The organism is Pelomonas sp. V22, assembly GCF_030014915.1.
GTDB lineage: Bacteria > Pseudomonadota > Gammaproteobacteria > Burkholderiales > Burkholderiaceae_C > JAUASW01.
Genome location: NZ_JAGIXS010000007.1, coordinates 1 through 359848 on the forward strand (window position 1 = coordinate 1; position 359848 = coordinate 359848).

322 protein-coding genes, 1 other RNA gene and 1 pseudogene are annotated in these 359848 nt (G+C 66.5%); 143 read left to right on the top strand and 181 right to left on the bottom strand.

Features of this window, described 5'->3' with window-relative positions; genetic code table 11:
* Positions 1 to 283: 283 nt before the first annotated feature.
* The 6 genes from J7U46_RS19320 to J7U46_RS19345 all read left to right on the top strand — a co-directional run bounded on the left by J7U46_RS19320 (position 284) and on the right by J7U46_RS19345 (position 8349).
* Complete coding sequence (locus tag J7U46_RS19320) at positions 284 to 709, top strand: hypothetical protein (protein WP_282828799.1); 426 nt, start codon at positions 284 to 286, stop codon at positions 707 to 709.
* A gap of 247 nt (positions 710 to 956) precedes the next feature.
* Positions 957 to 3662: a TonB-dependent receptor gene (locus tag J7U46_RS19325; protein ID WP_282828801.1), complete on the top strand. Its 2706-nt coding sequence runs from the start codon at positions 957 to 959 to the stop codon at positions 3660 to 3662.
* A gap of 69 nt (positions 3663 to 3731) precedes the next feature.
* Positions 3732 to 4424 (top strand): PepSY domain-containing protein, encoded by a 693-nt coding sequence (locus J7U46_RS19330; protein WP_282828803.1) that lies wholly within the window; start codon positions 3732 to 3734, stop codon positions 4422 to 4424.
* The gene (locus J7U46_RS19335) at positions 4421 to 6241 is read left to right on the top strand and encodes a 2Fe-2S iron-sulfur cluster-binding protein (RefSeq protein WP_282828805.1); all 1821 of its coding nucleotides are present in this window, start codon (positions 4421 to 4423) and stop codon (positions 6239 to 6241) included. The genes J7U46_RS19330 and J7U46_RS19335 overlap by 4 nt, the downstream gene beginning before the upstream one ends.
* Positions 6242 to 6318: 77 nt before the next feature.
* Complete coding sequence (locus J7U46_RS19340; RefSeq protein ID WP_282828807.1) at positions 6319 to 7179, top strand: hypothetical protein; 861 nt, start codon at positions 6319 to 6321, stop codon at positions 7177 to 7179.
* A gap of 96 nt (positions 7180 to 7275) precedes the next feature.
* Complete coding sequence (locus J7U46_RS19345; RefSeq protein WP_282828809.1) at positions 7276 to 8349, top strand: DMT family transporter; 1074 nt, start codon at positions 7276 to 7278, stop codon at positions 8347 to 8349.
* 10 nt (positions 8350 to 8359) lie between these two features.
* Here J7U46_RS19345 and cueR read toward each other — a convergent pair whose 3' ends face one another.
* Both cueR and J7U46_RS19355 read right to left on the bottom strand, forming a co-directional pair.
* Complete coding sequence (gene cueR, locus J7U46_RS19350; protein WP_282829152.1) at positions 8360 to 8833, bottom strand: Cu(I)-responsive transcriptional regulator; 474 nt, start codon at positions 8831 to 8833, stop codon at positions 8360 to 8362.
* Positions 8834 to 8874: 41 nt separating this feature from the next.
* Positions 8875 to 11076 (bottom strand): heavy metal translocating P-type ATPase, encoded by a 2202-nt coding sequence (locus J7U46_RS19355; protein ID WP_282828811.1) that lies wholly within the window; start codon positions 11074 to 11076, stop codon positions 8875 to 8877.
* A 181-nt stretch (positions 11077 to 11257) separates the two neighbouring features.
* Here J7U46_RS19355 and J7U46_RS19360 point away from each other — a divergent pair, with 181 nt between their 5' ends.
* The 14 genes from J7U46_RS19360 to J7U46_RS19425 all read left to right on the top strand — a co-directional run bounded on the left by J7U46_RS19360 (position 11258) and on the right by J7U46_RS19425 (position 20029).
* Complete coding sequence (locus J7U46_RS19360; RefSeq protein ID WP_282828813.1) at positions 11258 to 11512, top strand: heavy-metal-associated domain-containing protein; 255 nt, start codon at positions 11258 to 11260, stop codon at positions 11510 to 11512.
* Between the two features lie 27 nt (positions 11513 to 11539).
* The gene (locus J7U46_RS19365) at positions 11540 to 11962 is read left to right on the top strand and encodes a hypothetical protein (protein ID WP_282828816.1); all 423 of its coding nucleotides are present in this window, start codon (positions 11540 to 11542) and stop codon (positions 11960 to 11962) included.
* A gap of 116 nt (positions 11963 to 12078) precedes the next feature.
* Positions 12079 to 12447, top strand: a complete 369-nt coding sequence (locus tag J7U46_RS19370; RefSeq protein WP_282828817.1) for a hypothetical protein — start codon at positions 12079 to 12081, stop codon at positions 12445 to 12447.
* A 9-nt stretch (positions 12448 to 12456) separates the two neighbouring features.
* Positions 12457 to 13875, top strand: coding sequence for a TolC family protein (locus tag J7U46_RS19375; RefSeq protein ID WP_282828819.1), 1419 nt, complete (start codon positions 12457 to 12459; stop codon positions 13873 to 13875).
* A 17-nt stretch (positions 13876 to 13892) separates the two neighbouring features.
* Positions 13893 to 15302, top strand: coding sequence for a copper oxidase (locus tag J7U46_RS19380; protein WP_282828821.1), 1410 nt, complete (start codon positions 13893 to 13895; stop codon positions 15300 to 15302).
* 60 nt (positions 15303 to 15362) lie between these two features.
* Positions 15363 to 15887 carry a cupredoxin family protein gene (locus J7U46_RS19385; RefSeq protein WP_282828823.1) on the top strand — a complete coding sequence of 175 codons (525 nt, stop codon included), beginning with the start codon at positions 15363 to 15365 and terminating at the stop codon, positions 15885 to 15887.
* On the top strand, positions 15868 to 16368 hold the full coding sequence (locus J7U46_RS19390; RefSeq protein WP_282828825.1) for a DUF411 domain-containing protein: 501 nt from the start codon (positions 15868 to 15870) through the stop codon (positions 16366 to 16368). The genes J7U46_RS19385 and J7U46_RS19390 overlap by 20 nt, the downstream gene beginning before the upstream one ends.
* Before the next feature lie 14 nt (positions 16369 to 16382).
* Complete coding sequence (locus tag J7U46_RS19395) at positions 16383 to 16736, top strand: copper-binding protein (protein ID WP_282828827.1); 354 nt, start codon at positions 16383 to 16385, stop codon at positions 16734 to 16736.
* 66 nt (positions 16737 to 16802) lie between these two features.
* Positions 16803 to 17186, top strand: a complete 384-nt coding sequence (locus J7U46_RS19400; RefSeq protein WP_282828829.1) for a hypothetical protein — start codon at positions 16803 to 16805, stop codon at positions 17184 to 17186.
* 19 nt (positions 17187 to 17205) lie between these two features.
* Positions 17206 to 17877, top strand: coding sequence for a hypothetical protein (locus J7U46_RS19405; RefSeq protein ID WP_282828831.1), 672 nt, complete (start codon positions 17206 to 17208; stop codon positions 17875 to 17877).
* Positions 17878 to 18061: 184 nt separating this feature from the next.
* Positions 18062 to 18469, top strand: a complete 408-nt coding sequence (locus J7U46_RS19410) for a hypothetical protein (protein ID WP_282828833.1) — start codon at positions 18062 to 18064, stop codon at positions 18467 to 18469.
* 16 nt (positions 18470 to 18485) lie between these two features.
* Positions 18486 to 18731 carry a DUF2933 domain-containing protein gene (locus tag J7U46_RS19415; RefSeq protein WP_282828835.1) on the top strand — a complete coding sequence of 82 codons (246 nt, stop codon included), beginning with the start codon at positions 18486 to 18488 and terminating at the stop codon, positions 18729 to 18731.
* Entirely contained in the window at positions 18728 to 19378 is a 651-nt protein-coding gene (locus tag J7U46_RS19420) for an isoprenylcysteine carboxylmethyltransferase family protein (protein WP_282828837.1), read from the top strand. Before J7U46_RS19415 ends, J7U46_RS19420 begins: the two co-directional genes overlap by 4 nt.
* Before the next feature lie 39 nt (positions 19379 to 19417).
* Positions 19418 to 20029, top strand: coding sequence for a VTT domain-containing protein (locus tag J7U46_RS19425; RefSeq protein WP_282828839.1), 612 nt, complete (start codon positions 19418 to 19420; stop codon positions 20027 to 20029).
* On the opposite strand, the gene J7U46_RS19430 is transcribed toward J7U46_RS19425, so the two are convergent.
* Positions 20023 to 20295 carry a hypothetical protein gene (locus J7U46_RS19430; RefSeq protein WP_282828841.1) on the bottom strand — a complete coding sequence of 91 codons (273 nt, stop codon included), beginning with the start codon at positions 20293 to 20295 and terminating at the stop codon, positions 20023 to 20025. The two genes, J7U46_RS19425 and J7U46_RS19430, sit on opposite strands and share 7 nt — an antisense overlap.
* 255 nt (positions 20296 to 20550) lie before the next feature.
* Here J7U46_RS19430 and J7U46_RS19435 point away from each other — a divergent pair, with 255 nt between their 5' ends.
* From J7U46_RS19435 to J7U46_RS19490, 12 genes are all read left to right on the top strand, one after another.
* Complete coding sequence (locus J7U46_RS19435; RefSeq protein ID WP_282828843.1) at positions 20551 to 22884, top strand: copper-translocating P-type ATPase; 2334 nt, start codon at positions 20551 to 20553, stop codon at positions 22882 to 22884.
* Between the two features lie 5 nt (positions 22885 to 22889).
* Complete coding sequence (locus J7U46_RS19440) at positions 22890 to 23408, top strand: SRPBCC family protein (protein WP_282828845.1); 519 nt, start codon at positions 22890 to 22892, stop codon at positions 23406 to 23408.
* Between the two features lie 53 nt (positions 23409 to 23461).
* Positions 23462 to 23710 carry a DUF2789 domain-containing protein gene (locus J7U46_RS19445; RefSeq protein WP_282828846.1) on the top strand — a complete coding sequence of 83 codons (249 nt, stop codon included), beginning with the start codon at positions 23462 to 23464 and terminating at the stop codon, positions 23708 to 23710.
* A 63-nt stretch (positions 23711 to 23773) separates the two neighbouring features.
* A complete protein-coding gene (locus tag J7U46_RS19450; protein WP_282828848.1) occupies positions 23774 to 24181 on the top strand; it encodes a hypothetical protein in 408 nt (135 codons plus the stop codon).
* Between the two features lie 67 nt (positions 24182 to 24248).
* Positions 24249 to 25520, top strand: a complete 1272-nt coding sequence (locus J7U46_RS19455; RefSeq protein WP_282828849.1) for a TolC family protein — start codon at positions 24249 to 24251, stop codon at positions 25518 to 25520.
* Positions 25521 to 25523: 3 nt separating this feature from the next.
* Positions 25524 to 27014, top strand: a complete 1491-nt coding sequence (locus tag J7U46_RS19460) for an efflux RND transporter periplasmic adaptor subunit (RefSeq protein WP_282828850.1) — start codon at positions 25524 to 25526, stop codon at positions 27012 to 27014.
* Positions 27011 to 30148 carry an efflux RND transporter permease subunit gene (locus J7U46_RS19465; protein ID WP_282828851.1) on the top strand — a complete coding sequence of 1046 codons (3138 nt, stop codon included), beginning with the start codon at positions 27011 to 27013 and terminating at the stop codon, positions 30146 to 30148. Before J7U46_RS19460 ends, J7U46_RS19465 begins: the two co-directional genes overlap by 4 nt.
* Positions 30149 to 30583: 435 nt before the next feature.
* Positions 30584 to 30940, top strand: coding sequence for a cation efflux protein, CzcI family (gene czcI / locus J7U46_RS19470; protein ID WP_282828852.1), 357 nt, complete (start codon positions 30584 to 30586; stop codon positions 30938 to 30940).
* A 69-nt stretch (positions 30941 to 31009) separates the two neighbouring features.
* Positions 31010 to 32218, top strand: a complete 1209-nt coding sequence (locus J7U46_RS19475) for a TolC family protein (RefSeq protein ID WP_282828853.1) — start codon at positions 31010 to 31012, stop codon at positions 32216 to 32218.
* A gap of 12 nt (positions 32219 to 32230) precedes the next feature.
* Entirely contained in the window at positions 32231 to 33439 is a 1209-nt protein-coding gene (locus J7U46_RS19480; RefSeq protein WP_282828854.1) for an efflux RND transporter periplasmic adaptor subunit, read from the top strand.
* 11 nt (positions 33440 to 33450) lie between these two features.
* Positions 33451 to 36636 (top strand): CusA/CzcA family heavy metal efflux RND transporter, encoded by a 3186-nt coding sequence (locus J7U46_RS19485; RefSeq protein WP_282828855.1) that lies wholly within the window; start codon positions 33451 to 33453, stop codon positions 36634 to 36636.
* Between the two features lie 327 nt (positions 36637 to 36963).
* Positions 36964 to 39531, top strand: a complete 2568-nt coding sequence (locus J7U46_RS19490) for a heavy metal translocating P-type ATPase (protein WP_282828856.1) — start codon at positions 36964 to 36966, stop codon at positions 39529 to 39531.
* 356 nt (positions 39532 to 39887) lie between these two features.
* Here J7U46_RS19490 and J7U46_RS19495 read toward each other — a convergent pair whose 3' ends face one another.
* The 10 genes from J7U46_RS19495 to petA all read right to left on the bottom strand — a co-directional run bounded on the left by J7U46_RS19495 (position 39888) and on the right by petA (position 50300).
* A complete protein-coding gene (locus J7U46_RS19495; protein WP_282829153.1) occupies positions 39888 to 40310 on the bottom strand; it encodes a TolC family protein in 423 nt (140 codons plus the stop codon).
* Between the two features lie 196 nt (positions 40311 to 40506).
* Positions 40507 to 40995: a hypothetical protein gene (locus J7U46_RS19500; protein ID WP_282828857.1), complete on the bottom strand. Its 489-nt coding sequence runs from the start codon at positions 40993 to 40995 to the stop codon at positions 40507 to 40509.
* Complete coding sequence (locus J7U46_RS19505; protein WP_282828858.1) at positions 40992 to 42701, bottom strand: hypothetical protein; 1710 nt, start codon at positions 42699 to 42701, stop codon at positions 40992 to 40994. Before J7U46_RS19505 ends, J7U46_RS19500 begins: the two co-directional genes overlap by 4 nt.
* Positions 42702 to 42906: 205 nt before the next feature.
* Positions 42907 to 44409: a tyrosine-type recombinase/integrase gene (locus J7U46_RS19510; RefSeq protein ID WP_282828859.1), complete on the bottom strand. Its 1503-nt coding sequence runs from the start codon at positions 44407 to 44409 to the stop codon at positions 42907 to 42909.
* Positions 44406 to 45551, bottom strand: a complete 1146-nt coding sequence (locus J7U46_RS19515; protein WP_282828860.1) for a tyrosine-type recombinase/integrase — start codon at positions 45549 to 45551, stop codon at positions 44406 to 44408. Before J7U46_RS19515 ends, J7U46_RS19510 begins: the two co-directional genes overlap by 4 nt.
* Positions 45552 to 46140: 589 nt before the next feature.
* Complete coding sequence (locus J7U46_RS19520) at positions 46141 to 46719, bottom strand: ClpXP protease specificity-enhancing factor (protein WP_282828861.1); 579 nt, start codon at positions 46717 to 46719, stop codon at positions 46141 to 46143.
* A gap of 16 nt (positions 46720 to 46735) precedes the next feature.
* On the bottom strand, positions 46736 to 47353 hold the full coding sequence (locus J7U46_RS19525) for a glutathione S-transferase N-terminal domain-containing protein (RefSeq protein WP_282828862.1): 618 nt from the start codon (positions 47351 to 47353) through the stop codon (positions 46736 to 46738).
* A gap of 112 nt (positions 47354 to 47465) precedes the next feature.
* On the bottom strand, positions 47466 to 48248 hold the full coding sequence (locus tag J7U46_RS19530; protein WP_282829154.1) for a cytochrome c1: 783 nt from the start codon (positions 48246 to 48248) through the stop codon (positions 47466 to 47468).
* Positions 48249 to 48276: 28 nt separating this feature from the next.
* Entirely contained in the window at positions 48277 to 49686 is a 1410-nt protein-coding gene (locus tag J7U46_RS19535) for a cytochrome bc complex cytochrome b subunit (RefSeq protein WP_282828863.1), read from the bottom strand.
* Positions 49687 to 49703: 17 nt separating this feature from the next.
* The gene (gene petA, locus J7U46_RS19540) at positions 49704 to 50300 is read right to left on the bottom strand and encodes a ubiquinol-cytochrome c reductase iron-sulfur subunit (protein WP_282828864.1); all 597 of its coding nucleotides are present in this window, start codon (positions 50298 to 50300) and stop codon (positions 49704 to 49706) included.
* A 156-nt stretch (positions 50301 to 50456) separates the two neighbouring features.
* Here petA and mscL point away from each other — a divergent pair, with 156 nt between their 5' ends.
* Complete coding sequence (mscL, locus tag J7U46_RS19545; RefSeq protein ID WP_282829155.1) at positions 50457 to 50897, top strand: large conductance mechanosensitive channel protein MscL; 441 nt, start codon at positions 50457 to 50459, stop codon at positions 50895 to 50897.
* Between the two features lie 176 nt (positions 50898 to 51073).
* Entirely contained in the window at positions 51074 to 53458 is a 2385-nt protein-coding gene (locus J7U46_RS19550; protein ID WP_282828865.1) for a DUF1631 family protein, read from the top strand.
* Here the strand turns inward: J7U46_RS19550 and pdxA are convergent, their stop codons facing one another.
* On the bottom strand, positions 53459 to 54457 hold the full coding sequence (gene pdxA / locus J7U46_RS19555; protein ID WP_282828866.1) for a 4-hydroxythreonine-4-phosphate dehydrogenase PdxA: 999 nt from the start codon (positions 54455 to 54457) through the stop codon (positions 53459 to 53461).
* Positions 54454 to 55197: a Nif3-like dinuclear metal center hexameric protein gene (locus J7U46_RS19560; protein WP_282828867.1), complete on the bottom strand. Its 744-nt coding sequence runs from the start codon at positions 55195 to 55197 to the stop codon at positions 54454 to 54456. The genes pdxA and J7U46_RS19560 overlap by 4 nt, the downstream gene beginning before the upstream one ends.
* Positions 55198 to 55211: 14 nt before the next feature.
* On the opposite strand from J7U46_RS19560, the gene J7U46_RS19565 reads away from it, so the two are divergent.
* Complete coding sequence (locus J7U46_RS19565; protein ID WP_282828868.1) at positions 55212 to 56387, top strand: trypsin-like peptidase domain-containing protein; 1176 nt, start codon at positions 55212 to 55214, stop codon at positions 56385 to 56387.
* 3 nt (positions 56388 to 56390) lie between these two features.
* On the opposite strand, the gene tatC is transcribed toward J7U46_RS19565, so the two are convergent.
* The 8 genes from tatC to J7U46_RS19605 form a co-directional block, all read right to left on the bottom strand.
* Positions 56391 to 57164 (bottom strand): twin-arginine translocase subunit TatC, encoded by a 774-nt coding sequence (gene tatC / locus J7U46_RS19570; protein ID WP_282828870.1) that lies wholly within the window; start codon positions 57162 to 57164, stop codon positions 56391 to 56393.
* Entirely contained in the window at positions 57161 to 57634 is a 474-nt protein-coding gene (tatB, locus tag J7U46_RS19575) for a Sec-independent protein translocase protein TatB (protein ID WP_282828871.1), read from the bottom strand. Before tatB ends, tatC begins: the two co-directional genes overlap by 4 nt.
* Before the next feature lie 15 nt (positions 57635 to 57649).
* Positions 57650 to 57877, bottom strand: coding sequence for a Sec-independent protein translocase subunit TatA (tatA, locus tag J7U46_RS19580; protein WP_282828872.1), 228 nt, complete (start codon positions 57875 to 57877; stop codon positions 57650 to 57652).
* A 61-nt stretch (positions 57878 to 57938) separates the two neighbouring features.
* Positions 57939 to 58286 (bottom strand): histidine triad nucleotide-binding protein, encoded by a 348-nt coding sequence (locus J7U46_RS19585; RefSeq protein ID WP_282828873.1) that lies wholly within the window; start codon positions 58284 to 58286, stop codon positions 57939 to 57941.
* A 12-nt stretch (positions 58287 to 58298) separates the two neighbouring features.
* Positions 58299 to 58634: a phosphoribosyl-ATP diphosphatase gene (locus J7U46_RS19590; RefSeq protein WP_282828874.1), complete on the bottom strand. Its 336-nt coding sequence runs from the start codon at positions 58632 to 58634 to the stop codon at positions 58299 to 58301.
* Positions 58631 to 59020 (bottom strand): phosphoribosyl-AMP cyclohydrolase, encoded by a 390-nt coding sequence (hisI, locus tag J7U46_RS19595; RefSeq protein WP_282828875.1) that lies wholly within the window; start codon positions 59018 to 59020, stop codon positions 58631 to 58633. The genes J7U46_RS19590 and hisI overlap by 4 nt, the downstream gene beginning before the upstream one ends.
* Positions 59021 to 59033: 13 nt before the next feature.
* On the bottom strand, positions 59034 to 59483 hold the full coding sequence (locus J7U46_RS19600) for an NUDIX domain-containing protein (protein ID WP_282828876.1): 450 nt from the start codon (positions 59481 to 59483) through the stop codon (positions 59034 to 59036).
* Complete coding sequence (locus tag J7U46_RS19605; RefSeq protein ID WP_282828878.1) at positions 59476 to 60351, bottom strand: ATP-binding protein; 876 nt, start codon at positions 60349 to 60351, stop codon at positions 59476 to 59478. The genes J7U46_RS19600 and J7U46_RS19605 overlap by 8 nt, the downstream gene beginning before the upstream one ends.
* Positions 60352 to 60394: 43 nt before the next feature.
* On the opposite strand from J7U46_RS19605, the gene rnpB reads away from it, so the two are divergent.
* Positions 60395 to 60782, top strand: an RNA gene (rnpB, locus tag J7U46_RS19610) — RNase P RNA component class A.
* A 281-nt stretch (positions 60783 to 61063) separates the two neighbouring features.
* Positions 61064 to 62656, top strand: coding sequence for a methyl-accepting chemotaxis protein (locus tag J7U46_RS19615; RefSeq protein ID WP_282828879.1), 1593 nt, complete (start codon positions 61064 to 61066; stop codon positions 62654 to 62656).
* Here J7U46_RS19615 and J7U46_RS19620 read toward each other — a convergent pair.
* Positions 62653 to 63645 carry a Gfo/Idh/MocA family oxidoreductase gene (locus J7U46_RS19620; RefSeq protein WP_282828880.1) on the bottom strand — a complete coding sequence of 331 codons (993 nt, stop codon included), beginning with the start codon at positions 63643 to 63645 and terminating at the stop codon, positions 62653 to 62655. The two genes, J7U46_RS19615 and J7U46_RS19620, sit on opposite strands and share 4 nt — an antisense overlap.
* 110 nt (positions 63646 to 63755) lie before the next feature.
* Between J7U46_RS19620 and J7U46_RS19625 the strand changes: the two genes are divergently transcribed.
* The gene (locus tag J7U46_RS19625) at positions 63756 to 64970 is read left to right on the top strand and encodes a multidrug effflux MFS transporter (protein WP_282828881.1); all 1215 of its coding nucleotides are present in this window, start codon (positions 63756 to 63758) and stop codon (positions 64968 to 64970) included.
* Between the two features lie 52 nt (positions 64971 to 65022).
* The gene (locus J7U46_RS19630; protein ID WP_282828882.1) at positions 65023 to 65988 is read left to right on the top strand and encodes a carbonic anhydrase family protein; all 966 of its coding nucleotides are present in this window, start codon (positions 65023 to 65025) and stop codon (positions 65986 to 65988) included.
* 12 nt (positions 65989 to 66000) lie between these two features.
* Here the strand turns inward: J7U46_RS19630 and J7U46_RS19635 are convergent, their stop codons facing one another.
* On the bottom strand, positions 66001 to 68283 hold the full coding sequence (locus J7U46_RS19635; RefSeq protein ID WP_282828883.1) for an ATP-binding protein: 2283 nt from the start codon (positions 68281 to 68283) through the stop codon (positions 66001 to 66003).
* A 130-nt stretch (positions 68284 to 68413) separates the two neighbouring features.
* On the opposite strand from J7U46_RS19635, the gene J7U46_RS19640 reads away from it, so the two are divergent.
* A complete protein-coding gene (locus J7U46_RS19640; protein ID WP_282828884.1) occupies positions 68414 to 70051 on the top strand; it encodes a response regulator in 1638 nt (545 codons plus the stop codon).
* Here the strand turns inward: J7U46_RS19640 and J7U46_RS19645 are convergent, their stop codons facing one another.
* Positions 70052 to 71317 carry a putative Na+/H+ antiporter gene (locus J7U46_RS19645; protein ID WP_282828885.1) on the bottom strand — a complete coding sequence of 422 codons (1266 nt, stop codon included), beginning with the start codon at positions 71315 to 71317 and terminating at the stop codon, positions 70052 to 70054. It lies immediately after the preceding gene.
* A gap of 230 nt (positions 71318 to 71547) precedes the next feature.
* Between J7U46_RS19645 and mraZ the strand changes: the two genes are divergently transcribed.
* From mraZ to J7U46_RS19755, 22 genes are all read left to right on the top strand, one after another.
* The gene (gene mraZ / locus J7U46_RS19650; protein WP_282829156.1) at positions 71548 to 71976 is read left to right on the top strand and encodes a division/cell wall cluster transcriptional repressor MraZ; all 429 of its coding nucleotides are present in this window, start codon (positions 71548 to 71550) and stop codon (positions 71974 to 71976) included.
* Positions 71976 to 72962, top strand: coding sequence for a 16S rRNA (cytosine(1402)-N(4))-methyltransferase RsmH (gene rsmH, locus J7U46_RS19655; protein ID WP_282828886.1), 987 nt, complete (start codon positions 71976 to 71978; stop codon positions 72960 to 72962). The genes mraZ and rsmH overlap by 1 nt, the downstream gene beginning before the upstream one ends.
* A complete protein-coding gene (gene ftsL, locus J7U46_RS19660) occupies positions 72959 to 73252 on the top strand; it encodes a cell division protein FtsL (protein ID WP_282828887.1) in 294 nt (97 codons plus the stop codon). The genes rsmH and ftsL overlap by 4 nt, the downstream gene beginning before the upstream one ends.
* On the top strand, positions 73249 to 75042 hold the full coding sequence (locus J7U46_RS19665; protein ID WP_282828888.1) for a penicillin-binding protein 2: 1794 nt from the start codon (positions 73249 to 73251) through the stop codon (positions 75040 to 75042). The genes ftsL and J7U46_RS19665 overlap by 4 nt, the downstream gene beginning before the upstream one ends.
* On the top strand, positions 75042 to 76811 hold the full coding sequence (locus J7U46_RS19670; protein ID WP_282828889.1) for a penicillin-binding protein 2: 1770 nt from the start codon (positions 75042 to 75044) through the stop codon (positions 76809 to 76811). Before J7U46_RS19665 ends, J7U46_RS19670 begins: the two co-directional genes overlap by 1 nt.
* Positions 76811 to 78295, top strand: a complete 1485-nt coding sequence (locus J7U46_RS19675) for a UDP-N-acetylmuramoyl-L-alanyl-D-glutamate--2,6-diaminopimelate ligase (protein WP_282828891.1) — start codon at positions 76811 to 76813, stop codon at positions 78293 to 78295. The genes J7U46_RS19670 and J7U46_RS19675 overlap by 1 nt, the downstream gene beginning before the upstream one ends.
* Positions 78296 to 78324: 29 nt before the next feature.
* Positions 78325 to 79734, top strand: a complete 1410-nt coding sequence (gene murF / locus J7U46_RS19680) for a UDP-N-acetylmuramoyl-tripeptide--D-alanyl-D-alanine ligase (RefSeq protein ID WP_282829157.1) — start codon at positions 78325 to 78327, stop codon at positions 79732 to 79734.
* 6 nt (positions 79735 to 79740) lie between these two features.
* Positions 79741 to 80919: a phospho-N-acetylmuramoyl-pentapeptide-transferase gene (mraY, locus tag J7U46_RS19685; protein ID WP_282828892.1), complete on the top strand. Its 1179-nt coding sequence runs from the start codon at positions 79741 to 79743 to the stop codon at positions 80917 to 80919.
* Positions 80920 to 80929: 10 nt separating this feature from the next.
* Positions 80930 to 82693, top strand: coding sequence for a UDP-N-acetylmuramoyl-L-alanine--D-glutamate ligase (gene murD / locus J7U46_RS19690; RefSeq protein WP_349239498.1), 1764 nt, complete (start codon positions 80930 to 80932; stop codon positions 82691 to 82693).
* An 83-nt stretch (positions 82694 to 82776) separates the two neighbouring features.
* A complete protein-coding gene (gene ftsW / locus J7U46_RS19695; RefSeq protein ID WP_282829159.1) occupies positions 82777 to 83952 on the top strand; it encodes a putative lipid II flippase FtsW in 1176 nt (391 codons plus the stop codon).
* Positions 83949 to 85022, top strand: coding sequence for an undecaprenyldiphospho-muramoylpentapeptide beta-N-acetylglucosaminyltransferase (gene murG / locus J7U46_RS19700; RefSeq protein ID WP_282828893.1), 1074 nt, complete (start codon positions 83949 to 83951; stop codon positions 85020 to 85022). The genes ftsW and murG overlap by 4 nt, the downstream gene beginning before the upstream one ends.
* Complete coding sequence (gene murC, locus J7U46_RS19705) at positions 85019 to 86392, top strand: UDP-N-acetylmuramate--L-alanine ligase (RefSeq protein ID WP_282828894.1); 1374 nt, start codon at positions 85019 to 85021, stop codon at positions 86390 to 86392. Before murG ends, murC begins: the two co-directional genes overlap by 4 nt.
* The gene (locus J7U46_RS19710) at positions 86389 to 87363 is read left to right on the top strand and encodes a D-alanine--D-alanine ligase (protein WP_282828895.1); all 975 of its coding nucleotides are present in this window, start codon (positions 86389 to 86391) and stop codon (positions 87361 to 87363) included. Before murC ends, J7U46_RS19710 begins: the two co-directional genes overlap by 4 nt.
* Positions 87364 to 87377: 14 nt before the next feature.
* Positions 87378 to 88214, top strand: a complete 837-nt coding sequence (locus tag J7U46_RS19715; RefSeq protein WP_282828896.1) for a cell division protein FtsQ/DivIB — start codon at positions 87378 to 87380, stop codon at positions 88212 to 88214.
* A gap of 20 nt (positions 88215 to 88234) precedes the next feature.
* Positions 88235 to 89464, top strand: coding sequence for a cell division protein FtsA (ftsA, locus tag J7U46_RS19720; protein WP_282828897.1), 1230 nt, complete (start codon positions 88235 to 88237; stop codon positions 89462 to 89464).
* 141 nt (positions 89465 to 89605) lie between these two features.
* Positions 89606 to 90847 (top strand): cell division protein FtsZ, encoded by a 1242-nt coding sequence (gene ftsZ / locus J7U46_RS19725; RefSeq protein WP_282828898.1) that lies wholly within the window; start codon positions 89606 to 89608, stop codon positions 90845 to 90847.
* A gap of 149 nt (positions 90848 to 90996) precedes the next feature.
* Positions 90997 to 92991, top strand: a complete 1995-nt coding sequence (locus J7U46_RS19730; RefSeq protein ID WP_282828899.1) for a sensor histidine kinase — start codon at positions 90997 to 90999, stop codon at positions 92989 to 92991.
* 23 nt (positions 92992 to 93014) lie between these two features.
* On the top strand, positions 93015 to 93950 hold the full coding sequence (gene lpxC, locus J7U46_RS19735) for a UDP-3-O-acyl-N-acetylglucosamine deacetylase (protein ID WP_282828900.1): 936 nt from the start codon (positions 93015 to 93017) through the stop codon (positions 93948 to 93950).
* Positions 93951 to 93964: 14 nt separating this feature from the next.
* Complete coding sequence (locus J7U46_RS19740; RefSeq protein WP_282828901.1) at positions 93965 to 94702, top strand: hypothetical protein; 738 nt, start codon at positions 93965 to 93967, stop codon at positions 94700 to 94702.
* Entirely contained in the window at positions 94699 to 94992 is a 294-nt protein-coding gene (locus tag J7U46_RS19745; protein ID WP_282828902.1) for a hypothetical protein, read from the top strand. Before J7U46_RS19740 ends, J7U46_RS19745 begins: the two co-directional genes overlap by 4 nt.
* A 3-nt stretch (positions 94993 to 94995) precedes the next feature.
* Positions 94996 to 95181, top strand: a complete 186-nt coding sequence (locus J7U46_RS19750; RefSeq protein WP_282828903.1) for a hypothetical protein — start codon at positions 94996 to 94998, stop codon at positions 95179 to 95181.
* Between the two features lie 200 nt (positions 95182 to 95381).
* A complete protein-coding gene (locus J7U46_RS19755; protein ID WP_282828904.1) occupies positions 95382 to 96143 on the top strand; it encodes a hypothetical protein in 762 nt (253 codons plus the stop codon).
* A gap of 42 nt (positions 96144 to 96185) precedes the next feature.
* On the opposite strand, the gene J7U46_RS19760 is transcribed toward J7U46_RS19755, so the two are convergent.
* The 4 genes from J7U46_RS19760 to J7U46_RS19775 form a co-directional block, all read right to left on the bottom strand.
* Complete coding sequence (locus J7U46_RS19760; RefSeq protein WP_282828905.1) at positions 96186 to 99149, bottom strand: EAL domain-containing protein; 2964 nt, start codon at positions 99147 to 99149, stop codon at positions 96186 to 96188.
* Between the two features lie 262 nt (positions 99150 to 99411).
* Entirely contained in the window at positions 99412 to 101178 is a 1767-nt protein-coding gene (locus tag J7U46_RS19765; RefSeq protein WP_282828906.1) for an ABC transporter ATP-binding protein, read from the bottom strand.
* The gene (locus tag J7U46_RS19770) at positions 101162 to 102907 is read right to left on the bottom strand and encodes an ABC transporter transmembrane domain-containing protein (RefSeq protein ID WP_282828907.1); all 1746 of its coding nucleotides are present in this window, start codon (positions 102905 to 102907) and stop codon (positions 101162 to 101164) included. The genes J7U46_RS19765 and J7U46_RS19770 overlap by 17 nt, the downstream gene beginning before the upstream one ends.
* A gap of 56 nt (positions 102908 to 102963) precedes the next feature.
* The gene (locus tag J7U46_RS19775) at positions 102964 to 103413 is read right to left on the bottom strand and encodes an SRPBCC family protein (protein ID WP_282828908.1); all 450 of its coding nucleotides are present in this window, start codon (positions 103411 to 103413) and stop codon (positions 102964 to 102966) included.
* Positions 103414 to 103554: 141 nt separating this feature from the next.
* Between J7U46_RS19775 and J7U46_RS19780 the strand changes: the two genes are divergently transcribed.
* Entirely contained in the window at positions 103555 to 103827 is a 273-nt protein-coding gene (locus tag J7U46_RS19780; protein WP_282828909.1) for a hypothetical protein, read from the top strand.
* A gap of 15 nt (positions 103828 to 103842) precedes the next feature.
* Here J7U46_RS19780 and J7U46_RS19785 read toward each other — a convergent pair whose 3' ends face one another.
* From J7U46_RS19785 to J7U46_RS19795, 3 genes are read right to left on the bottom strand one after another with little or no spacing between them, the layout of a single operon-like run.
* The gene (locus tag J7U46_RS19785) at positions 103843 to 104742 is read right to left on the bottom strand and encodes an HD domain-containing phosphohydrolase (protein WP_282828910.1); all 900 of its coding nucleotides are present in this window, start codon (positions 104740 to 104742) and stop codon (positions 103843 to 103845) included.
* Positions 104743 to 104770: 28 nt separating this feature from the next.
* Positions 104771 to 105253, bottom strand: a complete 483-nt coding sequence (locus J7U46_RS19790; RefSeq protein ID WP_282828911.1) for a nuclear transport factor 2 family protein — start codon at positions 105251 to 105253, stop codon at positions 104771 to 104773.
* Positions 105254 to 105307: 54 nt separating this feature from the next.
* The gene (locus J7U46_RS19795) at positions 105308 to 105856 is read right to left on the bottom strand and encodes a carboxymuconolactone decarboxylase family protein (protein ID WP_282828912.1); all 549 of its coding nucleotides are present in this window, start codon (positions 105854 to 105856) and stop codon (positions 105308 to 105310) included.
* A gap of 128 nt (positions 105857 to 105984) precedes the next feature.
* Here J7U46_RS19795 and J7U46_RS19800 point away from each other — a divergent pair, with 128 nt between their 5' ends.
* A complete protein-coding gene (locus J7U46_RS19800; protein ID WP_282828913.1) occupies positions 105985 to 106899 on the top strand; it encodes a LysR substrate-binding domain-containing protein in 915 nt (304 codons plus the stop codon).
* Between the two features lie 15 nt (positions 106900 to 106914).
* Here J7U46_RS19800 and J7U46_RS19805 read toward each other — a convergent pair whose 3' ends face one another.
* Together J7U46_RS19805 and J7U46_RS19810 are read right to left on the bottom strand one after the other, a co-directional pair.
* Positions 106915 to 107256, bottom strand: coding sequence for a hypothetical protein (locus J7U46_RS19805; RefSeq protein WP_282828914.1), 342 nt, complete (start codon positions 107254 to 107256; stop codon positions 106915 to 106917).
* 89 nt (positions 107257 to 107345) lie between these two features.
* A complete protein-coding gene (locus J7U46_RS19810) occupies positions 107346 to 107954 on the bottom strand; it encodes a pyridoxamine 5'-phosphate oxidase family protein (RefSeq protein ID WP_282828915.1) in 609 nt (202 codons plus the stop codon).
* 212 nt (positions 107955 to 108166) lie between these two features.
* On the opposite strand from J7U46_RS19810, the gene J7U46_RS19815 reads away from it, so the two are divergent.
* The gene (locus tag J7U46_RS19815) at positions 108167 to 109129 is read left to right on the top strand and encodes a hypothetical protein (RefSeq protein WP_282828916.1); all 963 of its coding nucleotides are present in this window, start codon (positions 108167 to 108169) and stop codon (positions 109127 to 109129) included.
* A 33-nt stretch (positions 109130 to 109162) separates the two neighbouring features.
* On the opposite strand, the gene J7U46_RS19820 is transcribed toward J7U46_RS19815, so the two are convergent.
* From J7U46_RS19820 to J7U46_RS19860, 9 genes are all read right to left on the bottom strand, one after another.
* Entirely contained in the window at positions 109163 to 110608 is a 1446-nt protein-coding gene (locus J7U46_RS19820; RefSeq protein WP_282828917.1) for a sodium:solute symporter, read from the bottom strand.
* Positions 110609 to 110690: 82 nt separating this feature from the next.
* A complete protein-coding gene (locus J7U46_RS19825) occupies positions 110691 to 111866 on the bottom strand; it encodes a lipase family protein (RefSeq protein ID WP_282828918.1) in 1176 nt (391 codons plus the stop codon).
* A 38-nt stretch (positions 111867 to 111904) separates the two neighbouring features.
* A complete protein-coding gene (locus J7U46_RS19830) occupies positions 111905 to 112747 on the bottom strand; it encodes an anti-sigma factor (protein ID WP_282828919.1) in 843 nt (280 codons plus the stop codon).
* A 25-nt stretch (positions 112748 to 112772) separates the two neighbouring features.
* Complete coding sequence (locus J7U46_RS19835) at positions 112773 to 113309, bottom strand: RNA polymerase sigma factor (protein WP_282829160.1); 537 nt, start codon at positions 113307 to 113309, stop codon at positions 112773 to 112775.
* Between the two features lie 27 nt (positions 113310 to 113336).
* Complete coding sequence (locus J7U46_RS19840) at positions 113337 to 113708, bottom strand: hypothetical protein (protein ID WP_282828920.1); 372 nt, start codon at positions 113706 to 113708, stop codon at positions 113337 to 113339.
* 67 nt (positions 113709 to 113775) lie between these two features.
* Positions 113776 to 114324 carry a crossover junction endodeoxyribonuclease RuvC gene (ruvC, locus tag J7U46_RS19845; RefSeq protein WP_282828921.1) on the bottom strand — a complete coding sequence of 183 codons (549 nt, stop codon included), beginning with the start codon at positions 114322 to 114324 and terminating at the stop codon, positions 113776 to 113778.
* Complete coding sequence (locus J7U46_RS19850) at positions 114324 to 115316, bottom strand: phosphatidate cytidylyltransferase (protein WP_282828922.1); 993 nt, start codon at positions 115314 to 115316, stop codon at positions 114324 to 114326. Before J7U46_RS19850 ends, ruvC begins: the two co-directional genes overlap by 1 nt.
* Positions 115313 to 115945 (bottom strand): lysophospholipid acyltransferase family protein, encoded by a 633-nt coding sequence (locus J7U46_RS19855; protein ID WP_282828923.1) that lies wholly within the window; start codon positions 115943 to 115945, stop codon positions 115313 to 115315. The genes J7U46_RS19850 and J7U46_RS19855 overlap by 4 nt, the downstream gene beginning before the upstream one ends.
* A gap of 25 nt (positions 115946 to 115970) precedes the next feature.
* The gene (locus J7U46_RS19860; protein WP_282828924.1) at positions 115971 to 118013 is read right to left on the bottom strand and encodes a methyl-accepting chemotaxis protein; all 2043 of its coding nucleotides are present in this window, start codon (positions 118011 to 118013) and stop codon (positions 115971 to 115973) included.
* A gap of 171 nt (positions 118014 to 118184) precedes the next feature.
* Here J7U46_RS19860 and J7U46_RS19865 point away from each other — a divergent pair, with 171 nt between their 5' ends.
* Entirely contained in the window at positions 118185 to 118601 is a 417-nt protein-coding gene (locus J7U46_RS19865) for a PaaI family thioesterase (protein ID WP_282828925.1), read from the top strand.
* Here the strand turns inward: J7U46_RS19865 and J7U46_RS19870 are convergent.
* The 8 genes from J7U46_RS19870 to J7U46_RS19905 form a co-directional block, all read right to left on the bottom strand.
* Positions 118598 to 120202 (bottom strand): GMC family oxidoreductase, encoded by a 1605-nt coding sequence (locus J7U46_RS19870; RefSeq protein WP_282828926.1) that lies wholly within the window; start codon positions 120200 to 120202, stop codon positions 118598 to 118600. The genes J7U46_RS19865 and J7U46_RS19870 overlap by 4 nt on opposite strands.
* On the bottom strand, positions 120199 to 120708 hold the full coding sequence (locus J7U46_RS19875) for a hypothetical protein (RefSeq protein ID WP_282828927.1): 510 nt from the start codon (positions 120706 to 120708) through the stop codon (positions 120199 to 120201). The genes J7U46_RS19870 and J7U46_RS19875 overlap by 4 nt, the downstream gene beginning before the upstream one ends.
* Positions 120705 to 122114: a coniferyl aldehyde dehydrogenase gene (locus tag J7U46_RS19880; protein ID WP_282828928.1), complete on the bottom strand. Its 1410-nt coding sequence runs from the start codon at positions 122112 to 122114 to the stop codon at positions 120705 to 120707. The genes J7U46_RS19875 and J7U46_RS19880 overlap by 4 nt, the downstream gene beginning before the upstream one ends.
* A gap of 113 nt (positions 122115 to 122227) precedes the next feature.
* Entirely contained in the window at positions 122228 to 123133 is a 906-nt protein-coding gene (locus J7U46_RS19885; RefSeq protein WP_282828929.1) for a DUF2268 domain-containing putative Zn-dependent protease, read from the bottom strand.
* 24 nt (positions 123134 to 123157) lie between these two features.
* Complete coding sequence (gene purH, locus J7U46_RS19890) at positions 123158 to 124744, bottom strand: bifunctional phosphoribosylaminoimidazolecarboxamide formyltransferase/IMP cyclohydrolase (protein WP_282828930.1); 1587 nt, start codon at positions 124742 to 124744, stop codon at positions 123158 to 123160.
* Positions 124745 to 124774: 30 nt separating this feature from the next.
* A complete protein-coding gene (locus tag J7U46_RS19895; protein ID WP_282828931.1) occupies positions 124775 to 125011 on the bottom strand; it encodes a Fis family transcriptional regulator in 237 nt (78 codons plus the stop codon).
* On the bottom strand, positions 125008 to 126054 hold the full coding sequence (gene dusB / locus J7U46_RS19900; RefSeq protein WP_282828932.1) for a tRNA dihydrouridine synthase DusB: 1047 nt from the start codon (positions 126052 to 126054) through the stop codon (positions 125008 to 125010). Before dusB ends, J7U46_RS19895 begins: the two co-directional genes overlap by 4 nt.
* A gap of 89 nt (positions 126055 to 126143) precedes the next feature.
* On the bottom strand, positions 126144 to 126992 hold the full coding sequence (locus J7U46_RS19905) for a transporter substrate-binding domain-containing protein (RefSeq protein WP_282828933.1): 849 nt from the start codon (positions 126990 to 126992) through the stop codon (positions 126144 to 126146).
* Positions 126993 to 127135: 143 nt separating this feature from the next.
* On the opposite strand from J7U46_RS19905, the gene J7U46_RS19910 reads away from it, so the two are divergent.
* Together J7U46_RS19910 and J7U46_RS19915 are read left to right on the top strand one after the other, a co-directional pair.
* On the top strand, positions 127136 to 127624 hold the full coding sequence (locus tag J7U46_RS19910) for a YqaA family protein (RefSeq protein ID WP_282828934.1): 489 nt from the start codon (positions 127136 to 127138) through the stop codon (positions 127622 to 127624).
* A 7-nt stretch (positions 127625 to 127631) separates the two neighbouring features.
* On the top strand, positions 127632 to 129122 hold the full coding sequence (locus J7U46_RS19915) for a carboxypeptidase M32 (RefSeq protein WP_282828935.1): 1491 nt from the start codon (positions 127632 to 127634) through the stop codon (positions 129120 to 129122).
* Between the two features lie 314 nt (positions 129123 to 129436).
* Here the strand turns inward: J7U46_RS19915 and J7U46_RS19920 are convergent, their stop codons facing one another.
* The 3 genes from J7U46_RS19920 to J7U46_RS19930 form a co-directional block, all read right to left on the bottom strand.
* Positions 129437 to 130069: a DUF642 domain-containing protein gene (locus tag J7U46_RS19920; protein ID WP_282828936.1), complete on the bottom strand. Its 633-nt coding sequence runs from the start codon at positions 130067 to 130069 to the stop codon at positions 129437 to 129439.
* A 112-nt stretch (positions 130070 to 130181) separates the two neighbouring features.
* Positions 130182 to 131375 (bottom strand): patatin-like phospholipase family protein, encoded by a 1194-nt coding sequence (locus tag J7U46_RS19925; protein WP_282828937.1) that lies wholly within the window; start codon positions 131373 to 131375, stop codon positions 130182 to 130184.
* Between the two features lie 10 nt (positions 131376 to 131385).
* Positions 131386 to 132018, bottom strand: coding sequence for a phasin family protein (locus J7U46_RS19930; RefSeq protein WP_282828938.1), 633 nt, complete (start codon positions 132016 to 132018; stop codon positions 131386 to 131388).
* Between the two features lie 198 nt (positions 132019 to 132216).
* Here J7U46_RS19930 and J7U46_RS19935 point away from each other — a divergent pair, with 198 nt between their 5' ends.
* A complete protein-coding gene (locus J7U46_RS19935; RefSeq protein ID WP_282828939.1) occupies positions 132217 to 134211 on the top strand; it encodes an SDR family oxidoreductase in 1995 nt (664 codons plus the stop codon).
* 287 nt (positions 134212 to 134498) lie between these two features.
* A complete protein-coding gene (locus J7U46_RS19940; protein ID WP_282828940.1) occupies positions 134499 to 137522 on the top strand; it encodes a PKD domain-containing protein in 3024 nt (1007 codons plus the stop codon).
* Positions 137523 to 137569: 47 nt separating this feature from the next.
* On the opposite strand, the gene J7U46_RS19945 is transcribed toward J7U46_RS19940, so the two are convergent.
* Complete coding sequence (locus J7U46_RS19945) at positions 137570 to 140365, bottom strand: diguanylate cyclase (protein ID WP_282828941.1); 2796 nt, start codon at positions 140363 to 140365, stop codon at positions 137570 to 137572.
* Between the two features lie 90 nt (positions 140366 to 140455).
* On the opposite strand from J7U46_RS19945, the gene J7U46_RS19950 reads away from it, so the two are divergent.
* Entirely contained in the window at positions 140456 to 141679 is a 1224-nt protein-coding gene (locus J7U46_RS19950) for a saccharopine dehydrogenase NADP-binding domain-containing protein (RefSeq protein ID WP_282828942.1), read from the top strand.
* A gap of 48 nt (positions 141680 to 141727) precedes the next feature.
* Here J7U46_RS19950 and J7U46_RS19955 read toward each other — a convergent pair whose 3' ends face one another.
* From J7U46_RS19955 to J7U46_RS19975, 5 genes are read right to left on the bottom strand one after another with little or no spacing between them, the layout of a single operon-like run.
* Positions 141728 to 142705, bottom strand: coding sequence for a YafY family protein (locus tag J7U46_RS19955; RefSeq protein ID WP_282828943.1), 978 nt, complete (start codon positions 142703 to 142705; stop codon positions 141728 to 141730).
* Between the two features lie 37 nt (positions 142706 to 142742).
* Complete coding sequence (locus J7U46_RS19960) at positions 142743 to 143402, bottom strand: MIP/aquaporin family protein (RefSeq protein ID WP_282828944.1); 660 nt, start codon at positions 143400 to 143402, stop codon at positions 142743 to 142745.
* A gap of 3 nt (positions 143403 to 143405) precedes the next feature.
* Positions 143406 to 143909, bottom strand: a complete 504-nt coding sequence (locus J7U46_RS19965) for an arsenate reductase ArsC (protein ID WP_282828945.1) — start codon at positions 143907 to 143909, stop codon at positions 143406 to 143408.
* 8 nt (positions 143910 to 143917) lie between these two features.
* Entirely contained in the window at positions 143918 to 144352 is a 435-nt protein-coding gene (locus tag J7U46_RS19970; RefSeq protein WP_282828946.1) for an ArsI/CadI family heavy metal resistance metalloenzyme, read from the bottom strand.
* Between the two features lie 16 nt (positions 144353 to 144368).
* Positions 144369 to 144695: a helix-turn-helix domain-containing protein gene (locus J7U46_RS19975; protein WP_282828947.1), complete on the bottom strand. Its 327-nt coding sequence runs from the start codon at positions 144693 to 144695 to the stop codon at positions 144369 to 144371.
* A gap of 135 nt (positions 144696 to 144830) precedes the next feature.
* On the opposite strand from J7U46_RS19975, the gene J7U46_RS19980 reads away from it, so the two are divergent.
* From J7U46_RS19980 to J7U46_RS19990, 3 genes are all read left to right on the top strand, one after another.
* Entirely contained in the window at positions 144831 to 145697 is an 867-nt protein-coding gene (locus tag J7U46_RS19980; RefSeq protein ID WP_282828948.1) for a cache domain-containing protein, read from the top strand.
* Between the two features lie 6 nt (positions 145698 to 145703).
* Entirely contained in the window at positions 145704 to 147029 is a 1326-nt protein-coding gene (locus J7U46_RS19985; RefSeq protein ID WP_282829161.1) for a HAMP domain-containing sensor histidine kinase, read from the top strand.
* An 80-nt stretch (positions 147030 to 147109) separates the two neighbouring features.
* Positions 147110 to 147838, top strand: coding sequence for an ABC transporter substrate-binding protein (locus J7U46_RS19990; RefSeq protein WP_282828950.1), 729 nt, complete (start codon positions 147110 to 147112; stop codon positions 147836 to 147838).
* 119 nt (positions 147839 to 147957) lie between these two features.
* On the opposite strand, the gene J7U46_RS19995 is transcribed toward J7U46_RS19990, so the two are convergent.
* The 6 genes from J7U46_RS19995 to J7U46_RS20020 all read right to left on the bottom strand — a co-directional run bounded on the left by J7U46_RS19995 (position 147958) and on the right by J7U46_RS20020 (position 156905).
* Positions 147958 to 149385: a pitrilysin family protein gene (locus J7U46_RS19995; RefSeq protein ID WP_282828951.1), complete on the bottom strand. Its 1428-nt coding sequence runs from the start codon at positions 149383 to 149385 to the stop codon at positions 147958 to 147960.
* 25 nt (positions 149386 to 149410) lie between these two features.
* The gene (locus J7U46_RS20000) at positions 149411 to 150817 is read right to left on the bottom strand and encodes a pitrilysin family protein (RefSeq protein ID WP_282828952.1); all 1407 of its coding nucleotides are present in this window, start codon (positions 150815 to 150817) and stop codon (positions 149411 to 149413) included.
* A 118-nt stretch (positions 150818 to 150935) separates the two neighbouring features.
* Entirely contained in the window at positions 150936 to 151421 is a 486-nt protein-coding gene (locus J7U46_RS20005; protein WP_282828953.1) for a hypothetical protein, read from the bottom strand.
* 41 nt (positions 151422 to 151462) lie between these two features.
* Positions 151463 to 154687 (bottom strand): error-prone DNA polymerase, encoded by a 3225-nt coding sequence (locus J7U46_RS20010; protein ID WP_282828955.1) that lies wholly within the window; start codon positions 154685 to 154687, stop codon positions 151463 to 151465.
* Complete coding sequence (locus tag J7U46_RS20015; RefSeq protein ID WP_282828956.1) at positions 154684 to 156000, bottom strand: DNA polymerase Y family protein; 1317 nt, start codon at positions 155998 to 156000, stop codon at positions 154684 to 154686. Before J7U46_RS20015 ends, J7U46_RS20010 begins: the two co-directional genes overlap by 4 nt.
* The gene (locus J7U46_RS20020) at positions 155997 to 156905 is read right to left on the bottom strand and encodes a recombinase RecA (RefSeq protein WP_282828957.1); all 909 of its coding nucleotides are present in this window, start codon (positions 156903 to 156905) and stop codon (positions 155997 to 155999) included. Before J7U46_RS20020 ends, J7U46_RS20015 begins: the two co-directional genes overlap by 4 nt.
* 161 nt (positions 156906 to 157066) lie before the next feature.
* On the opposite strand from J7U46_RS20020, the gene J7U46_RS20025 reads away from it, so the two are divergent.
* Positions 157067 to 157660, top strand: coding sequence for a GNAT family protein (locus J7U46_RS20025; RefSeq protein ID WP_282828959.1), 594 nt, complete (start codon positions 157067 to 157069; stop codon positions 157658 to 157660).
* A gap of 33 nt (positions 157661 to 157693) precedes the next feature.
* On the opposite strand, the gene J7U46_RS20030 is transcribed toward J7U46_RS20025, so the two are convergent.
* Positions 157694 to 160534, bottom strand: coding sequence for a M16 family metallopeptidase (locus J7U46_RS20030; RefSeq protein ID WP_282828960.1), 2841 nt, complete (start codon positions 160532 to 160534; stop codon positions 157694 to 157696).
* A 671-nt stretch (positions 160535 to 161205) separates the two neighbouring features.
* Between J7U46_RS20030 and J7U46_RS20035 the strand changes: the two genes are divergently transcribed.
* Positions 161206 to 162135, top strand: a complete 930-nt coding sequence (locus tag J7U46_RS20035) for a hypothetical protein (protein ID WP_282828961.1) — start codon at positions 161206 to 161208, stop codon at positions 162133 to 162135.
* A 465-nt stretch (positions 162136 to 162600) separates the two neighbouring features.
* Here the strand turns inward: J7U46_RS20035 and J7U46_RS20040 are convergent, their stop codons facing one another.
* A complete protein-coding gene (locus tag J7U46_RS20040) occupies positions 162601 to 163365 on the bottom strand; it encodes a Crp/Fnr family transcriptional regulator (RefSeq protein WP_282828963.1) in 765 nt (254 codons plus the stop codon).
* 170 nt (positions 163366 to 163535) lie between these two features.
* On the opposite strand from J7U46_RS20040, the gene J7U46_RS20045 reads away from it, so the two are divergent.
* From J7U46_RS20045 to J7U46_RS20080, 8 genes are all read left to right on the top strand, one after another.
* Positions 163536 to 165482, top strand: coding sequence for an AMP-binding protein (locus J7U46_RS20045; protein ID WP_282828964.1), 1947 nt, complete (start codon positions 163536 to 163538; stop codon positions 165480 to 165482).
* Positions 165482 to 166267, top strand: coding sequence for an ABC transporter ATP-binding protein (locus tag J7U46_RS20050; protein ID WP_282828966.1), 786 nt, complete (start codon positions 165482 to 165484; stop codon positions 166265 to 166267). Before J7U46_RS20045 ends, J7U46_RS20050 begins: the two co-directional genes overlap by 1 nt.
* Before the next feature lie 15 nt (positions 166268 to 166282).
* A complete protein-coding gene (locus J7U46_RS20055; RefSeq protein ID WP_282828968.1) occupies positions 166283 to 167212 on the top strand; it encodes a branched-chain amino acid ABC transporter permease in 930 nt (309 codons plus the stop codon).
* A 3-nt stretch (positions 167213 to 167215) separates the two neighbouring features.
* Positions 167216 to 168280, top strand: a complete 1065-nt coding sequence (locus J7U46_RS20060) for a branched-chain amino acid ABC transporter permease (protein WP_282828969.1) — start codon at positions 167216 to 167218, stop codon at positions 168278 to 168280.
* Positions 168281 to 168373: 93 nt separating this feature from the next.
* Positions 168374 to 169705 carry an ABC transporter substrate-binding protein gene (locus tag J7U46_RS20065; protein ID WP_282828970.1) on the top strand — a complete coding sequence of 444 codons (1332 nt, stop codon included), beginning with the start codon at positions 168374 to 168376 and terminating at the stop codon, positions 169703 to 169705.
* Between the two features lie 77 nt (positions 169706 to 169782).
* On the top strand, positions 169783 to 170589 hold the full coding sequence (locus J7U46_RS20070) for an ABC transporter ATP-binding protein (RefSeq protein WP_282828971.1): 807 nt from the start codon (positions 169783 to 169785) through the stop codon (positions 170587 to 170589).
* Between the two features lie 100 nt (positions 170590 to 170689).
* On the top strand, positions 170690 to 170992 hold the full coding sequence (locus J7U46_RS20075) for a hypothetical protein (protein ID WP_282828972.1): 303 nt from the start codon (positions 170690 to 170692) through the stop codon (positions 170990 to 170992).
* Positions 170979 to 172220, top strand: a complete 1242-nt coding sequence (locus J7U46_RS20080; protein WP_282828973.1) for an AMP-binding protein — start codon at positions 170979 to 170981, stop codon at positions 172218 to 172220. The genes J7U46_RS20075 and J7U46_RS20080 overlap by 14 nt, the downstream gene beginning before the upstream one ends.
* A gap of 28 nt (positions 172221 to 172248) precedes the next feature.
* Here the strand turns inward: J7U46_RS20080 and J7U46_RS20085 are convergent, their stop codons facing one another.
* Positions 172249 to 172974 (bottom strand): hypothetical protein, encoded by a 726-nt coding sequence (locus tag J7U46_RS20085; protein WP_282828974.1) that lies wholly within the window; start codon positions 172972 to 172974, stop codon positions 172249 to 172251.
* Complete coding sequence (locus tag J7U46_RS20090; RefSeq protein WP_282828975.1) at positions 172971 to 173138, bottom strand: hypothetical protein; 168 nt, start codon at positions 173136 to 173138, stop codon at positions 172971 to 172973. Before J7U46_RS20090 ends, J7U46_RS20085 begins: the two co-directional genes overlap by 4 nt.
* A gap of 80 nt (positions 173139 to 173218) precedes the next feature.
* Here J7U46_RS20090 and J7U46_RS20095 point away from each other — a divergent pair, with 80 nt between their 5' ends.
* On the top strand, positions 173219 to 174106 hold the full coding sequence (locus J7U46_RS20095) for an alpha/beta fold hydrolase (RefSeq protein ID WP_282828976.1): 888 nt from the start codon (positions 173219 to 173221) through the stop codon (positions 174104 to 174106).
* A 6-nt stretch (positions 174107 to 174112) separates the two neighbouring features.
* Here the strand turns inward: J7U46_RS20095 and J7U46_RS20100 are convergent, their stop codons facing one another.
* The 4 genes from J7U46_RS20100 to J7U46_RS20115 are packed head-to-tail and all read right to left on the bottom strand — an operon-like array spanning position 174113 to position 177514.
* Positions 174113 to 175492: an ATP-binding protein gene (locus J7U46_RS20100; RefSeq protein WP_282828977.1), complete on the bottom strand. Its 1380-nt coding sequence runs from the start codon at positions 175490 to 175492 to the stop codon at positions 174113 to 174115.
* Positions 175492 to 176151 (bottom strand): response regulator, encoded by a 660-nt coding sequence (locus tag J7U46_RS20105; protein WP_282828978.1) that lies wholly within the window; start codon positions 176149 to 176151, stop codon positions 175492 to 175494. The genes J7U46_RS20100 and J7U46_RS20105 overlap by 1 nt, the downstream gene beginning before the upstream one ends.
* Positions 176152 to 176186: 35 nt before the next feature.
* Complete coding sequence (gene dtd / locus J7U46_RS20110; RefSeq protein WP_282828979.1) at positions 176187 to 176627, bottom strand: D-aminoacyl-tRNA deacylase; 441 nt, start codon at positions 176625 to 176627, stop codon at positions 176187 to 176189.
* Positions 176624 to 177514, bottom strand: a complete 891-nt coding sequence (locus tag J7U46_RS20115; RefSeq protein WP_282828980.1) for a cation diffusion facilitator family transporter — start codon at positions 177512 to 177514, stop codon at positions 176624 to 176626. Before J7U46_RS20115 ends, dtd begins: the two co-directional genes overlap by 4 nt.
* 64 nt (positions 177515 to 177578) lie before the next feature.
* Here J7U46_RS20115 and argB point away from each other — a divergent pair, with 64 nt between their 5' ends.
* The 3 genes from argB to slmA all read left to right on the top strand — a co-directional run bounded on the left by argB (position 177579) and on the right by slmA (position 179985).
* Entirely contained in the window at positions 177579 to 178493 is a 915-nt protein-coding gene (argB, locus tag J7U46_RS20120) for an acetylglutamate kinase (RefSeq protein WP_282828981.1), read from the top strand.
* Positions 178494 to 178613: 120 nt separating this feature from the next.
* The gene (locus J7U46_RS20125; protein WP_282828982.1) at positions 178614 to 179285 is read left to right on the top strand and encodes a response regulator transcription factor; all 672 of its coding nucleotides are present in this window, start codon (positions 178614 to 178616) and stop codon (positions 179283 to 179285) included.
* Between the two features lie 55 nt (positions 179286 to 179340).
* The gene (gene slmA, locus J7U46_RS20130) at positions 179341 to 179985 is read left to right on the top strand and encodes a nucleoid occlusion factor SlmA (protein WP_282828983.1); all 645 of its coding nucleotides are present in this window, start codon (positions 179341 to 179343) and stop codon (positions 179983 to 179985) included.
* 12 nt (positions 179986 to 179997) lie between these two features.
* On the opposite strand, the gene J7U46_RS20135 is transcribed toward slmA, so the two are convergent.
* From J7U46_RS20135 to ureA, 9 genes are all read right to left on the bottom strand, one after another.
* Positions 179998 to 180681: an urease accessory UreF family protein gene (locus J7U46_RS20135; protein WP_282828984.1), complete on the bottom strand. Its 684-nt coding sequence runs from the start codon at positions 180679 to 180681 to the stop codon at positions 179998 to 180000.
* Positions 180681 to 181250 carry an urease accessory protein UreE gene (ureE, locus tag J7U46_RS20140; protein ID WP_282828985.1) on the bottom strand — a complete coding sequence of 190 codons (570 nt, stop codon included), beginning with the start codon at positions 181248 to 181250 and terminating at the stop codon, positions 180681 to 180683. Before ureE ends, J7U46_RS20135 begins: the two co-directional genes overlap by 1 nt.
* An 8-nt stretch (positions 181251 to 181258) precedes the next feature.
* On the bottom strand, positions 181259 to 182737 hold the full coding sequence (locus tag J7U46_RS20145) for a hypothetical protein (RefSeq protein WP_282828986.1): 1479 nt from the start codon (positions 182735 to 182737) through the stop codon (positions 181259 to 181261).
* 109 nt (positions 182738 to 182846) lie between these two features.
* Positions 182847 to 183302 (bottom strand): GNAT family N-acetyltransferase, encoded by a 456-nt coding sequence (locus J7U46_RS20150; RefSeq protein WP_282828987.1) that lies wholly within the window; start codon positions 183300 to 183302, stop codon positions 182847 to 182849.
* A gap of 72 nt (positions 183303 to 183374) precedes the next feature.
* Positions 183375 to 183797 carry a hypothetical protein gene (locus J7U46_RS20155; RefSeq protein ID WP_282828988.1) on the bottom strand — a complete coding sequence of 141 codons (423 nt, stop codon included), beginning with the start codon at positions 183795 to 183797 and terminating at the stop codon, positions 183375 to 183377.
* Between the two features lie 150 nt (positions 183798 to 183947).
* Positions 183948 to 185669, bottom strand: coding sequence for an urease subunit alpha (ureC, locus tag J7U46_RS20160; RefSeq protein WP_282828989.1), 1722 nt, complete (start codon positions 185667 to 185669; stop codon positions 183948 to 183950).
* Positions 185666 to 185971, bottom strand: coding sequence for an urease subunit beta (locus tag J7U46_RS20165; RefSeq protein WP_282828990.1), 306 nt, complete (start codon positions 185969 to 185971; stop codon positions 185666 to 185668). Before J7U46_RS20165 ends, ureC begins: the two co-directional genes overlap by 4 nt.
* Entirely contained in the window at positions 185968 to 186519 is a 552-nt protein-coding gene (locus J7U46_RS20170; protein WP_282828991.1) for a HupE/UreJ family protein, read from the bottom strand. The genes J7U46_RS20165 and J7U46_RS20170 overlap by 4 nt, the downstream gene beginning before the upstream one ends.
* Positions 186520 to 186543: 24 nt before the next feature.
* Entirely contained in the window at positions 186544 to 186846 is a 303-nt protein-coding gene (ureA, locus tag J7U46_RS20175) for an urease subunit gamma (RefSeq protein ID WP_282828992.1), read from the bottom strand.
* A gap of 71 nt (positions 186847 to 186917) precedes the next feature.
* Here ureA and J7U46_RS20180 point away from each other — a divergent pair, with 71 nt between their 5' ends.
* Positions 186918 to 187748 carry a DNA-binding response regulator gene (locus J7U46_RS20180; protein ID WP_282828993.1) on the top strand — a complete coding sequence of 277 codons (831 nt, stop codon included), beginning with the start codon at positions 186918 to 186920 and terminating at the stop codon, positions 187746 to 187748.
* Positions 187749 to 187775: 27 nt separating this feature from the next.
* Here J7U46_RS20180 and J7U46_RS20185 read toward each other — a convergent pair whose 3' ends face one another.
* Positions 187776 to 189086: an endonuclease/exonuclease/phosphatase family protein gene (locus J7U46_RS20185; RefSeq protein WP_282828994.1), complete on the bottom strand. Its 1311-nt coding sequence runs from the start codon at positions 189084 to 189086 to the stop codon at positions 187776 to 187778.
* Positions 189087 to 189315: 229 nt separating this feature from the next.
* Between J7U46_RS20185 and J7U46_RS20190 the strand changes: the two genes are divergently transcribed.
* Positions 189316 to 189864, top strand: a complete 549-nt coding sequence (locus J7U46_RS20190) for a hypothetical protein (RefSeq protein ID WP_282828995.1) — start codon at positions 189316 to 189318, stop codon at positions 189862 to 189864.
* Between the two features lie 6 nt (positions 189865 to 189870).
* On the opposite strand, the gene J7U46_RS20195 is transcribed toward J7U46_RS20190, so the two are convergent.
* Both J7U46_RS20195 and J7U46_RS20200 read right to left on the bottom strand, forming a co-directional pair.
* Entirely contained in the window at positions 189871 to 191526 is a 1656-nt protein-coding gene (locus tag J7U46_RS20195; protein ID WP_282828996.1) for an NAD(P)/FAD-dependent oxidoreductase, read from the bottom strand.
* 95 nt (positions 191527 to 191621) lie between these two features.
* A complete protein-coding gene (locus tag J7U46_RS20200) occupies positions 191622 to 191777 on the bottom strand; it encodes a hypothetical protein (protein ID WP_282828997.1) in 156 nt (51 codons plus the stop codon).
* A gap of 116 nt (positions 191778 to 191893) precedes the next feature.
* Here J7U46_RS20200 and J7U46_RS20205 point away from each other — a divergent pair, with 116 nt between their 5' ends.
* Together J7U46_RS20205 and J7U46_RS20210 are read left to right on the top strand one after the other, a co-directional pair.
* Positions 191894 to 192562, top strand: a complete 669-nt coding sequence (locus J7U46_RS20205; RefSeq protein WP_282828998.1) for a histidine phosphatase family protein — start codon at positions 191894 to 191896, stop codon at positions 192560 to 192562.
* 67 nt (positions 192563 to 192629) lie between these two features.
* The gene (locus J7U46_RS20210) at positions 192630 to 194237 is read left to right on the top strand and encodes a hypothetical protein (protein WP_282828999.1); all 1608 of its coding nucleotides are present in this window, start codon (positions 192630 to 192632) and stop codon (positions 194235 to 194237) included.
* Between the two features lie 16 nt (positions 194238 to 194253).
* Here the strand turns inward: J7U46_RS20210 and J7U46_RS20215 are convergent, their stop codons facing one another.
* On the bottom strand, positions 194254 to 195069 hold the full coding sequence (locus J7U46_RS20215; RefSeq protein WP_349239499.1) for a methyltransferase: 816 nt from the start codon (positions 195067 to 195069) through the stop codon (positions 194254 to 194256).
* Positions 195070 to 195151: 82 nt separating this feature from the next.
* On the bottom strand, positions 195152 to 196057 hold the full coding sequence (locus J7U46_RS20220) for a formylglycine-generating enzyme family protein (protein WP_282829163.1): 906 nt from the start codon (positions 196055 to 196057) through the stop codon (positions 195152 to 195154).
* 173 nt (positions 196058 to 196230) lie between these two features.
* Between J7U46_RS20220 and J7U46_RS20225 the strand changes: the two genes are divergently transcribed.
* A complete protein-coding gene (locus tag J7U46_RS20225; protein WP_282829000.1) occupies positions 196231 to 197451 on the top strand; it encodes an SAM-dependent methyltransferase in 1221 nt (406 codons plus the stop codon).
* 10 nt (positions 197452 to 197461) lie between these two features.
* Here the strand turns inward: J7U46_RS20225 and J7U46_RS20230 are convergent, their stop codons facing one another.
* The 11 genes from J7U46_RS20230 to J7U46_RS20280 all read right to left on the bottom strand — a co-directional run bounded on the left by J7U46_RS20230 (position 197462) and on the right by J7U46_RS20280 (position 211646).
* Positions 197462 to 199162, bottom strand: a complete 1701-nt coding sequence (locus J7U46_RS20230; protein WP_282829001.1) for an MFS transporter — start codon at positions 199160 to 199162, stop codon at positions 197462 to 197464.
* A 545-nt stretch (positions 199163 to 199707) separates the two neighbouring features.
* Complete coding sequence (locus J7U46_RS20235) at positions 199708 to 201834, bottom strand: prolyl oligopeptidase family serine peptidase (protein ID WP_282829002.1); 2127 nt, start codon at positions 201832 to 201834, stop codon at positions 199708 to 199710.
* Positions 201835 to 201858: 24 nt separating this feature from the next.
* Positions 201859 to 202680 (bottom strand): urease accessory protein UreD, encoded by an 822-nt coding sequence (locus J7U46_RS20240; RefSeq protein WP_282829003.1) that lies wholly within the window; start codon positions 202678 to 202680, stop codon positions 201859 to 201861.
* Positions 202681 to 202710: 30 nt separating this feature from the next.
* Positions 202711 to 203226 carry a YcnI family protein gene (locus J7U46_RS20245; protein WP_282829004.1) on the bottom strand — a complete coding sequence of 172 codons (516 nt, stop codon included), beginning with the start codon at positions 203224 to 203226 and terminating at the stop codon, positions 202711 to 202713.
* 8 nt (positions 203227 to 203234) lie between these two features.
* Positions 203235 to 205673, bottom strand: coding sequence for a TonB-dependent receptor (locus J7U46_RS20250; RefSeq protein WP_282829005.1), 2439 nt, complete (start codon positions 205671 to 205673; stop codon positions 203235 to 203237).
* Positions 205674 to 205742: 69 nt separating this feature from the next.
* Complete coding sequence (locus tag J7U46_RS20255) at positions 205743 to 206150, bottom strand: DUF2946 domain-containing protein (RefSeq protein ID WP_282829006.1); 408 nt, start codon at positions 206148 to 206150, stop codon at positions 205743 to 205745.
* Positions 206151 to 206187: 37 nt separating this feature from the next.
* A complete protein-coding gene (locus J7U46_RS20260; protein WP_282829007.1) occupies positions 206188 to 207000 on the bottom strand; it encodes an ABC transporter substrate-binding protein in 813 nt (270 codons plus the stop codon).
* Between the two features lie 35 nt (positions 207001 to 207035).
* On the bottom strand, positions 207036 to 208271 hold the full coding sequence (locus tag J7U46_RS20265) for a M20/M25/M40 family metallo-hydrolase (protein WP_282829008.1): 1236 nt from the start codon (positions 208269 to 208271) through the stop codon (positions 207036 to 207038).
* On the bottom strand, positions 208268 to 210037 hold the full coding sequence (uraD, locus tag J7U46_RS20270; RefSeq protein WP_282829009.1) for a 2-oxo-4-hydroxy-4-carboxy-5-ureidoimidazoline decarboxylase: 1770 nt from the start codon (positions 210035 to 210037) through the stop codon (positions 208268 to 208270). Before uraD ends, J7U46_RS20265 begins: the two co-directional genes overlap by 4 nt.
* Positions 210028 to 210972 (bottom strand): allantoinase PuuE, encoded by a 945-nt coding sequence (gene puuE, locus J7U46_RS20275; RefSeq protein WP_282829010.1) that lies wholly within the window; start codon positions 210970 to 210972, stop codon positions 210028 to 210030. The genes uraD and puuE overlap by 10 nt, the downstream gene beginning before the upstream one ends.
* A complete protein-coding gene (locus J7U46_RS20280; RefSeq protein ID WP_282829011.1) occupies positions 210969 to 211646 on the bottom strand; it encodes a GntR family transcriptional regulator in 678 nt (225 codons plus the stop codon). The genes puuE and J7U46_RS20280 overlap by 4 nt, the downstream gene beginning before the upstream one ends.
* Before the next feature lie 44 nt (positions 211647 to 211690).
* Here J7U46_RS20280 and uraH point away from each other — a divergent pair, with 44 nt between their 5' ends.
* From uraH to J7U46_RS20300, 4 genes are all read left to right on the top strand, one after another.
* A complete protein-coding gene (uraH, locus tag J7U46_RS20285) occupies positions 211691 to 212035 on the top strand; it encodes a hydroxyisourate hydrolase (RefSeq protein ID WP_282829012.1) in 345 nt (114 codons plus the stop codon).
* 5 nt (positions 212036 to 212040) lie between these two features.
* Positions 212041 to 212844, top strand: coding sequence for a xanthine dehydrogenase accessory protein XdhC (gene xdhC / locus J7U46_RS20290; protein WP_282829013.1), 804 nt, complete (start codon positions 212041 to 212043; stop codon positions 212842 to 212844).
* Positions 212845 to 212922: 78 nt separating this feature from the next.
* Entirely contained in the window at positions 212923 to 214821 is a 1899-nt protein-coding gene (locus tag J7U46_RS20295; RefSeq protein WP_282829014.1) for a family 20 glycosylhydrolase, read from the top strand.
* 104 nt (positions 214822 to 214925) lie between these two features.
* Positions 214926 to 215366, top strand: coding sequence for a PilZ domain-containing protein (locus J7U46_RS20300; protein WP_282829015.1), 441 nt, complete (start codon positions 214926 to 214928; stop codon positions 215364 to 215366).
* A gap of 16 nt (positions 215367 to 215382) precedes the next feature.
* Here J7U46_RS20300 and J7U46_RS20305 read toward each other — a convergent pair whose 3' ends face one another.
* Positions 215383 to 216117 carry a hypothetical protein gene (locus J7U46_RS20305; RefSeq protein ID WP_282829016.1) on the bottom strand — a complete coding sequence of 245 codons (735 nt, stop codon included), beginning with the start codon at positions 216115 to 216117 and terminating at the stop codon, positions 215383 to 215385.
* Positions 216118 to 216375: 258 nt separating this feature from the next.
* Between J7U46_RS20305 and J7U46_RS20310 the strand changes: the two genes are divergently transcribed.
* From J7U46_RS20310 to J7U46_RS20325, 4 genes are all read left to right on the top strand, one after another.
* Complete coding sequence (locus J7U46_RS20310; protein ID WP_282829017.1) at positions 216376 to 217614, top strand: ABC transporter substrate-binding protein; 1239 nt, start codon at positions 216376 to 216378, stop codon at positions 217612 to 217614.
* Positions 217615 to 217705: 91 nt separating this feature from the next.
* Positions 217706 to 218581, top strand: a complete 876-nt coding sequence (locus tag J7U46_RS20315; RefSeq protein ID WP_282829018.1) for a branched-chain amino acid ABC transporter permease — start codon at positions 217706 to 217708, stop codon at positions 218579 to 218581.
* Positions 218578 to 220521 carry a branched-chain amino acid ABC transporter ATP-binding protein/permease gene (locus J7U46_RS20320; protein WP_282829019.1) on the top strand — a complete coding sequence of 648 codons (1944 nt, stop codon included), beginning with the start codon at positions 218578 to 218580 and terminating at the stop codon, positions 220519 to 220521. The genes J7U46_RS20315 and J7U46_RS20320 overlap by 4 nt, the downstream gene beginning before the upstream one ends.
* A gap of 22 nt (positions 220522 to 220543) precedes the next feature.
* Entirely contained in the window at positions 220544 to 221263 is a 720-nt protein-coding gene (locus J7U46_RS20325; RefSeq protein WP_282829020.1) for an ABC transporter ATP-binding protein, read from the top strand.
* Between the two features lie 7 nt (positions 221264 to 221270).
* On the opposite strand, the gene J7U46_RS20330 is transcribed toward J7U46_RS20325, so the two are convergent.
* The 6 genes from J7U46_RS20330 to xdhA all read right to left on the bottom strand — a co-directional run bounded on the left by J7U46_RS20330 (position 221271) and on the right by xdhA (position 228574).
* The gene (locus J7U46_RS20330; protein WP_282829021.1) at positions 221271 to 221903 is read right to left on the bottom strand and encodes a peptidoglycan recognition family protein; all 633 of its coding nucleotides are present in this window, start codon (positions 221901 to 221903) and stop codon (positions 221271 to 221273) included.
* Positions 221890 to 222942 (bottom strand): alpha/beta fold hydrolase, encoded by a 1053-nt coding sequence (locus J7U46_RS20335; protein WP_282829022.1) that lies wholly within the window; start codon positions 222940 to 222942, stop codon positions 221890 to 221892. Before J7U46_RS20335 ends, J7U46_RS20330 begins: the two co-directional genes overlap by 14 nt.
* Before the next feature lie 149 nt (positions 222943 to 223091).
* Complete coding sequence (locus J7U46_RS20340) at positions 223092 to 224117, bottom strand: PHB depolymerase family esterase (protein ID WP_282829023.1); 1026 nt, start codon at positions 224115 to 224117, stop codon at positions 223092 to 223094.
* Positions 224114 to 224644: a Rossmann fold nucleotide-binding protein gene (locus J7U46_RS20345; protein WP_282829024.1), complete on the bottom strand. Its 531-nt coding sequence runs from the start codon at positions 224642 to 224644 to the stop codon at positions 224114 to 224116. Before J7U46_RS20345 ends, J7U46_RS20340 begins: the two co-directional genes overlap by 4 nt.
* A gap of 70 nt (positions 224645 to 224714) precedes the next feature.
* Positions 224715 to 227039 carry a xanthine dehydrogenase molybdopterin binding subunit gene (gene xdhB, locus J7U46_RS20350; protein ID WP_282829025.1) on the bottom strand — a complete coding sequence of 775 codons (2325 nt, stop codon included), beginning with the start codon at positions 227037 to 227039 and terminating at the stop codon, positions 224715 to 224717.
* Positions 227036 to 228574 carry a xanthine dehydrogenase small subunit gene (gene xdhA, locus J7U46_RS20355; RefSeq protein WP_282829026.1) on the bottom strand — a complete coding sequence of 513 codons (1539 nt, stop codon included), beginning with the start codon at positions 228572 to 228574 and terminating at the stop codon, positions 227036 to 227038. The genes xdhB and xdhA overlap by 4 nt, the downstream gene beginning before the upstream one ends.
* A gap of 71 nt (positions 228575 to 228645) precedes the next feature.
* On the opposite strand from xdhA, the gene J7U46_RS20360 reads away from it, so the two are divergent.
* Together J7U46_RS20360 and guaD are read left to right on the top strand one after the other, a co-directional pair.
* Positions 228646 to 229623: a LysR family transcriptional regulator gene (locus tag J7U46_RS20360; protein ID WP_282829027.1), complete on the top strand. Its 978-nt coding sequence runs from the start codon at positions 228646 to 228648 to the stop codon at positions 229621 to 229623.
* A gap of 18 nt (positions 229624 to 229641) precedes the next feature.
* Complete coding sequence (guaD, locus tag J7U46_RS20365) at positions 229642 to 230946, top strand: guanine deaminase (RefSeq protein ID WP_282829029.1); 1305 nt, start codon at positions 229642 to 229644, stop codon at positions 230944 to 230946.
* Here guaD and J7U46_RS20370 read toward each other — a convergent pair.
* The 4 genes from J7U46_RS20370 to J7U46_RS20385 all read right to left on the bottom strand — a co-directional run bounded on the left by J7U46_RS20370 (position 230943) and on the right by J7U46_RS20385 (position 235693).
* On the bottom strand, positions 230943 to 232019 hold the full coding sequence (locus J7U46_RS20370; RefSeq protein ID WP_282829030.1) for a GGDEF domain-containing protein: 1077 nt from the start codon (positions 232017 to 232019) through the stop codon (positions 230943 to 230945). The two genes, guaD and J7U46_RS20370, sit on opposite strands and share 4 nt — an antisense overlap.
* Before the next feature lie 129 nt (positions 232020 to 232148).
* Positions 232149 to 232535, bottom strand: coding sequence for a response regulator (locus tag J7U46_RS20375; RefSeq protein WP_282829031.1), 387 nt, complete (start codon positions 232533 to 232535; stop codon positions 232149 to 232151).
* A gap of 11 nt (positions 232536 to 232546) precedes the next feature.
* Complete coding sequence (locus J7U46_RS20380; protein ID WP_282829032.1) at positions 232547 to 234826, bottom strand: ATP-binding protein; 2280 nt, start codon at positions 234824 to 234826, stop codon at positions 232547 to 232549.
* Positions 234827 to 234832: 6 nt separating this feature from the next.
* Complete coding sequence (locus J7U46_RS20385) at positions 234833 to 235693, bottom strand: phosphate/phosphite/phosphonate ABC transporter substrate-binding protein (protein ID WP_282829033.1); 861 nt, start codon at positions 235691 to 235693, stop codon at positions 234833 to 234835.
* A 263-nt stretch (positions 235694 to 235956) separates the two neighbouring features.
* On the opposite strand from J7U46_RS20385, the gene J7U46_RS20390 reads away from it, so the two are divergent.
* From J7U46_RS20390 to J7U46_RS20400, 3 genes are all read left to right on the top strand, one after another.
* Positions 235957 to 237894 (top strand): S9 family peptidase, encoded by a 1938-nt coding sequence (locus J7U46_RS20390; protein ID WP_282829034.1) that lies wholly within the window; start codon positions 235957 to 235959, stop codon positions 237892 to 237894.
* Between the two features lie 17 nt (positions 237895 to 237911).
* The gene (locus J7U46_RS20395; protein WP_282829035.1) at positions 237912 to 238103 is read left to right on the top strand and encodes a hypothetical protein; all 192 of its coding nucleotides are present in this window, start codon (positions 237912 to 237914) and stop codon (positions 238101 to 238103) included.
* Positions 238104 to 238229: 126 nt separating this feature from the next.
* On the top strand, positions 238230 to 238706 hold the full coding sequence (locus tag J7U46_RS20400) for a cold shock domain-containing protein (RefSeq protein ID WP_282829036.1): 477 nt from the start codon (positions 238230 to 238232) through the stop codon (positions 238704 to 238706).
* 18 nt (positions 238707 to 238724) lie between these two features.
* Here J7U46_RS20400 and J7U46_RS20405 read toward each other — a convergent pair whose 3' ends face one another.
* From J7U46_RS20405 to J7U46_RS20425, 5 genes are all read right to left on the bottom strand, one after another.
* Entirely contained in the window at positions 238725 to 241052 is a 2328-nt protein-coding gene (locus tag J7U46_RS20405; protein WP_282829037.1) for a TonB-dependent receptor, read from the bottom strand.
* 223 nt (positions 241053 to 241275) lie between these two features.
* Positions 241276 to 241632: a nuclear transport factor 2 family protein gene (locus J7U46_RS20410; RefSeq protein WP_282829038.1), complete on the bottom strand. Its 357-nt coding sequence runs from the start codon at positions 241630 to 241632 to the stop codon at positions 241276 to 241278.
* Positions 241622 to 243211, bottom strand: a complete 1590-nt coding sequence (locus J7U46_RS20415) for a serine hydrolase domain-containing protein (protein WP_282829039.1) — start codon at positions 243209 to 243211, stop codon at positions 241622 to 241624. The genes J7U46_RS20410 and J7U46_RS20415 overlap by 11 nt, the downstream gene beginning before the upstream one ends.
* A gap of 242 nt (positions 243212 to 243453) precedes the next feature.
* Entirely contained in the window at positions 243454 to 245133 is a 1680-nt protein-coding gene (locus J7U46_RS20420) for a M20/M25/M40 family metallo-hydrolase (protein WP_282829040.1), read from the bottom strand.
* A 131-nt stretch (positions 245134 to 245264) separates the two neighbouring features.
* A complete protein-coding gene (locus J7U46_RS20425; RefSeq protein ID WP_282829041.1) occupies positions 245265 to 248009 on the bottom strand; it encodes a Tat pathway signal sequence domain protein in 2745 nt (914 codons plus the stop codon).
* A gap of 232 nt (positions 248010 to 248241) precedes the next feature.
* Between J7U46_RS20425 and J7U46_RS20430 the strand changes: the two genes are divergently transcribed.
* Positions 248242 to 251421 (top strand): TonB-dependent receptor, encoded by a 3180-nt coding sequence (locus tag J7U46_RS20430; RefSeq protein ID WP_282829042.1) that lies wholly within the window; start codon positions 248242 to 248244, stop codon positions 251419 to 251421.
* A gap of 241 nt (positions 251422 to 251662) precedes the next feature.
* Here the strand turns inward: J7U46_RS20430 and J7U46_RS20435 are convergent, their stop codons facing one another.
* Positions 251663 to 253021 carry an FGGY-family carbohydrate kinase gene (locus tag J7U46_RS20435; RefSeq protein ID WP_282829043.1) on the bottom strand — a complete coding sequence of 453 codons (1359 nt, stop codon included), beginning with the start codon at positions 253019 to 253021 and terminating at the stop codon, positions 251663 to 251665.
* A gap of 157 nt (positions 253022 to 253178) precedes the next feature.
* Here J7U46_RS20435 and J7U46_RS20440 point away from each other — a divergent pair, with 157 nt between their 5' ends.
* Together J7U46_RS20440 and J7U46_RS20445 are read left to right on the top strand one after the other, a co-directional pair.
* Positions 253179 to 254474 carry a serine hydrolase domain-containing protein gene (locus J7U46_RS20440; RefSeq protein WP_282829044.1) on the top strand — a complete coding sequence of 432 codons (1296 nt, stop codon included), beginning with the start codon at positions 253179 to 253181 and terminating at the stop codon, positions 254472 to 254474.
* Complete coding sequence (locus tag J7U46_RS20445) at positions 254471 to 256012, top strand: alpha-L-fucosidase (RefSeq protein ID WP_282829045.1); 1542 nt, start codon at positions 254471 to 254473, stop codon at positions 256010 to 256012. The genes J7U46_RS20440 and J7U46_RS20445 overlap by 4 nt, the downstream gene beginning before the upstream one ends.
* A gap of 8 nt (positions 256013 to 256020) precedes the next feature.
* On the opposite strand, the gene J7U46_RS20450 is transcribed toward J7U46_RS20445, so the two are convergent.
* Both J7U46_RS20450 and J7U46_RS20455 read right to left on the bottom strand, forming a co-directional pair.
* Positions 256021 to 256878, bottom strand: coding sequence for a DeoR/GlpR family DNA-binding transcription regulator (locus J7U46_RS20450; RefSeq protein ID WP_282829047.1), 858 nt, complete (start codon positions 256876 to 256878; stop codon positions 256021 to 256023).
* 136 nt (positions 256879 to 257014) lie between these two features.
* Complete coding sequence (locus J7U46_RS20455; protein WP_282829048.1) at positions 257015 to 257161, bottom strand: hypothetical protein; 147 nt, start codon at positions 257159 to 257161, stop codon at positions 257015 to 257017.
* Between the two features lie 140 nt (positions 257162 to 257301).
* On the opposite strand from J7U46_RS20455, the gene J7U46_RS20460 reads away from it, so the two are divergent.
* The 6 genes from J7U46_RS20460 to J7U46_RS20485 are packed head-to-tail and all read left to right on the top strand — an operon-like array spanning position 257302 to position 266643.
* On the top strand, positions 257302 to 259404 hold the full coding sequence (locus J7U46_RS20460; RefSeq protein ID WP_282829049.1) for a bifunctional rhamnulose-1-phosphate aldolase/short-chain dehydrogenase: 2103 nt from the start codon (positions 257302 to 257304) through the stop codon (positions 259402 to 259404).
* A gap of 31 nt (positions 259405 to 259435) precedes the next feature.
* A complete protein-coding gene (gene rhaI / locus J7U46_RS20465; protein ID WP_282829050.1) occupies positions 259436 to 260731 on the top strand; it encodes an L-rhamnose catabolism isomerase in 1296 nt (431 codons plus the stop codon).
* 7 nt (positions 260732 to 260738) lie between these two features.
* Positions 260739 to 262118 carry a glycosyl hydrolase family 28 protein gene (locus J7U46_RS20470; protein ID WP_282829051.1) on the top strand — a complete coding sequence of 460 codons (1380 nt, stop codon included), beginning with the start codon at positions 260739 to 260741 and terminating at the stop codon, positions 262116 to 262118.
* Positions 262119 to 262143: 25 nt separating this feature from the next.
* On the top strand, positions 262144 to 262455 hold the full coding sequence (locus J7U46_RS20475; protein ID WP_282829052.1) for an L-rhamnose mutarotase: 312 nt from the start codon (positions 262144 to 262146) through the stop codon (positions 262453 to 262455).
* A 19-nt stretch (positions 262456 to 262474) separates the two neighbouring features.
* Positions 262475 to 263638 carry an alpha-hydroxy acid oxidase gene (locus J7U46_RS20480; RefSeq protein ID WP_282829053.1) on the top strand — a complete coding sequence of 388 codons (1164 nt, stop codon included), beginning with the start codon at positions 262475 to 262477 and terminating at the stop codon, positions 263636 to 263638.
* Complete coding sequence (locus J7U46_RS20485) at positions 263635 to 266643, top strand: GDSL-type esterase/lipase family protein (RefSeq protein WP_282829054.1); 3009 nt, start codon at positions 263635 to 263637, stop codon at positions 266641 to 266643. Before J7U46_RS20480 ends, J7U46_RS20485 begins: the two co-directional genes overlap by 4 nt.
* Before the next feature lie 207 nt (positions 266644 to 266850).
* Here the strand turns inward: J7U46_RS20485 and J7U46_RS20490 are convergent, their stop codons facing one another.
* The 8 genes from J7U46_RS20490 to J7U46_RS20525 all read right to left on the bottom strand — a co-directional run bounded on the left by J7U46_RS20490 (position 266851) and on the right by J7U46_RS20525 (position 277932).
* A complete protein-coding gene (locus J7U46_RS20490) occupies positions 266851 to 268131 on the bottom strand; it encodes a diguanylate cyclase (RefSeq protein ID WP_282829055.1) in 1281 nt (426 codons plus the stop codon).
* A 197-nt stretch (positions 268132 to 268328) separates the two neighbouring features.
* Positions 268329 to 269108, bottom strand: coding sequence for a hypothetical protein (locus J7U46_RS20495; protein ID WP_282829056.1), 780 nt, complete (start codon positions 269106 to 269108; stop codon positions 268329 to 268331).
* A gap of 283 nt (positions 269109 to 269391) precedes the next feature.
* A complete protein-coding gene (locus tag J7U46_RS20500) occupies positions 269392 to 271803 on the bottom strand; it encodes an EAL domain-containing protein (RefSeq protein ID WP_282829057.1) in 2412 nt (803 codons plus the stop codon).
* Positions 271800 to 273233, bottom strand: coding sequence for a PAS domain-containing protein (locus tag J7U46_RS20505; protein WP_282829058.1), 1434 nt, complete (start codon positions 273231 to 273233; stop codon positions 271800 to 271802). Before J7U46_RS20505 ends, J7U46_RS20500 begins: the two co-directional genes overlap by 4 nt.
* 782 nt (positions 273234 to 274015) lie before the next feature.
* Entirely contained in the window at positions 274016 to 275113 is a 1098-nt protein-coding gene (locus J7U46_RS20510; RefSeq protein ID WP_282829059.1) for a D-alanyl-D-alanine carboxypeptidase family protein, read from the bottom strand.
* Positions 275114 to 275481: 368 nt separating this feature from the next.
* Positions 275482 to 275910 carry a YciI family protein gene (locus tag J7U46_RS20515; RefSeq protein ID WP_282829060.1) on the bottom strand — a complete coding sequence of 143 codons (429 nt, stop codon included), beginning with the start codon at positions 275908 to 275910 and terminating at the stop codon, positions 275482 to 275484.
* A gap of 146 nt (positions 275911 to 276056) precedes the next feature.
* Entirely contained in the window at positions 276057 to 276725 is a 669-nt protein-coding gene (locus J7U46_RS20520; protein WP_282829061.1) for a GAF domain-containing protein, read from the bottom strand.
* A 223-nt stretch (positions 276726 to 276948) separates the two neighbouring features.
* Positions 276949 to 277932, bottom strand: a complete 984-nt coding sequence (locus tag J7U46_RS20525; protein ID WP_282829062.1) for a PHB depolymerase family esterase — start codon at positions 277930 to 277932, stop codon at positions 276949 to 276951.
* A gap of 299 nt (positions 277933 to 278231) precedes the next feature.
* On the opposite strand from J7U46_RS20525, the gene J7U46_RS20530 reads away from it, so the two are divergent.
* From J7U46_RS20530 to J7U46_RS20545, 4 genes are read left to right on the top strand one after another with little or no spacing between them, the layout of a single operon-like run.
* Complete coding sequence (locus J7U46_RS20530) at positions 278232 to 279260, top strand: tetratricopeptide repeat protein (RefSeq protein WP_282829063.1); 1029 nt, start codon at positions 278232 to 278234, stop codon at positions 279258 to 279260.
* Positions 279261 to 279298: 38 nt separating this feature from the next.
* Entirely contained in the window at positions 279299 to 279703 is a 405-nt protein-coding gene (locus tag J7U46_RS20535; protein ID WP_282829064.1) for a hypothetical protein, read from the top strand.
* A gap of 37 nt (positions 279704 to 279740) precedes the next feature.
* Positions 279741 to 280832, top strand: a complete 1092-nt coding sequence (locus J7U46_RS20540; protein ID WP_282829065.1) for a histidine kinase — start codon at positions 279741 to 279743, stop codon at positions 280830 to 280832.
* Positions 280829 to 281599, top strand: coding sequence for a LytTR family DNA-binding domain-containing protein (locus tag J7U46_RS20545; protein WP_282829066.1), 771 nt, complete (start codon positions 280829 to 280831; stop codon positions 281597 to 281599). The genes J7U46_RS20540 and J7U46_RS20545 overlap by 4 nt, the downstream gene beginning before the upstream one ends.
* An 88-nt stretch (positions 281600 to 281687) precedes the next feature.
* Here the strand turns inward: J7U46_RS20545 and J7U46_RS20550 are convergent, their stop codons facing one another.
* The 3 genes from J7U46_RS20550 to J7U46_RS20560 all read right to left on the bottom strand — a co-directional run bounded on the left by J7U46_RS20550 (position 281688) and on the right by J7U46_RS20560 (position 285551).
* On the bottom strand, positions 281688 to 283724 hold the full coding sequence (locus J7U46_RS20550; RefSeq protein WP_282829067.1) for a M13 family metallopeptidase: 2037 nt from the start codon (positions 283722 to 283724) through the stop codon (positions 281688 to 281690).
* 151 nt (positions 283725 to 283875) lie between these two features.
* Entirely contained in the window at positions 283876 to 284313 is a 438-nt protein-coding gene (locus J7U46_RS20555) for a DUF3237 family protein (RefSeq protein WP_282829068.1), read from the bottom strand.
* Positions 284310 to 285551, bottom strand: coding sequence for a flavin-dependent oxidoreductase (locus J7U46_RS20560; protein WP_282829069.1), 1242 nt, complete (start codon positions 285549 to 285551; stop codon positions 284310 to 284312). The genes J7U46_RS20555 and J7U46_RS20560 overlap by 4 nt, the downstream gene beginning before the upstream one ends.
* A gap of 136 nt (positions 285552 to 285687) precedes the next feature.
* Between J7U46_RS20560 and J7U46_RS20565 the strand changes: the two genes are divergently transcribed.
* From J7U46_RS20565 to J7U46_RS20575, 3 genes are read left to right on the top strand one after another with little or no spacing between them, the layout of a single operon-like run.
* On the top strand, positions 285688 to 286146 hold the full coding sequence (locus tag J7U46_RS20565; protein ID WP_282829070.1) for a MarR family transcriptional regulator: 459 nt from the start codon (positions 285688 to 285690) through the stop codon (positions 286144 to 286146).
* A 44-nt stretch (positions 286147 to 286190) separates the two neighbouring features.
* The gene (locus J7U46_RS20570) at positions 286191 to 287330 is read left to right on the top strand and encodes an ABC transporter substrate-binding protein (RefSeq protein WP_282829071.1); all 1140 of its coding nucleotides are present in this window, start codon (positions 286191 to 286193) and stop codon (positions 287328 to 287330) included.
* Positions 287331 to 287337: 7 nt separating this feature from the next.
* Positions 287338 to 288597, top strand: a complete 1260-nt coding sequence (locus tag J7U46_RS20575; protein ID WP_282829072.1) for an FAD-binding domain-containing protein — start codon at positions 287338 to 287340, stop codon at positions 288595 to 288597.
* Positions 288598 to 288645: 48 nt separating this feature from the next.
* Here J7U46_RS20575 and J7U46_RS20580 read toward each other — a convergent pair whose 3' ends face one another.
* Positions 288646 to 289590, bottom strand: coding sequence for a fasciclin domain-containing protein (locus tag J7U46_RS20580; RefSeq protein ID WP_282829073.1), 945 nt, complete (start codon positions 289588 to 289590; stop codon positions 288646 to 288648).
* Between the two features lie 157 nt (positions 289591 to 289747).
* On the opposite strand from J7U46_RS20580, the gene J7U46_RS20585 reads away from it, so the two are divergent.
* Positions 289748 to 289894 carry a hypothetical protein gene (locus J7U46_RS20585; RefSeq protein WP_282829074.1) on the top strand — a complete coding sequence of 49 codons (147 nt, stop codon included), beginning with the start codon at positions 289748 to 289750 and terminating at the stop codon, positions 289892 to 289894.
* Positions 289895 to 289898: 4 nt separating this feature from the next.
* Here J7U46_RS20585 and J7U46_RS20590 read toward each other — a convergent pair whose 3' ends face one another.
* From J7U46_RS20590 to J7U46_RS20610, 5 genes are all read right to left on the bottom strand, one after another.
* Positions 289899 to 290510, bottom strand: coding sequence for a DUF938 domain-containing protein (locus tag J7U46_RS20590; protein WP_282829075.1), 612 nt, complete (start codon positions 290508 to 290510; stop codon positions 289899 to 289901).
* A gap of 63 nt (positions 290511 to 290573) precedes the next feature.
* On the bottom strand, positions 290574 to 290837 hold the full coding sequence (locus J7U46_RS20595; protein WP_282829076.1) for a hypothetical protein: 264 nt from the start codon (positions 290835 to 290837) through the stop codon (positions 290574 to 290576).
* A gap of 34 nt (positions 290838 to 290871) precedes the next feature.
* Positions 290872 to 291564 carry a YdeI/OmpD-associated family protein gene (locus tag J7U46_RS20600; RefSeq protein ID WP_282829077.1) on the bottom strand — a complete coding sequence of 231 codons (693 nt, stop codon included), beginning with the start codon at positions 291562 to 291564 and terminating at the stop codon, positions 290872 to 290874.
* 86 nt (positions 291565 to 291650) lie between these two features.
* The gene (locus J7U46_RS20605) at positions 291651 to 292001 is read right to left on the bottom strand and encodes an RNA-binding protein (protein ID WP_282829078.1); all 351 of its coding nucleotides are present in this window, start codon (positions 291999 to 292001) and stop codon (positions 291651 to 291653) included.
* A 107-nt stretch (positions 292002 to 292108) separates the two neighbouring features.
* Positions 292109 to 292318, bottom strand: coding sequence for a hypothetical protein (locus J7U46_RS20610; protein WP_282829079.1), 210 nt, complete (start codon positions 292316 to 292318; stop codon positions 292109 to 292111).
* Between the two features lie 377 nt (positions 292319 to 292695).
* Between J7U46_RS20610 and J7U46_RS20615 the strand changes: the two genes are divergently transcribed.
* Positions 292696 to 293982 carry an aspartyl protease family protein gene (locus tag J7U46_RS20615; protein WP_282829080.1) on the top strand — a complete coding sequence of 429 codons (1287 nt, stop codon included), beginning with the start codon at positions 292696 to 292698 and terminating at the stop codon, positions 293980 to 293982.
* A gap of 9 nt (positions 293983 to 293991) precedes the next feature.
* Here the strand turns inward: J7U46_RS20615 and J7U46_RS20620 are convergent, their stop codons facing one another.
* On the bottom strand, positions 293992 to 295380 hold the full coding sequence (locus J7U46_RS20620) for a hypothetical protein (protein WP_282829081.1): 1389 nt from the start codon (positions 295378 to 295380) through the stop codon (positions 293992 to 293994).
* Between the two features lie 230 nt (positions 295381 to 295610).
* Between J7U46_RS20620 and J7U46_RS20625 the strand changes: the two genes are divergently transcribed.
* The 6 genes from J7U46_RS20625 to J7U46_RS20650 all read left to right on the top strand — a co-directional run bounded on the left by J7U46_RS20625 (position 295611) and on the right by J7U46_RS20650 (position 309547).
* Entirely contained in the window at positions 295611 to 297320 is a 1710-nt protein-coding gene (locus J7U46_RS20625; protein WP_282829082.1) for a rhamnogalacturonan acetylesterase, read from the top strand.
* Positions 297307 to 301215 (top strand): beta-galactosidase, encoded by a 3909-nt coding sequence (locus J7U46_RS20630; RefSeq protein WP_282829083.1) that lies wholly within the window; start codon positions 297307 to 297309, stop codon positions 301213 to 301215. Before J7U46_RS20625 ends, J7U46_RS20630 begins: the two co-directional genes overlap by 14 nt.
* A gap of 4 nt (positions 301216 to 301219) precedes the next feature.
* Entirely contained in the window at positions 301220 to 303634 is a 2415-nt protein-coding gene (locus J7U46_RS20635; protein ID WP_282829084.1) for a glycoside hydrolase family 2 TIM barrel-domain containing protein, read from the top strand.
* The gene (locus J7U46_RS20640; protein ID WP_282829085.1) at positions 303631 to 306597 is read left to right on the top strand and encodes a DUF4982 domain-containing protein; all 2967 of its coding nucleotides are present in this window, start codon (positions 303631 to 303633) and stop codon (positions 306595 to 306597) included. The genes J7U46_RS20635 and J7U46_RS20640 overlap by 4 nt, the downstream gene beginning before the upstream one ends.
* Positions 306594 to 307766, top strand: a complete 1173-nt coding sequence (locus J7U46_RS20645; RefSeq protein WP_282829086.1) for a glycoside hydrolase family 88 protein — start codon at positions 306594 to 306596, stop codon at positions 307764 to 307766. Before J7U46_RS20640 ends, J7U46_RS20645 begins: the two co-directional genes overlap by 4 nt.
* Positions 307767 to 307930: 164 nt before the next feature.
* Positions 307931 to 309547: an MFS transporter gene (locus J7U46_RS20650; protein ID WP_282829087.1), complete on the top strand. Its 1617-nt coding sequence runs from the start codon at positions 307931 to 307933 to the stop codon at positions 309545 to 309547.
* 46 nt (positions 309548 to 309593) lie between these two features.
* On the opposite strand, the gene J7U46_RS20655 is transcribed toward J7U46_RS20650, so the two are convergent.
* Positions 309594 to 310184, bottom strand: a complete 591-nt coding sequence (locus tag J7U46_RS20655) for a PEP-CTERM sorting domain-containing protein (RefSeq protein WP_282829088.1) — start codon at positions 310182 to 310184, stop codon at positions 309594 to 309596.
* Between the two features lie 302 nt (positions 310185 to 310486).
* On the opposite strand from J7U46_RS20655, the gene J7U46_RS20660 reads away from it, so the two are divergent.
* The 5 genes from J7U46_RS20660 (at position 310487) to J7U46_RS20680 (ending at position 314774) form a co-directional block, all read left to right on the top strand.
* On the top strand, positions 310487 to 311275 hold the full coding sequence (locus J7U46_RS20660) for a response regulator (RefSeq protein WP_282829089.1): 789 nt from the start codon (positions 310487 to 310489) through the stop codon (positions 311273 to 311275).
* 139 nt (positions 311276 to 311414) lie between these two features.
* On the top strand, positions 311415 to 312704 hold the full coding sequence (locus J7U46_RS20665; RefSeq protein WP_282829090.1) for a DUF4397 domain-containing protein: 1290 nt from the start codon (positions 311415 to 311417) through the stop codon (positions 312702 to 312704).
* Between the two features lie 161 nt (positions 312705 to 312865).
* Positions 312866 to 313225, top strand: coding sequence for a hypothetical protein (locus J7U46_RS20670; RefSeq protein WP_282829092.1), 360 nt, complete (start codon positions 312866 to 312868; stop codon positions 313223 to 313225).
* 147 nt (positions 313226 to 313372) lie between these two features.
* Positions 313373 to 314005, top strand: coding sequence for a histidine phosphatase family protein (locus J7U46_RS20675; protein ID WP_282829093.1), 633 nt, complete (start codon positions 313373 to 313375; stop codon positions 314003 to 314005).
* Between the two features lie 127 nt (positions 314006 to 314132).
* Entirely contained in the window at positions 314133 to 314774 is a 642-nt protein-coding gene (locus tag J7U46_RS20680; protein ID WP_282829094.1) for an RpiB/LacA/LacB family sugar-phosphate isomerase, read from the top strand.
* Between the two features lie 134 nt (positions 314775 to 314908).
* On the opposite strand, the gene J7U46_RS20685 is transcribed toward J7U46_RS20680, so the two are convergent.
* From J7U46_RS20685 to J7U46_RS20705, 5 genes are all read right to left on the bottom strand, one after another.
* The gene (locus J7U46_RS20685) at positions 314909 to 315175 is read right to left on the bottom strand and encodes a hypothetical protein (protein WP_282829095.1); all 267 of its coding nucleotides are present in this window, start codon (positions 315173 to 315175) and stop codon (positions 314909 to 314911) included.
* 57 nt (positions 315176 to 315232) lie between these two features.
* On the bottom strand, positions 315233 to 316708 hold the full coding sequence (locus J7U46_RS20690; protein WP_282829096.1) for a serine hydrolase: 1476 nt from the start codon (positions 316706 to 316708) through the stop codon (positions 315233 to 315235).
* Positions 316709 to 316773: 65 nt separating this feature from the next.
* Positions 316774 to 317250 (bottom strand): hypothetical protein, encoded by a 477-nt coding sequence (locus tag J7U46_RS20695; RefSeq protein WP_282829097.1) that lies wholly within the window; start codon positions 317248 to 317250, stop codon positions 316774 to 316776.
* Entirely contained in the window at positions 317247 to 317822 is a 576-nt protein-coding gene (locus tag J7U46_RS20700; protein WP_282829098.1) for a sigma-70 family RNA polymerase sigma factor, read from the bottom strand. The genes J7U46_RS20695 and J7U46_RS20700 overlap by 4 nt, the downstream gene beginning before the upstream one ends.
* Positions 317806 to 319263 (bottom strand): alpha/beta hydrolase, encoded by a 1458-nt coding sequence (locus J7U46_RS20705; protein WP_282829099.1) that lies wholly within the window; start codon positions 319261 to 319263, stop codon positions 317806 to 317808. The genes J7U46_RS20700 and J7U46_RS20705 overlap by 17 nt, the downstream gene beginning before the upstream one ends.
* Before the next feature lie 441 nt (positions 319264 to 319704).
* Between J7U46_RS20705 and J7U46_RS20710 the strand changes: the two genes are divergently transcribed.
* Positions 319705 to 320649: a restriction endonuclease gene (locus J7U46_RS20710; protein ID WP_282829100.1), complete on the top strand. Its 945-nt coding sequence runs from the start codon at positions 319705 to 319707 to the stop codon at positions 320647 to 320649.
* Positions 320650 to 320665: 16 nt separating this feature from the next.
* On the opposite strand, the gene J7U46_RS20715 is transcribed toward J7U46_RS20710, so the two are convergent.
* The gene (locus J7U46_RS20715; RefSeq protein WP_282829102.1) at positions 320666 to 321070 is read right to left on the bottom strand and encodes a hypothetical protein; all 405 of its coding nucleotides are present in this window, start codon (positions 321068 to 321070) and stop codon (positions 320666 to 320668) included.
* 116 nt (positions 321071 to 321186) lie between these two features.
* On the opposite strand from J7U46_RS20715, the gene J7U46_RS20720 reads away from it, so the two are divergent.
* The 3 genes from J7U46_RS20720 to J7U46_RS20730 all read left to right on the top strand — a co-directional run bounded on the left by J7U46_RS20720 (position 321187) and on the right by J7U46_RS20730 (position 324068).
* Positions 321187 to 322077, top strand: a complete 891-nt coding sequence (locus J7U46_RS20720) for a polysaccharide deacetylase family protein (protein WP_282829103.1) — start codon at positions 321187 to 321189, stop codon at positions 322075 to 322077.
* The gene (locus J7U46_RS20725; RefSeq protein ID WP_282829104.1) at positions 322074 to 323255 is read left to right on the top strand and encodes a serine hydrolase domain-containing protein; all 1182 of its coding nucleotides are present in this window, start codon (positions 322074 to 322076) and stop codon (positions 323253 to 323255) included. Before J7U46_RS20720 ends, J7U46_RS20725 begins: the two co-directional genes overlap by 4 nt.
* 81 nt (positions 323256 to 323336) lie before the next feature.
* Entirely contained in the window at positions 323337 to 324068 is a 732-nt protein-coding gene (locus tag J7U46_RS20730) for a class I SAM-dependent methyltransferase (protein WP_282829105.1), read from the top strand.
* Here the strand turns inward: J7U46_RS20730 and J7U46_RS20735 are convergent.
* The 24 genes from J7U46_RS20735 to J7U46_RS20850 form a co-directional block, all read right to left on the bottom strand.
* Complete coding sequence (locus J7U46_RS20735) at positions 324055 to 324696, bottom strand: hypothetical protein (protein ID WP_282829106.1); 642 nt, start codon at positions 324694 to 324696, stop codon at positions 324055 to 324057. The two genes, J7U46_RS20730 and J7U46_RS20735, sit on opposite strands and share 14 nt — an antisense overlap.
* 45 nt (positions 324697 to 324741) lie before the next feature.
* A complete protein-coding gene (locus J7U46_RS20740; RefSeq protein ID WP_282829107.1) occupies positions 324742 to 325182 on the bottom strand; it encodes an excinuclease ATPase subunit in 441 nt (146 codons plus the stop codon).
* Between the two features lie 26 nt (positions 325183 to 325208).
* Entirely contained in the window at positions 325209 to 325631 is a 423-nt protein-coding gene (locus tag J7U46_RS20745) for a hypothetical protein (protein ID WP_282829108.1), read from the bottom strand.
* 44 nt (positions 325632 to 325675) lie between these two features.
* Positions 325676 to 326923: a beta-ketoacyl-ACP synthase gene (locus J7U46_RS20750; RefSeq protein ID WP_282829110.1), complete on the bottom strand. Its 1248-nt coding sequence runs from the start codon at positions 326921 to 326923 to the stop codon at positions 325676 to 325678.
* Positions 326920 to 327645 (bottom strand): 3-ketoacyl-ACP reductase FabG2, encoded by a 726-nt coding sequence (locus tag J7U46_RS20755; protein WP_282829112.1) that lies wholly within the window; start codon positions 327643 to 327645, stop codon positions 326920 to 326922. Before J7U46_RS20755 ends, J7U46_RS20750 begins: the two co-directional genes overlap by 4 nt.
* Before the next feature lie 106 nt (positions 327646 to 327751).
* On the bottom strand, positions 327752 to 328210 hold the full coding sequence (locus tag J7U46_RS20760) for a hotdog family protein (protein ID WP_282829113.1): 459 nt from the start codon (positions 328208 to 328210) through the stop codon (positions 327752 to 327754).
* A complete protein-coding gene (locus J7U46_RS20765) occupies positions 328203 to 329378 on the bottom strand; it encodes a beta-ketoacyl-ACP synthase (RefSeq protein WP_282829114.1) in 1176 nt (391 codons plus the stop codon). Before J7U46_RS20765 ends, J7U46_RS20760 begins: the two co-directional genes overlap by 8 nt.
* A complete protein-coding gene (locus tag J7U46_RS20770; RefSeq protein ID WP_282829115.1) occupies positions 329375 to 329935 on the bottom strand; it encodes a DUF3261 domain-containing protein in 561 nt (186 codons plus the stop codon). The genes J7U46_RS20765 and J7U46_RS20770 overlap by 4 nt, the downstream gene beginning before the upstream one ends.
* Entirely contained in the window at positions 329932 to 331017 is a 1086-nt protein-coding gene (locus J7U46_RS20775; RefSeq protein ID WP_282829117.1) for a class I SAM-dependent methyltransferase, read from the bottom strand. Before J7U46_RS20775 ends, J7U46_RS20770 begins: the two co-directional genes overlap by 4 nt.
* Positions 331010 to 333304 carry an MMPL family transporter gene (locus tag J7U46_RS20780; protein ID WP_282829119.1) on the bottom strand — a complete coding sequence of 765 codons (2295 nt, stop codon included), beginning with the start codon at positions 333302 to 333304 and terminating at the stop codon, positions 331010 to 331012. Before J7U46_RS20780 ends, J7U46_RS20775 begins: the two co-directional genes overlap by 8 nt.
* Complete coding sequence (locus J7U46_RS20785) at positions 333301 to 333903, bottom strand: outer membrane lipoprotein carrier protein LolA (RefSeq protein ID WP_282829120.1); 603 nt, start codon at positions 333901 to 333903, stop codon at positions 333301 to 333303. The genes J7U46_RS20780 and J7U46_RS20785 overlap by 4 nt, the downstream gene beginning before the upstream one ends.
* Positions 333900 to 334319 carry an acyl-CoA thioesterase gene (locus J7U46_RS20790; protein ID WP_282829121.1) on the bottom strand — a complete coding sequence of 140 codons (420 nt, stop codon included), beginning with the start codon at positions 334317 to 334319 and terminating at the stop codon, positions 333900 to 333902. The genes J7U46_RS20785 and J7U46_RS20790 overlap by 4 nt, the downstream gene beginning before the upstream one ends.
* Positions 334312 to 335847 carry an aromatic amino acid ammonia-lyase gene (locus J7U46_RS20795; protein ID WP_282829122.1) on the bottom strand — a complete coding sequence of 512 codons (1536 nt, stop codon included), beginning with the start codon at positions 335845 to 335847 and terminating at the stop codon, positions 334312 to 334314. Before J7U46_RS20795 ends, J7U46_RS20790 begins: the two co-directional genes overlap by 8 nt.
* Positions 335844 to 336755 carry an acyltransferase gene (locus tag J7U46_RS20800; protein ID WP_282829123.1) on the bottom strand — a complete coding sequence of 304 codons (912 nt, stop codon included), beginning with the start codon at positions 336753 to 336755 and terminating at the stop codon, positions 335844 to 335846. The genes J7U46_RS20795 and J7U46_RS20800 overlap by 4 nt, the downstream gene beginning before the upstream one ends.
* On the bottom strand, positions 336752 to 337486 hold the full coding sequence (locus J7U46_RS20805) for a glycosyltransferase family 2 protein (protein ID WP_282829124.1): 735 nt from the start codon (positions 337484 to 337486) through the stop codon (positions 336752 to 336754). The genes J7U46_RS20800 and J7U46_RS20805 overlap by 4 nt, the downstream gene beginning before the upstream one ends.
* The gene (locus tag J7U46_RS20810; protein WP_282829125.1) at positions 337483 to 339150 is read right to left on the bottom strand and encodes an AMP-binding protein; all 1668 of its coding nucleotides are present in this window, start codon (positions 339148 to 339150) and stop codon (positions 337483 to 337485) included. Before J7U46_RS20810 ends, J7U46_RS20805 begins: the two co-directional genes overlap by 4 nt.
* Positions 339147 to 339701: a hypothetical protein gene (locus tag J7U46_RS20815; protein WP_282829126.1), complete on the bottom strand. Its 555-nt coding sequence runs from the start codon at positions 339699 to 339701 to the stop codon at positions 339147 to 339149. The genes J7U46_RS20810 and J7U46_RS20815 overlap by 4 nt, the downstream gene beginning before the upstream one ends.
* A 16-nt stretch (positions 339702 to 339717) precedes the next feature.
* Positions 339718 to 339996: an acyl carrier protein gene (locus J7U46_RS20820; protein WP_282829128.1), complete on the bottom strand. Its 279-nt coding sequence runs from the start codon at positions 339994 to 339996 to the stop codon at positions 339718 to 339720.
* A gap of 20 nt (positions 339997 to 340016) precedes the next feature.
* Positions 340017 to 340283 carry a phosphopantetheine-binding protein gene (locus tag J7U46_RS20825; protein ID WP_282829129.1) on the bottom strand — a complete coding sequence of 89 codons (267 nt, stop codon included), beginning with the start codon at positions 340281 to 340283 and terminating at the stop codon, positions 340017 to 340019.
* Positions 340228 to 341004: a lysophospholipid acyltransferase family protein gene (locus J7U46_RS20830; RefSeq protein WP_282829130.1), complete on the bottom strand. Its 777-nt coding sequence runs from the start codon at positions 341002 to 341004 to the stop codon at positions 340228 to 340230. Before J7U46_RS20830 ends, J7U46_RS20825 begins: the two co-directional genes overlap by 56 nt.
* A 76-nt stretch (positions 341005 to 341080) precedes the next feature.
* The gene (locus tag J7U46_RS20835) at positions 341081 to 341812 is read right to left on the bottom strand and encodes a beta-ketoacyl synthase chain length factor (RefSeq protein ID WP_282829131.1); all 732 of its coding nucleotides are present in this window, start codon (positions 341810 to 341812) and stop codon (positions 341081 to 341083) included.
* A gap of 196 nt (positions 341813 to 342008) precedes the next feature.
* On the bottom strand, positions 342009 to 342773 hold the full coding sequence (locus J7U46_RS20840; protein WP_282829132.1) for a transferase: 765 nt from the start codon (positions 342771 to 342773) through the stop codon (positions 342009 to 342011).
* A gap of 37 nt (positions 342774 to 342810) precedes the next feature.
* A complete protein-coding gene (locus tag J7U46_RS20845; protein WP_282829133.1) occupies positions 342811 to 343161 on the bottom strand; it encodes a zinc ribbon domain-containing protein YjdM in 351 nt (116 codons plus the stop codon).
* A gap of 282 nt (positions 343162 to 343443) precedes the next feature.
* Entirely contained in the window at positions 343444 to 344994 is a 1551-nt protein-coding gene (locus J7U46_RS20850; protein WP_282829134.1) for a methyl-accepting chemotaxis protein, read from the bottom strand.
* Between the two features lie 351 nt (positions 344995 to 345345).
* Here J7U46_RS20850 and J7U46_RS20855 point away from each other — a divergent pair, with 351 nt between their 5' ends.
* Positions 345346 to 346146, top strand: a complete 801-nt coding sequence (locus tag J7U46_RS20855) for a transporter substrate-binding domain-containing protein (RefSeq protein WP_282829135.1) — start codon at positions 345346 to 345348, stop codon at positions 346144 to 346146.
* Between the two features lie 42 nt (positions 346147 to 346188).
* Here the strand turns inward: J7U46_RS20855 and J7U46_RS20860 are convergent.
* Positions 346189 to 346293, bottom strand: a pseudogene (locus J7U46_RS20860) (transposase); the annotation flags it as partial.
* A gap of 144 nt (positions 346294 to 346437) precedes the next feature.
* On the bottom strand, positions 346438 to 347583 hold the full coding sequence (locus J7U46_RS20865) for a hypothetical protein (protein WP_282829136.1): 1146 nt from the start codon (positions 347581 to 347583) through the stop codon (positions 346438 to 346440).
* A 994-nt stretch (positions 347584 to 348577) separates the two neighbouring features.
* On the opposite strand from J7U46_RS20865, the gene J7U46_RS20870 reads away from it, so the two are divergent.
* The gene (locus J7U46_RS20870; protein ID WP_282829137.1) at positions 348578 to 348901 is read left to right on the top strand and encodes a hypothetical protein; all 324 of its coding nucleotides are present in this window, start codon (positions 348578 to 348580) and stop codon (positions 348899 to 348901) included.
* A gap of 686 nt (positions 348902 to 349587) precedes the next feature.
* Here J7U46_RS20870 and J7U46_RS20875 read toward each other — a convergent pair.
* The 10 genes from J7U46_RS20875 to J7U46_RS20920 all read right to left on the bottom strand — a co-directional run bounded on the left by J7U46_RS20875 (position 349588) and on the right by J7U46_RS20920 (position 356826).
* Positions 349588 to 350781 (bottom strand): site-specific integrase, encoded by a 1194-nt coding sequence (locus J7U46_RS20875; RefSeq protein ID WP_282829139.1) that lies wholly within the window; start codon positions 350779 to 350781, stop codon positions 349588 to 349590.
* Between the two features lie 296 nt (positions 350782 to 351077).
* Complete coding sequence (locus J7U46_RS20880; RefSeq protein WP_282829140.1) at positions 351078 to 351473, bottom strand: hypothetical protein; 396 nt, start codon at positions 351471 to 351473, stop codon at positions 351078 to 351080.
* Between the two features lie 90 nt (positions 351474 to 351563).
* A complete protein-coding gene (locus J7U46_RS20885; protein ID WP_282829141.1) occupies positions 351564 to 353219 on the bottom strand; it encodes a hypothetical protein in 1656 nt (551 codons plus the stop codon).
* Positions 353220 to 353652: 433 nt separating this feature from the next.
* Positions 353653 to 354183 carry a hypothetical protein gene (locus J7U46_RS20890; protein ID WP_282829142.1) on the bottom strand — a complete coding sequence of 177 codons (531 nt, stop codon included), beginning with the start codon at positions 354181 to 354183 and terminating at the stop codon, positions 353653 to 353655.
* Between the two features lie 211 nt (positions 354184 to 354394).
* Entirely contained in the window at positions 354395 to 354544 is a 150-nt protein-coding gene (locus J7U46_RS20895; protein WP_282829143.1) for a hypothetical protein, read from the bottom strand.
* A 14-nt stretch (positions 354545 to 354558) separates the two neighbouring features.
* Entirely contained in the window at positions 354559 to 354732 is a 174-nt protein-coding gene (locus J7U46_RS20900; protein ID WP_282829144.1) for a hypothetical protein, read from the bottom strand.
* A 126-nt stretch (positions 354733 to 354858) separates the two neighbouring features.
* Entirely contained in the window at positions 354859 to 355329 is a 471-nt protein-coding gene (locus J7U46_RS20905) for a hypothetical protein (RefSeq protein ID WP_282829145.1), read from the bottom strand.
* Between the two features lie 40 nt (positions 355330 to 355369).
* Entirely contained in the window at positions 355370 to 355564 is a 195-nt protein-coding gene (locus tag J7U46_RS20910) for a hypothetical protein (RefSeq protein ID WP_282829146.1), read from the bottom strand.
* A gap of 72 nt (positions 355565 to 355636) precedes the next feature.
* On the bottom strand, positions 355637 to 356011 hold the full coding sequence (locus tag J7U46_RS20915) for a hypothetical protein (protein WP_282829147.1): 375 nt from the start codon (positions 356009 to 356011) through the stop codon (positions 355637 to 355639).
* Positions 356012 to 356091: 80 nt separating this feature from the next.
* Positions 356092 to 356826: a hypothetical protein gene (locus J7U46_RS20920; RefSeq protein WP_282829148.1), complete on the bottom strand. Its 735-nt coding sequence runs from the start codon at positions 356824 to 356826 to the stop codon at positions 356092 to 356094.
* Between the two features lie 125 nt (positions 356827 to 356951).
* Here J7U46_RS20920 and J7U46_RS20925 point away from each other — a divergent pair, with 125 nt between their 5' ends.
* Together J7U46_RS20925 and J7U46_RS20930 are read left to right on the top strand one after the other, a co-directional pair.
* The gene (locus J7U46_RS20925; protein WP_282829149.1) at positions 356952 to 357287 is read left to right on the top strand and encodes a helix-turn-helix transcriptional regulator; all 336 of its coding nucleotides are present in this window, start codon (positions 356952 to 356954) and stop codon (positions 357285 to 357287) included.
* A gap of 392 nt (positions 357288 to 357679) precedes the next feature.
* The gene (locus J7U46_RS20930; protein WP_282829150.1) at positions 357680 to 358507 is read left to right on the top strand and encodes a hypothetical protein; all 828 of its coding nucleotides are present in this window, start codon (positions 357680 to 357682) and stop codon (positions 358505 to 358507) included.
* Between the two features lie 600 nt (positions 358508 to 359107).
* On the opposite strand, the gene J7U46_RS20935 is transcribed toward J7U46_RS20930, so the two are convergent.
* A complete protein-coding gene (locus tag J7U46_RS20935; protein ID WP_282829151.1) occupies positions 359108 to 359407 on the bottom strand; it encodes an H-NS histone family protein in 300 nt (99 codons plus the stop codon).
* Positions 359408 to 359848 lie beyond the last annotated feature (441 nt).

A 359848-nucleotide genomic window follows, 5' to 3' on the forward strand; every position in this document is an offset into this window, starting at 1 on the left:
ACACGTGCCTGGCAATGACCGGTATCCAGCCGAAACCGTTAACACAACCGCCGGAATCGACCGACGGCATCCGCTGCAAAGCCGACTTCAACAAGACGAAGGCCGCTTCAGGCTGATTGCAGCCGCTCCAAACTTCACTGCCAACGCCCGCTTCTTGGCCCACTGCTGACTGCCAAGCAACGTAGGGGTCCAAACGTCCAATGGCCAACCCCTCCGGGGAACTCCCTAACTAGACAGCCCCGATGAGACTTGATGCAATGCAACATCATTTCTCGCCTGTTGCATGAAACTCGTCGGCTTTTGGCTGTTGGTTCTGCTCGCTGTGCTGGTGCCGGCGACTGCTTCCATTGCCACGTCAATGCTGTGCCCGACGGTGTCGGTGGCCAAGGCCCAGGATCGTGGGCTGCTGACCAAGGCGGCGACGACTGCTGCAAAGCACGCCGTGGTCTCGGGATCTCACACCCGGGTCGCTCAGGTGAAGGCGAAGGCAAGCAAGAAAGCCGTCCCGACCGACCCCCAGGCCGAGCCGTGCTGCGACGGAACGCCTTGCAGTCAATGCGCCAGCTGCGGCACCTGTGCCTCGATCGCTGCCACCGCCGACCTCGGAACGCATGTCCGCCCGGTCGCCATTTCGCCGCTGCCCGAGCGTAACGGGCCGCGCGCGGAGTTTCTGCTCGCGGGGCAGGAACGTCCCCCTCGAACCATCTGACTCAGCATTACCGCTGGCCGGCGGCATGTGCGATTGCGCATGTCCGACCGGTCCGGCATGGGATTGGCTGAGTCACATGTCTGGGTCGACGGGCCGATTCTATTGAATTTCCAGCTGCCTGCAGCGGCAGCACCTCCCCGTCCCACTTCATGTGCTCGCCAACGAACAATTGGTTCGAAGGTGCTTTGAGTTCGTGTTCAGCCCGCCGATCGGTCGGCAGCGCGCGGCACCCAACTGGATGTACATGATGTCTAAGAATCTCTCGCAAACTGCGGTCGCCGCGGCCGTTCTGCTTCTCGTCAACAATGCCATTGCTCAACAGGCGCCTGAAGCCGCTGCTGGCCAAGCATCCACGCTCGACAAGGTCCAGATCACCGGCAGCCGCATCAACCTGAAACAGGCCCAGATCTCGGGCGTCGGCCCTGTCACCGTCATCGACGCCGAGGCTATCCAGCGCACCGGCGCCATCTCGGCCGAGACCCTGCTGCAGCGCCTGCCGGCCTCGGCTGGCGGCGCCGGCAACCAGACCAACGCCTACTGGACCGGCAACGGCTACGGCACCACACAGGTGAACCTGCGCGGCCTGGGCATCAACCGGACCCTGGTGCTCTTGAACGGTCGTCGCGTCGTCAACGGCGGCACCGGTGCCAACAGCTCGGTCGACCTGAACATGATCCCGGTCGCGATGATCGAGCGGGTCGAGGTGCTGAAGGACGGTGCCTCTGCCATCTATGGCGCCGATGCCGTCGCCGGCGTGGTCAACATCATCACCAAGACCGGTCTGAAGGGTGGCGAAGCCTCGGTGCGCTATGGCGAGACCTCGCGCGGCGATGGAGACGAGACCGCCGTTGACCTGTCCTGGGGCCTGCAGGCCACTGGCGGCTCCCTGGTCGCCGGTATCAACTATTCCGAGAGCGGGACCATCAACATGGCGACGCGCGCACCCTGCGGCCTCGGCGAAGTGAACGGCAAGCTGGAATGCGTGGGTAGCTCCGCCACCATCGGTGGCCGTGCGCGCCTAGCCGATGGCACGCGGATCAACTTCAACCAGACGCCCGGCAGCGGCGCTGCCTACGAAACCTATTCGGCCACCAAGCACAACTACAACAGCAACCCTGCGCTGAATGCGGTCAACCCGATCAAGCGCTTGGGGCTGAGCGCCTTCGGTACTCTGAACGTGAGCGAGAACGCCCAGCTGTTCACCGAGATGCTGTTCTCGCACCGCGAGTCGAACCAGTTGGCCACGCCGGGCTCCCTCGGCGTCTATCGACCGATCAACATTGCAGCGAACCACCCGACCAACCCGACCGGGCAGAGCCTGGTGCTGGAGCGGCGCCGGCTCGAGGAAGGTGGAACGCGCACCTTCTCGCAGGAGTCCAACATCTTCCGCGTCGTTGCCGGTGTCAAGGGCAGCATCGCCAACAACTGGGACTGGTCCGCGGCCGTGAACTGGGGCCGCAACACCGGCATGGATGGCACGACCAACGTGGCCAATCTGGACCGCGTGGATCTGACGCTGGATCGCACAAAATGCAGCACGGCTCCCGGCGCTGCCATTCCCTGCGGCAACTACCTCGGCTACGGCAATGTCACACCCGAGGTGCTGCGCTACATCATGGCAACCACGCGCGACACCGGTGGCAACGACCAGAAGGGCGTCAGCGCCAACATCAGCGGCGAGCTCTTCACACTGCCGGCCGGCCCGGTCGGCTTCGCAGCTGGCGCCGAGGCACGCAAGGAGAGCGGCTGGCGCAATCCGGACAACCTGACCGTGCTCGGCATCGCCAACACGAACAAGGCCGACCCGATCGCTGGTTCGTACAACGCCCGCGAGGTCTATGCCGAGCTGGCCGTGCCGCTGCTGAAGAAGCTGCCATTCGTCGAGTCGCTGCAGTTCAACACAGCGGCCCGCTATTCCGACTACAGCATGTTCGGCTCGAAGAGCACCTACAAGGCGGGCTTGGACTGGCAGCTCGTGCCCAGCCTCAAGCTGCGCGGCAACGTCTCGTCGGCCTTCCGCGTGCCCAACATTCCCGAGCTGTACGGCGGCGTGTCCGAGGGCAACCTGACGACTACGGACCCGTGCAGCAACTGGAGCACGCTGCCGACCACATCCATCGTGTCGCAGAATTGCAAGGCCGCCGGCGTGCCAGCTGGTTTCAAACAACTGGGCAACACCATCCTGACCACGGTGGGTGGCAACCCCAAGTTGGAGCCCGAGGACGCAAAGACGATCACGGCCGGTGCGGTCTGGACTCCGTCGAAGATGCTTACCCTGACGCTGGACTACTACAGCATCAAGATCACCAACGCGATCCAGAGTGTTGCAGGCTCGACCAAGCTGGCCACCTGCTACAACACGCCTGGCTTGGCGCACATCTTCTGTAGCCCGTCCAGCTTCACCCGCAACAAGACCACGGGTGAGATCGACTTCCTGTCATCGCAGCCCGTCAACGCGGCGGACGAGAAGATCTCCGGCATCGACGTCGGCGCGCTGTACGAGTTCAACCTGGCTGGCTTCACGACCACGTTGAGCGCTGAGCTGTCGCACCTGAAGAACTACCAGGTGCGTCCGTTCCCGGGTGCTGCGGCCATCGACTACACCGGCAAGATCACCGGCGGTCGTGGCAGCTACACCCAGTGGCGTTCGCTCAGCTCGCTGACGATGGCCAAGGGCCCCTGGTCGGGTTCATACACGCTGCAGTACATCGGTTCGGCCGACGACATCAACGCTGCGGCGACCGACATCGGCGCCAAGGCACCTGCCATCACCTACCACTCAGCTCAGCTGAAGTACGCCTACAGCAAGCAGCTGGACTTCGCGATCGGCGTCGACAATCTGTTCGACAAGAAGGCGCCGTTCATCAAGTCCTACACCGACGCGAACACCGACACGATGACCTATGACCTGCAAGGTCGTCGTTGGCACCTTCGCGCCGGCTATCGCTGGTAAGCCTCAGAGGCACCGCAGGCTCGGCCTGCGGTGCCTTCAGAGCGCATCACATGCTGTGAGACACAAGCTATGAACCTACCCTTCTGGGTGCGCCGAGCCCACAAATGGATCGGCCTCATCATCGGCGTCCAGGCCTTGCTCTGGATGCTCAGTGGCGTCTACATGACCGTCATCTCCCTGGATGTCATCCATGGAGACCATCTCGCCCATGTCTTCGATGAGCCCCTGGACCGCGGCAGCGAGCGGCTGGACGTCGAGCAACTTGCGAAGCTGCGTCCGGGCTTCGAGTCCCTCAAGCTGAAGAAATTCCTCGGCAAGGAAGTCTACGAGCTGCGCACAGGCAAGCAGGCCAGCCTGGTCGACGCCCGCAGCGGTGCACTGCTGAGCCCGCTGCCGCGCGAACAGATCGTTGCCCGCGCCAAGGACATCTACCAGGGCGAGGCCGAGATCCGCGAAGTGACCTGGATCACGCAGGCGCCCCAGGAAGTGGCCAAGCGGCCGGTGCCGATGTGGGCGGTCCGCTTCGACGACCGCGCCAACTCGACGCTGTACTTCTCGCCGGATACCGGCGACCTGCTCGCACGGCGTCACGACCTGTGGCGCTGGTTCGACTTCCTGTGGATGTTCCACATCATGGACTACGACACCCGAGACGACGTCAACAACAGCCTGCTGCGCGTCGCAGCCGGCGCCGGCCTGCTGTTCGCGCTGAGCGGCGCCTGGCTGGTCTTCTACAGCTTCCGGCGGAGGGCCCAGGCATGACTCCCTGGATGCGCAAGATTCACAAATGGATCGGTCTGCTGATCGGCCTGCAGTTGGTGCTGTGGATGTGCAGCGGCTTCGTCATGAGCCTGCTGGACGCGGAGAAGGTGCGCGGGCGCGAGTTCCGCGCGCCTGCGGCCGCCAAGCAGCCCTGGCCGGCCGAAGCCCAGCTGGTGAGCCCGCTGCTGGCTGCCTCGCGTGAACCGGCCCAGGTCATCTCGACCGGCTGGCTTGTCGACCGGCCGATCTACCGGCTGGCCAGCGAGAAAGCCACGCGCCTGATCGACGCTCGCAGCGGTGAACGCATCGAACTGGATGCGGCGCTGGCGCAGCGGCTTGCCGAGGCCTCCTACCGAGGCCCGGGCAAGGCGATCAAGGCCGAGCTGGTCGATCGCTCGCTGGAGACGCGCGCCCACGAAGGCAAGGTCTGGCGGGTCGACTTCTCCGACGAGGCGGACACCACCGTCTATCTGTCGCTGCAGGGCGACGTGCTCGAGCATCGCAACAGCACCTGGCGCCTGTTCGACGTGTTCTGGATGCTGCACATCATGGACTACAGCGGCCGCCAGGACTTCAACAACCCGCTGGTCGTCAGCGCCGCGGTGGGCGGCTTCTGGCTGGCCCTGAGCGGCATCTGGCTGCTGTTCACCAGTTTCAGCCTGGCCGAGTTCATCCCCAAGCGCTGGCGCGGCACCCGTGCGCTGATGGTCCATGCGCCGGACGGCAGCAAGCTGCGAAGCCTGCGCGCCCATGCGGGCGACTCGGTCTTCGTGGCACTGGCGCAGCAAGGGCTGCAGCTGCCGTCCAACTGCGGTGGCGGCCAGAGCTGCGGCCTCTGCGAGGTCCGCGTGCGGGGCTCGGCACCAGCGGCCACTTCCGCTGACCGAGCGCTGCTGTCGCCGTCCCGCATCGAAGCCGGCTGCCGATTGGCCTGCAACCTGATGCTGGACCGCAACCTCGACATCGAGGTGCGTGGTGGCGCCGATCTCGGTGCGATCCACGATGCCGAAGTCGAAAGCGTCCGTGCGCTCTCACCCTTCTTGCGTGAGGTCGTGCTGCTGCCCAAGGAAAAGCCCGGCCCTGAATACCGCCCTGGCTCCTTCATCCAGGTCCATGTGCCTGCCTACAAGATGGGCAAGCACCAGATCGACGCACCCGAGGATCACCGCTCGGCATGGGCAGGCCTGCATCTGCCGACGCAATGGACCAGTGGCGCGCTGCTGCGCCGCTCGTATTCCCTGTCAGCGCCGGTGCAGCAGACCGACGGGCGCCTGACGCTGCTGGTTCGCTTCTGCCATGGCAAGCAGGGGGGCAAGAACCATCCGCCGGGCAAGGGGTCGGCCTATGTGTTCGGGCTCAAGGCCGGCGACAAGCTGCAGTACAGCGGGCCCTTCGGCGACTTCGCCATCCAGCACGGTGAGCGCGAAAAGATCTTCATCGGCGGTGGCGCCGGCATGGCGCCGCTGCGGGCGATGATCCGCGATCTGCTGGAGTCGGGTGCGGGCGAGCCCATCCATTTCTGGTACGGCGCCCGTACGGCCGTGGATGCGCCCTATGTCGATGAGATGAACGCGCTGGCGGAGCGCTTCCAGAACTTCAGCTGGCAACTGGTGCTGTCCGACCAGCGCGACGGCGCAGCAGCGACGGGGCTGGTTCACGAAGCGGCCCGCGAAGGCCTGCTCAAGGACCATCCCGATATCCAGGCATGCGACTTCTACCTCTGCGGCCCGCCGCCTATGCTGGCTGCCACCCGGGCGATGCTGAAGCAACTGGGTGTGCAGGATGATCGGGTAGCTTTCGACGACTTCAAGATCTGAAACGGGGCGTGCGGCCAGCGTGCAGCCGGCTGCAGCGACATGCCATAGTTTGCCCGCACGCCCTTGCCGTCGAGCCCATGCCGCTGCCTTGCCGTCTGTTCCTGATTGCCATTGCTTTCGTCTGCCTGTCAGTCCCTGCAGGAGCCAAAGCCCGGGTGGGCTGGTTGTCTCTGGAGGGCTCACCGAAGCGGGCGGCCTCTGGCGTCGTCGAATCGAACATCCAGGCGCCTGCTCCCGGCGAGCAGGCGCGACGCTGGCTCGTCGAACGCCTGCCTGGCTTTCTTCACCGACAGGACACCGCCAGCGTCGCACGCATCGAGCAGTTGGTTGCCGCCGGTGGCGAGACCTACTGCTATGCGAATGCGTTGCGCACGCCACAGCGCGAGGCGACAGCGCTGTTCAGCGACGCGGTCCTGCATCGTTTGCCCAGCCGCGTCATCATCAGGGCTGATCGCCAGGCGCTGCTGAAGCCTCACCTGAACGACAAGGGGCAGGTTCAGCTGCGTTCACTCGTGGGCGACCGCAAGCTGCTGGGCGCGGTGACCATCCGTCGCAACTACGGGCCCTTGATCGACCCGGTGTTGTCCGGGGCCGCCGACATTCAGCGCGTCTCCCACTACGACACGCCCAGCCGGATGCTGATGGCTCGCCACACCGACTGGATCATTTCCGAACCTGCCGCCTTGCGCGGGCTCGTCGACAACGATCCCAGCCTGCCTCGCACGCCGACGCGCAGTTTCGAAGTGGCAGGGCCCTCGGCACTGGTGGTCACCTACGCGATGTGCAGCCGTACCGACACGGGGCGTGCGGTGGTGAATGCGATCAATCGATTGATGGCGAACCATGTTGAGCGGCCTTGGGAACGCCCCTACGTGGAATTGCTGGATGGCAATGAGCGAGCGGACCTTGCCCGCATGCTCCAGCAGCAACCGCGTTGAGCATTCGGGACGCGCCAATGGCGCGCCGGATTGTCTCGTTGCAGGCACCATGGCGGCGCCAAGGCCCAGCGCTGGCGAGCTGCGGCATAAAACCTCATGAATCGACATCTGATGCAGGTTCCAGCTACCTCCCGCTATCCGGCGCTCAGGGGCGGAGTGCTGGCCATTCTGGCTGCCACCTTGTTCGGTATCAGCACGCCGCTGGTCCAGACGTTGGGGCGAGGCCTGGGTCTGTTCACGACGGCCGCCCTGCTGTACGCCGGTGCGGCCCTGGTCGGTGGACTGCTTCGCCAACCTGTGGAAAGGGAGGCGCGCATCATGCGCTCGGACCTGCCCAGATTGCTGGCCATGGCTCTCTTTGGCGCCGTCGTCGGCCCCGTTGCATTGGTATGGGGCTTGCAGCGCAGCAGCGGGAGTGGGGCATCGCTGATGCTCACGCTGGAGGCCCTGTTCACCGCCTTGCTGGCCTGGCGACTCTATGGCGAAGGCCTGGGCCGACGGGTCTGGACCGCAGTGTTCTTGCTGTTGACTGGCGGCGCAGTCCTGGTACTCGAGCAGGGGCTGAGCGGTACCGACCAGTTCTGGGGATTGCTGGCCGTGATGGCGGCGACGGCGGCCTGGGGCATGGACAACGCTCTGTCCCGGTCGCTGGCGGAGCGTGACCCAGGTCAGATCGTATTGGTCAAAGCGACGCTGGGGGCCTTCGCGACCCTGAGTCTGGCAGTTATAAGCGGCGAAGTGCTGCCTGGACTCGGCCCCGCGGCGGGCTTGTTGGCAGTTGGTGCGACCGGTTATGGTCTGAGCCTGCGCTTTTACCTGCTGGCGCAGCGGTCCTTCGGCGCGGCTCGAACCGGATCGGTGTTCGCCTTTGCTCCCTTCATCGGCGCCGCCGTGGCACTGCTGCTCGGTGACCGTTCAGCTAGCTGGGGCCTGGTGTTCGGGGGGCTGTTGATGCTGGTCGGCGTCGTGGTGCATCTGGCTGAATCGCATGCTCACGAGCATGAGCACGAGGCGCTGGAGCATGAGCACGCCCACACGCACGACGACGGCCACCACGACCATGGGCATGATCCGATGCCTGTCGGGCCCCACAGCCATCGACACCACCATGAGCCGATCCGGCACAGCCACGCGCATGTGCCTGACGTGCACCACGCGCACAGACACTAGCCGGCGGGGTCTAGGAAAACTGCGTGCGTTTGCGCAGGCCTGCTCGGGCGCTCGTCGGGGCCGGGGCCTGGTGATGGGCATGCCCCGCAGCGTCGTCCAGACCGGCAAGGTTGTCCAGGATCGGGCACTCCGGCCGCTCGTCGCCATGGCAGCAATGAACCAGGTGTTCCAGCGTTGCCTTCATGGCGAGCAACTCCCTGGCCTTGGCATCCAGTGCCTCGATGTGCGCCTCGGCCATGGCCTTGACGACGCGGCTCGGGCGGCGCCGGTTCTGCCACAGGCCCACCAGTTCGCCGATTTCAGCAATCGAGAAGCCCAGGTCTCGGGCCTGACGAATGAAGCGCAGCGTGTTCACTTCGTTGCTGCCGTACTGCCGGTAGCCCGACTCCGTGCGCCGGGCCGCCGGCAGCAGGCCGACCTGCTCGTAGTGGCGGATCATCTTGGCCGAGACCCCCGAGGCCTCGGCGGCTTGGCCGATGTTCATGTCTTCCATTGAAATGCTCCTGTTCGCGCTGACACACTCGTTCACCGGGCCTTCCAGCGGCGCAGCAGCAGGGCGTTGCCCACCACGCTCACGCTGCTGAAGGCCATGGCCGCACCGGCCAGCATCGGGTTCAAGAGCCCGAAAGCCGCCAGCGGCACACCGACGAGGTTATAGATGAAGGCCCAAAACAGCCCGCGCTTGATCGTGGCATAAGTGCGGCGCGAGATGTCCAGCGAAGCCGCGACCAACTGGGGGTCGCCGCGCATCAGCGTGATGCCTGCCGCCTCCATGGCCACGTCGGTGCCGGTTGCCATCGCGATACCCACGTCGGCCGCGGCCAGCGCCGGTGCATCGTTGATGCCGTCGCCGACCATGGCCACGGTCTTGCCCGAGGCGCGAAGCTGCTCCACGACCGCGGCCTTGTCTGCCGGCAGCACCTCCGCATGGATCTGGGCGATGCCCAGCGCCTTGCCGACCGCCATGGCGCTGCCGCGGGTGTCGCCGGTCAGCAGCACGGTCTCGATGCCCAGCTCATGCAGATGCTCGACAGCCTCCTGTGCCGATGCCTTTGGTGCGTCGCCAAAGGCGAGCAGGCCCATCAACATCTGCCCCTGCTCGGTTTCCTGCGTCAGCCAGGAGATGCTGCAGCCCTGGGCCTCCAGACGCTGTGCGTGCTCGGACAGCGGACCCCGTTCAAGACCTAGTTCACGCAGCAGCCGGCTGCTCCCCAAGGTGAGCCGCTGGCCGCGAGCGATGGCTTCGAGGCCACGCCCGGGCAGTGCTCGTGCAGCCCGCGCCTCGGGGACAGGCAAGCGCTCGTCGCGCACCTTGTCCATGATGGCTCGCGCCAGCGGATGCTCACTGGTCTTCTGCAGGGCGGCGGAGAGCGCAAGCACCTCGGTGTTCTGGAAGCCTGCTGCAGCGTGGACAGCAACCAGCACCGGCCGGCCCTCGGTCAGGGTGCCTGTCTTGTCGAACACCACGGTGTCGACCGCATGGGCCAGCTCGAGCGCCTGTGCGTCCTTGATCAAGACGCCGTGCTGCGCGGCGACGCCGGTGCCGGCCATGATGGCGGTCGGCGTGGCCAGGCCCAGCGCACAGGGGCAGGCGATGACCAGCACGGCCACCGCGTTCACCAGCGCCTGCTCCCAATCGCCCGTGGCGGCTACCCAGCCCACCAGTGTGAGTAGGGCGATGCCGAGCACTACCGGAACGAAGACCGCGCTGACCCGGTCGACGATGCGCTGGATCGGCGCCTTCGCCGCCTGTGCGCTCTCGACCAGGCGGATGATGCGAGCGAGGGTGGTCTCGGCGCCGACGGCCGAAGTCTTCAAGCGCAGCACGCCCTCGGCATTGACCGAGCCGCCCGTGACCCGGTCGCCGGCCGACTTGGCCACGGGCAGGCTTTCGCCCGTGATCAGCGATTCATTGACATGGCTGCTGCCCTCGACCACCTCGCCATCGACCGGAATGCGGTCTCCCGGCCGCACCAGCACCAAGTCGCCGACGCGCACCAGGCCCACCGCCACCTCGGTTTCGACGCCGCCTCGCAGCACGCGCGCCACGGCCGGGCGCAGTGCGTTGAGTGCCTGCAGGGCCGCAGTCGTGCTGCGCTTGGCACGCGCTTCCAGCCACTTGCCCAGCAGAACCAGGGTGACGACGGCGGCCGAGGCCTCGAAGTAGAGGTGAGGCATGCCGTGCTCGGCGTGCTTCAGCAGCAGGTAGACCGAGAGGCCGTAGGCGGCCGAGGTGCCCAGCGCCACCAGCAGATCCATGTTGCCGCTGCCTGCTCGTGCGGCCTTCCATCCCGCGCGGTAGAACCGGGCTCCGAGCCAGAACTGCACCGGCGTGGCCAGTGCGAGTTGCAGCCAGCCGTCCAGCGTCCAACTGATGCCAAACACCTGCAGCAGCATCGGGGCGACCAGTGGCAGTGTGAGCGCAGCGCCGATGACGGCCGGAGTCCAGTCCGGCAGCGCGGGTTGCGCAGGAAGCGCCGTTGCGGGCTCGACCGGACGAGACTGGTAGCCCGCCTTCTCGACAGCCTGCCCCAGCTCAGCCTCCTGGACCGTGGTCAGCGCCTGGACCGTGGCTCGCTCGGTCGCCAGATTCACAGACACGGCCGACACGCCAGGCACCTTCAGCAGTGCCTTCTCGACCTGGGTTACGCAGGATGCGCAGGTCATGCCGAGGACCTGCATATCAAAAGTAGCCGGCCGGCCCGGCATCGCGAGGGAAGTGGACATGACGTCGCTCCAATCAGCTTGTTCAGGTTTCGGCATGCTCAAGCCTCCAACGAGGTGAAGGTCAAGCGCTCGCGTGGGTGGTCATGGTCGGTGTGGGGGTTTTTTAAATCAGCGCTTGACCCTCCAACGGTGTCAAGGCTGACAGTGGAGTTCCGATCAAGGAAACCACCGGAGATCCAAGATGATTGCCTTTGAAGTGAACGACATGACTTGCGGCCATTGCGTCAGCACCATCACCAAGGCGCTGAAGGCCGTCGACCCGGCCGCACGCATTCAGATCGACCTGGCCACCCATTGCATCCAGATCGAGCCGACTGAGGCGGATGCGGACGAACTTGGCGATGCAATCAAGGAGGCCGGCTACACGCCCGTGGCCGTGACCGACGCGGCCGCTTGTGCGCCGGCGAACTCATCGGGCTCGTGCTGCTGCCGCTGAAGCCTGTTCATCCCGTACACTTTGACCATGAGCAAGTTCTGGCGGATCGCATTGGCATGGCTGCTGGCCATGGCGTTGCCCATTCAAGGGTACGCCGCCCAGACCATGCTGCTCTGCGGTCCCGCCAATCATCAGAGCAGCCTGCTCGACGAACATGCAGGGCACGCTCATGACCATGCCGGCATGGTCGATGACGACGCCTCGGCTCATTCGATGGCCCAGGATGGAATGTCCGCGCAGCAGGGCGACGAGGCGACCTCCGCCCAGACCAAGCATGCGGGCAAATGCAGCGTCTGCTCTTCCTGCTGCAGCGTCGTCGCCATCATGACCAGCATCGTGAGCTTCGCCGTGGTGAAGCCCGATCTGCCCGAAGTTGCTACCGTCAAGTTCGCCCACGACCGTGTGATGGTCGGCGGGCTCGAACGCCCCCCACGCTTCTCTCGCGCCTGACGAACCGGCGCTGCGCGCGCGAGGCCGCAGCTGCCGTTTCCTGAACCTGCACCGGACGTGTCGTCTCGACACGGCGATCCGGCCGCAGCCTGTCAGTTCACAACGAGAGAAGCACGATGAACACCATCGCATCTGGCGTGGCGCTAGCCCTGGCGGCCACGACCTTCTGGCTGGCGCCCTTGGCGTCCGCCCAATCGACGGCGCCCGAAGCGCGGCGGCCCGATCCCATGAACCCCAAGGCGCAGGTCCCTGCGCTGGTCTACCGCTCCGCCTTCCAGAGCTACCGCCCGAATGCCGAGGTGGAGCTTGGTTCCTGGCTGGACGCCAACAAGGCCGTGCAGCAGGCCGGCGGCTGGCGCGCCTACGCCAAGGAGGCGCGCCAGCCCGACGAAGCGGTCGCACCGCTCCCGGCGGCTTCGGCCGCGCCCGCTGCGTCAGCGCCCGCCAAGCCGGCGAGCACGCCAGCCGGTCACGCGCATCACTGAGGGCCCCGCATGAAAACCTTCAAGAAATTGCCAATGCGCCTCACGCTGCTGGCGGCGCCCCTGCTGCTGGCGGGCTGTGCCAGCCTCAGTGGCAATGGCGGCATTGCACCTGTCCAGGATGCAGCCAAGGCACATCTCGGCGCCAGCCTCGTAGCGGCAACCACGGACAAGGACCTCGACAGCATCGACCAGCGAGTGAGCGAGTTGCTGGCCAAGCCGCTGACCGCCGATGCCGCGGTGCAGATGGCCCTGTTGAACAACCGCGGCCTCCAGGCCAGCCTCCAGGAGCTGGGCGTGGCTGAAGCCGAGATGGTGCAGGCCAGCCGCATGCCCAACCCCGGGTTCAGCATCACCAAGCTCAGGCGCGGCGACGAGCGCGAGATCGAGCGCGGCTTCTCGTTCGACCTCGGCCATCTGGTGGCGCTGCCGCTGACACGCCAACTCGAAAGCCGCCGCTTTGCCGCCGTTCAGCGCAGCGTGGCGATGGAGATGCTCTCGCTCGCCGCCGAGACCCGCAAGGCCTTCTATGCGGCCGTGGCGGCCGAGCAGATGGCGGGCTACATGCGCGACGTCCGGGGCACGGCCGACGCGGGCGCCGAGATGGCGAAGCGACTGGCCCAGGCCGGTAACTGGACCAAGCTGCAGCAGGCGCGCCAACACGGCTTCTTTTCCGAGGCTGTGCTGAATGTTGCACGGGCCGACGCGGCACGCGTCTCGACCCGTGAGCGGCTGACCCGGCTCCTGGGTCTCTGGGGTGCGCAGGCCGCCTACACCTTGCCCAGCCGTCTGCCGGAACTGCCCGCCGAACCGCAGGACCAGCCGGATATCGAGCAGACCGCGATGGCTTCGCGCCTGGATGTGCAGGCGGCCAAGACCACGGTGGAGGCGACTGCCAAGTACCTCGGGCTGAGCAAAGTCACACGGTTCATCAACGTTTTCGAGCTCGGCTACCAGCGCAACACCTCGAACGAGGCGCCGCGCCAGACCGGCTACGAGCTCAGTGTCGAGATTCCGCTGTTCGACTGGGGAGACGCGCGCATCGCCAAGGCGGAGGGCCTCTACATGCAGAGCGTGCACCGGGCCGCGAAGACGGCGGTGGATGCCCGGTCCGAGGTCCGCGAGGCCTACCAGGGCTACCGCTCGGCCTACGACATCGCGCGCCACTATCGCGACGACATCGTGCCCACGGCCAAGCGCGTGTCCGACGAGAACGTGCTGCTCTACAACGGCATGTTCATCAGCGTGTTCGAACTGCTGGCCGATGCCCGCGCGCAGATCGCCGCAGTCAACGGTTCGATCGAGGCGCTGCGCGACTTCTGGGTCGCGCGCTCGGATCTCGACATGGCGCTCGTCGGCAAGCCCAGCCTGGGCGGCAGCGGCCCTTCTGCCTCGGTGGCAGGCACGGGCGGTGGCGCGGCAGCGCATTGATTCAGGAGTTCAGTGACATGTTTTCACGACGCAATTTCTTCCGCGGCGCAGGCGCCTTGACCGCTGCTGTATCGGCCAGTGCCGTCAGCCGCGTAGCGATGGCCGCCTTGCCGGAACCGGTGCTGCAGACCAAGTCGGACACCATGCCGCCCTTGGTCCCGAACACGGGGCGACCGTACAACCCCGTGGTCACGCTCAACGGCTGGACGCTGCCCTGGCGCATGAACCAGGGCGTCAAGGAGTTCCACCTGGTGGCCGAACCCGTGGTGCGCGAGCTCGCACCGGGCATGAAGGCGCACCTGTGGGGCTACAACGGCCAGTCGCCGGGACCGACCATCGAGGTTGTCGAGGGTGACCGCGTGCGGGTCTTCGTCACCAACCGCCTGCCCGAGCACACCAGCATCCACTGGCACGGCCAGCGCCTGCCCAACGGCATGGACGGCGTGTCGGGCCTGACGCAGAAGTCCATCCAGCCTGGCAAGACCTATGTCTACGAGTTCGTCGCGCGCCGGCCCGGCACCTTCATGTACCACCCGCATGCCGACGAGATGACGCAGATGGCCATGGGCATGATGGGCTTCTGGGTCACTCATCCCAAGGTCAAGAACCCGCTGATCGACGAGGTGGACCGCGACTTCTGCTTCCTGTTGAACGCCTTCGACATCGATCCCGGCGCCGCGACGCCCAAGATCATGACGATGACGGACTTCAACCTCTGGTGCTGGAACAGCCGCGTCTTTCCGGGCATCGACACCTTGAACGTGCGCAAGAACGACAAGGTGCGCATCCGCATCGGCAACCTGACGATGACCAACCACCCGATCCACGTGCATGGCCATGAGTTCACGGTCACGGGCACCGATGGCGGTCCGACGCCCAAGGCCGGCCGTTGGCCGGAGGTGACGACCGATGTGGCCGTCGGCCAGATGCGGCAGATCGAGTTCCTTGCCGATGAGGAAGGCGACTGGGCCTTCCACTGTCACAAGAGTCACCACACGATGAACGCGATGGGGCACAACGTGCCCACGATGATCGGCGTCGACCACCGCCAGGTGGCCAAGCAGATCACCAAGCTCGTGCCCGACTACATGGTGATGGGCGAGCGCGGCATGGCCGACATGGGCGAGATGACGATGCCCCTGCCCGACAACACGCTGCCGATGATGACCGGCGAAGGTCCTTTTGGCGGCGTCGAGATGGGTGGCATGTTCTCGATCCTAAAGGTTCGCAAGGACCAGAAGCGCGGCGACTACAGCGACCCGGGCTGGTACCAGCATCCCAAGGGCGAGGTCGCGTTCGAGTGGACCGGCCCGCTGCCGGAGCCGGCCCGCTTTGCCGCCGAGGGCGGCCAGTCCATGCCGCGCAAGACACCGGCACCGCCTGCCGAGGTGACCGTCCGCAAGCCTAGCGGCCATTCCGGCCATTGAGCTTCTCACTCCATTGAATCAACCCTGTCGTCTATCGACGGCACTCCTGAGGACTCATCCATGAAATTCACATCCCACCGTACGCTCTCAGCGCTGGTCTTCGCGTTCGCCTCGACCTCCGTGCTGGCAAGCGGCAATCACCCGGGCGGTCACGGCCACGACAGTGATGCCATCGGCAAGCCGGGCGTCGCGGCCAAGGCCTCGCGCACCGTACAGATCGACATGACCGACGCCATGCGGTTCACGCCTTCGAGCGTCGAGGTCAAGCAGGGCGAGACCGTGCGCTTCGTCGTGAAGAACTCGGGCCAGGTCAAGCACGAGATGGTGCTGGGCACCGAGAAGGAGCTCAAGGAGCACTATGAGCTCATGAAGAAAAACCCCGAGATGGAGCATGCCGACGAGAACATGGTCACTGTCGCGCCGGGCAAGTCGGGCGAGATCGTGTGGCAGTTCACCAAGGCCGGCAAGATCGACTTTGCCTGCCTTCAGCCCGGCCATTACGACGCCGGCATGAAGGGGGCGGTCAAGGTCTCGGCGAAGGGCGCAGCGCCCAAGGCGGACGGCCATGCAGACCACAAGCACTGAGGGCCGGCCCGAGTTGGTGCGCCGCCATCTGCTGGCAGGTGGCGCCTTGCTGGCGCTGGCCGCAGCTGCCGGCGCCCGGAGTTCGCCGCCGACCGACCGGGCCACCCGGGTTCAGGTCTGGAAAGGTCCGAGCTGCGGTTGCTGCAAGGACTGGATCAAACATCTGGAGGTCAATGGCTTCCAGGTGTCGGTCAGTGATGCGGGCAATACCGACGCTCGCAGGCAACTCGGCATAGCCATCAAGTACGGCTCGTGCCACACGGCCTTGGTTGGCGGCTATGCCGTCGAGGGCCATGTGCCGGCCCGCGAGATCTGGCGCCTATTGCGTGAACGACCTGAAGCGCTTGGACTGGCCGTGCCTGCGATGCCGATTGGATCGCCGGGCATGGACGGGCCGGAATATGGCCAGCGCAAGGATCCCTACGACGTGTTGCTGCTGAACAAGGATGGCAGCGCACGCACTTTTCAAACCTACCGTTGAAGGAGAAACGACCCATGAACGCAATCAAGACCCTGACCCTGGCCTCCCTGATCGTCGCCGGCGCAAGCCTCGCTGGCACCGCCGCAGCCCAGGCCATGGACCACAGCAAGATGCACGGCACGGCCGCGTCTGCATCCGCCGCAGAGATGACTGAGGGCGAGATCAAGAAGATCGACAAGGACAACAAGAAGCTCACCATCAAGCACGGCGACATCAGGAACCTGGACATGCCTGGCATGACGATGGTGTTCCAGGTCAAGGACCCGGCCATGGTCGACCAGGTCAAGGTGGGAGACAAGGTCCGCTTTGTGGTCGAGAAGACCGCCTCGGGCTTTGTCGTGACAGAGCTGGCGCGAGCCGGCAAGTAAGCAAATCGCGGTGCATTCGCTCGGCCCTCGTGGCCGAGCAAGCGCCGCCCACAAGAGGAGACCAGGATGAAAACCAAGTACACCGCGCTCGTCGGCACGATCGTGGCGATGCTGTTCGCCTCGGGGGCAGCGAGGGCTGAACTCGTTCCCATTGACTGGGACGGCTCGGGGCACTTCGAGAAGGCGATGACCGTGGCGCCCGGGAAATTCGCAGAAATCTGCGGCAAGCTGAACAAGGGCCAGGTGATTGCCTGGTCGTTCAAGTCGAGTCAGCCGATGAATTTCAACATCCACTATCACGAGGGCAAGACCGCGGTGTTCCCGATCAAGCTCGACGCGACAGCGGTGGCGGAAGACAAGCTGGTTGTCCCCGTGGATCAGGGCTACTGCTGGATGTGGTCGAACAAGACCGACAAGCCCGTCGACTTGAGCCTTATGCTCCAAAGGTGAAGCATCTGGAGCACCGAACATGCCGATCAACTTGACCCCGGAGCAGCGCAGGCTGGCGCTCATGGTGCATGTCGCCACGTCGGTCGGCTTGATCGGTGCCGTCGCCTGCTTCCTGGCACTGGCCTGTGTCGGTCTTCAGACGCTCGAGCCACTGCTACTGCGTGGCTGCTATGTCGCGATGGATCTGCTCGCGCGCCTTGTAATCGTGCCACTGGCCCTGGCCGCATTGCTGACTGGCGCGCTCCTGTCATGGGGCACTCACTGGGGCTTCTTCCGGCATTACTGGGTCATCGCAAAGCTGCTGCTTACAGCGTTCGCAACAGCTGTGCTGCTGGCCAAGATGCCGCTCATCGCAACGGCGGCGGCGCTGGCCCGCGAGCCAATCCTGCCCATCGCTGCGCTGCGAGAAGCCGGCATGCAACTCGCCTTCCATGCGGGCAGCGGCCTGTTGGTCCTGCTCCTGCCCACCGCACTCTCGATCTACAAGCCGCGAGGCATGACCGAGCGCGGCCGACGGACCCAGGGCAGTGCCTTGGGGCGCGCTACAGCCGACGCCAGAGACGCTGAGCCGACGCGTCAAGCGATCACCATCACCCTGCGTCGCAGCCAGGTGATCGGACTTGCTGGCGCGATCTTCATCCTGCACCTTGTCGTCTTGCACCTGCTGGGCATGGGCCACTTCGGGCACTGACCCGCATGCAGGCCGTCTGTCGCGAGGGCATCGGGCGATGCCAATGGCTCTCTTATGGAGCGCGGCACCTGGCAGAAGCGTTGGCATCCGGCCGACCCGAGGCGAGCGGCAGGCTTGTTGATTTGCCTCAAGGCAGCTGGACGGCTGTCGGCGCATCCTTCTTCAGCCCCTTCTGGAGACCAAGATGCTCAAGCTTGCTGCCATTGCGACCTCCCTTTTCTTTGCCGCTGGAGCCGCGTCGGCACAGGCAAAAGAGCAAGACCATCAGGCCCACCATCCAGATGGCGCGGCCTCCTCGGCTCTGAAGGCGCCTGCCAAGGCGGCCACGCCGGCACCCGCGAAGAATGCCGACATGGCCGCCAAGATGAAGGCCATGCAGGACATGCACCAGAAGATGATGAATGCCAAGACGCCTGAAGAGCGTCAGGTGCTGATGGCCGAGCACATGAAGTCCATGCAGGCCGGCATGGGAGTGATGAAGCAGATGTCCGCCGATCCGAAGGCCCGCATGGAGGCCATGGAGCAGCGCATGGACATGATGCAGATGATGATGGACCGGATGCCGGCAAGCCCGGCCCCCACGGGCAAGTAGGCAACCGGAGCTCGCCATGGAACACGACCATCAACACGCGCCGTTCTGGCGCTCCCGCTTTGGCATCGGATGGATCGTCCTCGCCGGCGTCGCGGGATGGTTCCTCTGGGAAGAGCACCGCGCGCACCTGCTCGGCTTCCTCCCCTACGTCATTCTGCTGGCCTGCCCGCTGATGCATGTTTTCATGCACCACGGCCACCATCACGGCGGTGGCCATCATCAGCACGGCAATGATCGCGACGACGAAAGGAGGCAGCCATGACGCACGATGTGCCCGCCTATGGACTCTGGTCCCTGGTCATCCTGAATTCGGCCGTCTTCCTGATGTTCGCGTTCAGCTTCTTCAAGCCGCAGACGGCGCGCGACTGGCGCAGCTTCAGCGCCTTCGCTGCCTTCATCGTCGCGCTGTTCGTCGAGATGTACGGCTTCCCGCTGACGATCTACCTGCTGTCGGGCTGGCTGCAGACGCGCTACCCCGGCCTGGACCTGCTGTCGCACAACAGCGGCCACCTCTGGGCTACGCTGCTCGGCGAGAAGGGCGATCCGCACTTCGGCCCGCTGCACATTGCCAGCTACATCCTCCTGGGCGGTGGCTTCTGGCTGCTGTCCAGTGCCTGGCATGTGCTGTATCACGCGCAGCGCCGCCACAGCCTGGCGACCGTCGGCCCCTATGCACGGATCCGCCATCCGCAGTACGTGGCCTTCGTGCTGATACTGCTGGGCTTCCTGGCGCAATGGCCGACGCTGCTGACGCTGGCCATGTTCCCGATCCTGCTCGTGATGTACGGCCGCTTGGCCATCACCGAGGAGCGGGAAATGGAGCAGCAGTTCGGAGACGCCTATCGGCGCTACGCCGCCCGCACGCCACGCTTCATTCCGGCGCGGCGCGGGGCCTCTGCGGCCGCCTGAGCCCCCGGTGCCACTGGCCCAGGCAGCCGGACTGCGGACATGCAGATGCTGCGCGGCGTTGTCGAATCCCGCCTGCTGCGCTCCTTGCTCGGCAGGGCGGACAGCCGCATGTTTCCCACCGTGGTTGGTGGCATTGCTGCGCTTGCGACCTTGTCGATGACGGTGCCGTTTGCAAGCCTGCTGATGGCCGCGGTGCTGATGGTGCCGCGACGCTGGCTCGCCGTGGCGATCAGTTCCAGCCTCGGCGCCGCATTGGGCGCCGGGCTGCTCTACCTGGCCTTCCATCACCTGGGCTGGGCGCTGCTGTTCGAGCGCTATCCCGATGTGCTTCGCTCGTCGGCCTGGCACGACGCGACGCGCTGGCTCGGGGCCTATGGCGTGCCGGCCCTGTTCGTCATCGCGGTGACGCCGCTCCCGCTGACTCCGGCCTTGATGTTCGCCGGCATCACCCGCCTGCCGGTCGTCGAGGTGATGCTCGCGCTGTGGCTGGGCAAGCTCCTGAAATACCTGGCCTATGCCTGGATGACATCATGCTTCCCGGAGCGGGCACTGCGTACCGGATGGCGGCATGTCGAGGCCCTGCGCGCCATGCTTGCGCGTGGCGCGGGCGCGCAGTCCGACAAGCCGTTCTCAACCGGCCGGACTCACTGATTCTTGTGCACCTTTGCGTGGTCATGCAGCGGTTTGGCCTTGGCCTTGACCAGAGCAGAAGCCGCCGACGCAGCAGCAGGCGCGCAGGGCGCGTTCGCTGCGCTGGGCAAGCCGCGCTCGGCCCCATGGTCGTGCCGCTTCATCTTGGCGCATTCCGTCGGTGCCGATGCTGCGGGTGCGACCGATGCCGCCCGGTCCTGCGCCATGGCTGCGGTGCAGCCCAGAGCGAGGGCGGTCAGTGATACAAGAACTGCCAAATTGCGCATGTCGCTACTCCTGGAAGTTGTGGGTGATACGGGTCGAAGGCCGACTTGATGCTCAGCTTAGGCAGGCACCGGATGAACAGCGTTGATACGGATCAAGGGGGCGCGAAGAGCTGCTGGGCCAACGGCCATCTGACCCGGATACTGGGCGATGGGTCGGATGCCCGGCTACGACAGGCTTGACCTTGCCATCGTGGCAAGGTCGAGACTGAAGCTCTCGATCCACCCGTCGGCGGACGCGCCACCACAGGGAACCCCATGAAGAACGAGCACCAGCACCCAGGGCCGGCCAGTCCGGTGATCTACACCTGCCCCATGCATCCGGAGATCCGGCAGGATCACGCGGGCCAATGCCCGATCTGTGGCATGCACCTGGTGCCTGTCGACGCGGCTGCGCCACCCAGTCATGCGAGCCATCAGCATCACCACCATCATCCGGCTGATGCCGTGGCGCCGGCCAAGGATGCTGCGGCTCCAGCGTCGGCAGCTCGAGCCGCTACCGCGATCTACACCTGCCCCATGCACCCGGAGATCCGGCAGGACCATCCCGGCAATTGTCCGAAATGCGGCATGACGCTGGAGCCGCTGCTGCCCGAGTTGGAAGAAGAGGAGAACCCCGAGCTTGCCGACTTCCAGCGGCGCTTCTGGTGGACGCTGCCGCTGACCCTGGTCGTCACCCTGCTGGCCATGGTTGGCCATCGCCTGCAGTGGTTCGAGATGGCGACCCAGAGCTGGATCGAACTGGCGCTGACGCTGCCGATCGCCTTGTGGGCGGGCTGGCCCTTCTTCCAGCGGGGCTGGCAGTCCGTGCTCAACCGAAGCCCGAACATGTGGACGCTGATAGCGCTGGGCACGGGTGCCGCCTTCATCTACAGCGTCGTCGCGACGGTGATGCCCCAGGCCTTTCCGGCCTCCTTCCAGGCCATGGGTCGGGTGGCGGTGTACTTCGAGGCCGCGGCGGTCATCATCTCGCTGACGCTGCTGGGCCAGATCCTCGAATTGAAGGCGCGTTCGCAGACCTCGGCGGCCATCAAGTCGCTGCTGGGCCTGGCGCCCAAGACGGCCAGGCGCATCGACGAGCAGGGCGTGGAAAGCGACATTCCGCTGTCCCATGTGCATGTGGGCGATCTGCTGCGGGTTCGTCCAGGTGAGAAGGTGCCGGTGGACGGCGTCGTCGTCGAAGGCCGCAGTGCGGTGGACGAGGCCATGCTGACCGGCGAACCGGTGCCCGTCGTCAAGTCGCCGGGCGACAAGCTGATCGGCGCGACGATGAACACGAATGGTGCACTCGTGATGCGCTCCGAGCGTGTGGGATCGGCGACCATGCTGGCGCAGATCGTGCAGATGGTGGCCCAGGCGCAGCGCTCGCGGGCGCCGATGCAGCGCATGGCCGACCAGGTGGCGGGCTACTTTGTCGTCGCCGTCGTGGGTATCGCAGCGCTGACCTTGCTGGCTTGGGGCTTGCTCGGTCCCGAGCCCAGCTGGGTCTACGGCCTGGTCAATGCGGTGGCGGTTCTCATCATTGCGTGCCCCTGCGCGCTGGGTCTGGCCACGCCGATGTCCATCATGGTGGCGACCGGGCGTGGCGCCACCAGCGGCGTGCTGTTCCGCGATGCGTCAGCCATCGAGAACCTGCGCAAGGTCGATGCGCTCATCATCGACAAGACCGGCACGCTGACCGAGGGCCGGCCGGTCTTCGATAGTCTGGTCCCGGCGCCCGGCGTCGACGAGGCCGAACTGCTGCGCCTGGCGGCCAGTCTGGATCAGGGCAGCGAGCATCCGCTGGCCGAAGCCATCGTCAAGGCGGCGCGCGAGCGCGGCTTGGTGCCGACCAAGCCCGAGGCCTTCGAGTCCGGCACCGGCATCGGCGTTCGTGGCGTTGTCGAAGGGCGAAAGCTCGCCTTGGGCAACACGGCTCTGATGGAGCAACTGGGCATCGCCGTCGACGTGCTCCTGCCGCAGGCGGAGGCACTCAGGGCCGAAGGGGCCAGCGTGATGCACCTGGCGGCCGACGGGCAACTGCTCGGGCTGCTGGCCGTTTGCGATCCGGTCAAGGCCAGCACGCCGGAGGCACTGGCTGCGCTGCGAGCTGCGGGGCTGCGCATCGTCATGGCGACTGGCGACGGGCTGACGACAGCCAAGGCGGTCGGTGCACGGCTGGGCATCAATGAAGTGCATGGCGAGGTGAAGCCGGCCGACAAGCTGGCCCTGGTGTCGCGCCTGCAGGCCGAGGGCCGCATCGTTGCCATGGCCGGCGACGGCATCAACGATGCGCCGGCCCTGGCCAAGGCCGACGTCGGCGTCGCCATGGGCACGGGCACCGACGTGGCCATGAACAGCGCCCAGGTCACGCTGGTGAAGGGTGATCTGCGCGGCATTTCGACGGCGCGTGCCTTGTCCGAGGCGACGGTCGCGAACATGAAACAGAACCTGATGTTCGCCTTCGTCTACAACGCCCTGGGCATCCCCATCGCCGCTGGCCTGCTGTACCCCATCACCGGTTGGCTGCTGTCGCCAATGATTGCGGCGCTGGCAATGAGCCTCAGCTCGGCGTCGGTCATCACCAATGCGCTTCGCCTGCGCCGGGGCTAGGTGGCGTGAACTACGGCGCGCATTACCAGGCAGAAGCGGTGCTGGCAGCTCCGACCGATGCCGTGTTTGCCTTTCTCGATGACCCCATGAGGCTGGTCGGCCACATGTCCAGGCGCTCACTGATGATGGGCGGTGGCAGGATGAGCATCGAACTCGATGCAGCGGGCGGCCGGTCGCCGGGCAGTCTGATGCGCCTGCGAGGACGGTTCCTGGGCCTGGCATTGACCGCTGAAGAGCGGGTGATCGAGCGGCAGGTGCCCAAGCGCAAAACCTGGCAGACGGTAGGCACGCCGAGGCTGATTCTGCTGACCGCGTACCGAATGGGTTTCGATCTGCGTCCCAGAAACACGTGTACACGTGCCAGGATCTCGATCGACTACTCGCTGCCGGAATCCGGCGCGATGGCGTGGCTGGCGCGCTGGCTTGGACCGGCCTATGCCCGCTGGTGCGTCGACCGCATGATCGGCGATGCGGCAGCACGCTTCGGAACACGGGCAGATGTCGAACTCCCCCACATCGCGTGATGCTTGGCATAGCTGCCGTTGACTGATTACCTTGCCTACATGGAGCTTGAACGATGGAAAAGCCGCACCACAAATTCTCCGAGCTGTTCAAGCAGCTGGGTCTGCCGACGAGTGAGGCCGGGATCGCCGAATTTCTGCAGACGCATGCGCCCTTGGCTCCGCACATCGCTCTGGCCGAGGCTCCGTTCTGGACCGCAGCGCAGTCCAGCATGCTGAAGGAAGAACTGCTGGACGACGCGGATTGGGCCGAAGTCATCGATCAGCTGAACCTGGCCTTGCGTCAGACCTGGGCGATCCGCTAGGCTTTTGCGTGCGCATTGACTTGAAGCAAGTCTGCTGCAAGGTCCGCGCGTATCCTTGAAACCATGCTGCTTACCAAACGCCTGCGCCGCTGGATCTCGTCCGGCGTCCTGCTGGCCCTGCTGTTCATGCAGCTGGCCACGGCGGCGTACGCCTGTCCGCAGTTGGTGAAGGAGTTGCAGCAGTCGGCCATGGCCATGGCGATGCCGGGCTGCGAAGCCATGTCCTCCCAGATGGATCAGCAGCAGCCTCAGCTCTGCAAGGCCCATTGCGTCAAGGATGCCCAGAGCATGGGGGCGGCCACCGCACCCGACCTGCAGCCAAACCCTGCAGCGCTGACCTTGATGCTCGGCTTCGTCGAGCCTGTAGAGCCGACTCTGCCTGCACTGCAGGTGTCCAGGCCAGCAGGCGCACAGGCTCAGCCGCCGGGCGCGCCGCCGCTTTACCTTTCACTGCTGATCCTCAGGAATTGAGCTGAGCGAATGGCCGCCGCGCATGGGCGCGGCGGCCTTCGTTTCAGTCTTGATTTCGAGGATCACCATGCATACCCTTTCTTCTGGCCGCGGGCATCCACGCCCGGGACTCACGGGCCTCGCCCGCGGGCTGCTGTGCCTGCTTGCGGGCGCCAGCCTTGCCGGCCCGGCCTCCGCCCTAAGCTACACCGAAGCGCTCGCCATTGCCGAGCGCCAGCATCCCGCCTTGCGCGCCCAGCAGGCCAATGTCGACAGCGCGTCGGCCTTGCAAGGCGCCGCGGGATCGCTGCCGGATCCGCGACTGTCGGTGGGCGTCGAGAACTTGCCGACCAGCGGCATGGACCGCTGGAGCCTGAGCCGCGACTTCATGACCATGCAGCGCATCGCGCTGATGCAGGAGGTCCCCAACAGCGCCAAGCGTGCTGCCCAGGCAGAGACAGCCCAGGCCCGCATCGAGCGGGAGCGGGCCATGCTTGTCGTGCAACGCCTGCAGGTTCGGCAGGCCCTGGGAACGGCCTGGGTTGGCGTCCAGGCCGTTGAGCAGCGACGGGCTGTCTTGCAAGACCTGGTCACGGAAAACCAGCGACTGCAGCAGACCTTGCCCGCCCGCATTGCCGGCGGGACGGCCGGTGCGGCTGACCTGCTGATGGCACGCCAGGAAGCGCTGGGCCTGGCCGACCGGCTGGACGAGCTGCAACGCGATGCGGACAAGGCCCGGGCTGCACTGCGGCGACTGATAGGCCCGCAGGCCGAAGAGGCGCTGGAAGGCGACGCGCCGCTGCCGCTGCTATCGGCCGACGAGCTGCGTGCGCGCTTGCACTCGCATGCCGAGCTGGCGCCGTACCCCGCGATGCAGGCGATGGCTCGCGGCGAGTTGCGCGAGGCCCAGGCGGAGTCTCGCGGCGACTGGTCCTGGGAAGTCGCCTACAGCCGTCGCGGGCGGCAATGGGGCGACATGGTCTCGTTCCAGCTCAGCTTCGACCTGCCGTGGCAGAAGGACCGACGCCAGCAGCCGGGCATTGCGGCCAAGCAGCGCGAGGCCGAGCGCGTGGCTCTGGAGCGAGAAGAGGTCGAGCGACGGCATCGTCAGGAGCTCGAGGATGAGCTGGCGGAGCAGCAGTCGCTCGCACGCCAGATCGCTCGCTTGGAATCGGACGGCCTGCTGCTCGCACGAGAGCGGCTTGCCTTGGCCATGAGCAGCTACGAGTCTGGCAAGTCGGACCTGGGAAGCGTGCTCGCCGCGCGTGCGCAGCTGCTGGAGTTGCGCCTGCGCCGGATCGACCTGCAGTCGCAGCAGTCGCTGCTGCGGGTGCGCCTGAATTCGCTGTCGGAGGAGTGAACAATGAACAGCAAGACATTGACCCTGGCGCTGAGCCTGTTGGCTCTTGGCGTCGGAATGGGATGGTCTGTCGCGCGCTGGACGCCGGCACCGGCGACGCAGCCACAGGCCGCAGCGGCCACGGAACGCAAAGTGCTGTACTGGTACGACCCCATGACACCCGGGCAGAAATTCGACAAGCCGGGCAAGTCACCCTACATGGACATGCAGCTACAGCCCAGGTACGCCGACGAGGCCGATGCCGCCGGCGCGGCCATCAGCGTGGCTCCAAGGACTGTGCAGTCCTTGGGCGTGCGCACCGCCAAGGTGGAAAGACGCGATCTCGTCCTGCATGTGGAGGCCCTGGGCACGCTGCAGTTGAATGAGCGCGAGGTCAGCATCGTCCAGGCGCGCAGCGGCGGCTTTGTCGAGAAAGTCTATGCCCGTGCACCTGGCGATGTCATCGCCGCCGGAGCCCCCTTGGTCGACCTCCTGCTGCCCGAGTGGGTCGCCGCCCAGCGCGAATACCTGGCGGTTCGGGCGCTGGGCGATGCCGCGCTGAGCGCGGCGTCGCGCCAGCGCCTGCTGCTGCTTGGCATGCCCGAGACGGTGGTGGCCGAGGTGGAGCGCAGCGGCCAGGCGCAGGGCCGGCACACCGTCGTGGCGCCGCTAGGCGGCCTGATCGCGGAGCTGATGGTCCGGCAAGGCATGACGGTGTCCCCGGGCATGAGCCTGGCTCGGCTCAACGGCCTGGCCACCATGTGGTTCGATGTCGCAGTGCCTGAGGCACAGGCTGGCGCCGTGGCACCCGGCCAGGTGGCCGAGCTGCGACTGGCTGCCTTTGGCGCTGAAGTCTTCAAGGCGCGCGTGGCCGCCGTGCTGCCCGAGGCTAGCGGCGAGACACGGACGCTGAAAGTGAGGCTTGAGCTGCCCAATCGGGGGCTGCGCCTGAAGGCCGGCATGTCGGGCCAGGCCAGCCTGCAGGGGCCCAGGCAATCGGAGTTGCTGGTGCCCAGCGAGTCGGTGATCCGCACCGGCCGTCGTGCCGTGGCCTATGTGGTCGAGTCGCCGGGACGGTTCCGTCCGGTCGAAGTGCAGTTGGGCCGGGAGGTGGACGATGTGCTGGTCGTCACCAGCGGCCTGGAAGCCGGGCAGGAGATCGTGGCCTCGGCACAGTTCCTGATCGATTCCGAGGCCAGCCTGCGAGGTGTCGTGCCACCATCGACGCAGGCCTCGTCCATACCGCGAGAACATGACGGACACGCGGCGACCTACAACGCCAAGGGCCGCATCACGGAGATCGGGCGAGGCGAGTTAACGCTGTCGCATGAGGCCATTCCTGACTTGCGCTGGCCGGCTATGACGATGGGATTCAAGCTGGCCAACCCCGGCCTGTTGCCCGAACTGAAGGTGGGGCAAACCGTCCGATTCAGCTTTACCAAGCAGGGAGATGACTACCTGATCGTGGCCGTCGAACCGGTTGCTGTCGGTGCTGCGTCGGGAGCGCGGCCATGATTGCGCGCCTGATCCGCTGGTCCGTCGCGAACCGCTTCCTGGTCCTTCTTGCCACCGTGATGCTGCTGGCCGGCGGGCTCTGGGCCGTGCGCAGCACGCCGATCGATGCCTTGCCGGACTTGTCGGACGTGCAGGTCATCATCCGCACCAGCTATCCCGGCCAGGCCCCGCAGATCGTCGAGAACCAGGTCACCTATCCGCTGGCCACGACCATGCAGTCCGTGCCTGGCGCCAAGACGGTACGCGGCTTCTCCTTCTTCGGGGACTCCTTCATCTACGTGCTGTTCGAGGACGGTACCGACCTGTACTGGGCGCGCTCGCGGGTGCTGGAGTACCTGAACCAGGTGCAGGGGCGCCTGCCGGCCAGCGCCAAATCGGCGCTGGGCCCGGATGCCACCGGCGTGGGCTGGATCTTCCAGTACGCGCTGGTGGATCGAAGCGGCAAGACCGACCTGGCCCAGCTGCGTTCGCTGCAGGACTGGTTCCTGAAGTTCGAGCTGAAGAGCCTGCCCAACGTGGCGGAGGTGGCCAGTGTCGGCGGCATGGTCAAGCAGTACCAAGTGGTGCTGGATCCGACCCGGCTGGCGTCTCTCGGTGTGACCCAGACCCAGGTGCGCGACGCGCTGATGGCCGCGAACCAGGAGGCTGGCGGCTCGGTATTGGAGCTCGCCGGCGCCGAGTACATGGTGCGCGCCAGCGGCTACCTGAAGACGCTGGCCGATTTCCGTGCCGTGCCGGTGGTGGTGCGCGCCGGCGTTCCGGTGCGGCTGGGCGACCTGGCGACGGTCCAGGTCGGCCCCGAGATGCGACGCGGCATCGCCGAGCTGGACGGCGAGGGCGAGGTGGCCGGCGGTGTCGTCATCCTGCGCTCGGGCAAGAACGCCCAGGAAACCATCGCTGCGGTGAAGAAACGCCTGGGCGAATTGCAGGCCAGCCTGCCCAAGGGCGTCGAGATCGTCACCGCCTACGACCGCAGCGCGCTGATCGAGCGGGCCGTCGACAACCTCACCCACAAGCTGGGCGAGGAGTTCATCGTCGTGGCCCTGGTCTGCGTGGTCTTCCTCTGGCACCTGCGCTCGGCCTTGGTTGCCATCATCTCGCTGCCGCTGGGTGTGCTGGCGGCCTTCGTCGTGATGCGCTACCAGGGCATCAACGCGAACATGATGTCGCTGGGTGGCATTGCGATCGCGATCGGCGCGATGGTCGACGCCGCAGTCGTCATGATCGAGAACGCGCACAAGAAGCTGGAGCACTGGCAGCATGCCAACCCCGGAAAGGACCTCGTGGGCGCCGAGCGCTGGCAGGTCATCACCGAGGCGGCCGAGGAGGTCGGGCCGGCGCTGTTCTTCTCGCTGCTGGTCATCACGCTGTCCTTCATCCCGGTGTTCACGCTGGAGGCGCAGGAGGGGCGGCTGTTCGGTCCGCTGGCCTTCACCAAGACCTACGCCATGGCGGCGGCGGCCGGGCTGTCGATCACGCTGATCCCGGTGCTGATGGGCTACTGGATACGCGGACGCATCCCCGACGAGCAGAAGAACCCGCTCACCCGCGCGCTGATCGCCGTCTACCGGCCTGCGCTCGAATGGGTGCTGCGCTGGCCCAAGGCCACGCTCGGCATCGCCGTAGTGGTGCTGGCGACGACGGCCTGGCCCTTGATGCACCTCGGCGGCGAGTTCCTGCCCAATATCGACGAAGGCGACCTGCTCTACATGCCCACGGCCTTGCCGGGCCTGTCGGCCCAGCGCGCCTCTGAATTGCTGCAGCTCAGCAACCGGATGATCCGCACCGTGCCCGAGGTCGAGCGCGTGTTCGGAAAGGCCGGCCGCGCCGAGACCGCCACCGATCCGGCACCGCTGGAGATGTTCGAGACGACCGTCAAGCTGAAGCCACGCGAGCAGTGGCGCGCCGGCATGACGCCGGAAAAGCTGGTCGAGGAACTGGACCGCGCGGTGAAAATCCCCGGCCTGGCCAACATCTGGATCCCGCCGATCCGCAATCGCGTGGACATGCTGGCCACCGGCATCAAGAGCCCCATCGGCGTCAAGGTGACCGGAGCCGACCTACCGGCGATCGACCGCATGGCCACGGCCATCGAGCAGGTGGCCAAGACGGTGCCTGGTGTGTCGTCGGCTCTGGCCGAGCGGCTGACCGGCGGGCGCTATGTCGACGTGCGCATCGACCGAGTGGCCGCGGGGCGCTACGGTCTCAACGTGGCTGATGTGCAGGCTATCGTGGCTGGCGCCATCGGTGGCGAGAACATTGGCGAGACGGTGGAGGGCCTGGCGCGCTATCCCATCAGCTTGCGCTACCCGCGCGAATGGCGGGATTCTCCGGAGCGGCTGACCCAGCTACCCATCCTCACCCCGATGGGGCAGCGGATCACGCTGGGCACCGTGGCCGAAGTGGTCCTGACCATGGGCCCGCCGATGCTGAAGAGCGAGAACGCGCGGCCCTCGGGCTGGGTCTACGTCGACGTGCGCGGCCGGGACATGGCGGCCGTGGCCCATGATCTGCGCGCGGCGGTCGCGAAGTCGGTCCGACTGGAGCCCGGGGCCAGCGTCGCCTACTCGGGGCAGTTCGAATACCTGGAGCGCGCCAACGCCCGGTTGAAGGTGGTCGTGCCGGCCACGCTGCTCATCATCTTCGTGCTGCTGTACCTCACGTTCAAGCGCCTGGACGAGGCCGTGCTCATCATGGCGACCTTGCCGTTCGCGCTGACCGGCGGCATCTGGTTCCTCTACCTGATGGGGATGAATCTGTCGATCGCGACCGGCGTCGGCTTCATCGCGCTGGCCGGCGTATCGGCGGAGTTCGGCGTGGTGATGCTGATCTACCTGCGACACGCGCTGGAGGCGCGGCTTGCTCCGGGCGAGTTGTTGAGCAAGGACGTGCTGTTGGATGCCATCCGTGAAGGGGCTGTGCTGCGAGTACGACCCAAGGCCATGACCGTGGCCGTGATCCTGGCGGGCCTGGTGCCCATCGTCTGGGGCAGCGGCACGGGCATCGAGGTGATGAGCCGGATCGCCGCGCCGATGCTGGGCGGGATGGTCAGTGCGCCGCTGCTGTCGCTGTTCTTGATTCCGGCGGCGTTCTTGCTGAGACGGGCCAGGCGCGAGGCCAAGTCGGATTCTTGACGAAGGTTTGTTCCGGAGGGGGCATTGCTGGCCTTCGTGCTTGACGAGATCGATTGGCCTTGGCGCCATCGGCGTGAATGGCACCCATGACCGCTTGGGGCAAGAGGAGTCACTGATCCAAGTAGGTCTAGTGGCTGCAATCGCTGCGGACCTGCCTGCCACTATGTGAACGGCAGGACCAGGCTGGTTGCAGTCATCCACTGCGCTGCATGTCGCTGACAGCTAGCGCTGAGGAGCGGTCCTTCAAGCCCTTGCCCACCTTGCTGAACTTAGTGCGCGGCGTCACCGAAATACGCACTCACGCAGACCAAAGATGCCCTCCGGCCTCCTGGGGCTCATAGCTAAGACCCACTAGCTCCAAGCGCGACATCTTGCCCAGATAGCTCCAAAGGCCTTGATTGCCAAAATCCCGGACCTAGGGATAATCCGGACCCAATGAAGCGTCTCATCGCCATTCTTATTGCTGTGCTGTTGCCACTCCAGCTTGCCTGGGGAGTGGCCGCAACCTATTGCCAGCATGAGACCAGCGTCGTGACGGCCAAGCACTTCGGGCATCACACCCATGTCCATGAAGCTGCCAAGCAAGATGCTGCCAAGAAGGCCTCACTGAAGCTGCAGATCGACGCCGACTGCAACTTCTGCCATGCCTCCCCCGGTGGCATGCTGCCCGAACTGAATCCCGTCTCGCCGATCCAGGTGCTCGCACAAGTGCCGGTGCACCTAGGTGACCTAGGCCATCCATCAGCGCCACAGCGTGCGCCTGAACGCCCTAAATGGTCCCGTCTCGCCTAGTCGGCGAGACGTCTGAACTCCCCTTTGTTCCGTCTCGCCGAATCCCAAGGTTCCAACCGATGAGATTCGATGAGAAAACTTCTATTGCCGTTCGGGCTGGCGGCAGCATTGCTCAGCCCTGTTCCCCTCTGGGCGCAAACCACCCTCACGCTTGAGCGCGCGCTCGATCAGGCACTTTCCCGAAACCCTGCCATTGCGGCTGCGACCAAAGAGGTCGAAGCGACCGAAGGTGCAACGCGCCAAGCCCGCACCTGGCGCAATCCAGAACTGAGCACCACGGTCGAGGACGTTCGCAACAACACGCGGACCACCACGGTCACGGTCGATGTGCCCATTGAGCTCGGTGGCAAGCGCACCGCTCGCATCACCGCCGCAGAACGCGCCGCCAGCCTCGCATCAGCCGAGCTGGACAACGTTCGTGCGGAAGTGCGAGCCCGTGTCATCGCGGCCTTCTTTGACGTCCTGGTTGCCCAGGAGCGCGCAAAGCTGGCAGGCAGCTCAGCAGGCATTGCGGCTCGCGCCACCGACGCCGTCGGCAAGCGTGTCATTGCAGGCAAGGCTTCACCCGTCGAGGAGACGCGCGCCAAGGTCGACCAGGCCAACGCGCAGCTCGAATGGGCGGAGGCCAAGTCAGAGCTGCAGACGCTTCGCTTCAGCCTGGCCACCACCCTTGGCGACAGCGCTCCCGCATTCGACGAGGTGCAAGGTGACGCCAACGCGTTGCCGGGTCGGCCCATGTTTGCAGAGCTGGTGTCGCTGCTGGAGAGCTCGCCGATGCTCATCATTGGCAGCCTCGAAGCTGAACGACGCAAAGCGTTGGTCGACATCGAGCGCAGCAAGGCGGTACCTGATCTGACCCTCAGCATGGGTGGCAAGCGCGACGCTTCGACCGGGCGCAATCAAGCCGTCCTGGGCTTCTCCATCCCGTTGCCGTTCTTTGACCGCAACCAGGGCGCCATTCTTGAGGCTTCCCGCCGAGCGGAGAAGGCCAAGGATGAGTTGCAGATGACGCGCCTGCGGCTGCTCGGCGAGCTGCAGGAAGCATCGAATCGCCTGACGGTGACGAGTGCTTCTCTGAAGACCTTGCAGGACACCGTGCTGCCGTCCGCCCAGGAAGCCTACGAGGCTGCCAGCAAGGGCTTTGACGCCGGCAAGTTTGGCTTCCTTGAGGTCATCGATGCCCAGCGCTCCTTGCTGCAGGCACGTACCCGCTACCTGAACACCCTGGCTGGCGCCCATCAAGCTGCTGCCGCCATTGACCGCATTACGGGCCGCTAAGAGGCAACCCAAATGAATATCACCAAGAATCAAAAACTCACCATGGTCGCGGTTGTCGTGGCCGGCCTTGTGGGCGGCGGCGCCGTCCTCTGGAGCGGCCGCGGCAGCAGTACCGCGCCCCAAGCCGAACACGCGGACTCCCACGAAGGCGAAGAGAAATCCCATGGCGAAGCCAAAGGCGGCCATGACGAAGAGCGCGTCGTGAAGCTCTCCGCCGAACAGCAAAAGACGGCGGGCATCGTCGTCGCCGTCGCCGGCGGCGGCGACCTCCAAGCTGCCAACGACTTCAGTGGCGAAATCCGCTTCAACGAAGACCGGACAGCTCACGTCGTTCCGCGCCTTGGTGGCGTGGCCGAATCTGTCATCGCCAATCTGGGGCAGCAGGTCCGTGGCGGCCAGGTCCTGGCCGTGATCGCCAGTACCTCGCTGTCGGAGCAACGCAGCGAACTCTTGACGGCCCAACGTCGCCAAGAGGCGGCTCAGGCGACGTACGAGCGCGAGAAGAAGCTGTGGCAAGAGAAGATCTCGGCCGAGCAGGACTACCTGCAGGCTCAGACGGCACTGCGCGAGGCCAATATCGCTGTCGACAACGCGCGCCAGAAGCTGGCCGCCATCGGAGCTAGTGTGGCCAGCACAGGACTCAATCGCCTGGAAGTCAAAGCCCCGTTCGATGGAACGGTGGTTGAGAAGCACCTCTCAAGAGGCGAGTCCGTCAAAGAGGATGCCAGCATCTTCACGATCTCCGACCTGAACTCTGTCTGGGCCGAGTTCGCCGTGGCACCCAAGGACCTGGCCGTCGTGCGCGTGGGACAAAAGGTCATCGTTTCTTCCTCTGCCTTTGAAGGAAAAGTGCAAGGCACGATTTCCTATGTGGGCTCGCTGCTCGGCGAGCAGACCCGCACCGCCCGTGCACGCGTGACCTTGGCCAATCCGCAAGGAGCTTGGCGACCAGGCCTGTTCGTGACGGTCAGTGCGCTCGGTGCTGAGCAGCAAGTGCCTATCGCAGTGCCGGCCGAAGCAATTCAGAGCATCGACAACCAAAGCACGGTCTTCAAGGTGGTGCCGAACGGTTTCGAGCTCGTCACGGTGAAGACCGGACGGTCGGATGGCAAGTGGGTTGAGATCCTGCAGGGGCTCAAGGCTGGTGACAAGGTCGCCACCAGCAATTCCTACATCCTCAAATCGGAGCTCGGCAAGGCCAGCGCCGAGCACGGTCACTGAGGAGCGAATCCATGTTTGAAAGACTTATTCGCTTCTGCATCGAGCAGCGCTGGCTGGTCATGCTGGCCGTTCTCGGCATCGCCGGACTTGGCCTCTTCAGCTACACCAAGCTGCCCGTTGATGCTGTCGCTGACATTTCCAACGTGCAGGTGGTGGTGAACACGCAAGCCGCCGGCTACTCGCCGCTTGAGACTGAACAGCGCATCACCTTTCCTATCGAAACGGTGATGGCAGGCCTGCCTGGTCTGGAGCAGACACGCTCCTTGTCTCGCTACGGCTTGTCGCAGGTCACGGTCATCTTCAAGGATGGGACCGACATCTACTTCGCGCGCCAGCTGGTCAATCAGCGCACCCAGGAAGCTCGCGACCGTCTGCCAGCGGGTATCGCGCCCACCATGGGACCGATCTCTACCGGCCTTGGGGAAATCTACCTTTGGACGGTAGAGGCTGAGCCCGGCGCCAAGAAGGCTGACGGCTCGCCCTACACGGCCACAGACCTGCGCGAGATCCAGGACTGGGTCATCAAGCCGCAACTGCGCAACGTCAAAGGCGTCACGGAGATCAACTCCATTGGCGGCTTCGAGAAGCAGTACGTGGTCGCGCCGAACCTGGAGCGACTCTCGGCCTATGGCCTGAGCCTGGCGGATGTGGTCAATGCGCTTGAGAAGAACAACTCAAGCCAAGGCGCTGGCTACATTGAGCGCAAGGGCGAGCAGTACCTGGTGCGGGCGCCTGGCCAAGTCCAGTCCATGGACGACATGCGGGACATCATCATCGGTACCGCTCAAGGGCAACCGATCCGCGTGCGGGACATTGGCGATGTGGAGCTGGGTCGCGAACTGCGCACGGGCGCGGCGACGGAGAACGGCAAGGAAGTCGTGCTCGGCACTGTCTTCATGCTGATGGGTGAGAACAGCCGTTCAGTCTCGCGCGCTGTCGATAAGCAGATGGAATCGATCAACAAGACACTGCCTGCGGGCGTCAAGGCGATCACGGTCTACGACCGGACCACCCTGGTCGATAAGGCGGTTCGCACCGTTCAGAAGAATCTGATCGAGGGCGCCGCGCTGGTCGTCGCCGTGCTGTTCTTGTTCCTCGGCAACATTCGTGCGGCACTCATCACCGCCATGGTGATTCCCTTGTCGATGCTGTTCACCTTCACGGGCATGGTGAAGGCCGGCATCAGCGCCAACTTGATGAGCCTGGGTGCGCTGGACTTCGGCATCATCGTGGACGGCGCCGTCGTGATCGTGGAGAACTGCGTCCGACGCCTGGCGCATGCCCAGGAGCACAAGGGACGCGCCTTGACGCGCAACGAGCGCTTCCATGAGGTGTTCGCTGCTGCTCGTGAGGCCCGCCGCCCACTGCTGTTCGGGCAGCTCATCATCATGGTGGTCTACATCCCGATCCTGGCGCTCACCGGCGTCGAGGGAAAGATGTTCCACCCCATGGCCTACACGGTGCTGCTGGCGCTGCTCGGCGCGATGTTGTTGTCGGTGACCTTCGTGCCGGCGGCCGTGGCGCTATTCATGGGTAACCGGGTGGCTGAGAAAGAGAACCGCCTGATGCAATGGGCGGAGCGCCGCTACAAGCCGCTGCTGGCCAGCTCGCTCGGCAATGCACCCGTCGTGCTGACGGCGGCCGCCGTGCTCGTGGTCTTCTGCGGCGCGGTAGCCACGAGGCTGGGCTCCGAGTTCGTCCCAAACCTGAACGAAGGTGACTTCGCGATCCAGGCGTTGCGCATCCCCGGCACCAGCCTGACCCAATCGGTCGAGATGCAGAAGCAGCTGGAGTCTCACCTCAAGGCCAAGTTCCCTGAGATCGAGCGCATCTTTGCCCGAACCGGTACCGCAGAGATCGCGGCGGACCCGATGCCACCGAACATCTCGGATGGCTACATCATGCTCAAGCCCACAGACCAGTGGCCGACCCCGCGCAAGACGCGGGACGAGTTGCTGGCCGCCATTCGGGAGGAAGCAGACAAGGTTCCCGGGAACAACTATGAGTTCTCGCAGCCGATCCAGCTTCGCTTCAATGAGCTGATCTCTGGTGTTCGCTCCGATGTGGCGGTGAAGGTCTTCGGTGACGATAACGATGTGCTGAACGAGACGGCCGGCAAGATCGCGCAGGTGCTTCAGGCCGTGCCCGGCGCTACCGAGGTCAAGGTCGAGCAGACCACGGGCTTACCCATGCTAACGGTCAACATCGACCGGTCCAAGGCAACGCGCTATGGACTGAACATGACCGATGTTCAAGACGCTGTGGCCACTGCCATTGGCGGCCGAGAGGCCGGCACGTTCTTCCAGGGGGATCGCCGCTTCCAGATGCTCGTCCGTTTGCCGGACGCACAGCGCGAGAACATGGAGGCGCTGCGCCGACTGCCCGTGCCGCTGCCCAGAGGAAGTGCCGAGGGGCGAGTCACCTATGTACCGCTGTCCGAGGTTGCTTCACTGGAGCTGGCACCCGGCCCCAACCAGGTGTCGCGAGAGAACGGGAAGCGCCGCATCGTCGTCAGCGCGAACGTGACCGGGCGAGACCTGGGCTCCTTTGTGACTGACGCGCAGACGGCCATCGATCAGAAGATCAAGGTGCCGACTGGCTACTGGACCACCTGGGGCGGTACCTTCGAGCAACTGCAATCTGCGACCCAGCGCCTGCAGATCGTCGTGCCCTTGTCGCTCTTGATGGTGTTCGTGCTGCTGTTCGCCATGTTCGGCAATGCGAAGGACGGTCTGCTGGTGTTCACCGGCATCCCGTTTGCCCTCACGGGCGGCGTGCTGGCGCTGTGGATGCGCGGGATTCCGTTGTCGATCTCGGCTGCCGTGGGCTTCATTGCGCTGTCCGGGGTGGCGGTGTTGAACGGCTTGGTGATGCTGTCCTTCATTCGCAGCCTGCGCGAGGAAGGCCGAACTGTCGATGAAGCCGTGAGCGAAGGCGCGCTGACGCGACTGCGACCTGTCCTGATGACGGCATTGGTGGCCTCTCTGGGCTTCGTGCCCATGGCCTTGGCAACCGGCACCGGTGCTGAAGTTCAAAGGCCTTTGGCGACGGTGGTGATCGGCGGCATCTTGTCGTCAACAGCGCTCACCTTGCTCGTCCTTCCGATCCTTTATCGATGGGCGCACAGGCGAGACGACACGGAGGTGGCTGCGGACGAAGAGGTCCCAGCCGCCGCAGAAAAGCTCGCTGCGCATTGATGACGTTGAAGGCTGCAGGACCCGTGTTTTGCAGCCTTCTTTTGTCATGAGCTTCGCAATGAACTGTTTTGCTTACGAGAACACGAGAACCAAGTGGATTGATCTTGAGCCTTGTCCGCCTGTGCTCCGACGAGTGCCCAGTTGCCGACTACCTGCTCGGCTGCTTGATTGTGTTCGCCGCTTTGGCTGTTGCGCTCTTCGCGCATCAGCTCTATGTCCACCGGCGCCAAAGGAGAGACCGAAGGCGCGGGACTATCAAGCGGCGACGTCGAAACAAGAGGTGGCTGCCATAGCAGCTGCCGACCTATCTAGGAAAGTGAAATCGCAATGAGCCAATCTCAGAAGATTCGTCTGGATCTGCCTCTGCTGCTGCCAGACATTCCAGATGCCCAGGATGCCTGCGTCATCCGGCTGCAAGAGCGCATGACCGGACGACCCGGCGTCGCGCAGGCCCATGTGGTCGGCGTGGATGAAGGCAAGCCCCAGCTCTGCGTCCACTACGACCCTGAGGTGATCTCGGTGGCCAGGCTGCGTGAGCTGGTGATCTCCTCCGGTATTGAGATCACTGACCGGTATGCCCACTTCTTAGGAACGGTGCCCGGTCCCATGCATGCGCGTGCGGCCGAGCGCATTGCCAGCCAGCTTCGTGCGCTGACCGGCGTGATCGAAGCCGAAGTGTCAGCGGCGGGCGCCATGCGCATCGAGTACGACCGAACCGCGGTCGATCTAGCAGATATGCACAAGCGGCTCAATGCACTTGGCGTTGCCGTGAGCGCTGTAGCGAAGCGTTCGAGCGAGGCCGGCAGCTCTTCGACGGTTCGCCAGGCTGACGCCGGGGGTGGTCACGACCACGGCAATGGTCACGATCATGGGGACGATCACAAAGAGGACCGCAAGGACCACAAGGGCCACAAACACGACGAGGACGACGGCGAGGGTGAAGAAGGCCATGACCATGGCGGCCCCTTCGGCGAGAAGTCCGAACTCATTCTTGCTGCCATCGCTGGCGGGCTGCTTCTGGCTGGGTTGCTGTGTGGTCGAAGCATGCTGTTCCCTAGCTGGCTGCCGACTGCTCTTTACGCTGCCTCCTACTTCTTTGGCGGCTTCTTCACAGTCAGGGAGGCCATCGAGAATTTGCGCGCTCGGCGCTTTGAGATCGATACCCTCATGCTCGTCGCTGCTGCCGGCGCCGCGGCTCTGGGCGAATGGGGCGAAGGGGCGCTGCTGCTCTTCTTGTTCAGCCTTGGGCACTCGCTGGAGCACTATGCGATGGGTCGCGCTCGGCGGGCCATTGAGGCTTTGGCCAAGCTGGCACCTGAGACTGCCACCGTCCGCCGCGGCACGGGTACCGAAGTCGTTCCTTTGAATCAGCTGCAGGTCGGCGACGTCGTGATCGTGAAGCCCAATGAACGCCTGCCGGCCGACGGCGCGGTCGTCGTAGGGACCTCGAGCATCAACCAGGCACCTGTCACTGGGGAGAGCGTGCCTGTCGACAAGAAGCCGGTGGAGAACGGGCAAGCCGCAGTCGAGGGTTTCGAGCGCTTGCCAGCAGAGAACCGGGTGTTTGCGGGCACGATCAATGGCGCCGGCGCCATTGAGGTGATGGTGGCTCGCAAGTCAGATCAATCGACGATGGCTCGCGTGGTCAAGATGGTGACCGAGGCTGAAGCTCAACGTTCGCCCACTCAGCAGTTCACTGAGAAGTTCGAGCGCATCTTTGTACCTGCGGTGCTCGCCCTGGTCGTGCTGCTGCTGTTCGCAGGCCTGGTGGTCGATGAGCCGTTCTCAGCAACCTTCTATCGGGCGATGGCTGTGCTGGTTGCAGCCAGTCCTTGCGCGCTTGCGATCTCGGTGCCCAGCGCGGTTCTGAGCGGCGTGGCGCGTGCTGCGCGAGGCGGCGTGCTGGTCAAGGGTGGCGGGCCGCTGGAGAACCTGGGCACGCTGACCTCGATTGCGTTCGACAAGACCGGCACGCTCACAGAAGGCAGACCGAAACTGACCGACGTCGCCGCGGCAAATGGCGCGACTGAAGAAGAGTTGCTGTCCGTTGCGCTGGCCGTGGAAGCGCACAGCGATCACCCCTTGGCCTCAGCCATTGTGGATGGGGCACGGGAACGGCTGAAGGACGCAGCTGCTCTTCAGGCCTCAGAGGTGAAGAGCATCACAGGGCGTGGCGTGCAGGCGCAGGTCGGAGGCGAGACGGTTTACATCGGCAAGCCCGTGTTGTTCACTGAGCTGCCCGACTCGTCCATGCCCGCCGATGTCGACTCCCTCAATCGGAAGCTCGTTGATGACGGGCGTACCACCATGGTCGTACGCAAGGCAAATCGCTTCCTTGGCGTGCTGGGTGTGATGGATACGCCGCGTCCTGCCGCCAAGCAGGTGACGGAGAGTCTGCGCAAGTTGGGCATCGAGCGTCTCATCATGATCTCTGGAGATAACCAGAAGGTGGCTGATGCCGTGGCACAGGCGGTAGGGCTGACAGAGGCACGGGGAGACTTGATGCCCGAGCAGAAGGTGGAAGAGATCAAGAAGCTGCGTGCCGAGCACGGCAAGGTCGCCATGGTTGGTGATGGCGTAAACGACGCGCCCGCGATGGCCAACGCCACGGTTGGCATTGCCATGGGTGCGGCCGGGTCAGACGTGGCACTCGAGACGGCCGACGTCGCACTCATGGCTGACGACTTGGCGCAGTTGCCCTTTGCTGTCGGGATCTCGCGAAGTACCAGTCGCATCATCAAGCAGAACCTGTGGGTGAGCCTCGGGGTGGTCGCGGTGCTCATTCCCGCGACGATCTTCGGGCTGAACATTGGGGCCGCGGTGATTTTTCATGAGGGGTCAACGCTGCTGGTTGTCGTCAATGCGTTGCGCCTTCTTGCCTACAAGGCTGCATAGATCGGCAGCTCAATCAGGGCCGGCGGCAATGCTGCCGTCACTGTTGCCATTTACCAGTCCACCGCCAACTGGCCGCTCTCTCGCGGCGCGTCCAAGAGCTGCATTGGAGTTCCTGAGCTCCTTCTTCTATAAGCACGGTTCTCGGACCGAACGCTACACCTCAAAGCCGGCATCCGTCGACGACCACTGGTGGCCGAAAGCCGCCCTTCGCAAATTGCTCATGGAAGGGCAGCAACCGCTGCGAACGCGCCGATCCCGTAAGAGCTATCGCCACGTTCTCAATACACTGGCGATATCGACAATTGCAGCGTTCGATCATTCGATCGTTGCGCTTTGAAGTCGCTGCATTGTCCCGATCAAAGAGTCGGCCGTGTCCATCGACCGCCCAGCGCCCGCAGCAGGGCAACGCGGTTGGCATGCTCAACCAGCCGCAGCGTGATTAGCGCCTGCTGCGCGGTGGCCAGTTGCCGCTGGGCGTCCAGCAGCTCGAGCTGGCTGCTTCCGCCAAGGCGGTAGCTGTCCTCCGCGAAGCGTAGGGACTGTGCTGCTGCGGCGACCTGGGCCTGCTGGGCGTCCAGGCGCTCGGCCAGGCCGTCGCGCACGGCGAGCGCGTCGGCTACTTCGCGGAACGCGGATTGCAGCGCGCCCTCGTACGTGGCCAGTGCCTCGCGCCGGCTGGCCTCACTCATGTCGACCTGCGCGGCACGCGTGCCACCGTCGAACAGCGGGAGGTCCAGTTGCGGCAGCACGCTCCAGAAGCCGGTTCCGCTCTTGAACAGCCGTCCAGCTCCGGCGAAAGCGTGCCGGTGCTGGCGGTCAGCGTCAGGCGAGGGAAGCGCGCGGCGCGGGCGGCGCCCACGTCAAAGGCCGAGGCTTTCAACTGCTGCTCGGCGGCGCGCAGGTCCGGGCGCTGCAGCAGCACGGCATCCTATCGCTAGCGCTACACCCTGATCTGGCTCTCTTTCTGCCTAAGGTCTAGATGTCTATCTTGGCCTTCTCAAAGTCCAGGTTCTGCCCAATAGGGATGACTTTCGCCCCCGCCGGCAGCGCGTTCAGTTCCTGAAGGATGTCCGAAAGCCCGCGATACTCCATCCAAAACTGCTGAAGAGCGCGCACACCGCCATGCTGCATGACGGCGCGAACGCATGCAGCGTGTGAGGCTACCAATCCGGCTACCTGCCGCTCCAACTCCTCGACGCGCGCAGACTTCTCCGCCAGTTGCTCCGCCAGAGTAGCCGCCTTCTTGGCCACAGGCAGCTCACGTACGTTTCGAGCGTCTGTTTGTCGCCTTTGCGCGGCCGCAATCAGCCCTGCACGTTCCGTGTGACGGGTGAACGCCGACGCATTCTTCAACACACTGTGGCGACGGGCGATCTCTCTCGCAGAGATGTCCACATCGACGGCCAAAAGCTCATCAAGAATGCGACTGAGTTCCTCGTGGTTAGCATCTACCGTCAATCTCATGACAGCACATCCTTGAAGACGATTGAGTGGTCGACTCCGACCTCAAACACTGGGCTGTTGGGCGAAGCATCGAGAGCGGCGGCCACACCAGAAAGTAACGACTCCGCGTGGGCGATTTGGTTCCGTCGGCCGACTGTCTTCACGGGCTTAGCCGCCGCAGCGTTTCGCATCTCCACCAACTTCGCACGCAGCGACTCCAAGGTTTCTCGGTGTTCCGGTAGGCCACTGGCCGTGAAGTGCTTGCAGCGGTCGAAGCACTTCAAGTGCCTCGCACAGGGATTCATCGAAAAGCTGTTGACACAGTATCCGTATGGCGTGACGTGGAAGCCGTCCGAGTTCGCTGCTAGGTATCTGAAGGCGGCCAAATCCCCTTCCTTTGCTTGAATGGCTTTAAACGACCGGGCGATATGGCTGGTTGGCACTAGCCCACCGACAACCATCTTGGCGACTAACTCCTGCGGACTTCCCGGAGTCAGGAAACCCTTCGTCTCCCCGGGTAGCGACACAAACGCAAGCTTCTCAGCCAGCGACCGGTGGTCGTACTCGTAGCTCTGTGCGACGGTCTGCCGCCCAAACTGCTGAGTGATGACGGTATCGGGCGCCCCATGCCTGAACAGCTCTGTGTTCATCAGGTGTCGCAGCGAATGCGGCTTCACCGAAAAGTCCTTGTGATCGGGCTCACGTCCGTATCTGGAGAAGAAGGAGTAAGCCGCTTTGTCAGCCACAAGACCCAAGGCCATGTAGATCGCATTTTGGCCGAGCGTCGTCACTGCAAGGTCGTGCGGAACGGGGTAAGGCACATCGCGCCCTCGGACCGGCTGAAGGTAGAGCAAGTCCGCCGTCGTCAACTTGGCGCCGGCTGACGTACTGAAGCGTCGTAAGTCAGAATTTGGAGAAGCACCTATCCCCTCGTGCTGTGCGGCCAAGACCGCGCGAAGTTCGGCGGTCGCTTGAAGCGCCAAGTGGACAGCAGTGGCCAATGCCTGTTGGAACCGAGTCGGCACAAGCATGTGTTCTTCGACCAAGAGGTCCGGACGGCCTTCCTCCTGTTTCAGGGCAAAGTGTCGCAAACGTAGGGTCTGACCAACACCGCCAATCTGGTCCGCTGGCTTACCGGTCACGACGTCCAAATGCGACTCCCAGCGTAGGCAGTCTGCCGGGAGCCAGAGCACCTCATTGAGGCGCAAGCCTGTCAGAGTCAAAACGCGGATGGCGCTGAATCGGATCAAATGGTTGTGCGTCTCCGGCCGCTCCCTGAACACGATTCGAGCCAGTTCATAGAGGGCGTCTCGTTTTGGGAGCTTGTGAGCACTGTCGCGTTCGACGAGCGACTTCCGTAGGTCGATGAATGTCGCCCCCGGTCCCGGCGCTGACAATGGGCAAGCCTCGGAAAGGAGGTTCTCATTGATGACACGGACCAACGACCTCACCGCTTTCAGAGCGGCCGCAGAAGGATTGAGCAAGCCCTGCCAACGCGCGATGTCTTCGCTATTCAGGTGCCATGGCACCTTGCTGGTCGTTGCGAAAAACGTCTTGAACACCAAGGCATAGTTTCGGGTGGCGCGCGGCGACCTTGCGGCAAGACACTTATGCGCCACGACCGCCTTGATGAAGTCTTGAACTTCAGGCGCAAGGAAGGGGCCCTGGGGCAGCGAGGCCGAAGCCCAGCCCGCCTGAAGCGCTAGACCTCGCACCTTGTCGTCCACGCGAAATGCTCCCAATCGAGAGGCGAACTTGTCGTGGCTATTGGTCAGAAGGCGGAGGTCCCAATCGGTCCTTTCGCGATATGAGCCTACTTCGTCAGCCGTGCCCCATTGGACATCCTTTGACGAAGTAAAACGTTTTGCCGCGTCAATGAATCTTGCGTAAGTGACAGGCGGCACGCTTCGGTCCTGAAGGTGCTGAAGATCGTTAGTCAACGTCGGCCTCCCCCACGATGCTTGTAGCAAGCTCAAGAGCCTGCTGGGCCCCAGACAACGCTGTTCGGAGCTGCAGGAAGGCCGGGCTGGATTCCGAGCTGGAATCACCCAAGTAGAGTTGAACCTGTTCGCGCATTCCGGCGATCGCCTCTTGATGGGGGGCGACCTCAGCCACTGGCATGAACCGGCTGCACGCATAGCATGAAGTGACCGGGTTGTACGAACAGTTCGATTGGCCAGAGCGGCAGATTCCAATGCCAGCCACCAGACGACTTCCGACTACGGCACCAATCTGCTGGTCCTCACCTGCCTCGAGCAGTTGCTTGGTGTCGATGAACGCATCCGTCGAGAACGCAATGATCGTTTCGTAGAGCTTCGAAGCCCCGAGCGCCTTGTTCACGATTTCGCCCTGTTGGCGACTAGCCCGAAGATACGTCGTGGCCGCGTTCACGCTGCCGTGGCCCAGGAACTCTTTGATGCTCGCACGGTCATGGCCCGCGTCTGCAAGGCTTTGCGCAGACGTGTGCCGCACCCCATACGCCTTGAAGTCGACGTTCAACCCCCGTTCCTTGCATGCACGCTTGACCAACTTCCACAACTTCGCGGCTGTGGTGCTGGAGAACGCACGACTCCGCTCAGCACGAATTGCGGAATCCCGGAGCTTGACCAACAACGAAACCCACTCCGGCTTCACTTGGCGAAGTAGCTCCCAAGTCTTGCCTCCTTGTTTCGCCGCGTGATAGGAGACCACGAGTGCGGCATCACCAGACGCATCGAGGACGGGCGCCGGCAAGTGCTCGAGCCTAAGTGCAAGCAGTTGAACAGGCCTCATGCCATGCTGAAAGAACAGCGCAAGTGCGGCCAGTCCTTCGGCTTCAAGCTCATCCAAATTGGGGTCGACTGCAGCTTCGTCAAGGACGCCGACGATGTCTGCCTGCGTGCTGACAGTCAACACTTTCTCCCGACGCTTTAGCTTGCCTCGCTGAGACCGCAGTGGCGCATCCGCCAACGTATCGAGAGACTTCACAAGCGCGTTATGCAAAGGAGCCCATCCGCCCAACTCGAGGCGACAGACCAATTTCAGGATCATCTTGGCGGCCTTGGCAGCCGTGACGTCGTGAATGGTTTCGGCCCAAAGGGCCCGCACTTCCGTGGGGCCGCCAAGCAGCAATCGTTCGTAGTCGGCCCAATGGTTCACCATAGTCCGCACGAACATCGCCAGGGTCGACGGGGCGTTTGAAGCTTGCGTTTGTATAGCCAGCTTCCGCTGCAACTCACCAAGCTCGGCTTTAGAAAAGCTCAATCGCTCGGTTAGGCCACGTGTGGGAATGGACCATGTAGTCTCGGAGACCTGGAGTGTGGCGCGCACATCGGCGTACTTGTCGTAAATCGAAATGGAACTCGGACATGCCGGCCATGGCCACTCCAGAACGGATGCCGGAACCAGCGTCTTGCTGGGCTGCGGCGCCGACCAAGGAGCTTGATGGAGAGTCATTGATTGCCGGCTCGAAGACGGAGTATGCGTTTGTCGAAAAGGTCGTTCCAGGAACGAAGTAGGTCATCCTGAATTGCTGCCTTGGCGTAGAGCTCTGGCATCTTGGAAGTGACCGACCAGCCGAAGAACGCCCGCATGCGCTGCAGCGTCAGTTCCTTGCTCCCATCCTCTTGGGCCATGAACAACGCATACCGGGCTGTCGCACTGGTGTGTCGAAGATCGTGTGGAGAGATGTGGCGTTTGCCCCCCGTGCATTCATAAAAACGAGCGTATGCAACCGGCGACAGGGCGGCCGTGTACTGCTCGAACATTTTGGTCACGGACTCGGCCGACAACGCGCTAGACCGCGCAGAGGTGAGCAGGAATGGAACGTCGCCGTCCGAAACCCGCATTTCGTTTACATAGTGCTCATAGATGGCCACCAGATCGGACAAGACCGGGATTTGTCGATGGGACTCTGCCGTCTTAATGCTCGGCTTCGTAGCTCGCTCGTCCTCGTACTCCGTCGTCGTCACGTCAAGCCAGTAAATCAACTGCCCTGTGACGCGGTCAACGTCGTGCTTCAACGAATCGACTTGCAAGAGCAACGACTCGCCGCGTCTGAGCCCGCCGAGCAATAGGAGATGAACGATCAGCCAATTCCGCCACCGGACGCGCTCGTCCTTGAACGGGTTCAGTTCGCTCTCCGGATGCGCGATGGCTAGAAGCTCATCAAGCACTAGGTCGGGCAGTGCTCGGACAAACCTGAACTTGCCCTCATCTCCGCGGCGGATTTCGCCGAGAGACTCCAAGTAGTGTGGGACCACATTCCACGCGGCATCCCAGGGGGTGAGCAACAGAGCAACAGCTTTGGAGAAGGCGCGAACAGCCTCCCAACGGGACACATCCCAGCTGTCCGGTGACTGGATTGTCGACACCGTCAAATAGAAGTCACCCAGCATCGCCAACACGGCATTGACGTGGCCTCCGCCGATGGCCCTGTCCAATGCATCGGGGCCATAGCGAGCATCGCAGGCCTCGTAGAAGGCCCCAATGTGGCGAAGGCGAGCCTTCTGCGTATTCTCGCTCTTGCCCGCGCCTCCGAGCCCGGTCAACCAGACAGTGGCCCAGAAACGGGGTAGCGATGTACGGTCGGAAATCAAAGCGACGCTTGGTCGCCCAGGCGTTCTCAATAGCATGGCGTGCTACAGGCCTAGGCTCACGAGCCGGGTTACAGCGTCGTTGAAGGATCGCTTCTCAAGATGCATCACCAAGTCGACGGCACCGCCTCCTCCGACTTGCTCTCTGGCATCCCAAAACTTGGGACCAGTCAACAAGAGCTCAAAGTCGGTCCCGCAGCACGCGACGTGCCATCTTGATAAGGAGCGATCCTTGACTGGTACATAGGCGGAATCCGCCTTTGCGTAGTCCGCTACCTTGCTGAGCACTAGCGCTGCATCTAACGCACGCCACCGCTGCAGGGCTAAGTTATCCACAGCCGCCAAAATCTCCCCCGCGCCCCCTCTTGCTACTCGCCTTTCACAAGGCGGGATGCATCAGCCGAACAGCCAACACCCCACCTACCCGAGGCAGGGATGCTAGTCGAGGAAGCATCCAAACGCAACGGCGATTGGATTACGTATTAAAGGCGGTTGCTCTACCAACTGAGCTAAGCCGGCTGATCCCTCAAGGGGAGCCGCATTGTAGGGGCAGTGAGCCGCCCCGGATGCGAACCTTGAACTTGTTTCTTGCCTACTTGATGCGCTTGAGCGCCGGGCGGCCACCGCTGGCCGGGCCGGCGGGCTCGTCGTCGCCACCGTCGTTGCCATCGGCCTTGGGCTTGGCTTCTTCGACCTTGGCTTTGGGAGCAGGGGCGGGTGCCGGAGTCGCAGGGGCTTCGGGCTCCGGCGTGGACGCCAGACGCAGGCCGCGCAAGGGCGTCACGCCGCCACGAGGCGCGGCGCCGGCCGGGGCTGCGGCCTCGGGCATGCTTTCCACATTGGGGGCCGGAAAGGCCATGCCCTGGCCGTTCTCGCGGGCGTAGATCGCCACCACATGGTCCACCGGCACGAGGATCTCGCGCGCGACGCCGCCGAAGCGGGCCTTGAACTGGATGAAGTCATTGCCCAGTTCCAGGCCCGAGGTGGCGTCGAAGCCGACGTTCAGCACGATCTCGTTGTTGCTGACGTACTCCATCGGTACCTGCACCATGCGGTCCACGTGGACTGCGATGTAGGGCGTGAAGCCGTTGTCGGTGCACCAGTCGTGCAGGGCCCGGATCAGGTAGGGCCGGGTCGAGGTGCTGGCGCCCTTGTCGCTGGTGGAATCCATGTGCTGGCAGCCGCGCTTACTTGCGCATCACCTTCTCGGACGGGGTCAGCGCCTCGATATAGGCCGGGCGCGAGAAGATGCGCTCGGCGTACTTCAAGAGCGGCAGGGCGTTCTTGGACATGTCGATGCCGTAGTAGTCCAGGCGCCACAGCAGTGGGGCGATGGCCACGTCGAGCATCGAGAAGTCGTCGCCCAGCATGTACTTGTTCTTCAGGAAGATCGGGGCAAGCTGGGTCAGGCGGTCACGGATCTGCGAGCGTGCCTTTTCCAGTTGCTTGTCCGTTGCCTTGACGGTCGTGCCACGGCCTTCCAGCACGTTCACATGAGCGAACAGTTCCTTCTCGAAATTCAGCAGGAACAGGCGCACGCGGGCGCGGGCCACCGGGTCGCCGGGCATCAGTTGCGGATGCGGGAAGCGCTCGTCAATGTACTCGTTGATGATGTGCGACTCGTACAGGATCAGGTCGCGCTCGACCAGGATCGGCACTTCGTTGTACGGGTTCATCAGGGCGATGTCTTCGGGCTTGGCGAACAAGTCCACATCGCGGATTTCAAAGTCCATGCCCTTTTCGAACAGCACGAAGCGGCAGCGGTGCGAGTAGGGGCAGGTGGTTCCAGAGTAAAGCACCATCATGACGGCGGCTCCCGAAGTTCAAAGGTCAAAAAACAAACGCAGTGGGTGGCCGGCAGACGGCCCCACTGCGTGATGGGGCTCAGGAACAGACCCTGAGCCCGCAGCTTACTTCTTACTTGACGTCTTTCCAGAACGCGGCGTTCAGACGCCAGGCGATCACGGTGAAGATCGACAGGAACAGCAGCACGATCACGCCCAGGCGGAAGCGCTGGCCCTGGGCCGGTTCGCCCATCCACTGCAGGTAGGCCACCAGGTCGCCAACGGCGCTGTTGTACTCCTGCTCGTTCAGCTTGCCGGGGGTCAGCTGCTCGAAGCCCTTGAACACGTGCGTGGTCTTGGTGTGGTCGTGCGGATCGGCTTCCTCGGCGAACTTGGCTGCGCGCTGGCCTTGCAGTTCCCAAAGCACGTGCGGCATGGCCACGCTGGGGAAGGCGAGGTTGTTCCAGCCGGTGGCCTTGGTTTCGTCGCGGTAGTAGGTGCGCAGGTAGGTGTAGAGGTAGTCGGCACCCGAACCCTTGGAGCCATCAGCGCGCGAGCGGGCGATCACGGTCAGGTCCGGCGGCACGGCGCCGAACCATTCCTTGGCCTGCTTGGGATCGAGCGAGACCTTCATCAGGTCGCCGACCTTGTCCGAGGCGAACATCAGGTTGGACTTGATCTGCAGCTCGGTCAGGCCGAGGTCCTGCAGGCGGTTGTAGCGCATGAAGGCTGCCGAGTGGCAGTTCAGGCAGTAGTTGACGAACAACTTGGCGCCGTTTTGCAGCGACGCCATGTCGGTCATCTTTTCCTTGGGGAACTTGTCCCATTCGATGCCGCCGCCAGAGGCTTGCGCTCCCGGCACCAGGGCCGCGCCCAGGGCCAGGGAGGTCAGCAGCGTAGCAATGAGCTTTTTCATCATTCTTGTAACTCCGGTGCTGTGGCGATCAGTGGGCGTGGTAGTTCACGCGGTCGGGCACTTGCTTGAACGTGCCCAGCTTGCTCCACCAGGGCATCAGCAGGAAGAAGCCGAAATAGAACAGCGTGCCGATCTGGGCAATCAGGGTGCCGATGTCGGTGGGCGGCTGGATGCCGAGGTAGCCCAGCACCAGGAAGAACACCACGAACACGCCATAGACATAGGTGTGCCAGCTCGGACGGTAGCGGATCGACTTGACCGGGCTGTGGTCAAGCCAGGGCAGGAAGAACAGGATCACGACCGCGCCGCCCATCACCACCACGCCCCAGAACTTGGCGTCGAAGGTCTTGAGCAGAACGATGCCGATGAGGGCGCCGACCAGCACGGCGATCTTGCCCTTGCCGGCGAAGTTGCCCTTCAGCACGGCCAGCACGGCGCCGAGGCCGATGATGCCGGACAGCACGTTGACCATCACGTCGGTGGTGGCGCGCAGCATCGAGTAGAACGGTGTGAAGTACCAGACCGGGGCGATGTGTGCCGGCGTCTTCAGCGGGTCGGCCGGGATGAAGTTGTTGTACTCCAGGAAGTAGCCGCCCAGCTCCGGCGAGAAGAAGATGATCGAGCAGAACACGATCAGGAACAGGCTGACACCGAAGATGTCGTGCACCGTGTAGTACGGATGGAAGGGGATGCCGTCCAGCGGGTGGCCAGCAGCGTCCTTCGGAGCCTTGGGGCCCTTGATCTCGACGCCGTCCGGGTTGTTCGAGCCCACTTCATGCAGCGCAATGATGTGTGCCACGACCAGGCCCAGCAGGATCAGCGGCACCGCGATCACGTGGAAGCTGAAGAAGCGGTTCAGGGTCGCATCGCTCACCACGAAGTCGCCGCGGATCAGCAGCGCCAGGTCCGGACCCACGAAAGGCACGGCGGCGAACAGGTTCACGATCACCTGGGCGCCCCAGTACGACATCTGGCCCCAGGGCAGCAGATAGCCCATGAAGGCTTCGCCCATCAGGCACAGGAAGATGCCGCAGCCGAAGATCCAGACCAGCTCGCGCGGCTTGCGGTACGAGCCGTACAGCAGGCCGCGGAACATGTGCAGGTACACCACCACGAAGAAGGCCGAGGCGCCCGTCGAGTGCATGTAGCGGATCAGCCAGCCCCAGGGCACATCGCGCATGATGTACTCGACCGAGGCGAACGCCAGGTTGGCATCCGGCTTGTAGTGCATCACCAGGAAAATGCCGGTGACGATCTGGATCACCAGCACCAGCATGGCCAGCGAGCCGAAGATGTACCACCAGTTGAAGTTCTTCGGAGCGTAGTACTCCGACATGTGCTCCTTGTACATCTTGCTGGCCGGGAAGCGGTTGTCCACCCAGGTCATCAGCTGCGTGGCGATGGAGGCGCCAGCGGGAGCTTCTTTGAATTCAGCCATGTTTACCTCTGTCCTGTTCAGGCTTTTTTGTCTTCACCAATCAAGAGCTTGGTGTCGGACAGGTAAATGTGCGGTGGCACCTCGAGGTTGTCGGGTGCCGGCTTGTTCTTGAACACACGGCCGGCCAGGTCGAACGTGGAGCCGTGGCAGGGGCACAGGAAGCCGCCGTGCCAGTCGTCCGGCAGCGAGGGCTGCGGGCCGGCCTGGAACTTGTCGCTGGGCGAGCAGCCCAGGTGCGAGCAGATGCCCACGGCCACGAAGTACTCGGGCTTGATCGAACGGTGGTCGTTCTTGGCGTAGTCGGGCGTGGGATAGGCTGTGCGCTTGGAGTCCGGGTCGGCCAGTTGCGGCACGTTGTCCTTCAGTGCGGCAACCTGCTCGGGCGTGCGGCGCACGATCCACACCGGCTTGCCGCGCCATTCGACGGTCTTCTTTTCGCCGGGCTTGATGTCGCCAATATCGACTTCCACGGCAGCACCGGCGGCTTTGGCGCGCTCGGAAGGCGTGAAGGTACTGACGAAGGGTACGGCGGTGGCAACGCCGCCGACGGCGCCGGCGCAACCGGTGGCGATGAGCCAGGTGCGCTTGCCTTGGTCCACTTGCTGGTCACTCATGAGGGTCCTCGAACGAGACTTCTGATCTGGGGCAGCCGGGGATTCTAAGGGATGCTGTCAAGCCCCCGGCCCCTTGCCGGCCACAATCCTCTGGTTTGGCCCGATTCGCCCGCCGGCGTGGCATGCACAATGCCGTGGACCAACTTCGGAGGCAGCATGGGCGTGATGTCGGAATTCCGCGAATTCGCGGTCAAGGGCAATGTGGTCGACCTGGCGGTCGGCGTGATCATCGGCGGTGCATTCGGCAAGATCGTCGACTCCATGGTCAACCACCTGATCATGCCCCTGGTCGGCCGGGTGGTCGGCGGCCTGGACTTCAGCAACTACTTCATCATGCTGGCCACCCCGCCCGCGGACTTCAAGGGCCCCATGACCTTTGACGCCCTCACCAAGGCTGGCGTGCCGCTGTTTGCCTATGGCAGTTTCCTGACCGTGCTGCTGAACTTCATCATCCTGGCCTTCATCATCTTCATGATGGTCAAGCAGATCAATCGCCTGAAGCGCGACAGTGCACCGGCGCCTGCCCCGGCCGAACCGCCACCTACGCCGGAAGACATCCAGCTGCTGCGCGAGATCCGCGATTCGCTGAAGCGCTGAGTGATGCGCTGAGCCACCAGGCCGGCGGCGGTAAGCGGAAGTTACCGCTGCCTGGAGTGTTAGCTTTTTGGCGACGCCGGGCGCATAGCGTCCCTGGGTTCACCTGTATGCCCTCTTGAATCGGGTGATACTTGCGTGCACGTGGCTTGCACGCCACAAGGCCCAGCCGGACCCTGATGAACCCGCCCGACCTCAGACTCAACCCTCATCTGGAGGCCGCCCTCCAGCGCATTCGCACCGCTGCCGAGCAGGCGGCCGAGCGGGGTGCCGAGGGCATGGGGCTGTCGGCCCTGTCGGCCAGCCAGACCAAGCGCCGTGACGAACTGCTGGCGGCCCAGTTCCTGTTCCGCAAGCAACAGGTGGTGTTCGGCCAGCATTTCTACCAAAGCCTGCGCAAGCAGTTGGCGGCGGCGCGCAGCCCCGAGATGGCAGCGGCGCCGGCTCCCAAGAAGAAAGACTGGACCGAGCTGTCGCTGATGGGCGACGAGCAGGTCGAATCCATGGTCCAGGCGGACCGCATCGGCATGGCCATCGGCCACCAGAGCGAGTGGGAACTGCGCGAGGTCGACTCCTACATTTCCAGCCTGTCTGGCAACGACCGCAACCCGCTGCGCCCCGAGGTGATCGCGCAGGGCCTGCTCGATGGCGTCAATGCTGTCACCGACGACGCGGCTGTCCGCCAGGTGCTGACAGACGAGCTGACGCGGGCGCTTTCGCAAGAGATGCGCGCCTGCTACGCCGACATCGCCGAGCTGTTCCGCAGCCGCGGCCTGCGCCCGCAAGACCTGCGGGTGCGCGCTGGTGTCGATCCGCATGGCCATTCGGGCCGCGGTGCCGGACCGAACAGTGAGCAGGGGGCGCTCGACGTTCCGGATGCCGGGCCGTCCGGGCGCGGTGGCTGGGGAGGCCCGCGCGGCGGTGGCCAGACCGGCTATGGCAACAGCATGCATGGCGGCCTGGGCGGCCAGCCTGGCGGTAGCGGCCGGCGTGGCGTCGGCATGGGCGGGTTCGGTACCGTCGACGTCCAGATGATGGACCTGCTGCGCCGGCTGGCCCAGGTGCCCAGCGGCCATGGCAAGCTCGGCGGCGACTACAGCAGCAGCTGGGCTGACGAGTACAGCGACGGGCATTGGAATGCCGGTGGCGGCGGCATGCCCCTGCCGCCCAACCTGATCGTCCAGCACCGCGAAGAGCTGCGTCAGGCCTCGACCGGCAACCTCGACCACATGGTCATCGACGTGGTCGGCAGCCTGTTCGACCAGATTCTTTCCGACCCCAAGGTGCCGCCACAGATGGCGCGCCTGATTGCCCGGCTGCAGTTGCCGGTGCTGCGCGTGGCCTTGGGTGACAACAGCTTCTTCTCCTCGCGCAAGCACCCGGTGCGGCGCTTCGTCAACCGCATCGCCTCGCTGGCCTGCGCCTTCGACGATTTTTCCGAAGACCCCGGCAAGGCCTTCCTGAGCCATGTGCGCGACCTGGTGCAGGACGTGGCCAATGGCGACTTTGATCGCATGGACGTCTACGAGTCCAAGCTCGATGCGCTGGAGCAGTTCATTGGCGAGCAGGCGGCGGCGTCGCTGCAGGCCCAGAACGATGCCACGCTGCTCGTCGCCCGCAAGGAGACCGACCTGCGCCTGCAGCAGCGCTACATGCAGCAACTGCAGCAGCAGCTGGCACCGGTGCCCATGCACGACTTCCTGCGCGACTTCCTGGCGCAAGTCTGGAGCCAGGCCATCGTGCTGGCCGCGCGCGACGACAAGCAGCCCGAGCGCGCCCAGCGCCTGCGCCAGCTCGGTCGCCAACTGGTGATGAGTGTTCAGCCCAAGGCCGGCAGTGAAGCGCGCAAGAGTTTCCTGGCCGAGCTGCCGGGGCTGATGAAGACGCTGAACGAGGGACTGGACCTGATCCAGTGGCCTGAGGCTGCGCGCAAGCCCTTCTTTGGCCAGTTGCTGCCGGCCCATGCCGAATCGCTGAAGGTCGCGGCGCTGACCGCGCTGGACTACAACCTGCTGGCCAAGCAGCTGGACCAGGTGTTCGGCGTGGCCCCACCCGAAGAAAAAGACCTGCCGGCCGCGAGCGCGCCGGTGGAACTGCCCGAGGACCTCGATCTCGGCGCCCGCCTCAGCACGGCCGAGGCCCAGCGCATCGGCCTGGTGGATGAGACCAAGGTCGACTGGAGTGGCCAGGTCGATATCGAACTCGGTGCCGAAGAGGCGCCGCTGCAGGCCGTGGACATCAGCATCGAGGGCCTGCCGGCCGTCGAGGACGAGCCCGATCCCAGCACCGGTGCCCTGCTGATCGACCATCTGCAGCTGGGCTTCGCCTACAACATGCTGACCGGCGACGACTGGCACAAGGTGCGCCTCGCCCACATCAGCGCCGGCCGCAGCTTCTTCATCTTCACCGAGGGCAGCAAGCACCAGCAGACGGTCACCATGACCGCCCGCATGCTCAAGCGCCTGTGTGAATCGGGCCGCTTGCGCGCCTTCGAGAACGCCTACCTGCTGGAACGCGCCACGGCGCGGGCCCGCAAGCAGCTGGCGGCGCTGAGCAAGGCCTGATCAGTCGCCGCTCAGCCGGCGCGCCATCTGCAGAGCAGCCCGCAGGCTCGACGCATCGGCCAGCCCCTGGCCGGCAATGTCAAAGGCCGTGCCATGGTCCGGGCTGGTGCGCACGAAGGGCAGGCCCAGGGTCACGTTGACGCCTTGCTCCACGCCCAGGTATTTCACCGGGATCAGGCCGTGGTCGTGGACCATGGCGACCACCGCATCGAACTCGCCACGACGGGCGCGCATGAAGATGGTGTCGGGTGCGAAAGGGCCGCTGGCGGTCATGCCTTCGCTCTGAGCCTGCTGCACGGCCGGCGCGATGAAACGGATCTCCTCGTCACCGAAGAGGCCGCCTTCGCCTGCATGCGGATTCAATCCGGCGACGGCGATGCGTGGTGCAGGGATGCCGAACCGGCGCAGGGCGGCGTCGGTGATGCGCAGCGTCTCCAGCACGGCCTCCAGGCTGATCGCCTCGATGGCCCGGCGCAGCGACAAATGGATGGTCACCAGCACCGTGCGCAGCTCCTCATTGGCCAGCATCATGCGCACCGGCGGCAGCGGCTCGCCGGGGCGGGCGGCGAGCGCTTGCAGCATCTCGGTGTGGCCGGGGTAGGGCAGGCCGGCCGCATGCAACGCTTCCTTGTGGATGGGCGCGGTGACGATGGCACGACCCTTACCGGCCTGCACCTCCCGCACGGCAGCCTCTATGCAGCGGGCCGCTGCTGCACCGGCGCGCGCGTCGACCTGGCCTTGCGGGCAGTCCGCCAGATGCTCGGGCAGGTCCGGCGGCTGCCAGAGCGGTAGGCAGTGTGGCGGGGCCGGTTCATCGGGGTGATCGAGCAGGGCCAGCGGCAGACTCAGCCCCAGCTGGCGGATCGCCCGGCGCATCACGCCGACATCGCCGATCACGCAGGCATCGTCGGGCGGCTGCGGTGCCGACCACAGCCTGGCGATGATCTCAGGCCCGATGCCGCAGGCATCGCCCATGGTGATCAACAGCGGCGCGCTCATGCTGGATTGGGCAGGTCGATGAACTGCTGCTCCAGCCCGAGCTGTGCTGTCAGATGCTCACCGAGCGCCTTGATGCCATAGCGCTCGGTGGCGTGATGGCCTGCGGCGACGAAGGCCACGCCGGTCTCGGCGGCCAGATGAGCCTGGGGCTCGGAGATCTCCCCGGTCACGTAGACATCGGCGCCAGCCGCGATGGCCGCCTCGAAATAGCCTTGTGCGCCGCCGGTGCACCAGGCGACGCGGCGGAGCACGCGGCCGTCTCCCGCCGCCACCGTGGGTTCGCGGCCCAGCACCAGGCCCAGCTGCTGCTGCAGATCGGTCAGCGACTGCTCGGCCAGCGGGCCGACGAAGCCCAGGTCCTGCTCGCCGAAGCGGCCGTCGGCCTGCCAGCCGAAGCGGCCACCGAGCTGCGCGTTGTTGCCCAGTTCGGCGTGCGCATCCAGCGGCAGGTGGTAGGCGAACAGGTTGATCTCGGCCGACAAGAGGCGCTGCAGCCGCTGCTTCATCCAGCCGGTGACGCGGCCGTCCTGGCCACGCCAGAACAGGCCGTGATGCACGAGCAGCGCATCGGCGCCGGCCGCGATGGCGGCCTCGATCATCGCGAGGCTGGCGGTGACGCCGCAGACCAGGCGCCGCACCTCGGTGCGGCCCTCGACCTGCAGACCGTTCGGCCCATAATCCTTGAAGCGTCCGACCTCGAGCAGGGAGCCGAGGTAGCGGTCGAGTTCGGTGCGTTGCATGGTGGGAGCTCTTGGTGCGCAGACTTTGGCTGATTTTCGCCCAGGCCACGACGGTGGCTTTGGCCTTGTTGTTCGTGGTCGCCACCTTGAAGCCCGAATGGCTGCGCCGCCCCGAACTCAAGCCGCTGCGCCAGAGCCTCGGAGCGGTGGCGCCGCTCACGCTGACCAGCAATCCGCCGCGTGAAGCAGCGGGTTCGGCGGGCGACGGGGGGCATGGCCTGCGCCTGGCGGCAAGGCGCGCCGCACCCGCCGTGGTCACGATCATGGCCAGCAAGGCGCCGGCACGCGACAAGCAGGACCCCTGGCTGCGCTTCCATGAAGGCCTGCGCGGCGAGGCCCAGCGCTCGCCGCAGGTGGGCCTGGGCTCGGGCGTGATCGTCTCGGCCGAGGGCTATCTGCTCACCAACAACCATGTGGTCGAGGGCGCGTCCGACATCGAGGTGCGCCTGATCGACGGCCGCCAGGCCAAGGCCGAGCTGGTGGGCACCGACCCAGAAACCGATCTCGCCGTGCTCAAGGTCGTGATGCGCGAGCTGCCGGTGATCGAGCTGGGCCGGATCGAGGACCTGGCGGTGGGCGACAGCGTGCTGGCCATCGGCAATCCGTTCAACGTGGGCCAGACCGTGACCTCGGGCATCGTCAGCGCGATGGGCCGCAAGGAGCTCGGTATCAATATTTTCGAGAACTTCATCCAGACCGACGCGGCCATCAATCCGGGCAACTCGGGCGGCGCTCTGGTCGATGCCGACGGCGCTTTGGTGGGCATCAACACGGCGATCTATTCCCGGTCCGGCGGCAGCCTGGGGATTGGCTTTGCGATTCCGGTGAACACGGCCCGCCAGGTGATGGAGGCTCTGGTGCGCGATGGCCAGGTGGCGCGTGGCTGGATCGGCGTGCAGACCCGCGAGCTCAACGAGGAGTTCATCGAAGCCTTCAAGCTGAAGGTGCGTGAGGGCGTGCTGGTCAGCGGCGTGCTGCAGAGCGCGCCAGCCGAGAAGGCCGGTATCAAGCCGGGCGACGTGGTCACCCGCGTGGCCGGCACGCCGGTGCGCAGCCCGGGTGAATTGCTGACCGCCGTCGCGGCCCTGGCACCCAAGTCCAAGGCGCTGATCTCGGTGCAGCGCGGCGACAAGGCCTTGCAGATCGAGCTGCTGGTGCAGCAGCGGCCGCGCCCGGCGGCCCGGGAGTGAGGCTCAGGCCCCGGCTTCTTCCTCGGCCGCCTTGGGCTTGACGAAGAGCTTGGTGGCCAGAATGCCGAGCTCGTAGAGCAGGCACATCGGAATGGCCAGGGCCAGCATCGACACCACGTCAGGCGGCGTGATCAGGGCCGAGACCACGAAGGCCACGACGATGAAGTAGCTGCGGAAGGTCACCAGCTGTTCCACCGTGACGAGGCCCACCTTGACCAGCAGCACCACGACGATGGGCACCTGGAAGGCGAGGCTGAAGGCGATGTAGAGCCCGAGGATGGCTTCCACATAGGAGGCAATGTCGGGCGTGGCCGCCACCGAGGCCGGCGTCATCGCCTGGATGAAGGCGAACATGCGGTCCAGCACGAAGAGCTGCACGAAGGCAATGCCGCCATAAGCGAGCAGGCTGCCGAAGAAGATCAGCGGCAGTGCAAAGCGCTTCTCGTGGCTGTAGAGGCCAGGCGCCACGAAGGCCCAGGCCTGGTAGAGCAACCAGGGCAGGGCCAGCAGCATGGCCGCCATCAAGAGCACCTTCAGCGGGATGAAGAAGGGCGAGAACACGCCGACGGCGATCAGCTTGGCGTCCACCGGCATGTGGGCGCGAATGGGCTTGGCGAGGAAGTCAATCAGGCCGCTGGCGCCGGGCCAGATCGCCAGGGCGCCCACGGCCACGGCCAAGCCGTAGATGGCCTTGAGCAGGCGGTCACGCAGTTCGATCAGGTGGGAGACGAAGGGCTGCTCGGTGCCGGCCAGTTCGTCTTCTTTGTCAGTGGTCATTTGTGTATGCGCGGGCGAAAGCGCGCCACGCGGGCGGCACCGGACTGGACGTTGCGGCGCACGCCTTCGCGCTGCTTGTACCACTGGGGCGTGCTGCCCCGCTTGAGCCGCCAGTTCTTCTTCGGCGGCTGGTAGCTCGGCGGCGCGATGCTGTTGCCCAGCAAGTCGCTGGCACCATCGCCCTCAAGCCCGTGCCAGCTCGATTCGAAGACCTGGCCCGCGCTCTGTACCTCCTGGCGCACCGTCTGCTCCACGTCGCGGGCCGCGGTCTCCATCTGGGTCTTCATCTTCTTGAGCTCGTCGAGCTCGATGGAGCGGTTGACCTCGGCCTTGACGTCGGCCACGTAGCGCTGTGCCTTGCCCAGCAGATGGCCCACGGTGCGGGCCACGCGTGGCAGCTTTTCCGGCCCGATGACGATGAGCGCCACCGCGCCGATCAGCGCCAGTTTGTCGAAGCCGAAATCAAGCATGCAGTGCCGCGGGCCTTAGCTCTTGGTCTTGGCGTCGACGTCGACGGTGTTGGCGTCGCTCGTCTTGCTGGCGGTGACTTGCTGGGGCGGGGCGTCGCTGGCCGCGCCGTCCTTCATGCCGTCCTTGAAGCCCTTGACGGCCGAGCCCAGGTCGGTGCCAACATTCTTCAGCTTCTTGGTGCCGAAGATCAGCACGACGACGACCAGCACGATCAGCCAGTGCCAAATGCTGAGAGAACCCATAGAAATATCTCCAGAAAAGGAATGCGTGATTCTAGTTGGCCCTTGTGACAGGGCTCTTTAACTAGCCTTTGGCCCAGGGGCGCGGGCCGCCCATCACGTGCATGTGCAGGTGATAGACCTCCTGGCCGCCGTCCGGCCCGGTGTTGATGACGGTGCGGAAACCGCCCGTGACGCCCAGCTCCTTCATCAACTGCGGCGCCAGCACCAGCATGCGGCCAGCCAGCTCGGCATGCTCGGAACCGAGCTCGGCGTGCGTGGCGATGTGCGTCTTCGGGATGATCAGCACATGGACCGGCGCCCAGGGATGGATGTCGTGGAAGGCGAGCAGGTGCTCGTCCTCGTAGGCCTTCTTCGAAGGAATCTGGCCGGCAATGATCTTGCAGAAGATGCAGTTGGGGTCGTGCGACATGGTGGGATTGCTTCAGTCTTGCTTGCGTTGGGCAAATTCCTGCAGGCCCGACAGGCCTTCGCGGCGGGCCAGCTCGGCCAGCACGTCGGCTGGTTTCAGGTCGAACTGGGCCAGGGCGATCATCGAATGGAACCAGAGGTCGGCCACCTCGTAGGTCAGCTTCTGGGCGTCGCCGTCCTTGGCCGCCATCACCAGCTCGGTGGCTTCTTCGCCGACCTTTTTCAGGATGGCGTCCAGCCCTTTGTCGAACAGCTTGGCCACATAGCTGGCAGCGGGGTCGCCGCCATTCGCCGGCTTGCGCGATTCGATCACCTCGGCCACGCGGGCCAGCACTTGCTGCTCGTTCATTTGTAGATGCTCTCGGGGTCTTTCAGCACCGGGTCCACGGCCTGCCAATCGCCATTCTCATAGCGTTGGAAGAAGCAGCTGTGGCGGCCGGTGTGGCACGCGATGCCAGGCTCGTGGCCCTGCTGGGTGATCCTGAGCAGCACGACGTCGTTGTCGCAGTCCAGCCGCATCTCGTGGACGGTCTGCTTGTGGCCGGACTCCTCGCCCTTGTGCCAGAGCTTCTGGCGCGAGCGGCTCCAGTAGACCGCCTCGCCGAGCTCGGCCGTGCGGGCCAGGGCCTCGCGGTTCATCCAGGCGAACATCATCACGTCGCCGCTCGAACGTTCCTGCGCAATGACGGGCACCAGGCCGTCGGCGTCCCACTTGATCTGATCCAGCCAATCCATGGCGGGAGTGTAGTCAGCCGACATGGGTGATGCCGGCGTGGTTTCTTTCCGCAGCGAACCATTGCAGCACCGGGATGGTCCCTGGCAGCACCGGCTGCATCTGCACAGGCAGCGTTTGCCAGGCCATGGCCTGCTGCTCGCGCATCTCGAACTCGCCCTGCCACTCGTAGACCTTGCAGAAATGCAGGCGCACGCGGGCATGGGGGTAGTCCATCAGCTCGACCTTCCAGGGGTGGGTCGCGCCAATGGTGATGCCCAGCTCCTCGTGCAGCTCGCGCCGCAGGGCCTGTTCGACCGTCTCGCCGGCCTCGAGCTTGCCGCCCGGGAATTCCCAGTAGCCGGCGTAGACCTTGCCTTCCGGGCGCGAGGTCAGGAGGAAGCGGCCTTCCTGGCCCTCGGCATCGCGCTCCACCAGCACGCCCACGGCCACATCGACCGGAATGCGTTCGCCGTACTCAGACATGCTCGATCCCTCCGCGGCCGGCCACGTCGCGCGCGAATTGGTAGGCCACGCGGCCCGAGCGCGAGCCGCGCTCCAGCGCCCACACCAGGGCCGGTTGGCGCTGTGCAGCGATCTGTTCTTCGCCGAGGCCGAAGAAGCGCAGCCATTGGCCGGCAATGGCCAGGTATTCGTCCTGGCTGAAGGGGTAGAAGCTGATCCACAGGCCGAAGCGTTCGGACAGCGAGATCTTCTCTTCCACGGCCTCGCCGGGATGGACCTCGCCGTCCTCGGTGTGCCTGTAGCCGAGGTTGTCGCGCATCTGCTCGGGCAGCAGGTGGCGGCGGTTGCTGGTGGCGTAGATCAGCAGGTTGTCGCCGGCCTCGGCCACCGAGCCGTCCAGCATGGACTTGAGGATCTTGTAGCCGGGCTCGCCTTCGTCGAAGCTCAGGTCGTCACAGAAGACGATGAAGCGCTCGGGCCGGCCGGAGACCAGCTCGACCAGGTCGGGCAGGTCGACGAGGTCGGCCTTGTCCACCTCGATCAGGCGCAGGCCCTGGTCGGCGAACTCGTTCAGGCAGGCCTTGATCAGCGAGCTCTTGCCGGTGCCGCGCGCGCCGGTCAGCAGCACATTGTTGGCCGGCTTGCCGGCCACGAACTGGGCGGTATTGCGCAGCAGGCGCTCCTTTTGCGGCTCGACCTCCTTGAGGTCGGCCAGGCGGATGCGGGCCACGTGGCGCACCGGCTCCAGCCGGGCATGGGCGCCGCTCTTGCGGTAGCGGAAGGCGCTGGAGGCTGCCCAGTCGGGCGCACTCAGCGGCTGCGGCAATACGGCCTCCAGCCGGGCCAGCAGGCCTTCGGCGCGGGAGATCAGGGAGTCGAGGTCAGGCATGGCCGCCAGTGTAGTGACCCCCTCAGGCGATAATGTTCGCCGTGAAGCAAGCCAGACCGCCGCTGGGGCAAGCGTGGAAACACGGCCCTGGAGGAAGGTCCGGACTGCAAAGAGCGGCGTAGCAGCTAACGGCTGCCCGGCGAAAGCCGAGGATCAGAGCAACAGAGACGAGTCGAGGTGGGTCCACACCAGGTGCTCTATGACCGAAAGGTCATAGCCACCCGAGGTGGGCAAAGCCCACCTCGGGTGAAACGGGCAATCTCTACGCGCAGCAACACCAAGTAGGCCAGCGTTGATGCGGCTCGCAGAGCTGGCGGGTAGGTGGCACCGAGCCGGGCAGTGATGTCCGGCCCAGAGGAATGGCGGTCACGGGTGGCGGGGTGCAAGCCCCGGCGCCCGCACAGAATCCGGCCTATCGGCTTGCTTCACACTTTTATCCCCCTAGTTCAGGGCACATTCTGTCCAGTGACCTGATTTTGTGCGAATGCCGCTCAAATGGCGCGGACTTGCTGGACCAGGCTCGTCCGGCCCGCTATGGTCCTGATCATTCAGGTCAGCGGCAGCGGCTTTACAACGACCTGCAGCTCGCCCCACGACCTCCCGAGATACATGGATCCGCGCCAGCGGGTCTGACAAGCCGGCGCGGACGGGCCCGAACCGCGCCGACATCGCTTCGGGCAGCGCGCCTTTGCCGGCGCGAGGGAGTGTCATCATGTTCAACACGCTGAGTCATCTGCGCGTGAAGGCCAAGCTGATGCTGGGCTTTGTGGCGCTTGCTGCCGTGGTCCTGCTGGTCTCCGGCATGGCCTTGAGCTCGCTGGGGCGCTCCAACGAGCGTTTTTCGCAATACCTGGAGGGCGTCGGGCTGCGCGAGCGGCTGGCTACCAACATCCGGGGCGCAGCCACGCGGCGGGCCATCGCGGCGCGCAACCTGGTGCTGGTGAACCAAGGGGCGGACCGCGAGGCCGAGCGCGTGGCCGTCACCCAGGCGCACAAGGACATGGAAACCGCCTTGGCCAAGCTCAAGGAGGCGGTGGGCAAGGCCAACGACGTGGGGGCCAAGGAGCGCCAGTTGCTGGCCGAGATTGACCAAGTCGAGAGCCGCTACGGCCCGGTCGCCCTGGCCATCGTCGGCCTCGCGCTGGAAGGCAAGCGCGAAGAGGCCGTGGCCAAGATGAATGCCGAATGCCGGCCGCTGCTGGCCGCCCTTCTCAAGGCCACGGGCGAGTACATCAGTCATGAACAAGACCAGGCCGGCCAGCGAGTGCAAGCCGCCTTGCAGGACTATTCCAGCGACCGCCTGGCCATGTTCGGCGTTTGTGCGCTGGCGGTGGGGGCGGCGGTGCTGATGGGCTGGATGCTCAGCAATGCGGTCACCCGCCCGCTGATGCGTGCCGTGCACCTGGCCGAGGCCGTGGCCGGTGGCGATCTCAGTTCCGACATCGTGGTGGACCGGCATGACGAGCTCGGCCAATTGCTGGGTGCCCTGCGCAAGATGAACGAGAGCCTGGTCGCCATGGTCGGCCAGGTGCGCGATTCGGCCGATGGCATTGCCACCGCTTCGCAGCAGATCGCCAGCGGCAACCACGACCTCTCCAGCCGCACCGAGCAGCAGGCCAGTGCGCTGCAGCAGACGGCGGCCTCCATGCAGCAGATGACATCGACCGTACAACACACGGCCGAGAGCTCGCGCCAGGCCACGCAACTGGCCGGCGCGGCCGCTGAGGTGGCGGGGCGCGGTGGCGATGTGGTGGGCCGCGTGGTCAGCACCATGGGCGAGATCACCGAGGCGAGTCGGCGCATTGGCGACATCATCGGCGTGATCGACGGCATCGCCTTCCAGACCAACATCCTGGCACTGAATGCGGCGGTCGAAGCGGCACGGGCCGGCGACCAGGGCCGGGGTTTTGCCGTCGTGGCCGGCGAGGTGCGGGCTCTGGCGCAACGCTCGGCCCAGGCCGCGCGCGAGATCAAGGGGCTGATCAATGCCAGTGTCGAGAAGGTCGAGACGGGCAGCCAACTGGTCGGCGAGGCCGGCAGCACCATGGGCGACGTGGTGAGCCAGGTGCGGCGCATGACCGACCTGATGGCCGAGATCAATGCCTCGGCCAATGAGCAGAGCAGCGGCATCGGCCAGGTCAACCAGGCTGTGGCCTCGATCGACCAGGGCACGCAGCAAAACGCCGCCCTGGTGGAGCAGAGCGCGGCCGCCGCCGAATCACTGCGGCAGCAGGCGGCCAGCCTGCAGCAGGTGATCGCTCAGTTCAAGATGGCGGCCGCCGGGCGGCCGGGCTGGAGCGCCTAGGCGTTCTTGGCGGCCAGCAGGGACTCGATGGTCTGCTGCACCGCCAGCGCCTCGGCAAAGCCGGGCAGGCTGTGGGGCCGGCCCTCGACCAGGGCGGTCCACTGGTCCAGCTGCTCGGTCTGCGAGCGGCTGCGCAGCTGTGCCGGGTCGCCCATCAGCTCCCAGCCGCTTTCGGCCGAGCGGCGACGGGCCAGGCCGAACCAGTCTCCGAGTTCGATGGCGCCGCTCGCGCCTTGCCAGCTCATGCGGTTGAAGTCGGCCAGCTCGCCGCCCACCTGGCCTTGGATGCTGACCGGCACGCCGGCCACGCGCAGCTCGGCCTGCAGAGCAGTCTCGGCGCGGCGGCCATCAGCGGGCCATTGCACCTCGCATCGCAGCAGTTCGGCCGGCCCCAACACGCGTTGCAACACGAAGATGAAATGCGACAGCACCTCGCGGCTGAAACCGCCCTCGGCGCGTTCGCTCAACCACGCGCCGGCACCGGCCTGCCAGGCGCGCGGCCAGGCGGCGAAGGACAGTTCGATCTCTATGGCCTGCAAGGCGCCGAGCGACTGATCGCCGCCCGGGCCAAAGGTCTGGCCCAGCATGGTGAGGCCCGGCGACGAGGCGAGGGCGAAGTTCACGGCGGCCCGCTGGCCTTCGCGGGCGATGCGATCTATGCAGCGCTGCGCGTCCGTGAAGTCGGTGCTCAGCGGCTTCTCGCAGAAGACGGCCAGGCCGGCATCGAAGGCACGTTCGCTCAGTGCGATGTGGGCGGCCGGCGGCGTGGCGATGTAGAGCCCGTGCAGGCCCGGCGTGGCGATCAGGCTTTCTGCGCCGGCGGCGATCTCGAGGCCGGCTTGCACCGCACAGGCGGCCGCGCAGGCCACCGGGTCGGCGTCCCAGGCCCTCGTGACCCGCAGGCGCGGATGGTCGTTCAGCCGCGTCAGCATGCGGCGGCCCATCACGCCGAGGCCGATCACGCCGATGTTCAGCCGCTGCTCTGCCATGCGCCCGCTCCGAGAACCCAAGAGGCCGCAAGTTTAGGGGCCGCCGCTACACTGGCCCTTCGCCTTTACGTCCACGTCCACGTTCACGTCCACCGACTCCCGCCCCCCCCATGAATCCAGAAGCCAGCCAACTCTGGCGCGCGCCGCGCTGGGCCCTGGCCGTCCTGCTGGCCTGCCTGGGCATGGTGGGCCCGTTCTCCATTGACACCTATTTGCCGGCCTTTGCCGGCATTGCGCGGGCGCTCGACGCCACGCCGGTGCAGATGCAGCAGACGCTGTCGAGCTACCTGTTCGGCTTCGCGGTGATGAATCTCTTCCATGGCGCGCTGTCCGACAGCTTCGGGCGGCGCCCGGTCGTGCTGTGGGGCATGGTGGTGTTCACCATCGCTTCGCTCGGCTGTGCGCTCGCCACCAGCATCGGCCAGCTGGTGTTCTGGCGCACGGTGCAAGGCATGTCGGCAGGCGCCGGCATCGTGGTCTCGCGCGCCATCATCCGCGACATGTTCCCGCCCTCGGAGGCGCAACGGGTGATGTCCCAGGTCACGCTGTTCTTTGGTGTGGCGCCGGCGATTGCGCCCATGGTGGGCGGCTTCCTGTTCGTCCATGCCGACTGGCATTCGATCTTCTGGCTGCTGGTCGTGATCGGCCTGGCCCTGGTGGTGGCGAACTGGCGGCTCCTGCCTGAGACCCTGCACGTCACGCAGCGCCAGCGCTTCCATGTCGGCGAGCTGATGCGCAACTACTGGCGGCTCACCACGAGCCGGCGCTTCATGCTGCTCGCCCTGGCCAGCGGCATCCCGTTCAACGGCATGTTCCTCTACGTGCTGGCCGCGCCGGTGTTCCTTGGGGAGCACCTGGGCCTCGCGCCGCAGCAGTTCTTCTGGTTCTTCTGCTTCTCCATCGGCGGCATCATGGGCGGCGCCTGGTTCAGCGGTCGCCTGGCCGGCAAGATCCGCCCGCGCCGCCAGATCCGCCATGGCTTCCTGATCATGTTCCTGGTGTCGGTGCTGAACATAGCGCTGAACCTGGCCTTCAAGGCAGAGGCCTGGTGGGCTCTGCCGGTGATCGGCACCTTTGCCTTCGGCTGGGCGCTGATGGTGCCCGTCGTGACCCTGCTGGTGCTGGACCAGGCGCCCGACCGGCGCGGCATGGCCAGCTCGCTGCAGTCCTGCATCGCCAGCCTGGCCAATGGTGTGGTGGCCGGCGTGCTGGTGCCGCTGGTGATGCATTCCACCGTCGGCCTGGCCTTTGCTTCGGCGGGCATGATGCTGATCGGTCTTGGCGCTTGGCACTGGGTCAAGCGAGAGGTCGCTCAAGACCGCTAGGCAAACGGCCGATGTAGAGGCCATCAGGCCTCGTCGAGGCCAGGAGTGCTGCATGTCGAAATCAAAGCGGACCCTGGGGTTCGCCCTGTCCCTGGGCCTCGCGCTGGCACCGGCCTTCTCGGCCGGCCCCAAGACCAAGCCGGTGGAGAAGGCCGACAAGGCCGAGACAGAGAAGCCGGCTGCCGCTGCGACCCCAGCCTCCGAGGAGCCGCTGGACGTGCTGCGCGAGCGCCTGGCCGAGCGGCTCAAGACCACGCCCAAGGGGGAGTCGGCCAAGGTGACGGGGCGCGGCGGTCCCGACGCCAAGTCCGACCCCAAGGCCAAGGCCAAGGCCGAGGTCCATTGGGGCTATGCCGGCGATATCGGCCCCGAGCACTGGGCCGAGCTGAAGCCGGAGTTCCGCGCCTGCGCGATCGGCACCCGCCAGAGCCCCATCGACATCCGCGAGGGCATCAAGGTCGACCTGGCTCCGATCGCTTTCGACTACAAGCCCAGCAGCTTCGCCGTGCTGGACAACGGCCACACGGTGCAGGTCAACATGGCCGCCGGCAACAGCCTGGAGGTGATGGGCAAGCGCTATGCGCTGCAGCAGTTCCACTTCCACCGGCCGGCCGAGGAGCGCATCAACGGCCGCGGCTTCGAGATGGTGGCCCACCTGGTACACAAGGACGCAGAAGGCCGCCTGGCCGTGCTGGCCGTGCTGTTCGAGCAGGGCCCGGACGACACCAAACAGCCGGTCGTGCAGTCGGTCTGGGCCAACATCCCGCTGGAGAAGCACGAGGCCCTCGCCGGGCAAGGGCCCCTGGACCTGACGCAGTTGCTGCCCGCCGACCGTGGCTATTACACCTACATGGGCTCGCTGACCACGCCGCCCTGCAGCGAGGGCGTGCTGTGGCTGGTGATGCGCCAGCCGGTGGCGCTGAGCGCGGCCCAGCTGAATGTGTTCGCCCGGCTCTACCCGATGAATGCGCGACCGGTGCAGGCCGGGTCGGGACGCCTGATCAAGGAAAGCCAGTAAGAGCGGTTGTTCTCAGCGACGGCTCAGCCACAGCTTGAGCGTGGCGAACAGCTGCTCGGCCACCACGGGCTTGGCCACGTGGTCGTTCATCCCGGCGTCCAGGCAGCGCTGGCGCTCCTCGTCGAAGGCGTTGGCCGTCATGGCCAGGATGGGCATGGGGTTGCCGCTGGCGCGGATCGCGCGCGTGGCATCCAGGCCGTCCATCTGCGGCATCTGCACGTCCATCAGCACCAGGGCATAGGCGCCGGTGGCCGCCATGGCCACGGCCTGCGCGCCGTCCTCGGCCACGTCGACCGAGAGGCCGGCGCTGCCGAGCAGGGCCACGGCCACTTCCTGGTTCACCAGGTTGTCCTCGGCCAGCAGGATGCGGGTGCCGGCGAACTTGCTGGCGAGCTCCTGGGCGGCCAGGCTGCGGCTCAGCGGCGCGAGCAGCGGGGCCGGATTGACGGCCTTGTCCAGCGTCAGGCGGAACCAGAAACGGCTGCCCTGGCCGGGCTGGCTGTCCACGCCCACCTCGCCGCCCATCAGCTCTGCCAGGCGCCGGCAAATGGCGAGACCGAGGCCCGTGCCGCCGTAGCGGCGGGTGGTGGAGCTGTCGGCCTGCTCGAAGTCCTGGAACAGCCGGCCCTGGGCCTCTTCGGCGATGCCGATGCCGCTGTCTTCCACCTCGATCAGCAACTGCAACGCCGTGCCAAGGTCACGCTCGATCTTCACGGCAATGCCGACGAAGCCCGCATCGGTGAACTTGACCGCATTGCCGGCGAAGTTGAGCAGCACTTCTGAGATGCGCTGCGCGTCGCCCAGCAGGAGCTGGTCCTGCAGGTGCGGGTCGAGCGCGACCTTGACCTCCAGCTGCTTCTCGGTGGCGCGCTGGGCCAGCATGCTGGTGACGCTGTCCAGCACCTGGGGCAGAGCGAACTCGGCGATTTCCAGTTCGAACTTGCCGGCCTCGATCTTGGAGAAGTCCAGCACGTTGTTGATGATGGAGAGCAGGTGCTCCGCCGCGTCGGCCACCTTCTTCAGGCGGACCTGCTGCTCGGCTTCGCGGCTGTCACGGCGCACCAGGTAGGTCAGGCCGATGATGGCGTTCATCGGCGTGCGGATCTCGTGGCTCATGTTCGCCAGGAAGGCGCTCTTGGCCAGGTTGGCGGCCTCGGCCGCCTCGGTGGCAGCGGCCAACTGGCGGGTGCGGGCCTCGACCAGTTCCTCCAGGTGGTTGCGGTGCTCCTCCAGCTCCTGTGCGTCACGGCGCTGGCGTGAGATGTCGGTCAGGAAGCCATGCCACAGCACCGTGCCATCACCCTCGGCCCGCGCGATGGCGTTGCCGAACAGCCAGCGCTCGCTGCCGTCCAGGTTGTGCGTGCGGAACTCCTGCTGCCAGGGGGCCAGTTGCTCGGCCGAGGCTTGCAGTGAGTTCATCACGGTGCTGCGATCATCCCGGTGCACCTGCTGGAACCACTGCGTTGCGTCTTCAGCGAGCTCGGCGGCGCTGAGGTGGAAGTACTCGCGCACGGCCTCGCTGACATAGCCGAACTGGTAGCGGCCGTCGGCATGGCGGCGCAGCTGGAAGACCACGCCGGGCACGGTCTCGGCCATGCCGCGCAGCCGCTCGATCAGGGCCTGCTGGGCATTGAACTGCTGCTGCAGCGCGTTGCGCATGTCGCCCAGGTGCTGGCCGAGCAGGCCGATCTCGTCATTGCGGCCGGCCTGCAGCTCGGCCGAGAAGCGGCCCTGGGCCAGGTCGTTGGCGAAGCCTCCCAACCGGCGCAGCGGCGTCATCACCCGCGAATTGAGCAGCAGCAGCACAAAGGCGAGGGAGATCGCCAGCTGCAGGCCCACGGTGGCGCCGAACAGCCAGCGCTGGCGGCTCAGGGCTGAGGCGGACAGGTGATCGTCGATCTCGATGCGGATGTGGCCGATGCGCACATTGCCGCGGAACACCTCGCGCTCGCCGGTCAGCGAATGACCCCGGCTGCGCTCGGCCGCGCGCATGTCGATGAAGGGCTGGCCCTGCGAACTGTCGGCCACGCTGATGCGCACCACCTCGGGCGACTTCATCACGGCGGCCACCACCTCGCGGGCGGCGACCTGGTCGAGATTCCAGAGCAGCTCGGGCAGGCTGCTGGCGAGCACGTCGAGCTTGGCCTCGAGGTCACGCTCCAGCGCTTCCTGGGCGACCTGAGGCTCGCGCAGGCCGGTCCACAGGCCGCCGAGTATCAGGGCCGGCAAGAGCAGGCCGAGGACGGCGCCGGTCGCGATCGCGATGAACAGCGAGCTGGAGGCTTTTCGACTCAAGATGGACTCATGGGCTGGCGAGCGGGGCGCAGGGCGCCTGCCGGCAGGGACTTGGGCTGGCGTGCTGCCAGGCAAGGCAGTATCGTGACGCAGAACAGGCCCTGGCGCGGCCTGCGGGCAAAGGGAGTTTGTGACAAACCAACAACTATTCGCGCCCGCGACACCGGCTTTTGCCGATGTCAGCCGGCTGCGGGCCCTGGTCATCGACGAAGGCGAGCTGTCGCGCTCGGTGCTGGCTGGCATCCTGCGCCAGCTGGGCCTGCCCCTGGTGCAGAGCGCGCGCCGCCCCGAGGAGGCGCGGCGCCTGATCCGCAATGCGCCGCAGCCCTATGACCTGATCGTCAGCGACTTCCACTTCCGCCAGCAGGGCAGCGAGGCCATGACCGGCCAGGACCTGCTCGACGAGCTGCGCCAGGCGCGCGGCCTGCCGATGCAGACGGCCTTCATCATGGTGACCGACGAGGCGCGCTACCAGCATGTGGCCGATGCCCTTGAGGGCGCGCTGGACGACTACCTGCTCAAACCGATCACGGCCGGCCAGTTCGAAGACCGCTTCCGCCTGGTGATGGAGCGCAAGACGGCCTTCCGCGAGGTCTTCCAGGCCATCGAGGCCGGTGAGTACGAGAAGGCGGCCCAGCGCTGCGAGGCCATGTTCGCCGAGGGGCAGAAGTTCCGCCTCTATGCCGCTCGCATCGGCTCCGAGCTCTACCTGCGCCTGAACCAGCTCGATGCCGCCAAGCGCATGTTCGAGACCCTGCTGGCCCACAAGGCCGTGCCCTGGGCGCGGCTGGGCCTCGCGCGCATCGAGCTGAGCACGGCCGATTCGGCCACGGCCTGCCGCACGCTGGAGACCTTGCTGGTCGAGAACCCCGGCTATGCCGATGCCTACGACGTCTACGGCCGCGCGTTGCTGGAGGAGATGAAGCTGGAGGCGGCCGTCGAGATCTTTGGCAAGGCGGTGCAGATCACGCCGGGCAATGTCACGCGCTTGCAGAAGCTCGGCTCGCTGGAGCTGTTCCTCGGGCGGGCCGAGGGTGCGGTCCAGCATCTGAATGCGGCGCTGACGCTGGGTGCGCAGTCGCGGGCGCTGGACTACCAGGGTGTGGTGGCCCTGGCCATCGCCAGCCTGGACCTCGAGGCGCTGGAGAGCTGCGAGCGCGCCGACCGCTTCCTCGACGAAGCCGCCGGCCGCCATCCGGACAGCCAGCGCGTGCGCCGCCTGCGCCTGTGCGCCGAGGTGGCCTTTGTTCTGGCGCGGCGACGCTACGAGCCGGCGCTCGCGGGGCTGGCGCGGCTGGCCTCCGAACTCGCTGAGCCTGAGTTCACGTTCGAAATGGCGGGCAACTTGGTGCAGTTGTTGGTGCGGGCCGCGCCGCACCGCGCGGTGCCGGAGCTGGAGGGCTGGGTGCGCCGCGCGGCCGAGCGCTTCTGCATCTCCCGGCCCCGCACGCTCTTGATGGAACTCGCGGCGTCGGCCCTGCCGCCGGTGGAGCAGCAGGTGCGCGAGACGGCCGCACAGATCAACGAGGCCTCGCGCCAGGCCATGTCGCACCTGGTCACCAAGCAGCATGGCCGCACGCTGCAGGCCTTGGTCGAACTGGCCGAGCGCAGCCTCAACGCCCGCATCATCAACCTGGCCCGCGCCACGCTGGAGCACCACGGCCACCAGCTCGATGGCAGCGAGGCGGCCCAGCTCGGCCGGCGCATCGAGCTGCTGCACGAGAGCTATACCGACGCCGGGCGGCGCCTCGTGGGGCGCCGCGTCTGATCAGAGCAGGCGGAAGGCCAGTACCGCCACCAGCGTCGGCGGCAGTGCCGCCAGCAGCAGGTAGAGCGGGTTGATCGTCTGGTCCTCAAAGCGGCCGCGCAGAATGGCCACGCCGGCCGGGTTGGGCGCATTGGCCACCACGGTCAGGCCGCCGCCGGTCACCGCGCCGGCCACGAGGGCGATCTTGAATTCAGGCGAGAGGCCCGGCACCAGCGAGCCGAGGTAGGTGAGGGCGGCGTTGTCGGTGAATGCGGTGAGGGCCGTCGCGCCATAGAACACCGCGTCTGCATCCATGCGCAGCAGCAAGGGCTGCAGCCACCACTGCTGCAGGCCACCGAGCACGACGAGGCCAGCCAGGAAGAAGGCCACCAGCAGCGCTTCCTTCAGGATCAGGGGGCTCTGGTGCCGGGCATACGCGGTGGTGAAACCGAGGAAGAACAACAGCAGGCCCATGAAAATGGCCGGATGGTGGGCGAACACCACGACGCCCGCGAGGAAGAGCAGGTGCACGGCCACGACGAGCAGCGGCACGGGCTCCTCCGCGCTTTTGGCGGCGGCCGGCAGGGCGGCCAGCTCACGGCGGAACAGCAGGGCCGCCAGCGCCGCATTGAGGGCCACGGCCAGGGCGGCCTTCCAGCCGAAGTTGCTGAGCATGAAGCCCATGTCCCATTGCCAGACACCGGCCACCATCAGCACCGGCGGCGCGGCGAAGGGCGTCAGCGTGCCGCCAATCGAGATGTTGACGAAGAGCACGCCCACCGTGGCATAGCGCAGCCGCGCCGAGGTGGTGCCGGCAAACACGCTGTCGCGCAGCATCAGGGCTGCCAGCGTCATGGCGGCCGGCTCGGTGATGAAGGAGCCCAGCAGCGGCACGAGGCCGAGCAGGAGCACATAGAGCGCCACGCCCGCCGGCACGGGCAGCACCCGGGCGATGCCGCGCACCAGATCGCCGGCCACCTGCAGCACCGGCCGGCTCGCCGCCACCACCATGATGGCGAAGACGAACAAAGGCTCGGTGTAGTTGCGCGTGTCCACATAGTGCGTGGCGGCGGTCGAGCCCTCCAGCGCGAACATCCCCACGACCAGCACCAGGGCCCAGAAGCCGAACACCACCTCCACCTCGCCCAGCAGGTGGAATAGGCCGGCATGCCTAGGCCGGGTGTGGGCCAGGTGCTCGAAAATCTTGGTCGAGAAGGTGTGGACCAAGGCGAGCGCGAACAGCACGGCGGCCAGGATTTGCACGGCGGTGGGGGTGGCGTTTGTCATGCGCAGATTCTGGCAGAGGCCCGCCGCAAGCCTTCCGTAAGCTCATCCAGCACTTGCAATGCCCTTTGCAAGTCCTTCATTTTGAACAACTTTTGCCTCCGGATTGAGTGTAAGAATCGGTTCTAAGTGCTTGATTTCATTGAATAAATTTGCGATTTCGCTTGACCTGACAAAGCGCGGTGATTAAAGTGGTGAAAAGTGCAATTTAGTGGATCGCCGTGGCGAATTTTGTGTTTCAGGGGGCTAGCGCCTTGGCAATGGATGCCAAGGGGCGTTTGGCCGTCCCGACACGCCATCGCGAGGTCCTGCAGGCGCTCTGCGCCGGCCAGCTGACCGTCACCAAGCACCCCGAAGGCTGCCTGATGGTCTTTCCGCGGCCGGCCTGGGAAACTTTTCGTGATCGCATTGCTGCCCTGCCCATGTCGGCGGCCGGCTGGAAGCGGGTCTTCCTTGGCAATGCGCAAGACGTCGAGATCGATGCCGCCGCCCGCGTGCTGATCGCCCCCGAGCTGCGCGCCGCTGCTGGCCTGTCCAAGGACGTGATGCTGCTCGGCATGGGCAGCCACTTTGAGTTGTGGGACGCAGCCGCCTACGCCGCCCATGAGGCCAAGGTGATGGAAAGCGAGCTGCCCGACGCTCTCAAGGACTTCAGCTTCTGATGTCCGCCGCCGCCTTCACCCATACCACCGTGCTGCTCGACGAGACCGTCGAGGCGGTGCTGACCGATCCCGCCGGCCTCTATGTCGACGGCACCTTCGGCCGTGGCGGGCATTCGCGCCTGCTGCTGTCCAAGCTGGCGGCGGAGGGGCGCTTGATCGCCATCGACCGCGACCCGGAAGCCGTCGCGGCAGCGACCACCGGCGAAACGCGGGTCACGGACCCGCGTTTTTCCATCTGCCACGCCCCCTTTGCCGAGATGCGCGAGCAGCTCGCCGCGCTGGGCGTCGAGCAGGTCCAGGGCGTGATGCTGGACCTCGGCGTCTCCAGCCCGCAGATCGACAACCCCGAGCGCGGGTTCAGCTTCCGCTTCAGCGGCCCGCTGGACATGCGCATGGACACGACCCGGGGCGAAAGCGCCGCGGACTTCCTGGCCCGCGCTGACGAGCGCCAGATTGCGGAGGTGATAAAGAACTATGGGGAAGAACGGTTTGCTGTTCAGATTGCAAAGGCGCTTGTTGCTCGCCGCGTCGCGGGGCAGCCCGTACGAAGCACCGATGAGCTTTCCAAAGTCGTGGCTGGCGCGGTCAAGACCCGCGAGCCGGGCCAGGACCCTGCAACGCGCACATTTCAAGCTCTTCGGATTCAAGTCAACGGTGAGCTCGAGGAACTCGAGCAGGGGCTGAAGGCCGCCCTGGCGCTGCTGGCACCGGGCGGTCGCCTGGCGGTGATCAGCTTCCACTCGCTGGAAGACCGCATCGTCAAGAACTTCATTGCCGAGCACAGCAAGGAAGTGTTCGACCGCCGCGCGCCGTTTGCTGCGCCCAAGCCGCTGGCCTTGAGAGCGCTGGAGCGCATCAAGCCCAGCAACGCGGAGATCAAGGCCAACGGGCGCTCGCGCTCCGCCGTGCTGCGCGTGGCCGAGCGCACCGATGCGCCGCTGCCGGCCGAACCGCAGGGCCGCTATGGCAAGGGAGCCAAGCGATGAGCCGGCTCAACTTCGTGCTGCTGCTGGCCGTGCTGGCCTCGGGCATTCTGATGGTGCGCAGTGCCTATGAGGCGCGCCGGCTGTTCACCGAGATCGACCGTGCCCAGGCCGAGGCGCGCCGGCTGGACGCCGACCTGCAGCGACTGCAGGCCGAGCGCCAAGCCCAGGCCACCAATCTGCGTGTGGAGAAGGTCGCACGCGAGCGCCTGAACATGCGCGCGATCACGCCGGCCATCAGCCAGCAGGCTTCGCTGCACATGGACGGCAGCGCCAGCGGGGTGGCCCGATGATCGGCCGCAAAAAGGGCAAGGAAGGTGGCACGCGCGCCGTCAATACGCGCAGCGTGAGCTACAGCTCCAGCCCGCTGCTCGCGTCGAAGACACCGCCCTGGCGCTCGCGCTTCCTGGTAGCGCTGGTGGGCCTGTCCTTCACCGGCCTGCTGGGCCGCGCGCTCTATGTGCAGGTCATCGGTACCGAGTTTTTCCAGAAGCAGGGCGAGGCCCGCTATGCCCACACGCTGGAGCTGCCCGCCAGCCGTGGCCGCATCAACGACCGCAGCGGCCAGGTGCTGGCCGCCAGCGTGGCCGTGCCTTCGTTCTGGGCGATCCCCAAGGACGTCGATACCGACCCGGCCAAGCGCCGCGCGCTGGCCAAGATCCTCGGCATCAGCCGCGATGAGCTGGAGCGCAAGCTCGATCCGAACAGCCGCTTCGTCTGGCTGCGCCGCCAGGCCGACGACGACACGGCTGCGCAGATCAAGACCCTGGCCCTGAAGGGCGTGTTCCAGGACCGCGAGTACAAGCGCAAATACCCCGAAGGCGAAGCTGCGGCCCATGTGGTGGGCTTCACCAACATCGAGGAGCGAGGCCAGGAAGGCATCGAGCTCGCGTTCCAGAAGGAACTGCAGGGCCGTGACGGCTCGCGCGCCGTGGTGCGTGACCGCCTGGGCCGCGTGGTCGAGGACATCGGCGACCGCGTGCCGGCCGTCAACGGCCGCGACATCGACCTCAGCATCGATTCCAAGATCCAGTTCTTCGCCTACCAGCGCGTGCGCGATGCGGTGGCCGAGCACAAGGCCAAGGCCGGCTCGGTGGTGGTGCTGGACGCCCAGACCGGCGAGGTGCTGGCCCTGGCCAACTACCCCAGCTTCAACCCGGGCGACCGCCAGAACCTCAGCGGCGCCCAGCTGCGCAACCGCGCGCTGACCGACGTGTTCGAGCCCGGCTCGACCATGAAGCCCTTCATCGCCAGCCTGGCGATGGAAACCGGCCGCGTGAAGCCCGAGACCATCATCAACACCTCGCCGCGCAGCCTCGTGATTGCCGGCTGGTCGCCAACCGATGCCCACCCGCATGGCGACCTCAGCGTGGCCGAGGTGATCCAGAAGTCCAGCAACATCGGCGCGGCCAAGCTGGCCATGCAGATGCAGCCGCGCGAGATGCACGAGATGTTCACGGCCATCGGCCTCGGACAGCGCCTGCAGATTAACTTCCCCGGCGCCATCACCGGCAAGCTGCGGCCCTACAAGAGCTGGAGGCCGATCGAGCAGGCGACGATGAGCTACGGCTACGGCCTCTCCGCCTCGCTCTTGCAACTGGCCCGCGCCTACACCGTGTTCGCACGTGATGGCGAGGTCATCCCCATCACCATGACGCGCTCGCAAAGCGGCGAGCCTGTGCATGGCATCCGCGTGTTCTCGCCCAAGGTGGCGCACGACATGCGCGGCATGCTGCAAATGGCAGCCGGCCCTGGCGGGACGGCCCCGATGGCGATGGCGCCCGGCTACAGCGTGGGCGGCAAGTCCGGCACCGCGCACAAGCAGGAAGGCAAGGCCTACGCCGGCAACAAATACCGCAGCTGGTTCGTGGGCCTGGCGCCGATCAGCAATCCGCGCATCATCGTCGCGGTGATGGTGGACGAGCCGAGCAACGGCGTCTACTTCGGCGGCGCTGTGGCCGGCCCGGTGTTCAGCCAAGTCGTCTCGCAAAGCCTGCGCCTGATGAATGTGCCGCCCGACCTCGAGGTCAAGCCGCAGATCGTCGCCGCGCAGAAGATGCAGGCCGTGGAGGAGAGCTTCTGATGCTGAAACGGTTGCGCCGCCGTCACTCCGTCCACCATTCGCAGAGCCCGCTGCTGGCTGAGCCGGCGCCGCTGTGGCGTTCGCGCCTGCTGGTCGTCGTGGCCGGCACGGCCTTCGCCGGCCTGCTCGGTCGTGCGCTTTATGTGCAGGGCATTGGCACGGAGTTCTTCCAGCAGCAGGGCGCCGCCCGCTACAGCCACAAGCTCGAGCTGCCCGCCAGCCGTGGCCGCATCAGCGACCGCAGCGGCCAGCTGCTCGCCACCAGCGTGGCCGTGCCTTCGTTCTGGGCCATCCCGGCCGATGTGGATGCCGACCCGGCCAAGCGCGCCGAGCTGGCCCGCATCCTTGGCCTCACGCCCGCCGAACTGGCCGAGAAGCTGCTGCCCGGCGCCCGCTTCGCCTGGCTGCGTCGTCAGGGCGACGACGCCATGGCCGCGCAGATCAAGGCGCTGGGCATCAAGGGCGTGTTCCAGGACCGCGAGTACCAGCGCCGCTATCCGGAAGGCGAGGCCGCCGCCCATGTGGTCGGCTTCACCAACCTCGAAGAGCATGGTCAGGAAGGCATGGAGCTGGCCCTGCAAGCCAAGCTGCAGGGCCGCGACGGCTCGCGCGCCGTGGTGCGCGACCGCCTGGGTCATGTGGTCGAGGACATCGGCGAGCGCGTGCCGCCCAAGGACGGGCAAGACGTGACCCTGTCCATCGATTCGCGCATCCAGTACCAGGCCTATGAGCGCGTGCGCGAAGCCGTGGCCGCCCACCAGGCCAAGGCCGGCAGCGCTGTGGTGCTGGACGCCCTGACCGGCGAGGTGCTGGCCCTGGCCAACTACCCGAGCTTCAACCCGGCCGACCGCAGGCACCTCAGCGGCGAGCAACTGCGCAACCGCGCGCTGACCGACCAGTTCGAGCCCGGCTCGACGATGAAGCCCTTCACCGTGGCGCTGGCGCTGGAAGCCGGCCGCGTGACGCCACAGACCACCTTCGACGTGGGCGGCGGCAAGTGGAACTTCTTCGGCTCCGTGATCACCGACGCCCACCCGGCCGGCCTCTTGAACGTGGCCGAGGTGATCCAGAAGTCCAGCAACATCGGCGCCGCCAAGATGGGCCTGCAGGCCCAGCCGCGTGAGCTGTACGGCATGTTCTCGGCCATCGGTCTCGGCCAGCGCCCGCAGCTGCCGTTCCCCGGCGCGGCCATCGGCACGCTGCGCCCCTATGCAAAGTGGCGGCCCATCGAGCAGGCCACGATGAGCTATGGCTACGGCCTCTCGGCCTCGCTCTTGCAACTGGCCCATGCCTACACCGTGTTCGCCCGCGACGGCGAGCTGATCCCTCTGAGCCTGGACAAGCAGCCCGAGGGCAAGGCCGTGCACGGCCCGCGCGTGTTCTCGGCCAAGACGGCCCAGACCATGCGCACGATGCTGCAGACCGTCACCGAAGCCGGTGGCACCTCGCCCCAGGCCCAGGTGGCCGGCTACAGCGTGGGCGGCAAGTCGGGCACGGCCTACAAGCAGGTGGGCAAGGGCTATGACAAGACCAAGTACCGAGCCTGGTTCGTCGGCGTCGCGCCCATCAGCAAGCCGCGCATCGTGGTTGCCGTGATGGTGGATGAGCCGACCCGGGGCGCGCACGACGGCGGCAAGGTCGCCGGCCCGGTGTTCAGCGAGCTGACCGGCCGCAGCCTGCGCCTGCTGAAGGTGCAGCCCGACCTGGCGGTGAAGCCCCAAATCGTGGCCGGCCTGACGCCCGCCGCAGATCGAAAAGAGCAACTCTGATGCTGACCCGACTCAAATCCCCGGACGCTGCGGCCCGATGGCTGCAGGAATGGACCACCGGCGCGCTGCAGACCGACAGCCGCCAGGTCCGTCCCGGCGATGCTTTCATCGCCTGGCCCGGCTATGCGCGCGATGGCCGCGAGTACGTGGCGGCTGCGCTGGCCGCTGGTGCCGCTACCTGCCTGGTCGAGGCCGAGGGCGTGGACAGCTACAACTTCGTCGATGCTCGCGTGGCCTCGCTGCCCGAGCTCAAGTCCAAGACCGGCTTGATCGCTTCGGCCTACTACGGCGCACCGAGCCAGGCGCTGTCCGTCGTGGCCGCCACCGGCACGAACGGCAAGACATCCACCGCGTGGTGGGTGGCGCAATCGCTGTCGCTCTTGGGCCAGCGCTGCGGCGTCGTCGGCACGCTGGGTGTCGGCGAGCCTCCGCTGGCAGGCAAGCCTGCTGCCATCGACTACACCGGCCTGACAACACCTGACCCCGTGCTCTTGCAGCAGGCCTTCCGCCGCATGGCCGACCAGGGTTTTGAGGCCTGCGCCATCGAGGCCTCGTCCATAGGCATCAAGGAACACCGCCTGGCCGGCACGCAAGTGAAGGTCGCGCTGTTCACCAACTTCACGCAGGACCACCTGGACTACCACGGCAGCATGGAAGCCTACTGGGCGGCCAAGCGCGAGCTGTTCGACTGGCCGGGCCTGCAGGCGGCCGTGCTGAACATCGACGACCCCAAGGGCGCCGAGCTGGCTGCGGAACTGTCCGGCAAGCTCGACGTCTGGACCTATGCCTTGAATGGTGAAGCCCGCCTCTCGGCGCATGACATGCACTACGGCGCTGGCGGCATCGCGTTCACCTTGCGTGAAGCTGCTGAATCGCTGCAAGTGCAAACCGGCCTGATCGGCGAATACAACATCGCCAACCTGCTGGGCGTGATCGGCGCGCTGCGCGCCTTGGGCCACTCGCTGACCGACGCAGCGCACGCAGCCGCCCAAGTCACGCCGGTGCCCGGCCGCATGCAACGCGTGGGCAACGGCCGCGAGCTGCCGGAGCTGGTGGTCGACTATGCCCACACGCCCGATGCGCTGGACAAAGCCTTGCAGGCGCTGCGCCCGCTGGCAGCGGCGCGCGGCGGCCAGCTCGTTTGCGTGTTCGGCTGCGGCGGCGACCGTGATCGCAGCAAGCGGCCGCTGATGGGCGCCATTGCCGACCGCCTTGCAGACCGCGTGATCGCCACCAGCGACAACCCGCGCACCGAGTCGCCCGAAGCCATCCTGGCCGACATCGCCGCCGGCGCACCGGGGGCCTTGCAGGTCGTCGATCGCCAGCAAGCCATTGCGCAGGCCGTGCTCGAAGCCGGCCGCCGCGACGTGGTGCTGGTGGCCGGCAAGGGCCACGAGGACTACCAGGAAATCAGGGGCGAGCGCCGCCCGTTCTCGGACGTCGAACAGGGCCGCGCCGCCCTGATCCGGAGGGCTGGCCTGTGAACACGACGAGCCTCAACACCACGCCGCTGATGACGCTGGCCCAGGCCCACCACCTGCTGCTGACGAGCATCCCGACGGCCCGCCTCGTTGGCGACGACCAGACCGAAATCGAGCGCGTGCACAGCGACACCCGCACGCTGCAGCAGGGCGACCTGTTCGTCGCGCTGCGCGGTGATCGCTTCGATGCGAACGACTTCCTCGCCGAGGCCAAGGCCAGTGGTGCCGTAGCGGCCCTGGCCGAGCGCGGCCTCGAAGCGGCCGGCCTCGCCGGCATCGAGGTGCCCGATGCCAAGGCCGCGCTCGGCGCGCTCGCCACGGCCTGGCGCCGCCACTGCCACCTGCCGGTGATCGCCGTCACGGGCAGCAATGGCAAGACCACGGTCACGCAGATGATTGCCAGCATCCTGCGCGCCTGGCTGGGCAACGCCTCGCTGGCCACCGAGGGCAACTACAACAACGACATCGGCGTGCCGCTGACGCTCTTGCGCCTGCGCCAGGACGATGCCCACTGGCATCGCGCCGCCGTGGTCGAGCTGGGCATGAACCACCCGGGCGAGATCGCACCGCTGGCAGCCATGGCCCAGCCCACCGTGGCCCTGGTCAACAACGCGCAGCGCGAGCACCAGGAATTCCTGCAGACTGTGGAAGCCGCAGCGCGCGAGAACGGCGCCGTGATCGAGGCGCTGGGCGCAGCGGGTGTGGCCGTGTTCCCGGCCGAAGACGCCTGCGCGCCGATTTGGCACCAGATGGCGGGCCATCGCGGCGAGCTGAGCTTCGCCTTGCAAGGCCAGGCCGATGTGACTGGCCGCGCGCGCTGGATTGGCGCAGGCGAAGAGGGTGAGTCCACGGGTCACTGGGCCCTGGAGCTGCACACGCCGGCCGGTGATGCGCCAGTCAGCCTGGCCGTCGCGGGCCAGCACAACGTTCGCAATGCACTCGCTGCCGCGACCTGCGCGCTGGCTGCGGGCGCGCCGCTGGCCGCCATCGTGCGGGGGCTGGAGAACTTCCGCCCCGTGAAGGGCCGCTCGCAGCTGGGCAGCGTGATGCTGGCCGGCCGCCGCGTGACCCTGATCGACGACAGCTACAACGCCAACCCCGACAGCGTGCGCGCCGCCATCGACGTGCTGGCCGAGCTGCCGGGCGCGGCCTGGCTGGTCCTCGGCGACATGGGCGAAGTTGGCACGCAAGGCCCCGAGTTCCACCGCGAGGTGGGCGCCTACGCGGCGGAGCGCGGTGTGTCCCACCTCTGGACCGCTGGCCCGGCCGCCAAGGATGCGGCCGCCGCCTACGGCGCGAACGCCCGGGCTTTTGAAACGGTGAGCGAGCTGCTGGCTGCGCTCGCCCAAGCGCCGCGAGTCTCGACCGTGCTGGTCAAGGGCTCGCGGTTCATGCGCATGGAACAAGTGATTGCGGCGCTGTCGGCCGCTGAAGGGAAGTAAGAAGCCATGCTGCTGAGCCTGTCGCAATGGTTGTTGAGCCTCTACCCCGAGTGGGGATTTCTGCGCCTGTTCAACTACATCACCTTCCGCGCGGTGATGGCGGCCATGACGGCGCTCTTGATCGGCCTGGCCTTCGGCCCCTGGGTTATCAGGCGCCTGACCGAGATGAAGATCGGCCAGCCGATCCGCGAGTACGGCGTGCAGCAGCACCTGGCCAAGAGCGGCACGCCCACCATGGGCGGTGTGCTGATCCTGATCGGCATCGGTGTTTCGACCTTGCTGTGGTTCGACTGGAGCAACCGCTTCGTCTGGGTCGTGATGACCGTGACCCTGGGCTTTGGCGCCATCGGCTGGGTCGATGACTGGCGCAAGGTCGTCGACAAGAACCCCGAGGGCATGAGCAGCCGCGAGAAGTTTTTCTGGCAGGCGCTGATCGGCATCCTCGCTTCGATCTACCTGGCCTTCAGCGTGTCCGAGACCTCGGCGCTGCGCGTGTTCGAGCTGTTCTTCCGCTGGGTGCAGAGCGGCTTCTCGACCGAGCTGCCGCCGCGTGCCGACCTGCTCGTGCCCTTCTTCAAGTCGGTCAGCTATCCGCTCGGCGTGTTCGGCTTCATGGGCCTGTCGTTCTTCGTGATCGTGGGCACCAGCAACGCGGTGAATTTCACCGACGGCCTGGACGGCCTCGCCATCATGCCGGTGGTGATGGTGGGCTCGGCCCTCGGCGTGTTCGCCTACCTGACCGGCTCCTCGGTGTTCTCCAAGTACCTCTTGCTGCCCTACATCCCGGGCGCTGGCGAGCTGCTGATCTTCTGCGCCGCCATGGCGGGGGCAGGTCTTGCCTTCCTGTGGTTCAACACCCATCCGGCCCAGGTCTTCATGGGCGACGTGGGCGCGCTGGCGCTTGGCGGTGGCCTCGGCACGCTGGCGGTGATCACGCGCCAGGAGATCCTGCTCGGCATCATGGGCGGCATCTTCGTGGCCGAAGTGCTGTCGGTGATGATCCAGGTCAGCTGGTTCAAGTACACCAAGAAGAAGTTCGGCAGCGGCCGGCGCATCTTCAAGATGGCGCCGCTGCACCATCACTTCGAGAAGTCGGGCTGGAAGGAGACGCAGGTCGTCGTCCGCTTCTGGATCATCACCATGCTGCTGTGCCTGGTCGGTCTGGCCAGCCTGAAGCTGCGCTGAAGGGCGAGCGGTGGAACTGAACGGCGCTCACCTGCTGATCCTGGGCCTGGGAGATACCGGCCTGGCCATGGCCGCCTGGGCGGCCCGCCAGGGCGCGGCCGCGATCCGCGTCTGGGATTCGCGCGAGACGCCGCCGCAGCTGGCCGCCTTGAAGGAGCAGGTGCCTGCCGCGCAGTTCTTCAGCGGCGCATTGCAGGCTGCGGATGCCGAAGGCCTGCGCTCCGTGCTGAAGAGTCCCGGGCTCTCGCCGCTGGATGCGCGGCTGCAGCCCTTGCTTTCGCGTTGCCGCGAGCTGGGCCTGCCGCTGCTGGGTGAGCTCGATCTGTTCGCGCAGGCCTTGAACGCCTTGAAGGCCGAGCGCCGCTATGCCCCCATCGTGCTGGCCATCACCGGCACCAATGGCAAGACCACGACGACGAGCCTGACCGGCCAGATGGTCGAACGCTGTGGCAAACGCGTGGCCGTGGCCGGCAATATCGGCCCGAGCATGCTGACGACGCTGGCGGCGGCGCTGGACCAGGAGCCGGTGCCGGCGCCGGCCGAAGAGGCGCCAGTTGCGGAAGTGATCGAAGCGCCGGCCGATGTATCCGCCGAGCCGGCCGAGTCGGCCGAGGCAGAAGCGACCGATGCTGCCGAATCTGCAGAAGCGGCCCCCGCCGAATCCGAGCTCACCACGCTGCAGGAAGTTGAAGCCTTGCTCGACGAAGCGCCGCTGCCGATCAAGCCGCCGCCGCCCAAGGGCCCGGTGTTCGAGCACCTGCCCGAGGCCTGGGTGCTGGAACTGTCGAGTTTCCAACTGGAGGGCGTCGAAGGCTTCGAGCCCACGGCCGCCACGGTGCTCAACATCACGCAAGACCATCTGGACTGGCATGGCGACATGGCGGCCTATGCGCGCGCCAAGGGCCGCGTGTTCGGCGCCGAGGCCATCATGGTGATCAATCGCGACGACGCAGCCGTCGAGGCCCTGGTGCCGGCCACGGTGATGGTCAGCCCGGGCCGTGGCCGCCGCAAGATAGAGCAGGGCCGCAATGTCGTGCGCTTCGGCCTCGATGCGCCCAAGCGCCCCGGCGACTACGGCCTCGTCAACGACGGTGGCATGGCCTGGCTGGTGCGTGCGCTGGAGAGCGACCCCACGATCAAGCGCAAGGCCGGCGACGAGGAAGAAGAGCTGGTCGTGCAGCGCCTGATGCCGGCCGACGCGCTGCGCATCCGGGGCCGCCACAACGCCGCCAATGCGCTGGCCGCGCTGGCACTGTGCACCGCCGCCGGCCTGCCGCTGGCGCCTATGCTGCACGGCCTGCGTGAGTACCGGGGCGAGCCGCACCGCGTGCAGCACATCGGCACGCTGGATGGCGTTGATTTCTATGACGACTCCAAGGGCACGAACGTCGGTGCCACCGTCGCGGCCTTGAGCGGCCTCGGCGCCGATCGCGCGCCGGCCAAGCTGGTCGTGATCCTCGGCGGCGATGGCAAGGGCCAGGACTTCTCGCCGCTGCGCGCGCCGCTGATCCAGAACGCCCGTGCCGTGGCCTTGATCGGTCGCGATGCCGCCGCGATTGAAAGCGTGCTGCTGGACAGCGGCCTGGTGATGCAACGCCATGACACGCTGGAAGCCGCCACCGCCTGGTGCTTCGCACAGGCTCACAGCGGCGACAGCGTGCTCCTGAGCCCGGCCTGCGCTTCGCTCGACATGTTCCGCAACTACGCGCACCGCGCCGAGGTCTTCGTGGCCGCGGCCGAGGCGCTGGCGGCCGACAAGGGGGCCTCGCTGTGAACGCGGCCGCCGTGACGAGCTTCTTTCAAGGCCTGCGCCAGCGCTTCCTCGCCAAGGGCGGCGAGGCTGAGGGCGCCACCGCCGTGCCGGTGCGCGACTGGGTGGCCGCCGGCCAGCCGACCAAGCTCGCCGGCTTTGACGTGACCCTGGTCTGGGTCGTGATCGCGCTGATGGGCCTCGGCCTGCTGATGGTCTATTCGGCATCCATCGCCTTGCCGGACAACCCCAAGTTCGGCAAATACCAGCCGATGCACTTTTTCATCCGCCAGTCGCTCTACATCGTGGCCGGCCTGATCGCCGCCTTGATCACGGTGCAGGTGCCGATCAGCAGCTGGGAGCGCTGGGCGCCATGGCTGTTTGTGGCGAGCCTGGTGCTGCTGGTGGCGGTGCTGATCCCGGGCCTCGGCAAGGTGGTGAACGGCGCCCGCCGCTGGGTGCCGTTGGGCGTGATGAACTTCCAGCCCTCCGAGCTGGCCAAGCTGGCCATGGCCATGTACGCGGCCAGCTACATGGTGCGCAAGATGGAGGTCAAAGAGAACTTCGTCCAGGCCGTGTGGCCAATGATCGTCTCCCTCGGCGTGATCGGCGTGCTCTTGCTGGCCGAGCCCGACATGGGCGCCTTCATGGTAATCGCGGCCATCGCCATGGGCATCCTGTTCCTCGGCGGCGTCAACGGCCGCATGTTTTTCCTGGTGGTGGCGGTGCTGGTCGGCGCCTTCGTGCTGATGATCACCTTCAGCGAATTCCGCCGCGAGCGCATCTTTGCCTATCTGAACCCCTGGGACGAAAAGTACGCCCAGGGCAAGGCCTACCAGCTGACGCATTCACTGATCGCTTTCGGCCGCGGCGAATGGTTTGGCCAGGGCCTCGGCTCCAGCGTCGAGAAGCTGCACTACCTGCCCGAGGCCCACACCGACTTCCTGCTGGCCGTGATTGGCGAGGAGCTGGGCTTCGTCGGCGTGGCCGTGGTGATCTTTGCCTTCTTCTGGCTGTCGCGCCGGCTCTTCCACATCGGCCGCCAGGCCGTGGCGCTGGACCGCGTGTTCGCCGGCCTGTTCGCGCAAGGCATTGGCATCTGGATGGCGGGCCAGGGCTTCATCAACATGGGCGTGAACCTGGGCGCGCTGCCGACCAAGGGGCTGACGCTGCCGCTGCTGTCGTTTGGCGGTTCGGCGATCCTGATGAACTGCGTGGCGCTGGCCATCGTGGTGCGGGTGGACCTCGAGAATCGGCAACTGATGCGCGGAGGTCGCGCATGACCAAGCATCTGGTTGTCATGGCAGCCGGTACCGGTGGCCACATCATCCCGGGCCTCGCCGTCGCTGAAGAAATGAAGCGCCGGGGCTGGAGCGTGTCCTGGATGGGCACCGAGCAGGGCATGGAAAACAAGCTGGTGCCGCCGACCAGCATTCCGCTGGACCGCCTCGCCTTTGCCGGCCTGCGCGGCAAGGGCCTCAAGCACACGATCACCGGCCTTTTCAAGCTGGTGCAGGCGTTCGTCCAGAGCCGCCAGGTCTTCGTCACCCGCAGTGCCGATGCCGTGCTGGGCATGGGCGGCTATGTCTGCCTGCCCGGTGGCCTGATGGCCTGGCTGATGCGCAAGCCGCTGCTGCTGGTGAATGCCGATGCGGCCATCCTTTTGTCGAACAAGAGCCTGAAGCCCTTTGCCTCGCGCATCGCTTTCGGCTTCGATGGCAAGGCGGCAGCGGACACGAAGAACGCCATCGTCACCGGCAATCCGGTGCGTGCTGAGATCGAAGCGATTGCGCCGCCCGATGTTCGTTTCGCCGAGCGCACGGGCCCGCTGCGCTTGCTCGTCGTTGGTGGCTCGTTGGGCGCGAAAGCGATCAACGCCGCCTTGCCGCAAGCGCTGGCGCTGTGGCCGGCTGATCAACGGCCCGTCGTCACGCATCAAACGGGCCAAGCGAACCTGGTCGAGGTACAGCAGGCCTACCGCGCCGCAGGTATCGAGGCCGAGGTCCTGCCCTTCATCGACAACATGGCCGAGCGCCTGGCGGCCGCCGACCTGGCGATTTGCCGCGCCGGTGCCGTCACGGTCAGTGAGCTCTGCGCGGCGGGTGTGCCCTCCATCCTCGTGCCCCTGGTCGTGTCCACCACGGCGCACCAGCGTGACAACGCCCAGTTCATGACCCAGCACGGCGCCGCCATCCATCTGCCGCAACAGGAACTGACGGCCGCTGGCCTGCACGAACTGATCCAGGGGCTGGACCGCGCGCGCTTGCTCGAGATGGCCAACAAGGCCCGCATTCTTTCGCGTCCTCGCGCCGCCGCCCGAGTGGCCGACGAGTTGGAAGGACTCGTCCAATGAAACACGCCGTCAAGCACATCCATTTCGTCGGCATCGGTGGTGCCGGCATGAGCGGCATCGCCGAGATCCTGCACAACCTGGGCTACCGGGTCTCGGGTTCGGACCAGAGCGACAGCAGCACGCTGCAACGCTTGACAACGCTGGGCCTGCGCACGCACGTCGGTCACGCGGCCGCCAACATCGCGGGCGCCCAGGCCGTGGTCGTGTCCACCGCCATCAAGGCCGACAACCCCGAGCTGCTGGCCGCCCGCGCCGCTGCCGTGCCGGTGGTGCAGCGCGCCGTGATGCTGGCCGAGCTGATGCGCCTGAAGAAGGGCATCGCCATCGCCGGCACGCATGGCAAGACCACCACCACCTCGCTGGTGACCAGCGTGTTGGCTGAAGCTGGCATCGACCCGACCTTCGTGATCGGCGGCAAGCTGAACGCCGCCGGTGCCAACTCGCGCCTGGGCCAGGGCGAGTACATCGTGGTCGAGGCGGACGAGAGCGACGCCTCCTTCCTCAACCTGCTGCCCATGATGGCCGTCGTCACCAACATCGACGCCGACCACATGGAGACTTACGGACACGACTTCGAGCGCCTGAAGCAGGCCTTTGTCGACTTCCTGCACAAGATGCCCTTCTACGGCGCGGCCGTGGTCTGCGGCGACGACGCCGGCGTGCAGTCCATCCTGCCGCTGCTGCAGCGCCCGGTGATCACCTACGGTTTCAGCGAGCACAACGAGGTGCGTGCGGTGGACGTGCATGCACTGCCCGGCGGCCAGATGAGCTTCACCGCCCAGCGCGCTGGTCAGGCCGACTTGAAGATCACCCTGAACCTGGCGGGCCGCCACAACGTGCTGAACGCGCTGGCCGCGATTGCCGTGGCCAGCGAGATCGAGCTGCCGGACGGCCCCATCGTGGCTGCGCTGGAGAAGTTCGGTGGCGTGGGTCGCCGCTTCCAGCGCTATGGCGAATTGCGTGCGGCCGATGGCGGCCGCTTCACGCTGATCGACGACTATGGCCATCACCCGGTCGAGATGGCTGCGGTGCTGGCCGCCGCGCGCGGCGCCTTCCCGGGCCAGCGCCTGCTGCTCGCCTTCCAGCCGCATCGCTACACCCGCACGCGCGACTGCTTTGCCGATTTCGTGCGCGTGCTGAAGCAGGCCGATGGCGTGTTGCTGGCGGACGTGTATTCGGCGGGCGAAGCGGTCATCGAGGGCGCCGATGCCGTATCGCTCGCTGCGGCAAGCGATGCAACGCTGGTGGGGCAAGTGACCGCGATGCCGGCGGCGATTGCCGCGACGGCCCGCGATGGTGATGTGGTGATCGTGATGGGTGCCGGTTCGATCGGCGCCGTGCCTGCGCAGACGGTGGAGCTGCTGAAATGAAACTAGACCTGAACATCGATCCCAAGGCACTCGGCAAGACCGCCGTGCTGATGGGCGGCTCCTCGGCCGAGCGCGAGGTCTCGCTGACCATGTCGGGCCCCGGCGTGCTGGCGGCGCTGCGCAGCCAGGGTGTCGATGCCCATGCCTTCGACCCGTCGGAGCGCGGCCTGCATGAGCTGAAGAGCGAGGGCTTCGCCCGCTGTTTCGTTGCGCTGCATGGCCGCCATGGCGAAGACGGCACGGTGCAGGGCGCGCTGGAGCTGCTCGGCATTCCCTACACCGGCTCCGGCGTGATGGCTTCCAGCATCGCCATGGACAAGATCATGACCAAGCGGCTGTGGCGTGCCGACGGCCTCTCCACGCCGCGCTGGTTGAGCCTCGCGAAGGCCGAGCTGGTGCGCGAGCGCGTGATCACCGTGCCGGACGAGCTGGGCCTGCCGCTCTTCGTCAAGCCGCCGCACGAGGGCTCGAGCATCGGCATCAGCAAGGTCAATGGCTACTCGGAAATGCAGGCCGCCGTCGAAGCCGCGGCCAAGTACGACGATGAGGTGCTCTGCGAGGAATTCATCGAAGGCCCCGAGCTGACCTGCCCGGTGCTGGGCGAGGGCGCTGCGGCGTTCGCGCTGCCGGTCATTCAGATCGAAGCCGATCAAGGCAACTACGACTACCAGAACAAGTACTTCACCAACTCCACGCGCTACCTGATGGGTCACCTGGACGCGGCGCTGGAGCGCGAGATCCAGGCGCTGACGGTGGCGGCCTACCGGTCCCTGGGTTGCCGCGGCTGGGGCCGCGCCGACCTGATGCTGCGCAAGCGCGACGGCAAGCCCTTCCTTCTGGAGATGAACACCTCGCCCGGCATGACCTCGCATTCGCTGGTGCCCAAGTCGGCCGGCCATGCAGGCATCACCTATGAGCAGCTGTGCTTGTGGCTGCTGTCGCAGGCCCGACTCGACGCAGGCAAGGCCTGACCCCAAACAAAGCCATGGCCGCCAACTCCGCCACCCTTCAAGTGCAGCTGCCGCCGGACGTCCGTCTGATGAACGGCGTGGCAGCGCTGTTGGTGATCGGCCTGGTGTTGGCGGTGCTGGCCTATGGCGCGAACTGGCTGGCGCGCCGGCCGGTGTTCGCGATCCGCGCGGTGCAGGTGGAGGGCGACGTGGCGCGTAACAGCACGGCCACGCTGCGGGCCAATGCGCTGCCGCGTCTCTCGGGCACCTTTCTCACGATGAATCTGCAGCAGGCTCGTCAGGCCTTCGAGGCTGTGCCCTGGGTGCGCAACGCCACGGTGCAGCGCGTCTGGCCGGCCAAGCTGAAGGTGAAGCTGGAAGAGCACCAGCCGGCCGCCTACTGGGAGCTGAAGGCCGAAGGCGCCGACGCGCAGAGCGATGCGGCGGTCGAGCGTCAGCTGGTCAACAGTTTCGGCGAAGTCTTCCAGGCCAATCTCGGCGATGTGGAAGACGAGAACCTGCCGACGCTGTCGGGCCCGGCGGGCACGGCCGGCCACATGCTTTCGCTCTGGAAGCAGTTGCAGCCAATGACGCAGACGCTGTCGGACAGCGCCGAGCGGCTGGACCTCTCGGGCCGCGGCTCCTGGCGGCTGAAGCTGGAGAAGGGCGTCGAAATCGAGCTGGGCCGCGGCAGCGACGCCGAGGTGCTGGCGCGCTTCCAGCAGTTCGTGCTGACGCTGACGCAGATGACCTCGCGCTACCAATCCGAGCTGCTGGCCGCCGACCTGCGCCACCGCGACGGCTATGCGCTCAAGCTGCGCGGCGTTTCGACCACCACGACTCCGGCCACCGGCCGGGGCAAGAACAAGTAAAGACCACAAGGAAAGAAGAGATGGCCAAGGAATACAAGGATCTCGTCGTGGGTCTGGACATCGGCACCGCAAAGATCATGGCGGTGGTGGCCGAGGTGATGGGCAACGGCGAGCTGCGCATCGCCGGCCTCGGCGTCGCGCCTTCGCATGGCTTGAAGCGCGGCGTGGTGGTGAACATCGATGCCACGGTGCAGTCCATCCAGCAGGCCTTGAAGGAGGCCGAGATGATGGCCGACTGCAAGATCAGCCGCGTCTTCACCGGCATCACCGGCAGCCACATCCGCGGCCAGAACTCCACCGGCATGGTGATCGTGCGCGACAAGGAAGTGACGCCGGTGGACGTGGCCCGCGTGGTCGAGACCGCCAAGGCGATCAACATCCCGAACGATCAGCGCCTCCTGCTGGTCGAGCCGCAGGAATTCGTGATCGACGGCCATGAGGTCAAGGAGCCCATCGGCATGAGCGGCGGCCGGCTCGAGGTCAAGGTCCACATCGTGACCGGCGCGCAGAGTGCGGCCGAGAACATCGTCAAGTGCGTGCGCCGTTGCGGCCTTGAAGTGGACCAGTTGGTGCTGAACCCCAGCGCTTCGAGTGCCGCCGCACTGACCGCCGACGAGCGCGACCTCGGGGTGGCCCTGGTCGATATCGGCGCCGGCACGACCGACGTGGCGATCTTCACCGGCGGCTCGATTCGCCATACCGCCGTGATACCCATCGCCGGGGATTTGATCACCAGCGATATCGCCATGGCCCTGCGCACCCCGACCAAGGATGCCGAGGAAATCAAGGTCGAACACGGCGTGGCCAAGCAATTGCTGGCCGACCCGGCGGATCAGGTCGAGGTACCCGGATTGGGCGATCGCGCACCGCGCATGCTTTCAAAACAAGCACTTGCCGGCGTTATTGAACCCAGAGTCGAGGAAATATTCTCGCTGGTGCACCAGGTGATTCGCGAGAGCGGGTATGAGGAACTGCTGTCCTCGGGGATTGTTTTGAGCGGCGGATCGGCCGTCATGCCGGGCATGGTGGAACTCGCCGAGGACATTTTTCTGAAACCCGTGCGGCGCGGCAACCCGACTTACGACGGCGCGCTGTTCGACATGGTTGCCAACCCCAGGTCGGCGACTGTGATGGGTTTGCTGGAAGAAGCGCGCGTTTCGCGCACCCGGGGTTTGAAGGCGGCGCAGCAGGCGGGGTCGATGAAAACCCTGTTCGGCCGCGCCAAGGACTGGTTTCTGGGGAATTTCTGAGTACTGGATTGGGCACCGGGGACGGGAATCTTTTTCTTGCCACCACGTTTATGTCGGGCCACAACGACAAGGGCAATAAAAGGGTTCTTCCCGGTATTTTTTGACGCATGGCAACTGCATAATTGCTGAAGGAGGTTTCTTATGGCGATCGAAATGATCGAAGAGTTTGATCAGGGCACCCAAATCAAGGTGATTGGGGTCGGTGGCGGCGGCGGCAACGCGGTCGAGCACATGATTGCCCAGGGCGTTCAGGGCGTGGAATTCATCTGCGCCAATACTGATGCCCAAGCACTGAACCGTTCCAAGGCCGACCAGCTCTTGCAGCTGGGTCAATCGGGTCTGGGCGCTGGTGCCAAACCCGAAATCGGCCGTCAGGCCGCCGAAGAGGCCGAGGCCCGCATCCGCGAGTCCATCCAGGGCGCCAACATGCTGTTCATCACCGCCGGCATGGGCGGTGGTACCGGCACCGGCGCAGCCCCGGTGATCGCCCGAGTCGCCAAGGAAATGGGCATCCTCACCGTCGGTGTGGTGACCAAGCCTTTCGACTTCGAAGGCACGCGCCGCACCAAGGCGGCCGACTCCGGCCTGGCTGAGCTGGAAGCCAATGTCGACTCGCTGATCGTCGTGCTGAACGACAAGCTGCTCGACGTGCTGGGCGACGACGTCACGCAAGACCAGGCCTTCGCGCACGCCAATGACGTGCTGAAGAACGCTGTTGGCGGCATCTCCGACATCATCCACATCCCCGGCCTCGTGAACGTCGACTTCGAAGACGTCAAGACCGTGATGAGCGAGCCGGGCAAGGCCATGATGGGCACGGCGCAAGCCGGCGGCCCGGACCGCGCTGCCAAGGCCGCCGAGGCTGCCGTCGCCTGCCCGCTGCTGGAAGGCATCGATCTGTCCGGCGCGCGCGGCGTGCTGGTGCTGATCGCTGCGAGCCGCAGCAACTTCAAGCTGGCCGAGTCGCGCAATGCGATGAACACGATCCGCCGCTATGCCGCTGAAGACGCTCACGTCATCTACGGCACGGCCTACGACGAAAGCTTGGGCGACCAGCTGCGCGTCACCGTCATCGCCACCGGCCTGAACCAGGGCAAGGCCAAGGTGCAGCAGCAGCCGCCGTTGCAAGTGGTCCAGCCCGAAGTGCTGCGCCGCACCGGCACGGACAACATGCCCGTGCTGACCCAGCCGGTGAACATGTCGGCCACGATGGCCCAGCCTGGTGCCACCACGGTGGGTGCCGGTGGTGATTTCTCGGGCATGACCGTGCCCAGCGTCTGGCGCCATGGCCGCACGGCCGCCGCGACCAAGGTCGAGGCCCTGTCCAGCAACGGCATGGATGAGATCGAGATCCCGGCCTTCCTGCGAAAGCAGGCCGACTAAGGGCCGAGCCCCACGCTCCCGCAAGACCCGGCACCCGCCGGGTCTTTGCTTTTGGGGCGGACCATGTCCCCCATCGGGACGGCTAGGCAGGCGAGGTGCGGTCGGGGAAACTCCGGGCTCCTTGCCGCTGATCGCACCAAGCCCCCTCGATGCGCGCCCTGATCCTCGTCCTCTTGCTGCTGCTGACCGGTTTGCCAGCCGGGGCGCAGCGCATGCCCATGCCCGAGGGCGCGCCGACCAGCTCTGGCGACCGTGCCACCACGGCGCAGCTGGCCCTCTCCAGCTGGAGCCACGAGGAACTGCGCGAATGGTGGGCCGCCCTGCGCTCGCTCGATGGCACGCCCGGCCAGCTGCCGACGCGGCTGCAACCCCCCGCCGACCCAGCAGCCTGGCATCCAGTCACCTTGCCCGACGTGCGCACGCGCGGCCCGGCCACGGGCCTGAGCGAGGCCGAGCCGCGTTTCCAGATGCGCTGGTACCGCCTGCGCTATGTGGCGCCGCAAGGCCGCTGGCCGACCAGCGTGGCGCTCTACATGCCGCGCCTGGTGACCATGGCGGCGGCCGTGCTGGTCAAGACCGATGAAGGCTGGCGCCCGGTGTTCGACAACCAGGCCGGTGCGCGCGAGCAATGGGTGAGGCCGCTGTGGGCCGTGGTGCCGGCGGCCCTGACCGAGCACCGCCAGGACCAGATGATCGAGATGGTCGTGGCCGTGCCGGTGCTGCGCGACAGCTTCTATTCGGTCTCCAGCGTCTGGCTGGGCGCGCGCGAGGACCTGGAGCCGCGCTACGACACGCGCTGGGCCCTGCAGATCGGCGTGCCCCAGGCCACCGGCCTGACCCTGGTCATCCTCGGCCTGTTCGCCATCTCGCTCTGGGTGCGCCGCCGCCAGGAGCCGGCCTATCTGCTGTTTGCCCTGGCCACCGTGGCCTGGTTGGTGCGCAACCTGCACTACCACCTGGACCTGCCGCGCACCCATGCCGGCCTTGAATGGTTCTGGTGGGCCACCCATGCCTCGATGTCCTGGGTGATGCTGCTGACCTTCCTGTTCGCGCTGCGCTTTGCCCGCCAGCAGTATCCGAAGTTCGAGCGCGCGGTGGCGGCCTTCGTGGTGGTCTCCAGCCTGCTGACCATGCCCTTTGTATCGCTGCTGAGCGACCCGGTGGTGCTGCAGCACATCGTCAACGCGGTGGTCGGCGGCCTGGGCACGCTCTTCGTCGGCGGCGTGGCCCTGCGCGGCGGCAGCCGCGAGCTGCGCCTGATCGCGATCAGCCTCTTGCTCGGCCTGGTGCTGGGCCTGCACGACCTGGCCTTGCTGGCCGGCTGGGCCTGGCCCGAGCACATCTACCTGATGCCGTTTGCCACCCTGGTCATCGTCGTCTGCTTCCTCTATGCGGTGCAGCGGCGTTATGTGGACGCGCTGGCCCAGGTCGAGGAAGCCAATGCCCAACTGGGGTTGCGCCTGGCCGATCAAGGCGCCGAGTTGCAGGCCCAGCACGACCGGCTGCGCGAGGCCGAGCGCCAGCAGGCCCTGCTGGTCGAGCGCCAGCGCCTGATGCAGGACATGCACGACGGCCTGGGCTCATCGCTGCTCTCCGCCATGGTGGCGGTGGAGCAGGGCAGCATGGACCAGGACAAGGTGGTCGAGGTGCTGCGCGAATGCGTGGACGACCTGCGCCTGGTGATCGACTCGCTGGAGCCGGTGGGCCATGACCTGGTCTCGCTGCTGGCCACCATGCGCTATCGCCTCGGCAAGCGCCTGCAGGCGGGCGGCCTCGTCATGGAATGGGACGTGCAAGACCTGCCCCCGCTGGAGTGGCTGGAGCCGCCTGATGCGCTGCACGTGCTGCGCCTGATGCAGGAGGCGCTGGCCAATGTGCTCAAGCATGCGCGTGCCACGCGGGTGCGCATCTCCACGCGGCACCTGGGCCATGCGGTCGAGATCCGTGTCGAGGACGACGGCGAAGGCTTCGACATCGAGACCGCCCGCCGCGGCCGCGGCCTCAAGAGCCAGCAGCGCCGTGCCCAGCGCCTCGGCGGCCGCGTCACTTTCGAGAGCAGCCTCGGCCACGGCACGCGCATGTGCCTGCGCCTGCCAGTGCAGCGCGCCGAGCCCGCACCCAACCTCAGCAACACCCAGGGTTAAGCGCTATCGCCGACAATCGGGGCATGTTGAAGCAACGCACCCTGAAGTCGCTGACCCGAGCCGTCGGCGTGGGCATACACAGCGGCCAGAAGGTCGAAATGACCCTGCGCCCGGCGGCGCCGGACACCGGCATCGTGTTCCGCCGCGTCGACCTGAACGAGCCGGTCGACATCCCGGTGCGTACCGACACGGTCTGCGACACCCGCATGGCCACCACCATCAGCCCCAACGGCGACCCGAACGGCCCCAAGGTCCAGACCATCGAGCACCTGCTGTCCGCCTGTGCCGGCCTCGGCCTCGACAACCTCTACGTCGACATCAATGCCGACGAGGTGCCGGTGCTGGATGGTTCGGCCGCGAGCTTCGTCTTCCTCCTGCAAAGTGCCGGCATCGAGCTGCAAAACGCGCCCAAGAAGTTCCTGCGGGTCAAGAAGTCCGTGGAAGTGCGCCAGGGCGAGGGCAAGCGCCTGATGTGGGCCAAGCTCGAGCCGCACCACGGCTACACGCTGAACTTCCAGATCGAGTTCGACAACCCAGCCGTCTCGGCCACCGGTCAGCAATACACCTTCGACATGGGCTCGGGCCAGTACAAGCGCGAGATCGCGCGTGCCCGCACCTTCGGCATGACCAGCGACATCGAGGTCATGCGCAGCCGTGGCCTCACCCTGGGCGGCGCGATGGACAACGCCATCGTCGTGGACGACTACCGCGTGCTCAATGCCGACGGCCTCCGCTACGACGACGAATTCGTCAAGCACAAGATCCTCGACGCCATCGGCGACATGCAGGTTGCTGGTCATCCGCTGCTGGCGGCCTACACCTCGTTCAAGGGCGGCCATGCTTTGAACAACAAGCTGCTGCGCGCGCTGCTGGCTGACAGCGAAGCCTGGGAGCTGGTCAGCTTCCAGGACGAGAAGCAGGCGCCGCAAGGCTTTGCCGAGCTGGCGCCGGCTTGGTGAGCTGAGGCGCTGCGATGGGGCTGAGCAAGTCGCAATTGGATCGTCTCGGTGAACGATTGCGGCGCGCTGAGGGGATCGAGCCAGCCGATCTGATGCTGCTTGATGAATACAGGCAGTCATTTGCTTTGGCTTCTGAAAGCGTCGTGGGGCGGATTCGAATGAGCCTAGGCATCGAGCCGACCGTCCGTCCTGCCAAGTCGACCCAGGCCATCATCGACAAGTTGCGCCGTGAGAAATCTCGACTCAGCCGTATTCAGGACATCGCTGGCTGTCGGATCCTGGTTGACTCCATCGTTGACCAGGACCGATTGCTGGGTTCGCTACGTTCAATGTTCCCGAGCGTTGACTTGAAAGATCGTCGCCAGACTCCGAGTCATGGCTACAGGGCCGTCCATCTGATCGTCTCTGATACCGACCGCTGGGTCGAGGTCCAGGTTCGGACGGAACTGCAGCATCGATGGGCTACGCTGTCCGAGAAATTGGCTGACGTCTACGGCCATGAAATCAAGTACGGTCAGGGTGATCAGCAGTTGCTGGAGCAACTTGCCGGGCTATCGGCCATGCAAGCGGAGATAGAGCGGGCGGAAAGACTGGCTGAGGCCTACCGCCGACGCGTGGATGGAGGGGACGCCGCGCTGCCTCAGGCGCTGAACGCCTTGCGCGAACAACTGCAGCACAATGTGGCGGCTGGGAAGGCGGCGTACCAACAATGGATTCGGCAACTGTTGGCTGAATCCGGAGATGAACGATGATTTTCTTGGTGGAATACGACCGAAGCTCGAGTTCGCTGATTCGCTGTGAACCCTTTGCAGACTTGCATCGGGCGCAGGCGGAGAAAGCTCGCTTGGATCTTGAACTGCAGCTGTTGTCGCAAGGCATTCTTCGCGAAGTCGTCATTCTTGAAGCGGCAGACGAGCAGGGGCTGCGGCGTACACATGGACGGTACTTCGAGTCCTTGCCGCGAATTCTCACAGCCGAACTCGTCGAAACCGCTACTGCGAGCGACAGCTGCGACGCGGTCGTCACACGCGCCGCCCACTGACCCATGGCCATCGCCCGTCTCCTCATCGGCCTGCTGCTCTTCGCTGCCGTCGTCAGCTTCGCGCTGTTCATCGCCACCGGCCAGCAGCGCTGGCGGCGGCTGGGCCTGGTGATCGTCAAATGGACGGTGCTGGCCGGCCTCGGTTTCTTCGGCGTGCTCATCCTCGAGCGGCTCGCGATCCTGCTCTGACGGGCTGCCTGCGGGTTTGTGCTGGCCGGGTTTGTGCCAGGTCTTGCGTGCGAAATTCGCACGGATTCCCATGGCTTGTGCGGATCTTCACCAGACATGTTTCAGGGACATGATCTGGCCGGGATTCGGCAGCCAACTCGTGAATTTGTGCGCAGCTTTCCGCCCCTAGACTGGCCTTCCTTCAATAGGAATGACCTGACATGAACAAGCCGGGCGATGGGATGGGCCGAGAGGGTGCTGGAGTGGAGCGCTTGCCGTTCCAGGTGAGGATTGCCACACGCAGTGAGTTGGACGACGTCGTGCGTCTGCGCTCGTCGGCCTATGGCCGGCATCTGCCCGAGATGGGCCAGCGCCTGGCCCAGCCCGAGGCGGCCGACTTCGACCTCGGCTGTGAGGTCTTCATCGCCGTGTCCAAGCTGGATGGCAGCCTGCTCGGCACGCTGCGCACCCATGCCAATGCCCTGGAACCGCTGCCGCTGGAAGCCTCGCTGGCGCTGCCGGAGCGCTTCCAGCACCACCGCCTGGTCGAGGCGACGCGCCTGAGCATCCAGGCCGGTACCAATGCCTCGCTGGTGCGGAACGCCCTGTTCAAGGCCTTCTACCAATACTGCCTGGGCCAGCGCATCGACTGGATGGTGCTGACCGGCCGCAAGCCCATCGATCGCATCTACGACGGCCTGCTGTTCACCGACGTCGGCGAGACCGGCGCCTACCACCCGATGGCCCACATCGGTGGCGTGCCGCACCGGGTGATGAGCCTGAGCGTGCCCGGCGCCGAGCCGCTGTGGCGTGAAGCCCAGCATCCGCTCTACGAGTTCACGGTCAAGACCTGGCACCCGGACATCGACCTGTCGGGCGTGCGCGACCTCTCCAGCGCCTGGAGCGGCGAGCAGGCCACGCGCCAGAGCAGCACGGCACGCCGCCTGCAGGCCTTGCTGCCGCTGCAGTTCAAGGTCGCCTGACGAGAGTCATGGAAGACGCGGCCTCCCGGCTGCGTCCGCCCATCAGTGCAGCAGGCTGGCGAGCAGCGGGTCGCTGCGCTCGCGCTCGGGGAACAGCGGAATCGTCTGCTGGTCGCGGGTCTGCAACTGGCGCACGAAGGCGTAGATCTCAGGGTCTTCGATGAAGTCGGCCGTTGAGCGCGCCTGCAGGATGCGTTCCGGCGTGACCGGGCGGCTGATGCCATAGCCCTGCGCATAGTCCACGCCTGCAGCCACCAGGGCCTTGAGGATGGGGAGGTTCTCGGCGTACTCGCCGATGGACTTCATGCCGAGGTTGCTGACCAGGCCGCCGAGAGCGCCGAGGATGGCCATGCCGGACGGGTTGTTGGCCGCGTCCTTCACCAGCGAGCCGTCGAGCTTGAGCGCATCGACACTGAGGCCCTTCAGATAGCCGAACGAGGAATAGCCGGCGCCGAAGTCGTCCAGCGCCACCTTGACGCCAAGGTCGCGGGCACGGTCGATGAAGCGCTGCATGTGGGCCATGTCGGTCAGCGCCACGGTCTCGGTGATTTCGATGCAGATGCGCGCGACGGCGGCCTTGTGGCGTTCGAACAGGCGGAACAGCTCCTCGACAAAGGCCTCGTCGTTCAGCGAGCTGCCCGACAGATTGACCCCGACGAACTGCGTGTTGGCCAGCTGCGCCGCGTGGGCTTCCAGCCAGGCGATCACGGTGGACACCACCCAGTGATCGATGATGGAACTCTTGCCGTGGGCCTCGGCCGCTTCGATGATGACCGGCGCCGGCACGATTTCGCCATTGGGCTTGCGCATGCGCAAGAGCACTTCGAAATTGAGCGAGTCGAAGGGCCGCGACAGTGACAGCTCCGGCTGCATCAGGAGGAACAGGCCTTCGGGCGTCTCGCCGCGCTCCAGGCAGCTGATCAGGGCCAGCTCTTCCTTGTGGTGCTTGAAGAAGGTGTCGCCGCCCTCCATCACCACGAGGCGCTCGGTCGGCTTCTTTTTGGCCATGCGGCACAGCGTGTCGGCCGCCGAGACCACTTCCTTCAGAGCGGCGCCGCCAAAGCTCTCAGCTGCCACCAGGCCACCGGAGACGCTGAGCGCAAAGCGCTGCACATCGATCTGGAACGGTGCCGAGGAGATCAGGGCCAGGATGTTCTGGCAGCGCTGCGAGGCCTCGTTGATGGACGCTTCGGGGAAGGCCACGACGAACTCGTCGCCGCCCACGCGGGCCAGCAGGTCGTGCGGACCGAGCTGGGTGCGGATGCGCTCGCAGACCTGCTTCAGCACGGCGTCGCCGGCCGAGTGGCCGTAGAGGTCGTTGATCAGCTTGAAGCGGTCCAGGTCGAAATAGGCCAGCGTGCGTGGCGGTGCTTGCGCGCGCTCGAACTTGCGCGAGAGGCCGCGCAGGTTCAGGCATTCGGTCAGTGGATCATGGTTGACCAGGAATTCCAGCCGCGTGGTGGCGCGCACGCGCTCGGTGATGTCCTGCAGCGAGCCTTCGATGATGCGGCCGTCAGAGGTCGAGGCCTTGATGGCGCACCAGTACTCGCCGCCACCGGGCTGGCACAGCCGCGCCTGCAGGTCGAAGGACGAAGCCTGGCCGGCACTGTGCAGGGCGCCGAAGGCCAGCACCACATCGGACTCGAACAACTCGCTGAGGCTGAGCGCCCCATCCAGCCCCACGGTGGCCAGCATGGCTTTGAAGGCCGGGTTGGAGCTGGCGATCACATGGCCATCGTGCACAGTGAACAGGCCGATCGGAGAGTCGTTGTAGGCGGCCTTCAGCGTCTGCTGAGCCAGCTCACGCTTGCGGCGGTCCGAGCGCATGTGTTCGGCCACGGCGGCCGATGCGAGCAGGGCCGAGGCCAGGGCGGCGGTCACGCTGTTGAGGCCGCCCATCAAGAGCTTCTGGTCCATGGCGGCGGCCAGGATCTCGCTCAGCGTGGCGAGCAAGGCCACGGCCAGCGAGGAGGCGTACCACATGGCCGCGCGGGAGCGGGTGCGCTTGACGATCAGGACGATGCAGGGCAGGGCGATGGCGAACTGCAGGCCCGAAGCCGCCCACAGGATGGGCAGGATCTGCTCGTAGCTCAGCACCAGGCACAGGCCCATGATCACCACGGTGCTGATCTGCTGCCCGACCAGCAGCGCCTGCGCGCCGATCTGCTGCAGTGACTTCTTGAACAGCTGGCCGTAAACGGCCACCGTGGTCACGTAATAGAGGCACAGCGTCCATTGGCGGATCGGTGTCAGCCATTCGGGGCGCAGCGGCAGGCCGAAGAAGCTGAAGTCGGCGCCGGCTGACAGCAGGGCCATGCGCAGGCTCACCGCCAGCCAGGCCACGAAAGCCCAGTAGAGCTTGCTGCTGTTGATCGCGGCAGCGAGGGCCATCGACACCGCCAGCAGGCCGAGGCCCGCCTCGATCATCGTGGCGGTCTTCTGATGCTGGGCGTGGGCGGCTTGCAGGTCCTGCGCCACCCAGGCGGTGGCGGTGATCTTGGCCGGCCCCCGGAAGGCGGCGCGGCACAGCAGCCTGGCCTCGCTGCGGTCGGCATCCAAGGTCAATGCGAAACCGCCACGCACAGGCTCCATCTGGCCGGCACTCATGCTGCGGTTGGCTTCGCCGATCAATTGGCCGCTCTGTTCGTCCCAGCAGCGCATGTCCATGGCGTGGCGGGAAGGGAATTCCACCGACCAGGCCTTGTTGCGCGTGGGCGCCGTGGCGCTGACGCGCAGCCAGAAGGGCTGGGTCGAGCGATGCACATCCATCGAGGCTTGCTGCGGCCGCTCGGCCAGGCGTTCGCGCACATAGGGCAGGTCATGCTGCAGATCGCGACGCAGCTCGGCGGGTTCTTCCCAGGCCGACAGGGTCAGGGCTTGCCCCCCGGCCGGTTCCGGCCGGCTCAAATGCCAGAGACCGGTGAGAACGGCAAGGACGAGCACCACCACCGGGAACAACCGGGAGGTGACGGAGTTGAGCAAGCCTTCGATGAAATCGCGGAACATAAGGTGCACGTAGGGCGAGTCAAGCCGACCCGCCTTTTTGCGTGAGTTCGCACCTTATCGGTCATGTGCTACTGCCGATGCAGGGGGGTGGGGAATGTTCGGCATGCAAGCGTGACAAGCTTCACCGAATCCCCGGAACCCGGTGCGGCAGCCGCCCGGGTTTTTGCGTCAAGCAGACGTTCTCAAGCAAACGCTGGGCCGCTCCCGAGTTCGCTTGACCCCCACGGGGGACCTGGCGCGCCGCGCCAGGTCTGGGGGCCCTTTACTCTTCCAGTGCCTGCAGCGCGACCAGGCGCTGATAGATGCCGCCTTCATGCGCCAGCAGCTGCTGATGCGTGCCACGTTCGGCCAGCCGGCCGTGGTTCAGGACGATGATCTGGTCGGCCTCGCGGATGGTCGAGAGCCGGTGTGCGATGGCCACGATGGTGACCCGCCCGCGCAGCGCCTGCAGCGCTTCGCCGACCAGGGCCTCGGTGGCGCTGTCGATGTTGGAGGTGGCCTCGTCCAGGAACAAAAGCGTCGGTGCGCCGGCCAGGGCCCGGGCCATGGCGATCAACTGCTTCTGGCCAGTGGAGACGCGCGCGCCGCCTTCGCCCAGCAGCGTGTCCCAGCCCTGCGGCAGGCTGGCGATGAAGCCGTCCACGCGGGCCGCGCGGGCCGCGTCGCGCAATTCGTCCTCGGCGATGCCGCGACCCATGTCGATGTTCTCGCGCACGCTGGCCGCCATCAGATAGGGCTCCTGCGGCACCAGGCCCACGGCGGCGCGGAAAGCGGCGTCGGGCACTGCGGCGAGCGGCTGGCCGTCGATGCGGATGCTGCCTTGCTGGGCTTCATAAAAGCGCAGCAAGAGCGACAGCAGGGTGGACTTGCCGCTGCCGGTGTGGCCCACGATGCCGACGAAGCTGCCGGGTTCTATCTTGAGGTTCAGCTCATGCAGCACCGGATGCGCCGGGTCGTAGCCGAAGCGCAGGCCCTCGATCTCGATGCCGCCGCGCGTGATCTGCCCGCCTTCTGCACCAAGCTTGGCCGCCTCGGCCTCGCGCAGGAGCGTGCGCACGCGCGAGGCCGCCACCATCGACTGCTGCAGCTGGCCGAACTGCAGCGTGATCTGTATCAGCGGGTCGACGACGCGCGAGATGTAGCTGAGGAAGGCGTAGAGCAGGCCGACCTCGATGCCCGACAGGTCGCGCTGGCCAAAGCCGTAGATCACGGTCACCAGCAAGAGCACATTCAAGAGGTCCAGCGCCGGGCGCAAGAGCCAGGCATTGGCGCGCAGCTCGGCCACGCGGGCGCCCCAGTGGCGCTGGTTCAGCTCGGCGAAGCGGGCCGCAAAGCGTGGCGCCGCGCCGGCCGACTGCAGCACGGCCATGCCAGCCATGCTCTCGGCCATCTGGGCATTGATGTCGCTGCGCAGCGCGCGCTGCTCGGCCACGGCCGGTGCGCTCCAGCGCTGGTAGAGCCAGATGATGATCACGACCGAGGGCACGAGAGCCAGCACGATCAGCATCAGCCGCCAATCCAGCCAGGCCATGGCGGCGATGGAGCCGATCACCACGATGCCCGAGTCCAGCATCACATAGAGCACCTGGCGGTAGAGCTGGTTGACCGCTTCGCTGTCGTTGGTGACGCGGCTGACCAGGGCGCCGGTGATGGCCTTGTCGAAGAAGGCCATCGGCAGGGCCAGCACATGGGCATAGACCTTCTCGCGCAGCCGCAGCACCGAGCGTCGCGCCACGCCGGCCATGCGGGCCAGCTGCAGATAGCGTATCCAGCAGGCGGCCCAGCCGCTCAGCAGCACGGCGGCCAAGAGGCCCGCCATGGCCTCGATGTCGAAATTGCCCGGCAGCAGGTAGGCGTCGATGTAGTGCTTGCCGAGGGCCGGGCCAGCGGCTTCCATCGCGGCGGCAGCGATCAGCCAGATGAAACCGCCGACGAGTTGCGGCCGCTCGGGCCGCGCCGCTTCCAGCAAGAGGCCGATGGAGGCCCAGGGGCTCTCCGCCTTGGCCTCGACTTCAGGCTTCTGCGTCAAGGCTGGCCTCCAGTTGTTGATAGCGCCATTGCGCTGCGTACCAGCCCTGCAGCTCGAGCAGCTCGGCATGCGTGCCGCGTTCGGTGATGCGGCCGTGGCGCAGCACGACGATGCGGTCGGCGTCCATCACCGCGCTCAGGCGGTGGCTGACGATGATCACGCTCCGGCCTTGTCTTTGCTCACGCAGATGCTCGAGGATCTGCGTCTCGGTGCCGGTGTCGACCGCCGACAGTGCATCGTCCAGCATCAAGAGCGGCGCTCGTGCCAGCAGCGCACGGGCAATGGCCACGCGCTGGCGTTGGCCACCCGACAGCGTCACGCCGCGCTCGCCGACCAGGGTCTCATAGCCCTGCGGCAGGCGGGCGATGTCGTCGTGAACGGCGGCGAGGCGGGCCGCTTCCTCGATCTCTTCGCGCGTGGCCCCCGGGCGGGCCAGGGCGATGTTGTCGGCAATCGTGGCCGAGAACAGGATGGGCTCCTGCGGCACCCAGGCCAGGGTCTCGCGCAGCGCCGCGAGGCTGAACTCGGGCAAGGCCTGACCCCCGAGCGAGATGCTGCCCTGGGCCGGCTCGAACTGGCGCAAGAGCAGGCGCACCAGGGTCGACTTGCCGGCGCCGGTGGGTCCCACGATGCCGAGCGTCTGGCCGGCCGGCAGCGTGATCGAGACGTCCTCGAGGGCCGCGCGCTCGCTGCCGGGGTAGCTGAAGCGCAGGTCGCGCAAGGCCAGGCGCATCTCCGCGGGCTTGCCGGCCGTGCCGTGGTCGGCGAGGCTCAGGGGCTCGTCCAGCATGGGTGCAAGGCGGCCCCAGGCGGCGCGGCCGCGCTCGATCAGCGAGAGCACCCAGCCGGCGGCGAACATCGGCCAGATCAGCTGACCGAGGTACATCGTGAAGGCGGTCAGTTGGCCGATGGACAGTTCCTTGTGGGCCACCAGCCAGCCGCCGAGGCCGAGTGCAATGGCCAGCGCGGCGCTCAGCGTCATGCCCACGGCCGGCTCGTAGGCCGCCTCCCAGCGCTGCGCACGGAAGCCTGCCTCGCCGGCGCTGTCGGCCAGGGCCATGAACTGGCGCTCGCTGCGTTCGACGAGGCCGAGCGCCCGCACGGTGCGCACGCCGGCCAGGTTCTCCTGCACATGCTGGTTCAGCGCCGAGAAGCGCTCCAGCGACTGCTTCCAGGCCTGGTGCACATGCTCGGAGATGCGCCAGAACGCGAGGGCCATCAAGGGGAAGGGCAGCAGCGCGGCAAGGCCGAGGCGCCAGTCCACGCCGAGGGTCATCATCGCGATCACCAGCACCAGGGTCAGCGAGCCGTCGAAGGCGGCCAGCATGGCTTCGCCGGCGGCGAGTTCCACCGCATCGACGTCGTTGGTGGCCAGGGCCATCAGGTCGCCGGTGCGCTTGCTCTGGAAGAAGGCCGGCCCCTGCAGCGCGAGGCGCTCGTAGAGGCGGATGCGCAGCTCGCGCCCCAGCTTGTAGGCGGTGCTGAACAGTGCCAGCCGCCAGCCCACGCGCAGGCCGTAGATGGCCAGGCCGGCGGCGATCAGCTCGGCCAGTTCGAGCAGCAGCCTCGGGCCGGCAATGCGACCGGCCACCATGCCGTCGACCACCTGGCCCACCTGACGCGGTATCCACACGGTCAGCACCGCGATCGTGGCCAGCATGGCCGCTGCGGCGAGGTACTTGGGCCAGTGCCGGCGCACAAAGCCGGCGAGCATCTTGGAAAGCGTCATGGAGGCGGCGATTCTAGGAGCGAGCCTCGGCAGACGCTGGGCCGCCCTTGTCTTTCCTATTCGGTGACGGCGGTCTCGACCAACTGCGCCAGCAGAGTCAGCGACTGTTGCCAGCCCATGTAGCAGGCCTCGGGCGGGATCATGGCCGGGATGCCTTCCTGCACCACGTGCATCTCGACGCCGCAGAACACGGCGCGAAGCGTGACCGTGGTCTGCATGGTGCCGGGCAGGTTGGGGTCGTCGAAGACCGCCGTGTAGCGCAGCTTCTCGCCCGGTACCAGCTCCAGGTACTCGCCGCCGAAGGCATGGCTTTGCTGGTTGGCGTGGTTGGTGAAGCTCATGCGATAGCGGCCGCCGACCTTGGCATCCATCTGATGGACCGTGCCGGTGAAACCATGTGGGGGCAGCCACTTGGCCATCGCCGCGGCGTTGAGGAAGGCGCGGTAGACGCGATCCGGCGTGGCGGCGAGGATGCGATGCAGGCGGATGGTGTGGGTGCTGGACATGCGGTGCTTTCTTTCAAGCCGAGGACGACCCTCTGCAGACACGACGGCCGACGATACGTGAATTCGACAGCGGCCGGTGCTAGTCTTGCGGCGCCGCTGTCGCGGCCGCGAAGAGGAGGGCTTATGAGCCAGGGATTCGGCATGGAAACCCCGTCCAAGCACCATCAGACGGTGCTGCGCAAGGCCGCTCGCTACCTGGTGCTGATCGATTCCGGCGGCTATGCGGTGGCGCGCCTCTTTCTCGAAAGCCGCGAACAGGTCGCCGAGTTCGACGGTGCAACGGAAGAGACCAACTCGATGATCAGCGGCCTCACGGCCACCCATGGTGCCAGCGGCACCGAATGGGACAAAGCCCTGGCCGGCCACAGCGCCGAGGAGCGCGCGGCGGCGGAGGTGTTTGAACTGAAGGTCTAGTTAGCGCGCGGCGGCTCAGCCGAGCTCTATGGCCTCGGCCCAGTCCTGCACCAGGGCCTCGATCAGGCCATGGTCCAGGCCAGGTTCCAGTTCCTCGGCGCTGGCGTGTTCGCCGGTCATGCGTGGCGCCAGTCCCTCGTCGGTCTCGGTCCACTGGAAACGCTGCTCGCAGGACGGGCAGGCCAGGTGGTCACCCCGGCGCGCCTGGCGCGGGCGCACCAGGATGGGCCCGCAGACCGGGCAGGGCTGCAGCGGAATGCCGTCGTCGCTGTGGCCGACGATGGCGTCGAACTCGCCGGCGCGGCCCATGCGCACAAAGATCGCGCCGAGGCGCTGGTCAAACTGCTGGCCGAGCGCGCCCTCGATGATGTCCAGGGCCTTCGCCGTGGGCATGCCTTTGCGGTAGGGACGGGTGCTGGTCATCGCGTCGAAGGCGTCGCAGAGGCCGATCAGGCGGGCATCGTGAGGAATCTCTTCGCCCTGCAGGCCCGAGGGGTAGCCGCGGCCATCGGGCATCTCGTGGTGGTGATGGATGGCATCGACCACCAGGCCGGCCAGCGGATGGCCGGCCAGCATGCGCGCACCAACCCGAGGATGGGTCTTGATCAGCGCGAACTCCTCGTCGCTCAGGCGCCCGGGCTTGCGCAGCACGGCATCGGGGATGCCGACCTTGCCCAGGTCGTGCAGGAAGCCGGCCATGGCGATGCGGCTGGCTTCGCGCGGCGTGCTGCCGGACTCGAGGGCCAGCAGGTGCGCCATGCGCGCGACGCGCCACAGGTGGCCGCCGGTGTAGGGGTCGCGGGCCTCGACCATCCAGGCCGAGACCAGCAGGCTGGCCAGCAGCGCCTGGCGCTGGCTGACCAGTTGTTGGCGCAGCGCCTGTACTTCATTCGATGGCAGTTGGATTTCGTTCATTCTTCGTTCGTTCTGCTGCTGAGGTGGCTCAGAGCCCCAGCTCGCTCAGCCCCGGATGGTCGTCAGGCCGGCGGCCCTGCGGCCAATGGAACAGGCGCTGGTCGGCGCGGATCGGCAGGTCGTTGATGCTGGCGTGGCGCACGGCCATATAGCCCTTGGCATCGAACTCCCAGTTCTCGTTGCCATAGGAGCGGAACCAGTGGCCGGCGTCGTCGTGCCATTCATACGCAAAGCGTACGGCAATCCGGTGGCTGCTGAACGCCCAGATCTCCTTGATCAAGCGGTAGTCCAGCTCGCGTGCCCACTTGCGCTGCAGCAGCTGCGTGATCTGCTCGCGGCCCTGCGGGAACTCGCTGCGGTTGCGCCAGCGGCTGTCCACGGTGTAGGCCTGGGCCACGCGCTGCGGGTCGCGGCTGTTCCAGGCGTCTTCGGCCAGGCGCACCTTCTGCACGGCCGTCGCATGGTTGAACGGCGGCAGGGGCGGGCGAGGGGCTTCGTCGAGGGTGTTCATGGCGTTCTCCTGCCCGGCCGGCGCCATGGCGGGCGCCGGCCGGCACATGCAGCATCAGGCGGCGGACTTGGCGTTGACGACCGGGAAATCGATGTCGGTCGCGGCCACGTTGTTGACGTAGTTGGTCAGCACGTTGAGGGCCACGTTCAGCACGATCTCGATCACGGCGGCTTCGTCGAAGTCGGCGGCGCGCAGGGCGGCCAGGTCGGCATCGGAGACACGGCCGCGCGACTCGGCGACGCGGCGGGCGAAGTGCAGGGCGGCAGCGGTGCGGGCGTCTTCCGAGCGGCCGTCGCGGGCGGCGTCAATCTCGGCGGCGCTGATCTTCAGCAGGTTGGTCGACAGATAGCTGTGAACCGACAGGCAATAGTCGCAGCCGTTGTACTCGGCCACGGTCAGGGCGATGCGCTCGCGCAGCGCGGCGCTCAGCTTGCCCTTGGCCAGCGCGCCGCTCAGCGACAGATAGCCTTCCAGGCCGGCCGGGCTGTGGCCCACCAGCTTCATCAGATTGGGCACGACACCCAGCTGCTTGTTGACGGCGGCCAGCAGGGGCTTGGCGGCATCGAGGGACTGGTCGACGGTGGGGATGTTCAGACGGGACATGGGGTGACTCCAATGGGTGTTTTGAGGCTCGATTCGCTGCGTTTCAGCGAATGCCTGAACTGTGATTGAATCGGTCGAAACATAGAATCTCCGTAAAACCAAAGACACCGTTACGCCAGGAGAAACAGTTGGACCGACTGCACCTGATCAATGTCTTCGTGGCCGTGGTCGACGCCAACGGCTTCGCCGGCGCGGCCCGCAAGCTCGCCATCTCGCCTCCGGCGGTGACGCGGGCCATCGGAGAGCTGGAGTCGCACCTGGGCGTGCGCCTCCTGACCCGCACGACGCGGGTGGTGCGCGTGACCGAGGCGGGCGCGCGCTATGTGGAGGATTGCCGGCGCATCCTCGCCGAGCTGGCGGAGGCCGATGAATCGGTCAGCGGCCTGCATGGGGCGCCGCGCGGCCGATTGACGGTGACGGCGCCAGCCTTGTTTGGCGCGCTGCATGTGACACCGGTCGTGACCGAGTACTTGCAGAGTTATCCGGAGGTGACCGTGTCCTGCTGGTTCCTGGACCGGGTGGTCAACCTGACCGACGAAGGCGTGGACGTGGCCGTGCGCATCGGCGAATTGCCAGATTCCAGCCTGCAGGCGATCCGCGTGGGCACGGTGCGTCGCGTGGTCTGCGGGGCGCCGTCCTACCTCGCTCGGCATGGCCGGCCGCAGCGGCCGGAGCAACTGGCGGAGCATGCCCTGGTGCTGGCCAATGCGGTGACGCCGGCGCCGGAGTGGCGCTTCAAGGTGGAAGGGGAGCTGCAGACGATCAAGCTCACGCCGCGCCTGCTGACCACCAGCAACGATTCGGCTATCGCGGCGGTGGCCGGCGGCTTTGGCCTGTCGCGGTTGATGTCCTACCAGGTCGATGCGCGGGTGCGCGCCGGCGAGCTGGAGCTGCTGCTGCAGGAGTTCGAGCCGGCGCCGGTGCCGGTGCACCTGGTGCACCGCGAAGGGCGGCATGCTTCGCACAAGGCGCGGGCTTTCATCGACCTGGCGGTCGAGCGTTTGCGTGAGAGGCTGCGCGAGCGGCTGGCGCCGCTCGGCTGATGGTGGAGGGCGGTCTCAGGCCGTTTTGCTGACGATCAGGTTGCAGACCTGCTCGTGCAGGTCCTGCAGATCCTGCGGCGCCTGCGAGAAATTCATCTTCTGGTCCATGCGGATGCGCGCATCGGCCAGGCCCGACTTCGTCGGGCGGTCCCACTGAGGGCCCAGCAGGCCCTTCATGATGACGGTGGCGTGCTGCTCGGCCTGCTCGTCGCTGAGGGCCTTGCCGAGCAGAGTGGCGCCGCGCTTCAGCGTCTCGCCGTGGATGGTGACGAAGCAGCCCAGCATGGCGTCGCGCGCCTCGACGGGGGTGATGGGGGCGTCGGAACGGGCCTTGGCCAGCATTTGCTTGACGTGCATGGGGTGAACTCCAAAATTGAGGCGTGGGTAGAGGGCCCGCTCCGGCCGCCTCGGCACCGGTTCGGGCATAAACCAAAACAGGAATGGGCTCAGGCGCGCAACCGGGCCAGCTCGCGGCGAGCGGCCTCGAGCTCATCACGCAGCGGCTGCACGGCCGCCTCGACCTCGGCCTCGGTGTAGCGCGGCGTGATGTGCTGCGGGCAGTTCCAGTCCCAGGCCTCGACCGTGATGACGAAGGCCCGTTCAACGCGGGCGCCATAGCCGGGCATGGCCAGGCGGTGCATCAGGGCCGGGTCCTCGGCCGCATCGACCAGTTGCACGCGGCCCAGCAGCTTCAGCCGGCGCTGGGCCGCGTAGTCCATCAGGAACAGGGCCACGCGCTCGTTGCCTTGCAGGTTGCCGACGCTGATGTACTGGCGGTTGCCACGAAAGTCTGCGTAGGCCAGGGTCTTGGCATCGAGCACCTTCAGAAAGCCGGCCGGCCCGCCCCGGAACTGCAGATAGGGCCAGTTGGTCTCGCTGACCGTGGCTTGATAGAAGCCGTCGCGCTGCGCAATGAACTGGGCCTCGTGTTCGGTCAGCGCATCGCGGCGGTCTTCGCTGCGATCCTGCGCCGCGTAAGCGGCACGGCTGCCCATGCGGGTCTGCATGGCGCGGACAGCGGGCGTGAAGGCAAGGTCGGCATAGGCGCGGCTCATGGTGTTCGCTCTTTCGTGCGCTGCGTGAGGCTGCAGCGAGAGCGAACTGTGCGCCGTGTGGGCCCGCAGCAGAAGCACCAGCGCAGCCAATACAGCGTTACGCCGCGCGCAACGATGCGGTGTCAGGCGCATGCGAAACCATCCCGCATTGACAGCCGCGCCGGCGCCTTGCTCCAATGCGCGCTCGTAAAAAGAGATACCAGGGAGTCCCCATGCTCGTACCGACCCGCCGGCTGCGCCTGGCTTCGCTGTGCTGTGCGCTGCTGATGTCAGGGCTGGCTGCTGCCCAGGCACCCGGCCCAGCGGCCAGCGATGCCAAGGCCGGGGCCCTCAGCTATCCCGATGGCCGGCGCTACGAGGGGCCGCTGCTTGACGGGCAAGCGCATGGCCAGGGCGTGATGCTGTGGCCCGATGGCACGCGCTACGAGGGGGAGTTCGTGGCCGGCCGGCCCGAAGGCCGGGGCCGCCAGCGCTATGCCAACGGCGACAGCTACGACGGAGGCTGGAGCGCTGGCAAGCGCCAGGGTGAAGGCGTGATGAGCCTCGCCAACGGCGACAGGTTCGAGGGCCGCTTCGAGGCTGGCATTGCCTCCGGCCTGGGGCGCTACCTGTGGGCGAAGGGCGCGCGCTTCGAAGGCGAGCTTGCGGCCGGTCGGCCCAGCGGCAAGGGGCGGCTGCAGCTGCCCTCGGGCGACAGCTATGAGGGCAGCTTTGTGCTGGGCCAGCCCTCAGGCGCGGGCCTTGCCATCTCGGCCCAGGGCTGGCGCTTCGAAGGCGAGTTCCGGGGCGGCCTCCCTACCGAGCGAGGGCGCTACAGCGCGGCGGATGGCAGCGAGCTGCAGCAGCCCGTGGCCCAGGCGGTGCGCGAGGCCCTGAGCCTGAAGCTGCCGCCCACCGGCTTCCTCAACAGGCCCTTGGCGGCCGCCATGGTGTGCACCCGCATGCCCAAGCCCGACGTGCCCTCCACCGGCAGCTGGAAGGGCGAGGCTGTGTACCGCTTCGTGGTCACGGTTTCGGACGGCAAGGTGTCCAACGTTCGCGCGACGGCCTTGAAGCACCCGGGTCCGCAGAAGGTCGACGAGGTCTTGGTGGCCTCGTTCACCAAGACCTTCGACGGCTACCACTGCCCAGGCAACCACGTGTTCGTGCAGGAGTTCCAGGTCCGCGTCGATTGAGCGGCGGGCGGCCTTTCGGGCCGCTCGGGTTGCTCAAGCCTGACGGCGGCTGACTGCCCACAGCCCTGCGAACGTCAGCCCTGCATTCAGCACCAGCAGCTCCAGCCCCAGCTCGTAGCCGCCGAACAGCGCCTTCTGCTGGCTGTCGACGATCCAGCAAAGGAGCGGGGCGGCCAGGGCAACGAGGGGCACGAGGGCATCCTTGACGCTGCGCCGCGTCAGCAGGCCGAAGGCGAACAGGCCCAGCAGCGGCCCGTAGGTGTAGCCGGCGAGCTTGAGGATCAGGCCGATCATGCTGGCGTTGTCGATCCAGCGGAATACCAGCACCAGCACGAGGAACAGCGCCGCGAACGAGAGGTGGACGCGCTTGCGCACCTGCTGGCGGCGCGCGTCGTCCCAGTCGGCGCGGCGCTGCAGGCCGAGCAGGTCGATGCAGAAGCTGGAGGTCAGCGCCGTGATCGCGCCATCGGCGCTCGGGAACAGCGCCGAGATCAGGGCCACGATGAACACGAGCTGCACGATGGCCGGCAGGTGCTGCAGCACGACGGTGGGGAACAGCGCATCGCCGCGCGCCGCAATGCCCTGCTGCCGCGCATACATCTGCAGGAGCCCGCCCAGCACCAGGAACAGCAGCACCACGCCCAGCATGATGACGCTCATCAGGAGGATGTTCTTCTGCGAGTCGGCAAGGCGCTTCACCGAGATGTTCTTCTGCATCATCTCCTGGTCCATGCCGGTCATCGCGATGGCGATGCAGGCGCCGGCGAGCAGCTGCTTGCCCCAGAACAAGCGGCTGTCGGGCTCGGTGACGAAGACGCGCGACAGCCCCTGGTCGGCCAGGGCCGTGGCCGCGCTGGAGAAGTCCAGCCCCAGGGCCTGCATCAGCCAGGCCAGGCAGACCACCAGGCCGGTCAGCATGCCTGCGGTCTGCAAGGTGTCGGTCCAGACGATGGTCTTGACCCCGCCCTCGAAGGTGTAGAGCAGGATCATCAGCAAGAGCACGGCCGTGGTCAGCCAGAAGGGCATGCCGAAGCTGTCGAGGATGGCGTCCTGCAGGATGCGCACCACGAGGTAGAGCCGCGCCGTGGCGCCGAGCGTGCGCGAGAGGATGAAGAAGCTGGCGCCGGTGCGGTAGCTGCGCGGCCCCAGGCGCTCGCCGAGGTAGTGGTAGATCGAGGTCAGGCGCAGCCGGTAATAGAGCGGCAGCAGCACGAAGGCGATCACCGCGTAGCCGAGCATCTGGCCGAGGGCGATCTGGAAGTAGCTGAACTGCGTGGCGCCCACCGCGCCCGGCACGCTGATGAAGGTGACGCCCGACAGCGAGGTGCCGATCATGCCGAAGGCGACCAGCAGCCAGTTGCTGCTGCGGTTGCCGACGAAGAAGCTCTCGTTGTCGGCGCCGCGCGAGGCGAACCAGGCCACGCCGAGCAGGAGCGCGAAATAGATCAGCACGACGATCAGCAGCAGCGAAGCGGACATGGGGCCTGGTGCGAAATGAGGGCTGGGCGATTATGGGTAGCGTGCTGGCCTGCCCCCATTCCCGCCGAGCGGGGCCCCATAACTAGAGATCGCGGGCCAGCGCGCCGAAGCGCTGCAGCATGTCCTGCCAGTAGGGCACGATGCATTCCAGATGGCCCGAGGGGCTGGCCTGGCATTCGGTCAGGCTGAGGCTCGCGGCGCCGCGCGCACGCATGGCGTCAAAGGCGTGCGTGCTGTTGACGAAGGGCACGGTGCGGTCATCGCGGCCATGGAACAGAGCCATCGGTGCGCGCGGCAACCAGTCCGCCACATTGCAGCGCTGCACGATGGCGTCGCGCTGGTCATCCAGGAAGAGATCGATGAAGTCGCTGCGAAACACGATGTCCGTGTCGTCCGGCAGCGCTTGCTTCAGCAGTTGCTTGCGGACCTCGCGCCGCACGCTGCCGCCCAGGTATTTGAGGAAGCCCGGGTTGATCAGGGCGGCCAGCACCGGCTGCTCGTCGCGCAGCTGATCAAGCGCCGCGTCCAGCGTGGCCATCACGTCGTACGGCCCGGCGCCCACGGCAGTGGCGGTGAGGCCGGTGTCGCGGCCGCTCTGCTGCAGGGCGCGCTGCGCGGCCAGCGTCACATGGCCGCCTTCCGAATAGCCGGTCAGGAAGAGCTGGCCGTTGAGCTTGCGGCCCTGGCCCTGCAGCCAGAAGCGCGTGGCGGTCAGCGCGTCGACGACCGCCGCCGCCATCGGATCGGCCAGCAGGTAGGGATGGGCCGTGCCCTTGGTGCTGCCATAGCCCACGTAGTCCACCGCCAGCACCGCATAGCCGAGCGAAGCCATCAGCATCGCCGGCTCATCGGCCGTGGCGTGGTTGCTGGGCGCATCGGCATCGTGGAACAAGGTGCCGTGCTGATAGAGCAGCAGCGGGCTCGTCGCTGCGGCGGGCTTGTCGGGCTGGGCGATGAGGGCCGAGGCGGTGACGGCGGCGCCGTCGGCATCGCTGCTCTGGTACTCGATCCGCCAGGCCTGCACCGCATAGCGCGGCCGCATCACCGGCGCGCGCGTTGCCGCTTTCAAAGCCTGGCTGAACTGCTCGGCGCTGACACGCGTGAGGGCGGCGGCCTTGCGGTATTCGCCCGGGCCGCTGGCATTGAGCAGCACCGGCTCGGCGGCCTGCGGCAGGGTAGTGCCGGGCGCGCTGCCGCCACCACCACCGCAGGCGGCCAGCAGCAGCGTGCACAAGGACAGCAAGAGCCAGCGGCGCATGGTGGCGACTCCGACCGGCGATGCCGGTGGCTCTGAGCTTACGACTTGATCAGCTGCGCGTACACCAGGCCGCCGAGCTGGGCCAGGCGCTCGCGCGCGATCTGGCCGGACAGCGCATAGCCCAGTCGGCCCTCCAGCCAGTAGAAGCTTTGCGTGGCATTGCCCGGCAACTGGGAGGCGGGCGCAAAGCGGAAGGCGGCCGGCGCTTCCTCGCCCGGGGCCCGCACCGAGACGTAGAGCGTGACGCGCTCACCGGCCGTCGATTCGAACATGAACATCGCGCGGGCCAGGCCCGGCAGGCCTTGCGCGCCCAGGGCATCGGCCTGGCCGGCCGGCAGCAGGCGGCCGCCGACCAGGTGGAAGCCGGCCGATGTCAGGTCCGGCAGGGCCAGCGGCGTGCCGAGGCGCTTGCCCAGCCACTGCACCAGATGCGCCTGCTCGGCGGCCGAGACTTCGACCGGATGGCGCTGCTCCACCTGGTAGAGCACATGGGCGATCGCCGCATCGCGAACGAAGCCAGGTGCCGCCTGGGCTTGCAAGGCGGGTGCTTCGGCCTGCAGGCTGCGGGTGTTCCAGCCGGCCAGGCCACCCACGGCCAGCAGCACGGCAGCGGCCAGGCCCTGGCGCAGCCAGCGCGAGGCATTGGCGGCGTGGCGCTGGCGCTTGAGCGGGCGCAGGAGCGCCTCGGGCAGCGGCTCGTCCAGCAGCTCGGCATGCAGGCCTTGCAGGGCCACGCGCTGGCTGCGCCAGTCCAGCACGGCCTGCGCCTCCTCGGGATGCTGGCGCAACCACTCGGCCACGGCCTCGGCCTCGAGCGGGCCGAGCTGGCCATCCACGTAGGCATGCAGGCTGGCGCTGCTGATCTCGGGCGGGCGGGTCATGGCTGGCCTCGGCTTCCTCTTCGTTTCATTTGACGACCCGCAGTGGCGGCGGGCTCGCCGGCCGCTGCTGCGGCGCGGCCTGCCCCATCAGCTGGCGCATGCGCTCGCGCGCCCGGGACAGCCGCGACATCACGGTGCCAATCGGCAACTCCAGCACCCGCGCCGTTTCCTCGTAGCTGAGCTCCTCGACACAGACCAGCAGCAGGACCTCGCGCGCCGCCGCCGGCAAGGCCGCCAGTGCGCGCTCCAGGTCCAGGCGCTGCTCCAGTGCCTGGTGAGGCTCGTGGCGCGGTGCCAGCGAATCCGTGAATTCCTCGAAGCTGCCGACATGCTCGTCGCGCCGCTGGTTGAGGAAGAGCCGGTGCATCATCGTCAGCAGCCAGGCGCGCAAGGAGGCACTGCGGTCCTCATGCGCCGGATCGGGCCGCCAGAGCGAGGCCTTGCGGCTGGCGCGCTCCAGCACGTCCTGCAGCAGGTCGTCGGCGCGGGCGCTGTCGCCGGTCAAGAGCCGGGCATAGCGCCGCAGCCGCGGCAGATGGGGCAGGGCCTCGTCGAGCAGCATGAGCAAGGGCCTGGATGCCTCAGGTGTTCAAGGCGTGGCGGTGTGCCAGACCTTGTTGAAGCCGTCGCCGGTGCGGTCACCCGGCTTTGCGTCCTTGACCCAGAAGTACAGCGGCTTGCCCTTGTAGGCCCATTGCTTGCTGCCGTCGTCGCGGGTCACGAGGCTCCAGTCGCCGCTGGCCGCAGCGTCGGCCGCGGCCATCAGGGGCGGCCAATTGGCGGCGCAGGGGCCGTTGCAATTGCTCTTGCCGCCGCCGTCCTTGTCGAAGGTGTAGAGCGTCATCGAGTTGGCCGTGCCGACCAGGGCGCCGTCCAGGGGCTTGGCCGGCGGTGGGGCCATGGCGGCGCAGGCCGCGAGGGCGATCAAGGTGCTCGTGGCGAGCAGGGTGCGCAAAGACATCGAAGGCTCCTTCAGGGGTTGGAGCTCGTTAAACACCTGGGCTGGACGCTTTATTCCATGGTCGCCATCAATATGTTCGGCTGCCCTTGAACTGGGCGTGCTGGCGGCGCTGTAGCGTCGTGGCCTTGCCCATCGCCTCGAACGAGACGCGGGCATGGGCATGCATGATGGCCAGGCCCAGGGCGTCGGCCGCGTCGGTGCCGGGCAGGCCGGGCAGGGCGAGGAGGCGCTGCACCATCAGCTGCACCTGCTCCTTCTTGGCATGGCCGTGGCCGACGATGGCCTTCTTCATCTGCAGCGCGGTGTACTCCGAGACCGCGAGGTCCGAGGCCACCAGGCCGGTGAGCGCCGCGCCGCGTGCCTGGCCCAGCAAGAGCGTCGATTGCGGATTGACGTTGACGAAGACGATTTCCACGGCGGCGCATTGCGGCTGGTAGCGCGCCACGACTTCACGCACGCCGTCGAAGATGATCTTCAGCCGCGCCGGCAGCTCGCCTGCCGCCACGGCGCTGGTCTTGATCGTGCCGCTGGCGACATAGGACAGGCGCGGGCCGTCGGCATCGATGACGCCAAAACCCGTTGTCTGCAAACCAGGGTCGATGCCAAGAATTCGCATCAGAGATTCGCCTTGAAATACCAGCGCACCGAATGGAAGAACACCGGCGCCGCGAAGCACAGCACCGCAATGCGGTCCAGCAGGCCGATGGCGCCGGTGATGGAGCTGCTATTGCCCCAGTAGATCACGCCGAAGTCCTTCTTCAGCGCCCGCATCACCAGGCCGCCGAGGGCGCCGGCCAGCGAGGCGATCACGGCCATCACCAGGGCCTGGCCGGCCTTGAAGGGCGTGATCCAGTAGAGCAGGGTGCCGGTCAGCGCGGCCGCCAACTGGCCGAGCCATAGCGCGCGCCAGGAGAAGCTGCGGCTGATGCGCCGCGCCACAGGACGGCGGCGCAGTGAGCGCGAGGCCACCTCCTGCACGATCTGGCCCACGCCCACGGCCATCACCATGAAGAACAGCAGGAAGGGCCCACGCCCCTCGTAGCCCTTGAACTCCAGCAGCAGCAGGGCAGGGCCATGCGAGAGCCCATAGACACAGACCATGATGCCCCACTGGATCTTGGCATTGCGTTCGAGGAACTGGGCCGGGTCGTCGGCAAAGGCGCTCACCACCGGGATGGCCAGGAAGCCATAGACCGGGATCAGGACGCTGAACAGGTCGAAATGCCGCGTGGCCACCAGCACGTACTGCAGGGGCAGCAGCACGAAGAAGCTGAGGATCAGGCTGCGGTGGTCGGCACGGCGCGTGTGCATCAGCGTGATGAACTCGCGCAGCGCGAGGAAGGAGAACACGCCGAACAGCAGCGTGGCGCCCACCGGCCCTGAAATCCAGGCCAGCCAGAACAGGATGGAGCCGACCCACACCGCATTGAGGTCGCGCTTGAACTGCAGCCAGTTGCCCTCGGCCGCGGCGCTGCGTTTCTCGGGATCGCGCAGCGAATAGAGAAAGCCGCCAAGGCTGATCAGAAACAGCAGGCCGAACAGCAGCAGGAACAAGAGAGCGATGTGCTCGCTCGCCGACATGGCCTTGAGGTTGCGCCAAAAGCTCATGTGGCCCGCTCCTGCACCGGCCTTTGAGCCATGACGGCCGCACGGGCCCGTTCCAGAAAGGCCCGCTTGTCTTCACCCGGCTCTATCTGCATGGGCTCGCCAAAGGTCACCGTGCACAGGATGGGCACGGGCACAACCTCGCCCTTGGGCATCACGCGCTGCACGTTGTCGATCCAGGTGGGGATCAGCTGCACATCGGGGAACTGCTCGGCGAGGTGGTACAGGCCGGCCTTGAAGGGCTGCGGGTCGCCCTTGCTGGAGCGCGTGCCCTCCGGAAAGATCACCAGCGAGTCGCCATGCGACAGCGCCTCGACCAAGGGCTCCAGCGGGTCTTCATCGGGATTGCTGCGCGTGCGGCTGACGAAGATGGCGTTGAACACATCCTGGGTCAGCCATTGCTTGAACGGCGACGAGGTCCAGTAGTCGCGCGCGGCGATGGGGCGGGTCTGGGCCCGCAGCTCGCGCGGCAGCGCCGCCCAGATCAACACCCAGTCGAAGTGACTCTGGTGGTTGGCGAAGTAGATGCGCTGCTCGGCGGTGGGCGGGCAGCCTTTCCAGTGGCCTTGCGTGCCGGTGATCAGGCGCGCCAGGAACGAAAGGAAGAGGCCGGCAAAGTCGGCAAGGGACATGGGGCGGATTATCTCCGCCCCTGCCTCAGAGCCCGCGCTTGGCCTGGGTCAGCAAAGTGCTGACCTCGGTGGAGATGCGCGCGAAGGCCGAGCCGCCGCCGATCAGGCGCTCCGCCTGCTCGTACTGGCCGCCGTTGATGCTGCGGGCCACGCCACCGGCGGTCTGGTGGAACTGCGCATGCTTGTCGACCAGGGCCACGAAGGTCGGCCGGCCGCCCCAGCGCTTGCCGCCTTCGCCATGCAGCCAGCGGCCGAGCGGGCATTGGTCGTCGCGGCAGATGGTGTCGGCATCGAGCCGGCTGCGCTCGGCGATGGCCTGGCGCAGCTTGACCTTCCACTGCCGGTGCGCCTCGATCGCGCCGTCGAAATCGAAGTCGGCCGGGTCAACCACCGCTTCTTCGAGCGCCAGGCCCTGCGGCAGCACGAAGCGCGCGACCTCGGCGGCCAGACCATCGGCCTGCAGCTTCATGGAGGCCGCTGCGGCTGCAGTCTCTTCGACGAGGGCGGCGTTCTGCTGGGTCGCGCGGTCCAGCTCCTGCACGGCCTGGCCGATCTGCGCGATGCCCAGTGCCTGTTCACGGGCGCCGGTGGCCACCTCGCCGAGCAGGCTGTCGACGCGGCCCGAGCCGTTGACGATGTGCTCGATCGTCTCGCCTGCGCGGCGCACGATCTGGGTGCCGGTCTCGACCTGCTCCACGCTGCTGCCGATCAGGGTCTTGATTTCCTTGGCCGCTTCGGCGCTGCGCTGGGCCAGCATGCGCACTTCGCTGGCCACCACGGCGAAGCCGCGTCCCTGCTCGCCGGCGCGCGCCGCCTCGACCGCCGCGTTCAGCGCCAGGATGTTGGTCTGGAAGGCAATGCCGTCGATGGTGCCGATGATGTCGGAGATGCGGGCCGAGGCACTGCGTATGCCTTCCATGGTCTGCACCACTTCGTGCATCACGCGGCCGCCGTCGGCCGCGGTCTGGGCGTTCTGGCGCGCCAGGGTCGATGCCTCGGCCGTGTGTTCGGCGCTGCTTTTCACGGTGGACGAGATTTCCTCCATCGACGAGGCTGACTCTTCCAGATTGGCGGCAGCCTGTTCGGTGCGGGCCGAGAGGTCCAGCGCGCCGCTGGCGATCTCGTCGCTGGAATAGACGATCTGGTCGCTGGAGGCGCGCACGCGCAGCACCATCTGACGCAAGGACTCCTGCATCTCAGACAGGTCCCGCATCAACTGGGCCGCCTCGTCGCGGCCCCAGGGCGCGGGCGAGGTGGTCAGGTCGCCGTCGGTCATGGCGCGCAGGTGGCGGCGGGTTTCGTTGATACCGCCTTCCATCACGCGGTAGAAGCACAGGAACAGGTAGCCGGTCAGCAGCAGCGTGGCCACGACGACGCCGGCCACCTTGATGACATGGGTCCGCTCCATGGCCTTGATGTCGTCGATGTAGATGCCCGACCCGATCACCCAGCCCCAGGGTTCGAAGCCCATCACATAGGAGATCTTGTCGACCGGCTTCTCATTGCCGGGCTTGGGCCACTGGTAGGCGACAAAGCCCTGGCCGTTCTTGCGGACCTCGTCGACGAAGGCCTTGAACAAGGCCAGGCCGTTCGGGTCCTTGAAGTCGCTGACGTCTTTGCCGTCCAGGGCCGGCTTGATCGGATGCATGACCACGCGGGGCTGCATGTCGTTGATCCAGAAGTACTCCGCGCCTTCGTAGCGCAGCTTGCTGACCGCTTCGCGCGCCTGGGCCTGCGCCTGCTCGCGCGGCAGGCCGCCGGCCTCCAGCCCGTGGGCCCACTTGAGGATGCCGTGCGCCACCTCCACGTGCTGGCGGGTCGCGTCGCGGCGCGCGTCAAGCAGTGCGGCGTCGGCGCCTATCACCAGCCAGCTGATCAGCCCCAGCATCGGCAGCATGAAGGCCAGCGAGATCAGCAGGGCCTTGCTGCCAAAACGCAGCTGGCGGAACAGGCGCACGCCCGGCGCCCAGAGGCCGTGGTACGCGAAGAAGCCATGGTCGGCGGAGCTGCGGGCCCGCTCGGCCTGTGGGCGCGATTGTGAATGGGGCGAATAGGTACTGCTCGACATCGATCTTGTCTCCTGGGTGACAACGCCTCGCCTCACCGGTGTCGGAGGTGGGCAGGTCTGAAGCGGCGAGCATAGTGGGGTGCACTGACGCTGGTCTTGCGAGTTGTCAACGCAGAGACAGCGCCGCTGTCGGTAGGCAGGAAAATGCGGCAGTCTTCACAGGAGTCCGCCATGCCGCCTGACGCCAAGCAGTTCAATCAAGTCGGTGCTGGGAACCTGCCCGGCCATCTGGGCATCACCATCCTGGCGGTCGCGCCGGGCGAGATCCGCGCCGAGATGGTGGTGCGCAAGGAACTGATGGCACCCAACGGATTTCTGCACGCCGGCTCGGTCGTGACACTGGCCGACACGGCCTCGGGCTATGGCGTGATGGCCAACCTGCCCGAGGGTGCGAACAGCTTCACCACCATCGAGCTGAAGTCCAACTTCTTCAGCACGGCCCGAGAGGGCACGGTGGACTGCACGGCCACGGCCGTGCACCTGGGGCGCACCACCCAGGTCTGGGATGCCAAGGTCACGCACCGCGAGAGCGGCAAGACCATGGCCTTGTTCCGCTGCACGCAGATGATTCTCTACCTGAAGACCTAGGCCAGCGCTTCCGCCTTGCCGCCGAGGCGCGTGATCAGGCCTTGGGCCAGACGGTTGGCGAGGCTGTAGACCGAGAGCTGCGGATTGGCGCCAATGCTGGTGGGGAACAGCGAGCCGTCGTGCACCGAGAGGTTGCTGATCTGCCAGTGCTGGCCGTCGGGCCGCACCACGCCGCGCGCCGCATCGGCCGCCATCGTGCAGCCGCCCATCACATGGGCGCTGCCCACGGTCGTGATGAAGGGCTTCAAGTCCAGCTTGGCGATGCCGGCCTTGGCCTCGGCGAGGCTCTGGTAGTCGGCGGCCAGCTCGTGCACCGGGCGCACGCTCTTCGCGCCGGCGGCGAACTGGATCTCGGCCATCGAGACATAGGCGCGGCGCACCCCGTCGAACAGGTAGTCATTGAGCGCGTAGTCCAGCTGCGGCGAGCCATCGCCACGCAGCTTGACCTGGCCGCCTACGGACTGCGCATGGAAGCCGTCGCGCAAGAGGGCAATCATCACCTGGGTGTTCGGGAACTGCCTGACCCGCTCGGCCATTGCCGGCCCGAAGCCGCCGAGGTTGGTGGCGGCAAAGGCCGGATGCACGGGCGCCACTTCCAGCTTGTAGCCCATGGGCCCGTCGACCGGACCCTGGTGCAGGAAATGGTCCGAGAAGATCGACAGCGGTGCGCCGGCCCAGCCCTCGACCGGCTCGGCCATCACGGCGCCGCTGGCCACCGTGGGATGCAGGAAGGTTCGCTTGCCCAGCAGACTGTGCGGATCGGGCGCCTGCGAGCGCAGCAGCAGGGCGGGTGAGTTGATCGCTCCGCCGGCCACCACATAGTGCTTGGCGCGCACGCGCACAGTCGCACCGGTGGCGCTGCCATCCAGCGCAATCGGCTGGCACAGCAGGGCCTCGATGCGGCCGTCCTTGATCAGCAATTGCTCGGCGCGTGTCTGCACCGCCAGCTGAGCGCCATGGTCCAGCGCTGCCGGAATGGTGGTGACCAGCATCGACTGCTTGGCATTGGTCGGGCAGCCCATGCCGCAGGAGCCGAGGTTCCAGCAGCCCTTGACGTTGCGCTGCACGACGAAGGCGGGCAGGCCCAGCTTGTCGGCGCCGCGCTTGAGCACGCTGTTGTTCTGGTTGGGTTCTGCCGCCCAGGGCGCGATGTTGAGCCGGCGCTCCACCTGCTCGAACCACGGCAGCATCTGCGACTCGGTGAAGTCGCTGAGGCCGAACTGCGCTGCCCAGGTCTCCAGCGCATCTTTGGGCGTGCGGAAGCAGCCGGTCCAGTTGACCGTGGTGGAGCCGCCCACGCAACGGCCCTGCAGGATGTTCATCGCCTGGTCCAGCGTCTTGCGGCCGGCGCCTTCCTGGTACAGCGTCGGGTAGGACAGCTCCTCGCGCTGCGGCTTGAAGTCGGTGCTGGAGCGCAGCGGCCCTTCCTCGACGATCAGCAGCTTCATCCCGGCGCGCGCCATCAGCTCGGCCGTGATGCCGGCGCCGGCACCGCTGCCGACGATGACCACGTCGCAGTCGATCTGCGCGGGCAGCGGCACGTGGCCGCCGCCCATCACCTTCCAGCCGCGGGCCAGGCCTTCTTTGATCGGGTCATTCATGGAATTTCTCTCGGTCCGGGGTAGCCGACGGCAGACCAATGCGCCGGGTCGGTGAAGAAGGCCACGCTGCAGAGGTCGCGCAGCGCGTGGTAGATCTGCTGGCGGGTGTTGCTGCCGGAGAGGCGCAGGCCTTCCAGCACGGCCGCCAGTTCGGCCGTGGGCACGGTCGCCCAGTCGCTCTTCAGGCCGATCAACGCATAGCGGCCGGCAGCGGTGTCGAGCAAGCCCAGCACCTGCGACAGCTCGGCGCGCACGGCGGCCGGGAAGACGGCGATGCTGGCGTCCAGGCGGTCGAGCAGGGACTGGATGCCGGCTGCATCCTTCGCGTCCAGCAGGCCGCCATCGAAGACCGCGCGGGCCACGGCCGCGAAGATCTGGCGAGCGCCGGGCGAGAGCTTCTTGCCGTCCTCGACCAGGCCCGGCTTCAGCAAGGCGACACCGGTGCCGGCCACGCCGATCACGACGGCGGCGCCAATGCCGAGCTTCAGGAGTGAACGTCTTTTCATGGGAGCTTCTTCAGCAGGCCGAGCAGGCGCTCGAAGGTGGCGCCATAGGGCGGGAACAGCAGCTTGGTGCCGGCGAAGCGGGCCTGGCGAAACACCGGCTTGAGCTTGCTGAAGGTGCGGAAACCCCATTCGCCATGGCAGGCGCCGATGCCGCTCGCGCCCACGCCGCCGAAGGGCTGGTCTTCCTGGCCGAGGTGGAAGATGCAGTCGTTGATCGTCACGCCGCCGGCATGGGTGTGGGCCAGCACCTGCTGCTGCGAGGCCTTGTCGCTGCCGAACCAGTACAGCGCCAGCGGGCGCTCGCCCTGGTTCACGTAGGCGATGGCCTGGTCCAGCGTGTCGTAGGCCACCACCGGCAGCAGCGGGCCGAAGATTTCCTCACGCATGATCGCCATCTCGGCATTCACGTCCAGCACGAGGGTGGGCACGATCTTGCGGCTTTGCGGCTGCTCTTCGTGGCTCTGCAGCAGGCGGGCGCCGTGCGCCTTGGCGTCCTCCAGCAGCGCGTGCAGGCGCGCATGGTGGCGCGGCGAGACGATGCCGGTGTAGTCGGGGTTGGCATCGAGCGTCGGGTACATCTTGCGCATCGAAGCCAGGATGGCCGCTGTCAGCGGCTCCACCAGGCTGCGCGGCACCAGCAGGTAGTCGGGCGCCACGCAGGTCTGGCCCGCATTGAGCAGCTTGCCGAAGGCCAGGCGTTCGGCGGTGAGGGCGATGTCGGCGCTCTTGTCGATCACGGCGGGCGACTTGCCGCCCAGCTCCAGCGTCACCGGCGTGAGCTGCCTGGCGGCGGCTTGCGCCACCAGGCGACCCACCTGGGTGGAGCCGGTGAAGAACAGATGGTCGAAGGGCAGCTCGGTGAAGGCACGGCCGACCTCGGCGTCGCCGGTCACGACCGTCATCTCCTCGGGCGAGAAATGCTCGGCCACCATCCTGGCCATCAGCGCCGAGGTCTCGGGCGTCAGCTCCGAGGGCTTGATCATCACGCGGTTGCCGGCGGCCAGGGCCGACAGCGCCGGGTTCATCGCCAGGTAGTACGGGTAGTTCCAGGGCGCGACGATGCCCACCACGCCCAGCGGCTGCGGCAGCAGGCGGTTGCTGGCCGGCAAGTACATCAGCGAGGTGGAGACGCGTTTCTCCGCCATCCAGCCGCGCAGGTGCTTGAGCGCGTGGCGGGCGCCCGCGCCGACGGTGAACACGTCGGTCAGCAGGCTTTCCTGCCGCGCCCGGTGGCCGAAGTCGCGCGACATCGCCGCTGCCAGCGCCTCGGCGTTCTGCTCGGTCATCGCGATCAGACGCCGCAACCGGTCGCGGCGCACCGCGTAGCTCGGCATGCGCTCGGCATTGAAAGCCAGGCGCTGCTGCTCCAGCCTCAGGTGCAGCCGCTCATGCAGCGATTGGTCCATCTTGCTTGTCTCCGTGGTTTGCCATCGAGGCTAACCGCAAGAGAGGGCCGGGCCAACGGTGTTGGCCCTGGGCTAGAGGATGGCGTCTAGGAGTGACTGTCGCCTTGGCGACTTCAGCGCTTGCCGCCCTGACCACCCTGGTAGCCACTGTCCCGCAGGATCTGGGCCGGGTCGGCCATCTCGAGCAAGATCTGCAGCGCTGCGGTCTTGTCGGTGGCCCGGGCGTAGTAGGCCTCGCAGATGCGCTTGCCCAGCCAGTAGCCGAGGTCGGCCGGCTCGCCAGCGGCGCGCGGCGTGTTGTTGTTGTACATCCAGTTGCGCAATTGCTTGTCGCCGTGCTTGAAGTCGGCCTGCGCCTTCTCCCACAGCTCGTGTTCGCGGGCCAGGCCGTAGGCGCTGCGCTCGGCGTCGGATGCGGCCTGCTCGCCCATGGCCATCGTCATGGCGAAGTCGGCAAAGCCTTCCACCAGCATCGCCTGCAAGAGGTCGCCGGTGGGCGAGGCCTTCATGCTGCGGTTCTGGTAGACGTGCGTCACCTCATGGGCCACGAACTCGGTGATGATGCGCGTGGCCTCAAGCTCGGTATTGGCAGAACGGCACAGCACTTCCAGGCCCAGCATCAAGGCCTTGCTGCTCGCAGTGCCGCCTGAATTGCCGCCGCCGAACAGCATGTAGACGGGCGCCGTGTCCGTGCGGCCCAGCAGGGCCTGGACCTTGGCGATGGTCTGCTCGGCTTGCGGCTGCAGCTTGCGCGCGGCCGGCAGGCACAGCTCGATCCCCTTGCGGTAGTCGGCCTGCAGCGTGGCGACGCGCTCGGCCAGGTTGTCCGCGCTCTTGATCCTGTACTTGATGAAGCCGGCCACGCCTTCGCTGCCGGGCTTCAGGTACAGCTCATCGAGCTGGGCGGCGCTGGGCGTGGGCGTGCTCGCGAACAGCTTGGCGAAACGCTCTGCGTCTTCCAGGCGGACGCTGGCTTGTGCATGCACGACACCGCTGGCCGCCAGGGTGCAGGCGCCCATTGCCTTGAGAACGCGGCGCACCGATCAGTGACGGAAGTGCCGAACGCCCGTGAAGACCATGGCGATGCCGCGCTCGTTGGCGGCGGCGATCACCTCGTCGTCGCGCATCGAGCCGCCCGGCTGGATCACGCAGGAGGCGCCGGCATCGGCCAGCACGTCGAGGCCGTCGCGGAACGGGAAGAAGGCGTCCGAGGCCACGACCGAGCCCTTCAGCACGAGGCCGGCGTTCTCGGCCTTGATCGAGGCGATGCGGGCCGAGTCGATGCGGCTCATCTGGCCGGCGCCGACGCCCAGCGTCATGCCGCCGCCGCAGAAGACGATGGCATTGCTCTTGACGTATTGCGCCACGGTCCAGGCGAACATCAGGTCGTCCAGTTGCTGGGCCGAGGGCTGCAGCGTGGTGACGATCTTCAGGTCACTCTTCTTCAGGAAGTGGTTGTCGGCCGATTGCAGCAGCAGGCCCGAGCCGACGCGCTTGCTATCGCCCAGGTTGCGGCCCTGCAGCCAGGCCGTGTCGCCACCCGGCGGCAGCTCAATCTGCATCAGGCGCACATTGACCTTGGACTTGAAGGTTTCCAGTGCCTCGGCGCTGAAGCTCGGTGCCATCAGCACTTCGACGAACTGCTTGGACACGAGCTGCGCCGCTGCGCCATCGACCTCACGGTTGAAGGCAATGATGCCGCCGAAGGCGCTGGTCGGGTCGGTCTTGAAGGCCTTGCTGTAGGCCTCGGCTGCATTCGCCGCCACGGCCACGCCGCAGGGGTTGGCATGCTTGACGATGACGCAGGCCGGGGCGTCGAAGCTCTTCACGCATTCCCAGGCGGCATCGGCATCGGCGATGTTGTTGTACGAGAGTTCCTTGCCCTGCAATTGCTTGCCGGTGACCAGCGAGCCGGGGGCCGGATACAGGTCGCGGTACAGCGCGGCGCTCTGGTGCGAGTTCTCGCCGTAGCGCAGGTCCTGCACTTTGATGAAGCTGCTGTTCATCTGGCCGGGGTAGGCGGACTGGGTGCCGTCTTCCTGGTAGGCCGAGAGGTAGTTGCTGATCGCGGCGTCGTACTGGGCAATGCGGTTGAAAGCGGCGACGGAAGCGGCGAAGCGGGTCTTGTCGCTGGTCTTGCCATCGGCCTTCAGCTCGGCGAGCACTTGCGCGTACTGCGAGGCGTCGGTCAGCACGGTCACGTCCTGCCAGTTCTTGGCGGCGCTGCGCACCATGGCCGGGCCGCCGATGTCGATGTTCTCGATGGCGTCAGCGAGGGTGCAGCCGGCCTTGGCGACCGTCGATTCAAACGGGTAGAGGTTGACGGCCAGGATGTCGATCATGGTGATGCCGTGCTTCTCGGCGGCCGCCATGTGCTCGGGGAAATCGCGGCGGGCCAGCAGGCCGCCATGCACCATCGGGTGCAGGGTCTTGACGCGGCCGTCCAGCATCTCGGGGAAGCCGGTGTGGTCGGCCACCTCGGTCACCGGCAGGCCGGCGTCGGCCAGCAGCTTGGCCGTGCCGCCGGTGGACAGCAGGCGCACGTTGAGCGCGTGCAGTTGCTTGGCGAAGTCGACGATGCCGGTCTTGTCAGAGACCGAGATCAGGGCGGTGAGTTGTCGTGCGGACATGGCGTGGGCCTTCAAGTTTCAAAGAATTCTTCAGAGCAGCTGATGGTCAGCCAGCTTGCGTCGCAGGGTGTTGCGGTTGATGCCCAGCCATTCGGCGGCCTTGCTCTGGTTGCCCTGGGCTTGCGCCATCACGACCTCCAGCAGCGGGCGTTCCACCACCTTGATCAGCATCTCGTGCATGGAGTGCGGCTCCTCGCCTTCGAGATCGCGGAAATAGGCTTCCAGGTTCTCGCGCACGCAGGCTTCTATGTGTTTTTGTTGGCTCATGCCTGTTGCTCTAGTTGTTCGTCATTGGCCGCCATGACAGGGGCGGTCGTGGGGAGTCGTTCGTACTCGCGGCCGAGCTCGGCAAACCAGCCCGAAAGCGCGCGCACCTGCTCAGCGCTGCTCTCCAGCAGGTTCATGCGCTGGCGGAAGTCTTCGCCACCAGGCAGGCCGCGCACGGCCCAGCCTATATGCTTGCGCGCGCTGCGCATGCCGGTCAGTTCGCCGTACAGGCCGTAGTGGTCGTGCAGATGCTCGATCAGCCAGTTGCTGGCTTCGCCGACGGTGGGCGGAGCCAGCAGTTCACCGGTGGCCAGGTAGTGCGCGATCTCGCGGAAGATCCAGGGCCGGCCCTGGGCCGCGCGGCCGATCATGATCGCGTCGGCGCCGGTGTGCTTCAGCACCTCGGCCGCCTTCTGCGGCGAATCGATGTCGCCGTTGGCCACGACCGGGATGGAAAGCGCGGCCTTGACCGCAGCAATGGTGTCGTACTCCGCGCTGCCACCATAGCCCTGCTCGCGCGTGCGGCCGTGGATGGTCAGCATGGCGATGCCGGCGTCCTGCGCGGCGAGCGCAATGGAGAGCGCGTTCTTCTCGGCCTGGCACCAGCCAGTGCGCATCTTCAGTGTGACGGGCACGCCGCTCGGCGCACAGGCCTTCACCACGGCCGAGATGATTTCCAGCGCCAGCGGCTCGTCCTGCATCAGGGCCGAGCCGGCCCACTTGGTGCAGACCTTCTTCGCCGGGCAGCCCATGTTGATGTCGATGATCTGGGCGCCGCGCGCGATGTTGTAGGCGGCGGCCTCAGCCATCATGGCCGCGTCGGTGCCGGCGATCTGCACGGCAATCGGCGCGGCCTCGCCCTCATGGTTGGCACGGCGCGAGGTCTTGAGGCTGTTCCAGAGGTCTTTGCGCGAGGTCACCATCTCGCTGACCGCATAGCCGGCGCCGAGGCGCTTGCACAGCATGCGGAAAGGCCGGTCCGTCACCCCGGCCATCGGCGCGACGAACAGCGGGTTCGGCAGCGAATAAGGGCCGATTTGCATGGTGGGACGGGAGGGGGGGCTTGCCTAAAAAAGAGGCAGGAGTATACCCCCGCCCCCCTGCCGCCAGGTACCCACGCCCCGGTAGAACTTCACTGCTGGTTCTGCTTGCGCCAGAGCTGGATGTTCTTGTCGATCAGGCCCTGCATCACATTGGCACGGGCCAGCTTGTAGACCGCACGCGTGATGCGCCCGCGCAGCTCGGGCGTGTTGCAGGCCGATTTGTGCGACAGCGTCAGGTGCAGGTTCTCGTTGGCCACGGCCGGGCTCAGCGATTTGAGGTCGTTGATGTTCATCTTCGCGAGGAAGGCGGCGCCGGGACTGTCTTCATAGACGAGGTACTCGGCGCGCCCTTTTTGCAGCATCTGGATCGCCTGTTCCAGGCTCGCCACGCTGGAGATCTTCAGGTTGTCGCGCGCATAGCGATCAAAGTCCTCGCCGAAGCTGTTGTTGATCACGGTCACGCCCTGCAACGAGGCCAGGTCGGCCCAGCGGCGGTAGTTCAGGCGCAGGTTCTCACGGGTCCAGACGACCGAGCGTGTCTCGCGGAAGGCCGGGTGGAAGTAGTCCATGTACTCGGTGCGCGGCAGCGTGAAGAAGGCGCCGGCGATCAGGTCGTTGCGGCCGGCGCGGGTCTCTTCCTGCACCCGGCCCCAGGGGCCGATGTAGCGCACCTCGATGGGAATGCCCAGCTCCTTGGCCAGCAACTGCATCAGGTCGGCGTTCGCACCGAGCAGGCGGTTTTCGTCCTCCGGGTCGCGCCAGAGGTAGGGCGGGTATTGCGGATTGCCCGAGGCCAGCAATTGCTTGCAGGCCTCGACCGGCTGGGCCTGGGCCATGGGCGCGAGGCCGGCAGCGCAGGCCAGGCCCAGTGCCGCGGCCAGAGCCTGGATCAGCCCGGGCCCTCTGCGGAGCGCTCGTGCAGGCTTTTGTTCAAACATGGCAATCCTTGCATCGGTCCCGCTGATTTTTTTGCCGAGTCTTCGGTGCGGGTTTGTGGATGCTCCCAACGTGCATCTAGGGGGTCGAGTGTGCCGCCTGTGCCGTGGTGGAACAAGCCGGGTTCGTCCCGATAATGCGCGGCATGGAAGCCTGGTTGCAAGCGCAGCTCAATGCCCTGCTGCTGATGCTGGCCTTGCCCACCGTGGGGCTGCCGGCCGTGTTCATCATCGCCTTTGTTTCGGCCACGCTGCTGCCGCTCGGTTCCGAGCCGGCCGTCTTTGCCTTGGTCAAGCTGTCGCCCGAGCTGTTCTGGCCGGCCATCCTCGTGGCCACGCTGGGCAACACGCTGGGTGGCGCGGTGACCTGGTGGATGGGCTATGGCGCCGAGCGCATGGTCGAGCGCGCCACCCACAAGCCGATGACCGAGGGCCGTGCGCTGCGCTGGTTGCACCGCTTCGGCGCGCGTGCCTGCCTGCTCTCGTGGCTGCCCATCGTCGGCGACCCGCTGTGTGCCGTGGCGGGCTGGCTGCGCCTGCCTTTCTGGCCCTGTGTGCTGTACATGGCTCTCGGCAAGTTCGCCCGCTATGTCTGCATGACGGTGGCCTTGCTTTATCTCTGGCCCTCAGGATGATTCCCGCATGAGCACCTCCACTGCCTACCAGAACCTGTGCGCGCGCCACCAGCGCCTGCACCGCCTCAACCACCTGCAGGCCATCGCCGGCTGGGACCAGAGCGCCAACATGCCGCCCAAGGGCAACGAGGCGCGCTCGCTGGCCCTGGCCGAAATGGGCGGCCTCTTGCACGAGCTGGCCACCGATCCGCAGCTGGCGGGCCTGCTCGATGCAGCCGAGGCCGAGCCGCTCGGCGAGGAAGAGCGCGCCAATCTGCGCGAGATGCGCCGGGCCTGGCGCGAGGCCAATGCCTTGCCGCAAGCCCTGGTCGAGGCCAAGTCGCTGGCCAATTCGCGCTGCGAGCATGCCTGGCGCAGCCAGCGCCCGGCCAACGACTGGCCTGGCCATCTGCAGAACCTGCGCGAGGTGGTGCGGCTGGCGCGCGAGGAGGCGGCGCTCTTGTCGGAGAGCTCGGGCCTGTCGCGCTACGACGCGCTGCTGGACCGCTACGAGCCCGGCATGCGCAGCAGCGAGGTCGACCGCGTGTTTGGCGACCTGCGCCAATGGCTGCCCGGCCTGATACGCGCAGTGCAGGACAAGCAGTCACGCGAGACCGTCATCGAGCCCGTCGGCCCCTTCCCGCAGGCCGCCCAGCGCGCGCTGGGCCTGGCGGCCATGAAGCTGCTCGGCTTCGACTTCGAGGCCGGCCGCCTGGACGAGAGCGCCCACCCGTTCTGCGGCGGCGTGCCCGAGGACGTGCGCTTGACCACGCGCTACCGCGAGGACAGCTTCCTGCCCAGCCTGATGGGCACCATCCACGAGACCGGCCATGGCCGCTACGAGCAGGGCCTGCGTCGCGACTGGCTGGGCCAGCCCATTGCCAATGCCCGCTCCATGGGCCTGCATGAAAGCCAGAGCCTCTCGTTCGAGATGCAGCTCGGCAGCCACCCGGCCTTCGCGCGCCTCTTGAGCCCGCTGGTGGTCCAGCATCTGGGCGATCAACCCGCCTTCGAGCCGGTCAACCTGCAGCGCCTGGTGACGCGCGTGGCGCCGGGCTTCATCCGCGTGGACGCCGACGAAGTGACCTACCCGGCCCATGTGATCCTGCGCTACGAGATCGAGCGGCCGCTGATCGAGGGCGAGATCGAATGCGAGGACATTCCTGCGCTGTGGGACGCCAAGATGCAGGAGTTGCTGGGCCTGGACACGCGGGGCAACTACCAGGACGGCTGCATGCAGGACGTGCACTGGAGTGCCGGCCTGTTCGGCTACTTCCCCTGCTACACGCTGGGCGCCATGTACGCCGCCCAGTTCTTCGCCGCGATGCGCCGCGAAATGCCAGACCTCGATGCCCGCATCGCCGCCGGCGAGTTGCATCTCGTGTTCGACTGGCTGCGCGAGCGCATCTGGACCCAGGGCAGCCGCTGGACCACGCCGGAGCTGGTGCAGCGCGCCAGTGGTGAGGCGCTGAACCCGGCGCATTTCAAGGCGCACCTGCAGGCGCGTTACCTGGGCTGAAGCGAAGCGAACAAAAGAAAAGGCACCCGGTGAGGGGTGCCCAAATGAGGTTCATCTTCGTCTTCAATCAGTCAGTCGTACATCAAACAATCATTGCGCTCAACTGTCGCGCCGCGCTCTTTGTCTCTACCCGCCGAGTGCTGCGCTTCCAACGACGCCCAGCCATGTTCTCGCTGTCGTCATGGTTCCATTGTTGGCGATACACCTTGATTTGCCATCCCCGCGCTTGCTGGGTGCCGGGTCGCCATTCGTGATCCAGTTCACGAATGAACAAGGCCTCCCGCAGGAGGCCTTGCGCACGGGCTGGTCGGTGTTCAGCGGGCGCGGCGGCGGCTGGCGAAGAGCAGGCCGCCGAGGCCAGCCAGCAGCAGGGCCAGGCTTTGCGGCTCGGGCACGGTGCCGGTCAGGGAGCTGCCGCTTGCCGTGGCCAGGGCCACGTTGTCGAGCGAGCTGCCCAGGCTGTCGCTGGTGCCGGTGGCCCACAGGCTGAGCGTGCTGCTGCTGCCGGTCGCCTTGACGAGGATGCTGAAGTGGTTCCACTGGTTGTCGGCCGTGGCGTTGTAGCCCACGACCGGTGCCAGGCCGCTCACGCCGCCGAAGCTCCAGCCGAGGCCATTGCTGTTGACGGCCACGCCGGCGCGGTTGGAGAAATCGAAACTCAGCTCGTACCACTGGCCCAGCACGGTGGCGAGGGTCTGGCTGATCAGGCTGTTGTTGTCGACATCCAGCTCGACGTAGTTGCTGCCCTGACTGGCGGTGCCGGCCACGTTGTTGCGCAGCTCCACCTGGTTGGCGCCCACTGTCCAGCCCGGCATGCTGCTCAGGCGGCTCCAGCTGCCGTTCGCTTGTGGGGTGGCCTCGAAGCTGCCATTGCTCAGCAGATTGATGGGGCTTGCCAGGGCCAGCAGCGGAGCGCTCAGGAGGGCGGTGGCGAGGAGCTTTTTCATCGGTTTTTGGGGAGCAGCAAGCGCCGGAGCGCGATGACGCCATTGTCCGGACCCCCCTTGCCGGAGCCTCCCCCTCAAGCCAATGGAACGTGATGAACGGCCGTGAACGGCTTCACGCCAGCCGCGATTCCAGCAGCGAGAGCGTGGCGTCCAGCCGCTTCAGCGCGTCCGCGCTGCGCTCGGCCGGCGTGGGCTGGGCCGGCTTGTCGGCCAGCAGGCGGCGGTCCATGTCGAACAGCACGGCCTCGTCGAGCGCGAGGCCATGGCCAGCGAGGCGCGGCTTCAGCGTGGCGAGCTGGCGGCGCAGGATGGCGCGGGTCTGCTGGTAGGCATGCTCGGCCAGGCGGCGGCGCTGCGAGTAGCTGAAGGTGTTGGCCATGTAGAGCTCGGCATCGCGCGGGTCGGGCTCGAACAAGAGGATGTCGGTCTCGGGATGGCTGCGCGCATAGCCCTTCATCCCCAGCTCCAGCCGCGAATGGATCAGCGAGCGGAAGGTCTGTGAGAGCACCACCGGCAGGCCGGCGTCGACCAGCGGCGGGATCTCGTCGCCGGTGTCGGCCCGGTAGGGCACCAGCGGGTTCAGGCAGATCAAGAGGTCGGGCTTGTGGGCCAGCAGCACCGAGGCATGCAGGGTCTTCTTCAGCGCGCCGTCCACGTAGAAGCGGCCGTTGATGCGGACCGGCGGGAACAGGCCCGGCAGCGCGGCACTGGCCTGCACCGCCCGCGAGATCGGCACCTGGTCGTGGCCTGGCATGCCGAAGGGCATGGCCTGGCCGCTGTCCAGGTCGGTGGCGACCAGCACCAGGCGCGACTTCAGTTGGCGGAAGTCGTCGGTACGACCCGGCAGGCTGAACTGGGCGCGCAGCTGCTCGGCGATCGGTTCGCCCGACAACAGGCCGGTCGGCAGGGCCGGGCCCAGGCGCTCCAGCGCGCCCAGCGTCGAGCGACCTTCCACGGCGATCTGCCAGACGGCGCGCGCGAGCAGGCCGGGCAACTTGGCCAGGCGGCGCCGGTACTCGCCCCAGGCGGGGCGCAAGAGCAGGGCGGGGTCGAAGCGATCAGGCGCCTCGGCCGTGTTCTCGATGAAGGCGGCGCAGAGCTGGCGCGGCGAGAGGCCGTTGGCCAGGCCGGCCGCGATGAAGCCGCCGGCACTGACGCCGATGTATCCCTGGCAGTCCGTGAAGCTGAAATCGCTCAGCGCTTCTTCGAGGGCGCAGAGGGCACCGATCTCGTAGATCGCGCCCAGCGGGCCGCCGCCGGCCAGGGCCAAAGATACGCGGGCCCGGCGCGGCGAGGTCTTTGCCATCAACTAGCGATCAGGCCGCCGGCTTGGCAGCGGCCTTCTTGGCTGCGGGCTTTGCGGCGGGTTTGGCCGCGGCCTTCTTGGCCGGAGTTTTGGCCGGCGCCTTGGCAGCCACCTTCTTGGCGGCCGGCTTGGCTGCGGCCTTCTTGGCGGGCGCCTTTGCAGCAGCCTTGGCGGCGGGCTTGGCCGTGGGCACGCCCACCGCCTTGCTCAGCGCATCGATGCGTTCGATCAGCGTCTCCACCTCCTTGGCCGTGGGCACACCGAGGCGCTTCAGCGCATTGGCCACGCGGTCTTCGAAGATGGATTCCAGCTTGTCCCAATGCTGGCCGGCCTTGGCGCCCACGTCGCCGGCCATGCCGCTGACCTTGCTGGTCATGCTGGAGAGCTTTTGCTCGGCGGCTGATTGGGTTTTCTTCTGCAGCTTCATGCCTTCGCTCACCAGGGCTTCGAACACCTTGCCACCTTCACCCTGGGCCTTGGCGAAGGCACCGAGGCCTGCCGCCCAGATCTGCTGCGCCGAGTCCTTCACCGCCTGGCCGACCTGGCCGTCCAGGAGGCCTCCGGGCAGGCCACCCAGACCGCCTAATGGACTGGAGGATGCGGCTTTTTGCTTGGCAGCCATTTTCTGCAGCTTCTTGACCATGATCAGAGGGTCCTTTGTGGAGGGGGAAGGGGCTGCGCAGAGGCAGCGGACGCCGTGACTATAGGCCGGCCACCCGCCCGGAGGCATAGGCACAAGCTAGTGAGGGGCCTCTATCCGGGAAGCCCCGGGTAAGCGCGCAGCGCCGTGCGCGGAGACTTGGACAAGAATCGTCCTCAAACATCTGCCATGGAGACAACGATGCAGTATTTCGTCACCGGAGCCACGGGCTTCATCGGCAAGCGCCTGGTCAAGAAGCTCTTGGCGCGGCGCGGCAGCACGGTCTACTTCCTGCTGCGCGAGGAAAGCCGTGACAAGCTGCCCGAGCTGCTCGAGTACTGGGGCGCCAGCAAGACCCGCGCGATCCCGGTCTTTGGCGACCTCACCGGCAAGAAGCTCGGTGTGGCGGCCGACCAGATCAAGGCGCTGAAAGGCAGCATCGATCACGTCTACCACCTGGCCGCCGTCTACGACCTGAAGGCCGACGAGGAGTCGCAGGTCCGCACCAACATCGAGGGCACGCGCAGCATGGTCGAGTTCGCGCAGGCGATCGACGCGGGCCATGTGCATCACGTGTCGTCCATCGCCGCCGCCGGCCTCTACGAGGGCGTGTTCCGCGAGGACATGTTCGACGAAGCCGAGGGCCTGGACCACCCGTACTTCATGACCAAGCACGAGAGCGAGAAGATCGTGCGCAAGGAGTGCAAGAAGCCCTGGAGCGTCTACCGCCCGGCCATGGTGGTCGGCGACTCGCGCACCGGCGAGATGGACAAGGTCGACGGCCCCTACTACTTCTTCAAGCCCATCCAGCGCCTGCGCCAGATCCTGCCGCCCTGGATGCCCTCCATCGGCCTGGAAGGCGGCCGCGTCAACATCGTCCCCGTCGACTTCATCGTCGATGCCCTGGACCACATCAGCCATCAGCAGCGCAAGAGCGGCGGCTGCTTCCATCTGGTGGACCCGGTGGGCTACCGCGTCGGCGACGTGCTGGACATCTTCAGCAAGGCGGCCCACGCGCCCAAGATGAGCCTCTTCGTCAACGCGGCGCTGCTCGGCTTCATCCCCAAGAGCGTCAAGAAGGGCCTGATGGCGCTGGCGCCGGTGCGCCGCATCCGAAATGCCGTGATGAAGGACCTGGGCTTGCCCGAGGACCTGTTCCATTTCATCAACTACCCGACCCGCTTCGACTGCCGCGAGACCACGGCCGCACTCAAGGGCTCAGGCATCGAGTGCCCGAACCTGCACGACTACGCCTGGCGGCTCTGGGACTACTGGGAGCGTCACCTCGATCCGGCCCTGCTGATCGACCGCAGCCTGAAGGGCACCTGCGGCGGCAAGGTCGTGCTGGTGACCGGCGGCTCCTCGGGCATCGGCCTCGCCGCAGCCATCAAGTTCGCAGAAGCTGGTGCGATCACCCTGATCTGCGCTCGCGATGAAGTGAAGCTCGCCGAAGCGGTGAAGGAGATCAAGGCCGCCGCCGGTGCCGATGCGCAGATCCACAGCTACTCGGCCGACATCGCCAACGAGCAGAGCTGCGCCGAGATGATGGCCTGGATCAGCGAGAACTTCGGCGGCGTCGACTTCCTGATCAACAACGCCGGCCGCTCGATCCGTCGCGCCATCGAAGGCAGCTACGACCGCTTCCACGACTACGAGCGCACCATGCAGCTGAACTACTTCGGCTGCCTGCGCGTGACCATGGGGCTGCTGCCCGGCATGGTGGCCAAGAAGAAGGGCCACATTGTCAACATCAGCTCGATCGGCGTGCTGACCAATGCGCCGCGCTTCTCGGCCTACGTGGCCTCCAAGGCCGCGCTCGACGCCTGGACCCGATGCGCGTCGAGCGAGTACGCCGACCTCGGCATCACCTTCACCACGATCAACATGCCGCTGGTGCGCACGCCGATGATTGCGCCGACCAAGATCTACAACAACGTGCCGACGCTGGCGCCCGAGGAAGCGGCCGACATGATCGCCCAGGCCTGCATCAGCAAGCCGGTGCGCATCGCCACGCGCCTCGGCATCACCGGCGAGTTGATGCACGCCCTGGTGCCGCGCGTGGCCCAGATCGTGATGAACACCAGCTTCCGCATGTTCCCCGACAGCGACGCCGCCAAGGGCGAGAAGGGCGGCAAACCGCAACTCTCGGCCGAGGCGATTGCGCTGCAGCAGATGATGAAGGGCATCCACTTCTGAGGTCCGCCTGATCTTCGCCCTTGGGCCCGCCCCGAGCCTTTGCTCGGGGCGGGCTTTTTGCTTTTGCTGGGAAGCTGTCCCTGCCGACTGCAGCGATGGCATCGTTGCAGTTGCGTCGACTCGGAGGCTATGCATAATTTCGCTGTTAGCGTCCAAATACAGGACCTACGTGCACGACAACAACACCGGTGGCGCGACGCGGGTCGCGAGAGCCGATTGAGGGAGGTTCCATGTTTCCATCTGGCTATGGACGAGTGCCTGCGTGGGCGCTGCGACTTGTGCTGCTCATGCTCGTCGCACTGTTGGGTGCCTGCGGTGGAGGCGGTGCTGGCAGTGGCAGTGGCAGTGGCATCGGAACTTCACCGGGCCCCGACATCACCCCGACGCCCGTGGTGGCGCCCGGCGCATCCATTGTGGCCGTCGTCACAAGCCCCGCACTTGTCGGGGATACGGTCAAGTTCACGGGGGTGCCCACCGGCAGCCGTTCACCGCTGAGCCTGGACTGGGACTTCGGCGACGGCGGTGTCGCCACGGCAGGGACCGCCGTCGAGCACAGCTATGCGGCGGCTGGCACCTACCGCGTCACTTTTCGCGTCACGGACGCTGCCGGCGTCCGCGCCACGGCGACGACCTCGGTGGTCATCGAGCCGCGCACCGGCTTGAGCATTGCGACCGACCGCAACGATTACACCGTGGGCCAGACCGTGCGCCTGTCGCCGTCCGGCGACTACCGGAACGCCAAGACCTACGACTGGGACTTTGGCGACGGTCGGCGGGCTAGTGGCCCGGAGGCCGAAGTGGCCTACGCGGCGTTGGGCCAGCACACGGTCACCTTGGTGGCGACCTATGAGCAGGGTTTCCAGCGCAAGGCGCAGGCAACCGTCGGTGTGTCCACCAACACTCCCACCTTCGCGCTTAGCGCGCCGGCTGTCATCTACCCCTTGCGTGCCGCCAGCCTGACGGCGACGCCGGGTTCCGAGGTTGGTGGCCGCACGGACTGGAACTTCGGCGACGGCAGCAGCCTCGCGCAAGGCGCAGCGGACGTCCCGCACACCTATGCTCGGTCCGGTACCTACCAGGTGACGGCCACCCGCACCAACAAGACGGGCTTCCAGTACACGGCCACCATGTCGATCACGGTGCTGCCGCCGCCTCCACCTTCAGGCCTGACGCTGGAATCGGCCCAACTGCAGGTGCTGCCGGGGCAGAGCAGTGCAGAGGTCAGCTTCGTCGGTCGTGTTGCCAACGACGCCGGTGATCTGGGGACCCTTTACACCTGGGATTTCGGCGATGGCTCGCGGTCTTCCCAAAGTGCGGTGCCGTCCGCAAGCCACACCTATGCCAGCGCGGGCAGCTACGTCGTCACCCTGACGGCCACCAACTCCTACGGGCTGTCGGCCACCGGCACCGCCACCGTCAGCATCGGGCCGCGCCAGGTTCTCAAGCTGCTGGCCGGCCAGGGCGTCACGGGCACGCTGATCGACGGCCCCGCGCTGTCGGCCCGCTTCTTGCGGCCCGAGGTCATGAGTTTCGATGCGGACGGCAATCTCTTCATCAGCGATCACGGCAACGGTGTCGTGCGCAAGCTGTCGGCTCAGGGTGAGGTGTCCACCGTGCAAATACCTGACGGCTCCGGCTTGGAGAAGTCTGGCTCTGCGCGCTACTTCCAGGTGGCTGCGTTTGGCAGCGGTGAGCTCATTGCATCAGGCTACGACGGGAACAGCACCAGCTTCGTTCGGGTCAATCCGGACGGCAGCAGCGTGCCCGACAACCGTTTCTCCCCAGTGCCTTACGTGACTGCGTTCGCCCGAGCGCCCTCGGGTGCGATAGCGATCGCCGCCGGGGTGCAGATCTGGCTGCTGGAACCCAATGGCAAGCTTGCCGTGCTGGCCGGAGATCGCCTTTCCAGCGGCAATATCGACGGTCCGGGCTGGGCAGCAAGATTCGCTTACATCAGGCAAATGGGCTTCGACGCTGCGGGCACGCTGTATGTCGCCGACCGGACCCGCATTCGCAAGGTGGCACAGGATGGCACCGTGACGTCCTTGGCCGGCCATTTCTTGATCGACTCCCCCAGGGATGGCATCGGGAGCGATGCCAGGCTCGGGGTGATTGATGATTTCGCCGTAGCGCCGGATGGCACGGTCTACATGCTCTCGGCTGAAAGCATTCGCCAGATCAACCCGTCCGGTGAGGTGCGTACGCTGCCGATATCGTTGCAATTCCCAAATCGCGATGCATCTGTAACGCGGGGCATTGCCTTGTCGCCGGACGGGACGCTATTCGTTTCAGACTGGAACAAGGGCGTCATTCGCCGTATCAATGGCGACGGCAGCCTGACCACAGTCGCTGGTCGCGAGTGGATCAGCAGGCGGGTCGATGGGCAGGGCGCCGTGGCCGTGTTTTTCCAGCCTACGGGCATCGCACAAGGGCCCAGCGGGGCGCTGTATGTCGCGGATGCCGGCAACAGAGCGCTCCGCAAGGTCACGCTCGGTGGCGAGGTGAGCACGCTGGCCATGTTCCCTGGCAGCGATACGGTGCAGTTCAGAAAACCCCTGGACCCCCGCAGCGCGTTGCTGGGGGGCGTGGCCGTCGACGATCAGGAGAATGTCTACGTCGCCGATACCTTGATGCATGTGATCCGCAAGGTCTCGCCCAACGGGACTTCGACCGTGCTCGCTGGCCTGGCCAACACGACAGGCGCCTCTGACGGTGTTGGGACCGAGGCCCGTTTCGATGGGCCGATGGGGGTGGCCGTCGATGCGGCGCGCAACGTCTATGTGAGCGACGCCCGCAACTATTTGATTCGCAAGATCACGCCGGCCGGCAAGGTCACGACCCTCGCAGGCTTGGTCGGAAAATGGGGCAGCAGTGATGGTGTCGGCGGAGATGCCTCCTTCTGGTTCCCGACATCACTGGCGGCAGCACCCGACGGCACTCTTTGGGTCGCAGACCGTGACAACCAACTGTTGCGCAAGATCACGCCAGATGGTGCGGTGACGACGGTGGCCGGTATAAGGCCCGATTGCTACGTTGACGGGCCTGTGGGCAAGACCTGCATACAGTACCCACTCAGCCTGTCGTACGACGCCAGCACCGGCGATGTGTATGTGATCTCGTCCGATGGCGTTGAGCGCCTGCGCGCCAATGGCCGGTACGAAACGCTGATGCCGGTCGGGAAGCATGGCCGGCCGGTTTTGGGACAGCTGCCCGCTTTTGTCGGGGAAGCCTACGGTGTCGCCGTGCTGTCCAACGGCCAGATCGCCGTGACCTCGGGCAACGCGGTGCTGATCACATCCTTCGGGCCTTGAGGCAGCCGTGCTGTTTGGCGCCCCTCCTGAGCGGACAGGCCGGCCGCTCAGGGCCCCTTGAGCTCGCGCAATTTGCCGCTTGCAATCGCCGCCTCGGGGTCATGCAGCCAGGCCTTGAGCTCGGCCTGGGCTGGTGGCGGCAGGGCCTCGGAAGCGGCCAGGCCGACCCAGCGGTTGCGGCCCGCCCGCTTGGCGCGGTAGAGGCACTGGTCGGCCAGCTCGACCACCTCGGCCCAGCCCAGCAGCTGGGGTGCTGCGCCAACGAAGGGGTAGGCCGCAAAGCCGACCGAGCAGGTCTTGTGCAGGGTGAGACCCTGCTCCAGCACAAAGGGCTGGTCGTCCACGGCCGCGCGGATGCGCTCGGCGATCAGGCCGGCCTCGGCCCGGTCGCTCAGTCGGGCCACCATCAGGAACTCCTCGCCGCCCCAGCGCACCAGGTAGTCCGATTCGCGCGAGACCTCGCGCAGCCGCTCGCACACCTGCACCAGCACCTGGTCGCCGGCGGCATGGCCATGCTCGTCGTTGACGGCCTTGAAGTGGTCGATGTCGACCATGAAGAACAGCAGGTCGGCCTCCTTCGGCGTGGCGGGCGGCTGCTGGCGCGACGCGTCCTCGTAGCGGCGCAGGCTGATGCTGGTGTCGGCGTCCAGTTGCTGCAACAGGAAGCGGCGGTTGCGCAGGCCGGTCAGCGGGTCGCTGAGGCTGGCTTCCTCCAGCCTGGCCTGCGTGGCGCGCAGGGCCTTCAGCGTGGCCTCCAGCTTGCGGTAGGTGTTGGCGTTGTCCATGGCGATGGCGCCATAGGCACAGAGCGTGCGGAAGATCTGCCGTTCGCGCTCGCCATAGGCCTGCTGACGCGGCGACTGGATGGTCATCACGCCCAGCACGCGCTCGTTCACCATCAAGGGGGCGTAGAGCAGGGAGAGCGAGGGCAGGGTGCCCGGCACATGAGCCGGGCTGCGCTCCTCCGGCGAGCGCTCCAGCATGATCTCCTGCCGCTCGCGTGCACAGCGCGCGGCATGGGCGACCGGATCGTCGAGGCGCTGCGGACGCAGCGACAGACGCCGGCCTGCCTCGCTGGCGTAGATGCAGCGAAGCTCTTCGCCGGCCTCGTCCATCACGAAGATGGCCATGGCGGTCACATCCAGCAACTCGTGCACCGGGGTGTGCAGCGCCAGGCAGACGGATTCGGCGTCCAGCTTTGCCGTGATGGCCTGGCCGATCACGCCCAGGCGCTCCAGCGTCAGGCCTTGCTCATGCAGCAGGGCGGCGCGGCGCGCCTCGGCGCTGGCCAGCTGCTTGTGGTGCTCGGCCTCGGCGCGCGCGCTGTCGGCCGCATAGCGCAGCTGCATGGCGATCAGGCGTTCGGCTGCCTCGCGGCTGTGCTGCTTCTCGCGCGCGGCGGCGGCCTGCACAGCCATGCCATAGGCCTGCGGAAAGCGGGCCACGCGCGCGTACTCGCCGGCCAGGGCCGACAAGAGCTCGGGCGGAGGCAGCAGGCCCTCGATGCGGCGTGAGATCTCGAGCGCCCGCTCCAGGCAGGCCAGCGGCAGGTCCGCGGGGCCATGGCGCTCGGGGTCCATGCCGGCCCGGCTGCGGATCTGGGCCAGCACCATCAGGGCCTCGATCTGGCGGTCCGGCATGCCGACCGTCTGCGCCGTCTGCAAGGAAGCTTCGGCCATGGCCTCGGCCTCCTGCCATTGGCCCAGTTCCGCCAGTGCCTTGGCCTTGCCGCGATTCGCTTCCAGCAGGCCGATGTGGCCGGTGTCGCGGGCCGTCTCGGGCATTTCCTCGAACAGGCGCAGGGCGAGCTGGTTGTCGCCCCGGTCCAGCGCCAGCTCGGCGCGGCAGCTCAGCAGCATCGCGTAATTGCGCGAGCGGCCCAGCGGCGCGAGGATTTGCTGAGCCTCGTCCAGCGCGCCCTGCGCTTGCTCCAGCCGGCCGAGTCGGCGCAGGGCCTCGCCCATCTGGGCCAGGCAGGCGCCGAGGCCTTGGGGCCAGCCGCAGCTGCGCGCCAGCTCCAGGCCGCGCTGCACCCAGTCCAGCGAAGCCTCGTGATCGTTCAGCTTGCCGAAGGCATTGCTGGCGTTGGCGGCGGCCGTGATGGCGTTGTAGAGCTGGCCGGTCTGGAGGGCCAGCTCGTGCACCCGCATGAACAGCCGGATGGCGCGCGCGAAATCGCCACCCAGGTAGGCCCTTGTGGCCTGGTAGAGATACAGGGCGGCCTGCCCGCAGAGCGGCTCGGCCGCCACGTCGTCTGCGAAATGCCGGCCCCAGCGCTGCTCGCTGGTCAGCAGGCTGCGAAAGGCATCCAGCCGCGCCAGCGTGGCCTCGAAGCACAGCAGGCGACCGCTCTCGCGCGCGGCACGGGCGCAGGCGATGGCGTCCTGCAGATTGCGATCGCGCAGCTCGGCCTGGCCGGCCGAGCCGTTCAGCGCGCTGAGCAACCAGTGCGCGTCTGCCTGGCCCAGCAGGTCGCCCTCCTGTTCGAAGCGCGACAGCGCACGGCGGGTGCTGTCAAGCCCGGTGGCGTAGTCGGCCGCCGCGAACTGCAGCTCGGCGCGCACCAGGTCCATGCGCGCGAGCAGCAGCGGCTCTGTCGCGGCCGTGCTGCCGGCCGCAATTTCCGCTTGCAGCGTGTCGGCCAATTGCAGCGCACGCCGGCCGTCGCGCTCGCGCAGCTGCCAGGCCAGTTGGGCCAGGCCTTGCAAGCGTTCGGGGCCCTGCAGCTCGGGCAGGGCGGCTTCCAGGCGGGCGAGCGTGTCGTCGGTGCCGAACAGCTGCAGCGGCGACTCCAGCACGCCCTGGCCGGGCGCCTTGGGGCGATCGGTGTCGGTTGCTTTCATCGGCGTTAGGCCTCGCCAGAAAAGGGCGAGTGCGGTGGGATGCCCGAGTGTAGGTGCTGGCTGACAATGGGCTTGCAGCAAGGAGCACGCATGTCCCAACGCCCGTTTGATCTGGTCCTGTTCGGCGCCAGCGGCTTCACCGGCCGCCTGGTCGCCGAGTACCTGTTGCAGCGCGAGGGCGCTGCCGGTCCCTTGCGCTGGGCCCTGGCCGGCCGCAGCCCGGGCAAGCTGGCTGAGCTACGGCGCGAGTTGGGCGCCCCCGAGTCGCTGCCGCTCTTGCAGGCCGATGCCGGCGACGCGGCCGCGCTGGCCGCCCTGGTGGCGCAGGCCCGCGTGGTCATCACCACGGTCGGACCCTACCAGCTGCATGGCGAGGCCCTGGCCCGCGCCTGCGCCGAGGCGGGCACCGACTATGTGGACCTCTGCGGCGAGCCGCTGTGGATGGCGCGGATGATCCCGCTCCTGCAGCCGCTGGCCGCTGCGAGCGGCGCCCGCATCGTGTTCTCCTGCGGCTTCGATTCCATCCCCTTCGACCTTGGCGTGCTCTACCTGCAGGAACAGGCCCGTGAGCGTTTGGGTGCCATCTGCCCCGAGGTGCATGGCCTGGTGCGCGTCATCAAGGGCACGGCCTCGGGCGGCACGCTGGCCAGTGGCATGGAGACCTTCAAGGCCATGGCCCGCGACCCGCAACTGGCGCGCCTGCAGGCCGATCCGTTTGCATTGACGCCGGGCTTCCGTGGCCCGGCCCAGCCGGAGGGCGAGCGCGCCGCCTTCGATGACTGGGCGCAGGCCTGGACCGGCCCTTTCGTGATGGCCACGATCAACACCAAGAACGTGCATCGCAGCAATGCCCTGCGCGGCCATCCCTGGGGCCGGGACTTCATCTACAGCGAGCGCCTGTGGACCGGTGCGGGCCCGGCGGGCGAAAAGCGCGCCCGCCGACTGGCCCGCCAATCGCGCCTGCAGAGCGCCCTGCTCGGCTTCGCGCCGACGCGAGCCCTGCTGCGCCGCTTCGTGCTGGCCAAGCCCGGCGAAGGCCCGGATGCCGCCGCTCGCGAGCGCGGCCGCTACGAGCTGGTCTTCATCGGCAAGACGGCCCGGGGTCAGGTCTTGCGGGCCGTGGTCAAGGGCGACCGCGACCCTGGCTACGGCTCGACCAGCAAGATGATCAGCGAGGCCGCGCTGTGTCTGCTGGACATAGGTCGCCAGCAGACGCCCGGTGGTGTCTGGACCGCCGGCGCCGCCCTCGGCCTGGCTCTGCAGCGGCGGCTGGAACAGCGGGCCGGTCTGAGCTTCGAGATCGAGGCCGGCTGACTGCCCCTAAGCCGGGGATGCCGGCGGCCTTCAGCGCTGCGGCGCGTGTCAGCTCTCCTGCAAGGCCAGGCCGTAGCACTCGTGCAGCGCGGCCAGGCGCTGGCGCAGCGCGTCGAGCAAGGCCGGCGGGCCGAGTGCCTCGACGTCGGGGCCCAGGCGCAGCAGCTCGCCGGCGGCGATCTCGATGGATTCGATGGGAATCTGCAGTCGCCGCCAGCCGGCCTTGTCCGGCGCGCCGGCGGCAGCCACGGCCTCGGCCATGCGCTGACCAAGGCGAGCCATCCTGCGCAGCGCCGCCGGCCGGGCCCGCACCGTGGCGTGGCTCGATTGCATGCGCGCCTCGTGGTCTTTGCAGAAGTCCTGCCAGTACTGCTGCAGGTCGAAGTCCGGCAGCGGCGTGGCGGCTTCGTCCTCGATGGTCAGCGCTTCAATGGCAGCCACGCGGTAGCTGCGCGCCTGCTCGCCGTGGGCCGCCACGAGGTACCAGAGCCCACCTTTGAGCACCAGGCCGAGCGGCGCGACGCGGCGCTCGACCCGGCCTTTCCAGCTTTCGTAGCCCAGCTGCAGCATGCGCTGTTGCCAGACGGCCGCCGCCAGCTGCGGCAGCAGGCCTTGCCGGTCCGGCCCCTGGAACCAGGCGACCGGATCGAGATGAAAGCGCGCCGCCACGCGCTCGGCCTCTTCGCGGGCCGTGTCGGGCAGGGCGGCCAGCAGCTTGAAGCGGGTGTTCGCCAGCGCCTGGCCCAGGCCCAGTTGCTCGGCCGCGAACGGCGCGCCAGCGAGGAACAGGCTTTGCGCCTCCGGCCGGTCCGGGCCGGTCAGGCGGGTGCGGTAGCTGGCCAGCAGCGCGAAGCCGCCCTGGCGGCCCTTCTCGGCATAGACCGGCACGCCGGCGGCGCTGAGGGCATCGATGTCGCGGTAGATGGTGCGCACCGAGACCTCCAGCATCTCGGCCAGCGCCTGGGCGGTGACCTGGCCCTGCGCCTGCAGACGCAACATGATGGAGAGGAGGCGGCTGGCTTGCATGCCTTGCAGCTTGCCAGCCCCCTGCTGACAGCGTGTGTCAGTGGCCTGGCGTGGCTTCCGGTGTCAGGCAGTGGCTCAGGCCCCAGCCCAGGCCGGCTCCCAGCAACTGAGCGGCGATGAAGCCGGGCGCGCTGGCTGGCGCGATACCTGCAAAGCTGTCGCTGAACATCCGGCCGAAGGCGGCGGCCGGGTTGGCGAAGGAGGTGGAGGCGGTGAACCAGTACGCCGCGCCGATATAGGCCGCCACCAGGGCCGAGGCACGGCCGGCCGGCGCACGCAGGATCACCAGCAGCAGGCCGGCCGTGGCCACCATCTCGGCGATCCACTGCCCCATGCCGCCGCGCAGCTTGCTGCTCAATTGCAGCAGGGGCAGCTCGAACATCGCATGCGCCAGCCACGCGCCCAGCATCGCGCCGAGCAGCTGCACGAGGATGTAGGGCAGCACGGCCGAGCGGGCCAGTTCGCCGCGCCAGGCCATCACCAGGCTCACGGCCGGGTTGAAATGGGCACCGCTGATCGGGCCGAAGACCTCGATCAGCACATAGAGTCCGCCGACGGTGGCCAGCGTGTTGGCCAGCAGGGCGATGGCGACGTTGCCGCCCGCGAGTCGCTCGGCCATGATGCCGGAGCCGATCACCACGCAGAGCAGGCCCAGGGTGCCGAGGCCTTCGGCCAGCAGTTTGCGCAGCAGGCTCATCGCTCAGCTCCTGGCAATGTCGTCGAGCGCCTGCTTGAGCGCCGCGCGGTCCAGCGTCGCCAGCGGCAGGGCCAGCAACTGCAGCATGCGGTAGCCGATGGCCTGACGGGTCAATTCGAAAGCGCGGCGCTTGCCTTCTTCTCCGCCTTCGGCATTCGACGGGTCGGGGTAGCCCCAGTGCACCTTGAGCGGCTGCCCCTGCCCGCCAAAGAACACCGGGCAGGCCTCGGACGCCGCCGAGTCGCAGACAGTGATCACGAGGGACAGCGGCGGCGCCTCCGGCTTGGTGAATTCGTCCCAGCTCTTGCTGCGGTAGCCGGCCGTGTCGATGCCGGCGGCTTGCAAGGCCTCAAGGGCGAAGGGGTTGAGCCGGCCGCTGGGCGCGCTACCGGCGCTGAAGGCGCGCACCTCCTTGCCGAGCCGGGCGGCGAGGTGGTTGAGCATGCCTTCGGACAGCACGCTGCGGGCCGAGTTGTGGGTGCACAGGATCAGGACGTTGAAGCTCATGGGACCTCTCAGCAGCAGGCGCCGGCACCTGTCTTGGGCGTGCAGCAGGCTGAGGCGGCCTTGGGCGCTTCGTTGAACATCGGCACATCAGCCAGCGTGTGGAAGTGTTCCCAGGCGATGCCCTGCGGGTCGGTGATCCAGTGCTTGTTGCTGCGGGCGTAGCAGCAGGTGGTCTCGCCGGTGTCAGCCATGGCCAGGTCGGCCTGGGCGGCCCGCTCGCGCAATGCGCCCAATTCGGCCTCGCTGTCGACCTGGAAACCCAGGTGGTCCACGCCGGGCTTGCCGCCGCGGGTGGAGATGGCGAAGTTGATGCGCGGGTCCTCGAGCATCCACTTGGCGTAGTCGCCTTCCTGCCGGGTCGGCGTGGCCGCGAACAGCTTGGAATAGAAGGCGATGCTCTGGTCCAGATCCTGGACATGCACATGGACGTGAAAACGCTTCATGACGGTCTCCTTGGGTTCAGCATCTGCTGCAGGCTGTGGTGGTTGACGGCAGGCAGGCCTCGCCCTGGCAGCAGTTCTCGCTCAGGTAGGCGAGCAGGGCGTTCATGTGGCCGAAGTCGGCGCGGTAGATCAGGTTGCGGCCCAGGCGCTCCTGGGTGATCAGGCCGGCGCCCGACATCTCCTTCAGATGGAAGGACAGCGTGGCCGCCGGCAGCTCCAGGGCCTCCATCAAGGCGCCCGGCGTCAGCCCTTCATTGCCGGCCACGACCAGCAGGCGGTAGGCGCGCAGGCGGTAGGCATGGGCCAGGGCGGCCAGCGAGCGGATGGTTTGCTGTTCTTCCATGATTCGATAATAGTCGAATTATAGAAATGTCTGCAAACACTCCAGCGGATTGAGAAAGATCAACGCCAACCTGTCTGACCGTGCGAGCTGGGTCGGCGGGCGGCTAGCATGCGACCTCGTTCTTCACGCGCGCGCATGAGCCCTGCCTCCCCCGGCGATCCGCCAGCCTCGCTGGCCCGACAGCTCTCACTGCAGATCAGCCTGCTGGTGGTGCTGATGGTGGGCGCCTTGGCGGCGATTGCCTTCTGGTCGGTGCAGCGCGAGATCGCCGAGGTGGTGCCCGACACCCTGCTCAGCACCGTGCAGTTGCAGGCGGCGCGGCAGGGCCAGTCTTTCCAGCTGGCCGATGGCAGCGTGCGGCGCCTGGAGCGCGAATGGCAGGAGCGGGCCGGGGCGCTGGGCGATGGGCAGGCGCAGCAGCGCTTTGCCGAGCTGTTCGAGCGCTCGGCCGATGGCGTCTGGCGGCTGCGGCCGTCGCGGGTGGACGTCGACCATGCGCCGACCTTCTATCTGCAGGGCGGGCCGCAGCTGGACCTGCAGCTGCGCCGCCGCGCGGTGCTGAGCTACGAGCTGCTGCGCGAGCAAGGGCCGGCCCTGGTGCCGCCATTCTTCTCGGCCTACACCGACTTCGTCGAGAAGGGCCTGATGGTCTACTCGCGCGGCATCGACTGGGGCAAGGGCGCGACGCCGGCCACCGACAACTTCAACTACCCGACGATGACCGGCGCCGACCCGCGCCGCAATCCCCGGCGGGAGGTGTTCTGGACCCCGGTCTATTTCGATGGCGAGGCCAAGGCCTGGATGGTCTCGGTCATCAAGCCGCTGGACTGGCGCGGGCGCTGGGTCGGCACCGTGGGTCATGACATCACCATCGACACCCTGCTGCAGCAGATCGGCGAGGCCGACGCGGAGCTGGGCGCGCTCAGCATGATCCTGAGCCGCGACGGCCAGCTGATTGCCCACCCGGAATTGCGCGAGCGCATTGCCAAGGCCGAGGGCTAGTTGGCGGTGCAGAGCCTCGGCGACCCGCTGCTGAGCGCCGTGCATGCGCTGGTTGCCAAGAGTGGCAGCTCCTCGCAGGCGGCGCGCACGCCGGACGGCCGTCACATGGTGGCCTGGTCACGCATTGCCGGCCCCGACTGGTGGGCCGTGCGCGTGGTGCCGCAGTCGCGCATCGACGAACTGCTGCACCGGGGCGTGTTCTGGATGCTGGCCGTGGGCGCCCTGATGCTGCTCGTGACGCTGTGGATGCTGCAGCGCGTGATACGCCAGCGGGTCAAGCAGCCGCTGAGCGACATCACCGGCTCGGTCGAGGCGCTGGCCGAGCGGGTCAGCCAGGGCGAGGAGCCCGAGTCCCTGCCAGCCCAGGGTTCGGCCGATCTGCAGCGGCTCTCGCAGGCCTTTGACGCCATGGCGCAAGACCTGGCCGCCCAGCGCCGCCAGGAGCAGGCCGCCCAGGCGGCTTTGGAGCGCGAGGTACAGGAGCGTCGGCAGGCCGAAGAAGCGGTGCGCCTGCTCAACCTCTCGCTGGAGGCGCGGGTGCGCGAGCGCGGTGAGGCCTTGCAGCAGGCCCAGCAGGAGCTGGTGCAGCGCGAGACGCTGGCCAGCCTGGGTTCGCTGGTGGCCGGCGTCTCGCATGAGCTGAACACGCCCATCGGCAACGCCCTCATCTCGGCCGACACGGCGGCGGCGGCGCTGTCCCAGTTGCAGGCCCTGCTGGCCAGCGGCGCCGTGCGGCGCAGTGAGCTGGAGCGGGGCCTGCACCTGGCGCGTGAGAGCGCGGGCCTGGCCCTGGCCAATCTGCAGCGCTCGGCCAGCCTGGTGCAGGACTTCAAGCAGGTGGCCGTGGACCGCGCCAGCCTGCAGCGCCGCCGCTTCGACCTGCGGCGCGTCAGCGAGGAGGTGGTGCACCTGTTGCAGATCTCCTTGAAGACGCCGCAATTCAACCTGGTGCTGGACCTGCCCGCCGAGTTGCTGCTGGACAGCTTCCCCGGCGCCTTTGGCCAGGTGCTGACCAACCTGGTGCAGAACGCCGTGGTCCATGCCTTCGAGGGCCGCAGCCAGGGCTGCATCACCATCACTCTGTTGCGCAGCGATGAGCGGCAGGTGGTGCTCTGCGTCAGCGACGACGGCTGCGGCATTCCCGCCGAGCACCTGGGCCAGGTGTTCAAGCCCTTCTTCACCACGCGCCTGGGCCAGGGCGGCAGCGGCCTCGGCCTGCACCTGGTCTACAGCATCGTGCGCAATGTGCTGGGCGGCGAGATCGAGCTGCACAGCGAGCCGGGGCGCGGCACCCGGTTCGTCCTGACGCTGCCGCGCCACGCGCCCGACTGAACCGACCCCTGCACCAGCGCTGCGCCGCGTGATAGCCTCTCCCAGGTCTGGTGAGCCGGCCGGGGAGGGCCGTACGACCCGTGAAAACCTTGCTGCTCAGTCTCCTGCTGCTGTTTGGACCCGCCGGTGCGGCGGAGGTCCACATGGCCTTTGGCGAGCGCATACCGCCGTTCTGCTTCCCGCAGACAAACTCCGGTATCGAGATTGAGGTGATAGGCGAGGCCCTGGCCTGGCGCGGCCACAAGCTCAAGCCGCAGTACTTCCCGTTCGCACGTGTCCCGAAGGCCTTCATCGACGGCATGGTGGACGCCAGCATGACCGACCTGGGCCAGGACCTGGGTGCAGCAGGCGGCCATTACGGCGAGCCGGCCGTGCTTTACGACAACGTCTTCATCTCGCTGAAGGAGCGGCACCTGGTGATCAGGAAGCCCGAGGACCTCAAGGGTTTGACGGTGATCTCGTTTGCTGGCGCCGTGCGGCGCTATCCGCAATGGCTGGAGGCGGTCAAGGCGGCGGGCCATTACACCGAGCAGAACGACCAGGCCGTGCAGGTGCGCACGTTGATGAAGGGCCGCTACGACCTGGTGCTCAGCGACCGCAGCATCTTCAGGTACTTCGCACTGCAGTTCCGCCGCGAGGGTGGCGACCTGCTGCCGGTGGAGGAGCATGCGTTCACCACGGTCAATCCGCAGGACTACCGGCCGGTGTTTCGCAGCAGGCAGGTGCGCGACGACTTCAATGCCGGCCTCGAGCACCTCAAGAAAACCGGCCGCTACCAGGCCATCTACGACCGCTACCTCAAAGAGTAGGTGCCCCTCGTCCAAGGAGTACCTTGGCCGGTCCCCCGAGGGGACGGCGATGCTTGCGGCATCGGGCCGCAAGCACATCGCCATCTGGGCAGGCTTGGGGCGGCCCTGCGCTCGGCCCGCTATTTCGCCTGCACCGTGAACTCGCCGTAGGCCTTCAGCTGCTCGCTGACGGCGGCCTTGTCGCCGACCACGACGATGCTCTGCGTGGCCGGGTCGAAGTACTTCTTGCCGATCTCGCGCACCTGCTCGGCCGTGACCTTCTGGATCTGCGGCACATAGCTGCCGAGGAACTCGGCGGGCAGGCCGATCAGCCAGTTGTTGGCCAGCTGGCGTGCCACGGAGCCCTGCAGCTGGGTGCTGATCAGGTAGCCGCCGGCCACGTAGCGCTTGTTCATCGCCATCTCTTCGTCGCTGACCAGCTCGCTGCCGAGGCGGGTGTACTCGGCGAAGAACTCCTTCAGCGAGGCGCCGGCCACTTCATTGCGCACGTCGGCACCGCCCACGACGATGCCGCCGTCGCGGAAGCTGCGGGCACCGGCCGAAGCGCCATAGGTGTAGCCCTTTTCCTCGCGCAGGTTCAGGTTCACGCGGCTGCTGAAGCCGCCGCCGATGATGGTGGAGGCGAGGCGCAGCGGCACCTGGTCGGCGGCGCTGGCCTTGTTGCCGGGGCGACCCAGGCGCACGGTGGCCTGTACGCTGCCCGGGCGCTCCAGCAGGATGCGCTGGACGGCGGCCGTACCGGGCGATGCGGCCACGGCGGCCGGGGCTTCGCCCGTGGCCTTCCAGTCACCGAACGCAGCCTCGACCTGTTTGAAGATCTCGGCAGCACTGACGCGGCCGGTGACGACCAGCAGGCTGCGCTCCGGGCGGAAGCGGCGGGCATGCTCGGCGCGCAGCAGCTCGGGCGTGGTGGCGTTGATGCTCTCGGCCGTGGCGCGCGTATGGGCGTAAGGGTGGTCGCCATAGACGGCGAAGCCCAGGGCCCGTTCGGCGCGGTAGCCGGGGTTGGCCTCGCTGGCCTTCAGGCCTTGCAAGGCATTGGCCTTGGCCAGGGCCACTTCCTTGTCCGGGTACGCCGGCGTGCGGGCCACTTCGGCCAGCAGCTTCAGCATGGCCGGCGCCTGCGAACTCACGGCGTTGGCATAGACGGTGATGCCGTCATTGCTGTTGCCGGCACCAACCGAGCCGCCCATGCCTTGCGCGGCCTCGGCGATCTGGCGTGAGCTTCGCTGGGCTGTGCCCTCGTTGAGGCCGCCGGCCAGCATGCTGGCGAGGCCCGCCTGGGCGGGCGAATCGGCGCTGGCGCCAGCACCGCGCACGGCCAGCACGTAGTCGACGCGCGGCTGGCCCTGGCGGGGCACAACCCACACCTCGAGGCCGTTGGCCAGCGTCTTCTTGGCGATCTGCGGCACCGGGATGGGTTTGTCCTGGCCGAAGGCCGGCAGCTCGGCCGGCAGCTTGACGGTGGCGGCTTGGGCCTGGCCGCCGATCAGCGCGCAGGCGGCGAGCAGGGCCAGGGTGGTCTTGGACATCTTGATGTTCAACATGGTCTTGATCCTCGTCTGGCGCGGTTTATTGCTTCTTCTCGGCGGGAGCCTGAGCCGGTGCTGCCGGCGCTGCGGCCGGGGCGGGCTTGGGCGCCGGCTTGCGGTCGATCACCGAGCGGTTCTCGCGGGTCAGGTAGGTCTTGGCCACGCGCTGCACGTCGGCCGAGGTGACGCCCGAGATCCAGTCGGGGATCTTGTTGATCACGTTGGCGTCGCCCCACAGCGTCTGCAGCTTGGCGAGCGTGTCGGCGCGGGACAGGAAGCTCTCCAGGCCGTCGTACCAGCTGGCCAGCATGCTGGTCTTGAGGCGCTTCATGGTGGCGTCGTCGACGCCTTCCTTCACGACCTTGGCGATCTCCTCGTCCATGGCGGCCAGCACTGCGTCGGCGCTGCTCGTGGGCTTGTAGAGCGTGAAGGCGGTGAACAGCGTTGGGCCGTCGTATTCCCAGGGGCTGGTCAGGCCGTACAGCGAATTCATGTTGAGCGAGAGCTCGCGGCCCTTGACGAGGCCGAGGTAGAAGCGCGAAGCATCGCCACCGGCCAGCAGCTCGCCGAGCACGGCCATCGGGGCCTGGTCCTTGCTACCGCGGTCGGGCATCTTCCAGGCCACGGCCACGGCCGGCACTTGCGCCAGCGCGTCGCTCTGCTCGATGCGCTTCTCGGCGGTGTTCAGGCCTTCCTTGAAATCGGTGCCGGCCGGCACTGGGCGCTTGGCGATCTTGCCGAAGTACTTCTCGGCCAGCGCAAAGCCCTGGGCCGGCGTCACGTCGCCGGCGATGGACAGCACGGCGTTGTTCGGGCCGTAGTAGTCGCGGTGGAAGGCCCGCACGTCGTCGAGGCTGGCGTTCTCCAGGTCCTGGAAGCTGCCGTAGCCGTCGTGGTTGTTCTCCCACTTGTTGAAGGCGAGCTGGCCGATGTCGATCCACATGAAGCCTCCATAGGGGCTGTTCTTCACGTTGACGCGAATCTCCTCCTTCACCACGTCCTGCTGGTTCTTCAGCGTGGCGGGGTTGAAGTCCAGCGTCTTCATGCGGTCGGCTTCCATCCACAGGATGGATTCCAGCGCCGAGACCGGGGCGGTCTCGATGTAGTTGGTGAAGTCCGGGCGGGTCGAGCCGTTGTTGCGGCCGCCGCCGCTGGTGATGACCTGGTCGAACACGCCCTTGGGTGCGGTGGGCGTGCCCTGGAACATCAGGTGCTCGAACAAATGGGCGAAGCCGGTGCGGTTCTTGGGCTCGAGGCGCATGCCCACGTGATAGACCACGCTGACGCCGATGGTGGGCGAGCTGGCGTCGGGCGACACCAGCACGGTCAGGCCGTTGGCGAGCTTCTTGGTATGGACCGGCACGGTCCAGCGGTCGACGTCGGCGGCGAGAGCCGAGACTGACAGCGCCATGCCGGCCAGCAGCAGGGAGAGTTTGGGGATGCGCATGAACTGAATCCTCGTCGATGAAGGAATGCCGGCGCCTGACTGCTGCTGCTCGGCTCTGAGAGTCGCGATGTTAGGGCGAAATCGGGGGTGACTTTTGCCACCCGGGCCCCTGGCCGACTCAGGCTCCGGCGGGCTTCTCGAAGCCACCCGCCACCCAGGCCTCGGCGCTTTGCTGGTTGAAGCGGAAGTCGGGCCGCACGCGCGTTTGCGCCAGCCGCTCGCCGGCGCGGTCATGGGCCGTCAGCAAGGCATGGGGCGCCTCCTCGTCGGGCACGATGTCGAAGCTGATCGTCAGCCGGTCTTCTTCGGTGTCCACACGCAGCTCCTTGTGCAACTGCGCATGCAGCTGTTGCTCGTGGCGGCGTATCACCTCGGATGCCGTCTTCACCAGCGTATTGAAGGCATTCACGTCCAGCGGCTTGGGGTTCTTCTTGTCGCGGCCCATGGTCCAGGGGCCGACGAGGGCGGGCTCGGATTCGCCGTCGAGGTACATGGCCACGGCCCAGCCGTCGTCCTCCTCGTTCTTGATCACTTCGGCGGTCCAGCCCTTGTCGCGCCAGAGGCGGGCTTCGTTGATGGGGTTTTGGGCTTGGGTCTCGGACATGCTGCTTCGGTCTTGGGAAAGAGGGGGGGATTGTCGTGAGTTCAGCGGAAATCCCGGCTGCCGAGCACCAGGCGGCCCAGCAGCGGCGAGAGGTCTTCGAAATCGCGGGCCAGCAGGTGCTGGACGCCGCCGTCACCGCGCTGCCATTGGCCGCGCACGGCCAACAGCCGCGAGGCGAGGATGGTGGAGCGGTGCGCGGCATAGACATCGGGCCAGACGATCACCTGCACCGCACCGGTCTCGTCTTCCAGCGTGATGAACAAGGTGCCCTTGGCCGTCTGCGGGCGCTGGCGGCCGGTGACCATGCCGCAGGCGCGGGCCGTGCGGCCGCTGGGCCATTGCCGCAATTGCTCGGCGTTCTTGAGGCCGCGCTTGGCGAGTCGTTCGCGCAGGATGGCCAGCGGATGGCTGCGCAGCGTGAGACCGAGCGAGCGGTAGTCCCACAGCACCTCCTCGCCTTCGGCCGCCTCGGGCAGGACGAGCTCGGCCTCGTCGACCGGCGCCTCGCGCAGGAGCGGCGGCGCGCGGCGCAGGGCCGAGGCCTGCCAGACCTGCTGGCGGCGGTGGCCGGCCAGCGACATCAGGGCGTCGGCCGCGGCCAGCAACTGCATGTCGCGCTGGTCGAGCTGGGCGCGCAGGGCCAGGTCTTGCGCGTCGGCAAAAGCGCCTTCGGCACGTGCCGCGACGATGCGCTCGGCCGCCGCATCCGACAGGCCCGACACCAGGCGCAAGCCCAGGCGCACGGCCGGCTGGTCCTGGCCTTCGCGCAGCTCGAGGCTGCTGTCCTTGTCGCTGCAGCTCACATCGGCCGGCCTCACCTCGACGCCATGGCGCTGTGCGTCCTGCACCAGCTGGCTCGGCGTGTAGAAGCCCAGCGGCTGGGAGTTCAAGAGCGCGCACAAGAAGGCCGCCGGCTCATGGCATTTGAGCCAGCTCGACACATAGGTGAGCAGCGCAAAACTGGCCGCATGCGACTCCGGGAAGCCGTAGGACGAGAAGCCCTTGATCTGCTTGAAGATGCGCTCGGCGAAGTCGTCCTCGTAGCCGTTCTTGCGCATGTTGGTGATGATCTTTTCGTAGAAGCGCTCCAGGTCGCCGGGGCGCTTCCAGGCCGCCATGGCGCGGCGCAGCTGGTCGGCCTCGCCGGCCGTGAAGTCGGCGGCGATCATGGCCACCTGCATCACCTGCTCCTGGAAGATGGGCACGCCGCAGGTGCGCCCGAGGGCGGCCTTCAGCACCTCCTTGGGGTAGTAGATGTCTTCCGGCTTCTTGAAGCGGTTCTGCAGGTACGGGTGGACCATGCCGCCCTCGATGGGCCCGGGCCGCACGATGGCGACCTCGATCACCAGGTCGTAGAACTTGCGGGGCTTGAGGCGCGGCAGCATGGACATCTGGGCGCGGCTCTCGATCTGGAACACGCCGACCGTGTCGGCCTTGCAGATCATGTCGTAGGTCGCCACGTCGTCCTGCGGCACGAGGGCGAGGTCGATCTCGCGGCCACGCAGCTGGCGGTAGAACGCGAAGCAGCGGCGTATGCAGCTGAGCATGCCGAGGGCCAGCACATCGACCTTCATCAGGCCAGCGGTGTCGAGGTCGTCCTTGTCCCATTCGATGACGGTGCGATTGGGCATAGCCGCGTTCTCTATCGGCACCAGGCGCGATAGCGGCCCCTGTGTGAGGACGAAGCCGCCCACATGCTGGCTCAGGTGGCGCGGCATGCCCACCAACTGGCGGCTCAAGACCACCAATTGATTCAAGCGCCGGTCTTGCGGATCGAGGCCGAGTTCGGCCTGCAAGGCCTGCAGCCGCGCGGGCGGCAAGGCCTGGTCGGACCAGCCGCTGTGGTCGCGCACCAGCGCCTCGACCAGTGCCTCCTCCAGCCCCAGGGCCTTGCCCACGTCGCGGATCGCGCTGCGCGGCTGGTAGCGGATCACGGTGGCGGCGATGGCGGCGCGGTCGCGGCCGTACTTGGTATAGAGGTACTGGATCACCTCCTCGCGCCGCTCATGCTCGAAGTCCACATCGATGTCGGGCGGCTCGTTGCGCTCCTTGCTGATGAAGCGCTCGAACAAGAGCGTGCTCTCGGCCGGGTTCACCGAGGTGATGAAGAGGCAGAAGCAGACCACGCTGTTGGCGGCCGAGCCGCGGCCCTGGCAGAGGATCTCTATCGAGCGGGCGTACCGAACGATGTCGGCCACGGTCAGGAAGTAGTGCTCGTACCTCATCTCCGCAATCAGGGCCAGCTCGTGCTCGACCCGCTCTCGCCACCTTTCGCCGCCGTCTTGCGGCCAGCGCTTCTTCATGCCGATTTCCGTCAGCGCGCGCAGATGGCTGGCCGGTGTGGCGCCCTCAGGGATCACTTCGCTGGGATAGTGATAGGCCAGCTCGTCAATGGAGAACTTGCAGGCCTCGGCCACCTTCAGCGTCTGCGCCAGCAGCTCGGGCGCGTAGAGCTGGGCCAGGCGCAGCTTGCTGCGCAGGTGGCGCTCGGCATTGGGCTGCATGTCGAGGCCGCATTCGGTGATGGGCCGGCCCACGCGCACGGCCGTCAGTACATCCTGCAAGGCCTTGCGTGAGCGGCGGTGCATGTGCACGTCGCCGCTGGCCACCAGGGGCAAGGCCGTGGCCTCGGAGACGCTGCGCAGGCGCTGCAACCACCGTTCATCGCCCAGCTCCTGCAAGAGCTCCACGGCAATCCAGGCGCGGCCGGTGAAATGCCGCAGCAGCCAGCCGGCCTGATCGAGCAGCTCGGCATCGCTGGCCTCGCGGCGTGGCACCAGCAGGGCCAGGCAATCGTCCAGCACCTGGGGGCGCAAGTCGGACCAGCTCAGCCGGTACTCGCCCTTGGTGGCGCTCGCACGGCGCAGGCCGGTAATGAACTGGCAGAGATTGCCGTAGCCATTCATGTTGCGGGCCAGGATCAGCAGCTTGAAGGCCGGCTCGCCGCTGGCATCGCGCACCAGGAACTCGCTGCCGATGAGGAGCTTGGGGCGCGGCAGCCCGGCCAGATGCTCGGGCGGATCGTTCTTCAGCCGGCGCAGATGCGCATGGGCCCGCACCACGCCGGCCAGCGAGCATTCATCGGTGATGGCCAAAGCCTCGTAGCCCAGCTCGGTGGCGCGTTCGACCAGCTCATCGGGGTCTGACGCGCCGCGCAGGAAGCTGAAGCTCGAAAGACAGTGGACCTCGGCATAGCCCGGCAGGCCGAACTGATCCGGCGCATCGTCGGGCTGCTCTGGAGCCAGCTCTGCAGGATCGTGCTTCATGCAAACACCCCGTGCAGATACCAATGCGAGCGCTCGCCGCCCAGGCGCTCGTGAAAGATCCAGAGCAGCGCCTGCTCGGGGTTGCGGGCCAGGAAATAGTCGCGCTGCTGATGCTCGGCCTGCTGCAGGCCCGGCTGCCCCCACCAGCCACCCTCGATGCGCTGCGGCCCGGCCAGCATCTGCAGCTCGCCCCGGTAGAGCGGCTTGTCGTGATGGGCGAGCAGGCGCTGCGGCGGCTCGATCAGCCAGCTGGGCTGGGGTTGCAGGGGCGGCCTGGCCTTGGCTGCAGGCAAGACCTGGCCCCAGGGAATCCAGTCCTGCATGCATTCGAGCCGGTGGTCCTCGCGGGCCACGGCGCGGCGCACGTTGTGGGCACCGAGGCGCACGGCCAGGCGCTCGAGCAATTGGTTGGCGGGCTCGCGGGCCTGCTCGGGGCCGTCGGCCAGCAGCGAGTCGCTTTCGATCTGCAGCAGCTCGATGGTGTCGGCGCTGAGCCGCAACTCGCCGGCTGGCGCGGCCAGTTGCGTCTGCGCCAGGTGCTCGCCGAGCAGGCGGCGCAGGTGCATGAAATCGCGCGTGCCGTCGGCGGTGCCGAGGCGCAGCTCGCCGCCGGCGCCGGCCTCCTTGGGGCGCATCGCATCGTGCTGCCAGGCCAGGGTCAGCTGCTTGATGCCGGCCTGGCGCGCGGCCAGCCAGGCGCAGAGCTGGCGCAAGAGCGGCTCGCTGTAGTGCAGCAGGGCCGGCGCATGCTCGATGCGGAAGGGCAGCTCCAGCCGCGCACTGAAACGCTCGGGCGCCTGCACCCATTCGTGTGCCTCGGGGGCGAGGCCGTAGGCCTGGTCCAGCGCGGCGAACAGGGCGGCGCCAAAGCGCCTGGCCGTGGCGCCGCGCGGCAGGGCGCGCAGCTCGGCCAGGCGGCGGCAGCCCAGGCGCTCCAGCATGGCCGCTTCGGCAGCGGCGGCCGTGAGGCAGGCCAGCGGCAGGGCGTCGAGCAGCTCGGGCAGCGGCCGTGCGAAGCCATTGAGCACGCCGCCACGCGCCAGGGCCAGCGCACCGAGGCTGGTGGGCGCCCAGGCCAGGCCGCTCAAGGCGAGGCCCAGCGCCTGCGCTTCATCGACGAGGCGGCGGTGCAGCGCGCGCCGGCCACCGAACAGGCGCAGGCTGGCGCCCACCTCCAGCAGCACGGCTTCTTCGAGCAGGGCCACGCGCGGCGTGAACTGCAGGGCCCACCAGGCCAGGGTCTGCTGCAGCTCGGCCGGGGCGCCCGGCTCATTGCAGGGCCGCAGCGCGAGCCAATGCGGGCGCGGGCTCATTGTGAAACCTCCGTGCTGCGCACTGCGGTGCGAGCCCACTTCGTAGCGGCCGGGCGGGGCTCCTGCGAGGTCTCCAGGATCTTGTGCGGTGCGCTGGCGGGCTGCAGCAGGCGTGTGGCCAGCACATCAGCGAGGGCCGAGGGCAGGGCCGGCAGCTGCAGCGGTGCATCGAGTGCCGGGCCCCGCCGCTTGAGGATTTGCACCTCCAGGCGCCAGTGGCTGCCCGGCGCCAGCCGCAAGCGCAAAGGCGCCGCCGAGGACTGCGCCTGCACCGCCAAGGGCCGGAACAAAAAGACCGGCGCGCTGCAGGCCAGGGCGGCGGCCTGCAGGCGGCGGATCTGCTCGGGCCGGGCCGCCGGCAGCCAGGCCAGCAGGGCTGCGGCGGCATTGGCCTTGATCGCCTGCTCGGTGGCCCACAGGGCCTGCTCGGCCTGGGGCGGGGCGATCCAGACCAGCTGCTGCTCGCTGAGACCATGGGCGAGCAGGCCCGGCAGATGCGGCGCATAGGGCGGATTGATCAGCAGCACCGGGCGCAGCGCTGGCGCGGGGCTCCGGGGCTTCTTGCGGCCGGCCGGCTGCGGCAGCGGGCGGGGTGCTTGCAGCAGGCCGCGCAGCGCCGGCCCCAGCAGCCGCCATTCGGCCATGCCGCCCTGGGCTTGCAGGATCTCGCAGACCGAGCGCGTGGGCCAGCCGCCGCCGGGCAACTGGGCGTCGAGCTCGGCAAAGCCGCTGGCGACGCAAGGGCTGCTGCAGCCGCCCAGGCTGGCGGCGCGCCACAGCCGTGGGTCGGCCAGCAGGGCCTCGGTGGGCGAGCCGGCGGGCGGGGCGCCGAGCGGCACCGTGGAAGGGAAGAAGACGGCCGGCGGCTGGAGCGCTGCGGCCGTCCTGAAGAGGGGGGAGGGCATGTTTGAATACTGTATGAACGTACAGTATATGAATCAACAAGCGCGGTGCAAGCCCCCGGACTGCCCATTGCTTCACGGACGGCTCAGCGGCGGTGCCAGAGCAAAAACGAGGGTTTACACGGCATCGTCATAATCCGGGAAAACCCTTGACCTCTGGACGCATGAGCTTGAACGCCTCCGATGCCTGGCCCGCGCTGCTGACCGAGCGCCTGCTGCTGCGCGCGCCGCAGCCGGCCGACCTGGCGGCGCTCTACGAGATCCAGTCCGACCCGGTCAGCCAGCGCTTCAGCCCGAGCGCCATGCCCGGCTCGCGCGAGGAGGTGCTGCTGCAGCTCGATGACTGGCTGGCCCATTGGCAGGCCCATGAGTTCGGCTACTGGGCGATTGCGCGGCGTGAGCAGCCCGAGGAGCTGCTGGGTTTTGGCGGCCTGATGCACCGCACGGTGGCGGGCAGCCCGGGCCTGGCCCTGTACTTCCGCTTCCGGCCCCAGGCCTGGGGCCAGGGCTATGCGGCAGAGATGACGCAGGCGGCGCTGACCCTGGCCTTCGAGCAACTACAGGCGCTCGCCGTGGGCGCCGTGGTGCAGCCGGCCAACACGCCGTCACGCAAGACGCTGGAGCGCGCCGGCCTGCGGCTCAAGGGCTCGCTGGCCAATGTGCCGGGCCAGCCGGCCGACCTGCTCTACGAGATCAGCGCCGCCCATTACGCCGAGATGCCCCGGCTGCCGCCTCAGGCCACGCCTTTCGGGGCCTGACGGGGGCTGATCCCGCTGCCAGGCGCGGCCCGTTCAGGGCGCGCCCGTGATCACCCAGACCCAGTTCGCCGGCTTGAGCAAGGCCTGCAGCGCCTGCTGCACCTGGGCCGGTGTGACGGCCGCGAGGGCCTCGTCGTCGCGCAACTGGGTGGAGAGGAAGCTGCTGCCACGATCCAGCTGGCCCAGCAGCATGCCGCTCAGCGGAGCTTCGTTGCTGCGGCCCTGGCGGCGTTCGCCCATCAGCTGGCGGCGGGCCTGGTCCAGCTCGGCGGCCGTGACGCCCTCGGCCAGCAGTTTCTCCAGCTCCTCATGCATCGTGGCCTCGATGCGTGCCGCCGCTGCCGGCGCACCGGTGGCCTGGATGTTCAGCCGGGCGCGGTCGCCGGTTTCCGGCACGGCCATCTGCAAGCCCACGTTGTAGCTGATCGCATCCTGCTGGCGCAGCTTGTTTCCGAGGCGGCTGCCGCCGCCATTGGCCAGGATGCGCGCGCCCAGTACGAAGGCCGGATAGGCCGGATCGGCCCGGTTCAGTGGCAGCTCCTGCTGCAGGCTGACCAGGGCCGAGCCCTTGCCGCCGCCGCTTGCCACGAAGCGCGCGCCGGCCAGCGGCCGGTGCGGCAAGACCTGGCGTTCGAAGGCCGGCGCGTCGGCCAGCTTCCAGCCGCCGAAATAGCGCTCCAGCAGCTCGAACAGCTGCTCCGGCCAACTGCCGACCACGGCCACCTGCACCTGGTTGGCCGACCAGAAGCGGCGCTGGAAATCGCGCAGATCGGCCAGCTTTATCGTGCGGTAGAGGGCTGCGAGTTCTTCGTTCGAGGGCTGGTACTGCGGGTCACCCGGCTGCAGCGACCATTCGCGGTTCTGGTGCTGGCGCAGCTGCTCATGGGCGGCCGCAGCCGGCTCGCGCGCAGCGGCAGCCAGCCGGGCCAGGCGGTTGTCGCGCAGGCGCAGGAAGGCGGCTTCGGGCAGCAGCGGCTGGCGCAGCTGGTCGCTGAGCAGGCTCAGCACGGCCGCCAGCCGGCGCTTGTTGGTCTTGACCTGCACGGTGAGGCCCTGGGGGCCGCCGATGACCTGCACGCTGGCCTGCAGTTCCAGCTTGAGCTGGCGGATCTCGGCCGCGCTCATCAGCATCGAGCCTTCGTCCAGCAGCTCGTCCAGCAGGCGCCAGCCCTGGAACTTGGCCATGTCGGCGGCGCTGCCCCAGCGCAGCGTCAGCTGCAGGAACAGCGCGTCGTCGGGCGCAGGCTTGGGCAGCGTGGCCAGCAGCAGGCCGCTCGGCAACTGATAGCGGCGCACCTGGCGCTCCAGCGCGCGCGGATCGGGATCGAATGCGGGCAGGGGCGTGGCCGACGCGGCGGCGGCCATCGGTGCCGGCGGCGGCGGCGGCGGCGATTCGACCTTGAGCTGATCCAGCCCCTGGGTCGGATCGGGCTGGGCCGAAGGCAGTTGCACCGGCTTGGAGAACAGGCCGGCCAGGCCGCTGACGCTCGTCTCGACGACCTGCGGCTCACTGCCCAGCGCCGCGTCGCTGAAGCCATGCACCTGGGTGCGGTTCTCGGCACGCAGATAGCTGCGGCCCAGCTCGCGCACCTGCTCGGCCGTGACCTGGGGCAGGGTCTCGATCAGCTTGAACGGCAGGCGCCAATCGCCGGCACCGACGGCATCGCTGAGCAGGGCCGAGGCCGACGCCGGCTCCTGCAACCGCTGGCGCAGCTGCTGCACCAACTGCGACTTGATCAGCTGCAGCAGCTCGGCCGGCGGCTTGTCGCGGCCGCCGTCTTCGAGCCGGCTGATCCAGCGCGACTCGAGCTTCTCCAGCGCCTCGCGGCCGGCGGCGTCGCTGCTGCTGCTGTCGGGCAGCTGCAGCGACAGGCCGATCACGAAGGGCTCGCGCGTCAGCTGCAGGCCGGTCAGCGGCACGGTCTGGTGCGGGCGTTCGAGGCTGCGCCCATGGCTGGCCGAGAGGCCCGACAGCCAGGCCTGCAGCACCCACAGGGCCGGCGTCTGCGCGGCGCTGGGCACGCGGTAGGCGAGGGCCAGCGCGCTGGACGGCGTCTGCAGCGTGACGATGCGCGGGCCCTGTTGGGCTGGCTCGCTGGCGACCGGTGTGGCCAGCGCTTCCGCCGGCGCGCGTACAGGGCCGAACTGCTCGGCCACGGCGGCCAGGGCGGCCTGCTCGTCGAAGGCGCCGGCAATCATCAGCACCGCGTTGTCGGGCCGGTAGTGGCGCGCATAGAAGCTGCGCAGCGTGGGCAGCGAGAGCTGCTCCAGGTCCTGGCGGAAGCCGATCACCGGCCGGCCATAGGGATGCTGGCGGAAGGCGCCGGCCATCAGGCCGTGGTACAGCAGGCTGTTCACCGCCGTACCGCGCAGGCCCATCTCGTTCAGCACGATGGGCTTTTCCTTTTCGAAGTCCACCGCCTCCAGCCGCGACTGCTGCATGCGCGTGGCCTCCAGCCGCAGGATCTGGGCGAGCGTGGCGGGGTTGGGCGCGAAGCTGCTGAAGTAGTTCGTGCGGTCCAGGCTGGTGGTGCCGTTGTAGCGGGCCGAGAGGCGGCGGAACTCATCACCCAGGTCCGCGACGCTCGACGTGCCCCGGAAGGTCACATGCTCCAGCAAGTGCGCCATGCCGGCTTCGCCCTTGCCTTCGTGGCGGCTGCCCACCTTGTAGATCACCGTCACCTGGGTCTGGCTCTGCGCGGGCTGCGGCATCAGCAGCACCTGCAGGCCATTGGCCAACCGGTACTCGCGGATGCCGCCGAGCTGGCGCTGCTCGGTGAGGCCCTCGGGCAGTGCGGCAGCGTGGGTGGCTGCATGGGCTGCGGCCAGCAGCAGGCAGGCGGCGGCGAGGAGCCGGTGCAGGGGCTGGGTCATCGTGGAACTCCCTCGGGGCGGTGCTGTTCTAGGTATGAGGGCGGGATGGTAGCGGTGTCGTTGGGGCGACTGGAGGGAGTGGCAGCTGCAGGCTGTGAGCAGTCATCCGCGGCCGCTTGCTCGAATGGCCGCGGTGGCTGGAAGCGGTCACTCGACGGGCGGCGCTGCGAGAGGTCGCGGCCCTAGGTGCGCTTAGTCGGGTCCATTCGAATCTCCGCCCAGTGCATTCGGTATGCAGTCTCCATGTCTCTTGGCATGTGAACGTACTTAAGCAACTCATCGGGCATATCAAGGAAGAGGTACGTCGGAGCGTTGCTCGCAGGAATGATGACTCGCGTGCGCACACATTTGCTTGATGAAATCACGGCTACTGCTCCGGGCTTGTCCAGCTTCATTTGTCGATCATCGCGGCGCCCCTGCGGCCTCGCCACCAGACCATCCGGCGAGACGGGAGTTGATCAGCCTAGCCCTATCAATCGCAGTTTGATGCCCAGGGCCTGTGCGCCGCAAGGCGTTGACGTGAGGCGCCAAATTGTTGGCGCCTGCCTCGGTTGAATCGGTTGAGGTTCTTTCTGGCGGTCTTACATTGACTGCGCAGCGAGCCGGCCACTCAAGACCTGGCCCCGGCACTCAGCAATTTTTCTTGCAGTTTCTCCTGGAGATCCCAAGCCATGCGTCCTCGCGACCTCGTAAGCAAAGGCCTTCTTATTGCCGTCCTGCCCCTACTGCAAATGCCCGCGGCTCAGGCCGCCGAGCCAGTAGACGAAATGCTGTTTTTCTCGGTGCGCACAGAGCGCAATCTGCTTGATGTCGTAGGTAAGGGGCCGTGGAGAAAGCTGAACAACGCCGATGCCTCCGGCGCTGTGCCTGGCGCAGACTGGAAAGCCTTCCTCTACTACTCGGCCGCGTTTAGCGACAAGTTCTGGCCCGTCAAGTCCGGTTCCGAAATCGCTGCCGGCAGCGCGATGCGTGACGGCAAGGAATCTCCGTTCTGGTTGCAAACGGCCCCATCGTCATACCGGGCCATGTTTGGCATGTTCAACAGCTTGGTGATCTGCCCGGACCCCGGTGAGGGGGCATCTCCCGACGCCAAAGCTTGTTTGAAGGCCGGCACGCTGGATGGCGTCTTTCCGACGAAGACTCGCTACAAATTGGAAGTCGCGCTCGCACGCCTAAAAGAAGGTGCCGACTTGCAAATCGCTGTAATCCCTGCTGACCAGCGGTCGGCTGTGCTTTCCTCGCTGGAGGCTGCTGCACTCCAAGCGAAGAAGGCCTATGAAGATCAGATAGCCTCAAGGCAGAAGCGCGAACAAGAGCAAGGGCAGCGCTTGAAGGCCAAGCAGGAGGGTCTTCAGCGCGAATTTGAGTCAATTCCCAGTGGCAAAGCGTTGGCCTGCGACTCCGGCCGCGCACCGATCGAACTGGGCGGGTCCTTTAGCCAGACGTTGGTCGACTGTGTACTGCCCAGTCGCTACGAAATTCGGATGACAGTTGCTGAGATATTGGCAGCGGGCTGGGCAGTCGAGAGCCAGAGCTCTGCACCGAGCGCCGCTTGGGGCCAGCGAGCACTGACCTATTCCATCGTCTTCCGCAAACGTTGAAGGGCGCTCGGGAGCCTGGTCGGTTGCGGTGGGCCTGCAAACCCCAACGGTTGGCGGTCCGAGGTGACTGAATTCATTGCGAGCTTCATTCCGGAGAACGCTTGCAAGTAGCTGTGGGCCGTTGAGCGGCAGGAGCTAGATGCTTGGCGGCGAGGCCTGTCGAAGTGTCGGACGCCAATCCCGATTTGCCTGGGGCCAGATCCAGTCAAGCTCGACAAAGCGCTGGACTCGAAGCGGATCGTGAAGCTGGCACCCCGAGTAATGAAATCGGGCAATCAAGGTCGAGGCGATGGACTTCTAATGCAAGTGCGAAGGCAGGAAATAGACGGCCGGAAAGAGATCGAGTGCGGTCGTTCGCGCTGAACTCTTGATCGGCCGCAACCGCTGCAGAGCCGCCTCCAACCGAGGCCCACCCACCTGTCCAAACTCGGCATCCACCGGGTCGAAATTCGGATGCCCTGACGCTCACCCAAACCGCCTGAGCGCCACCAAATCCAACACCCTCAACCCCCCATACTCGATCCGTATCAACCCATCCGCCTGCAGCCGCTTCAAAGCCTGATTGACCCGCTGCCGGGAGAGCCCCACCAGATAGCCCAGCTCCAGCTGCGTGATGCGCAGCAAGGTGCCCACGCCGGGATACAGCTGGGGATGGAAGAGGGCGGCGAGGTTGCGGGCCACGCGCAGGTCGGGGTCGCTGCTGCGGTCGATCTCACGGGCGGCGATGAACTGGCCGAGCCGCTCGTTCAGCTGGTTGATGACGAAGCGATTGAAGGCGATGCTGGTTTCGAGCAATTCATGAAAGCTCTCCAGTGGCAGGCCGGCCACCACGCTGCGGCGCAGCGCCTGGATGTTGTAGCGGTAGACCTCGCGCTTCAAGAGCGTGCCCTCGCCGAACCAGCCACCCGGCGGTACGCCGGTGAAGGTGATGGCCTGGCCGCTGCTGTCGTCGTTGCTCATCTTCAGCAGCCCGTCCACCACGCCAAACCAGAAGTTGGCCGACTTTCCGATGCGGCAGACCCGCTCGCCCACCTCGGCTTCGGCCACTTGCAGCTGCCGGGCGATCCGCTCGCGCTGCTCGGGCTCGAGCACGGCCAGCCAGGGAATGGCGGCCAGCTCGGCCGGTGTGGCGGCGCGGGCGCGTTGGCGCAGCGGCGTCCCATGAGAAGAAGCAGAAGACGACGAGAAGGAAGAGGAACGCGAGCTCGACAGGCTGGATTCGTGACTCATGCTCGTTGACGAGAGACTGACAGCGGGCCCTGGTGAAAACCTGGGGTCGGGATAGCCCTTGGAATGTCGTTGCAACGACAGGCAGGCGTCAAAGTGAGGCCTAGTATTGCCGAACACGAGGACCCGGCGCCGAAGTTTCTGCGCACAGGACGTCCCGCAGGAGACAGGCAGTGACGACGACCTTTCCGCGTCTGATGCTCGAGCATGCAAGGCAGCGCCCTGACGCCGCTGCGCTGCGAGAAAAGGAATACGGCATCTGGCAGGCCACCAGCTGGGCCGAGCTTTCCAGCCTCGTGCAGGCGCTGGCCCATGGCCTGCACCAGGCCGGCCTGCGGCCCGGCCAGCACCTGGTGGTGGTGGGTGAGAACCGGCCGCGCCTCTCGGCCGTGGTGCTGGCGGCGCAGTCGCTGGGCGCCATCCCCGTGCCGCTGTACCAGGACGCGGTGGCGGCCGAGTTCGTGTTCCCGCTCTCCAATGCCGAGGTCGGCTTTGCCGTGGTCGAGGACCAGGAGCAGGTCGACAAGCTCCTGGAGATCCGCGAGCAGCTGCCGCTCCTGCAGCACATCTGGTTCGACGATCCGCGCGGTCTGCGCAACTACGACGAGCCGGGCCTGAGCCCCCTCGATGCGCTGGTGGCCGCCGGCCGGGTCGAGGCCGCCGCCCATCCGCAGCTGTACATGCAATGGGTCGAGGCGGTGAAGGACAGCGACACCGCCGCCATGTTCTTCACCTCGGGCACGACCGGCAATCCGAAGGGCGTGATTCACACCCATGCGACGCTGATCGACCGCGCCCAGGCCGGCGCCCGCTTCGACAAGCTCACCAGCAGCGAAGAGGTGCTGGCCTACCTGCCGCCGGCCTGGATCGGCCAGAACGTGTTCAGCTATGCGCAGTGGCTGGCCTGCGGCTACGTGGTGAACTGCCCCGAGTCGGCCAGCACGGTCAGCATTGACCTGAAGGAGATCGGCCCGACCTACTACTTCGCGCCGCCGCGGGTGTTTGAAGGCCTGCTGACGACCGTGATGATCCGCATGGAGGACGCGTCCGCTGCCAAGCGCTGGCTGTTCAAGCGCTGCATGGCGCTGGCCAACCGCGTGGGCCCGGCGCTGATGGATGGCAAGCCGGTCGGCCTGCTCGACAAGCTCAAGTACGCACTCGGCAATGTGCTGATCTACGGCCCGCTGCGCAACACGCTGGGCTTCTCGCGGGTGCGCGTGGCCTACACGGCGGGCGAGGCCATCGGCCCCGACCTGTTCAGCTTCTACCGCTCCATAGGCATCAACCTGAAGCAGCTCTACGGCTCGACCGAGACGGCCGTTTTCGTCTGCCTGCAGCCCGACAACGAGGCGAGGTCCGACACCGTGGGCGTGCCCATCGAGGGTGTGGAGATCAAGCTGGCCGAGAGCGGCGAGATCCTGGTGCGCTCGCCGGGTCTCTTGAAAGGCTATTACAAGAATGACGCGGCCACGGCCGAGGTGCTGACGGCGGAGGGCTGGTATCACACGGGCGATGCCGGCTTCATCGATGCCTCGGGCCACCTGAAGATCATCGACCGCGCCAAGGACGTGGGCCGCATCCAGGGCGGCGCCAACGATGGCGCGATGTTCGCGCCCAAGTATGTGGAGAACAAGCTGAAGTTCTTCTCCCACATCAAGGAGGCCGTGGCCTTTGGCGACCGGCGCGAGAAGGTCTGCGCCTTCATCAACATCGATTTCGAGGCCGTGGGCAACTGGGCCGAGCGCCGCAACCTGCCCTATGCCGGCTACACCGACCTGGCGGGCAAGCCCGAGGTCTACGAGCTGATCCGCGACTGCGTGGAGAAGGTCAATGCCGACCTGGCGCAGGACGCGCTCTTGGCCGGCAGCCAGATCACGCGCTTCCTGGTCTTGCACAAGGAACTTGACGCCGACGATGGTGAGCTCACGCGCACCCGCAAGGTCCGGCGCGGCGCCATTGCCGAGAAGTACGAGGTGCTGATCGATGCGCTGTACGGCGGCCGAACCTCGCAGTTCATCGAGACGGCGGTGAAATTCGAGGATGGTCGCAGCGGGGCGGTCTCGGCCGATCTGAAGATCGTGGACGCCAAGACCTTCCCCGCTGTGCAGAGGGCCGCCTGATGTCAAACAAGAAAATCGGCGAGGTCATCCTCGAGGTCAAGAACATCTCGCTGGCCTTTGGCGGCGTGAAGGCGCTGACCGACATCAGCTTCGATGTGCGCGAGCATGAGATCCGCTCCATCATCGGACCGAACGGCGCCGGCAAGAGCTCGATGCTGAACTGCATCAACGGGGTCTACCACCCGACGCAGGGCCAGATCAGCTTCAAGGGCCAGACCTTCAAGCACATGAACTCGCGCCAGGTGGCCGAGATGGGCGTGGCCCGCACCTTTCAGAACCTCGCGCTCTTCAAGGGCATGAGCGTGCTGGACAACATCATGACCGGCCGCAACCTGCACATGAAGAGCAACTTGCTCCTGCAGGCCTTGCGCTGGGGGCCGGCCGAGCGCGAGGAGATCGCTCAGCGCGAGAAGGTCGAACGCATCATCGACTTCCTCGAGATCCAGGCCTACCGCAAGACACCGGTCGGCCGTCTGCCCTATGGCCTGCAAAAGCGCGTGGACCTTGGGCGTGCGCTGGCCATGGAGCCGAAGGTGCTGCTGCTCGACGAGCCCATGGCCGGCATGAACGTGGAAGAGAAGCAGGACATGTGCCGCTTCATCCTCGACGTGAACGACGAGTTCGGCACCACCATCGTCCTGATCGAGCACGACATGGGCGTGGTGATGGACATCTCGGACCGTGTGGTCGTGCTGGACTACGGCAAGAAGATCGGCGACGGTGCGCCCGACGAGGTGCGCCGCAATGAAGACGTGATCCGTGCCTACCTCGGCACCTCGCATTGACGCAGGACGGACGACATGGGATTCCTCATCGAAACGGTGTTCGGCGGCCTGATGACCGGCATGCTCTATTCGCTGATCGCGCTGGGCTTCGTGCTGATCTTCAAGGCCTCGGGCGTCTTCAACTTCGCTCAAGGCGCGATGGTGCTGTTCGCGGCGCTGGCGATGGCGCGCTTCTCGGAGTGGATTCCGAAGTGGCTGGGCTTCGACAACGCCGTGCTGGCCAACATCCTTGCCTTCGCGGGGGCCTGCGCCGTGATGATCGTGGTGGCCTGGTGCGTTGAGCGCCTGGTGCTCTCCAAGCTGGTGAACCAGGAGGGCATCACGCTCTTGATGGCGACGCTCGGGATCACCTACTTCCTCGAAGGCCTGGGCCAGAGCCTGTTCGGCTCCGATATCTACAAGATCGACGTGGGCATGCCCAAGGACCCGATCTTCCTGTTCGAGAAGACCTTTGAAGGCGGCGTGCTGGTCAACAAGGAAGACCTGTATGCGGCATTGATCGCCGCCGTGCTGGTGGCACTGCTGGCCCTGTTCTTCCAGAAGACGGCCACCGGCCGCGCACTGCGTGCCGTGGCGGACGACCACCAGGCGGCCCAGTCCATCGGTATCCCCTTGTCGCGCATCTGGGTCATCGTCTGGAGCGTGGCGGGTTTCGTGGCCCTGGTGGCCGGCATCATCTGGGGCAGCAAGCTCGGCGTGCAGTTCTCGCTCTCGCTGGTGGCCCTGAAGGCCTTGCCGGTGGTGATCCTCGGCGGGCTCACCTCCGTGCCGGGCGCCATCATCGGCGGCCTCGTGATCGGTGTGGGCGAGAAGGTCTCGGAGGTGTATCTCGGCCCCATGCTGGGTGGCGGCATCGAGATCTGGTTTGCCTATGTGTTGGCCCTCGGCTTTCTGCTGATTCGGCCCCAGGGGTTGTTTGGCGAAAAGATCATTGATCGGGTCTGAACCATGCTCTACAGAGAAAACGGCCAGTTCAAGACTTCCTACCGCGCCGACAACGCGGTCTTCCCGATACGCCAGGACCAGATCGCCATCGGCCTGATCCTGCTTGTCGCCTTCGTCGTGGTGCCGGCCTTCGCCTCGGAATACCTGTTCCGTGCGATCCTGATTCCCTTCCTGATCCTTTCGCTCGCGGCCCTGGGCCTGAACGTGCTGGTGGGCTATTGCGGCCAGATCTCGCTGGGCACCGGCGCCTTCATGGCGGTGGGCGCCTATGCGGCCTACAACTTCCAGGTTCGCATCGAGGGCATGCCCCTGATTGCTTCGCTGCTGCTGGGCGGGCTGGCCTCCACCGTTGTCGGCGTGTTCTTCGGCGTGCCGTCCTTGCGCATCAAGGGCCTCTATCTCGCCGTGGCGACGCTGGCCGCGCAGTTCTTCTGCGACTGGGCCTTCCTGCGCATCAGCTGGTTCACCAACAACTCGGCCTCGGGCAATGTTTCGGTGTCCAACCTGCAGGTGCTGGGCTTCCCCATCGAGTCACCGGTGCAGAAGTACTTGTTCTGTCTCGCCTTCGTCGTGGTGTTTGCCACGCTCACCAAGAACCTGGTGCGCTCGGCCATCGGCCGCGAGTGGATGGCCATGCGCGACATGGACGTGGCGGCCAGCGTGATCGGCATCCGCCCGGTCTACGCCAAGCTCAGTGCCTTCGCGGTCAGCAGCTTCATCGTCGGTGTGGCCGGCGCGCTCTGGGGCTTTGTGCATCTGGGCTCCTGGGAGCCGGCCGCCTTCTCGATCGACCGCTCGTTCCAGCTGCTCTTCATGGTCATCATCGGCGGCCTCGGTTCGGTGATGGGCGCCTTCTTCGGTGCGGCATTCATCATCATCCTGCCCATCCTCTTGAGCCAGGCACCGCATTGGCTGGGCATCCCGATTGCCACCGAGACCTCCTCCCACCTGGAGTTCATGGTCTTCGGGGCGCTGATCGTGTTCTTCCTGATCAAGGAGCCGCATGGCCTGGCGCGGCTCTGGGCCACGGCCAAGGAGAAGCTGCGGCTCTGGCCCTTCCCTCACTGACGCCTCATTGGTGCCTCACTGATTCATCGATTGACGAGTTCCTTCTTGAAACCACAAAGCGCGCCACGAGCGCGCACAACCGGAGACAGCAAGATGACGACACGACTCAAGTCCCTGGCCCTGATAGCTGCGGTGGCCGCCGCCGGCCTGACTACCCTCGCTACCGATGCCTTGGCCCAGGCCAAGGAGCAGTTCTTCCCGGTGCTGGTCTACCGCACCGGTGCCTATGCGCCCAATGGCACGCCCTGGGCCAATGGCTATGTGGATTACCTGAAGCTCGTGAATGCCAAGGGCGGCATGAACGGCGTCAAGATCAGCTACGAGGAATGCGAAACCGGCTACGCGACGGACCGCTCGGTGGAATGCTACGAGCGCCTGAAGGGCAAGGGCGCCACGCTGTTCCAGCCGCTCTCCACCGGCGCCACGTTTGCGCTGACCGAGAAGGCGCCCGGCGACAAGATCCCCCTGATCACCGCCGGCTACGGCCGCAGCGAAAGCCAGGACGGCGGCGTCTTCAAATGGAACTTCCCGCTGCTCGGCACCTACTGGGTGGCAGCCGACGTGCTGCTGCAGCACGTGGCCAAGAAGGAGGGCGGCTGGGACAAGATGAAGGGCAAGAAGGTCGCCCTGGTCTATCACGACAGCCCCTACGGCAAGGAGCCGATCCCTCTGCTGCAGGAGCGCGCCAAGCTGCATGGCTATGAGCTGCAACTCCTGCCCGTCACGGCCCCCGGCGTCGAGCAGAAGGCCACCTGGCTGCAGGTGCGCCAGAGCCGACCGGACTATGTGTTCCTCTGGGGCTGGGGCGTGATGAACTCCACCGCGCTGAAGGAAGCGCAAGCCACGGGCTTCCCGCGCGAGAAGATGTACGGCGTCTGGTGGGCCGGTGCCGAGCCTGATGTGAAGGACGTGGGCGATGGCGCCAAGGGCTACAGCGCCGTGACCATCCAGCATGGCGCCGAACCGCAGGCCAAGGTGGTGCAGGACATCCTCAAGGAGCTGCATGCCAAGAACCAGGGCACGGGCCCCAAGGAAGAAGTCGGCCAGGTGCTCTACATGCGCGGTCTGCTCTCGGCCATGCTGGGCGTCGAAGGCGTCAAGCGCGCGCAGGAACGTTTCGGCAAGGGCAAGGTCATGAACGGCGAGCAGGTGCGCTGGGGCCTGGAGAACCTGGCACTCGACCAGAAGAAGCTCGATGCCCTTGGCCTCGCCGGCGTGATGCGCCCGGTCTCGACGTCTTGCGTCGATCACATGGGCTCCAGCTGGGCGCGCGTCCACACCTGGGACGGCAAGAAGTGGAACTTCGTCGGCGACTGGTATCAGGCCGATGAGCAGATCCTGAAGCCGATGGTGAAGGCGACCGCTGAGAAGTACGCGGCGGAGAAGAAGCTGACCCGTCGTACACCGGAAGACTGCCAGTCCTGATCCATCCCGCACGAGGACTCCAGCGGAGTCCTCTTTGAAGCGCCGCGCGCGGTGCTTCAAAGAGTCAAAGGCGGCGTATGAGCAATATTCTTTTGAACGTCAACGGCATCGAAGTCATCTACAACCATGTGATCCTGGTGCTCAAGGGCGTGTCGCTGCAAGTGCCCGAGGGCGGCATCGTCGCGCTGCTGGGCGGCAATGGCGCGGGCAAGACGACGACCTTGCGGGCCGTGTCCAACCTGCTGGCCGGCGAGCGCGGCGAGGTGACCAAGGGCAGCATCGAGCTGCGTGGCGAGCGCATCGAGAAGCTTTCCACCGCCGAGATGGTCAATCGCGGCGTGATCCAGGTGATGGAAGGCCGGCATTGCTTCGCCCACCTCAGCATCGAAGAGAACCTGATGACCGGCGCCTACACCCGCACCGACGGCAAGGCGGCGGTCAACGCGACCCTGGAGAAGGTCTACAACTACTTCCCTCGGCTCAAGACCCGCCGCACCAGCCAGGCGGCCTACACCTCGGGCGGCGAGCAGCAGATGTGCGCCATCGGCCGCGCGCTGATGGCCAACCCAAAGATGGTGCTGCTCGACGAGCCCTCGATGGGCCTGGCGCCGCAGATCGTCGAAGAGGTGTTCGAGATCGTGAAGGACCTGAACAGCAAGGAGGGCACGACCTTTCTGCTGGCCGAGCAGAACACCAACATGGCGCTGCGCTATGCCGACTATGGCTACATCCTCGAAAGCGGCCGCGTGGTGATGGACGGCGAGGCCAAGGCCTTGCGAGAGAACGAGGACGTCAAGGAGTTCTACCTCGGCGTCGGCGGCGGCGACCGCAAGAGCTTCAAGGACGTCAAAAGCTACAAGCGCCGCAAGCGCTGGCTTGCTTAGCCCACCCCCTACCGGCTTCGCCGGCCCCCTCAAGGGGGCGCAGCCGACGGCCCGGCAAAGCCGGATCCGCGGCAGCCGCTTGATCAGGACACGACATGCCATGAGTAACGATGAAGACTGGATCCCTGCTCTTCCGCACTTCAAACCGGACGAGGCATTGCAGCGGCTGAAGCGCGATCTGCGCGAGCTCGGGCTGGCCGAGCGGGAAGGGCGCTTCGAGCGCAAAGGCATGGTGATGGCCCGGGCGGCCATCGATGGCGCACAGCTGCGCGTCGCCCTGGTCAAGCGGCCTTCGCGCACACCGGAGTGGAATGAAAAGCTGCTGAAGGACAGCGCCCAGTTGCGCGACTTCGTGGCCTCGGTGAAGAAAAGCCTGGCGGGGTGGGGCGATGAGCACGACTGAGTTCTACGACGCCTTGGAAGCCCGCGACCCGGCCTTGCGCGAGCAGGCGCTGATGCAGGCGCTGGAGCGCCAGGTGCGCCATGCCCGCAGCCGCACGCGTGCCTATGCCGAGCTGCTCGCCGACGCGCCCGAGCGTGTCGACAGCCGTGCGCTGTTGGCCCGCCTGCCGGTCACGCGCAAGCACGAACTGCTGGCGCGCCAGCAGGCCGGGCGCACGGAGGACGCCTTCGGTGGCTTCGCCGCCATCGCCTGGGGCGCGGCACGCCGCGTGTTCCAGTCGCCCGGCACGCTCTACGAGCCGGAAGGTGCGCGCCCCGACTACTGGCGCGTGGCCCGTGCCCTGCATGCCGCCGGCTTCCGGGCCGGCGAGCTGCTGCACAACAGCTTCTCCTACCACCTGACGCCGGCTGGCTCGCTGATGGAAACCGGCGCCCACGCGATCGGCTGCACCGTTTTCCCCGGCGGCATTGGCAACACCGAGCTGCAGCTGCAGGCGATCAGCGAGCTGCGGCCGACGGGCTATGTGGGCACGCCCAGCTTCTTGAAGATCCTGCTGGACAAGAGCGAGGGTCAGGTCTTGCCCATCAAGAGGGCCCTGCTCAGCGGCGAGGCCTTCCCGCCCAGCCTGCGCGACTGGATGCTCGAACGCGGCGTGACCGGCTACCAGTGCTATGCCACGGCCGATATCGGCCTGATCGCCTACGAGACGGAGGCCCGTGAAGGCCTGGTGATCGACGAGGGCGTGATCGTCGAGATCGTGCGGCCGGGCACCGGCGACCCCGTGCCCGAGGGCGAGGTGGGCGAGCTGGTCGTCACTACTTTGAATCCCGACTACCCCTTGATCCGTTTTGGCACCGGCGACCTCTCGGCCGTGCTCCCCGGCGCCTGCCCCACGGGCCGCACCAACCAGCGCATCAAGGGCTGGATGGGCCGGGCCGACCAGAGCGCCAAGGTGCGCGGCATGTTCGTCCATGCGAGCCAGGTCGGCGAGATCGCCAAGCGCCTGCCCGAGCTGGGCCGCTTGCGCCTGGTGGTGGAGGGCGAGATGGCCAGCGACCGGCTCACGCTGAAAGCCGAGCTGGCCGGTGCAGCGCCCGAGGGTTTGCAGTCGCGCGTGGCGGAGGCGGTGCGCGACATTACCAAGCTGCGGGCCGAGGTTGACTTCATTCAGCCCGGCAGCCTGCCCAACGACGGGCGGGTGATCGAGGATCTGCGCAAGTTCGACTGAGCGAGCGCCGCGCTGCGGCGCTCGCCGTTCACTTCGACTCGAGGTCGATGGTCTTGGCCGGCTGGCCCTTGTCGTCGAACATCTGGATGCTGGGCTTGCCCTCGGGGGTGACCATCAACAGCATGCGCGGCTGGCCCTTGGCGTCGCTGAGCATCAGGGCCGAGGACTTGCCGGCGGTGGTGCCAAGGCGCACGCGGTTAGCGGCGAGCAGGCCCTTGTCGCGCATTTCCTGGATGGCGGCCTTGCGGGCCTCCGGTTCCATCTTGCGGATCTCGGCCATGCGCTCGCTGCGCTGCTTGACGTCCATCTGCAGGCCGTCGGCCTCATCGTTGATGACCAGCGTGCTGGTGGCCGTGCCACCCTGCTCGGCATGCAGCAGCTGGATCACCTGGTCCTGGCGGAAACGGTCGAAGGTCAGGCTCAATCCCGCGTTGACCTTGCCATCAGGGCCGACGACGCCCTTCTGGATGAAGCCGCCGTTCTCGGTGCCTTCGTCGTTGATGAACAGCATGCCGGCCTTGTCGGCCCGATCCGGGCGCGCGCCTTCCTTGCCCTGCTGGAAGTCGCCGGGATACTGAGCCTTGTTCGAGATCACCATGCGCAGCGTGCCATCCGGCTCGCGCACATTGATGCGGCCCACGTCGATCTCCTCAAACTTGGCCGGTGGCGCCTTGGCGCCAGTCAGCAGGGTGATGGCGATGATGGCTGTGGCGCTGGCGGCGGCGCCGCTCAGGAAGGTGGTGGTCTTGCTCATGGGTTTATCTCCTCCGGGTTCGGTTTGTTGATGAAGAAGGTTGCTTCAACGCGGCGCATTGTGCCGAGTGCCAACGCGTGAGTGGAGCGGTCGTTGACGGGCTGCAAATCGGCCCGACAGAACGCAGGAGTCAGGTCATGCGCCGGCGTTTGCCGGTGCAGCATGGCAAGTCGGATCTTTGGCTTGGCTGAAGCTTGGCCTCGAAGAATCGCGGTCCTGTGTTCAACCGACCAAGCCCCGCACCATGGCCACGATCCTTGCCCTGGCCCGCCGCCTGCTGATGCTCGCCGGCCTGCTGTCCCTCGCCGCCTGCCAGACGGTGAACCTGCCCGACCGAGAATTCATCAAGCCGGACCGGGTGACCGGCTTCCAGGCCAAGGCGCCGCTCGATGAGCAGCAACTGGCCAGCCTGCTGCCGCAGGCCCGCGTCACGCCGCTGCAATTGAAGACCGAAGGCACCGAGCTGAACGGCGTCCTGCTGGAGCGCCCCGATGCCGTGGCCACGGTGCTGTTCTACGGTGGCAACCTCTTCCACCTCGACGACGCCGGCGCCCCGGTCGTGAAGGCGCTGGCGGCCTGCCCGGTCAACATCGCCATGTTCGACTACCGCGGCTATGGCCGCAGCCCGGGCCAGCCGACGCCGGAGCTGATGGCGGCCGATGCGCTGCGCATCTACGACCATGTGCGGCAGTTGCAGCAGCCGGGCGGCAAGCTGGTGGTCCATGGCTACTCACTCGGCAGCTTCATGGCCGGGCAGGTGGCCAGCCAGCGCCCGCTCGACGGCCTGGTACTGGCCGCCGCCGCGCCCAGCCCGCGGGCCATGGCCGAGTACGCCGTGGGGCAGCGAGCCGGCCTGCTGGCGCCGCTGATCCGGCTGCAGCTCAGCGAGGGCATGGCCCGCATCGACAACCGCCAGGCGCTCGGTCGCTACCAGGGCCCGCTGCTGATGCTGGCCGGCAGCCGGGACCAGACCTCACCGGCAGAGCTGGGCCGCCAGCTGTTCGAGGCCGTGCCCAGCGCGCGCAAGGACTTCCTGCTGCTGCCCGAGGCCACGCACGACACCATGCTGCCGCGCAAGGAGGCCATGGAGCGCTATTGCGAGTTCGTTCGCAGCGTGGCGAGCAGCCGCTGAGCTTGTTCAGCCCGGCAGGAGAACCCTGAACGCGCAGCCGCGCTGCCCCGACAGATCGGCACGCGGGCTCTCCAGGCTCAGCCGCGCACCGAGGCGCAGGCAGGCCTGCTGGACGATGGACAGGCCCAGGCCGGAGCCGCTGACCGGTCCGCCTTGCTGGCGGCCGCGATGGAAGCGCGTGAAGAGCAGGGACTGGTCCTCGGGTGCGATGCCGGGGCCGTCGTCCTGCACGACCAGCTCCACGCCACCCTCGACCGCCTGCAACTGCAGCTCCAGCTTCGCGCCGCGGCCCGCATAGCGCAGCGCGTTCTCGACCAGGTTGCCGACGATGGAGGCGAGGGCCTGCGGCTCGCTCTGCCACCACAGTTGATCGGGCGCCTCGAGGCTCAGCTCGATGCCGGCTTCGTCCGCCCCGGCCATGTGCAGCAGCAACTGTTCGCGCAGCCACTCGGCCAGATCGAGCCGCTGTAGGGCCGGCGCGGTCGCGGCTTCCATGCGGGCTAGGGCGAGCAGCTGCTGGACCAGGTGGGAGGCGCGGTCCACCGCCGCATCGAGCTGGCGGCCGGCTTGCTCGCGTTCGGCCTCCGAGCTTGCACGCTTCAGCACATGGGCCTGCGTACCAATCAGGGCCATCGGCGTGCGCAGCTCGTGGGCGGCGTCTTCGACGAAAGCGCGCTCGCGCTCCAGGTGGCCGCGCAGCCGGGCGAACAGGCCTTGCAGCGAGCTCAGCAAGGGCTGCAGTTCGCGGTAGCGCAGGTCGAGCTTCAGCGGGCTCAGGTCATCGGGGCTGCGCTGACCCAGCACGCGGCTCAGCCGGTTCAAGGGCGAGAGGCCGCGCGAGACGGCGAGCCACAGCGGCAAGAGGATCAGCGGAAAGCTGAGCAGCAAGAGCGGTAGCAGCGCCTGGTGGATGCCGGCGAAGACCTCGCCGTCGCCCATGGGCAGGCTGATGCGGCGCAGCTCCCAGCGGGCATTGCTGCGGGCCTGGTTGATGCAGGGCTGGCCGCGCAGTTCGCAAGTACCGTCCGGGCTCCAGCGCAGTTCCAGGCCTTGCAACTGGTCGGCGATGTAGACCGGCTCGTCGCCGGGGCGCTGCAGATCGCGCAGGATGAAGCCGGCGCGCGTGGACTGGCCCGCGTCGCGCAGCTCCTGGCGCGAGAGCTCGTCGACCGTGCGCGCGCGCAATGCAGCTTCGGCGCCCGTCTGCTCGGGCTTCAGGAGGGCCAGCACCTGGGTCACCGTGCGCTGCACCTGCGCCTCGCGCCCTTGGGTCAGGCGCTGCCAGTAGAGCAGTAGCAGGGCGATCCAGACCAGCACGAAGGCCAGCAGCAGCGAGGCGATCAGGCGCCGGGCCAGGCTGGGCCCGAACAGGCGTTGCCACAACATCAGGGCTTCTCCAGCCGATAGCCCACGCCGCGCAGCGTGCGGATGCGCTCGGCGCCAATCTTCTTGCGCAGGTTGGAGACATGGACCTCCAGCACGCTGAAGTCCAGTGCTTCGCCGAGTGGCTCCAGGCGCTGGGCGAGGGCGCCTTTGGCCACGGCGCGGCCGGGTTCGCGGGCCAGCTCCACGAGGATGCTGAACTCGCGCGGCGACAGCTCAATCGGCTGACCGGCCAACTGCACCGTGCGCGCGGCGGGATGGATCTCCAGCTCACCGATGCGCCAGCTGCTGCTCGCCTGCTGCGCATAGCGGCGCTGCACGGCCCGCATGCGCGACAGCAGCTCGGGCATGGCGATGGGCTTGACCAGGTAGTCGTCCGCGCCGCCATCGAGGCCGCGCACCCGCTCGTCCAGGCCGGAGCGCGAGGTGATCAGAAGCACAGGCGTCTGCGCGCCGCCCTGGCGCCAGCGATGCAAGAGCTCGAAGCCGCTGCCATCGGGCAAGCCGAGGTCCAGCAGCACACAGGCATAGTCGGCCAGTTCGCCGGCTTGCGGCGCATCGCTGGCAAGGCGCCGCCACTCGCTCGTGAAGCCCTCGCTGCGCAGCGCCTGCTGCAGCGCGCGGCCGAGGTCCAGGTCGTCTTCGATGATCAGCACATGCATGGCGGCGGATTGTGCCGCCAGCCAAGACGGGGCTGTCAGCGCAGTTGCAGCGGTATGGTCACCGGCCCATCGTTGACGAGGCTTACCTGCATGTCGGCACCGAACTCGCCGCATTGCACGTCCGGGTGCTGGCGGCCCGCGTAGGCCAGCGCGTGCTCGTACAGGTGTCGGCCCAGCTCGGGCCGCGCGGCGCCGGTGAAGCTCGGCCGATTGCCGCTGCTGGCATCAGCTGCCAGCGTGAACTGCGAAACGATCAGCAAGCCGCCGGCGATGTCTTGCACGCTGCGGTTCATCTTGCCGGCTTCGTCGCTGAAGATGCGGAGCTTCAAGACCTTGTCGATCATCCTCTCAGCCAGGGCCTCGGTGTCGGTGGGCTCGGCGCAGAGCAGGAGCAAGAGGCCGGGGCCGATGCTGCCGATGGTGGCGCCGGCCACGTCGACACGGGCTTCGCGCACGCGTTGAATCAAGGCGATCAAATCAAATCCTTGGGGTCATCAAAGTGGGCTTCCACGTCCATCGGCAGCAGCTGGATGGTGGCGCGCAGACCCGGCACGGCACTCATCAAGGCCTGCTCCACCGAGGCCCGCACGGCGGCGGCGCGGCCCAGCGACCAGTCGCTCGGCATGTGCATGTGCAGGTCCACGAAGCAGCGCTGGCCGGCGCTGCGGCTGACCAGGTGGTCGAAGCGCACCGTGTGGTGACGAAATCCCTCCAGCACCTCATCGACGCGGGCCAGCGATTCGGCATCCATCGCCTCGTCCATCAGGCCCTGCGAGCTGCGCCAGACCAGGGCACCGCCCTCGTACAGGATGTTCAGTGCCACCAGCACGGCCAGCAGCGGGTCCAGCCACAGCCAGCTGGTGAACATCACGCCGACCAGGCCCACGACCACGCCGGCCGAGGTCCAGACGTCGGTGATCAGGTGGCGGGCATCGGCCTCCAGCGCCATCGAGCGGTGCTCGCGTGCCTTGCGCAGCATGGCCCAGGCCAGGGCGCCATTGAGCGCCGAGCTGACGATGGCGAGCAGCAGGCCGAGGCCGAGGCTCTCCACCGGCTGCGGGTCAAAGAAGCGGTGGCCGGCCGCCCACAGGATGCCGAGGCCGGCCGCGATGATCAGCACGCCTTCGAAGCCGCTGGAGAAGAACTCGGCCTTGTGGTGGCCGAAGGGGTGGTCTTCGTCCGGCGGACGCGCGGCCACCGTGACCATGGCCAGGGCGAACATGGCACCGGCCAGGTTGACCAGGGACTCCAGGGCGTCGGCCGCCAGGCTGACCGAGCCGGTCCACCACCAGGCTGCCGTCTTGAGCACGATGGTGAGCAGGGCGACGGCGACGGAGAGCTTCAGATAGGCGCTGACTTGCATGGCGGCGATTGTCACCGGGCGCCGCCTACAATCTTTGGCAATCTCCTGCTTGAGTGCTGTAGCCATGAAGAACGTGCCCGATCCCCACGCCACCGACGTCTCCCACATCGCACCGCGCGACAAGGCTGAGATCCTGTCCCAGGCCCTGCCCTACATCCGCAAGTTCCATGGCAAGACCATCGTCATCAAGTACGGCGGCAATGCGATGACCGACCCGGCCCTGCAGCAGGACTTCGCCGAGGACGTGGTGCTTTTGAAGCTGGTGGGCCTGAACCCTGTGGTGGTGCATGGCGGCGGCCCGCAGATCGAGGGCCTGCTCAGCAAGCTGGGCAAGAAGGGCGAGTTCATCCAGGGCATGCGCGTCACCGACGCCGAGACCATGGACGTGGTCGAGTGGGTGCTGGCCGGCGAGGTGCAGCAGGACGTGGTGGGCCTCATCAATGCGGCCGGCGGCAAGGCCGTGGGGCTGACGGGGCGCGACGGCGGCATGATCCGCGCCAAGAAGCTGAAGATCATCGACAAGGACGACCCGACCAAGGAGCACGACGTGGGCCAGGTCGGCGACATCGTCTCCATTGACCCCAGCGTGGTGAAGGCCCTGCAGGACGACCAGTTCATCCCGGTCGTGAGCCCCATCGGTTTCGGCGAGAACAACGAGAGCTACAACATCAACGCCGACGTGGTGGCCGCCAAGCTGGCCACCGTGCTGCAGGCCGAGAAGCTCTTGATGCTGACCAATATCCGCGGCGTGCTGGACAAGGAAGGCCAGCTGCTGACCGAGCTGACGCCGCGCCGCATCGACGAGCTGGTGGCGGACGGCACGATCAGCGGCGGCATGATCCCCAAGATCGCCGGTGCCATCGACGCGGCCAAGAGCGGCGTCAATGCCGTCCACATCATCGACGGCCGCGTGCCGCATGCGATGCTGCTCGAGATCCTCTCGGACCAGGCGTACGGGACGATGATCAAGTCGCACTGAGGTCGCCCCCGATTTACCCTCACTTCAAACTTGGGGGGAGCCCCCCTGGCTCCGGGTGGACTCGCATTGTTTCCATCGCCTCGCCCCCGAGAATCGCCGTTTCCCTGAAACGATTGCCTCATGTCCCGTTTTTCGCTGTTGATTGTTGAAGACCAGGTCCGGTTCCGCGATGCATTCACCCATGCGCTGGCTGGCAGCGAAGACATCCAGTTGCTGGGCATCGCCCAGGACCTGCCGAGCGGCCGCCAGCTCTTTGACCTGCACCGGCCCGATGTGCTGCTGGTCGACCTGGACCTGCCCGGCGGCAGTGGTATCGAACTGATACGCCATGCGGCCGCCACCCACCCGGATTGCGACGTGATGGTGATCTCGGTCTTCGGCGACGAGCAGCATGTGCTGTCCAGCATCGAGGCCGGCGCCACCGGCTATCTGCTGAAAGACGCCCTGGCCCTGGAGCTGCCCACCCAGCTGCGCTCGCTGCGCGCCGGCGGCAGCCCGATCAGCCCGGTGATCGCCCGTCGCCTCTTGATGCGCCTGGCGCCTTCGGCACCGCACCTGACCAGCGCAGCGTTGCCTCAGGGTGATGAAGCGGCGGTGGCGCTGTCGGAGCAGGAGTCGCGCGTGCTGCACCTGGCGGCCAAGGGTTTCACCTTCGACGAGATCGCCCAGTTCATGCAGGTCTCGCCACACACGGTGATGACCTATGTGAAACGCACCTACCGCAAGCTGCAGGTGCGCAGCAAGGTTGAGGCGATCTACGAGGCGCGGCGCCTCGGCTGGCTGCGCGATTGAAGCCCGGGCGGAACCTGGCCTGAGGCGTCATCCGGCTGTGCAAGAATCGTCCGCAATGTCCGACGCCAGCCCCCTCCAAAGCGATAGCAACGTGCCTGCGGCTGCCGAGGCCGCACCGCGCCGCCGGCCCAAGCCGGGCGAGCGCCGGACGCAGATCTTGCAGACCCTGGCCAGCATGCTGGAACAGCCGGGGGCGGACCGTGTCACCACCGCGGCGCTGGCCGCCCGGCTCGAGGTGAGCGAGGCCGCGCTGTACCGCCACTTCGCCAGCAAGGCGCAGATGTTCGAAGGCCTGATCGAGTTCATCGAGAGCAGCATCTTCACCCTCGTCAACCAGATCACCGAGCGCGAGGGGTCAGGTCTTGCCCAGGCGCAGAAGATCGTCTCGGTGCTGCTGCAGTTCGGCGAGCGCAACCCCGGCATGGCCCGCGTGATGGTGGGCGACGCCCTGGTGTACGAGAACGAGCGCCTGGTGGCGCGCATGAACCAGTTCTTCGACCGCATCGAGTCCTCGATGCGCCAATGCCTGCGCCAGGCCGCCGAGGAGGCCGGCTCCAGCACGCCCACGGTGGCGGCCAATGCCCAGGCCTCGGTGTTCGTGAGCTTCGTGATCGGCCGCCTGCAGCGCTATGCCCGCTCGGGCTTCAAGCGCGAGCCCACCGAGCAGCTGGAAGCCGCGCTGCGCATGCTGGGCGGCTGACGCGCCGCAGCCTCAGGAGCGGAACAGGCGCGAGTACTGCGCTTCGTGCTGCGCCGACAGGATGGCCAGCATGGGCGCGAAGGCCTGGCGTTCTTCATCCTTCAAGCGGATGGCCGCGTCGACCGCCGCCGGAATCGCCTCACCGAGTGCCTGCAGCATGCGCTGCCCGGCCACCTGGCCCAGCGGCACGGCCTTGATCGCGGCGGCCACCACGTTCTCGGCCCAGGCAAAGGCAGCCGCCAGCAAGGCCTCGCGCAGCGGCGCACCGGTTTGCTGGGCGGCCAAGGCAAAGGCCACCGGCCAGCTCGGCGCCGGCTGCAGGGCGGCCAGCTGCTGCAGGGCGCTGGCGGGCACGCCGGGCTTGTGGCGCAGCCATTCGAGCAGGGAGCGGCCCATCTGTTCCGCCTGCAGGCGCAGCTCGCGGCTTTCGCGGGTCTGCAGCACCCAGCCGTTCAAGGCCTCGATGCGCGTCATATCGCCGTTGGACCAGGCTTCGAAGGCCCGGGCGCAGACGCTCAGGTCGGCGCGGGCCTGGCTGAGCTGCAGCTGAGCGATCAACCAGGACTGGGCGCTGGATTCATCGCTCACCCGGCCGGTATCGACCGCAGCTTCCAGGCCTTCGGAGTAGCTGAAGCCGCCCACCGGCAAGGCCGGCGAAGCCAGCTGCAGCAGTTGCAGCCAGGCCGTGGCGTTCATCAATGCTTGCAACCCGGGCCGTGCACATGCGGTGCCGCGGCGATCTTGATGGGGATGGGCTTGGGCGCCGCCGCTCCATGGGGATGGGCATGACCGTGGTGATGGCCGTGGCCTTCGCCACCATAGGCACCCGCCTCGGGCTCGAAGGCCGTGTTCACCTCGGTGACGATCAGGTGCATCTGGCGCAGCATGTCGGCCAGCACATGGTCGGGCTCCAGCAGCAGGCGCTCGGGCTCCAGGGCCAGCTGCACGTGGCGGTTGCCCAGGTGATAGGCGGCCCGCATCAGGTCGAACGGGCGGCCATGCTCGGCGCAGGCCCGCACCTCCAGCAGCGCCTGCTCCGCCGCGATCACGCGGACCAGGGAGCCGTCCTCGGCCACCAGCACATCGCCGCCACGCACGACGCTGCCGCGCGGCAGGAAAACAGCGAGCGCGCGGCCCTGGCTGTCTTGCGCGTCGAAGCGGCTTTTCTGGCGGGTGTCCCAGTCGAGCACGACTTCGGGCGCGCGTTTGAGCAGGGCCGGGGCCAGGGCCTGGCTGCGGGGGATCAGCTTGTTGATGGTCAGCATGGCGGGGGTCAGAAATCGACGGCGCGGGTCTTCAGCCCACGCGCAATCATGGTGGCATTGATCAGCTGCGCCTGCTCGCGTGTGGCGAAGGGCCAGACCGTGGGCACGAAGCCGGCCGGCGTCTCTATCACCTGCAGCTGCAGCGCATCGGGTTCGCGGGTCATGCCCTTGAGCATGTCCTTCATGCGGACCAGGTAGGCCTCTGCATCGGCGCGCTTGGCGCTGGGCGGGCCGACCAGGGCGACCGACTTCACGCTCAGCGGTGGCACCACCGGCGCGACCTTGCGCTCAGTGGCCTTGGCGTCGGGCTTGGCTTCGGCCTTGTCCGATTTTTCTTGCTTGTCGCCCTTGTCGTGCTTGTCAGCCTTGTCGCCCTTGTCGGCTTTGGATTCAGCGACAGGCGCTGCCTTGCCTGGCGCGGCGGGCGCGCTGGCTTCTGATGAAGATCGCAGCGGCGGCGCGCTGGCGGCGCGGTTGACCTGGACCAGGCGCGGGCGGATGTCGGGCTGCGGGCCGCTCGGCTGGTCGGGCAGGGCCGAGGCCGGCACGGCGCTGGCGGGCGTGGTCTGCACGGCCGCCGCCGAGGCGGGCGATGAGGTTGCCGCCGCTTCGGCGGCGGCGGAGGCAGGCTGCGATGCTGCCTCGGCCGTGGTTGATGCCGCAGAGGCGGGTGCCGCCACAGGCTCGGAGTCAGCAGCGGAGGCTGGAACAGGCGCTGGCGCCGCAGGGACTTCGGCGGCCACGGGCGCTTCGCCGGCCGGGTGCAGCCAGCTCCAGCCGGCATAGGCCAGGCCACCCACCAGCAGCAGCGCGGCCACGGCGCTGCGCACCGGACTGATGCAGCGCCGGCCGGTAAGCATCAGGCTGCGACCCATGCCCTGGCCGATCAGCACGCGGGTGCGGGAGCTGCCGGCATCGATGCCGGCGCTGACCAGGAAGAGCTCGAACGGCCAGGCGCCGCCCCGGTGCTTGGCCGAGCCCTTGGCCACATAGGCCTCGTCCACAGCGGCGGTGCGGCGCGGCCAATGCGGGTCGCCGGGTGCTTCGTTGTAGCCGTAGTCCAGCGCGAAGCGGGCCACGCGGGCGGCGCTCAGGCTGGGGATCAGGTCTTCGCTGAAGACTGGCCATTGCCAGTGGTTGCCCCAGCGCTGGCGGTGCAGCTTGAACCACTGGTTCTGCAGGCCCTGCAGCCAGGCCGGGCCGCGCAGCTTGCGCGGCGCACTTTCGGTTTCGAAGCGGCTGAAAGCGCCGGGCTCGTTGCTGCCGTCCTCGTCCTCGCCTTCGCCGCCCTCGGCCAGCGCGTCGCGGGTCTCGGCATCGTGCAGCGGGTCGACTTCCTGGCTCAGCACCGGCTCCACCGGCAGCGGCGGGCGCCGGTTCTGGCGCATGAAGGGCAGGGCGATCACGCCGACCGTGTGCACGTCAAAGGCACTGATCCGCTTGGCCAGCGGATGCCGGTTGTGCCAGGCCACGATCTGTTCGGTCAATCGCTCCATGCTGTGCGGGACTGTTTGCCTCGGTGGGGTGTCGCTGGACGGCATTATCCGGCCCGCAGCAGCCCGGATCCGGCGAGTACGGCGGTTCGCCGCCCCTGTTTCAGAGCTCCAGCGTCATGAAGGCGCTGTAGGGGTCCTCCGGGTAATCGGCAAAAGGACCGCAAAACTTGAAGCCGGCGCTGGCATAGAGACGCCGAGCCGGCTCGAAGCCCGGCTGCGAGCCCGTCTCCAGACTCAGTCGCTTGAGGCCGCGTGAGCGGGCTGTCTCGATGATGTGGTTCAGGATCGCGCGGGCCGCGCCTCGGCCACGCAGCGCCGCGGGCGTGCGCATGGACTTGAGCTCGCCCTCGCTGGCCGAGAGCTGCTTGAGCGCGCCGCAGCCCATCAGCTGCTCCCCGTCCCAGACCGTCCAGAACGTGATCTCGGGTTGGCGCAGCTTGTCCAGGTCCAGCGCATGCACGCTCTCGGGCGGCGAGAGCTCGTGCATGTGGCGCAGGTGTTCTTCGAGCAGGGCCCGGATTTCGGGGCCGCGCAGGTCATCGATGCGGATGTTCATGGCAATGGGTCGGGGCGAAAAGGGGAGGGCTGTGCCGGTGCGGCACGCAAATCGCGTGCCCGACATGGCGCTTCAAGACGCCAGGAAATAGCCGCCATCCTTGCGACCATACAGCAGCACCATCGTGGCCTTCTCGACCACGCCGCCGGGCAGCCGGGCGGCCTCGAACTCCAGCTCGATCCAGCCTTCCGCCTGCACCGAGAGCTTCATGCCCCGCTGGATGGCCCGCTCGTAGCTGGCCTGGTACACGGAGAGCGGCAGCAGCTTGGCCGAGCGCAGGGGCTGCTGGACCGCATGGCGAAACTGCGCCTCGACGCCCGCCCGGTCGGTCTCGCGGTTCAGGATCACGAGGGCGAGGTAGGCAGGAATGTCCTTGCTGGCAATGGCCTGCTTGCAGCGTTCGAGCAGTTGCTCGGGCGAGCGCGCCGGCTCTGCCACCGCCAGTGCGCTGGCAAGGCTCAAGAGGAGGGCGAGGCCGAGTTTGAGCAGCGACATGGAGACTCCCTGGGAATGAAGGTGCCAAAACGCTAACGCAAAAAATGCACATCCACGCACCCGCGTCACGGCTTGGGGGAAGCGACTCACGGTCTGCGTGAGAACCTGCACGCGGCTTCGCGCGACGATGGAAGGGGCAGGTGCGGCAGGTCAGAAGAGAAAGTAGCGCTGCGCCATCGGCAGCACCGTGGCCGGCTCGCAGCTGAGCAGTTGCCCGTCGGCGCGAACCTCGTAAGTCTGCGCATTGATCTCCATGCGCGGCAGGTAGGCGTTGTGGACCATGTCGGTCTTCTTCACCGTGCGGCAGCCCCGCACCACCGAGAGCGGTTTCCTGAGGCCATAGCCCTCTGCCGCCGCGAGGCCGCTTTGCGAGACGAAGCTCAGCGAGCCCGCCTGCAAGGCGCCGCCGAAGCTGCCGAACATGGGCCGGTAGTGCACCGGCTGTGGCGTCGGAATGCTGGCATTCGGGTCCCCCATGGCGGCGGCCGCGATGAAGCCGCCTTTCAGGATCAGGCTGGGCTTGACGCCGAAGAAGGCCGGCCGCCAGAACACGAGGTCGGCCCATTTGCCGACCTCGATGGAGCCGACCTCATGCGCGATGCCATGGGTCAGTGCCGGGTTGATCGCCAGCTTGGCCATGTAGCGCTTGACGCGGGCGTTGTCGTGCTGCTGCGTGTCGCCTGGCAGCGGGCCGCGCTGGAGCTTCATCTTGTGCGCGGTCTGCCAGCAGCGGATCGTCACTTCGCCAACCCGGCCCATGGCCTGCGAGTCGGAGCTGAACATCGAGATGGCGCCGAGGTCATGCAGGATGTCCTCGGCGGCAATGGTCTCGCGGCGGATGCGGCTCTCGGCAAAAGCCAGGTCCTCGGCGATGCCGGCATCGAGGTGATGGCAGACCATCAGCATGTCCAGGTGCTCGTCCAGCGTGTTGACCGTGTAGGGCCGCGTCGGGTTGGTGGAGGAGGGCAGCACATTGGCCTCGCCCACCACCTTCATGATGTCGGGCGCATGGCCGCCGCCCGCGCCCTCGGTGTGGAAGCTGTGGATGGTGCGGCCCTTGAAGGCCGCCATCGTGTCCTCGACGAAGCCGCTCTCGTTCAAGGTGTCGGTGTGGATCGCCACCTGGGTGTCGGTTTCTTCCGCCACCGAGAGGCAGCAGTCGATGGCGGCCGGCGTCGTGCCCCAGTCTTCGTGCAGCTTCAGGCCCACGGCGCCGGCGTCTATCTGCTGGCGCAGCGCCTCGGGCTGGCTGGCATTGCCCTTGCCGAGGAAGCCGAGGTTCATGGCGAAGGCTTCGCCGGCCTGCAGCATGCGCTTGATGTTCTCGGGCCCCGGCGTGCAGGTGGTGGCGAAGGTGCCGGTGGCCGGGCCGGTGCCGCCGCCCATCATGGTGGTCGTGCCGCTCATCAAGGCCTCTTCGATCTGCTGCGGGCAGATGAAGTGGATGTGGGTGTCGACCGCGCCGGCCGTGACGATCAGGCCCTCGGCCGCAATCACCTCGGTGCCCGGGCCGATGACGATGTCCACGCCCGGCTGCACGTCCGGGTTGCCGGCTTTGCCGATGGCGGCGATGCGGCTGCCGCGCAGGCCGATGTCGGCCTTGACGATGCCCCAGTGGTCGAGGATCAGCGCATTGGTGATCACGCAGTCGACGGCATCTTCTGCGCCGGGACCATTGACCCGCTGCGATTGACCCATGCCGTCGCGTATGGTCTTGCCGCCGCCGAACTTCACTTCCTCGCCGTAGCCGCCGGCACGCAGGGTCAGGTCTTGCTCGACCTCGATGACGAGGGCGGTGTCGGCGAGGCGCAGGCGGTCACCGACGGTCGGTCCGAACTGCTCGGCGTAGGCGCGGCGGCTGATCGTGCTCATAAGGGCCCCTGTACCAATCCCCGAAAACCATAGACCCTCCGGTAGCCCGAATAGGACACCAGCTCCACCGTGCGCTGCTGCCCCGGCTCGAAGCGCACGGCGGTGCCCGAGGCGATGTTGAGGCGCATGCCATGGGCGGCCGCGCGGTCGAAGCGCAGGGCGGCATTGGTCTCGGCGAAGTGGTAGTGCGAGCCGACCTGGATGGGCCGGTCGCCGCTGTTCTCCACCAGGAGCGTGAGCGTGCGGCGGCCCGGGTTCAGCAGGAGGTCGGGGCCGTCGGTGAACAGTTCGCCCGGGATCATGCGACGAGCAGGCCGAGGCCCAGCAAGGCAATACCCAGACCACCGGCGCGCGGCAGCCACTGCGAGGCCCGCTGCAGGGCCAGGCCGAGCGCGATGCCGGCGCCATGCAGCAGGGCCGAGCCGGCCAGCATGCCGAGCAGCGCGGCGGTGCCGCTCAGCTCCTGGCCATGGGCGGCGCCATGGAACAGGGCGAAGCCGGCCATGGGCAGCGCCGCCAGCAGCGGCCGACGCGGTGCCATCAAGAGGGCGCCCATCACCAGCAGCGAGGCGGCGATCATGGGCTCGACAGCCGGCAGGCCCTGGCCCAGCAGCGCTCCCAGTGCCAGCAGGGCCATGAAGCCCAGCGGTGCCAGCCAGCGCCGGTTCGGGGTGCCAGCGCTCCAGACGCCCACGGCCAGCATGGCCGCCAGGTGGTCGAGGCCGGTGAACGGGTGCAGCATGCCTTCGGCGAAGCCATGGTGGGCGGCGCCGTCGGTGCCGGCATGGGCGAGCGCGAGGCTGGTGCCCGCAGCGAGGGCCAGGACGAGGGGGAGGTGACGATGGTTCATCTTGATGCGTGGCTCAGGCCGGATTCATGCAATGGGTTGGTGCACGGTCACCAATTTGGTGCCATCGGGGAAGGTGGCTTCGACCTGGATCTCGGGGATCATCTCCGCCACCCCCTCCATCACATCGGCTTTCGTGAGCACTGTCTTGCCCTCGCTCATCAGCTGGGCCACGCTCTTGCCGTCGCGGGCGCCTTCCATGATGCTGGCGCTGATCAGGGCCACGGCTTCGGGGTAATTCAGCTTCAGGCCGCGAGCCTGGCGGCGCTCGGCCAGCAAGGCGGCGGTGAAGATCAGGAGCTTGTCGCGCTCTCTCGGTGTGAGGTCCATGCCCGCTCCATCGCACAAAGGATGCCAGCGAGCTTGGCAGGGCGGCACGCGGCTTGCAATCGGGTGCTGCGATGCCTGACCACCGTTCCATGCCGCTGCCCCACGACCCTCACGACCACGATGACCCCAGCCTCGCGCCGGGCCTGCCCAGCGCGCCGCTGGTGAGCGCCGATGGCGAGCGCATTCTCCTGCTGACCGCCTTGCCCCAAGCCTGGGCGGCGCATGCCGATGCGATGGAGGAGTCGGGCTACAGCGTGGCCGTGCTGCCGCCCCGCCTGCCCCTGCCGGCCGAACTGGAAGCGCCGGCGCTGATCCTGCTCGATGCGCCCGAGCCCAAGCACCTCGGCCTGCTCACGCGCCTGCGCGAAGCGGGCTGTACCGTGCCCATCTTGCTGCTGTGCCTGGCGGGCGAGGCGGGCCTGCCGGCCTCGGCGATGAAGGCGGGCGCCAGCGATTGCCTGGTGGCGCCGGTGCGGCCGCGCGAGCTGCTGCTGCGCCTGGCCGCGCATCTGCGCCGCACGCCACTCAAGCCGCGCAGCGCGCTCGACGCCTTCGGCCACGCCAGCATCGCCGTGCGCGAGACCGATGGCTGGTGCGTCTGGCAGACGGCGCTGGCGCGCACGCTGATGGCGGAGTTCTTCAGCGGCGGGCATTTCGAGCGCGGCCGGCTGCCGCCCGAACTGCTGCTGTGGATGCACCGGGAGGTGCTGCGCCGCCGTGTGGGCGCCGAGCCGGGCGAGCTGACCGTGCTGCCGCAGCTGTGCCCCGCCATGCGGCCGAGCGCCGCCGCCCTGGTGGCGCGCAGCGAGCGGCGCCTCAGCTTCTCATTGCATGCCGTGGACCCCGACGCGCTGGGCGAGGGCCAATGGCTGATCGTGTTGCACGAGAAGGCCGAAGGCTGAGCGCGCCTCGGCCCGTCTGGTGATCGATCAGCGCAGGTTCACGTTCATCACGATGGGGCAGTGGTCGGAAGTGCCGAGCACCGGATCACTCTTGCCGGCCGGTGCGGCCAGGCTTTCGCCGGAGGCGCCGATACCGACCTTCTGAGCGCCTGAGACCTTGGCCTTGAGCTGCTCCGAGACCACGAAATGATCGAGGCCGATGGCGTTGCGGCAGCCGAGGCCCGAAGGCTCGCCCAGTGGTGCCATCTCTTCGCGCTTCAGGGCCTCGGTCTTGGAGCGCTCGCACAGCGCGGCCAGCTTGGGCTCGAGCTTGCACTCGAGTGACACCAGGCTGGCGCGGGTGTTGGCGGGCTCGCCGTCGAAGACTTCCTTGAACAGGTTTTGTGTCTTCACGCCGGCCGGCAGCGGCTTGGCGAGGTCGGTCGAGCCATCGCTGCGCAGCGGCTTGGCGCCCTCGACCTCGTTGGCCTCATGCCAGAGGTTGCGGTTGAAGTCGCCGAGCACGATGAACTGCTCGGCGTTGGCAGCCAGCTTCTCGACCGCGGCCTCGATGGGTGCGACCTGGCGCTGCAGGACAGGGCAGGGGTCGGTGAAGCGCTCGTTCGTGCGGTCCTGGTCCAGGCGGCCACGGCCGTCCAGCGGGCTCACGCAGCTGGACTTCAGGTGCACGGTCATGAAGCTGGTGCGCTTGTCGCCGGTCTTGAGCGTCAGCACGAGGCCGGGGCGGACCTGGTCCTTGTCGGCCACGGTCGGCAGGATCATCGCGTCCTCGGTGCGGCATTCGCCCGCCCCGAGCTCCTTGCGCCAGGCGAAGGCCAGACGCTGGACCTTGAAGCGGCCGTCGAAGGAGCAGACGTCGTAGCGCTCTGCGGCGGTGCCCAGGGCCTCGCGCACGGCGGCCGTGCCGGAGACTTCCTGGAAGGCGATCACGTCGGGCCGCACGTCGCGCTCGATGATCTCGGCGATGTGCTTGTTGCGTTCGGCCCAAGCCGCCGGCGTGACGGCCAGCTTGCTGCGGTCTGCCGCTTCATAGACGCCGCACGGCGGCATCCTGGACAGGTCCACGCCCTCCAGCTGCGAGCGCGATTCCTTGATGAACCAGCCGACGGTGGCGCCGGCCGTGCCCTCGGGCACGACATGCCAGACGCCATCGCTGGCGCTCTTCTGGTAGGACTTGCCGCATTGCGCCAGCCAGGCCGGCAGCTCGGCGGTGGAGACATGCCAGCCGAGGTTCCAGCTGGCGACGCGCACGCTCTGCGCGGCGGCCGGGGTGGCGAGGGTCAGGGTGGCGACGGAGGCCAGCACGGCGGCCAGGGAGGACAGCGAGGGGTACTTCATGAGGAGGTCCGAAAAGGTTTGCGACTGCGGCGGCGCGATGGTAGCGGCTGGATGCGGCGCCGTCGTTTGCGCAATCGGGGCGGCGGCGGACTTTGCACTTTTTCACGAAGTTCCACTGGATGAAGGAGGAATCCCGCGCGACCTGGGGATCGCGCTGTCCCCCACACAGGCGGCTGGCCCTCAGAATGCAGCTATCGATCGGTCTACAGCAACGGAGCGGGCCCCATTCATGCGACGCAGTGGTCGGAGATTCTTTTCATCCCTGGCGGGCGCGGGCCTGTACCTCACGGCCCAGGCGCTGGGCCAGTACCTGGGCGCGCTCGGGATTCCGCACAGCTGGGTGAGTTTCCTCGGTGTCCGCGGCAGCCTTGGTGTGCAAGTCGGCGAGGCCCTGATCCTGGCGCTGCCGGTCTTGCTGGTCAGCCTGACCTGGGCCTGGCTGACGGTGCGGCCCTGGGGGGGCGCGCGTCATCCGCACACGGCCTGGTGCGTGGGGGGCTGCGTCATTGCCGCCGTGGGCTCATTGCTGGCCGGCGTGGTCAGTTTCTCGCTGAATCCGCCGGGCTATGAGGTGCCGGTCAGCTACATGCTGCTGCGCTACAGCCAGGCGCCGTTGTGGGGCGTGCAGAACTCGCTGGCAGCCTTCGCAGGCCTGACGCTGGCGGTGCTGGCCGTCAACCGCTACATGCGCCGCCATTCCAGCCGTACCCGCAGCCCCATCTACCGGCCGGGCCGCGCCCTGGGCCCGGTTCCGACCTCGAGCGGCAAGCCGCGCTGAGCGACCTCAGACTTCCGCCAACATGGCGCGGCCCAAGGCCTCGGCCACTTCGATGCCATCCACACCGGCCGACATGATGCCGCCGGCATAGCCCGCGCCCTCACCGGCTGGGTACAGGCCCCGGATGTTCAGGCTCTGGTAGTCCTTGCCACGCGTCACGCGCAGCGGCGAGGAGGTGCGGGTCTCCACGCCGGTCAGCACCGCATCGGCCATGTCGAAGCCCCGGATCTGGCGGCCGAAAGCGGGCAGGGCCTCGCGTATCGCTTCCAGTGCATAGGTGGGCAGGCTGCCGCGACCCTTTTGCTGCAGGTCGGTCAAGGTGACGCCCGGCTTGTAGGACGGCTCGACCGAACCGAAAGCCTTGCTCCGCTGGCGCTTGATGAAGTCGCCGACCAGCGAACCCGGTGCCAGATAGCCGCCTTCGCCCAGCTCATAGGCGCGTGACTCCCAGATGCGCTGGAAGGCCATGCCGTCCAGCGGATTGACGAGGCTGCCATCCGTCTTGCCGTCCTGGCGGTAGTCCTCGGGCGTGATGCCCACGACGATGCCGGCATTGGCATTGCGCTCGTTGCGCGAGTACTGGCTCATGCCGTTCGTCACCACGCGATTCGGCTCGCTGGTGGCGGCCACCACGGTGCCGCCGGGGCACATGCAGAAGCTGTAGACCGAGCGGCCGTTCTTGGCGTGGTGCACCAGCTTGTAGTCGGCAGCGCCGAGGATCTCGTTGCCGGCGTTCGGCCCGAAGCGGGCCTTGTCGATGATGCTCTGCGGATGCTCGATGCGGTAGCCGATCGAGAAGGGCTTGGCCTCCATGTAGACGCCGCGCTCGTGCAGCATGGTGAAGGTATCGCGGGCGCTGTGGCCTAGGGCCAGGACCACGTGGTCGGTGCGGATCTGTTCACCCGACTCCAGCGTCACGCCCCGCACCTGCTCGTTCTCGATCAAGAGGTCGGTCACCTTCTGCTGGAAGCGGATCTCGCCGCCCAGGGCCTCGATGTCGGCCCGCATCTTGATGACCATCGAGACGAGCCGGAAGGTGCCGATGTGGGGCTTGCTGACGAAGAGGATCTCCTCCGGCGCGCCGGCCTTGACGAACTCGGTCAGCACCTTGCGGGTCAGGAAGCGCGGGTCGGAGATCTGGCTGTAGAGCTTGCCGTCCGAGAAGGTGCCGGCGCCGCCTTCACCGAACTGCACGTTCGATTCGGGATCGAGCCGCTGCTCGCGCCACAGGCCCCAGGTGTCCTTGGTGCGCTGGCGCACGTCCTTGCCGCGCTCCAGCACGATGGGGCGCAGGCCCATCTGGGCCAGGATCAGGGCGGCGAAGATGCCGCAGGGGCCGAAGCCGATGACCACGGGGCGCGGCCGCTCGGCGGCATAGAAGTCGGCCGGCGCATGGCCGATGAACTTGTAGCTCGTGTCCGGCGTGGCCTTGATCTGGTGGTCGCCAAGATGGCTGGCCAGCACGGCGGCTTCATCGGCGAGCTCGCAGTCGATCGTGTAGATCAGCAGCATCGCCGTCTTCTTGCGCGCGTCATAGCTGCGCTTGAAGACGGTGAAGGACTTCAGGGCCGAGTCGGCGATGCCGAGGCGCTGGACGATGGCCGGGCGCAAGTCGGCTTCGGCGTGGTTCAGCGGCAGGCGGAGTTCGTTGATGCGGAGCATGGTCAGGGCTCAATTCGAACGGTGGAAATAGTACAGGCCCTGCCGGAACCGGCGCGGGCCTGTAGGTACAGCTTGAGGGCCTGACGGCCCTGGGTTCAACCCGAATGGGGACGCTTGCCCGGGTTCTTCTTGCTGCGGGTGTGCGAACCACGCTCCAGGCTGCTGCGTTGGCCGGCGCCCATGCGCGACGGCGTGCCGGCCAGGCGCGGGGTGGCGCGGCGGTCGGCTTCGGTCTTGATCTTGTTGCCCATGATGGCTCCGATGAGTGAAAAGCGAAGCCGGACCCTGGAAGGTCCGGTCTGGGGCGGGATTCTAACCGGTCGCGGCCGTGACAGCCCGGCGGGGCGGCCGGCGTGATGATCCACCCATGGGAACCCTCTTCTTGGTGCGCCACGGCCAGGCCTCGTTTGGCGCTGCGGATTACGACCAGCTCAGCCCTCTCGGTGCTGAGCAATGCCGGCGCCTGGGGGCCTACTGGAAGGCCCGCGGCCAGCGCTTCGACGCGGTGCTGCGCGGTTCGCTGAAGCGCCATGCGCAGAGCTATGCCGGCATCGCGGAAGGCCTGGGCGGCCTGCCCGAGCCGCTCATCTGGCCCGGGCTGAACGAGTACGACAGCGAGGCGGTGGTCAAGGCCATCCACCCCGGGCCGATTGCACATCCGAAGACGCCGGAGGAGGTCAGAAACCACTTCCGCCTGCTGCGCACCGGCTTGCTCGCCTGGATGCGTGCGCAAAGCGCCCCGGCAGGCATGCCTAGCTTTGCTGAGTTCTCGGCAGGTGTGGCCGGCGCGCTGGATCACGTCCGCGCGCACCATGCCGGGGGTCAGGTCTTGATCGTCTCCAGTGGCGGGCCGATCTCCACGGCAGTCAGTCAGGTCTTGGCAACGCCGCTGGAGTCGGCCATCGAGCTGAACCTGCGGATACGCAATAGCGCAGTCACCGAATTCGTGTTCACCGCCCGCAAGCATTCGCTGCTGACTTTCAATACGCTGCCCCATCTCGACGGCGCGGACGCCTCCTTGCTCAGTTACGCCTGAAACGCGGACCCTGCAGCAGAGCGCGGATCGCCAGCGATCCCTGAACCCTGCTAGCAAGGAACGTTCGATGAAGACGGCAAGCCTGAACCACTGGATGACCTGCCTGGCATTCCTGTCGGTGATCAACGTCACTGCCCAGGCCGCCGAGCCGGCTGCGAGTGATCCGCCGCGCTTCATCATCGCGCTGGAGACCACGAAATTCGACCCTAGCGAGCTCGAATGGCCGCTCACGTTCGCGCGCGACCGCGACATGAATATCAACCTGTACTCCATGAAGGACGTGGCGCGCAGGATCGATTGCCAGTGGCGCAACCCGGCAGACAAGAGCGATTTCCGTGCGATATCGCTCTGGAAGGGCCGGCGGCCGGACCTGAGCTTCGCCACCGACAAGGATTCGAAGGATTACGCCATGGGCCGCTTGACGGCCGACATTGCGATTGACCAGTGCCCGGCGACCTGGGGCGAGGCCGTCACGCTGGTCTGGGGCCCGAACGCTGTGAAGCAGCTGCAGGCTTCGGCTCAAAAATTCCAGCGCCGCCAGGATGAGCTGAAGGCCTCGGGAGAAACGGAAGAGCAGCGCTCCGCGCGTGAAGCCGTGCAGGCCTGGCAGGCCGAAGCGCGGGCCTTGCCACCGATGAGTGTGGCGCAGGAGCGTGAACTGGCTCAACAGATCGAAGCGGAACTGAGTCGCCTGGAATCCAGCATCGACGGCCTCAACTCCAGGCCCTTCAATGACCTGCTGAAGGGCCCATTGGGCGACCGCGTGGTCCGGCTTTCTCAAATGGCTTACGTGAAGTCGGCCGGGTTGAATGCGAGCGGTGCCGGCAGGGCGGCCTTCGATGCCTGGGATAACAGGCTCGGTGGGCCGGCACTGACGGCGATCAACCGCATCGAGAAGATCATCCACTACCGCATGAACCGGCGCCTTCGCTTCATGGAGCTGAAAACCTCCGACGATGCGCAACGCGAAATGGACAGCTGGGGCAATGTGGAGCTGCAGCGTTTCAAGCAGGGCCGCACTTTCCTGATGGCCTTCATGACGGAGAAGCTGGCTGGCAAGTCGCTGATCGATCCGGCCTTCCTGAAGAAGATCGCCAGCGATCTGGAGCGCGACCGACCCAGCGGCGACCCGGGTCGCCCGTACTACCGGCATGTGCCGGCCGAGCCCAAGCCGGCCTGGACCATGACACCCGAGGAGCAACAGGCGCAGGACAACGGCAAGATGCTGAGTGGGGCTGTTGCTCTGGTGCAGGGCATTGGGGACCTGATCCGCCTGATCGAGAAGATGGATGGCGATGTGCGCGAGTCCCGCGAGGCTTTCTGGCAGTGCTATGCCACGCGCTGCAAGGAGGCCGGCAAGGCGTTCTACGCGTATTCTTCGGCGCTGAACGCCAAGGACCAATGGATCATCTTCCGACCTGTGGTGACGCCTGCTCTGATCGCGCGAGGCATGTCCTTCCTCGGCGATACCAACGTGGACGGGGGCAACATTCCTGGCTGCGTTGCCGAGATGGACGGGCTCAACAAGGCGATGTCGCCCAAGGTACCGCTGGGCGAACTGGATTCGGTCGGCCGAGCCAAACTGGTGATCGCCTCGATGAAGAGCCCCGCCTACGCCGCCTGGCAGGGCTGCCGGGACCGCATGGAATACATCCTGCGGCCCCGCTTCCTCTGAAAAATGAAACAGCCACTCAGGGCTTGACGAACTTCAGCGTCATGCGGTCGCTCTCGCCGACGGCTGCGTACTTCTCGCGGTCCTTGTCCTTGTTGGTGAACGTCGGTGGCAGGGCCCAGACGCCGCCTTCGTGGTCGGCCTTGTCCTTGGGGTTGGCATTGATTTCGCTGCTGGCGGCGAGCTTGAAGCCCACGCTCTCGGCCGCCTTGATCACGTAGGCCGTGCTCATGTAGCCGCTCGGGGCCTTGTCGTCCTGGGCTTTGCCAGCCGGCAGGCGGTGCTCGACGACGCCGAACACGCCGCCCTTCTTCAGCGCATCGAAGGCGCCCTTGAAGACGAGGGCCACCTTGTCGTCGCCCATGGCCATCCAGTTGTGGATGTTGCGGAAGGTCAGCACCAGGTCCACGCTGCCGGCGGGCGCGAGGCTGGTGTCGCCGCGGGCCACGTCGAAGGTGCCGATGCGGGTCTTGTCGTAGAGCTCGGGCTTGGCCGCGAGGCGGGTCTTCAGGCGCTCGACGCCAGCCAGCGCGTTGGCCGGGGCCGTGGGCACCACGCCGGCGCCCAGGATCAGCGTGCCCTTGTCGCGCAGATAGGGCGCCAGGATCTCGGTGTACCAGCCGCCGCCCGGTGCCAGCTCGACCACGGTCTGGTCGGGCTTGATGCCGAAGAACGTCAGCGTTTCGTACGGGTGGCGCCAGGCGTCGCGGGCGCTGTTGGCTGCGGCGCGGTGTGTGCCGGCGATGGCGGCCTTCAGTGCGGCATCGTCGGCTTGGGCCGTGCCCACCAGGGCCACCGCCGTCATGGCGGCGCAGATCCAGGTCTTGATCATCATTGCAGCGTGCTCCGTGGAATGAATGAGGAGGAAAGAAGAGAAGGCGCCGAGTATGGCGCTGCATCAAGACCTGTGCTGGTCGTCATTCGCCCGGCATGGCCTCGCGCACCAGGCGCATGCCGACCAGGGTGTAGCGGGTGTCGGGGGCATTCCAGTTGCGGTAGCTGGAGCGGGCATAGAAAGCCCAGGTGTGCCAGGAGCCGCCGCGCCTCACCTTGACGCCGCCATCTGCCGGGCCTTGCGGGTCGTCCACCGGTGAATGCTTGTAGTAGTCGTCGGCATGCCAGTCCGACACCCATTCCCAGGCATTGCCGTGCATGTCGAAGAGGCCCCAGGCGTTCGGCGCGAAGCGGCCCACCGGCGCGGTGAAGGCATAGCCGTCGCTGCCCTTGAGCGCCATGGCCTGCCAGCGCGGCCAGTAGCGGGCGCTGTCGGCGTCGAAGAGATTGGCCGCCTGCAGCAGCGTGGCTGGGTCGTCGCCCGAGTGGTAACGGCTGCGTGTGCCTGCGCGCGCCGCGTACTCCCATTCGGCCTCGGTGGGCAGGCGGTAGCGCCGGCCTTCGGTCTTGGTGAGCCAGGCGGCCAGGGCCGCTGCGTCGTTCCAGGTGATGTTGACGACCGGATGGTCCTCGCCCTGCGGGAAGCCGGGGTTGCGCCAGGAGTAGCGCTTGTCGCGGCCCTCGAAGGCATCGCCGCGCCGGGTGGTGCTCGGGTCGTAGTCGGCGCGCCAGCCATAGCCGCCGGTGCCGTCGGCCTCCGACTCCGGCACATAGCCCGAGGCCTCGACGAAGCGCCGGAACTGGCCCACCGTCACCTCGTGCCGGCCCATCCAGAAGGCCTTGGTGATGCGCACCCTGTGCACCGGGCCCTCGTCCTGCAGCAGCTCGAAGCGCTCGCGCGGCAGTTGCGGATAGGCCCGCGCCAGGCTCTCGGGGCTTTCCTCGCTGCCCATCAGGAACTCGCCGGCCGGTATCTTCACGAAGCCCATGCCCAGCGTGTTCGCTGGGGTCTGGGCGAGGCCAGGGGCGATGAGCGAAAGGGTCGTCAAAAGGGCCGTCAGGCCGAGCAGGGCTTTCATGTGCCGATGCTAGGCGCGGGGCGATCACCGAGAATCGGGGCTTATCTCTAGCGCTTCCGCCCCTCGCTCTCCAAGATCTCCCGATGTTCAGCCACCTGCTTGCCCCCGATGCCCCCGACGCCCTGCAGCGCTTCATGCGCTTGCTGGAGACTTCGCTCGCCGACGGCACGTTCGCCAAGCTGGTGCTCAGCAAGCCGGTGGGCGAAGACAAGACGCTGCAGCGCCTGATGCTGCGCGAGGTGCAACTGCGCGGCGAGCGCCAGCTGTCCTTCCTGTGGCGGCACCAGACGCGCGACATCACCAAGAACCACCCCATCCCCGAGGCCCTGCGCCTGCTGGTGGATCTGCTGGGCGCCGAGTTCCACAACGCCCACCTGGTGGCCGGCAGCCAGGAGGTGCAGCTGGCCTTCAGCCGCAAGGGCAAGCCCAGCCTGCGCGTGGGCAAGATTGCCGCCGCACCCGCCCAGGAGGAGCAGCAGGGCCACGACCGCGAGAAGCAGCGCCTGCTGCAGATCGACAGCCCGTTCTGGACCGACCTCGCGCTGACCCACGAGCTCAAGGGCGAGCGCCAGCTGGTGCCCGCCATGGCGCGCAAGTGGAAGCAGATCAACCGCTTCACCGAGATTTTTTCCAGCGCCTTCAACAACTCGCAACTCGCCGCCAGCCCCGATGTGCACGTGGCCGACTTCGGCTCCGGCAAGGGCTACCTGACCTTTGCGATGCACGACTGGCTGAGCCGCCAGGGCAAGGACGCGCAGGTGGTGGGCGTGGAACTGCGCGACGACATGGTGGCCCTGTGCCGAGGCGCGGCAGAGAAGCACGGCCTCCTGGGCCTGCGCTTCGATCAGGGCGATGTGCGCAGCTACACGCCCGCGCGGCTCGACGTGATGATCGCCCTGCATGCCTGCGACATCGCCACCGATTTCGCCATCCATCTCGGACTGCGCGCTAGGGCGCAGATCATCATGTGCTCGCCCTGCTGCCACAAGCAGCTGCGGCCGCAGATGCAGCTGCCGACCCAGCTCAGGCCCATGCTGCAGCATGGCATCCACTTGGGCCAGGAAGCCGAGATGGTGACCGACTCGCTGCGCGCCCTGCTGCTGGAGGCCGAGGGCTATGACACACAAGTGTTCGAGTTCGTGGCGCTGGAGCACACCAGCAAGAACAAGATGATCCTGGCGGTCAAGCGCCCCGGCGTGCAGCCCGAGGCGCGGCGCCAGGAGGTGCTGGCGCAGATCGAGGCGATCAAGCAGTTCTACGGCATCCGCCAGCAGGCGCTGCAGGAACTGCTCTGCGCGGCCTGAGCTGGGGGCTCTAGTCGGCGCCCTGAGCGACAGTCTCCACTTCGTTCAGCTGCTGCCAGCCGCGCGAGGCCAGGCCCAGCAGCACGATGCCGCCGACCAGCGGGACCCCGTAGACCAGCACATCGGCCACCGGGCGGAACGAGCCCAGCTTGTCCAGGTGATAGCGGCCGTGCATGGCGAGCAGCAGGGGCGCGGTCCACAGCGCGGCACTGCGCCACACGCCGGCGGTCTGGCCCAGCACCTCGCGGCCAGCCAGCAGGAACAGCGCCGAGGCCACGAACACCAGCGTGTAGAAGGTGCCCATGATGGGCTGGGCCTTGCCCAGGAGTTCCATGTTGGCCCAGCAGGGCAGCCACAGCAGGCAGCAGAGGCCCAGCACCAGGGCCGACTTGCGGGCGCGGCCCACAGCGAGCGTGTCATTGAACTCGACCGACCTCTTCAGCGCCGGCAAGAGTGCCAGGCCCACCACGCCGGTGATGGCGTCGACCAGCAGCGTCGTCGGATAGCCCCAGGCCTCGGCCGCGATGCCCTGCCAGCTGGCGGCGATCGAGATGGCCAGGTTCTGCATCGCCATGTAGGCGGTGAATTGGGTGGCGGCAACCTTGGGATTGGTCACGTCCATGTAGATGGCCGAGCGCGTGCCGTACATCAAGCCCTGGAAGGCGTTGTACCAAAGTGAGGCGATCCACAGCGCCGTGACCAGCTCCGGCTGGGCCGGCCCGCCCGGCTCACGCGGCATCACATAGCCATGCTGCTGCAGCTTCCACATCAGGTAGAGCACCGGCGGGCTCATGCCCAGCGTATAGAAGAACAGCGTCGAGCGGCGGCCCAGCTTGTCAGACAGGAAACCGCCCAGCACCATGCAGGCGGCCGAGAGGATGAGCGTGACGCCGGTGAGCGAGCCCACCTCGTCGTCGCTCATGCCGAGTTCGACCGCCAGATTGGTCTGCAGTGCGAGGCCCAGCGACATCGCGCCGGCCGGCAGGATGGCGAAGAACACGCCCGAGAACGCGCCCTTGCTGCCCACGAAGGAGCGGAAGGCATCGACCGAGAACTTCTTCATCTCGGCCATAGCGCCGCGCAGGCCGCCCATTGCCCGGTCCGCGCCATCGACCAGCGCTTCCTTCATCGGCAGCACGACGAAGCCGGTGACGGCGAGGATGCAGGCCGCGACGAAGATGAAGGTCGGCTGGAACCCGAACCAGCTGCTCAGGAACAGCACGCCGCTGCTGCCGACGGCCTGGCCCACGGCGGCGCCGGCGAACATCAGGCCGTTGGCGAGGCCGCGCTCGTCTTCCTTCAGCGTGTTGCAGGCGAGTGCGTCGATGGCCACGTCCTGCATGGCGCCGAAGCTGTTGTGGATCAAGAGGATGGTGGTGAACAGGCCGAGGCTGGCGGGCAGCGGTACCAGGATCAGCACCATCAAGGTGACGGCCATCATGATCTGCGTGCCGAGGATCCAGCCACGCCGGTGGCCGAGGGTCTTGGAGCGGAACACATCGATGAAGGGGCCGAACGCCCACTTGAAGGCCCAGGGCAGGTAGAACGAGGCCACGAAGGCCCCGATCTCCGCCGGCCCCACGCCCTGGCGGCGCAGTTGAGCCGCCACGGCCGTTGCGGCGAAGCCCAGCGGAATGCCTTCGGTCACATACAGCAGGAAGAAGGCCGCCAGGCGGCCACGGCTGGTGGCCAGCAGATTGGGGAGTCGCATCGGGAAAGGGCGCCGTGGCGCAAGCGTCGCGGCGAGGCGGATGTTGTCAGTGCGGGCGATTATCGGCAGCCCGGTCTGGCCCGGCGGACAGGTGATTCCCTGTCATGCACCCCGAATCGGTGGGGGCTGAAAGCCATGTCCGAAAGAGAAAAAGGCGGGCCTCTTTCGAGACCCGCCTTCAAGAGCGTGGACGCCGCCCAAGGACGCCTGGAGCCGAGGCTCAGGTATGGGGCTGCGGCGTGCGTCGCCGTGACAGCGCAGGGCAGAGCAAGCCGCTAGCAGCTCGCGGCCTGGGCGCCGTTGATGAACGTGGGAGAGTGCCGGGTGCAGCGACCGTCAGTGTCGCGCCCGGTTCGGGGAGAACCGGAAGGCCTGGAGGCGGGCGACTGAGATGGTGTGTTGCTGTGCTGGCATGGAAGCTATCTTCGCGCCGCCCGAAAACGACAAAGCGGCGAAGAACGCCGCTCTGTCCAGCTTTTATTGATGGCCTCAAAAGCGGTTCAATAAACCGCTTTGCAAAAACTGGCCTTATCGAGGTTTGTCCCTTACTTCGAGTCCATGCCGAAGGTGTGGGCAAAGAAGGCCAGCATGTCGGCACGCTCCTCGATGATCTTGGAGGTGGGCTTGCCGGCGCCGTGGCCGGCGGCCGTCTCGATGCGGATGATCTTCGGGGCCGGGCCGGTGTCGGCGGCCTGCAGCGCAGCCGTGTACTTGAAGCTGTGCGCCGGCACGACGCGGTCGTCATGGTCGCCGGTGGTGACCATGATGGCCGGGTAGTTGCGCATCGAGCGCACCGTGTGCAGCGGCGAGTAGGCCTGCAGGGCCTTGAACTGCTCGGCGTCTTCGCTCGAACCGTAGTCGGTCACCCAGGCCCAGCCGATGGTGAACTTGTGGAAGCGCAGCATGTCCATCACGCCCACCTGCGGCACGGCGGCGCCGAACAGCTCGGGGCGCTGGTTGACCACCGCGCCGATCAGCAGGCCGCCATTGCTGCCGCCGTTCACGGCCAGCTTCGAGGGCTGGGTGTACTTGTTGGCGATCAGCCATTCGGCCGAGGCGATGAAGTCGTCGAACACGTTCTGCTTCTTCAGCTTGGTGCCGGCCTCGTGCCAGGACTCGCCGTACTCGCTGCCACCGCGGAGCGAAGCGATCACGTAGACGCCGCCCATCTTCATCCAGGTGGCGGCGGTGACGCCGTAGGTTGGCGTCATGGCCACGTTGAAGCCGCCATAGGCGTACAGCAGGGTCGGGTTCGTGCCGTCCAGCTTCAGGCCTTTCTTGTGGGCGATGAAGATGGGCAGCTTGGTGCCGTCCTTGCTGGTGACGAATTCGCGGCGGGTCTCGAACTGCTCGGCCTCGAACGGGGTCTTGGGCTTCTGGAACACCGTGGCCTGGCCGGTGGCCACGTCGTAGCGCCAGATTTCCGAGGGCGTGGTCAGGCTGGTGTAGCTGAAGAAGGTCTCGCTGTCGTTCCACTTGCCGCCGAAGCCGCCGCCGCTGCCCACACCGGGCAGTTGCACGTCGCGCACGAAGGCGCCGTTCTTGGCATGGACCTTCACGAGCGTCGAGGCGTCACGCAGGTAGCTGATGAGGAAGCGGCCACCCACAGCATGGGCGCCGGTCATGGTGTCGGCCGTCTCGGCCACCAGGGTCTTCCAGGCCTTGCGCTCGGGATGCTTCAGGTCGATGGCGATCAGGCGGCCGCGCGAGGCGCCCTGATCGGTCTTGACGAAGACGGTGCTGCCCTCGTTGCCCACGGCCTGGTACTGGGCGTCGAAGCTCTGGTCGATGATCTGCACCTTGGTCCCGGCCACATAGCTGCCCTTGGCCAGCGGCAACACGGCCATGCCGTTCTTGCTGCCGGCACCCTTCCAGATGCCGATGTAGACCAGGCTGCCGTCATCGCTGACCTCGGCGCCGAAGCCCCATTGCTTGTCGTCCTTGTTCTCGAACACGAGCTGGTCGGCCGATTGCGGCGTACCGAGGCGGTGGTAGTAGAGCTTCTGGAAGTAGTTGGCGCCGGTCAGGGCCGCGCCGGCCTTGGGTTCGTCGTAGCGCGAATAGAAGAAGCCCTTGCCGTCCGGCGTCCAGCTGGCGCTGGAGAACTTGACCCAGCGGATTTCGTCCGCCTGGTCCTGGCCGGTGGCCAGGTCGCGCACCTTCCAGCGCTGCCAGTCCGAGCCCGATTCGGCGATGCCGTAGGCGATCAGCTTGCCGTCCGGCGAGGGCACGAAGCCCGACAGCGCGACGGTGCCGTCTTTCGAGAGGGTGTTGGGGTCGAGCGCCACCATGGGCTTGTCGCCGAGCTTGGCGGCCGTGTAGTAGACGCTTTGCTGCTGCAGGCCGTCGTTGCGGGTCCAGAAGTAGCGGCCGCCTTCCTTGAAGGGGATGCCGAATTTCTCGTAGTTGTAGAGCTCGGTGTAGAGCTTGCGAGTGGGCAGGCGCTGCGGCATGGCCTCGAGGAACTTGTCCGTCACCGCGTTCTGGGCCTTGACCCAGGCGGCGGTCTCGGGGCTGTTGTCGTCCTCGAGCCAGCGGTAGGGGTCGGCCACGCGTTGGCCGTGATAGATGTCTTGCTGGTCGACCTTGCGCGTGGGCGGGTAGCTGAGCGTCTGGGCCGAGATGCTGGCGGCAAGGGCGATCAAGCCCAGTGCAGCAACGGTGGATTTCATGCGGTGTCTCCTCGTGGGTCTTCGTCAGGTGCGCCAGACTCTCGGGCGGCTGTCGGCCAGGCCCCAGGCAAGCGCGCGCCATTGTGCCCAGACTTCCGACATATGCTGAAAGAGGGGCTCGATGCGCGGGGCCAGCATGCGCAGCACGACGAGGCCGTCTTCCGGCGCGGTGACGCCGACCGGATGCGGGCTGGCGATGGCTCGCGCTGCATCGATCAAGGCCTCGCGCCGCTCCCGCGTTAGCGCCGAGCCGGCGGCGAACCACAGGGTGCCGAGGGCCTTGTGGCCGGCCAGGCCGAGCGGGGAATCGAGCAGCAGCACATCGTCGGCGGCGATGCGGCCGCGCTCCAGCCAGCGGCCCGGAATCTCCAGGTGCTGCTGGTAGTGGCCGCGGCGGAAGGCCTGGCCGGCGGCCGGCAGGCCGAGGGCCAGCAGGTCCCAGCCCATCATTTCGGCACCGGGTGCGAGCTCGAACGAGAGGCGGTTCTCGGCCAGCGCGCCGTCGTAGACCAGGGTTTCCAGCGGCAGCCATTCCAGCCGGGCACCGGGAGCGAGGCGGGCCCGCAGGCCCTGCGTCGCCGCCTCGCCGCTGCTGCGGTAGAAGCGGGTGGCGCCGGGCGTGGTGATCAGGGCATGTGTGCCTTCGGCGAGATTCGCTTCGATGGCGAGCCGGTCGCCGCCCACGATGCCGCCCGGTGGATGCACCAGCACGTGGTGGCAGACGGCCGGCCCTTCCGGATAGAGCCGCTGCAGCACGCGCAGCGGGCCATCGTGGCGGTCCAGTGCCGTGGTGCCGCCTTGATCGTCCAGGCGGTAGTCGAGTGAGAGATGTCCTTGCCAAGCCATGGAATCAGCTTAGCAAGGACCATGCTCGCGCTACTTCTTGGGCGTCACCAACAGCAGGGCCGCGGGTGACTTCAGGCCCCGCGTCGAGGTTCCCTCGGCCGGCACTGCGGCCCAGTTCGACTCGCCTTGGGCACAGGTCTGGCGGACCTTGAACCATAGCGCTCCCGCCTCTGCCGGCAGCGTGCCGCGCACGACGAACTCGTCGTACCAGGCGTCCTGCAGCCAGTCGGCTTCCGTGTTGGCGGTCCACGAGACCTCGGCCAGGCCCTCGGTCACCGGCTTGCCATGGCTCTCGTAAGGCTGGGCGAGTTTCTCCATGCGCAGCTTGAGCGTCCAGCCGGCCTTGGGCACCGGGTTGGCGCCCTTGAAGCCGGGCGGGAGCAGGACGGTGATGGCCCGTGTCGGCGAGCCTTCGCAGCCATGGCCGACCTTGAGCACCGCCTTGTAGACGCTGCCGGCTTCGGCTTCGCGCTGATCCAGCGTGATGTGGGCTGCCGCGCTGCCGGCGATCAGCAGCGAGGCGATCAGGATGAGACTCGGTTTCATGGAGGCGCTCACAGGTCGAACCTCAGCTCGGCGTGATAGCTGCGCTGCGGATAGGGGTGGAAGTTCCAGTACTGGTAGTTGTTCAGGTTGTCGATGCCGCCCGACAGCGTGAACTGCTTGCTGAGCTTCCACTGGGCGCGCAGGTCGGTGGTGAAGTACTTGCTGGCGGCCTGGTAGGCAAAGCCGTTCGGATCGCTGTTGTCCAGCGTGCTGAACTGCGGGCCGCTGAAGCGCGCGCCGTAGCTCAGGGCCAGGTCTTGCGTTGCCTGCCAGGTGGCGAGCATCGTTGCGCGCCAGCGCGGCACGCGCGGCTGCTGCTTGCCGATGGTGTCTCCGGCCACGGCGACGAAGCCGTCGTTGGCCAGGATCTTGGAATCGGCAAAGGTCAGGCTGCCCAGCAGCGACATGCCCTTCAGCAAGGACTCGGTCCAGCCGCCAGCCGTGTTGTAGGCCAGTTCGACGCCCCGCGTACGGATGCGCTTGATGTTTTGCACCGTGTTGGCATTGGTGGCGGTGTTCAGCTGCGAGTACAGCGCATCGCGGCTGTCCTCGTTGAACAGCGTGGCGCGCAGCGAGCTGGCCCGCGGGCCGGCGCCCACGCTCCACTCGGCCGAGAGTTCGCTGGTCCAGCTGCGCTCGGGCTTCAGGTCCGGGTTGTTGTTGATCGCCTGGCCCGAAGCGTTGACGCCGCCCTGGTAGAGCTCGCTCACGGTCGGGAAGCGGACCGCCCGGCCGGTGCTGGCCTTGAGCACCCAGTCATCGCCGAGCTGGTAGGCCAGGGCCGCCTTGGGGCTGAGGTAGTTGGCACTGCGCTCGGGGTGGACGAGGGCGCAGCGCTGGCTGGCCGTGCTGCAGGTGCCGCGATCGGCTGTGCCGGTGTAGGCGCTCTCGGTGATGCCGTCGCGTGCTGTCCAATGCTCGGCGCGCAGACCCAGCACCGTGCGCCAGGCGGCGCCGAGCTGGATCGCGTCCTGGGCGAACAAGGCCTGGGTACGCGTCTCGCCCGCGAAGCGCGAGCTGAAGGCGCCGGCCGCGCCGTTCAGCCAGTCGCTGGTCAGGAACACCCGCGTGCTCAGCTTGTAGTCCTCCTGCGAAGCACCGAAGTCGACGCTGTGCTGGTCCGAGCGCCAGACGCCCTTGGCGGCCAGCGTGGTCCAGCCGGTGCCGTTCTGGTCGGTGATGCGGCCGGCTTCGGGCTGGGCCTTGGCCGTCGGCGCGTAGGCGCGGGCGAGGTCGGTGCCGTAGTCGTACTGGCTCGCTGCCAGCTCGTAGTCGAAGGCATCGCCGCTGCGGCTCTTCAGGCTGAAGGCCTGCATGGTGTGGCCCAGGTCCTCGTGGCTCTGGGCAAAGTCCGACGCTGCCAGGGTGTAGCGCTTGCCATCGATCAGCACGGCCTGGCTGATGTCGCCGCTGTAGCGGTTCGTCACGGCGTTGCCGCTGCCGTCGCGCAGGTAGCTGCGCGAGCTGCCGTCCGAGGCATTGCCCCAATAGCCCAGCACATAGCTGGCCCGCAGCTGGGGCGTGATGTCGTAGGCCAGCTTGAGCTTGGCGTGGTTCTGTGTGGTGTCGTATTCGGTGCCGGTGCCGAGCAGGTACCAGTCGACATTGCTGCGGTTCTTGTCCAGCACGGCGCCGGTCACGCTGACGGCGCCGGTGCCAGCGGCCGTACCGGCACTGACCAGCTTGGTCGGGAAGGTCAGGGGCTGGCCCTTGCTGTGCAGGCGGTTGACGTTGATCCACCAGCTGAAGGCGCCAGCGCGATCACCCATGGAGGCGCTGAGCTGCTGAGCGTCGAAGTCTCGGCGGCTGCCATAGAGCTCGTTCGGCTGCATCGCCAGGTTCAGCTTCAGATGAGCTTCGAAGCTTTGCGGCATGCGGGTCTGGTAGTCGACGACCGCGCCCACTGCATTGCCCGAGTAGGCAGCCGAGAACGGGCCGTACAGCACGTCCACGCGCTCGATTTCCTCCGGCGTCACCAGGCCCCAGCGCGGCGTGAACGTGGCGCCGTTGCCGAGCAGGTTGGAGAGCTGAATGCCGTCGGCAAACACCAGCGAGCGGGCGCTGTTGCCGGTGCCGGAGGCGCGAGTCGACAGCACCGCGTGGTTGTAGTCGCCGATGTAGCGCTTGCGCACCAGCAGGCTGGGCAGGTACTTGAGCGCGTCCTCGGAGTCCGTGGCGTTGATCGAGCGCTCGAGGTCGGCGCGCTTGATGCCTTCCAGCGTGGTCGGGATGTTGGTGGGCAGCGAGGTCGGGGCCTGGCCCTTGACCTGCACCAGGCCGAGCTTGTTGCGCGTGGGGGCGGTGGCTTTCTGTTCTTGTTGCTGTTGCGTCGGGGTTTCGTCTTCGTCGCCGCATTCGTCGCAGGCACGGGCCTGGGTCGACAGGAGCAGCAGGCAGGCGAGGGCCGCCCAGGGCAGGGCGCCCAACTTGAAATTCTTCGGTGGCATGAAATGAGACTTCCGGTTCGATAGAGATGGCACGGCCGACCGCAGTGCGGCAGGCCGTGGCAGCGAGACTCAGATCGAAGCGGGAGGTGCCCGGGCGGCGGCGAGCCGCCAGGCATGGGCCGTGCGGTCGGCGCTGAAGAAGCGCTCGGGCGGGCCGAAGCGCAGGCCTTCGATCAGCGTGATCGAGGGCAGGGCCGGTGGCGGCAGGGCCAGGTCTTGCTGGTGCAGGCCGCAGAAGCTGCAATGCTTGAACATCGCATGCGTGGCGGCGTCGTCCGTGGGGCTCTGGCCGAACTCGCCGGCCTGGGCGCGCGGCGAAACGATGCTCGCGCGGCACAGCTGGGTCCAGGGCGCCAGGTCGCCGCGCTGGGCCGCCAGCGCCATCGACAGCGCAGGCGCAATGGCCCCGAGCCAGAAGGTCAGGACGACCAGCCAGCGCAGGCTTGCGAGCGGGGGGCGGCGAACGGGGCGATGCACGGCCGCGATTCTAGCGAGGCCGCTGGCCTGGCCACGCTCAGCTGCTGCGTGCCAACGTGTTCAGCAGCTCGTGGTCGGCAGTACGGATCTCATAGCGCTGCAGCATCTCGCGCCATTCTGCCGAAGCGCGCAGCCGGCCCACGCCTTCCAGCAGGGCCTGGCGCTGCTCGGCCGGCAACTTGCGCGACAGCATCACATGCCGCTGGTAGCGCAGGCGCGGCTGGGCGGCGATCTCGATCTGCTGGTCGAAGTCCGCGAGGCGGCGGCGCCACCAGCCCAGGCCGCTGCGCGACAGGAAGATGGCATCGACCCGGCCCAGCATCAGCAGGCGCAGATTGGCTTCCTGCGTGAACGAGTCGAGCCGGCGCATCTCGCCGCGCTGCACCAGCGGATCGGCATCGCGGTAGACATGGCCGAACACGCCGCCGAGCGTCAGGCCGCGCAGCGAGCGCATGTTCTCGAAGGCCACGGGCCTGGCCTTGCGGCTGAGCACCAGGTCCTCGTCGTCCATCAGCGGCTCGCTCCATTCGAAGCGCCGATCGGAGGGCCCGCCGAACCAGCTCGGAGCCACCCACAGCACGATGCCACTCCAGGCGGCCTCGGCGATGCGGGCATCGACGCGGCGGCGCGGCAGCTGCTCCAGCGAGGCGCCGCCCACATGCTGCTTCAGCCATTGCAGCAGGTCGTGGCTGAGGCCCTGGCCCGGTGCGGTGACGAAGGGCGGGTAGTCGTAGTAGCTGACCAGCTGAAGCGGCGCAACGCTGGCCCGGGCGGTGGGCAGGGCGAGCGCCAGCGCGGTGCCCGCCAGCAGCTGGCGGCGCGGGAGGCTGGCGGGGGCCTGCGAGCTCATGGCGCCGAGTGTGGCATGGCCGGGCCCGCGAAGGCTCAGTCTTTCAGCAGATCGAGCAGTGTTCTTGCCACCACCTGGGTGGCGCGGCGCAGATCGTCGAGCTGCAGATGCTCGTCGGCCCGCTTGGCGTTCGATTCCAGCACCGTGCGCGGCCCGGCGCCGTAGATGGCGGCCGGGATGCCGTGCTCGCCGTAGAGCCGCACGTCGGTGTAGAGCGGCGTGCCCGAGCTGGGAACGGGTTCGCCGAACACTGCCTCGCCATGCTTTTGCAGGGCCTGGACCAGGGCTGCATTGCCAGGAAGCGGCTTCAGCGAGCGGGCCAGCAAGAGGCGCTTGATCTCGATCCGGATGCCGGGGCAGGCGGCGGCCGCCTTGGCGATGGTCTCGCGCACCTCGGCCTCGACCACCACCGGGTCTTCCTCGGGAATCATGCGGCGGTCCAGCTTCAGCACCACCTTGCCGGGCACGACGTTCGTGTTGCTGCCGCCTTCGATGCGGCCCACGTTCAGGTAGGGGTGCTTGATGCCCGGCACCTGGGAGCAAACCTTCTCGTACTCGGCATTGCGGGCATAGAGGGCGTTCAGGATGGCCACCGCGCCCTGCAAGGCATCGACGCCGGTCTCGGGGATGGCGGCATGGGCCATGGTGCCGTGCACCGTCACCTCCATCTGCAGGCAGCCGTTGTGCGCGGTGACGACCTGGTAGCTGAAGCCGGCGGCGATCAGGAGGTCGGGCTGGGTGAGGCCCTGCTTCAGCAGCCAGCCGGGGCCCAGCTCGCCGCCGAATTCCTCGTCGTAGGTGAAGTGCAGTTCCACGCCACCCTTCAGCGGCAGGCCGAGCGACTCCAGCGCGCGCAAGGCAAAGGTGTAGGTGGCGAAATCGCTTTTGCTCACGGCCGAGGCGCGGCCATAGAGCTTGCCGTCCACCACCTCGCCGCTGTAGGGGCCGTGCGTCCAGCCCTCGCCGGGCGGCACCACGTCGCCATGGGCGTTCAGCGCAATCGTCGGGCCGCCCGCAGCAAAGGGTCGGCGCACGATCAGGTTGGTGATGCTCTCCATGCCCTGGGCCTTCACGGCCTCGGCCGGCACCGCATGCTTCTCGGCAGGCAGACCCATGGCGGCCAGCAGCTCGGCCGTGCGCTCGGCGTGGGGCGCGTTGTTGCCGGGCGGCGTGTCGGTGGGCACGCGCACCAATTCCTGCAGGAAGCGCACTTGCTCGTCGAAGTGGGCGGCGATCCAGGCATCGAGTTGTTCGTAGGAGGGCGTGGTCATTCGAAGGACTCGAGCAGTTGCTGGAAGGCCTGGACGCAGAGCTCGGCGTCGTCGGCCGTGATGGTCTCCAGTGGGTTGTGGCTGATGCCGGCATTGCCGCCGCGCAGGAAGAGCATGGCCTGGGGCATCAGCTCATGCAGCTTCATCGCGTCGTGGCCGGCACCCGAGGGCAGGCGGAACACCGGCAGGCCGAGGGCCTGGACGGCTTGCTCCCAGCGCGCCTGCAGCGCTGGGTCGCTGGGCGCGGCGGTGGCGCTCATCGTGCGGTCCAGCTTGAAATGCAGGCCGCGCCGCTGGCAGATAGCTTGCAAGGCCTCACGCACCGCGCCGTCCAGCGCATCGCGCGCGGCATCGGTCGTGGCGCGCAGGTCCAGGCTGAACTGGCAGCGGCCGGCGATCACATTGATGGAGCCGGCCGGCACGTTCAGGATGCCGACGGTGCCAACCACATCCTGCATCGCCGCTGCCTGCTGCTCGACGAAGAGCACCAGTTCGGCCGCCGCCGCCGCCGCGTCGCGCCGGCTGCCCATCGGCGTGGTGCCGGCATGCGAGGCTTGGCCGGTGATCTCGCCCAGGTAGCGAACGCTGCCGTTGATGGAGGTGACCACGCCCAGCGGCAGGTCGCGCGCATCCAGAACCGGGCCCTGCTCAATGTGAACTTCGACAAAGCCGCGGTACGCCGAGGCGTCACGCTTCAAGGCCTCGATCGCGGGCATCGCGGCCGCATGGCCAGCCGCGCTCATCGCTTCGGCCATCGTGATGCCGTCCGCATCCTGCTGCGCCAGCCAGGCCGGATCGAAATGCCCGGCCAGCGCGCTGGAGCCGAGGAAGGTGGCCTTGTAGCGCTGGCCTTCTTCTTCGGCAAAGCCCACCACCTCCAGGTCGAAGGGCAGGCGCCGGCCTTGGGCGCGCAGCTCGCGCACGCAGGCCATGGGCACGAGGATACCGAGCCGGCCGTCGTACTTGCCGCCGTTGCGCACGGTGTCGTAGTGGGAGCCGGTCAGCAGGCGCTGGGCTTTGGGATCGCTGCCTCGATAGAGGCCCACGACATTGCCCACCGCATCGATGTTCGCTTCGTCGAACCCGCCATCCAGCATCCATTGCCGCAGCTGTGCGGCACAGGCCTGGTGGGCTTCGGTCAGGTAGGTGACCGTGAGTTGCCCTTGCTCCTTGAAGCCGGGGTCCGAATGAACCGCGAGGGACTCCGCCCAGTCCCAGACCTGCTGGCCGAGCACAGGCGTCACGCCGAACTTGTCGTTCAGGCGGATCTCGGCGATGCGGTGGATGTTGCGCAGGCATTCGGCGCGTTCGAAGTCCGGATGGTTCTCAAGCCGGCGGGCGAAGGTCTCGATGATCTGGGCTCGCGTGAGGCCGAGCCCGCGTGGCCCGCGCACCGCGAGGATGAAGGGCCAGCCGAAGCGCGCGTTGTAGGCGGCGTTCAGCTGCTGCAGCCGGGCGAATTCCTCAGGCGAGCAGTCGGTCAGGCCGGCCTTGCTCTGCTCGTTCGTGGATTCGGCCGTCAGGCGCTTGGTGACCATGGCCTTGCCGGCGAGTTCCGGGTGGGCGCGTATCAGGCCCAGCTGCTCGTCGAGGCTGGCCTCGCGCACCACGCCGGCCATCGCCGCCTTCAGCTGTGCCAGCGTCTTGAAGGGCCGCTGCTCAGCAGCCCGCGCTGCAATCCATGGCGAGTGCTCATAGGTACCGTCAAGCAGGGCCACGAACTCGTCGCGGTCCGCAGCATTCAACTGCTCCAGCGTCATTCCCATACAAAGGCCTTGCTGGCATCAAAGGGGTGGGTGGCGCGCCAGTGGCGGGCGATGTCGAGGCGGCGGCAGACCCAGACCTGGTCGTGCTGCTGCACATGGTCGAGAAAACGCTGCAGTGCCTTCATGCGCCCGGGCCGGCCGAGCAATCGGCAGTGCATGCCAATGCTCATCATCGAGGCTCTGCCTTCGCCGCCTTCCTGGTACAGCACATCGAAGCTGTCGCGCAGGTACTCGAAGAACTCGTCGCCATGGCTGAAGCCCTGCGGCAGGCAGAAGCGCATGTCGTTGCAGTCCAGCGTGTAGGGCACAACCAGATGCGGTGCCAATTGGCCGTCGCTCTTCTTCACCTGCAGCCAGAAGGGCAGGTCGTCGCCGTAGTAGTCGCTGTCGTATTCGAAGCCGCCGTGGTCTGCCACCAGGCGGCGCGTGTTGGGGCTGTCGCGGCCGGTGTACCAGCCGGCAGGCTTGTGCCCGGTCAGCTTCTCGATGATGGCCACGCCGCGTTGCAGATGCTCGCGCTCTTCGGCTTCAGCCATGCCCTGGTAGTGGATCCAGCGCCAGCCGTGACAGGCGATCTCATGGCCCAGTTCGACGAAGGCCTGCGTCAGCTCGGGGTGGCGCTCCAGGGCCATCGAAACACCAAACACGGTGAGCGGCAGGCCGCGCTTCTCGAACTCGCGCAGCAGGCGCCACACGCCCACGCGCGAACCGTATTCGTAGATGCCTTCCATGCTCAGGTGCCGGGCCGCATAGCTGGCCGGGTTGAACATCTCGGACAGGAACTGCTCGCTGCCGGCATCGCCATGCAGCACCGAGTTCTCGCCGCCTTCTTCGTAGTTGAGGACGAACTGCAGGGCGATGCGGGCACCGCCTGGCCATTGCGGATCGGGCGGGTTGCGGCCGTGGCCGACAAGATCGCGGGGATAGGGCTTCATGCGGCTTTCAGCGCGGCAGCGAGGTCAGCAGCGCGCGGCTCCAGTTTGAGGTTGGCCTCGACATTGCCGAGGTGGGCATCCATCAGCTTCATCAGGGCCTTCTTGTCGCGGGCCTGCAGGGCGTCGACGATGGCCTCGTGCTCGGCCTGCGATTCGGCGGCCGAGTGGCTGCTCTGGTACATCAGCGCGATCAGCGAGCAGCGCGAGAGCAGGTCGGCGAGCGTCTCGGCCAGCACCTCGTTGCCATGCAGGCGCGCCAGCAGCACATGGAAGTCAGCGAGCAGGCGCGTGCGGCCCGGCACGTCGGTGCGCTTCAGGGCCTCGCGCTCCAGCTTCAGGTGCTCGCGCAGCATGCGGATCTGGGCCGTCGTGACCGTGGCGCAGAGCTGGGAGAGCAGGGCCGATTCCAGCATCTTGCGCAGCTCGAAGACCTGGCGGGCCTCCTCCACGCTGGGCTCGGCCACGCAGGCGCCACGTGCGGGCGTGAGGGTGACCAGGCGATGCCGGCTCAGTTGATTGAGGGCCTGCCGGACCAGGGTGCGGGAGACGCCGTAGATGTCGGCCAGCTGCTGCTCGGCGAGCTTGGTGCCGGGCATCAGCCGGCGCTCGACGATGGCCTGCGTGATCGAGGCGGCGATCCGTTCTGTGCTGGAGAGGGTCTCGGCCATGGGCATGGAGTGTATACACTTCGGCATCCAATCCAGACAGGACCTCAACGATGGGCAAGCTCACCACCCATGTGCTCGACACCGCCAACGGCTGCCCGGCCGCCGGTATGGCCGTGCGCCTGCATGGCACCGATGGCGGCCTGATCAAGTCGCTGGTCCTGAATGCCGATGGCCGCGCCGACGCGCCGCTGCTGGAAGGCGAGGCGTTGAAGCCGGGGCGCTATCGCCTCGTGTTTGCCGTTGCCGCCTATTTCCGCGCGCGCGGCGAGACGCTGCCCGAGCCGGCCTTCCTGGATGAGGTGCCGCTCGAATTCGGCATCGCCGATGCGGCGGGTCATTACCACGTGCCGCTGCTGGCCAGCCCCTGGTCCTATTCCACCTACCGCGGCAGCTGAGGGCCATGCAGGACTGGCAGGCGCTCGGACTGCTGCTGGCCCGCGAGCCCGCGGTGCTGGTGCGCGTCGATCAGGTCGAGGGCAGCGGGCCGCGCGAGGTCGGCGCCTGGATGGCGGTGTCGGCGGCCGGCCTGCTCGGCACCATAGGTGGTGGCCAGCTGGAGTTCGATGCCATGGCCCAGGCCCGCGCCGCACTGGCGGCGGGTGTGGTGGCCGAGCCGCTGCGCCGCTTTGCCCTGGGCCCCAGCCTCGGCCAATGCTGCGGCGGCATCGTGTATCTGCGCTTCGAACTGCTGGGCGCGGACCACATTGCCGGTTTGCGTGAGCGCCTGGCGCCCGCGCCGCTGATGCGCGTGGCCTTGTTCGGCGGCGGCCATGTGGGGCGCGCCATCGTCGAGGTGCTGGCCCGTCTGCCAATTGAACTGCTGTGGGTGGACAGCCGCGACGAGATCTTCCCGGCCGAGGTGCCCGAAGGCGTTCGCACCGAGCATTCCGACCCGGTGCAGCGCGCCGTGCAAGACCTGGCACCCGGCAGCCGTGTGCAGATCATGAGCTTCAGCCATGCCGAGGACCTGGACATCGTGGCGGCTTGTCTGCAGCGCCAGCGCGAGCAGGGCGACCTCGCGTTCATCGGCCTGATAGGCAGCAAGAGCAAATGGGCGAGCTTCCGACGGCGGCTCGAAGCGCGGGGCTTCACGGCCGACGAGCTGGCCCGGGTGACCAGCCCCATCGGCGTGCCCGGCATCACCGGCAAGCAGCCTGAGGTGATTGCGGTGGCCGTGGCTGCGCAGCTTTTGCAGCAGGCCTGAAGCTGAGGCCGCGCGCAGGCCGGCTAGCATCGCGACTCCCTGACTTGGTGTCACAGCCCGGAGTCCGCCTCGATGACGATGAAGTCCAAGACCCTGACCGTCCTGCTGTTCCTGTGCAGCAGCGCCGCTGTGATGGCGGCCGAACTGCCTGCCCTCATTCCCGCACCGGTGGCCGTGGAGCAGCGCGCCGGCGAGTTCAAGCTCGATGCCGGCACCCGCATCGCCGTGCAATCGCCCGAGCTGAACGCCGAGGCGGAGGCCCTGGCGCAGCGCCTGCGCCGTGCCACCGGCTTCAAGCTGCCGATTGATCACGGCAAGGCCACGCATGGCGCCGGCCAGCGCATCGTGCTCGGCATCGAGGCCGGCTTGCCGGCCGAAGGCTACCGGCTGAGCGTGGACCGGCGGCGCGTGCAGCTGGTGGGCGTTTCGCCGGCCGGTGTTTTTCGCGGTACGCAGACCTTGCTGCAGCTGCTGCCCAAGGAGGTCGAGAGCGCGACGCCCAGCCGGTCGCCGCGCTGGTCCCTGCCGGCCGTGCAGATCCAGGACCAGCCGCGCTTCGGCTGGCGCGGCCTGATGCTCGACGTCTCGCGGCATTTCTTCAGCGTGGCCGAGGTCAAGGACTTCATCGACCAGATGGCCAAGTACAAGTTCAACCTGCTGCACTGGCATCTGAGCGACGACCAGGGCTGGCGCATCGAGATCAAGAGCCGGCCACGCCTCACCGAGGTCGGTGCCTGGCGGGTGGGCAAGGTCGGCCGGTTCGGCAGCTTCGCGCCGCCGGCCGCCGATGAGCCCCGCGACTACGGCGGTTTCTACACGCAGGAGCAGGTGCGCGAGATCGTGGCCTATGCCCGGGCACGCCACATAGCCGTGATGCCCGAGATCGACATGCCGGGCCACAGCCTGGCGGCGCTGGCGGCCTATCCGGAACTGGCCTGCGAGCCGGGCAGCTTTGCCGTCAATGCCGGCGAGCAGTTGCTGACCTGGCCGGCCGGCGGGCCTTTGTCCAGCGTCGTCGACAACACGCTGTGCCCGGCCAAGGAGCAGGTCTACGAGTTCGCACGCCAGGTGTTTTCCGAACTGGCCCAGCTGTTCCCGTTCGAGTATGTGCACATGGGCGGCGACGAGACGGCGCGCAACTTCTGGGCCAAGAGCGAGGCGATCAAGGCCCTGATGGAACGCGAGAAGCTGCCGAACTTCAACGCGGTGCAAGCCTATTTCGTGACGCGGCTGCAGAAGATCATCGCGGCCGAGGGCAAGAAGATGATGGGCTGGGACGAGATCCTCGAAGGGGGCCTGGTGAGCGAGGCCGCCGTGATGAGCTGGCGCGGCATGAAGGGCGGCATCGAGGCGGCGCGCCTCGGCCACCAGGTCGTGATGTCGCCCAATGACTTCGTCTACCTGGACCTGATGCAGGGCGATGCGGTTGTCGAGGCGCCAGTCTACGGCACGGTGCGGCTCTCCAAGACCTACCAGTTCGAACCGCTGCCGGAGGGTGTCGATGCGCGCCGCGTTCTCGGTGGCCAGGCCAATCTCTGGACCGAGCAGATCTACAACCAGCGCCAGCTGCAGTACATGACTTGGCCCCGCGCCATGGCCGTGGCCGAGAGCCTGTGGAGCCCCAAGGAGCACAAGCGCTGGGAAGGCTTTGTGCCGCGCGTGGAGGCTCATTTCGAGCGGCTGACGGCGGCCGGCGTGAAGTACTCGCCCGCCCTCTACGACCCGAGCTTCAAGGCCAGCGAGAAAGTGCCGGGTCAGCTGATGGTGGAGCTCGCCACCGAGGTGGCGGGCCTCAGCCTGCACTACAGCTTCGACGGCTCGCTGCCGGACGGGTACTACCCGGTCTACACCGCACCGCTGGCGGTTCCCAAGGATGCCCAGCAGCTCAAGGTGATCAGCTACCGAGACGGCAAGCCGCTCGGGCGCATGATGGTCATGCCGGTGGCCGAGCTGCGCCGGCGCCTCGCCGCCAAGTGAGGGCGGCGGTGCCTGGCTGACTCGGGGGGATGCCCCTTGGCGCGGGCCGGTCGGCGGGCGTATCCTGCCCCGACCAGCGCCAGGGCGGCGCACGCGAGGATCCCATGCGCCAATTCATCCGTCATCCGGTCGACTTGCCGGTGGAGATCGACATCGAGCAGGATGCCACCTGGGGCGCCGGCCATGGCCGCACGCAGGACGTCAGCGCCGGTGGCCTCGCCCTGCATGTGGCCCAGCCGGTGCTGCCGGGGCGCCAGGTGCACCTGAGCATCGGCTACGTGGAGCCGCCCTTCCATGCCGAGGCCCAGGTGGCCTGGTGCCGGCCCGATGGGGCCGAGAGCGGCTATGAGCTGGGCCTCAGCTTTCTCGATGCCGAGGTGGCCTACCTGGCCCGCATGGTCGAGCAGCTCTGCCACATTGAGGACTACCGCCAGTCCGTGCTGCGCAGCACGGGCCGGCAGCTGAGCCCGGAGCAGGCCGCCGAGGAGTGGATAGAGCGCTACGCGGCGCAGTTCCCCGAGTTCTCGGCGACCTCGCTGCACTGATCAGGGCCGGGGCCGCTCAGCGCTTGCCCGGCTTGGCGGCGAGCAGGCCGCTTTCGTAGCGCTCCCAGATCGCGCGCAACTCGCCGCGATCGCGCATCTGGCCCAGCACCCGGCGCAGCTGCGGCACCCAGTCGGCATGGCGTTCATGCACCGCATGGAACAGCGGCACGGCCAGCACCGGCTGCTCGGCATGGCACAGGCCGGCGAGGTCGCGGGCGCTGGTGAAGGGCAGCATGCCCGGCGTCGAGAGCACCAGGGCATAGCGCGACACACCCTCCACCACGCTGCGCCTGAGCTCACGCGGATGGTTGACCGGCTGCCGCGCCGCCGGTGGCAGCCAGTTCTCGATCACCATGGCACCGCGCTGGTAGCTGGCCTGGGCCTGGACCAGGGCATCGATGCTCACGGCCTTGCCGCAGGGCGGCTTGCTGAAGGCCCAGACATACATCGTCAGCACCGGCACATCGACCTTCTGCATGAAGGGGTTCTGCTCAAAGTAGGGCAGGACGCGCAGGTGGTCGGCATCCAGCTCGCCGGACTGCAGGCCGAGGATGGTGCGACGCAGCGGCAAGGCCTCGAACTGCACCTGTCGGCCAAGGGCGGCATAGGCGCGGCGCAAGGCCTCTTCCATCGGCGGCGCAAGCAGGCGGTCTTCGTTCATGCCGATGCGGACCGGCGGTTGGTCGCCGGCAAGGGCAGGGGCCGATGTCAGGGCGGCCAGCGAGAGTGAAAGCAGCAAGGAGGCTTGCATGTTTGAGCCCCTTTTTCCCAACGAGATGTCCGGCCGATCATCGCCAGCCGGTCTGCCTGGCGCAAGGGGTTGCTCGCGCCCGCATCAGCGGAATCCAGCAGGCATCGGCCAATGTGGTTTGCCGCAGCCGGGGGTTTTCACGGTACGTAGCCCCGTGCTTACTGCGTAGCCTGTCTGAGGGCTTTGCAAGCTGACTGGGAAATTACAAGAACGAATGCACCTCGACCGGCAGCGGCACACAACACCGGAGACAAAGACATGAAGTTCACCCTCAAGCTGACAGCGCTGGCGCTCTCTTGCGCGGCGCTCGGCGCCCTGGCCGCCGAGCCGATCAAGATCGGCGTGGCCGGTCCGTTCACCGGCGGTTCCTCGTCGATGGGCGTCAGCATGCGCGACGGCGTGCGCCTGGCGGCCGCCGAGATCAACAAGGCCGGCGGCGTGCTCGGTCGCCAGCTGGTGCTGGTGGAGCGCGACGACGAAGCCAAGAACGAGCGCGGCGTGCAGATCGCCCAGGAGCTGATCAACAAGGAGCGCGTGGCCGCCACCGTGGGCTACATCAACACCGGCGTGGCCCTGGCCTCGCAGCGCTTCTACCAGGAAGCCAAGATCCCGGTGATGAACAACGTGGCCACCGGCTCGCTGGTGACGCACCAGTTCGACGACCAGCCCGAGAACTACATCTTCCGCAACGCGGCGCACGACAGCATCCAGGCGCCAATGATTGTTGAAGAAGCGATCACCCGCCGCGGCTTCAAGAAGGTGGCCATCCTCGCCGACTCCACCAACTACGGCCAACTCGGCCGCGCTGACCTGGAGAAGGCGCTGGAGCTCAAGGGCATCAAGCCGGTGGCGGTCGAGAAGTTCAACATCAAGGACGTCGACATGACGGCCCAGCTGCTGAAGGCCAAGGAGGCCGGCGCCGAGGCGGTGCTGACCTACGGCATCGGCCCCGAGCTGGCCCAGATCGCCAACGGCATGACCAAGCTCGGCTGGAAGGTGCCGATGATTGGCAGCTGGACGCTGTCGATGGCCAACTACATCGACAACGCCGGCCCGGGCGGCGAGGGTGCGCGCATGCCGCAGACCTTCATCCAGGAGCCGACGACGCCCAAGCGCCAGAGCTTCATCATCAGCTACCTGAAGACCTTCAACCCGAAGAACGCCCGCATCGACTCGCCGGTGTCGGCCGCGCAGGGCTATGACTCGGTCTACCTGCTGGCCGCCGCCATCAAGCAGGCCGGCGGCACCGACGGCCCCAAGATCAAGGCCGCGCTGGAGGACTTGAAGGAGCCGGTGGAAGGCGTGGTCACGACCTACAACAAGCCCTTCTCCAAGGCCGACCACGAAGCCATCACCGCCAACATCCCGGTGTTCGGCGAGGTCAAGGGCCAGCGCGTGGTCTATGCCTACGAGGCCGACCTCAAGAAGGCCTCCGAGGTGCGCGTCAAGGACGTCAATGCCAAGGGCGCACTGACGGTGCCGGCCAAGAAGAAGTAAGGGCGCCCTGTCCGACGTGGGCGGCCAGCGCGCAGGACTGTGCGCTGGCCGTTCGCGTGCCACTGTTGCAAAGCGAGCCATCGGGGGCCTCATGCAAATCCTGACTCAACTGGTGTTCAGCGGCATTGCGCTGGGCATGATCTACGCCGTCATTGCCTTCGGCTACCAACTGACCTTCGCCACCTCCGACACCCTGAACTTCGGCCAGGGTGACGCGCTGATGCTCGGCGCCCTGGTGGGGCTCTCGGCCGTGGGGGCTGGCATCAACTACTGGCTGATGATCCCGCTGGTCTGCCTGTTCGGCGCGCTGCAGGGCGCGCTGGTGGAGCGTATCGGCGTGCGGCCGGCGATCAAGATCAAGAGCGAGTTCGGCTGGATCATGTCCACCATTGCGCTCGGCATCATCTTCAAGAACGTGGCCGAGAACGTCTGGGGCCGCGACGACCTCAAGTTCCCCTCGCCACTGCCCGAATCGCCGCTGCGTTTCCTCGGTGCCAATGTGTTGCCGATGGAGATCCTGGTGGTGGTGGGCGCCGTGCTGATGATGCTGGCGGTCGAGGTGTTCAACCGCAAGTCCATCTATGGCAAGGCGGTGGTCGCCACCTTCAATGACCGCGACGCGGCCAAACTGATGGGCATCAACACCGGCGCGGTGATCACTTTCTCCTACGCGCTGTCCTCGATGACGGCGGCCTTTGCCGGCGTGCTGATCGCGCCGCTCACGCTGACGGGCGCCACCATGGGCGCGGTGCTGGGGCTCAAGGCCTTTGCCGTGGCCATCATCGGCGGGCTGACCAGCGGCATGGGCATCATCGTCGGCGGCATCATCCTCGGCGTGGCCGAGACCACCACCGGTTTCTACCTCTCCACCGGCTACAAGGACGTGCCCGGCCTCGTGCTGCTGCTGATCGTGCTGGCGCTGAAGCCGGCCGGCCTGTTCGGCAAGACTGCGATCAAGAAAGTATGAACGCCAAGAAACTCATTGCAGCGGCTGTCGCCGTGGCGGCGCTGTTCGCCTTCCCGCTGGTCTCGGGCAACCCGTACTACATCCACCTGGTCGAGACCATCATGATCTACGCGATCGTGCTGTTCGGCCTCGACATCGTGGTGGGCTACACCGGCCAGGTCTCGCTCGGGCATGCCGGCCTGTTCGGCATCGGTGCCTACACGGCTGGTGTGCTCATCACCAAGTTCGAGCTCTGGGTGCTGCTCACGCTGCCGATGGCCGTGGGCATCACGGCGGCTTTCGGCGCGCTGCTGGCGCTGCCGGCGCTGCGCGTGACCGGCCCCTATCTCGCGATGGTGACGCTGGCCTTCGGCACCATCATCCAGATCCTGATCAACGAGATGGACTTCCTCACCAACGGGCCCATGGGCATCACGCTGCGCAAGCCCAAACTGCTCGGCCACCAGCTCGATGAGACCGAGTTCTTCTGGCTGGTGGCGGTGCTCTTGCTGCTCTCGCTGGTGTTCGTGCATCGGGTGCTGCGCTCGCACCTGGGGCGGGCCTTCGAGGCCTTGCGCGGCAGCCCGGTGGCGTCGGACTGCATGGGCGTCTCGGTCTACCGCTACAAGGTCTATGCCTTCGTGATCAGCGCCGGCCTCGCGGGCCTGGCCGGCTCGCTCTACGCCTACTCCGAGCAGTACATCTCGCCCAATACCTACAACTTCGAGCTGACGGTGATGTTCCTGCTGGCCATCATCATGGGCGGCCGCAAGACCCGCACCGGCGCGCTCCTGGGCGCGGCCATCATCGTGATGCTGCCCAAGCTGCTGGACGACATCGAGCTGTTCCGCTGGGCCTCGGTGGCCTTTGCGGTGGCCGTGGTGCTGGGCAGCGCCTACCTGCTGGCGCGCGGCAAGTCCACGCTCAAGAAGGTGGCGATACCGGCCGTGGGCAGCGTGGCCCTGGCCGCCGTGTCCTTTGTGCTGACCACGATGGCCGACTGGCGGCTCTCGATCTTCGGCGTGATCACGCTCTTCGTCGTGTATTTCCTGCAGGACGGCATCGTCGGCTTCGTGCGCAATGCGCTGAACCTGCAGGGCCATGCCCGCACCGATGCCGAGCAGAGCCGGGCGAGCGGCCAGGGCGAGAAGGCGCTGCAGCACCAGAGTGGCAGCGGCGCCCCGGAGCTGCTGGTGGCCGAGCGCGTGCTGATGCAGTTCGGCGGCCTCAAGGCGATCAACGAGGTCGACCTGCGCGTGAAGCGCGGCAGCATCCATGGCCTGATCGGGCCGAACGGCTCGGGCAAGAGCACGATGATGAATGTGCTCACCGGCATCTACGTGCCCACGGCCGGCAGCATCGCCTTCGAGCAGCGCAGCGTGGTCGGCCGCACCTCGTCCGACATCGCCCTGTCGGGCATCGCCCGTACCTTCCAGAACGTGCAGCTGTTCGGCGAGATGACGGCGCTGCAGAACGTGCTCGTAGGCCTTCATCACAGCTTCCGCAGCAACCTGCTTGATGTTGCGCTCTCCACGCCGCGCTACCGGCGCGAGAACGAGCGCAGCACGGCGCGTGCCCATGCGCTCCTGAGTCTCGTCGGATTGAGTGACCTCGCCGGTGAGGAAGCCCGCAACCTGCCCTATGGCAAGCAGCGGCTGCTTGAGATCGCCCGCGCGCTGGCGCTCAACCCGCAGCTGCTGTTGCTCGATGAGCCGGCCGCCGGCCTCACCGCGCCCGACATCAAGGAGCTGGTCGAGATCATCCAGAAGATCCGTGCCGAGGGCATCACCGTCATCCTGATCGAACACCACATGGACGTGGTGATGGCCATCTGCGACACCGTGACCGTGCTGGACTTCGGCCAGAAGATCGCCGAAGGCGAGCCGGCCGCCGTGCAGAGCGACCCCAAGGTGATCGAGGCCTACCTGGGCGGCGAGGTGGCCGCCACGCCGGCGCACTGACGACAACAGGACGGACACAGCAATGCTCACCATCAGCAATCTGCATGCGGGCTACGGCAAGGTCGAGGTCTTGCACGGCATCAGTCTCGAGGTGCCCAAGGGCAAGGTCGTCACCCTGATCGGCAGCAACGGCGCGGGCAAGACCACGACCATGCGCGCCATTTCCGGGATGATCGCGCCGAGCTCCGGCAGCATCACCTTGGCCGGCAAGGACATCGCCGGCAAGGAGTCCTACAACATTGCCAAGCTGGGCCTCGCGCACTCGCCCGAAGGCCGCCGCGTGTTCGCCACCATGACGGTCAACGACAACCTGTTGCTCGGCGCCTTCCCGCGCTTCACCGGCTCACGCCCCAAGGGCGATATTCAGGCCGACCTGGAGCGGGCGATGGAGTACTTCCCGCGCCTGAAGGAGCGCCGCACCCAGCTGGCCGGCACGCTCTCGGGCGGCGAGCAGCAGATGCTGGCCATGGCCCGCGCGATGATGATGAACCCCGAGGTCGTGCTGCTGGACGAGCCCTCGATGGGCCTGGCGCCCATCCTCGTGGAAGAGGTGTTCCGCATCATCGCCAGGCTGCGCCAGGAGGGCGTGACCATGTTGCTCGTCGAGCAGTTCGCGGCCGCCGCGCTCAACGTGGCCGACTACGGTTATGTGCTGGAGAACGGCCGCATCGCGGTGCACGGCCCGGCCGAGAAGCTGCGCAGCGATCCGGCCGTCAAGGCCGCCTACCTGGGCGGGCACTGAGCCGTTTTCAGAGCACGGGCGGCAGCGCCTGCCCGTCCATCCGCGCCTGCACCGCGCGCTTCAGCCAGCCGCTCTGCACGTAGCGGTAGAGGTTCTTGCCCGGGCAGACCGTCTGCTTGCTGTGATCCTTGTGCGTGGCAATTTTTTCCACGCCGAGGCCCAGTCGCTGGGCCGACCAGGCCATCAGCTCGGCCGTAGCGGCCAGAGCCTGCGGCGTCGGCTCCACCTCCTCGAAGTTGCCGAGCAGCATGATCAGCAAATGGCCGCGCGGGTCGTACTCGGTGTTGGTGTCGCCCGCCACGCCTTCCGGCCGCGCCGCGTAGATGCGGCCATCGGGCGCGATCACGTAGTGGTAGGGAATGTCGGCCCAATGCTTGGTCTGGCGCGACCAGGTCTGCAGCTTGGGCAGGTACTCGGCCGGGTCGCGCGCCGGGTTCCAGGTCTCGCCCTGGTGGTGCAGGGTGATGTGGGTGAGCGTCTGCGCTGGGCCGGGGTTGGCGATGGCCACGCCGCCCCAGGCCTGCATGGAGACGATGGTCGGCGCTGGCACGGCGTAGGGCTGCTTGCTGGCGCAGCCGGCCAGCAGGGCCATGCCGCCCAGCAGCAGGGCCCGGCGCTCAATCTGTTCAACGCTTGGCATTGCCGAGGCTCCGGTCGAGGAAGTCGTACATGCGCAGCCGCGCCTTGCGGGCGAGGGTGGTGTCGATGCGGTCCCAGCTGTGGCCGCCCGGTGCGTCCTTCTCGATGTGGCTCTCGAAGGTCTTGCCGGCCGCCTTCAGGTGAATGATCAGCTGCTCCACCTCCACGACGTTGACGTCGCGGTCGTTGGTGCTGCTGGTCACCATCAGCGGGATCTTGAGCTTCTGCACATTCCAGATCGGGCTGCGGCGGCGGTACTCGTCCACGGCGTCCACTGGCGCCTTGCCGATGTGGTACTTGGCAGCGAACTCGGCCGTGTAGCTCTGCTCGTGATAGCCGAGGCGCGTGATCAGGTCCGACACCGGCACGCCGGCATAGATGGCGGCGAACTTGTCCGGATGGTCGAAGCCGGCCATCAGCGAAATCATGCCGCCATGGCTCCAGCCGACGGCGGCCACGCGCTTGGCGTCGATGGGCAGCTCATCCACCGCCCAGTCGCGGCAGGTGACCATGTCGTCGTTCTCCAGGCCGCCGTAGTCGATGCTCTCGTACATGCCCTTGCCATAGCCGGTGGAGCCGCGGTACTCGGGCGCGATCACCGCATAGCCGCGCTCCAGCATCTCTCGCACCATGTGCACGTGGTAGGTGCCGAAGTCGCCATGCACGCCGCCATGCGTCAGCACGATGGCCGGCAGGGCCTTGCCCTTCTGCGCATTCTTCGGCAGGAAGGTGTAGCAGTAGATGCGGATCGGGTGGCGCTCGTTCTTGATGCCGTAGCGCTCCTTGGCCTTGGGGTTGGGCTTGCCGGCCAGGATCACCTTGTCGGCGATGGCCACGTCCTGCAGGCGCAGGAAGAACTGCGTGTCGTCGGCGATCTTGCGGGCCTGGTCCAGGTCCCACTTCAGTTCTTCGACCTGGGATTCGAGCGACTTCAGGCGCTCGGCGTCGGTGGGGGCGGGCTGGGCCAGGGCTTGTGCGGCCAGGCCGGTCAGGCTGAGGGCGAGGGCCAGGACGGTCTTCCTGGTGAAGCGTGCAGACATGTGGCGAGCTCCTGGGATGCTGGGCGGGCGCCAGTCTATGACGGCGCCCGCCGCGCTGCAGCGCCCCGGGAGCGCGCCTGTGCGCTATGGGCAAGTAGGCGTCGCTTTGGCGATGGTCGCGGGCGCCGGCCCCTGGTCGGGCAGTCCTGCTAGCGGACCAGCCGCGCCGATTGGAAGAACTCCCACATCCTGTCGTTCGCCGACAGCGCCTGCGAAGCACCTTCCTTGCCGCGCCGCACCTTGCCGGCGCCGGGCCAGGAATGGCCGCCAGTCTCGGTGGTGCAGACCTCGACCACCGCGCCATCGGCGCAGCCGCTGGCATGGCGCTCGCAGCTGGCGCCTGCCACCTTCAAGCTGGTCTCGCCCGGTGCGCTGGCGCTGCACTGGTTGCGCTGCATCCAGCGCCGCGCGGTCTCGGGCACCGAGGTGAACTCGGTGACCTGTGACTTGTCCTTGAAGGCCTTGTCGCCGGCGCCGCCCTCGTACAGCACATGGTCGTCGTTGCGGGCATGGATGATCAGCACGGGAATGGGGCGGGAAGGCTTGCAGCTGCGCGTGTTGTCGGTGCCTGCCACGCTCGCGATGGCGGCGAACAGGTCGGTGGCCTCGCAGGCCAGGCGGTGGGCCATCATGCCGCCGTTGGACATGCCGGTGGCATAGATGCGCTGCGGGTCCACGGCCACGCGCTGCTGCACATCGGCCAGCAGCGCGCGGATGAAGCCCACGTCGTCGCTGCCCTTGTCGCGCGCCTGGGCGCAGCAGTTGCCAGCGTTCCAGGTGGCCAGGCCGCCACCGGGCAGGCGGCTGTAGCCGTTCGGGAACACGGCGATGAAGCCCGCTTGCTCGGATTTGCTGATCAGGCCGTAGTTCTCGTCATCGGCCTGGAAGCGCATATTGCCGCCGCCACCGTGCAGGGCTACCAGCAGTGGGGCTGGCTGGTCCGCGCGCAGCGAGCGCGGGATGTGGACGATGTAGCTGCGCTGCTCACCGCCTTGCTGCAGCGTCAGCGTATGGCTGCCTGCCGGCAGCTGGCCAGCGGGTGCGGTCGGCGCCGCCTTGTCGGCCTGGCGGGTTTGCAGCCTTTCACGCAGGCGCTCGCGCAGGCTGCCGTCCTGGGCTAGTGCGCTCAGGTTGCAGAGGCTCAGCAGCAAGACCATCAAGGCTCGCGTTTTCATCGTGCTTGCTCCTTCTGGATCAGCCCCAGCGCGCGCAACTGCTGCTGCAGGGCCGCGATCGAATCCCAGGGCAGGATGGGTGAATTCGCCCGTTCGTCAGGCGGCTCGTCGGGCAGCCGGTCGGACCAGCCGCCGTGACCCACCAGCGGCAGCAGCGGGCGCTTGTGCAGCCAGGCCAGGCAAACCTCGGAGATCGTGCCGGCGCGGCCGCCGATCACCAGGCAGGCATCGCCGGCCAGGGCCATCAGCAGATTGCGCGCATCGCCCATGCCGCAGGGCACGACGATGCTGGCAGGCCAGTCGGCGTCGGGCATCTGGTCGGAGGGAATGATGCTCAGCACCTGGCCGCCCGCAGCGAGCGCGCGTTCGGCCGCGTGGCGAGTGGCCGGGCTGCCGCAGCCGCTGACGACGGTGATGCCGTGCCGCGCCAGGCATTCGCCAGCGGCGCCGGCCAGCTCGTAGGCGGCACTGCCGGGCTCGGCACTGCCGAGCACGGCGACCTGGGGGGAACGGGCGGAAACACTCATGCGGACTCCGATGCGTGATCAAGCCACAGCATAAGCGGGCCGCCGACCGGCCCGATCACCGGACCAGGTCTCAAGCGCGAAGCGCTTTCAGGGCCTGCACCGCATCCAGCACGGCTTCTGCCGTCGCCGGCGCCCGCAGGTGCGGATCGCAGCCCGCCGGCCCGCAACTGGCCACCGCGTCCTTGATCGCCAGCAGCACCGAGAAGGGCAGCAAAAGCGGCGGCTCGCCCAGGGCCTTGGAGCGGTGGATGCTGTCGGCATGGTTGGGATGATCGAACAGCGCGACGCGGAAGTCGGGCGGGCTGTCGTTGGCCGTGGGGATCTTGTAGGTGGACGGCGCATGGGTGCTGAGTGCGCCGGTCTTGGGATGCCACACGAGCTCTTCCATCGTCAGCCAGCCCATGCCCTGCACGAAGGCGCCCTCGACCTGGCCGATGTCAAGCGCCGGGTTCAGCGACTGGCCGGCGTCGTGCAGCACGTCGGCGCGCACGACGCGGCTTTCGCCGCTCAAGGTGTCGACCAGCACCTCGGCCACGGCCGCGCCCCAGGCGTAGTAGTAGAACGGCCGGCCCTGCAGCTTGGCGCGGTCCCAGTGCAGGCCGGGCGTGGCGTAGAAGCCATCGCTCCAGAGCTGGATGCGTTGAAAGTAGGCCTTGCTTACCAGCTCCTTGAACGTGATCGCGCTACCGCCACCAAACACCTGGCCGCCGCTGAACTGCAGGCTCGCGGCCGGGCAGTCCAGCAGCTCGGCGGCGAGGATGGCGAGGCGCTGCTTGATCTTGCGAGCCGCATCCTGCGCGGCCTTGCCGTTGAGGTCGGAGCCGGTGGAGGCGGCCGTGGCCGAGGTGTTGGCCACCTTGCTGGTGTCGGTGGCCGAGCAGCGCACCTGCTCGAAGGGCAGGCCGAGCTCATGCGCCACGACCTGGGCCACCTTGGTGTTGAGGCCCTGGCCCATCTCGGTGCCGCCGTGGTTCACCAGCACCGAGCCGTCGGTGTAGACATGCACCAGCGCGCCGGCCTGGTTCAGGTGCACCACGTTGAAAGAGATACCGAACTTCACCGGTGTCAGCGCCAGGCCCTTCTTCAGCACCGGGCTGCGCGCGTTGAAGGCCTGGATCTCGGCGCGGCGCGCGTGGTAGTTGCTGCTCGCGATCAGCTGGTCGGTCAGCGGCTTGGCGAGGATGTCTTCGACCTGCTGGCCGTAGGGCGCGACATCGCGGCCGCCTTCGCTGCTGTAGAAATTGCGTTGCCGCACCAGCAGCGGGTCAAGCCCGAGGCGACGTGCCACGCTATCGAGGATCATTTCGATGGCCAGCGCGCCCTGCGGCCCGCCGAAGCCGCGGAAGGCGGTGTTGCTCTGCGTGTTGGTCTTGGCGCAGAAGCCGTGCAAGGAGACATTCGGTAGCCAGTAGGCGTTGTCGAAATGGCAGAGCGCGCGGGCCATCACCGGGGCCGACAGGTCGGCCGAATGACCGGCATTGGAAACGAGCCAGACCTCGGCGCCGAGGATGCGGCCTTCGTCGTCGTAGCCCACGTCCCAGCGGTAGTCGAAGCCATGGCGCCGGCCGGTGATCAGGAAGTCGTCGTCGCGGTCCAGGCGCAGCTTGACCGGGCGGCGCAGCTTCATGGCAGCAATGGCTGCCACGCAGGCGAACAGGGCCGATTGCGACTCCTTGCCGCCGAAGCCACCACCCATGCGCCGGCACTGCACCTGCACCTGATGCGCCTGCCAGTGCAGGGCGTGGGCCACCAGCTGCTGCATCTCGCTCGGATGCTGGGTGGAGCAATGGATCAGCAGGGCCTGACCGTCTTGAGGCAGGGCATAGCTGATCTGGCCTTCCAGGTAGAACTGCTCCTGGCCGCCCACGGCCCATTCGCCTTGCAGTCGGTGCGGTGCGGTGCTGATGGCCGCGTCGGCATCGCCCCTGTTCAGGTGCATGGGCGGCAAGACGTACTGGCCGAGCGCGTGCGCTGCCTTGGCGGTGAGCACGGGTTCCAGCGCCTCGCAGCGGATGACGGTCTTGGCCAGGGCCGCAGCGCGTCGTGCGAGCTCGCGGTCCGTCGCGATGATGGCGAACACCGGCTGGCCGAGGTAGCGCAGCTCGCCGTCCGCGAGGATGGGATCGTCGTGGATCAGCGGGCCGCAGTTGTTCTCGCCGGCAATGTCAGCGGCGGTCAGCACGGCCACCACACCGGGCTGCTTCTTCAGCAGTTCGAGGTCGATGGAGAGCAGCCGACCATGGGCGACGGGCGAGAGGCCCAGCGCCGCATGCAGCGTGCCTTGCGCCTCGGCAATGTCGTCGGTGTAGCTGGCCTGGCCGCTGACATGCAGGGCGGCGGACTCGTGGGCCGGGCTGCTGCCGACGACCTGGGGAAGCTCATGCGGGTTGTTCATGCCGGGCTCCTGCCGAAGGACACGGCTTGCCACACGCTGGCGTGGTGAGGCGAGAGCGCCAGCTCCGGCCGCGTCTCCAGCCACAGACGCTGGAACAGGTTCTGCGCCACCTTCATGCGGTAGGCGGCGCTGGCCCGCATGTCAGAGAGCGGCGTGAAATCGCGGGCCAGCGCGTGGGCCGCAGCGCGGGCCGTGGCCTCGCTCCAGACCTGGCCGACCACGGCGCATTCGGCCTCAGTGGCCCGCCGCACCGTGGCCGCCATGCCGCCGAAGGCGAAGCGAGCCGCATGCACCTCGCGCGTGGCGGGATCGAGGCTCAAGGAGAGGCCGGCGCAGACGGCAGAGATGTCGCTGTCGTAGCGCTTGGCGATCTTGTAGCCGCGCACGCTGGTGTGCGCATCGGGCAAGGGCAGGTGCATGGCCTCGAGGAACTCGCCCGGCTGCAGCGCGTTCTGCATGTAATCGAGGTAGAAGTCTTCGAGCAGCAGGCTGCGCTGCAGTCCTCCCTTGCGCAGCACGACGCGTGCACCCAGGGCCATCAGAGCCGGTGCCGCGTCGCCGATCGGCGAGCCGTTGGCGATGTTGCCGCCCAGCGTGCCGGCCTGGCGCACCGGCGGCGAGGCAAAGCGCAACCAGAGCTCGCGCAAGGCGGGCACGGCCTCGGCGATGGCGGACCAGCTTTCTTCCAGCGTTGCTGCTGCACCGATCCACAAGCCAGCGCGGCCCTCGAAGGGTTCCGTTCGGATCGTTCGCAACGCTTCAACCGCGCCGATATAGATCAGGTCGCCGACGTCGCGGAACTGCTTGTTGACCCAGAGGCCGATGTCGGTCGAACCGGCGAGCAATCGCGCTTGCGGCTTGGCTTCGCACAGCGCGGCCAGTTCAGCGACGGTGCGTGGTGCGTCGAAGCTGTCCATGCGATCAGCAAAGGCTGGGCTCGTCGCTTCGTAGTGGAGGGCAGGGCTGGCCTGCAATGACTTCAGAGCGGATGCAATCGGCGCCCGCTGCAGGTGCTGCGCCGGCAGCTCGAACATGCGTTCGCCCGCATCGAGGATGGGCCGGTAGCCGGTGCAGCGGCACAGGTTGCCGGCCAGGTCATCGGCCAGCTGCTGGCGGCTGGGCCGGGTGCCGGCCTCGCCATGGCGCTCATAGCAGGCTTGCAGCGTCATCACGAAGCCGGGTGTGCAGAAACCGCACTGCGAGCCGTGGCACTCGACCAGGGCCTGCTGCACCGGGTTCAAGGACTCGGGCGTGCCCAGGTCTTCTACGGTCAAGAGGGCTTTGCCGTCCAGTGTGGGCAGGAACTGGGTGCAGGCATTGACGTTGCTGAACTGCAGCTCGCCATGGGCATCGAGTTCGCCGACCAGAACGGTGCAGGCCCCGCAGTCGCCCTCGGCGCAGCCTTCCTTGGTGCCGCTGCAATGGGCGTGCTCGCGCAGGTACTGCAGCACGGTGGTGGTGGTGGGCAGGCCCGAGATGGATTGCACCGCGCCACGGTGGAAGAAGCGCAGGGGACGAGGCTCGACAGAATTCATCGCGCGACCTTAACGCCAAGCTCGCCGGCTGGATATACGATGCGGCCCATGGTTGACATGAACGAACTGGTATGAGCCTGCGCGCGGCTTTCGACAAGATCGAGCTTCAACTCGTCCGTGTCCTGCATACCGTGATCACCGAGCGCAGCGTCTCCCGGGCCGCGATGCGTCTGCACATGACCCAGCCCGCCGTCAGCGCCCAGCTGAAACGGCTGCGCGCGCTCACCGGTGACGCACTCTTGGTGCGCAGCGGCGCCGGCATGGCACCCACGGCCACGGCGCTGGAGTTGCTCGCGCCGGCCCAGCGCCTCTTGCAGGATGCTGATGAGCTGTTCGGCGAGCGCCGGCGCAAGAGCGGCTTCGACCCTTCGACCGCCTCGCTGCGCCTGCGCGTGGCGGCCAGCGACTATCTCGATCCGCTCTTCCTGCCCGAGCTCGTGGCCCATCTGCAGCGGCTCTCGCCCGGCGTGCAGCTGGACCTGCAGCCGCTTTCGGCCGCCTACGACTACCGAGCCAGCCTGGCGCGCGGCGAGGTGGACCTGGTGATCGGCAACTGGCTGGAGCCGCCGGCCGAGCTGCACCTGGGCCGCTTGCTGAGCGACGAGGTGGTCTGCCTGGTCAGCGACAAGCATCCGCTGGCCCGGGCCAACGGCCGGGGCTTCACCGTCGACAAGTACCTCGCCTGCCAGCACCTGGCGCCGATGCCGCTCGGCGCCGGCCTGCCCGGCGTGATCGACCAGCATCTGGCCAGCCTCGGCCTCAGCCGCAACATCGCGGTGCGCTCGGCCTACTTCGGCCAGCTGCCGCAGATGGTGGCCGACAGCCTGCTGGTGCTGACCACCGGCCGCCTCTTTTGCTCGCGCTACCTGGACCAGCTGCCGGTCAAGGTGCTGCGCTGCCCGGTCGCCTTTCCGCCCATGGCCTACTACCAGCTCTGGCATGAGCTGACCCACCAATCGGCCGCGATGCGCTGGCTGCGCGAGCAGGTGCGCGAGGTGGCCCGCAGCCTGGTGGCGCGAGCGCCGCTGGCCGCCCGTGTGCGCGACTGATGCGTGAATGAAGAAACGATGACTCCAACGATCCCTACCCAACGCCTGGCCCTGCGCGGCGACCTGCTCGACTTCACGGCCACTCCCGCCTGGGGCGCCGAGGAAGATGCCGCCGTGCGCTTCCGGCCCGACCATTGGCTCTTGATCGAGAACGGCCGCATCGTCGGCGCTCAGCCTGAAACGCCGGATGAAAGCTGGCAGCGGCAAGACCATCAAGGCCGGCTCATCCTGCCCGGCTTCATCGACACCCATGTGCACTGCCCGCAGCTGGACGTGATCGCGAGCTATGGCTCCGAGCTCCTGGACTGGCTGAACCGCTACACCTTCCCAGCCGAGCGCCGCTATGCCGACCCGGCCGTGGCGCAGGCGGGCGCCGAGCATTTTCTCGATGCGCTGCTGGCCCATGGCACGACCTCGGCCGTGGTCTTCCCGACCGTGCACAAGGGCTCGGCCGAGGCCTTGTTCGAATCGGCCCGCGCGCGCGGCATGCGCCTCGTGGCCGGCAAGGTGCTGATGGACCGTCATGCCCCCGACGGCCTGCGCGACGACGTGGCGCAAGCCGAGCGCGACTGCATCGACCTGATTCAGCGCTTCCACAACCGGGACCGCCTCGCCTATGCGGTGACCGTGCGCTTCGCTCCCACCAGCACGCCGGCCCAGCTGGCGATGGCCGGCGCCTTGTGCAAGGCCGACCCCTCGCTCTACATGCAGACCCATGTGGCCGAGAACCGTGCCGAGGTCGAGTGGGTGGCCAAGCTGTTTCCCGATGCGCGCAGCTACCTCGACGTCTATGCGCGCGAGGGCCTGCTGCATCCGCGCGCCGTGCTGGCCCATGGCATCTGGCTCGATGAGGCGGACCGCCGTGTCCTGGCCGAGAGCGGCGCCCAGGTGGCTTTCTGCCCCTCGTCCAATCTCTTCCTCGGCAGTGGTTTGTTCGACTGGCCGGCGGCGCGCCAGGCCGGCTTCAGGGTGAGCGCGGCCAGCGATGTGGGCGGCGGCACTTCGCTCTCCATGCAGCGCACGCTGGCAGATGGCTACAAGGTGCAGGCGCTGAACGGCCAGCGGCTCTCGGCCTGGGTGGCCCTGCATGCGGCCACACGCGGCGCGGCCGAGGCGCTGGGCCTGAGCAATGAGATCGGCTCGTTCGACGTCGGCTCAATGGCTGATCTCTGCGCCTGGGACTGGGCGCAGGGGCCGGTAGCCGAAACGCGCGATGCGCTGGCCCGCACGCCGCACGAGCGGGTGTTCGCCTGGCTCACGCTCTCGGACGAGCGCAATCTGCGCGCCGCCTATGTGGCCGGGCAGGCGAGGGTGGGCGCCTAGAACAGGTCCACGCTGCCGGTGCTGATCTCCTTCAGCACGCCCTGGCGCACCAGGCTTTCGTAGTGCAGCACGCAGTTGCGGCCGGCCTTCTTGGCTTCGTAGAGTGCGCTGTCAGCGCGGTTGATCACTTCCTGCGGCAGCACCACCGGGTCGGCGCCGCTGAAGCCGCCGCTGATCGTCACCTGGCCCACGCGCGGGAACTTGAAGTGCTCGATCTTCTTGCGCGCGCGCTCGAAGGCCTGCGTGGCGGCCTCCAGGTCATTGGCCGCGATGATGGCGATGAACTCCTCGCCGCCATAGCGGTAGATCAGGTCTGAGCGGCGGAAAGCCGCCTGCAGCAAGCGCGTCACCACGATCAGCACCTCGTCGCCGATCATGTGGCCGTGGGCGTCATTGATCTGCTTGAAATGGTCGATGTCCAGCACGCCCAGCCAATATCGATGGGGCTGCTTGTCACGCCGCTCGGGATCCTGGGTCCCGTCGGGCTCGTGCAGCCGCGCATACAGCAGGTTCCAGAGCCGGTCGAGGTTCATCTCCAGCGAGTAACGGTTCAGGAGGCCGGTCAGGCGGTCGCGCTGGCTGCTGTCGAGCAAGGCAAAGAAGTTGGTGAAGACCTCCAGCACGCCGTGCACGATGGCGTCTTCCATCGGCGTGATCTCGTGCTCGCGGCGCAGCACGAAGTAGCCGCAGAGCTCGCCGCCCCCATGGATGGGGTAGCAGATGATGAAGTCGCTCTCGAGGCGGCGGCTGCAGGGCTTGTCCAGCAGGCGCACGTTGTCGAGGATGGACTCGACCTCCTCGGGCAGTTGCTGCTCGTTGGCAATCTCCTCCACATGCTCGGCCACGCGCTGCACGCCTTCCTGCTCGGTCTCGACCTGGCGCGCGTGGTGCAGCGTGCGCACGATGCTGCCGCGCTCGTCGACGCGGTACAGCGAGGTCTCGGTCACGCCGAGCAGGGGCCCCAGCGTGCGCAGCAGGCTTTGCTCGACCAGGTAGGTGTCGCGGATGGCGGTCATCTTGCCGAGCTGCTTGAGCACGCTGGGCAGGCCGGCGGTGGTGCGGGCGTTGATCATTGTTTTGGCACGGAGGCTTGTCTCAAGCCACAGTATGGCTGCCAAAACTACGGGTTTACGCTTGGTTCTCGACTTTTGTCATGACCGCCGCATCAATTGGAATGGCCGCCAGGCAGTGGCCGGCGAGCCTCAGGGCTGCGCCGCCCGACGGGCTTTCAGGACCCGATCCACTTCGGCGGCCAGGCCGATCGGGCTGAATGGCTTGACCAGAAAGGCGTCTACGCCAGCAGCCAGTGCCGCCTCGCGATCCGCGCTCTGCGCACGGGCTGTCAGCATGACGATGCCGATCTTGCTCAGCTGTGGATCGGCACGCAACTGCTTGGTGAGTTCCAGCCCGTTCATCTCGCCCGGCATCATCATGTCCACGATCATCAGCTCGGGCCGGATGACGCCGGCCGACAGCAGGCCCTGCGTGCCGTTCGCGGCCTCGTGGATCTGGTGACCATCGAAATCCAGCGCCCAGCGTATCAGGCGGCGGATGTCGGAGTGGTCTTCAACGATCAGGATGGTGCTCATGGTGCGGGGAGTCAGGTATCGGGCGCCATGGTATCGGCAGTCGGCAGCCACAGGGTCACGGTCGTGCCCTGGCCAGGCTGGCTTTGCAGTGCCAGCCGGCCGCCGTGCAGCTCGACGATTTCCTTCACGATGCTCATGCCGAGCCCGGTGCCAGGAATGGCGCCGGAGTCGTCAGCGCGGTAGAAGCGCTCGCTGACTCGCGCCAACTGGTCCGGGCTCATGCCGATGCCCTGGTCAGCGACCTCGATGCCAGCCATGGGCTGGCCGTTGTAGAGCTCCAGCCGCAGTTGCAGCGACACGGTGCCGCCTCCTGGAGAGTATTTGTAGGCGTTAGACAGCACGTTGCCGAGGGCCTGCTGCAGCTTGTTGCGATCGACGCGCACCATGCAGCGCTCGGCCTGGCACTGCAGCACCGGGGCCTCGCGCGAGGGCGGTGGATTGAAGTCATGCACGAGGGCCGGTACGACGGTACACAGGTCCAACGACTCGAGCACGAAGTCCTGGCCGCCTCGGGCCTCGATGCGCGCCAGGTCCAGCAGTTCGTTGATGACTGCAATCATCAGGGTCGACTGTCGGTGGATGATCTCGAGCACCTCGTGCCGGCGCGCTTCGTCCATCTGCCGATGCTGCAAGATCTCGACGAAGCCGTAGATGCTGGCCATCGGCGTGCGCAGTTCATGTGCGGCCATGGAGAGGAACTCACTTTTCATGCGGTCCACCTCGAAGGCATGGCTCACGTCACGCAAGGCCAGCACCTGTGAAATGGCTTCAGACCTCCCCCCTCGCAGCCGCAATTCCAGCACGCGGTGCGTGGGCCGCTTGATCTCGATGACGACCTGGCGGTCCTCGTCATTGCCGTCCCGCTGCATCGCGGCAAAGCCGAGCCAGGTGATGGCGCCGTCGGCCTGCCGGCGCAGCAAGGCCTCCAGGGCATCCTCGTCCAGGCCTAGCGGGTCCGAGGCGATGCCGGTCAAGCGGGCGAAGGCCGGGCTGGCGTAGCTCACCCGGCGCTGAGCGTCGAAGGAGACGAAGGCATCGGGCGTAAGCTCGAAGATGGCATTGAGCTGGGCGCCGCGCGCCTGCAACTGGCCCACCAGGCCACCGATCATCTGGCTGATTGCACTGAGGTCGTCGCCCGCACCCTCGCGATCGCTTGCCTCGGCGGTTGCACTGACCTGTGTCAGGCCTTCGAGGACCTGACGCAGCGCCACCAGGGCGCGTTCACGGCTGCCCAGTTCCTCGCGCAGCCGCTGCTCCAGCAGATGCTGCTCGGTGATGTCGCGGAAGGCCATCACATGACCGACCGCCTGACCCTGGTCATCGTTGATCAGCGAGAGGCTGGAGTCCACGACGCGGATCTCGCCAAGGGCGTCGGCCATGGGCAGGCGCCGGCCGCTCCAAGGCCGCAGGGCACGACCTGCGTCAAACGCCTGAGGCATGACGTCCTGCATCAGGCGGCCCGTCAGGTGGGACAGAGGCAGTCCTATCGTCTGCTGGGCGGCCGGATTGGCCAGCACGATGCGGCCATCGGCGTCGAGCGTGAAGACGCTGTCGGCAATGGCCCTCAGCGTGACAGCCGCCTGCGCCCGCTGCAATTGCAGGCTGGCGGCCGTGCGGCCGAGCACCTCGAAGGTGGCTCTGAACTCGGTCGGCGCGTCGTCGGCCGACAGCAGGGCCTGGGTCGGGTCGCCGCTGATCAGTGCCCGCTCGAAATCCTGCACCTGGTTCAGCCGCCCCAGCCAGCGCACCAGCAACAGGCGGATCAGGCCCAGGCCCGCGACGAGACCCACGAGGCCCATGGCCAGCGTGACCAGGGTCTGCTGCCAGAGCTTGCCGGCAATGCGGTCGCTGGCGAAGCTGAGCCGCAACACACCGTAGTCGCTGCCGCCCACGACGACCGGCAGGTTGCTGTCCAACAGCAATGCGGCCACCCGGTCCTGCAGCCATGTCGGCGGCGGCATGCTGGGCGTGCCTGGATTGGGTACCTTGACGACGCCGCCGCGCAGATCGATGAAACTCGCGCTGCTGAAGGAAGAATGCTGGACCGCCCGCTCCAGCGTGCGCTGGATGGTGTCGTAATCGCCGATCACGGCGCTGTCCGAGATCACCGGCAGGATCACGCTGTTCAGCGTGTCAGCGCGCTCTTGGGCCTCGGTCAGCTCGACCTGAAACTGATAGCGGTAGAACAGCACCAGCGCCGAGGCCACGAAGACCAGCAGCGTGGTCGAGTAGAGCGCGAACACCCGCCCGACCAGCGAGCGGGGAAGCAGCGCTTGCAGAACGCGCGCCACCGCCACTCAGCGCAGTTGAGGGGGCGCGCTGCGGTAGAAGTCCCGGTAGGCGCCGTACTCCGAACCGTCAGAGCTGATGAAGTGGGCCTCGGCGCTCAGCCCCACCTGCTGCGAAGCCTGCTCCAGGATCGCCCGGCCTTCCGGATCCTTGTGCATGCCGATGAAGGCGGCTGCGACAGCGCGCTGCGCACTGTCGGGCACCTTGGCAGAAGCCATCAGCGCCAGGTCGTGCAGCGGCGCCGAACTCCAGAGCACCCTGAATTTCTTGCCCTCGCGCTTGGCAAAGCCCTCGGCCAGCTGCGAGTTGGCGCCGACCGCGGCGACCTTGCCGCTGAACAGTTGCGCAAAGGCGCCGTCCATGTTGCCGCCGAAGACGGTCTTGAACTCGACCTTGCGGCTCATCAGCTGGGCCGCCGGGAACTTGTAGGCGACCAGCGCCTCCTGGCCCGGGAAGGCCACTTCCTTGCCCTGCAGTTGAGACAGCTCGGTGATGGGCGAGTCGGCAGGCACCAGGATCTGGCCATGGACCGGCGGCGTGAGCCGGCGCGCCAGCACCTTCCAGCCGAGCTTCTCTCGGTCCGGGCTGAACATGTGGTTGCTGAAGATGAATTCGACCTCCTGCGCGAGCACGTAGGACGTGGTGTCCGCCGAGGTACGGCCGAGCTTGAGCTGGAGCTTCACGCCGCTCTTGGCCGACACGTAGCTGATGATGGGATTCCAGTAGGCGGCCGTCAGGTTGATGCCGTACTGGTTGACTGGCGAGAACTGGTAGGCGGGCGAGCTGCCCTGTGCCCAGGCGGCGGGCATCAGGCTGGGCAGGCACAGGGCCAGCAAGGCCAGGTCGCGGCGACGGATCATTGGCTTCATGAACGGAACTCCGGGTTGACGGTCCATCAGACGCACAAGTCTAGGCAGGCGCGCGGCACAGGGGTTGACATCCGACAGCCCCGGTTCGCCGCAAGCGTCAGAACGGTAGTCTGTCACGCGGCCATGCCGTCTGTCGGCAACTGCGGCAGGTCGTGGTGGTGCTTCGGCAGCTGGTCCGGACCGGCCTCGTTCCAGGCGGGGCTGACGCCTATAGTCGCGCCAGCTGGCGAGGGCCGGCATCCAACCGCAGGAGCGAGAAACCGATGAAACCCCAGAAGTCGATCACGACCTTTGCCCCGGCCAGCCTGCTGGCTGCAGCCCTCTGCCTCGGGCTTTCAACCGCGGCGCCCATCTGCGCCGCTGCGCCTACCAAGGCTGCCGCGAAAGCCGCCAAGCGCTACACCATCGAGCAGTTCATGGCCACCGTCTCCATCGGCGGCGCGAGCTTCAGTGCCGACGAGAAGCGCATCCTGTTCTCCAGCAATGTCACCGGCATCTTCAACGTCTACAGCATCCCGGTCACGGGCGGCGAGCCGGTGGCGCTGACCAAGTCGACCACCGACAGCAACTACGCCGTCGGCTACTTCCCCGAGGACGACCGCGTGCTGCTGACCCGCGACCAGGGCGGCAATGAGCAGAACCACCTCTACGTGCGCGAGCTCGATGGCAGCGAGAAAGACCTGACCCCCGGCGACAAGCTGAAGGCCGCGTTCGCCGGCTGGAGCGGCGACAACCGTGCCTTCTACGTGAGCAGCAACGAGCGTGACCCGCGCTTCTTCGACCTCTACCGCTACGACGCCAAGACCTACGCCCGCACCCTGGTCTACAAGAACGAGACCGGCATGTCGGTCGGCGCCATCAGCCGCGACGGCCGCTGGCTCGCCCTCGGCAAGACCAACACCACGGCGGACTCCGACGTCTACCTGCTCGACACCCAGAACCAGGCGCTCAAGCACATCAGCTCCCACCAGGGCGTGGCCAGCTATGGCGCCGCCACTTTCGACCCGGCCTCCAAGCGCCTCTTGATGACCAGCAACGACGGCAGCGAGTTCACCCGCCTGGTGGCCTACGACCTGGCCAGTGGCGATCTGAGCGATGTGGAGAAGTCCGACTGGGACGTGGCCTACAGCGACTACTCGCGCGACGGCCGCTTCCGCGTCACCGGCGTCAATGCCGACGCCAGCATCAAGATCACGATACGCGAGGGCGACAAGCTCCTGCCCCTGCCCAAGCTGCCCGACGGCGAGGTGCGCGGCGTCAACTTCTCCAAGAGCGGCAGCAAGATGGCCTTCTACGTGAACGGCGACCGCTCGCCCAGCAACCTCTTTGTGCATGACTTCGCCACCAAGAAAACGACCCAGCTGAGTCGCAGCCTCAGCAAGGAGATCGATCCGGCCGAGCTGGTCGAGGCCAGGATCGTTCGCTTCAAGTCCTTCGACGGCATGGTGATTCCGTCCGTCTACTACGAGCCCAAGGGCGCCTCGGCCGCCAACAAGGTACCGGCCGTGCTCCTGGTCCATGGCGGCCCCGGCGGCCAGACCATGCGCGGCTACAACGCCTTGGCCCAGTACCTGGCCAACCATGGCTATGCGGTGCTCGGCATCAACAACCGCGGCAGTTCGGGCTACGGCAAGAGCTTCTTCACGGCTGACGACGGCAAGCATGGCCGCGAGCCGCTGTGGGATTGCATCGAGGCCAAGACCTACCTGGCCTCGACCGGCGTGATCGACCCCGAGCGCATCGGCATCATGGGCGGCAGCTACGGCGGCTACATGACGCTGGCGGCCCTGGCGTTCCGGCCCGAGGCCTTCAAGGTGGGCGTGGACATCTTCGGCGTCAGCAACTGGCTGCGCACGCTGGAATCGATCCCGCCCTACTGGGAGAGCTTCCGCAAGGCTCTGTACCAGGAGATCGGCGACCCGGTGAAGGACAAGGACTTCCTGATCGCCACCTCGCCGCTGTTCCACGCCAAGGAGATCCGCAAGCCGCTGATGGTGATCCAGGGCGCCAACGACCCGCGCGTGATCAAGCCCGAGAGCGACGAGATCGTCGAGGCGGTCAAGAAGAACGGCGTGCCGGTGGAGTACGTGGTCTTCCCGGATGAGGGCCACGGCTTTGCCAAGAAGAAGAACCAGATCGAGGCCAACCGCCAGATCAAGGACTTCCTCGACAAGTATTTGGCCCCCACGTCGTCCAAGTAAGCGGGAAGGAGTCCGCCATGCTCGGTTTCATCCTCTGGTGCCTGCTGTTCGTGGTCTGCTGGCCCCTGGCGTTGCTGGCCCTGGTGCTGTGGCCGCTGGTCTGGCTGATCAGCCTGCCGTTCCGGTTGCTGGGCATTGGTCTGGAGGCGGTGTTCGCGCTCCTGAAGGCGCTGCTGATGCTGCCGGCGAGACTTATTGGCGGCCGTTAACCGCTGGGCCTTGCGCCCGCAACAGCTCTTACATCGTGTTGCGGGCGTTTACCGGCCTTTGCCCCCACCATGCCGCCATTCCCCGGGTTCACCGGGACCGGCATTGATGAGTTGGGCAGCAAGAACATGAGATTCGTTGGCACGCTGAAGACCTGGGACGACGACCAGGGCATGGGCACGATAGAGCCGCAAGGCGGCGGGCAGGGCCTGTTCGTCCGCATTTCGGCCTTCCCGGGCGATGCGCAGATGCCCCATGTGGGCGAGGCGCTGAGCTTCGAGGTGGAACTGAGTGCTTCGGGCCGCAAGCAGGCGGTGCGGGTGCGCCGCCAGGCTGATACAGGCAGCAGCGCTGCTCGTTCCCGCACGGCCGCGCGCGCCGCCGCCGCCAATGCCCAGCGCCGCAACTGGATGGTGGGCACGGCGGTGGCCGTGCTGCTGACAACGGTGGGCGGTCTGGCGCTGATGCGCCACTACGAGCCCGAGGCGAGCGCGAAGTTCGCGGCGCTGAATGCCGAGCTCAAGCCCGAAGCCCCGGCCCCAGTGCAGCAGGCCGACAAGGCGCATGCCAAGCCGGCCGCCAAGCCGGCCAGCCTCAAGCACTGAGCGCGGGCTGGTTCTTCGTCAGATCCGAATTTCCAGGCGCGCCTGCCACTGCGTGAAGGTGCGGCCGGCGCTCTGGGTGGTGATCAGCTGGTCGCCCGTATTGATCACGCTGCCGTTGGCATAGTCCAGCGGCGAGAGATTGGTGGCCGACAAGCGCACGCCCACCTGCTGGTTGACGTTCCACAGCGCAAAGGCGTCGAGCACGCGCTTCTTGGTCGTGGTCGCGGCGGTCAGCACTGACTGCTGGATCTGGTTGGCCGGCGTGTAGTTGATGCTGGCGCCGAGCGTGACGGGCGCACCGCGCAGCCGGTAGTCCACACCGAAATTCGCCACGCCCTTGGGCTGCTGGTCCAGCTTGTTGTTCGGGCCGGGAATGCCGTCCACGCTGGAATGGAACACGCTCAGGTTGGTGCGGAGTTGCAGCGGCATGGCGTCCGGAATGAACTCATCCAGGCGGAACTTGGCTTCGAGCTCCACACCCTGGGTGCGGGCCTTGCCGATGTTGCGCGGCCGCGAGACCCAGCGCGGCACGTTGGACCAGCTGACCGTCTCCAGCTCGGTCACATTGCGCATCAGGTCGGTGATGCGGCGCGAGAACACATTGACGCTGAGGATGCCGCCCTTGCTCAGGTAGCGCTCGAACGCGAGGTCCAGGCCGTTGGCCAGCTCGGGCTTCAGGTTCGGGTTGCCGGCGCGGTCGGCGTAGTTGGCCGTGTTGGCACCGGTCGGGTACTGCGAGTTGACACTGGGGCGGGCCACCAGGTCCTGCAGTTGCGGGCTGCGGTAGCTGCGTGTGAGGCTCATGCGCACCTGGTCGCGGCTCTTCTCGTCGGGCTTCCAGACGGCGTGGAACAGCGGCGTCATCACGCTGGACTTGTTGTTGACGGAGTAGTTGGCGGCCGTGCTCTTGCTCTCAATGCCTTCCCAGCGCAGGCCGGCATAGGCCGACCACTGCTTGCTCGGGTTCCATTCGTCCTGGATGTAGGCGGCGGTGCGCAGCGTGGAGGCCTCGAACACGTCGCCGAACTCCAGCACGCCCCGGCAGGCCAGGCCGTTTTCCTGGCAGACGCGGGTCGAGCTCTGCTTCTGCCCCTCGGCTTCCAGGCCGCTGACCAGGCTGTGCTCGCTCGGCAGCATCTGGTGCGAGAGCTTGGTGTTGAGGCTCCAGGAATGGTTGTCGCTGTCGCTCTTGTCGTCCTGCACGCGGGTGGGCGTGTTCACGCCCTTGACGTACTCCTGGCGGAAGCTGTGGCTCTGGTTGTCGCCACGGCCCACGCCGCCGCGCAGCTCCAGGCGGGTCTCGGGGCCGAGGCGGTTGGTCCATTGCGCATTGACGCGCGCCATCGTGAACTCGTTGTTGCTCTGCGTGTCCACGCTGTTGTAGTTGATGCCAGGGTTCTGCTCCGAATGGTTGAAGCCATTGCCCTTGGACGAGACCAGGAAGGGTTGGATGGACAGCGAGCCACCATCCTCCAGCTTCCATTGCAGGCGCGCATTCATGTTGAGCGCGCGGCGCTTGTTCTCGTGGAAACCGGTGGTGGTCTGCACCGACTCGGCGCCGGTTTTCAGGTCGCGCGTGGTGGCACGCACGGCCACGTCGTCGATGTTGTCGCCCTGGTGGGCGTTGATGGTGATGTTGTAGGCACCGCCGTTGTCGTTGAGCTTGTCGTTGCGGGTCCAGGAGGCATTGGGGCGCAGGCGGCCCTTCTCCTCGGCCACAGCGAGGCGCACCTCGTTGAGGCGCTTCTGCAGCGCTTCACGCAGTACCACGTTGATCGTGCCGGCGATGGCGCGGGCGCCATGCTCGGCCGTGGGCGCGCGCATGATCTCGATGCGCTCCACCTGCTCGGGCGGCAGCTGGTCCAGCGCGAAGCCAGGCGGCATGCGCTCGCCGTTCACGAGGATCTGCGTGTAGCCGCCACCCATGCCGCGCATGCGCACGTCGCCGCCCCGGCCCGGGCGGCCGCCGGTGGTCACGCCGGGCAGGCGCTTGAGCACCTCGCCGAGGCTGTTGTCGCCATAGCGCTCGATCTCCTCGCGGCCGATGATGATCTTGGCGGCGGTCGAGGCGCGGCGCTTGCCGTCGTCATTGGCGTTGCCTTCGATCTCGACGCGCTGCAGTTGTTGTTGCTGCTGGCCCTGTGCTGGCTTGGCCTCGGCGGGGCGCTGGGCCGGACGCTGTGGCGGCGTGGCGGGCTTGCCCGCAGGCGCATTGGCGGGGGCGCTGGCCGGTGCTTCCGGCGGCGGTGCGGTCTGCGCCCAGGCGGGCGGGGCGGCGGCACCGAGGGCCAGGGCAAGGGCTGCGGACAGCGGCTGCAGGGCGAACTTTGCTTGTTGTCGGATCATGGTCGCGGGTTTGCTCGCGGCGCCGCATGCGGGCGGCCGGGCAAGGTCTTGTTGTGGACAGGCAGGCGCTGTGCCGGGGCTCGGTCAACGCAGGCGCGAAGCATCGCATGGATGCCCCGCCCAGCCCTCAGGTCATGGCCCGCGTTTACCGCGTCTTTACCTGCAGCAATACCGGCTGTTGCGGATCGCTCAAGAGACTGAGCGATTCCTGCCCTGCGAGCTTTCAGTCAGGGCTGAAGAAGTAGACGGCCCGTATCAGGCCTGCGGCGCAGTGGTAGACCACCATCACCGGCTGGGGTTCCGGCGCGCGGCCGTGCACCCACTCGTAGTCCACCACCTTGTTGCCCATCACCAGGCGCTCGGAGACCTCGGCGCGTAGGGCCGGGTTGGCGAAGGCGCCGGCCGCATAGCTCTCGCGGAAGGCCTGCAGGCCCGTGAGGCGCGGCTGCAGGTCGGGCATGCGCCAGACCTGCACGTCCTTTGCATAGCAGGCGCAGAAGGCGTCCAGATCCTTGGCGTTGTAGGCCGTCAGCTGGGCCTCGGCCAACTCGGCCGGGCTGCGTGCTTGTTCAGTGTTCATTGCTGCGCTCGAATGTCAGATGCTTGATGCGGCCGGTGTCGACATGCAGGGCCTGCACGCGGCCTGCCGCATCTCGCTCCACGCGCAGCAGCTGATTCGGCTGCATCCAGTAACCGGTGCTGCGCAATTCGACGAGGTTTGGGGTCAGGGCGTGCAGCATCCAGGGCTGTTGCGCTTTCAAGAGCGGGCCTTCGGCGTGCAGGCTGTGGTCGTCGGTGATGCGCCAATCCACGCCCGCGTCCTTGCTGCGGTAGCGGCCGCAGAGGCCGGCCGGCAGGGGCCCGTCCTCGTGGACCCGCTGCAGCTGCGCGACGCGGCCGGCGCCGATGTCGAGACTCAGACCCTCCGGGCCCTCGGTGCGCAGGCGGAATTCATAGACGCCCCGCAGCGGCGTCCAGCTGCCGTCCAGCTCGGCCTGCAGCTCGAAGGCGGCGCCCCATTGCGAGCAGCTCGTGCGGCCGGACGCGTCCACGCTCAGCGTCAGCAGCTGGCCTTGCTCGGCATCCAGCCAGCGGCCCTGCCAGGCGGCCAGTGAGGGGCCTGCAGGCAGGGGCGAGCGTTCGAGCACCAGGCCAGCCAGCTCGCGCGCCACCTTGTAGGGGTTGCTGCCACTATCGTTGGAGATCACCACCACGGCCAGCTTCTCGGCGGGCACAAGCAGGAACTCGGTGCGGTAGCCCGGCCACAGCCCGCCATGGCCCAGCGTGGCCTGGCCCTGCCAATGCCCGTGCTCCAGGCCGCGTGCATAGGGCGAGGCGAAACCGCCGCTGAGCGGCAGGCGTTCGCTCAAGGCCGCCACCAGGGCCGCCATGTCCGGGCCCGGCTGCAGGAGCTGGCCGGCCCAGAGCAGCAGGTCGTCCACCGTCGACACGAGGCCACCTTCGCCGCCCTGCTCGAAGCCATGCATGGCGCGGCGCCAGCGCCCGGGCTCGCCGGTTTCGGGCAGGTAGGGCGAGGCCAGGCCCGCCACCGGCTGGTCGCAGGCCAGCAGCATCTGCGTGGCATGCATGCCCAGCGGCCTGAACAAGTGCTGCTGCAGGAACTCGTCGAGCGTCTGACCGCTGACGCGCTCGACCACCAGGCCCAGGAGCGCGAAGCCGCTGTTGCAGTAGAGAAAGCGGCTGCCCGGCTCGAAGTTGAGATGCCGGCAGCGGGCGATGGTTTGCAAGAGCGTGGCACGGTCCACGCGGAGGTCGAGGTTGACGCCACCGAGGCGCAAGAGCTCCAGCATGTCGGGCAGGCCGCTGCAGTTGCGCGCCAGCTGGTCCAGCGTGATCGCATGCGGCCAGCCGGCCAGCTCGCTCAAATGTTGGCGCACATCGTCGTGCAGCGAGAGCCGGCCCTGCGATTGCAAGCGCAGCACGGCCGCCACCGTGAACTGCTTGGACACCGAGGCGATGCGCAGCCGGGTGTCGCGCCGCATCGGCTGGTTCTGCTCCAGGCTGGCGAGGCCATAGCCCTTGGCCAGCAGCAGCTCGCCATCGCGCATCAGGCCCACGGCATAGCCGGGCGCCCAGCGGCCTTGCAGGCCGGCGAAGTAGTGGTCGATGCGGGGCGGCAGACCGGTGGCTGTATTCAAGGCGGAGCTCCTGACGAAGTCGCCAGTGTAGGAGCGTCGCACCATGAAAAAAGGCCACCGAGGTGGCCTTGCGGGTTCTGCCTTGCGGCAGGTACTTCAGCGCTGGTGACGGGTTCCAGTCCTCTGCCCAATTTGCAGCCGGTTTTCGCTTCCGTGCTTTGCATTGTGCTGAGCTTGCGTGACGGCGGTATGACGAAGAACAAGCATTCTTCAGTCCAGATCGCCGTCAGCGCGCCATCAACTCAGCGCGACGACAGCTCGCCCAGGGCCTTGCGGTCCTTGCTGCGCACGCGCTTCTCGGCCTTGACCTTCTCGGCCTGCTTTTCCTCGGCCGTCAGCTCGGTCGGCATCGGCTTGCGCGGCAGGCGGGTCTCGGTGGTGGCGGCGTTGTAGACCAGGGTGGCCAGCACCACGGCGGCCTGCTTCATGTCGTCCGGCAGCACGTGGTCGGAGGAGTCCACATGCGTGTGGTGCAGGCGGGTGAAGTAGTCCAGCGGGTCCTGGATGAACTGGAAGCCGGGCAGACCCACCTGGTCGAACGAGGCATGGTCGGTCGAGCCGGTGGAGTTGTTGGTGATCACGCCATCACTCAGGTCGCTGACCTGGCCGAACCAGTCGGCGAACGAAGCACGCGCGGCGGCATTGCCCTGGGTGTAGATGCCGCGCAGCTTGCCGCTGCCGTTGTCCACGTTGAAGTAGAGCGAGAGCTTCTCATGCTCGGGCTTCACGGTGATGGGCCAGCCCGGGTTGCTCCACATCCAGCGCGGCAGCGCGCGTTCCTTCGGGTCGGTCGGCTTGGGGCGGCTCGCGAAATGTTCGTCCACATAGGCGGCCGAGCCGATCAGGCCCTGCTCCTCGCCGGCCCAGAGGCCCAGGCGCACGGTGCGCTTGGGTTGCACGCCCACGGCCTTGAGGATGCGGATGGCTTCCATGGTGATGGCCACGCCGGCCGCGTTGTCCACGCCGCCGGTGGAACCGTGCCAGGAGTCCAGGTGGGCGCCCAGCATCACGACCTCGGGGCCGCTGCCCGGAATCTCGCCGAGCGTGTTGTGGGCATTGACGTCCTCGTCGTAGAAACGGGCGTCGACGCTGAAGGTGACCTTGGGCGTCACACCGTTCTCGATGGAGCGGGCCAGCATGTTGTAGTGCTCCACCGGCAGCATCAGGCCCGGCACCGGGAAAGTCTTGCCCACGCGGTGGTTCTGGCCCATCACGCGGACGAGGCCGCCATCCCAGGAGCTGCGGAACAGGGCGCCGGCGGCACCCTCGGACTTCAGGAAGGCTTCGCGTGCGTCATTGAAGCGGCTGAACTTGCGGCGCGCTTCCACGCTGTCGGGCGGCGTGTTGCCGTCGTTGGCCGGGGCCTTGATGTTGAAGGCACGCATCTCGTTCAGCTCGGCGGCCGAGTAGCGCTTGGAGATCTCGCGGCGCGGCTCTTCCGTGTCCATGGGCTCGTTGAGCATCACGACCTTGCCCTTGATCTTGCCCTTGTACTTGGCGAGCTCGGCTTCGGTGACAGCGTCCAGCATCACGACCTCGGCCTCGACCGTGCCATTGGTGCCCGGCGTCCAGGCCAGCGGGATGGCATGCAGCGAGGTCTTGCGCGGGAAGCTCATGTCCATGCTGGCCTTGTCGTAGCTCCAGCCACGGCCGAACTCGAAGGCCTCCTGGTGCACATTGGCCAGGCCCCAGCCCTTCATGCGCTCCATGGTCCAGAGGCTGGCCTCGCGCATCTTCGGCGAGTTGGTCAGGCGCGGGCCGATCTTGTCGGTCAGGTGCTGCAGCGTTTGCATCACCTGGGAGTGGTTGAAGCCCTGGTCGCGGATCGCGTTGATCGTCTCGGGATCAGGCTTGGCGTAACCGAGCACGGGGACCAGCAGGGCAGCCACGGCCAGCGCCTGGTGCAGTTTGTTCAGCTTCATCTTGGGGCTCCGACGAATATTTGGATCCAGAAAACGCGGCAGTCTACGGGCCGCATCCGGGGGTGCCATTCGTCAGGCCCCGCTTTTGTGCGTTGGCGGGGGGAGGGGAAATACTGAGTGCCTGTGCGGGATCAGCGCGGGATGGCTGCCGGCAGGTGCTCGCCGATCAGGGCCAGGTTCTGGATCGCGGCGAGGCCCCATTGGGCGGTGCTGTTGGTGCTGACCCAGGGCGCCTCTTCCACCGGGTTGAGCACCAGCGGCCCTTGCACCTTCTGCGTGCGCAAGGGCTGGCTGCCGAAGCGGTCGCCGGAGAGGAACTCGCGCCAGGCGCGCTGGGCCAAGGCCGGGTCGCGCTTCTTCCAGGCGGCGTAGGCGGTCAGGCGTGAGTGACCGACCAGGAGCGCATTGGTGGCGCCGTGGCTCATGCCAAGCGCCTTGATCTGCTCGTCCTTGCTGGCGTTGAAAAGCTCGCAGTACTGCAGCCAGGCCTTCTCGAAGCTGGGGGCCACGCCGAGCTCGATCAGCTCGGCGAAGATCTCGACCGCGCCGAACACCGCGTTCAGGTGGCTGGCCTCGGCCTTGTCGCCGGCGATGTTGTAGAGATGGCCGGTGGCCGGGTCGTAGCCGGCACGCTCGGCGCTGAAGAAGCCCTTCTGCATGCCGCCTATGTCCTGCATGCCGCGCAGGATCTTGTCGCGGTACTGCGGCTTGCCACTGCGCTCCCATTCGGTGAGCCAGTTCGCAGCCAGCGAGGCCCAGTCGGTGCCGAAGCTCAGGCGCGCCGGGTAGGGGCCCTTGGGCGGCTGCTTGGCCAGCTTGCGCACCGGGTCCACCGCATCGAGTTGGCGGTCCACGTCGAGCAGCGACTGCATGATGTCGCCGATGCGCTCGTCGGCCGTCATGAAGTAGTAGAAGCGCCGGTAGGCGGCCGTGCTGATGCGCGCCTGCTTGGCGCTGCAGCCCCAGTGCTGCACGTTGTGCCGCGTGCCGAGGCCGGCGAAGCGCCCGAGGTGGTAGGTATCGACCTCGCTGGTGTGGCGCACCATCGCCTCGGCGAAGCGGAAGATGTCGGAGCGGCCCGTGCGCAGGAACGAATACCAGAGCCACAGGTCGGGCGAGAGTTCGGAGTTGTCCCAGGCGAAGCCGCCCACGTCGTAGCGCCATTCGTGGCGGTCGGCGTCGTAGGTGTGGCGGATGTCGCCGTAGTCCCAGAAGCCGTACCAGTGGCGCTGCTCGACCTCCTTCTTGTAGAAGTCGAACAGGAAGTCGAGCCGGTCTTCGATGGCCGCCTTCATCGGATGGCTGCGGTCCGGCAGGCTCCACAAGCTGCCGAACACGCCGCTCGCGAGATAGTGGGCCGGCGTGGCCACCAGCTGCGGCGGCGTCTGCACGGCAGCGGCCATCTGCACCAGGCGCTCGCGCGTTGGCGTGGCCGCAAGGGCCCACAGCATCAGCTCGCTGCTGCGTGCCACGCCATGCGGCGTGCCATAGCCCTTCTCGTAGTCCTCGTAGGTCATCTCCAGGCCTTCGAGCTCCTCGGCGTGGGTCTCCATGCCGAGGCCATCGTGATAGAAGCGCATGTCCATGGCCGGGGCTTCCGGCGAGCGCATCCACACGGTGACTTGTGCCGCGTCGGTGTGGCTGTTGCGGATGTCCAGTTGCACGGGGTGGCGCTGCCAGAAGTCGCGCAGGCCGAAGGCCACGCCGCCGGTGGCGCCGCCGATGTAGCCGGTGCCTGGCGCGCGATGGCCCCAGGCCGCGTCGATCCAGCCGTGGCCGGCCTTGGTGCGCTTCTTGATCTGGAAGGCATCGGCCGCGACCTGGCTGAGCGTGTAGTCGCCCCAGGCCGGGATGCGGTGGATGAGGGTGCGCACCTGGGTGCCGAACTCGGCCAGCGGCGGGCAGGCGCGGCCCTCGAACTGCGCGGCGCGCACGGCGGCGCCGGGGTCGCGGCGCAGGCCAGTGAGGTTGCGCACACCTTCGGCCCAGAGCCCACCGTTTTCACCGGCAAAGCGCACATGGCGGTCGTGCAGCGCGTCGCGCAGGGGCACCTCGAAGCGCAGCGCGATGCCACGCAGGAAGTCCTTCTGCTCGTCGCCGTCGTAGACGAAGCTGTGCATCACGCGCAGCGACTCGGCGCCGGCATGGAAGTACAGGCGCACGACGAAGGGCAGCCAGCCGCGCTGGCCGGCCTGGTGCTGGCCTTCGATCTTGATGACGGCGCGCACCGGGCCGTTCTGCTCGACCGTGGCGCTCTGGATGCGGCTCTCGTAGTGGGTTTGCGTGACCGGGCCGTTGCTGGCATCGGGCTTGTCGTCGGCCACAGCCACGAGCAGGCCGGCGCGCAGGATCTCGCGGCCCTCGCGCCGCACCGAGCGGATCAACTGCGCGCCGCTGCGCGCGATCTGGCATTGCAGGATGCCGGTGTCCACGCTGATCGCGTCGCGGCTTTCGCTGATGCGCAGGGAGCTGGTCGGCGCGGTGGGTGCGGCAGCTGGCTCGATGCTCAGCTGATCGCCCAGCGCGACGCCGGCCGGCAGCGCATGGGCGCTCCACTTGAGCGAACCGTCGGGCCAGTAGGCCAGCGGCCAGCTCTGCAGGGGCAAGGCCTGGCCCTGAGCGTTCTTGAGCGCAAAGGCCTGGCTGGGCCGGTGCTGGCCCTGGGGCCAGGGCAGGCCCCAGGTGCTGCCGCTGGACAGTGCTGGTGCCGCGCCCTCCAGCCATTGAAGAGCGGCCTTGCCAGCCTGCCTGGGTGCCGGCACCGGAGCCACCGCGGCTGTTGCCGCCGCCGTGGTCGTGCTGGCCATGCCCGCCAGCGGCAAGGCGCTGGCGGCGGAGGCGGTCTTGAAGAAGGCGCGACGGCTGTATCGGTTCATGGTGAATCGGGCGAGGGTTGAGGTCCGCGATTCCGGCTCGACATCGCGGCGAGGCGCCATTCTGTGGGCTCCTCAGGGTTTGTGCGGGGCAACTCCGATCATGGTTTTGATTCTTTGCCGCACGGTAAATCCAAAGCGGGTGCCCGGTCCTAGACTCCAAATCAGAACAGCGTTTCATTGCCATTCCTTGAAGCAGCTGTCACCCCAAAGACGACTCGTGGAGACAAGCACAATGACTGCCCCCATCGGCCGCAGCGCCGCACCGACCCCGATCAAGACCACCACCGCCCTGGCCATCGCCGCGCTGTTTGCTGCGGGTGCCGCTCAGGCCCAGCAGGCCGCCGCGCCGACGGCTCCCGCTGCCAAGCCGGCCGACAAGGCCCCCGAGAAGCTCGACAAGGACGGCAAGCCGCTCAAGAACCAGCTGGAGACCGTCGAGGTCGTGGGCACCCGCCGCTCCATCGCCTCGGCCATCGACCGCAAGAAGAACGCCGGCACGGTGACCGACTCCATCGTCGCCGAAGACGTGAACCAGTTCCCGGACAAAAACGTCGGCGAGGCGCTGTCGCGCATCTCCGGCGTGCAGCTGTCGCGCGAATTCGGCGAAGGCTCGCAGGTCTCGATCCGGGGCGTCGAGCCCGACCTGAACCGGGTCGAAATCAACGGCATGTCGGTGCTGGGCACCAACGGCGGTGCCGGCCGTGGCGCCGAGCTGCGCGAGCTGGCCTCGGAACTGATCCAGTCCATCGACGTGGTCAAGGGCACGCAGGCCCGCATGACTGAAGGCGGTATCGGCGGTACGGTGCTGATCAACACCCGCAAGCCGCTGGACTTCAAGGAGCTCACCGTGGCCGGCAGCCTGGCCGCCGAGCAAAGCAGCCTGCGCGGCGGTGCCCAGCCTCGCGGCACCCTGCTCGTGGCCGACAAGTTCTTCGACGGCAAGCTGGGCCTGATGGCCAACCTGACCTACGACAAGATTTACACGCGTGGCGACTTCTCGCGCAACACCTCCTGGACCTTCCTGCGCGACTGGGACAACTCGCCCGAAAAGACCCTGACCAGCCTGAATGCCAATGCCGCCGCTGTCACCACATTCGCCGGCTGCGCAGCCCTGACCAATGCCAACGACCGCACGGCCTGCCAGAGCCAGTGGTTCGACTACGCGCCGCGCATCTCTCGCTATGGCATCTGGGAGCGCAACCACAAGCGCGGCTCGGGTGAACTGACCGCGCAGTACAAGTTCAGCGACAACTTCGATGCCTGGGCCAGCTACTTGGTGAACACGCAGGCCCAGAAGCTCAACGACATGAACTTCGGCACGGACTTCACGGCGACGAACCGGCTCTCCAACGCCGGCAACGCGCCCGTCTACCGCGCCGACGGCACGGTGCAGACCGCTGGCACCTGTACGGCCATCAGCGGCACGGCGACGCCGGCCAGCATGACGATCGAGAACCACCACGTCACCGGCTACACGGTGGGCAACTGCCTGGCCGTGGCCGGCCAGGGTGGCCAGGGCGCGTTCTCCACCTCGGCGCGCGACTTTGCGCTCGACATCAAGTCCACCTATGCCACCACGGGCTTCAAGTTCAAGAACGACAGCTGGAAGGTCGACGGCCTGCTGGTCGACTCCAAGGCGGACTACAAGAGCGAGAGCAACGCGATCGCGCTGACGCAAAACGCCCCGGGTCTGATCGTCAAGTTGGGTCCTGACCGTTTGCCCACCTTCACGTTCCCGACCGGCTACAGCCCCGACGCCGCATCTTCGTACGTGCAGGCCCAGTTGCAATACCGCCCCTCGGCCACCAAGAACACCGAGCGCCAGGGCAAGCTGGACTTCACCTACAACGTTGGCCACGATTTCTTCAACACGCTGTACTTCGGCGGCCAGGCGCGAGAATCGCGCTCCTACCAGTACAACGGCGGCGGCTACCTCGTTCAGAACAACGGCAGCCTGACCAACACCAACGAAGCGGTGGATATCAACGCCCGTGGCGCCAACATCAACCAGACCATCATCTTCGACCCGCTGTACACCGGGACGGCACAGCGACCGAACGACTCGCAGACCTTCATCAACACGGGCTACCGCACGTCCTACGTGAGCGGTACCAAGATGCAGGAAATCATCAACGCGCTGCGCACCACATCACCGGGCACCTTCATGGGGGGCTACGGCAACATCTCGAACGTGCCCACCAGCTGGACAGCGCCGAGCTATGCCGCCGCTTACAACTCAGGCTACTTCGACACCAGCGCCTTCAACCACGCCTACCTGTACGAAACCCCGGGCAGCGACGGCAAGACGTATCCGCAGATCCCGGCCTTCGATATTGCCGAGAAGATCAAGTCTGCCTATGTGCAGCTGGACTGGGGCACCGACCTCTTCGGCATGTCGCTGGACGGCAATGTGGGCGTGCGCTACACCCGCACCGACGTGAAGTCCACCGGTGTGAAAGTCGACCGCCAATGCGATCCGGCAGCGCTGACCACCTGCTCCGTGCTGGTTAACAGCAACACCATCGTCGGCCTGGAAAACAACTACAGTGACGTGCTGCCCAGCCTGAACGCCGCGCTGCAGCTGCTGCCCGAGAAGCTGATCCTGCGCGCTGGCTGGGGCAAGGTGATGGCCCGCCCGGCACTGAACCTGCTGGCGCCCAACGTCACCTGCACCACCGGCAGTGGCCTGGCGTCGCGCGGCGGTGACGGCGTCGACGACTGCACGGCCGGCAACCCCGACCTCAAGCCCTACCGCGCCACCAAGCAGGACCTGAGCCTCGAGTACTACCCGAACCGTGACTCGCAGCTGAGCCTGGCTCTGTTCCGCACCAACATCGACACCTATGTGCGGGCCAACATCCGCCAGCCTGCCATCGATTTCTTCGGTGACGGCCGCCTGTTCGACGTGACCCAGTCGATCAACGGCCAGGGCGCTCGCACCCAGGGCTTCGAGCTGGCGGGCCGCACGGCACTGACCTTCCTGCCAAGCTTCCTGAGTGGCTTCGGCGTTGATGCCAACCTGACCCGCATGAGCTTCAGCTACGCCGCCGGCAACGAGCTGCTGAGCCCGCTGGACAACTCGGTGCTGCCGTACCCCGGCTTGTCCACCAAGGCCTACAACCTCGGCCTGTGGTACGACAAGGACCAGTTCAACGCCCGCATCGCGTACCACCACCGCAACAAGTACTACACGGGCGGCAACGACGTGTCGGGCAACCCGAACTTCCGCGATGGCAGCGGCTACCTGGACGCCAAGGTCCAGTACAAGCTGAACAAGAACTTCACGCTCTCGTTCGAAGCTAAGAACCTGACCAACCAGGCCGAGCTGACCTATGCCGGCGACCTGCAGCGCCCGAACGAGCTGGCCTGGTCCGGCCGCCGCTACTACCTGACGCTGGGCTACAAGCTGTAAAGCACCACTTATGTCTCCTGGCTGCCGCAAACGGCCAGTTTTGGCGGCTCCTTCGGGAGCCGTTTTTTATGGTGGCGGTTGAGAGTCTGGCGGCAATCGGCACGTTGCGGTCGTTCGCATTGATTTGATCGTTCGCGCAGCCGACGACAGGGGACATGAGCGAAGGGATGCCCACTGGCGGCCTGATCCTTGAGCGGCCGAGCCAAGACGCGTCGAGCGGCTGCAACGTGCCGCAAGCCACCTAGCTCATCGGTAGCTTCTCATGCCATTGCTGACGATAGCTGGTGAGCCCGGGCAATGGCAGTGCGACGGCAGGCTGGTGTGAGGCCGGGGGCTGCGTGCCCCAGTGCTGCAACATCCAGCCGCCACAGGTGGTGCCGCTGCTGTCGTCCGACACGCAGACCGCCTGGCCCGGCCGCAGCGCCGCCAGCAGCGGGCCGAACAGCGCGTTGCGGCTGAAGCTTCCTTCCACGATCACCGGGCCTCGGGCGTTGAGTGATGTGAGGCAGTAGTCCGTCATCAGCGCGCTGTAGAGCGTGGCCAGGGCGGTTCGCTCGGCGGGCGTCTCTGGCGCGGGGCCTTCGATGCGGCCCGCCTGGCCGGCGAAGGGCCCGCCGGCTTCAGCGAAGCAGGGCAGGGCAAGGGTCTGACGGTGGACCAGGGTCTGCAGATCTGCGACGCTGAACGCGGCCGGTTCGCCACCTGCCAGCGCGCCGAATTCGCGGCCGCCCATGAAGCGCATGCAGGGCACAGGCCGACCGTGGACGTCGACATTGGCGAGCATGTCCTGCCGTTCGTCGAGGGGCGCCTGGCCACCCAGCGCGGCGGCGATCACCCAGGTGCCGGTGGAGAGCACGGTGATGGGCTCGCTGGCCTGCAGATAGCGCAGGAGCGAGGCATTGCTGTCGTGGATGCCGCAGATCACCCGACAGTCGGGTCCCAGACCCGTGACCGCCGCGATCTCCGGCAGCAGCGGGCCGAGAGTGGCCCAGGCGGATTGCAGCGGCGGGAACTTGTCCTGCCATCCCTTTGCTTCCACCAGCGACGAGAAGTGGCGGGCCTGCGGACTCCAGAGGTCTGTGTGGCAGCCCAGCGAGGTCAGCTCGCTCGCGGCCACGCCGCAGAAGCGCCAGGCCCAGTACTGCGGGTACATCAGCACCTGGCGGGTGCGGGCGAACTCGGCCGGGAAGGCCTCGGCCAGCCAGGCCAGTTGCCGGCCCAGGTTGAGCCCGGCCGGCAGCTTGGGCGACTGGGTCTCGGCAAAAGCCGGCCGCTGGCTGCGGTAGCGGTCTTCGGGCGGCGTGAACTCGTAGTCCAGCACCGGCAGGGTCAGACCTTGCTCGTCAATGAGCGCTGCCGTGGCGCCATGAGTCACCGGCACGATGGCGGTGATGCGGGCGGTGGCTGCGAGCTCCCTCAAGGTCTGCAGCATCCACGGCCACAGGCCTTCAACGTCCAAGTGTGGATAGGGGCCGCCCTGCAGCACGACGTTGGGCCGGCGCCGCTCCTCGAGCACGCGGCCGTCCTGGCCGAGCAGGCTCAGCTTGCTGTTGGTCTTGCCGATGTCGAGGACGACGCAGGCTGCTTCTTGTGAACTCATGGGCATGTCTGGATTTGTCTCAGACCGAATGCTGCCAGCCGCAGCGGCGAATGCCTGGCCATCAGAGCACGGATCGCACATCTCGCATGCGATTGAGCGATTGCCGGCCACGGAAACGCGGACACTCTTCGCGCGTCGAACTTCCAGGCTGCTTTTGATGACCACCAAGAAGATCCCTTTGCGCGCGGCACTGCTGCTCAGCCTCACGCTGGCAGGCGTTCCGCTGCATGCCGCCAAGCTGCTCAAGCCGGTCGAGCCGGCCAAAGCGGCCGAGACGATGACGGCCGGCTTCTCGGTCCAGCGCCTGCAGCGCCTCGACGCTGCCGTCGAGCAGGAGGTGAAACAGGCCCAGATCGCCGGTGCCATCGTCTACATCGCCCGCGACGGCAAGCCGGTGCACTTCAAGACCTACGGCCAGCAGGACATCGAAAACGGCAAGCCCATGCAGAAGGATGCGATCTTCCGCATTGCGTCGATGAGCAAGGCGCTGACCAGCGTGGCCGCCATGATGCTGTACGAGGAAGGGCATTTCCTCTTGAAGGATCCGGTCGCCAAGTTCATCCCGGCCTTCGCGAATTCGGTCGTGGCCGTGCCCGCACCGGCCGGTTCCGGCCTGGCCTATGCCACCGAGAAGCTGCGCCGCCCCATCACCATCCGCGACCTGCTGCGCCACACGGCGGGCATGACCTATGGGTCGGGCCTCGCATCGGCTGAGTACAAGAAGGCAGGCCTCGCCGACTGGTACCTGCTCGACAAGGACGAGACGCTGGAGCAGATGGTCAACCGCCTCGCCGCGCTGCCGCTGCATGGCCAGCCGGGCGAGGCCTTTCAGTACGGCTATGCCACCGATGTGCTGGGCCGCGTGATCGAGGTCGTGTCGGGCATGCCGCTGGACCGTTTCATCGAGGAGCGCATCACCCGCCCCCTGAAGATGCCCGACACCAGCTTCTTCCTGCCGCCCGAGAAGACCGCGCGGCTCGCCAACGTCTACGGCATGGAAGGCGGCCAGCTCAAGCTGAAGGAAACCGCCGCCCGCAGCGACTTCGTCAACGGCCCCAAGCGCCTGCTGTCGGGCGGTGCCGGCATGCTCTCGACGACCACGGACTACGCCCGCCTTTTGCAGATGCTCCTGAACGGCGGCGAACTCGACGGCGTGCGCCTGCTCTCGCCCAAGACAGTGGCGCTGATGCACGCCAATCACACCGGCGACAAATACCGCAGCGTGGATGGCGACGGCTTTGGTCTTGGCTTCTGGACCATCGGCGACCTGGGTGTCAGTGGCGAGCTGGGCTCGGTCGGGGCCTACGGCTGGGGCAGTGCCTACTTTCCGCAGTACCTGGTGGACCCCAAGGAGCGCCTGATCCTCATCTTCATGACCCAGCACCGCCCCGCCGGAAGTTCCAACCTGAACCAGCGCATCAAGGTGCTGACCTACCAGGCCCTGATCCAATGAAACACACGCTCATCGCCCTGGCGGCCTCGCTCGCCTGTCTGACCCTCGCGGCCGAGCCGCTGCCACTGCCGGACCGTGCCGGTGTACCGCCCTCCAAGCTGTATGACTACGGCGTGATGGGTCCGCCGGCCACGCCCGCCATCGTGGCTGCAGCGCTGGAACAGGCCGGGACCCGCCTGCCGGCCGGCCCGTTCGCGGCCAGCTGGGCCTCGATCGGCCAGCACTATCGCAGCCCGTCGTGGTTTGAGGACGCGAAGTTCGGGATCTTCATCCACTGGGGCTTGTTCGCCGTGCCGGCGTTTCACAACGAGTGGTACGAGAAGCACATGTACGCGGCCCGGCGCGAATGGCATGCCGAGAATTTCGGCCCGCATGAGCGCTTTGGCTACAAGGACTTCATCCCGCTGTTCAAGCACGAGAAGTTCGACGCGACGCAATGGGCGGCGCTGTTCAAGCAAGCCGGCGCGCGGCTGGTCATGCCCTCGGCCCAGCACCACGACAACTTCGCGCTCTGGGACAGCCAGGTCACCCCTTTCAACTCGGTGAAGATGGGCCCGAAGCAGGACCTGGTCGGCCAACTGGCCAAGGCCGTGCGCGCTGCCGGCATGAAGTTCGGTGTCTCCAACCACGGCATCGAGAACTTCAGCTTCATCAATCCGACGCCGGAGATCGAGGCGAAGCTCAAGGCCGCCAAGGCCGACCTCTACGACCCGGCCTGGGGCGACTTCTACAACGTGGCCGACCGCAGCCCGGCGGCGATGACGCGCTTCCTGGCCGACTGGCTGCGCCGCAATGTCGAGCTGATCGACCAGTACCGGCCCGATCTGCTGTGGTTCGACAACGGCGCCAACCTGCGCGTGCTCGACCCGCTGAAGCTGCAGGTCGCGGCCCATTACTACAACCGTGCGCGCAGCTGGCAGCAGGAGGTGTCGATCAGCAGCAAGTTCGTCGCCTATGCACCCTCCAACGACGACCGCCAGCAGGTCGGGTCCATCATCGATTTTGAAAAGGTGGGCACGCGCTCGCCCGCCGAGATTCGGCCCGGTCCCTGGATGGTGGACGACACCATCGGCAGCACCTGGGGCTACACGCGCGGCATGAAGGTGGACAGCGCGCCGGTCGTGCTGCGGCGCCTGATCGACACGGTCAGCAAGGGCGGCTTCTACCTGCTCAACATCTCGCCGATGGCCGATGGCACGGTGCCCGCGGATCAGCAGCAGACGCTGCGCGAGATCGGCGCCTGGCTTGCCGTGAATGGCGAGGCCATCTACAGCACCCGACCGTGGCAGCAGTTTGGTGAGGGCGAATGGCGCTTCACCAGCAAGGCCGGGGTGGTGTACGCCATCGGCCCGGCCGGTTCCGCGGCGCAGCTGAAGTCGCTCACGCCAGCGCTGGGCAAGGTCACGAAGCTGGAGTTGCTCGGCCAGCCCGGCGAACTGGACTTCTCGCAATCCGACGCGGGCCTGAGCGTGCAACTGCCCGCCGGCAAGCAGGCCTTCGCCGTGCTGAAGATCAGCGGCCTGCTCGCGGGCCGCTGAGCACGGGTTCAGAAACGCTCGTTCGCCGCCAGCGGGAACTCGCCGCCGGACTCGAAATCAGCCGCCTGGCCCTCGTCCTGCTCCAGCGGCTCGGGCGCCACGGTCACGACCTTGACGCCTTCGTGCTCAAGCGCCTGCACCGCACCGTCGCTGGCGCCGGTGTCGGTGATCACGCAGGACACGCGGTTCAGCCCGCACAGGATGAGCCCGGCGCGCCGCGCGAACTTGGAGCTGTCCACCAGCACGATCAGCTCGTCGGTCTGGCTGATCAGGCGCTTCTCGGCCTGGATCAAAAGCGGGTCGGCTTCCATCAGGCCCAGCAGCGAGAGGCCATAGACGCCCATGAACATCTTGGCCGCGTAGTGGTGCTGGGTGATGTCGTTGTCGAAGGGGCTGAGGATCACGTTCTGCTCGCGGTAGACCTTGCCGCCGGGCAGGATGATCTCGTTGTCGCTCGAGACCAGCAGCCGCTCCGCCATCAGGAAGGAGTTGGTCAAGATCTTCAGCTGCTTCTCGACCAGGAACTCCACCATCATGTAGGTGGTCGTGCCGCCGTTGATGATGATGGTCTCGCCGTCATTGCACATGCCGCTCGCATAGCGGGCGATGGCGCGCTTTTCGGCGGCGTGATTCTGGATGTTGTTCTGGAAAGTTTCGCTCGACAGCGTGAATTGCCGCTTCTTCGTCTGCAGTTTGGCGGCGCCGCCGCGGGTGCGCGTCAACTGATTCTTGGCGGCCAGCCAGCCAATATCGCGGCGCACCGTGGCGGCCGAGGCAGATAACCATTCGGTGAGTTCCTGGACGCTCGCCTGCGAATGCTCGTTGAGCAATTTGAGCAGGCGCTTGTGGCGTTTGTGATTGATCATGAAACCACCTCGGATACTGGCACTGGCGGGCCCCGCGAATATGCAGAAGATGCGCAGAAGGATGGCCAGCTGATTCCTTCCGCTCAGCGCGCTCAAGCGGCCTTGGGCCCCGCTTGGCGGCGCCACTGAAGGTACGTCAGGCCCGCCCGAGGGTCAATCGCCAATCGCTCAAATCTATGATTGATTGATGCCCGAAAGCTGCGCACAGGCTGCGCATTGCTTGATTGAATTTGCTGCATCGCCGCATTTCGATCATTGATTTGCGCATCTCGTTATCACTCATGGTCTTGATTGCTTCTGCATTGACACCCCAGTAGCCCAAGCCGTCTACTGACGACCGTTGCAGCGAAGCCCCGCCATCAAGCCGCCCGCCGGGTGAGCGATTGCTGGGTTTTGCGACTCAGTTTCAACCACGGTCAAATCATGAATGCACTGAATACGGGCAAGGATTCCATCAATTCCTTGTGGGACGACAAACTGGCTGCAGCGATGAGCGAGCCGGAATTGCTCTTGTACCGCTCGAATCTCCTGGGGTCGGATTTCCGGATTACCAATTTCGGCGGCGGCAATACCTCGGCGAAGGTGCAGATGGCCGACTATCTGAGCGGCGAGCAGGTCGAAGTGCTGTGGGTCAAAGGCTCCGGCGGTGACCTCGGAAGCATCAAGATCGACGGCTTCTCGACGCTCTACCTCGACAAGCTCAAGGGCCTGAAGGCTCGCTACCGCGGCCTGCAGTTCGAAGACGAAATGGTCGACTACCTGCCGCACTGCACCTTCAACCTGAACCCGCGTGCCGCCAGCATCGACACCCCGCTGCATGCCTACATCCAGAAGAAGCATGTGGACCACATGCACCCGGACGCGATCATCGCCATCGCGGCCTGCGCCAACAGCAAGGCGCTGACGCAACAGATCTTCGAAGGCGAACTCGGCTGGCTGCCCTGGCAGCGCCCCGGCTTCGACCTGGGTCTGAAGCTCGAAGCGCTCTCCACCGAGCAGCCCAAGCTCAAGGGCATCATCCTCGAAGGCCACGGCCTCTTCACCTGGGGTGACACGGCCAAGGGCTGCTACGAGAACACGCTGGACATGATCCGCCGCGCCGAGAGCTGGCTGAATGCCAACAGCAAGCAGCCGGCCTTCGGCGGCGAGAAGTTCCCGGTGCTGGCTACCGAGCAGCGCGCCGCCATCGCTGCCAAGCTGATGCCGCTGCTGCGCGGCAAGATCGGCAAGCAGGAATTCAAGCTCGGTCACTTCGACGACAGCGCCGCCGTGCTGCAGTTCGTCTGCAGTCAAGACCTGGCACCGCTGGCGGCCCTGGGCACCTCCTGCCCCGACCACTTCCTGCGCACCAAGATCCGCCCGCTGGTGGTGGACTTTGATCCGGCGAATCCGGACCTGGACAAGACCGTGTCCGGCCTCGATGCCGCGCTGGAAGCCTACCGCGCTGATTACACGGCCTACTACGAGCGCTGCAAGCACGCCAACAGCCCGGCCGTGCGCGATGCCAACCCCATCATCTACCTGATCCCGGGCGTGGGCATGCTGTCCTTCGCCAAGGACAAGGCCACGGCCCGCATCGCGTCCGAGTTCTACATCAACGCCATTAACGTGATGCGTGGCGCCAATGGCGTCGACAAGTACGTGGGCCTGTCGGAACAGGAAGCCTTCAACATCGAGTACTGGCTGCTTGAAGAAGCCAAGCTGCAGCGCATGCCCAAGCCCAAGAGCCTCGCGGGCCGCATCGCCCTGGTGACCGGCGGCGCCGGCGGCATCGGCCAGGCCGTGGCCCGCCAGCTGCTGCGCGAAGGCGCCTGCGTGATGCTGACCGACATTGACACCGAGGCCCTGGCCGCCGCGCAGAAGGACCTCGCCAAGAGCTTCGGCAAGGACAGCGTGGCCACCGTGCAGGCCGACATCACCGGCGAGGCGGCTGTGGAGGCCATCATCGCCGCCACCTCGCTGCGCTTCGGCGGCCTGGACATCCTCGTCTCCAATGCCGGCATCGCTTCGGCTGCGCCGCTGGACCAGACCACGCTGGAAGTGTGGGAGCGCAACCAGTCCATCCTCGTCACCGGCTACTTCCTGGTCAGCCGGGCCGCCTTCCGTTTGATGAAGCAGCAGAAGACCGGCGGCAGCATGGTCTTCGTGGCCAGCAAGAACGGCCTGGTGGCTTCGGCCGGCGCTTCTGCCTACTGCACGGCCAAGGCCGCCGAGATCCACCTGGCCCGCTGCATCGCCCTCGAAGGCGCGAGCGAAGGCATCCGTGTCAACGTGGTCAACCCCGACGCCGTGATCCGCGGATCGCGCATCTGGGACGGCAAGTGGAAGGAAGAGCGCGCCGCTTCGAACAAGATCGAGACCGACGACGTGGAAGAGTTCTACCGCCAGCGCAGCATGCTCAAGCTCGGCGTGCTGCCGGAAGACATCGCCGAGGCCGTGTACTTCCTGGCCAGTGACAAGTCGGCCAAGAGCACGGGCAATATCCTCAACGTCGACGCCGGCAACGCCGCAGCCTTCACACGTTGAAGCCAAAGCAAGAGATCTGGAGACAAGCAGCATGGAACACGTGATCAACCCCGGGCGGGTCGCCCAGCACAACGCCGTCCTGAAGGCAGACCTGGAAGCCGACTACGCGGCCCTGTCCGGCGTGCTGGCCCGCCGTGGCCAGGACATCGAGAAGCTCACCACCCTGGCACAAGGCTTTGCCGTGGCCCTGCCGAGCTGGGGCGTGGGCACCGGCGGCACGCGCTTTGCGCGCTTCCCGGGCGTGGGCGAGCCGCGCAATGTGGACGAGAAGCTGGCGGACTGCGCCGTCATCCACCAACTGACCGGCGCCACGCCGACGGTCTCGCTGCATTTCCCCTGGGACAAGCCGAGCGACCCCAAGGCGCTGTTCGAGCAGGCCAAGGCGCTGGGCCTCAGCTTCGACGCGGTCAATTCAAACACCTTCCAGGACCAGGCCGGCCAGGCCCACAGCTACAAGTACGGCAGCCTCACCGCCATGAGCGCGGCAGCCCGTGAGCAGGCGGTGCAGCACAACATCGAGTGCATCGAGCTTGGGCGCGCGCTCGGCTCCAAGGGCCTGACCGTGTGGGTGGGCGACGGCGCCAACTTCCCCGGCCAGAGCAATCTGCGCGGCGCGCTGGAGCGCTACCTGGACAGCATGCGCAGCATCTATGCCGCGCTGCCGGCCGATTGGCTGATGTACATCGAGCACAAGCTGTTCGAGCCGGCCTTCTACGCCACCACCATCGCCGATTGGGGCACCAGCTTCGCCTGCGCGCAGACGCTGGGCGAGAAGGCCAAGTGCCTGGTGGACCTGGGCCACCACGCGCCCAACACCAACATCGAAATGATCGTGGCGCGCCTGGCGCAGTTCGGCAAGCTGGGTGGCTTCCACTTCAACGACAGCAAGTACGGCGATGACGATCTGGACTCGGGCTCCATCGACCCCTTCCAGCTCTTCCTCGTGTTCAACGAGCTGGCCGATGCGCAGCTGCGTGATGGCGCGGCCTTCAAGCCGGCCTACATGCTGGACCAGTCGCACAACGTGACCGACCCGATCGAGAGCCTGATGAGCAGCGCCGTCGAGGTGCAGCGCGCCTATGTGCAGGCGGCCCTGGTGGACCGCATCGCGCTGGCCGGCTTCCAGGAAGCCAACGACGTGCACCAGGCCGCGCAGACGCTGAAGCGCGCCTTCCGCACCGACGTGAGCCCCATCCTCGCGATGGCCCGCCTGCGCAGCGGCGCGGCGGTGGACCCGGTGGCCTGCTACCGCACGGTGGGCTACCGCGCCCAGAAGGCGGTGGAGCGCCCGGCCAAGGCCGGCGCGAGCGGCAGCGGCATCGTCTGAGGCCCGAGTGGCTGAAGCTCTGCAGGCGCAGGACTTCGGCGCCATCGGCGACGGCTGCACGCTCAACACGGCCGCCATCCAGGCGGCCATCGACGCGGCGGCCGTGGCGGGCGGCCGCCTGGTCTTTGCGCCAGGCGTCTACCGCACCGGTTCGCTCTTCCTGAAGAGCGGCATGGCGCTGCAGCTCGATGCCGGCGTCACGCTGCTTGGCTCGCAGGACCTCGCCGACTACCCCTTGATGCCCACGCGCATCGCCGGCATCGAGATGGTGTGGCCGGCGGCCCTGGTCAATGTCTGCGCCCAGCAGAACGTGGAGATCTGCGGCGAGGGTTGCATCGACGGCGATGGCCAGGTCTTCTGGGACAGCTACTGGGCCTTGCGCCGCCGCTACGAGCCGCTCGGCCTGCGCTGGGCCTCGGACTACGACGCGCAGCGGCCGCGCCTGGTGCAGGTCTACGAGTCCTTCGAGGTGCACATTGGCGATGGGCTCTTGCTGCGCCGTGCCGGCTTCTGGGGTCTGCACCTCTGCTACTCGGAGCGGGTGCGGGTCGAGGGAATCACCATCCGCAACAACGGCGACGAGGGCCAGCGTGGGCCTTCGACCGATGGCATCGACATCGATTCCTGCCGCGACGTGCTGGTCCAGCAGGCCGATATCGCCGTCAACGACGATGCCCTGGTGCTCAAAGCCGGCCGCGATGCCGACGGCCTGCGTGTGGCCGCCTGCTGCGATCACATCGTGATCCGCGATTGCATCGTGCGCGAGGGCGCCGCCGGCATCACCTTCGGCAGCGAATGCTCCGGCGGCTTCCGCGATATCGAGGTCAGCGGCATCGAGGTGCATGCACCGGTGCCGGTGGGCATCCTCTTCAAGTCGGCGCCGACGCGGGGCGGCTTTGCGCAGCAGCTGAAGCTCTCCAACATCAGGCTCATCGACGTGCCGGTGGTGATGCGCGCGACGATGAACTGGAACCCGGGCTACAGCCGGGCTGAGATCCCGGCTGGCATGGCCGAAGTGCCCGCGCATTGGCGCGTGATCGCCGCGCCGGTCAGTGCCGAAGAGGGCCGCACGCGAATCGCCGACGTGCAGATCAACGGCCTGCTGGCGCGCGGTGCCCGCGTGGCCTTCGAGGTCGAGGGCGTGGATGCGGCGCCGCTGACGGGCTTCCGTTTCGAGGGCGTCGACATTGAGGCCGCGGCCGGTGGCCACATCTACGGCGCCCGCGACTGGCAGTTCACCGCGACCCGCCTGACCTTGGGCGAACCGCTCGCATTACCGAACGAACGCGACGTGCAGGGCCTGCCCGGCAAGACCTGGCACCTGCAAGCCACATTGAGCAAACCCGACCCCTCGCTGCAGAGCTTCGAGGTGCAGGACGTTTCCTGAAGAGAAGAGACAAGAGGTGAGAGACATGAACCACGCCTTCAAGATGAAGCTCAAGCCCGGCATGGTGGCCGAGTACCGCCGCCGCCACGACGAACTCTGGCCCGACCTGGCCGAGGCGCTGCGCGGCGCGGGCATCCACGACTACTCGATCTTCCTGGACGAGGAAACGCTGACGCTGTTCGCGGTGCTCAAGCGCAAGCCCGGCTACCCGTTCGACGAGCTGCCCCAGCAGCCGGTGATGCGCCGCTGGTGGGACTACATGGCGCCGCTGATGGAATGCCACCCGGACAACCGCCCGCTCGATTGGCCGCTCGAGCCGATGTTCCATTTCGACTGATCACCAGAAGCACAAGAGAATGCCTGTCGTTGCTGAAATCGAAGACCTGCGCCGCCTCGCGCAGAAGCGCGTGGCCAAGGCCATCTTTGGCTATGTGGACTCCGGCTCCTACTCGCAAGTCACCTTGCGCGCCAACAAGAGCGACCTGGACGCCATCGGCCTTCGCCAGCGCGTGGCCGTCAACGTGGACCAGCGCAACACCCGCACCAGCTTGATCGGCCACGAGGCCCGCATGCCGGTGGCGCTGGCCCCGGTGGGCCTCACCGGCCTGAACCATGGCGATGGCGAGATCCTCGCCGCCCAGGCGGCCGAGGAGTTCGGCGTGCCCTTCACCTTGACCACGATGAGCATCTGCTCGATCGAGGACGTGGCGGCGGCGACGAAGAAGCCCTTCTGGTTCCAGCTCTACGTGATGCGCGACCGGGCCTTCGCGGCCGACCTGATACGCCGCGCCAAGGCCGCCGGCTGTTCGGCGCTCGTGCTGACGCTGGACCTGCAGATCCTCGGCCAGCGCCATGCCGACCTGCACAACGGCCTGACCGTGCCGCCGAAGCCTACCCTCTCCAACATCCTCGACATGGCGATGAAGCCGCGCTGGTGCGCCAGCGTCTTGATGGGCAAGCGCAAGACCTTTGGCAATCTCGACGGGCATGTGAAGGGCGCCGAAGGCCTCTCCACCTTGATGGCCTGGGTGGGCCAGCAGTTCGACCCCACGCTCAGCTGGGCCGATGTGGAATGGGTGCGCCAGCAATGGGGCGGCAAGCTGATCTTGAAGGGCGTGCTGGACCCGGAAGACGCGGTGCAGGCCGCGCGCTGCGGCGCCGATGCCATCGTCGTCAGCAACCATGGCGGCCGCCAGCTCGACGGCGCGATGAGTTCGATCCGCGCGCTGCCGCTGGTGCTGGAGGCGCTCGACAAGGCTGGAGAAACCAAGGCCGAAGTCTGGATGGACGGCGGCATCCGCTGCGGCCAGGACGTGCTCAGAGCCTGTGCCATGGGAGCGCGCGGCGTGATGCTGGGCCGCAGCTATGTCTATGGCCTGGGCGCGATGGGCAAGCCCGGCGTGGCCCTGGCTCTGGAGCTCATCCGCAAGGAGCTCGATGTCTCCATGGCTCTCTCCGGCATCCGCGATCTGCGCGAGGCCAACCGTTCGCACCTGGTGATTCCCAAGGACTGGGCATGAAGCATCTTTTCCTCACCCTGCTGCTGAGCTGCGGCATCGCTTCGGCGCAAGGCCTTCCGGCCAAGCAAATGGAGAAGCTGGACCGCGGCCTGGTCGCGATCCCGTCGGACGCGGGCACGCTCGTCAGCTGGCGCGTGCTGGGCACGGACGCGGCCGACCTGAAGTTCAACCTCTACCGGGGCACGACGCGGCTGAACAAGCAGCCGCTGTCGCAGAGCAATTTCCTCGATGCCGAGGGCAAGCCGGAGAGCCGCTACTCGCTGCGCCTGGTCAGCAATGGCAAGGAGCAGTCCGCCGAGGCCGCTGCAGCCAGCTCCTGGGCCGCCGCCTACAAGACCGTGCCGGTGCAGAAACCGGCCGACGGCGTGACGCCCGATGGTCAGGCCTACAGCTACCAGATCAACGACGGCTCGGCCGCCGACCTCGATGGCGACGGCGTCTACGAGCTGATCGTCAAATGGCAGCCCACCAATGCCAAGGACAACTCGCAGAAGGGCTACACCGGCAACACCTATGTGGACGCCTACAAGCTCGACGGCACGCGGCTTTGGCGCATTGACCTCGGCCGCAACATCCGCGCCGGCGCCCACTACACGCACTTCCTCGCCTACGACTTCGACGGCGACGGCAAGGCCGAGGTGATGATGAAAACGGCCGACGGCACCGTCGATGGCCAGGGCCGCGTGATCGGCGATGCCAAGGCCGACTACCGCAATGCAGCCGGCTATGTGCTGGCTGGCCCCGAGTTACTGACCGTGTTCAACGGCATGACTGGCGCCGCGATGGCAACGACCGACTACGTGCCGGCGCGCGGCGAAGTGACCAGCTGGGGCGATGGCTACGGCAACCGCGTGGACCGCTTCCTGGCCGGCGTGGCCTACCTCGATGGCAAGCGCCCCAGCGCCGTGTTCTCGCGCGGCTACTACACCCGCGCCGTGCTGGCCGCCTGGGACTGGCGCGATGGCAAGCTGACGCAGCGCTGGGTGTTCGACAGCGCGAACGAGAACGACAAGAGCGGTGCCGAGGCCGCAGGGCAGGGCGCCCACTGGTTCTCGGTGGCCGACGTGGACGGCGATGGCAAGGACGACATCGTCTACGGCGCCGCCACCATCGGCAGCAACGGCAAGCTGCTCTACAGCACCAAGCTCTGCCACGGCGATGCCCTGCATGTGGGCAAGCTCGACCCGGCGCGGCCGGGGCTGCAGGTCTTCATGGTCCACGAGAGCCCCAAGTGCTATGGCGAGCACGGCCTCGAGATGCACGACGCCGCCACCGGCAAGATCCTCTGGAGCATGTCGGGCCAGAACACCGACGTGGGCCGTGGCGTCTGCATGGACATCGACCCCGCCCACCCGGGCGAGGAATGCTGGGGCTCGGTGGGCGGCCTGATGAGTGCCGCCGGCAAGCTGATCAGCGACACGCACCCCAAGAAGTTCAACTTCGCCCTCTGGTGGGACGGCGACCTGCTGCGCGAATCGCTGGACCATGTGTCCATCGACAAGTGGGACCCGGCTTCGTTCTCGTTCAAGAACCTGCTCGGCGGTGCCAAGTTCGGTGCCCGCTCGAACAACGGCACCAAGGGCACGCCGGTGCTCTCGGCCGACCTGTTCGGCGACTGGCGCGAGGAGGTGGTCTGGCGCAACGCCGACGACACGGCCTTGCTGATCTTCAGCACGCCGCACTCCACCGAGCAGCGCCTCACGACGCTGATGCACGACCCGCAGTACCGCGTGCAGGTGGCGGCCCAGAACGCCGGCTACAACCAGCCACCGCACCCCAGCTTCCACCTGGGCGTGGGCATGGCCGCACCGCAGCCTGCAGCGATCTACACGCCGTCAGCTGGCGTCGTCGTGGACCTCGGCAAGGGCTCGCCCGCACCGGGCTTCGAGAGCGGCGCAGCGGCCAACACCGGCAAGCCCTTTTATGTGAGCTTCGACCTGCCCGAAGGCAACTACGAGGTGCGCCTGCTGCTGGGTGACGACGCCGCAGCTTCCGACACCACGGTGCGCGCCGAGCTGCGCCGCCTGATGCTGCCGCAGGTGCAGGTGGCCGCTGGCGGCCTGCTTGAGCAGCGCTTCACCGTCAACATCCGCACGCCAAAGATCGCGGCGCGCCCCGGCCTGGACGCAGGCGTCGTCAAGCTGAAGGCACCGCGCGAGACGGTGGAAGAAGCCTGGGGCTGGGACTCCCGTCTGACGCTGGAATTCACCGGCAGCAACCCGGCCGTGCGCCGCATCGAGGTCGTGCCGGTGGCTGTACCCACGCTCTTCCTGCTCGGCGACTCCACCGTGGCCGACCAGTCGCAAGAGCCCTATGCCAGCTGGGGCCAGATGCTGCCACGCTTCTTCAAGCCGGGCGTGGCCGTGGCCAACCATGGCGAATCGGGCGAGACCTTCCGCGACTCCCTGGCCCGCCGCCGCCTCGACAAGATCCTCTCCGTGCTCAAGCCCGGCGACACGGTGCTCTTCCAGTTCGGCCACAACGACCAGAAGCAGCAGAAAGACGGCAGCGGCAATGCCGAGACCTACCGCGCCGAGCTGAAGCAGCACATCGATGCCGTGCGCCGCTACGGCGGCACTGCCGTGGTCGTCTCCTCGATGGAGCGCCGCAACTTCGACGAGCAGGGCAAGGTCCGCCCCTCCTTGATCGAATACGCCGACGCCGCCCGCCAGGTGGCCAAGGAGCTGGACGCACCCTTCATCGACCTGAACGCGATCAGCAAGCGGATCTACGAAGCGCTGGGTGTCGAAGGCTCACGCGCCGCCTTTGCCCAGCCCGAGCCGGGCAAGATCGACAACACGCACCACAGCAACTACGGGGCCTACCAGCTGGCCAAGGCGATTGCGCAGGGCTTGCGGGATGCGAAGCTGCCGGTGGCGGCGATGTTGCGCGAGGATTTTGGGGGGTATGAGGCGGGCAGGCCGGATGCGGTGGCTGGCTTCGTGCTGCCTGCGAGCCCGAGGTTCACGCATGAGCGGCCGTTGGGGGATGAGGGGAATCGGTGAGGGGCTGCTGAGGTCGGGTGGACTGGTGAGGCTATGGCGGCTTTGCAGCGATCTCGGTCAGTTGATGTCAAGGGTCGTCCGACCGGTCATGTACGCAATGCTGACATTGGGTGAGCCGGGGCACCTTAGGGCTCAAGCCCTTCGAACTGACAGTCGTTAAGCGTCCAGCCACTGAAGGTAGGTTGGCATCGGACCGGCGCCCCCGATTCAAGCGTGTGCAGTCGGCGTGCTCAGATCGCGACAGCTGGCAGCAGCATGGTGAGTTCGCTTTGCGACGAACATGCGCTCATCAGCAAGCGAGAGAAGCGCAGACGACTCCGTGCCGTCCGCCGGGTACCAGGCTAGCCCGACGCTGGCACCGACCTGAACCAGATTTCCACCGGGCAACTCTACGGGCTGAGCCACGGCGTCATGGACGCGCCTGAAGACCTCCTCGACTTCGGCCTGAGTTCCGGCGGGTGACAGAATCATCACGAATTCGTCGCCGCCCAGCCGCGCGACGGTGTCGCAAGACCGCATCGTGACCACAAGTCGTTGCGCAACGGCGCGGAGGATCTCATCGCCTGCATCATGGCCATGCGTGTCGTTGACGATCTTGAATCCGTCTAGATCCATGTAGGCGACGACCAGCTGTTGCCCCTGCCGCTTGGCCTGCTCCAAGGCTTGACCCAGGCGATCTCCGAGCAGCGTGCGATTCGGCAGTCCCGTCAGTGCATCGTGGAACGCAGCCTCTTCCATTTCGACGTGGCGCTGCTTCATCGCAGTGATGTCGACCATCATCCACATGGACTCTTCAGGTTCGGTCGACACAAGTCTTCCGCTGAGATCAATCCAGAGGAGCTCACCACTGCTGTGACGCATCTGGATCTGGGTTCGGTAGGTCTCGTTCCGACGCAGCACTGGGTAAGCCGCAGCGCCTAACGCCGCGAAGCGCTCGTCGTCTGGATACAGCAAGCGTGCCGCAGACCCTTGAAGAGCCTCAGGGGTGTAGCCGAACATTCGTGACAGCCCGCGGTTGCCCCACATCACCACCCGGTCACGCACTCTCGCGATGCCTACCAAGTCGCTCTCAAGCATCATGGCCTGCTCGCTGGCGAGGCGCTCCAGCTGCATACGATGGGCCCGTGCCTCGGTGACCTCGACCTCCACCGCCATGTAGCCGGTGATGAGTCCGCCATCACCACGCAGAGGCTGGACATCAATGTTGACCCAGTAATCGCGACCGTCCTTGGCCCGATTGCAAAGCTCGGCTCGAAAGCTGTTGCCCGACGCGAGCTGCTTGCGTATCGTCGATACGGTCGCAGCGTCAGTCTTTTCAGACTGCAAGAAGTGGCCAGGCACTTGGCCTCGCACTTCGTCGAGCGTGTAACCACACATCCGCGTGAAGCCCGAGTTGATCCAGACGATGCGTCTGTCCCGGTCGGCGATGATGACAGCATTCGATGTGTGCTCCGCCACCTTGGCCAAGCGGTCAATCTGTGCCGTCATTGAGGCGACAGATCGCTCAGACCGCTGAATGAGAAGGAGACTCGATACAGAGATGACAAGCAGTAGCGCCGTGAGCCAAAGTGCGGCTACAAGATGCTCTCGCCAGCCAGCGTAAAGCTCAGGCAAGCTGCGTGACGTACCGATCACGAGGTTGCCATCGAGCTGAACCCCAGGCGGTTTCAAGGTCCTTTGCACGATCAGGCGATCGGCTGATCGGTCACTGCGACGGCGCCTCGGTTCAGCGTTTCCAGCTGGCCCGACGCCATGTGCTTGCTGAACATGGTTCCTGGTTGTGCGAGATTGGCTGCGTCCAGACTGATGTTCACTTGAGGCGCCAGAAGCAGCAGGCCACCTGTGGTGTGGGCCAATCCTGTCCACATGTCGTCGGCATAGTTGATGGCCCCCACCGTCTCTGCCAACCAGTTTGGGTCCAGAGTGGCAACGACGGCACCGGCGAACGCGCCGTCATCGCGCTGGATCACTCGTAGGACGTTCAGGGACCAGACGCCAAGGCTGGTGCGATTGGGCGGCGACACGTACAGCGCATCAGCCCTGTTGCTGCGACGCGCATTCATGAAGTACGGAAGCCCGGACACGTCGATGCCCAGCAAACCGTTGCGGCTGGCCGCCAAGATGCGGCCGGATTCATCCACCATGGCGATGGTCCGTGTCCCGGCGATGGCACTGTCGAGCGCCTTGAGCCGCGCCTGCATGTCTGTCGCGTCTCTCGGGTCGCTCAAATCGGGAATGCCCGTTGTCACGTCGCGCAGACCGCCGTCAATCGCGATCAGCTGGCGTTCAAGCATGGCCCCGAGCAGCTGCGCCTGTGAGCGGAGTCTTGCCTCCTGTTCTTGGGCAGTGCGCTCATGCGCCGTCCAAAGCTGCCATCCTTGGACGCTGGCTATGAGTACTGCGAACACCCCGAGGAAGATCCACTGAAGGCGATGCAGCCGCCGAAGCCTGACGACGGGATCCATGGGGTGGGCCGTCAGGACGGGCACTTCTGTGGTGGTCACTACGTCGCTCCCCCCTGCACTGTTCGCAAGGCGCTCGTCCGATTGTCGGTATTCAAGTGCACCTTGGGTAACAGCGGCACTCGCCTGCGACGGTTTCAGTGTGACGTTGCCTGATCGAGACATGCTCGAGGCGGTTGACCTCTGGCATCAGGATGCGCTAAGTCCCCGCACGCACGTGCGTACGAGGCCGGTGGAGCGGATGTAGCCTTGGGTCTGCAGCTGCTTTCGATCGTCCCAAGCGGCGTCAAGCGCGGTCAAGCCACTGCAGAAATTCTTGTGCCGGCATTGCTTTGCCAAAGAGCCAGCCCTGCGCCTCCAGCACGCCAGAATTCACCAGCCACTCTCGTTGCTCTTCGCGCTCGACGCCTTCGGCAATCAACTCCATGCTCATCGCGTTTGCCATCGCGACCACCGCTCGCACGATTGCCTGATCCGAGGCACTGCTCACGACGTCTCGCACAAACGCACGATCTACTTTGAGGCGCTTCAGGGGGAGCGTCTTCAGCATCGAGAGTGACGAGTAGCCGGTCCCGAAGTCATCGAGGGCGATGCATACGCCGAGCGCTCTAAGCCGTGTGAGCTTCGCTTCCACTTCTGGCACCCGTTGCAAGGCCGTCTCGGTCACTTCGATCTCTACGAGGCTGGCGGGAAGGCCTGTCGCCTGTAGCTCTTGTGCCAGATGCTCCGGGAAGGCTTCATCCTGAAGTTGTAGTGCCGACACGTTGACCGCCAATCGGCCATCCACGGAACCGTCGCGCCACCAGCGTGCCCAAGTCGACAGCGCTTGATGCAATACCCAGCGTCCCAGGGAATGGATCAAACCAGACTCTTCCGCAATCGGGATGAATCGGTCCGGAGGCACGTGCCCGGCTCGCGCAGAGTTCCAGCGCAAGAGCGCTTCTGCACCGACCACCGCGCCGGTGCGCAAGCAAACCTGAGGTTGCCAGTGCAGCGAAAGCTCACCGTTTGAAATTGCCTGCAGCAAGCCTTGTTCGATGGCCAAGCGCTCGTTGGCTGTCTCGGCCATGGCAGGCTGATAGTGGGCGAATCGATTCCGCCCAGTCCCTTTGGCGGCATACATCGCAATGTCAGCGGAGCGAAGCAGGCTATCAGCATCTGTCCCGTCCCTCGGGAACATGGCGATCCCGAGGCTTGCAGAGACTTGCATCGAACCGCCGGGCGCCATGTCAATTGGCGATCGCACGACATCCAGGACTCGCTCTGCGACGCCGACGACTTGGTCGAGATCGACATGACGTAGCAGCAGTACGAACTCATCGCCTCCCAGGCGAATACCCACATCGCCTTGGCGAAGCATCCCGACCAGGCGATGCGCGACAACCTTGAGAAGGCGATCGCCAGCATCGTGCCCCAGGCTGTCATTGATGACCTTGAACCCGTCCAGGTCCAGAAACATCAAGCAGGCGGTCTCGCCATCACGCAGTTCACATAGTGACTCGCGCAGCTGGTATCGGTTGCCCAGCCCGGTGAGTGCGTCATGGAACGCCAGGTGCCTGACCTTGCTCTCCGCCATGCGCAATGCCGATATGTCAGTGAACGTCAGCACCCGCTGGGTTACGCACCCGTGCTCATCCAGCACGGGCGCCACGTGCTCCCAGCCAGGAAACGTGGTGCCATCACGTCGATTGCAAACCACTTCAGCGTGCCCTTGTGCGTTGACGGGTGTGCGGTCCAGCAGTTCACGGTCAGAGCCTCGCCGTGCATGCAGAAAATCGTTTGGATGACGACCTCTGATCTCATCGCGTTGCCATCCCGTGAGTCGCGTGAAGGCTGCGTTCGCTGTGCTGACGCGCCCCTCCGAATCCAGGATGAGGATCGCGTCAGCGGCAGACTCGAACACGACGGCGGCCTGCCGCAACTCGTCTTGCTGCAAGACCTGCCGCGTTACATCGCGACAAATTCCGACGACAGCGCTTTCGCTCTCGACATAGCTCGCGTGAACCTCGAGCCACGACGCGTGCGTCTCGTCACCTTCATGCCAGCGGGCAAGCAAATGCAGGTCGCCCCCTTGATCCAGCAGTGCTCGGACCTTGTTCTGGGCTTCCAGCGACAAGTGGTTCAGAAAGTCATTGAGCGGCATCCTCATGCCTCGAAGCGGATCATTCGCCACCGGTGGAAAGTAGCCGTCGATTTCGACGAGGTCGCTCCCCGTCGGCAAGGTCATCAATCCAAGCTTGGCGCTGTCCAGCGCGAGTCGCAGCCGCCGCTCCGATTGCAGCCGGGCCGCCGATGCGTTGAAACGCGCCAACGCCATCTGAACGACCGCATTGAGCTCTCGCTGCTGCACGGGCTTGACGAGGTAGCCGTAAGGCGCAACGTGACCGGCTCGCCGCAGAATTTCTCCGTCTGCGTAGGCGGTCAGGAACACGATGGGAACATCAAAGCAGCGATTGATCTCCGCAGCTGCGGCGATTCCATCGCCGCCACGTCCTAGGTTGATGTCCATCAACACCAGCCCGGGCCGACGAGCCAGCGCAAGGTTGACCGCATCGCGCTCGGAGCTGGCCATTCCGACGATCTGATATCCGAGCCCGGACAAGGTCTGCTTCAGGTCGAGCGCAAAGATGAGCTCATCCTCGACGACCAGGACGGACGTCCCTTCAGAGGAACTCGAACGATCTTCGACTGTGGTCATATACGGGCTGAACCTTTGGGAAGTTTGAGAACAAACAGGGCGCCCGGCCTGCCGGGCTCTGGCCATGTCAGGGATGCGTTGAGCTGCTGCGTGAGCAGCGTTACCAAGCTGAACCCCAGGCTACTGCCGTGGGACAAAGGGCTGTCCGCCGGCAGACCACGTCCGTCGTCACTGACGGTCACCTTGATCTCGCCGTCCTGCCGCGCGGCCGTGACTTGAACGAGTCCCGACTGATGCGGTGTGAATGCGTGTTTCAGAGCGTTGGTGATCAGCTCGTTGACGATCAGAGCAACAGGCACGGCCTGGGTGAGCTCGATCTGCAGCCCGTCCTCCGGCGCATCAACCCGCAATTGAATACGGTTCATGAGCGCGCCGTGCGCATCACGCAGGCTGCCCGAAAGGCGCTTGAGGTAGGGCCCCAGCTCTAGCGCGGAAAAATCGGTCCGCTCGTACAGCAGTTGGTGCGTCAGGGCCATCGCCATCACCCGGTTCTCGCTGTCTTGAAGCGCGAGTGCAACTTCGGGCGAGGCAGCGCGAGATTGCAAGCGAAGCAGGCTGGCGATGATCTGCAGATTGTTCTTGACCCGGTGATGCACCTCTTGCAGCAGCACCGTTCGTTCGCGCAATGCTGATTCGATGCGCATCTGTGCAGCTTGACGGTCGGAAATGTCGATAGCTGATGGAATCAGGTGCGTGATGACGCCATCGTCATCGCGCATCGGCACCAGCATGAAGTCCAACGCCATGCGCGTGTCGCCCGCCATGCGCACGACCACATCTTCTCGAACGATCTCGCCCGCCGCGACGCGCTGGCATGCTGCCCGGAGCCAGTCTTGCACCTTGTCCGAATAGCTCCACCAATAGGTGTCCCAGAAAGGCTTGCCGATCACGTCGTTCGCATCGATTCCTGCGGCCTCCAGCGGCGCGCGGTTTGCCTGCACCAGTGTCCCGTCAGGAGACATCACCCCGACAAATGCGAACAAGCTGTCTAGCACGCGGCGCAGCTGTTTCTCGCTATCAGCAAGTGCCCGCTCAGCAAGCAGTTTGGCGGTTAGGTTGACCGCTTGCACGTAGACGCCGCCGACCTCGCCTCCCGGCATCTGTATCGGAAGATAGGTCGCTTCCCATTCCGCCGTGCGGCCGTCGCCCGGCATGACGACGGTGATCCGGAAGTTGCCAGCGGCTCGACCTTGCAGGATGACCTGGTCCAGGAGAGGCTTCAACGAGAGATAGGCTTCGGGAAGTACCTCTGCGACCGTACGGCCAATATGGTCCTTGATCGAGCGGCCGTTGAACGATGCCAGCGTCTCGTTGATGAGCACATACCGGTGGTCGCGATCCAGTACCGCCTTGCCGACGGGCGAGTCTGCCAAGAACACCGTCTGCATCGCGGCGTGCCAAAAAGCGCTGCCAAGATCAGCCGTTTCCATGCTGCCTCCTCTTCACAAACTGAAGCGACGGTAGCAGGACTCTCTGAAATCACGCCAGGGTCGCGCCTACGTGCCTGTGCGCCTACCTGTCTGGCGCTCTGCTGATTCAGAGTACCTGAATTTTCATCGAACCACGACAGATGGAGAGGTTGCAGCCATAGCGCTGCGGATTCATCGACCCCGTCAGCCCTGAAGTCAGTCCGAGCTCGCGGGGGGCCATGAGGGCGCGTTCGAGCAAGGACAGCCTCCGGACAGGTCGATGTGTCGCGGGCGTGACCCATCGCTCAGAATCTATTGGTACTGAGACTGAGCGCCATATGAGTGCGAACCTGGCGTGGTTGGAAGCGTGGCAACGTGCTGAACGCAGAGTAGTTGCCCTTCGTGCCGTCGTAGCTGCTAAGGCGACCGATGCCCCGACGCTTCCCGCACTCAAAGATTCCATTAGGTATGGCTGTTACTGAATGTACGGCGGCGCAACGGCTGTTTGTCGAGACATTGACCGGGGCACTCCGTTCTGGAAGAGCCTAGCCCTCGCCCTCCTGGCCTTGCCGGAAACCCATTCGGGATCAGGGTGATCCCCGTAGGCAAGAGATTTTTGTCGCCCGCGACAGCGGTCGCTGACGCAGCCGTTGAATAACTTCAGATCCGAGTCGGTCACGTACGGGCGGCAGGTTTTGAGCAAAGCAGTCGGTGGGGTGCTCATTGGCGAACGCCCGAGATCAGCCTGTTGACGCCAGTCGCGCATGCCTGCGACAACTCGACGCCAACCCCCACCAGCCGCCTTACTTCGAGAACCAGCCAGCCACCCGCTGACGCAGCCGCTCAAAGAACCCCGCCCGCTCCACATCAGCCAGCGCAACGACGTTGGCCTCGCCGAGTTGCTTTCCATTGGCCGTGGCGACGATCTTGCCGATCACGGCGCCCTTGGCGATCGGCGCTTCAATTGCGGGATTCAGCGTGACGGCCGTCTTGACGGCGGCGGCCTGGCCCTTGGGCACGACCAGCGACCAGGGCTGTGCAAGGCCGGCATTGACCGTGGGCACCACGCCGTAGGTGACCTTGGCGCTGGCCAGCGTCGCGCCTGGCTGTGCAGGGGTGGCGGCCTCGAAGTTGGCGTAGCCCCAGTTGAACAGCACGCGGGTCTGGTCAGCGCGGGCCTGCTTGCTGTCGGCGTTCATGATGACCGAGATCAGGCGCATGCCGTTGCGCTTGGCCGAGGCGGTCAGGCAGTAGCCTGCTTCGTCGGTGTGCCCGGTCTTGAGTCCGTCCACCGTGGGGTCGGTGTACAGCAGCGCATTGCGGTTGCCCTGCTTGATGCCGTTGTAGGTGAATTCACGCTCGGCGTAGATCGGGTAGTACTCGCCGCTGTTGCGGATGATGGCAGCGGCCAGCACCGCCAGGTCGCGGGCCGAGGCCTTGTTGTTGGGGTCAGGCAGGCCGGCCGAATTGGCGAACTGGGTCTTGCTCATGCCCAGCTTCTTCGCCTCGGCGTTCATCATCGCCACGAAGCCGGCCTCCGAGCCGCCGATGTGCTCGGCCAGGGCCTTGGAGGCGTCGTTGCCGCTGGCGATGACCACGCCGCGCAGCATGTCCATCAGGGACGCCTGCGCGTTGAGCGGCACGAACATGCAGCTGTCGCCGTCCTTGCCGCCACGGCACCAGGCGTTGAGGCTCATGGTGACCGGATCGGTGGGCTTGACCTTGCCGTTCTTGAGCGCCTGTTCGACCAGGTAGCTGGTCATCATCTTGGTCAGCGACGCCGGCGGCAGCGGCTCGTCGGGGTTCGACGAGGCCAGGAGCTGCCCGGTGTTGAAGTCCATCAGCACCCAGGCCTTGTTGGCGAGGACCGGTATCGACTGCCCGTTGGCGTCGGTGGTCATCGCGGGTTCAGCGGGGGCCTTGGCCTTTGGCTTGTGTGCGGCGGCGCGCGGCTTGGTGTGCGGGGCGCTGAGGGCCGTCGTGGGCACTGCGACCAAGAGGGCGCTCGCAAGCACGATGGGAAGCTGGAAGGCGGAGTGGACGCGCGAATTCATCGAGAGGTGCTTTTTAGAAACGGAACAGCCGGGAGCATGAAAGAGTCGGCAACGGGCAGGGGAAGCCACGAAGCTTGATACGGCATTGTGCCAACGAGTAGCGCTGCCGGCTTTTTGGGGGCCCTGCGTGCTGCAGGGCCAAGGCTGCTTGTTACGAAAGCGGAAAGAAGACGCCCAGACCCGATGAGGCCCAGCGCATGGCCGCCATCGATGCGTCACCCGCCCCGCTTGATCGCCGCCAACTGCTCCCGAATGATGCGCTCCGCATCCTCCGGCGGCAGGTCGATCCCGCCCATCAGCGGCCGCACTTCGATGCAGCAGTCCATGCCGGGAAACGGCGCCGGAAAGCGCTGAGCCCAGGCCAGCGCCTCGGCGTGCGAGCCCACCTCGATCAGCGTGTAGCCGGCAATCAGTTCCTTGGTCTCGGCGAAGGGGCCATCGACCGTGCGCGCCTTGCCCGTGGCGTCGTAGTTCACGCGGAAGCCCTGGCTGCTGGGCTGCAGGCCGGCGCCATCGCGCAGCACGCCCGCCTTTGCCATCTCGTCGTGGAAGGCCATCATGCGCGGCACCAGGGTCGGGTCATCGGGGAACTCGCCGGCCTCGCTCATGGCAGTGGCGCGGACCTGGATCATGTAACGGGGCATGGAAGACTCCTGTGGCTGTGGACCTTGCACGACGAACGAGCTTGGTGCTCTTCGACAAGCAATCCTGACGTCGCGGGTATTGAACATTGGAGGCCAGGCGCCGACCTGCTCGCTTGCGCCAGGCATCTCAAGCCTTCGATAGGGGCTTACTCGCCCGGGCTGCTCATCCCGGTGCCGCTCGGGCGCTGGACCAAGATGCAGTCCAGGGCAAATGCCATCTCCTCCGTGAGATCACCGAGCACGGCCAGCATCTCGCTGTCAAAGAAGTTCGATTCCCCCGCGCAAAGCATCAGCACCGCGTGCACTTGCGAGTCTCGGCGGATTGGCAGCCAGGCGATAGAGCGTATGCCGTGCTGCACGGCCTCTTCACGCCAGCGGCCGGCACGAGGGTCGAGAACGTAGTCGTTGCTGACCAGCTGGGTGCCGTCCAGCAGGGCTCGCACGGTGTAAGTGCCGCGCATCTCGGGTGCATCCAGGGCAAAGGGATTCGGTACGTTCTCGAGGATGCGCGCCGCCGGCCCAGCACTTCCCAAGCGCCTCACCCAATCACCGTCAGCAGCGTAGGCGCAAGCCAGAACGGCATAGCCGGTTTCCACACTCACGCGGCAGGCTGTTTGCCAGAGTTCGTCCTCTCGGCGGCAGCTGCGGAACTGCCGGCTTGCCCGCGCGTGGGCGGCGAGAAAGCGGTTGAGCCGGTTGATTCGGCTGGATTCCGCGTTGAAGTGACGCCGCTCGGCATTCAGCAAGCCCAGTGCATAGACCAGGCCGGCGGCAAGCAGCGCAATGCACAGGATCAGCCAGTGGGTGCCAGTCAAGATTGAACTCCAGCGACAAGTGGGACTTCCTGCAATCTACTCTGAGTCGCCGCACCGCCAGCGTCTGGCGAACCCGTCTTGACCCTGCCGAGACAGTGGCAATGCTGCAGAGCCCGGTTCCAAGGACCTGCGTCGCAGCCGCTGCTCGCATTCAGCGTCTAAGGCATCGCGCCGGCGGCGGCACGGATCAGCCCTTGGCTGCTGGAAGCAGCTTTCAGCAGGCTCATTGGGCCTGCCTCTCGAAGAAGGCCCAGATCAGGGCCGGGCCGTTGGGCGCCATGGGGGAGGGGCCCAGCAGGCGGGGCCGGCGCGCCCAGGGTTGAGGCAGGCCGTGGCCTGCGCCGTGCAGGGTCACCAGCTCGACCTCGGTGCGGCCGTCGGCCGCTTGCCAGCGCGCGTGTTCGACCGGGCTGCCCTGCGCCATGGGAGTGAGGCTGACCTGGGGCGGGCCGGCGATGGCGTTGCGGTCTGCGAAGTACCGGGCCGATGCGGTGGAGGAGATGACGTACCCGCCCTTGTAGAAAAGCCCGAGCAGATTGATCTCGCCGCCGGCATAGGGCACCAGCGGGTCTTCCGTGCCGTTCAGGATCATGACCGAGGGCGTCTGCGCGCCGGGCTGGCACTGGAAGTTCTGCGGCGCTGGCACATTGGCCAGCGCGGCGGCCACGGCGCGGTAGCGCTGCGGTTGCTCCAGCGCGAGGCGCAGGGCCATGGAGCCGCCGTTGGACACCCCTGCCGCAAACACGCGCTTGGGGTCGACACCGAGCTCGCCGACCAGCTTGTCCACCAGCGCAGCCAGGAAGCCGGCGTCGTCGGCGCGCACGCCGTTCACGGCCGTGTCGCCGACGGAGCTGCAATCGTTCCAGTCGAAGCCAAAGGACTTGGGGTAGACCACGGCAAAGCCGTGCTGGTCGGCCAGGCGCTCGAAGCCATAGCCGGTGCCTGCGCGGATGGCCTGCGGTCCCTCGCCCGAGCCATGCATCACCAGCACCAGGGGCGCGCCCTGGGGCAGGTCTTTGGGCACGTAGGTTCGGTAGCTGCGCTGGATGCCGGCCACTTCGATGCTGCCCTTGCTGAGCGTGCCCGAGAGCTGGGGCACTTCGGGCGCTGGGGTGTACAGGAAGTAGCCGAACAGGGCGGCCCCGGTGGCCGCCAGGGCCAGCAGGCTGAGCAGGCCGGTCAAGAGAAGGCGCGGAATTCGTTTCATGGCGGTGCGTTGAATGCGGGTGATGCGGTCTGAGCGTCACTGTGACCCATGCCGGCCCGCAGCCGGACTTGGGCCCGATCAAGCACGCCGCCAGGTTGACGAGCGACGCCTGGCCAGGACCAACGACGCCAACGCTGGCCGGGCCGGCCGCAGCGTCATTCGTCCCGCCCCGTCGTCGTTGAAAACCGGCACGGCGTGGCTGGTCCGAGAGGCGGTGTGCGCAGCCAAGCGGCCCAAAACAATCGCCCTGTCGATTCGAAATTCAAGCCGCAATCATCCTCCCGGAAAGCCTCCCGATCATGAAAACGCCTCTCACCCGCCGCCCCCACTTGATCACCGTCGTACTTGCCGCGCTGGCCTTGGGCAGCACGGTTTGCAGCGCCCAAGCCGCCGTCTTCAAGGACGCGCAGTTCGAGTCACTGCACGAGTCCGGCAAGTTCCTTGAACTGGAGCAGCAGGCCCAGGCCCGCCTGAAGGCCAACCCCGCCGACGCCGAGGCCAGTGCCGCGCTGGTCTTGGGCCTGAGCCTGGCGGACCCCGCCGACGCCAAGCGCCTGGAGGCTGGTGCGCAGCAAGCCAGGCTCTGCATCGAGCAGCACGCGAACGTGGCCGTCTGCCATCTGGCGGCGGCGCAAAACCTCGGCCAGCAGATGCTCAACATGGGCATGGCCAAGGCGATGAGCAGCGTCGGCAGCCTGAAGGACGCCTGGATTCGCGCCCTGGAGCTGGAGCCGACCAGCTTCACGGCCCGGGTGCAGCTGGCCAAGCTCTATGTGACCCTGCCCGGCCTGATGGGCGGCAGCACCTCCAGGGCCAGGGAGCTGGAGGCGGCCGTGCGCAGCAGCCAGCCCGAGACGGCGCGCATCATCCGCGTGCACATCGCGGCTGAGGCCAAGAAGTGGGCCGAGATGGAGGCCGAGTTGCTGGCCCTCAAGCCCGGCAAGGACGCCGCCATGCTCGAAGAAGTGCGCGAGGCCACCATGCAGCTCGCCCTCGTCTACCTGAAGGACGGCAAGGACCTGGCCAAGGCCAAGGGCCTGTACGAGTCGCTGCAGCGCGAGCAACCCGGCCGGGCCGCCGGCTTCTACGGCGCGGCACGCGTCCTGGCCGCCCAGGGTCGGCCCGATGAAGCCATTCGCCTGTTCGAGCGCGCCAGGACCCTGGCCGGCGCCGACGACTATCCCATCGACCAGCGCCTCGGCGACACCTTGCTCGCCAGGGGCGACAAGGCCCAGGCCCGGGCGGCCTACGAGCGCTTCATTGCCAACAAGCGCGCCAAGCCGGCCAACGTCGAGGAAGTGCGCAAGAGCCTGGCCAAGCTCGGCTGAACCGCATCCCGCAACTCTCCATGAACGAGACCAAGACCATGAACGACCTCCCCCTCTGGCGCCTGAATCTGCTGCGCGCCTTCTACCTGCTGGTCACCGTGGGGCTGGGCATCAGCTTTGGCCCCGCGATGTTTCAACACAGCGATCTGTGGGCCCAGCGCAAGGGCGAGACGGCGGCGCTGCTGAGCGGCCTGGCCATCCTCTGCGTCTGGGGCCTGCGCTACCCGCTGCAGCTGTTGCCGCTGCTGATCTTCGAGCTGATCTGGAAGACCGTCTGGCTCGCGGCGATTGCCTTTCCGCTGTGGCTGAACGGGGCGATCACGCCCGGCGTGCAAGGCACGGCCGAGGCCTGCCTGATGGGGCTGGTGCTCACGCCCCTGGTGCTGCCCTGGCGCTACATCGTGCAGCACTATTTCCGCAAGCCTGCCGAGCGCTTTCGCTAGGCATCGCGTCGGCCAAAGCCCCTACCATCCTGTCCAGATGACCTCCAGCCCCTACGCCCAGCTCAACGCGCTCACCGAGCCAGCCTCCAACTGGCGGGCCGTCTTCGGCTGGCGGCGCGTGCGCACCGTCACCATCATTTGCGCGCTGTTTGTTCTGCTGTTCAGCTTCGGCTGGCCGGGGGCCATGTGGCATCTGGTGGCGCGGGTGTTTGGCGTGGGCCTGGCGCTGCTGCTGGCATTCGGCCTGTTCGAGCAATGGCCGCGCCGCCTGCCCAGCTGGATGGCACGCTGGGCCCTGCAGGTGGTGGCCGTTGGGGCGACGGTGCCACTGGCCTTGTTCCTGGCCTTTGTCCTGAGCAACGCGCCCGATGCGCCGCCGTTCTGGAAGACCGCCCGCCTGGAGGGCTTCATGACCTTCACCTTCCTGGGCATGCTGGTGGCGCCCTGGACGGCACTGGCGGCCCTGCTTCGCCAACGCGAGGCCAAGGTGGAAAAACAGGCGAACGACTTTGAGCTGGAGCGCAGCGAGATGGCCCGCCAGGCGCTCGATGCGCGCATGCGCCTGCTCACCGCGCAGGCCCAGCCGCATTTCCTCTTCAACACCCTGGCCAATGTGCAGGCCCTGGTGGAAGCCGGCTCGCCGCGCGCCCCCCGGCTGCTGCAAAGCCTGACCGAGTACCTGCGCGCTGCCGTGCCTCGCCTGGATGGCACGGCCAACACCCTGGGTCAGGAGCTGGAGCTGGTGCGCGCCTACCTGGAGCTGATGCAGATGCGCATGCCCGACCGGCTGGCCTTTGCGCTGCATGTGGCCCCCGCGGTTCATGTGCTGCGCTGCCAGCCGATGACGCTGCTGACCCTGGTCGAGAACGCCGTCCAGCATGGCATCGACCCCAGCGAGGAGGGCGGGCGCATCGACGTCCATGCCGAACTGCTGGACGGGGGGCGCTGCCGCCTGCGCGTGGTCGATACCGGCGTCGGTCTGCAAGCCAGCGGTGGCGGCCTGGGCACCGGGCTGGCCGCCTTGCGCGAGCGGCTGCTGTGGGCCTATGGTGGCAGCGCCACCCTGAGCCTGATCGAGGTCCGGCCGCACGGTGTGGAAGCCAGGATCGAGTTTTCCGAGAAGCCATGAACCCCACTGCCCTGATCGCGGACGACGAGCCGCTGCTGCGCGAGATCCTGGAAGCCCGCCTGGCCGCCGCCTGGCCGGAGCTGCAGATCGTGGCGCAGGCCCGCAATGGCCGCCAGGCCATCGAGCTGTTCGAGCAGCACCAGCCCACCGTCTGCTTCCTCGACGTGCACATGCCGGGCCTGAGCGGCGTGGAAGTGGCACGGCACGTGGGCAAGCGCGCGCACCTGGTCTTCGTCACCGCGTTCGATCAATACGCGCTCGAAGCCTTTGAATACGGCGCGCTGGACTACCTGGTCAAGCCCGTCACCGCGGCCCGCCTGGCCGAGACGGTGGAGCGGCTGAAGGCGCGCTTGCAGCAAGCCCAGCCCGCCGTGCACAGCGAGCAGCTGCTGGCCCAACTGGCCGCGCGGCTCAAGCTGGACCAGCCGAAAGCCTTGGCGTGGATCCGGGCCACCGTGGGGGCGTCGCTGCGCATGATCCCGGTGGACGACATCGACTTCCTCAAGAGCGACACCAAGTACACCCTGGTGGCCTACCGCGACGAGGGCCAGCCGGCCGAGGCGCTGATTCGCACGCCGCTCAAGGACCTGCTGGCCCAGCTGGACTCGAACCACTTCGCCCAGGTCCACCGTTCGGTGGTGATCAACCTGCGCTCGATCCGCCGCGTCACGCGCGGCGAGAACGAGACCGCCGACATCGAGCTCAAGGGCCGCACCGAGCGCCTGCCGGTGAGCCGCAGCTACCTGCACTTGTTCAAGGAGATGTAGGCGCCGGGCGCCGCAATGAAGAAGGGGCCTGCAGTGCAGGCCCCTTCTCGTGTTCAGCGCATGCAGCGCTTGTACGCCGCAGCGACGCTTACCAGATCACCACGCGCTTCTCGTCCGGGCGCACCATCGGGTCGCCCACCTTGCAGCCATAGGCCTTGGCGAAGGCCGGCATGTTGGATGGAGCGCCGTTGGCTCGGAAGCCGGCGGGCGAATGCACGTCGGTGTTCAGGCGCGTCAACTGGGCCTGATCACGGATGCTGCCGGCCCAGACCTTGGCCCAGTTCATGAAGAAGCGCTGGTCGCGGCTCATGCCGTCGAGCATGGCATCGGGCTTGCCGGCGGTGGCCTTGACCATGGCGTCGTACGCCATGTTGAGGCCGCCGAGGTCGCCGATGTTCTCACCGAGCGTCATGCGGCCATTGACCTTCTTGTCCGGGTAGTTGGCCAGCGGCGCGTACTCGTCGGCCTGGGCCACCAGCTTGTTGGCGCGCTCGTCGAAACGCTTGCGGTCCTCGGCCGTCCACCAGTTGGCGTTGTTGCCCTCGCCGTCGAACTGGCTGCCCTGGTCGTCGAAGCCATGGCCGGCCTCGTGGCCGATGACGGCGCCGATGCCGCCGTAGTTGATGGCGTCGTCACCCTTGGCGTAGAAGAAGGGCGGCTGCAGGATGGCGGCGGGGAAGTTGATGGTGTTGGTCGACGGCTGGTAATAGGCGTTGACGGTCTGCGGCGTCATGCCCCATTCGTAGCGGTCCGTTTCCTTGCCGATCTTGGCCAGGTTGAAGCGCTGGTTGAAGACGCGGGCCGCGCGCACATTGGCGTAGTGGCTGTCGGCGGTGATCTGCAGGCCGCTCCAGTCACGCCAGTTGTCGGGGTAGCCGATCTTGGGCAGGAAGGTGGCCCACTTGGCGATGGCCTTGGTCTTGGTTTCCGGGCTCATCCAGTCGAGGTTTTCGATGCGCGCCTTCAGGGCGTTACGCACGTTGTCGACCAGCTCCTGCGCGCGGGCCTTGGCCTCGGGCGGGAAGTATTCCTTCACATAGAGCTGGCCCAGGGCCTGGCCCATGCTGCCGTTGACGGCGCCGAGGGCACGCTTCCAGCGCACTTCCTGCTCAGGCGTGCCGTTGATGGTCTTGCCGTAGAAGGCGAAGTTCTCGTCCTGGAAGGCCTTGGACAGCGAGTTGGCTGCGCCGTCGATGGCATGGAAGGAGAAGTAGGCCTGCCACTGCGCCACCGGGGCTTCGGCCAGCAGGGCATCGAAGGCGGCGAAGAACTTGGGCTGCGACAGCGAGAAGCCGCCGGCGTTGGCCACGCCCGCGTCGACCTTCATGACCTTGAAGTAGCTGGCCCAGTCCCAGTGCGGGGTGATCTTGTTGGCCTGTTCGATGCTGACGAAGTTGTACTGGTTCTCGGGCTTGCGCAGTTCCACGCGCAGCAGCGAGGCGGCGGCCAGCTTGGTCTCGAGCGCCATCACCAGGGCGGCGCGGGCCTTGGCTTCTTCGGCCGGCGTGCCGGTCAGCTCGAAGTGCTTGGCGATGTGGGCCACGTAGGCGTCGCGCAGCTTGGCGTATTCGTCCTTGCTGTAGTACTCGGGGCCGGGCAGGCCGAGGCCGCCCTGGCTGGCGAACGCGATCTGGCGCTTGGCGTTCTTGTAGTCGGCGCTGACACCGAAGCCGAAGGTGCGGCCCTCGGCGCGGGCATGGGCGTGCTGCAGCCAGGCGACGACGTCGGCGCTGGTCTTCAGCGAGGCGATGGCGGCGAGGTCTTTCTTGATCGGGTCGAAGCCGGCGCGCTCGATGGCGGCCTCGTCCATGGCGGCGCGGAAGATCCAGCCGATCTTCTGCTCGATAGAGCCGGGCTTGGCGCTGTCGGCGTTCTTGGCGGCCGCCTCGACGATGCTGCGCTGCGCGTTCAGGCTCTTCTCGGCCAGGGCATCAAAACCGCCCCAGCGGCTCTTGTCGGAGGGGATGGGGTTGGCCTTGATCCAGTTGTTGTTGGACCAGGCGTTGAAGTCGGTACAGGCGGACAGGCTCTTGTCCACATCGGGCACGAAGTCAGGGACGGCGGCGGCGTGGGCGAAGCTGGCGCAGCACAGGGCGGCAGCGAGGGTGAGGGCGCGTGGGGTCACTCGAATACTCCAGGGAGGACGTGAAAGCGAAGCGCGCACCTTAGCCCTGGTGCTGCGGTGAAACCCATGCTGAAAGTCATGAGCGACTGCAAACTAAAGCAAATCCCTAGGGCCGGAACAACGTCGCCACGACGATGTGCACCTATCGCCCTTAGAGCACTTCAAACACCTCAAGGTGCACCACGCCGCCCTCGCGGTAGCCGCTGGACAGGAACAGCGACTGGTTCAGCCAGGCCAGCGGCCCGTCGGGCGCTTCGAAGCGCACGCTGCCTCTGAAGTAGGGCGGCTCGCCCTCGCGGGCCGCGCGGCGCAGCCCGGTGTTTTCGATCAGCAATTGCCCGGCCTCGCCGGCATCCAACGCATAGCGCGCGAGCAGGTCTATCGTGCCGTCGTCGCGCACGGTCTGCAGGTCGCTGCCGCCGGGCAGGATGCTTCCGCTGAACAGGCCTTCGGCCCGGCCGCCGAGGATGCTCACCAGGCGACGCTCCTGGCCGTTCAGCCGGCCGAGCAACTGGGGCGGCGCCACCTGGATCTGCAGGCGCAGCACGCTGCGCAGGGCGGGTGCCGGGATGCTGGTTGATTCGCTCATGGCTGCTTGGCCTTCAGGCTGTCCTTGTCGAAACCGGCCAGGCGCTTGTAGCGCAGCGAGATGGCCTCCAGCGTGTCGCGCGGAATCACTTCGTCGATGTGCTTGAAGCCCTGCGGCGCGCGGGACTCGGCCAGCTGCATCACCTGCTCGGGGCCGTTCATTCGATTGCGCAGCACGATGCCGGTGGTTTTGGGCAGGCGCTCGGCCTCGTATTCGCGGAGGGCATAGGGCGTGTCGGGGTCGCTCGCGAGGCAGTCGCAGAGGTAGCGCGCATCGAGGATGGCCTGGGCGCTGCCGTTCGAGCCAATCGGGTACATCGGGTGAGCCGCATCGCCCAGCAGCGTGACGCGGCCGAAGGTCCAGCGCGGCAGCGGGTCGCGGTCCACCAGCGGGAACTCGTAGATCTCCCGGGCGCCATTGATGATGGCGGGGATGTCGATCCAGTCCCACCGCCAGTCCTGGAAGGGCGACTCGAAGACCGACTTGTCGACCTTGCGGTTCCAGTCGGTGCTGGGCAACGCACCGTCGGGCACGCGCAGCTCGGCGATCCAGTTGATCAGCGAACGGCCCTCGCGCCTCAGCGGCTCGGAGATCGGGTAGCAGACGAACTTCTGGTCCTGGTGGCCGGCCATGAACATGCTGCGGCCGTCCATATACGGCGGCGCCTCGGTCACGGCGCGCCACAGCATGCGGCCCGAGAAGCGCGGCTGGTCGCCGTTCGGATAGAGGAATCGGCGCAGCGAGGAATGGATGCCGTCGGCGCCCACCAGCACGTCGCAGCTGGATTGCACGAGCGCGCCGTCCGCGCGGCGCGTGAAGCTGGCGACGACCCGGTCGGCGCTTTGCTCGAACGAAGTGAAGGCGTGGCCTGCATGCACATGGTCCTTGCCGAGGCGCTCCTGTACCTTTTGCAGCAACAGCATCTGCAGCTCGCCGCGATGGATGGAGAACTGCGGGAACTCGTAGCCGGCCGCACGCCCGCGCGCCTCGCGCCAGATCTCCTGGCCATGCTTGTTGAAGTAGGCGAGGGTGGAGGTCTCGATGGCCAGGGCGGCGAGGCTCTCTTCCAGGCCGAGCCGGCAGAGCTGCTGGCTGGCATGGGGCAGCAGGTTGATGCCCACGCCCAGCGGCCGTATCTCGGTGACGGCCTCGAACAGCTCCACCTCGATGCCTCGCTCGTGCAGCATCAGCGCCAGGCTGAGCCCGCCGATGCCGGCGCCTGCAATGGTGACTTTCACGGCTGTCTCCGTTTGTTTTGCTGATGCTGCGTCGCGGCATGACATGCCCGCGCAATTGTTATAGCCTATAACAATTAATCAGCAGAACACAAGCGCCAGGCGGACACCCGGCAGGCGCTCACAGGAGACGAGCTGCGTGGCCCAGCGCATCCATTTCAATGCCAGCGTCGATGGCGTGGCGTACGACGTGCTCGACGATCTGGTCGGCTACGCGGTGCGCCGCGCCCAGCTGTGCATCTATGAAGACTTCGCCGCCACCATGGACGCCGAAGGCATCACGCCGCAGCGCTTCTCATCGCTCGTGATCGTGGAGAACAACCCGGGCATCTCGCAGACGCGCCTGGCCGAGGTGATGGGCATTGCCCGCTCCGGCGTGGTGGCCCTCATTGACGGCTTCGAGGAAAAGGGCCTGGTCGAGCGCCAGGCTGCTGATGACCGCCGCTCCTACAGCCTCACGCTCACCAAGGCAGGCGCCCGTGAGCTCAAACGCTACAAGCAGGCCGTGAAGGCGCACGACGAGCGCATCTCGGCCGCCCTGACCGCCGCTGAAAAGAAGCAACTGCGCGCCTTGCTGCGCAAGCTGGGCGCAGGCTGACCCGCCCGTTCGTTCCAACAATCAACCGATCCAGGAGACAAACGATGAAGCCCTCCCTCCGTCCGCTGCTTGCAGCTGTTCTGAGTGCCTTCGCCGTCGGCGCCGCGCAGGCCGACATCACCATTGGCGTGAGCCTCCCGCTGACCGGCCCCGCCTCCGGCCTCGGCATCCCCACGAAGAACGGCATCGCCATGTGGCCCGACACCATTGGCGGAGAGAAGGTCAAGCTCATCATCCTGGACGACGCTTCGGACTCGACGCAGTCGGTCAAGAACGGCCGGCGCTTCATCACCGAAGACAAGGTCGACGTGATCGTCGGCTCCACCGCCACGCCCGCTTCGGTGGCCCTCTCGGTGGTGGCGCTGGAAGGCCAGACCGTGCAGATCTCCACCTCGCCGGTCGATCTGCCCGAGGGCAAGGACGCCTGGACCTTCCGCGTCGCCCAGTCCACGCCGCTGATGGCCTCGGCCCTGGTCGAGCACATGAAGAAGCACGGCATCAAGACCTACGCCTACCTCGGCTACTCCGATGCCTATGGCGAGACCTGGCTCAAGTCCTTTGATGCATTGGCGGCCAAGGCTGGCCTCACCTCGCTCGCCACCGAGCGCTTCGCCCGCTCCGACACCAGCGTGACGGCGCAGGCCCTGAAGATCACCATGGCCCATCCCGATGCCATCCTGATCGGCGCTTCGGGCAGCGGCTCGGCCATGCCGCACAAGGCCATCGTCGAGCGCGGCTACAAGGGCAAGATCTACCAGACCCACGGCGCCGCCTCGCGCGACCTGATACGCCTCGGCGGCAAGGACGTGGACGGTGCCATCGTCGTGGCCGGCCTTGCGGTGATGCCCGAGTCGCTGCCGGCCTCGCATCCTTCCAAGAAGCTGGCAACCGACTTCATCGAGCGCTACGAGCAGCAGTTCGGCGCCGGCAGTCGCAACCAGTTCTCGGCCCATGGCTACGACGCCCACCTGCTGCTGCAGGCCGCCGTGCCGGTGGCGCTGAAGAAGGCCAAGCCCGGCACGCCGGAGTTCCGCGCCGCGCTGAAGGAGGCGCTCGAGAGCAGCAAGGGCGTGACCATCACCCAGGGCGTGATCCGCTACACGGCCAAGGACCACTGGGGCCTGGAAGACAACGCGCGCGTGCTGCTGACCATCGACAAGGGCGACTGGAAGCTCGCCAACTGAGGTGAGCGTGGCTGCACCGCTGCCCTCTCTGGCACCGCTGACCACGAGCACCACCCGGCCTGACGCTGCCGCCTGGACCTCTCTGGCGCAGGCGCGGCTGGACCGGGTCGACCCGGCGGCCTATGCGCGCAGCCGCAATGCACTGGGCGGTGCCGTGACTGGCCTGTCGCCCTTCATCACCCATGGGCTGCTAAGCCTGCCCGAGGTGCTGGAGGCAGTGGGCCGGCGCGAGCCGCTGCAGCTTGCCCACAAGCTGGTGGCCGAGCTGGGCTGGCGGGCGTTTTTCCGCCATGTGTGGGCGCACCGGGGCGAGGCGATCTTCGCTTCGCTGCATGAGGGCCCCCTGCCCGACAGCGCCTATGCCTCGCAATTGCCCGAGGACCTGCGCCAGGGGGCCACCGGCCTGCCGGTGATCGACCAGGCCGTTCGCCAGCTCTATGCCACCGGCGAGCTGCACAACCATGCGCGGCTGTGGCTGGCCAGCTATGCGGTACACCTGCGCAAGCTGCACTGGCGTTCCATGGCTGACTGGCTCTATGGCCATCTGCTCGATGGCGACCTGGCCAGCAATGCCCTGAGCTGGCAATGGGTGGCAGGGACCGGCAGCCACAAGCCTTATCTGTTCAACGCAGACAATGTGGCGCGCTTTGCGCCGGCGGCCTGGCACAGCCCGGGCACCTTGATCGACGTCAGCTACGAGCAGCTCGAACGCTGGGCGAGGCAGCCCGAGCCGGTGCGGTCCGAGCGGGCCGTCTTATGCCCGGATGCCGTGACCGAACCGCCGCTGCTCGCGGCACCACCGGCTGTGCTGGGCTTCGGCCCCGCCGATGCGCGCGCCGTGTCCGGCCGTCCGGTCTGGCTGATCCATCCCTGGCATTTGGCCGACTTGCCGGCCAACTTGCCACAGGGAACCGTGGTCATCGCCGTGGCGCTGCTGGAGTTCCACCGGCGCTGGCCGTGGAGCGAGCGGCGCTGGCAGTTCGTGGGCGGGCGCATGGCGGCGCTGGCATCAGCGCGCGGCGAGCCGCATCTGTGGTGGACGACGGCGGAGGACTTGGCAGTTGCTTTGGCGGAGGCGAGCTCGGTGCAATCTGTTGCAGACCCGCATGTTGCGGGGCTGCTGCCAGCCGGGGTGATGCTTCGCCCGGCCGCCGAGCTGTTCCCGGCCGTGAGTCCGGTGCAGGCATCCTTCTCGGCCTGGTGGACGCGCAGCCTGCGTGGCCTGCGGTCGGTGGAGGACTTGCCGGGCATGCGGGCGCCGCCGTGAGCGCAGTCCGACCAGAGGCGGCCGGACTGCTGGGGGCTGCAGCGGGGCTTACAGCGTCGGGATCAGCACCTTGTCGACCACGTGGATCACGCCATTGCTGGCGCGCACGTCAGTGGCAATGATGCGTGAGGAGGTGGCAGTCGAGTCCTTGATCGTCGGCGGGGTGCCGGCGTTGATCGTGATCGTCTGCCCCTGCAGTGTGGTCACCGGCGTGCCGAACGGGATGCCGCTGCTGAGCACCTGCGCGCCCACCACGTGGTAGGTCAGCACGCTGGTGAGCTGCGGCACGGTCAGCGAGTTCACGGTGCTGGCGATGGCGGCAAAGGCGTCGCGCGTCGGCGCGAACACGGTCAGCGGGCCGGCGCCGCTGAGCGCACCCTGCAGGTTGGCCTTCACCACGGCGCCGACCAGCGAGTCGAACAGCGGGTTGACCTGGGCCATCTGCACGATGTTCAGCACGCCCGGCGGAATCAGCACCTTGTCAACGACGTGGATCACGCCATTGCTGGCCTGCACATCGGCCTGGGTGACGCGTGCCGTGGTCAAGGCTGCGTCCTGCAGGCTGACGCCGTTGGAGACCGTGAGGGCGAGCGTTGTGGCTGCGTTGTTGTAGCGGTAGAGCGTGGTGGCCGTGCTGCTGCCGGCGGGCAGGTCGGCAGCCTGCTTGCGCGCGCTCAGTACGTGGTACTGCAGGATATTGGCCAGCGCGCCGGCCGGCAGTGCCGTCACCATGGCATCGGCATTTGCAAAGCCAAGCTGGGTGGCCAGTTGGTTGAAGGCCGTGTTGGTGGGCGCGAAGACGGTCAGCGTGGCGCTGCTGTCGGCCAGCGCGCCGCTCAACCCGGCCTTGTTGGCGGCCGCCACCAGGGCAGTAAAGCCTTGCTGTTGAGCCGCTTCGGCGACGGTGGGCAGCGGCGGGTCTTCGCCGCCGCAGGCAGACAGGAGCAGGGAGAACAAAGGGGCCATCAGGGCCAGTTTGAGGTTTCTCAGCATGGATCTCTCCGGAAAGAGCGTAGCGCCGCAGGATGGTCGGCGGAGCTCTTACGCGGCCCGCCGGTGCGCAGATCAGCATGCTGCCCCCCAAGAAATGCGGTGATCCAAGGTCGGCATGGGGGCGTATCACAAAGCTTGCTCACCGAGTACGACTGCCATGAACCGTGTCCGTTGGGTCCTGCTTTCACCTCTGCTGTTGCTGTTGCCGCTGCTGACGGCCTGCGACCCCGTTGCGATCAGCCTGCAGCCACTGCGCGCTGCATCCGGCGATGCCGGGCAGGCCCGCGTGTCGGCAGCCCCCTGAGCTGTCAGGTGGGTCTGATCTTGCGCCAGACGAGGGTGAAGTTGTTCGCGGGCATGGCGATCAGCTCATCGAGTTGAAGCCCGACCCGGCCGGCGACCTCGGCCACTGCATCGATGTCCCGCACGCCCCAGCAGGGATTGCGTGAACGCAGGCTGGCATCGAAGGCCTCGTTGCTGGGTGAGGTGTGCGAGCCGTTTCGCAGGTAGGGGCCGTAGGTCACGAGGGGGCCGCCCGCAGGAAGCAGGGCCGCAGCGCCAGCCATCAGACCGAGCGTGGTTTCCCAAGGCGAGATGTGGATCACGTTGATGCAGAGGATCGCGTCGGCCGCCGTGATCGGCCAGGGCTGCGCCAGGAGGTCGATGGCCAACGGCGCTCGCACATTGGTCAGTCGTTCAGCGGCCGTCCAGGCCTCAATCGAGCGATGGCGCGCCCTGTCCATCTCGCTGGGCTGGAAGTGCAGGGCGGGCAGGGCCTGGGCGAAGTGAGCCACATGCTGCCCGGTGCCACTGCCGATCTCAAGGACCAGGCCTTGCGGTGGCAACACGCGCTCCAGCACTTCGAGGATGGGCTGCTTGTTGCGTTCGGCGGCAGGGGAGGATTCGCGTGCGTCGTTCATGCGGCGATGGTAGGTGCGAATGCCTGATCGCCGACCCGGATCAAGCCAGCACGGCGGCCCCGCTCAGCGGCGCGTTCGCGGCGGGCTCTTGCCGCGATGCGCCTTCGACCATTCGTAGTCGGAGCCATCGGGGAGCTTGCGGTCGGCGACCGTGGCCACGCCGGGCCTGCCAACGCTCTCCGCCAGTTCCGTCGAGATGATGACGTGGTGCCTGCCCTCGCGCCGCTTTCGCTCGGCGTGCGCGAGCGCCTCGACCAACTGGCTGCCCAGGAAGGCCTGGGAGGCGGGGTTGGCGTCGGCTTCGAGCCAGAAGACAACGATGCTCATGGGGGGCTGCTCCTTGCAATGCGTGAAGGTCGGGTCACTGCTTCTTTCCCTGCGGGTAGATCGTCTCGCCGCGCTTGAGCATGTCGACAAAGCTCGCGATCTTCTTCTCGCGCCCGGCCGCTGTCTTCATGTTGTGGACGCGAAAGGCGAGCGCAAAGCGGTTCTGCGCGCTGAGGCTTGCCAGCATGGCCCGGGCCTGGGGCTCGGCGTCGATGGCCGCCTGGAGATCGTCAGGGATCTTCATGTCCTTGCCGCTGCCGTAAGCGCGGTCCCAGCGGCCGTCCGCCTTGGCCGCCTGCACTTGCGCCAGTCCGTGCTCGGTCATCCGGCCTTCTTTGATCAGGCGCGCCACATTGGCGACGTTGATCTTGCTCCACACACTCTTGCTGCGCCGTTTCGTGTAGCGCTGCAGATAGCTCGTCCCGTCCAAGCCCTTGCGCAAGCCGTCGATCCAGCCCCAGCAAAGCACCACGTCGATGGCCTGTTTGGGCGTGATCGAAGGCAGCCCCGAGCTCACTTTGTGGATCTTGATCCAGACCTCGTCTGCCGTGTCGTGATGCTGGGCGAGCCAGTCGTGGAAGCTCTGCTCGTCGGCGAACTCGTGGAGGTTCTCGGGGACTGTCACTGTCGATGCCATTGGATGGATGCTCCCTCGCGCGCCGAGTTTACTGAGGGCTGGCACAGGGCCTGGCCACTTCGAACGGATCAGCTCGATGGACCTGGTCATCCATCGTTGCTCCAGCGCGCACAGGGCCAGGGCGAAAAAAAACCGACTCAGGAGAGTCGGTCTTTCGCAGGAGCCTGCAGGCTTGTTCAGTAGCGGCCGCCGCCGAATCCACCGTTGCCGTAGCCAACGTCGGAACGCTTCGCCGCCCGGTAGCCTTCCGCGCTGTAGGCACTTGAGCTGTTGCTGGCTTCGCGGGTGCGGGCCGGGTTGACGACGATGGAGCGTCCGTCGACCGACATGCCGTTCAGCGCGGCGATGGCCTTCTCGGCGTCCTCTGCAGACGCCATTTCCACGAAGCCGAAGCCCTTGGAAATGCCGGTGTCCCGGTCCATCATGACCCGGGCGGAGGACACGCCACCGTAGGCCGAGAAATTGCTCCTCAGGCTGGAGTCGGTCACCGAGTAGGGCAGGTTGCCGACGTAGAGTTTGCTGGTCATGGGAGAGCCTTTCTGGGGTAACGGCGCACCGTCAGGGCGCGTGGGTGCGACACGGGGCCGCGGCGGGGGGGGAGGGGGGGCGTTCAGCATCCGGCGAGCGCAGATGCTCAGCAGGAAGGTGGGTTCGGCATGCAAGCCTGCAGCCAGCCCTGGGTGACCGCGAAGAGTCGCGCGGCGTCGCGCGAGGCGAAGGTCTTGTCGAACCGGAACACACGGCAGTAGCTGCCGTTGCCCTTGGCTCGATGAACCGAGAAAGAGGCGCGAAAGCGGCCGCAGTCGGTCTGATGTGTCGCTGGCGAGACGACGAACTTGCCCATGGAAATGGCGGTGTTGGAAATCTTGTTCAGTCAGAGGCGCGGGCTTGAATCGCCCGGCGGGAGCGTGTGGTGGCTCGGATGGCCGCTGCTCAGCAGGCCAAAGAGGAAGTCGCTTGCCAAGGGCAGCCGACTTTGCGTGTCACCCGTCTTGGGAGGACAGGGGTCGGGGAGGATTGTACCGCCCAGCCCTCAGCTCAAGGTTTGCCCACCACCGCCCGCTTCAACCACGCCCCCGGCACCGGCACCACCACGATGTTCATGCCGCCTCCGTCGGGCGCTGCGTCATCCTGAGAGGGGATCGCTCACTCGACGGAGCGAACTTGCAATGCAAGAGTGCACTGAGAATGGCGCCTCTTCGAAATTTAGTCAGATCTCGCATGACAGAACCTTTGCGTCGCATTGAGCCCGGTCTTGGGACTTTGGATGGCATTCCGATCAATGCCGAGGAACCCTCGTTCATGAATGTGGCGCGCGAGCGTGAACAGAGACCCGGCGCGCTGTTGTGGATGCTTGCTGTTGGATCTGTCATCGCCGTGATGGCCTGGAACCTCGCCTTCAATCTGCCCGAGAACGCGGGCGTTGGCTACGCCTTCGGGGCAGTCATCGGCTCGTTGTTTCTGCCCGGCTTGGTCCTGGGGACGGCACTGGTATTCGACAGCCAGCGTGGCATGCGCTCGTGCCTCAAGGTCGTGTCGATCACTTGTGCTGCGGTGTTGCTAATGCTCTGCGCTCACCTGTTGACCGTCCGTGGCTATGGCCAACGCTGGTTCAACCATGAGCAGCTCACGGCAGCGGACTTTGAAAGGCTCGCGATGGAGTGCGCGCGTGCCCGCGACCTGCGCTGTGAAGAGTCAAACTGGCGCGACTATCTGCGCCTGCGACCGGATGACGCTCGTGGCGCTGCCTGGCTGGGACGCACGCTCAATCGCCGCGGCAAGGATGCAGAAGCGATCATCGAGTTCCAACGTGCCATCGCGGCTGGCAGCGGTGGCTACGACATGTTCGCTTTCTACGGCGACAGCCTTCAGAAGCTCGGTCGCAACGACGAGGCGATCAAGTGGTTCTATCGCTCGCTGTCCGTTGATGCGCGACAAGTGGACGTGCGTGGCAAGCTGGCCGAACTGCTGGTGGCAGCGCGACGTCCCTATGAGGCAATCTCCTTGCTGCAGGCCTATGACGAGTCGCTCGAGTCGCATGGCCGTCCGGCGTACTTCTCGGCCCAGCGGATGTCCATCGAGAGCATATTGGGGCGCGGCGCTGGTTCCGTCGCGCCCGAACTCGCTTCACTGCGAGTGCCGATGATGAACGGCCACTACTTCGTTCCGGTCACCATCGCCGAAGCTCGACCCTGGCCCTTCGTGCTTGACACGGGTGCCTCGGTCACGACGCTCAGCGAACGGCTTCTGCAAGATTCCAAAGCCCTCTACAGGGTTGTTGATCCCGACGCGCAGATGCGAACGGCTGACGGGCGCAAGGTAACCGCTCGAGCGATCGTGATCGACACCTTGCGCGTTGGGCCGTTTGAGCTCACGAATGTGCCTGCCGTGGTCTGTGCAGATTGCGTTCCCTTGCTTGGCCAGGCGACGCTCAGCAGATTCGATCTGCGCTCGGAGCGCGTTCAGGGCACGGACTTCATCTGGCTGACGGCGCGGGCTTCGCGCTAGCGCGGCTGTTCAAGGCTTGACCGCCACCGGCCGCTTCAACCACGCCCCCGGCACCGGCACCACCACGATGTTCATGCCGCGTCCGTCGGGCGACAGCATGGCGGACTGAATCTGGATCCGGGTGCCGTCGGGGCTGAAGGTGGGGTGGATGTGGTCGCGGGCGGTGTCCTTGTGGCCGGCGCTGAGCAGGATCATCTCGCTGGTCTTGCGGTCGATCAGGTAGAGGCCGCGCGCGAAGTCGTCGCCCACGGCCCAGCGACCGTCGGCGGAGCCATGCACATGCCAGAGGCCGCTGCCCGAAGGCGTCTGGCCGACGATCTGCATCTCGCGGGTGCGCAGGTTGACGATGGCCAGGCCGGTCGGCTTCTCGCGGGTGCCGGATGGGCCCCAAGCTGCATCCTGGCCGGGGTTGGCGCCCTCCACGCCGGTGCCCGCCGGGCCCTTGTTCTCCACGCCGGGAATCGGCCGGTGGCCCATGATGGCCAGCGCGACTTCGTCCTTGCCGATGATGGCCTCGTGCGTCACCCATTCATGCGCGGACTCGGGGTAGAGCGGGCGCAAGCCAGTGCCATCGCCCTTCACGGTCCAGGTGCGCTGCGGCGACTTGCCGCCGGTCTCCCAGCTGAACACCAGCTCGCTCGGGTTCCACAAATTGGCCTGGATGTGGCCGATCTGGAAGGGTACGGAAACCACATGCTGAATCGCGCCCGTCGACACATTCATCTTGGCGATGCCGGTCGGGCCGGCGCCCATATTGCGCGGGCCGAAGGGAGCTTCGATCTTGGTGCCGGGTGGCAGGTGCTTGCCCGCCGCCGCCTTGGCCGTGATACGGAAGTAGAACCAGTCTTCATCGGCATCGAGCGCTGTGTCGCCCACCGCGCCCAGCTCGGCCGGCACTTCACCGACGATGCGCTGGTATTGATCGGCGCTCTTGAGCTTGCCAGCCTTGCTGTCGGCAAACAGGCGGGCGAGGTCCACCGCCACCACTTGCTTCTTCACTTCAACGGCCGGCGGCGTGCCCTTGGCGCGCGGCTCGGCGTCGCGCAGGAAGAAGAGCCGCATGCTCTTCTGCGCCGGGTTGAGCATGCCGTCGTAGCCGCCCTCGGTGACCTGCACGATGTCGCCGGTCTGCTCGTTCACGGCCATCGCTTCGCCGGCCACCATCGCGGAGCGGAAGATCAGCCACTGGCCGTCCGAGGTCCATTGCGGATGCGTCTGGTAGATCTTGGAATCGCCATGCTGCTGCGTGGTCAGGAAGGTCAGCGGCGTGCCCGTCACCGGGTCGATCACGACCTTGCGTTCTGACGGAAACCGCTTGCCAATCTCGGCCAGCGCCGGTTGGGCGAAAGCCATCGTGAGGCAGAGCAGGGAGCAGGCGGCGCGCAGGGTCGTGTTCATCGTGTTCGTGAGCCAAAGCTGTGCAATCTGAGGTGGCGCGATGGTAGCCACGCACCCTCGGAATGCGCAGTGCCGTGAGCGGTCGAATCCGAATCGCTCACGATGATGCGTTATTGGTGCGCCGATGCCTCGTTTGGTGCGAATCCCTCTAGCATTGCCGCCAAACAGGTCATGGGCTGTCCAGCGCGTGGCAACAGGGCGCACAGCGCCCGCATTTCGAGACAAAGCCCATGACTCTCTCTCGTCAGCTCTGCGGAATCTCCGCCGGCTTGCTTGCCTCCCTGACCTGGCTGTGTGCCCAAGCCCAGGCGCCGCAGCCCCTGCCGCCTGCCGTGAACACCGACCCGCTGGGCGCGCTGAAAATCGTGCTGCCCGAGCCGGCCAATCCGGCCCTGCCCACCGTCCTGCTGATCGGCGACTCCACCGTGCGCAACGGTCGCGACGACGGCCAGAACCTTGGCGTGGAAGGCCAGTGGGGCTGGGGCACGCCCATTGCCGCCTACTTCGACGCGAGCAAGGTCAACCTGGTCAACCGAGCCATCGGTGGCCTGAGCAGCCGCACCTATATCAGCGGCGGTCACTGGCAGCGCTCCCGCGCCCTGCTGAAGCGCGGTGACACGCTCCTGATCCAGTTCGGCCACAACGATTCGAGTGCCATCAATGACGCGAGCCGCGCGCGCGGAACGATCAAGGGCATAGGTGAAGAGAGTCAGGACATCGTCAACGAGCTGACCAAGCAGGCCGAGACGGTGCACAGCTATGGCTGGTATCTGCGCAGCTACATCAACGAGGCCAAGGCCCTCGGGGTGAAGCCGGTGATCGTGTCGCCGGTGCCGCGCAAGCGCTGGGATGAATCGGGCAAGGTGGGCCGATCCAGCGGCAATGGCTACGCTGGCTGGGCGGCGGAGGTGGCCAAGCAGGAGGGTGTGCCCTTCATTGACTTGAACGAACTGGTGGCGCAGCGCTACGAGGCGCTCGGCCGCGAGGCGGTGATGAAGCTCTTCCCGCAGGTGACGCCGGATGAATCGGTGCACACGAACTGGGCGGGCGCGCTCCTGAACGCGCAGGTCGTGGTGGCCACGCTGCAGCAGCTGAAGGCCGTGCCGGCCGAGTACTTCGTCGCGGCGGACAAGGTCAAGCTCATTCCCCCGGTGGCGAAGCCCAAGGAAGACGACCGACCCGTGGTCGACGCGGCTCGCGTGGCCAAGGAGGCGCCCGTCAATGCGCAGCTGCCCAGCCTCTTCATCGTCGGCGATTCCACGGTCAAGAGCGGCGGCCAGAACGGCGCCTACGGCTGGGGCGAACGCATCGCGCCCTTCTTCGATTCGAACAAGATCAACATCGTCAACCACGCCATCGGCGGCCGCAGCAGCCGCACCTTCCTGACCGAGGGCCGCTGGGATGCGGTGATGGCGCAGCTGAAGGCCGGCGACTTCGTGCTCATCCAGTTCGGCCACAACGATGGCGGCCGCATCGGCGATCCGGCCATGAAGCGCCGCGCCTCCGGCCCCGGCATCGGCCCCGAGACGGTGGATGACCCGAAGCCGGACGGCACAAGCGAGTTGGTGCACAGCTTCGGCTGGTACATGGCCCGCTACATCGCCGACGCGCGCGCCAAGGGCGCGACCGTGGTCGTGCTCTCGCCGATCCCGCACAAGGACAAATGGCAGCAGGGCCGTGACTTCGAGAGCTTCGCGCAATGGGGCGAGCAGGTGGCCAGGGCCGGTGGCGCGCAGTTCATCGACCTGACGATGCTGGTCACGGCGGGCTACAAGACGATCGGCGAAGAGAAGGTCAACAGCTTCTTCTCCGACGCACGCACCCACACCAACGAGGCCGGCGCCCGCTTCAATGCGGAGCGCGTGGTCGAGGGTCTGCGGGCGCTGCCGGGCAACCCCTTCGCTGCCTATCTTGCTGGAGCCGCCAATGCTGCGCGTTGATCGGATGCGAGGCCTGCTGGCCGGCTTCGCGATGGGTCTGCTCGCCTTCAGCGCGCAAGCGCAGGACCTGCCGGCTCAGCTGCTCAACACCGCGCCTGCAGCGACCAAGACCTCCGTTGCGCCGGTCAAGAAGGGCGAGCTGACATACCTGATGTCGGCCTTCATGGCCACCTCGCAGAACACGCTGAGCCTGTTCTCGTCGAACGACGGCATCAACTTCACGACGCTGGCCTCCGAGGTCTACACGCCGGCCAAGGAACTGCTGCGCGACCCGTCCATCATGCGGGCGGCGGACGGCCTCTACTACATCGCCTACACGACCAACTGGTCGGGCCAGACCTTCGGCATCGCCAAGTCCGCAGACCTGAAGAGCTGGACCCATGTGGCCGACGTGACCCTGCCGCTGCCGGGTCTCAAGAACGTCTGGGCGCCCGAATGGTTCCGCGACAAGGATGGCCGCTGGCAACTGGTGATGTCGCTCTCCACCCAAGGCACCGAAGGCCCGTTCGCCGCGTATTACATGACGCCGCTGGATGCGACTTTCTCGAAGTTCTCGGCGCCGGTGCCTATGCAAGGCCTCTCGGGCAACTACATCGACACCTTCGTCGTGCTGATGGACGGCAAGCACCACGCCTTCACCAAGAACGAGACCACCAAGCTGATCGAGCTGGCCACGGCCGATTCGCTGGCGGGCCCGTGGACCTTCGTGAAGCAGGGCGATTGGGCCGGCTGGGGCGGCCCGTCTGAAGGCCAGGCGCTGGCGCCGATCACCGGTGCCGATGGTCGCAAGGGCTGGCGCATCTACTTCGACGACTACACGACCAAGCGCTACTGGTACTCGGACAGCTTCGACGGCTTCCTGAGCTGGAGCAAGAAGAAGGAGCTTGGCGGCGTCTCGGGCACCGTGCGGCACTTCACCGTGATCGCCGAGGAGACCCAAGCACTTGAGAAGGCGCTGACGCCCAAGGGCAAGGCCAAGTCCATCGCCTGGGACCGCTACTCGCTGATCATCGATGGCAAGCGCGAGATGATCTTCGCCGGCGAGTTCCACCCGTTCCGCCTGCCTTCGCCCAGCCTCTGGCGCGACGTGCTGCAGAAGATGAAGGCCTCGGGGCTGAACGCCGTGTCCTTCTATTTCTCCTGGGGCTACCACTCGGCCAAACCGGGGCACTACGACTTCAGCAATGTCCGCAACATCGAGCGGGCCATCCAGATGGCGGAGGAGGAAGGCCTCTTTGTCATCGCCCGCATGGGCCCCTATGTGAACGCCGAACTGACCGGCGGCGGCTTCCCCGGCTGGCTGTTTCGCCAGCGCGCCGAGGCGCGCACCGATGCGGCCGAGTACCAGGACGCGGCCGATGAATGGATGACCCAGATCAACGCCATCCTCGCGCGCCACCAGATCACCGATGGTGGCGGCACGGTCATCGCGTACCAGATCGAGAACGAGCTGTTCTCGGTCCAGCCCAAGAACATCCGCCACATGCAGCACCTGGCCGACAAGGCCCGGGCCGACGGCATCACCGTGCCCTTGTTCCACAACGCGGCCTCGCGCCTGCCGGACTGGACGCCCAAGAACTCGACCGCGCCGTTTGCCAACCCTGGCCCGACCGACCTCTATGCCTTCGACGGCTACCCCGGTGGTGTCTGCGGCGTGGATGCCGAGCCTGGTGCGCCCGCCCGCGCGCCGGACTGGGGCATCTACGGCACGAATGTGCCCAAGGTCGGCTCACTGGCCTCACCCAACACGCCCGGCTTCGTCGCCGAGATCGGCGCCGGCTGGTTCGACTACTGGGGCTCGAACGGCACCTACGAATGCACGGCCAAGCGGCAAGGCCCGGGTTATCAGCGCGTGTTCTATGGCACCAGCCTGATCAACTCGCTGACCATCCATTCCATCTACATGGCCTTTGGCGGCACCAGCTGGGGCTGGCAGCCAGGGCCCATCGTCTACACCTCGTATGACTACGGCTCGCCGATCAGCGAGGCGCGTGTGCTGCGCGACAAGGCCTATGTCCTGAAGCAGATGGGCAGCTTCGTGCAGGCCGCCGCGCCGGTGCTGGCGCAGATGGACAAGGGCGAGGTGATTGCGCCGTCCACCGACAAGATCAAGCTGTATCACAACCTCAACAAGGCCTTGGGAACGCATGTGCTGTTCGCGGTGCAGAACCCTTCGAGCAACACCGGCACCGAGCGCTTCACGTTCCCGCTGACGACCCGCGATGGCAGCTACCGCGTACCGCAAGCGGGCACGCTGCAGCTCTCGGGGCAGGACGCCAAGATGCTGCTGGCCTCGTATGCGCTCGAGCGCCAGCACCTGGTCTATTCCACGTCGGAGATCCAGACGCATCTGCAGCAGGGTGAGCGGGACGTCGCCCTGTTCTACGGCCGTGCGGGTGAAGACGGCGAGACGGTCTTGCGCTTTGCTTCCCAGCCCAAGGTTGATGTGCTGGCGGGCCAGGCTGCTGTGGCCTTCGATGCCAGGACCGGCGACCTGCGCCTCAACTATCAACACCAAGGCCTGATCGAGCTGAAGATCAGCGGCGGCGGCCGTGCGCCGCTCGTGCTCTTGATCGCTGACGAGAAGACCGGCTGGCAGTTCTGGAAGCTTCATAGCAACCAGGGCGCTGTCTTGGCTCAGAGCGCGGCCTTGCTGCGTGCGGCTGAAGTGAAGGGCTCGGCGCTTTCGTTCACCGGCGACACGGAAGCCGACAGCGCGTTGCGCGTCTGGGTGCCATCGAGCATCAAGTCCTTGGCCTTCAACGGCGAGCAGCTGGCCAGCAAGCCACAGCGCGAAAGCCTGCAAGCCTCGGCCCTGCTGAAGGGCCCGGACAAGTTCCTGCTGCCCGACCTGATGCAGCAGGCCTGGACCCGCCGCTGGGATTCGCTGGAATCCAAGCCCGACTTCGACGACAGCGCCTGGCGCAAGGCCGATGCCAGTGGTGCGGCCTCCAATGTCTACACCGCGCCAGACAAGGGCCAGCCGGTGCTGTCGATGAGCGAGTACGGCTTCCACCATGGCGACGTCTGGTACCGCGGCCGTTTCAAGGTGACGGACCCCAAGGCCAACCGCCTGGAGTTGTTCTTCGGCGGCGGTGGCGCAGGCCTGATCCAGGTCTGGCTGGACGGGCAGTTCATCGGCCAGCAAGACCACGACACCGGCCGGCCGTTCCCGGAGACGACCGACACCTTCCGCAAGACGCTGCAAGACCTGACCCCGGGCGAGCATGTCCTGTCGGTCCTGGTGCGCAACAACTCGCACAACTGGGACCTGTTTGCCGACGACGTGCACAAGGAAGCGCGCGGCCTGATCTCGGCCTCGCTGACCACGCGCAGCGGCCAGCGCTTCGCCACGCCCATCGCCTGGAGGATCCAGGGCAACAAGGGCGGTGAGGACATTGCCGACCTGGTGCGCGGCCCGATGAACAGCGGCGGTCTTTATGGCGAGCGCATGGGCTGGCACCTGCCGGCCGCGCGCGACCGCGACTTCAAGACCGGCTGGGAGTCGGCCTCCCCCAGCGCCGCACCGCCCGCACCGGGCAGCTACTGGCTGCGCACCACCTTCAAGCTGGACCTGCCCCAGGGCCACGACATCCAGCTGGGCCTGGCCTTTGGCGACACCACGAAGCCGCGCTCCGAGGTGGAGAACCGCGCGTTGATCTTCGTGAACGGCTGGAACATGGGCCAGTTCATCGCCCACATCGGGCCGCAGCGGGTCTTCGTGATCCCGCCGGGCATCCTGAATCCAAACGGCGAGAACACGATTGCCTTGGCGGTCACCACCGATGGCCAGGCGGCCAATGCGCTGGAGGCTGTGAAGCTGGTGAGCCTGCATGCGGCGCGCGGCGGCGTGAAGCTCGAAGCCGTGCCTCAGCCCCGCTACCTGCAGCGCTGAACCGATGATGACGATCCTGAAGCCCTGGCGTATCGCCATCGCGACGCTGGCCCTGCTCAGCAGCCTGGCCAGTGCAGCGCCGCGCGAGGTCCGGCCCTTGAACGAGGGCTGGCTGTTTAGCAAGAGCGATGCCGGCGCGGCCATGTCGCCCGGCTTCGACGACAAGAACTGGCGCTCGGTGCAGCTGCCGCATGACTGGAGCCAGGAGGAGCCTTTCAGCGCCAGCTACGGCAGCGGCAACGGCTATGCGGCCGGCGGCGTGGGCTGGTATCGCAAGCAGTTCTCGCTGGCTGCGGCGCAGCGCGGCCGCCTGGTCAGCGTCGAGTTCGATGGCATCTACGAGCATTCGCAGGTCTGGATCAATGGCCAGTACGTGGGCGGCCGGCCCTTCGGCTACAGCAGCTTCGCGCTGAATCTCACGCCCTATCTGCGCTTCGATGCGCCGAATGTGATTGCCGTGCGCGTCGACCACTCGCGCCAGACCGATTCGCGCTACTACACGGGCTCGGGCATCTACCGGCTGGCCCGTCTGGTCATCAAGGATCCGGTCCACATCGAGCAGTGGGGCACGTTCGTGCGCACACCGCAGGTGAGTGCAGCCAAGGCCCAGGTGCAGATCGACACCGAGGTGGTCAACGCCACGCCCAAGGCGCAAGGCCTGACCCTCTTGAGCGAGCTGCTCGATCCGCAGGGCCGCGTGGTGGCGCGGCTGGAGAGCCGGCTGCAGCTGACGGCGGGCGAGAGCCGCGTGCTGCCGCAGCGCCTCGTCGTCAACCAGCCGCAGCGCTGGTCGCTGGCCTCGCCCGCGCTCTACAGCCTGCGTCAGCAAGTGAAGCAGGGCGGTCGGGTGCTGGACGAAGCAAGCACGCCCTTCGGCATCCGCACGGCGCGCTTCGATCCTGATCACGGCTTCTTCCTGAACGATCAATCGCTGAAGCTCAAGGGTGTGTGCCTGCATCACGATGCCGGCAGCCTGGGTGCGGCCGTGCCCGAGTCGGTGCTGGAGCGGCGCCTCCTGAAGCTGCGCGAGCTGGGCGTCAACGCCATCCGAACCAGCCACAACCCGCCGGCGCCCGAGCTGCTGGCCCTGGCCGACAAGCTGGGCTTCCTGGTGCAGGCCGAGGCCTTCGACGAATTCGCGCCGACCAAGCGCAAGTGGATCGCCGGCTGGAACGTGGGCGAGCCGGGCCGCCATGGCTATGGTGAGTCGTTCGAGGCCTGGGGCGTGCGCGACATCGAGGACATGGCGAAGCGCGACCGCAACCACCCCAGCATCATCATGTGGAGCATAGGCAACGAGGTCGACTACGCCAACGACCCGTTCTCGCATCCTGTCCTGGGCAAGAAGTACCGGCCCGAGAACCCGCCGGCCAGTGAGCTGGTGCGCCTGGGCAAGCCGCTGGTGGCTGCCTTCAAGCGCATGGACCCGAGCCGGCCGGTGACGGCGGCGATGGCCCATGTGGAGATGTCGGATGCGGTCGGCTTTGGCGACATCCTCGACATCGCCGGCTACAACTACCAGGAGCTGCGCTACGCGGCCGACCATGCGGCGAAGCCGCGCCGCGTGATCTATGGCAGCGAGAACCGGCACGACTACAGCGCCTGGGCCGTGGTGCGCGACACCGAGTACATCTCCGGCCAGTTCCTCTGGACCGGCATCGACTACCTGGGCGAGGCCGGCCGCTGGCCGCAGCGCGGCGCGGACTTCGGCCTGCTGGACCTGGCGAGCTTCAAGAAGCCGCGCGGCTGGTTCCGTGAGAGCCTGTGGAGCGACAAGCCCATGGTCTACATCGCTGCGGCCTTGCAGAGCGCGCAACTGAACGCCTCGCAATCGGGGCAGGGCACGCCGCTGCTGGATCAGCAGCGCCGTGCCAAGGTGGAAGAGCATTGGAACTGGCCGGCGGGTGCGACGCTCACCGTTTCGGCTTACAGCAATTGCGATGAGATCCAGCTGCTTCTGAACGGCCGGCTGATCGGCAGCCAGCCGCGCAGCGCGGCGGTGGAGGGCGTGTTCAGCTGGACCGTGCCGTATCAGGCCGGCGAACTGAAGGCCGTGGGCCTGCGTGCCGGCAAGCCGGTGGCCGAGTTCGTCTTGAAGACGGCCGGGCCGGCGGCGCGCATCGAGCTGGCGGCCGAGACGGCCGGCGACGGCGTGAGCCATATCGAGTACCGCGTCGTCGATGCGAACGGCGTGCGCGTGCCGGATGCCGACCAGCGCATCACGTTCAAGCTCGACGGCGCCCTGGAGATCCTCGGCATAGGCAACGGCAACCTGGCCGATGTGGACGATCCGCGCGATGCCGTCCACGCCACCTACCAAGGCCGCGGCCTGGCCATCCTGCGAGGCCTGCAGGGCGCGATCGAGGCCAGTGCGCCAGGCCTGTCATCGGCTCGGATCCAACTGAGCAGCAAACCATGATCCAGCGCCTGGTTGTCGTCTTGGCCCTGCTTTGCTGCTTCGGTGCCGCGGTGGCGCAGCCCCGCGAGCAGCTCGACTTCAACGCCGGCTGGCGCCTGCATGTGGGCGACGTGGCCGGCGCGCAGGAGCTGAAGTTCGACGACACCGGCTGGAAGGCCGTGACCCTGCCGCGCGCCTGGAACGAGGACGAGGCCTTCAAGAAGGACATCAAGGACCTCGCCACCGGCATCGCCTGGTATCGCAAGAGCTTCACGCTGCCCAAGACCATCGCAGGGCGCAAGGTGTTCATCGAGTTCGAAGGCGTGCGTCAGGCGGGCGAGGTCTGGCTGAACGGCAAGCGCCTCGGCCTGCATGAGAACGGCATCACGGCCTTCGGCTTCGACATCACGGATGCGGTGAAGCCGGCACCCGCCGTCAATGTGATGGCCGTGCGCACCGACAACGACTGGGCCTACCGCGAGCAGCTCAGCGGCGCGCGCTTCCAGTGGTCGGATCGGAACTTCAATGCCAATTACGGCGGCCTCTCGAAGAACGTTCGCCTGCACATCGCCGACAAGGTCTACCAGACGCTGCCGCTCTATGCCCACCTGGGCACGACCGGTGTCTACGTCTACGCGACAGACTTCGACATCGCCGGCCGCAGCGCGACCGTGCATGCCGAGTCCGAGATCCGCAACGACGATGCGGCGCCGCGCACGTTCGTCTACAAGGTCAGCGTGCAGGATGCGGCGGGCAAGACGGTCGCAAGCTTCGACGGCGGCCGCTACACCGTGGCACCGCGCGAGGCGGTCACGGCCAAGGCCTCGGCGCGCGTGGCCGGGCTCAATTTCTGGAGTTGGGGCTACGGCTATCTCTACACGGTGACGACTTCGCTGGAAGCTGAAGGGCGTGTCTTCGACAGCGTGGCTACGCGCACCGGCTTTCGCAAGACCGAGTTTGCGAACGGCATGGTCAGGCTCAATGACCGGGCCTTGCACATGAAGGGCTATGCGCAGCGCAGCTCCAACGAATGGCCTGCCGTGGGCCTCTCGGTGCCGCCTTGGCTCAGCGACTACAGCAATGGCCTGATGGTGGAGAGCGGCGCCAACCTGGTGCGCTGGATGCACATCACGCCCTGGAAGCAGGACGTGGAATCCTGCGATCGCGTGGGCCTGATGCAGATGCTGCCGGCCGGCGATTCCGAGCGCGATGCCCAGGGCCGCGCCTGGGTGATGCGCACCGAGGTGATGCGCGACGCCATCATCTACTTCAGGAACAACCCCAGCGTGCTGGTCTACGAGTCCGGCAACAACGGCATCAGCGAGGCGCACATGGCCGAGATGAAGGCGCTGCGCGACCGCTTCGACCCGCACGGCGGCCGGGCGGCCGGCAGCCGCGACATGCTGGGCAGCCGCGAGGCCGAGTACGGCGGCGAGATGCTCTACGTGAACAAGAGCGCCCGCCAGCCCTTCTGGCAGACCGAGTATTCGCGCGACGAAGGCCTGCGCAAGTACTGGGACGAGTTCTCGCCGCCCTTCCACAAGGATGGCGAGGGTCCGCTCTACAACGGCGCGGATGCCAGTGTCTACAACCGCAACCAGGACTCTCACGCCATCGAGAATGTGGTGCGCTGGTACGACTTCTGGCGCGAGCGGCCGGGTACCGGCACGCGGGTGAATGGCGGCGGCCTGAACATCATCTTCTCCGACAGCAACACCCATCACCGCGGCGCAGAGAACTACCGCCGCAGCGGCGAAGTGGATGCTATGCGAATCGCCAAGGACGGCTTCTTCGCGCACCAGGTGATGTGGGACGGCTGGGTGGATGTGGAGCGGCCCCGCGCTCACCTCGTCGGCCACTGGAACTATGCGGCCGGCGTGCGCAAGAGCGTCACGGTGGTCTCCAGCGCGGCCACGGTCGAGCTGGTCCTGAATGGCAAGTCTTTGGGCCGAGCCAAGCCGACGAGCGGCTTCCTTTTCACCTTTGCCGATGTGGCCTGGCAGCCGGGCGTCTTGAAGGCCGTGGGCTACGACGCACAAGGCCGCAAGGTCTGCGAGGACCAGCGCGAGACCATCAGCGCGCCGGTGGCCTTGAAGCTCACGCGCATCGCCTCGCCGGTGGCGCTTCGGGCCGATGGTGCGGACCTGGCCTTGCTGGAGGTCGAGGTGGTAGATGCCAAGGGGCGCCGCCACCCCCTTGCACTGAACAGCGTGGATATCGAACTGAGCGGCCCGGCCGAATGGCGCGGCGGCATTGCGCAGGGGCCGGACAACCACATCCTCTCGCGCATGCTCCCCGTCGAAGGTGGCGTGAATCGCGTGCTGGTGCGTACGAGCACCGAGGCCGGCCGCATCACCGTCACGGCGAAGTCCGCAGGCCTCAAATCCGCGCAGATCGCCTTCGATTCGGTGGCCGTCCAGCCCGGCAGCATCGCGGGCGCCGATCTGCCTGGTCGCCTGGACCGCGGCCCCACGCCGGCCACGCCTTCGTTCAAGCCGAGCCGCATCGCCGTGCCCGTGGCCAGCGTGGCCGCCAGCGACGGCAACGACCCGCAACGCGCCATTGACGACAACGAGACCACGGCCTGGTCCGGCAAGCAGCCGATCAGCTTCACCCTCGCACGCGCCGCCCGGCTCACCGAGGTGACGCTGAAGACGGCGGGCTTTCGCGCCCGCAGTTATCCCATCCGCATCACGGTCGATGGCCAGGAGGTGTTCCGGGGCGCCACGCCGCGCAGCCTGGGCTATGTGACGCTCGCGCTGCGCCCCTCGGCACCGGGAACTCGGGTGATGATCGAGGTCCTCGGCGGCAGCGAGGCGCGCGAGGCCTTTGCCGGCATCACCGAGCTGGTGGACCAGAAGAACGCCACGACCGGCGAGCAGTTCGTGGGCAAGGGCGAGCTGGGCCTGATCGAGATCGAGTTTTATGAAGCAGTGGCTGCTGATCAAGCGGCCGCGCGAGACGACAAGGGCAACAAGCCATGAGCAGCAATCAGCAACAGATTCTTTTCCCGACCGACTCTTCCAAGATCGACCCTCTGCTGTCGCACCACGTGGCGGCCCTGGGCGCAAGCCAGGCCGACTACCGCGATGCGATCGACCGCCTGATCCACAACCTGATCAACATCCGCGACGACGAGGGCAAGTTCCTGCTGCGCCTGGCGGACGGCCGCGTGCTCGACACCAAGAGCTGGAATGGCTGGGAATGGACGCAGGGCGTGGGCCTGTACGGCGTCTACAAGGTCTGGGAGATGACCGGCGACTCGAAGGCCTGGGACATCATGACCTCGTGGTTCGAGGCCCGCTTCAAGGAGGGCACGCCCTCGCGCAACATCAATACGGTGGCGCCTTTCCTCACGCTCGCCTATCTGTACGAGCGCACCGGCAACCGCACCTATCTGCCGTACCTGGACGCCTGGGGCGAGTGGGTCTACAGCGGCCTGCCGCGCACGGAGGAGGGCGGCTTCCAGCACATCGTCTACAACAGCGTGAACTACCAGCAGCTGTGGGACGACACCTTGATGATGTCGGTGATGCCGCTGGCCAAGATCGGCCTCCTGCTGAACCGGCCGCATTACGTGGAAGAGGCCAAGCGCCAGTTCCTCATCCACATCAAGTACCTGACCGACCGCAAGACCGGCCTGTGGTTCCACGGCTGGACCTTCGACGGCCGCCACAACTTCGCCAATGCGCTTTGGGCGCGCGGGAACAGCTGGGTCACCATCGTGATCCCCGAGTTCATCGAGCTCCTGGACCTGCAGGAAGACGATGCGCTGCGCCTCTTCCTGATCGAGACTTTGGAAGCGCAGGTCAAGGCGCTGGCCAAGTGCCAGGCACCCTCGGGCCTGTGGCGCACCATCCTCGACGACGAGAGCTCGTACGAAGAAGCGGCGGCCTCGGCCGGTTTCGCCTACGGCATCCTGAAGGCGGTGCGCAAGGGCTACCTCGGCAAGCAGTACGAGGCCCTGGGCATCAGCGCGGCCAAGGCCGTGCGCGCCAAGATCAATGACGCGGGCGAGCTGACCCAGGTGAGCTTCGGCACGCCGGTGTTCAACAGCATCCAGGAATACAAGGACATCCCCTTGACCTCGATGCCCTTCGGTCAAGCCATGGCGCTCCTGACGATGGGCGAGTTCATGTACAGATTCATTTGAGCCCCTCGCCCAGATGCGCCGCGCTGAACGCGGGCACATCTGGTCGGTCCCCCGAGGGGACGCCGACGCCTGCGACATTGAGCCGCAGACATCGACCACCGGGCCGGCTTGGGACGGCCCGGCGCTCGGCCCGAATGCGAAACAGAAGAGACAGGTAGAAAAAGATGGCCGGAGACTACAAAAAGGTGCGCATCCCCAGCTGGGTGAACTACTGGGGCTGGGGCTCGGGCGACATGCTGGGTGCGGGTGCGCAGGCGGTGATCACCGGCTGGCTGTTCTATTTCTTCACCACCTTCTGCGGCCTCTCCGCCGTGGAGTCGGGGCTGATACTCGGTCTGCCGCGCCTCCTGGAGGCCATCACCTGCCCGCTGATCGGTTATGTGTCCGACCACCTGCGTCACACCTGGGTGGGCCACAAGATCGGCCGGCGCAAGCTGTTCCTCTTGATCACCATCCCGCTGCTGCCGAGCTTTGCGCTGATCTTCCGCACCGGCCACAGCTTCAGCTACTACCTGCTCTGCTTCATCTTCTTCGAGCTGCTGTACACGATGTTTCTCATCCCCTGGGAAACGCTGGCGGCCGAGATGAGCCGCGACTACGCCGAGAAGGCCAAGTTCGCCGGTGCCCGCATGATCGTGGCGCAGAGCTCGGCCATCCTCGCGTCCTACCTGCCCACGCTGCTCATCAGCCAGTTCGGCGGTAAGGACTCGCCGGACACCTTCTTCTGGATGGCGGCGATCTTCGGCGTCATCTTCTCGGTGGTGGTGCTGATCGTGGTGCTGACCACCTGGGAGCGGCCTTACGGCCCCAAGGAGCTGTCCGCGCTGTCGCAGACCTTCAAGGGCCCGAGCCTCAAGACGGCGCTGCAGATTCCGGTGGACATGTTCAAGGACCTGTTCTCCACGCTGAAGATCCGCGCCTTCCGCCAGCACCTGAGCCTCTACCTCGGTGGCTACCTGTCGCAAGACATCTTCAACACCGCCTTCCCGATCTTCGTGGCCACGGTGCTGGCCGGCGCCACGCTGGTGATCTCGCAGCTGATGACGGTGATGTACGTGGCCCAGCTGGTCTCGGTGATGGTGGCGATCAACATCGTCATCCGCACCGGGCCGCTGCTGGCCTACCGCATCGCGATCAGCTTCTTCGGCGCGGCCCTGCTGCTGTACCTGGTGTTCTTCCTGGTGCAGCCGGCCGGATTCAGCGCCGGGCTGCAGGCGCTGGGCGGCAATATCTTCGCGGCCTTCAATCCGGCGGCTGCGGGCTTTTCGCCGGGCCTGATCTTCTGGCTCTTCCTGCCCATCGTGCTGGCCGGCCTCGGCCGGGGCACGCTGAACTTCGTGCCCTGGTCGGTCTACAACTACCTGCCCGACATTGACGAGGCCGTCACCGGCCAGCGGCGCGAAGGCGTGTTCGCCGGCGTGATGACCCTGGTGCGCAAGCTCGCGCAGTCGGGCGCCATCATCCTCAGTGGCTGGATCATCGACGCGGGCGGCTACATCTCGCCCAAGACCCGCCCGGGCCAGGTGGTCGAGCAGACGCCCGAGGCCATCCACACCATCGTCGCCCTGATGGTGGGCGGGCCCATCGTGGTGATGCTGCTGGGGCTGGCCATCTCCTGGTCGTTCCGGCTCAATGCCCGCACCCATGCGGTGTTGGTGCACGAGGTGGAGCGGCTGCGCGCCGGCGAGACCGAGGCCGAGTCGCCGGAGAACCGTCAGGTGGTGGAAGCGCTGACCGGCTGGCGCTATGAGCGGCTGTGGGGGCGGGGCGCGCAGGGCTGACAGCCGGGGGGAGCGGGCTGTGTGCCGGCTCCCCTGCGGTGCGAGATCAGCGGCGGCGGCGGCGCTGCAGGATCAGGCTGGAAAGGGCGAGCCCGGCCAGTGCGATGGATGAGGGCTCGGGCACCTTGGCGCCGACCTGCTGCGCCAGGTAGAAGCCGTCAGGAATGGTCCAGTCGGACCGCACCAGGGCTGAAAAATAGAGCTGGCCTTGAGGCAGGTAGATATCGCTGAGGTAGCTCCAGTCCGTGAATGCACCCGCGTCGGCGGGCTGCCAACCCGGCAGAACCGGGCCGCTGGGACCATAGCTGAGCATCGGGCCCTGGTGGCCGCCGCCCGATACGTTCCCGGTGAATCCCTCGTCGAGGCCGGTGATGTTCGGAATGATCTTGCTGGTCCAGCAGTCCACGGGGCAAAAGCCGGAGGGCGCGCCGTAGGAGCCCTGGCGGTCGCCGAAGACGATCCAGTCGAATTGCTGGCCCGGCTTCCAGCTGCCGTCAGTGCCATCCACCGAGAGCTTGAAGTCGTAGCGGTACTGGCCTGCGTCGAGATTGGTGATCGAGTATTGCAGCTGCAGGGGATAAGCCAGGGCCAGGCCAGGCAGCAGGGCGATGAGGCCAGCACAGATCATTTTTTTCATGGGTTCTCCGAATTGTTGTTGATGTCGACCCGCTTGGGGGCCCGCCCTCGGGCGGGCGGATTGTGGTCAATCGCTGTCGCACCTGCATCCCGCGAATGCGGGTGCCTGGGCTGCGCCACGGCATGTCAGCCACCGTGACCCAGGTTTACCCTGCTTTACGAAGTGACGACGAGCCCGGTGGGCTCGCTTCCTAGCATCCAGCTTCCTACCGAAGCTGCCATGCGACCCTGCTCCCCACCCCCCTCTGCCTCGCTTCCGCCCCCGCCGGGCGGCCTGATCGTCCACTGCGCCGGGAGGCGGCCATGATGGGCCAGGCCGTCAGCGGTCCGGCCACGCGCATGGCCTTCAAACCGGGCCCGGGCTTGGTGACCGAGCGCCCCTTCCACATCTACGTCGTCGAGGACGATGCCGAGGTCCGCGACCTGGTGGCGTCCTACCTCTCGGCCCAGGGGCTGGCGGTCAGCGCCATGGCCAGTGCCGAGGAGATGATGCAGCGCCTGCCCCGGCTGCGACCCGACCTGCTGCTGATGGACGTGGGCCTGCCGGGCCGCTCGGGCCTGGAGGCCTGCCAGCGCCTGCGCGTGGAGGGCGACCGCCTGCCGGTGATCCTGCTGACCGGGCGCAATGACGAGGTCGACCGCGTGCTCGGCCTGGAGATGGGCGCCGACGACTACCTGGCCAAGCCCTTCTCGCCACGCGAGCTGCTGGCCCGCATCCATGCGGTGCTGCGCCGCACGGCGGTGCTGCTGGGCTCGCCCCAGGTGGGCAGTGCCTCGGTGCGCATTGGCGAGTACATGTTCTTCCCGGCCGAGCGCAGCCTGCACCGCGACGGTGAGGTGCGCGTGCTCAACACCGTGGAGTACGCGCTGCTGGCTGAGCTGAGCGCCAACCCCGGCGTGGCGGTATCGCGCGAGCGCCTGCTGGCGGCCTCGCATGACCGCAAGGACCGGGTCACGCTGCGCGCGGTCGATGCCGGCGTGATGCGGCTGCGCAAGCTGGTCGAGCCCGACCCGGCCATGCCTCGCTACATCCAGACGCTGCGCGGCCGCGGCTACATGTTCGTGCCCAACCGCCGCGAGCCGGCCTGCTGAGAGCGCCGGCAAAGAACTGTGACGCCGTGTGATGCCCGCAGACGGCATGTCACACGGCGTCATCAAACACGCGGATCCGCGACACCTCGCGCCACTGCAATGGCGGGGCCCCTCTGCCTTTTCGACGACGAAACGACCCATGACAAGCAACTCCCTGTTCCGATCCCTTCTTCTTTCATTCGCGCTGCTGGCGGCCGCGATCCTCGGTGGCTGCGGCGGCGGCTCGGACAGCAAGTCCGCCAAGCTGCGCCTGCTCAACGTCAGCAATGGCTACAGCAGCCTGGATCTCAGCGTCGACGACACCACCGTCAGCACCGGCCTCACGCTGGGCGTGCTTGGCGCGTATGCGGACGTGAACACCAGCGACACCTCGATGTCCATCCTCAGCTCCGGCGTGGGCACGGCCGTGGCCACGCTGACGCCTTCGCTGAAGGAATCCAGCAAGTACACGCTGATCGCCTACGGCTGGTCGGGCGGTCTCAAGACCTCGATCATCGAGGAGGAGGAAGAGGCGCCCGATGCCGGCAAGCACAAGCTGCTGTTCATGAACCTGGCACCTGACGCCGGCTCGCTGGACGTCTACGTGACGCTGAACGAGGACAGCCTGGACAACGCCTCGGCCATGGCCTCCAGCATTGGTGGCGGCGGTACCAGCAGCTACACCAAGATCAACAGCGGCACCTACCGCATCCGCGTCACCGGTGCCGGCGACCGCAGCGATGTGCGCCTGGACCTGCCCAGCGTCACCCTGGCTTCGGCCGGCGTCTCGACGCTGATCGTCACGGCCACCGAGGGCGGCTTGCTGGTGCATGGCCAGCACCTGATCCAGGGCGGCGCCATCACCCCGTACCGGGCGACGCAGGCGCGGGTGCGCGTGGTCACCGGTGTGCCCGGCGTGAAGGTGGGCGCGGCGCTGGACGGCACCAGCCTGATGGGCCTCTCGACCGGCCCCACGGTGGGCGACTACCACCTGGTCACCGCCGGTACGGGGGCGCTGACGGTGCAGGCCGCCGGCCGCACGCTCAACAGCAGCAATCCGAGCTTCAAGGCCGGCGGCGACTACACGCTGATGGTCTGGGGCGACCCGACCGCGCCCAGCCTGACCGTGCTGACCGACGACAACCGCCTGCCCACCAACAGCAGCACGGCCAAGATCCGCCTGATCAATGCGGCCGCCACGACGAGCGACCTCAAGGTCAACCTGTCGCTGAACTACAGCTCGCTGGCCAGCAATGTCCAGGCCGGCAGTTCGTCCGGCAACTACACGGTGGCCTACAGCACCAGCTCGCTCCTGAGCGTCACCACGCCGAGCTCGGCCACGGCGATCTACACGATCGAGGAACTGCCGGTGAACGCCAACTCGGTCTATAGCGTCTTCGTGCTCGGTGCGGACAACCAACTGATCGGCTCGCTGCGCAAGGAGCGCTGATGAAGCGGCCATCTCATGCGATCTCATCCCAGGTGATGGCCTGAGACGCCAGCGTCACGGCGGCGCACGATGAATGAGGAAGAGGGCGGTTATTCCGCCCTCTTCTCATTGGCGGATTCCTAGCATGGAGGCTTCTTCAACGCACTGACGAGAGGATCGCCGTGACCCGAATCGCCCCCATGGCCAATGCTCATATAGACCCGCGCACCCTGATCGGCAGCTACGACCGAAACGCCAAGGCCTTCGGCCCGGTGGTGGCCGGCGTGATGGGCGCCGCCCAGGCGGTGGGCGATGCCGCCTCCGCCACCTGCGAGTTCAGCAGCGAGGCCCTGACCCAGCTGCAGGCCTCGGTGGAGCGCGGCCTCACGGCGGTGGAGGATGCGGTGCAGGGCGCCGTCCATGCGGTGGCCGATGCTGGCTGCGAGCTCGGGCACGAGGTGGCCGAGACCGTGGGCGAGGTGGTCGACGGAGTTGCCGGCGCGGTCGGCCTGGTGGCAACGGCTGTGCTCAATATGCCGTGACGGTCCGGCATCTCGAGCGCCTGCCTTCGATCCCTGCTCCAGCTGGAACCACGGCCTGAGGGTTTGGTCGGGGCGCATGGCAGCGCAGGGCAGCACACAATGGCCCGGCCGGGCGGCGCGCCCGGCCATCCTGCACCAGGAGGCCGCTTGAACGCATTGCCCACGATCTACCTCATCCGCCATGGCGAGACCGCCTGGTCGCTGGAAGGCAAGCACACGGGCAGCAGCGACCCGCCGTTGACGGCCCACGGCGAGGCGCAAGCGCGGGCGCTGGCCTGGCGCCTGATCGAGGTGGAGTTCAGCCATGTGCTGGTCAGCCCCCGGCTGCGCGCGCAGCGGACCTGCGAGCTCGCGGAGCTGGCCTCGGGCAGCGAGACCGAGCAGAAGCTGGCCGAATGGAACTACGGCGACTACGAGGGCCGGCGCCTGGCCGAGATCCGCAAGGAGCGGCCGAACTGGAACATCTGGCAGGACGGCTGCCCGCACGGGGAATCGCCGTCCGAGCTGTCGGCCCGGGTTGACCGCCTGATCACCCACCTGATCTCCATGCACGGCAATGTCGCGCTGTTCTGCCACGGCCACCTGGGCTCGGCGCTGGCGGCCCGCTGGCTGGGCCTGCACATCAGCGCCGGCCAGCATTTCCCACTGCAACCGGCCAGCCTGAGCGTGCTCGGGCACTCGGCCGACCATCAGCACAAGCGCCTGATCGAGCTGTGGAACGAGACCGAGGTCGTGGCACGCGCGGCCGAGGAGGCGGAGACAGCGCCCGGCCCGACCTGAGGCCGGGCTGACAGAAATCGCTCATTTCGATTCTTTTTTTTGAAACGGCGGTTCGAAATGTAGGGTTTTGGCCGTTTCCCGGGCAGAATTCAGCCGTCCCACCGTCAAGACCTCCGAAAGCCAAGCCATGAAGATCGCGCTCATCATCGAGAACAGCCAAGCCGCCAAGTCCGACATCGTCTTCAATGCCCTGAAGACCGTGGCCGAGCCGCTGGGCCACGCCGTCCACCACTACGGCATGTACACGCCCGAAGACAAGGCCTCGCTCACCTATGTGATGAACGGCCTGCTGGCGGGCATCCTGCTGAACTCCAAGGCCGCCGACTTCGTCGTCACCGGCTGCGGCACCGGCATGGGCTCCATGCTGGCCTGCAACTCCATGCCCGGCGTGTTCTGCGGCCTGGTGATCGACCCGACCGACGCCTTCCTGTTCGGCCAGATCAACGACGGCAACTGCATGTCCATGCCTTACGCCAAGGGCTTCGGCTGGGCCGCCGAGCTGAACCTGCAGGACTGCTACCGCAAGCTGCTCGAGAACGAGCGCGGCGCCGGCTACCCCAAGGAGCGCGCCGCCATCATGGCCAAGAACCGCGGCATCCTGAAGGACCTGAAGGCCGCCAGCTGCAAGGACATGCTGACCGTGCTGAAGAGCGTCGACCAGGACCTGCTGAAGGCCGCCGTCGCCGGCGAGAAGTTCCAGGAGCTGTTCTTCACGAACTGCCAGGACGACGCCATGGCCAGCTACATCAAGGGCGTGCTGGCGATGTGAAACGACGCCTGACGTTGAAGCTGAGCCGCGGACGGAGGCATGGCGGCGTGCGTCGGCTCGAGCGACTGGTTGGCGTCGCCGCGCGCAGGCTCGGTTGGTTTTCTGTTCTTGTTTTGATTGCCGACGATCAGAGCTCAAGACTCGGGCGAGACGCCACACCCGCCCTCGTGCTTCCAGAGATGCACGAACTTGGCCTCTTCAGGCTCTGCGTCCTCGGTAAAGACTGCGCGGAATCGATCAGCGCTGCAGGCAACGAACGCTGCGTCGAACAGTTCAGTCTCCATGCGGGCTAGTTCATGGAAGAGAGCGCCGCCCCGTGCGGCGTTTTGCGCTGAAACCGATGTCGCGCCGCGCGCGACGAGTGCTGTGGCGGTGAGGGATGCGAAGCCAGGAACGCGCATGGGTAGGTCCTTGTGTGAACGTGACGCCTAAGCTTTGAGACATAGGCATCGCGTCGGTCAGTGATGCGCAGATCTTGCAGTTGCCGCCTCGGCATCCAGCAGGGCCGGTAGCAAGACGCGCGCGATGATTCTGTTTGCGGGCGACTCGCGGTTGAAGGAGCCGCCCGTGAAGACGACGACCAGTTCGAGAGCGGGCACGATGTAGACCTTCTGTCCGCCATTCCCCGAGAGCATGATCGTCTCCACCCGCTGGGTCCCTTTCGCGGTCGGGACGCCATACCAGCGATGCCAGATTCCGAGCCCATAGCCGCTGTCATCCACGCGCGATTGCATTGCGACTGTGGCATCGATCCACGACTCGGAGATGATGCGGCGAGCTTGCCATGCCCCACGCTGCTGGATGAGCAGGCCAAGCTTGAGCATGTCTCGCGGTCGCAGATGGATCTGCCCGAACTCGTTCCGTTGGCTGCGATCGAGCACGAACGTCCAGCGCCATTGGGTGCGCGCGATATCCATTGGGCCGAAGAGCACCTCCTGGGCGAACTGTGCGAGTGGTTTCCCTGCGGCCAGTTCAATGATCCGCCCCGCAGTGATGAAGCCGAAGGAGCAATACCGTCCGGTGGTCCCCGGCTCGGCGAGCATTGGCAGGTCGACAAAGGCCTTGGGCCAGTCGGCGGCTTCATAGAGCTTGACTTCATTGCCAGGCGATGCACCGTCATGGTCGTCACAGGCGAGCCCCGACTGATTGCTCAGCAAGTCGGTGAGTGTGATTCGCCCCTTGCGAGGATCGGGGCTCGCGATCGAGGCATAGCCCAGCCTTGAGACGACCGGCTCGTCAGCTCTCAGCAGACCGCGGTCGACTGCCGCGCCGGCAAGCAAGGAGATGACGCTCTTCGTGAGCGAACGCATTTGGTGCGGCCGGGCGCGCTCATAGCCGTAGAAATACTCCTCGAGCACCAGCGCGCCCTTGTGGTGGACCGCGATAGCGCGGATGTCTGGATAGCTGCCGTCGAGCACGCCGTTCACGACTATCTCAGCGGCGTTGCGGGGCAGCGTCCCCGGCCCCATCTCGGCGACCCGAATCCCGTCCGCTAGCTCAGGCGGTTGTGTGCAGCGATAGCGCTGTGGGCGTCCGTCCGGACCCGGCGGACGGGGCACGAGCAACTGCCGCGTCTCGGCCCCAACGCCCGTGGAGAGCCGAGCGAAAATTTCACCGTGCTCCTTGAACCCGACGACTTCGCCTGCGGAGTTGCGCATGAAGGGGAGCTCATCGCCGCTTGGGTTCGTGAAGGTATCCGTGGCGACCGCGCGCAGCGGGTACTTGGCCTCCCCGATGAGGGCGACCAGGCGCCCGCCCCCTGCAACCATGACCAGACGGCCACCGTCGCGGTAGCGGTACAGCCCTTCGAACTCGGACAAGTCCTGCTGCGGCGAAAGTGAATCCGTTCTCGCTGATGCCTGACCTTGTCCGTAAGTTGATGCTGCAGCAAGAAGAAGGCTGAGCACAAGGAGCCGTCCAATGATGTGTTGCATGCCGAATCCTGGGTTGAGTGAGTTGGTCTGACCTGGGGCCAAGCTGAGCCGCGAGCGGCCACTGCTCACCCTGGTCTCGGAGGCCTGAACCGTCGCGCCAGTTCAGCGCGCCGCTGACACAGCTGCGCGTAGTGGCGCTGTGCTCGCACCAGCACGGCGACGGCCAGCGTCAGCATCGCGGCAAATACTACTGCTGCGGGCCATGCTGCCGGCACGCCGGCCAGCAGGCCCACGGCCAGCGCACCTGCAAGCGCCACGGCGCTGAACAGCGCAGCCATGCGTGCGGCCACGACCCGGTGCAAGCCCAGCAGCACGCGGCGTGACCGGAGCACCCAGGCGGCGTAGGCCGCCCAGCACAGGCCCATGCAGGTCAGCACGGCGAAGGCCACCGCAGTTCGGGTTGGCAATGCCGGTTCGGTGAGCCACAGCGAGCCTGCTACGGCAGACATCGCGGACGCCATCATCAGCAGCAGCACATGGCCTGCGCGAGAGCGTGTCTGCAGCTCCCTATCGAGCAGCTCGGAAACAGCGGTCGTGTTCATCCTCTTTCTCCTTCGAGGCCCAGCTGGCGCCTGAGCAGGCGGCGCGCGCGGTACAGGCGCGACTTCACCGTACCCAGCGGCACGGCGAGCACCTGCGCCACCTCATCCAGCGACAGCTCCCGCAGGTAGAAAAGCGTAAGCACCTCGCACTCCAGCGTGGGCAGGCGGGCCAGGCCGTCGCGCAGAGCGGCCAGCTCGGACTCGACATCCGGCGTGTCGTCGTCAACGGCAGGCATGGCCTCCAGGTCGATGTCGCCCTCGGACACCAGCGGCAGCCTGAACTGCTCGCGCAGCCGGTCCATCAGTACGCGATGCGCAATGCCGAACAGCCACGGCCTGAGCTTGGCGCCGTCGCGCAGCCGCGCGATGCCGCGCAGAGCGCGCAGCCAGACCTCCTGGCTTACGTCGTCTGCGGCGACGTCGCTGCCGGCCAACTGCCTGGCATAGCGCCACAGCGGCAGCTGCCAGCGGGCAATGAGCTCGTCGAAGGCGGGGCGTTCGCCCAGCTGGCAGCGCACCACCAGCCATTCATCAGCCAGCGGATCATGGGCGGGCTTATGGGTGGGGCTCATGGTCGTTCCGGGGCTGGCCCTGAAAGCGCAGGGGGGGCAGTGTGACCTGCGCGGGCAAATCGCCGATGCCTCGCACGAAGCGTCCGAGCAGCCTGCGCAGCTCCGGCGGCCCGAAAAGGTCGAACTGGTGAGCTGCGTTCTCCACGACGACCAGATGCGCTCGCGGCAGCGCCGCCGCGATCTCGCGGGCGTTTTCCAAGGGCGTGCGCGCGTCCAGGTCTCCCACCAGCAGCAGCGTGGGTACGGGTACCGTGACCGGCTGGCGGAATGCCTCGCCCACTGCTTGCGCCTGCCAGGCCGCGTGCAGGTGGCGATCGGGGAAGTTCATCGCGTCCCCCAGTACCGCGCCTGCCGCCTCCTGCGCGATGCGAGCGAGTCGCGCGGCGCTGGCATTCGAGCTGAGGTCCATCATGTGCTTCATCGCCGAGCCTACTCCCGCCTGGCGCCGCAACCTCAGGGCCAGTGGGCCGATGCGTCGGAAATCACCTGCGGCCATCTCACGCGCAGCCGCAGGGAGCGTGGCGATGGCGCGTGGATCGCCGATGACCTGGGCGATCAGCCACTGCAGGTCCAGTGCGCCCAGCACCAGGCCCACGGTGCGCCCGCTGGCTGGGTCTGGCACGTCCAAGTGCACGGCTGCACGCGCGAGGCGGGCCGTGGCCTCACGCAGCTGCGCCGTCACCTCGGGGGCCCCGGCGCGCTCGGCAATGCGCTGCAATGCCGCGTCCGTCAAGGAAGGCAGCTTCCAGGTGTGGTCCGGCCCTTCTGGGCTGACGAGGACCATGCGATCCACGTGCTGCGGATGCCGGCGCGCCGTGGCCAGCGCCAAGTGGCTGCCGTAGCTGCGCCCCCACAGGGTCCATCGCTCTTCGCCCAGGGCCTGGCGGACAGCGTCCATATCGTCGGCGCTTTCCTCGGTGTTGTAGGCCTGCAGATCAATGCCGCGCTCGTGCATCTGGGCGGCCACCGCGCGGCTGGCCCGTTCAGCCAGCGACAGCCAACTGGTCTCGGAGGCGGGCTGATCCAGCGGCAACTCGTAGCGCACCGTCGTGGAAAGGTTGGGCACGGAACCACCCGTGCCGCGCTGGTCTATGCCTATCAGATCCCCATCCAGGACCTCCTTCAGCATCGCACCGCCTTGCGTCGCCAGGTCCAGCGCGACCCGCACGCCTGAATCGCCAGGCCCGCCCGCCAGCAGCACATGCGCGTGGCCTGTTTGCGCGGTACCTAGGTTGATCCTCACGACGGCCAGGTCGATGAACGGACCGCCGGGCCGCTCCCTGCTTTCGGGCACGCGAACCCGCCCGTGGGTCAGTCTCAACAGGCTGCCGTCGCGGGCGACGAGCGTCTCCTCGCGCACGTCGGTCAGCCGGGCCTGCGGCGCGGCAGCGGCGACACCCAGTAGCAGCCCGAACAGGGCCATGGCGACAATTGTTTTCATGAAAGCTCCCCAATACCAACGGTAGTCGGCGAATCGGGAAAAAGGTTCACGGGCCTTGTAGCCGCCGGCTGCCAGCGTGCACAGTGCATCACTCGTGTCGTGCCGAACCTCCCGAAGGCAGCCCATGGAGCGCGCCGCCATCATGGCCAAGAGCCGCAGCATTCTGAAGGCCGCCGTCGCTGGCGAGAACTGCCAGGACGACGCCATGGCCAGCTACACCAAGGGCATGCCGGCGAGCTGATCGCTCCCCCGCTCCCTCGGTCTGCTCAGCAAGGCCCGGCCCGAAAGGTCGGGCCTTGTCGCTTGCGCAGGGGGCCGGCCTCAGGGATTCCACGAGCGTGCGACGGCGACTTGAGTGGTTAGGCTGAAGGACGTCAAGACGATCCATCAGCCGGCAATAGACCCAAGGCGCTGCCGTGCTGCATGCAAGGGGAGAGACTCATGGGGCGTAGGAAAAGCGCAGGCCTGCTTGACGACCTGCTGTCAATCGTGGCGTGGCTGCCCTGGTGGATGGGGGTGGTCCTGGCCGTCGTCAGCTACCTGTGGCTGCACGGGCTGGCGAACTCCGGTGTGCCGCTCACGGCCCCGGGTGGGCCAGCGCCTGGCGTCAACGTGGCGCGTGCGATGCTGCAGCCGTTTGCGATGCTTGCCCAGTACCTCCTGCCGGCGCTTTGCCTGACCGGCGCGGCCCTGTCCGCGTGGCGGCGCCAGCAGCGCCGGGCCCTGCTCGAGGACGCTGCCGCTGCGCAGGATGCCAGCGCCCTCGATGGCCTGTCCTGGCGCGACTTCGAGCGCCTGGTCGGTGAGGCCTTCCGGCTGCGCGGATTCAGCGTGCAGGAGCAGGGCGGCTCGGCGCCTGACGGCGGGGTGGACCTGGTGCTCACCAAGGGTCGCGAGAAGTTCCTCGTGCAGTGCAAGCAATGGAAGGCCTACAAGGTCGGCGTGGAAGTGGTGCGCGAGCTGTACGGCGTGATGGCCTCGCGCGGCGCGGCCGGTGGCTTCGTGGTGACCTCGGGGCGCTTCACCAGCGACGCGCGGGCCTTCGCTGCCGGAACCAATCTGCAGTTGCTGGATGGGCAAAGGCTGCGCCGCATGATCGAGGAAGTGCAGCAGTCGAAGGCCGTTGCAGGCCGTGCGGTGCCAGCGCCGTCATCGTCATCGTCATCGTCTCAAGCATCAGCAGCGCCAGCGGCCCCAGCAACGGCATCAGCGCCAGCACCAGCACCTGGGATCGATTCCTTCGAGGCCCAGGTCGACGAGCCGTCCTGCCCCGTCTGTGGCAGCGGCATGGTCCGCAGAACCGCACGCAAGGGTGCGACGGCTGGCGCCTCGTTCCTGGGGTGCAGCTGCTATCCCGGCTGTCGCGGTACGCGGCCGCTGAACTGAGCGGCCGCGGGCCGGCTCAGGCCGGCTTGTCGGCATCCTTGTCCCTGGCCCATAGCTCCACCAGCACGGTCATCAGGATCCAGACCAGCAAGGTAGGCCGCACCTTGTCGGGCACGACGTCCTTGCTGCGCAGCATCAGGTCCATCAACTCGGGCAGGGTGGCGGCATAGAACAGGGCCAGCAGGGCGTAGGTCAGCTTGTTCCGGCTCGAAGAAATGTAGAGCACCGTGATCACGATGCTGGCCAGCGACAGCAACAGCATGCCGAACTGCAAGGCGTTCAGCCGTTCGGTGCCTGCGAGCACGAAGCCCAGCACCGCGCCGAAGAACATGTTCAAGCCATTGAGATTGGCCTGGTACTCGCCGGTCGACATGCGACCGAGACCGGCCCGGCTGAGCAGGCGATTGATCTTTGCTGACATCCACAGACCTCCTGAAAGTGGGCCGATTCTGCCCTGTGCCGCGCAACGCCGATGGCAGCGATGGCGCTGTGCCAAGCTCTCCTAGAATGCGCGGCCGTTCCTGCCGTCCCCCTGCCGTGCCCCACCGTCTTGCCAGCCTCACCGTTCGGTGCGCCCTCGTCCTGCTGATCCTTGTCGCCCTGGAGGGATGCCGCTCGGTGCCACGGCCAGCGCCCGAGCCCGCCGGCCCGCCGCTGCGCTTCTTGCTGACCTTCGACGACGGCCCCAGCATCGCCAGCAAGCGCAACCCCACCGAGCAGGTGCTGCGCACGCTGGGCAGCAACCCGGTGCAGCCCGGCATCAAGGCCATCTTTTTTGTGCAGACGCGAGCCAGCAAGGGCGGTGGCACGCCGCAGGGCCGCGAGCTGATCCGGCGCGGGCTGGCACAGGGCCAGGTGCTGGGGTTCCACACCGCCTCGCCCGGGCATTCCAACCACCTGGGCATGGAAAGCGGCGTGCTGCGCTCCTCGCTGCAACTGGGCCTGGCCGATCATGCCGAGCTGGGCAGCCAGCCGCGCCTCGTGCGGCCGCCGATGTGGGCCTATGACGACCGCACGCTGTCCGTCTACGCCGAATTCGGCCTGCGTGCCTTGCTGACCGACGTCACGGCCAACGACGGCAAGCTGATCCCGCCTTATGGCAGCCCGCGCCGCCGTCAGCACATGGACTACCAGATGGATTTGCTGCGGCCCCGCGTGCTGGCCGGCGAGCTGCCGCTGGTGCAGGGGGTGATCCCCGTGGTCGTGACCTTCCACGACCCCAATCCCTTCACCGCCGAACACCTGGCCGAGTACCTGCAGATCCTCGTCAAGAGCGCGCGCCAGCAAGGCCTGAGGGTGTCGGAGCAGCCCTTCTACGGCCAGGGTGATGACATCGAGGCCGTGGCGCTGGCCCGCACCGTGGCCGTCGGCCAGCCGGTCCAGCGCATTCCGGGCTTCTGGCATTCGCTCTTGAGGATGAAGCCGTGAAGCGGCCCCTGCTGCTGTGCCTGCCGCTGCTGCTGCTGGCCGCTTGCGGCCACATGACCCGCCAGGCCGCCGATCCGGCCGAGACCGCGCCGCCGCACGAGTCGCTGCGCGCCGGCGTCGAGCGCCTGGTGCAGCCGGTGCTGAAGGCGCATGAGACGCCCGGCCTGATCGTCGGCGTGGCCACACCAGACGGGCGCCGCCAGTTCTTCAGCTATGGCCGGGGCGAGACCAATGGCGATCCGCTCAGCGCAGACACACGCTTCCCCATTGGCTCGCTGACCAAGGGCTTTGTCGGCGCGCTGCTGGCCGTGCTGGTCGACGAGGGCCGCCTGCGCTGGGACGAGCCGCTGGCCGAGCTCCTGCCCGGGCTGCAGACCACGCCGCAGGCCGCCAGGCTGACCCTGCAGCAACTGGCCACGCACAGCGCCGGCCTGCCGCGCCAGCCCAATGACCTGAGCCTGCTGAAGGGGCTGTTCCAGTTCACGTTCAAGGGCAGCAACTTCTACAGCGTGCTCGACGAAGAGGGCCTGCGGCGCTTCATGCTCGACTTCAAGCCCTCGGCCGACCCGGAGCCCGCCTATTCCAACATCGGCTACGCGCTGATAGGCCTGGCCATCGAGGCCCGCACCGGGCGCCCGCTGGGTGAGTTGCTGACCGAGCAAGTGCTGGGGCCGCTGCAGTTGAGCCACACCGGCTTCGACCCCGGCCGCGCCCATCGCGCCCAGGGCCATGCCGGGGACCAGCCCTTCTTCATGCCACGGGGCCGGCCCGTCGGCGACTGGCGCTTCCCGCCAGCCATGCAGGGCTCGGCCGCGCTGTACTCCACGGCAGCCGACCTGCTGGATTTTGCTGTCGCCCACCTGGATGGCGAGGCCGACACGCGGCAGGGGCCATCGCCTGGCCCCTTGCGTGCTCTGCTGGCCGACAACCTGCGCGTGCGCCGTCCGCAGCCGCTCGATGCCCCAGGCATCGCCTGGGTCACCGATGAGTTCGATGGCCTGCCCATCACCAACCAGGTCGGCATGGCGGTCGGGCACACGGCCTATGTGGGCGTGCAGCGCGAAAGCCGCATGGCCGTCGTCGTGCTGCAGACCAGCTTCAACTGGAACTTCAAGATCGGTCACCGGCTGCTGCTGCGGCTGGCGCGCGGGCAGATCGACTGGGGCGCCGGGCGCTGACGCGCCTTGGGGCCATGCCGGTCATTCCTGCCCTTATCATCGCGACCGCTCGACGAGCGAGCCCTCAGCGACAGCCACGCCATGAACCCATCTCCGATCCCTGCGGCCACGACCCCGGCGCACTCCTTTGTTCCCGAGACCCGCTTCGGGCTGTGGTTTTTGTCGACGGCGACCTGGCGCGTGCATGTGCTGCAGCGCGCGCTCAACGACCTGCAACGACTGGCACCCGAGTTGCCGGAGCTCGTGAAAGGCGGCGTCGTGCTCGACATAGGTACGGGCCAGGGTCATTCGCTGCCGGAATTGGCCGAGCGCTTCCGCCCGAGTCAGATCCATGCCCTCGATCCCGAGCCCGATTTCAGCGAACGCTGCGATGCGATGCGCCAGGCGGCCGGCGTGCCGGTCACGCTGCACCATGCGCCGGCCGAGCGCATCCCGCTGCCCGACGCCTCGGTGGACCTGGTGCTGTGCCACCAGACGCTGCACCACATCGTCGACCAGGCCGGCGCGCTGGCCGAGGTCTTTCGCGTGCTCAAACCCGGTGGCCGCCTGCTGTTGGCCGAAAGCACCCGCGCCTACATCCACAGCTGGATCATCCGGCTGCTGTTCCGCCATCCCATGCATGTGCAGCGCAGTGCGCCGGAGTTCCTGGAGATGCTGCGCCAGGCCGGCTTCGAGATGAAGCCGGAGCAGATCAGCACGCCCTATCTGTGGTGGAGCCGCAAGGACCTCGGTGCGCTGGAATGGCTGGGTTTCGGCGTGCCCGCAGTGCGCGAGGAAACGCTGCTCAACGTGGTGGCGGTCAAGCCGCGCTGAGCGGCGACCAGCACTCAGCGGCCTGCGGCTGCAGGCTGCCCGGCAGCAGGTCGGTGACCCAGCAGGGTGCCGCGCTGCCCACCAGGGCCCAGTGCAGTTCGGCCACCCGGCCCTGCCAGGCCGGCCCTGTTGCAGCAGCCTGCCAGCGCAGGCCGCGCAATTCCGTGAGGCTGGCTATGCGCTCGGCATGGGCCTTCAGCCAGGCCTCGGCCAGGGTCCAGTGCCGGTAGAAGCAGGCGGCATCGGGGCAGGGTTGCAAGCCCGCAAAGGCGGCGAGGGCCGACCAGTCCCGTGTGCTCGACTCGAGCTGCAGGTCCAGGCCGAGCCGACCGCCGTCGGCGATGGCCACGCCCACCCAGCCGTCGCTGTGGCTGATGGACAGCTGCCAGGGCGGCGGCGCCAGGCAGCGCCCGTCTTCAAGCTGGGTCAGTGGATGATCGCCAGGCTGGCCGCCCCGCACCCGGGCCAGCAGCAGGCGTGCGAGCCAGCGCCCCGCCATGAACTGCTGGCGCCGACGATCAGCCGCGAAGCTCGTCCAGCGCGCCTGCTCGGCGGGGCTGAACCAGGTGGCCGGCTCCGGGCAGGCCGACAAGACCTCCGCCAGCGGGGTGATGCACGCCCAGCTCATGGCCTCATCAGCCCGGGGCGCTGACCGAGGGCGGGCCGGCGTGGCTCAGTCCGCCACCTTGGCGTAGGTGCCCTTGAGCGCCACGCCGATGATGATGGCGCCTGCATGGCACTCGAAGTCGGTGGCACTCTTGTACTCGACCTTCTTGTAGTAGCTGACGATGTCGACCACGGCATTGCCGCCTTCGCGCTTGGCCGATTCCTGCAGGCGGATCAGTGCAGTGAGGGCGGCCCACTTGCAGCCGAACTCGTCGCTCTTGCCGACGCCATTGGTCTTGGGGTTGCTGACGTCGGTCGAGAAGCGCTTCAGCACCTTGGGTGTGCTCTGGCCGGCGAGATAGAACTTCACGCCGGGGTCGAGCTTGCCCTGGGCTTCCGGCATGGCCAGCACGTCGGCCAGCGGGATGTGCAGCACGGTGTCGCGCGCCTGGGCGCCGGCGCTGAAGGCGGCGGCCAGGGCCAGGGCGACGAGTCGGGTCATCTTCATATCGCTTCCTTTTCGCTTGTGTCTGATTACTTGTTCAGCCCGAGCAGGCTGACTTCGCTGGCCAGGTCGGCGCTCAGGTTGCGCAGCCAGAAGTTGTAGGTCGGGTGGATGCGCTGGCGGCCCGCGTCGTAGTTCAGGTTGAAGCTGTCCGCGTAGCTGAGCTGGTAGCCGGTGGCATCGTAAGAGACCTTCACCGTTGCTTCATGCTTGCCGTTGCGGCTCTGCTTCAGCTGGACCTCGCCGGCAGCTTCCTTTAGCACCGTCCAGTTGCGGCGTGTGCCGCCGCGGATGATGGCGGCACGCAGGTTGTCCTGGGTGACGTTGGCCTGCGTCTGCAGGCTGACACGCTCGGGGTTCCACATGGGCTCGTCGCGGGCTTGGGCCGTGCCCAGCGTCAGGCCCAGCGCCAGGGCGGCCAATGCGGTCTTGAAGCGGCTCTTGGATGTCATGGAGGTCCTCCTTTGTTGCGTGAATGAAGGCGTGCGCGGCGGTGTCACAGGCGACGCAGTATCAGCGAAGTATTGATACCGCCGAACGCGAAGTTATTGCTCATCGCGTACTCGGTCTCGAGCCGCCGGCCGCCGGCCAGCACATAGTCCAGCTCGCCGCAGCGCGGGTCGACGCTGCGCAGGTTCAGCGTGGGCGCGAACCAGCCAGCCTTCATCATCTCGAGGGTCATCCAGGCCTCCAGCGCGCCGCAGGCGCCCAGCGTGTGGCCCATGTAGCTCTTCAGCGAGGAGATGGCGACCTGGCTGCCGAACACTGACTGCGTGCCCTGGCTCTCGGCCACGTCGCCCTGGTCGGTCGAGGTGCCGTGGGCATTGACGTAGGGAATGGCCGAGGCCGGCAGGCCGGCATCCTCCAGCGCCAGGCGCATCGCGCCGGCCATGGTGGCCGACTGCGGCTGGGTGACGTGCGTGCCGTCGCAGTTGGTGCCGTAGCCGACGATCTCGCCCAGCATGTGGGCGCCGCGTGCCTTGGCATGCTCGTACTCCTCCAGCACGAAGGTGCAGGCGCCTTCGCCCAGCACCAGGCCGTCGCGCTCGGCGTCGAAGGGGCGGGGCGTCAGGCGCGGCTGCCCGTTGTACTTGGTGCTGGTGGCGAACAAGGTGTCGAACACGGCGGCCTGCGTCGGGTCCAGTTCCTCGGCGCCGCCGCCCAGCATGGCGATCTGCTTGCCACTCTTCACGGCCTCGTAGGCATAGCCGAGGCCCTGGCTGCCCGAGGTGCAGGCGCTGCTGGTGGTGATGATGCGGCCGGTGATGCCGAAGAACACGGCGATGTTGACCGTCGCCGTGTGCGACATCATCTTCACGTAGGTGTTGGCGTTGATGCCCTCGATGCTCTTGGCGCTCATCATGCGGCCGAAGTCGCCAACGGCGCTCGGCGTGCCGCTGGAGCTGCCGAAGCTCACGCCGAGCTTGCCGCTGGTGACCAGCGGGTCGCCGATCAGGCCTGCCTGCTGCAAGGCCAGCTCGGCCGAGCGCGTGGCCATCTGGGCCACGCGGCCCATGCTGCGCATGCTCTTGCGGTTGTAGCGGTCGGCCGGCAGCTCGAACGGTGCGCAAGGCACGCCGACCTGGGTGTTCAGGCCTTCGTAGTCGGCCCAGTCCTGCATGACCTGGACCTTGTTGGCCTCGGCGTGCAGGCTGTCCAGCATGGTCTCGACATCATGGCCCAGCGGCGACAGCGCGCCGATGCCGGTGATCACGACTCTCTTGTCGTTGTTGTGACGACTCATCCCACCATCCCCCCGTTCACCGAGATCACCTGACGCGTGATGTAGGCCGCGTCCTCGCTCATCAGAAACGCCACCAGTGCCGCCACTTCCTCGGGCTGGCCCACGCGCTTGGCGGGGATGATCTTCAGCGCTTCTTCAACGAGCTCGGGCTCGATCATGTCGGTCGCTATCAGGCCGGGCGCCACGCAATTGACGGTGATCTTGCGGCTCGCCAGTTCGACCGCCAGCGCCTTGGTTGCGCCGATGATGCCGGCCTTGGCCGCGCTGTAGTTGACCTGGCCGCGGTTGCCCATGATCCCCGACACCGAGGCCAGCGTGACGATGCGGCCCGGCGCCTTGCGCCGCACCAGCGGCATGGTCAGCGGCTGCAGCACGTTGTAGAAGGCATCGAGGTTGGTGTGGATCACGGCGTCCCAGTCCTCACCGGTCAGCGCCGGGAAGGCGCCATCGCGGGCGATGCCGGCATTGCAGACCACGCCGTAGTAGCAGCCATGGGCCTCGACGTCGGCCAGCAGCGCGGTGGCGGCGGCTTCGCGGTCGGCCACGTCGAACTGCAGCACGCGGGCCGTGCGGCCCAGGTCCTGGATCTCGGCGGCGGCGGCCTCGGCCTGTTCGCGCTCCTTGCGGCAATGCAGGACCAGGTCGTAGCCCTCGCGGGCCAGGCGCAGCGCAATCGCACGGCCTATGCCACGGCTGGACCCGGTGACGAGCACCGTTTTCATTGGAGCCCCTCGCCCGCCGAGTACGCCGGTCGATCCCCCGAGGGGATGCGGGCCGGCTTGGGAGCGGCCCGGCGCTCGGCCCGCAGGCCGGTTGTCATAGCAACTCTCATGTGTTTTCTTCTCCCTTCAAGAATGCAGTCGGGTCTTCGGGCCCGAACACGGTCAGTTGTGCGCTGGCCAGTTCCAGGCCTTCGCTCGTGATGCGGCAGGCGAACTGGCCGAGGCCGTTGTCGGCCTGGTAGCCGCGCTCGATATCAACCTGCAGCCGCTGGCCCGGTGCAAAGCGCGCGACGTTGCAGCGGTAGCGGCGCGTGCCGAGCAGTAGGCCGATGCGCGGCTCGCCGCCTTGCTGGCGGGCTTGGAATCCGGCCCAGGCGGCCACGGCCTGGGCCATGTACTCGATACCGACCCAGGCGCCAACGCCGTCTTCATGGCTGAACAGGCCTTGGGCCGGCACGATCATTTCGGCGCTCAGCCGTTCGCCCTCGGCCGCGATGACGCGCTCGAGCAGGCACATGGGCCCCTGGTGAGGCACCAGTTCGGAGATCGGCGGCAGCTCAGCCATGGCTCAGCACCAGCGCAGCGTTGTTGCCGCCGAAGGCAAAGGAATTGCTCATCACATGGCGCGGCGCGGCCGCCAGCCTGTCGCCCGGCGCGACCAGCCGGATGGCCGGCAGCTCGGCATCGCGCTGCCCATCGAAGTGATGCACCGGCAAGCGGCCGTCGCCCGCCACGGTCAGCCAGGCGATGGCCGCCTCGATGGCGCCGGCGGCGCCGAGGGCATGGCCGGTCAAAGGCTTGGTCGAGGAGCAGGGCAGGGCCAGGCCGAAGAGCTCGGCCACGGCGCAACTCTCCATCGCGTCGTTCTGTGGTGTGGCCGTGCCATGCAGGTTCAGGTAGCCGATGTCGGCGGGCTCAAGGCCGGCGCGCCCCAGCGCCTCGCGCATCGCTGCCAGCGCGCCACGGCCGGAAGGCTCGGGCGCCGAGATGTGGTGGGCGTCCGAGCTCTCGCCCCAGCCCGACAAGCACACGGCCGACGGTTCCCGGCTCAGCAGGAACAGGGCCGCGCCCTCGCCGATGTTGATGCCGCTGCGCGTGGCGCTCAGGGGCCGGCAGCGCGCGGCGTCGACCGACTCCAGCGCGGTGAAGCCCGCCACCGTCATGCCGCACAGCGCGTCCACGCCGCCCACGATCACCGCATCGCAGAGGCCGGCGCGCAGCAGGCGTGCGCCGCTGGCCAAGGCCTTGGCGCCGGACGAGCAGGCCGTGGAGACCACGTAATGCGGTCCGCCGAGGCCCAGCAGCTCAGCCAGCATCAGGGCTGGCGAACCCAGCTCCTGCTGCTCGACACGGAAGCCCTCGGGCAGCTGACCCTCGCGGGCCAGTGCGAGCAGGGCCGCCTCGCTCTCGGCCACGCCCGAGGTGCTGGTGCCCAGCACGATGCCGACGCGCTCGGCGCCATGGCGCTGGATCGCTGCATTGACTTCGCGGCGGATCTGCGCCAGCGCCGCCAGCAGCAGCGCGTTGTTGCGGCTGCGCTGTTCCAGCGGAAGCGCGTCGACCGAGGGCAGCGGCGTGGCGACCGCGCCCAGATGCAGAGAGTGGCCGGGCCAGACGACGTCGTTCAGCGCCACGCCCGAGGGCGCGCTGGCGAACACCGCCGCGCGCAGGGCGGCCAGGTCCGGGCCCGTCGCGCAGACCACACCGGGCGGTGACAGATAGAGCCGGCTCAAGGGCCCTCCTGCGGTTGCGACTCGATCAGCAATTGATAGCCTTCAGAGAAATTGATGATTTCGACGATGTTGGCGGCCGGGCGCCGGATGACCAAGCGGGCTTGCCCGAGTTGCTGCAGCTCCTGGCCGCTTGTCGTCGCTACCCAGGTCCAGCCTTCGGGCAGGGCGGCTCGCACGGCCTCGGCCGGCCAGTAGCTCAGGCAGAGGTCGCGCAGCATGCGGTTCGGGTCGACCTCGGCCGGCAGCATGGCGTGGCGTTGCACGCCGAGCTCCTGGCCGTCCCACTGCATCAGCAGCACGCGCTGGCCGAAGGCGAAGGCCGCGAGCAAGAGGCCCGTGGCATCGAGCTGCAGCTGCACGTCGACGCGCTGCGGCGGCGCGTCGGGCTGGTCCAGCCGCGTCACCGACAGGCGCTGGCTCAGCGTGAAGCGCGCGCTGCCGAGGGCGGCCGGTGGCAGGCGCAGCGCGGGCAGGGTGCTGGGCGCGGGGGCGCGGCTTGCGCAGGCGCTCAGCAGCAGCGCCGTGGTCAGGAGCAGGCGGCGGTTCATGGCTTTCATGCGCGCGCAAACCTCAGCAGGCTGTGGCAGTAGCCGATGCCGTCGCGCACGGTCAGCAGGCGCAGCCCGGCGGCCTCGGCCAGACGGATGTAGTCCTGGCTCTCGTAGACCTTGCTGTTGCCGCTGGCCATGGCGGTGAAGTAGGGCGAGGTGTTGATCAGGCAGTAGGCCGCGATGTCGTAGCGCTGGCGGTCCCAGAAGGTGTCGAGCACCAGCACCTGGCCCTGTTCGGCGAGGCTGGCCGCCACCCGCTCGAAGATGCTGGCGATCTCGGCCTCGCCGAAGCAGCTGAGGAACTGGCTCATCCATACCAGGTCCATGCCGCCAGGCAGGGTGGCGGCGCCGTCGAGCAGGTTGCGCGGATGCAGCAGCGCGCGCTCGCGCAGGCCGGCGCCGCAGAGTTCGGCATCGGCCAGGGCGAGTTGCTGGGGCAGGTCCACCAGATGCAGCTCGACCCGCGGGTCATGCGCCAGCGCCGCGCGACTGAATTTGCCGGTGTTGGCGCCTATGTCCATCAAGCGGCGCGGCGCGGTGGCGAACACGTCGGGCAGGATGGTGGGGAAAGAGGTGTCGGAGTAGTGGTGGTCGAAGGCGAACCAGCTCGAACGCGCCGGCTCGGGCAGCTCCGACAGCACCGGGTAGATGCTGGGCCAGTCTCCGAGGCCGCTCAGATGGGCGAGGCCCAGCGGCTTGCCGGCGTCCAGCGAGCGTTCCAGTTCAAACAGGCCCTGGTAGCAGACGTCGTGGACGAAATCGAAATTGATGCGCGTGATGTCGTCCGAGATCAGGCAGAAGCCGGCCTTGTCGAGCTGCCAGCGGCCGTTGTCTATCAGCACCACGCCGGCCGACAGGCAGGACTCCAGCACCAGCTTCAGCGCATAGCGGCTCCAGCGGCCAGTGGCTTCGAGTTCGTCCAGCTTGATGCCCGTCTCGCCCGCCTCGGCCAGCGCCTGCAGCATGCCGCGCTTCCAGGCGTAGCGCACGCAGTGGAAGACCACCGGGCCGAAGGCGATCTTCTGTGCCTCGAAGCGGGCATCGAAAGCCCGCTGCCTGGGGGGAGAGAATCTTCTGGACTCAGTCATGGGGCATGAAGAAGGGGGTGAGCAACCAGGCCAGGAAGACGCCGATCAGCAGCGTGAGGCCGAAGGCTCGCAGGGCCGGCGTGCCGGAGAGCGCCAGCAGGCCGAAGGACAGCAGGGTCGAGGCGGCCGCCAGCGTGACCGAGAGAAAGGGCTGGGTCTCGCGCCGGCCGGGCTGCTCCAGCAGGAAGATGCCGTAGTCCACGCCCAGGCCCAGCAGGATCAGGAGCGGCAGGATGTGGAACAGCTGCAGCACCTGGCCGCCGATGGCGAGCAGGGCCACGGTGAGTGCACAGGCCAGCGCCGTCGGTGCCAGCGCGCGCCAGGCCCGGCGGCCGAAGCGCCAGGCCAAGGCCGCCCAGGTCAGCACGAAACCGAGGGCCAGCACGGCCGACATCATCAGGCGGTAGCGGCCCAGCAACTGGCTGACTTCGCCGACTTTGTCGACCCGGCTCACGCCTTCGAGCTGCAGGGCCGCAAGCGCCTCCCGCGTCTCGGGTGCCTCGGCGTTTTTCAAGAGCACGACGCTGGTGAAGTGAGCGTCCGGCCGACCCAGCGGGCCCAGCCACTGGGCACGCACGGGCTCGCTGACCGGGCTGGCGAGCCAGACCTTCGGTTCGAGCTCGGCGCGGCTTGCCTCGGCCAGCACGACAGGCTGGCCCAGCCGCTCGCTCAGCAGCGGCTGCAACTCGGCCGCGCGGCGCGATGCCAGCGCCGCGTCCTCGCGCTGGCGGCGCAGCGAGGGCAGCCAGTCGCTGACCGCCTGGGCTTCGACCTGCAGCCCGCGCAGCCGCGCCGTCAGGGCTTCCTCGCGTTCCAGCAGCTGCTGCTCCGTGCGGCCCTGGACCACGAAGAACTGGGTCAGCCCCGGGGCCTGCATCAGCCGCGCGAACTCGCGCTGCTGCGCGACGAGGGCGGTCGGTGCCGATTGCAGCTGGCGGATGTCGTCGTCCACGCGCAGGCGGCTGGCGCCCCAGGCGAGCAGCAGCGCACACAGCAGCAGCAGGATCGTGAAGCCGCGGCGGCCGAGGGCGGGCCAGAGCGCTCGGCGCGAGCCCAACCAGTCGGCAAAGCGCGTGGGCTGCAGGCGGCCCCTGCCATCGAGCAGCGGGAACCACCAGAGCACGGTCACGAAGGCCGCCATGAGGCCCACGGCCGAGAACACCGCGATCTGGCGCAGGCCCGGGAAGGGGGGCAGCGCCAGCAGCGCATAGCCGATGACCGTGGTCGCCATCGCCAGGCTGACGATGGGGATCTGCCGCGCCAACATGGCCCAGCGCTCGCTGGCCTGCAGGCCTTGCCGGGCGCTGAAATAGTTGCTGCCGTAGTTCTCTGCCACGCCGAGCAGGCTGGCACCGAACACCAGGGTGACGAGGTGCAGCTCGCCGAAAACCAGCAGGCTGACCGAGCTGGCGACAGTGAGGCCCACGGCCATCGACAAGGCCACCAGCAGGCGCGGCCGCAGCGAGCGGAAGGCCAGCAGGGTGAGAGCAACGATGCCCACCAGTGAGCCGAGGCCGATGGTGTGGATCTCGCGCTCGGCCTGATCGGAGGCTGCGGCGGCGAACAAGGGCACGCCAGCCGTGATGACCTGCGCGCCGAGCTGCTTCGCCGCCTCGGTGGCGGCATCCAGCTTGGGTTGCAGCGCACGCTGGGCGGCAATCTCGAAGCCGGAGCCCGCCAGTTCGATCAGCACCAGCGCGTAACTGTGCTCCGAAGCGGCCGGGTCGTTCAGCATCAGGCGGCCGTCCAGCACCCGCACACGGCTTATGCGGCCGCGCTCGGCCAGCCACTGGCCGAACAGGCCGATCGGATCGTCGGCCCAGGCGCCCACGCGCGGCCCGCCCACCGGTTGGTAGAGGGCGGCCAGGGCCTGGTCGGCCAACTGCGCGGCGGAGGCCTGGGCCAATTGTTCGCGCGCCGAGGCAGACAGCAGGCCGGACCGCGCTGGCGCATAGAAGCCGAGCCAGGCGTTCTGGGCGGCGTCGTCCACGTGATGGCGGGCCGGCACATCGCCCAGCGCCTTGAGGAAGGCATCGGCGGCGCGGCCCGCATCACTCGCCGTGCCGCCGCCGATCAGCACGCTGATGCGGCGCGCACCGGCATCGGCCAGGGCCTGCGTGGCCTCGGCGGCCAGCGGGCGCTGCTCGTCGCGCGGCAGCATGGCCAGCATGTCGGTGACGGGCGCACGCTTGGCGACGGCCCAGTACCAGACGTTGTGGGCCACACAGGCGAGCACGAGCACGAGCCAGAGGCCCGCGAGGCGCCGGGTGACGCGCTCCAGGCTCACTGGAACAGGCCCGGCTCGGCCGCACCCTCGGTGCGCGGGTTCTGGATCTGGATCAGGCTCTCGTCGCCATTGGCCTCGTAGAGCTGGATGCGGCGTACGAAGCCGTCGCCCTCCACCTCGACCTTCTTGAGCACCTGCTGCAGCGGCCCGCGCTTGGGCACCAGGCTCAGCTGCCAGCTCGCGCCCTGGGCGCCGCCACTCAGCTCGAACAACTCGGCGAGGCTGCTCACGTCGCCATTGAGCAGGGCGAACATCAGCGTGGTGATCAGGCGCACGGCCGGCTCGCGCGAGGCATCGAGGCGCATCGAGGTCTGGCCGCCCTGGCTGGCACGGATCTCGTTCTGCGTCAGCCGCAGCTCGCTGGCAAAGGGCTTCAGCGTGCGCCACAGCACGCCACGGCCGCGTGCCGCGACGAAGTTGCCGCTGGAGACCAGCGGCTTGGCGAAGCCGGGCACCCTCTTGGTCTGCGTGAAATCGCCGCGCAGCCATTCGGGCTGCTGCAGCCGCTCGCGCACGGATTGGGCGAGATCGGGCGCGGCCATGACCGATGCCGCCGCAGCCGGCAGCAGGGTCGCGATCAGCAAGCTGCGGCGCTTCATGCCGAGGGCTCCACGCCGAGCTTCTGCCACAGCACGGCCGGGCAGACGTACTCCATCTGGCGCGTCGCGATGTTGAAGGCCACCTGGATGGTGTGGGCCTTGTTGATGACTTTGCCGGTCTCGGCGTCGCGGATCACGTAGTCGACCTTGATCCGGTTCTCCCACTCAACGATCTCGGCGCGCACGATGACGCGGCGGCCGTAGGGCAGCATGTCCACGTACTTGAGCCGCATGTCGACGATGGGCCAGGCATAGCCCGACTCGCGCATCTGCGGGTAGTCGTAGTCGAAGCGGGCCATCAGCGCATTGCGGGCCAGCTCCAGGTACTTGACGTAGTGCCCGTGCCAGACGATGTCCATCGGGTCCAGGTCATGGAAGGCCGGGCTGAGCTCGATCTCGTGCCAGAGCTCAGGCATACAAGCTCCAGGCCTGCTGGCGGATGCCGTTGATCAGGGCAAGCAGTTCCTTGTCCAGCGCGCGATCTTCATTGATCAGCGGCAGCCGTTCGGCCAGGTCGGCCTGCATGGCCGCCAGTGCGGGCGTCAAGGCCAGCGGCGCGAGGCGCTCGCGCAGGGCCAGGCCCTGGCGCGCGGCGATCAGCATCGCGGCAACGACCTGCTCGGCCAGGTCCAGCACGCGCAGCGCGTCGCGGGCGGCGATCGTGCCCATGCTGACCTTGTCCTGGTTGTGGCATTCGGTGCTGCGGCTGAAGACCGAGGCCGGCATGGTTCCTTTCAGCGCCTCGGCGGTCCAGGCAGAGACGCTGATCTGCAGCGCCTTGAGGCCGTGGTTGATGGCCGCGCGCTCGCCGCTGGCGCCGGAGAGATTGGCCGGCAGGCCGTGGTTGTAGCGGGCATCGACCAGCAGGGCGAGCTGGCGGTCCAGCAGGTCGGCCACATTGGCCACGGCGGTCTTCAGCGTGTCCATGGCCATGGCGATGTGGCCGCCGTAGAAATGGCCGCCGTGCAGCACGCGCTCTTCGACCGGGTCGATCAGCGGGTTGTCGTTGGCGCTGTTCAGCTCGTTCTCGATCAGGCTGCGCAGCCAGGGCAGGGCGTCTTCCAGCACGCCGATGACGTGGGGCGCGCAGCGCAGCGAGTAGCGGTCCTGCAGGCGGTGCTCGTTGCGCGAGGGCCGGTCGCTGGCCAGGTCGGCACGCAGGCGCTCGGCCACGCGCTGCTGGCCTGCATGGGGCTTGGCGGCGAACAGCGTCTCGTCGAAGTGATGGGCATTGCCGGCGCTGGCCAGCACGTTCATCGCCGTGAGGCGCGTGGCCAGGCGCACCAGGTAGTCGGCACGCGCATAGGCCAGGCATGCGAGGCCAGTCATCACGGCCGTGCCGTTCATGATGGCCAGGCCCTCCTTGGGCCGCAGCCGCAGCGGCGTGGCGCCGGCGGCGCGCAGGGCCTCGGCGGCGGGCAGGGTCTCGCCCTGGACGCTGACCTCGCGCTCGCCGCACAGCACGGCCGCGAGGTAGGACAGCGGCGTCAGGTCGCCACTGGCGCCGACCGAGCCTTCGCTGGGGATCAGCGGCAGGATGTCGTGTTCGAGCAGGGTTTCGATCTGGCGCAGCAGGTCGAGGCTCACGCCCGACAGGCCCTGGCACAGCGAGGCCAGGCGGGCGCCGAGCACGGCACGGGTCTGCACGGGGCTGAGCAGGGCGCCGGCGCCGATGCCGTGATAGGTGTAGAGGTGGTGCGGCAGCTCAGCGACCAGGGCCGGCGGCACGGCCACGGTACAGGAATCGCCATAGCCGGTGGTGACGCCGTAGATCACGCCATCTTCGGCCAGCAGCTTGGCAACGAAGTCGGCACCGGCCTGGATGCGGGCCTGGAACTCGGGTGTGCGGCCCAGCTGGGCCGCGGCCTGGCGATGCGCCAGGGCGACGATGTCTTCGATGCGCAGGCGTTGGCCGTCAAAGACGATGGTCGGAGTGCTTGTCATGCGAGGGGCTTTTCCCAGAAGGCGAAGAAGTTGAACCAGTCGTAGGGCGAGCGGCGCAGCCGGGCGGCCAGCGCGTCGGCGAAGCGGCCGGCGTGTTCGGCCAGCGCCTGCTCACGGGCGCGGCGCGGCAGTTGCACCTGGTCGGCCAGCCGCTCGAACTCCAGCGCATAGCCGCGGCCTTCGTGCAGGCACAGCATCAGGATCAGCGGGCAGCCGAGCAGGCCGGCGATCAGGTAAGGGCCGACCGGGAATTCGGCCTCCGCACCCAGGAAGGGCACGGTCACCGTCTTGCTGCCGCGCACCGGCACGCGGTCGCCGGCGATGGCAATGAACTCGCCGGCCGCCACGCGCTCGGCGAGCTTGAGCGTCAGTCCCATGTCGAGCGCCGTGACCTCGATCAGCTCGACGCGGCGCTGCGGGTTGAGCCGCGCCAGGATGCGGTTGAAGCTCTCGGCGTGCTTGGTGTGCACCAGCACATTGACCTTGAGCTCGGGGGCTTGCTCGGCGAGGGCCTGACACAGCTCCAGGCAGCCGGTGTGGGCCGTGACCAGCACGGCACCCTGGCCGCTGCGGGCCTGCGCGTGGACGATCTCGCTGCCGCGCGTCTGCACGCGCGCGAGCGGGTAGCGGCCGGCCATGGCAAGCAGCTTGTCCAGCATGGTCTCTGCGAACAGGCGCACATGGGCCAGGCCTTCGCGCCAGCCGGCTTGGGGCTGCACGCGGCGCAGGTAGTCGAGGCTGTGTGCACGCAGGCTCGGCTTCAGCAGCCAGTACACGGCCACGATGGGCCACAGCAGCAGGCTGACCACGGTGCGGCCCAGCAGTCGGTGCAGGCCGAACAGGAACCAGATGCCGGCGACGAAGGTCGATTCGCCCATCGCGGCCCAGTGTCTGGCGCGGGCCGTCATGTCGGCACCACCTTGCGCCACAGCAGGCGCGGCGCGCGCAGCAACATGCCAAAGAACAGCCGCGTGTGCATGGCCGAGATCAGGACGTTGTCGCGCCAGACGCGGAAATGCGAGACGCCGTCCTCGGGATAGCGGACGCGGGTTGGCAGGTTGGTGACGCGCATGCCGGACCAGATGAGGCGCACGGCGATTTCGGTGTCGAAGTCCATGCGCCGGCCCAGATGCTGGCCCTGCATGGCCTGCAGCGTGGCGGCCAATGGGTAGATGCGGAAGCCGCACATGGAGTCACGCAGCTCGAAAGAGAGGGTGTTGATCCAGACCCAGATGTGTGTGGCGTAGCGGCCGTAGAGCCGCGCCCGGGGCACGCTGTCGTCGTAGATCGGGCAGCCACAGATCAGCTGTTCGGGCTTGGCCGTTGTTGCCGCGGCGAACCTGGGCACGTCGCCGGTGTCGTGCTGGCCGTCGGCGTCAATTTGCAAGGCGTGCGTCCAGCCTAGCTCGTGGGCCCGGCGCAGGCCGGTCATCACGGCCACGCCCTTGCCCTGGTTGACCGGCAGCCGCACGAGGCTCACCTCGGGCAGCCGGGCGAGCTCGTCCAGCACCGTGGCGCAGCCGGGCTCGCTCGCGTCGTCGACCAGCAGCACGGGCAAGCCGTGGCTGCGCAGCGCAGCAACCACGCCAGCCACCGGGCCGCCGTGGTTGTAGACGGGAATGACGGCGCCGAGCTTCATGGGGTGCTGAACTGGATCCGCCCGCTGGAGAACGGGCGCCCGGAGGCGTGGAAGCGGAAATCGAGCCGCCCCGGCGTCCAGGCCAGCGACAGTGTGACCTGCTGGCCGGGCGTGATCACTTGCTGGAACTTGAGGGCTTCGATGCCGGCGAACTCACCAGCGATGCCGAAGCGCTCGCGGCCAAATAGCTGGGCCCACTCCACCTGCACCACGCCCGCAAGAATGGGATGGCCGGGGAAATGGCCCTCGAACTGCGGCAGCGCCGAATCGATGAAAAGGGTCAGGTCTTGCCCAGATGCGGTGGTCTGGATGGCGCGCAGCAGCGGGCGGCGCGGATCGAACTCGGCCAGCAGCCGGGCCTGCGTGGCCTTGCCTTGGGCATTGACCGGCAGTTCGGGCAGGAAGCGGAAGCGCCGGGGCAGGGCCACGCGCTCGACCACGTCAGCGAGGCGGGTCCGCAAGGCCTCGGCCAGCGCGCGCCGGCCCTGGCCGTCATGCAGCTGCCAGCCGGCTTCGCTCGGAACGGCCACCACGCCCAGTTGCTCGCGCGGCTCGGTGAGCAGCACCAGGCGCAGCTCGGCCAGCAGCGGCGAGGCGCGCAGCGCGGCCTCCACGGCGGCCAGCGAGACGCGCTTCTCGGCGATCTTGACGATCTGGTCGGCCCGGCCACGCAGCTCGAAGCCGCCGGCCACGGCCTGGGCGCGATCAGCGCCAGGCATCCAGTCGCTGCTCTCCAGGTGCGGCGAGCGCAGCCACAGCCGCTCGTCCTCGATGCGCCATTGCACGCCGGGCAGGGCCTGCCAATGTGCTGCTGCTCCGTCCTGGCGCTGGCGCCAGGCGATGCCGCCGGTTTCGCTGCTGCCATAGACCTCGATGGGTGCATGGCCGAAGACGCGCAGGCAGTCGGGCAGGGCGGCATCGGGCAGCGGCGAGCCGGAGCTGAACACCTGCTCGACCCCGGGCGCCTGCCAGTCCGGCAGGCGGCTCAGGTGGGCCGGGCTGGCGATCAGGATGGCGCGGTGGCCCGTTGGCGTCAGCTCGGCGATGTCTTCCAGCACGACCACGGTCTGGGCCTGCAGCGGCCGCGCCGTGGCCAGCGGCCACAGCACGCGGAACAGCAGGCCATAGATGTGCTGGTGCGAGACGCTGGCCAGCACGACGGCTGCTGGCGCGGTGGCGCCAAAGGCCTGCTCCTGCGCGGTGATTTCGTCGAACAGCTGGCCCAGGCGCTTGGGCAGGGCTTGCGGCTCGCCGGTCGAGCCGGAGGTGAAGACGACCAGCTGGCAGGCGTTCGGGTCGAGCGGTGTGCTGGCCGTGGCCGCCGTGTCGGCCGGCTCGATGCGCGGCAGCTCGGGGGGCGGCGGCTGGTCGCAGGCGAGGGCGTCGACCTGGGCCGCCAGGGCCTGGCGGCTGGCCGCGGTCAGGTCGCCGGGCAGCCAGGCCTGCTTGCCTGCTTGCCAGAGGCCGAACAGCGCGGCCGCGAAGCGCAGGCTGTCCTGGAAGAACAGGGCAAAGCGCTGACCCGGGTGCGCCGCAAAGGCGGCTTGCCAGCGCCCGGCCTCCTGCAGGAAATCGGCACCTGCGACCGGTTCGTGGCGGCGCCAGCCGGCGACGGCGGGCGGGGGCAGCGTCAACAACGCTGCCAGGCGCTCGGCTGGCGTCATGCTTCGGACCTCGCGTGGCGGGCGCGCAGTGTTCGGCGCAGCAGCCATTCACCGCCCATCAGGGCGCCGATGAGCAGGTAGGCGATCAGGCCGTTGTAGAGCGCCCAGGTCTCGGCCGACGCCCACAGTGCGGTGGCGAGGGCGATGCCGCCGTTCAGCACGAAGAAGGCGCACCAGACCTCGGTGACGCGGCGGGTGTAGGCCTGGCCATGGGCGTCGAGATTGGGGTCCTGCAGCCGGGCGATGCGCTCGACCATGCTGGGGCCACGCACCAGGCTCATGGCGAACACCAACAGCAGTACGAGGTTGACCAGCACGGGGTAGAGCTTGAGCGGCAGGCTTGCATTGAGCAGGGCGGTGCTGCCGGCCAGCAGCAGGGCTGCCAGCGCGAGCCAGCGTCCCTGCAAGACCTGGGCACCGCCGGCCATCCAGCGCAAACCGCCCAGCACCAGCAACAGCAGGGCCAGGTAGCGGGGCTCGACATGCCCCAGGCTGAAATACACGATCAGCGGATATGCGCCCGTCAGGGCCAGCACCAGGGCCCAGCGCATGGCGTGCCCTATTGCCTCAGGCCGCCGCAGGGCTGCCGTCGATTTCGGCGCCGGCCTTGAGCAGGCCTTGCAGGGCGTCGACGACGTCCTGGATGGTGCGCACGGCCTTGAAGGCCTCGGGCTGCAGGCGCTTGCCCACCAGGGGCTTGAGCTTCACGATCAGGTCGACGGCGTCGATGCTGTCGATGTCCAGGTCGTCGTAGAGCTTGGCTTGCAAAGACACGCGGTCGGCCTCGATGTCGAAGGTCTCGACGAGGATGCTGCGCAGCTTTTCGAAGATTTCTTGGTCGGTCATGGCCAGTCTCGAATCGACGCTCAAGCGGCGAGCTTGCGGTGGCTGGACACGTACTGCGCCAGCGCACGGATGCTGGCGAAGTGCTGGCGGGTCTCGGCGGAGTCGGCGGCCATGCTCAGGCCATAGCGCTTCTGCAGTGCGAGGCCGAGTTCCAGTGCGTCGATGGAATCCAGGCCCAGGCCTTCGACGAACAGGGCCTGCTCGGCGTTGATGTCCTCCGGCTTGAGATCCTCAAGTTGGAGCACTGATATCAGCAGCTCCTTGATTTCCTGTTCCAGCGCTTGCATGGCTCCCCTTCGTGACTTCCGTGATTGTTGGCTTTGTGGGCTCTGAAAAAAATTGGACCAGTCGTTCCGTCAGCTGCCGGGCAGCCCGGCCATGCTCGCCGCCGGCCGCTTGCAGCACGGGTGCGGTGGGCAGGTCGTCGCCGACCTCGATGGTGAATCGCAGCGGGCTCCTGGCGACTGCCCACCAGGCTTGGCCCTTGTACAGCCCCAGAGGCTCGCAACGGATGCGCACCGGCGTGATATCCAGGCCGCCGCGCAAGGCGATCTGAGCCGCTCCGCGTTGCATCTTCAAGGTCTGCCCGGGCTGCGTCCGCGTGCCTTCGGGAAAGATGATCAGGTTGCTGCCCGCCCTCACGGAATCGGTGCAAGCCAGCAACAAATCAGCGCCGGCATTATTGCAGATGTAACCCGTGGCACGAACCGGCCCCCTCGTACAGGGGTGGTTGGACAGCGCCGCCTTGACCACGCAGCTGGCATTGGGAACCAGGGCGATCAGGAAGGCCACGTCGATCAGCGTTGGATGGTTGGCCAGGATGAGCAGGCCACGGCGCTGGAGCTTGTCGGCGCCCTGAATCTGGTAGCGGATCAGGCCCAGCAGGCGCATCCAGCCTATGAACAACCGGAAGGTGGCCTGCACCACCGTGCGGGCGGCCTGCTGGCGGCGCAGGGCCTCGCGATACAGCAGGGCCTGCAGCGGGAAGACCAGCAGCCAGAGCAGCATGCCGCCGAGGCCGAAACAGGCGAAGGCCAGGGCTGTGGCAAAGATGCGCCACAGGCGGCCGGGCCAACGTAGCCACTCAACCATGGCGGCTCCACGACCAGCCACCCGCTGACCCGCGCTGCTCCCAGCTTGGGGCGGAGCCTGCCAGGAAGCGCAGCGTGGCCAGGTCGGGCGGCAGCCAGGCAGGCTCGCCGTCAGTCACCGTTTCGGGCGGCGTGGCGCGCAGGCGCAGGCCTGAGTCGGCGCTCTCCAGCAGTGCGGCCCAGGCGCGCAGCGGCCCGGGCTGCTTTTCAAAGCTTTGGTAGGGCTCGGGCAGTTCGCCTTCCACCGACACCACCAGCACCTGAGGCGCCCCGTCGGCCAGCAGGCCCAGGGCCTCGCAAACCCCGGCAGCCGCGCTGGCCGGGCCTGCGGACAAGGCCGAGTAGTTGGCCGTGTCGCCCCGGGCAATCGAATAGAGCGCGCTGCTGGCGTTGTGGACCGAGAGGCTGAAGCTCGTGGGCGACAGGGCCTCGCCCTCGGCCAGTTGCTTGAGCAGGGCCACGGAGCGGGCGATCTCGCCCCAGCGCGAGGCAAAGACCACGGGCCCGGTCGGCGCGTCGCCCTGGGCCCACCAGGCCACCTGCAGGGCGGCGCGGCCCAGCGGGTCGATGCGCCTGCGCGTCATGGCAGGCACCTCGGCCAGCGGCGCCACGGCCTCTTTCGCCGGCAAGGGCCAGGCAGGCGCCGCCAGCCAGGCGCCCCAGGCTTCTTGCGTCTGCAGGCCTGGCGCCCAAGCGGCCCAGCGGCGAACTCGGAAATCGCTCATGTCAGGAATCGGGTGGTCTCGGTCGAGAGTGGCCGCGGATTATCCGCGCACACAACAGGGACTCAGGGATCAGGATTTACGAGTGATAGACAGGCCGCAGACAGGCCGGAGACGGGCCTGAGACGGGCGCAAAGGTGCGCGCTTCGCGGCCTCTTTCGGGCCCGGCAGTCGCATCAGGATCAGCGCATCCAGGGTGCTAGCCCGGCTGTTGCCACCGGCGGACCGCGTCACTCACCTTGGCGAAAGCAGGCATCAGCTCGTCCCAGGTCTGGCTGTCGAACCTGGCGGGCCTGCGCAACAGGGAGGGTTTGAATCGACGCATCAGCAAGCCCTTGCAAGCGAACACGATGCTGTTGCTGCAATCGCTGTCCGGCACGACCAGCATCTCCTCGCCGAAGCTGCGTTGCATGCGCGACACAAAGCTGTCGAAGTGGCGATGCCCGCTGTGCAGGTTGACCACCATCAGCCCGTTGGGTTGCAGGGCCTCGTGGCAGTCGTCATAGAAGCGCTGCGAGCACAGTGCGGGCGGCTGGCCGTCGCTGTCGAAGCCATCCACCATCAGCATGTCGACCTTGTAGGGCGGGAAGCGCACGAAGTCGGCGCCGTCACCGCGCCGCACCTTGAACCGCTCGTCATCGGCGGGCACGCAGAATTCATCGCGCAGGGCGATCACGTGCGGGTTGATCTCGACGACCTTGATGCGCGTGTCCGGCAGGTGCCGGTAGCAGAACTTCGCCAGCGAGCCACCGCCCAGGCCGATCATGGCCAAGGTGTCAGGGCTGCTGTTGAACAGCAGCGCTCCCATCATCGTGCGGGTGTAGTCGAGATCCAGCGCATCAGGCCGCTGCGTCTGCATGCGGCTCTGGATCTCGCAGATGGAGAAGTGCAGGGACTTGGAGTCGAGCGTCTGGTAGACGAAGGGCTTGACGTGTTCGTTGGAAGAGCTGTGTTGATCCGGCATGGCAGGGCAGACGATGGCAAGGTGGTGGCGAGGCGCATCAAGCCTTCTTCACGAACTCCGACTTCAGCCCCATTGCACCGATGCCGTCGATCTTGCAGTCGATGTCGTGATCGCCATCGGTCAATCGGATGTTCTTGACCTTGGTGCCGACCTTGACCACCAGGGACGAGCCCTTGATCTTCAGGTCCTTGATCACCGTGACGGTGTCGCCGTCCTGCAGCACATTGCCTACGGCGTCCTTGATGACGCGCGCTTCATCGGCGGCGCTAGCCTCCTGCGTCAGCACCGACCATTCATGTCCGCACTCAGGGCAGACCAGCATCGCGCCGTCCTCGTAGGTGTAGGCCGAGTGGCACTGGGGGCAGGGGGGCAGGGCGTTGTCGCTCATCGAAGACTCCTCGCGGCTGGAATGAAAGAAGCCCCAACATCTTGCGATGCTGGGGCTCTTTGCCTGGCTCTTCGACCTGGGATCTAACCAGGGGCCTGCGGGCTGACGGCAGAGCCAATGCAAATTTCTGAGTTCCGGAAGTTTAACGGAGCCGCACCGGTACCCAGGTTGGCCGTGCTGTGCTTGCTTTCATGGCGGGTGATGACGCGAGGCATGGACTGACAGTGGCATGACCGGACGGGTAGCCCGGATGCTGCTGGTTCGGTGCGTGGACCAAAAGAATCAGCCGAGCTTGAACACCGCCACCGTTTGCGCGAGCTGTGCGGCCTGATGCTTCAGACTCTCGGCCGCCGCAGCGCTTTCCTCCACCAAGGCAGCGTTCTGCTGGGTCACCTGATCGAGCTGGTTGACGGCATCTCCGACCTGACCGATGCCACTGCTCTGCTCAAGGCTGGCCGCGCTGATCTCGCTGATCAGGTCGTTCACGCGTTTGACCTGGGCGACGATGTCGCCCATCGACTGGCCTGCTTCCTGAGCCTGCCGGGCGCCTGACTCCACCTTCTCGACGCTTGCGCCGATCAAGGTCTTGATTTCCTTGGCCGCATTGGCTGACCGCTGCGCCAGGCTGCGGACTTCCGATGCCACCACGGCGAAGCCACGCCCTTCATCACCGGCCCGGGCTGCCTCGACGGCTGCGTTCAAGGCCAGGATGTTGGTCTGAAATGCGATGCCGTCGATGACGCCGATGATGTCGACAATCTTGCGGCTGCTGTCGCTGATCTCGCCCATGGTGGACACCACCTGAGTGACCACCCGCAGGCCCTTCTCGGCCGACTGGCTCGCCGTGCTGGCCAGCTGCGTGGCTTGATTCGCCGTGTCCGAGTTCTGCTTGACGGTGGCCGTCAATTGCTCCATCGAGGCCGCAGTTTCCTGAAGATTGCTGGCCTGCTCTTCCGTGCGTTGGCTCAGATCGGCATTGCCGGTGGCGATCTCTGTCGAGCCCGTGGCAATCGAGTCAGAGCTGTTGCGCACGCTCCCGACGATGTTCACCAGGCTGTCGTTCATCTGCTTGAGCGCATCCAGCAACTGCCCTGTCTCGTCAGTGCTCTCGGAGCGCACGTCGGAAGTGAGATCGCCGGAGGCCACGGTTTGTGCCACCACGACAGCACGTGAGATCGGACCGACGATGGAGCGCGTGATCATCAACGCGAGCAGGGCACCGATGCCGAGCGCCGCGACCAGCAGGCCGATGACGGCCCAGCGTGTCTGGGCGTACGCATCCTGCGAAGCCTTGTAGGCAATGTCGCCGCCTTGGGTCTGATATTCAATGTCCTTCTCAATGCTCTCGGTCATCGTGTTGAAGGGCGCCAAACCTTTGTCGTAGCGAGCCCTGGCCGTGGCATCGAAGTCGGCGTCGCTGTGCTTCAGTGCCATCAGTTGAGCGACGTTGGCTACATACTCGCCGAATGCGGCTTCGATGGAGGTTTGGAAGCGCTTTTCTTCTTCGCTACTGACGGTGGCAGCGTATTGCTTCCACACCTGCTGCGCTTTGTCTTTCAGATCATCGATCCGTTTGATCTGGGGGTTGTACTTCTCCGGATCGTTTGACATGACGAACCGAGCCTCGGCACGCCGCATCGCCGATACCACGCCCAGGTAATTGCCCAGATAGCGTGTGCCAGGCATCCAGTTCGTGGCGAAATCTGTCGTCGATGCGTTCACTGCGCCGATGCGGTTGATGGAGAAGATCCCGAGGATCAGTGTCAGCGTGAGCACCACGGCGAAAGCAAGCAGCAACCGGGGGCCGATCTTCATTCGAGTCAGGACGTTCATGAGCAGATGTCTCCTTGTTGGCTAGGATATTTGGAGCAGGTTCTAGCCTTGCTATCGAGTAAAGAGTATTCGCCACCCCTTATACATTTGGCTCGCTGAAATGGCGCTCTACCTATGAAAATTTCGTCGTCGGGAATGATCAGCAGCTCGGCACAAAGAAAAACCCCCAACACCTTGCGATGTTGGAGGCTCTCTATCTGGCTCCTCGACCTGGGCTCGAACCTGGGACCTACGGATTAGCGGTCCGAGCCACACAGATCGCTGAGTACGAGATCTTCAAGGGGCAAGTTGGTGATTATCCTCAAGCCTTGAACTCGACTCCGGGATACGACGAGCAGAAAGGCGCTTGAAATGAAGCTTGGCCCTACCCTCACCCCTGTCGCCGACCTCGTTGATGGTGATGCGCTGGCAGGCGCGCGCAATCGACGACTCCACAGGAGAAGTTTCCTGGCTGCGGGCCTGGCATGTGTTCCAGCCTTGGCAAAGGCGAGACAGGTCGTGGTTCCCATGGCCGTGCCTGAATCGACGAACGCGCCGTTCATCACCTCGATACTCGACGAACTGGCTCAAGCCATGGGAATCCGGTGGGAGGTGAGTCGGGTCCCTTTCGCTCGCGTGCTGAAGATGGCTGAGCAAGGAATCGCTCTCGGATTTGGCGTCTCGCCGTCGCCTGCGCGTGCTGCGCTCTTGGACTTTTCGACCTCGATCTTCACCAGCGGAGTTTGGGCGTTGAGTGTGGGAGTTGACTCCACGGGGTCAGCACCGACCCGTCTTGCGGGGCTCCGCACGTGCGTTGCCCGAGGTGCCGACTACGGGGTCCAGTTCTATGCGGCCAACCCGGGTCTGAAGCTGGACTATGTGCACGGCGATTTTGCGGCCAGGCTGCGCATGCTCTTGGCTGGCAGATGCGACGTACTTGTTGTGACGCATTTCAATGACGACCTGAGCCAGCTGAGGAAGCGCATTCAAGAGGCGGGCGTTGACTCACAGCTGATCACAGTGGGGCAGCGCCCACTGGCAGCGTCGACGGTGCACATCGCCGCGAAGCGGGGTGGGGCCTGGGGAGAATGGGTGCCCCGATTGAACGCAGCAATCGCAGAACGGCAAGGCGCTATCGCCCGACTGCTCAGCACCGCTCAACAATCCCAATGAGCAGTTGTGTCAGGCAAGCCATCTGCGAGCAGGCCGGTCAGGGCTCACGCCAAGCCTGGCTGATACGTCGGCCACCTTGTGCCCGCGCTCGGTGATCTGCTTGACCGCTTCGGTCTTGAATTCTTCGGGGTATCTCTGCTTACTCATGGCACCTCCTATTGGGCCTCACGTTTGAGGCTCAGAGGTGTCTAGAAAACCCGGGGCGATTCATCGAGCCTTGCAGCGATTTCATTGACGCTGGCCTCTATGCCCTGCGCCGAACAAGGTATTCGATGATGCAGGACAGCCGTTTCAGCGGCTTCGACCATACACCGGTGGGTGTGGACCAGGTCCATCTCGCTGCCCCGGCTGATAGTTCCATTCGATAACCGTGGTGTTGCGCAGGCAATGTCGCAGGTAGTCGACAAGGTCAGGGCAGTCCGCACATTCCTGCAGCCAATGGTCGCGGTACTGAACCGACACGAGTTCACGGGGTAACCTGTCCATCAATGCCAGAGCCAGGGCCGATTTTGTTTGGGCCGCTCTCCAGCCATAGGCCCCAATGCTGTTGCTCAGAATCCGAACGAGTTGATGCGGTGCTGTCGTCATGCTCATGTCGGCCTCGAACCGCTGCACTTCGTTGGCACCATCGGTGCGCGCGACTGGCGGAGACTGGAAGACTCCCAGCGAACTGCTCTGCAACGAGCGGAAGGCCTTAAGTGGCGAGGTGCGGATCTGCTCGCGATGCAGCTCTTGGGCGCGCTTCTCCGCTCGCTCTCGCTGTTGCTGTACGCGTAACGCCTCTCTTTCCGGCGCACCCGGGCCAGCGGCACGAGCTTGTGCAATCGTGCACCGCCCATCATTGCGCTCATGGGCCAGTACCCACTGGAAGTGCAGCATGTCGCGCACGACCTCTGCCTCCTTTTCTGCGCCAATCTGCGTCAATCCAACTGCGGCCATGTTCGCCGCTTCGTCATAGCATTGCGCTCGACGCAGCACATCGGCAAGCACCGCCTGGGCGAGCCCACGCTCACGGTATGGAGACTCACCGGCCAGCAGGCATGCCTCGAATGCCTTAGCTGCTTGTTGACGGATGTCCAGGGCCATGCGCCTCGCCGCCATGTCGCCGCCTTGCGTCGCGTCGTCGCAAACCCAGGCCGCCTTCAGCATGGACAGAGCCGCGGCAGCCCGCATGCCACAGGCGTCAGCCAGCCAGGCCCATGCCATCAAGCGACGAGCGAGCTCTGGGTGTGCCGGATGCGCGAGCCTGGCCTGATAGTCTTTGTCCCGCACCAGCAGTCGCGGTGACACCGTGCCCAGGTCGACGTCTAACTCCGGCGCACAAAAGTGGCACACCGGGCACTCATGGGCTTCCGTGCTGTCGACAGTAATCTGTACTGAGGGCCGCAAATCCAGGTCCTGTCCCCCATGCGTGGTGTGGCTGAGCAGCGTTTGCACCTTCAAAGTCACACCGCAACTTGCACATGCGACAGATCGGAAGGCATATAGGGTCATCGGAAGGTGCTTGAGCTCGGTGGTGCAGACAGCCCCGTGAGCGAACGCTCATTCCCGGGCTTACCGGACACACAGGGCTCTATAGCGTATGGCTTTCGCATACTGGAGAAGCGCATCTTCGTCTTTCGGTTGGCTGAGTCACCGGAGTCTCGACAAACCGAATCAGGTTCGAACTGTCCCGTTGGCGGCTAATGTATTGCGGCACAAGTTGTGTAGGCTTATCCACAAGGTTAAGGATGCCTATCGTTCCAAAAAGTGTCAGCCTTTCAGCGTGAACTTTTTTCTTGACGTAGTCACAGGGACTTCGCCTTTATTGAGGTGCATATGATGGGCGTGTTGCGGGCCGTTGTGCTGGTAGTTATGTGGTTTGGCGCGCAGGCCGCATTTGGCCAAGTTGCTTCTGATGGTTGTGAGGGTTCCGTTGGTGCCAGTGATGGAGTAAGTCAGGAGAAATATTCAGGAATAAAATTCGAGCGAGGTTGCCCGAAAGCCAAGCCGGTCGAAACGCGAATGTTTTTCACTGTCGCGCAGGCTCGTAACGGGTCCGGCAACGTTTATCACGGTGCAACCGCTCGAAGCGAGTCCGGGGCAGTAGATATTGTGCAGAACGCGATTGGCGACAATTTTGTACGCGGAACGTTGCGCACATTAAGTTGGGAATGCCCCTCGACGGAGACATGGTCCGCATTGGTAATTGCCTTTCCGAATAGTGACAACTACACCTTTAGGCAAAGTGGCGTTGCATATGGGTGCGGCTTTTCCGATCCCAAGGTTGCGCTCCGTGGTGCATACGAGTTCTGCCGTACCAAGGGAATATGCAACGTCAGTGCTCCTGGGTGGGTTGAGTTTTGGCTTCTGCTTAACGATGGCACATCAGAAAGACTCAGCCGCCACAACAAAGCGAAGCGTTGCATATTCCGAGATGGGAGATTTGATAATGAAGTTCCTTGCCCGTTCGGTGATGTCATCAGGTAGATTTCTATTGATCTATCTTGTGTTTGTCGCAGATGTGTTCGCATGTGAAGAAGGGTACCAAATAATCACAATTAGACGTGATGGCACGGTTACTGCAAATCCAGCCTCAGTGGAATCGGAGGCGAGGAAGGCCGGCGGACTCAAAGCGCTCGTAGAGAGGGATGTTGCGGATCGACGCACCTTGGCCGAAGACAAGTCCATTTCTGCCGCTACGAAGAGCGCGGCAGTGCCAATTCTGGATAAGAACATTCGCATTGCACGCTGCCATGCAGCTTTAGAAAAATAGTTCTGGGTGCAACAAGAGTTCTGACCGTCTACAACGTGCTTGCGCTAGCCTAGGAACCAGGAAGGCATGCTAGTAGGCTGCGGTTGGAGTTGATGGAGTAGCGACCTTGCTGCGTGAGCACGTGCAGCCAGAAGCGCAAGCCAAGCGTGGTGTTGGCCAGCCGATCGAACGAGTGGTCATCAGGTGAGGGCGCTCCAAGCCGCCCAAACTGATGTGATGAGCGACCAGTTTGGTGAGTTGCACAGGCTAGTTCCTCGAGGCTATTGAACCAGGGCCCAACGTACTTGCAGAGGTATGCTCTCCTGAAGAGTCCGCATGCCGCTGGGCATTCTTGAGTGCGCAAGGTAGGTCGCTTGATCCGACCATCGAAAGTTCGCCAAAAATGAAAAACCCCCAACACCTTGCGATGCTGGGGGCTCTCTATCTGGCTCCTCGACCTGGGCTCGAACCAGGGACCTACGGATTAACAGTCCCAGCCACACAGATCGCTAAGTACAAGATCTCTAAGGGGCAGGGTGCTGATTAGACCTCAGGACTTCCGAATGGTGAACCTCTCTGCGATCCAGCTTGCCTTCGGTTGCCGCTGGCGCGAAATTGAAACTTGATCCGAATCAAGGGCTTGCCAACATTTGATCTCGAACGCCGGGTGAAAAATGGGTGACCGAGGGTGATCTCGGCCACTCCATTCATGCCGCCTTCGGCAGCGGGATCGCTTTCGCATCCAGTACCGATGCCTTGTTGGCTGCGGCCTGCAAGGTTTCAGAGCTGAGATGAGAATAACGCTCAGTTACAGCGGCTGTGCTGTGGCCAAGAATCTTCTGAACTTCGTACAAAGTGCGGCCTGCATTGACCAGCATCGACGCGTAGTTATGGCGTAAATCATGTATCCGAAGATGAGGCAATCCAGCCTTCTTGCGGAGTCTGTCCCAGACCTTCATAAGGGTTGTGTAGGGTTTTCCAGTTTGGCGATTGATGAACAAGTGACCTTTCTCTCCTCGTGTGGGAAGTTGACCGAGTACGTGCAGAGCACTCTCGTTGAGTGGAACGGGGCGGGGGCGCTTGGACTTCGAGTTCTTGGCCGGAATCAGCCAATGGCGCTTCTCCAAGTCGATGTGCTCCCATTGAGCCGATAGAGCCTCGTTGAGGCGAGCGCCGGTGCACAGCAGGAACTGCGCGATCAGGCACGCAGGCCGATTGTCATCACTCTCCAGAACTTCGATCAGCGCATCGAGCTGAACCTTGGACAACACGTTCTCCATGCGGTTGTCTTCGTTGAACAGTCGGACGCGAGCCAGCGGATTTCGCTCTATCAAGTCCCACTCCACTGCCAAGTTAAGCGAGTGTCTAAAAACTTTCAATACGTGATCGGATGTGGCAGGACTTAAGCCGTTTTCACGCAGCGTGCCGTGATAAGACTGGACTTCGTGGCGGCTGATCTGATCGATGCGAATACTGCCGAATCGAGGCAGGATGCGCAGACGGAATAGCTCCTCATCCCGACGCCAGCTGCGCTTTCGCGGCTTGATGTACGGCAGGAACTTCGACGAGAAGAAGGCCTTCAGCGTCGGAGGCTCTACCGAGGTCACAACGACGGCTGGTGCCGGGCGATGCATGCCCAGTTCCAGTTCGGCCTTGAAGCGCTTGGCTGCCTCGCGGGCTTCGGCCAGGCTGACTTCGCCGGTGCGGCCTAGGCGCTCGTGCTTGGTCTTCTTGTCCGGGCTCTTGTAGCGCAGGTAGTAGATGCCCTCGCCGGGCTTGGTTTCGGCAACACGGATATACATGCCGCGCACGATGGGGCAGCAGAACTCGATGGAGCGCTCGCCGGCGGGGCAGATCAGTTTGCCGTCGACGAACTCCTGAGTAAGGGATTTCAGTTTCATGGGGTGCACCTCCAAGAGTTGGTTGAGCAACCGGGGCCGTAGGGGCGCCGGGAACGGACGGGAAGGGGTAGCCCCTGACGCGGTGGAATTCGCGCCATTCGGGGCCAATGCGGGGCAGGGTGGGCCAGCCAGGGCCGGGGCGCAGGTCGGGACCAGGCTCCCCGTCAGCGTTGGGCAGCGGGAAGCTGCAAACCTGGCAGGCTGGCGCGGCGTGGCGATCTGATGCGGGTCGCCTTTAGGCCGCACCGGTGGACTGCACAGGGCCTGGGCGGCTCATGCCGGCGCTGCCTTGGCTCTTATGCGGCGCTGCACTCTGGCTTGATGATGTAGCGATGCGTCTGGCCTTTGCCTCTGGTCTTGAGGCTGAGCGGCGAGTCGGGATTGCGCGCGATGGCGGCCAGGCAGCAGCCGATACGGCATTTCTCATCATGCTCAAGCCAAGACCACATCTCGCGACCGAAGAAGCGCCAGCTCTTCAGGGGCTGGCCTGCCTTCTTGGTGCACGTCGCAGCCAGGACGGCGGCGAGGACCGTCTGGTAGAGCAGTGGGCAAATGGCGTGGCCATTGGGCAGGCGTACGACACAGGGTGGTGTGCGTCGGCGGGAGAAGGCATATTTCTCGCCGTCGTGCGCGGGCTCGACATTGAAGGAAGTCCAGTCAAGGGACAGGCCGGTTGAGTTATCGAATTTCATGAATGTTCCTTTTGCGCCAACGCAGCGGCCCGCCACTCCCGTCAGGCTGGTGGCCTGGGGATCTGGCAAAGCTGGTGGGCTGGCTGTGGTTTAGTAGGTCTCGGCGGCGCCGATCAGGCGGTAGGTTTTTGCGCCCTTGGCGATGACGGTGAAGTCCCAGCGATGGCGGTCAGGATCACTGCCGCGATAGGCGTCGAGCACGCGCAGGACCTCGCGGCGGCTCACCTGAGCCTCTTTGCGGGCTTCGGCCACCAGTTCCATGCGGTTCGTCTTGCCCTTCAGGATGGTGGCGATGACGATCTCAATCAGGTCCGCGTCAGCTGCCATTTGGGCCTGCTGTTCAACTTGGGCCAGTTCGGCCTCGGGCACTTGGCGGACCGAGCCCAGCAACTCGGTGTAGTCGCTTGAAACGGCATAGCTATAGACCAAGCTATCCGGCAGCGGGCCACGGCGCTTGAAGTTCTTCATCGACACCAAGCGGGCGTTCGAATCAGCGCCGGCCGGCAGCGCCTGCATGGTCCAGGCGCAGTCGAAGTCGTCCACCATGTCCGAGGTGCCCGCATAGACCGGGCTGCCATTGGCACCGACATGCTTATTGGTGTGAGCCAACGCGATGACCGTGCCGCCCCTAAGAACGAAGCGGCGGATCTCAGCGGTGAACGCCACCATTGAGCGTTTGTCCATCAGATCGGTCAGTTTCTTTACCGTGTCCAGAATCAACACCATGCCCATTGCGTGGGGCGAATGGATGAGCTGCTGCAGTACCGCCAGGAACTCGCTGCTGGAGAAGCCCTGATGGCCTTCGGCGATCATGTGGAAGCCGAGTCGTTCCGCAATCAACACCTTGACCAGCAGTCCTTCGCTGTTGTCGTCCATGTTGAAGTAGTAGACCTTGCCGGCCGCAATGAAGCCCGTGCGGATAGCCGCTTCAATGGCGTGCAGCACCAGCAGCGTCTTGCCGCAGTTCGGGGCGGCGTAGAGGGCCGTGCATTGACCGAGGTGTGCAAAGCCACCGATTGCTTCCCCGAGGGCTTGAACACGTTCCCGCAGCGTGGCGGATGTACCAGTCAAGGAGTAGCGAGCCAGGGGATCAACTTCCTTGGTGTCGGCCGCTGTCGAGCGAGCCTCGACTTCGCTGCTGCCGGCCAATTGCATTGCGAGTGCCAACAGGTCTTCTTCGAACTGCTGATTGACTTCGACGGACGTGGCGGCGAACTCGCAATGCCCTTGCGGGTGAAGCAGCGCAATCTCACCGCTCTTCATCACCTTCAGCTCGCTGGACGCCGGGAACTGGCGCAGAGAGCGCGTGGAGGCACGCTTGAAGAACATCGTGACGCCACCCTTGCCGAGAATCAGCAGGAGCGGCTCAATGCCGTGACGCTCACACAGGCCGTGCAAGCCATCGTCAGCTGCACCCGTAGTCGCCGTGGCCACGAGATGGGAGCTTTCCACGAGGTGACCGACGCGATCATTCTGGTTTTGCTGCCAGTGATGCTCAATCGCCGTTTCAAGCGAATCTTGATCCAGCCAGTAAAGCGGATCTACCTTCGGCTTGAGCAGCGTCGGATCGATGGGGATAGCCGGCAAGCCAGCTGCATTCGCCTGCTTAATGAATCGGCAAGCTTCTGCGATCACGCTGGGGGGCGTGTCAGGATTGGCCGGCGGAGAGCCAGCTTTTATGGGTGTCGGTGCGGCGGTCAGGATGTTCTGGACCGGTTCGCCCGAGACCGAATCAGATGCGGTCATTTTGATCTTCAGTTAGCTAGTAAATCGCAAGCGCTTAGCCTGCGGCTGATCGGGCTAGCAAAGGCCCAACTCGGAGACTTCCGGTCCTTCCCAGAACCATGTCTCTCCGTACTGCTTACCTGATGCGTCGTTCTGCAGACTTCTCGACCCGTTAGGGGATGTCTAGCAATGACTGCGATCTTCGGCGCGCAATTCGTGCGTGTTTTCAGTGTACGGGATTTGCCGGCGCCCCGCGCCAGACCCGACCAGATTGCCAGGATCCCGCGCGTGCCAGCTCGCCGCCTCGGGTGGGGCCTGTTCTCCGGTCCGCAGGCCGAAACCGCGTTCAGTAGGCGGCGCAGGAGCAGGTCTTGCTCATTGAGGGGCAGAGATCGGTACCACCCGCTATTGAGCAGCCTGCGCTGTTAGACGTCAGCGAAAGTACAGATGTGCATCAGTGGAGCAGAAGCAGTTCTGCCGAGTGGTCCTGCTCGGCCTCCCAGGAAGGTGCTTCCAAATGGATCGTTGGCCATGGCCCATTCTTCAGGTCACGCTTCTCGTCGGCCTCGTCAGCTTCATGGCAGAGAGAGTTCAGACAGAGGTCGTCGTCCTTGAATTTGCAGCGCATCAGGCGCTTCCATTCAGAGTCGAATGTCCAGGCCTTGCTGCGACCAGTCGTTGGGTCAGGCGTAGCCCAAGATCGCGCCGGCATGCCGCGCAATCCCCCGCTGCTCCAATGCATTGCGAGCCACTTGATGGCGGTCGCGTGCAGCGGCGTCTTCTGGGCGTATCGCGCCATAGGTCCGAGTCTGCGGACGCTCCAAGTCTCTTCGTCTTCGTCGGGGTCAAAAGCGGCCAGCGCGACTGCTATTGCCAACAGGATTGGGTCGCTGTTGATCGTGGCAGCTTGGATGTCATGAAACGTCGGTTCCGCATTGCTCTCGGTTGAAGATGCTTCTACAAGGGAATTTGTTGGTTTACGCATTTACGTGCTTTCAGATGCTTGTTTAGATTTGCCCTTCTTCACGTGATTGGAGAAGGGACAAGTAAACGGGCTTGCCCTTGCTGAAATTTCGTTGCCGGCACCTCATCGCCAAGGCCCAGTTGAGCTGCCTGGTCGTAGCAAAAAAAATGAAGGAGGGCTCACCTCCCGGCCGATCGAATCGACAGGGAGGTGGGCATCTTGGTGAGCTGGCCTAGTGCCAGCAGGTCATCTCGGCTCGATCTTCAGGCTCCCGAGACAGGAGAGCCGCCTGATTGGCGATCAGCAGCGGCAGTAGATGATCCGGCGCGTCTTGATCAACGGCGGCTTGAGTGGCGGTGGAAATGCAATCTTGGAAGTTCATTGGTGGAAGTCCTTTCAGCGTGAGCGGAAGATGAAAAGGCAGAACAGCGCCGAGGCCAACAGGCCCAGAGCAACCCAGGGAAAGACAAACGTGAAGAGCGCGATGCAAAGAATCCCGATGGCTCGGGTGGACTTGAACGCGAAGGAGACGGCTGCCGCGACGAGCAGCGAGAAAGCCAGAGACAGCACGGGTGGACCTCGCTCAGTGCAGGGTGGTTCGTCATTGGGTTCGGCATAGGGGGCCGAGCCCGGTCGAGTCCACGACCGCCTTGCGTTTCAACGAGTTGCTGTTGGCTAGATCAGGAGAGCGCCGGACTAGGAATCCAACGCAGCAGCATTGGGCTGCTCCATCGCAACCAGCTTGCGCCGGCCTCGAATGGAACCCGGACGAGCGTCCAGACCCAAAGACACCTTGGAGGCGGCCAAGGCCTGTATGCGCTCCATAAGCGCTTCGGCATTCCCGGCCACATAGCCGCGCCCGGTTTCGACGTCGGCTTGCACCACGCCCAGGTGCCGCAGCACGGCCAGCAGGAAGCCGCTGGTGTTGATCGACTTGCCTTCGAAGAGCGGATGCAGCGTGGCGAAGGTCAGCGTTTCACCTTCGACCAGCAGGGCCTGAACGTCGGGCCAGGTCACCCAGTCGTTCGAGAACATGCCCTTCGATGAATTGGCGACCAGGCGAAGAACGAAGGTTTCGTCGGCGCGCATGCCGAACTGGAAAGTCAGCGTCGATCGATGAGACAGGGAAGGGCAGGTCTCGGCGAGTAGCACACGGATATCAAGCATTTAGGTTTTCCTTTCCGAGGGAATGAGCCCCTCATATAAGTTACTCAGTAGTGCGCGGTACATCGGAGTTAATAAGTTCCCTAAAGATAAGAATCAAGGCCAACGCCTCAGCGAAGTCGCGAGCGTGTCCTCCCTCGAATTCGAGAATGGCTGAGCGCTCTTCCCAGGCTTCCAGTTGCTCCTCGGTCAATCGAGCCACCTCGGCGTTGACGATGGGGTGCAGTGCGGCTTTCATCGGCGGTCCTCCGTTCGGGCAGTAAAAAGCCGCCTCGATGGGCGGCTGTAGGTGGTGGGTGGAAACTTCGATTCATGAAGCCTCCTGTCTGACATCGATGGCGAGCTGGTTGCATAGGTTCAATAGGCGTTGGTCCTCCGTGGTGGTTGGGATGTAGATCACATGGCCGAAGCCGTCGTCGCTGACGATGATGGTGAGTTCGAACCAGTGGGTGTGCTGAGCACAAAGCTCAATGGGGGCTTCGAGCAGCGAGAGCCTGAGGGCCTGGTCAAGGGCATCCAGCGAGTCTGCGGGAGCGAGGACGTGAATATTCACCAGCTCCGACAGTGGGATGTCGTCGAAGTCGGCGAGGTCGTCGAGTCGGCTCCTGATCAGAGGTTGAAGGTCGGAGTGGTTGGCTTGGGCGAGGAAGAGGTCGATAGATGGCGCATCGCGCAGGCAATGCATGGGTGGTCCTTTCTGAGTGGGCAAATGAAAACGCCCAGGGATTTCTCCGAGGGCGTGATGTGTGAGGTGTTGACGGTTGACTATTCTTTGCGTTTAAGTATTTCGTAAGTACCTCCGCATTGGCTTTGCACCTCCGCGATCAATGAATTGATTGAGCCGAACTTGGCTCCAATTGCGATTTCCCGCTCATTGTTAGCGCAGCGGTAAAGCAACTTGGGTGCCCCAAGGCTGGCGTAGAAATCCCTTTGCTCGCTATTGGCCTCTTTGACTGCTTGTGCTTGTCGCTCTAGATTGGCCGCTTCGTTTGCTTTGCGCTGCGCCTCAAACTCTGCTTGCCTTGCAGCTTCCGCCAACGATTTATCTTTTCTATCTTGCTGCTCAGTTTCGCGTTGTTGTCTGGCGTCGTATGCCGCTCTTTCTTCGGTGGTGAGGGACTCGTACCAAGCGACTTCAGCACGATCTGTATGAATGGCCGTTAGCGGTAAGGTAATTGCAATAAGTGCAAGTCGTGATAACAAGAGAGGAGTCCTCCCTAATCGATTCTCAATGGCCGCGGCGACTTTCTTGACCAACACTAAGCCGAGGAGAATTGCCGTCGTCGCGAGAATTGCATTCAATCCTGTGTACGGTTGACGGCAGGCGGCAATGATTCCCAGAAGTGAAAGTAGCGCAGATATCGGCCATACAAGAATATTGAAGATGGCACTTGCGTATCTTTTGGAAAGGGCGATGCGCTCAGCGTGCTCTTCATCGGTACGGTTGGATTTCCAGCTCAAGTAACTTAGTCGCAGAAGCTCTCTTATTGTTTGGCTCAATGGGTTCTCCGATAGGTTGGCTCAGCAGTTCGTGCCGAGGACAGGGGGCGTGAGATTTCTCGGCAATCAGGTGATGTAACGATAAACGTGACGACAATTATGTGCCCTGTTACGAGACTCGAAACATGTCTCGTGAGGAGGGTTCCACCACTGTCTTTGGCCGTCGCCTACGGGCGCGGCGAGAAGCACTTGGGTGGTCTCAAGAGAAGGTTGGAGTGCTCATCGGGATTGATGAGTCCAGCAGTAGGGCGCGGATCAGCCGATATGAATTGGGCGTTCATGAACCCGCAGTGCCTACGGCGAAGCTGATTGCTGACGCGTTGATGGTGCCGCTCGCCCACCTCTACTGTGAGGACGATGGTGTGGCCATGTTGTTGCTGGCACTGCAGCAACTGTCCCCGAGCGAGAGGGCAGCCCGAGTCAGCCAGTTCACACAGACATTGGCCGAAGGTAGCGCTTAGACCTCCCGGCCAGAAGCAACAAAGCCACCGCGAGGGTGGCGTCGTGTGTGCCTCATCCCGAAGCGTTAGTCAATGCAGCATCTGACGGTGAACTCCTCAAGGAACTCACCGTATGCGATCTTGGGCGAAACAATCTGGAAGCTATTCCACAGTGCGTGAATACGACTTCGACTCCACCACCCTGCTTATATCCTCGAATTAGGAAGGTCGGTTGCTAGCGAGTAGGGGGGAGTTGGATCGCAGCGACGTCATGCCTCCCGATTTGAGCTGTCGACGCTAAAGTCAAATGGTCGTAGAGCTGGGGCCGTTGTGGAAGTAGAGGCAGTAAACGCTGCAAGGAGCCGACACTTCCCTAAGACATGCCGGTTTAGGTTAGACAGGATGAGCTAAGCTTGTTGCTCAGCAGTGGCAACGACCTTCAGGTAATACCTATGCACCAACTAGATATTTTTGGCGCGTCGCCGAGTGATGACATTCAGGTGGGCGGAAAAGGCGATGAATATTATGTTTATAGGCATCGGTTTGCTGACGGAGCATTATATATAGGCAAGGGTTTGGGAGGCCGGTATTGCGATTTCAAGCGACGCAGTGTTACATATCTAAGGAAAGTTCATGAATTTGGCTTGCCGGAAGTGGAGATACTAGAAAGTGGTCTATCAGAAGAGCAGGCATTCCTGCGAGAGGCTCGTGAAATTTCTGAGGCTCGACGAAGCCGAAATGAACTTTTAAATGCAACTGATGGACTTGAAAAGGCTTCGGTTGGAACGATGCCTTGGCGCACGTTGCTCCACGCGAATTTGTCCAATCAACAGCTTCCCATTCCGTATCAACGCCTGATTTGCCTTGCACAAATTTCGCCGCCCAATCGCTGGATTGTTGACGCATCCATAATGGAGGCAGCCCTGGTGCTCAAATGTTCGATGAACGAGGTATTGGATTTTGTTGCCCGCCCGGCTGGTGGTGTCATGAACAACTTTCGCTTCGTGACTAAGTCGAAGCTATTGGAAGAGCGTCCTGACCTGGAGCGTCATTTCGTATCAAAAAAATTTGCTTTGCCGCAGGCTCAGTCAAGGTTGAGCCCTCGATTAGATGATGCGGATTTCTTTGGATATCCGGATGCCAATTTTGAATCGCCCAGCGCTGAAGAGCCACAAAGCGACGTGATCGAAGCGGCGTTGCCATTCGGGCGGCCAGTAAACGGCGATGAGCCTCCGTTCTAGACGGTGCGCGCATATGCAACATTGCCCCTCGCCCCTTATTTGTTTGGGGTTTGTGAGCGAGCATGAGCGTTCTGTGAACGGCTCATCGTACTAGTACCGTTAATCTGGCGGCATGCGGACTTGCTTGTTCAACTAGGGGCCGTAACCTGGTTACAAGAATAATGCACTGAACGCATTAATTCGCCTGCAGAGTGGGCTTCGAGAGGCTCACTAGGGCGATGAGGATGGGTCGGCGACCAACAACGCCAACTGGACGATCTCGGTTCGAAACGTTGCCCAAACAATCAAGACGCCCAGCTTGACATATGTGAGCGTGAGTCTCGGTTTACACAACTAAACAGTATTCGTGTCGCAGATAGGGCGCCCTCGACTGAGGCGTCGCGCAGGTTCCTTGTGTGCTATTCATGAATGTGTGAGCCTGATGTTGCTGCAGTCAGGCGCCGCAAAGGGTGTCGCGATCGGTTCCCTACTTTTTGTCGGATAGCGTGGTGCAAAGCTGAGAGGGCAAATCGCGCTTGGGCCTCCCGGCCAGAAGCAACAAAGCCACCGCTGGGGTGGCTCTGCTTATGCGTCATCCCGACGCGTCAATCAATACAGCAATCAGACGGCGAAGTCCTCAAGGCGCTTGCCGGCTGCGATCTTGGCGGCCAGCCATTTGGGCTTCAGGCCACGACCACTCCAGGTAGCGCCCGTCTCAGCATCACGGTACTTAGCCGCGACATGTGAGCCCGATTTCGGCCCTTTCGACTTGCCGATGGTGAGGTCTTCAACGGTAAGGCCATGCTCGGCCATCAGCGAGCGCACTTGCTGGATGGCGTCTGCGCGTGCACCGGATTGGGCGGCCACGATTTGGGCGTCCAGGGCGGCGCGCTGGGCGATTAGGTCTTTTAGGACTGTCATATCTACAGCGAATCCAAGTTGCAGTAGTGACTGCAGGTTGATTATATTGGCGCCGCCTTTGCGGGCGTTAGTATCGCGATGGCGGTGTGGCTACCCTCTGGTATTTGTCGACGAATGATCTACGGCATTTCGGATTGCCAGGCTGAATCACCATGTGTCTTGGATGTGTGAGCATACAGCGCTCCATCAAAGGCGCGACCAAATTCCTTGGCTGCATCAAGTCGTTTAACTAAGTCACCGATAGATAATCCCGGTAGTGCGGCGCTATGAGCAAGTCCAGTGCGCAAACTGGCCAGGGACTCAAGCAGTGCCACCACATCGGTTTTTGTAACCTTGTTTAGTGCGCCACGAGGGTCGCCTATTCCTAGGGAAGGTCTGCAAAACCCCTCGTCATTCCGACTGGCGCACTGCCTGAGCGGCTGGGACGATGCGGGGCATGGA

What these genes read in the sequence shown, in the direction of transcription:
- J7U46_RS19320 (WP_282828799.1), top strand. Translation starts at nt 284, where the DNA reads ATGAAACTCGTCGGCTTTTGGCTGTTGGTTCTGCTCGCTGTGCTGGTG.
- J7U46_RS19325 (WP_282828801.1), top strand. Translation starts at nt 957, where the DNA reads ATGTCTAAGAATCTCTCGCAAACTGCGGTCGCCGCGGCCGTTCTGCTT.
- J7U46_RS19330 (WP_282828803.1), top strand. Translation starts at nt 3,732, where the DNA reads ATGAACCTACCCTTCTGGGTGCGCCGAGCCCACAAATGGATCGGCCTC.
- J7U46_RS19335 (WP_282828805.1), top strand. Translation starts at nt 4,421, where the DNA reads ATGACTCCCTGGATGCGCAAGATTCACAAATGGATCGGTCTGCTGATC.
- J7U46_RS19340 (WP_282828807.1), top strand. Translation starts at nt 6,319, where the DNA reads ATGCCGCTGCCTTGCCGTCTGTTCCTGATTGCCATTGCTTTCGTCTGC.
- J7U46_RS19345 (WP_282828809.1), top strand. Translation starts at nt 7,276, where the DNA reads ATGAATCGACATCTGATGCAGGTTCCAGCTACCTCCCGCTATCCGGCG.
- cueR (WP_282829152.1), bottom strand. Translation starts at nt 8,833, where the DNA reads ATGAACATCGGCCAAGCCGCCGAGGCCTCGGGGGTCTCGGCCAAGATG.
- J7U46_RS19355 (WP_282828811.1), bottom strand. Translation starts at nt 11,076, where the DNA reads ATGTCCACTTCCCTCGCGATGCCGGGCCGGCCGGCTACTTTTGATATG.
- J7U46_RS19360 (WP_282828813.1), top strand. Translation starts at nt 11,258, where the DNA reads ATGATTGCCTTTGAAGTGAACGACATGACTTGCGGCCATTGCGTCAGC.
- J7U46_RS19365 (WP_282828816.1), top strand. Translation starts at nt 11,540, where the DNA reads ATGAGCAAGTTCTGGCGGATCGCATTGGCATGGCTGCTGGCCATGGCG.
- J7U46_RS19370 (WP_282828817.1), top strand. Translation starts at nt 12,079, where the DNA reads ATGAACACCATCGCATCTGGCGTGGCGCTAGCCCTGGCGGCCACGACC.
- J7U46_RS19375 (WP_282828819.1), top strand. Translation starts at nt 12,457, where the DNA reads ATGAAAACCTTCAAGAAATTGCCAATGCGCCTCACGCTGCTGGCGGCG.
- J7U46_RS19380 (WP_282828821.1), top strand. Translation starts at nt 13,893, where the DNA reads ATGTTTTCACGACGCAATTTCTTCCGCGGCGCAGGCGCCTTGACCGCT.
- J7U46_RS19385 (WP_282828823.1), top strand. Translation starts at nt 15,363, where the DNA reads ATGAAATTCACATCCCACCGTACGCTCTCAGCGCTGGTCTTCGCGTTC.
- J7U46_RS19390 (WP_282828825.1), top strand. Translation starts at nt 15,868, where the DNA reads ATGCAGACCACAAGCACTGAGGGCCGGCCCGAGTTGGTGCGCCGCCAT.
- J7U46_RS19395 (WP_282828827.1), top strand. Translation starts at nt 16,383, where the DNA reads ATGAACGCAATCAAGACCCTGACCCTGGCCTCCCTGATCGTCGCCGGC.
- J7U46_RS19400 (WP_282828829.1), top strand. Translation starts at nt 16,803, where the DNA reads ATGAAAACCAAGTACACCGCGCTCGTCGGCACGATCGTGGCGATGCTG.
- J7U46_RS19405 (WP_282828831.1), top strand. Translation starts at nt 17,206, where the DNA reads ATGCCGATCAACTTGACCCCGGAGCAGCGCAGGCTGGCGCTCATGGTG.
- J7U46_RS19410 (WP_282828833.1), top strand. Translation starts at nt 18,062, where the DNA reads ATGCTCAAGCTTGCTGCCATTGCGACCTCCCTTTTCTTTGCCGCTGGA.
- J7U46_RS19415 (WP_282828835.1), top strand. Translation starts at nt 18,486, where the DNA reads ATGGAACACGACCATCAACACGCGCCGTTCTGGCGCTCCCGCTTTGGC.
- J7U46_RS19420 (WP_282828837.1), top strand. Translation starts at nt 18,728, where the DNA reads ATGACGCACGATGTGCCCGCCTATGGACTCTGGTCCCTGGTCATCCTG.
- J7U46_RS19425 (WP_282828839.1), top strand. Translation starts at nt 19,418, where the DNA reads ATGCAGATGCTGCGCGGCGTTGTCGAATCCCGCCTGCTGCGCTCCTTG.
- J7U46_RS19430 (WP_282828841.1), bottom strand. Translation starts at nt 20,295, where the DNA reads ATGCGCAATTTGGCAGTTCTTGTATCACTGACCGCCCTCGCTCTGGGC.
- J7U46_RS19435 (WP_282828843.1), top strand. Translation starts at nt 20,551, where the DNA reads ATGAAGAACGAGCACCAGCACCCAGGGCCGGCCAGTCCGGTGATCTAC.
- J7U46_RS19445 (WP_282828846.1), top strand. Translation starts at nt 23,462, where the DNA reads ATGGAAAAGCCGCACCACAAATTCTCCGAGCTGTTCAAGCAGCTGGGT.
- J7U46_RS19450 (WP_282828848.1), top strand. Translation starts at nt 23,774, where the DNA reads ATGCTGCTTACCAAACGCCTGCGCCGCTGGATCTCGTCCGGCGTCCTG.
- J7U46_RS19455 (WP_282828849.1), top strand. Translation starts at nt 24,249, where the DNA reads ATGCATACCCTTTCTTCTGGCCGCGGGCATCCACGCCCGGGACTCACG.
- J7U46_RS19460 (WP_282828850.1), top strand. Translation starts at nt 25,524, where the DNA reads ATGAACAGCAAGACATTGACCCTGGCGCTGAGCCTGTTGGCTCTTGGC.
- J7U46_RS19465 (WP_282828851.1), top strand. Translation starts at nt 27,011, where the DNA reads ATGATTGCGCGCCTGATCCGCTGGTCCGTCGCGAACCGCTTCCTGGTC.
- czcI (WP_282828852.1), top strand. Translation starts at nt 30,584, where the DNA reads ATGAAGCGTCTCATCGCCATTCTTATTGCTGTGCTGTTGCCACTCCAG.
- J7U46_RS19475 (WP_282828853.1), top strand. Translation starts at nt 31,010, where the DNA reads ATGAGAAAACTTCTATTGCCGTTCGGGCTGGCGGCAGCATTGCTCAGC.
- J7U46_RS19480 (WP_282828854.1), top strand. Translation starts at nt 32,231, where the DNA reads ATGAATATCACCAAGAATCAAAAACTCACCATGGTCGCGGTTGTCGTG.
- J7U46_RS19485 (WP_282828855.1), top strand. Translation starts at nt 33,451, where the DNA reads ATGTTTGAAAGACTTATTCGCTTCTGCATCGAGCAGCGCTGGCTGGTC.
- J7U46_RS19490 (WP_282828856.1), top strand. Translation starts at nt 36,964, where the DNA reads ATGAGCCAATCTCAGAAGATTCGTCTGGATCTGCCTCTGCTGCTGCCA.
- J7U46_RS19500 (WP_282828857.1), bottom strand. Translation starts at nt 40,995, where the DNA reads ATGAGATTGACGGTAGATGCTAACCACGAGGAACTCAGTCGCATTCTT.
- J7U46_RS19510 (WP_282828859.1), bottom strand. Translation starts at nt 44,409, where the DNA reads ATGACTCTCCATCAAGCTCCTTGGTCGGCGCCGCAGCCCAGCAAGACG.
- J7U46_RS19520 (WP_282828861.1), bottom strand. Translation starts at nt 46,719, where the DNA reads ATGGATTCCACCAGCGACAAGGGCGCCAGCACCTCGACCCGGCCCTAC.
- J7U46_RS19525 (WP_282828862.1), bottom strand. Translation starts at nt 47,353, where the DNA reads ATGATGGTGCTTTACTCTGGAACCACCTGCCCCTACTCGCACCGCTGC.
- J7U46_RS19530 (WP_282829154.1), bottom strand. Translation starts at nt 48,248, where the DNA reads ATGAAAAAGCTCATTGCTACGCTGCTGACCTCCCTGGCCCTGGGCGCG.
- J7U46_RS19535 (WP_282828863.1), bottom strand. Translation starts at nt 49,686, where the DNA reads ATGGCTGAATTCAAAGAAGCTCCCGCTGGCGCCTCCATCGCCACGCAG.
- petA (WP_282828864.1), bottom strand. Translation starts at nt 50,300, where the DNA reads ATGAGTGACCAGCAAGTGGACCAAGGCAAGCGCACCTGGCTCATCGCC.
- mscL (WP_282829155.1), top strand. Translation starts at nt 50,457, where the DNA reads ATGGGCGTGATGTCGGAATTCCGCGAATTCGCGGTCAAGGGCAATGTG.
- J7U46_RS19550 (WP_282828865.1), top strand. Translation starts at nt 51,074, where the DNA reads ATGAACCCGCCCGACCTCAGACTCAACCCTCATCTGGAGGCCGCCCTC.
- pdxA (WP_282828866.1), bottom strand. Translation starts at nt 54,457, where the DNA reads ATGAGCGCGCCGCTGTTGATCACCATGGGCGATGCCTGCGGCATCGGG.
- J7U46_RS19560 (WP_282828867.1), bottom strand. Translation starts at nt 55,197, where the DNA reads ATGCAACGCACCGAACTCGACCGCTACCTCGGCTCCCTGCTCGAGGTC.
- tatC (WP_282828870.1), bottom strand. Translation starts at nt 57,164, where the DNA reads ATGACCACTGACAAAGAAGACGAACTGGCCGGCACCGAGCAGCCCTTC.
- tatB (WP_282828871.1), bottom strand. Translation starts at nt 57,634, where the DNA reads ATGCTTGATTTCGGCTTCGACAAACTGGCGCTGATCGGCGCGGTGGCG.
- tatA (WP_282828872.1), bottom strand. Translation starts at nt 57,877, where the DNA reads ATGGGTTCTCTCAGCATTTGGCACTGGCTGATCGTGCTGGTCGTCGTC.
- J7U46_RS19585 (WP_282828873.1), bottom strand. Translation starts at nt 58,286, where the DNA reads ATGTCGCACGACCCCAACTGCATCTTCTGCAAGATCATTGCCGGCCAG.
- J7U46_RS19590 (WP_282828874.1), bottom strand. Translation starts at nt 58,634, where the DNA reads ATGAACGAGCAGCAAGTGCTGGCCCGCGTGGCCGAGGTGATCGAATCG.
- hisI (WP_282828875.1), bottom strand. Translation starts at nt 59,020, where the DNA reads ATGGATTGGCTGGATCAGATCAAGTGGGACGCCGACGGCCTGGTGCCC.
- J7U46_RS19600 (WP_282828876.1), bottom strand. Translation starts at nt 59,483, where the DNA reads ATGTCTGAGTACGGCGAACGCATTCCGGTCGATGTGGCCGTGGGCGTG.
- J7U46_RS19605 (WP_282828878.1), bottom strand. Translation starts at nt 60,351, where the DNA reads ATGCCTGACCTCGACTCCCTGATCTCCCGCGCCGAAGGCCTGCTGGCC.
- J7U46_RS19615 (WP_282828879.1), top strand. Translation starts at nt 61,064, where the DNA reads ATGTTCAACACGCTGAGTCATCTGCGCGTGAAGGCCAAGCTGATGCTG.
- J7U46_RS19620 (WP_282828880.1), bottom strand. Translation starts at nt 63,645, where the DNA reads ATGGCAGAGCAGCGGCTGAACATCGGCGTGATCGGCCTCGGCGTGATG.
- J7U46_RS19625 (WP_282828881.1), top strand. Translation starts at nt 63,756, where the DNA reads ATGAATCCAGAAGCCAGCCAACTCTGGCGCGCGCCGCGCTGGGCCCTG.
- J7U46_RS19630 (WP_282828882.1), top strand. Translation starts at nt 65,023, where the DNA reads ATGTCGAAATCAAAGCGGACCCTGGGGTTCGCCCTGTCCCTGGGCCTC.
- J7U46_RS19645 (WP_282828885.1), bottom strand. Translation starts at nt 71,317, where the DNA reads ATGACAAACGCCACCCCCACCGCCGTGCAAATCCTGGCCGCCGTGCTG.
- rsmH (WP_282828886.1), top strand. Translation starts at nt 71,976, where the DNA reads ATGTCCGCCGCCGCCTTCACCCATACCACCGTGCTGCTCGACGAGACC.
- ftsL (WP_282828887.1), top strand. Translation starts at nt 72,959, where the DNA reads ATGAGCCGGCTCAACTTCGTGCTGCTGCTGGCCGTGCTGGCCTCGGGC.
- J7U46_RS19665 (WP_282828888.1), top strand. Translation starts at nt 73,249, where the DNA reads ATGATCGGCCGCAAAAAGGGCAAGGAAGGTGGCACGCGCGCCGTCAAT.
- J7U46_RS19670 (WP_282828889.1), top strand. Translation starts at nt 75,042, where the DNA reads ATGCTGAAACGGTTGCGCCGCCGTCACTCCGTCCACCATTCGCAGAGC.
- J7U46_RS19675 (WP_282828891.1), top strand. Translation starts at nt 76,811, where the DNA reads ATGCTGACCCGACTCAAATCCCCGGACGCTGCGGCCCGATGGCTGCAG.
- murF (WP_282829157.1), top strand. Translation starts at nt 78,325, where the DNA reads ATGACGCTGGCCCAGGCCCACCACCTGCTGCTGACGAGCATCCCGACG.
- mraY (WP_282828892.1), top strand. Translation starts at nt 79,741, where the DNA reads ATGCTGCTGAGCCTGTCGCAATGGTTGTTGAGCCTCTACCCCGAGTGG.
- murG (WP_282828893.1), top strand. Translation starts at nt 83,949, where the DNA reads ATGACCAAGCATCTGGTTGTCATGGCAGCCGGTACCGGTGGCCACATC.
- murC (WP_282828894.1), top strand. Translation starts at nt 85,019, where the DNA reads ATGAAACACGCCGTCAAGCACATCCATTTCGTCGGCATCGGTGGTGCC.
- J7U46_RS19710 (WP_282828895.1), top strand. Translation starts at nt 86,389, where the DNA reads ATGAAACTAGACCTGAACATCGATCCCAAGGCACTCGGCAAGACCGCC.
- J7U46_RS19715 (WP_282828896.1), top strand. Translation starts at nt 87,378, where the DNA reads ATGGCCGCCAACTCCGCCACCCTTCAAGTGCAGCTGCCGCCGGACGTC.
- ftsA (WP_282828897.1), top strand. Translation starts at nt 88,235, where the DNA reads ATGGCCAAGGAATACAAGGATCTCGTCGTGGGTCTGGACATCGGCACC.
- ftsZ (WP_282828898.1), top strand. Translation starts at nt 89,606, where the DNA reads ATGGCGATCGAAATGATCGAAGAGTTTGATCAGGGCACCCAAATCAAG.
- J7U46_RS19730 (WP_282828899.1), top strand. Translation starts at nt 90,997, where the DNA reads ATGCGCGCCCTGATCCTCGTCCTCTTGCTGCTGCTGACCGGTTTGCCA.
- lpxC (WP_282828900.1), top strand. Translation starts at nt 93,015, where the DNA reads ATGTTGAAGCAACGCACCCTGAAGTCGCTGACCCGAGCCGTCGGCGTG.
- J7U46_RS19740 (WP_282828901.1), top strand. Translation starts at nt 93,965, where the DNA reads ATGGGGCTGAGCAAGTCGCAATTGGATCGTCTCGGTGAACGATTGCGG.
- J7U46_RS19745 (WP_282828902.1), top strand. Translation starts at nt 94,699, where the DNA reads ATGATTTTCTTGGTGGAATACGACCGAAGCTCGAGTTCGCTGATTCGC.
- J7U46_RS19750 (WP_282828903.1), top strand. Translation starts at nt 94,996, where the DNA reads ATGGCCATCGCCCGTCTCCTCATCGGCCTGCTGCTCTTCGCTGCCGTC.
- J7U46_RS19755 (WP_282828904.1), top strand. Translation starts at nt 95,382, where the DNA reads ATGAACAAGCCGGGCGATGGGATGGGCCGAGAGGGTGCTGGAGTGGAG.
- J7U46_RS19760 (WP_282828905.1), bottom strand. Translation starts at nt 99,149, where the DNA reads ATGTTCCGCGATTTCATCGAAGGCTTGCTCAACTCCGTCACCTCCCGG.
- J7U46_RS19770 (WP_282828907.1), bottom strand. Translation starts at nt 102,907, where the DNA reads ATGACGCTTTCCAAGATGCTCGCCGGCTTTGTGCGCCGGCACTGGCCC.
- J7U46_RS19775 (WP_282828908.1), bottom strand. Translation starts at nt 103,413, where the DNA reads ATGTCCAGCACCCACACCATCCGCCTGCATCGCATCCTCGCCGCCACG.
- J7U46_RS19780 (WP_282828909.1), top strand. Translation starts at nt 103,555, where the DNA reads ATGGAAACCCCGTCCAAGCACCATCAGACGGTGCTGCGCAAGGCCGCT.
- J7U46_RS19785 (WP_282828910.1), bottom strand. Translation starts at nt 104,742, where the DNA reads ATGAACGAAATCCAACTGCCATCGAATGAAGTACAGGCGCTGCGCCAA.
- J7U46_RS19790 (WP_282828911.1), bottom strand. Translation starts at nt 105,253, where the DNA reads ATGAACACCCTCGACGAAGCCCCTCGCCCGCCCCTGCCGCCGTTCAAC.
- J7U46_RS19795 (WP_282828912.1), bottom strand. Translation starts at nt 105,856, where the DNA reads ATGTCCCGTCTGAACATCCCCACCGTCGACCAGTCCCTCGATGCCGCC.
- J7U46_RS19805 (WP_282828914.1), bottom strand. Translation starts at nt 107,256, where the DNA reads ATGCACGTCAAGCAAATGCTGGCCAAGGCCCGTTCCGACGCCCCCATC.
- J7U46_RS19810 (WP_282828915.1), bottom strand. Translation starts at nt 107,954, where the DNA reads ATGAGCCGCGCCTATGCCGACCTTGCCTTCACGCCCGCTGTCCGCGCC.
- J7U46_RS19815 (WP_282828916.1), top strand. Translation starts at nt 108,167, where the DNA reads ATGCTCGTACCGACCCGCCGGCTGCGCCTGGCTTCGCTGTGCTGTGCG.
- J7U46_RS19820 (WP_282828917.1), bottom strand. Translation starts at nt 110,608, where the DNA reads ATGTCCGCTTCGCTGCTGCTGATCGTCGTGCTGATCTATTTCGCGCTC.
- J7U46_RS19825 (WP_282828918.1), bottom strand. Translation starts at nt 111,866, where the DNA reads ATGCGCCGCTGGCTCTTGCTGTCCTTGTGCACGCTGCTGCTGGCCGCC.
- J7U46_RS19830 (WP_282828919.1), bottom strand. Translation starts at nt 112,747, where the DNA reads ATGACCCGCCCGCCCGAGATCAGCAGCGCCAGCCTGCATGCCTACGTG.
- J7U46_RS19835 (WP_282829160.1), bottom strand. Translation starts at nt 113,309, where the DNA reads ATGCTGCTCGACGAGGCCCTGCCCCATCTGCCGCGGCTGCGGCGCTAT.
- J7U46_RS19840 (WP_282828920.1), bottom strand. Translation starts at nt 113,708, where the DNA reads ATGTCTTTGCGCACCCTGCTCGCCACGAGCACCTTGATCGCCCTCGCG.
- ruvC (WP_282828921.1), bottom strand. Translation starts at nt 114,324, where the DNA reads ATGCGAATTCTTGGCATCGACCCTGGTTTGCAGACAACGGGTTTTGGC.
- J7U46_RS19850 (WP_282828922.1), bottom strand. Translation starts at nt 115,316, where the DNA reads ATGAGCTTTTGGCGCAACCTCAAGGCCATGTCGGCGAGCGAGCACATC.
- J7U46_RS19855 (WP_282828923.1), bottom strand. Translation starts at nt 115,945, where the DNA reads ATGTCCCTTGCCGACTTTGCCGGCCTCTTCCTTTCGTTCCTGGCGCGC.
- J7U46_RS19860 (WP_282828924.1), bottom strand. Translation starts at nt 118,013, where the DNA reads ATGTCGAGCAGTACCTATTCGCCCCATTCACAATCGCGCCCACAGGCC.
- J7U46_RS19865 (WP_282828925.1), top strand. Translation starts at nt 118,185, where the DNA reads ATGCCGCCTGACGCCAAGCAGTTCAATCAAGTCGGTGCTGGGAACCTG.
- J7U46_RS19870 (WP_282828926.1), bottom strand. Translation starts at nt 120,202, where the DNA reads ATGAATGACCCGATCAAAGAAGGCCTGGCCCGCGGCTGGAAGGTGATG.
- J7U46_RS19875 (WP_282828927.1), bottom strand. Translation starts at nt 120,708, where the DNA reads ATGAAAAGACGTTCACTCCTGAAGCTCGGCATTGGCGCCGCCGTCGTG.
- J7U46_RS19880 (WP_282828928.1), bottom strand. Translation starts at nt 122,114, where the DNA reads ATGGACCAATCGCTGCATGAGCGGCTGCACCTGAGGCTGGAGCAGCAG.
- J7U46_RS19885 (WP_282828929.1), bottom strand. Translation starts at nt 123,133, where the DNA reads ATGGGCGCCTGCACCCTGGCGGCCAGCGGTGTCGTGCATGCACAAGCC.
- purH (WP_282828930.1), bottom strand. Translation starts at nt 124,744, where the DNA reads ATGTCCGCACGACAACTCACCGCCCTGATCTCGGTCTCTGACAAGACC.
- J7U46_RS19895 (WP_282828931.1), bottom strand. Translation starts at nt 125,011, where the DNA reads ATGAGCCAACAAAAACACATAGAAGCCTGCGTGCGCGAGAACCTGGAA.
- dusB (WP_282828932.1), bottom strand. Translation starts at nt 126,054, where the DNA reads ATGCAAATCGGCCCTTATTCGCTGCCGAACCCGCTGTTCGTCGCGCCG.
- J7U46_RS19905 (WP_282828933.1), bottom strand. Translation starts at nt 126,992, where the DNA reads ATGTTTGAACAAAAGCCTGCACGAGCGCTCCGCAGAGGGCCCGGGCTG.
- J7U46_RS19910 (WP_282828934.1), top strand. Translation starts at nt 127,136, where the DNA reads ATGGAAGCCTGGTTGCAAGCGCAGCTCAATGCCCTGCTGCTGATGCTG.
- J7U46_RS19915 (WP_282828935.1), top strand. Translation starts at nt 127,632, where the DNA reads ATGAGCACCTCCACTGCCTACCAGAACCTGTGCGCGCGCCACCAGCGC.
- J7U46_RS19920 (WP_282828936.1), bottom strand. Translation starts at nt 130,069, where the DNA reads ATGAAAAAGCTCCTCGCCACCGCCCTCCTGAGCGCTCCGCTGCTGGCC.
- J7U46_RS19925 (WP_282828937.1), bottom strand. Translation starts at nt 131,375, where the DNA reads ATGGCAAAGACCTCGCCGCGCCGGGCCCGCGTATCTTTGGCCCTGGCC.
- J7U46_RS19930 (WP_282828938.1), bottom strand. Translation starts at nt 132,018, where the DNA reads ATGGTCAAGAAGCTGCAGAAAATGGCTGCCAAGCAAAAAGCCGCATCC.
- J7U46_RS19935 (WP_282828939.1), top strand. Translation starts at nt 132,217, where the DNA reads ATGCAGTATTTCGTCACCGGAGCCACGGGCTTCATCGGCAAGCGCCTG.
- J7U46_RS19940 (WP_282828940.1), top strand. Translation starts at nt 134,499, where the DNA reads ATGCTCGTCGCACTGTTGGGTGCCTGCGGTGGAGGCGGTGCTGGCAGT.
- J7U46_RS19945 (WP_282828941.1), bottom strand. Translation starts at nt 140,365, where the DNA reads ATGAAAGCAACCGACACCGATCGCCCCAAGGCGCCCGGCCAGGGCGTG.
- J7U46_RS19950 (WP_282828942.1), top strand. Translation starts at nt 140,456, where the DNA reads ATGTCCCAACGCCCGTTTGATCTGGTCCTGTTCGGCGCCAGCGGCTTC.
- J7U46_RS19955 (WP_282828943.1), bottom strand. Translation starts at nt 142,705, where the DNA reads ATGCAAGCCAGCCGCCTCCTCTCCATCATGTTGCGTCTGCAGGCGCAG.
- J7U46_RS19960 (WP_282828944.1), bottom strand. Translation starts at nt 143,402, where the DNA reads ATGAGCCTGCTGCGCAAACTGCTGGCCGAAGGCCTCGGCACCCTGGGC.
- J7U46_RS19965 (WP_282828945.1), bottom strand. Translation starts at nt 143,909, where the DNA reads ATGAGCTTCAACGTCCTGATCCTGTGCACCCACAACTCGGCCCGCAGC.
- J7U46_RS19970 (WP_282828946.1), bottom strand. Translation starts at nt 144,352, where the DNA reads ATGAAGCGTTTTCACGTCCATGTGCATGTCCAGGATCTGGACCAGAGC.
- J7U46_RS19975 (WP_282828947.1), bottom strand. Translation starts at nt 144,695, where the DNA reads ATGGAAGAACAGCAAACCATCCGCTCGCTGGCCGCCCTGGCCCATGCC.
- J7U46_RS19980 (WP_282828948.1), top strand. Translation starts at nt 144,831, where the DNA reads ATGAGCCCTGCCTCCCCCGGCGATCCGCCAGCCTCGCTGGCCCGACAG.
- J7U46_RS19995 (WP_282828951.1), bottom strand. Translation starts at nt 149,385, where the DNA reads ATGTTGAACATCAAGATGTCCAAGACCACCCTGGCCCTGCTCGCCGCC.
- J7U46_RS20000 (WP_282828952.1), bottom strand. Translation starts at nt 150,817, where the DNA reads ATGCGCATCCCCAAACTCTCCCTGCTGCTGGCCGGCATGGCGCTGTCA.
- J7U46_RS20005 (WP_282828953.1), bottom strand. Translation starts at nt 151,421, where the DNA reads ATGTCCGAGACCCAAGCCCAAAACCCCATCAACGAAGCCCGCCTCTGG.
- J7U46_RS20010 (WP_282828955.1), bottom strand. Translation starts at nt 154,687, where the DNA reads ATGAAGCACGATCCTGCAGAGCTGGCTCCAGAGCAGCCCGACGATGCG.
- J7U46_RS20015 (WP_282828956.1), bottom strand. Translation starts at nt 156,000, where the DNA reads ATGAGCCCGCGCCCGCATTGGCTCGCGCTGCGGCCCTGCAATGAGCCG.
- J7U46_RS20020 (WP_282828957.1), bottom strand. Translation starts at nt 156,905, where the DNA reads ATGCCCTCCCCCCTCTTCAGGACGGCCGCAGCGCTCCAGCCGCCGGCC.
- J7U46_RS20025 (WP_282828959.1), top strand. Translation starts at nt 157,067, where the DNA reads ATGAGCTTGAACGCCTCCGATGCCTGGCCCGCGCTGCTGACCGAGCGC.
- J7U46_RS20030 (WP_282828960.1), bottom strand. Translation starts at nt 160,534, where the DNA reads ATGACCCAGCCCCTGCACCGGCTCCTCGCCGCCGCCTGCCTGCTGCTG.
- J7U46_RS20035 (WP_282828961.1), top strand. Translation starts at nt 161,206, where the DNA reads ATGCGTCCTCGCGACCTCGTAAGCAAAGGCCTTCTTATTGCCGTCCTG.
- J7U46_RS20040 (WP_282828963.1), bottom strand. Translation starts at nt 163,365, where the DNA reads ATGAGTCACGAATCCAGCCTGTCGAGCTCGCGTTCCTCTTCCTTCTCG.
- J7U46_RS20050 (WP_282828966.1), top strand. Translation starts at nt 165,482, where the DNA reads ATGTCAAACAAGAAAATCGGCGAGGTCATCCTCGAGGTCAAGAACATC.
- J7U46_RS20055 (WP_282828968.1), top strand. Translation starts at nt 166,283, where the DNA reads ATGGGATTCCTCATCGAAACGGTGTTCGGCGGCCTGATGACCGGCATG.
- J7U46_RS20060 (WP_282828969.1), top strand. Translation starts at nt 167,216, where the DNA reads ATGCTCTACAGAGAAAACGGCCAGTTCAAGACTTCCTACCGCGCCGAC.
- J7U46_RS20065 (WP_282828970.1), top strand. Translation starts at nt 168,374, where the DNA reads ATGACGACACGACTCAAGTCCCTGGCCCTGATAGCTGCGGTGGCCGCC.
- J7U46_RS20070 (WP_282828971.1), top strand. Translation starts at nt 169,783, where the DNA reads ATGAGCAATATTCTTTTGAACGTCAACGGCATCGAAGTCATCTACAAC.
- J7U46_RS20075 (WP_282828972.1), top strand. Translation starts at nt 170,690, where the DNA reads ATGAGTAACGATGAAGACTGGATCCCTGCTCTTCCGCACTTCAAACCG.
- J7U46_RS20080 (WP_282828973.1), top strand. Translation starts at nt 170,979, where the DNA reads ATGAGCACGACTGAGTTCTACGACGCCTTGGAAGCCCGCGACCCGGCC.
- J7U46_RS20085 (WP_282828974.1), bottom strand. Translation starts at nt 172,974, where the DNA reads ATGAGCAAGACCACCACCTTCCTGAGCGGCGCCGCCGCCAGCGCCACA.
- J7U46_RS20090 (WP_282828975.1), bottom strand. Translation starts at nt 173,138, where the DNA reads ATGCTGCACCGGCAAACGCCGGCGCATGACCTGACTCCTGCGTTCTGT.
- J7U46_RS20095 (WP_282828976.1), top strand. Translation starts at nt 173,219, where the DNA reads ATGGCCACGATCCTTGCCCTGGCCCGCCGCCTGCTGATGCTCGCCGGC.
- J7U46_RS20100 (WP_282828977.1), bottom strand. Translation starts at nt 175,492, where the DNA reads ATGTTGTGGCAACGCCTGTTCGGGCCCAGCCTGGCCCGGCGCCTGATC.
- J7U46_RS20105 (WP_282828978.1), bottom strand. Translation starts at nt 176,151, where the DNA reads ATGCATGTGCTGATCATCGAAGACGACCTGGACCTCGGCCGCGCGCTG.
- J7U46_RS20115 (WP_282828980.1), bottom strand. Translation starts at nt 177,514, where the DNA reads ATGCAAGTCAGCGCCTATCTGAAGCTCTCCGTCGCCGTCGCCCTGCTC.
- argB (WP_282828981.1), top strand. Translation starts at nt 177,579, where the DNA reads ATGAAGAACGTGCCCGATCCCCACGCCACCGACGTCTCCCACATCGCA.
- J7U46_RS20125 (WP_282828982.1), top strand. Translation starts at nt 178,614, where the DNA reads ATGTCCCGTTTTTCGCTGTTGATTGTTGAAGACCAGGTCCGGTTCCGC.
- slmA (WP_282828983.1), top strand. Translation starts at nt 179,341, where the DNA reads ATGTCCGACGCCAGCCCCCTCCAAAGCGATAGCAACGTGCCTGCGGCT.
- J7U46_RS20135 (WP_282828984.1), bottom strand. Translation starts at nt 180,681, where the DNA reads ATGAACGCCACGGCCTGGCTGCAACTGCTGCAGCTGGCTTCGCCGGCC.
- ureE (WP_282828985.1), bottom strand. Translation starts at nt 181,250, where the DNA reads ATGCTGACCATCAACAAGCTGATCCCCCGCAGCCAGGCCCTGGCCCCG.
- J7U46_RS20150 (WP_282828987.1), bottom strand. Translation starts at nt 183,302, where the DNA reads ATGAACATCCGCATCGATGACCTGCGCGGCCCCGAAATCCGGGCCCTG.
- J7U46_RS20155 (WP_282828988.1), bottom strand. Translation starts at nt 183,797, where the DNA reads ATGTCGCTGCTCAAACTCGGCCTCGCCCTCCTCTTGAGCCTTGCCAGC.
- ureC (WP_282828989.1), bottom strand. Translation starts at nt 185,669, where the DNA reads ATGAGCACGATCAGCCGCCGCGCCTACGCCGAGCAGTTCGGACCGACC.
- J7U46_RS20165 (WP_282828990.1), bottom strand. Translation starts at nt 185,971, where the DNA reads ATGATCCCGGGCGAACTGTTCACCGACGGCCCCGACCTCCTGCTGAAC.
- J7U46_RS20170 (WP_282828991.1), bottom strand. Translation starts at nt 186,519, where the DNA reads ATGAACCATCGTCACCTCCCCCTCGTCCTGGCCCTCGCTGCGGGCACC.
- ureA (WP_282828992.1), bottom strand. Translation starts at nt 186,846, where the DNA reads ATGGACCTCACACCGAGAGAGCGCGACAAGCTCCTGATCTTCACCGCC.
- J7U46_RS20180 (WP_282828993.1), top strand. Translation starts at nt 186,918, where the DNA reads ATGCCTGACCACCGTTCCATGCCGCTGCCCCACGACCCTCACGACCAC.
- J7U46_RS20185 (WP_282828994.1), bottom strand. Translation starts at nt 189,086, where the DNA reads ATGAAGTACCCCTCGCTGTCCTCCCTGGCCGCCGTGCTGGCCTCCGTC.
- J7U46_RS20190 (WP_282828995.1), top strand. Translation starts at nt 189,316, where the DNA reads ATGCGACGCAGTGGTCGGAGATTCTTTTCATCCCTGGCGGGCGCGGGC.
- J7U46_RS20195 (WP_282828996.1), bottom strand. Translation starts at nt 191,526, where the DNA reads ATGCTCCGCATCAACGAACTCCGCCTGCCGCTGAACCACGCCGAAGCC.
- J7U46_RS20200 (WP_282828997.1), bottom strand. Translation starts at nt 191,777, where the DNA reads ATGGGCAACAAGATCAAGACCGAAGCCGACCGCCGCGCCACCCCGCGC.
- J7U46_RS20205 (WP_282828998.1), top strand. Translation starts at nt 191,894, where the DNA reads ATGGGAACCCTCTTCTTGGTGCGCCACGGCCAGGCCTCGTTTGGCGCT.
- J7U46_RS20210 (WP_282828999.1), top strand. Translation starts at nt 192,630, where the DNA reads ATGAAGACGGCAAGCCTGAACCACTGGATGACCTGCCTGGCATTCCTG.
- J7U46_RS20215 (WP_349239499.1), bottom strand. Translation starts at nt 195,069, where the DNA reads ATGATGATCAAGACCTGGATCTGCGCCGCCATGACGGCGGTGGCCCTG.
- J7U46_RS20220 (WP_282829163.1), bottom strand. Translation starts at nt 196,057, where the DNA reads ATGGGCTTCGTGAAGATACCGGCCGGCGAGTTCCTGATGGGCAGCGAG.
- J7U46_RS20225 (WP_282829000.1), top strand. Translation starts at nt 196,231, where the DNA reads ATGTTCAGCCACCTGCTTGCCCCCGATGCCCCCGACGCCCTGCAGCGC.
- J7U46_RS20230 (WP_282829001.1), bottom strand. Translation starts at nt 199,162, where the DNA reads ATGCGACTCCCCAATCTGCTGGCCACCAGCCGTGGCCGCCTGGCGGCC.
- J7U46_RS20235 (WP_282829002.1), bottom strand. Translation starts at nt 201,834, where the DNA reads ATGAAATCCACCGTTGCTGCACTGGGCTTGATCGCCCTTGCCGCCAGC.
- J7U46_RS20240 (WP_282829003.1), bottom strand. Translation starts at nt 202,680, where the DNA reads ATGGCTTGGCAAGGACATCTCTCACTCGACTACCGCCTGGACGATCAA.
- J7U46_RS20245 (WP_282829004.1), bottom strand. Translation starts at nt 203,226, where the DNA reads ATGAAACCGAGTCTCATCCTGATCGCCTCGCTGCTGATCGCCGGCAGC.
- J7U46_RS20250 (WP_282829005.1), bottom strand. Translation starts at nt 205,673, where the DNA reads ATGCCACCGAAGAATTTCAAGTTGGGCGCCCTGCCCTGGGCGGCCCTC.
- J7U46_RS20260 (WP_282829007.1), bottom strand. Translation starts at nt 207,000, where the DNA reads ATGAGCTCGCAGGCCCCCGCCAGCCTCCCGCGCCGCCAGCTGCTGGCG.
- J7U46_RS20265 (WP_282829008.1), bottom strand. Translation starts at nt 208,271, where the DNA reads ATGACCACGCCCTCCTACGAACAACTCGATGCCTGGATCGCCGCCCAC.
- uraD (WP_282829009.1), bottom strand. Translation starts at nt 210,037, where the DNA reads ATGGGAATGACGCTGGAGCAGTTGAATGCTGCGGACCGCGACGAGTTC.
- puuE (WP_282829010.1), bottom strand. Translation starts at nt 210,972, where the DNA reads ATGAAGCCCTATCCCCGCGATCTTGTCGGCCACGGCCGCAACCCGCCC.
- J7U46_RS20280 (WP_282829011.1), bottom strand. Translation starts at nt 211,646, where the DNA reads ATGCCCATGGCCGAGACCCTCTCCAGCACAGAACGGATCGCCGCCTCG.
- uraH (WP_282829012.1), top strand. Translation starts at nt 211,691, where the DNA reads ATGGGCAAGCTCACCACCCATGTGCTCGACACCGCCAACGGCTGCCCG.
- xdhC (WP_282829013.1), top strand. Translation starts at nt 212,041, where the DNA reads ATGCAGGACTGGCAGGCGCTCGGACTGCTGCTGGCCCGCGAGCCCGCG.
- J7U46_RS20295 (WP_282829014.1), top strand. Translation starts at nt 212,923, where the DNA reads ATGAAGTCCAAGACCCTGACCGTCCTGCTGTTCCTGTGCAGCAGCGCC.
- J7U46_RS20300 (WP_282829015.1), top strand. Translation starts at nt 214,926, where the DNA reads ATGCGCCAATTCATCCGTCATCCGGTCGACTTGCCGGTGGAGATCGAC.
- J7U46_RS20305 (WP_282829016.1), bottom strand. Translation starts at nt 216,117, where the DNA reads ATGCAAGCCTCCTTGCTGCTTTCACTCTCGCTGGCCGCCCTGACATCG.
- J7U46_RS20310 (WP_282829017.1), top strand. Translation starts at nt 216,376, where the DNA reads ATGAAGTTCACCCTCAAGCTGACAGCGCTGGCGCTCTCTTGCGCGGCG.
- J7U46_RS20315 (WP_282829018.1), top strand. Translation starts at nt 217,706, where the DNA reads ATGCAAATCCTGACTCAACTGGTGTTCAGCGGCATTGCGCTGGGCATG.
- J7U46_RS20320 (WP_282829019.1), top strand. Translation starts at nt 218,578, where the DNA reads ATGAACGCCAAGAAACTCATTGCAGCGGCTGTCGCCGTGGCGGCGCTG.
- J7U46_RS20325 (WP_282829020.1), top strand. Translation starts at nt 220,544, where the DNA reads ATGCTCACCATCAGCAATCTGCATGCGGGCTACGGCAAGGTCGAGGTC.
- J7U46_RS20330 (WP_282829021.1), bottom strand. Translation starts at nt 221,903, where the DNA reads ATGCCAAGCGTTGAACAGATTGAGCGCCGGGCCCTGCTGCTGGGCGGC.
- J7U46_RS20335 (WP_282829022.1), bottom strand. Translation starts at nt 222,942, where the DNA reads ATGTCTGCACGCTTCACCAGGAAGACCGTCCTGGCCCTCGCCCTCAGC.
- J7U46_RS20340 (WP_282829023.1), bottom strand. Translation starts at nt 224,117, where the DNA reads ATGAAAACGCGAGCCTTGATGGTCTTGCTGCTGAGCCTCTGCAACCTG.
- J7U46_RS20345 (WP_282829024.1), bottom strand. Translation starts at nt 224,644, where the DNA reads ATGAGTGTTTCCGCCCGTTCCCCCCAGGTCGCCGTGCTCGGCAGTGCC.
- xdhB (WP_282829025.1), bottom strand. Translation starts at nt 227,039, where the DNA reads ATGAACAACCCGCATGAGCTTCCCCAGGTCGTCGGCAGCAGCCCGGCC.
- xdhA (WP_282829026.1), bottom strand. Translation starts at nt 228,574, where the DNA reads ATGAATTCTGTCGAGCCTCGTCCCCTGCGCTTCTTCCACCGTGGCGCG.
- J7U46_RS20360 (WP_282829027.1), top strand. Translation starts at nt 228,646, where the DNA reads ATGAGCCTGCGCGCGGCTTTCGACAAGATCGAGCTTCAACTCGTCCGT.
- guaD (WP_282829029.1), top strand. Translation starts at nt 229,642, where the DNA reads ATGACTCCAACGATCCCTACCCAACGCCTGGCCCTGCGCGGCGACCTG.
- J7U46_RS20370 (WP_282829030.1), bottom strand. Translation starts at nt 232,019, where the DNA reads ATGATCAACGCCCGCACCACCGCCGGCCTGCCCAGCGTGCTCAAGCAG.
- J7U46_RS20375 (WP_282829031.1), bottom strand. Translation starts at nt 232,535, where the DNA reads ATGAGCACCATCCTGATCGTTGAAGACCACTCCGACATCCGCCGCCTG.
- J7U46_RS20385 (WP_282829033.1), bottom strand. Translation starts at nt 235,693, where the DNA reads ATGAAGCCAATGATCCGTCGCCGCGACCTGGCCTTGCTGGCCCTGTGC.
- J7U46_RS20390 (WP_282829034.1), top strand. Translation starts at nt 235,957, where the DNA reads ATGAAACCCCAGAAGTCGATCACGACCTTTGCCCCGGCCAGCCTGCTG.
- J7U46_RS20395 (WP_282829035.1), top strand. Translation starts at nt 237,912, where the DNA reads ATGCTCGGTTTCATCCTCTGGTGCCTGCTGTTCGTGGTCTGCTGGCCC.
- J7U46_RS20400 (WP_282829036.1), top strand. Translation starts at nt 238,230, where the DNA reads ATGAGATTCGTTGGCACGCTGAAGACCTGGGACGACGACCAGGGCATG.
- J7U46_RS20405 (WP_282829037.1), bottom strand. Translation starts at nt 241,052, where the DNA reads ATGATCCGACAACAAGCAAAGTTCGCCCTGCAGCCGCTGTCCGCAGCC.
- J7U46_RS20410 (WP_282829038.1), bottom strand. Translation starts at nt 241,632, where the DNA reads ATGAACACTGAACAAGCACGCAGCCCGGCCGAGTTGGCCGAGGCCCAG.
- J7U46_RS20420 (WP_282829040.1), bottom strand. Translation starts at nt 245,133, where the DNA reads ATGAAGCTGAACAAACTGCACCAGGCGCTGGCCGTGGCTGCCCTGCTG.
- J7U46_RS20425 (WP_282829041.1), bottom strand. Translation starts at nt 248,009, where the DNA reads ATGAACCGATACAGCCGTCGCGCCTTCTTCAAGACCGCCTCCGCCGCC.
- J7U46_RS20430 (WP_282829042.1), top strand. Translation starts at nt 248,242, where the DNA reads ATGACTGCCCCCATCGGCCGCAGCGCCGCACCGACCCCGATCAAGACC.
- J7U46_RS20435 (WP_282829043.1), bottom strand. Translation starts at nt 253,021, where the DNA reads ATGAGTTCACAAGAAGCAGCCTGCGTCGTCCTCGACATCGGCAAGACC.
- J7U46_RS20440 (WP_282829044.1), top strand. Translation starts at nt 253,179, where the DNA reads ATGACCACCAAGAAGATCCCTTTGCGCGCGGCACTGCTGCTCAGCCTC.
- J7U46_RS20445 (WP_282829045.1), top strand. Translation starts at nt 254,471, where the DNA reads ATGAAACACACGCTCATCGCCCTGGCGGCCTCGCTCGCCTGTCTGACC.
- J7U46_RS20450 (WP_282829047.1), bottom strand. Translation starts at nt 256,878, where the DNA reads ATGATCAATCACAAACGCCACAAGCGCCTGCTCAAATTGCTCAACGAG.
- J7U46_RS20455 (WP_282829048.1), bottom strand. Translation starts at nt 257,161, where the DNA reads ATGAGTGATAACGAGATGCGCAAATCAATGATCGAAATGCGGCGATGC.
- J7U46_RS20460 (WP_282829049.1), top strand. Translation starts at nt 257,302, where the DNA reads ATGAATGCACTGAATACGGGCAAGGATTCCATCAATTCCTTGTGGGAC.
- rhaI (WP_282829050.1), top strand. Translation starts at nt 259,436, where the DNA reads ATGGAACACGTGATCAACCCCGGGCGGGTCGCCCAGCACAACGCCGTC.
- J7U46_RS20475 (WP_282829052.1), top strand. Translation starts at nt 262,144, where the DNA reads ATGAACCACGCCTTCAAGATGAAGCTCAAGCCCGGCATGGTGGCCGAG.
- J7U46_RS20480 (WP_282829053.1), top strand. Translation starts at nt 262,475, where the DNA reads ATGCCTGTCGTTGCTGAAATCGAAGACCTGCGCCGCCTCGCGCAGAAG.
- J7U46_RS20485 (WP_282829054.1), top strand. Translation starts at nt 263,635, where the DNA reads ATGAAGCATCTTTTCCTCACCCTGCTGCTGAGCTGCGGCATCGCTTCG.
- J7U46_RS20490 (WP_282829055.1), bottom strand. Translation starts at nt 268,131, where the DNA reads ATGACGGCACAGATTGACCGCTTGGCCAAGGTGGCGGAGCACACATCG.
- J7U46_RS20495 (WP_282829056.1), bottom strand. Translation starts at nt 269,108, where the DNA reads ATGGATCCCGTCGTCAGGCTTCGGCGGCTGCATCGCCTTCAGTGGATC.
- J7U46_RS20500 (WP_282829057.1), bottom strand. Translation starts at nt 271,803, where the DNA reads ATGACCACAGTCGAAGATCGTTCGAGTTCCTCTGAAGGGACGTCCGTC.
- J7U46_RS20505 (WP_282829058.1), bottom strand. Translation starts at nt 273,233, where the DNA reads ATGGAAACGGCTGATCTTGGCAGCGCTTTTTGGCACGCCGCGATGCAG.
- J7U46_RS20510 (WP_282829059.1), bottom strand. Translation starts at nt 275,113, where the DNA reads ATGACCACCGACGCCAACGGGCAGTCGATACCGGTCCTCGCCAACAAG.
- J7U46_RS20515 (WP_282829060.1), bottom strand. Translation starts at nt 275,910, where the DNA reads ATGCCCCGTTACATGATCCAGGTCCGCGCCACTGCCATGAGCGAGGCC.
- J7U46_RS20525 (WP_282829062.1), bottom strand. Translation starts at nt 277,932, where the DNA reads ATGAAACGAATTCCGCGCCTTCTCTTGACCGGCCTGCTCAGCCTGCTG.
- J7U46_RS20530 (WP_282829063.1), top strand. Translation starts at nt 278,232, where the DNA reads ATGAAAACGCCTCTCACCCGCCGCCCCCACTTGATCACCGTCGTACTT.
- J7U46_RS20535 (WP_282829064.1), top strand. Translation starts at nt 279,299, where the DNA reads ATGAACGACCTCCCCCTCTGGCGCCTGAATCTGCTGCGCGCCTTCTAC.
- J7U46_RS20540 (WP_282829065.1), top strand. Translation starts at nt 279,741, where the DNA reads ATGACCTCCAGCCCCTACGCCCAGCTCAACGCGCTCACCGAGCCAGCC.
- J7U46_RS20545 (WP_282829066.1), top strand. Translation starts at nt 280,829, where the DNA reads ATGAACCCCACTGCCCTGATCGCGGACGACGAGCCGCTGCTGCGCGAG.
- J7U46_RS20555 (WP_282829068.1), bottom strand. Translation starts at nt 284,313, where the DNA reads ATGAGCGAATCAACCAGCATCCCGGCACCCGCCCTGCGCAGCGTGCTG.
- J7U46_RS20570 (WP_282829071.1), top strand. Translation starts at nt 286,191, where the DNA reads ATGAAGCCCTCCCTCCGTCCGCTGCTTGCAGCTGTTCTGAGTGCCTTC.
- J7U46_RS20580 (WP_282829073.1), bottom strand. Translation starts at nt 289,590, where the DNA reads ATGCTGAGAAACCTCAAACTGGCCCTGATGGCCCCTTTGTTCTCCCTG.
- J7U46_RS20585 (WP_282829074.1), top strand. Translation starts at nt 289,748, where the DNA reads ATGAACCGTGTCCGTTGGGTCCTGCTTTCACCTCTGCTGTTGCTGTTG.
- J7U46_RS20590 (WP_282829075.1), bottom strand. Translation starts at nt 290,510, where the DNA reads ATGAACGACGCACGCGAATCCTCCCCTGCCGCCGAACGCAACAAGCAG.
- J7U46_RS20595 (WP_282829076.1), bottom strand. Translation starts at nt 290,837, where the DNA reads ATGAGCATCGTTGTCTTCTGGCTCGAAGCCGACGCCAACCCCGCCTCC.
- J7U46_RS20600 (WP_282829077.1), bottom strand. Translation starts at nt 291,564, where the DNA reads ATGACCAGGTCCATCGAGCTGATCCGTTCGAAGTGGCCAGGCCCTGTG.
- J7U46_RS20605 (WP_282829078.1), bottom strand. Translation starts at nt 292,001, where the DNA reads ATGACCAGCAAACTCTACGTCGGCAACCTGCCCTACTCGGTGACCGAC.
- J7U46_RS20610 (WP_282829079.1), bottom strand. Translation starts at nt 292,318, where the DNA reads ATGGGCAAGTTCGTCGTCTCGCCAGCGACACATCAGACCGACTGCGGC.
- J7U46_RS20615 (WP_282829080.1), top strand. Translation starts at nt 292,696, where the DNA reads ATGACAGAACCTTTGCGTCGCATTGAGCCCGGTCTTGGGACTTTGGAT.
- J7U46_RS20620 (WP_282829081.1), bottom strand. Translation starts at nt 295,380, where the DNA reads ATGAACACGACCCTGCGCGCCGCCTGCTCCCTGCTCTGCCTCACGATG.
- J7U46_RS20625 (WP_282829082.1), top strand. Translation starts at nt 295,611, where the DNA reads ATGACTCTCTCTCGTCAGCTCTGCGGAATCTCCGCCGGCTTGCTTGCC.
- J7U46_RS20630 (WP_282829083.1), top strand. Translation starts at nt 297,307, where the DNA reads ATGCTGCGCGTTGATCGGATGCGAGGCCTGCTGGCCGGCTTCGCGATG.
- J7U46_RS20635 (WP_282829084.1), top strand. Translation starts at nt 301,220, where the DNA reads ATGATGACGATCCTGAAGCCCTGGCGTATCGCCATCGCGACGCTGGCC.
- J7U46_RS20640 (WP_282829085.1), top strand. Translation starts at nt 303,631, where the DNA reads ATGATCCAGCGCCTGGTTGTCGTCTTGGCCCTGCTTTGCTGCTTCGGT.
- J7U46_RS20645 (WP_282829086.1), top strand. Translation starts at nt 306,594, where the DNA reads ATGAGCAGCAATCAGCAACAGATTCTTTTCCCGACCGACTCTTCCAAG.
- J7U46_RS20650 (WP_282829087.1), top strand. Translation starts at nt 307,931, where the DNA reads ATGGCCGGAGACTACAAAAAGGTGCGCATCCCCAGCTGGGTGAACTAC.
- J7U46_RS20655 (WP_282829088.1), bottom strand. Translation starts at nt 310,184, where the DNA reads ATGAAAAAAATGATCTGTGCTGGCCTCATCGCCCTGCTGCCTGGCCTG.
- J7U46_RS20660 (WP_282829089.1), top strand. Translation starts at nt 310,487, where the DNA reads ATGATGGGCCAGGCCGTCAGCGGTCCGGCCACGCGCATGGCCTTCAAA.
- J7U46_RS20665 (WP_282829090.1), top strand. Translation starts at nt 311,415, where the DNA reads ATGACAAGCAACTCCCTGTTCCGATCCCTTCTTCTTTCATTCGCGCTG.
- J7U46_RS20680 (WP_282829094.1), top strand. Translation starts at nt 314,133, where the DNA reads ATGAAGATCGCGCTCATCATCGAGAACAGCCAAGCCGCCAAGTCCGAC.
- J7U46_RS20685 (WP_282829095.1), bottom strand. Translation starts at nt 315,175, where the DNA reads ATGCGCGTTCCTGGCTTCGCATCCCTCACCGCCACAGCACTCGTCGCG.
- J7U46_RS20690 (WP_282829096.1), bottom strand. Translation starts at nt 316,708, where the DNA reads ATGCAACACATCATTGGACGGCTCCTTGTGCTCAGCCTTCTTCTTGCT.
- J7U46_RS20695 (WP_282829097.1), bottom strand. Translation starts at nt 317,250, where the DNA reads ATGAACACGACCGCTGTTTCCGAGCTGCTCGATAGGGAGCTGCAGACA.
- J7U46_RS20700 (WP_282829098.1), bottom strand. Translation starts at nt 317,822, where the DNA reads ATGAGCCCCACCCATAAGCCCGCCCATGATCCGCTGGCTGATGAATGG.
- J7U46_RS20705 (WP_282829099.1), bottom strand. Translation starts at nt 319,263, where the DNA reads ATGAAAACAATTGTCGCCATGGCCCTGTTCGGGCTGCTACTGGGTGTC.
- J7U46_RS20710 (WP_282829100.1), top strand. Translation starts at nt 319,705, where the DNA reads ATGGGGCGTAGGAAAAGCGCAGGCCTGCTTGACGACCTGCTGTCAATC.
- J7U46_RS20715 (WP_282829102.1), bottom strand. Translation starts at nt 321,070, where the DNA reads ATGTCAGCAAAGATCAATCGCCTGCTCAGCCGGGCCGGTCTCGGTCGC.
- J7U46_RS20730 (WP_282829105.1), top strand. Translation starts at nt 323,337, where the DNA reads ATGAACCCATCTCCGATCCCTGCGGCCACGACCCCGGCGCACTCCTTT.
- J7U46_RS20735 (WP_282829106.1), bottom strand. Translation starts at nt 324,696, where the DNA reads ATGAGCTGGGCGTGCATCACCCCGCTGGCGGAGGTCTTGTCGGCCTGC.
- J7U46_RS20740 (WP_282829107.1), bottom strand. Translation starts at nt 325,182, where the DNA reads ATGAAGATGACCCGACTCGTCGCCCTGGCCCTGGCCGCCGCCTTCAGC.
- J7U46_RS20745 (WP_282829108.1), bottom strand. Translation starts at nt 325,631, where the DNA reads ATGACATCCAAGAGCCGCTTCAAGACCGCATTGGCCGCCCTGGCGCTG.
- J7U46_RS20750 (WP_282829110.1), bottom strand. Translation starts at nt 326,923, where the DNA reads ATGAGTCGTCACAACAACGACAAGAGAGTCGTGATCACCGGCATCGGC.
- J7U46_RS20755 (WP_282829112.1), bottom strand. Translation starts at nt 327,645, where the DNA reads ATGAAAACGGTGCTCGTCACCGGGTCCAGCCGTGGCATAGGCCGTGCG.
- J7U46_RS20760 (WP_282829113.1), bottom strand. Translation starts at nt 328,210, where the DNA reads ATGGCTGAGCTGCCGCCGATCTCCGAACTGGTGCCTCACCAGGGGCCC.
- J7U46_RS20770 (WP_282829115.1), bottom strand. Translation starts at nt 329,935, where the DNA reads ATGAAAGCCATGAACCGCCGCCTGCTCCTGACCACGGCGCTGCTGCTG.
- J7U46_RS20775 (WP_282829117.1), bottom strand. Translation starts at nt 331,017, where the DNA reads ATGACTGAGTCCAGAAGATTCTCTCCCCCCAGGCAGCGGGCTTTCGAT.
- J7U46_RS20785 (WP_282829120.1), bottom strand. Translation starts at nt 333,903, where the DNA reads ATGAAGCGCCGCAGCTTGCTGATCGCGACCCTGCTGCCGGCTGCGGCG.
- J7U46_RS20790 (WP_282829121.1), bottom strand. Translation starts at nt 334,319, where the DNA reads ATGCCTGAGCTCTGGCACGAGATCGAGCTCAGCCCGGCCTTCCATGAC.
- J7U46_RS20795 (WP_282829122.1), bottom strand. Translation starts at nt 335,847, where the DNA reads ATGACAAGCACTCCGACCATCGTCTTTGACGGCCAACGCCTGCGCATC.
- J7U46_RS20800 (WP_282829123.1), bottom strand. Translation starts at nt 336,755, where the DNA reads ATGACGGCCCGCGCCAGACACTGGGCCGCGATGGGCGAATCGACCTTC.
- J7U46_RS20805 (WP_282829124.1), bottom strand. Translation starts at nt 337,486, where the DNA reads ATGAAGCTCGGCGCCGTCATTCCCGTCTACAACCACGGCGGCCCGGTG.
- J7U46_RS20810 (WP_282829125.1), bottom strand. Translation starts at nt 339,150, where the DNA reads ATGACGCCAGCCGAGCGCCTGGCAGCGTTGTTGACGCTGCCCCCGCCC.
- J7U46_RS20815 (WP_282829126.1), bottom strand. Translation starts at nt 339,701, where the DNA reads ATGCGCTGGGCCCTGGTGCTGGCCCTGACGGGCGCATATCCGCTGATC.
- J7U46_RS20820 (WP_282829128.1), bottom strand. Translation starts at nt 339,996, where the DNA reads ATGACCGACCAAGAAATCTTCGAAAAGCTGCGCAGCATCCTCGTCGAG.
- J7U46_RS20825 (WP_282829129.1), bottom strand. Translation starts at nt 340,283, where the DNA reads ATGCAAGCGCTGGAACAGGAAATCAAGGAGCTGCTGATATCAGTGCTC.
- J7U46_RS20830 (WP_282829130.1), bottom strand. Translation starts at nt 341,004, where the DNA reads ATGCTGCTCTGGCTGCTGGTCTTCCCGCTGCAGGCCCTGCTGTATCGC.
- J7U46_RS20835 (WP_282829131.1), bottom strand. Translation starts at nt 341,812, where the DNA reads ATGAGCGATTTCCGAGTTCGCCGCTGGGCCGCTTGGGCGCCAGGCCTG.
- J7U46_RS20840 (WP_282829132.1), bottom strand. Translation starts at nt 342,773, where the DNA reads ATGCCGGATCAACACAGCTCTTCCAACGAACACGTCAAGCCCTTCGTC.
- J7U46_RS20845 (WP_282829133.1), bottom strand. Translation starts at nt 343,161, where the DNA reads ATGAGCGACAACGCCCTGCCCCCCTGCCCCCAGTGCCACTCGGCCTAC.
- J7U46_RS20850 (WP_282829134.1), bottom strand. Translation starts at nt 344,994, where the DNA reads ATGAACGTCCTGACTCGAATGAAGATCGGCCCCCGGTTGCTGCTTGCT.
- J7U46_RS20855 (WP_282829135.1), top strand. Translation starts at nt 345,346, where the DNA reads ATGAAGCTTGGCCCTACCCTCACCCCTGTCGCCGACCTCGTTGATGGT.
- J7U46_RS20870 (WP_282829137.1), top strand. Translation starts at nt 348,578, where the DNA reads ATGAAGTTCCTTGCCCGTTCGGTGATGTCATCAGGTAGATTTCTATTG.
- J7U46_RS20875 (WP_282829139.1), bottom strand. Translation starts at nt 350,781, where the DNA reads ATGAAACTGAAATCCCTTACTCAGGAGTTCGTCGACGGCAAACTGATC.
- J7U46_RS20880 (WP_282829140.1), bottom strand. Translation starts at nt 351,473, where the DNA reads ATGAAATTCGATAACTCAACCGGCCTGTCCCTTGACTGGACTTCCTTC.
- J7U46_RS20885 (WP_282829141.1), bottom strand. Translation starts at nt 353,219, where the DNA reads ATGACCGCATCTGATTCGGTCTCGGGCGAACCGGTCCAGAACATCCTG.
- J7U46_RS20890 (WP_282829142.1), bottom strand. Translation starts at nt 354,183, where the DNA reads ATGCGTAAACCAACAAATTCCCTTGTAGAAGCATCTTCAACCGAGAGC.
- J7U46_RS20895 (WP_282829143.1), bottom strand. Translation starts at nt 354,544, where the DNA reads ATGAACTTCCAAGATTGCATTTCCACCGCCACTCAAGCCGCCGTTGAT.
- J7U46_RS20905 (WP_282829145.1), bottom strand. Translation starts at nt 355,329, where the DNA reads ATGCTTGATATCCGTGTGCTACTCGCCGAGACCTGCCCTTCCCTGTCT.
- J7U46_RS20910 (WP_282829146.1), bottom strand. Translation starts at nt 355,564, where the DNA reads ATGAAAGCCGCACTGCACCCCATCGTCAACGCCGAGGTGGCTCGATTG.
- J7U46_RS20915 (WP_282829147.1), bottom strand. Translation starts at nt 356,011, where the DNA reads ATGCATTGCCTGCGCGATGCGCCATCTATCGACCTCTTCCTCGCCCAA.
- J7U46_RS20925 (WP_282829149.1), top strand. Translation starts at nt 356,952, where the DNA reads ATGTCTCGTGAGGAGGGTTCCACCACTGTCTTTGGCCGTCGCCTACGG.
- J7U46_RS20935 (WP_282829151.1), bottom strand. Translation starts at nt 359,407, where the DNA reads ATGACAGTCCTAAAAGACCTAATCGCCCAGCGCGCCGCCCTGGACGCC.